This window comes from Halopelagius longus, from assembly GCF_900100875.1.
Taxonomy (GTDB): Archaea; Halobacteriota; Halobacteria; order Halobacteriales; family Haloferacaceae; genus Halopelagius; species Halopelagius longus.
This window is the reverse complement of sequence record NZ_FNKQ01000002.1, coordinates 1-451,309: the sequence shown is the minus strand read 5'-3', so window position 1 is coordinate 451,309 and position 451,309 is coordinate 1. Positions and strand designations below refer to the sequence as shown.

Annotated in this window: 441 protein-coding genes, 4 tRNA genes, 1 rRNA gene and 1 pseudogene (1 of these 447 cut by a window edge); 198 read left to right on the top strand and 249 right to left on the bottom strand. The window is 66.0% G+C overall.

Going from position 1 to position 451,309, the window contains the following annotated elements; all coding sequences use genetic code 11:
* The 3 genes in view from nadA to nadC are tightly spaced (at most 6 nt apart) and all read left to right on the top strand, a layout consistent with a single transcriptional unit that may run on beyond the window.
* A protein-coding gene (gene nadA / locus BLS11_RS08055; protein WP_092535708.1) for a quinolinate synthase NadA crosses the window boundary here: on the top strand, positions 1–719 show its 3' portion. 421 nt of this gene lie to the left of the window's left edge; 719 of the gene's 1,140 nt are visible here — the last part of the coding sequence; its start codon lies beyond the left edge, outside the window; the stop codon is at positions 717–719.
* Positions 716–2,275, top strand: a complete 1,560-nt coding sequence (locus BLS11_RS08050) for an L-aspartate oxidase (protein ID WP_092535705.1) — start codon at positions 716–718, stop codon at positions 2,273–2,275. The genes nadA and BLS11_RS08050 overlap by 4 nt, the downstream gene beginning before the upstream one ends.
* Before the next feature lie 6 nt (positions 2,276–2,281).
* Entirely contained in the window at positions 2,282–3,151 is an 870-nt protein-coding gene (nadC, locus tag BLS11_RS08045) for a carboxylating nicotinate-nucleotide diphosphorylase (protein ID WP_092535702.1), read from the top strand.
* Between the two features lie 33 nt (positions 3,152–3,184).
* Here the strand turns inward: nadC and aroA are convergent, their stop codons facing one another.
* Positions 3,185–4,483 (bottom strand): 3-phosphoshikimate 1-carboxyvinyltransferase, encoded by a 1,299-nt coding sequence (gene aroA, locus BLS11_RS08040; RefSeq protein WP_092535699.1) that lies wholly within the window; start codon positions 4,481–4,483, stop codon positions 3,185–3,187.
* A gap of 154 nt (positions 4,484–4,637) precedes the next feature.
* On the opposite strand from aroA, the gene BLS11_RS08035 reads away from it, so the two are divergent.
* Positions 4,638–5,810, top strand: a complete 1,173-nt coding sequence (locus tag BLS11_RS08035; RefSeq protein ID WP_092535696.1) for a M24 family metallopeptidase — start codon at positions 4,638–4,640, stop codon at positions 5,808–5,810.
* Between the two features lie 45 nt (positions 5,811–5,855).
* Here the strand turns inward: BLS11_RS08035 and BLS11_RS08030 are convergent, their stop codons facing one another.
* Both BLS11_RS08030 and BLS11_RS08025 read right to left on the bottom strand, forming a co-directional pair.
* Complete coding sequence (locus BLS11_RS08030) at positions 5,856–6,362, bottom strand: hypothetical protein (RefSeq protein ID WP_092535693.1); 507 nt, start codon at positions 6,360–6,362, stop codon at positions 5,856–5,858.
* 282 nt (positions 6,363–6,644) lie between these two features.
* Positions 6,645–7,490 carry an SDR family oxidoreductase gene (locus BLS11_RS08025; protein ID WP_092535690.1) on the bottom strand — a complete coding sequence of 282 codons (846 nt, stop codon included), beginning with the start codon at positions 7,488–7,490 and terminating at the stop codon, positions 6,645–6,647.
* Between the two features lie 157 nt (positions 7,491–7,647).
* Here BLS11_RS08025 and BLS11_RS08020 point away from each other — a divergent pair, with 157 nt between their 5' ends.
* From BLS11_RS08020 to surE, 4 genes are all read left to right on the top strand, one after another.
* Positions 7,648–8,409 carry a prephenate dehydrogenase/arogenate dehydrogenase family protein gene (locus tag BLS11_RS08020; protein WP_092535687.1) on the top strand — a complete coding sequence of 254 codons (762 nt, stop codon included), beginning with the start codon at positions 7,648–7,650 and terminating at the stop codon, positions 8,407–8,409.
* Positions 8,406–9,839, top strand: a complete 1,434-nt coding sequence (locus BLS11_RS08015) for a small ribosomal subunit Rsm22 family protein (protein ID WP_092535684.1) — start codon at positions 8,406–8,408, stop codon at positions 9,837–9,839. The genes BLS11_RS08020 and BLS11_RS08015 overlap by 4 nt, the downstream gene beginning before the upstream one ends.
* Positions 9,840–9,941: 102 nt before the next feature.
* Complete coding sequence (locus tag BLS11_RS08010; RefSeq protein ID WP_092535681.1) at positions 9,942–10,325, top strand: ACT domain-containing protein; 384 nt, start codon at positions 9,942–9,944, stop codon at positions 10,323–10,325.
* A gap of 82 nt (positions 10,326–10,407) precedes the next feature.
* Entirely contained in the window at positions 10,408–11,217 is an 810-nt protein-coding gene (gene surE / locus BLS11_RS08005; RefSeq protein WP_092535677.1) for a 5'/3'-nucleotidase SurE, read from the top strand.
* On the opposite strand, the gene BLS11_RS08000 is transcribed toward surE, so the two are convergent.
* From BLS11_RS08000 to BLS11_RS07990, 3 genes are all read right to left on the bottom strand, one after another.
* The gene (locus tag BLS11_RS08000; RefSeq protein ID WP_092535674.1) at positions 11,209–11,388 is read right to left on the bottom strand and encodes a hypothetical protein; all 180 of its coding nucleotides are present in this window, start codon (positions 11,386–11,388) and stop codon (positions 11,209–11,211) included. The genes surE and BLS11_RS08000 overlap by 9 nt on opposite strands.
* Before the next feature lie 38 nt (positions 11,389–11,426).
* Positions 11,427–12,041, bottom strand: a complete 615-nt coding sequence (locus BLS11_RS07995) for an HAD family hydrolase (protein WP_092535671.1) — start codon at positions 12,039–12,041, stop codon at positions 11,427–11,429.
* Positions 12,042–12,121: 80 nt separating this feature from the next.
* On the bottom strand, positions 12,122–12,967 hold the full coding sequence (locus BLS11_RS07990) for a manganese catalase family protein (RefSeq protein ID WP_092535668.1): 846 nt from the start codon (positions 12,965–12,967) through the stop codon (positions 12,122–12,124).
* A 327-nt stretch (positions 12,968–13,294) separates the two neighbouring features.
* Here BLS11_RS07990 and BLS11_RS07985 point away from each other — a divergent pair, with 327 nt between their 5' ends.
* Entirely contained in the window at positions 13,295–13,594 is a 300-nt protein-coding gene (locus BLS11_RS07985; protein WP_092535665.1) for a hypothetical protein, read from the top strand.
* A 66-nt stretch (positions 13,595–13,660) separates the two neighbouring features.
* On the opposite strand, the gene BLS11_RS07980 is transcribed toward BLS11_RS07985, so the two are convergent.
* Positions 13,661–14,353 carry a hypothetical protein gene (locus BLS11_RS07980; protein WP_092535662.1) on the bottom strand — a complete coding sequence of 231 codons (693 nt, stop codon included), beginning with the start codon at positions 14,351–14,353 and terminating at the stop codon, positions 13,661–13,663.
* Positions 14,354–14,455: 102 nt separating this feature from the next.
* On the opposite strand from BLS11_RS07980, the gene BLS11_RS07975 reads away from it, so the two are divergent.
* Both BLS11_RS07975 and BLS11_RS07970 read left to right on the top strand, forming a co-directional pair.
* Complete coding sequence (locus tag BLS11_RS07975) at positions 14,456–14,998, top strand: YdcF family protein (RefSeq protein WP_092535659.1); 543 nt, start codon at positions 14,456–14,458, stop codon at positions 14,996–14,998.
* A 62-nt stretch (positions 14,999–15,060) separates the two neighbouring features.
* Complete coding sequence (locus tag BLS11_RS07970; protein WP_092535656.1) at positions 15,061–16,035, top strand: DUF7972 family membrane protein; 975 nt, start codon at positions 15,061–15,063, stop codon at positions 16,033–16,035.
* Positions 16,036–16,064: 29 nt separating this feature from the next.
* On the opposite strand, the gene BLS11_RS07965 is transcribed toward BLS11_RS07970, so the two are convergent.
* From BLS11_RS07965 to BLS11_RS07955, 3 genes are all read right to left on the bottom strand, one after another.
* Positions 16,065–16,604, bottom strand: coding sequence for an HPP family protein (locus BLS11_RS07965; protein WP_092535653.1), 540 nt, complete (start codon positions 16,602–16,604; stop codon positions 16,065–16,067).
* Between the two features lie 71 nt (positions 16,605–16,675).
* Positions 16,676–17,929 (bottom strand): chloride channel protein, encoded by a 1,254-nt coding sequence (locus BLS11_RS07960; protein WP_092535650.1) that lies wholly within the window; start codon positions 17,927–17,929, stop codon positions 16,676–16,678.
* A gap of 77 nt (positions 17,930–18,006) precedes the next feature.
* The gene (locus BLS11_RS07955; protein WP_092535647.1) at positions 18,007–18,429 is read right to left on the bottom strand and encodes a universal stress protein; all 423 of its coding nucleotides are present in this window, start codon (positions 18,427–18,429) and stop codon (positions 18,007–18,009) included.
* 135 nt (positions 18,430–18,564) lie between these two features.
* On the opposite strand from BLS11_RS07955, the gene BLS11_RS07950 reads away from it, so the two are divergent.
* Complete coding sequence (locus BLS11_RS07950; protein WP_092535644.1) at positions 18,565–19,569, top strand: sodium:calcium antiporter; 1,005 nt, start codon at positions 18,565–18,567, stop codon at positions 19,567–19,569.
* A 27-nt stretch (positions 19,570–19,596) separates the two neighbouring features.
* Here the strand turns inward: BLS11_RS07950 and BLS11_RS07945 are convergent, their stop codons facing one another.
* Positions 19,597–20,154, bottom strand: a complete 558-nt coding sequence (locus BLS11_RS07945) for a cupredoxin domain-containing protein (RefSeq protein ID WP_092535641.1) — start codon at positions 20,152–20,154, stop codon at positions 19,597–19,599.
* A gap of 140 nt (positions 20,155–20,294) precedes the next feature.
* Positions 20,295–21,011: a PHP domain-containing protein gene (locus BLS11_RS07940; protein WP_092535638.1), complete on the bottom strand. Its 717-nt coding sequence runs from the start codon at positions 21,009–21,011 to the stop codon at positions 20,295–20,297.
* A gap of 66 nt (positions 21,012–21,077) precedes the next feature.
* Here BLS11_RS07940 and BLS11_RS07935 point away from each other — a divergent pair, with 66 nt between their 5' ends.
* Entirely contained in the window at positions 21,078–21,419 is a 342-nt protein-coding gene (locus BLS11_RS07935) for a hypothetical protein (RefSeq protein WP_092535635.1), read from the top strand.
* Between the two features lie 95 nt (positions 21,420–21,514).
* The gene (locus tag BLS11_RS07930) at positions 21,515–22,063 is read left to right on the top strand and encodes a type 1 glutamine amidotransferase domain-containing protein (RefSeq protein WP_092535632.1); all 549 of its coding nucleotides are present in this window, start codon (positions 21,515–21,517) and stop codon (positions 22,061–22,063) included.
* An 18-nt stretch (positions 22,064–22,081) separates the two neighbouring features.
* On the opposite strand, the gene BLS11_RS07925 is transcribed toward BLS11_RS07930, so the two are convergent.
* Both BLS11_RS07925 and BLS11_RS07920 read right to left on the bottom strand, forming a co-directional pair.
* Positions 22,082–22,765, bottom strand: a complete 684-nt coding sequence (locus BLS11_RS07925) for a haloacid dehalogenase type II (RefSeq protein WP_092535629.1) — start codon at positions 22,763–22,765, stop codon at positions 22,082–22,084.
* 64 nt (positions 22,766–22,829) lie between these two features.
* Positions 22,830–23,036 (bottom strand): hypothetical protein, encoded by a 207-nt coding sequence (locus BLS11_RS07920; RefSeq protein WP_092535626.1) that lies wholly within the window; start codon positions 23,034–23,036, stop codon positions 22,830–22,832.
* Between the two features lie 135 nt (positions 23,037–23,171).
* Here BLS11_RS07920 and BLS11_RS07915 point away from each other — a divergent pair, with 135 nt between their 5' ends.
* Positions 23,172–23,870, top strand: coding sequence for a universal stress protein (locus tag BLS11_RS07915; protein ID WP_092535623.1), 699 nt, complete (start codon positions 23,172–23,174; stop codon positions 23,868–23,870).
* A 61-nt stretch (positions 23,871–23,931) separates the two neighbouring features.
* Here the strand turns inward: BLS11_RS07915 and BLS11_RS07910 are convergent, their stop codons facing one another.
* A complete protein-coding gene (locus BLS11_RS07910; protein ID WP_092535620.1) occupies positions 23,932–24,666 on the bottom strand; it encodes a universal stress protein in 735 nt (244 codons plus the stop codon).
* Complete coding sequence (locus BLS11_RS07905) at positions 24,666–26,111, bottom strand: APC family permease (protein ID WP_092535617.1); 1,446 nt, start codon at positions 26,109–26,111, stop codon at positions 24,666–24,668. Before BLS11_RS07905 ends, BLS11_RS07910 begins: the two co-directional genes overlap by 1 nt.
* A gap of 186 nt (positions 26,112–26,297) precedes the next feature.
* Here BLS11_RS07905 and BLS11_RS07900 point away from each other — a divergent pair, with 186 nt between their 5' ends.
* On the top strand, positions 26,298–26,882 hold the full coding sequence (locus BLS11_RS07900) for a hypothetical protein (RefSeq protein ID WP_092535614.1): 585 nt from the start codon (positions 26,298–26,300) through the stop codon (positions 26,880–26,882).
* A gap of 10 nt (positions 26,883–26,892) precedes the next feature.
* Here BLS11_RS07900 and BLS11_RS07895 read toward each other — a convergent pair whose 3' ends face one another.
* Entirely contained in the window at positions 26,893–27,228 is a 336-nt protein-coding gene (locus tag BLS11_RS07895; protein WP_139172785.1) for a hypothetical protein, read from the bottom strand.
* Positions 27,229–27,353: 125 nt separating this feature from the next.
* Complete coding sequence (gene thiC / locus BLS11_RS07890; RefSeq protein ID WP_092535608.1) at positions 27,354–28,802, bottom strand: phosphomethylpyrimidine synthase ThiC; 1,449 nt, start codon at positions 28,800–28,802, stop codon at positions 27,354–27,356.
* 121 nt (positions 28,803–28,923) lie between these two features.
* Here thiC and BLS11_RS07885 point away from each other — a divergent pair, with 121 nt between their 5' ends.
* The 5 genes from BLS11_RS07885 (at position 28,924) to BLS11_RS07865 (ending at position 32,941) form a co-directional block, all read left to right on the top strand.
* On the top strand, positions 28,924–29,640 hold the full coding sequence (locus tag BLS11_RS07885) for an SDR family NAD(P)-dependent oxidoreductase (RefSeq protein WP_092535605.1): 717 nt from the start codon (positions 28,924–28,926) through the stop codon (positions 29,638–29,640).
* Between the two features lie 149 nt (positions 29,641–29,789).
* On the top strand, positions 29,790–30,113 hold the full coding sequence (locus BLS11_RS07880; protein WP_092535602.1) for a DUF8000 family membrane protein: 324 nt from the start codon (positions 29,790–29,792) through the stop codon (positions 30,111–30,113).
* Positions 30,114–30,318: 205 nt separating this feature from the next.
* On the top strand, positions 30,319–31,887 hold the full coding sequence (locus BLS11_RS07875) for a PQQ-dependent sugar dehydrogenase (protein ID WP_139172784.1): 1,569 nt from the start codon (positions 30,319–30,321) through the stop codon (positions 31,885–31,887).
* 58 nt (positions 31,888–31,945) lie between these two features.
* Entirely contained in the window at positions 31,946–32,371 is a 426-nt protein-coding gene (locus BLS11_RS07870; RefSeq protein ID WP_092535596.1) for a GAF domain-containing protein, read from the top strand.
* Between the two features lie 69 nt (positions 32,372–32,440).
* Positions 32,441–32,941, top strand: a complete 501-nt coding sequence (locus BLS11_RS07865) for a YqaA family protein (protein WP_245698808.1) — start codon at positions 32,441–32,443, stop codon at positions 32,939–32,941.
* 312 nt (positions 32,942–33,253) lie between these two features.
* Here BLS11_RS07865 and BLS11_RS07860 read toward each other — a convergent pair whose 3' ends face one another.
* On the bottom strand, positions 33,254–33,565 hold the full coding sequence (locus BLS11_RS07860; RefSeq protein WP_092535593.1) for a chorismate mutase: 312 nt from the start codon (positions 33,563–33,565) through the stop codon (positions 33,254–33,256).
* Positions 33,562–34,413, bottom strand: coding sequence for a shikimate kinase (locus BLS11_RS07855; RefSeq protein WP_092535590.1), 852 nt, complete (start codon positions 34,411–34,413; stop codon positions 33,562–33,564). The genes BLS11_RS07860 and BLS11_RS07855 overlap by 4 nt, the downstream gene beginning before the upstream one ends.
* Positions 34,414–34,541: 128 nt before the next feature.
* Here BLS11_RS07855 and BLS11_RS07850 point away from each other — a divergent pair, with 128 nt between their 5' ends.
* Complete coding sequence (locus tag BLS11_RS07850) at positions 34,542–34,973, top strand: DUF5796 family protein (RefSeq protein WP_092535587.1); 432 nt, start codon at positions 34,542–34,544, stop codon at positions 34,971–34,973.
* Positions 34,973–35,203: a DUF7508 domain-containing protein gene (locus BLS11_RS07845; protein ID WP_092535584.1), complete on the top strand. Its 231-nt coding sequence runs from the start codon at positions 34,973–34,975 to the stop codon at positions 35,201–35,203. The genes BLS11_RS07850 and BLS11_RS07845 overlap by 1 nt, the downstream gene beginning before the upstream one ends.
* 43 nt (positions 35,204–35,246) lie before the next feature.
* Here BLS11_RS07845 and BLS11_RS19850 read toward each other — a convergent pair whose 3' ends face one another.
* On the bottom strand, positions 35,247–35,381 hold the full coding sequence (locus BLS11_RS19850) for a DUF7128 family protein (RefSeq protein WP_258555417.1): 135 nt from the start codon (positions 35,379–35,381) through the stop codon (positions 35,247–35,249).
* Positions 35,382–35,500: 119 nt separating this feature from the next.
* Between BLS11_RS19850 and BLS11_RS07840 the strand changes: the two genes are divergently transcribed.
* Positions 35,501–37,666, top strand: a complete 2,166-nt coding sequence (locus BLS11_RS07840) for a CDC48 family AAA ATPase (RefSeq protein ID WP_092535581.1) — start codon at positions 35,501–35,503, stop codon at positions 37,664–37,666.
* Between the two features lie 20 nt (positions 37,667–37,686).
* On the opposite strand, the gene BLS11_RS07835 is transcribed toward BLS11_RS07840, so the two are convergent.
* The 7 genes from BLS11_RS07835 to BLS11_RS07810 all read right to left on the bottom strand — a co-directional run bounded on the left by BLS11_RS07835 (position 37,687) and on the right by BLS11_RS07810 (position 46,762).
* Entirely contained in the window at positions 37,687–38,799 is a 1,113-nt protein-coding gene (locus tag BLS11_RS07835; protein ID WP_092535578.1) for an AI-2E family transporter, read from the bottom strand.
* Between the two features lie 55 nt (positions 38,800–38,854).
* Positions 38,855–39,568 carry a class I SAM-dependent methyltransferase gene (locus BLS11_RS07830; protein WP_092535575.1) on the bottom strand — a complete coding sequence of 238 codons (714 nt, stop codon included), beginning with the start codon at positions 39,566–39,568 and terminating at the stop codon, positions 38,855–38,857.
* 75 nt (positions 39,569–39,643) lie between these two features.
* On the bottom strand, positions 39,644–42,490 hold the full coding sequence (locus tag BLS11_RS07825) for a DEAD/DEAH box helicase (protein ID WP_092535574.1): 2,847 nt from the start codon (positions 42,488–42,490) through the stop codon (positions 39,644–39,646).
* Between the two features lie 71 nt (positions 42,491–42,561).
* Positions 42,562–42,687, bottom strand: coding sequence for a hypothetical protein (locus BLS11_RS19845; protein WP_258555415.1), 126 nt, complete (start codon positions 42,685–42,687; stop codon positions 42,562–42,564).
* A gap of 91 nt (positions 42,688–42,778) precedes the next feature.
* Positions 42,779–43,576, bottom strand: coding sequence for a metallophosphoesterase (locus tag BLS11_RS07820; protein WP_092535571.1), 798 nt, complete (start codon positions 43,574–43,576; stop codon positions 42,779–42,781).
* A 7-nt stretch (positions 43,577–43,583) separates the two neighbouring features.
* A complete protein-coding gene (locus BLS11_RS07815) occupies positions 43,584–45,494 on the bottom strand; it encodes a hypothetical protein (RefSeq protein ID WP_092535568.1) in 1,911 nt (636 codons plus the stop codon).
* On the bottom strand, positions 45,491–46,762 hold the full coding sequence (locus tag BLS11_RS07810; protein WP_092535565.1) for a Single-stranded DNA binding protein: 1,272 nt from the start codon (positions 46,760–46,762) through the stop codon (positions 45,491–45,493). The genes BLS11_RS07815 and BLS11_RS07810 overlap by 4 nt, the downstream gene beginning before the upstream one ends.
* Positions 46,763–46,856: 94 nt before the next feature.
* Here BLS11_RS07810 and BLS11_RS07805 point away from each other — a divergent pair, with 94 nt between their 5' ends.
* The gene (locus BLS11_RS07805) at positions 46,857–47,303 is read left to right on the top strand and encodes a DUF7510 family protein (protein WP_092535562.1); all 447 of its coding nucleotides are present in this window, start codon (positions 46,857–46,859) and stop codon (positions 47,301–47,303) included.
* Positions 47,304–47,307: 4 nt separating this feature from the next.
* On the opposite strand, the gene BLS11_RS07800 is transcribed toward BLS11_RS07805, so the two are convergent.
* A complete protein-coding gene (locus tag BLS11_RS07800; RefSeq protein WP_092537205.1) occupies positions 47,308–48,339 on the bottom strand; it encodes a glycosyltransferase family 4 protein in 1,032 nt (343 codons plus the stop codon).
* A 114-nt stretch (positions 48,340–48,453) separates the two neighbouring features.
* Here BLS11_RS07800 and BLS11_RS07795 point away from each other — a divergent pair, with 114 nt between their 5' ends.
* Positions 48,454–49,116: a 2,5-diamino-6-(ribosylamino)-4(3H)-pyrimidinone 5'-phosphate reductase gene (locus BLS11_RS07795; RefSeq protein ID WP_092535559.1), complete on the top strand. Its 663-nt coding sequence runs from the start codon at positions 48,454–48,456 to the stop codon at positions 49,114–49,116.
* Between the two features lie 125 nt (positions 49,117–49,241).
* Positions 49,242–49,580, top strand: a complete 339-nt coding sequence (gene trxA / locus BLS11_RS07790) for a thioredoxin (protein WP_092535556.1) — start codon at positions 49,242–49,244, stop codon at positions 49,578–49,580.
* Positions 49,581–49,619: 39 nt separating this feature from the next.
* On the opposite strand, the gene BLS11_RS07785 is transcribed toward trxA, so the two are convergent.
* Together BLS11_RS07785 and BLS11_RS07780 are read right to left on the bottom strand one after the other, a co-directional pair.
* Positions 49,620–49,802, bottom strand: coding sequence for a hypothetical protein (locus tag BLS11_RS07785; protein WP_114936181.1), 183 nt, complete (start codon positions 49,800–49,802; stop codon positions 49,620–49,622).
* Between the two features lie 123 nt (positions 49,803–49,925).
* Complete coding sequence (locus BLS11_RS07780; protein ID WP_092535550.1) at positions 49,926–50,261, bottom strand: NifU family protein; 336 nt, start codon at positions 50,259–50,261, stop codon at positions 49,926–49,928.
* A 115-nt stretch (positions 50,262–50,376) separates the two neighbouring features.
* Here BLS11_RS07780 and BLS11_RS07775 point away from each other — a divergent pair, with 115 nt between their 5' ends.
* Positions 50,377–51,102, top strand: a complete 726-nt coding sequence (locus BLS11_RS07775; protein ID WP_092535547.1) for a ribosome assembly factor SBDS — start codon at positions 50,377–50,379, stop codon at positions 51,100–51,102.
* A gap of 101 nt (positions 51,103–51,203) precedes the next feature.
* On the opposite strand, the gene BLS11_RS07770 is transcribed toward BLS11_RS07775, so the two are convergent.
* Entirely contained in the window at positions 51,204–51,536 is a 333-nt protein-coding gene (locus tag BLS11_RS07770; protein ID WP_092535544.1) for an FUN14 domain-containing protein, read from the bottom strand.
* Between the two features lie 304 nt (positions 51,537–51,840).
* On the opposite strand from BLS11_RS07770, the gene hflX reads away from it, so the two are divergent.
* The gene (gene hflX, locus BLS11_RS07765; protein WP_092535541.1) at positions 51,841–53,166 is read left to right on the top strand and encodes a GTPase HflX; all 1,326 of its coding nucleotides are present in this window, start codon (positions 51,841–51,843) and stop codon (positions 53,164–53,166) included.
* Between the two features lie 7 nt (positions 53,167–53,173).
* Here hflX and moaC read toward each other — a convergent pair whose 3' ends face one another.
* Both moaC and BLS11_RS07755 read right to left on the bottom strand, forming a co-directional pair.
* Positions 53,174–53,680, bottom strand: coding sequence for a cyclic pyranopterin monophosphate synthase MoaC (gene moaC / locus BLS11_RS07760; RefSeq protein WP_092537203.1), 507 nt, complete (start codon positions 53,678–53,680; stop codon positions 53,174–53,176).
* Positions 53,681–53,703: 23 nt separating this feature from the next.
* The gene (locus BLS11_RS07755; protein WP_092535538.1) at positions 53,704–55,137 is read right to left on the bottom strand and encodes an NAD(P)H-hydrate dehydratase; all 1,434 of its coding nucleotides are present in this window, start codon (positions 55,135–55,137) and stop codon (positions 53,704–53,706) included.
* A gap of 144 nt (positions 55,138–55,281) precedes the next feature.
* Between BLS11_RS07755 and BLS11_RS07750 the strand changes: the two genes are divergently transcribed.
* Positions 55,282–55,524 carry a hypothetical protein gene (locus BLS11_RS07750; protein WP_092535536.1) on the top strand — a complete coding sequence of 81 codons (243 nt, stop codon included), beginning with the start codon at positions 55,282–55,284 and terminating at the stop codon, positions 55,522–55,524.
* A 38-nt stretch (positions 55,525–55,562) separates the two neighbouring features.
* Here the strand turns inward: BLS11_RS07750 and BLS11_RS07745 are convergent, their stop codons facing one another.
* The gene (locus tag BLS11_RS07745) at positions 55,563–55,763 is read right to left on the bottom strand and encodes a hypothetical protein (RefSeq protein ID WP_092535533.1); all 201 of its coding nucleotides are present in this window, start codon (positions 55,761–55,763) and stop codon (positions 55,563–55,565) included.
* Positions 55,764–55,872: 109 nt separating this feature from the next.
* Between BLS11_RS07745 and BLS11_RS07740 the strand changes: the two genes are divergently transcribed.
* The 3 genes from BLS11_RS07740 to BLS11_RS07730 all read left to right on the top strand — a co-directional run bounded on the left by BLS11_RS07740 (position 55,873) and on the right by BLS11_RS07730 (position 60,032).
* Entirely contained in the window at positions 55,873–57,048 is a 1,176-nt protein-coding gene (locus BLS11_RS07740; protein ID WP_092535530.1) for an MFS transporter, read from the top strand.
* A 129-nt stretch (positions 57,049–57,177) separates the two neighbouring features.
* Entirely contained in the window at positions 57,178–57,627 is a 450-nt protein-coding gene (locus BLS11_RS07735; protein ID WP_092535527.1) for an ArsR/SmtB family transcription factor, read from the top strand.
* A gap of 56 nt (positions 57,628–57,683) precedes the next feature.
* A complete protein-coding gene (locus BLS11_RS07730; RefSeq protein ID WP_092535524.1) occupies positions 57,684–60,032 on the top strand; it encodes an ATP-dependent DNA helicase in 2,349 nt (782 codons plus the stop codon).
* Positions 60,033–60,039: 7 nt separating this feature from the next.
* On the opposite strand, the gene BLS11_RS07725 is transcribed toward BLS11_RS07730, so the two are convergent.
* Positions 60,040–60,246 carry a DUF7576 family protein gene (locus tag BLS11_RS07725; protein WP_092535521.1) on the bottom strand — a complete coding sequence of 69 codons (207 nt, stop codon included), beginning with the start codon at positions 60,244–60,246 and terminating at the stop codon, positions 60,040–60,042.
* A gap of 230 nt (positions 60,247–60,476) precedes the next feature.
* Here BLS11_RS07725 and BLS11_RS07720 point away from each other — a divergent pair, with 230 nt between their 5' ends.
* Entirely contained in the window at positions 60,477–60,713 is a 237-nt protein-coding gene (locus BLS11_RS07720) for a DUF7511 domain-containing protein (protein WP_092535518.1), read from the top strand.
* A 34-nt stretch (positions 60,714–60,747) separates the two neighbouring features.
* Here the strand turns inward: BLS11_RS07720 and BLS11_RS07715 are convergent, their stop codons facing one another.
* From BLS11_RS07715 to BLS11_RS19360, 3 genes are all read right to left on the bottom strand, one after another.
* Positions 60,748–62,511, bottom strand: coding sequence for a MutS-related protein (locus BLS11_RS07715; protein WP_092535515.1), 1,764 nt, complete (start codon positions 62,509–62,511; stop codon positions 60,748–60,750).
* A 107-nt stretch (positions 62,512–62,618) separates the two neighbouring features.
* Positions 62,619–62,888, bottom strand: a complete 270-nt coding sequence (locus tag BLS11_RS07710; protein ID WP_092535512.1) for a UPF0058 family protein — start codon at positions 62,886–62,888, stop codon at positions 62,619–62,621.
* A 163-nt stretch (positions 62,889–63,051) separates the two neighbouring features.
* Complete coding sequence (locus tag BLS11_RS19360) at positions 63,052–63,210, bottom strand: DUF7563 family protein (protein ID WP_175454408.1); 159 nt, start codon at positions 63,208–63,210, stop codon at positions 63,052–63,054.
* A gap of 221 nt (positions 63,211–63,431) precedes the next feature.
* Between BLS11_RS19360 and BLS11_RS07705 the strand changes: the two genes are divergently transcribed.
* Both BLS11_RS07705 and BLS11_RS07700 read left to right on the top strand, forming a co-directional pair.
* Positions 63,432–65,777 (top strand): PAS domain-containing protein, encoded by a 2,346-nt coding sequence (locus BLS11_RS07705; RefSeq protein ID WP_092537201.1) that lies wholly within the window; start codon positions 63,432–63,434, stop codon positions 65,775–65,777.
* A 165-nt stretch (positions 65,778–65,942) separates the two neighbouring features.
* Positions 65,943–67,718 (top strand): bacterio-opsin activator domain-containing protein, encoded by a 1,776-nt coding sequence (locus BLS11_RS07700; RefSeq protein WP_092535509.1) that lies wholly within the window; start codon positions 65,943–65,945, stop codon positions 67,716–67,718.
* Between the two features lie 6 nt (positions 67,719–67,724).
* On the opposite strand, the gene BLS11_RS07695 is transcribed toward BLS11_RS07700, so the two are convergent.
* The 9 genes from BLS11_RS07695 to BLS11_RS07655 form a co-directional block, all read right to left on the bottom strand.
* On the bottom strand, positions 67,725–68,132 hold the full coding sequence (locus BLS11_RS07695) for a response regulator transcription factor (protein ID WP_092535506.1): 408 nt from the start codon (positions 68,130–68,132) through the stop codon (positions 67,725–67,727).
* Positions 68,133–68,256: 124 nt separating this feature from the next.
* Positions 68,257–68,457, bottom strand: a complete 201-nt coding sequence (locus tag BLS11_RS07690; protein WP_092535503.1) for a DUF7835 family putative zinc beta-ribbon protein — start codon at positions 68,455–68,457, stop codon at positions 68,257–68,259.
* Between the two features lie 303 nt (positions 68,458–68,760).
* On the bottom strand, positions 68,761–69,567 hold the full coding sequence (locus BLS11_RS07685; RefSeq protein ID WP_092535500.1) for an N-acyl homoserine lactonase family protein: 807 nt from the start codon (positions 69,565–69,567) through the stop codon (positions 68,761–68,763).
* A 111-nt stretch (positions 69,568–69,678) separates the two neighbouring features.
* Positions 69,679–70,827: an acyl-CoA dehydrogenase family protein gene (locus tag BLS11_RS07680; protein ID WP_092535497.1), complete on the bottom strand. Its 1,149-nt coding sequence runs from the start codon at positions 70,825–70,827 to the stop codon at positions 69,679–69,681.
* Positions 70,828–70,955: 128 nt separating this feature from the next.
* The gene (locus tag BLS11_RS07675) at positions 70,956–72,617 is read right to left on the bottom strand and encodes a long-chain fatty acid--CoA ligase (RefSeq protein ID WP_092535494.1); all 1,662 of its coding nucleotides are present in this window, start codon (positions 72,615–72,617) and stop codon (positions 70,956–70,958) included.
* Positions 72,618–72,685: 68 nt separating this feature from the next.
* Positions 72,686–74,392 carry an o-succinylbenzoate--CoA ligase gene (gene menE / locus BLS11_RS07670; protein ID WP_092535491.1) on the bottom strand — a complete coding sequence of 569 codons (1,707 nt, stop codon included), beginning with the start codon at positions 74,390–74,392 and terminating at the stop codon, positions 72,686–72,688.
* Positions 74,393–74,474: 82 nt separating this feature from the next.
* Positions 74,475–74,858, bottom strand: a complete 384-nt coding sequence (mce, locus tag BLS11_RS07665; RefSeq protein WP_092535488.1) for a methylmalonyl-CoA epimerase — start codon at positions 74,856–74,858, stop codon at positions 74,475–74,477.
* An 87-nt stretch (positions 74,859–74,945) separates the two neighbouring features.
* A complete protein-coding gene (locus BLS11_RS07660) occupies positions 74,946–75,254 on the bottom strand; it encodes a hypothetical protein (RefSeq protein ID WP_092535485.1) in 309 nt (102 codons plus the stop codon).
* Between the two features lie 209 nt (positions 75,255–75,463).
* The gene (locus BLS11_RS07655) at positions 75,464–77,143 is read right to left on the bottom strand and encodes an acyl-CoA mutase large subunit family protein (protein WP_092535482.1); all 1,680 of its coding nucleotides are present in this window, start codon (positions 77,141–77,143) and stop codon (positions 75,464–75,466) included.
* Positions 77,144–77,323: 180 nt separating this feature from the next.
* Between BLS11_RS07655 and BLS11_RS07650 the strand changes: the two genes are divergently transcribed.
* The 3 genes from BLS11_RS07650 to BLS11_RS07640 all read left to right on the top strand — a co-directional run bounded on the left by BLS11_RS07650 (position 77,324) and on the right by BLS11_RS07640 (position 79,248).
* Positions 77,324–78,004, top strand: a complete 681-nt coding sequence (locus tag BLS11_RS07650) for an O-methyltransferase (protein ID WP_092535479.1) — start codon at positions 77,324–77,326, stop codon at positions 78,002–78,004.
* Positions 78,005–78,111: 107 nt separating this feature from the next.
* Positions 78,112–78,525 (top strand): nascent polypeptide-associated complex protein, encoded by a 414-nt coding sequence (locus BLS11_RS07645; RefSeq protein WP_092535476.1) that lies wholly within the window; start codon positions 78,112–78,114, stop codon positions 78,523–78,525.
* Positions 78,526–79,248 (top strand): tRNA (adenine-N1)-methyltransferase, encoded by a 723-nt coding sequence (locus BLS11_RS07640; protein WP_092535473.1) that lies wholly within the window; start codon positions 78,526–78,528, stop codon positions 79,246–79,248. It begins immediately after the preceding gene.
* On the opposite strand, the gene BLS11_RS07635 is transcribed toward BLS11_RS07640, so the two are convergent.
* From BLS11_RS07635 to BLS11_RS07625, 3 genes are all read right to left on the bottom strand, one after another.
* Complete coding sequence (locus tag BLS11_RS07635) at positions 79,249–79,884, bottom strand: DUF6517 family protein (RefSeq protein ID WP_092535470.1); 636 nt, start codon at positions 79,882–79,884, stop codon at positions 79,249–79,251.
* Between the two features lie 54 nt (positions 79,885–79,938).
* Entirely contained in the window at positions 79,939–80,262 is a 324-nt protein-coding gene (locus tag BLS11_RS07630; protein WP_092535467.1) for a transcription factor S, read from the bottom strand.
* A gap of 72 nt (positions 80,263–80,334) precedes the next feature.
* A complete protein-coding gene (locus tag BLS11_RS07625; protein WP_092535464.1) occupies positions 80,335–80,592 on the bottom strand; it encodes a DUF5789 family protein in 258 nt (85 codons plus the stop codon).
* Positions 80,593–80,808: 216 nt separating this feature from the next.
* Between BLS11_RS07625 and BLS11_RS07620 the strand changes: the two genes are divergently transcribed.
* Both BLS11_RS07620 and BLS11_RS07615 read left to right on the top strand, forming a co-directional pair.
* Positions 80,809–82,296: a methyl-accepting chemotaxis protein gene (locus tag BLS11_RS07620; protein WP_092535461.1), complete on the top strand. Its 1,488-nt coding sequence runs from the start codon at positions 80,809–80,811 to the stop codon at positions 82,294–82,296.
* A gap of 220 nt (positions 82,297–82,516) precedes the next feature.
* Positions 82,517–83,998, top strand: coding sequence for a methyl-accepting chemotaxis protein (locus BLS11_RS07615; protein WP_092535458.1), 1,482 nt, complete (start codon positions 82,517–82,519; stop codon positions 83,996–83,998).
* Between the two features lie 2 nt (positions 83,999–84,000).
* Here BLS11_RS07615 and BLS11_RS07610 read toward each other — a convergent pair whose 3' ends face one another.
* A complete protein-coding gene (locus BLS11_RS07610) occupies positions 84,001–84,774 on the bottom strand; it encodes an enoyl-CoA hydratase/isomerase family protein (protein ID WP_092535455.1) in 774 nt (257 codons plus the stop codon).
* Positions 84,775–84,897: 123 nt separating this feature from the next.
* Between BLS11_RS07610 and BLS11_RS07605 the strand changes: the two genes are divergently transcribed.
* On the top strand, positions 84,898–85,401 hold the full coding sequence (locus BLS11_RS07605) for a DUF5797 family protein (protein ID WP_092535452.1): 504 nt from the start codon (positions 84,898–84,900) through the stop codon (positions 85,399–85,401).
* Here the strand turns inward: BLS11_RS07605 and BLS11_RS07600 are convergent.
* Together BLS11_RS07600 and BLS11_RS07595 are read right to left on the bottom strand one after the other, a co-directional pair.
* Positions 85,398–86,402 (bottom strand): DUF5787 family protein, encoded by a 1,005-nt coding sequence (locus tag BLS11_RS07600; RefSeq protein ID WP_092535449.1) that lies wholly within the window; start codon positions 86,400–86,402, stop codon positions 85,398–85,400. The genes BLS11_RS07605 and BLS11_RS07600 overlap by 4 nt on opposite strands.
* 146 nt (positions 86,403–86,548) lie before the next feature.
* Complete coding sequence (locus BLS11_RS07595) at positions 86,549–87,007, bottom strand: bis(5'-nucleosyl)-tetraphosphatase (RefSeq protein WP_092535446.1); 459 nt, start codon at positions 87,005–87,007, stop codon at positions 86,549–86,551.
* 176 nt (positions 87,008–87,183) lie between these two features.
* On the opposite strand from BLS11_RS07595, the gene BLS11_RS07590 reads away from it, so the two are divergent.
* A complete protein-coding gene (locus BLS11_RS07590; protein ID WP_092535443.1) occupies positions 87,184–87,516 on the top strand; it encodes an uS10/mL48 family ribosomal protein in 333 nt (110 codons plus the stop codon).
* 88 nt (positions 87,517–87,604) lie between these two features.
* Here the strand turns inward: BLS11_RS07590 and BLS11_RS07585 are convergent, their stop codons facing one another.
* Both BLS11_RS07585 and BLS11_RS07580 read right to left on the bottom strand, forming a co-directional pair.
* The gene (locus tag BLS11_RS07585) at positions 87,605–87,868 is read right to left on the bottom strand and encodes a DUF7513 family protein (RefSeq protein ID WP_092535440.1); all 264 of its coding nucleotides are present in this window, start codon (positions 87,866–87,868) and stop codon (positions 87,605–87,607) included.
* Positions 87,865–89,382, bottom strand: a complete 1,518-nt coding sequence (locus BLS11_RS07580) for a Na+/H+ antiporter NhaC family protein (RefSeq protein WP_092535437.1) — start codon at positions 89,380–89,382, stop codon at positions 87,865–87,867. Before BLS11_RS07580 ends, BLS11_RS07585 begins: the two co-directional genes overlap by 4 nt.
* 163 nt (positions 89,383–89,545) lie before the next feature.
* On the opposite strand from BLS11_RS07580, the gene BLS11_RS07575 reads away from it, so the two are divergent.
* Both BLS11_RS07575 and BLS11_RS07570 read left to right on the top strand, forming a co-directional pair.
* Positions 89,546–90,817: an amidohydrolase gene (locus tag BLS11_RS07575; protein ID WP_092535435.1), complete on the top strand. Its 1,272-nt coding sequence runs from the start codon at positions 89,546–89,548 to the stop codon at positions 90,815–90,817.
* A 219-nt stretch (positions 90,818–91,036) separates the two neighbouring features.
* Positions 91,037–92,950, top strand: a complete 1,914-nt coding sequence (locus BLS11_RS07570) for a hypothetical protein (RefSeq protein WP_092535432.1) — start codon at positions 91,037–91,039, stop codon at positions 92,948–92,950.
* A gap of 33 nt (positions 92,951–92,983) precedes the next feature.
* Here the strand turns inward: BLS11_RS07570 and BLS11_RS07565 are convergent, their stop codons facing one another.
* From BLS11_RS07565 to BLS11_RS07535, 7 genes are all read right to left on the bottom strand, one after another.
* Positions 92,984–94,357, bottom strand: coding sequence for a geranylgeranyl reductase family protein (locus tag BLS11_RS07565; RefSeq protein ID WP_092535429.1), 1,374 nt, complete (start codon positions 94,355–94,357; stop codon positions 92,984–92,986).
* Between the two features lie 124 nt (positions 94,358–94,481).
* Complete coding sequence (locus BLS11_RS07560; protein WP_092535426.1) at positions 94,482–95,459, bottom strand: hypothetical protein; 978 nt, start codon at positions 95,457–95,459, stop codon at positions 94,482–94,484.
* Between the two features lie 110 nt (positions 95,460–95,569).
* Positions 95,570–96,637, bottom strand: coding sequence for an ABC transporter permease (locus BLS11_RS07555; protein WP_092535424.1), 1,068 nt, complete (start codon positions 96,635–96,637; stop codon positions 95,570–95,572).
* A complete protein-coding gene (locus BLS11_RS07550; protein ID WP_092535421.1) occupies positions 96,630–97,847 on the bottom strand; it encodes an ABC transporter permease in 1,218 nt (405 codons plus the stop codon). Before BLS11_RS07550 ends, BLS11_RS07555 begins: the two co-directional genes overlap by 8 nt.
* Complete coding sequence (locus tag BLS11_RS07545) at positions 97,844–99,415, bottom strand: ABC transporter ATP-binding protein (protein ID WP_092535418.1); 1,572 nt, start codon at positions 99,413–99,415, stop codon at positions 97,844–97,846. Before BLS11_RS07545 ends, BLS11_RS07550 begins: the two co-directional genes overlap by 4 nt.
* A gap of 45 nt (positions 99,416–99,460) precedes the next feature.
* The gene (locus BLS11_RS07540) at positions 99,461–100,588 is read right to left on the bottom strand and encodes a BMP family lipoprotein (protein ID WP_092535415.1); all 1,128 of its coding nucleotides are present in this window, start codon (positions 100,586–100,588) and stop codon (positions 99,461–99,463) included.
* A 171-nt stretch (positions 100,589–100,759) separates the two neighbouring features.
* A complete protein-coding gene (locus BLS11_RS07535; protein ID WP_092535412.1) occupies positions 100,760–102,124 on the bottom strand; it encodes a phosphohexomutase domain-containing protein in 1,365 nt (454 codons plus the stop codon).
* A 152-nt stretch (positions 102,125–102,276) separates the two neighbouring features.
* On the opposite strand from BLS11_RS07535, the gene BLS11_RS07530 reads away from it, so the two are divergent.
* Together BLS11_RS07530 and BLS11_RS07525 are read left to right on the top strand one after the other, a co-directional pair.
* Positions 102,277–102,564 (top strand): acylphosphatase, encoded by a 288-nt coding sequence (locus BLS11_RS07530; RefSeq protein ID WP_092535409.1) that lies wholly within the window; start codon positions 102,277–102,279, stop codon positions 102,562–102,564.
* Positions 102,565–102,655: 91 nt separating this feature from the next.
* Positions 102,656–102,901: a DUF8132 family protein gene (locus BLS11_RS07525; RefSeq protein ID WP_092535407.1), complete on the top strand. Its 246-nt coding sequence runs from the start codon at positions 102,656–102,658 to the stop codon at positions 102,899–102,901.
* A 26-nt stretch (positions 102,902–102,927) separates the two neighbouring features.
* On the opposite strand, the gene BLS11_RS07520 is transcribed toward BLS11_RS07525, so the two are convergent.
* From BLS11_RS07520 to BLS11_RS07505, 4 genes are all read right to left on the bottom strand, one after another.
* The gene (locus tag BLS11_RS07520) at positions 102,928–103,779 is read right to left on the bottom strand and encodes a TrmB family transcriptional regulator (RefSeq protein WP_092535404.1); all 852 of its coding nucleotides are present in this window, start codon (positions 103,777–103,779) and stop codon (positions 102,928–102,930) included.
* Positions 103,776–106,319 carry an efflux RND transporter permease subunit gene (locus BLS11_RS07515; RefSeq protein WP_092535401.1) on the bottom strand — a complete coding sequence of 848 codons (2,544 nt, stop codon included), beginning with the start codon at positions 106,317–106,319 and terminating at the stop codon, positions 103,776–103,778. Before BLS11_RS07515 ends, BLS11_RS07520 begins: the two co-directional genes overlap by 4 nt.
* A gap of 3 nt (positions 106,320–106,322) precedes the next feature.
* Positions 106,323–107,879, bottom strand: coding sequence for a COG1361 S-layer family protein (locus tag BLS11_RS07510; RefSeq protein WP_092537199.1), 1,557 nt, complete (start codon positions 107,877–107,879; stop codon positions 106,323–106,325).
* A 535-nt stretch (positions 107,880–108,414) separates the two neighbouring features.
* Positions 108,415–109,077, bottom strand: a complete 663-nt coding sequence (locus tag BLS11_RS07505) for a MarR family winged helix-turn-helix transcriptional regulator (protein WP_092535398.1) — start codon at positions 109,075–109,077, stop codon at positions 108,415–108,417.
* Between the two features lie 272 nt (positions 109,078–109,349).
* On the opposite strand from BLS11_RS07505, the gene BLS11_RS07500 reads away from it, so the two are divergent.
* From BLS11_RS07500 to BLS11_RS07485, 5 genes are all read left to right on the top strand, one after another.
* Positions 109,350–109,793 carry a DoxX family membrane protein gene (locus BLS11_RS07500; RefSeq protein ID WP_092535395.1) on the top strand — a complete coding sequence of 148 codons (444 nt, stop codon included), beginning with the start codon at positions 109,350–109,352 and terminating at the stop codon, positions 109,791–109,793.
* Positions 109,794–109,956: 163 nt separating this feature from the next.
* Positions 109,957–110,100 carry a hypothetical protein gene (locus BLS11_RS19355; protein ID WP_175454407.1) on the top strand — a complete coding sequence of 48 codons (144 nt, stop codon included), beginning with the start codon at positions 109,957–109,959 and terminating at the stop codon, positions 110,098–110,100.
* Between the two features lie 59 nt (positions 110,101–110,159).
* A complete protein-coding gene (mvaD, locus tag BLS11_RS07495) occupies positions 110,160–111,134 on the top strand; it encodes a phosphomevalonate decarboxylase MvaD (RefSeq protein WP_092535392.1) in 975 nt (324 codons plus the stop codon).
* Between the two features lie 77 nt (positions 111,135–111,211).
* On the top strand, positions 111,212–112,351 hold the full coding sequence (locus tag BLS11_RS07490) for an NAD(P)/FAD-dependent oxidoreductase (RefSeq protein ID WP_092535389.1): 1,140 nt from the start codon (positions 111,212–111,214) through the stop codon (positions 112,349–112,351).
* A gap of 123 nt (positions 112,352–112,474) precedes the next feature.
* Positions 112,475–112,798, top strand: coding sequence for a hypothetical protein (locus BLS11_RS07485; RefSeq protein WP_092535387.1), 324 nt, complete (start codon positions 112,475–112,477; stop codon positions 112,796–112,798).
* 20 nt (positions 112,799–112,818) lie between these two features.
* Here the strand turns inward: BLS11_RS07485 and BLS11_RS07480 are convergent, their stop codons facing one another.
* The 6 genes from BLS11_RS07480 to BLS11_RS07455 form a co-directional block, all read right to left on the bottom strand.
* Entirely contained in the window at positions 112,819–114,762 is a 1,944-nt protein-coding gene (locus tag BLS11_RS07480; protein WP_092537196.1) for a cbb3-type cytochrome c oxidase subunit I, read from the bottom strand.
* 89 nt (positions 114,763–114,851) lie between these two features.
* On the bottom strand, positions 114,852–115,304 hold the full coding sequence (locus BLS11_RS07475) for a DUF6789 family protein (RefSeq protein WP_092535385.1): 453 nt from the start codon (positions 115,302–115,304) through the stop codon (positions 114,852–114,854).
* A gap of 60 nt (positions 115,305–115,364) precedes the next feature.
* A complete protein-coding gene (locus tag BLS11_RS07470; RefSeq protein ID WP_092535382.1) occupies positions 115,365–116,114 on the bottom strand; it encodes a hypothetical protein in 750 nt (249 codons plus the stop codon).
* 117 nt (positions 116,115–116,231) lie between these two features.
* The gene (locus BLS11_RS07465) at positions 116,232–117,398 is read right to left on the bottom strand and encodes a Gfo/Idh/MocA family protein (RefSeq protein WP_092535379.1); all 1,167 of its coding nucleotides are present in this window, start codon (positions 117,396–117,398) and stop codon (positions 116,232–116,234) included.
* Positions 117,395–118,192 (bottom strand): glycosyltransferase family 2 protein, encoded by a 798-nt coding sequence (locus tag BLS11_RS07460; protein ID WP_092535376.1) that lies wholly within the window; start codon positions 118,190–118,192, stop codon positions 117,395–117,397. Before BLS11_RS07460 ends, BLS11_RS07465 begins: the two co-directional genes overlap by 4 nt.
* Before the next feature lie 163 nt (positions 118,193–118,355).
* Entirely contained in the window at positions 118,356–118,772 is a 417-nt protein-coding gene (locus BLS11_RS07455) for a hypothetical protein (RefSeq protein WP_092535373.1), read from the bottom strand.
* Between the two features lie 254 nt (positions 118,773–119,026).
* Here BLS11_RS07455 and BLS11_RS07450 point away from each other — a divergent pair, with 254 nt between their 5' ends.
* Positions 119,027–119,293, top strand: a complete 267-nt coding sequence (locus BLS11_RS07450) for a hypothetical protein (RefSeq protein ID WP_092535370.1) — start codon at positions 119,027–119,029, stop codon at positions 119,291–119,293.
* A 23-nt stretch (positions 119,294–119,316) separates the two neighbouring features.
* On the opposite strand, the gene BLS11_RS07445 is transcribed toward BLS11_RS07450, so the two are convergent.
* The 4 genes from BLS11_RS07445 to BLS11_RS07430 all read right to left on the bottom strand — a co-directional run bounded on the left by BLS11_RS07445 (position 119,317) and on the right by BLS11_RS07430 (position 124,172).
* Complete coding sequence (locus BLS11_RS07445) at positions 119,317–120,285, bottom strand: alpha-ketoacid dehydrogenase subunit beta (protein WP_092535367.1); 969 nt, start codon at positions 120,283–120,285, stop codon at positions 119,317–119,319.
* Positions 120,275–121,351 (bottom strand): pyruvate dehydrogenase (acetyl-transferring) E1 component subunit alpha, encoded by a 1,077-nt coding sequence (gene pdhA / locus BLS11_RS07440; RefSeq protein ID WP_092535364.1) that lies wholly within the window; start codon positions 121,349–121,351, stop codon positions 120,275–120,277. Before pdhA ends, BLS11_RS07445 begins: the two co-directional genes overlap by 11 nt.
* 151 nt (positions 121,352–121,502) lie before the next feature.
* Positions 121,503–122,777, bottom strand: coding sequence for a cation:proton antiporter (locus tag BLS11_RS07435; RefSeq protein WP_092535361.1), 1,275 nt, complete (start codon positions 122,775–122,777; stop codon positions 121,503–121,505).
* 93 nt (positions 122,778–122,870) lie between these two features.
* A complete protein-coding gene (locus BLS11_RS07430; RefSeq protein WP_175454431.1) occupies positions 122,871–124,172 on the bottom strand; it encodes an MFS transporter in 1,302 nt (433 codons plus the stop codon).
* A gap of 441 nt (positions 124,173–124,613) precedes the next feature.
* Between BLS11_RS07430 and BLS11_RS07425 the strand changes: the two genes are divergently transcribed.
* The 3 genes from BLS11_RS07425 (at position 124,614) to BLS11_RS07415 (ending at position 127,599) form a co-directional block, all read left to right on the top strand.
* Positions 124,614–126,029, top strand: coding sequence for a GntP family permease (locus tag BLS11_RS07425; protein WP_092535355.1), 1,416 nt, complete (start codon positions 124,614–124,616; stop codon positions 126,027–126,029).
* 143 nt (positions 126,030–126,172) lie between these two features.
* Positions 126,173–126,829, top strand: coding sequence for a class I SAM-dependent methyltransferase (locus BLS11_RS07420; RefSeq protein WP_245698804.1), 657 nt, complete (start codon positions 126,173–126,175; stop codon positions 126,827–126,829).
* 134 nt (positions 126,830–126,963) lie between these two features.
* Positions 126,964–127,599 (top strand): SDR family oxidoreductase, encoded by a 636-nt coding sequence (locus tag BLS11_RS07415; protein ID WP_092535352.1) that lies wholly within the window; start codon positions 126,964–126,966, stop codon positions 127,597–127,599.
* Between the two features lie 86 nt (positions 127,600–127,685).
* Here the strand turns inward: BLS11_RS07415 and BLS11_RS07410 are convergent, their stop codons facing one another.
* Entirely contained in the window at positions 127,686–128,843 is a 1,158-nt protein-coding gene (locus BLS11_RS07410) for a sensor histidine kinase (RefSeq protein ID WP_092535349.1), read from the bottom strand.
* Positions 128,844–129,287: 444 nt separating this feature from the next.
* Entirely contained in the window at positions 129,288–129,422 is a 135-nt protein-coding gene (locus BLS11_RS19840) for a hypothetical protein (protein WP_258555410.1), read from the bottom strand.
* A 420-nt stretch (positions 129,423–129,842) separates the two neighbouring features.
* Between BLS11_RS19840 and BLS11_RS07405 the strand changes: the two genes are divergently transcribed.
* Entirely contained in the window at positions 129,843–131,234 is a 1,392-nt protein-coding gene (locus tag BLS11_RS07405) for a cytochrome P450 (protein WP_092535346.1), read from the top strand.
* Between the two features lie 321 nt (positions 131,235–131,555).
* Entirely contained in the window at positions 131,556–134,036 is a 2,481-nt protein-coding gene (locus BLS11_RS07400) for an alpha-L-arabinofuranosidase (protein WP_092535343.1), read from the top strand.
* A gap of 323 nt (positions 134,037–134,359) precedes the next feature.
* Here the strand turns inward: BLS11_RS07400 and BLS11_RS07395 are convergent.
* Both BLS11_RS07395 and BLS11_RS19045 read right to left on the bottom strand, forming a co-directional pair.
* A tRNA-Arg gene (locus BLS11_RS07395) sits at positions 134,360–134,434 on the bottom strand.
* Positions 134,435–134,714: 280 nt separating this feature from the next.
* Entirely contained in the window at positions 134,715–135,626 is a 912-nt protein-coding gene (locus BLS11_RS19045; protein WP_139172783.1) for a hypothetical protein, read from the bottom strand.
* Between the two features lie 158 nt (positions 135,627–135,784).
* Between BLS11_RS19045 and BLS11_RS07390 the strand changes: the two genes are divergently transcribed.
* Entirely contained in the window at positions 135,785–136,231 is a 447-nt protein-coding gene (locus BLS11_RS07390) for a GIY-YIG nuclease family protein (RefSeq protein WP_139172782.1), read from the top strand.
* Between the two features lie 230 nt (positions 136,232–136,461).
* Positions 136,462–137,061 carry a site-specific integrase gene (locus BLS11_RS07385; protein ID WP_092535337.1) on the top strand — a complete coding sequence of 200 codons (600 nt, stop codon included), beginning with the start codon at positions 136,462–136,464 and terminating at the stop codon, positions 137,059–137,061.
* A 524-nt stretch (positions 137,062–137,585) separates the two neighbouring features.
* On the opposite strand, the gene BLS11_RS07380 is transcribed toward BLS11_RS07385, so the two are convergent.
* Positions 137,586–137,990 carry a hypothetical protein gene (locus tag BLS11_RS07380; RefSeq protein ID WP_092535335.1) on the bottom strand — a complete coding sequence of 135 codons (405 nt, stop codon included), beginning with the start codon at positions 137,988–137,990 and terminating at the stop codon, positions 137,586–137,588.
* 389 nt (positions 137,991–138,379) lie between these two features.
* Between BLS11_RS07380 and BLS11_RS19835 the strand changes: the two genes are divergently transcribed.
* The 3 genes from BLS11_RS19835 (at position 138,380) to BLS11_RS19035 (ending at position 140,244) form a co-directional block, all read left to right on the top strand.
* Positions 138,380–138,505 carry a hypothetical protein gene (locus tag BLS11_RS19835; protein WP_258555409.1) on the top strand — a complete coding sequence of 42 codons (126 nt, stop codon included), beginning with the start codon at positions 138,380–138,382 and terminating at the stop codon, positions 138,503–138,505.
* A 292-nt stretch (positions 138,506–138,797) separates the two neighbouring features.
* Entirely contained in the window at positions 138,798–139,472 is a 675-nt protein-coding gene (locus BLS11_RS19040) for a hypothetical protein (RefSeq protein WP_139172781.1), read from the top strand.
* A 52-nt stretch (positions 139,473–139,524) separates the two neighbouring features.
* Entirely contained in the window at positions 139,525–140,244 is a 720-nt protein-coding gene (locus tag BLS11_RS19035) for a hypothetical protein (protein WP_139172780.1), read from the top strand.
* A 1,058-nt stretch (positions 140,245–141,302) separates the two neighbouring features.
* Here the strand turns inward: BLS11_RS19035 and BLS11_RS07375 are convergent.
* From BLS11_RS07375 to BLS11_RS19995, 3 genes are all read right to left on the bottom strand, one after another.
* The gene (locus BLS11_RS07375) at positions 141,303–141,554 is read right to left on the bottom strand and encodes a hypothetical protein (protein ID WP_092535332.1); all 252 of its coding nucleotides are present in this window, start codon (positions 141,552–141,554) and stop codon (positions 141,303–141,305) included.
* Between the two features lie 6 nt (positions 141,555–141,560).
* A complete protein-coding gene (locus BLS11_RS19030; protein ID WP_139172779.1) occupies positions 141,561–141,752 on the bottom strand; it encodes a hypothetical protein in 192 nt (63 codons plus the stop codon).
* Between the two features lie 87 nt (positions 141,753–141,839).
* A complete protein-coding gene (locus tag BLS11_RS19995) occupies positions 141,840–142,955 on the bottom strand; it encodes a tyrosine-type recombinase/integrase (RefSeq protein WP_175454406.1) in 1,116 nt (371 codons plus the stop codon).
* Between the two features lie 371 nt (positions 142,956–143,326).
* On the opposite strand from BLS11_RS19995, the gene BLS11_RS07365 reads away from it, so the two are divergent.
* From BLS11_RS07365 to BLS11_RS07355, 3 genes are all read left to right on the top strand, one after another.
* Complete coding sequence (locus tag BLS11_RS07365) at positions 143,327–144,166, top strand: geranylgeranylglycerol-phosphate geranylgeranyltransferase (protein WP_245698859.1); 840 nt, start codon at positions 143,327–143,329, stop codon at positions 144,164–144,166.
* A gap of 192 nt (positions 144,167–144,358) precedes the next feature.
* A complete protein-coding gene (locus BLS11_RS07360) occupies positions 144,359–144,970 on the top strand; it encodes an RAD55 family ATPase (RefSeq protein ID WP_092535325.1) in 612 nt (203 codons plus the stop codon).
* 116 nt (positions 144,971–145,086) lie between these two features.
* Entirely contained in the window at positions 145,087–145,512 is a 426-nt protein-coding gene (locus BLS11_RS07355; protein ID WP_092535322.1) for a CoA-binding protein, read from the top strand.
* A 31-nt stretch (positions 145,513–145,543) separates the two neighbouring features.
* Here the strand turns inward: BLS11_RS07355 and BLS11_RS07350 are convergent, their stop codons facing one another.
* Positions 145,544–146,524 carry a PLP-dependent cysteine synthase family protein gene (locus tag BLS11_RS07350; protein WP_092535319.1) on the bottom strand — a complete coding sequence of 327 codons (981 nt, stop codon included), beginning with the start codon at positions 146,522–146,524 and terminating at the stop codon, positions 145,544–145,546.
* A gap of 116 nt (positions 146,525–146,640) precedes the next feature.
* A complete protein-coding gene (locus BLS11_RS07345) occupies positions 146,641–146,994 on the bottom strand; it encodes a DUF5798 family protein (RefSeq protein WP_092535316.1) in 354 nt (117 codons plus the stop codon).
* 146 nt (positions 146,995–147,140) lie between these two features.
* On the opposite strand from BLS11_RS07345, the gene BLS11_RS07340 reads away from it, so the two are divergent.
* Positions 147,141–149,558: a GAF domain-containing protein gene (locus tag BLS11_RS07340; RefSeq protein ID WP_092535313.1), complete on the top strand. Its 2,418-nt coding sequence runs from the start codon at positions 147,141–147,143 to the stop codon at positions 149,556–149,558.
* Here BLS11_RS07340 and BLS11_RS07335 read toward each other — a convergent pair.
* From BLS11_RS07335 to BLS11_RS07325, 3 genes are read right to left on the bottom strand one after another with little or no spacing between them, the layout of a single operon-like run.
* On the bottom strand, positions 149,555–150,604 hold the full coding sequence (locus BLS11_RS07335) for an ABC transporter permease (RefSeq protein WP_092535310.1): 1,050 nt from the start codon (positions 150,602–150,604) through the stop codon (positions 149,555–149,557). The genes BLS11_RS07340 and BLS11_RS07335 overlap by 4 nt on opposite strands.
* Entirely contained in the window at positions 150,597–152,459 is a 1,863-nt protein-coding gene (locus BLS11_RS07330) for an ABC transporter permease family protein (protein ID WP_092535307.1), read from the bottom strand. The genes BLS11_RS07335 and BLS11_RS07330 overlap by 8 nt, the downstream gene beginning before the upstream one ends.
* A complete protein-coding gene (locus BLS11_RS07325; protein ID WP_092535304.1) occupies positions 152,456–153,439 on the bottom strand; it encodes an ABC transporter ATP-binding protein in 984 nt (327 codons plus the stop codon). Before BLS11_RS07325 ends, BLS11_RS07330 begins: the two co-directional genes overlap by 4 nt.
* A gap of 110 nt (positions 153,440–153,549) precedes the next feature.
* Between BLS11_RS07325 and BLS11_RS07320 the strand changes: the two genes are divergently transcribed.
* Positions 153,550–153,756, top strand: a complete 207-nt coding sequence (locus BLS11_RS07320; RefSeq protein WP_175454405.1) for a hypothetical protein — start codon at positions 153,550–153,552, stop codon at positions 153,754–153,756.
* A 101-nt stretch (positions 153,757–153,857) separates the two neighbouring features.
* Positions 153,858–154,016, top strand: coding sequence for a hypothetical protein (locus BLS11_RS19350; RefSeq protein ID WP_175454404.1), 159 nt, complete (start codon positions 153,858–153,860; stop codon positions 154,014–154,016).
* Positions 154,017–154,025: 9 nt separating this feature from the next.
* On the opposite strand, the gene BLS11_RS07315 is transcribed toward BLS11_RS19350, so the two are convergent.
* The gene (locus tag BLS11_RS07315) at positions 154,026–154,892 is read right to left on the bottom strand and encodes a 3-hydroxyacyl-CoA dehydrogenase family protein (RefSeq protein WP_092535298.1); all 867 of its coding nucleotides are present in this window, start codon (positions 154,890–154,892) and stop codon (positions 154,026–154,028) included.
* A gap of 133 nt (positions 154,893–155,025) precedes the next feature.
* Between BLS11_RS07315 and BLS11_RS07310 the strand changes: the two genes are divergently transcribed.
* The 4 genes from BLS11_RS07310 (at position 155,026) to BLS11_RS07295 (ending at position 159,943) form a co-directional block, all read left to right on the top strand.
* On the top strand, positions 155,026–156,234 hold the full coding sequence (locus BLS11_RS07310) for a DUF7409 domain-containing protein (protein WP_114936163.1): 1,209 nt from the start codon (positions 155,026–155,028) through the stop codon (positions 156,232–156,234).
* 149 nt (positions 156,235–156,383) lie between these two features.
* Positions 156,384–157,181 carry a class I fructose-bisphosphate aldolase gene (locus tag BLS11_RS07305; protein WP_092535292.1) on the top strand — a complete coding sequence of 266 codons (798 nt, stop codon included), beginning with the start codon at positions 156,384–156,386 and terminating at the stop codon, positions 157,179–157,181.
* A 1-nt stretch (position 157,182) separates the two neighbouring features.
* Positions 157,183–158,082 (top strand): class 1 fructose-bisphosphatase, encoded by a 900-nt coding sequence (locus BLS11_RS07300; protein WP_092535289.1) that lies wholly within the window; start codon positions 157,183–157,185, stop codon positions 158,080–158,082.
* Positions 158,083–158,140: 58 nt separating this feature from the next.
* Positions 158,141–159,943 carry an acyl-CoA carboxylase subunit beta gene (locus BLS11_RS07295; protein WP_092535286.1) on the top strand — a complete coding sequence of 601 codons (1,803 nt, stop codon included), beginning with the start codon at positions 158,141–158,143 and terminating at the stop codon, positions 159,941–159,943.
* 44 nt (positions 159,944–159,987) lie between these two features.
* Here the strand turns inward: BLS11_RS07295 and BLS11_RS07290 are convergent, their stop codons facing one another.
* Together BLS11_RS07290 and BLS11_RS07285 are read right to left on the bottom strand one after the other, a co-directional pair.
* On the bottom strand, positions 159,988–160,749 hold the full coding sequence (locus BLS11_RS07290) for a geranylgeranylglyceryl/heptaprenylglyceryl phosphate synthase (protein ID WP_092535283.1): 762 nt from the start codon (positions 160,747–160,749) through the stop codon (positions 159,988–159,990).
* Between the two features lie 51 nt (positions 160,750–160,800).
* Positions 160,801–161,646 carry a hypothetical protein gene (locus BLS11_RS07285; protein ID WP_092535280.1) on the bottom strand — a complete coding sequence of 282 codons (846 nt, stop codon included), beginning with the start codon at positions 161,644–161,646 and terminating at the stop codon, positions 160,801–160,803.
* Between the two features lie 180 nt (positions 161,647–161,826).
* Between BLS11_RS07285 and BLS11_RS07280 the strand changes: the two genes are divergently transcribed.
* Entirely contained in the window at positions 161,827–162,189 is a 363-nt protein-coding gene (locus tag BLS11_RS07280; protein WP_092535277.1) for a DUF5658 family protein, read from the top strand.
* A gap of 52 nt (positions 162,190–162,241) precedes the next feature.
* Here the strand turns inward: BLS11_RS07280 and BLS11_RS07275 are convergent, their stop codons facing one another.
* Complete coding sequence (locus BLS11_RS07275) at positions 162,242–162,664, bottom strand: DoxX family membrane protein (protein WP_092535274.1); 423 nt, start codon at positions 162,662–162,664, stop codon at positions 162,242–162,244.
* 71 nt (positions 162,665–162,735) lie between these two features.
* Positions 162,736–163,191 (bottom strand): MaoC family dehydratase, encoded by a 456-nt coding sequence (locus BLS11_RS07270; RefSeq protein ID WP_092535271.1) that lies wholly within the window; start codon positions 163,189–163,191, stop codon positions 162,736–162,738.
* Positions 163,192–163,277: 86 nt separating this feature from the next.
* On the opposite strand from BLS11_RS07270, the gene BLS11_RS07265 reads away from it, so the two are divergent.
* From BLS11_RS07265 to BLS11_RS07240, 6 genes are all read left to right on the top strand, one after another.
* Positions 163,278–164,156, top strand: a complete 879-nt coding sequence (locus BLS11_RS07265) for an HpcH/HpaI aldolase/citrate lyase family protein (protein WP_092535268.1) — start codon at positions 163,278–163,280, stop codon at positions 164,154–164,156.
* A gap of 93 nt (positions 164,157–164,249) precedes the next feature.
* Positions 164,250–165,506 (top strand): Glu/Leu/Phe/Val family dehydrogenase, encoded by a 1,257-nt coding sequence (locus BLS11_RS07260; protein WP_092535265.1) that lies wholly within the window; start codon positions 164,250–164,252, stop codon positions 165,504–165,506.
* An 80-nt stretch (positions 165,507–165,586) separates the two neighbouring features.
* Positions 165,587–166,333, top strand: a complete 747-nt coding sequence (locus tag BLS11_RS07255) for a DICT sensory domain-containing protein (RefSeq protein ID WP_092535262.1) — start codon at positions 165,587–165,589, stop codon at positions 166,331–166,333.
* A 108-nt stretch (positions 166,334–166,441) separates the two neighbouring features.
* Positions 166,442–167,356, top strand: coding sequence for an aspartate carbamoyltransferase (pyrB, locus tag BLS11_RS07250; RefSeq protein ID WP_092535259.1), 915 nt, complete (start codon positions 166,442–166,444; stop codon positions 167,354–167,356).
* A complete protein-coding gene (gene pyrI / locus BLS11_RS07245; RefSeq protein ID WP_092535255.1) occupies positions 167,353–167,823 on the top strand; it encodes an aspartate carbamoyltransferase regulatory subunit in 471 nt (156 codons plus the stop codon). Before pyrB ends, pyrI begins: the two co-directional genes overlap by 4 nt.
* A gap of 376 nt (positions 167,824–168,199) precedes the next feature.
* The gene (locus tag BLS11_RS07240; protein ID WP_092537186.1) at positions 168,200–169,045 is read left to right on the top strand and encodes a hypothetical protein; all 846 of its coding nucleotides are present in this window, start codon (positions 168,200–168,202) and stop codon (positions 169,043–169,045) included.
* A gap of 198 nt (positions 169,046–169,243) precedes the next feature.
* On the opposite strand, the gene BLS11_RS07235 is transcribed toward BLS11_RS07240, so the two are convergent.
* A complete protein-coding gene (locus BLS11_RS07235; protein WP_092535252.1) occupies positions 169,244–169,969 on the bottom strand; it encodes a ThuA domain-containing protein in 726 nt (241 codons plus the stop codon).
* 84 nt (positions 169,970–170,053) lie between these two features.
* A complete protein-coding gene (locus BLS11_RS07230) occupies positions 170,054–170,704 on the bottom strand; it encodes a helix-turn-helix domain-containing protein (RefSeq protein WP_092535249.1) in 651 nt (216 codons plus the stop codon).
* Between the two features lie 82 nt (positions 170,705–170,786).
* On the opposite strand from BLS11_RS07230, the gene BLS11_RS07225 reads away from it, so the two are divergent.
* Positions 170,787–171,860: a complex I subunit 1/NuoH family protein gene (locus BLS11_RS07225; RefSeq protein WP_092535246.1), complete on the top strand. Its 1,074-nt coding sequence runs from the start codon at positions 170,787–170,789 to the stop codon at positions 171,858–171,860.
* A 62-nt stretch (positions 171,861–171,922) separates the two neighbouring features.
* Here BLS11_RS07225 and BLS11_RS07220 read toward each other — a convergent pair whose 3' ends face one another.
* The 3 genes from BLS11_RS07220 to BLS11_RS07210 are packed head-to-tail and all read right to left on the bottom strand — an operon-like array spanning position 171,923 to position 174,709.
* Positions 171,923–172,723, bottom strand: coding sequence for an enoyl-CoA hydratase/isomerase family protein (locus BLS11_RS07220; protein ID WP_092535243.1), 801 nt, complete (start codon positions 172,721–172,723; stop codon positions 171,923–171,925).
* Positions 172,724–172,754: 31 nt separating this feature from the next.
* The gene (locus BLS11_RS07215) at positions 172,755–173,756 is read right to left on the bottom strand and encodes a mandelate racemase/muconate lactonizing enzyme family protein (protein WP_092535239.1); all 1,002 of its coding nucleotides are present in this window, start codon (positions 173,754–173,756) and stop codon (positions 172,755–172,757) included.
* Complete coding sequence (locus BLS11_RS07210) at positions 173,756–174,709, bottom strand: 1,4-dihydroxy-2-naphthoate polyprenyltransferase (RefSeq protein ID WP_092535236.1); 954 nt, start codon at positions 174,707–174,709, stop codon at positions 173,756–173,758. Before BLS11_RS07210 ends, BLS11_RS07215 begins: the two co-directional genes overlap by 1 nt.
* A gap of 157 nt (positions 174,710–174,866) precedes the next feature.
* Here BLS11_RS07210 and BLS11_RS19345 point away from each other — a divergent pair, with 157 nt between their 5' ends.
* Complete coding sequence (locus BLS11_RS19345) at positions 174,867–175,031, top strand: hypothetical protein (protein WP_175454403.1); 165 nt, start codon at positions 174,867–174,869, stop codon at positions 175,029–175,031.
* A gap of 30 nt (positions 175,032–175,061) precedes the next feature.
* Here the strand turns inward: BLS11_RS19345 and BLS11_RS07205 are convergent, their stop codons facing one another.
* Positions 175,062–175,394 carry a winged helix-turn-helix transcriptional regulator gene (locus BLS11_RS07205; protein WP_092535233.1) on the bottom strand — a complete coding sequence of 111 codons (333 nt, stop codon included), beginning with the start codon at positions 175,392–175,394 and terminating at the stop codon, positions 175,062–175,064.
* Between the two features lie 135 nt (positions 175,395–175,529).
* Here BLS11_RS07205 and BLS11_RS07200 point away from each other — a divergent pair, with 135 nt between their 5' ends.
* The gene (locus BLS11_RS07200) at positions 175,530–176,168 is read left to right on the top strand and encodes an NAD(P)-dependent oxidoreductase (protein ID WP_092535230.1); all 639 of its coding nucleotides are present in this window, start codon (positions 175,530–175,532) and stop codon (positions 176,166–176,168) included.
* Positions 176,169–176,193: 25 nt separating this feature from the next.
* Here BLS11_RS07200 and BLS11_RS07195 read toward each other — a convergent pair whose 3' ends face one another.
* The 5 genes from BLS11_RS07195 to BLS11_RS07175 form a co-directional block, all read right to left on the bottom strand.
* Complete coding sequence (locus BLS11_RS07195; RefSeq protein WP_092535227.1) at positions 176,194–177,111, bottom strand: 1,4-dihydroxy-2-naphthoyl-CoA synthase; 918 nt, start codon at positions 177,109–177,111, stop codon at positions 176,194–176,196.
* A 62-nt stretch (positions 177,112–177,173) separates the two neighbouring features.
* Positions 177,174–177,650 carry a DUF8215 family protein gene (locus tag BLS11_RS07190; RefSeq protein WP_092535224.1) on the bottom strand — a complete coding sequence of 159 codons (477 nt, stop codon included), beginning with the start codon at positions 177,648–177,650 and terminating at the stop codon, positions 177,174–177,176.
* An 82-nt stretch (positions 177,651–177,732) separates the two neighbouring features.
* Positions 177,733–179,514: a 2-succinyl-5-enolpyruvyl-6-hydroxy-3-cyclohexene-1-carboxylic-acid synthase gene (menD, locus tag BLS11_RS07185; protein ID WP_092535221.1), complete on the bottom strand. Its 1,782-nt coding sequence runs from the start codon at positions 179,512–179,514 to the stop codon at positions 177,733–177,735.
* Positions 179,515–179,527: 13 nt separating this feature from the next.
* Positions 179,528–180,874, bottom strand: a complete 1,347-nt coding sequence (locus tag BLS11_RS07180; protein WP_092535218.1) for an isochorismate synthase — start codon at positions 180,872–180,874, stop codon at positions 179,528–179,530.
* A 111-nt stretch (positions 180,875–180,985) separates the two neighbouring features.
* Positions 180,986–181,579, bottom strand: coding sequence for a sulfite oxidase-like oxidoreductase (locus BLS11_RS07175; protein ID WP_092535215.1), 594 nt, complete (start codon positions 181,577–181,579; stop codon positions 180,986–180,988).
* A gap of 182 nt (positions 181,580–181,761) precedes the next feature.
* Between BLS11_RS07175 and BLS11_RS07170 the strand changes: the two genes are divergently transcribed.
* The 3 genes from BLS11_RS07170 (at position 181,762) to BLS11_RS07160 (ending at position 184,176) form a co-directional block, all read left to right on the top strand.
* Complete coding sequence (locus tag BLS11_RS07170) at positions 181,762–181,974, top strand: ribbon-helix-helix domain-containing protein (protein WP_092535212.1); 213 nt, start codon at positions 181,762–181,764, stop codon at positions 181,972–181,974.
* 58 nt (positions 181,975–182,032) lie between these two features.
* On the top strand, positions 182,033–182,311 hold the full coding sequence (locus BLS11_RS07165; protein ID WP_092535209.1) for a UPF0058 family protein: 279 nt from the start codon (positions 182,033–182,035) through the stop codon (positions 182,309–182,311).
* A gap of 203 nt (positions 182,312–182,514) precedes the next feature.
* A complete protein-coding gene (locus BLS11_RS07160) occupies positions 182,515–184,176 on the top strand; it encodes a rhomboid family intramembrane serine protease (protein WP_092535206.1) in 1,662 nt (553 codons plus the stop codon).
* Between the two features lie 123 nt (positions 184,177–184,299).
* Here BLS11_RS07160 and BLS11_RS07155 read toward each other — a convergent pair whose 3' ends face one another.
* The 3 genes from BLS11_RS07155 to BLS11_RS07145 form a co-directional block, all read right to left on the bottom strand.
* Positions 184,300–184,926, bottom strand: a complete 627-nt coding sequence (locus BLS11_RS07155; RefSeq protein ID WP_092535203.1) for an METTL5 family protein — start codon at positions 184,924–184,926, stop codon at positions 184,300–184,302.
* Positions 184,926–185,333, bottom strand: a complete 408-nt coding sequence (locus BLS11_RS07150; protein WP_092535200.1) for a DUF7961 family protein — start codon at positions 185,331–185,333, stop codon at positions 184,926–184,928. The genes BLS11_RS07155 and BLS11_RS07150 overlap by 1 nt, the downstream gene beginning before the upstream one ends.
* A gap of 179 nt (positions 185,334–185,512) precedes the next feature.
* Positions 185,513–186,451, bottom strand: coding sequence for a lamin tail domain-containing protein (locus BLS11_RS07145; RefSeq protein ID WP_092535197.1), 939 nt, complete (start codon positions 186,449–186,451; stop codon positions 185,513–185,515).
* 134 nt (positions 186,452–186,585) lie between these two features.
* Between BLS11_RS07145 and BLS11_RS07140 the strand changes: the two genes are divergently transcribed.
* Entirely contained in the window at positions 186,586–187,545 is a 960-nt protein-coding gene (locus tag BLS11_RS07140) for a transcription initiation factor IIB (RefSeq protein ID WP_092535194.1), read from the top strand.
* A 145-nt stretch (positions 187,546–187,690) separates the two neighbouring features.
* On the opposite strand, the gene BLS11_RS07135 is transcribed toward BLS11_RS07140, so the two are convergent.
* A complete protein-coding gene (locus tag BLS11_RS07135; RefSeq protein ID WP_092535192.1) occupies positions 187,691–189,481 on the bottom strand; it encodes a flippase activity-associated protein Agl23 in 1,791 nt (596 codons plus the stop codon).
* Between the two features lie 101 nt (positions 189,482–189,582).
* Between BLS11_RS07135 and BLS11_RS07130 the strand changes: the two genes are divergently transcribed.
* The 4 genes from BLS11_RS07130 (at position 189,583) to BLS11_RS07115 (ending at position 191,749) form a co-directional block, all read left to right on the top strand.
* On the top strand, positions 189,583–189,954 hold the full coding sequence (locus BLS11_RS07130; protein WP_245698802.1) for a DUF7964 domain-containing protein: 372 nt from the start codon (positions 189,583–189,585) through the stop codon (positions 189,952–189,954).
* A gap of 83 nt (positions 189,955–190,037) precedes the next feature.
* Entirely contained in the window at positions 190,038–190,499 is a 462-nt protein-coding gene (locus BLS11_RS07125) for a universal stress protein (protein WP_092535189.1), read from the top strand.
* A gap of 77 nt (positions 190,500–190,576) precedes the next feature.
* Positions 190,577–190,903, top strand: coding sequence for a 2Fe-2S iron-sulfur cluster-binding protein (locus tag BLS11_RS07120; RefSeq protein WP_092535186.1), 327 nt, complete (start codon positions 190,577–190,579; stop codon positions 190,901–190,903).
* A 228-nt stretch (positions 190,904–191,131) separates the two neighbouring features.
* The gene (locus BLS11_RS07115; protein ID WP_092535183.1) at positions 191,132–191,749 is read left to right on the top strand and encodes a beta-class carbonic anhydrase; all 618 of its coding nucleotides are present in this window, start codon (positions 191,132–191,134) and stop codon (positions 191,747–191,749) included.
* A gap of 8 nt (positions 191,750–191,757) precedes the next feature.
* Here BLS11_RS07115 and BLS11_RS07110 read toward each other — a convergent pair whose 3' ends face one another.
* A complete protein-coding gene (locus BLS11_RS07110) occupies positions 191,758–192,960 on the bottom strand; it encodes an MBL fold metallo-hydrolase (RefSeq protein ID WP_092535180.1) in 1,203 nt (400 codons plus the stop codon).
* An 87-nt stretch (positions 192,961–193,047) separates the two neighbouring features.
* On the opposite strand from BLS11_RS07110, the gene BLS11_RS07105 reads away from it, so the two are divergent.
* Complete coding sequence (locus BLS11_RS07105; RefSeq protein WP_092535177.1) at positions 193,048–193,683, top strand: rubrerythrin family protein; 636 nt, start codon at positions 193,048–193,050, stop codon at positions 193,681–193,683.
* Positions 193,683–194,234: an MOSC domain-containing protein gene (locus BLS11_RS07100; protein WP_092535176.1), complete on the top strand. Its 552-nt coding sequence runs from the start codon at positions 193,683–193,685 to the stop codon at positions 194,232–194,234. Before BLS11_RS07105 ends, BLS11_RS07100 begins: the two co-directional genes overlap by 1 nt.
* A 7-nt stretch (positions 194,235–194,241) precedes the next feature.
* Here BLS11_RS07100 and BLS11_RS07095 read toward each other — a convergent pair whose 3' ends face one another.
* The 3 genes from BLS11_RS07095 to BLS11_RS07085 all read right to left on the bottom strand — a co-directional run bounded on the left by BLS11_RS07095 (position 194,242) and on the right by BLS11_RS07085 (position 197,984).
* Positions 194,242–195,201, bottom strand: coding sequence for an acetamidase/formamidase family protein (locus BLS11_RS07095; protein WP_092535173.1), 960 nt, complete (start codon positions 195,199–195,201; stop codon positions 194,242–194,244).
* Positions 195,202–195,397: 196 nt separating this feature from the next.
* Positions 195,398–196,636, bottom strand: coding sequence for a mandelate racemase/muconate lactonizing enzyme family protein (locus BLS11_RS07090; RefSeq protein WP_092535170.1), 1,239 nt, complete (start codon positions 196,634–196,636; stop codon positions 195,398–195,400).
* A gap of 91 nt (positions 196,637–196,727) precedes the next feature.
* Positions 196,728–197,984 (bottom strand): HAD hydrolase family protein, encoded by a 1,257-nt coding sequence (locus BLS11_RS07085; RefSeq protein ID WP_092535167.1) that lies wholly within the window; start codon positions 197,982–197,984, stop codon positions 196,728–196,730.
* A gap of 111 nt (positions 197,985–198,095) precedes the next feature.
* On the opposite strand from BLS11_RS07085, the gene BLS11_RS07080 reads away from it, so the two are divergent.
* Positions 198,096–198,539, top strand: a complete 444-nt coding sequence (locus BLS11_RS07080) for a DUF5799 family protein (RefSeq protein WP_092535163.1) — start codon at positions 198,096–198,098, stop codon at positions 198,537–198,539.
* Positions 198,540–198,614: 75 nt separating this feature from the next.
* Here the strand turns inward: BLS11_RS07080 and BLS11_RS19340 are convergent, their stop codons facing one another.
* The 17 genes from BLS11_RS19340 to BLS11_RS07000 form a co-directional block, all read right to left on the bottom strand.
* Complete coding sequence (locus BLS11_RS19340; RefSeq protein ID WP_175454402.1) at positions 198,615–198,764, bottom strand: DUF7557 family protein; 150 nt, start codon at positions 198,762–198,764, stop codon at positions 198,615–198,617.
* Positions 198,765–198,875: 111 nt separating this feature from the next.
* Positions 198,876–199,868 carry a class II fructose-bisphosphate aldolase gene (gene fba, locus BLS11_RS07075; RefSeq protein ID WP_092535160.1) on the bottom strand — a complete coding sequence of 331 codons (993 nt, stop codon included), beginning with the start codon at positions 199,866–199,868 and terminating at the stop codon, positions 198,876–198,878.
* A gap of 282 nt (positions 199,869–200,150) precedes the next feature.
* Positions 200,151–200,609, bottom strand: a complete 459-nt coding sequence (locus tag BLS11_RS07070; protein ID WP_092535157.1) for a PTS fructose transporter subunit IIB — start codon at positions 200,607–200,609, stop codon at positions 200,151–200,153.
* A complete protein-coding gene (ptsP, locus tag BLS11_RS07065; protein WP_092535154.1) occupies positions 200,606–202,309 on the bottom strand; it encodes a phosphoenolpyruvate--protein phosphotransferase in 1,704 nt (567 codons plus the stop codon). The genes BLS11_RS07070 and ptsP overlap by 4 nt, the downstream gene beginning before the upstream one ends.
* A gap of 3 nt (positions 202,310–202,312) precedes the next feature.
* Positions 202,313–202,582 carry a phosphocarrier protein HPr gene (ptsH1, locus tag BLS11_RS07060; RefSeq protein WP_092535151.1) on the bottom strand — a complete coding sequence of 90 codons (270 nt, stop codon included), beginning with the start codon at positions 202,580–202,582 and terminating at the stop codon, positions 202,313–202,315.
* The gene (locus tag BLS11_RS07055; protein ID WP_092535148.1) at positions 202,582–203,046 is read right to left on the bottom strand and encodes a PTS sugar transporter subunit IIA; all 465 of its coding nucleotides are present in this window, start codon (positions 203,044–203,046) and stop codon (positions 202,582–202,584) included. Before BLS11_RS07055 ends, ptsH1 (BLS11_RS07060) begins: the two co-directional genes overlap by 1 nt.
* Before the next feature lie 48 nt (positions 203,047–203,094).
* Positions 203,095–204,243 (bottom strand): PTS fructose transporter subunit IIC, encoded by a 1,149-nt coding sequence (locus tag BLS11_RS07050; RefSeq protein ID WP_092535145.1) that lies wholly within the window; start codon positions 204,241–204,243, stop codon positions 203,095–203,097.
* A 104-nt stretch (positions 204,244–204,347) separates the two neighbouring features.
* Positions 204,348–205,265 (bottom strand): 1-phosphofructokinase, encoded by a 918-nt coding sequence (pfkB, locus tag BLS11_RS07045; RefSeq protein WP_258555401.1) that lies wholly within the window; start codon positions 205,263–205,265, stop codon positions 204,348–204,350.
* Complete coding sequence (gene glpR / locus BLS11_RS07040; protein WP_092535142.1) at positions 205,262–206,029, bottom strand: HTH-type transcriptional regulator GlpR; 768 nt, start codon at positions 206,027–206,029, stop codon at positions 205,262–205,264. The genes pfkB and glpR overlap by 4 nt, the downstream gene beginning before the upstream one ends.
* A 221-nt stretch (positions 206,030–206,250) precedes the next feature.
* Positions 206,251–207,231: a 3-isopropylmalate dehydrogenase gene (gene leuB, locus BLS11_RS07035; RefSeq protein ID WP_092535139.1), complete on the bottom strand. Its 981-nt coding sequence runs from the start codon at positions 207,229–207,231 to the stop codon at positions 206,251–206,253.
* Positions 207,224–207,832 (bottom strand): 3-isopropylmalate dehydratase small subunit, encoded by a 609-nt coding sequence (leuD, locus tag BLS11_RS07030; RefSeq protein ID WP_092535136.1) that lies wholly within the window; start codon positions 207,830–207,832, stop codon positions 207,224–207,226. The genes leuB and leuD overlap by 8 nt, the downstream gene beginning before the upstream one ends.
* On the bottom strand, positions 207,829–209,250 hold the full coding sequence (leuC, locus tag BLS11_RS07025) for a 3-isopropylmalate dehydratase large subunit (protein WP_092535133.1): 1,422 nt from the start codon (positions 209,248–209,250) through the stop codon (positions 207,829–207,831). The genes leuD and leuC overlap by 4 nt, the downstream gene beginning before the upstream one ends.
* On the bottom strand, positions 209,243–209,461 hold the full coding sequence (locus BLS11_RS07020) for a DUF7989 family protein (RefSeq protein WP_092535130.1): 219 nt from the start codon (positions 209,459–209,461) through the stop codon (positions 209,243–209,245). Before BLS11_RS07020 ends, leuC begins: the two co-directional genes overlap by 8 nt.
* Before the next feature lie 8 nt (positions 209,462–209,469).
* Positions 209,470–210,507, bottom strand: a complete 1,038-nt coding sequence (gene ilvC / locus BLS11_RS07015) for a ketol-acid reductoisomerase (protein WP_092535127.1) — start codon at positions 210,505–210,507, stop codon at positions 209,470–209,472.
* Entirely contained in the window at positions 210,504–211,187 is a 684-nt protein-coding gene (ilvN, locus tag BLS11_RS07010) for an acetolactate synthase small subunit (RefSeq protein WP_092535124.1), read from the bottom strand. The genes ilvC and ilvN overlap by 4 nt, the downstream gene beginning before the upstream one ends.
* On the bottom strand, positions 211,184–212,941 hold the full coding sequence (ilvB, locus tag BLS11_RS07005; protein WP_092535121.1) for a biosynthetic-type acetolactate synthase large subunit: 1,758 nt from the start codon (positions 212,939–212,941) through the stop codon (positions 211,184–211,186). The genes ilvN and ilvB overlap by 4 nt, the downstream gene beginning before the upstream one ends.
* Positions 212,942–213,326: 385 nt before the next feature.
* Positions 213,327–214,571, bottom strand: coding sequence for a LeuA family protein (locus BLS11_RS07000; protein ID WP_245698857.1), 1,245 nt, complete (start codon positions 214,569–214,571; stop codon positions 213,327–213,329).
* A gap of 415 nt (positions 214,572–214,986) precedes the next feature.
* Between BLS11_RS07000 and BLS11_RS06995 the strand changes: the two genes are divergently transcribed.
* Positions 214,987–215,274, top strand: coding sequence for a DUF5779 family protein (locus tag BLS11_RS06995; RefSeq protein WP_092535115.1), 288 nt, complete (start codon positions 214,987–214,989; stop codon positions 215,272–215,274).
* On the opposite strand, the gene BLS11_RS06990 is transcribed toward BLS11_RS06995, so the two are convergent.
* Positions 215,255–215,980 carry a VOC family protein gene (locus BLS11_RS06990; RefSeq protein WP_092535112.1) on the bottom strand — a complete coding sequence of 242 codons (726 nt, stop codon included), beginning with the start codon at positions 215,978–215,980 and terminating at the stop codon, positions 215,255–215,257. The two genes, BLS11_RS06995 and BLS11_RS06990, sit on opposite strands and share 20 nt — an antisense overlap.
* 131 nt (positions 215,981–216,111) lie before the next feature.
* Here BLS11_RS06990 and BLS11_RS06985 point away from each other — a divergent pair, with 131 nt between their 5' ends.
* Both BLS11_RS06985 and BLS11_RS06980 read left to right on the top strand, forming a co-directional pair.
* On the top strand, positions 216,112–216,798 hold the full coding sequence (locus tag BLS11_RS06985; RefSeq protein WP_175454401.1) for an MBL fold metallo-hydrolase: 687 nt from the start codon (positions 216,112–216,114) through the stop codon (positions 216,796–216,798).
* An 87-nt stretch (positions 216,799–216,885) separates the two neighbouring features.
* Positions 216,886–217,305, top strand: a complete 420-nt coding sequence (locus tag BLS11_RS06980; protein ID WP_092535109.1) for a JAB/MPN domain protein-containing protein — start codon at positions 216,886–216,888, stop codon at positions 217,303–217,305.
* Between the two features lie 7 nt (positions 217,306–217,312).
* On the opposite strand, the gene BLS11_RS06975 is transcribed toward BLS11_RS06980, so the two are convergent.
* Positions 217,313–217,525 (bottom strand): ribbon-helix-helix domain-containing protein, encoded by a 213-nt coding sequence (locus BLS11_RS06975; RefSeq protein ID WP_092535106.1) that lies wholly within the window; start codon positions 217,523–217,525, stop codon positions 217,313–217,315.
* Positions 217,526–217,738: 213 nt separating this feature from the next.
* On the opposite strand from BLS11_RS06975, the gene BLS11_RS06970 reads away from it, so the two are divergent.
* A complete protein-coding gene (locus tag BLS11_RS06970; protein ID WP_092537177.1) occupies positions 217,739–218,065 on the top strand; it encodes a hypothetical protein in 327 nt (108 codons plus the stop codon).
* A gap of 55 nt (positions 218,066–218,120) precedes the next feature.
* Here the strand turns inward: BLS11_RS06970 and aglJ are convergent, their stop codons facing one another.
* Entirely contained in the window at positions 218,121–219,137 is a 1,017-nt protein-coding gene (gene aglJ / locus BLS11_RS06965; RefSeq protein ID WP_092535103.1) for an S-layer glycoprotein N-glycosyltransferase AglJ, read from the bottom strand.
* A gap of 141 nt (positions 219,138–219,278) precedes the next feature.
* Here aglJ and aglF point away from each other — a divergent pair, with 141 nt between their 5' ends.
* The 7 genes from aglF (at position 219,279) to BLS11_RS06930 (ending at position 226,956) form a co-directional block, all read left to right on the top strand.
* The gene (gene aglF / locus BLS11_RS06960; protein ID WP_092535100.1) at positions 219,279–220,034 is read left to right on the top strand and encodes a UTP--glucose-1-phosphate uridylyltransferase AglF; all 756 of its coding nucleotides are present in this window, start codon (positions 219,279–219,281) and stop codon (positions 220,032–220,034) included.
* Between the two features lie 95 nt (positions 220,035–220,129).
* Positions 220,130–221,284, top strand: a complete 1,155-nt coding sequence (locus BLS11_RS06955; protein ID WP_092535097.1) for a glycosyltransferase — start codon at positions 220,130–220,132, stop codon at positions 221,282–221,284.
* Positions 221,281–222,330, top strand: coding sequence for a glycosyltransferase family 4 protein (locus BLS11_RS06950; protein ID WP_092535094.1), 1,050 nt, complete (start codon positions 221,281–221,283; stop codon positions 222,328–222,330). The genes BLS11_RS06955 and BLS11_RS06950 overlap by 4 nt, the downstream gene beginning before the upstream one ends.
* Positions 222,317–223,483, top strand: a complete 1,167-nt coding sequence (locus BLS11_RS06945; RefSeq protein WP_092535091.1) for a glycosyltransferase family 4 protein — start codon at positions 222,317–222,319, stop codon at positions 223,481–223,483. The genes BLS11_RS06950 and BLS11_RS06945 overlap by 14 nt, the downstream gene beginning before the upstream one ends.
* 6 nt (positions 223,484–223,489) lie before the next feature.
* Positions 223,490–225,025 (top strand): lipopolysaccharide biosynthesis protein, encoded by a 1,536-nt coding sequence (locus BLS11_RS06940; RefSeq protein ID WP_092535088.1) that lies wholly within the window; start codon positions 223,490–223,492, stop codon positions 225,023–225,025.
* Between the two features lie 135 nt (positions 225,026–225,160).
* A complete protein-coding gene (locus BLS11_RS06935; RefSeq protein ID WP_092535085.1) occupies positions 225,161–225,994 on the top strand; it encodes a hypothetical protein in 834 nt (277 codons plus the stop codon).
* A 2-nt stretch (positions 225,995–225,996) separates the two neighbouring features.
* Complete coding sequence (locus BLS11_RS06930) at positions 225,997–226,956, top strand: glycosyltransferase family protein (RefSeq protein ID WP_175454400.1); 960 nt, start codon at positions 225,997–225,999, stop codon at positions 226,954–226,956.
* Between the two features lie 3 nt (positions 226,957–226,959).
* Here the strand turns inward: BLS11_RS06930 and BLS11_RS06925 are convergent, their stop codons facing one another.
* Both BLS11_RS06925 and BLS11_RS06920 read right to left on the bottom strand, forming a co-directional pair.
* On the bottom strand, positions 226,960–228,531 hold the full coding sequence (locus BLS11_RS06925) for an ArnT family glycosyltransferase (RefSeq protein ID WP_092535079.1): 1,572 nt from the start codon (positions 228,529–228,531) through the stop codon (positions 226,960–226,962).
* Complete coding sequence (locus BLS11_RS06920) at positions 228,528–230,288, bottom strand: flippase-like domain-containing protein (RefSeq protein WP_092535076.1); 1,761 nt, start codon at positions 230,286–230,288, stop codon at positions 228,528–228,530. Before BLS11_RS06920 ends, BLS11_RS06925 begins: the two co-directional genes overlap by 4 nt.
* Positions 230,289–230,392: 104 nt before the next feature.
* On the opposite strand from BLS11_RS06920, the gene BLS11_RS06915 reads away from it, so the two are divergent.
* From BLS11_RS06915 to BLS11_RS06895, 5 genes are all read left to right on the top strand, one after another.
* Positions 230,393–231,403, top strand: coding sequence for a sugar phosphate nucleotidyltransferase (locus BLS11_RS06915; RefSeq protein WP_092535073.1), 1,011 nt, complete (start codon positions 230,393–230,395; stop codon positions 231,401–231,403).
* A 162-nt stretch (positions 231,404–231,565) separates the two neighbouring features.
* Positions 231,566–232,513: a UDP-glucuronic acid decarboxylase family protein gene (locus BLS11_RS06910; RefSeq protein ID WP_092535070.1), complete on the top strand. Its 948-nt coding sequence runs from the start codon at positions 231,566–231,568 to the stop codon at positions 232,511–232,513.
* Positions 232,514–232,628: 115 nt separating this feature from the next.
* A complete protein-coding gene (locus BLS11_RS06905) occupies positions 232,629–233,753 on the top strand; it encodes an SDR family NAD(P)-dependent oxidoreductase (protein WP_092535067.1) in 1,125 nt (374 codons plus the stop codon).
* Positions 233,754–233,865: 112 nt separating this feature from the next.
* Positions 233,866–234,921 (top strand): NAD-dependent epimerase/dehydratase family protein, encoded by a 1,056-nt coding sequence (locus BLS11_RS06900; protein ID WP_092535064.1) that lies wholly within the window; start codon positions 233,866–233,868, stop codon positions 234,919–234,921.
* 122 nt (positions 234,922–235,043) lie between these two features.
* Entirely contained in the window at positions 235,044–238,229 is a 3,186-nt protein-coding gene (locus BLS11_RS06895; RefSeq protein WP_092535061.1) for an oligosaccharyl transferase, archaeosortase A system-associated, read from the top strand.
* 165 nt (positions 238,230–238,394) lie between these two features.
* On the opposite strand, the gene aglM is transcribed toward BLS11_RS06895, so the two are convergent.
* Entirely contained in the window at positions 238,395–239,687 is a 1,293-nt protein-coding gene (gene aglM, locus BLS11_RS06890) for a UDP-glucose 6-dehydrogenase AglM (protein WP_092535057.1), read from the bottom strand.
* A 138-nt stretch (positions 239,688–239,825) separates the two neighbouring features.
* Here aglM and BLS11_RS06885 point away from each other — a divergent pair, with 138 nt between their 5' ends.
* A complete protein-coding gene (locus BLS11_RS06885; RefSeq protein WP_092535054.1) occupies positions 239,826–240,860 on the top strand; it encodes a DUF368 domain-containing protein in 1,035 nt (344 codons plus the stop codon).
* Positions 240,861–240,910: 50 nt separating this feature from the next.
* On the opposite strand, the gene BLS11_RS19025 is transcribed toward BLS11_RS06885, so the two are convergent.
* Positions 240,911–241,063 (bottom strand): rubrerythrin-like domain-containing protein, encoded by a 153-nt coding sequence (locus BLS11_RS19025; RefSeq protein WP_245698798.1) that lies wholly within the window; start codon positions 241,061–241,063, stop codon positions 240,911–240,913.
* 361 nt (positions 241,064–241,424) lie between these two features.
* On the opposite strand from BLS11_RS19025, the gene BLS11_RS06875 reads away from it, so the two are divergent.
* Together BLS11_RS06875 and cutA are read left to right on the top strand one after the other, a co-directional pair.
* The gene (locus BLS11_RS06875; RefSeq protein WP_092535048.1) at positions 241,425–241,631 is read left to right on the top strand and encodes an HEWD family protein; all 207 of its coding nucleotides are present in this window, start codon (positions 241,425–241,427) and stop codon (positions 241,629–241,631) included.
* Between the two features lie 45 nt (positions 241,632–241,676).
* The gene (gene cutA / locus BLS11_RS06870) at positions 241,677–242,066 is read left to right on the top strand and encodes a divalent-cation tolerance protein CutA (RefSeq protein WP_092535045.1); all 390 of its coding nucleotides are present in this window, start codon (positions 241,677–241,679) and stop codon (positions 242,064–242,066) included.
* 3 nt (positions 242,067–242,069) lie between these two features.
* Here the strand turns inward: cutA and BLS11_RS06865 are convergent, their stop codons facing one another.
* Both BLS11_RS06865 and BLS11_RS06860 read right to left on the bottom strand, forming a co-directional pair.
* The gene (locus tag BLS11_RS06865) at positions 242,070–242,747 is read right to left on the bottom strand and encodes a phosphoglycolate phosphatase (RefSeq protein WP_092535042.1); all 678 of its coding nucleotides are present in this window, start codon (positions 242,745–242,747) and stop codon (positions 242,070–242,072) included.
* Positions 242,748–242,867: 120 nt separating this feature from the next.
* Positions 242,868–244,034 carry a Cdc6/Cdc18 family protein gene (locus BLS11_RS06860; protein WP_092535039.1) on the bottom strand — a complete coding sequence of 389 codons (1,167 nt, stop codon included), beginning with the start codon at positions 244,032–244,034 and terminating at the stop codon, positions 242,868–242,870.
* Between the two features lie 356 nt (positions 244,035–244,390).
* Here BLS11_RS06860 and glpA point away from each other — a divergent pair, with 356 nt between their 5' ends.
* Genes glpA through BLS11_RS06845 form a run of 3 tightly spaced genes read left to right on the top strand, consistent with a single transcriptional unit; the run spans position 244,391 to position 248,758 of the window.
* Entirely contained in the window at positions 244,391–246,196 is a 1,806-nt protein-coding gene (gene glpA, locus BLS11_RS06855; protein WP_092535036.1) for an anaerobic glycerol-3-phosphate dehydrogenase subunit GlpA, read from the top strand.
* The gene (gene glpB / locus BLS11_RS06850; RefSeq protein WP_092535033.1) at positions 246,183–247,454 is read left to right on the top strand and encodes a glycerol-3-phosphate dehydrogenase subunit GlpB; all 1,272 of its coding nucleotides are present in this window, start codon (positions 246,183–246,185) and stop codon (positions 247,452–247,454) included. Before glpA ends, glpB begins: the two co-directional genes overlap by 14 nt.
* Positions 247,451–248,758: an anaerobic glycerol-3-phosphate dehydrogenase subunit C gene (locus tag BLS11_RS06845; RefSeq protein ID WP_092535030.1), complete on the top strand. Its 1,308-nt coding sequence runs from the start codon at positions 247,451–247,453 to the stop codon at positions 248,756–248,758. Before glpB ends, BLS11_RS06845 begins: the two co-directional genes overlap by 4 nt.
* Before the next feature lie 33 nt (positions 248,759–248,791).
* Here BLS11_RS06845 and BLS11_RS06840 read toward each other — a convergent pair whose 3' ends face one another.
* Positions 248,792–250,069: an FAD-dependent oxidoreductase gene (locus tag BLS11_RS06840; RefSeq protein ID WP_092535027.1), complete on the bottom strand. Its 1,278-nt coding sequence runs from the start codon at positions 250,067–250,069 to the stop codon at positions 248,792–248,794.
* A gap of 220 nt (positions 250,070–250,289) precedes the next feature.
* On the opposite strand from BLS11_RS06840, the gene glpK reads away from it, so the two are divergent.
* The 3 genes from glpK to ptsH1 (BLS11_RS06825) all read left to right on the top strand — a co-directional run bounded on the left by glpK (position 250,290) and on the right by ptsH1 (BLS11_RS06825) (position 253,216).
* Positions 250,290–251,828 (top strand): glycerol kinase GlpK, encoded by a 1,539-nt coding sequence (gene glpK / locus BLS11_RS06835; RefSeq protein ID WP_092535024.1) that lies wholly within the window; start codon positions 250,290–250,292, stop codon positions 251,826–251,828.
* A gap of 2 nt (positions 251,829–251,830) precedes the next feature.
* Positions 251,831–252,886: a DUF7973 family transport facilitator gene (locus tag BLS11_RS06830; protein WP_092535021.1), complete on the top strand. Its 1,056-nt coding sequence runs from the start codon at positions 251,831–251,833 to the stop codon at positions 252,884–252,886.
* 63 nt (positions 252,887–252,949) lie between these two features.
* Positions 252,950–253,216, top strand: coding sequence for a phosphocarrier protein HPr (gene ptsH1 / locus BLS11_RS06825; RefSeq protein WP_092535018.1), 267 nt, complete (start codon positions 252,950–252,952; stop codon positions 253,214–253,216).
* 9 nt (positions 253,217–253,225) lie between these two features.
* On the opposite strand, the gene dhaM is transcribed toward ptsH1 (BLS11_RS06825), so the two are convergent.
* The 5 genes from dhaM to BLS11_RS06800 all read right to left on the bottom strand — a co-directional run bounded on the left by dhaM (position 253,226) and on the right by BLS11_RS06800 (position 259,366).
* The gene (gene dhaM / locus BLS11_RS06820; protein ID WP_092535015.1) at positions 253,226–253,612 is read right to left on the bottom strand and encodes a dihydroxyacetone kinase phosphoryl donor subunit DhaM; all 387 of its coding nucleotides are present in this window, start codon (positions 253,610–253,612) and stop codon (positions 253,226–253,228) included.
* The gene (gene dhaL / locus BLS11_RS06815) at positions 253,609–254,319 is read right to left on the bottom strand and encodes a dihydroxyacetone kinase subunit DhaL (RefSeq protein ID WP_092535012.1); all 711 of its coding nucleotides are present in this window, start codon (positions 254,317–254,319) and stop codon (positions 253,609–253,611) included. Before dhaL ends, dhaM begins: the two co-directional genes overlap by 4 nt.
* 82 nt (positions 254,320–254,401) lie before the next feature.
* Positions 254,402–255,397 carry a dihydroxyacetone kinase subunit DhaK gene (gene dhaK / locus BLS11_RS06810; RefSeq protein WP_092535009.1) on the bottom strand — a complete coding sequence of 332 codons (996 nt, stop codon included), beginning with the start codon at positions 255,395–255,397 and terminating at the stop codon, positions 254,402–254,404.
* A gap of 182 nt (positions 255,398–255,579) precedes the next feature.
* On the bottom strand, positions 255,580–258,711 hold the full coding sequence (gene ileS / locus BLS11_RS06805) for an isoleucine--tRNA ligase (protein WP_092535006.1): 3,132 nt from the start codon (positions 258,709–258,711) through the stop codon (positions 255,580–255,582).
* Between the two features lie 46 nt (positions 258,712–258,757).
* On the bottom strand, positions 258,758–259,366 hold the full coding sequence (locus BLS11_RS06800; protein WP_092535003.1) for a hypothetical protein: 609 nt from the start codon (positions 259,364–259,366) through the stop codon (positions 258,758–258,760).
* 154 nt (positions 259,367–259,520) lie between these two features.
* Between BLS11_RS06800 and BLS11_RS06795 the strand changes: the two genes are divergently transcribed.
* Positions 259,521–259,784: a glutathione S-transferase N-terminal domain-containing protein gene (locus BLS11_RS06795; RefSeq protein ID WP_092535000.1), complete on the top strand. Its 264-nt coding sequence runs from the start codon at positions 259,521–259,523 to the stop codon at positions 259,782–259,784.
* A gap of 45 nt (positions 259,785–259,829) precedes the next feature.
* On the opposite strand, the gene BLS11_RS06790 is transcribed toward BLS11_RS06795, so the two are convergent.
* Positions 259,830–260,288 carry a DUF7992 family protein gene (locus BLS11_RS06790; protein ID WP_092534997.1) on the bottom strand — a complete coding sequence of 153 codons (459 nt, stop codon included), beginning with the start codon at positions 260,286–260,288 and terminating at the stop codon, positions 259,830–259,832.
* A gap of 84 nt (positions 260,289–260,372) precedes the next feature.
* On the opposite strand from BLS11_RS06790, the gene BLS11_RS06785 reads away from it, so the two are divergent.
* Both BLS11_RS06785 and BLS11_RS06780 read left to right on the top strand, forming a co-directional pair.
* Positions 260,373–261,578, top strand: coding sequence for a S1C family serine protease (locus BLS11_RS06785; protein WP_092534994.1), 1,206 nt, complete (start codon positions 260,373–260,375; stop codon positions 261,576–261,578).
* A gap of 82 nt (positions 261,579–261,660) precedes the next feature.
* Entirely contained in the window at positions 261,661–262,122 is a 462-nt protein-coding gene (locus tag BLS11_RS06780) for an acyl-CoA thioesterase (RefSeq protein WP_092534991.1), read from the top strand.
* Between the two features lies 1 nt (position 262,123).
* Here the strand turns inward: BLS11_RS06780 and BLS11_RS06775 are convergent, their stop codons facing one another.
* From BLS11_RS06775 to BLS11_RS06765, 3 genes are all read right to left on the bottom strand, one after another.
* Complete coding sequence (locus BLS11_RS06775; protein ID WP_092534988.1) at positions 262,124–262,588, bottom strand: bifunctional nuclease family protein; 465 nt, start codon at positions 262,586–262,588, stop codon at positions 262,124–262,126.
* 71 nt (positions 262,589–262,659) lie between these two features.
* Positions 262,660–263,280: an ArsR/SmtB family transcription factor gene (locus BLS11_RS06770; RefSeq protein ID WP_092534985.1), complete on the bottom strand. Its 621-nt coding sequence runs from the start codon at positions 263,278–263,280 to the stop codon at positions 262,660–262,662.
* 74 nt (positions 263,281–263,354) lie between these two features.
* Positions 263,355–264,740, bottom strand: coding sequence for a glycerate kinase type-2 family protein (locus tag BLS11_RS06765; RefSeq protein WP_092534982.1), 1,386 nt, complete (start codon positions 264,738–264,740; stop codon positions 263,355–263,357).
* A gap of 53 nt (positions 264,741–264,793) precedes the next feature.
* Between BLS11_RS06765 and BLS11_RS06760 the strand changes: the two genes are divergently transcribed.
* Positions 264,794–266,464: a TraB/GumN family protein gene (locus tag BLS11_RS06760; protein WP_092534979.1), complete on the top strand. Its 1,671-nt coding sequence runs from the start codon at positions 264,794–264,796 to the stop codon at positions 266,462–266,464.
* Positions 266,465–266,516: 52 nt separating this feature from the next.
* On the top strand, positions 266,517–267,155 hold the full coding sequence (locus tag BLS11_RS06755; RefSeq protein WP_092534976.1) for a zinc metalloprotease: 639 nt from the start codon (positions 266,517–266,519) through the stop codon (positions 267,153–267,155).
* A 248-nt stretch (positions 267,156–267,403) separates the two neighbouring features.
* Here BLS11_RS06755 and BLS11_RS06750 read toward each other — a convergent pair whose 3' ends face one another.
* Positions 267,404–267,649: a DUF8028 family protein gene (locus tag BLS11_RS06750; protein ID WP_092534973.1), complete on the bottom strand. Its 246-nt coding sequence runs from the start codon at positions 267,647–267,649 to the stop codon at positions 267,404–267,406.
* A gap of 313 nt (positions 267,650–267,962) precedes the next feature.
* Between BLS11_RS06750 and purM the strand changes: the two genes are divergently transcribed.
* Positions 267,963–268,967 carry a phosphoribosylformylglycinamidine cyclo-ligase gene (gene purM, locus BLS11_RS06745; protein WP_092534970.1) on the top strand — a complete coding sequence of 335 codons (1,005 nt, stop codon included), beginning with the start codon at positions 267,963–267,965 and terminating at the stop codon, positions 268,965–268,967.
* A 99-nt stretch (positions 268,968–269,066) separates the two neighbouring features.
* Positions 269,067–270,416 carry a cytochrome P450 gene (locus BLS11_RS06740; RefSeq protein ID WP_092534967.1) on the top strand — a complete coding sequence of 450 codons (1,350 nt, stop codon included), beginning with the start codon at positions 269,067–269,069 and terminating at the stop codon, positions 270,414–270,416.
* 53 nt (positions 270,417–270,469) lie between these two features.
* Here BLS11_RS06740 and BLS11_RS06735 read toward each other — a convergent pair whose 3' ends face one another.
* Together BLS11_RS06735 and BLS11_RS06730 are read right to left on the bottom strand one after the other, a co-directional pair.
* Positions 270,470–271,009: a CBS domain-containing protein gene (locus BLS11_RS06735; protein WP_092534964.1), complete on the bottom strand. Its 540-nt coding sequence runs from the start codon at positions 271,007–271,009 to the stop codon at positions 270,470–270,472.
* 51 nt (positions 271,010–271,060) lie between these two features.
* Positions 271,061–271,423: a DUF555 domain-containing protein gene (locus BLS11_RS06730; RefSeq protein WP_092534961.1), complete on the bottom strand. Its 363-nt coding sequence runs from the start codon at positions 271,421–271,423 to the stop codon at positions 271,061–271,063.
* A gap of 346 nt (positions 271,424–271,769) precedes the next feature.
* On the opposite strand from BLS11_RS06730, the gene BLS11_RS06725 reads away from it, so the two are divergent.
* Together BLS11_RS06725 and psmB are read left to right on the top strand one after the other, a co-directional pair.
* Positions 271,770–271,961 carry a hypothetical protein gene (locus BLS11_RS06725; protein ID WP_092534958.1) on the top strand — a complete coding sequence of 64 codons (192 nt, stop codon included), beginning with the start codon at positions 271,770–271,772 and terminating at the stop codon, positions 271,959–271,961.
* A gap of 152 nt (positions 271,962–272,113) precedes the next feature.
* On the top strand, positions 272,114–272,842 hold the full coding sequence (gene psmB, locus BLS11_RS06720) for an archaeal proteasome endopeptidase complex subunit beta (protein WP_092534955.1): 729 nt from the start codon (positions 272,114–272,116) through the stop codon (positions 272,840–272,842).
* A 32-nt stretch (positions 272,843–272,874) separates the two neighbouring features.
* Here psmB and BLS11_RS06715 read toward each other — a convergent pair whose 3' ends face one another.
* The gene (locus BLS11_RS06715; protein WP_092534952.1) at positions 272,875–274,413 is read right to left on the bottom strand and encodes a glutamate-cysteine ligase family protein; all 1,539 of its coding nucleotides are present in this window, start codon (positions 274,411–274,413) and stop codon (positions 272,875–272,877) included.
* Positions 274,414–274,572: 159 nt separating this feature from the next.
* Between BLS11_RS06715 and ligA the strand changes: the two genes are divergently transcribed.
* The 5 genes from ligA (at position 274,573) to BLS11_RS06690 (ending at position 279,393) form a co-directional block, all read left to right on the top strand.
* Positions 274,573–276,444 (top strand): ATP-dependent DNA ligase LigA, encoded by a 1,872-nt coding sequence (ligA, locus tag BLS11_RS06710; protein WP_092534949.1) that lies wholly within the window; start codon positions 274,573–274,575, stop codon positions 276,442–276,444.
* A gap of 73 nt (positions 276,445–276,517) precedes the next feature.
* On the top strand, positions 276,518–277,234 hold the full coding sequence (locus BLS11_RS06705; RefSeq protein WP_092534946.1) for an MBL fold metallo-hydrolase: 717 nt from the start codon (positions 276,518–276,520) through the stop codon (positions 277,232–277,234).
* Positions 277,235–277,328: 94 nt separating this feature from the next.
* Positions 277,329–278,150: an alpha/beta fold hydrolase gene (locus tag BLS11_RS06700; protein ID WP_092534943.1), complete on the top strand. Its 822-nt coding sequence runs from the start codon at positions 277,329–277,331 to the stop codon at positions 278,148–278,150.
* 43 nt (positions 278,151–278,193) lie between these two features.
* Entirely contained in the window at positions 278,194–278,484 is a 291-nt protein-coding gene (locus BLS11_RS06695; protein ID WP_092534940.1) for a CDGSH iron-sulfur domain-containing protein, read from the top strand.
* An 18-nt stretch (positions 278,485–278,502) separates the two neighbouring features.
* Complete coding sequence (locus BLS11_RS06690; protein ID WP_092534937.1) at positions 278,503–279,393, top strand: alpha/beta hydrolase; 891 nt, start codon at positions 278,503–278,505, stop codon at positions 279,391–279,393.
* Between the two features lie 4 nt (positions 279,394–279,397).
* On the opposite strand, the gene BLS11_RS06685 is transcribed toward BLS11_RS06690, so the two are convergent.
* Positions 279,398–280,492, bottom strand: coding sequence for a DNA topoisomerase IV subunit A (locus tag BLS11_RS06685; protein WP_092534934.1), 1,095 nt, complete (start codon positions 280,490–280,492; stop codon positions 279,398–279,400).
* Between the two features lie 4 nt (positions 280,493–280,496).
* Positions 280,497–282,917 (bottom strand): DNA topoisomerase VI subunit B, encoded by a 2,421-nt coding sequence (locus tag BLS11_RS06680; protein ID WP_092534931.1) that lies wholly within the window; start codon positions 282,915–282,917, stop codon positions 280,497–280,499.
* A gap of 226 nt (positions 282,918–283,143) precedes the next feature.
* On the opposite strand from BLS11_RS06680, the gene gyrB reads away from it, so the two are divergent.
* Both gyrB and gyrA read left to right on the top strand, forming a co-directional pair.
* Positions 283,144–285,057 (top strand): DNA topoisomerase (ATP-hydrolyzing) subunit B, encoded by a 1,914-nt coding sequence (gene gyrB / locus BLS11_RS06675; protein ID WP_092534928.1) that lies wholly within the window; start codon positions 283,144–283,146, stop codon positions 285,055–285,057.
* 24 nt (positions 285,058–285,081) lie between these two features.
* Positions 285,082–287,733: a DNA gyrase subunit A gene (gene gyrA, locus BLS11_RS06670; RefSeq protein WP_092534925.1), complete on the top strand. Its 2,652-nt coding sequence runs from the start codon at positions 285,082–285,084 to the stop codon at positions 287,731–287,733.
* Between the two features lie 148 nt (positions 287,734–287,881).
* Here gyrA and rocF read toward each other — a convergent pair whose 3' ends face one another.
* A complete protein-coding gene (gene rocF, locus BLS11_RS06665) occupies positions 287,882–288,790 on the bottom strand; it encodes an arginase (protein WP_092534922.1) in 909 nt (302 codons plus the stop codon).
* A 129-nt stretch (positions 288,791–288,919) separates the two neighbouring features.
* Here rocF and BLS11_RS06660 point away from each other — a divergent pair, with 129 nt between their 5' ends.
* Positions 288,920–290,269, top strand: a complete 1,350-nt coding sequence (locus BLS11_RS06660; protein WP_092537174.1) for a TIGR00341 family protein — start codon at positions 288,920–288,922, stop codon at positions 290,267–290,269.
* A gap of 57 nt (positions 290,270–290,326) precedes the next feature.
* Here the strand turns inward: BLS11_RS06660 and BLS11_RS06655 are convergent, their stop codons facing one another.
* The gene (locus tag BLS11_RS06655) at positions 290,327–291,247 is read right to left on the bottom strand and encodes an NAD-dependent epimerase/dehydratase family protein (RefSeq protein WP_092534919.1); all 921 of its coding nucleotides are present in this window, start codon (positions 291,245–291,247) and stop codon (positions 290,327–290,329) included.
* A gap of 173 nt (positions 291,248–291,420) precedes the next feature.
* On the opposite strand from BLS11_RS06655, the gene BLS11_RS06650 reads away from it, so the two are divergent.
* Positions 291,421–291,954 (top strand): Rrf2 family transcriptional regulator, encoded by a 534-nt coding sequence (locus BLS11_RS06650; protein WP_092534916.1) that lies wholly within the window; start codon positions 291,421–291,423, stop codon positions 291,952–291,954.
* A 168-nt stretch (positions 291,955–292,122) separates the two neighbouring features.
* Here BLS11_RS06650 and BLS11_RS06645 read toward each other — a convergent pair whose 3' ends face one another.
* The 4 genes from BLS11_RS06645 to cdd form a co-directional block, all read right to left on the bottom strand.
* Entirely contained in the window at positions 292,123–293,316 is a 1,194-nt protein-coding gene (locus BLS11_RS06645) for an NAD(P)/FAD-dependent oxidoreductase (RefSeq protein ID WP_092534913.1), read from the bottom strand.
* A gap of 133 nt (positions 293,317–293,449) precedes the next feature.
* Positions 293,450–294,268 carry a nucleoside phosphorylase gene (locus tag BLS11_RS06640; RefSeq protein WP_092534910.1) on the bottom strand — a complete coding sequence of 273 codons (819 nt, stop codon included), beginning with the start codon at positions 294,266–294,268 and terminating at the stop codon, positions 293,450–293,452.
* 61 nt (positions 294,269–294,329) lie between these two features.
* The gene (locus BLS11_RS06635; RefSeq protein ID WP_092534907.1) at positions 294,330–295,394 is read right to left on the bottom strand and encodes a zinc metalloprotease; all 1,065 of its coding nucleotides are present in this window, start codon (positions 295,392–295,394) and stop codon (positions 294,330–294,332) included.
* 32 nt (positions 295,395–295,426) lie between these two features.
* On the bottom strand, positions 295,427–295,846 hold the full coding sequence (gene cdd, locus BLS11_RS06630; RefSeq protein ID WP_092534904.1) for a cytidine deaminase: 420 nt from the start codon (positions 295,844–295,846) through the stop codon (positions 295,427–295,429).
* A gap of 114 nt (positions 295,847–295,960) precedes the next feature.
* Here cdd and BLS11_RS06625 point away from each other — a divergent pair, with 114 nt between their 5' ends.
* Together BLS11_RS06625 and BLS11_RS06620 are read left to right on the top strand one after the other, a co-directional pair.
* Positions 295,961–296,260 (top strand): DUF7520 family protein, encoded by a 300-nt coding sequence (locus tag BLS11_RS06625; RefSeq protein ID WP_092534901.1) that lies wholly within the window; start codon positions 295,961–295,963, stop codon positions 296,258–296,260.
* A 77-nt stretch (positions 296,261–296,337) separates the two neighbouring features.
* Entirely contained in the window at positions 296,338–296,634 is a 297-nt protein-coding gene (locus tag BLS11_RS06620) for a DUF8142 family protein (RefSeq protein ID WP_092534898.1), read from the top strand.
* A gap of 30 nt (positions 296,635–296,664) precedes the next feature.
* Here the strand turns inward: BLS11_RS06620 and BLS11_RS06615 are convergent, their stop codons facing one another.
* Positions 296,665–297,261 (bottom strand): GNAT family N-acetyltransferase, encoded by a 597-nt coding sequence (locus tag BLS11_RS06615; RefSeq protein ID WP_092534895.1) that lies wholly within the window; start codon positions 297,259–297,261, stop codon positions 296,665–296,667.
* Between the two features lie 121 nt (positions 297,262–297,382).
* On the opposite strand from BLS11_RS06615, the gene BLS11_RS06610 reads away from it, so the two are divergent.
* A complete protein-coding gene (locus tag BLS11_RS06610) occupies positions 297,383–299,365 on the top strand; it encodes an AMP-binding protein (RefSeq protein ID WP_092537171.1) in 1,983 nt (660 codons plus the stop codon).
* Between the two features lie 10 nt (positions 299,366–299,375).
* On the opposite strand, the gene BLS11_RS06605 is transcribed toward BLS11_RS06610, so the two are convergent.
* Positions 299,376–300,140 (bottom strand): acyl-CoA synthetase family protein, encoded by a 765-nt coding sequence (locus BLS11_RS06605; protein ID WP_114936160.1) that lies wholly within the window; start codon positions 300,138–300,140, stop codon positions 299,376–299,378.
* 197 nt (positions 300,141–300,337) lie between these two features.
* Here BLS11_RS06605 and BLS11_RS06600 point away from each other — a divergent pair, with 197 nt between their 5' ends.
* Positions 300,338–301,504, top strand: a complete 1,167-nt coding sequence (locus tag BLS11_RS06600; RefSeq protein WP_092534892.1) for a glutathione-independent formaldehyde dehydrogenase — start codon at positions 300,338–300,340, stop codon at positions 301,502–301,504.
* A gap of 15 nt (positions 301,505–301,519) precedes the next feature.
* Here the strand turns inward: BLS11_RS06600 and BLS11_RS19335 are convergent, their stop codons facing one another.
* On the bottom strand, positions 301,520–301,660 hold the full coding sequence (locus tag BLS11_RS19335; RefSeq protein WP_175454389.1) for a hypothetical protein: 141 nt from the start codon (positions 301,658–301,660) through the stop codon (positions 301,520–301,522).
* A 110-nt stretch (positions 301,661–301,770) separates the two neighbouring features.
* Here BLS11_RS19335 and BLS11_RS19330 point away from each other — a divergent pair, with 110 nt between their 5' ends.
* Complete coding sequence (locus BLS11_RS19330; protein ID WP_175454399.1) at positions 301,771–301,947, top strand: hypothetical protein; 177 nt, start codon at positions 301,771–301,773, stop codon at positions 301,945–301,947.
* On the opposite strand, the gene BLS11_RS06590 is transcribed toward BLS11_RS19330, so the two are convergent.
* The 6 genes from BLS11_RS06590 to BLS11_RS06565 form a co-directional block, all read right to left on the bottom strand.
* Positions 301,916–303,079 (bottom strand): CobW family GTP-binding protein, encoded by a 1,164-nt coding sequence (locus tag BLS11_RS06590; RefSeq protein WP_092534886.1) that lies wholly within the window; start codon positions 303,077–303,079, stop codon positions 301,916–301,918. The two genes, BLS11_RS19330 and BLS11_RS06590, sit on opposite strands and share 32 nt — an antisense overlap.
* Before the next feature lie 85 nt (positions 303,080–303,164).
* Positions 303,165–303,560: a cupin gene (locus BLS11_RS06585; protein ID WP_394327390.1), complete on the bottom strand. Its 396-nt coding sequence runs from the start codon at positions 303,558–303,560 to the stop codon at positions 303,165–303,167.
* 66 nt (positions 303,561–303,626) lie between these two features.
* Entirely contained in the window at positions 303,627–304,781 is a 1,155-nt protein-coding gene (gene dnaJ / locus BLS11_RS06580; RefSeq protein ID WP_092534883.1) for a molecular chaperone DnaJ, read from the bottom strand.
* A 267-nt stretch (positions 304,782–305,048) separates the two neighbouring features.
* Positions 305,049–306,956, bottom strand: a complete 1,908-nt coding sequence (gene dnaK / locus BLS11_RS06575; protein WP_092534880.1) for a molecular chaperone DnaK — start codon at positions 306,954–306,956, stop codon at positions 305,049–305,051.
* Positions 306,957–307,129: 173 nt separating this feature from the next.
* Positions 307,130–307,846, bottom strand: a complete 717-nt coding sequence (locus BLS11_RS06570) for an alpha/beta fold hydrolase (RefSeq protein WP_092537162.1) — start codon at positions 307,844–307,846, stop codon at positions 307,130–307,132.
* A gap of 115 nt (positions 307,847–307,961) precedes the next feature.
* Entirely contained in the window at positions 307,962–308,672 is a 711-nt protein-coding gene (locus BLS11_RS06565; RefSeq protein ID WP_092534877.1) for a nucleotide exchange factor GrpE, read from the bottom strand.
* 102 nt (positions 308,673–308,774) lie between these two features.
* On the opposite strand from BLS11_RS06565, the gene BLS11_RS19325 reads away from it, so the two are divergent.
* Positions 308,775–309,515 carry a hypothetical protein gene (locus tag BLS11_RS19325; protein ID WP_092534874.1) on the top strand — a complete coding sequence of 247 codons (741 nt, stop codon included), beginning with the start codon at positions 308,775–308,777 and terminating at the stop codon, positions 309,513–309,515.
* 44 nt (positions 309,516–309,559) lie between these two features.
* On the opposite strand, the gene BLS11_RS06555 is transcribed toward BLS11_RS19325, so the two are convergent.
* Positions 309,560–310,300, bottom strand: coding sequence for a proteasome assembly chaperone family protein (locus tag BLS11_RS06555; protein WP_092534871.1), 741 nt, complete (start codon positions 310,298–310,300; stop codon positions 309,560–309,562).
* Between the two features lie 154 nt (positions 310,301–310,454).
* Between BLS11_RS06555 and BLS11_RS06550 the strand changes: the two genes are divergently transcribed.
* Positions 310,455–311,393, top strand: a complete 939-nt coding sequence (locus BLS11_RS06550) for an RsmB/NOP family class I SAM-dependent RNA methyltransferase (RefSeq protein WP_092534868.1) — start codon at positions 310,455–310,457, stop codon at positions 311,391–311,393.
* Positions 311,390–311,941, top strand: coding sequence for a DUF7122 family protein (locus tag BLS11_RS06545; RefSeq protein ID WP_092534865.1), 552 nt, complete (start codon positions 311,390–311,392; stop codon positions 311,939–311,941). Before BLS11_RS06550 ends, BLS11_RS06545 begins: the two co-directional genes overlap by 4 nt.
* Before the next feature lie 46 nt (positions 311,942–311,987).
* Here BLS11_RS06545 and BLS11_RS06540 read toward each other — a convergent pair whose 3' ends face one another.
* The 4 genes from BLS11_RS06540 to BLS11_RS06525 form a co-directional block, all read right to left on the bottom strand.
* A complete protein-coding gene (locus tag BLS11_RS06540) occupies positions 311,988–312,299 on the bottom strand; it encodes a hypothetical protein (RefSeq protein ID WP_092534862.1) in 312 nt (103 codons plus the stop codon).
* Positions 312,300–312,354: 55 nt separating this feature from the next.
* Positions 312,355–312,714 carry a four-helix bundle copper-binding protein gene (locus tag BLS11_RS06535; RefSeq protein WP_092537159.1) on the bottom strand — a complete coding sequence of 120 codons (360 nt, stop codon included), beginning with the start codon at positions 312,712–312,714 and terminating at the stop codon, positions 312,355–312,357.
* A 136-nt stretch (positions 312,715–312,850) separates the two neighbouring features.
* The gene (locus BLS11_RS06530) at positions 312,851–315,085 is read right to left on the bottom strand and encodes a copper-translocating P-type ATPase (RefSeq protein WP_092534859.1); all 2,235 of its coding nucleotides are present in this window, start codon (positions 315,083–315,085) and stop codon (positions 312,851–312,853) included.
* Positions 315,086–315,186: 101 nt separating this feature from the next.
* The gene (locus BLS11_RS06525) at positions 315,187–316,740 is read right to left on the bottom strand and encodes a DUF790 family protein (RefSeq protein ID WP_092537156.1); all 1,554 of its coding nucleotides are present in this window, start codon (positions 316,738–316,740) and stop codon (positions 315,187–315,189) included.
* 140 nt (positions 316,741–316,880) lie between these two features.
* Between BLS11_RS06525 and BLS11_RS06520 the strand changes: the two genes are divergently transcribed.
* The 3 genes from BLS11_RS06520 to BLS11_RS06510 all read left to right on the top strand — a co-directional run bounded on the left by BLS11_RS06520 (position 316,881) and on the right by BLS11_RS06510 (position 318,552).
* Complete coding sequence (locus BLS11_RS06520) at positions 316,881–317,297, top strand: OPT family oligopeptide transporter (RefSeq protein WP_092534855.1); 417 nt, start codon at positions 316,881–316,883, stop codon at positions 317,295–317,297.
* Between the two features lie 119 nt (positions 317,298–317,416).
* Positions 317,417–317,824, top strand: a complete 408-nt coding sequence (locus tag BLS11_RS06515) for a transcriptional initiation protein Tat (RefSeq protein WP_092534852.1) — start codon at positions 317,417–317,419, stop codon at positions 317,822–317,824.
* Positions 317,825–317,898: 74 nt separating this feature from the next.
* On the top strand, positions 317,899–318,552 hold the full coding sequence (locus BLS11_RS06510; protein WP_092534849.1) for an HD domain-containing protein: 654 nt from the start codon (positions 317,899–317,901) through the stop codon (positions 318,550–318,552).
* 57 nt (positions 318,553–318,609) lie between these two features.
* Here the strand turns inward: BLS11_RS06510 and BLS11_RS06505 are convergent, their stop codons facing one another.
* Positions 318,610–319,959, bottom strand: a complete 1,350-nt coding sequence (locus tag BLS11_RS06505) for a DEAD/DEAH box helicase (RefSeq protein WP_092534846.1) — start codon at positions 319,957–319,959, stop codon at positions 318,610–318,612.
* Between the two features lie 98 nt (positions 319,960–320,057).
* Between BLS11_RS06505 and BLS11_RS19320 the strand changes: the two genes are divergently transcribed.
* The 4 genes from BLS11_RS19320 to BLS11_RS06490 all read left to right on the top strand — a co-directional run bounded on the left by BLS11_RS19320 (position 320,058) and on the right by BLS11_RS06490 (position 323,647).
* Entirely contained in the window at positions 320,058–320,216 is a 159-nt protein-coding gene (locus BLS11_RS19320) for a hypothetical protein (RefSeq protein WP_175454398.1), read from the top strand.
* 90 nt (positions 320,217–320,306) lie between these two features.
* Positions 320,307–321,428, top strand: coding sequence for a pyridoxal phosphate-dependent aminotransferase (locus BLS11_RS06500; protein WP_092534843.1), 1,122 nt, complete (start codon positions 320,307–320,309; stop codon positions 321,426–321,428).
* A 106-nt stretch (positions 321,429–321,534) separates the two neighbouring features.
* Positions 321,535–323,097, top strand: a complete 1,563-nt coding sequence (locus tag BLS11_RS06495; RefSeq protein WP_092534839.1) for a Na+/H+ antiporter NhaC family protein — start codon at positions 321,535–321,537, stop codon at positions 323,095–323,097.
* Between the two features lie 229 nt (positions 323,098–323,326).
* Entirely contained in the window at positions 323,327–323,647 is a 321-nt protein-coding gene (locus BLS11_RS06490; protein WP_092534836.1) for a DUF7344 domain-containing protein, read from the top strand.
* Positions 323,648–323,764: 117 nt separating this feature from the next.
* On the opposite strand, the gene BLS11_RS06485 is transcribed toward BLS11_RS06490, so the two are convergent.
* The 3 genes from BLS11_RS06485 to BLS11_RS06475 all read right to left on the bottom strand — a co-directional run bounded on the left by BLS11_RS06485 (position 323,765) and on the right by BLS11_RS06475 (position 326,897).
* Complete coding sequence (locus tag BLS11_RS06485) at positions 323,765–324,940, bottom strand: redox-regulated ATPase YchF (RefSeq protein ID WP_092534834.1); 1,176 nt, start codon at positions 324,938–324,940, stop codon at positions 323,765–323,767.
* Between the two features lie 94 nt (positions 324,941–325,034).
* Positions 325,035–325,946 (bottom strand): DUF4349 domain-containing protein, encoded by a 912-nt coding sequence (locus BLS11_RS06480; RefSeq protein ID WP_092534831.1) that lies wholly within the window; start codon positions 325,944–325,946, stop codon positions 325,035–325,037.
* A gap of 99 nt (positions 325,947–326,045) precedes the next feature.
* A complete protein-coding gene (locus tag BLS11_RS06475; RefSeq protein WP_092534828.1) occupies positions 326,046–326,897 on the bottom strand; it encodes a polymer-forming cytoskeletal protein in 852 nt (283 codons plus the stop codon).
* A gap of 98 nt (positions 326,898–326,995) precedes the next feature.
* Between BLS11_RS06475 and BLS11_RS06470 the strand changes: the two genes are divergently transcribed.
* Complete coding sequence (locus tag BLS11_RS06470) at positions 326,996–327,193, top strand: DUF5800 family protein (protein ID WP_092534825.1); 198 nt, start codon at positions 326,996–326,998, stop codon at positions 327,191–327,193.
* A gap of 79 nt (positions 327,194–327,272) precedes the next feature.
* Here BLS11_RS06470 and BLS11_RS06465 read toward each other — a convergent pair whose 3' ends face one another.
* Positions 327,273–328,061 (bottom strand): ribonuclease H-like domain-containing protein, encoded by a 789-nt coding sequence (locus tag BLS11_RS06465; protein WP_092534822.1) that lies wholly within the window; start codon positions 328,059–328,061, stop codon positions 327,273–327,275.
* Positions 328,062–328,177: 116 nt separating this feature from the next.
* Here BLS11_RS06465 and BLS11_RS06460 point away from each other — a divergent pair, with 116 nt between their 5' ends.
* Positions 328,178–328,885 carry an SOS response-associated peptidase gene (locus BLS11_RS06460; protein ID WP_092534820.1) on the top strand — a complete coding sequence of 236 codons (708 nt, stop codon included), beginning with the start codon at positions 328,178–328,180 and terminating at the stop codon, positions 328,883–328,885.
* A 76-nt stretch (positions 328,886–328,961) separates the two neighbouring features.
* On the opposite strand, the gene BLS11_RS06455 is transcribed toward BLS11_RS06460, so the two are convergent.
* Complete coding sequence (locus tag BLS11_RS06455) at positions 328,962–330,671, bottom strand: right-handed parallel beta-helix repeat-containing protein (protein WP_175454397.1); 1,710 nt, start codon at positions 330,669–330,671, stop codon at positions 328,962–328,964.
* Between the two features lie 926 nt (positions 330,672–331,597).
* Positions 331,598–333,100, bottom strand: coding sequence for a hypothetical protein (locus BLS11_RS06450; RefSeq protein ID WP_245698790.1), 1,503 nt, complete (start codon positions 333,098–333,100; stop codon positions 331,598–331,600).
* Between the two features lie 888 nt (positions 333,101–333,988).
* Between BLS11_RS06450 and BLS11_RS06445 the strand changes: the two genes are divergently transcribed.
* A complete protein-coding gene (locus BLS11_RS06445; protein ID WP_092534811.1) occupies positions 333,989–334,420 on the top strand; it encodes a DUF5805 domain-containing protein in 432 nt (143 codons plus the stop codon).
* A complete protein-coding gene (locus BLS11_RS06440) occupies positions 334,410–335,465 on the top strand; it encodes a tyrosine-type recombinase/integrase (protein WP_092534808.1) in 1,056 nt (351 codons plus the stop codon). The genes BLS11_RS06445 and BLS11_RS06440 overlap by 11 nt, the downstream gene beginning before the upstream one ends.
* A gap of 181 nt (positions 335,466–335,646) precedes the next feature.
* Here BLS11_RS06440 and BLS11_RS06435 read toward each other — a convergent pair whose 3' ends face one another.
* From BLS11_RS06435 to BLS11_RS06425, 3 genes are read right to left on the bottom strand one after another with little or no spacing between them, the layout of a single operon-like run.
* Complete coding sequence (locus BLS11_RS06435; protein ID WP_092534805.1) at positions 335,647–336,792, bottom strand: ABC transporter permease; 1,146 nt, start codon at positions 336,790–336,792, stop codon at positions 335,647–335,649.
* Positions 336,789–337,466, bottom strand: coding sequence for an ABC transporter ATP-binding protein (locus tag BLS11_RS06430; protein ID WP_092537153.1), 678 nt, complete (start codon positions 337,464–337,466; stop codon positions 336,789–336,791). The genes BLS11_RS06435 and BLS11_RS06430 overlap by 4 nt, the downstream gene beginning before the upstream one ends.
* Positions 337,467–337,468: 2 nt before the next feature.
* Positions 337,469–338,929: a CARDB domain-containing protein gene (locus tag BLS11_RS06425; RefSeq protein ID WP_092534802.1), complete on the bottom strand. Its 1,461-nt coding sequence runs from the start codon at positions 338,927–338,929 to the stop codon at positions 337,469–337,471.
* Positions 338,930–339,220: 291 nt separating this feature from the next.
* Here BLS11_RS06425 and BLS11_RS06420 point away from each other — a divergent pair, with 291 nt between their 5' ends.
* Positions 339,221–339,568 (top strand): ArsR/SmtB family transcription factor, encoded by a 348-nt coding sequence (locus tag BLS11_RS06420; protein ID WP_092534799.1) that lies wholly within the window; start codon positions 339,221–339,223, stop codon positions 339,566–339,568.
* A complete protein-coding gene (locus tag BLS11_RS06415; RefSeq protein WP_092534796.1) occupies positions 339,568–339,906 on the top strand; it encodes a DUF7521 family protein in 339 nt (112 codons plus the stop codon). Before BLS11_RS06420 ends, BLS11_RS06415 begins: the two co-directional genes overlap by 1 nt.
* Positions 339,907–339,995: 89 nt before the next feature.
* Here BLS11_RS06415 and BLS11_RS19830 read toward each other — a convergent pair.
* Positions 339,996–340,220, bottom strand: a pseudogene (locus tag BLS11_RS19830) (cytochrome P450); the annotation flags it as partial.
* Between the two features lie 84 nt (positions 340,221–340,304).
* On the opposite strand from BLS11_RS19830, the gene BLS11_RS19315 reads away from it, so the two are divergent.
* Positions 340,305–340,463, top strand: a complete 159-nt coding sequence (locus BLS11_RS19315) for a hypothetical protein (protein WP_175454396.1) — start codon at positions 340,305–340,307, stop codon at positions 340,461–340,463.
* A gap of 100 nt (positions 340,464–340,563) precedes the next feature.
* Here the strand turns inward: BLS11_RS19315 and BLS11_RS06405 are convergent, their stop codons facing one another.
* From BLS11_RS06405 to BLS11_RS06390, 4 genes are all read right to left on the bottom strand, one after another.
* A complete protein-coding gene (locus BLS11_RS06405) occupies positions 340,564–342,468 on the bottom strand; it encodes a serine hydrolase domain-containing protein (RefSeq protein ID WP_092534790.1) in 1,905 nt (634 codons plus the stop codon).
* 443 nt (positions 342,469–342,911) lie between these two features.
* Positions 342,912–343,808 (bottom strand): phosphoribosyltransferase HisG-related protein, encoded by an 897-nt coding sequence (locus BLS11_RS06400; protein ID WP_092534787.1) that lies wholly within the window; start codon positions 343,806–343,808, stop codon positions 342,912–342,914.
* Positions 343,809–343,875: 67 nt separating this feature from the next.
* Positions 343,876–345,564, bottom strand: coding sequence for a coiled-coil domain-containing protein (locus BLS11_RS06395; RefSeq protein ID WP_092534784.1), 1,689 nt, complete (start codon positions 345,562–345,564; stop codon positions 343,876–343,878).
* A gap of 90 nt (positions 345,565–345,654) precedes the next feature.
* Positions 345,655–346,488, bottom strand: coding sequence for an MBL fold metallo-hydrolase (locus BLS11_RS06390; RefSeq protein ID WP_092534781.1), 834 nt, complete (start codon positions 346,486–346,488; stop codon positions 345,655–345,657).
* Between the two features lie 245 nt (positions 346,489–346,733).
* Here BLS11_RS06390 and BLS11_RS06385 point away from each other — a divergent pair, with 245 nt between their 5' ends.
* Complete coding sequence (locus BLS11_RS06385; RefSeq protein WP_258555385.1) at positions 346,734–347,393, top strand: TIGR00725 family protein; 660 nt, start codon at positions 346,734–346,736, stop codon at positions 347,391–347,393.
* Positions 347,394–347,450: 57 nt separating this feature from the next.
* Here the strand turns inward: BLS11_RS06385 and BLS11_RS06380 are convergent, their stop codons facing one another.
* The 3 genes from BLS11_RS06380 to BLS11_RS06370 all read right to left on the bottom strand — a co-directional run bounded on the left by BLS11_RS06380 (position 347,451) and on the right by BLS11_RS06370 (position 350,683).
* Positions 347,451–347,999 (bottom strand): DUF8173 domain-containing protein, encoded by a 549-nt coding sequence (locus BLS11_RS06380; RefSeq protein WP_245698788.1) that lies wholly within the window; start codon positions 347,997–347,999, stop codon positions 347,451–347,453.
* A 104-nt stretch (positions 348,000–348,103) separates the two neighbouring features.
* The gene (gene dph2, locus BLS11_RS06375) at positions 348,104–349,138 is read right to left on the bottom strand and encodes a diphthamide biosynthesis enzyme Dph2 (RefSeq protein ID WP_092534775.1); all 1,035 of its coding nucleotides are present in this window, start codon (positions 349,136–349,138) and stop codon (positions 348,104–348,106) included.
* 84 nt (positions 349,139–349,222) lie between these two features.
* The gene (locus tag BLS11_RS06370) at positions 349,223–350,683 is read right to left on the bottom strand and encodes a hypothetical protein (protein ID WP_092534772.1); all 1,461 of its coding nucleotides are present in this window, start codon (positions 350,681–350,683) and stop codon (positions 349,223–349,225) included.
* A gap of 92 nt (positions 350,684–350,775) precedes the next feature.
* On the opposite strand from BLS11_RS06370, the gene BLS11_RS06365 reads away from it, so the two are divergent.
* From BLS11_RS06365 to BLS11_RS06355, 3 genes are all read left to right on the top strand, one after another.
* Complete coding sequence (locus BLS11_RS06365) at positions 350,776–351,150, top strand: YlbF/YmcA family competence regulator (RefSeq protein ID WP_092534769.1); 375 nt, start codon at positions 350,776–350,778, stop codon at positions 351,148–351,150.
* A 100-nt stretch (positions 351,151–351,250) separates the two neighbouring features.
* Positions 351,251–351,877 carry a MinD/ParA family ATP-binding protein gene (locus BLS11_RS06360; protein WP_092534766.1) on the top strand — a complete coding sequence of 209 codons (627 nt, stop codon included), beginning with the start codon at positions 351,251–351,253 and terminating at the stop codon, positions 351,875–351,877.
* Positions 351,878–351,898: 21 nt separating this feature from the next.
* Positions 351,899–352,525: an RAD55 family ATPase gene (locus BLS11_RS06355; RefSeq protein ID WP_092534763.1), complete on the top strand. Its 627-nt coding sequence runs from the start codon at positions 351,899–351,901 to the stop codon at positions 352,523–352,525.
* 19 nt (positions 352,526–352,544) lie between these two features.
* On the opposite strand, the gene BLS11_RS06350 is transcribed toward BLS11_RS06355, so the two are convergent.
* On the bottom strand, positions 352,545–352,826 hold the full coding sequence (locus tag BLS11_RS06350; RefSeq protein ID WP_092534760.1) for a DUF8049 family protein: 282 nt from the start codon (positions 352,824–352,826) through the stop codon (positions 352,545–352,547).
* A 75-nt stretch (positions 352,827–352,901) separates the two neighbouring features.
* Positions 352,902–353,930, bottom strand: a complete 1,029-nt coding sequence (locus tag BLS11_RS06345; RefSeq protein ID WP_092534757.1) for an FKBP-type peptidyl-prolyl cis-trans isomerase — start codon at positions 353,928–353,930, stop codon at positions 352,902–352,904.
* A 209-nt stretch (positions 353,931–354,139) separates the two neighbouring features.
* On the opposite strand from BLS11_RS06345, the gene cyaB reads away from it, so the two are divergent.
* Both cyaB and BLS11_RS06335 read left to right on the top strand, forming a co-directional pair.
* A complete protein-coding gene (cyaB, locus tag BLS11_RS06340) occupies positions 354,140–354,712 on the top strand; it encodes a class IV adenylate cyclase (protein ID WP_092537147.1) in 573 nt (190 codons plus the stop codon).
* A 105-nt stretch (positions 354,713–354,817) separates the two neighbouring features.
* Positions 354,818–356,023 carry a methionine adenosyltransferase gene (locus BLS11_RS06335; RefSeq protein WP_092534754.1) on the top strand — a complete coding sequence of 402 codons (1,206 nt, stop codon included), beginning with the start codon at positions 354,818–354,820 and terminating at the stop codon, positions 356,021–356,023.
* Between the two features lie 18 nt (positions 356,024–356,041).
* Here the strand turns inward: BLS11_RS06335 and ppk1 are convergent, their stop codons facing one another.
* A complete protein-coding gene (ppk1, locus tag BLS11_RS06330; protein ID WP_092534751.1) occupies positions 356,042–358,663 on the bottom strand; it encodes a polyphosphate kinase 1 in 2,622 nt (873 codons plus the stop codon).
* 197 nt (positions 358,664–358,860) lie between these two features.
* Here ppk1 and BLS11_RS06325 point away from each other — a divergent pair, with 197 nt between their 5' ends.
* The 4 genes from BLS11_RS06325 (at position 358,861) to BLS11_RS06310 (ending at position 361,903) form a co-directional block, all read left to right on the top strand.
* Positions 358,861–360,057 carry a tRNA sulfurtransferase gene (locus BLS11_RS06325; RefSeq protein WP_245698785.1) on the top strand — a complete coding sequence of 399 codons (1,197 nt, stop codon included), beginning with the start codon at positions 358,861–358,863 and terminating at the stop codon, positions 360,055–360,057.
* A 113-nt stretch (positions 360,058–360,170) separates the two neighbouring features.
* A complete protein-coding gene (locus tag BLS11_RS06320; protein ID WP_092534748.1) occupies positions 360,171–360,458 on the top strand; it encodes a hypothetical protein in 288 nt (95 codons plus the stop codon).
* Positions 360,459–360,536: 78 nt separating this feature from the next.
* Positions 360,537–360,992, top strand: a complete 456-nt coding sequence (locus BLS11_RS06315) for a DUF5804 family protein (protein ID WP_092534745.1) — start codon at positions 360,537–360,539, stop codon at positions 360,990–360,992.
* A gap of 38 nt (positions 360,993–361,030) precedes the next feature.
* Positions 361,031–361,903 carry an alpha/beta fold hydrolase gene (locus BLS11_RS06310; protein WP_092534742.1) on the top strand — a complete coding sequence of 291 codons (873 nt, stop codon included), beginning with the start codon at positions 361,031–361,033 and terminating at the stop codon, positions 361,901–361,903.
* On the opposite strand, the gene BLS11_RS06305 is transcribed toward BLS11_RS06310, so the two are convergent.
* Positions 361,876–362,844 carry a PLP-dependent cysteine synthase family protein gene (locus BLS11_RS06305; protein ID WP_092534739.1) on the bottom strand — a complete coding sequence of 323 codons (969 nt, stop codon included), beginning with the start codon at positions 362,842–362,844 and terminating at the stop codon, positions 361,876–361,878. The two genes, BLS11_RS06310 and BLS11_RS06305, sit on opposite strands and share 28 nt — an antisense overlap.
* Positions 362,845–363,010: 166 nt before the next feature.
* Here BLS11_RS06305 and BLS11_RS06300 point away from each other — a divergent pair, with 166 nt between their 5' ends.
* Positions 363,011–363,397, top strand: coding sequence for a thioredoxin family protein (locus tag BLS11_RS06300; protein WP_092534736.1), 387 nt, complete (start codon positions 363,011–363,013; stop codon positions 363,395–363,397).
* Between the two features lie 27 nt (positions 363,398–363,424).
* Here the strand turns inward: BLS11_RS06300 and BLS11_RS06295 are convergent, their stop codons facing one another.
* Positions 363,425–365,584: a thioredoxin domain-containing protein gene (locus BLS11_RS06295; RefSeq protein ID WP_092534733.1), complete on the bottom strand. Its 2,160-nt coding sequence runs from the start codon at positions 365,582–365,584 to the stop codon at positions 363,425–363,427.
* A gap of 175 nt (positions 365,585–365,759) precedes the next feature.
* Here BLS11_RS06295 and purD point away from each other — a divergent pair, with 175 nt between their 5' ends.
* Both purD and BLS11_RS06285 read left to right on the top strand, forming a co-directional pair.
* Positions 365,760–367,052 (top strand): phosphoribosylamine--glycine ligase, encoded by a 1,293-nt coding sequence (gene purD, locus BLS11_RS06290; RefSeq protein ID WP_092534730.1) that lies wholly within the window; start codon positions 365,760–365,762, stop codon positions 367,050–367,052.
* Between the two features lie 59 nt (positions 367,053–367,111).
* Positions 367,112–367,675: an acyltransferase gene (locus BLS11_RS06285; RefSeq protein WP_092534727.1), complete on the top strand. Its 564-nt coding sequence runs from the start codon at positions 367,112–367,114 to the stop codon at positions 367,673–367,675.
* A 24-nt stretch (positions 367,676–367,699) separates the two neighbouring features.
* Here the strand turns inward: BLS11_RS06285 and BLS11_RS06280 are convergent, their stop codons facing one another.
* From BLS11_RS06280 to dacZ, 3 genes are all read right to left on the bottom strand, one after another.
* Positions 367,700–368,740, bottom strand: coding sequence for a sensor histidine kinase (locus tag BLS11_RS06280; protein ID WP_092534724.1), 1,041 nt, complete (start codon positions 368,738–368,740; stop codon positions 367,700–367,702).
* Positions 368,741–368,863: 123 nt separating this feature from the next.
* Positions 368,864–369,679 carry a mechanosensitive ion channel family protein gene (locus BLS11_RS06275; RefSeq protein ID WP_092534722.1) on the bottom strand — a complete coding sequence of 272 codons (816 nt, stop codon included), beginning with the start codon at positions 369,677–369,679 and terminating at the stop codon, positions 368,864–368,866.
* On the bottom strand, positions 369,679–370,494 hold the full coding sequence (gene dacZ / locus BLS11_RS06270; protein ID WP_092534719.1) for a diadenylate cyclase: 816 nt from the start codon (positions 370,492–370,494) through the stop codon (positions 369,679–369,681). The genes BLS11_RS06275 and dacZ overlap by 1 nt, the downstream gene beginning before the upstream one ends.
* A gap of 450 nt (positions 370,495–370,944) precedes the next feature.
* On the opposite strand from dacZ, the gene BLS11_RS06265 reads away from it, so the two are divergent.
* Complete coding sequence (locus BLS11_RS06265) at positions 370,945–371,316, top strand: hypothetical protein (RefSeq protein WP_092534716.1); 372 nt, start codon at positions 370,945–370,947, stop codon at positions 371,314–371,316.
* A 92-nt stretch (positions 371,317–371,408) separates the two neighbouring features.
* On the opposite strand, the gene BLS11_RS06260 is transcribed toward BLS11_RS06265, so the two are convergent.
* The 3 genes from BLS11_RS06260 to BLS11_RS06245 all read right to left on the bottom strand — a co-directional run bounded on the left by BLS11_RS06260 (position 371,409) and on the right by BLS11_RS06245 (position 372,931).
* The gene (locus tag BLS11_RS06260; protein WP_092534713.1) at positions 371,409–371,603 is read right to left on the bottom strand and encodes a hypothetical protein; all 195 of its coding nucleotides are present in this window, start codon (positions 371,601–371,603) and stop codon (positions 371,409–371,411) included.
* 613 nt (positions 371,604–372,216) lie between these two features.
* The gene (locus BLS11_RS19015) at positions 372,217–372,762 is read right to left on the bottom strand and encodes a hypothetical protein (protein ID WP_139172778.1); all 546 of its coding nucleotides are present in this window, start codon (positions 372,760–372,762) and stop codon (positions 372,217–372,219) included.
* Positions 372,746–372,931, bottom strand: coding sequence for a hypothetical protein (locus BLS11_RS06245; protein WP_092534707.1), 186 nt, complete (start codon positions 372,929–372,931; stop codon positions 372,746–372,748). Before BLS11_RS06245 ends, BLS11_RS19015 begins: the two co-directional genes overlap by 17 nt.
* Before the next feature lie 799 nt (positions 372,932–373,730).
* On the opposite strand from BLS11_RS06245, the gene BLS11_RS19010 reads away from it, so the two are divergent.
* Positions 373,731–375,557 carry a hypothetical protein gene (locus tag BLS11_RS19010; RefSeq protein WP_139172777.1) on the top strand — a complete coding sequence of 609 codons (1,827 nt, stop codon included), beginning with the start codon at positions 373,731–373,733 and terminating at the stop codon, positions 375,555–375,557.
* 748 nt (positions 375,558–376,305) lie between these two features.
* Here BLS11_RS19010 and BLS11_RS06235 read toward each other — a convergent pair.
* Positions 376,306–377,151 (bottom strand): HNH endonuclease, encoded by an 846-nt coding sequence (locus tag BLS11_RS06235; RefSeq protein ID WP_092534701.1) that lies wholly within the window; start codon positions 377,149–377,151, stop codon positions 376,306–376,308.
* Between the two features lie 192 nt (positions 377,152–377,343).
* Here BLS11_RS06235 and BLS11_RS19005 point away from each other — a divergent pair, with 192 nt between their 5' ends.
* Both BLS11_RS19005 and BLS11_RS19990 read left to right on the top strand, forming a co-directional pair.
* Positions 377,344–379,740, top strand: a complete 2,397-nt coding sequence (locus tag BLS11_RS19005) for a hypothetical protein (protein WP_139172776.1) — start codon at positions 377,344–377,346, stop codon at positions 379,738–379,740.
* A gap of 234 nt (positions 379,741–379,974) precedes the next feature.
* On the top strand, positions 379,975–380,283 hold the full coding sequence (locus BLS11_RS19990; RefSeq protein ID WP_092534698.1) for a zinc ribbon domain-containing protein: 309 nt from the start codon (positions 379,975–379,977) through the stop codon (positions 380,281–380,283).
* Positions 380,284–380,453: 170 nt separating this feature from the next.
* Here the strand turns inward: BLS11_RS19990 and BLS11_RS06225 are convergent, their stop codons facing one another.
* From BLS11_RS06225 to BLS11_RS06215, 3 genes are all read right to left on the bottom strand, one after another.
* Positions 380,454–381,128 (bottom strand): hypothetical protein, encoded by a 675-nt coding sequence (locus tag BLS11_RS06225; protein ID WP_139172775.1) that lies wholly within the window; start codon positions 381,126–381,128, stop codon positions 380,454–380,456.
* A gap of 75 nt (positions 381,129–381,203) precedes the next feature.
* On the bottom strand, positions 381,204–382,259 hold the full coding sequence (locus BLS11_RS06220) for a tyrosine-type recombinase/integrase (RefSeq protein WP_245698782.1): 1,056 nt from the start codon (positions 382,257–382,259) through the stop codon (positions 381,204–381,206).
* Between the two features lie 103 nt (positions 382,260–382,362).
* Positions 382,363–382,447 (bottom strand) — tRNA-Leu (locus BLS11_RS06215).
* A gap of 83 nt (positions 382,448–382,530) precedes the next feature.
* Between BLS11_RS06215 and BLS11_RS06210 the strand changes: the two genes are divergently transcribed.
* Positions 382,531–382,839 (top strand): cyclin family protein, encoded by a 309-nt coding sequence (locus BLS11_RS06210; RefSeq protein ID WP_092534692.1) that lies wholly within the window; start codon positions 382,531–382,533, stop codon positions 382,837–382,839.
* A 1-nt stretch (position 382,840) separates the two neighbouring features.
* Here BLS11_RS06210 and BLS11_RS06205 read toward each other — a convergent pair whose 3' ends face one another.
* The 5 genes from BLS11_RS06205 to BLS11_RS06185 form a co-directional block, all read right to left on the bottom strand.
* Positions 382,841–383,356, bottom strand: a complete 516-nt coding sequence (locus BLS11_RS06205; protein ID WP_092534689.1) for a phosphopantetheine adenylyltransferase — start codon at positions 383,354–383,356, stop codon at positions 382,841–382,843.
* Positions 383,357–383,447: 91 nt separating this feature from the next.
* The gene (locus BLS11_RS06200) at positions 383,448–383,972 is read right to left on the bottom strand and encodes a winged helix-turn-helix domain-containing protein (protein WP_092534686.1); all 525 of its coding nucleotides are present in this window, start codon (positions 383,970–383,972) and stop codon (positions 383,448–383,450) included.
* Between the two features lie 51 nt (positions 383,973–384,023).
* Positions 384,024–385,145 carry a glutamate--cysteine ligase gene (locus BLS11_RS06195; protein WP_092534683.1) on the bottom strand — a complete coding sequence of 374 codons (1,122 nt, stop codon included), beginning with the start codon at positions 385,143–385,145 and terminating at the stop codon, positions 384,024–384,026.
* A gap of 67 nt (positions 385,146–385,212) precedes the next feature.
* Positions 385,213–385,848: a fibrillarin-like rRNA/tRNA 2'-O-methyltransferase gene (locus tag BLS11_RS06190; protein WP_092534680.1), complete on the bottom strand. Its 636-nt coding sequence runs from the start codon at positions 385,846–385,848 to the stop codon at positions 385,213–385,215.
* A complete protein-coding gene (locus tag BLS11_RS06185) occupies positions 385,845–386,693 on the bottom strand; it encodes an NOP5/NOP56 family protein (protein WP_092534677.1) in 849 nt (282 codons plus the stop codon). The genes BLS11_RS06190 and BLS11_RS06185 overlap by 4 nt, the downstream gene beginning before the upstream one ends.
* 136 nt (positions 386,694–386,829) lie before the next feature.
* Here BLS11_RS06185 and BLS11_RS19825 point away from each other — a divergent pair, with 136 nt between their 5' ends.
* The 8 genes from BLS11_RS19825 (at position 386,830) to BLS11_RS19680 (ending at position 391,512) form a co-directional block, all read left to right on the top strand.
* On the top strand, positions 386,830–386,964 hold the full coding sequence (locus BLS11_RS19825) for a hypothetical protein (protein WP_258555384.1): 135 nt from the start codon (positions 386,830–386,832) through the stop codon (positions 386,962–386,964).
* A gap of 3 nt (positions 386,965–386,967) precedes the next feature.
* A complete protein-coding gene (locus tag BLS11_RS06180; protein WP_245698779.1) occupies positions 386,968–387,477 on the top strand; it encodes a DUF8009 family protein in 510 nt (169 codons plus the stop codon).
* A 42-nt stretch (positions 387,478–387,519) separates the two neighbouring features.
* Positions 387,520–387,981 carry a hypothetical protein gene (locus BLS11_RS06175; protein ID WP_092534674.1) on the top strand — a complete coding sequence of 154 codons (462 nt, stop codon included), beginning with the start codon at positions 387,520–387,522 and terminating at the stop codon, positions 387,979–387,981.
* 33 nt (positions 387,982–388,014) lie between these two features.
* Positions 388,015–388,659: a DUF6517 family protein gene (locus BLS11_RS06170; protein WP_092534670.1), complete on the top strand. Its 645-nt coding sequence runs from the start codon at positions 388,015–388,017 to the stop codon at positions 388,657–388,659.
* A 94-nt stretch (positions 388,660–388,753) separates the two neighbouring features.
* On the top strand, positions 388,754–388,924 hold the full coding sequence (locus BLS11_RS19310) for a hypothetical protein (RefSeq protein ID WP_175454394.1): 171 nt from the start codon (positions 388,754–388,756) through the stop codon (positions 388,922–388,924).
* Entirely contained in the window at positions 388,921–389,919 is a 999-nt protein-coding gene (gene corA / locus BLS11_RS06165; RefSeq protein WP_092534667.1) for a magnesium/cobalt transporter CorA, read from the top strand. Before BLS11_RS19310 ends, corA begins: the two co-directional genes overlap by 4 nt.
* Before the next feature lie 232 nt (positions 389,920–390,151).
* Positions 390,152–391,144 (top strand): transcription initiation factor IIB, encoded by a 993-nt coding sequence (locus BLS11_RS06160; RefSeq protein ID WP_092534664.1) that lies wholly within the window; start codon positions 390,152–390,154, stop codon positions 391,142–391,144.
* Between the two features lie 188 nt (positions 391,145–391,332).
* Positions 391,333–391,512 (top strand): DUF7836 family putative zinc-binding protein, encoded by a 180-nt coding sequence (locus tag BLS11_RS19680; protein WP_092534661.1) that lies wholly within the window; start codon positions 391,333–391,335, stop codon positions 391,510–391,512.
* A 101-nt stretch (positions 391,513–391,613) separates the two neighbouring features.
* Here the strand turns inward: BLS11_RS19680 and BLS11_RS06150 are convergent, their stop codons facing one another.
* Complete coding sequence (locus BLS11_RS06150) at positions 391,614–392,021, bottom strand: translation initiation factor IF-2 subunit beta (protein ID WP_092534658.1); 408 nt, start codon at positions 392,019–392,021, stop codon at positions 391,614–391,616.
* A gap of 206 nt (positions 392,022–392,227) precedes the next feature.
* Between BLS11_RS06150 and BLS11_RS06145 the strand changes: the two genes are divergently transcribed.
* Positions 392,228–392,464 (top strand): UPF0058 family protein, encoded by a 237-nt coding sequence (locus BLS11_RS06145; RefSeq protein ID WP_092534656.1) that lies wholly within the window; start codon positions 392,228–392,230, stop codon positions 392,462–392,464.
* Between the two features lie 192 nt (positions 392,465–392,656).
* Here the strand turns inward: BLS11_RS06145 and BLS11_RS06140 are convergent, their stop codons facing one another.
* The 6 genes from BLS11_RS06140 to BLS11_RS06115 all read right to left on the bottom strand — a co-directional run bounded on the left by BLS11_RS06140 (position 392,657) and on the right by BLS11_RS06115 (position 399,074).
* Positions 392,657–393,091 carry a DUF555 domain-containing protein gene (locus BLS11_RS06140; protein ID WP_092534653.1) on the bottom strand — a complete coding sequence of 145 codons (435 nt, stop codon included), beginning with the start codon at positions 393,089–393,091 and terminating at the stop codon, positions 392,657–392,659.
* 176 nt (positions 393,092–393,267) lie between these two features.
* A complete protein-coding gene (locus BLS11_RS06135; RefSeq protein ID WP_092534650.1) occupies positions 393,268–394,185 on the bottom strand; it encodes a DNA-3-methyladenine glycosylase family protein in 918 nt (305 codons plus the stop codon).
* A gap of 66 nt (positions 394,186–394,251) precedes the next feature.
* Complete coding sequence (locus BLS11_RS06130; RefSeq protein ID WP_092534647.1) at positions 394,252–395,208, bottom strand: mechanosensitive ion channel family protein; 957 nt, start codon at positions 395,206–395,208, stop codon at positions 394,252–394,254.
* A gap of 281 nt (positions 395,209–395,489) precedes the next feature.
* Positions 395,490–396,977, bottom strand: a complete 1,488-nt coding sequence (malQ, locus tag BLS11_RS06125; protein WP_092534644.1) for a 4-alpha-glucanotransferase — start codon at positions 396,975–396,977, stop codon at positions 395,490–395,492.
* An 83-nt stretch (positions 396,978–397,060) separates the two neighbouring features.
* A complete protein-coding gene (locus BLS11_RS06120) occupies positions 397,061–397,999 on the bottom strand; it encodes an endonuclease/exonuclease/phosphatase family protein (protein ID WP_175454393.1) in 939 nt (312 codons plus the stop codon).
* Between the two features lie 160 nt (positions 398,000–398,159).
* Complete coding sequence (locus BLS11_RS06115) at positions 398,160–399,074, bottom strand: endonuclease/exonuclease/phosphatase family protein (RefSeq protein WP_114936158.1); 915 nt, start codon at positions 399,072–399,074, stop codon at positions 398,160–398,162.
* A 263-nt stretch (positions 399,075–399,337) separates the two neighbouring features.
* On the opposite strand from BLS11_RS06115, the gene thrS reads away from it, so the two are divergent.
* Complete coding sequence (gene thrS / locus BLS11_RS06110; protein WP_092534638.1) at positions 399,338–401,263, top strand: threonine--tRNA ligase; 1,926 nt, start codon at positions 399,338–399,340, stop codon at positions 401,261–401,263.
* A 574-nt stretch (positions 401,264–401,837) separates the two neighbouring features.
* Here the strand turns inward: thrS and BLS11_RS06100 are convergent.
* The 3 genes from BLS11_RS06100 to BLS11_RS06090 form a co-directional block, all read right to left on the bottom strand.
* The gene (locus tag BLS11_RS06100) at positions 401,838–403,271 is read right to left on the bottom strand and encodes a dienelactone hydrolase family protein (RefSeq protein ID WP_092534632.1); all 1,434 of its coding nucleotides are present in this window, start codon (positions 403,269–403,271) and stop codon (positions 401,838–401,840) included.
* Positions 403,272–403,339: 68 nt separating this feature from the next.
* A complete protein-coding gene (locus BLS11_RS06095) occupies positions 403,340–404,617 on the bottom strand; it encodes an MFS transporter (RefSeq protein WP_092534629.1) in 1,278 nt (425 codons plus the stop codon).
* A 62-nt stretch (positions 404,618–404,679) separates the two neighbouring features.
* Positions 404,680–405,639 (bottom strand): DMT family transporter, encoded by a 960-nt coding sequence (locus BLS11_RS06090; RefSeq protein WP_092534626.1) that lies wholly within the window; start codon positions 405,637–405,639, stop codon positions 404,680–404,682.
* Positions 405,640–405,845: 206 nt separating this feature from the next.
* Between BLS11_RS06090 and BLS11_RS06085 the strand changes: the two genes are divergently transcribed.
* Together BLS11_RS06085 and BLS11_RS06080 are read left to right on the top strand one after the other, a co-directional pair.
* On the top strand, positions 405,846–406,337 hold the full coding sequence (locus tag BLS11_RS06085) for an Lrp/AsnC family transcriptional regulator (protein ID WP_092534623.1): 492 nt from the start codon (positions 405,846–405,848) through the stop codon (positions 406,335–406,337).
* A 131-nt stretch (positions 406,338–406,468) separates the two neighbouring features.
* Entirely contained in the window at positions 406,469–406,822 is a 354-nt protein-coding gene (locus tag BLS11_RS06080; RefSeq protein ID WP_175454392.1) for a DUF7999 family protein, read from the top strand.
* Between the two features lie 476 nt (positions 406,823–407,298).
* Here BLS11_RS06080 and BLS11_RS06075 read toward each other — a convergent pair.
* Positions 407,299–407,372: transfer RNA gene (locus BLS11_RS06075), tRNA-Lys, on the bottom strand.
* Between the two features lie 152 nt (positions 407,373–407,524).
* On the opposite strand from BLS11_RS06075, the gene BLS11_RS06070 reads away from it, so the two are divergent.
* Positions 407,525–408,979 carry a DHH family phosphoesterase gene (locus tag BLS11_RS06070; protein ID WP_092534620.1) on the top strand — a complete coding sequence of 485 codons (1,455 nt, stop codon included), beginning with the start codon at positions 407,525–407,527 and terminating at the stop codon, positions 408,977–408,979.
* A gap of 8 nt (positions 408,980–408,987) precedes the next feature.
* On the opposite strand, the gene BLS11_RS06065 is transcribed toward BLS11_RS06070, so the two are convergent.
* The 3 genes from BLS11_RS06065 to BLS11_RS06055 all read right to left on the bottom strand — a co-directional run bounded on the left by BLS11_RS06065 (position 408,988) and on the right by BLS11_RS06055 (position 412,178).
* Positions 408,988–409,284, bottom strand: coding sequence for a PRC-barrel domain-containing protein (locus tag BLS11_RS06065; RefSeq protein ID WP_092534617.1), 297 nt, complete (start codon positions 409,282–409,284; stop codon positions 408,988–408,990).
* Between the two features lie 178 nt (positions 409,285–409,462).
* Positions 409,463–411,682: an LUD domain-containing protein gene (locus BLS11_RS06060; protein ID WP_092534614.1), complete on the bottom strand. Its 2,220-nt coding sequence runs from the start codon at positions 411,680–411,682 to the stop codon at positions 409,463–409,465.
* On the bottom strand, positions 411,675–412,178 hold the full coding sequence (locus tag BLS11_RS06055; protein ID WP_092534611.1) for a LutC/YkgG family protein: 504 nt from the start codon (positions 412,176–412,178) through the stop codon (positions 411,675–411,677). The genes BLS11_RS06060 and BLS11_RS06055 overlap by 8 nt, the downstream gene beginning before the upstream one ends.
* Before the next feature lie 261 nt (positions 412,179–412,439).
* Between BLS11_RS06055 and BLS11_RS06050 the strand changes: the two genes are divergently transcribed.
* The gene (locus BLS11_RS06050; RefSeq protein WP_092534608.1) at positions 412,440–414,173 is read left to right on the top strand and encodes an L-lactate permease; all 1,734 of its coding nucleotides are present in this window, start codon (positions 412,440–412,442) and stop codon (positions 414,171–414,173) included.
* Positions 414,174–414,271: 98 nt separating this feature from the next.
* Positions 414,272–417,358 carry an FAD-binding and (Fe-S)-binding domain-containing protein gene (locus BLS11_RS06045; RefSeq protein ID WP_092534605.1) on the top strand — a complete coding sequence of 1,029 codons (3,087 nt, stop codon included), beginning with the start codon at positions 414,272–414,274 and terminating at the stop codon, positions 417,356–417,358.
* Between the two features lie 11 nt (positions 417,359–417,369).
* Here the strand turns inward: BLS11_RS06045 and BLS11_RS06040 are convergent, their stop codons facing one another.
* From BLS11_RS06040 to BLS11_RS06025, 4 genes are all read right to left on the bottom strand, one after another.
* Positions 417,370–418,491 carry a pyridoxal phosphate-dependent aminotransferase gene (locus tag BLS11_RS06040; RefSeq protein ID WP_092534602.1) on the bottom strand — a complete coding sequence of 374 codons (1,122 nt, stop codon included), beginning with the start codon at positions 418,489–418,491 and terminating at the stop codon, positions 417,370–417,372.
* Between the two features lie 46 nt (positions 418,492–418,537).
* Positions 418,538–419,332 (bottom strand): helix-turn-helix transcriptional regulator, encoded by a 795-nt coding sequence (locus BLS11_RS06035; RefSeq protein WP_092534599.1) that lies wholly within the window; start codon positions 419,330–419,332, stop codon positions 418,538–418,540.
* A gap of 227 nt (positions 419,333–419,559) precedes the next feature.
* Positions 419,560–420,144, bottom strand: coding sequence for a GIY-YIG nuclease family protein (locus BLS11_RS06030; protein WP_092534596.1), 585 nt, complete (start codon positions 420,142–420,144; stop codon positions 419,560–419,562).
* Positions 420,144–420,572 (bottom strand): DCC1-like thiol-disulfide oxidoreductase family protein, encoded by a 429-nt coding sequence (locus BLS11_RS06025; protein WP_092534593.1) that lies wholly within the window; start codon positions 420,570–420,572, stop codon positions 420,144–420,146. Before BLS11_RS06025 ends, BLS11_RS06030 begins: the two co-directional genes overlap by 1 nt.
* Positions 420,573–420,678: 106 nt before the next feature.
* On the opposite strand from BLS11_RS06025, the gene BLS11_RS06020 reads away from it, so the two are divergent.
* A complete protein-coding gene (locus BLS11_RS06020) occupies positions 420,679–423,003 on the top strand; it encodes a DEAD/DEAH box helicase (RefSeq protein WP_092534590.1) in 2,325 nt (774 codons plus the stop codon).
* A gap of 50 nt (positions 423,004–423,053) precedes the next feature.
* Here BLS11_RS06020 and BLS11_RS06015 read toward each other — a convergent pair whose 3' ends face one another.
* Both BLS11_RS06015 and malA read right to left on the bottom strand, forming a co-directional pair.
* Positions 423,054–423,305 (bottom strand): HMG-box domain-containing protein, encoded by a 252-nt coding sequence (locus BLS11_RS06015; protein WP_092534587.1) that lies wholly within the window; start codon positions 423,303–423,305, stop codon positions 423,054–423,056.
* A 93-nt stretch (positions 423,306–423,398) separates the two neighbouring features.
* Positions 423,399–425,366, bottom strand: coding sequence for an alpha-amylase MalA (gene malA / locus BLS11_RS06010; protein WP_092534584.1), 1,968 nt, complete (start codon positions 425,364–425,366; stop codon positions 423,399–423,401).
* Positions 425,367–425,574: 208 nt separating this feature from the next.
* Here malA and BLS11_RS06005 point away from each other — a divergent pair, with 208 nt between their 5' ends.
* Together BLS11_RS06005 and BLS11_RS06000 are read left to right on the top strand one after the other, a co-directional pair.
* Entirely contained in the window at positions 425,575–430,119 is a 4,545-nt protein-coding gene (locus tag BLS11_RS06005; RefSeq protein ID WP_092534581.1) for a DUF7997 domain-containing protein, read from the top strand.
* A 362-nt stretch (positions 430,120–430,481) separates the two neighbouring features.
* Entirely contained in the window at positions 430,482–430,961 is a 480-nt protein-coding gene (locus BLS11_RS06000) for an SRPBCC family protein (protein WP_092534578.1), read from the top strand.
* A gap of 3 nt (positions 430,962–430,964) precedes the next feature.
* Here BLS11_RS06000 and BLS11_RS05995 read toward each other — a convergent pair whose 3' ends face one another.
* From BLS11_RS05995 to BLS11_RS05940, 12 genes are all read right to left on the bottom strand, one after another.
* Complete coding sequence (locus BLS11_RS05995) at positions 430,965–433,052, bottom strand: hybrid sensor histidine kinase/response regulator (protein ID WP_092534575.1); 2,088 nt, start codon at positions 433,050–433,052, stop codon at positions 430,965–430,967.
* 69 nt (positions 433,053–433,121) lie between these two features.
* Positions 433,122–434,123, bottom strand: coding sequence for a DMT family transporter (locus BLS11_RS05990; protein ID WP_092534572.1), 1,002 nt, complete (start codon positions 434,121–434,123; stop codon positions 433,122–433,124).
* Positions 434,124–434,220: 97 nt separating this feature from the next.
* Positions 434,221–434,778, bottom strand: a complete 558-nt coding sequence (locus BLS11_RS05985) for an FAD-dependent oxidoreductase (RefSeq protein ID WP_092534569.1) — start codon at positions 434,776–434,778, stop codon at positions 434,221–434,223.
* 166 nt (positions 434,779–434,944) lie between these two features.
* Entirely contained in the window at positions 434,945–435,379 is a 435-nt protein-coding gene (locus BLS11_RS05980) for a DUF5518 domain-containing protein (RefSeq protein WP_092534566.1), read from the bottom strand.
* 123 nt (positions 435,380–435,502) lie between these two features.
* Positions 435,503–436,258 (bottom strand): 7-cyano-7-deazaguanine synthase QueC, encoded by a 756-nt coding sequence (gene queC, locus BLS11_RS05975; protein ID WP_092534563.1) that lies wholly within the window; start codon positions 436,256–436,258, stop codon positions 435,503–435,505.
* A gap of 28 nt (positions 436,259–436,286) precedes the next feature.
* A complete protein-coding gene (locus BLS11_RS05970) occupies positions 436,287–437,057 on the bottom strand; it encodes a 7-carboxy-7-deazaguanine synthase QueE (protein WP_092534561.1) in 771 nt (256 codons plus the stop codon).
* A complete protein-coding gene (locus BLS11_RS05965; RefSeq protein ID WP_092534558.1) occupies positions 437,057–437,551 on the bottom strand; it encodes a 6-pyruvoyl trahydropterin synthase family protein in 495 nt (164 codons plus the stop codon). The genes BLS11_RS05970 and BLS11_RS05965 overlap by 1 nt, the downstream gene beginning before the upstream one ends.
* Before the next feature lie 75 nt (positions 437,552–437,626).
* The gene (locus BLS11_RS05960; protein ID WP_092537132.1) at positions 437,627–438,025 is read right to left on the bottom strand and encodes an acyl-CoA thioesterase; all 399 of its coding nucleotides are present in this window, start codon (positions 438,023–438,025) and stop codon (positions 437,627–437,629) included.
* A gap of 76 nt (positions 438,026–438,101) precedes the next feature.
* Positions 438,102–439,445, bottom strand: coding sequence for a TIGR00341 family protein (locus BLS11_RS05955; protein ID WP_092534555.1), 1,344 nt, complete (start codon positions 439,443–439,445; stop codon positions 438,102–438,104).
* Positions 439,446–439,730: 285 nt separating this feature from the next.
* Positions 439,731–439,804, bottom strand: a tRNA-Tyr gene (locus BLS11_RS05950).
* 36 nt (positions 439,805–439,840) lie between these two features.
* Positions 439,841–442,192: a DNA methyltransferase family protein gene (locus tag BLS11_RS05945; protein WP_175454391.1), complete on the bottom strand. Its 2,352-nt coding sequence runs from the start codon at positions 442,190–442,192 to the stop codon at positions 439,841–439,843.
* A 173-nt stretch (positions 442,193–442,365) separates the two neighbouring features.
* A complete protein-coding gene (locus BLS11_RS05940; RefSeq protein ID WP_245698763.1) occupies positions 442,366–444,519 on the bottom strand; it encodes a DEAD/DEAH box helicase in 2,154 nt (717 codons plus the stop codon).
* Positions 444,520–444,611: 92 nt separating this feature from the next.
* On the opposite strand from BLS11_RS05940, the gene BLS11_RS05935 reads away from it, so the two are divergent.
* The gene (locus BLS11_RS05935; protein ID WP_139172774.1) at positions 444,612–445,466 is read left to right on the top strand and encodes a hypothetical protein; all 855 of its coding nucleotides are present in this window, start codon (positions 444,612–444,614) and stop codon (positions 445,464–445,466) included.
* Between the two features lie 36 nt (positions 445,467–445,502).
* Here BLS11_RS05935 and BLS11_RS05930 read toward each other — a convergent pair whose 3' ends face one another.
* Positions 445,503–446,102, bottom strand: a complete 600-nt coding sequence (locus tag BLS11_RS05930; RefSeq protein WP_245698760.1) for a hypothetical protein — start codon at positions 446,100–446,102, stop codon at positions 445,503–445,505.
* A 1,335-nt stretch (positions 446,103–447,437) separates the two neighbouring features.
* Here BLS11_RS05930 and BLS11_RS05925 point away from each other — a divergent pair.
* Entirely contained in the window at positions 447,438–448,658 is a 1,221-nt protein-coding gene (locus tag BLS11_RS05925) for an orc1/cdc6 family replication initiation protein (protein WP_092534549.1), read from the top strand.
* Positions 448,659–448,917: 259 nt separating this feature from the next.
* Here the strand turns inward: BLS11_RS05925 and BLS11_RS05920 are convergent, their stop codons facing one another.
* On the bottom strand, positions 448,918–449,736 hold the full coding sequence (locus BLS11_RS05920) for a helix-turn-helix transcriptional regulator (RefSeq protein ID WP_092534546.1): 819 nt from the start codon (positions 449,734–449,736) through the stop codon (positions 448,918–448,920).
* A gap of 101 nt (positions 449,737–449,837) precedes the next feature.
* Positions 449,838–450,398, bottom strand: a complete 561-nt coding sequence (locus BLS11_RS05915; RefSeq protein WP_092534543.1) for a TATA-box-binding protein — start codon at positions 450,396–450,398, stop codon at positions 449,838–449,840.
* Positions 450,399–451,156: 758 nt separating this feature from the next.
* Between BLS11_RS05915 and BLS11_RS05910 the strand changes: the two genes are divergently transcribed.
* A 16S ribosomal RNA gene (locus BLS11_RS05910) occupies positions 451,157–451,309 on the top strand; the annotation flags it as partial.

The following is a 451,309-nucleotide window of genomic DNA, read 5'->3' as shown; positions in this document are numbered from 1 at the left end:
CGCCGGACGCGGACATCGTCCCGGTGACGTACATGAACAGTTACGCCGACCTGAAGGCGTTCTGCGCCGAACAGGGCGGACTCGTCTGCACCTCCTCGAACGCCCACGAGGCCTTCGAGTACGCGTTCGACCGCGGCGACACGGTGCTCTTCCTGCCGGACAAGCATCTCGGCGAGAACACCGCCCACCGACTGGGCATGGCGGACCGAACCGTCGTCTGGGACCCGTGGGACCCCGACGGGCGGGACGCCGCCGACGTGGTGGACAACGACGTCATCCTCTGGGACGGCTACTGTCAGGTCCACGAGCGCTTCCGCGAGTCCCACGTCGAGGCGATTCGCGAGGAGCGACCGGACGCGAACGTCGTCGTCCACCCGGAGTGCCGCCGCGAAGTGGTCGAAGCGGCCGACGTGGTCGGGTCGACGGCGACCATCCGTCGGACCGTCGCGGAGGCCGACCCCGGAGAGACGTGGGCCATCGGCACCGAACTCCACCTCGCGAAGCACCTCGACCGGTGGTACCCGGAGGTCGAGGTGCTCCCGTTGTGCGGCGACGCCTGCATGGACTGCAACGCCATGCGGCAGATAGACCCGAACTACCTGACGTGGGTCCTCGAAGAACTCACCGAGGGCCGGGAGCGCAACGTCATCGAAGTCGCGCCCGAGGAGAAGCGACTCGCGCAGGTGGCCCTCGACAGGATGCTGGAGGTGGACCCGTGAGCGACGCGACGGTAGCGGGCGACGGCGACTGCCGCGAGACGGACGTGTTGGTCGTCGGGTCCGGAATCGCCGGCCTCGCCGCCGCACTCGGCGCCGCCCGCGAGGGGGCCGACGTCACCGTCGCGACGAAGGCGACGCGCCCGGCGGACGCCTCCTCGTGGTGGGCGCAGGGCGGTATCGCCGTCGCCCGCGACGACCCGGCGCAGTTCAAAGCGGACATCCTGACCGCGAGCGACGGCACCGCAGAGTCCGACGCCGTGGACGTCCTCGTCGAGAACGCGAACGACGCGGTCGAGGACGTGCTACTCGACACGCTCGGAATCGAGTTCGACGCGGCGGGCGCGGAGTACGACTTCGGCCGGGAGGCCGCCCACGACGAACCGCGAATCCTCCACGTGGACGCCTCGACCGGCAAGCACGTCCACGTCCCCTTCCTCGACCACCTCGACTCCCGCGACGGCGTGACGATTCTGGAGGACACCGCGGCGCTCGAACTCCTCACGCACGAGGGCGGCGTCCGCGGCGCGATGCTCGAACGCGACGGGGAGGTGACGCCGACGTTCGCGGGGGCGACGGTGCTCGCGACGGGCGGCATCGGCGACCTGTACCCCCGTTCGACCAACCCCGACGGGTCGACCGGCGACGGCGTCGCCATGGCGGCACTCGCCGGGGCGGACGTCGCGGACATGGAGTACGTCCAGTTCCACCCGACGGTCTACGCGCCCGCGGACGGCGATGGAAACGGAGACGCCGGAGCGACCGACGGGGCCGACCCGTTCCTCGTCAGCGAAGCGGTCCGCGGCGAGGGGGCCGTCCTCCGGAACGCCGAGGGCGACCGGTTCATGCCCGACTACCACGAGGACGCCGAACTGGCCCCGCGGGACGTGGTCGCGCGGGCCGTCCGATCCGAGCGAGACGCGACCGGCGACGTCGTCTTGGACGTATCGCCGGTGGACTTCGCCGAGGAGTTCCCCGACTTGGCCGCGACGTGCGAGGACCGCGGCGTCGAGTGGACGTCGGGCATCCCGGTCGCGCCGGCGGAACACTTCCTCTGCGGCGGTATCGCCGTCGATTCGCGCGGCCGCGCGTCGCTCGACCGACTGTACGCCGTCGGCGAGTGCGCCCGGACCGGCGTCCACGGCGCGAACCGATTGGCGTCTACGTCCCTGCTCGAAGGACTCGTCTGGGGCCTCCGCGCGGGCGAAGACGCGGCCGGCCGCCCGCCGGAACGGGTCGAAGTCCCGGAACTCCGCGACTCCGACCCCGAACTCCCCGACGCCTTCGCGAGCGAGAAGTTCGTCCGCCTGCGCCGCGCGATGGGCGAGTGCGCCGGACTGCGGCGTCGGCCGTCGGAACTCGAACGCGGGCGCGCGGTCCTCCGCCGACTGAAGGGCGAGGTGGACGCCTACGTCCGCACGCGGACGACCCGTTCGCTGTACGAACTGCGCTCCGCGACGGTCACCGCACTGCTCGTGATGCGGGCCGCGAGCGAGAACGACCGGTCCGTCGGCACGCACACCCTCGTCGAGGAGCCGGCGGAACCGAGGGCGGAGTGAGAGCGGATGCTTCCGAACGCTACGATCGAAGCGTGGCTCCGCGAGGATATCGGACACCACGACGTGACGAACGACGTGCCCGGCGAGACGACGGGACGACTCGTCGCCACCGAACCCGGCGTCGCCGCCGGACTCGACGCCGCGAAGGCCGTCTTCGAGTACCTCGGCGCGTCCGTCACCGAGCGGTCGGCCGCGGGCGACGAACTCGACGCCGGCGAGGCGGTGCTCGAAGTCGAGGGGCCCGCCGAGGACATCCTCCGCGGCGAACGCGTCGCGGTGAACGTCGCCGGACACGCCTCCGGCGTCGCGACGAAGACGCGCGAGGCCGTCGAGGCGGCGCGCGAAGCGGTCGGCGAAGCGCCCGACGGAGACTCTCGCGCGGGGGCGGGCGACTCGGGCGTCCGCATCGCCGGCACGCGGAAGACGACGCCCGGACTCCGCGGCGTCGAGAAGCGCGCCATCGTCGCCGGCGGCGGCGACACGCACCGACTCGACCTCTCGCACATGGTGATGGTCAAAGACAACCACATCGCCGAGCAGGGACTCGAATCGGCCGTCGAGCGGTTCCGCGAGCGCGCGTCGTTCGCGACGAAAATCGAGGTAGAGGTGGAAGACCCCGCGGACGCCCCGCGGGCCGCCCGAGTCGGCGCGGACATCGTCCTCTTGGACAACATGACCCCCGAGGAGACGGCGCGCGCGGTCCAGTTAGTGAACGACGCGGCCGCGGAACTGGGTCGGGAGGTCCACACGGAGGCGTCGGGCGGCATCACCGTCGAGACGGTGCCCGACTACGCCGCGACGGGCGTGGACGTCGTCTCCATGGGGAGTCTCACCCACTCGGCTCCGGCCCTCGATTACTCCTTCCGGACCGGCTAACTCGCGGAACCGCCCGGAGTCACGCCTCTCCGGTCACTCCCGGCGGAGTTCGACGCCCAGCGACGCCATCGAGTCGAAGAAGTTCGGGAACGACACGTCCACGTGTTCCGCGCCCTCGACGGTCGTCTCGCCCTCGGCGACGAGGCCCGCGACGGCGAGGGACATCACGATGCGGTGGTCGTGTCGGCCGTCCACGCGTGCGCCCGTGAGGGTCGTCTCGCCGCCGTGAACCGTGAGGCGGTCCCGCTCTTCGGTCACCGACGCGCCCATCTTCTCCAGTTCCTCGGCCATCGCGCTGACGCGGTCGGTCTCCTTGTACCGGACGTGTTCGCAGTTCTCGACGACGGTGTCGCCGTCGGCCACCGCTCCGAGCGTCGCTATCGTCGGCAGGAGGTCGGGCGTGTCGCCCACGTCCACCGTCGTCCCGGTCAGGTCGGCCCGCGGAACCGTAATCTCGCCCGCCTCGCGGTCCCACGACACCTCGGCCCCCATCGATTCGAGGATATCGACGATGGCGCTGTCGCCCTGTGCGCTGGGTCGCGCGCCCTCGACGACGACGGCGTCGTCCGCCTCGGCGGCGACGGCCCCCGCCGCCAGCAGGTACGACATCGAGGAGAAGTCGCCGGGGACGGCGTACTCGCCGCCCTCCGGAGCGTACGACTGGCCCCCCTCGACGGCGAACCCCTCGTCGGTTCGCTCCGCCTCGACGCCGAAGTCGGCCAGCACTTCGAGGGTGATGTCCACGTACGGCGCGGACTTCAGTTCCGTCTCCAGTTCGATTTCGATTCCCTCGTCGGTGACCGCTCCGGCCATGAGCAGGGCGGTGATGTACTGCGAGGAGACGTCGCCGGGGATGGCGACGCGCCCACCGCGCGTCGCACCGCCGACGACGAGGGGGGCCTGTCCGTTCCGTCGCGTGGACTCGCCGCGCCCGCCGAGGTCCTCGATTGCCGAGAGGAGGGGTCCCTGCGGGCGCGACCGGAGCGAGTCGTCGCCCGTCAGGACGACCAAGCCGTCCGCGAGTGCACCGCAGGCGGTGACCAGACGCATCGTCGTCCCGGAGTTCTCGCAGTTCACCACGTCGTCGGGGACGCCGGGACGGCCGCCGAACCCCTCCACGACGAGGTGGGAGTCGTCCTCCGCCCGTTCGACCGACCCGCCGAAGGCCTCCACCGCGCGCATCGTCGCCTTGGTGTCGGCGCTGACGAGGGGGTCGCGAACGGTGGCTTCGTCCCCGTATCCGGCGGCGAGTACGGCCCGGTGGGTGTAACTCTTCGAGGGCGGCGCTCGGGTCCGACCCGAAACGCGGGAGTTCGAGATGGTGACGTCCATGCGCAGGGATGACGCGGGGTGAGGCATGAGGGTACCGGAAGGGGCTACGTTTCGCCGTTTCGGAACGTCCAGAGCGGGGTCGAAGCGTCCCCCGAGGCGCGCCGGGAGTTCCGCGATGCGTGACGATTTAACCGACGAGGGCCAATCGCGGGCCATGGAACCGGACCTCTCGCTTCTGGACGAGTACCTCGCGGACCGCGGACTCGACGGCTACCTCGTGAACGCGGCCAGCACGGATTCGACGCAGCGGTACGTCTCGGGCTTCGACGCGCCCGACCCGTTCGTCACGCTCTACACGCCGGAGCGAACGTCGCTTCTGGTCTCCTCGCTGGAGTACGGCCGCGCGAAGAAGGAGTCCCGCGCCGACAGGGTCGCCCGCCTCGTCGAGTACGACTACCGCGAACTCGCCGCCGAACACGGCTCCGCGGAGGCCACCGCCCGCGCCGTCGCCGCCTTCCTCGACGACGAGGGCGTCGAGTCGGTGGCGACGCCCGACCGCTTCCCTCTCGGCCCGGCGGACACCCTCCGCGAACGGGGCGTGACGGTCGAACCCGAGACGGAGGACGTGGTGACGGAGATTCGCGCGACGAAGACCGACGAGGAGGTAGAGCACGTCCGAAACGCTCAAGACGCGAACGAGGCGGCCATGCGCGCCGCGGAGACCCTCCTCGCCGACGCCGACGTGCGGGACGGAACGCTCGTCTACGAGGGGGACTCGCTCACCGCCGAACGGGTCAAAGAGGAGATAGAGCTCACCCTCCTCCGGCACGGTTGTGCGCTGGACGAGACCATCGTCGCCTGCGGCGCGGACGCCGCGGACCCGCACAACCGCGGAAGCGGCCCCCTCAGAGCGGACGAACCCGTCATCGTCGACATCTTCCCGCGGTCGAAGGAGACGAAGTACCACGCCGACATGACGCGGACGTTCCTGAAGGGCGACGCCTCCGAGACGGTCCGCGAGTGGTTCGAGTTGACCGACGAGGCGCGGACGGCGGCCCTCGACGCCGTGGAACCCGGCGCGACCGGGGCGGACGTTCACGGGGCGGTCTGCGACGTGTACGAGGAAGCGGGCCACCCGACGCTCCGGTCGGACCCGACGACGGAGACGGGATTCATCCACTCGACGGGCCACGGCGTCGGACTCGACGTGCACGAACGCCCGCGCGTCTCCCTCGACGGCGGCGAGTTGAAGCCGGGACACGTGATAACGATAGAGCCGGGGCTGTACGACCCCGAGGTGGGCGGCGTCCGCATCGAGGACATCGTCGTCGTCACCGAAGACGGGTACGAGAACCTCACGTCGTACCCGGTCGAACTCGTCGTCTGAAAAGGGAGGGCAGTTCGAGAGCTAGTCGTTCGAGGGGTCGAGAGTTCAGTCGTCCGAATCCGCCGTCTCGCCGCCGAGTTCCGACCACCGCGACTGCGCGTGCGACCACTCCGCGAGGAGCGATTCGAGCGCTTCTGCGGTCTTCGGCGTCAGCACGCCCGCCGCCTGTCGGACCACCTCGCCGTCCTCGATGAGGAACGCGTAGATGGTCTGTTCGCCGAGGAGGCCGAGGCGGCGTCGGAAGGCGCTCTTGTCCACGGGGACGAGCACCGTCCGGTCGTGGAGTTTCCGCCGGGCGTTCGCCGGCGAGAGACCGCCCGTCGCCGTCGGGGGGAGCATCCCGCTTCGACTCCCGGAGACGAACAGTTCGTAGTAGGAGAAGTGGTCGTACTCGTCTTCGAGGTCGTTCGCGAACCCTCGCCACGAGTCCACGAGCGACTGTTGGCGTGCGTGAAAGCTGATGACGACGAGCGTCTGGTCCCCCTCGAAATCGTCCGGCAGTTTCACTCGCTGGCCGTCGGTGTCTCGCCCCGGGACCGAAGGGAATCTCATCGGTACGTCTAATGTGTCTACTACAGTATAAAACTACGCACCTGTCAGCGTGAGTTTATACGTCTGACGGCCGAAAGACGCTGTTTACGGCAGATACTGGAGGTTCATCGAGACGGGTTCGAAACGGACCGCCATGTACTAAAACTGAAACGTGAGGTGCATTCCCCCCTTCGTGGGCCGCACCTAGCGTCGCACGCTTACTAACCCCAAATCGTCCGATGGGCGTCTCCCTTTTAACGTTATGCGTCTGAATATCACACTTGATATTGGTAGTGATACCAACTACGCGGGACGCTCGAAGTCGGGGTCGAACAGGCGGGCGGACATCGGCCCGGGGTCGGCGTCCTCGACGACGTTGTACCGCGAGAAGTCCTCGACGCCCTCCTCGCGGAGAATCGCCTCGTCGTAGAAGGCGTTGCCCGTACACTCGGCGGGGTCGCGCCGGAGAACCGCCTCCACCGCGTCGCAGACCACCTCGGGACGCCGCCAGTCCTCCTCCGTGCCCATGCCGAAGTGCCGCGTCGCTTCGCTCTCGACGGCCGCGACGGGCCAGAGGGCGTTGGCGGCGACGCCGTCGTCGGCGAGTTCCCCGGCCAACGACTGCATCGTCACGGTCATCCCGTACTTCGAGACGGCGTAGGCGGCCATCCCCGGCCGAGAGGGGTCGGTGACGGGCGGCGAGAACGCCAGAACGTGCGCGTGGTCGCTCTCTCGCAGGTGCGGGAGGGCGGCGTACGTCGTCGCGTACGTCCCGCGCACGTTCACGTCGTTCAGCAGGTCGAACCGCTTCGGCGGCGTCTCCTCGAACGGGGCCATCTGTATCGCGCCGGCGTTGTTCACCACGAAGTCGAGGCCGCCGAACTCCTCGACCGTCTCCTCGATTGCGGCCTCGACGGACTCCTCGTCGCGCACGTCTATCTGCCGCCAGATGGACTCGCCTCCCCTCTCGCGTATCTCCTCCGTCGTCTCGACGATAGTTCCGGGGAGGTCGTCCCGCGGTTCGACCGTCTTCCCCGTCGAGACGACTTTGACGCCGCGGTCGGCGAGGTGAAGCGCCAACGCCTTCCCGATTCCCCGACTCGTCCCCGTGATAAACGCTACACGCCCGTCGAGTTTATTCGATGGCATGTGCACACGTACCGCGTGCGAGTACTTCACGTTACCCCGCGAGACGAGGAGGGCGACGGTCGTCGGGCGCGCAGGGAGGCGGGGTCGCCGGGAACCCGGCGCGAGACGGGGCGCGCACCGAACTCCTTTTGACGCGCCCGGTGCGTAGTCGGCGGCGATGGAGGTACTCGTCGTCGGCGCGGGCGCGATGGGCCGTTGGGCCGGGGAGACGTTGGCCGCCGAGTTCGACGTGGCGTACGCCGACAGGGACCCCGGGGCCGCCGAGGCGGCCGCCGAGTCCGTCGGCCGGGCGGTTTCGCTCGACGCCGAGGAGTCGTTCGACGCCGTCTGTCTGGCCGTACCCATCTCTACCGTCCGGGAGGCGGTCAGAGAGCACGCGCCGAAGGCGGAACGCGCAGTGGTGGACGTGACGGGCGTGATGGACGCGCCCGTGGCGGCGATGCGGGCGGCGGCACCCGACCGCGAACGGGTCAGCCTGCACCCGTTGTTCGCGCCGGAGAACGCTCCCGGCAACGTCGCCGTCGTCGCCGACGCCCCCGGCCCCGTCTCCGACGCGGTTCTCGATGCGGTGGCCGACGCGGGCAACGAGGTGTTCGAGACGACGGCGACGGAGCACGACGCCGCGATGGAGACGGTGCAGGCGGGCGCGCACGCGGCCATCCTCGCGTACGCACTCGCCGCCGAGGACGTGCGCGAGGAGTTCGCCACGCCGATATCCGCCGGCATGGACGAACTCGTCGAGGCGGTGACGACGGGGACGCCCCGCGTCTACCGCGAGATTCAGGAGTCGTTCCCCGGCGCGGACCGGGTGGCGGAGGCGGCCCGGCGCCTCGCCGACGCCGACGGCGAGGCGTTCGAGGAGTTGTACGAGGAGGCGGCCGGAGACGGCGCATTCGGGTCCGGAGGTGAACGCCGGTGATAGACCGCGAGGCGGTTCGCTCGAACGCGAAGTACCTGCGAAACGTCCGGCCGATAGACCCCGAGGAGATCTGCGAGTACATCGAGGGAACGCCCCACCCGGCGGTGGTCAGACAGACCCTCAGGGAGGAGGCGTACGACCTCCGCTTGGTCGAACGCGACGACGGGACGTTCGTGCCGGCGAACGACGACCCCGCGCCCCTCGAATCGTGGACCCCCACCGAGTTCCCCGAACAGTACGCGTTCGCGTTCGAGGACGTTCTCGTCGGACGCCGCGGCGTCAACTGGCACCGCGGCGACGGCGGCGACGAACTCAGAGAGACGATTCGCCGCCTGAAGGAGGACTACTACCGGCAGAACCCCGTCGAGTACGACGGGACGGCCGCACTCGGCTACGGTCTCTATCACCTGCCGGACTACTACGCCGCCGTCGGCTACGTCCTCGACGATTTGGCGGAGACGGGCCACCTCCCGCGCGTCTGCCGCGTCCTCGACGTGGGCGCGGGCACCGGCGGCCCCGCGTTGGGCCTGCACGACTACCTGCCCGACGACGCCCTCGTGGACTACCACGCCGTCGAACCGTCCGCCTCCGCGGATATCCTCGAACGGATGCTGGAGGAGACGGGGCCGAACTTCCGGACGACGGTCCACCGCGAGACGGCGGAGGACTTCGACGCGCGGGGCGTCGTGGACGGCGCAGACGGCGACGACGCCGACGAGTTCGATATCGTCCTCTTCGCGAACGTCCTGAGCGAACTGGACGACCCCGAATCGGTCGTCCGGAAGTACCTCGACGTTCTCGCCGACGAGGGGTCCGTCGTCGCTCTCGCGCCCGCGGACCTCAACACCAGCGTCGGCCTGCGCGAGGTGGAACGCGCCGTCGCGCCCCCGGACGGAAACGTGACCGTCTACTCGCCGACGCTCCGCCTGTGGCCGGGGGAGGCCCCCTCGGACCGCGGGTGGTCGTTCGACAGGCGCGACGACATCGACGCGCCGTCGTTCCAACGGCGATTGGACGAGGCGGGGGAGGACGACGGCACGTTCCTGAACGAGACGGTGCAGTTCTCCTACTCGGTTCTCCGGACCGACGGCGTCCGCCGCCGCGAGGTGACCGCCTCCGTCGACCGGTTCGCCAAGATGGCCGAGATGGACCGCCACGTCACCGAGCGAATCGACCTCTTGGCGGTGAAACTGAGCCGGAACCTCGCGGAGGACGACGACGCCAACCCCCTCTACAAGGTGTCAGACGGGAGCGAGTCCGTCGGCCACTACGCCGTCTTGACCAAGCGCGACGCACTCAACGAGGAACTCGCGCGCGCCGACTACGGCGACGTACTGGCCTTCGAGAACGTCCTCTGTCTGTGGAACGACGACGAGGAGGCGTACAACCTCGTCGTGGACGACGGCACGGTCGTCGATAGAGTCGCCTGAACGACGCGAACGGCGTCCGGCGAACCGGGGCCGGAGCGCCGACCGTCGCGTCGGCCGATTCGAGGAAGACAGCCATAAGTCGCGACGGATTCCACTTCGGATATGGAACCCGCGGAGTACTTCGACGGCGGGACCGTCAGCGTCTCCGAGAGCAGATACGCCGTGCTCAAGGCGACTCGAGACGACCCGGACGCGTTCGCGTCCGTCCGGGACGGCGACGAGACGACCGTCGTCGTCGAACAGGACGCCTACGACGAGGAAGACGCGATAGAGGCGGAGGAGGGGTGGCGGATACTCACGTTCGAGATGACGCTCCCCTTCGAACTCGTCGGCTTCTTGGCGGCGGTCGCCGGCGCACTCGCCGAGGAAGGCGTCTCCGTCTTCGCTCTGTCGGCGTACTCGACCGACCACGTCCTCGTCAAAGACGACGACATCGAACCGGCCGTCCGGAAACTCGAAGCACTCGGCTGCCGCGTGGAGCGGTGAGGGTTCGCGGTCCGAACCTCGCCGTCGCGGACGTTTCCGCGCTAAGCGGTACACCTTTGCGCCCCCCGTCGGAGTGTGAACCATGAGCGAGTCGCTCTCTATCCTCCTCACAAACGACGACGGCATCGACAGCGTGGGCTTTCGCGCGTTGTACGACGCCTTCGAGGAGTTCGCGGACGTGACGGCCGTCGCGCCCGCGGAGGACCAAAGCGCGGTCGGACGGCAGATGTCGAAGGACGTGGACGTGTCGAGACACGAACTCGGCTACGCCATCCACGGCACGCCCGCCGACTGTACTATCGTCGGGTTGGAAGCGCTCTGTCCCGACGTGGACTTGGTCGTCGCCGGGTGTAACAAGGGCGCGAACCTCGGCGCGTACGTCCTCGGCCGGTCCGGAACCGTAAGCGCCGCGGTGGAGGCGGCGTTCTTCGACGTGCCCGCCATCGCCGTCTCGTTGTACGTCCCGGACGGAGACGACGGCGTGCCGTGGCACGAGAAGGCGACCGACCCCGAGGACTACCGGAACGCGACGGACGCGGCGACGTACCTCGCGAAGCACGCACTCGGCGCGGGCGTCTTCGAGCAGGCGGAGTACCTGAACGTGAACGCGCCGATGCCCGCCGGGGACGACTCCCCCGCGCCGTTGGAGGTGACGACGCCCTCGACGCTGTACGACATGACCGCCCGGCGTGACGACGAGAACGGTCGGGTGACGCTCCACGACGGGGTGTGGGAGCGGATGCGCCAGAACGACCTGCCCGACCCGGAGGGGACCGACCGCCGCGCCGTCGTCGAAGGGCGCGTGTCGGTGTCGCCGCTAACCGCGCCGCACACGACCGAACACCACGAGTCGCTCGACGCACTCGCGGAGACGTACCTCGACTCAGTCTGAGCGGTCGGAGTATCCGGACGGCGTACTCGCGAGGCCGACGATCGCGGCGGGGACGAGGGCGAGAAACGCCCACGAGGCCATCGTCGCCGTATCGCCGCCCGCGGCGTACGACGATAAGACGCCCGCACCGGCGACGAGGACGAACACTGCGATACCGAGACGACGACTCATTACCCTCCCTGCGCGAAGCCCACGTAAAAACGTTCGTACTATCCTGACTGTCGGGTTCGCGCACAGTCGAGGGCGTCCGGAAGGTCGCCGAACCCGCCGCCGTCGTACCGGTAGGCGGTCCAGCCGGCGTTCTCCGCCCCGCGAACGTCCGACTCCGAGTCACCGACCATCGCGTACTCCTCGGCGGGGAGGCGGTCCTCTATCGCGCGGTACGGCGCGGCGGACGGCTTGTGCGCGCCGACTTCGTAGGAGGCGACGACGGCGTCGAAGTAGTCGTACAGGTCGTGCGTCCTGAGTTTGTGGACCTGCCACTCGGGGACGCCGTTAGTGAGGACGCCCAGTTCGTACTCCTCGGCCAAGCGTTCGAGGTCCGCGTGCGCGCCGTCCGGCGGTCGGAACGACTCGCACTCGCGTTTCCGAAGCGACTCGACGAGCGACTCCGGGTCGGAACAGCCGTCTATCCGGGAGAACGCGCCGCGAAACGGGTCGGGCTCGCAGGCGGAGAACAACTCCCAGAACGCCTCGTCGTAGGCGTCCAACCACTCCGGTCTGACCTCGCCGGTCGCCGCCTCGAACGCGTCGGAGAGCACCTCGCGGTAGGGGCGCGTCGCGCGGAGAAGCGTCCCGTCGAGGTCGAACACTATCGCGGTCACGGGCGGCGATTCGAGGCGGCGCGAGAAAAAGATAGCCGGAAGGACGGACGGCGACGTCGCGTCGGGGGAGCGTCGGCGCGTCAGTCCTCGCCCTTCTCTTTGACCTCGTTGTGCGTCTCGGGGTTCGCCTTCGGAACGCTCCGTTCGCCGCCTTCGAGGTCCAGTTCGTGCAGGAGGGAGAACTCGCCCTCGCCGTCCACCGACATGCCCTCGGTCCACGGCGCTTCGTAGTCGGCCTTCTCGCGCATCGTCGAGAGGAACGAGTAGTTGTACTCTTCGAGTTCCTTGGCGTCGGGGAAACTGTCCGGAATCGGCAGGTGGTCGTGGGGGTCCTCGGGGTCACCGAGCGACTGCACCGCCTTCAGGAACTGGTTTTGGTGCATCGTGTCGCGGGCGATGAGGTACGCGAGCATGTCCTTCATGCCCGGGTCGTCGGTCATCTCGTACAGGCGGGTCGCCAGAAGGCGGCCGGTGGATTCGGCCATGACGTTCGCGTACAGGTCCGCCGCGAGGTTTCCGCTCGCGACGACGTAACTCGCGTTGAAGGGATTGCCGTTCGCGTCCACGGGCATCGCCTTCAGGCCCGACGAGAGGTACTGCCGCGGCATCATGCCGGACATCGTCGCGTTGATGACGGGGTCGTCCGTCATCTCGTCTTTCAACTGCGTCGGCGCGCCTTCGAGGTTCTTCGTCACCGCCGTCGCCAGCATCTCGATGTGGCCTATCTCCTCCGTCGCCGTCTCCAAGAGCAGTTTCCGATACTCTTCGTGTTCGTCCGGGACGCCCCAAGACTGGAAGAGATACTGGAGGCAGACGCGCATCTCGCCTTCGACGCCGCCGATGGCCTCCTGCAGCATCTTCGCGAATCTCGGGTCGGGCTCTTCGACTTCGACGGGGTACTGCAGGTCGTTGTCGTGGTAGAACATCCACGTCGTCGGTCGCCCGCCACGTAAAAAATCCATATGGCTGACATTACAGACAGTCGCAACTGTCGTACGTTGGAATCCGGTAGAGAGTGACTATATCGGACCAATACACGAATTCATCACGTGCTAACATCGCGGTCCGATGGCGGACGTATCGTTATCTATAGATGAATTTCACCGCCGAATCCACGGGCGCGGTCCCGTCCCGACGGTGTTCGAGGAGTCGTGCGGCGTCCGCGCGCCGAACGTCCACCGAAATCGACAGGTATCGCGCTCGAACGGTGCCCACAAGGGTATAGTGGCGACCACCGAAACTCTGTGTCCGTCATGCCAACCCCCGAGGAGAACCACGAAATCGCGCTCGACGAATCGAGCGACAGAGAGGACCGCGAGCGAGCGATAAACCAGCTCGAGGCGGCGAACGAGTGCGACATGCTGGCCGATTTGGTCCGGAGCGACGGCCTCGAAGACGCATTGCGAAAACAGGCGTTCGAGAGCCTCGCGCACCCGCAGTGTAAGCCGACGCTCGAAACCCTCGTCGAGAACGGCGAGGTGCCGGAGGCGTTCGAGGGCGACGGCCGGACGCTTCTGGAACAGACGCCCGACGACGCCGGGGCCGGACCGTAAGGTCGCCGGATGCGCTCCGAACGCGGCGCAGTTCCGGTTCTCGCGGCAGTCGAGGAGCGACTCCACTTAGCGTACCGTCGCCTCGCCGGTCGAATTCGCGTCGAGGTACGCCTCTAACTCGCCCTCGTACGCCTCGAACTCGGCGAGCAGTCGGTCGTACTCCTGGCGGGCGGCGTCGGCACCGCGGTAGGCCGCGACGGACTTCAGCCTGTTCCGCATCGCCTTCCCGCAGGCGGCCGTCTCCTCGTACCAGTCGTACCCGCACTGGATCATCGCGTAGTGGATGACCGCCCAGAAGCCGAACGCGCGCGGGTTCACGTCGCGTTCGTCTCCGACCGCCGGAAGCCCCTCCTCGAACTCCCGGAGGTACGCCAGCGAGAACTCCGAGACGAGGGGTTTCAGCCGGTAGTCCCACTCGCCGCCCGCCTCGCCCTTGGCGTCCCGTTGCTGTTCGAGGAGGCTGTCGTACCCCATCTCGTCGTACGTCGTGAGCGTCCACGAGTCGAGACCCTCGAATCGGTCCCACGCCTCGGATTCGGTCTCGACGAGGGCCTCGGGGTCACCCTCGAACACGAGACGTACTAAGCCGCCGTCCGGCCCGGCGTCGTACCCGGCGAACTGCCGGTACGACCAGAACCACCCCGTCTCCCAGTGCGCCGCCGTCCCGAATCGCTCCCACGCCTCGGGCAGGTACGCTCGGACGAACCGCGCCTCGGTGTCGGCCGACTCGAACAGGAACTCGATGTCCGCTCCCGTCATGGGCGAGAGTGACAGCCATTCGAGACATATACTTTCGGGACGCGTCGGGCGGGGCGACGGATTCCACCGCCACTTACGTCGCCGCGTACGCGGTGTCCAGCCATGGTCGTGATTACGCTCGGACAGCGATTGACCGGCGCGGAGGTACACCCCCACCTCCGCCGGCGCGTCGACCTCTCCATCGACGTGTTTCGGGAGACGGACGCCCCGTACCTGATATTCACCGGCGGGGAGACGAACCCGGACGTTCCGACGTCGGAGGCCGAGGCGATGCGCGACTACGCGGTGACGCGCGGCGTCCCATCGGAGAGGGTACTGGTGGAGTCGAACGCCCGCGACACGCGGGAGAACGGCTTCTTCGCGCGCCTCCTCGTGGACGAACTCGACTGGGGGGGCGACACCGTCCGAGTCGTCAGTTCGTGTCTGCACCTCCGCCGGGCGAAGTACATCTTCGAGCGGTGTTTCGGCGACGACTACGAGATAGACGCGAGTCGCTGCGTCGAACCGCGAGCGTCGATAGACCCGGAAATGACGTTCTCGGAGGAGGAGATTCGGCGGATGTCGGAACGGGACAGGGAGTTCTTCGGGGGGACGACGCCGGGCGACGTGGCGGAACTGCGCGACCTGTTCGAGTATCGGGGATGAAACCGCCGTACGGGGCGCGACGGCCGAGGAGTCTTTTGAAACCGATCTCCTACTCGATGCCGATGTCATCGAAGGAGGAGTCTCTGGCCTCCAAGGGAAAGTGGAGAGAGTGGTTCTTGCTCGACGGCAGCAGAGTCGTCGTCGCGGGGATAACGGCCCTCGTTCTGTTCGTCTTCGTCGCCTCGCTGAGTCTCTCGGGGCTGAGCCCTTTCGTGAGTAAACAGCCCATCTACTACGTGTACGGCGGACTGATTAGCGGTAACCTCACCGTCATCACCGTCGTCGTCTCCATCAGCCAACTGTTGCTCTCGCGGGAGTTAGGCACGCCCGACGAACTGGAGTCGCAGATGGAGGGCGTCATCGACTACCGGACGGACGTCGAGGACGCCGCCGGGCGAATCGCCCCGGTGGAGCCCCTGGGCTTCCTCCAGTTGGTCGTCGAGAACACGCGGAAGGCGGCCCAGGAGTTGGGCGGCCTCTCCATCGCGGAGACGAACGACCAGGTGTACGGCGAAGTCGACGCCGCCGTATCGCGGGTGACCGAGCAGTTAGACCAGACGGACGGGCTCCTCCAAGAGTCGGACGCGTCGACGTTCCACGTCCTCTCTGCGACGCTCACCACCAACTACGCGAGAGATATCAACCACCTCCGCCGGATCAAATCGAAGCACGGCGACAGCCTCCCGGGGCACGTGAAGGAGGCGATAGACAGGCTCATCGACGACCTCCAGCGTATCGACGTCGCGCGGCAGTACTTCAAGTCCATCTACCTCCAACAGCAACTCGCTGAACTGTCGCGTCGCCTGTTCTACGTCGGACTCCCCTCGGTGACCGTCGTCGCGTCCGGCTTGTTCCTGTTCACCGCCTCGTCGGGGGCGTCCGTCCCGTCGTTCGTCGTCCCTCTGTTGGTCCCCGCGGTGGTGACTGTCGGTCTCATCCCCCTCTCGGTCCTGTTCGCGTACATCCTCCGCATCGCCACCGTCACGAAGCGGACGGCGGCGACGATTCCGTTCACGACGCCCGAACAGGAACAGTGAAGGCCCCTCCGTCGCGCGTGCCCCTTCGGTCACTCCGTCGATTCGACGTCGTCGCCCGCCGCGGACGGTACGGAAGCGTCGCCGACTATCCGCTCGAACGCCCACAACACGCCCAAGTGCGCTTCGACGAGGATAACGACGCTCGCGACGATGATGGCGACTTCGGTCAGAGACGAGAGCAATCCGAGCGAGACGATGAGCGTCGTCGCGCAGGCCGGCGCGTGCTTCGTATCGGTCGCTATCATCCCCCAACTCGTCAGGACGACGGAGAGAAACCCGCTCGCGGCGAGTCGAAGGCCTTCCACAGAGAGTCCGGGCGGGGACGTCGTGAGCACCGTCCCCGCGGCGAGGAGCCAGTAGGCGAACAGTCCGCAGACGCAACCGATGAGGTGTCCACCGACGATTCGGTACGTCCTCGTCCGTTCGCCGCGACGTTCGAACGCGAGGATGAACGCCGACGGTCCGAGACTCGGGAAGATGAACGGGTGTCCGCTCACCCATCCGACGAGCCCGAGGATGCTGAACAGAACCCCCGCGTACAGGCTCGTCCCCACTCGCCGCCGGTTCATACCTCTCCGTCGTTCCCCGCCCTGTTCAACACTCTGACCGAAACGGTTCGAGCGCTCGTCGCGCGGAGCGGTCAGTCGTCGGAGATGTGGAAGTTCGGAGACTCGGAGCGCGGCGCGGCTTCGTCGAGGAACCGCACGGACGGACTCGCTCCGAACGCCACGAGCGATGCGAGGAACACCGGCGTGATGCTCGCTCCGTCCGTGAGTGCGATGGCGATGAGCGCCGAGGAAAGCGGCGTCCCCGTCACGACGGAGTTGAACGCGGCCATCCCCGCGAGCGTCGCCAACACGGGCGAGAGGCCGGGAACGACCAACGCCGCCGCTTGACCGACGAGCGCCCCCATGAACATGTGCGGGATGATGAGGCCGCCGATCCAGTTGCCGTGAATCGTGAACCCGGCGGCGACCATCACCGCGGCGAGCGTGAGCATCAACCCCTCGGGACCGAGCGACGCACCCCGTTCCAACAGGACGTTCATCTTCGAACCGCCGTAGAAGTACGACAGCGGAACGAGCCACCCGAGCACACCGATGACGCCGCCGGCGAGCGTCGTTCGGACGTAGACGGCGAGCGACAGCCGGCGAAACAGCCGTCCTATCGCCGAGAACGTCTTCGAGTACACCAGTCCGAACGGGATACAGAGGAGACCGACGGCGACGGCCCATCCCAACTGCGCGGGGGTCAGCGGCATGATAGACGCCGTCCTCCACGCGGGGAACAGTTCCATTCCGCCGAGGGTAACTTCGGTGAGGTAGCCGGCGAACGAGGCGACGAACGTGGGGACGATGGCTTCGTAGTACTCCAGTCCGCGTTCGTGGGGGAGTTCTAACCAGAGCAGTGCGCCGCCGATGGGCGCGCCCAGAATCGCCCCGAACCCCGCACCCATCCCCGCGAGGGTCAGCAACTTCGTGGAGTTCTCGAACTCGAACAGTTCGGAGACGTACGTCCCGAACGACCCGCCGACGACCGACATCACGCCCTCGGGGCCGGCGTTCTGCCCGGCGACCAGACCGACGAGACCGACGGGGATGATGGGGACGTTCTCTTCGAGTTCGACGCGCCCCTCGGCGTGGAACTGCTGGACGAGGGTGGAGAGCGCCCCCGGGTAGAACGTCGCATAGAGGATAGCGCCGATGAGGATGCCCGCGACGACGCTGACCGGGACGCGCCAGTACGGCGCGGCCAACGCCTCCCAGAGGTGGTGCTTGACGAAGAGCCAGACGAGACGGAAACCGGTGGCGACGAGGCCGACGCCGACGCCCAAGACGGCGGCGACCAGAAGCATGTGGTGGAACTCGCGTTCGTTCAACCGGACGGTGTCCATTAGCGGCGGCTACGGGGTCGAGGGAGGCTTGATTTACGTTCTCGAACGCTCCCCTCCGCCGTCCGACACGTACTCTACTACCGCTGTATCGCGAGAACGGGGGTCTCCCCGTCGCGGATGACCTGTTCGGTGACGCTCCCTCTGAGAAACCGGCCGACGCCGGACCGAGCGTGGGTGCTCATCACAATGACGTCGATGTCGTTCTCCTCCGCGTAGCCGAGAATCGTCCGGTCGGGGGTCCCGATTTCGACCGCGCCGACGGCGTCGACGTCCCGCGAGAGGGCCTCTTCGACGATGCGTCGCGTCGAGTCGGTCCCGCGTTCGCGGAGCGTGTCCAGCTTCTCGTCGCCTTGTCCGACTATCGTGGCGCTTTCGCTGTTCGTGACGACCGAGAGGACGTGAACCGTCGCGTCGTACCGTTCGCCGAGGCTGTACGCGTGCTTCGCCGCGTCCATCGCCGCCTCGCTTCCGTCGGTCGGAACGAGTATGGCATCGTACATAGGTAGCATAGAGACCGGAGAGAACTAATATGCTGGCGGGGGTTTCGAGTCCGCACCGCCGCCGCGGGGCGACCGATCGTGGCTCTCGACGGGAATCGAACACGTATTTTACCGAGTGCCGAGACGGGCCACGTCGTGAACGGACTGTTCGCCTACCTCGCGTTGGCCGTCGTCTCGACGGGCGTCATCTGGAAGGGGAGCGAACTGCTCGAACGCGCCGCAGAGCGCCTCAGCAAACACTTCGGCCTGCCGGTGGCCGTCCACGGCGCGGTCGTCGTCGCCATCGGGTCGAGCTTTCCGGAACTGAGTTCGGTCGTGCTCAGCACCCTGCTCCACGGCGAGTTCGGACTCGGCGTCGGAGCCATCGTCGGGAGCGCCATCTTCAACCTGCTGGTCATCCCGGCCGCGTCCGCACTCGCCAGCGAGCAGTTGGAGACGACGCGCGACATCGTCCACAAGGACGCGCAGTTCTACATCATAAGCGTCCTCGTCCTGTTCATCACGTTCGCCCTCGGCGCGACGTACGTCCCCGGCGGGACGAACGCCGAGGCCATCCTCACCCCGGCGCTCGTCCTGATGCCCCTCGCCACGTACGGCATCTACGTCTTCCTCCAGTACCAGGACGCCCGCGACTACATCGCGGAACCCGTCCGCGTGAACGTCCCCCGCGAGGTGGGAGCGCTGGCCGTCTCGCTTCTCCTCATCACCGTCGGCGTCGAGGGCATCGTCCGCGCCGCCCTCGGCTTCGGGGAGATATTTAACACGCCGAGTTTCCTGTGGGGACTGACGGTCATCGCCGCCGCGACGAGTCTCCCGGACGCGTTCGTCAGCGTGCGCGCGGCGCAGGTCGACGAGAGCGTCACCAGCCTCACGAACGTCCTCGGGAGCAACACGTTCAACCTCCTCGTGGCCATCCCCGTCGGCGTCCTCCTCGCGGGACCGACGACGGTCAGTTTCCTCGCCGCCGTCCCGATGATGGGCTTTCTCGCGTTCGCGACGCTCGTGTTCGTCATCGTGACCCGCACCCACCTCGAACTCACGGACCCCGAAGCGTACGGGCTTCTCGTCCTGTACCTACTGTTTCTCGCGTGGATGACGCTCGAAACGCTCGGCGCTATCGAGACGGTTCGCGGCATCTGACCGGAAACCGAGCGGAGTAAGGCTCGGTCAGTTCCCGTCGCCGCGTTCGGTCCGCTCCTCCGTCTCGGGCGGTCGTTCGTCCGTGCCGAGGACTTTCAGGGCGACGGCGAAGGCGACGGGCGAAAGCGCCGCCGCGCCGAGTCCGCCGCCGACGATGAGAGCGTCCTCGGGGACGGTTATCGTCCCGGCCGTCGGGTCGCCGACGACGATGGCCCCGCGCATCGCACTCGCCGGCCCGGACGTGCACCGGTACTTGCTGACGCCGTTACCGTCGAACGTGAGCGAGTAGACGGACCCCACCTCCTCCCGCAGACCGCTATCGATGCCGTGGTCGGGGTCGGAGACGTCGTGCGCGCCGCCGTTTCCGGGTGCACCGACGGCGATGCGGACGACGTCCTGTCCGGTCGCATCGAGGGTCGCCGCGTAGTTTTCGGTCTCCGCGAACCACTCGCCGTAGTCCGGTTCGACCGCGAGTCGCTTTCCGGTCGCGGCGTTTCCGACGACGACGGCCCCCTTCATCCCCATCGCCTCGTGGGGGTCGCACGCGTAGTACGAGAATACCGAGTGACCGAAGAAGCGTCGCACCGCGCCGCAGTGCCTGATTTTTCCGCCGTCTCAGAGCGGCGAGCGACCGGTCTGCCGGAGGGCGCCCAACACGTCCAGATTGAGCCAACTCCCAGTTATCTCTCCGTCCGCGACGTGTAGACGTTCGCACGGCCGGGCGGTCACAGCAGGTTCGGCGCGCGTCGTCGGAGCGCCCACCCCGTCTTCCGCCCCGCGCCGACGAGGTAGTGGTGCGCGCTCCGCAGGAGGGGTTGACGGCGGCCGTGCACCTCCGCGCTGTCGTCGTCCATCGCCTCCACCACGTCGTCGCCGTCCACTTCGGCTTTCGACTCGGCGTCGGGAATCGCGAACTCCGTGAACGCGCGCCCGAGATACCCAGCAGAGTGGGCGTCGCTGGCGGCGACGCCGGGGTAGCCCTCGTTCTCGGCGAACCGCTTCGCCCGGCGGTTCCGGTAGCCGGTGAACACCCACGAGTTGAACACCTCGACGGCGTCGCAGTCCGTGATTCGCCGCTTTCGGACGCCGTGGCGGGTGCGCTGGAACGGGTGGGGGACGACGGCGACGCCGCCCGACTCGCGGATGGTCTCGACCGTCTCGTCGAACGGCCGTCGGGGGTCGGGGCGTTCTTCGACGCCGATGGCGAGGACGTGCCCCGCGGCGGTGGAGACTTCGACGCCCGGGATGCCGACGAGGCCGTACTCGGGGGCTAGCTCGGCGGCCCGGAGCGACTCGTCTATCTCGTCGTGGTCGGTGACGACGATGCCGTCCAGTCCGATGTCGTCGGCCTGTTCGAGGAGCAACTCCACCGGTTCGCGGCCGTCGTAGGACCCCTCCGAGTGGACGTGCGGGTCGATAGCGACGGTGACATCGCCGGCCATAGGGCTTCGAGGTAGCGCGGCCACAATACCAATACTTTCGGCCCCGGTAGCAGGGGTCCCGAGACGATGCCCCGCGAGATTACGTTGGAGTCCGAAGAGTGGTACGTCCTCTGTAACTGGTTGCGTTCGCGGGAGAACAAGGCGATGTACGCCCTCCGCTCCCGGTCCGAGGAGTGGGAGTACGTCTACGAACTGCGGCGGTCCATCGAGACCCAACTGGGTGACGCGGCGGAGACGGACGCGACCCTCCGGACGGTCGCCCTCTCGGACGCGAGCGTCGCCTACCTCGATCGGTTTCTCCGACGGCGAGCGCTCCTCCTCCTGTTCAAACCGTGGCGGGACCGAGAGCGACGGGACGTGCGACGCCTCCGACGCCAACTGCTCGTCCGCGCCGACACCGACGGGTGAGTCCGCCCGCGACGCCGTCGCCGCGGCGTCGTCGGGGGGAAGAACGGTTCGCCACACGACTTAGGGGAGTCGAAGCGCAGTTTCGAAACGAGACCATGACTGCACTCGACGACACGAACGTGGCGATTCTTCTCGCGCCCGCGGGGACCGAAGAGGTGGAGTTCACCGAACCGCGGCAGGCCGTCGAAGACGCCGGGGCGAACGTGGACGCGGTCGGTCCGGAGGCGGGCGAGGCCCAGACCGTCGAGAGCGACCTGAACTCGGCCGGGACGTACGAGGTGGAGAAAGCCGTCTCCGACGTTTCCGCGGACGACTACGACGCGTTGCTCGTCCCCGGCGGCACCGTCGGGGCGGACAAACTCCGCGGCGACGAGGGAACGGTGTCGTTCGTCCGCGAGTTCTTCGAGTCCGAGAAGCCGGTCGGAGCCATCTGTCACGGTCCGTGGGTGCTCGTCGAGGCCGACGTCGTGGAGGGGCGGACGCTCACCTCGTACCCGAGCCTCCAGACCGACATCCGAAACGCGGGCGGCGAGTGGGTCGACGAGGAAGTCGTCACCGACGGGCGGTTGGTGACGAGTCGGAAACCGGACGACCTCGACGCGTACTGCGAGCAGGTCGTCGAAGTTTTCGGCGAATCCGAGTAAGCGGGGCGAACCGCGCCGTCAGACCCCGAGTTCGTCGGCGAACTCGACGAACGTCTCGACGGTCAGGTCGGGGTCCGCCTCGTACGGACCCCAGAGCGTGTCCTGCCGGTTCACCCAGACGCCCTGCATCCCGGCGTTCATCGCCCCCGGCACGTCCCACCACCCCGCGGCGACGAACGTTATCTCTTCTATCGGCGTCCCGATTCTGTCGGCGGCGTGTTCGTACAGGCCGGGGTCGGGTTTGAACTGCTGGATCTCGTCGGCGCTCACCGTCTCCGCTATCAGGTCGCCGAGGTCCGCGTGGTCGACCATCGATTCGAGCATCTCCTCGCTGCCGTTGGAGACGACGTAGAGGTCGTAGCCCGCGTCGTGCAGTCGTTCCATCCCCTCGTGAACGTCGTCGAACACCGGCAGTTCGTGGTACGTCGAGAGCACCTCCTCGCGTTCCTCCTCCGAGAGGTCGACTCCCAGCGTCTGGAGGGCGTACCGGAGGGCGTGGCGGTTCATCTCGAAGAACGAGTCGTACTCCCCGATGGCGTTCCCGACCGTCGCGTACAGAAGCGACCGGTTCCGCCAGAGTTTCGAGACGGCCTCGGGAGACTCGACGTGCTCCGAGAGCGGTTCCGCCACCGCCGTGACGTCCACGATGGTCCCGTAGGAGTCGAACGCGATGGTCTCGGTTGCATCCGGGTCGAAGGACATGGTCGGTTGCACGCCCCGAGAGTCGAAGTACCTTGGGACCAAATAGCACAGGTGACTCGCCGCCCTACTCCTCGCGTCGCAGAAGCGTGTTGACGACGCTCGCCACCATGTACGCGAAGACGACACCTAACAGAACCGTGACGGCGAGGAAGACGCCGTTATCGAGGGTCGCGAGGCCGACGTAGAAGAAGTAGACGAAGCCGAAGAAGACCACGCTGACTCCCGACAAAGCGCGGAGTTCTCTGCCGTCGAACTGGACCTCTTTCAGCATCGTGTGCGCCTCCCGTTCCACCGAGAAAAATCTTCGCGACCGCCGCAGGGTCGGTGCCGTCGCCGGAACCCCCGTTCGTCTAATCGAAAAAACACTTCACTACGTCGCCCGTACCTCGGCGTAGGTGATTTAACAATGTCCTCTCCGACGCTTCTGGTCCCCATCGAATTCCCCGACCCCGACCCGCTTCCGTCCTCCTTCGTGGGCGGGTTCACCTCCTGTCGAGTCATCCTCCTCGGCCTCTACGAGATGCCCAACGACGTGGACCCCGACGAACGGCAGCGACGCGAAATCGAGGCGAACTACACGCTGTACTCGCTGGCCCACCAGTTCGTCCGCACCGGCGAAACCGCGGAGGTCGAACTGGTCGTCGGGCAGAACTTGGAAGGGACGCCGACGGCAGTCGCCGAAGAACGGGACGTGGACGCGCTGTTGGTTCCGAACCCGATTACGCACCTCGGCAGAGTCCTCATCGCCGTCCGCGACGAGACGTTCGCCGAGTCCATCGCCGAGTTCGTCGGGACGCTTGACGAGGACGTCATCCACCACACGACGCTTTTAAACGTCACCGACGCGGGCGACGTAGACGAGAAAGAGGAGATGCTCTCCTCGCTGAAAGACAGGCTGGTCGACGCCGGGTTCTCGAAGTTCTCCATCGACACGGAGGTGGTCGAGTCCGACGACCCGCCGTTCGAGATAAGTCAGAAGTCGCGCGACTACGACCTCATCGTGATGGGCGAGACGGGAGAGCCCACCTTCGAGCGGGTCTTCGGCAACACGTACCAGACCATCGCCGACCAGACTCACCTCCCAGTGGTCGTCATCAGAGAGTGAGTCCCGACGCGCGCCGGCGTCGTTTCTCCACCTCGTGCACCCGCACGACCCCGCGAGTCGGTCACTCCCCGGCGTCCGAGTCGCCCGCGCGCCTGACGACGACCACCGGACCGAGCGACTCGGCGGCGACTTGGTCGGCCGTCTCGCCGAAGAGGAACGACCGGAGCGACGGTTCGCTCTCGCCCATGACGACGACGTCGTGGTCGGCGGCCGCCGCCGCGATAGTTCGGACCGGCGTGCCGGAGACGGCGACGTCCGTCCCGATTGCGCCGGACGCGACGCCGCGGTCCCGTAGTCGCGTCGCCGCGTCCTCCACCATCGACCGACCCGCCGGTTCGGACGACTCGTCGTCGGCGACGTGGTAGAGCGTCACCTCGATGTCGCGGCCGCCGAGCATCGACGCGACGAACGCCGTGACGCGGGCGACGTCCACCTCCCCGCGGACGGGGACGAGCACCCGTTCGACGCGGGAGGAGGGGTTCGGGACGAGTATCGCTCCGCACCCCGTCTCGTCGGCGACGCGGTTCAGCGTCTGTTCCTCGTCGTGGGTGAACACGAGGCGGGTCTCGCAGGCGCTTCCGGCCTCGCGGAAGTCGCTCGCCACGTCTTCGAGTATCGCCTGCGCTCGGTCCTCGTACTGCATCCGCGCCTGCCCCGGCGGGGTCTGTTCGGGCAGCACGTGGTACCCCAGAGCGACGACGGAGAGCGTCGATAGCAACTCGACGACGGAGGCGGGGACCGTCTCGCCTTCGAGGACTTCCAACGGCACGAGTACCGTCCAGTCGGTGTCTGACATTAGAGTACCCCCTTGAGTTTCACGTCGCGAGCGTAATAGAGGTACCAGCCCGCGGAGAGAAGCATTATCGCGGCCCCGATTAGTTGCGAGGCGGGTTGCATGAACCCGATGAGCGCGAAACTCGCCAATCCGCCGAGGACGGGAACGACCGGATAGCCGGGGACGCGGAAGTCGGGGTCGTACCAGTCGGGTTCGTCGCGGCGAAGCGCGAGGAGTGCGACGCACATCAGTCCGTACATGACGAGGTGGAGGAAGGAGGCGACTTCCGCGAGGACGTCCACCTCGCCTAAGAGGATGAGCGCGAGAATCGGGCCGCCGGCCATCCCGAGTGCGACGTGCGGGGTGCCGTACGTCAGGTTGATTCGACTCGCGGCGCGCGGCAGGAGCGCGTCCTTGCTCACCGCGTAAATCGCGCGCGAGGTGCTGAGAATCGACGCGTTCGCGCTCGACACCGTCGCGAGCAACCCGCCGACGAGGATGACGAACGCCCCGAACGGTCCCATGAAGCTCTCCGCGACGGTCACCATCGCCGTCTCCCCGAGCGTCGAGAGGCGTTCGCTGCCGAATGCGCTGACAGCGACGAAGATAGTCGCCACGTACAGTACGCCGACGATGAGGACGGACCCGACCATCGCCAGCGGGAGGTTCTTCCCCGGCTGTTTGATTTCGCCGGCGACGGTGGCCACCTGCGCGAACCCGAGGTAGGACGTAAACACCAACGCGGCGGTGGTCAACACCGGAAACGCCCCCTGCGACAGGAACGGTTCGCTGATGGGTTCGGGGTCGCCGACGAACCCGAGCGCCGAGAGGCCGCCGAACGTGAGGAAGCCGACGATGATGACCAACAAAATCCCGACCACGCCGTTCTGGAGTTTCGCCGCGTTCTCCGTCCCGGTGACGTTCAGTGCGGTCAGGAACGCGCCGAAGAGGAGCGCCAACGGGACGACGATGTCGAATCCGCCGAGCGAGACGCCCAGTCTGGTGAGGACGGCCTCCGCGTAGAAGCCGAACCCGACGAGGTAGAACGCGGAGGCGAACACCAAGCCGAACCAAAGCGAGAGGCCGACGATAGCGCCGAACAGCGACCCCATGCCCCGCGAGATGAAGTAGTAGCCGCCGCCGCTTCGGGGCATCGCCGTCGCGAGTTCCGAGGTGGGTAAGGCGACCAGAAGTGCGACGACGGCGCCGATGGCGAACGACCCGGCCGCGGCGGGGCCGGCCTGCCCGGCGGCGATGCCGGGGAACACGAAGATGCCCGCGCCGATCATGGTCCCGACGCCGATGGCGATTCCGCCCCGCACGCCGATGGTGCGTTCGAGTTCCGTCCCCTCCTCGTGGACGGTCGCCTCGTCGGCGGTTTCGGGCCGTTCGACGACCGGAGTCTCGCCGTCCCGGTTCGCGGCCCCGTCCCGTCCAACGTCCGTCTGCTCGGAGACACCGGCCATATAAATGATATCGGGCGTCGGTCCTTTATCGCTGGGGGCGGAATCGGTCGGAAACGACGTAATTCGTACGTTCTGTTACTCTCTCCGTCGGCGCGGCGCGGGCGAGACGGTCACCCTCGCGGCACCGCCGACGGGCGGCGCTTCGTCCCGTACTGTTACGGCCTCGGACGCCCACTCTCGACGGGTATGCCCTCCGAACGGTATCCGAACGTCGCCGTCGCCGCCGACCAGCAACCGAGGGACGCCCCGTTCCGACTCGGCGTCGAGAAGGGACGGGACTTCTCGCCCGACGCCCCCGCCCGGATTCGCGTCACCTTCGAGAACCGCTCCTCGACGGAACAGACCGTCGGGTTCGGCCCGATACCACCCTTCTCCGAGATATGGAGCGAAGGCGACGGCCTGCTGGTCCTCGTTCCGAGCGACGCGGCGGTTCGACGCCACGCCCTCGGAACCGACGAAGAGATACTCCCCGACCGACCGGTCGACGGGTGCTGGCAGACGAACCCCGTCCGCTTCGTCCGCCACGACGTTCTGCGGTGGCGGACGCTCGATGCGGGCGAGCGCGTTCGGACCGAGTACGCGGTGCTCCGCCATCCGGAACGGGAGATACTGGCGGCCACGACGGACGAGTGGGTCAGCGTCCGGTCCGAGAGCGACGGCTGTCTCCCCGCGGGGGAGTACCGGTTCGAGGAGTCGTTCCCGCCGGACCCTCGGACGGACGCCGCGTGGGACGAGTTCGAGTGGGGGTTCTCGCTCGATATCGAAGAGTAGAGAGAACGAGCTACGGAGTGTCCACGACTCGATGCCGCCGGACCAGATAGAGGGATGCGAGCGGCACGTTCAGGAGCGGAACGAAGACGAACAGGTAGAGCAGCGTCGGCGTCCACTCGGAGTGTTCGCTCACGTACCTGCGGTCGTGGTAGAGCGCGAACGGCGCGAACAGGGAGAGCGCGTAACTGACGGCGACTATCGCCGACGCCGCGTCCCCGAGATATCCCGAGACGTGCCCGCCGAGAGACGGCCCGAACGCGATGTTCGTCAGTTCGACCGAAAGCCAGAGGAGAAACAGGACGGGAATCGCCAGAACCGGAATCCACCACCGTCCGGGATACGTCACTCGGCGGGTTCGTATCGGGAGCATGAGTTTTCGCTGATGTCAATCGCGCGCCGTCGGAGATATATCTTCGTCCGGTCGAACCCGGCGCGGCGAGAGTGTCCGAGAGCGTCCGAGAGCGGTCGCTCTCAGTCGTCGCCGTGGGACTCCTCGGGCGTGAACGTGACCCCGCCGACCTCTATCTCGTCGGGGACGCGACTGGTGTCGTGGGTGCCGACCGGCGGGAGGTTCGCCTCCGCGGCGGGCGAGGAATCGAGGTCCGTCTCGCCGTCTATCGACGCCATCTCGCCGTCGGCGTCCCGCGCGTCCCGGTCGATGCGCATCGAGCAGAACTCGACGCCGCACATCGAGCAGAACTGCGCCTCCTTGTAGTTGTCTCCGGGCAGCGTCTCGTCGTGATAGCGCCGGGCGCGTTCGGGGTCCAAGGCGAGTTCGAACTGCCGACGCCAGTCGAACTCGTATCGGGCCTCCGAGAGGGCGTCGTCCCAGTCGCGCGCGCCCGGCAGGCCGTTGGCGACGTCGGCGGCGTGGGCCGCGATTCTGTACGCCGCCAGTCCGTCGCGAACGTCCTCCTCGTCGGGGAGGCCGAGATGTTCCTTGGGCGTGACGTAACAGAGCATCGCCGCGCCCGCGCGTCCGGCCTCGGCCGCGCCGATTGCGCTCGTGATGTGGTCGTATCCGGGTGCAATGTCGGTGACGAGGGGGCCGAGCACGTAGAACGGCGCGCCGTCGCAGACGTCCTGTTGTCGCTCGACGTTGTCGGCGATTTCGTCCATCGGGACGTGGCCCGGGCCTTCGACCATCACCTGCACGCCGCGCTCTCGCGCGGTGCGCGTGAGTTCCCCGAGCGTTTCGAGTTCGGCGAACTGCGCCTCGTCGCCGGCGTCCGCGATGCTGCCCGGGCGGAGGCCGTCCCCCAGCGAGAACGTCACGTCGTGCTCGGCGAAGATGTCGCATATCTCCTCGAACTTCGCGTACAGGGGGTTCTGCATCCCGTTTTCCTCCATCCACTGGGCCAGAATGGAGCCGCCCCGCGAGACGATGCCGGTCGTCCGACCGTCGGTCAACGGGAGGTGTTCCATCAGCACGCCCGCGTGAATGGTCATGTAATCGACGCCCTGTTCGGCCTGTTTCTCGACGACGTCGAGAAGCAGTTCGTGCGTGATGTCCTCGGGGCTATCGACGCGCTTGACCGCCTCGTAAATCGGCACCGTCCCGACGGGGACCGGCGAGTGTTCGACGTTCGCCTCGCGCGTCTCGTCGAGGTTCTCGCCCGTCGAGAGGTCCATGACCGTATCGGCGCCGTAGTGGACCGCCGCGTGGAGTTTCCGCAGTTCACCCTCGACGTCGCCGGTCGTACCGCTGTTGCCGATGTTCGCGTTCACCTTCGTGGCGAACTCCCGTCCGATTATCATCGGGTCGAGCGACTCGTGGGCGCGGTTGTTCGGAATCACCGCCCGGCCGTCGGCGACCTGTCGTCGGACGAACTCCGGGTCTGCGTTCTCTCGTTCGGCGACTCGTTCCGCGGCGGGAGTGATTTCGCCGTCTCGGGCGCGCTGGAGTTGGGTCTTCGCCATTGACAACCTAGTGATACCACTCTGTAATATAGCCTGTGGTGGGGGGACGACTCCGACGGAAAGCGGAGTCGACGCTCGCCGCTGAAACTACTTTTTGCGTCGCGCGAGAACAGGGGGAGGGATGGCACCAACTGCACTCGTCACCGGCGCCAGCGGCGGTATCGGACGTTCGATAGTGCGCGAACTCGGGCGGGACCACGACGTCGTCGTCCACTACCACAGCGACCGCGAGAGCGCGGCGGCCGTCGCCGAGGACGTCAGAGGCGACGGTCGGGACGCGATAATTCACCAGTGTGACGTCAGCGACCCCGACGACGTCGAGCGGATGGTCGATCACGCGCGCGACGAACTCGGCGAAATCGGCGTCCTCGTCAACAACGCGGGCGTGTTGCGCGGGGCCCGACTGGAGACGGCGTCTGACGAGGCGATTCAACAGACGCTCCGCGTGAACCTCGAAGGTGCGGTCTACTGCGCGCGGGCCGTCCTCCCCGAGATGCGCGACCGCGGCGAGGGGCGAATCGTGAACGTCTCCTCGACGGCCGGGACGGACGGGAGTCCGACGGACGTGGCGTACGGCGCGTCCAAGAGCGGTCTGCTCGGACTCACGAAGTCCCTCGCGAAGCAGTACACCGAGGACGGTATCTTCGCGAACGCGGTCGCGCCCGGCCCGGTGCGAACGGAGATGTTCGCGGAGGAGCGCCGACCGGCGACCCGGGAGGCGTCGCCGATAGACCGACTCGTCGCGCCCGAGGAAGTCGCGGAGGTCGTCCGAACGTTCGCCACCACGTCGGCGATTGCCGGCGAGACGCTCGTCGTGGACGGCGGCATCCGCCTCTGAGCGAGCGAAAGCCGGACTCTGCCCCGCTTCGCCGTCCGTCTTCGGTCGGTCGTCGCAGGACGGCGTCGTCCTCGGCGGTGATTTCCCGCTGAGCCACCACTCGTCGTTTCAAAAACATTATTCGTCTGCGGTCCGGTTCTCCGGGAGAGATGGGACGCAGCATCGATATTTCCGGCGGCTGGCTCAGCCGCATCCTCTACGCGTTCCAACTGGTCGCGCTTCTGCTTGCCCTGTTCTTCGTGGTTCCGTCCCTCGGGGACGCCGCGGGCGCCCTGCTGGGTCTCCTGTTCGCGTTGCTCGTGGTCGCGATAGTGATCGGCGCGCGGCGGTCGGCCGACGGCGACGGGGGGAACCACCTCGGAACGGCCGAAGACATCACGTACGACCCGTTCGGCGACCCCGGACAGGCGGCCCGAGAGCGGTGGGAGAAGGCGGTCCGCCGACTCCCCGGCGGGGACGACGAACGGGACTGATTCGGTCGGCGGCGACGCGGGTGTCGTCCGAGAAGGCGTACTACGTCGCCCGAGCGACGGCGGTCCCGACGAGAGCGAAGTCGTGTGTCGTGGAGGCGGACTACACCCCAGTATGGGTGTTATTCGCCACATTGTGTGAGAATGACTGTCACAAGAGTTAATGACGTGGATATCGACTGTTCTCACCCATCGAGTGAGGATAGGTATGGAAAAACAACCATCCCGCGGTCTGATCAGGTCAGCGGTGGCCGGAAGCCTCAGCGTCGGATCGACGTTGCTTAATCAACAGCGTGAGGCGATACGCCACCGGTGGGCCAGTTGGCGTCTGAAATCCTCCTCACGTTTCCCGTTGATCCGGCTTCCGGACGGCTACGAGATCGAAAAAGTGACCGACGGGCTCACTTTCCCAACCTCCGTCACCTGGGACGATGAGGGAAGCACGTACGTGGCTGAAGCGGGCGGTACGTTTCTCGACGAGGACGATGCCTCGGCGCGGATACTCCGTCTAGAAGGTGGAGAGGCGACGGAAGTTGTCAATCTGGACGGAGATATCTACCCCGCCATTTCGGGGATGACCTGGCACGACGGTGCCTTCTACATCACCCACCGGGAAGAGGACCTATCCGGAGCGGTGTCGAGGGTGACGCCGGACGGGGAGCGCACGCAGATACTCGGCGGCATCGTCGACAGCAAGTCGGACCATCAGCCCAACGACGTCCGAGTCGGTAGAGACGGGCGGATGTACGTCTGCGTCGGTATCGGGGGTAACTCCGGGTTCATGGACCAGAACATGATCCCGTTCGTGCAGAAGGCCCCCGACGGCCATCCGACCGCCGCCGAGGACATCGTTCTCAGGGGCGTCAACATCGAGCTCGCTGATTTCCGGGACGACTCGTCGGGTACCGTGCGGACGGGGGCGTTCGTCCCGTTCGGAACCGAAACGGAACCCGGTCAGGTGATCGAGGGACGGAATAAGTGCGGCGGATCGATCCTCGCCTTCGATCCCGAAAACGCGGAGGACACTGTCGAACCTCTCGTGTGGGGGCTCCGAAACGCAATCGGCATCGCGTGGAACAGACGGGGCGAGATGTTCGTCGCAGAAAACGGCTACGACAACGCTCCCGGGAGGCCCATCGCCGACAACTACGACGCTACGTACCGAGTCCGAGAAGGCGTGTGGTACGGCTGGCCCGATTTCACGGCCAACATGGACCCCGTCACGAGCCCGAAGTACAGACCGACCTCCTCGACGATCGCGCCGCAGTATATCGACGGCGAACGGCAACCTGAAGAGCTATCGTTCCTGATCGACCACGAAGCCAGCGGTCTCCAACCGCCGGACAAGTCGCTCGTAGCGGGCCTCCACGAGGTGAACGCGTCACCGTCCAAGCCGGACATCGCACCCGCAGGCTGGGGCGAGTACACCGACCAGCTGTTCGTCCCCGAATACGGTGACCTCTCGTGGGTGACGAACGCGCTCCGAGATAAGCCCGCGGGGAGCCGAGTCGTCGTTATCGACACGGAAGGCGACAGCCAACAGAAGGTGCGCCCGTTCGTCCAGAACGCAGAGCCGGGGCCGGCGTCGCACCAAGGGCGCCACGGAGAGGGACTCGAGCGCCCCTACGACGTGAAGTTCGGTCCCGACGGTGCCATGTACATCGTGGACTTCGGTGTCCAGCGAATCAACCGTAACCGAATCGCGCAAGGCCACTTCCCGGTCGAATGGGACCGGAAGACCGGCACAGTCTGGAGAGTCACCCCGACCGCGTCCTGAACAGGGAGACTACAGCCATGCACTACCTACAGTCCGCGAAAACGGAGGACTCCCCGCTATGACGCCGGAGAACGACGATGCCGTGGCGGCACTTCTGCGCGACGTCCTCGAGGAGTTCGACTGCGTCTCGGGAACCCTCCACCGGGCAGAAGAAGGCGAGCTCAAGCTCGTGGCTCACGAAGGCATCCCGAACCCCGTCCTCGCAAAGATCGAGACGGTCCCGATCGGGAAGGGGATGGCGGGGTTGGCGGCGGAGCGGCGGGAACCGGTACAGGTGTGCAACTTGCAGACGGACGACTCCGGCGTCGCCGAACCCGGTGCGCGCGAGACGATGATGGAGGGCTCTATCGCTGCTCCGATCTTGGGGTCGGACGGCACGCTCGAAGGGACCATCGGAATCGCCAAACCGGAGCCGTACGAGTTCACGTCCGCCGAACGCGGTCGGTTGATGAACGTTGGCGCACAGATCGTACAACGTCTTTGACCGCGAAACGTGCCGATTCCACCGCGGACTCTTTCGTCTCCTGACACCTCAAGGGCGTAGTAACCAAGTATGTATCCGATCGATACGCTCCGGTCAATCGAACTATCTCGCGATCTGTTCATATCACTCGGTATCCCCGGACTGTTCGCGGTCGCGTTCTTGGAATTCTTTCTATTACCCGTCCCGCCGGACCTCGTACTCATCCCACTTGCAGTCGCTAACCCGACGTTTGCCTTCGGCTACGCTGCCGTCGCAACTGCGGGATCGGTATTCGCTGGGTCGATCGGATTCTTCCTCGGGCGGAAAGGCGGTCGGCCCGTCCTCGAGTCACACTTTAGCGGTACGCGGGTCGAACGCGCTGAAGCCTACTTCGACCGGTACGGACTCGCAACCCTCGGGTTCGGTGCGTTCGCTCCCATCCCCGAAGGGTACGAACTCCTGTCGGTGGCGTCGGGCGTCCTCGGACTCGACCTTCGCTCGTACCTTGCGGCGTCGCTGGCGGGGCGGGAGGTACTTCCTCGAAGCCGTCTTGGTGCTCGCCCTCGGAGAGGCCGCTCGGTCGTTGAGTGAGGTGGAAATCTATGCTCTCATCGGTGTCGCCGCAGTGGTCGCTGGCGTTGCGTATCTCTCTCGACGGAGGTGGCGACCACGCTCTTGATATTCCTGATTCATTCGTCATCAGCATGACCGACCTCTCGCAGTTGCTCGGCGTCAGTGAAGACGTACTTCCCCCGTTGGCGAGAGAGATCGTCGGACCAAACAGCCAATACCCACGGCAACCGGATATTTTCCGCTCGCCAACCCAACGGCGAATCCGCTGAACAGTAGCCGGACGCTCCCTGTTTTCTGATCGGGGATAGAAGTTCCGAAACCTGTCTTTGACTACCGCGATTCCCGCTGTTCGACCTTGTTCAGTTCGATGAGCAGTCGGAAGACGGCCTTCACCAGATTCGAGTCCACGTCGAACCGTTCGGCGTTCTCGCCGGCGCGTTGCATCACCTGCTCTTCCTGCCCCTCGTCGGTCGTCGGCAGGTCCCGCTCTTCTTTCACCTGCGCGACGGTTTCGGCGACGTACGTCCGGCGGGCGATGAGTTCGACTATCTCGCGGTCGATGTCCTCTATCTCCTCGCGCAGTTCGTCTAAGGTCATCTCGTCCGGTCGTCGCGTGTCGTCTGCGTCCGTGTTTCGTGTCATAGTGTGCGTGCTCCGTCCGTTCGAGTCGTCAGCAGTCGCGTCCGGCCGTCGCGTCGGTCCCAGAGGTCCCGCACCCGTTCGAGGTCCGAGCGGTCGCCCACCGCGACGACGCTCGGTCCGGTCCCCGAGAGAGAGACGCCCGCCGCGTGCGGCATCGCCTCGACGGCGGGGTCCGCCGGGAAGCCGAGAGCGGCGGAGAACGCCAGTCCGTTCACCGTCATCGCCTCGGCGTAGCGGCCCTCCACCGCGAGGTCGGCCACCAGTTCGGCCATCGGGGCGACGTTCTCGCAGCGTTCCACGTCGGCGTCGGCGCTGTAGGCGCGTTCCTCGGGCGTCCACACGAGAACGTCCCACTCGACTTCGTCGCGGGCGAGGAGTTCGTCCTCGCGGTTGTCCGTCACGGTGACGCCGCCGAGCATCGACGCGGAGGCGTCGTCGAACGCTCCGGTGACGGCGACGCCGGTTTCGCGGGCGGCGCGGACGCCGAGTCGGCAAGCCTCCACCCTGTCGGGGTCGGCGCCGAGGGCGGCGGCGGTAGCCAAGACGGACGCGTTCGCGGCGGCGCTGGAACTTTTCAGCCCCGCGGCCATCGGCACCTCGCTCTCCGTGCGGACGCGGCCGCCGTACGCCTCGCCGTCGCCGTAACGTTCGACGGCGAGTTCGACGCACCGTTCTATCAGGCGGGTGTCCGCGTCGGCGTCCTCCGCCACCTCACCGGTGACGGTGCCGGAGTCGTCGAGTTCCACCGTCGCCGTCGTCTCGGCGTCGATGGCGAAGGCGGACCCGACGCCCGTCGCGAGGGCGTTCAGGACCGTTCCCGCACCGAGCGCTACTGCGCGGCCGTGCATACCAGTAGGGACGCGAGCGAACGGAAAGGTGTAGCGGTGGGTGCGGATTTGGCCGTCTCCCAGTCGCGGCGAACCGCCCGACGCGCCCCATCGCGCACCTTTTCACCGGCCCGCGCCAACGTGCGGGTATGAGCGCGCGCAACGACGTAGCGCCGAGCACCCTCGGCGTCGAACTCCTCGAACACGGGGTGGAAGTCGAGTACACCGACGGTCGGACGACGCTCTACCGGGGCGTCCCCGAGAAAGTCGACGGGACGCTCACGACGAGTCCCGGCAAGCAGGTGCACATCCTCGTCACGGACCCGACGGAGACGGAGGGCGTGATGGTGTACGTCAACGACCTCAAGACGCACGACGACATCCTCGAATCGACGGGCGTCGGGCGCGTCATCTTAGAGAAGGGCGAGGAAGAGGAGATATTCCCCGGCGTCACGGCCCGCCGCGTCGGCGGGATGCGGACCGAGGTGGAGGCCGACCCCGAGGAGGCGCGCGGGCGCGTCTTCGTCTTCGCCGAGGACGACTGGGGGGAGGACTCCTACGAGTTCGTCAAGGAGGACTGATGTCGCTCCGAAAGCGCTGGCGACCGCTGACGCGTTCGACGGTCGGCGAGACGCCCGACGCCTACGGCGTCGTCGAGTTCGGCGACGAGTCCGGGGAGGTACTGGAAGCGACGGCCGGACTCCTCCCGGACGTCCTCAGGGAGGAACTCTCCTACGGGTCGGCCGCGAAAGTCCGCTGGAAGCGCGCCCAGTCGTCGGACCACGCGGAACGACTGCTCGACGACCTGTAGTCGGCGTCGGGGGCGACGGGCCGGGGTGCGAGGAACCCTCGCCTTACTGGAGGTACGACGGACTCTCCGTGTCGCAGTTGCCCTCGTGTTGTTCCGCCTCCTGCTTCGTGTCGAACAGCAACCCGCACCCGTCGCACTGGTACCACGTCATATCGTCTCGTTCGGTCGTAGATACCATACCGGCTGTTCGCTATCGTACCATAAAAATTCGTCCAGAAATTCAGATATTCGAGGACGTCGCGCGGCGCGTCGCGTCAGCGCGGAAAGATAAAGAAAGGGCCCACCCAAGGGCCGGGTATGACCGACGAGGAGGGCCTGACGCTGACCGTCCGCGGCGCGGAGAAACGGGACGCCGGGCGAGGAATCGCCCGCCTTCCGGAGGCGACGCGTCGTAAACTCGGCGTCCTCAGCGGCGACACCGTTATCGTCGAGGGGTCGCGCGAGACGGTGGCGAAGGTGTGGCCCGCCGGCAGCACCGTCCCCGAGGGCGTCGTCCTCATCGACGCCGACACGCGGGCCAACGCCGGCGCGAAGATAGACGAGTCCGTCCGCGTCTCGAAGGTGGACGTCGAGGACGCGCGGTCCGTCACGCTGGCGATGCCCGACGACGTGGCCTTCGAAAACGAGGACCGGGCGGTCGACCTCATCAAGACCAGCCTGCAGGACCGCCCGATACAGGCGGGCGGTCAGATTCACTTCGAACGGCTCAGCGGGGACCCGTTCGTCGTCTCGGAGACGAACCCCGACGGGATGGTCCGGATCACCCAATCGACGAGGCTCGAACTCGTCAGGCGGGGGCGCGTCGAACGCGTCGTCGCCTCCGTCGGGTCCGCTACCGAGGAGGAACAGCCGTCGACGGGCGTGACGTACGAGGACATCGGCGGACTGGACGAGGAACTGGACCTCGTGCGGGAGATGATAGAACTGCCCCTCTCGGAACCGGAGGTGTTCGCCCACCTCGGCATCGACCCGCCGAAGGGCGTCCTGCTTCACGGTCCGCCGGGGACGGGGAAGACGCTCATCGCCAAGGCCGTCGCGAACGAGGTTGACGCCACCTTCCTCACCATCTCCGGCCCGGAGATAATGTCGAAGTACAAGGGCGAGTCCGAGGAGAAACTGCGCGAACGCTTCGAGGAGGCCAGAGAGAACGCCCCGGCCATCGTCTTCTTCGACGAGATAGACTCCATCGCCGGAAAGCGAGAGGACGGCGGCGATGTGGAGAACCGCATCGTCGGCCAACTCCTCTCTTTGATGGACGGGTTGGACGCCCGCGGCGACGTCATCGTCATCGGCGCGACGAACCGCGTCGACACGCTCGACCCGGCCCTGCGCCGCGGCGGGCGGTTCGACCGCGAGATAGAGATAGGCGTGCCGAACGAACGCGGCCGACGGGAGATTCTCGACGTCCACACCCGCCGGATGCCCCTCGCGGAGAACGTCGATTTAGAGCGGCTCGCCGCCCGGACCCACGGGTTCGTCGGCGCGGACCTCGAATCGCTGGCGAAGGAGGCGGCGATGACCGCCCTGCGACGCTCTCGGCGCGCGGAGACGGCCGACGCCCCGGAGTCTTTGACCGAGTTGGAGGTGACGGCCGCCGACTTCGAGTCCGCGATGGCGTCGGTCGAACCCTCGGCGATGCGGGAGTTCGTCGCCGAGTCGCCGACGACGACGTTCGACGAGGTGGGCGGACTGGAGGAGGCGAAGGGAACGCTCGAACGCGCCGTGACGTGGCCGCTGACGTACGCGCCGTTGTTCGATGCGGCGAACACGGACGCGCCCTCTGGCGTGCTTCTCCACGGCCCGCCGGGAACCGGGAAGACCCTGCTGGCGCGCGCTATCGCGGGCGAGAGCGGCGTCAACTTCATCCACGTCCGCGGCCCCGAACTTCTGGACCGCTACGTCGGCGAGTCCGAGAAGTCCGTCCGCGAGGTGTTCGAACGGGCGCGACAGGCCGCCCCGGCCATCATCTTCTTCGACGAGATAGACGCCATCGCGACGAACCGCGACTCGATGGGCGGCGACTCCGGCGTCACCGAACGCGTCGTCTCCCAACTGTTGACCGAACTCGACCGACTGGCGGACAACCCGAACCTCGTCGTCCTCGCGGCGACGAACCGCAAGGACGCGTTGGACCCCGCGCTCCTGCGGCCGGGCCGCCTCGAATCGCACGTCGAAGTCCCCGCTCCCGACGCGGAGGCGCGGCGCGCCATCCTCGGCGTCCACACCCGCGAGAAACCCGTCGCAGAGGAGGTTGACCTCGACGAACTGGCGGGGCGGATGGAAGGCTACTCCGGCGCGGACGTGGCGGCGGTGTGCCGCGAGGCGGCGATGCGCGCGATCGAGGAGGTGGCCTCGGCCTACGAGGGCGAGGCGGCGAACGACCACGCCGACGAGGTACGCATCCGGCGGGAGCACTTCGACGCCGCCCTCGACTCGGTTCGACCGTCGGGGCCGGCGGCGTAACCCCGTTTCGCGCGAGTTCGTCAGTCGTCGTTCGACGGCGGGTCCGACCCGATAGACCGCGCGGCGGTGACGTGCGGCGTGACCGGTTGTCCGTGAATCAACTCGCTGAACACGAGGCGGACGACTTGGACCGAGAGGACGACGATGAGTGGGCCGAGGAACAGTCCGTACCACCCGAACAGCATCGGCCCGCCGATGTAGCCGAACAGGACCAAGCCGGTGTGGGTGCTCCGACCGGCCAGTTTCGGGAGGACGAACGTCAGCGGAACGAAATCGAGGAAGATGAACGCGACGACCAACAGCACGGCCGGGTAGACGAGCAACGACCCGTCGGTTTGGACGGCGGAGAACGCGAGGTAGCCGACCAACGGGACGTAGACGACTTTTCCGACGACCAGCGGAATCAGCGTCGCCAGACCGGTCGCGAGGGCGAACGCCGTCGGCAGAGGTATCGAGACGGCCTGCGGCGCGACGAGGTTGTAGCCGTTGTAGATGACACCCGAGAGGATGCCGACGACGAACACGAGCAGGGTGGTGCTGAAGTAGACGGTTTCGAGGTCGGTGTCGACGGCGGTGGCGTAGGCGTACCCCGCGGAGTCCTCGTCGGCCACCTCCGAGCGGAACCACCCGTCGACGTTCCGCCCCTCCCGGAGGAGATAGTAGGCGACGAGAAGCGCGAAGAACAGGTGCATCACCGCCGTCGTCGCCGCGCCGAGCGTCTCCATCGCGGCCGTGAGCGCTTCCTCGCCGGTTCCGCCGCCGGAACTCTGAACCGCCGAACGTACCGTCTCGACCGGGTTCGACCGCAACGCGTCCACGTCGACGAACGGTCCGAGAACTTGCTCGTACTGCGCGGCGACGGCACCGACTTCGCTGAGACCGATCAGAACGAAGTACGCGAGGAGTGCGAAGACCGGAACCGCGAGGAGGAACACCGTCGCCGACGCGGCGTGTTCGTCAGACGCGAGGTACGGTCGGAGGCGGTGAAACACGGGGCGCGTCCCGTAGTAGACGAATATCGCGAGGGCGACGGTGCCGATGAACTGGTACACCGCGAAGACGAGAAACAGCGCGAGCGTCGCCGTCAGTCCCCACCACGCGATGCGCGAACGGTCCGATGGCAGACGGGTCATGGGGTCCGCTACAAGCGGGGCCGCGTTAAGCGTGTTTGCGAGGGGAGGGTACCACTCACTTCTGCAGTCGTGCCCGGTAGTACCCCGCGTCGCCGTCGTACGCCACCTCGCCGACGGTCCACGCCGTCTGCGCGCACGCCGCGCGGAGTTCGCCCGGCGAGAACGTCCGAAAGTCGAGTCGCGGCCCGACGAGTCCGCGCCCGCGGTACTCGACGCGGAAGGTTCGGCGGCCGACGCCCGCCTCGTCGGTCGGCCGGTGCCCGTGCGACCGGTCGGCGTCGGCGGGGTCGTACGAGTCTACGACCGCCTCGCCAGTCGCCGTCGTCACGCGGGCGAGTGCGTCCAGAACGGAGACCAGTTCCGCCCGCGAGGACGCAAGCGTCGCCTGCGTCCCGTTGACGAACGCCGTCTCGAAGCGGTCGGACGCGACCGGCATCCGGAACATATCCGCGACGAACGCGTGCTCGACGCCGCGTTCGCGCGCCGCACGAACCGCCTTCGGACTCGCGTCGAACCCGACCACGGTCCCCCGATTTTGAACGACGAGCGCGTGGTTCCCCGCGCCGCACCCCACGTCGAGGACGGGCGTCCGGAGGCCGTCTACGAGTGACCGAAGCGACGCCGACCACACCTCGGACGGCGCGAAGTAGAACGACTCGACGTTCGCGTCCCACGTCTCCCCCCTCTCGGGGTCGTAGTGGACGCAGGACCCGTCGTAGTCGCCGCGGAGGTAGTCCAACATCGCCGCGCCGAGTGCGTCGTCCGGCATGGGGAGAGCGTCTCGCCGAGAAGTGATAAAACCCTGACGTGTGTTACTGACTATCGTATCCGGCGCGTCCGCGAGTCAGTCCCAGAACGACTGCGTCCGCGCGTACTGACGCTCCTGTTGGAGGATGTCGCGGTAGAAGTCGGCCTCGTCCTCGCGGAGTTTGGCGATGATTCGGGCGGCGTTCTGCGGGCCGACGCCGCGGGCGGCCAAGGCGACGACCGCCTGCTTGCCGTGACTCTGGACGAGGCTGGCGGAGCGATACGCGCGTCGGGTCAGTCGCTCCTGTTCGTCGTCTTTCTCCGTCGCGCGGACGGCTTTCACCGTCTCCTCGTCCCAGGGGTTGAGGCAGGCGATGCGCGTCGCGCCGCACTCCGGGCACTCGGGTTCCTCGGGGACGCGCCGCACCTTCGTCTTCCGCTTCCAGTCTTTACAGTGGAGACACAGCAGGATGACCCGGTCGTTCTGGATTCGCTCCTTGATGGCCTCGATGACGCTCGCGTCGGCGTTCTCGGGCACGAGGAAGTCGCGTCCGCTCGAACTCCCGTCGATTCCGATGGGCGTGCGTTCGCGGGCGGTGGTGAGTTCCACCTCCCCCTCGCCGATTCGGCGGAGGAGGGCCGTCGTCTCCGGGACGGCCAAATCGACGTGGAACACCTCCCGGACCGCCTCGTCGTAGACGGGCGTCTCTTCGAGGGCGGCGACGAGTCGGTCCGCGCCGAAGCGCTTGTTCCCCCGGTAGCGCTTCAGCGCGCCGAACTTCGCGGCCACCTGCGCGAGGGTGAACTTCAGCGAGTCGGAGTGCTTCAAGGCGAGTTCCAGCAGTCCCTCGACGTGGTCGGGGTCCGTCGCCTCGAACACCTCGACGAACTCGTGGACGGACACCTTCGGCGGCACCTCGAAGGAGACGCGGTAGGGGTCCACCTCGATACCGACCGACGACCCGGTTCGCTGGCCGACGAGGGCCGCGAGCAGTCGGCCGAGCGTCTCGTTCACGCGGTGGCCGTGACAGGAGTTGAGGACGACGCGCCGCGCTTGGCCTTCGAGGACGAGGCGGTCGGCCGTCGGGATGGGGTGGCCCGCCTCCACCTGCCGCTCTATCGGCTTCAGCGCCTCCGAGAGGGTGTACTCGTCGGTCGGGTAGCGCGTCAGTACGTCCCGGGCGACGGCCGACCGGTCGGCTCCCGCCTCGAACTGCCGTGCCGCTATCTCGCGTATCTCGCCGACTTCGCCGGCGACGGATTCGGGGACCGGAATCTCCGACCCGGTCCACGACGGCACCTCGCCGGCGGGGTCCTCGATGGGCGTGACGTTCACCCGCGCCTCGTCGTCGTCGATGTCGTTGATGCGCCACATCTCGCCGCGTTGGATGAACGACGCCCCGGGTTCCGCGAAGTTGACGACGAATCGCTCGTCGAGGGTGCCTATCTGCCGCCGCGAGGACATGTCGTGGACGTCGTACGTCTCCTCGTCGGGTATCATCGACAGGTTGGCGTAGAAGTACTGCCACGTCCCGCCGGACTTCTCCAAGAGGTCCTTCTCCTCGTCCACCCACAGGAGGCGGTTGCTCTGGAGTTCGCGGACGATTTCGCGGAACTTCTCCTCGCTCAAATCTCGGAACGGGTAGGCCGAGGTGACGAGTTCGTACGCCTTCCGCGCGGACGCCTCGCCCGTGTCCATGACGATGCCGACGATTTGGTTGGCGACGGTGTCGAGACTGCCGTGGTGGATGTGCGCGGGTTCGACCTCTCCGGCCTCGGCGCGGCGGGCGATGGCGAGGGCTTCGAGGGTGTCGTCCGGGTCCGAGGTGACGATGGTGCCGCGGGACACCTCGTCGCGGCGGTGCCCCGCCCGGCCGACGCGTTGCAGGAGGCGCGACACCTCGCGCGGACTGCCGTACTGGACGACGTGGTCCACCCGCCCCACGTCGATGCCGAGTTCCATCGACGACGTGCAGACGAGGGCGTCGAGTTCGCCCGCCTTGAACCGGTCCTCCACGTCGATTCGCACGTCCTTCGAGAGCGACCCGTGGTGGACTTCGATGGGCGCGCCGAGTTTCTTCACCCGCGACCCGAGCGCTTCGGCTGTCTGTCGGGTGTTGACGAACACGAGCGTCGATTCGTGCTCTTCCACCAAATCGCGGACGACGCGGACGTGGCTCGCTATCTCGGCGTCGGTGGCGAGTTCGCCCGACAGCGTCTCGTCCTCGCGGGTCACCTCCGGGTGGACGACGGTGAAGTCCACCTTGCTCGCGACGTCCACCTCGACCACCTCGAAGGACCGGTCGCCGGTGAGGAACCGCCCCACCTCCTCGGGCGACCCGACGGTGGCCGAGAGGCCGATTCGCTGGAACGGTCCGGCGAGTTCCCGCAGGCGTTCGAGGCCGATAGTCAACTGCGCGCCGCGCTTGGCCGAGGCGAGTTCGTGCACCTCGTCGACGACGACGTGTCGAACGTCCGAGAGCGCCTTCCGGAGTTTCTTCCCGGTCAGCATCGCCTGTAGCGTCTCCGGCGTCGTCACCAACACGTCCGGCGGGTCGTTCGCCTGCTTCTGCCGTTGGTACTGGGTGGTGTCGCCGTGGCGGACGTCTATCTCCACGTCCAACTCCTCGCCCCACCACTCCAGTCGCTCCCGCATGTCGCGGTTCAGGGCGCGAAGCGGCGTGATGTACAGCGCCGACAGTCCCTCCCGGTTCTCGTCGGGGGATTCGACAATGGCGTTCAGGACGGGGAGCATCGCCGTCTCCGTCTTCCCGGTTCCGGTGGGGGCGATGACGAGCGCGTTCTTCCCCGAAGCGAGGGGCGGAATCGCCCGACGCTGCGGCTCCGTGGGCGTGGTGAATCCTCGCTTCGATAGCGCGTCGCGGACGGTGTCGCCCAAGAACGTGAACGCGTCCATACCCTGCGCGGACGGCCCGTTTTGCATCGTCTCCGCTAGCGGCGCGAGCGGATTAAGCGCACCGCTCTCGGCGTCTCGGCCGGTCGAACGGCGAGCGGTTACTTGCCGAGGAGACGCATCGCCGCGCCCGCGAGGAAGACGATACCGCCGACGATGAACGTGACGGGCACCGGGAGGACGAAAAGCAGTACGCCGAGAACCATGACTATCGTCGAGAGTCTCATATCGGTCGCACTCCCGGCGGACGGAAATGCGGTGTTGCCGTCGAGCGTGACAATCAGTCTCCAAAAAGCGTCTGCCGGGACGGCCGTCGGTTCAGAACGAGTCGTACGCCCCGAGGCGCGTCCCGTCGAGGAGGTACGCGTCCGCCGACAGGAAAGCGTCGGGGAGGAACGGCGAGAGGAAGCCCTGCCCCTCGACGTTGACCCACGTTCCGCCCGACCGGTCGTTGAACGCCGGGAAGACGACGAGTTCGGGCGACTTCCAGTCGAGTTCCGAGACGTCGATTCCGAGGTTCTCGGCGAACGGTTCGGGCCGGAGGGGGCCGCGCAACCACGCGCGTTCCTTGCGCCCGCCGCCGACCGAATCTTCGAGTCTGACGGCGGGGTGTTCGTGCGCCGAGCAGACCACCTCGGCCTCCAGCACCTCCCGCGCGGGCCACCGGTGGCCGTGGACGAACCCCACGTCGCCGAGGCGGACGCCCGCCCCGTCGGTGACGGCGAACCGGTCGGCGTACTCGGGGGCCAGTCGCTCCTCGATGCCGCCGTCGTGGTTGCCGCGGACGAGGGTGACGGGGACGCGGTCGGTCACCGCCTCGGCGAACCCGGCGAGTTCGCCCTCCTCGTCGCCCTTCGGGTCGCCGATGCGGTGCCCCAAGTCGCCGAGGACGACGAGTCTGTCGGGGTCCGTCCGGTCGAGGAGCGACTCGATTCGGGCGCGCCGAACGTCGGCGTTGCTGTCGAGTTCGACGCCGCGTTCGTACCGGAGGCCCGCCTCGATGCCGGCGTGGTAGTCCGCGACGACGAGTGCGCGGTCGCCGCCGATATCGGCGACGGCCGCGGGTTCGCCGGAGACGGGTTCGACCAACGGGCCGGTGCGACGCGCGGATGCCATCGTCGCCTCAGATGGACTTCAGCGTGCCTTCGGCGGGTTCGTAGCACTTCCCGCCCATCAACGCGTCCTCGATGGCGTCCTCGACGTCGCCGGGGTCCGCGCCGTACCGGTCGACGACGGCGGCGACGACCTCCTCTCGGTCCGCGCCGTCGCCGTCGTCGAGGTCGGACATCACTTCGACGGCGGCGTCTTCGAGGTCGACGTCTTCGAGGTCCGCCTCCGGTTCCGCCTCGGACTCCTCGACGGCGTCGGCTTCGTCGGCCTCCGCCTCGTCGGCGTCGACCGTCTCGGTCTCGTCGGGGTCGGCCGTCTCGACGGACTCGGACTCGACGTCGGTCGCCGTCTCGGCGTCGACGCCGCCGGCGGCCGGGCCTTCGCCCAACTCGTCAGCGTCCGGCACGTCGATATCCGCCTCGCCGGGCGAATCGACCTCCGTACCGGTGGAGAATTCGGTGCCGAACTCCTCTTCGACCTGCCGGCGTTCCTCCTCGTCCATCTCGTACATCTCGTCGGTCGAGGGGGAGGCGGCCGCCTCGTCGGCCGACTCCGAGTCCGCGTCGGTGCCGTTCGCGGTCAGTTCGTCGGACTCGCCGGTCGGCGAGGCGTCGCCGCCGAAGTCGCCCAACTCGTCCGTCGCCTCGGCGTCGGTGTCGGTCTCAGCGGTCGGTTCGTCCGCCCCGAAGTCGCCGAGGTCGTCGGTCGAATCGGAGTCCGAGGGGACCGGTTCGGGGTCGGTCGGCGCGTCGTCGTCCTCGACGACCGACGCCGCGTCGCCCGCGGGTTCGGGGGTGGGTTCGGGTTCGTCGTCCGTCTCCTCGCCCGCGTCGGGGACGGGTTCGGGAGTGGACTCGGGCCCTTCGTCCGCCGCCGAGTCCGCGAGAGACTCCTCGTCGGCGCCGGAGGTCAGCGAGTCGGCGTCCATCGAGTCGGCCGCCGTCGCCTCCGCGTCGGTCGTCGCCTCCGCGTCGTCGGCCGTCCGCACGTCCGCGGCCGACTCGTCCGCCGCCGCCACGTCCTCCTCGGAGACGGCGTCGGATCCCGCGAGGCCCTCGGTGTCCTCGACGGTGGACTCGACCGTCTCCTCGTCGGCGGTCAGGTCGTCGGCGTCCGGGCCGTCGGCAGCGTCCGCCTCCGCCGCCGCACCTTCCTCGGGCGTCGTCGCCTCCGCCTCGGTTGCGACGGGCGAGTACTCGTCGAGGTCGAGTTCCGGAAGCGGACCCAGCGTGTTCGGTCCCTCCTCGCCGGGTTCGACGTCGAGGCTGCCGACGGAGTCGACGTCGCCGGAGACGAGTTCCAACGCCTCGACGGCGAGGCGTCTGAGGGCTTCGAGGTAGTGTTCGGTCGTCCCGTAGTGTTCGATGGCCATCGGGATGCCCGTCGCCAGCGTCGATTCGACGCCGCGGGCTTCGAGGGCGCGGCGCAGGTCGTCGCCGCGTTCGTCCATCTCCAACGCCTCGGCGAACGTCGCGACGCGTTCGAGGGTGGCCTCCGCCGCGGAGACGACCCACCGGTCGCGCGTGTCGGCGTCCACGTCGTTGATGCTCTCGGGGCGGACGGAGGTGAACACGCGGTCCGAATCCTCTGGTTCGTACGTCCGCGCTTTCCCCGTCAGGGAGACGAACGCGGGCGGAGAGGCTTGATCGAGGAAGGCCATCGCCTCGGGTTGGTACTGCCCGGCGTAGGTGACGAACGCGCCCGAGGGGTCCACGACGCGCCCGCGGAGGACCTCCTCGTTTACGTTCTCCACCTCGGTGAGGACGCCGACGGCGAAGAGGCGGTTCACCCGCGCGCCGGTCGGCGTTACGACGTAGTTCGGCGCGCGTTCCTCGTCGCCCTCGGAGTACGAGAACGACGCGTCGTCGAACTCGGCGGCGAACATGCGGTGGGCCACCTCGCGGCGGTTCTCGACGACGCTCATGCGCCCACCTCCTCGCGGAGGGCGGCCGCACGGTCTGCGGGGTCCTCGTCCGTCTCCTCGAACTCGGTGGCTTCGAGGTTCGCGCCGTAGTCGTCCACCGAGAGGTTGCCGCGGACGCGGAACTCCCGCCCGACGACGGCGTCGCGGATGTCGTCGGCGACGACTTCCTTGTCCATCGCCTCGCGGGCCTGTTCCATCGCCTCTTCCATCGTGCCGCCGTACAGCGTCTCGGTCAACTCTCGGTCTAAGACGACGGTGACGGTGCCGGTGCCGTCGTCGAGGATGGCCTTCACGCGCATGTCGTCCTCGCCCTCGACGTCGCCGTGGGAGCGACACTGGCCGTTCTGGAGGACGCGCCCGCAGTCGGGACAGCGTTCGATGAGGCCGGACCCGTCGCGGACTTCCAGCAGGTTACCGGTCACCTCCACGTCGAACATCCCGCCGGACCCGACGGCCTCGCCGATTTTCATCCGCGGGGCCGACTCGTTGACTTCGACGTCGCGGCCCAACGGCGTGACGGTGGTGAACTCCGAGAGGTTGACTTGGGGGACGCCGCGGAACTCGCGGGCGTACACGTCCTCGAACCGCAGGTCCGCGCCCTCCCGCAGGTCCGAGCGCGCGCCCCAGTCGGTGAAGGGGAGGCGGCCCGTCTCGTCTGCCACGACGCCCGACCGGATGAGCGTCTCGCCGTTGCGGCCGTCGATGGTCCGTTCCTCGGATTCGAGGACGCGAACCTCCACGGTCCGGCCGCGGTCGCCCGCGCGGACGTCCACGAGGTCGGTTTCGCCGCCCACCTCGTACGGCGTCTCGACGGGCGTCGTCTCGACGGCGACGGTGGAACTGGAACCGAGGTTCAGTTCCGGTTCGCCGTCCCACTCGCGGACGCCGGCGTTGCCGACGGTGACGGAGTCGCCGGCTTCGAAGCCGAAGTCCTCCCACGCGGTGTAGGATATCTTCCCCGTCTCGTCCGCGAGTTCGCCCTCTCGGATGGTCTGTTCTTCGCCCTGATAGCGAATCGAGCGTCGGCCGACGGTCAACACGCGCACGGTGACGGTGACGTTGCCGTCCTCGGTGGTGATGTCCGCCACGTCCTTCGAGGCGGGCGAACTCCCGCCGCCGTCGCCGCCGCCGTGCTTGCGCCGGATGCTCTGTTTCGCCTCGTCTATCGGGACGCTGTACTCTAACAGGTTCTGTAGGTCGGATTTGACCTCCGCTTTGTCTACGCCGAGGGTGGAGGCGAGTTCCTCGGCATGGTCGTCTACGTCCATCGGTAGAAAGTTGGCTCCCGTACCCTAAAAAGGGTTCCCGGAAGGGGTCCGACGGCACGAACTGCTAAGTGTCGGGGCCGCCACTCGGCAACGTATGACAGCGTCACCCGACGAGGGCGAGGGCGACGACGACGAGGAGTCCGTCACGTTCACCGTCAACATCGAGGACGGGACGACGGAGATAACGATGCGCGGCGACAGGGACACCGCGGTCATCGTCCGTTCGGAGTCCGGCGAGCGAATCTACCTGCCGCCGGAGGACTTCCGACGGGGCGCGCGCGAACGCGACGACAGTCCCCACCAGTCGGCGAGTTCGGACAGCCCGTACCAGTCGGCGCAGTCGGACAGCCCCTACCAATCGGTGAGTTCCGACAGCCCCTATCAGTCCGCGGAGTCCGACAGCCCGTACCAGTCTGCGGACTCGGACAGTCCGTACCAACCCGCGCGGCAGACTCTCCCCAGCGAGGGCCTCGTTCCGACTTCGGACGGCTACCGCATCCGCCACCCCGAACCCGTGACGGACGTTCGCGTCCTGCGGTGACCCCTCAGGCGATTCGCTCGTAGAACTCGACGGTCTGGTCCACCACTTCGTCCCACGTCAGCGGTTCGTACTCCGGCGGCCCCTCCAACGAGAGGCCGTACTCGATGCCCTCGGCGATGGACCGGGAGTCGGGGTCCACCTCGATGACGCAGTCGTCCGGTAGCACCTCCGCGGCACCGCTCTCGGTGGCGACGACGCGCGTCCCCACGGAGAGGGCTTCGACGATGGTGATGCCGAACGGTTCCGACAGGGAGGGCGAGACGAACAGGTCCGCCGAGGCGTAGTAGTCGCCGAGTTCCTCCTCGGGGACGTAGCCCACCCACTCTATCCGGTCTTCGACGCCCAGCAGTTCCGCGAACCGCTTCAGTTGGTCCGTGAGGTGGCCGGACCCGCCCATCACGAGGGTCACGTCGTCGCGGCGGAGTCTGTCGAGGGCGTAGACGAGGTGGGCGATTCCCTTCTGGTCCGTGTGTCGCCCCACGAAGAACACCATGTGACCGTCGATGCCGAGTTCCTCCTTCAGGTCGCGTCCGGTCGTCTCGACGGTGGAGAAGCCGTTGTAGATGACCTCCGGCTTCCGCCCGTACTCCTCGTCGACCTTGTTCGCGAGGAGTTCGCTCACCGCGAGTAGGTGGTCACAGCGGTCCACGACGCGCCGTTCGGTCTCCTTCTCCCGTTTCGGCGGGTCGATGTTCCGGTCCGACGACAGCGAGTGAAACGTCGTCACCCACTCCACGTCGGCGTCGTCGTTGGAGTTCGCGCGCGAACCCGGGCCGTAGCCGAACCAGTCGTGGGTGTGGACGATGTCCGCGTCCTCGGCGCGTTCGGCGAAGGTCGAACTGAGACGGCCGATGCGGGTGATGATGTCGCCGTCGCCGGTCGGAACGCCGACGATTCCCTCGCGGTCCTCCGGCGCGTACTCGGCGGGGAGCACCAACTCGATGTCGGTTCCTCTCGCCTGCAGACCGTCGAACAACTCTCCGACGTGGGTGTCGAGTCCGCCACTCACGTTCGGAGGGAACCCCCATCCGAGCATCAGAATTTTCGGCGACATATGTGCGCCACAATGACACGGTGGCTTATATAATTCGTGACCGTTCTGAGCCCCCGCGACCGAAAGTCGAATACGCCGACCGTACCACGTTCGCGCATGCACGTCGTCGTCAACGCCGCCGCGAGCGTGGACGGGAAACTGTCGAACAGGCGGCGCGAACAGGTGGAGATAAGCGGCGATGAGGACTTCGCCCGCGTGGACCGCGTCCGCGCGGAAAACGACGCCGTCCTCGTCGGCGTCGGGACCGTCCTCGCGGACGACCCTCACCTCACCGTAGACGGGCAGTCGCTTCGGGCGACCCGGCAGGCCGATGGACGGCCGGCGAACCCGGCCCGCGTCGTCGCGGACTCCCGCGGACGGACGCCGACGGACGCCCGCATCCTCGACGGCGCGGCGGACACGTACGTCCTCGTCTCGGAGGCCGCCCCCGAGAACCGAATCGAGGCGCTCGAATCCGCGGGGGCGACCGTCGTCGTCGCCGGGGCGGACCGCGTCTCCTTCTCGGAGGCGTTCGAGTCGCTCGAAACCTGCGGCGTCGAGTCGGTGATGGTCGAAGGCGGCGGGGAAGTCATCTTCTCGCTCTTCGAGGAGGGCGTGGCGGACGAACTCCGCGTCTACGTCGGGTCGATAGTGATCGGCGGGCGCGACGCGCCCACGTTGGCCGACGGCGAGGGGTTCGTCGAGGAGTTTCCGACCCTCTCGCTGCGCGAGGTGGAACGCCTCGACGACGGCGTTCTGCTCTCGTACGACGTGGCGTAGGCGCGAACGGACGCCGACGTACGACGGCGACGCGTCGCACCACGACGGGAGCCTCGACCAGCGGTCGTGCGAACGCCGAACAGAGACGCTCAATAGTTAAGGCGGTCCCGACTGTACGTGGTGGTATGAGCACACCGGAATCTACTGGCTCGCCCGTCCACGTCGAGAGCGCGGACCACCTCGACGAACTCGTCTCCGACAACGACGTCGTTCTCGTCGACTACTACGCGGACTGGTGCGGTCCGTGCAAGATGCTGGAACCGACGGTCGAGGAGATCGCCGCCGAGACGGACGCCGCCGTCCTGAAGGTGGACATCGACGAACTGCAGGAACTCGCCCAAGAGCAGGGCATCCGCTCTGTGCCGACGCTCCAGTTCTACCACAACGGCGACCAAGCCAAGCAGGTCATCGGCGTGCAGGACAAAGACGACCTCGTCGAGATAATCGACCAACTCTCGAACTGAGCGCCTTCTCCCGCCGACTCGTCGCCGTCGCCGCGCGGATTACAGGCGACCGACGGTGACGCTGTGACCGGTCTTCTCGTCGTGCCGGTCCGCCATCTCGCGCGCGTCCTCCGCGTTTACTTCGAGCGACTCCACCCGACAGTCGTGGCAGACGACGTGGTAGTACTGCTCGATTACTCCTCCGTTCGACCCCTCGTCGGGCCGCGTTCGACTCCGTGTCATCCTCGTCTCGGTCCGAGCGTCCCCCCGAAGGGACATAAGTAAACGTCGCATATACGACCGGTTCGCCGCGCGTACGCGACGGTAAACACTGCCTACGGTATCGAAAAGAGGCCGGTCGGGGCGTCAGAACGGCGCGTCGGAACGACTCCGCTCGAAGGGGTCGCTCTCGGCGTCAGCCTCGTAGTCGAACGGGTCGCCGGTGGAGGCGTGGACTTCGGACACCTCCTCGAACTCGGCGACCATCCGCGACTTCAGCGCTTGGATGGTCATCGGCGAGATGCCGCACCCGGAACACGCGCCGGTGAGCGAAATCCACACCTCGCCGGTGTCTCCGTCTACGGCCTCGACGCCGGCGTCCCCGCCGTGCATCTGAATCTGGGGGAAGTTGCGCCGCATGAACAGTTCGATGCGCTCTTCGAGGTCGGTTTCGGGGGCGTCGGACGCCGATTCGCTACTCATAGCGGTGCGGAGGACGCCGGGCGATATAGCGCTTCGCACCCCGGCCGCGGCGAACGTCGCCGCCCCGCGGTCGAATCGGGGAGGCCTTTTTAATTCGGGAGGTGTATCTTCCCGTATGATATCACTCGACGAGGCGGTCACCGCCCGACTCGAATCCCACGGCGAACGGTTCGAGGTTCTCATCGACCCCGACGCGGCCCTCGACATCAAGCGCGACGAGTTCGACGGGGAGTTGGAGGACGTCATCGCCGCCGAGGACGTGTTCGAGGACGCCTCACGCGGCGACAGGCCCGCCGAGAACGACTTAGAGGAGGTGTTCGGGACGACCGACCCCATGGAGATTATCCCGGAAGTCGTCAAGCGCGGCGAGATACAGATCACCGCCGAGCAACGCCGCGAGATGCAGGAGCAGAAGCGAAAACAGCTCATAAACCGCATCGCGCGGAACGCGGTCAACCCGCAGATGGACAACGCGCCGCACCCGCCGGAACGCATCGAACGCGCCTTGGAGGAGGCCGGGTTCAAGGTGGACCCGATGGAGAAGGTCGAATCGCAGGTCGACGACGCCCTCGACGCACTCCGGCCGGTCATCCCCATCCGCTTCGACGAGGTGACGATAGCCGTCCAGATACCCGCGGAGTACGCCGGGAAGACGCAGGCACAGGTCCGCGAGTACGGCTCTCTAGACCGCGAGGAGTGGCAGAACGACGGGTCGTGGGTCGGCGTCGTCACGTTCCCCGCCGGGATGCAGAACGACTTCTTCGATATGGTCAACGACATGACCTCCGGCGAAGCGGAGACGCGAATCGTCAAGGACAAAGACGACCTGAAGACGCGGTAGTCGGACGCGTCGGGGCGGACGGCCCGCCTCCGTTCGGCGCCTCCGCGCCGGCGGGTCGATTCGAACCGAGAAAAGAGCCGTTCGACCGAGGCGCGCGCGAACTATCCCTTCTTGAAGCCGACGAGGAAACCGCCCGTAAAGCCCGCCGAGATGGAGAGCGTAGAGAGGATGCTGGATATCCAATCCGGGGGCGTCCCCGCCGCGGCGTCCTGCGTCTTCGAGACCAGACCCGCCGAGAGGCGTTCCCAGTCGACGGTGAGGATCCCCCGCGATTCGAGGAACTTGAACACGGCGAGTTCGACGCCGACGATGACGGCGACTAGCTTCGCTATCTTCTTGGCCGCGAAGCCGATGACGCCGCCGATGACGGCACCGCTTCCGAAGTCGATGCCGAGAGCGGTCGGGTCGAGTGACAGTTGCAACGGGTCGGACATACCGCACTCTCACTCGTCTCAGTATAAGTCGTTTGTGGGAACGTGACCGTCACGCAGTCGGACTTGTCAGACGGACGACCGACGAGCGAGAACATACAAGGCGTTCGGCGCGCAATCCCAGCCCATGGTTAGCGTGTCACACGGTGCGGCTCGAACGGAGGTGCGTGAGTAACATCTCGTCTCTCCGTCCGTTCGACGGCGCCCGAGGAGGGTTCAAGTGCGTCGATACCCAACGTTCGAACCGAACCGTGCATGCAAGATTACCGACCACGGTCGGGTCGTCGAGGGCCGACCGGGTGGTCATATGAGTCACGGAACGAGAGCCGTCGTCGCAAAGCGGGTGGACTCCGGGACGGCCGACCTCTCGGAGATAACCGACCTCGCGCGCGCCGCCGGGTACGACGTGGTCGGCGAACTCACGCAGACTCGAGAGGAGGACGCCGCGTTCCACTTCGGCGAGGGTAAAGTCGAGCAGTTAGCGGCGCTCATGGCCGAAACGGACGCGGCGGCGGTCATCGTCGATAACCGACTCGGTCCCTACCAGACGTTCAACATCGGGGCGAAGCTCCCCGAGGGGACCGAGGTCATCGACCGCTTCACGCTCATCTTGGAGATATTCGGCCAGCGAGCCAACACGCGCAAGGCCCAACTGCAGGTCGAACTCGCGGAACTCCGGTACGAACTGCCGCGCGCGGAGGCGAAGGCGTCGCTGGCGAAACGCGACGAACGGCCGGGGTTCATGGGTCTCGGCGAGTACGACCAGTCGCGCGAACAGGACATCAAAGCGCAGATTTCCCGCATCAAGCGCGAACTCGACTCCATCGCCGACAAGGAGGAGACCCGGCGGGAGCAACGCCGCGAGTCCGGGTTCGACCTCGTGGCCCTCGCGGGGTACACGAACGCCGGGAAGTCCACGCTGATGCAACGACTCGCCGAGGACCTCGAAGTCGGGCAGAACGACGAGTTACACCCCGACTTGGAGACGACCGCCGAGTCCGAGGACCGCCTGTTCACGACGCTCGGGACGACGACGCGCCGCGCGGACACGGGGACGCGGAACGTCCTCCTGACCGACACCGTCGGGTTCATCTCCGACCTTCCGCACTGGCTGGTCGAGTCGTTCAAGTCCACGCTCGACTCCGTCTACCGCGCGGACCTCGTCCTCCTCGTCGTGGACGCCTCCGAACCCGTCGAGGAGATGCGCGAGAAACTCGTCACCTGCCACGACACGCTGTACGAGCGAAACGAAGCGCCCATCGTGACGGTGCTGAACAAGTGCGACAAACTCGACGAGGACGAACTCGAAGAGAAGACGAACGCGCTCAGCGCACTCGCCCCGAACCCGGTGGTCGTCTCCGGCCTCACCGGCGAGAACGTCGAGGAACTCTGCGACCGAATCGAACACGAACTGCCGCCGTGGGAGGAGGAGCGTCTGCTCCTCCCGATGAACGACGACGCGATGAGCCTCGTCTCGTGGGTCCACGACCACGGCCACGTCGAAGCGGAGGAGTACGAGGGCCAGCAGGTGTTCTTGGAGTTCGAGGCCCAACCGGCCATCGTGGAGAAAGCCCGCTCGAAGGCGGCCGACCTCCGGCGCGCGGAGACCGACGGCGTCGTCGATTCGCCGTAGTCGCGCCCTACTCGTTCGTCCGCTTTTCTTTCCTGACCACCTGCACCTCGCCGATTCGCGTGTCCGGATACTGTCCCTCTGCGTCTTTCTCCGCCGCTTTCACCATGTCCCAGACGACGTTCAGACCGGTGGTGACGCCTTCGAGCGCCTCCATCTCGCATCCGGTCTTGCCCGTCGTCTCGACGGCGACGGTGAGGGTTATCTCCGTCTCCCCAACGTCGAACGTCGTCTCGACGTTCGTGATGGGTATCTGGTGGCACATGGGAATCGTCTCCCACGTGTGTTTCACCGCCTGAATCGCGCCGATTCGCGCCGTCGCCAACACGTCGCCCTTGCCGATTTCGTCGTCGCGGACGGCGGCGACGGTGGAGGCGGTGAGAGAGAGGGTGCCGCGGGCGACGGCGCGCCGCCGGGCGTCCGGTTTCGCCCCCACGTCCACCATCTGGGCGTTCCCCGCCTCGTCGACGTGCGTCAGGTCGTCGCTCTCCGCGCCGTTTCCGTCCTCGTCCGGCATCGCGTCCACCCTGTCGTCGTCGCTCACGACTCGTCACCCCACAACGCCCGCGGGATGGCGTCCAAGAGGTCCGACGCGAGGAGGCCGTCGCCGCGTTCCGCGTCGAGGCGTTCGGCCGCGCGGCCGTTGACGAACGGACCGGCGCACGCCGCGTCGAACGGGTCCTGCGTGCCGAGGAGGCCCGCTATCACACCCGCGAGGGTGTCGCCGGTGCCGCCCACTGCCATCGCGGGCGTGCCCGCGCGAACGATTCGCGTTCGCTCGCCGTCCGTGACCACGTCCTCCGCCGCCTTCGCCACGACGACGTGGCCGACGTCGGCCGCGAACGCCTCGATGTCGTCGCGGGCGTCCCGCAACGGCCCCTCGACGTCGGGGCCGCCCATCTTGGCCAGTTCCTTGCGGTTCGGCGTGCAGACGAGGGTTGCGTCGGTGTCCACCTCCGGCACGACGGGGAGGGCGTCGGCGTCGACCACCGCCTCGCCCTCGAACGATTCGAGGAACCGCCGTGCGGCCTCTAACGTCTCGTCGTCGTCGCCGAGTCCCGGACCGAGGACCACCACGTCGTCGTAGTCGTGGGCCGTCCCCACGAGGCCGTCCACTTGGTCGGGCGTGAGGTGGTCGCCCGGGTAGTCCTGTACGATGAGGTCCTCCGCGTAGCCCTGTATCTGCCCGGCTACTTTCTCCGGCGCGGCGACGAACGAGAGGGAGGCCCCCGCGCGGAGGGCGGCCTGCCCGGCGAGGGCGGGCGCGCCGGTGTACGGGCCGCCGCCGACGACGAACACGCGCGAGTCGCCGCCGCGGACGCCCCGACGGACGGTGCGCAGGTCGCCCGGTCCGACGAACAGTTCCGCGGCCGCCGGGATGCCGATGTCCGCGACGGTCACCTCGGCGTCCAGTTCGGAGAGGCCGGGCTTCTCGTCGTGGAAGGTGACGACGTGGTCAGCGGAGACGGCCGCGTCGGCCCGTTCGCCCGTGTCGGCGTCGAGGCCCGAGGGCACGTCCACCGAGACGACCGTCGCGTCGAGGGCGTCGGTGGCCTCGGCGGCCGTCGCCTCCGGTTCCCGGAGTTCGCCGGTGACGCCCGTCCCGAGCATGGCGTCCACCACCACGTCGGGGTCGCCGAGGTCGAGCGATTTCGAGTCGGTCACCGTCCGAACGTCGTACTCGGCGGCGACGAGGGCGTCCCAGTTCTCGCGGGCGATGTCCGTCGAAATCGTCTCGGGGCGGCCGAGGAGGTGGACGGTCGGGTCGTACTCGTCCAGAAAGCGGGCCGCGACGAACGCGTCGCCGCCGTTGTTGCCGCGCCCCGCGACGATGGCCACCGAGGAGTCGGGGTCGGCGACGCGGCGCACCGCCCGCGCGACGGCGTTTCCGCTCGACTCCATGAGCTGTTTCCGCGGGACGCCGAGGAATTCGGCGTTCTCGTCCACCGCGGCCATTCGCTCGCTCGATATCATGCTCGACCGTTCGGTCGGCGGCGTGGTAAAAGGGGAGGTGTCCGGCGGGCGTCGCGGCGCGGTCGGGCGGTTCGAGCGGCTCCTCCCCACCCTCGGAGTCGCGCGGCCGCCACACCTAACCACGTCTCGCCCGTCGATTCGACTATGTCCGACGACACCGAGGCGGACGTCACCGACCGCGACCCGGACGTCGAAGACGAGGAGGGCCACGGCGTATCGGTCGAAGGCGGCGGCGACGCCGGTGCGTCGTCGCCGGAGGAGTCCGAAGAGGTGGACGCAGACCGAGAGGAGGAGGAACCTGACGAGGAAGACGAGATGCGCGAGCAGGAGGCCGAAGAACAGGAGAATATCGACAACCACCGCGACGAGGAGCCGTTCCAGTCGTAACCGGCTCGGCCCCGCGCCGGACTATTCTCTCCGAGCGCTCACCGGCGGACCGGCGGGTGGCGGTTCGCCTCGTACACCGCGACGGCGGTCACCGCGAGCACCGCCAACGTCCCCGCGAAGAACTCGACGCCGGGGACGGCCCCGCTTCGGAGCCAGATGAGCGCGTCCTCCGCGAGGAGGACGACGAACAGGACGGCGAGCAGTACCGCGCCGTGTTTGCCGAGGCCGATATCTCTCATAGGCGAGAGTACGGAGCGAGACGTATTCAGTCCCTCGCCGGTTCGACGCTCGCTCCCGTCAGTGTCCGCTTTCGCAACATTACTCACCGGGTCGGACGAACCGCGGGCCGTGACGCGACGACTGTTCGGAACGCTCTGCGGACTGGTGTTTCTCGTCAACCTGGGTCGGACGGCGTTCGCACCGCTCGTCGAGACGTTCCAATCGCAGTTCGGCGTCGGCCCCGCGACGGTGGGCGTGGTGACGACGCTCGTCTGGGTCGGCACGGCGTTGCCGCGCATCCCCGTGGGCTACCTGCTGACGCGCGTTCCGCGCCACCGCGTCGTCCTCGCCACCGGCGCGCTTCTCACCGCCGCCGCGGCGTTCGTCGCCTCCGCGGCGTCGATTCTGATGCTCCAGGTCGGCGCGTTCGCCATCGGCGTCGCCTCCGGGGCGTACTTCGTCGCCGCCGTCCCCCTCGTGGGCGAACTCTACCCGGACGCCGTCGGGCGGACCATCGGCATCCACGGCACCGCCTCGCAACTCGCCGCCGTCGCCGCCGCGCCGATGGCCGTCCTCTTTCTCGCCACCGCGTCGTGGCGAGCGACGTTCTGGCTCCTCGCCGCGGGGGCCGCGGTGGCTACGCTCCTCGTCTACGCGACGGTTCGGCGGATGGACGGCACGCCCGGAACGGGCGCGGACCGCAACTTCGCGGGCGCGCTTGGCCACTGGCGACTCATCCTCACGGGGATGCTCGTCATCGCCACCGCCGGGTTCGTCTGGCAGGGGCTGTTCAACTTCTACGTCTCGTATCTCGTCGAGGCGAAGTCGTTCACGCAGAACACCGCGAGCACGATGCTCACCGCCGTCTTCGCGGCGGGCGTCCCGGCGTTCTGGCTCTCGGGGAGCCTCGCGGACCGCCTCCCGCGGATTCCGTACATCCTCGCGACGATGGCCGCCTACGTCGCCTCGCTGTTCGCTTTGACCGCGGTACGGGGATTCGTGCCGGTGCTCCTCGTCACCGTCGTCGTCGGCTACACCGTCCACAGCCTCTTTCCGGCCCTTGACGCGTGGCTCCTCGGGACGCTCCCCGAGGACGTTCGGGGGAGCACGTACGCGGTGTTCAGTGGCGCGTCGCTCCTTCTGGAAGCCAACGGGAGCGGAGCCGTCGGCTTCCTCACGGGGGCGGGGTACGGGTTCGACGAGGTGTTCCGCGCGTTCGCCGGCGTTCTCGTCGTCGTCGTCGCTCTCCTGACTGCGCTGTACCTCTCCGGACGACTCCCCGGCGCGGAGGACGCGCCGCCGTAGAAAGAGTCCGTGACCGGACAAGTGACCGGTGACCGGACCGGTCACGGGAGACGTAACCGGCGTACGGCGACGCCTTCTTCGCGTATTCGCTCCGAAATGTTTACAACCGAGAGATATGAACCGAACGATATGTCGACGCCCCTCCCGTCGGATATCGACGTCTCGAACGAGGACGGGAACCTCCGCGTACTCTGGCTCGACGACGACGAGGCGGAGCGACTCATCTGCTGTCTCTCCTCGGAGACGGCGCGTTCGACGCTCGCCGCCCTCCAGCGAAACCCGGCGACGGCGTCCGAACTCGCCGACAGCGTGGACACCTCCCTCCAGAACGTCCGCCACCACCTCGACAACCTTCGGGACGCGAACCTCGTCCGCGTCGCGGACACGTGCTACTCGGTGAAGGGCCGCGAGATGAAGGTGTACGCGCCGACCGACGACGCGTTCGTCGTCTGCGTCGGCGGCGCGGACGACAAGTCGCCGCTTCTGGACCGACTCGACCGGTTCGTCGAATCGCTCGGCATCCTTCCGTCCGCCGACTCCGATTCTGATTCCGCCGCCGACGCCCCGCGGGAGGAGTGACCGGTCGCTCCGCCGGACGTTGAAGTAGGAAGGCGAGGCCAGTCACCGACACCGATATGACCACGGGGGCGCGAGGGGCGAACGTGAGTTGGCAGGCGGTCTTCGGCCATCCGGAAGCGTACGAAGAGCAAGCCGACGGTATCGAGGCCGCCGCCGAGGCGGCGGACGACGACGGGTTCCTCGTCGTGGAGGGCGCGTGCGGAACGGGGAAGACGATGCTCGCGCTTACCGCGGGCATCGACAGGGTTCGGGACCCCGACTCGAAGTACGAACGCGTCCTCGTCCTGACGAGCGTCAAACAGCAACTGCGCCAGTTCGAGGCCGACCTGCGGACGATAAACGAGAACCTCCCCGACGACTGGCGGCCCGTCTCCGGCCTGACGATGGTCGGGAAGGCGGACGTCTGCCCCTACAGCAGGGAGAACGTCGCCGGCATCGACGACCAGACCGTGTACGACCGCTGTGAGGGCCTGCGGGAGCGAACGCGCAATCTCGTCGGCGACGGCGGCGTCACCTCCACCTCCGCCCTCGTCGGCGAGGCGCAGGCGGCCCAGACGGGCCTCATCGACTCCGGGAACGACGGCGGGCCGACGTATCTGGAGACGGCGGGCGAACCGACGCCGTACCTCCCCGAGACGGGCGACTACGACGGCACCGAGTTCTGCCCGTTCTACGCGACGTTTCTGGACGACCTGCCGGAGGACGGCGACCCGATAGAGGCGGTGCCGTTCGACGTGACCGAACTCGGACTGGTGGACACCGAGGAACTCGTCCGCCTCGCCGCCGGGTACGGGACCTGCCCCCACTCCGCGATGGGGGCGGTCCTCCCGCACGTCGAAGTCGTCGTCGGAAACTACTACCACGCGTTCGACCCGACGACCGTCGGGTCGTTCACGGGCGCGTTGGTGGACGATTCGACGTTCGTCGTCTGCGACGAGGCGCACATGCTCGAACCGCGCGTGCGCGAACTCGTCAGCGACGGCGTGGGCGACGCCACCCTCCGCGACGCCGAGAACGAACTGACGCGCGTGATTCAACCGCTGACGTTCGACGATAAGGGGAAAGGCGTCGAGGACGCCGAACTCGTCCGCGGCGAACTCGAAGACGCCGACGTGACCCTGCGGGAGTTAGAGGAGGTGCGCGACTTCCTGCGGGACCTGCGCGAGGAACTCGACCGGCGGGTGACGGCCCACCTCGACCGGACGACGCCGGACTGGCGCGCGGACCTCACCCGACTCGATGACGACGAGATTCCGCTCAGAGACCCCGAGACCCCCCAGGTGGACGAGATAACCGAGTGGGCCGATGAGGCGGGTTACGACGAGGGGACGTGGATTCGCGCGGAGTCGGTCGGCGCGGTGGTCGCCCGGGTCCTGAACGAAGTCGAAGAGGAGGACAAGCGGCGCGCGTCGCTTCCGGTCGGACGGACCCTCGCCAACTGGGCGCGGCAGGACCACGAGACGTACTTCCGGGAGATAACGCTCGACCGGACGTGGGACGAGACGGCGCGGCCGGACTCGTGGCGGCGCGCGTACAACGCCCACCTCTCGCTTCACAACTGCGTCCCCGGCGACGCCATCGCCGAACGACTCGGCGAGTTCGGCGGCGGCGTGCTGATGTCCGCGACGCTCGCCCCCTTGGACGTGTTCAAGGAGGTGACCGGGCTGAACGCTCTGGAATCGTCCGACCGGCCGGTGGTCGAACGGACGTACGGGCTCTCGTTCCCCGAGGAAAATCGTGCGTCCTTCGCCGTGGACGTGCCGAAGTTCACCTACGAGAATCGCGGCCCGCCGGGCGAGGACAACGAGACGCGCCGGGCGTACGTGGACGCCGTCTCCGACGTCGCTCGGTCGCCGGGGAACGTCCTCGTCGGGATGCCGAGTTACGCCGAGGCGGAGTGGATGGCCGGGGCGTTGGAGTCGCGCCTCGAGAAGCCCGTCCTCTTGGACGAGGCCAGCGACGACGGCGCGACGGAGCAGTTGAAGGCGGACTTCTTCGGCGGCGAGCAGAAGGTGTTGGTGACGAGTCTGCGCGGGACGCTCACGGAGGGCGTCGACTACCGCGGCGACCGCCTGTCGGCGGCCGTCGTCTGCGGCGTCCCGATCATCAACACGTCGAGTCCGCGGACGCGGGCGCTGAAGACGGCGTACGACCGGAAGTTCGGCGACGGCTTCGAGGCCGCGTTGACCGTCCCGGCGGTCAGGAAGGCGCGACAGGCCATCGGACGCGTCATCCGCGGGGCGGACGAAACCGGCATCCGCGCGTTCGTGGACGCCCGCTACGCCCGGGAGTCGTGGAACGGCGTCCGCGAGTACTTCCCGCCGGACGAACGCGAGGAGTTCCAACCGGTCAGCCCCGACATGCTCGGGTTCGGCGTCGAACGGTTCTGGTCGTCCGTCGAGTGAGTCGCCCCTACTCGTCGGCCGGGTCGTCCGACTCGGCGTCGTAGGCCGCCCGGCACTCCTCGGAGCAGAAGTGTCGGTGTCGCGCCTCGCCGTCTTCGACCCACGTCACGACCCGATGGGTCGGCGACTGCAGTATCGTCTCGCCGCAGTTCGCACACTCGTGTGCGTCACTCTCGTCTACGCCTTCGCCGAGGTCCGAGGTAGGGTCCACCATCGCTCTCGGGGAGTACGTTCGGGGCCACTTCACTCCGTCTCAGGCGGCGGTACTTGCCTCTCTCCCGGCGTTCGGCACGGATCCGCCGGAACCCGAGGCGGCCCGGTGTCGCGGTTTGGGGACGTTCCGGACGGCTTCGGTCGTCTCGATAACCGTGGTGGTGTCTATAGAGTTGACTTAGCAGAGGTTATGTACTCTCCGTGGCGGAGGTACGAACGAGGACCCCCGTGATGTCCGACTCATCCGCAGACTCAACTTGGACGCCCGAATCGCGGTCAGCCGACGAAGCCGTCGGCGACCGAGCAATCGACGGGCGAGATTTCGCCCTCCACAGCGTCGTCGTCAGGTACGACGGCCGCCCGGACCGATGTACGCTGTACCCCCGGCGAGAGAGTTGTCGCGACCGGATGCAGTCGTGGTTGACGGCGAACCAAGACGCGTTCGTCGGCCTCGAAGAGTACCGCTGAGCGTCCGCGGACGTTCGCTCGTTTTCTCGCGCCGTCAGGACTCCGTCCACTCCGCGTCCGAGAGCGTTCGCTGGACAGCCTCCTCGCCGACGGCGGCCGCCAGCGCCTCGAAGCCGCGGCGTTCCGCCCTGTCTCGGGAGTTGGCGACGAGGCGGGAGACGATGAACTCCGGCGTGGACTTGCCGACGGTGCCGAACCGCGGTTGGTAGTCGACGCGGAGGGCGAGGTCCTCGGTCAACCCCTCCGCGAAGATGCCGTCGATGCGGGCCTCAGGCGGGAGCGGGTCTAAGTCGTCGGCGAGGTGGGTGACGTAGACGCCGAGTGCGTCCTGTTCGACCGTGAGGTCCACCAGTCCGTTGAGCAGGTCGGCGGCCCGTCCCGGCTCCGTGATGGCCTCGAACTCGTCTACGAGCATGAGCGTGCGGTCCTCCGAGGAGAGGGGCGGGACGATGGACTTCAGCGTCGATTCGAGGACGCCCGCGTTGAAGCTGGCGTGCCGGCGGTGGAACACCACGCTGTCGAACGAACCGACTTCGGCGCGTTCGGCGGGGACGGGCATCCCCATCATCGCGAGCAGCGTCACCTGACAGAGCGTCTCCAAGAGCGTCGTCTTCCCGCCGCTGTTCGCCCCGGTGAGGACGGTCACCCGGTCGCCCGACGGCGGACGCGGCGCGTCGTCCGCGCCGCCGGCGTCGTCGGCGAGTCCGTGCGTCCCGACGCCGTAGGTGACCGACTGCACGTCGCCCGAGAGCGCGAGGTTGCGCGCCCCGGCGACGGCGAGGCCGTCCTCGACGAGTTTCGGGCGGTGTAAGTCGTGTTCGACGGCGAACCGACCCAAGGAGAGCTCGAAAGCGATGTCGGAGACGGCTTCCACCGCCGCGTCCACGTCCTCGCGGGCCGACTCCACGTCCTCCCGCAGGTCGGCGGCGACGTCGGCCTCGCGTTCCGCCACGTCGGCTTCGAGTTCTTCGACCAGCGTTCGCAGCGACGCGCTGGCGAAGTCCGCCTCGTCGTAGGCGTCCTCGGCGGCGGCGGACTCGATTCGTCCTCGGCGGAGTTCCGTCTCCTGTGCGACGTACTCGACGAACGCCGACCGGAACTCGTCGAGGCTCTGGACGCCGCGGGCGCGGACGGATTCGAGCACGTCCAAGGCACCGCTCTCCAGCGATTCGACGGACGCCAGCGTCTCCCGCAGGCGGTCGAGTTCCTCGTCGGCCCCCTCGGCGACGGTGCCGTCTTCGTTCACGTACCCGAGTGCGCCCGCGGCGTCGCGGAGCGCATCGTCGTCTACGCCGTCGAGGGTGTCGAACGTCCGCCCGCGGAGACCCGCTTCGCGGAGCGTCAGCGCCGTTTCGACGGCGGCGCGGTCGGTCCCCCCCGCCTCGTCGTACTCCGCGAAGGCGTCGAGGACGGCCTCTCGGGCGTCGTCGTCGAGCGACGCCCACGCGTCTCGGGCGGCGAGAACCCTGTCGAGGCGGTCCTCCCGAGCGTCCTCGTCCTCCAACGGCGTCGTGACGCGGATGCGGTCCGCCGCGTGTTCGGTGACGGCGTACTGACTCGCGAGCGTCAACAGGTCGTCGTAGACGTCGCGCGCGTCGCGCGTTCCGAGAGCCTCCATCCCCGCCGCGCCGTTCGCTCGGCGGAGGATGCGGACGGCCCGCCCGCGCGGGATGCCCGCCTCCGAGAGCGCGCGGATGTCGGACTCCTCTATCGCTTCGACGGCCCGTTCGACGCCCAGCGTCTCCGCGAGGCGTTCGCTCGTCTTCGGACCGACCCCCCAGTAGTCCTCAAGTCGCATATCCAGAACTACTCGGGCCGGGTCTTGTAGGTTGCCCGTCCGCGGCGGAACTGGTCGCGCGATGGACGGCGTCGCCACTACCCGGCCGAAACGGCGGAGAAGAGGCCTCACCAGGAGGGAACGGGACGCTCGTCGGCGGACGACTCGGTGCCCGGAGTCGCCTCGTCGGTGGACCGCTCCGCGGCGCGAGAGAGAACCTCGGCCAGCAGCAGGACCGCCTCCTCGTGGTCGTCGCGCGACGCTCGAAGCGCCACCGGCGACACGTCGAGTCGCCTGTACTCGTCGAAGTCGTCGCGCGTGACGATGCCCCGGTCCGCGAAGTCCGTGGATATCTCCCTGAGCAGGGCGTGATAGTGGACCAGTTCGTTCTTCTTCATCGGATGTACACGTACGTGCTCAACACAGGTAAGATGCCCGCTTCGTGCAATCAGACGCGAAATTTGGGGCTCCGAGATCGTTACAATAGGGGGGAGGTTGCGCGCAACGAAAGGGGGAAGAACAGTTCGGCGCGGCGGGAGGTCCGCGCGTCGTCGTCGTCCGTTACGTCACCCGCTTGGACCGCGCCTCGCGGACGTCCGACCCGTCGCGCATCATGTCCTCGCAGTGGGGACAGACGCGCGGGTCGTCGTTGTCCTGCGGCGCGAACACCCTGACGTAGTTCTGCGTCACGAACGACCCGCAGTTCTGGCACTCAGGCACGGTGAGGCACCTCCCGAAGCGTCGTAACCGTCGCTCGTACGACCAGTGCGTCGTCGGGGGTCGATCTGACGAACATACTCGTTCGTATCGACGGCGGAGTTTCCGGTAAGTCGGATGCCTACGTCGTTAGGGCTCTCGTCGGATGCGGGGAAAGCGGTAAATGCCTCTGCCCTCGTCTTTCGATGGACGACGGTGCGTGCGAACGTCGCCGCCGAAGAACCATGGAAGATTCTCGAAACGACCCGGAGAGACGCCTCGATACGGACGTCCGTGAACACCTCGACCGAGTGTCGGACGCCGTCTTCGCCCTCGACTCGGAGTTTCGGTTCACCTACCTGAACGAGAAGGCCCAGCGGTTGCTCGAACGCGACGAGTCCGACCTCCTCGGGTCGGTCGTCTGGGAGGAGTTCCCCGGCGCGACGGGGACGGAGTTCCAGCGACAGTACGAACGCGCGCTACGGGAGATGGAGGAGGTGACGTTCACCGAGTACTACGCCCCCCTCGAGACGTGGTTCGAGGTGAACGCGTTCCCCTCCGAGACGGGACTTACCGTCTACTTCCGGGACGTGACGGCGCAACGCGAACGGGAGCGGCGGATAGAGGTCCAACGCGACCGACTCGACCTGCTCGAGACGTTCACCCACGTCGTCGCCGACGTCAGCAACGCGACGGAGGAGGCGGTATCTCGGACCCACATCGAGCAGATGGTGTGTAGCCGCCTCGTCGAGACGACGTCGCTTCGGTTCGCGTGGGCCGGGCGCTTCGAGGGGTCGGGCGAGGAACTCATCCCCTCGGCGTGGGCCGGACACGAGGACGGCTACCTCGACGAGGTGACCATCACCGCCGACGACTCCGAGACGGGGCGGGGCCCGGCGGGGCGCGCGGCGACCACCGGCGAGGTGCAGGTGTCGCACAGCATCGAGACGGACCCGGAGTTCGAACCGTGGCGCGAGGCCGCACTCGAACGCGGGTACCGCTCCTGTGCCTGCCTCCCGTTGCGGTACGACGACCGGACGTACGGCATCCTCGGCCTGTACGCCGGACGCGAGAACGCGTTCGCCGAACCGCGCGACGACGCCGGACCGTTAGACAGGCTGGCGGACACCGTGGCTCACGCCGTCCACACGGTGGAACGGCGGGAGCGCGAACGCGAACTGCGCCGCCGCCGCGAGGAGTTCTCCGCGTTGGTGAAGGACGTAGAGGAGTACGCCATCTTCCGTCTGGACGCCGAGGGCCACGTCGCGAGTTGGAACCGCGGCGCCGAGGAGATAAAGGGCTACGAGGAACACGAGATACTCGGTCGGCACTTCTCGACGTTCTACCCCGAAGAGTACAGGGAGGAGGACCTCCCGGCGGAACTGCTCGAACGCGCCGCCGAGGAGGGGCAGGCCAACCACGAGGGGTGGCGCGTCCGGAAGGACGGGTCGCGGTTCTGGGCGTCCGTCGCCATCACGGCGCTGACCGACGAGGAGGGGAACCTCCGCGGGTACATCAAAGTCGTCCGCGACATGACCGACCGGAAGCGCCGCGAACGCCGTCTGGAGGCGGTGTTCAACAAGACGTTCCAGTTCATGGGCCTGTTGGAACCCGACGGAACCGTCGTCAAGGTGAACGACGCGGCGGTGCAGTTCGCCGCGACGGACCGCGACGACCTCATCGGCCACCCCTTCTGGGAGGTTCCGTGGTGGGGGGGAGACGACGAGGTGGCCGGACTGCGCGACGCCATCAGGTGGGCCGCCGCCGGCGAGTTCGTCCGGTTCGAGACGAACGCGGGCGCGCCGGACAGCGAAAACGAGGCGACCGTCGACGTCTCCATCACGCCAGTGACCGACGAGACGGGCGAGGTGGTGCTTCTCGTCCTCGAAGGGCGCGACATCACGGAGCGAAAGCGGCGGGAACACGAACTGCGGCGCGAACGCGAGCGAATCGAGTTCGTCAACCGCGTCCTCAGGCACAACCTCCTCAACGGGCTGAACGTCGTGAGCGCGCGGGCCGACATCCTCGGCGACTTCGTCCCCGAAGACGGCCAGACGCACCTCGAAACGCTCCGCGACCGGGTCGAGGAGATGGCGGACCTCGTAGAGACGATGCGGTCGTTCACGCGGGCGGTCGGACAGGAGTCGCACAACCTCGAACCGGTCGAACTCGGCTCGACGCTCGCACACGAACTGGAGGCGATAGACGACGAGTACGACCGCGCCACCGTCGCCACCGACGGTCCCATCCCCGAGGTGGAGGTGATGGCCGACGAACTCCTCTCGACGGTGTTCGAACACCTCCTGACGAACGCCGTCCAGCACAACGATAAAGACGAACCTCGGGTGACGGTGTCGGTCGCCCCCGGCGAGGAGTACGTCGAAGTTCGCGTCGCCGACAACGGCCCGGGCGTTTCGGACGAGGCCAAGGAGCGAATCGTCGACAAGAGCGTCGAAGAACTCTCGACGCCCGGCGGCGGGTTCGGTCTCTTCCTCGTGAAAGAACTGATAGACTGTTACGGCGGCACCATCACCGTCGGGGACAACGACCCCGAAGGCGCGGTGTTTACGGTGTCGCTCCCGACAGCCTGAACCGTCGCTGAGCGCCAATCTGGCGCCCGTACGTCCCGTTTACGACGCTCGAAAACTCGCGGGTCGGCGGCGACGTTCTCTCACGGGAGACAGACAGTCAGCCGATAAACTCTGTTCGATTTATGGCCAGATATTTACTCGTAGGGGGAGTGGCTACTGTATCTGATGTCCACCAAGCGTTCGCCGAGTCCGGAGAGCGAAGACCAATCGGCGACGCCGGTCGTTCTCGTCGTTGACGACGACGAAGACTTGGCGGACACGTGCGAGTACTGGCTACGCGACGACTACGATGTTCGCGTCGCGTACGGCGGACAGGAGGCCCTCGACGCGGCGGACGAAACCGTGGACGTCGTCCTCCTCGACAGGCGCATGCCGACCGTCTCCGGCGACGACGTCCTCGAATCCATCGAGGAGCGCGGGTTAGACTGCCGCATCGCGATGATGACCGCCGTCGAACCCGACACCGACATCGTCGACATGCAGTTCGACGACTACCTCGTCAAGCCCGTCACCAAGACGGACGTCCGAGAGACGGTCGAGGAACTGCTCGTCCGGTCGAACTTCGAAGACGAGGTCCAGCGGTTCTTCGCGTTGGAGTCCACCGAGACGGTACTGGAGAGCCGGGACGCCGACGAACTGCGGGACCCAAAGACGCTCGAATCGCTCCGCGCGCACGTCGAGTCGCTCCGGGACGAACGCGCGGACGAGATAGCGCTCCGCCAGCGACAGCTCGACCACCTCCACCACGTCAACGACCTGTTGCGGCAGGTGGACCGAGCGATAGTCGACGCGACGACGCGCGAGGAGATAGAGGAGACGGTCTGTCTCTCCGTGGCCGACGAGGAGTCCTATCGGGGCGCGTGGATAGCCCGCTACAACCGAGCGATGGACGACGTGAGTTCCCGGGCCGCCGCCGGCGTGGACGCCGCCCGACTGAGCGACCTCTCCGAGACGGTGCGCCCCCTCGTGCGCGACGCCGTCGAGTCGAAGACGGTCAGGGTCGTCGAGCGAATCACGGACGAGCACCGCGAGGCGGCGTTCCCGTCCGAGCACGCCCCCGAGACTCCCGTCGCCGCCATCGTCGTCCCCGTCCTGTACCGCGATACGACGTACGGTGCGCTGGTCGTCTACGCCGACGGCCCCTCGGAGTTCTTCGAGGAACACGTCGAGGTGTTCGAACAACTCGGGCGGAGCATCGGCAACGGCATCAACGCCGCCGAGTCGAAGCGACTCCTCTACGGCGACACGGCGGTCGAACTGGAGTTCGAACACGACGACGACGACGACCTGTTCGTCGAACTGACGCGGCGACTCGGCGGGACGCTCACCCTGAAAGGGTTCGCCCCGGAGTCGAACGACAGCGTCGCCTGCTACGTCGCCGCCGACGGCGTCGACAGCGAGTCGCTGTTGGAGGAGGCGACGAAGCACCCGGCGGTCGAACGCGCCCGCATCGTCACGCAGAACGGTTCCGAGACGCTGTTCGAGTGGGAGATAACCGACTCGGCGGTGCTCGTGACGTTCGTCTCGTTCGGGGCGGACGTGAACACGCTGTCGGTCACCGACGGCCACGGTACCGTCGTCGCCACCGTCGCGCCCGACGCCGACCTCAGAGCGCTCATCGACGCCGTTCAGCGCTCGTTCTCCGAAATCAGCGTCGTCGCCAAGCGAGAGGTCGAGCGCTCGGTCCAATCGACGGACGCGTTCCGCCACGAACTGGAGAACAAACTCACCGACCGCCAGCGGGACGTGTTGGAGACGGCGTTCGTCTCGGGCTACTTCGAGTGGCCCCGGGGGAGCACCGCCGAAGAGGTGGCGGCGTCGCTCGACATCTCCGCGCCGACGTTCCACGAGCACCTGCGCTCGGGCGAGCGAAAACTGATAGAGACGTTCTTCGACGAGACGAGTCCCGACGCGGGCGACGAACGCGCGCGGAGCGACTGACCGCACTCACCCCGAACGGGACGGCGACGACCGTTCGAGGAGTCGTTCGACCGCCGCCAGTACCTCCTCTTTCGTCGCCGGTTTCGTGAGATACTCGTCGAACTGGGGAGCGTCGCCGTCCTCGCGGGAAAAGTCGGGGTCGGTCGCCGTGAGTAACGCGACTCGCGTATCGCCCGGTCGGTCGCGCAGTCGTTCGAACACCTGTTCGCCCGAGAGACCGGGCATCCGACGGTCGAGAACGACGGCGTCGACCGTCGAGTCGTAGGCGTCGATCGCTTCGCGGCCCGAGTACGCTGTTCGGACCGCGTACTCGTCGGATAGCCAAACGGCGAGGCTGTCGGTGAGTGCGGCCTCGTCGTCCGCAACGAGAACAGTTCGTTCGTCCGTCGGCGTGCCGTCGGGGGAGTCGGTCATCCGTGCGGAGTCTCCGTCGCGGAAGCGACGGTCACCGAATCGGGGTCGCAGATGGGAGGTTCAGTCGCGGTCGGAGTCGGGGGAATCGGTTCGACCTGATAGCCCGGAAACGTCCATCGAGTTGTCAGGCGTCGTTCATCCGCTGCAGCGTCTCTTCACCGCAGTGGACGCACTTCGTCGCCCGGTAAGGCTCCCGCGAGAACTCTTGGTTGACCTGCTTCGAGCTCTCGGTCTTGAGGGTGATCGAGACTTCGTGGGGAGTGTGGGCGTCACACCGGTCGCAGTACTCGGTCAGTTCGGTGAGGCCCGATTTGCTTTTGGACATGATTGATACCTCACTACAGTATACAAGCCTTCGGAGGATAGATGGACAGCCTAAGCCGTTAGGGAACGAGTAGAGACGCCTGAAGGACGCGAAAACTTACTACGATGGAGGCGTCTGGACGCCCTCGTCGTCGCCTTCGTACTCCACGTCGGACCGCAGGTACTCCGCCGTCGAATCTGGCGTCCTCGGCGGGGGTCGACGGCGTTCGCCCAAAACGAGTCGCGTGCTTCGTGCGACGCGGCGACGGAGTTCGGGGGCGGGGCGTTCGGACGTCTCGCCCCCGTCCGTCGTTCACTCCGGGACTCACGACAGATTCCAGCCGTCGCCGAACGACTCGAACCGGTGCTTGTCGTGGCCGTACAGTACGTCCGCGCCGGTGCGGCGCGCTATCTCTTTCAGCGTTCGAAGGCTCTCGAACCAGTCGCGTTCGGACCAAAGCAGGCCGGGCCCGAGGGGAACCTCCCCGGCGTAGTTCTCGTCTACGTAGCACTCGTCGCCCGCGACGAGGACCGTCTCCTCCGGCAGGTCGATTCGCGCGCCCATCACGCCGGGGGTGTGCCCCGGCAGGTGGAGCAACTCGAAATCCTCCGCGAGGGTGCGGCGGTGCCGGTGGACGACGCGCCAGTTCAGGTCCCGGTCGAAGTCGTCGGCGAGGTAGGCGATGGAGCCCTCGTCCGTCTTCGCGGAGTAGTAGGCGTACTTCAGTTCGTCCTCGTGGACGTACACCGGCACGTCCGTCCCCTCGAACGCCGCGAGGCCGCCCGCGTGGTCGAGATGGAGGTGACTCGTCACCACGGCGTCGACGTCGGATGGGGAGTAGCCCGCCGCCGCCAAATCGTCCTCCAAGGGGTGTTCGTCGGCGTCGACGTGTTGGAACGTCGCGTACAACGGGTCGGGCCAGTACCCGTCCCCGGCGTCCGGGTGCGACCCCGTGTCCCAGAGGTACGTCCCCTCGGGGTGGTCTATCACCGCGCTCCAGACGACGAACTCCCGCATCTCGTGGTCGGGGTTCGGGTTCGCCGCGGTGCCCATCGTGTGCCCGTCGAGGACGAACCCCGCGTCGGCGACGACTCGCCCCCTGTCGAGGAGTCTGATGCTCGCGTCGACCATGGCGGCGGTTCGGTTGCCCGAGGGATAACTGTTGGTCGGCGAGACGGTAGCGGACGCTCCGGAGGACGGTGCGAGTCGAAAAGGGAACGGAGACGCGAGTTCAGGCCGCCCTCAGGTCCACTGCCGGTAGATGAGGTTGCGCTGAATCTCGTTTGCGCCCTCGTAGATGACCGGGATGCGAGCGTCGCGGAAGACGCGGGCGATGCGGCGTTCCGAGAGGATGGAGCGGCCGCCGTGGAGTTGCATCCCGCGTTCGGAACAGTCCGTCGCCGTCTCGGTGGATTTGGTCTTACAGGCCGCCGCCCAGAACCCGGCGTCCTCGCCGTTCTGGACTTTCTCGGCGGCGCGCCAGTTGAGTGCGCGCGCGGCTTCGAACTCCATGCGCATCTCCGCGAGGGTGTGTTGGGTCGCTTGGAAGTCGGCGATGTTGCGCCCGAACGCCTCCCTGTCGTGGACGAACTCGTACGTCGCCTCTATGGCCGCCGCGGCGAGTCCGAGTCCGTGGCCGCCGACGACGACGCGCCCGTGGTTGAAGAACTCCGCGAGCATGTAGAACCCGCCGCCCTCCGTGCCGATGAGGTTCTCCTCGGGCACCACGCAGTCGTCGAAGACGATGTGTCCCTGCTTGGAGGCGCGCATGCCCATCTTCTCGGGGATGTGTTCTGCCTCGTAGCCCTCGGCGTCCGTCGGGACGATGAACATCGAGTAGTTGGAGTAGCGGTCCTCGCCCTCGCCCGTCTTCGCGTAGACGGTGAGCCAGTCGGCTTCGACGGCGTTTCCGACCCAGTACTTCTCGCCGTTGAGGACGTACCCCTCGTCGGTCTTCTCGGCTTTCGTCGTCATCCCGGCCATGTCCGACCCCGTCTGCGGTTCGGAGACGGCCAGCCCCGAAATCTGGTCGTTCTCGGCCACGGGGCGGAGGTACTCCTCCTTCTGGTCCTCGGTGCCGTACTGTTCGACTATCTCGCATCCGAACGACGCGAGCATCAGGGTCAGGGCGATACCGGCGTCGGCGCGGTAGAACTCCTCGTTGATGGCGAGAATCTGCTGGAGGTCGAACCCGCGTCCGCCGTACTCCTCGCCGATGTCTTGGGCGACCAAGCCGGCGTCCATCCCCGCCTCCAGAATGTCCCAGGGGTACTCCGCCGAGTCGAAGTACTCCTGCGCGTTCGGCGCGATGTGCTCCTCCGCGAACTCTCGCGCCTCCTGTTTCACGTCTCGGGCGTGTTCCGGAACGACGGTGTCGTCGAGAAGTTCCATGGCCGAGAGTGGATTCCTAACGTAAAATAATCCATGGAACTGCGAAAACCGCAAAACGAGTTTACCGTTTGTTCGGCGGGAAACGCCACGACAGTCGCGCTCTCCGGAGAGTAGCGCGACGGTGACTGTCAGTCGTTCGAGGCGGGCGCGGCGTCGTCGGGCGACTTCCCGGCCACTATCGACTCGTCGTCGTACCGGTCCCGGAGCACCTTCTTGTCGAACTTGCCCGTGGCCGTCTTCGGAACCTCCTCTATGAACATCACTTCGTCGGGCACCCACCACTTCGGGAAGTCGGCTTCGACCATCTCCGTGAGGTCGGACTGGAGGGCCTCGCGGTCGATTCCCTCCTTGGGGACGACGAACGCGACGGGTCGTTCCTGCCAGCGTTCGTGCGGGACGCCGACGACGGTAGCCTCCGCGACGTCGTCATGGGCCATGAGGGCGTTCTCCAGTTCGACGCTCGATATCCACTCGCCGCCGGACTTGATCACGTCCTTCGCGCGGTCCACTATCTGGACGTACCCTTCCTCGTCTACGGTCACCACGTCGCCCGTCTTCAGCCAGTTCCCCTCGAACTCCTCCTCGTTGGCCTCCGGGCGTTCGTAGTACTCCGTCGTCACCCACGGGCCGCGGACCCACAGTTCGCCGAACGCCTCGCCGTCCCACGGAACCTCCTCGCCGTCGTCGTCGACGACGCGCATCTCCAGCCCGGCGGCGAGGAGGCCCTGCTTCGCCCGTTTCTCGTACCGTTCCGCTTCGTCCCACGACTCCATGCCGGGTTTGAGGTGCGCGACGGTGCCGATAGGTGCCATCTCCGTCATCCCCCACGAGTGGACCACGTCCACGTCGTACTCCTCGTCGAACCGCCGGATGACCGACCGGGGGGCCGCCGCCCCGCCGATGACGATTCGGTCCAACGAGGAGACGTCCGCGTCGTTCTCGTCCAGGTAGTCCAGCAGTCCCAACCACACCGTCGGGACGCCCGCGGTGAGGGTGACGCCCTCCTCCTCGATGAGGTTCGCGAGGTCCTCGGGCGACGGCGACGGCCCGGGGTAGACGTGCTTTGCGCCCGCGGCGGTGGCCGAGAAGGGCAGACCCCACGCGTTGACGTGGAACATCGGCACGACGGGCATCACCACGTCCGAAGACCGGATGTCGAGTCCGGACTCCGGGAGGGTGGCCATCGTGTGCGACCACAGCATCTGTTGGGTGTACTCGACGCCCTTCGGTTTCCCCGTCGTCCCCGAGGTGTAACACATCCCCGCGGGTTGCTCCTCCGGCAGGTCGGGCCAGTCGTACTCGTCGTCCTCCTCCGCGAGGAACGACTCGTAGTCCGTCACCGGCGACAGCGACGTCTCCGGAACCTCCTCGCCCATCACGACGTACCGTTCGACGGAGGCGAACGCCTCCTCGTCGTACGCCCCCGCTAACTTCTCGACCAAGGAGGGGTCGACGAAAATCACCGCGTCCGCCGCGTTCTCGACGATGTACTGGACGTGGTGGTCGGGCAGAAGAGGGTTGATGGTGTGGAGTTGCGCGCCCATCGACGGGACGCCGAAGTACGTCTCGAAGTGTCGGTGGTGGTTCCAGCAGAACGTCCCTACCCGGTCGCCGCGTTCGACGCCCGCCGCCTCGAGGGCGTTCGCCAACTGACCGACGCGGCCCTCGTACTCCGAGTACGTGTACCGTTCGACGCCGTCGTGCGTCCGCGAGACGACTTCTCGGTCGGGGAACAGTTTGCTCGCGCGCCACAGGAACGGCCGCAACGTCTGGTCGGTTGCTCCGGGCATACCTCACACCAACGGCGGCATCATTAATTATCGTTTGTGTGGTTTACGGCGGCCGCGCCGCCGCGGCCTCACTCCGTCGCGTCCGCGGGCGCGTCGCCGTCCGGTGAGTCGTCGGACTCCTCGTCCCGTACTTCATAATCCTCGTCTCCGTCGTCGGATTCCTCGTCTCCGTCGTCGGATTCGTCCGTCGGTTCGTCGTCCGATTCGTCGCCCTCTGGCGCTTCGTCTTCGTCCTCCGATTCTCCGTTCGCCGTTTCGTCGTCCGGTTCGTCCGTCTCTTCGTCTTCGTCCTCCGCGACCGCTTCGAGTCGTTCGCGGACGGCGTCGCGCTTCACCGTCCCCGAGACGGTTCGGGGTAGTTCGTCGGCGAACGCGACGATTCGGGGCAGTTTGAACCCCGCGAGTCGTTCGCGGGCGTACTCCTCTACGCCGTCCCGCGTCAGTTCCTCGGAGTCGCGGACGACGAGTGCGCCGACGCGTTCGCCCCACTCGGGGTCGGGGACGCCGACGACGGCGGCGTCGCGAACGTCGGGGTGCGAGCGGAGGACGTCGACCACCTCGCCGGGTTCGACGTTCTCGCCGCCGGTGATGATTCGGTCGTCCACCCGGTTGAGCACGTACAGTCGCCCCTCGGCGTCGAGGTAGCCCGCGTCGCCCGTCTTCAGGCCGTACTCGCAGAACGCCTCGGTCGTCGCCGCCTCGTCGCCGTAGTACCCCGGCGTGACCGTCGGCCCCGAGACGACGAGTTCGCCCGTCTCGCCGCGTTCGACGGGGGCGCCCGACTCGTCTACGACGGTGAGGTCCGTCCAGTAGAGGGGCCGACCCACGGTTCCGACGTTCCGGAACGCCTCCTTCGGGCGCGCCGTGGCTATCTGGGAGGCGGTTTCTGTCATCCCGTACGTCGGGTAGACGGGGACGGAGTAGTTCCGACACCGCTCTATCAACTCCGCCGACGCGGGCGCGCCGCCGAGGAGGACGACCCTGAGCGACTCCGAGAGCGTTCCGCGCTTCTCCAACATCCGGCGGAGCATCGTCGGGACCAGAGAGACGGCGGTCACCTCGTGGCGTTCGATGTCGTCGGCCGTCGGTCCGGCCCGAAACTCCGGTCTGAGGACGACGGTCATCCCGTAGAGCGGCATCCGAAGCACGGGCGCGATGCCGCCCATGTGGTGCAGCGAAAGCGCCACCAACCACCTGTCGGCCGGGTCGAATCCGAGTCGGAACGCCGAGGCGACGGCGCTCGAAAGCAGATTCAAAGTCGTGAGGGTGACGGCCTTCGGGTCGCCCGTCGTCCCGGAGGTGAAAAGCAGCAGTTGCGCGTCGTCGAGTTCCCACGACGCGGGTTCGAAGCTCTCGGGCGAGGCGTCTTCGAGGGCGCTGACCTCGTCCGTCGCGGGCGGGTCCACGCTGACGACCGGCGCCTCTCCCGCCGCCTCGACGGCCCGGCCCTCCGTGGCCGACCCGCAGACGACGGCGGTGACGTCCGCCGTCTCCGCCTGCGACCGGAGTTCGCCCGCCGTCAGCCCGTCGCCCATCGGCACCAGCGTCACCCCGAGGCGCATCGCGGCGTGAAGCAATCGGACGTATGCGACTCGCGTCTCCATGACGACGCCGAGGTGGTCGCCCGACTCGACGCCGAGTGCGGCGAGGCGGGCCGCCGTCTCCTCGACCATCGAATCGAGCTCCGCGAAGGTCCACGATTCCCCCGTCGAAGCGAGTATCAGGGCCGTCGCGTCCGGCGACGCTCGGACCCGGTGAGAGAGCCAGTCGCGCATTCGTCCGCTACTCTCGTCGGGAGGTAAATATAGTACCGTCTGCGAGTCGTCGCGTCGTCGGCGAACCGCGCGCCCACGGCGGTCAGTGCGAGACGAACTCGACGAGGACGCCGCCCGTCGAGTTCGGGTGGAGGAACGCCACTTCGTGCCCCCACGCCCCCTGCCGCGGTTCCTCGTCTATGAGCTCTACCCCCACCTCCCGGGCTTTCCCGAGTGCGTCCGAAACGTCGTCCGTCCGGACCGCTACGTGGTGGATTCCAGGCCCGTGCTTGTCGAGGTACTGCCCTATCGCCCCGTCCTCGTGCGGTTCGAGCAGTTCGAAGTAGCTCCCGCCGAGGTCGAGAAACAGCACCGACATCCCGTCGAACTCCTCCTCGTGAACGACGGGCGCGTCGAACAGTTCTCCGAACATCGCCGCCAACCCCGAGGCGTCGGCGGCGGCGACGCCGACGTGGTCCAGTTCCATGGGTATCCGTCCTAACGGCGGCGGCACGCATAATTCTATTCCGGCGACGAATGAACGTCCGGACGGCGTACCCCGCCGGACGGCGGACTACTCGCCGTCCGTCCGCGCGACGGTCACCTCGACTGCGACGCCGGGGACGTTCACCGTCGTGCCGTCCGCGGTACGCCGGGAACGCCGCCGGACGGCACCGACGACGGCGCGAACGAGGGCGTACGCCGCGACGACTGCGACGGCCGCGAGGGGGAACGAGGCGGCGGCGACGGCGACGACGACGGCGGCGACGGAGACGACGAACCCCGCCTTCGCGGCGGACGACGAAGGGTCCGACGGGCGGAGGACTCGGGCGGGGACGAGCGTTCGGGGGCGATACGACGAATCCGTGTCGGGTCGTGACATCTGTCTCTGGCGAGGGGTCGTTCGACTACTGGACGGCGGCGACGCTACGCGTCGCGGGACGGAAACCGGCGCACGGCGAGTCCGCATCGCCGCGAAAGCGGCGGAGACGGACCCGAGTCGGGTGCGCGCGGTCAGAACGGGCGGAGGGACATCGTACCCTATCGACGAGGTGTCAGACGATCATCGTTTCGGTGGTGCGGGAGTCGATATCACGCGTGGCTCGGGTGGTACTCGCCGAACACCTCGCGGAGGACGTTCGATATCTCGCCGACGGTGGCGTACGCCTTCACCGCCTCGACGATGTAGGGGACGAGGTTGTCGTCGCCGTTCGCCGCCGTCCGGAGGGCTTCGAGCGTCGCGTCCACAGCCTCGTCGTCGCGTTCGGCCCGCACCTCGTCGAGTCTGTCGAGTTGTCGGGCCTCGTCCTCCTCGTCTACCTCTTGGACGTCGGCGTCGGGGTCCTCGTCCGTGCGGAACTCGTTGACGCCGACGATGATTCGCTCGCCCTCCTCTATCTCGCGTTGCCGTTCGTACGCTACGTCCTGTATCTGCCGTTGGACCCACTGGGACTTCACCGCCTCCAGCATGCCGCCGCGGTCGTCTATCTCTTCGATGATGTCGAACGCCTCCGCCTCCACCTCGTCGGTGAGCGACTCGACGTAGTAACTCCCCGCGAGGGGGTCGATGGTGTCCGCGACGCCGGACTCGTGGGCGAGAATCTGCTGGGTTCGGAGCGCGGTTCGCACGCTCTTCTCCGTCGGAAGCGACAGGGCCTCGTCCTTCCCGTTTGTGTGGAGGCTCTGGGTCCCGCCGAGGACGGCCGCCATCGCCTGATAGGCGACGCGGACGACGTTGTTCTCCACCTGCTGGGCCGTCAGCGTCGACCCGCCGGTCTGGGTGTGGAACTTCAGTTGCTTCGATTTGGGGTTCTCCGCGCCGAACCTATCCTCCATTATCTTCGCCCACATGCGCCGGGCGGCGCGGAACTTCGCCACCTCCTCGAAGACGTTGTTGTGCGCGTTGAAGAAAAAGGAGAGTTGGGGGGCGAACTCGTCTACGTCCTGTCCGGCGTCGAGGGCCGCCTGCACGTACTCGATGCCGTTCGCCAGGGTGAACGCCACCTCTTGGGCCGCCGTCGAACCCGCCTCGCGGATGTGGTACCCCGAGATGGAGATGGTGTTGAACTTCGGCGTCTCCGCCGCGCAGAACTCGAAGACGTCGGTGATGATGCGCATCGACTCCTCGGGCGGGTAGATGTAGAGGTTCCGCGCGATGTACTCCTTCATGATGTCGTTCTGGACGGTCCCGCGCAGTTCCTCGCGGGGGACGCCCTGTTGGTCGCCGACGGCGACGTACATCGCCAACAGCACCGACGCGGGCGCGTTGATGGTCATCGAGGTGGACACCTCGTCCAAGGGGATGCCGTCGAACAGCGTCTCCATGTCGCGCAGGGAGTCGATGGCGACGCCGGACTTCCCCACCTCGCCGGCGGCCATTTCGGCGTCGGAGTCGTAGCCCATCTGCGTCGGCAGGTCGAACGCCACCGAGAGGCCGGTCTGCCCGTTGTCGATGAGGTAGTGGTACCGCTCGTTCGTCTCTTCTGCGGTTCCGAATCCGGCGTACTGCCGCATCGTCCACAGGCGGCCGCGGTGCATCGTCGGGTAGACGCCGCGGGTGTACGGTTCCTCCCCGGGGAACCCCTCGTCGGCGAGGTAGTCGTGGTCCGCCACGTCCTCGGGCGTGTACAGTCGCTTCACCGACTGCCCCCGCGTGTCGGTGGTGAACTCCTCCTCGCGTTCCCCGAACCGACTCAGCGTCGGCGAGAGCGTCTCCTCCTCCCACTCCGCTTTGGCGTCGCGGATTCGCTCTAACTCGTCCGGGTCGAACATGGTCGAATATGTGGGTCAGTCGCCTTAACGATGTGCGACGGGCGTCCCGACGGAGGGGCCGCACCACACCGGGTTTCCGGTGAGACGAGAGACACTTTCTCCGAGGGGACAGTGGTCGGAGTCGAACCGTCGCTCGGACCGACCGTACGCTTACGTTGCCGCCCGTCGAACGCGTCAGCCATGAGCGACGACGCCGAGACGATTCGGAGGCTCGTCCGGGGGTTGGCTCCGGAACACGACGAGATACACGCTGAGATGGCCGCCTACGCCGACGAGCACGGCTTCCCCATCGTCGGGCGGGAGGCGGGCGGAGTGCTCAGACTCCTCGCGCGCCTCACCGACGCCGCGCACGTGTTCGAGTTCGGGTCCGGATTCGGCTACTCCGCCTACTGGTTCTCGAAGGGGGCCGCGTCGGACGCGCAGTTCGTCCTCACCGAACACGACACAGACGAACTCGACATGGCCCGGGATTTCTTCGAACGCGCGGGCCTGTCCGACCGGACGGAGTTCCGCGAGGGCGACGCGCTCTCGGCCATCGAGGAGTACGACGGCCCGTTCGACGCCGTCCTCGTGGACCACCAGAAGTCGCGGTACGCGGAGGCGTTTCGGGCCGTGCGGTCGAAAGTCTCCCGCGGCGGCGTCGTCGTCGCAGACAACGTGACGCACGGCCCGGCGGACGCGGCGGCGCTCGCCCGGTACCTCGAAGGCGAATCGCTCGACGCCCCCGACGAACAGACGAAGGGCATCGCGTCGTACCTCGACGCCGTGCGGGCCGACCCGGAGTACGAGACGGTCCTGCTGCCGGTCGGTAGCGGACTGGCCGTCAGCGTCCGCGCCGGTCGGACCGCCGCCGATGCCTGAACCGAGCGCGGGCGTCAGTCGGACCCCGACGCCGTCCATCGACCGACCGGACCGCCCCCCGAGTAGCGTTCGCCACGCTTTTGCTACCGGACTCCCACGATTCGGGTATGTTTGGCGGAGGCGGTATGAACCCGCGGAAGATGAAACAGATGATGAAACAGATGGGCATCGACGTGACGGAGCTCGACGCCGAGGAGGTCGTCATCAAGACGGCCGACGAGGAGCTCGTCTTCTCCGACGCGCAGGTCACGCGGATGGACGCCCAAGGCCAAGAGACGTACCAGATCGTCGGCCAACCCGAATCGAGAGAGCTCGAAGGCGGCGACGCCGGGGCCGTCGAGGCGTCCGGTGCGGGCGGCGAATCGGAAGCCGACGAGTCCGCCTCGGAGGGCGGCGCCGAGATCCCCGACTCCGACATCAAAATCGTCGCCCAGCGCGCGGAGGTCGGCAAGGACGAGGCGCGAGACGCGCTCGAAGCCGAGAACGGCGACCTCGCGGCCGCTATCTCGCGGCTCGAATAAGTGTACCTGCTCGTCCACGGGGACCGAGAGTACCTTCGCGGGCCGGGCGAGGAACTCCACACCGACCTCGGCGTCCTCGACGTCCCCGAGGACGCCGAACCGGGCGATACGCTGGAGACGCATCTCGGCGAGGAGTTCCTCGTCCGCGGCCTGCGCGGCCCGGACCTGTTCAACCACCTCGAACGCACCGGCGCGCCGATGATGCCGCGCGACATCGGCCTCATCGTCGGCCACACCGGCGCGGCGGCGGGCGACCGCGTCCTCGACGCCGGAACCGGCACGGGCGTCCTCTCGGCGTACCTCGGCCGGATGGGCGCGGAGGTGACGACGTACGAACGCGACGCGGAGTTCGCCGACGTGGCCCGCGGGAACATGGAGATGGCGGGCGTCGCCGGGAACGTCGACGTTCGGACGGGCGACCTGACGGAGGAACTCGACGGACTCGACGGCGGGTTCGACCTCCTCACCCTCGACACCGGCGACGCGGCGGACGTCGTCCGCCACGCGCCCGAACTGCTCGTAAGCGGCGGCTACGTCGCCGTCTACTCGCCGTTCGTCGAGCAGAGTCGCGAGACGTCGCTGGCCGCCCGCGAAGTGGGTCTCTCGGAGGTGGAGACGTTCGAGACCATCCAGCGGGAGATGGACTTCGGCGAACGCGGGTCGCGCCCCTCTACCGCGGGCGTCGGCCACACGGGCTATCTCACGTTCGCGCGGAACGAGTGACTACGCCGTCGCGCGCACCATCTCGAACAGCTCTTCTCTGAATCTCTCGGGCTCAAGTAGCGCCGACAGCTCATCGGCGGCGGGGCCGGACTCGACCGCCCGCGGGTACGCCCCGCCGGCGACGAGGAACCCGCCGTCGTCGGGCCACACCGCGAGGTACCCCTCGGCGACGAGAGCGAACTCGCGGAGCGAGACGCGCGCCCGGTAGCGCGTCAGGTCGGCCTCCTCGCCTCGGATCCGAAACGGGCGGGACTCGACGGCGCGGACGGCGTCGAACCCCCTCTCGCTGAGGACGTCCGAGAATCCGGCGTTCGCTCGGTTCGTCACGAGTCGCGTCACCGCGCGGGAGGACGGCGCGGCGGGGTCGAGGCGGAGGCGACTGGCGAAGAAAAAGCGCCACGTCGCATCGTCCCCATCTCCGCCCGTTTCCGCGTCTCCGTCCTCGTCCGCGGGCGACTCCGTCGCCGCGTCCACCGTCGCGTTCGCCCGTTCGCGGAGGCGTTCGTCCGCGAGGAGCACCGTGCGGGCGCGGACGGAGACGACGAGGGCGTCGAACGGCGTCGTCGCCTCCTCGGAGACGACGCGCCACCCCTCGGGCGACGGAACCGTCGGCGGCGGCACGTCCGACGGGCGCATGGACGCCGCTACGGGCGGCGCGGACTTAATTCGCCGGAGAAAACGGCTACGGGGTCAGTGGTCGTCTTCGCGCCACTTGTGACTGCACTCGACGCAGGTGAAAAAGCGCGTCTCGGACTCGTCGGCCGAGCGAATCTGCTTCATCTCGTAGCGCGCCTTGTCGTGTCCGCACTTCGGGCAGATGACCGTGGTCGTGGGGCCGATTTCGGCGTCGTCGACGTCGGACATGTCCACGACTCCGCCGTCCTCGCGCGAGGCGGTGGAGGTCATGTGCGACTCCTTGGCCTCGTCGCGGAGCTTCTCGTAGTCGCAACTCCCGCAGACCCACTTATCGCCGTCCGTCTTCATCATCGAACCGCATTCGTCGCAGAACTCCATTGTTACAAGAGACAGTCGCTTCTGGCACTTAAACGTCCGGAAACGACCCGAAGAGTCGGGAAGTCGGCGGAATCAGGCGTCTCCGTCGGACTGTCGCGGGTCGCCGAGGGCCTCCATCGGGAGCGCGTTCTGGAGTTCCTCGTACAGTTCGCCCGACCCGCCGAACGATTCGCTCCCCGTGTCGGCGATGACGTCGCCGAGGTTCACCTCCCCGTCGGCCAGTTGTAACTCCACGTCGGAACACTCCGCCGCCGCGTCGGACCGGGAGATGGGGTAGGAGAGCTCTTCCAACCTCGGCTCGACGCGACTCAGTTTGACATTTTCAGTCATGGTTCCTAGTTGGGTTCGAGGCGACTTATCCTTGTGCCACGTTAGCTAATACGACAGTCTGCTTCGAGCGTCCGCTCTCCGCGGCCGTCTCGGCCGGACGACGGTCGGTTTCGCCGCCCTCGGGAGGGCCGGAACGACGCCGAAACCCGAATTTCGGTAATCAGTTCTGATAACGGGGATGGGGGATTTATACGGCACATTCACTCAAAGAAGAACATGGATTTCGGTTGGCTCACTCGGCGGTTACGAAACAGAGACACGGAGGCGGGGGAGAAACGGACCGACGGGGGCGTCGTTTCGGACGACGGACCCGCGGCGAGTGCGGACCCCTCTTCGGAGACGCCGAACCGCGCGGGCGGGTTGGACCCCGACGTGGACGCGTCGAACGAGACGGAGCGACTGCGGAAGGAACGCGACTACTGGCGCGGCCTCTTCGAACAGGTCGTGGAGTCGTACCCCGAACCCGGATTCGTCATCAGTTCCGACGACCGGGTGGCGTACTTCAACGAGAGCGCCGCGGCGGCCTACGGGATAAACAGAGAGGAGATGCTCGGACTGAGCCTCGAGGAGGCGTTCCAACAGGAGAAGAAGAACGAGGAGACGTTCGCCGAGGAGACGCTCCGACGCGGCGAGGCGGCCCAAGAAGAGGAGTTCCGCGAAATCGAGACGCCGGGCGGCACGGAGTGGGTTCGCTCGAACGCCGTCCCGCTTTTCGACGTCGAGGGGAACATCGTCGGCGCGTTCGAGACGACGTCCGCGGTGACGGAGTTCGTAGAGCAACGCGAGGCGATAGTCGGCGCGCAGACGAGCGTCGAACAGACGCTCCGGTCCGCCGTCGACGAGGCGACGGACGCGAGCGAACGCGTCGACGACGCACTCGGCGAGGCGGCGTCGCTCGCGGGCGAACAGGCGGAAAACATGGACGAGGTGTCCGGCGAGGTCGGCTCTCTCTCCGCCACCGTCGAGGAGATTGCCGCCTCCGCCGACGAGGTCAACGAACGCTCCGAGGAGGCAGAACGCCTCGCGGAGGCGAGTACCGAGGCGGGCGAGGACGCCGTCGAGGCGATGGAGGACGTCGCCGAGAGCGGCGACCAAGCGGCCGAACAGACCCGCGAACTCGCCGAACAGGTCGCCGAAATCGACGACATCGTCGAGGTCATCAACGAAATCGCAGATCAGACGAACATCCTCGCGCTCAACGCCAACATCGAGGCGGCGCGGGCGGGCGAGGCCGGTGAAGGCTTCGCCGTCGTCGCGAACGAGGTGAAGTCGCTGGCGAACGAGGTGCAGAAGGAATCCGAGCGCATCGAGGAGATTATCCAAGAGACGCGCGGCGACGCCAGCGAGACGGTGGCGAGCATCGAGTCCGTCACGGAGGAGGTGCGCTCGAACGCCGACGCCGTCCGCGAGATGGTCGAGAACCAGAACGCTATCGCCGAGGAAGTGCGCGCGACTTCGACGGGGATGAACGACATCGCGGCCGCGACGGACGACCAAGCCGTCCGGACGGAGGAAGTCGCGAGCATGGTCGACACCGCCGCCGAACGCTCGAAGTCGCTGCGCTCCGAGGTGACGGAGGCGGCGACGGCCAACGACGAGCAGATGTCGGTCGTCGAGGAAATCGGGGCGTCGGCGCGGGAACTCGAATCGGTGATGTCGTCCATCGACTCCGCCGACGGAAGCGACGACATCCACCTCGACTGAACGACGACACCGCGGCGACGCGGACCCACTTCTCGACGAACGCGTCCGTCTCCTCTTCTCTCCGGACGCGCATCTCCGTATCAGCGCAGAGAGTCGTCGCCCCGCGCCGTCCCGCGGGGTCCGTCGTTCGCCGAGGAGACTGGCGCGAGAGACGACGAGAGGGAATCTACTCTGATAATTAGAGTGGGAGTTTTATGGTGGGTATCGGCGCACAGCTATCATGGATATCGGTCGATTCGCCCGGCGGTTACGGGCGAGAGGGGACGAAACGAGCGGCAAACGTACCGACGGCGGCGTCACCGCCGAGGGGGGCGCGTCGTCGGTCCTCGGGGAGACGGAACTGTCGAACCGCGCCGGGGGACTCGACCCCGACGTGGACGCGTCGAACGAGACGGAGCGACTGCGGAAGGAACGCGACTACTGGCGCGGCCTCTTCGAACAGGTCGTCGAGGCGTTTCCCCAACCCACGTTCGTCGTCGACGCGGACGACGCGATAGCGTACGTCAACGACATCGCAAAGCAGGGGTTTGCCAAGGACCCCACCGACGTCGTCGGGCGGAACGTCTACGACGGGTTCCGCCTCTCGAAGGGCAACGAGACGCTCGCCCAGACGGTCCGAAAGCGGGGCGAGGCGGTCCGCGAGGACGGGTTCCGGAAGATTCAGTCCGACGACGGCGTCGATTGGATTCGCTCGGCCGCGGTCCCGCTTTTCGACCGTGAGGGGAACGCCGTCGGCGGGTTCGAGACGGCGGCTTCGGTGGGTGACATCGTCCGCCAACGCGAGGCGATAGTCGAAGCGCAGACGAACGTCGAACAGACGCTGGACGAGGTCATCGCGGACGCGACGGACGCCGCCGAACGCGTGGACGGCGCTCTCGTCGAGGCGGCGTCGCTCGCGGACGAACAGGCCGAGAACATGGACGAGGTGTCCGGGGAAGTCGGCTCTCTGTCGGCGACCGTCGAGGAGATTGCCGCCTCCGCCGACGAGGTCAACGAACGCTCCGAGGAGGCAGAACGCCTCGCGGAAGACAGCACCGAGGCCGGCGAAGACGCCGTCTACGCCATGGAGGACGTCGCGGAGAGCGGCGACCAAGCGGCCGAACAGACCCGTGAACTGGCGGCGCAAGTCGCCGAAATCGACGACATCGTCGAGGTCATCAACGACATCGCCGACCAGACGAACATCCTCGCGCTCAACGCCAACATCGAGGCGGCGCGGGCGGGCGAGGCCGGTGAAGGCTTCGCCGTCGTCGCGAACGAGGTGAAGTCGCTGGCGAACGAGGTGCAGAAGGAATCTGAACGAATCGAGGAGATCATCCACGAGACGCGCGGCGACGCCGGCGAGACGGTCGAGAGCATCGAATCGGTCACCGAGCAGGTACGTTCGACCGCGGACGCCGTCCGCGAGATGGTCGAGAACCAAAACGCCATCGCCGACGAGGTTCGCGCCACGTCGACGGGGATGAACGACATCGCGGCCGCGACGGACGACCAAGCCGTCCGGACGGAAGAGGTGGCCAGTATGGTCGATACCGCCGCCGAACGCTCGAAGTCGGTTCGCTCCGAGGTGACCGAGGCGGCGACGGCCAACGACGAACAGATGGCCGTCGTCGAGGATATCGAAGCGTCGGCGCGTGAACTCGAATCTGTGATGGCGTCCATCGACGCCGGAGACGGAACCGACGTTATCGACGCGACGTAACCCTACTCGAACTCGGGGTCGCGTTTCTCGACGAACGCGTCCATCCCTTCTCTCTGATCTTTCGTCCCGAACAGTCCGCTCCACGCCCGCGCCTCGTGTTCGAGGGCGGCCGACCGCGGGGCTTCGTGGCCGGCGTTAATCGCCTCCTTCGCCGCGTGGAGGGCGTGCCGCGGTTTCTCTGCGAGTTCCGCGGCCGTCTCCGCGACCCGGTCGCGCAGTTGGTCGTGGGCGACCACCTCGCCGACGAGTCCGCGTTCGTACGCGTCGGTCGCGTCGATGCGTTCGCCGAAGAATATCATCCGGCGGGCCGTCTCGTCGCCGACGAGTGCGGGGAGTCTCTGGGTGCCGCCCCACCCGGGGATGATTCCGAGGTCGATTTCGGTCTGTCCGAGGACGGCCCGTTCGGAGGCGACGCGCAGGTCGCACGCCACGGCGAGTTCGCACCCGCCGCCGAAGGCGTACCCGTTGACCGCGGCGACAGTCGGCGCAGGGAACGACTCGATGGCCGAGGCGATTCGGTGGCCCTGTTCGGCGTACGCCTGGGCCTCCGCGGTGTCGAACTCCCGCATCCGTTCGATGTCCGCGCCGGCGACGAACGCCTTCTCGCCCGCGCCCGTGACGACGAGGACGCGTGCGCCCGCTTTGCGGGCCTCGGTGACCGCCTCCTCGACCGCGTCCAGCGTCTCGGGGTTCAGGGCGTTCAGCCGGTCGGGACGGTCGATCACGAGCGTCGCCACCTCGTCGTCCCACTCCAGTCGGACGGTATCCCAAGCCATGGGGGCGCGACGCACGGAGCGCTGGTAAGCGTTCCCCCGTCCCGGTCTCGTTCGCGTCGTCGGGACAGTCAGTTTCCGCGCGGAGAAAACAGGTCTATATCCCCCGGTGCAAATTTGGACGCAATGGCACTCTCGGACGAAGAGAAAGAACGACTCGCCGACGTCGTTCGACTCCAACCGACGAAGAACAAAGAGCTACAGGAACGGTGGGGGCTCGACTCCGGGAGCGACGTGCATCGCTATCTGGAGGACAACCTCAAGGAGTACTACTACCGCGACGACAACAGTCTCATCCGCGCCACCGCGGAGGCGGCGGAACTCGTGGACGTGGAACCGGGCGTCGAAACCGACGCCGACGAGGAGGAGGTGCCCTCGGTCATCCGCGTCCCGGCGCTCGAATCGAAGGTGTTCGAAGTCGTCGCCGGCCCCGAGGATCGCTCCGAGAGCGTCGTGAGCGTCCTCAACAAGATACGGGACCGGTTCGACGACGACCCGGACGTGGAGGACGTCCGCCGCGCCCTCCAGAGTCTCCGCCGGAAGGGCGTCGTCGAAGTCGTCTACCGCACCGTCCCGACGTTCCGCCTCGCCGTCAAACGCGACGAGGTGGACGTGGAAGTGACCGACTAATCCGCGCGCTCGGTTTCTCTCTGTCGGACGCGTTCCCGCCTGTCGTCGAGCAGTCGCCGTATCGCCTTCCCCGGCCCGCCCGCTATCGGCCACCCCTTCGTCCGCCACGCGGGCGGTTCGGGTTCGAAGTCGGGGCAGGACCCGGCGCACTCCGCGGCGGTCTGTGACCGCCCCTTCGCCGCGCAGTGGGGGACGAACGCGTCTCCGAACCGCCGGAGTTCGAAGTGGCGGCAGTCCGGCCGCATCGTCTCGTGGAACGACCGCCAGCCCTTGCCGTAGGCGCGTTCGGCCAGTTCGAGGCGGGTCGTCGCCCGTTCGATGTCGTCTTCGGCGTCCTCGGGCGTCACGTCGCTCGGGTGCCACTCCACCGCCGCGGTGGCCCAGTCCGTGCGGTCAGGGTCGAACGACACCGTGAGGATACCCACCTCGACGGGCACGTCTTCGAGAAGCGCGGGTTCGACGCGCCGGCCCGTCGCGGCGGTGGCGACCCACACCTCGTCGGCCAGTCCCGTCTCCACGTCGCGTTCGAGTTGGTCCGAGAGGGCGCGGGCGGCGGAGGCGTCCAAGTCGGGCTTGTTCTCGACGGCGACGATGCGACGCACCCAGTCGGGGTACGGCGCGACGCGCCGAATCTCGATGCGGTTGCCGCGGCGACGCTTCTCGACGACGCCGCGTCCCGCGGCCCGGTGGACGGCGGCGCGGACGTACCGCCACGGGTAGCCCGGATGCGGGAGGGCGTCGCGGTACCACTCCCACTCCGCGGGCGCGTTGCGGACGACGTGCAGGAGGTCCGAATCGAGCGTCCGGTCGCCGAACTGCGCGCGCGCGGCGAGTCCCGCCGGGTCGCACTCGACGACGACGGTGTCCCACCGGCGGCGCTTCGTCCCGAGTTGGCGCGCGACGAGAACCGCCGAGTCTCGCTCTCCGTCCGGGGGCCACGACTCCTCGGCCCACCGGCAGACGAGCAACTCGAACCCGAACTCGGCGTCTGCGGGGTACACGTCCGGTGGTCTTCGGTCGGGCGAGGAAACGGTTTCGGGTCGGCGTCGACTCCGAGAAGAGAGAGGGCCGCCGCTACGCGGACGGGCCGACTCCGGGCGAGTCGGACCGCGAGGAGGCTACGGCTCTGCGACGGCAGTCTGCCCGTTCAGGCGATGTACCGCCGGTTCTCCTCGTCGTTCTCCGCGAGGAGGTCGTCGAGGAACGTGTGGGCCTTCTCCAGGATGTCGCGCGGGCCGTCCTGCGTGATTGTGTTTATCGCCTGCTCGTAGTCGCGCCACTGCAGGTCGCGGTGCTCTCGGGAGAGTTCGGCGCTGGCCTCGAAGGAGCGCGCGATGAACAGGTGCACCGTCTTGTGAATCGTCTTGCCGTTCGCCTCGAACACGTAGTCGTAGTCCTCGCGGAACCCGTCGATGAGACGGAAATCTTCGATTCCCGCCTCCTCTTTGATTTCGCGTATCGCTGTCTGCTGGAGCTCCTCGTTTCCCTCGACCCCGCCCTTGGGGAACTCCCAGTCCCCCGGTCGGCTCTTCAGGAGTAAGTACTCCCGTCGGCCGCGGGTGTCGCGGAAGAGGATGGCTCCAGCGCTCACCGCTTCCACTGTCATTGGTGAATGTATATATACGGGGATTTAAGAGGGTATCGGAGATTCGTTCTTCTCTTCTTCTTGAAAGATGACGACGAGTCGCCGTCTCTGTCTGTCACGTCCGCGCACGGATACCGCGTGTAGGTGCGTTTTTACCGCTCCGTACACTCGAAGCGTGTAACGGCCACCACCCAGCCATGACCTTCGTAACCAAACTCACCTTCCAGAGCGGGAATCGCTACGAACTCGAAGACGAAGTGTCGAGTCTCAAAGAACTCGTCGAGAAGAAGGGCGCGGAGTGCAAAGGCCCGCACGCCCAACCGCCCGAAAGCGTCCGCGTCCCGCAGTACAGGAATCTCGCGCCGGGCGACGAGTTCTCGCCGTGGGAGTACACCGTCTACTCGCGGAAACTGGAGATTCACGGCAACGACCACATCGCGCGAGAAGTCGGCCACATGGCGTTCCCCGAGAGCATCCACGTCGAGATAGAGGTCGAACAGAAGAAACCGCTCGGCCACCGACGGGACTAGGCGGCACGCGGTCCGACTCTGTCTCTCTCGCGTTTTTCTCTCGGCCCCGCCGAATCGCTTCGATTCGTCTCTCGGCGGTCGGTCCCGGCTATCCTCTGTCGTCGAGGACTTCGAGTAGACGGCCGCGGCCGCGACTCGACGCGGCGTCGAACTCCTCGATTTCGAGTCGGACGCGCCCCTCGACGGGCACGTTCTCCGCGCCGGACAGTTCGAGTATCGTGTCGCCGACTCTGACGAGGGCGGCGTCGCCCTCCCTGCCGGTGACGAACGCCGTCACCGTCTCGCCGACTTCGAAGGCGGGTTTGGCCGCGCGGAACGTCTCCTCTGCGAACAGGAAGTCGAGGAAGCTCATACGCGACTCACCTCCTTGGACTCCCGGTCGGAGACGTACTCGCGTCCGTATCCGGTCCACGCAGCAAAGAGGAACACCGCGACGAGGAACCAGCCGTGGAACACGTACGGCCAGACGCTCGCGGGGTTGACGAGCATCGACTGGGTGAACCACTCGTACTGCTCGGGGAGCCCCGTCATCGAGGTGTAGCCCGCGAGCAGGCCGCCGCCCCACGGGAAGATGTACCCCAGCGCGGAGGTGTTGGCGTCGAGGATGTTCGCCCGTCGGTAGCCGTTGATGTTGAACCGGCGGCCGAGCGTCTTGATGTACGGCGCGATGGCGATTTCGGCGGCGGTGTTGATCGTTATCATCGCGTTGACGAGCGCGGTTCCGAGGACCATCGTCGTCTCCGCGCGGCGGACGGTGGTGGCCACGCGTTCGAGGAGGAACGTCTGTATCGCCTCGAACGCGCCGCCGACCTGCATCACCTCCGCGCCCGCGACGATGAGCAACACGAGGACGATGAGGGGGAAGAAGTCCGAAGCGCCGGTGTAGAGACTCCCCGAGACGGCGGTGTTTCCGGGTTCGACCGGGACGACGAACGCGCCGACGACGGGTATCGCGTCCATCGTCTGTACGAGTCCGGAGGCGCGCGACGCCTCGAATGCGACCATCTCGGCGGGCGTGGCGAGTCCGAGGAGGAGGTTCAACGCGACGGAGATGAGGAGCCCCCACGAGACGGCTTCGATGATGTGTCGGCCCTGAACCGCCGTCACGATGACGACGGCGATGGAGAGGAGGTGGACGAGTCCGAGTGCGGTCGAGGGACCGCCGACGTTACCCGCGTCGATCGGCTGCCTCGCCATCGCGCTTCCCGCGACGAGGTAGGCGACGAAGGCGAAGGCGGCGGCGACGAGGGCGTACTTCAACCGCGAGGCGACGACGCCGCCGATGTCGGCGTTCTGCGTCACGGCGCTGACGATGGTGGTGTCGCTGACGGGTGCGAGGTTGTCGCCGAACACCGCGCCCGAGAGGATGGCCCCGAACATGAGGACGGGGCTCGCGCCGAGGACGACGCCCGCCGGGAAGACGAGGGCGGTGAACGCGATTGCCGTCCCGTACCCGGTTCCGATGCCCGTCGCGAGCAGGGCGGCGAGCAGGAAGGTGAGCGCCGGGAACAACGCCGCGCCGACGCTGATGGCGTCGGCGGCCCAGACGAGTCCGTCGACGAAGCCGCCGGCCTGAATCGTCTGGGCGAACATCCCGGCCCACAACCACGCGACGATGGCCGTCGCGGCCACCCGTTCGGTCATGCCGTCGAACACCACGTCGGCGTACCCCTTCCAGTTGCCGACGACGAGGAACATCCCGAAGATGAGTCCGAGGAGCATCCCGACGATGAGTCCCGTCGTGTCGCCGATGCCCAGTAGTCCGCTCTGTACGATGGCCCACGCGACGAAGAACGCTATCGGGACGGCGCTCGCGAGGCGGCCGCCTCGAAACCGCAGGTCACGAGTTTCGTCTGAGTCGGTCATTCACTCTCTGGTGGAGGACGGTTCCACATAAGGGACCCGACACGGGCGCGCAGACCCGTCAGCGTGGCGACGATGCGGGCGCGTCGCGTCCGAGTCGGACCGCGTCTCGGCAAACCCGACGCACTCGGCGAGGTTTATCACCGTCCACCGCCACCGACCGACAATGACGACGTCCGACCTCGTCAGCCTTCGACGCGACTTGCACCGACACCCCGAACCGGCGTGGCGGGAGTTCTACACCACCGCGCGCCTCGTAGACGAATTGGAGACGCGGGACTTAGACGCCCTGTACGTCGGGCGCGAGGTTCTCGCGGAGGAAGAACGGATGGCCGTCCCCGACGAGGCCGAACTCGACGAGTGGTACGACCGCGCCCGCCGAGAGGGCGCACGCGAGGACGTTCTCGAAGCCCTCCGCGGGGGGTACACCGGCGCGGTGGCGGTGGTCGAACGCGGCGAGGGGCCGACTGTCGCCCTCCGCGTCGACATCGACGGCCTCCCCATCACCGAGTCCGAGGGCGAGGACCACGCGCCGACGGCGGCGGGGTTCCGGTCGGAGCACGAGGGGTACATGCACGCCTGCGGGCACGACGCCCACGCGGCCATCGGACTGGGCGTCCTCGATTCGGTCCTCGAAAGCGACTTCGAGGGGACGCTGAAGGTGTTCTTCCAACCCGGCGAGGAACTCGTCGCCGGCGGGCGGGCGATGTCGAAGTCGGGACTCCTCGACGACGTGGACTACCTCTACGGCGTCCACATCGGACTCGACCACCCCTCCGGCGAAGTCGTCGCGGGCATCGACGACTTCCTCGCCGTCTCGCACTTCCGCGCGGAGTTCACGGGCGCGCCGTCCCACGCGGGGGCGCGTCCGGAGGCGGGCGACAACGCGGTGCAGGCGATGGCGACGGCCGTCCAGAACCTCTACGGCATCCCGCGGCACGCCGACGGCGCGACGCGGGTCAACGCCGGGATGGTCGGCGGCGGCACCGCGACGAACATCGTCCCCGAGGAGGCGTTCATCGAGGGCGAAGTCCGCGGCGAGACGACCGAACTGATGGAGTACATGGAGGAGAAGTCCCGCCGCGTCCTCCGGTCGGCGGCGGAGATGCACGGCTGTGAGGTGGAGATTACGACGGAGGGGAAAGCCCCCTCGGCGCGGAGCGACGACGAACTCGTCGATATCGTGAGCGACGTCGCGGGCGAGAACGCCGACGTGACGTCCTTAGTCGAACGCGACTCCCTCGGCGGAAGCGAGGACGCCACCTACCTGATGCAGGAGGTGCAAGCCAACGGCGGCAAAGCGGCCTACATCGGCGTCGGAACCGACCACCCCGGCGGACACCACACAAGCACGTTCGACGTGGACGAAGATAGCATCGGCCTCGGTATCGACGTCCTCTCTCGGTCCGTCCGGGAACTCTCGAAGCGCCGACCCTGACCACGGGCAGTAATTTACTTACCGTTACATATCATTAGTATTCGACCGACTCGAACGCTTTCACCGTAATAATCGACGGTTTAGGATAGATAATAATATATTCATTCTTGCAGGAAATTATGTAAACCCACTTACAATTTTTATCAACGCAGACGGAGACGTGAGTATTGCATGACACGTAGACGAACGGTTACCGTTGCGGTCGCTCTTCTGGTCTTGGTGGCCACGCCGGTCGGCTTATTCGCCGGCCCCGTGGTCGCACAGGAGACGACAGAGAACGAAACAGCAACAGACACCGCCACGGCGACTCCGGTCGAAGAGGCGGCTACGGAGACGCCGACCGACGAGACGGACAACGCCACAGATACGGAGACGACGACCGAGGAGACGGACACGGCGACTCCGACTGAGGAAACAACGACAGAGGAGACCGAAACGGAAACCACGGCCGAGGAGACCACGACGACCGAGGAAACTACCACGGCCACGGAAACCGAAACGGAGACCACGACCGAGGAGACCGAAACGGAGACCACGACCGAGGAGACCGAAACGGAAACCCCGGCTGAGGAGAACGAGACGGAGACTCCGACCGAAGAGACGACCGACCAGACCATCGAGTCCTGTACGGTCATCGACGAGTCGGGGACGTACACCGTCTCCGAGAACTTCTCGGCCGACGAACTGCAGGACGTGTCTGACCCCGGCGTCGACGCTAACGCGTCCGCCTGCATCGTCATCGCCGCGGACGACGTGACCCTCGACGCGCAGGACATCGGAATCAGCGCCCCGAACGAGACGAGCAACGAGTCGCTCAGCGTCGGCATCGCCGTCGCCGGCGACAACGCTACGGTCCAGTACCCGGCCCTCTCGGACTTCGACGTCGGCGTCCACCTCGCCGGCGCTTCGAACGCCTCGGTGAACAACCTCGAAGCGAGCGACACCGAACGCGCCGCAGTCGTCTTCGCCGGCGCGTCCGACAGCACCGTCCAGAACGTCACGGCGGAGAACGTCTCCACCGACTGGACGGAGATGAACGAGACGGAGACGAACGCGTCGAACGAGACGGACACGAACGAGACGGAGATGAACGCGTCGAACGAGACGGACACGAACGCGTCGAACGAGACGTTCTCCGGAGCGTTCGTCTTCGTGAACTCGAGTAACAACACCGTCAGCAACGCCGTCGTCAACGACACGACCGGTTGGACGGTCTACAGCCAGAGTGCCAACGACACGGACGCGAACGAGACGGACGCGAACGAGACGGACGACGCCCTCGAGAACGAAACGACGACCGACGCCGAGAACACGACGGACGCTAACGCGAACAACTCCGTCCGGAACGTCACCGTCAACGAGACGACGTTCTCCGCGACGTTCCAAGACGTGAACATCGGTCCGGCGGCGGACTACCCGGACGCGCCCCAGAACGCCGTCGTCCTCGGTGAACCCCTCCAGACCGAAGCCACGTCCGAGAACGCCAACCTCCAGCTGTCGTTCCTCTACGAGGACGCCGACCTGGAAGAAGCCGGAACCGACGAACTCTCTCTCACCATCTACGAAGTCACCGGTGACTCGTGGGACCGCGTTGACGATACGGTCGTCGACATGGTGACTAACAACGTGACGGCGATGGTCGACGGAGACGGCACCTACGCCCTCGTCAGCGAGACGGCGGAAGAGGACGAGACGGCGCCGACCGGCGACACCGAGAACGAGACGAACGAGACGGAAACCGACACGAGTGTCGATAACGAGACGAACGAGACGAACGACACCGTTGTCGTCAACGATACGGACACCGACGTGAACGACACCGACGAGAACGACACCGTCGAGAACGACACGATCGAGACGAACGACACCGTGATCGTCAACGATACGGACTCCGACGAGAACGACACCGTCGAGAACGATACGGTCGAGGACGAGACGACGACCGAGGAAACTACCACGGCCGAGGAGACCACGACGACCGAGGAAACTACCACGGCCGAGGAGACCACGACGACTGAGGAAACGACGACCGAAGAAACGACGACCGAAGAAACCACCACGGCCGAGAACGAGACGACGGTTGAGAACACCACGACGACCGAATCCGGCGGTAACGCGACCGTCGAAGTGTAAGAAAACGAGTTCCGAACCGTCTGCGCCTTTTTTTCAGTACTTCGCTTCCGCGCCCGTGACCTCGTAGATTTCCTCCATCAGACGGTCACGTTCGTCCTGCCACCCTTCGAGTGCGCCGGGGCGGCCGGGGTACCGCTTGTAGTGGTCCATCAGTTCGTCCGCGAGGTTCTTCGTCTTGTAGAAGTCGTAGATGAGTCCCCAGTAGCCGTAGCTCTCTTTGACCGTCTTGAGGGCGAGGCCCGGACCGAACGAGGTGGTGCCCGAGTAGAGTGCTTCGGCGAGTTTCTCGCCCGGAAGCGCGGCCAAGAGGCTCATCAGCTCGTCCACGTTGATGGCCGTCGAGAGGATGTTGTACACGTCGAGGCCGGCGTACCGCGCGCCGAAGTGCGACATGACGCGTTCGTTGTACCGCCAGAGTGTCTCCTCGGAGACGTCGCCGGACGTGACGGCCTCGACGGCCTGTTCGCCCGCGTACTCGCCGGCGTACGCCGCGCCCGCGATGCCGCCGCCGGTGGTCGGGTTGACGTGGGCCGCGGAGTCGCCCGCGGCGATAAAGCCCGGCGCGACGGCGGAGTCGTAGGGGCGGCGCGTCGGCAGGGCCGCGCCGAGTTTGTCGGTGACCTCCGCGTCCGCGAACTCCTCGCGGTTCCGCAGGTCGTCTTTCAGGTCGTCCACCAGCTTCATCGGCTCCTCGTTCATCTGGAAGCCGAGACCCGCGTTGATGGTCGTCTCCGTCCGCGGGAAGTACCAGACGTACCCCGCGGCGACTTCCGCGGGCTTGAACACGAGTGCGTCGGACCACTCGACCGGTTCCTCGACTTCGACGATTTCGCGGTAAGCAGAACAGAACTGCGAGTACGAGACGTTGGTGTCGAACGTCGCCTCGGAGAAGTCCGCCTTGTCCTGCAGAATCGACAGCGCACCCGCACCGTCGATGACGATGTCGGCGTCGTACTCGACTTCCTCGCCCTTTCGCTTGCCGGCGACGCCGGTGACGGTGCCGTCGTCGGCCTGCGTCACGTCCTGGACGACGGTGTCGTAGTGGAACTCCGCGCCGGCGTTCTCGGCGCCCTCGATGATGCGGCGGCCGTACTCCCAGCGGTCGATGACGGCGAGTTCGCCGGGGACCGGAATATCGAGGACCGAGTCCTCCTTGGGTATCTCGAAGCGCCCGTGGTCCACGTCGGTGTTCGTGAACGCCGGTTCTATCTGCGATTTGGGGATCGCGTCGGGGAACTCGTCTGCGCCCTTCAGGGCGTCGCCACAGGCGATGTGGCCCGCCTCGTCGGCGGTCTTTCGCTCGACGACGACGGCGTCGAGACCCTCACCCGCGACGGTCGCGGCGGCGTAGCATCCGGCGGTGCCCGCGCCGACGACGACGACGTCGTACTCGTGGGTCGTACTCATTGGTTCGCATTTCTCCGCCGTGGCAGGAAAACTCTTTATGCCCGATTCGGTCGCCTTTGAGGCGACAGTTCTACGGAGCGGGCGCAAACGCCTCGGACGGGCGAACGAGACCGACTGTCGCGGTTCACTCCGCGTCCTTCAGGTCCGTACCGAACACCATCCCCGCGTCGGCGTCCCTCTCCGTCTCCTCGTCCGACGCGCCGGCGTTTCGGTCCCCGTCGATGATCTCCGCGTCGTCCGCCGTCGAACCGTCCGGAAGCTGCGACTGCTCGGCCGCCTCGTCGCCCGCGCCGTCGTCGGTGAGTATCTCCGCGCCGTCGTCGGACTGCGTCCGACGGGCCGACGAACTCCGTTCGTCGACATCGCTCTCGGGCGTCGAATCCCGTTCGGCGGGCGCGTCGGGCGACGCCTCCGCCGGGAACTCGCTGTCGTCGCCGTCGAGGAGCGACTGCATCCGTTCGCTGGCCTGCCGGGACGCCTCCGCGAGCGGGTCGCGCGCCTCCTCGTCGTCGCGCGAGCGACCGGCGAGGGGGTCGGCGAGGGTTCCGTCCGCGGGGACGTCCCCGTCCACGCTCTCGGACGAAGGGTCGGGAGACGCACTCTGCGTGTCGAGGTCACGGACCTCCCGTTCGCCCGTCGGATCGACGACTTTCCGGGTCGGGTCGGCCGTCCCGGACTCGCCGCGTTCCTCGATGGCGCGCGAGACGGCGTCTTCGACGTTCTTCTCTATCTGGTCCGAGGCGACGTCCATCGTGTCGGCGACGGCGTGTTGCACCGCGAGCGACACCGTCTCGCGCAGGTCGTCGGGGTCGATTCCGTCGTCGTCCTGCGCGTCCTCGACTTCGACCGCGACGAGGTCGGCGGTGGCGGTGAGGCGGGCGGCGGTTCGGCCGAACACGGCGACGAGGAGGCCGACGCCGACGAGGAGGGCGGCGGGGACCGCACGCTCGGAAGCGGCGAGGGCGGTCACGGAGAGCGGTGTCCCGCCCCCGCGGAGTCCGTACCAGAGGCCGACGCCGGCGAGGCCCACGCCGACGACCGTCGGGACGAACGCTCGGAGGTGGTACCGGGCGGCACTTCGAACAGCGTCTCGCGGGCGCATATGCGGCGCATCACCGTTCCCGGTAATAAATCCCCCAGACGTGTTAGAGAATCATAAGTGTCATGAAAGTAAACCTATCCGAAAAGAGACGTTCCGCGGCGACGTGACGCTCAGTCTTCGCCCGACTCGTAGTGGTCGCCCGCGGCCTCCGGGATGCGAGTCCGACCGACGAGGGCGAGGACGATGATGACCGTCACGTACGGGATGGTCCGCACGAGGGGTTGCGGAATCGCGAACACGTCGCGCGCCTGCAGCGTCAGTTGAAGCGCGTCCAGTCCGGCGAACAGCATCGTCGAGAGCATCGCGCCGATGGGGTTGTAGTTGCCGAACAGGTAGGCGACGATGGCGATGAACCCCTTGCCGTTGACCATCGTCGGGCCGTTCCCCGTGAACTGTCCGAGGCTGAGCGACAGCGCCGCGCCGCCGATACCCGCGAGGATACCCGAGAGGATGGCCGCGGCGTAGCGGACGCGTTGCACGTCCACGCCCGCGGTGTCGAGCGCCTTCGGGTTCTCGCCGCTGGCGCGGACCCACCGACCGAACGCGGTGCGGTTGAGCGTCCACCACGAGAGGGCGACGGCGACGAACATCAGGTAGACGAACGGCGTCGCGTCGAAGAACGCGCCGACCATGCCGAGCTCCGAGAGGTACGGAACCGTGATCGTCCCCACCGTCGGAACGTTCGTGGTGTTCGGCCCGCCGTAGACTACCTGCGACGCGAAGGGGGCCAACCCGAGCGCGATGAGCCAGATGGCGAGGCCGGCGATGATCTGGTCGGCGCGGAACTCGATGCAGACGACGGCGAACACCGCGGCCAGCAGGGTGCTGGCGGCGACGCCCGCGGCGACGCCGAGCCACGGGCTTCCGGTCACGTCGGTGAAGTAGACGCCGCCGAACGCGGAGATGATGAGGAGGCCTTCGAGTCCGATGTTGATGACGCCGCTTTTCTCCGCGAAGATACCGCCGAGGGCGGCGAACGCGATGGGGACCGAGAGCCGCAGCGTCGCGGACATCGTGCTCTTCGAGGTCATGATCGAGAGCAGTTGCCCGGCGTCCGACGACGGGAACAGCACCCCGAGGACGCCGATGACGGCGAGACCGAAGAGGGCGATTCCGGCGACGAGCAGTCGCGAGTCGATGCCCCTCGTCAGGCCGGACCGGAGGGTCGCCTCACTCATCGCTCTCACCTCCTACGCCGCCGTCGGTGACCGGGCGGCCGGTCGATTCGTCTTCGAACGTCCAGATGCGTCTGCCGATGAGTCGGAAGAACTCGGGCATGGCGACGAAGAGGATGATGAGGCCGCGGAGGACGCCGACGAGTTGAGGCGGCACGTCCGTCGCGACGTCCACGACGATGGACCCGCTCTTGAGGACGCCGAACAGCAACGCGGCCAAGCCGACGCCGAGCGGGTTGTTCCCCGCGAGGATGGAGACGGTGATGCCGTCGAACCCGTAGTCGGGGACGCCCGGCTGGAAGTTCCCTAAGACCATGAGGACGTATATCGCGCCGCCGATGCCCGCGAGCGCGCCGGAGAACGTCATGCTCGCGACGACGGTTCGGGCGGCGTCGACGCCGCCGTACTCGGCGGCCTCCGCCTGCAGACCGCTCGTCCGCAGGTCGTACCCGAACGACGTGCGTTCGAGGATCAGGTAGACGGCCACGAGGAGGACGACGGCGAGGCCGAACGCGACGAGCGAGAAGTCGTCGCGCGGGTTGAACACGACCGACGGGAACAGCGCTCGGTCCGGAATCGCCACCGTCTGCGTCGCGAAGCTCTCGGGGTCCTTGAAGTGACTCTGCGCGAGGTACAGCGCCACCGAGGTGGCGACGAAGTTGAGCATGATGGTCGTGATGACCTCGTTCGCGTCGGCGTACGCCTTCAGCGCGCCCGGTATCGCGCCGTAGATGCCGCCGGTGAGGGCACCGAGGAGGAGACCGAACGGCAGGAGGACGAACGCGCCGATACCGGCGGGTATCGTCGTCGCGACGGCGGGAAGCGCCACGGCGGTCACGAGGCCGCCGACGACGAGTTGTCCCTGCGTCCCGATGTTGAAGATGCCGGCGCGGAAGGCGACGGCGACGGCGACGCCGGTGAACATCAGTATCGTCGTCTCCGAGAGCGTCGTGGCGAACTGCCCGTTGAGCGGGTTCGCGCTCAGGTTGCCGAACGCGCCGAGGAACAGGCGGTCGTATATCAGGAACGGGTCGTAACAGAACCCGACGCCGAAGTACGTCGCGGCGGCGGTCCCGCACGTCGTCATCCGCCCCGCCGCGAGGATGAGCACGAACCCGACGGCGATGGAGAGGAGCAACGCGGCCCCGCTTATGAGGAACCGCTCGAACGCCGACGCGCCGACGAGTCGTTCGACGACGTCCTTGACGCTCATCGACGCTCACCCGCGGGTTCCGCGGCGTCCGCTCGACGCGACGACTCGTAGGAGTCGGGGTACTCCCCGGCCATCAGCAGGCCGAGTTCCTCTTCGGTCACCGTCTCCGGGTCCACCACGTCCATTATCTTCCCCTCGTACATGACCGCGAGGCGGTCCGAGAGGCCCTGTACCTCCTCTAACTTCGAGGAGATCAGGAGCACTCCCTTCCCCTCGCGTCTGAGGTCGAGCAGTCGTTCGTGGATGAACTCGGTCGACCCGATGTCGACGCCGCGCGTCGGGTGCGTCGCGACCACCACGGAGGGGTCGCGTTCGAACTCCCGGCCGACGATGAACTTCTGTTGGTTGCCGCCGGAGAAGGAGACGGCGTCGGCGTCGGCGTTCGGCGGGCGAACGTCGTACTTCTGGATGATGTCCTCGGCGTGCGACCGCGAGGTGTCCCAGTCGATTCGGCCGTCGGAGGCGAACGGTTCGGCGTGTTGGCTCCCGAGGATGCCGTTCTCCACGAGGTCGAACTCCATCACGAGTCCGCGCTCTTGGCGGTCCTCCGGGATGTAGGCCATCCCCTCGCGGATGCGCTTTCGGCGGGACCACTCGTCGATGGGTTCGCCCTCGAAGGAGACAGTGCCGGACTCTTGGGGCCGCAGACCGGTGATGGCCTCGACGAGTTCGGCCTGTCCGTTGCCGTCGACGCCCGCGATTCCGAACACCTCGCCGGAGCGAACCTCGAACGACACGTCCTCGACGACTTCCACGTCGCGTTCGTCCTCGACCGACAGGTCGCGGACCGAGAGCAGGGAGTCGCCGGCGTCTATCGCCGGTTTGTCCACTTCCATCAGCACTTCCCGCCCCACCATCAACTCCGCGAGTTCCTCCCGCGTCGTCTCGTCTGTGGCGACGGTGCCGACGTTCTTCCCGTCGCGGAGGACGGTCACCTCGTCGGCCGCCTCCAGCACCTCGCCGAGCTTGTGCGAGATGAAGATGATCGTCTTCCCCTGCGCGGTGAGTTCTTCGAGGACGGCGAACAGTTCCTCGACCTCCTGCGGCGTCAGGACGGCGGTCGGTTCGTCGAGGATGAGAACGTCCGCGCCGCGGTATATCGCCTTCAGAATCTCGACGCGTTGTTGTGCGCCGACGGAGATGTCTTCGATGCGGGCGTCGGGGTCGACGTCGAACCCGTACCGTTCCGACAGTTCGACGACCTCTTCCCGGGCCGTCTTGCGGTCGGTGGCCAACCCGCCCCACTTCCGCGGTTCGTTGCCGAGCGTGATGTTCTCGGTGACGGTCATCGGGTCGACCAGCATGAAGTGCTGGTGAATCATGCCGATGCCGGCGTCGATGGCGACCCGCGGCGAATCGAACGAGCGCGGCGTTCCGTCGATGTACACCGTTCCTTCGGTCGGTTCGTACAGCCCGTAGAGGACGTTCATCAAAGTCGTCTTCCCGGCCCCGTTCTCACCGAGAAGCGCATGCACCGTCCCACCCTCGACGGACATGTCTACGTCGTCGTTCGCGATGACCCCCGGGAACCACTTCGTTATCCCGGCGAGTCGAACGGCTGTTGACATTGTGGGTAAATGATCGAGGAATAGTTTAGTTCCGCCGATTCGACGTTAGACTTCGGAGGGGTCCGTCGGCACGGAGATGGAGCCGCTGATTATCTCCTCGCGGACGGAACTGACGGAGTCTTTCACGTCGGACGGAATCTCGGAGCCGAGCGAGTCGCCGTAGACGAGGGCGACGCCGTCTTGCTCCAGACCGAGCGTGACGGTGGAACCGCCCTCGAACTCGCCGTTGACGACGGACTCCACGGCGTTGTACACCGCGGTGTCGACGCGCTTGACCATGCTCCCGAGGATGACGCCCGCGAAGGAGGGCTTCGTGAGCGACTGGTCGCGGTCGACGCCGATGGCGAACGCGCCCTGCTCTTTCGCGGCTTGGAAGACGCCGGTGCCGGTGTTACCCGCGGCGTGGTAGACGATGTCAGCACCGCTGTTGTACATCGACAGCGCCGCCTCCTTCCCCGCGGAGGGGTCGTTGAAGCTGCCCACGTACGTGGACTGGACTTCGACGGAGTCGTCCGCGTTCTTGACGCCCGCCTTGAAGCCGGCCTCGAACTTGGCGATGAGGCCGCCCTCGACGCCGCCGACGAAGCCGACCGTCTTCTGGTCGGGGTTCGTCTGGCCGTCGCCCGCGCTGAACTCCTGCGTCGTCAGCAGACCGGCCATCTGACCGGCGAGGAACGAGCCTTGGTGCTCCTTGAACACGTAGCTCGCGACGTTGTCGGCGTCGACGGTGCTGTCGACGATCATGAACTCCTGGTCGGGGTACGACTGCGCCGTCTGCGAGAGGGAGTCCGCCTGCAGGTAGCCGATACAGGCGACGAGGTCGTAGTTCGGATTCGTCGAGCTAGCGAACTGCTGCTGGAAGTTTTGGAACTGCGAAACCTCGTCCGGTTGCGCCTCGTTGTACGCGACGCCGTACTCGTCTGCGGCCTGCTGGATACCCTGTTGGGCTTGGTCGTTGAACGACCCGTCGCCGAGGCCGCCCGTGGCGTACACGACGCCGACGTGCGCTTCCGGTTCGGAGGCCCCCGTCGTCTGTTGGGTCTCCGACTCGCCGCCCTCGCCCGACGACCCCGTCGTCTCGGTGCCGCCGTCTCCGCTCGGTCCGCCTGTACAACCCGCGAGGCCCACCGCGCCCGCGAGGCCGGTCGCCTTGATGAACGTCCGTCTATCCATGACTGTGGTCACCTATTGAGGATAGGTCTCGGAGATGTGCATAAATGCACCGTTTCCTTTCTGTTTGATACGTTCGAAAACGGAAGACTCGTTCCGCGTACGACCGGTTATCTCCGCGGTCGGCCGTCCGACCGTCGATTCGGTCCCGCTTCCCGTCCGCCGGGTCGCCGTTCACGACGCCGACTCGACCGCCTCTTCGACGGCGTCGGTGGCCGCGTCTACGAGGGCGTCCACGTCGTCGGCCTCGGCGTACACCCGGACGTACGGTTCCGTTCCGGACGGTCGGACGAGCACCCACGAGTTGTCGGGGCGTTCGATTCGGACGCCGTAGTCGGTGTTCGCCGACGCCTCGGGGAACGCCGCCGGGAGCGTCGATTCGAGCGTCCGCATCGTCTCCTCCTTCGCCGCGTCCGGACAGGAGACGCTCACCTTCCGGTAGGGGCGTTCGGTCACGGGTTCGCGGAGGCCGTCGAGGCCGGACTCGGCGACGAGTCGGGCGAACACCGCCGCCGAGGCGACGCCGTCTATCCACCCGCCGAACGCGGTGTGGACGTGCTTCCACGGTTCCGCGGCGAACACCACGTCGCCGCCCCCCTCTCTGGCCGCGGCGATGCCCTCGTGGAGTGCGCCGAGGCGGACGCGTTCGACTCGTCCGTCCGCCGCCGAAACCCGTTCGTCGATGCGACCCGACGCGTTCGGCGTCGTCACGACCACGGGGTCCGAAACGTCGCTCGCGCGGACGTAGTGTTCCGCGAGGATAGCCACGACGGTGTCCTCGTGGACCACGTCGCCGTCCGGGTCGACGACGACGATCCGGTCGGAGTCGCCGTCGTGTCCGATGCCGAAGTCGCAGTCGGAGTCGGCGACGAACGCCCGGAGGTCTTTCAGCGTCTCGGGCGTCGGTTTCGACTCCCGACCGGGGAAGTGGCCGTCTATCTGTCCGTTGAGGGTGACGACGTGCGCGCCGAGTTCGTCGAGGACGCGCGGCGTCGCGAGCGCGGAGACGCCGTTGCCGCAGTCGACGGCGACGCGGAGGCCCTCGCAGGACGCGCCGTACTCGCGCGCGTACGACGCGACGGCCTCGCGGTACTCGGGCATGAGCTCCATCGAGTAGGCGTCGCCCCACTCGTCCCACGCGGCGGGCGAGGTGCCCGCCTCCACGCGGTCCTCGACGGCGCGTTCGAGCGTTCTGTCGTACTCCTCGCCGTCCACGAACAGCTTGATCCCGTTGTCCGTCGGCGGGTTGTGCGAGGCGGTGAGCATCACGCCGCGGCGTCCCTGCGAGGCGTACGCGAGGGCCGGCGTGGGGACGACGCCCACCCTGAGGACGTTCGCGCCGGCGGACTCCAGACCGGACTCCACCGCCGCGGCGAGACCCGCCCCCGTCGTTCGCCCGTCGCGCCCCACGACCACGTCCGGCCGTCCGCCGGACTCCACGACGTCGAGACCCACGGCGCGACCCACGGAGAGTGCGAGCTCCGGGGTCACCCGAGACGTGACGTCGCCGCGGATACCCGCGGTTCCGAAGAGTTCCATACGAGAGAGTTGGACGGCCCCCACTTAGATTCCTTCAATTCCGACGCGGCGTCCGACCGACCTCCGGTCATCCCGTCGCGTCCGCCGATTCGTCGCTCCCCGGTTCCGCGGTTCCCCGGCGATATTTCCGGCGGGAATCCGTACGGCGACGTATGAGTTCCACAGACGACCGCGTCCGCGCGCACGTCTTCGTCTCCGGAACGGTACAGGGCGTCTACTACCGAGCGAGCACCCGAGACGCCGCCAGGGAACGCGGCGTGGACGGGTGGGTTCGAAACCTCGACGACGGCCGCGTCGAGGCCGTCTTCGAGGGGCCGCGCCCGGCGGTCGAGGAGATGGTCGAGTGGTGTCACACCGGGAGTAGCGCCGCCGAGGTGGAGGACGTAGATGTCACCTACGACGACCCCGAGGGCGAGGCGGGCTTCGAGATTCGCTGGTGAGTCGGGGTCGAGGTCGGACGCGCGTCCGACACCGATGCGCCGTCTGACACGTACGAGAAGGGCTAAGTCCCCCGAATATACAGGTTCGAGTATGCCTCGCTCCTCGCAGTTCGGGACGGACCGCGCCGGCCTCGGCGTGTTGACCTACTTCTACGGATTCGTGACGGCCGTCGGCCTCGCGGCGACCGTCGCCACGGGGTTCCTCCTCGTCCGCGGGCCGTTCCTCGGGCAGAAACTGCTCGACCCCATCCCGATGCTCGTCGCCCTCTGCGGGTTCGTCGTCGGCATCGTCGTCCTGACGTGGGGGGCGACGCGCGCCGTCGGCGTGGGGTCGTAAGCGAGATTCGCCGTCCGCGAGGGCCGTCAGCGTTCGACCAGCGTTCCTTCGATGATCCGAGAGAGCATGTCGGCCATCGGCGTATCCGCGCTCCAGATGGCCGTCTCCTCGCCCGCGTCGGCCTCCGGCGCGACTGAGAGAAAGACCACGCGGCCGTCGACGAGCAACACCCGTCCGGTGAAGTCCGACCCCGGGGGTTCGTTCGGCGGTTCAAAGACGGTGACCGACGACGCCGCCTCCTCGAAGCGGGTTCGCACCGCTTCGCTCTCGCTGACGACGAGGACCGCGATGCCCTCGTCTGCTAGCTCCGCGAGGACGGCGACCAACTCCGTCGGGACGAGGTCGGTGTCGGGCGCGGCGAAGACGACCCGCTCTTGGGCCTGTTCCGCGAGCTCGATGAGGCGGTTGTTGGCCGGTTCGCGCCCGCGGACGGTCCAGACGTCGTCGCGCGTCTCGCCCGACGTGCGCTGTCGCCGCGCCGCCTCCAAGTAGTCGAACGCCCGGTCGGCTTCGCTCTTCAGTTCCTCGGCGAGTCGCCGCCGGGCGGCGTCCAGTCCCACGGGGCGGTACCGCTTCGGCGTGGCCTGTTGGAGTTCGACCAAGCCGAGCGACTCCAACTCCTCGGCCGCGCCGTACACCTGCGACCGCGGCACGTTCGCGAGGTCGTGGATCTCCTTGGCCGTCCCCGCGCCGAGTTTCTGTAGCGCGACGAAGACGCGGGCGGCGTAGTTCGACAGTCCCAACGCTTCGAGCGATTCGACCGCCTCGTGTTCGCCGTCGGCGGCCGCGCCGGGCGCATCGACCGACGCGTCTTCGGCGTCGACGGCCGCGTCGTCCCCGTCCCGCGGACTGCCGCCGTCCGGTCGAAGTGGGTTCACAGCAACTCACCGTCCGCCGTCGCGTTCATAGGACTGTCGGAGTCCGGCGGCGAGTCGCGGCCGCCGCCCATCGGTTCGTTCGGGTCGTCGTTCGCAAAGCGGTCCCAGATGACGAGGGCCGGCGGGAGGACCACGAGCGAGGTGACGAACGAGTAGACGATGGAGATGGCCGTCAGCACCCCGAACTGCCCGAGGACGGAGAGGACCGAGAGGACGAGGACGCCGATGCCGAACGCCGTGGTGAACATGCTCCCCATCAGGGCCCCGCCCGTCCCGACGACGGTGCGGCGGAGCGCCGTCATCACGTCCGTCTCCTTGCGTTCGTCGATGAACCGGTGGACGACGTGGACGGAGTAGTCGATGCCGAGGCCGATGGTGAGCGACAGAATCGTCGCCGTGAAGGCGTTGAAGGAGATGCCGAGCAGTCGCATCGTCGCGGCGACGAACGCCACGGAGGCGACGATGGGGACGAGGTTGGCGATGGCGATGGAGGGCAGATCCTCCAAGAGCCAGTAGATGAACACGAGGAAGACGACGGTGCCCCCGAGAGCGAGCGCCAGACTCGTCACCGCCGAGGTGAAGATGAGGTCCGACACCTCCAGGAAGACGATGGTGCTCCCGGTGGCGATGGCGTCGTAGTTCCCGCGGAACTTGCTCGCGACGTGTCGGGCGTCGTTCGTCGCCTCGCGGTCCGAGGCGTCCGCGGAGACGGTGTAGACGACGCGGGTGCTCCGGTGGTCCTCCGCGAGATACTGCGACGCCTGCGACGACATCGGCGAGGATTCGAGGTAGTCGTAGATTTCGCCGAGGTTGTCGTCGGGGACGCCGTTGTCGTCCGCGTCGTTGCGTTCGACGAGGGCCGCGAACTCCTCGTCCTGTTCGGCCAACGACTGGATGACCGTCACGATGCTCTCGGATTCGGCGCGGCGGTCCTCCGAGACGAACGAGTCCGGCGGGTTCTCGCCCGCGCGGTACACCTCTTCGAGGGCGGCGTCGTTCTCCATCCTGCCCTCGACGTAGATGGTGACCGACCCCCCCTGCGTGCTGGTGAACTTGTCTTCGAGGAAGTTCAACTGCGAGACGACGGAGTAGTCGCTCGGCGCGAACGGTTCGGGAAGCGCCTGCAGGTAGGCGGGCACCTCCTCCGGCGGGAGGAAGTCCTCTTGGGAGAACGAGGTGTCCACGCCCGTCGCGTACGCGCCCGCGCCGGCGCTGAGAAGCAGCGTCGCGACGAGGAAGACGACCGGCGCTTTGTCGGCGATGCCGACGCCGACGCTCAGTACGTCGCCGAGGGCCGACCCCTCCTGTCCGAGCGGCGACTCGCTGAACGTCGGGATGGGGTACCGCTCGCGCTTGTGGTCTATCCACACCTTCGCCGCGGGGAGGAACACCCCGAAGATGAGGAAGGTGAAGGTGATGCCGACGCCCGCGACGACGCCGAAGTCGCGGATGGGCGCCAAGTCGGAGGCGAGGTTCGACAGGAAGCCGATGACCGTCGTCCCCGTGACGATGAAGAAGGCGACGAGCAGTTGGTCCGTCGCCACCCGCATCGCCTCGTCGATGCCGAGTCCGGTCTCGCGGTCCTCGCGGTAGCGGTTCACCGCGTGGATGCCGAAGTCGATGCCCACCGCCAGCAGCAACGGCGGGACGGCGATCATTATCTGGTTGAACGGGATGCCCGCCAGCCCGAGGAAGCCGAACGTCCAGATGACCGCCATCGCCAGCGCGAACGCGCCCAAGAGGAGGTCCACGAGGTCGCGGTAGGCGATGACGAGGAACATGACGATGAGAAGCACCGCCGCGGGCGTGACGATGAGAAGCGAGTCCGTCGTGACCGTCGAGAACTCCTGCGAGATGATGCCGCTCCCGAAGACGGTGATGTCGCCGCCGGAGGTGGCCGCGATACGCTGCGCCTGCGTCTGAATCGGGGTGAGCGGACTGCTGCCGGACTGCCCCGCCGACGACCCCGAGAGGCCGGCCGGGAGGGTGTGCTGGACGACGCCGATGGTCGCCGAGGCGGACGCGTCCTCCTCGTTGAAGTCGTTACTCAGCGTTCCCGTGAACGCCGGATTGTCGGCGTTCTGCCGGACCGCCTGCCGGACGTCGGTCTGCGTCGCTCGTTCGAGGGTCGTTATCTGCTGGTCCAGCGTCGTCGCGTTCGGGTCGATGGTCTGTGCGACGACGGAAGCGGCCGAAGACGTACTGCTGACGCGCATCTCCGGTCGCTCCGATAACTTCTGCTGCAACCGGAGCATGTTCAGCATCGACTGCTTCGAGAGGACGTTCTGGTCGCGTTGGATGAGTTGCGTGCTGCCGGTGTCCTCGCCGAACGACGAGCTGAACTCGTCGTTGACCTTATCGAGCGCCTCTTGGGCGGGGATGTCTTCGGCGAACTGCTGCGTTCCGGCTTCCGTCGAGACGTTTCCCAGACCGACCATGAACACCGCGGTGACGACGAAGAAGGCGAGCATCACCTTCCCCGGTCGCTCGACGATGTGGTCGTCGGCCCAGTCGACGACGCGTTGGTGGTCGAGGTCCATAGATCAGTCCCGCCGGCGGTAGATGAGCGCTCCGCCAGCGCCGAGGAGGGCGAGTGCGACGCCCACGACGACGAACGGCAGGCCGCCGCCTTCGGATTCGGTCACCCGGACGGGGACTTGGTACGTGTCGGAGATGAGGGTGTCACCGTCGGCGTCGTCGTACTGGAAGTCGAGTTTCATCGGGTACGTCTTCGGCATCGCGTCGCCGCCCGCACTCGTCTGGAAGCGGATGGTCTCGGACTCGCCGGGGCCGAGTTCCTCGATGAACGCCTCGGAGTTGGACGAAGAGAGCGGCGACTCGGGGTATATCTTCGCCGAGATGTCGGTCAGCGTCTCGTTGCGGGTGTTCGTCACCGTGAGTTCGAGCGTTCCGCCGTCACCCGCCGCGAACGTCGAGTTCACGGGTTCGACGTCGAACTCGTCTGCCTGCGGGGCGACTTCGGCCCGGACGTCGATGGTGTCGGACTGTCGCTGCTTGCCGTTGTCGCCGCGGTACTTGACCGACATGCCGAGTTGACGCGGGCCGGAGGTCGCTTCCGACGACACCTCCACGTCGAACGAGAACGACGCGGACTCGCCGGGCGCTAAGTCGCCGACGGCGTACTCCGTCTCGATGGGCGTCACCGTCTGCCCCGGTTGGTCGATGACGACGACGGCGTTCCGCGCCGGTTGCGGGCCGTTGTTCGTCACCTCGGCGGTGAGCGTTCCCTCCTCGCCGACGCGGAGTGAACTGTTCACGCCGCCGATATCGAACGTCTGTTCGGGGAGCGCGTTCATCCCGACCGAGATGTTCGGACTCCGGCCGTCGTTGCCGTTGGCGTCCTTGTACGACACCAAGGCGTTGAGCGTGTAGTTTCCGGGGCGGGCCGTGTTGGTGAGGCTGGTGTCGAACTCGAACGTCCGCCTCTCGCCCGTCTCCCAGCGGTCCACGTACCGATTGCCCTGTTGGCCGCCGCTGATTGCGACGTCGCCGCTCTGCGAGGAGAGCGTCAGCGTGGAGTCCCTCGCGGCCTGTTCGCCGACGTTCTCCATCGTCACCTCGAACGTCCCGCTTCCGCCGACGGTGGCAGTCGAGTTCGTATCGACGACGGCGAAGCGCGGGCCCTCCTCGACGCGAACGGTGGCGTACTCGGTGGTACTACGTTCGTTGGGTCCGTTCTCGCTGTCCCACTCGTACTCTACGTCGATCGGAATCCTGTACGTTCCCGCCTCGATGTCGGAGGGTACCTTCACCGCGAGGGTTATCTCCCTCGACGCGGCCGACCCCTGTTGTGCCGCGTTCGGGTCCGCCAACGAGGGGAGGAACAGACTCCCCGTCTGCACGTCGAGGCGGCCCGTGTCCTTCGGATTGATGTTGATGTTCTTCGCCGTGCTCGCCGTGTCGTCGAAGTCGCTCGCGTCGTTCACCAACTGCACCTGTACCTCGTTCACCTGACCGGGAGTCAGCGTCGGCGAGGCGACGTACGTCCGAAGTTCCGGCTCGACCGTCTGTGCGGCGACCGGAACTGCACTCGAAATCAGTGCGCCGACGAGGACTACCGCGAGTACCTTGCGTATCATGATGGAGGTCCCGGGTTTGTCGTCCTGACCGGTACCGGGCGACCGGTCACCCACCGGACGCTCCGATGGTTCTTGGACTCCGAAACGGGTGGACGCTACATAAGGTGTTGTAAATTTCTACAAACTATCTCGGCGTTTGTCTTGTAGTAGAATAGTACAACAACCGGTCGCCGCCGAACGGAAGTTTCCGCGAATCGGACGCGTCGCAGGAGAGAAAACGCAGTTTCAGGGCCCGAGTAGCGAGAAACGAGGAGATTCGGCGACCGCGACGAACGGCCGCCTGCGCGCACGTGGCATCGTCGACGGGTGACCCCGGCGAGGACGGCACTCGATACTGACTCGCGGACGGAGCGGCGGTCCACGCCGAGTGGTCGGGGGAGTACCGAACACGAAGCCGTTGTTATAATACACGTCCCTACGTCTGTTACGTAATTAAACACCTTCTCGTCTTAGTATTATCCGTGGCTTCGAATAAATTCTACACTGATAGACCATCACGCTTCGAAGAATGAGCCCGCTTCGAGGCGGGCGACGGTTACCGCTCGGCGGAGAGATACGCTCGGCAGTTCTCGACGAACGATTCGACTGAGACGTCGGCTCCCCGTTCGAGGGAGAGGAACACGTCTTCGTCGCGGTCCGTGGGGAGTTGGACGAGCGTCGCGCGTTCGAGTCCGCGGACGACGAACTGCGTCTGTCCGACGGTGGAGGACTCGACGCCGTCGCGGCCGTCGGTTTCCAGCGACGCGACGAGGCTCGAAATCGACTCCTCGTCGTGGGTCCGTGCGGCGGCGTCGGCGGCGAGGTACACGTCGGTCCGGTCCTCGTCGTGCGCGATGGCGAAGCGGAACTCGGAGTTGTGCGTCTCTCGGAGGTAGTCGAGGAGGTTCTCGTAAGGGAAGCGCGACTCGTCGACGAACTCGACGTTTACCGCCTGTCCGCGCAGTCGGGCGAGGGCGGCCTGACCGTCGGCGGTGAGGCCGTACAGTCGTCCCTTCTGTTGGGATTCGGGGACGAGCAGTTCGACGATATCTCTCTCGCGCAGTTCCGAAAGCGCGCGCGAGACGTGCGGTTGGGCCAAGTCCAGTTCCTCGGCTATCCGCGAGGGCAGGTCCGGCCCGCTCCGCGAGAGTAACTTACAGACCGCGAGTCGGTAGCGGGAACTTGCGATGTATCCCGCGGCGTCCCACGTTTCAGACATGTTCTGGAGGGTTCTTGTTGGTTGGGGTACAACTCATGAGGGCGGTTCGATAGGGGGTTTGACGGTGGGGGCAGGTTTTCATTTGAATACCACTCCGCTCGGAGATTGCCGTGATTCGCACGCTCAGGGGATAAATTTCGGAATGTGCCGCGTTGATTAAGGCCAATCCATAATCAAAGTTTCGTAGTCGTGACCACGTAACACCCGCGTCACCCGGTTACGTCATTGTCCGGGAAGTGATATATTACTTCGGGAGAGTAGGCAGTGACGTGATGTTACCAGAAATCACTTCGATAGCGCTTCAGTTCGAAAGTACCGGTGCCGGTATCGTCTTCCTCCTCGCTCGCGTCCTCTTCGGGGGCGTTCTGGCGTTCATGGGCCTCAATCACTTCCTGAACGCCGACGCGATGACGGGGTACGCGCAGGCGAAGGGCGTCCCGGCGGCGCGTCTCGGCGTCCTCGGGTCCGGCGGACTCCTCCTCGTCGCCGGCGCCGCCATCGTCCTCGGCGTCTTCCCCGCACTCGCGGCGGGTGCCGTCGCCGCCTTCCTCCTCGTGGCGACGCCCCTCTTTCACGCCTTCTGGGCCGTCCCCGAGGACCAACAGCAGTCCGAGATGACCGACTTCCTGAAGAACACCGTCATGCTCGGCGGCGCGCTTCTGTTCCTCGCACTCGCCGGCACCTCGTGGCCCTACGCCCTCGGCGTCGGCCTGTAGACGGCCACACCTCCCCCTCTCGTCCCTTCCCCATCCCCTCCCTCGCGACGCGGAGAGCGACGAGTGACCGCGTCTCAAGCACCTTATACACCTAAGTATGCTAATGAAGGTACTAGGAATATCCAGCGAAACGTTAAGCCATCTCGTGCGAAGAATTACCACGATGAACTCGGACCGAACCTCGATGAAGCACGTCAGTCACACACCGCCGTCCGGCGACGCAGTCACGAACATCTGGCAACGCGGGCCGAAAGCGGAGGCGGCCGCAGAGGCGGAGGCGAAAGCGGAACAACCGGCCGACGACTGAGCGACTCTTCCTCGTGACCCATCGGGACGTTTAACCGGGAGTCACTCCCGCGTTGGAGCATGAAAGCCACCGCGAAGGCACACCCGATTCAGGGTCTCGTAAAGTACCACGGGATGCGAGACGAGGAGCTACGACTCCCGTACCACGACAGTATCAGCGTCTGCACCGCGCCGACGCACACGAAGACGACGGTGGAGTTCCAACCCGACGCCGCGGAGGACGTCTACCGCATCGACGGCGAGGAAGTGACCGGCCGCGGCGCGGAACGCATCGACGCCGTCGTGGACCACGTTCGGAGTCTCGCGGAGTTCGACCACGCGGTCCGACTGGAGAGCGAGAACTCCTTCCCCTCGAACATCGGGTTCGGGTCCTCGTCCTCGGGGTTCGCCGCCGCGGCGATGGCCCTCGCGGAGGCCGCGGGGTTGGACCTCTCTCGCCCCGACGTCTCGACTATCGCCCGCCGCGGGTCGTCGTCGGCCGCGCGCGCGGTGACCGGCGCGTTCTCCCACCTCTACGCCGGACTCAACGACGAGGACTGCCGGTCAGAACGCATCGAGTCGGACCTCGAAGACGACCTGCGAATCGTCGCGGCGCACGTCCCCGCCTACAAGGAGACCGAACAGGCCCACGAGGAGGCCGCCGAGAGCCACATGTTCGAGGCGCGGATGGCGCACGTCCACGAGCAGTTACAGACGATGCGCGACGCCCTCCGCGAGGCGGACTTCGACCGCACGTTCGAGTTGGCCGAACACGACTCGCTGTCCCTGACGGCGACGACGATGACCGGCCCCGCGGGGTGGGTGTACTGGCAACCGCGGACCATCGCCGTCTTCAACGCCGTGCGCGAACTCCGGGAGGAGGAGGACGTACCGGTGTACTTCTCGACGGACACGGGCGCGAGCGTCTACGTGAACACGACGGAGGAACACGTCGAACGCGTCGAGTCCGCCGTCGCCGACTGCGACGTGGAGACGGACGTCTGGCGCGTCGGCGGCCCCGCCGAGATTCTCCCCGAGTCCGACGCCCTCTTCTGAGGCGGTCCCGCGCCGACCGACGCCCTTGGGTCCGGCCGACCCGCACGCTCTTTGGTCGCGGCGCGCCTAGCGACCGCATGCGAATTCTGGTACTCGGCGCGGGCTACGCCGGCGTGACGCTCGCTCGTCGACTCGAATCGAACCTCCCGTCCGAGGCCGAACTCGTCGTCGTGGACGAATCGGACGCCCACCTCGTCCAACACGAGGTCCACCGCGTCATCCGCAGACCGAGCGTCGCCGACGCCATCCGCGTCCCCCTGACCGAGATGTTCGACCGGGCCGAACCGCGGGTGGCCCGCGTCGAACGCCTCGACAGGGACGCCCGCGAGGTGTCCTTCGAGAGCGGCGACGCCGTCTCGTACGACTACGCCGCCGTCTGCCTCGGCGCGGAGACGGCGTACTACGGACTTCCGGGCGTCGAGGAACACTCCTACCCGCTGAAGCGGGTCGACGACGCCCTCGCGATTCGGGAGGCGGTCCTCGATTCCGGCGAGGGGGCGAACGTCGTCGTCGGCGGGGCGGGCCTTTCGGGCATCCAGACGGCGGGCGAACTGGCCGCACTCGCGCGCGAGGAGAACCTCGACGCCGACGTGACCGTCCTCGAACGACTCGGCGACGTGGCCCCAAACTTCCCGGAGAACTTCCGCGACGCGGTGCGGGAGGAACTGACCGCCCGCGGCGTCGAGGTGCGGACGGAGACGCCCGTCGTCCGCGCCACCGACGACGCCGTGGAGACGGACGGAGAGACGCTCCCGGCGGACGTGTTCGTCTGGACCGGCGGCATCACCGGCGCGGACGCGATGGGCGGGGACCGACCCCTCGTCAGGAGCGACCTGCGACTCGACGACCGGACGTTCGTCGTCGGCGACGCCGCCCGCGCCGTCGACGCCGACGGGGAGGCCGTCCCCGCCTCCGCCTCGGCGGCCATCCGCGAGGCGCGGACGGTGGCGACGAACCTCTCCAGACTGGTCGAACACGAACGGGGCGGCGGCGACGACTTCGCCCCGCGACTCGACCCCTACCGGTTCGACGTGCCGGGGTGGATAGTGTCCGTCGGCGACGGCGCGGTAGCGCAACTCGGGCCGAAGGTGTTCACCGGCGCGCCCGCGAAGGCGATGAAGACGTCCGTCGGCGCTGGACATCTCACCTCTATCGGGTCGATTCGGCAAGCCGCGGAACTGGCCGAGGAGGAACTCGGCGTCCGAACGGACGGCTGAACGCCGCGAGCGTGCGCGTTCTGAACTGCTCGGACCGCAGAGAAGGGGACCCTCCCGCGACAGCGCGCGCTTGCCAACGCAAGCAGGAGAACCGTCACCGTGCCGGGGTAACCAACGAAGACGATGCTTCCCGAGAACGACACCGACAGACAGGCGAGGGACCCGTCAGCCGAACACGCGCTCTCGGACCGGAGCGAAATCGAAGGGTGGGCCGACGACGCCGGGAAGCGTCCCGTCGTCGCGGCGACGCCCGGCGGGTCGATGCGCCTCGACTTCGCGGACGAGGCGGACGCCAGCAGGGCCGTCGACTGGGACACCTTCTTCACGCTGTACGATTCGGCCGACGTGGCGCTCCTCGTCGATCGGCGCACCGACAGCCACCGGTTCGTGGACGACGAACGCATCCCGGAGGGACGGGCCGACCCCCGAACCCCCGGCGGCCGGTAGTCGGCGGTCGGCGGCCCGAGTCAGTAGTCCTCTTCGGCCGACGCCCCCTCGCTCCCCTCGCTTTGCCCTTCGGACTCGCGTTCGGGGTTGTCCGTCCGGTTCCGGCCCGTGCCGAGGTCCGAACCGTCGTCGGGGACGACGTAGTCGAACTCCTGTTCGAGTCGTCGCTCGAACCACTGCCACTCGTTGGAGAACTGCCCCGTCGCCTTGAGATTCCAGGGGTCGGCGCTCCGGATGCGCGGTCCGACGCGGTACGACTGGACCATGTTGAACAACCAGACGCCGACGCTGATGGCGATGAGGAGTGCGCCGAACGAGGCGACCTGTTGCAACGGCGCGAACCGTGCGGGGTACGACGCCGAACGGCGGGGGAGTCCCATCATCCCGATGACGAAAAGCGGCGTGAACGTCACGATGACGCCCGAGATGCTCAGGGCCGCGTGGAGGTTCGCGAGGCGTCTGCTGTACCACCGGCCGGTGAAGAGCGGGTACCAGTAGTACGACGCGGCGAACATCGAGAAGGCGATGATGCCGGCGACGAAGAAGTGGAAGTGCGCGACGACGTAGTACGTCCCGTGGACGAGAAGGTCCACCGGAATCGACGCGAGGAAGACGCCGGTGACGCCGCCGACGATGAAGAGGCCGATGCCGCCGACGAGGAACTGCATCGGCGCGGCGAGTCTCACGTCGCCGTTCCACATCGTCGATATCCAGTTGAACGTCTTCACCGCCGAGGGGACGGCGATGGAGACCGTGACCACCATGAAGGAGGCGCGAATCCGCGGGTCGATGCCCGTGGTGAACATGTGGTGCGCCCAGACGCCGAACGAGAGGACGCCGATGGCGAGCGTCGAGTAGACGATGAACTTGTAGCCGAACAGCGTCCGACCGCTGAACTTCGGGAGAATCTGGCTCGTCAGGCCGAACGCGGGCAACACGAGGATGTACACCTCCGGGTGGCCGAAGAACCAAAACAGGTGCTGCCACAGTATCGGGCCGTTGGCCTCAAGCGCGTAGAACGCAGTCCCGAAGTTGCGGTCCGCGACGAGCATCAGGAGCGCACTCCCCAGCAGGGGGAACGCGAAGAGGATGAGACCGCTGGCGGTGAGCATCGACCACGTGAAGATGTCCATGTCCGCCCACGTGACGCCCTCGCCGCGTTCGGTGAACACGGTGACGATGATGTTTATCGCACCGATGACCGTGGCTATCCCCGAGAGGTGCAAGCCGAGGAGCATCAGGTCTATCTGCGGGTTCGGTAGCGTCGCCGACAGCGGAACGTACATCGTCCACCCCGTCGTCGGCGGTTCCAACGCGTAGAGGAACTCGATGCTCGGCCCGAACACGTCGACGACCTTCGCGAGGACTTCGGTCAGCAGGCCCGCCCGGACCATCACGAACGAGAAGGGGACGAGCCAGAAGGCGATGGCGTTGATGCGCGGGTACGCCATGTCGTCGGCGTCGAGGAGAAGCGGGAGGAAGTAGTTCGCGAAGCCGTTGAACACGGGCGTCACGAAGAACAGAAGCATCGTCAGTCCGTGGGTCGTGAAGAGCGCGTTGTACGTGTTGGCGTCCCAGACGTCGATACTCGGGGTGATGAGCTCCGTCCGGACCATGAACGCGTCGGTCGCGCCCCAAAGCGCCGCCGAGAGTCCGAAGACGAGGTAGAGAAAGCCGATGTCCTTGTGGTCGACGGTGGTGAACCACCGCATCAGGCCGTAGGGCTTGCTCGTCTTGTGCTCTCGCTTGAACAGCATTCCCGCCGCCGGGGGGACGCCCCCGTCGGTTGCGGACGTGCTCTCCGTCTCGTCGGACGAACGCCGTTCGCCGCCGCCGTCCGTACGCAGTCGGTCGGTGAGTAGTTCGGTCGCGGCCGTCGCGTCGTTCCGCCGTCGACGCCAGTACGCCGCACTCGCAACGAGGAGACTGACGACGACGAGAACGACGAAGGGGGAAATATTCATCGGGAGCATCGCACGAAGTGCGTATTCGGGCAGTAAGGACAACACGGGCATAAGTTCAAAGGGCAGTTATAGGCTTCCGAGAACGTCTCTCACCACCTCATCTCCGATTCGGTACCGGCGTCGTGGACGGGCGTCGAACCGGTGAACCGGGCGTAGGCGCTCCCGAGGACGAACCCGTACGCGAGGTGCGCCATGAGCGTCAGGCCGGCGAAGGCGGCGATTATCGGCCCCGAGAGGTCGCCGCGGCCGAGGAGGACGAACGCGACCCAAAGCAGGATGCCGAGGGCCATCCCCTTCATCGCGGGGTCGTCGCCCGGAAGCGACTGCTCGACGGCGGCGAACAGAAGCGGCCACGCGACGACGCCGGCGACGACGAACAGCAGGAATCCGATCGCGGTGTCGCCGGGGACGCCGACGAACCGGGCGACGGCGTCGAACATGCGGATTCGCGACCGCGTCTCCACCTCGAACAGAAGCAACAGGAGACTCAACGCGACCGTTCCCACGAACCCACCCCCGATGGCGGCGAGCGGACGGTTCATATGTTCGGTGGTTCGGCGAGGGGTCGCATAAGAGTGGTGGCGAGCCGCTCTCCGCGGGACTCAGATGAAGAGCACGATGGCGGAGTAGGCGCTCGCACCCACCAGGAACGGGAAAAAGAGTCCCTTCTCGGCCTCGGGCACCTCCTCTTTGAACGTGTTGAACACCAGTCCCCCGGAGAGGAACGCCAGCAGCATCCCGAGGGCGAGTTCGCCGACGTGCGTCACGATTCCGGCGCCGGCGCCCACGAGGGTCGCACCGGCCAGAATCCAGCGACCGGTGGCCCTGAACCGCTCCCCGTGCCGGCGGTCCAACCCCCTGTCGAAGTTCAGGAAGTGCAGCCCCATCGCCACCGTGTACAACACGAGGTTGACCGCGCCCGCCACCTCCTGGTGGAAGAGGAGGTAGCCGATGAGCGCGGAGTAGGCGGTGAAACTCCCGAGGTGGATGGTGTACCCGCCGCGGGACGACTCGAACCGGCCGTCGATGCGGTGCGCCGCGTACACTTCCAGCCCGTAGAAGGCGACGAGGCCGGCCAACGCGGCGAGAAAGACGAGTTGCTCGGCGAAGAACCGCCCCTCGTACATCGTGCGCACCTCGGCGGCCGCGCTCGCGACTTCCGGAAAGAGGAGCACGAACACGTACGCGACGGACGTTCCCGCGCCCATGGAGAGCAACTGCCTGCCGCGCAGCGACGTCTCGTGGGGGACGTACACCGTGAAGACGTGAACCGCCGCGAGGACGACGGCGAGGATGGGGGTGAGAACGGGGAACCGCGCCACCGGTTCCGCGACGAGCGGTGTCCACTCCATGCGTCGCATACGACCGTCTCTCGGATGACGGTTACGTCCGAAACGGCCGACGAGACGTCCGGTGCGTCGGGCCGTCAAGGAGAGGTGCGTCGCCGCTCGATTCGTTCCCTCGGCCGGTTACGGCGTCTGTTTCTGCTTCTCGGGTTCGTCGGCCAGCAGTTCGCCGTCTTCGACCATCTCTTCGAGGGGGTTACCGTCCACCTCGAGGGGGAGTTCGACCTTCGTCCGCCGCCGGGCGGCCTCCCAGCAGGCGAATATCAGTTCCGTCGATTGGACGACGTTCTCGGCGGCCAACTCGGGTTTTCTGCCGGAGTCGAGGGCGTCCACCACGTCGGCTATCGCGCGGTCGATGAACGTCGGTTGCTTCACCCATTCCTCGGGGAGGAATGAGACGCGCTCTGCGATTTTCAGCGCCGCCATTCGGGGTTTCGACCAGTTCGGCGAGTGGATGTCGTCGCCGTCGGCGTCCACCGTCGTCCACCCGCCCGAGGACTCGTTGAACATCCGGAGCGTCGGGCCGTCGTCGACGCCGATGTCTATCATCCCCTCGGTGCCGGTGAGCCGAATCTCGCAGGGGATGATGCTCGACTCGCCCGTCGAAGCGAGCCCGTGGACGCCGTTCTCGTAGCGCCACTGCGCGATGGCCCCGTTCTCGTTGTGGACGCCGAACTGGACGTTCTCCTCGGAGTAGTCGATGCCGGCCATCGCCCAGAGGGGGTCGCTCTGATCGGTGAAGAACCCGCAGAGGTCGAAGTAGTGCGAGCCGTAGTCGTAGAGGTTCTTCCCGCCGAGTTCGATGCGCCGGAGCGAGCCTATCTCGCCCGAATCGAGGAGTTCCTTCGCCCGGCGGAACGGCCCGCCGAAGCGTCGCTGGTGGTTGAACGTGAGTTGCACGTCGTGGGCGTCGCAGCGTTCGACCATCCGGCGGCACCCCTCCCACGTCTTCGCCATCGGCTTCTCGCAGTGAATCGCGGAGACGACGTCGCTCTCGGCGCACTGAACGACGATGTCCGCGTGGAACGCCGGCGGGACGCAGACGCTGACCACGTCCGGCTTCACCTCGCGGAGCATCCGGTCGAGTTCCGTGTAGACGTTCCCGTCGGCGATGTCCCAGTAGTCGGCGAACGCCTCGGCGTTCTCGGGGACGATGTCGGTGCAGGCGACCAGTTCGCAGTCGTCGAGGCGGTCGTACGCCTCCGCGTGGCGGTACGCCATGGCGAACCCGTCGGTGTCCTTCTCCTCGGGGTTCGCGCCGGTGCCGACGACGGCGACGTCGTAGCTCATTGTTTCCCCCCCACGGGCTCTTTGTACTCGGTCGGCGGCGTCTTCGAGGAGTCGCGCCGCCGGTTTTCGAACAACCCCTGCACCTGCCCGACGACCTGCGCGACGGTTCCGCCGGTTCTCGTGAGGGCGGCGGTGGGGGTGCGGCCGAGGTAGTTGAGCGGGTTCGCGAGCGACTTCAGCGTCTCTTTCACCTGCGCCGACGGCGACAGACCCTGCGTCTCCCAGTAGTAGGGCGTCTGCTTCGCCAGTTGGTAGCGCTTGCGCCAGTAGTCTAAGATACCGTCGGCGTAGGGGTGGTCGACGACCATCTCGGGGTCGTAGTAGATGTCGTACTCCTCTTTCACTCGCTCGGCGAGTTCCTTCTCCTCGTGACCCCACCCCATCTGTTCGTCCCACCCGCCGACGGACTCTATCACCTCTCGCCGCAGAGCCATGTTACATCCCCAGAAGCGGTCTACGGTCTTCGGGTCGTCGCCGTGACCGTAGTGTGCGGTGAAGTAGCGCGCGAAGATGTCGTCGCGCGGGTGGAAGATGCGCCCGGCGACGGCGTACTGCTCTTCGAGCGTCTCCGAAGCGCGTTCGAGGTAGTTCTCCCGCGGGCGGGAGTCGTCGTCGAGGAACACCAGTTTGTCCGCCTTCGCGTGTTCGATGCCCTCGTTTCGCGCCCGCGTGACGGGGTACGCGTTCGAGACGACGACCTCGTAGTCGTCGAACGTCCCGCGCTTCAGATACTCGACTGCCTCTATCTCCCCCGGTGACTTCAGCGTCGGGATGATTACGGAGACGTCTACCATGGGCCGGATTTGGACATATCGGGTTAATAGTATGTAGCCGCTATCGGAGTTATTCGGGAGTTAACCGCGGTAAAACCGTTGTTTCACTCCGTCTACGGTCCGCGAAGGGACACCGAAACGAGGCCCGACGACGGGCCTCGCGCGTTCGTCGCGGGGCGAGTTCTCACAGCATGATGTCGGCCACCCACGCGATGATGCCGATGCCGAGGAGAACGATACCGACCGCGGACGTCGCCGGTTCCGGGAAGAGGAACAGCAACGCGCCGCCGACGATGAGGAGGGTGATGAGTCCCTCGTCCAACCACGAATCGCCGTCGTTCCCGGACGGGCGGTCGTCGTGGCCCTCGCCCGCGAGTCGGTCGTCGTTCGGTCCCTCGTCTCGGTATCGCTCGGTCTCGGGGGCGACGGTGTCGTGGTCCTCGTCGCCGGTCACGTGGTCGTCTCCGCTTCGGAAGGAGGCGGGGGCCCACCCCCACGGGATGGTGGGTACCGGGAGTCTGGACCCCGACGTCGACCGGTCGTTCATCTCGTCGTGGCCGTAGTCGTCTCGAGAGTCGTCGTATCGACTATCGTCGCGCATACTCGAATCGAGGGGGGTCAGAGGGATGTGAGATTGGGCCGACGAGAGAGAGTTTCGCCGGCGGCGAAACGACTTCGAATCCGACGGGCGGGTGAGTCGAACGACGGGCGGGTGAGAACTCGTCGGAAGTCCCGCGGGCGTAGCGAGTGGGACGCCGACGAGGGAGGGAGTCGAGCGAAGCGAGACGACCGGACTCGTCGGAAAACGTGGCGGTCGGTGAACATCTATGTCACTCGGGGGCGTGGTGTCTCACGATGAGTTCCGCTACCGACGCGCCCGACGACGCTCCGCCCGGGTGGACGACAGAAGAGACCGACGACGACGTACACTCGTGGTTGGGTCCGCAGGAACGGGTCGTCTGCACCGAGAAGGCCGGCCGGGGGGACGAGTGGATAGTGTACTCGCAACCGCGCGGCGAACTCGGAACGTCGAATCAGGTCCCCCTGACGGAGGAACCGACCGACCGCGACGGCGCACTCTCGGCGGCGCAGGAGTACATGGCGGAGAACACCGACGGGTAGCACCCCCGCCGTCGCACCGTCTCTTATTCCGACAACGCCCGCTCGATACCCTCTCGAATGCGCTCCTCGCCGGGGATGTACTCGTCCTCGCGGGCGAACAGCGGATACGGCACGTCGTACCCGGTGACCCGTTGGACCGGCGACTCGAGGTAGTAGAGCGCCTCGTCGTTTATCTGGGCGATTATCTCGGCGGCCATGCCCGCCGTCTTCGGCGCTTCGTGGACGACGACGCAGCGACCGGTCTTCCGGACCGACTCCAGAATCGTCTCCGAATCGAGGGGGGCGACGGTTCTGGGGTCGATTATCTCCACGCTCGCGTCAACGTCCGCCGCGGCGTCGATCGAGCGATGTCGCATCGCGCCCCACGCGACGACGGTCACGTCCTCGCCCTCCTGCGCCACGTCCGCCTCGCCGAGGGGGACGGTGTAGTCGCCCTCGGGCACGTCCTCGCGGAACGCGCGGTACAGTCGCGTCGGTTCGAAGTAGACGACCGGGTCCGGGTCGCGTATCGCCGACGCCAGCAAGCCCTTCGCGTCCGCGGGCGTCGCAGGGACGACGACTTTCAGGCCGGGCGTGTGGGCGTATCCGGCCTCGAAACTTTCGGAGTGGTGCTCCAACGCGCGGATGCCGCCGCCGTACGGCGCGCGAATCGTCATCGGGCAGTTGAGTTCCCCGCGCGTCCGACTCCGGATGCGGGCGACGTGCTGTTGAATCTGGTGGAACGCCTGATGCATGAAGCCCGAGAACTCGATTTCCGGCACCGGCGTCAACCCGTACGCCCCGAGGCCGACGCCGAGGCCGACGATGCCCGCCTCCGCGACGGGCGCGTCGTACACTCGGTTCGGGTACTCCTCGATGAGGCCCTGCGTCGCGCGGAAGACGCCGCCGTTGACGCCCACGTCCTGCCCGTAGACGACGACGCCCTCGTCGCGGTCCATCTCCTCGAACAGCGTCTCCCGAATCGCCTCGACCAACCGGAGTTTATCGGCCATTATCCTCCCCCGTAAACGCCGCGCGCTGTGCGTCTAACTCCGGCGTGCGCGACTCGTAGACGTGGTCGAACATGTCGGCCACCGCGAGGGCCTCCCGCGCCTCGTTGGCGAGTCGAATCTCCTCGCGGAGTTCCTCCTCTATCTCCTCCTGTATCTCCTCGATTCGGTCGTCGTCCAAGATGTCGCGCTCGCGGAGGTACGTCTCGAACCGGACTATCGGGTCGCGTTCCTCCCACTCGTCTTCCTCCTCAGCCTTGCGGTACACCGAGGGGTCGTCGGAGGTGGTGTGAATCGAGCGACGGTACGTCAACGCCTCGACGAACACCGGGTCGCCGTTCCGAGCGCTCTCTAAGGCCTCTCGAACCGCCGCGTACGTGCCGAGCACGTCGTTACCGTCCACCTGAATGCCGTCGATTCCCGCCGCGATGGCCTTCTGCGCGAGCGTCTCCGCGCGGGTCTGTCGTTCCCGCGGGACGGAGATGGCGTACTGGTTGTTCTGACAGAGGAAGACGGTGTGGCAGTCGAACACGCCGGAGAGGTTGAGCGCCTCGTACACGTCGCCTTCGCTGGTCGCGCCGTCGCCGAAGTAGCCGATGGTCGCGGCGTCCTCGCCGGTTATCTCTTGGGCCCACCCAAGTCCCGCCGCGTGCAGGGCTTGCGACCCGACGGGGACGGAGGGCGGGAAGTTGCGCTCCTCGCGCGGGGTGGCCGCGCCCTCCTCCATCCCCATCGCGTACTTGAGAATCGCCCGCGGCGGCGTCCCGCGCGCGAGGTACGCGGGCGTCTCGCGGAACGACGTCACCATCCAGTCCGTCTCGTCGAGGGCGCCCGCGCTTCCGACCTGCGCGGCCTCCTGTCCGATGGCCGGCGCGTACGTCCCGAGTTCGCCCCGTCGCTGGAGGGAGACGGCCCGTTCGTCGAGTCGCCGCGAGCGTTTCATCGTCCGGTACAACTCCAACAGGCGGTCCTCCGAAAGGTCCGGGTCGAGTTCCGCGTCCGCGGACCCGTCGGGAGCGAGTACCTGCACGTAGTCTATCGAAAAATCGACTGAGCGTTCACGTGGCACGGTGAACGCACCGTTCGGGGGCCACGCACTTGTATGTCATTTCCGTTGCAGAATAGTCACTCCTGCCGACGGTCCGTGCTCGGACCCATCGCGCGGCCGACGACGCGCCGGGGCGACTCCGCGGTCCGAGCGGTCGAACGGGAGCGACGCGCTACGTGCGGCGTTTGTCCAACCAGTCCATCACCGGCGACGCGGCGATTCCGTGGACGAACGTCGAGGTGACGACGATGAAGCCGACTATCGCCCACAGTTCCTCGGCGGCGACGAGCAGTTCCTGCTCTTTGAACGTCGCCTCGTTCAGCGCGTGCGCGAGGTAGTAGAACGACCCGATGCCTCGGATTCCGAACGTCGCGATGACCGCGCGTTCGTCCCAGTGCGCGGAGTGTCCGAGCAGTCCGATTATCCCCGCTATCGGTCGCACGACGAACAGAATCAGGAGGCCGACGCCTATCATCGGTAGGGTGAGAGAGTCCAGCAGTCCGCCGACGAGGGTGCCGCCGAACAGGACCAAGATGCCGGCCATCAGCAGGCGTTCGGTCATGACCGCGAAGTCGTGGAGGTGTTCGTAGTAGCCGTGTTCCCACTCGTAGTGCCGGAGGACGAGTGCGGCGACGAAGACGGCGATGAACCCGTAACTGTTGACCAGTTCGGCCGCGCCGTAGGCCAGAAGCGTCGCCGCCAACGCCTCCGCGCCCTCCATCACCACGGCGAGTCTCGTGCTCGCGGGTTCCCCGAAGACGAACCGAGCGATGAGTTGCCCGACGAGGTAGCCGACGACGACGCCGACGAGTATCTTGTACAGCACGTCGACGAGCACCCACTCTCGGGCCCACTCGCCCGCCGCCAGCGACGCCGCGCCGGCGAGGGCGATGGCGAGATTGGTGAAGGGGAACGCCAGTCCGTCGTTGAGTCCGGCCTCCGAGGTGAGCGCGAACCGAATCGTCCCCTCCTGTTTCTCGGGGTCTATCTCCTCGTCGGTGCCCTCCGCCGGGGGGCCAGTCTGGACGTCCGCCGCGAGAACCGGATCAGTGGGGGCGATGACCGCGCCCATGAGAACCGCCGTCGCCACCTGCGCGCCGAGGACCCACCACCCGAGGAGGGCGGTGCCCGCGATGGAGAGCGGCATCGTAATCGCGAGCAGTCGCCACGTCGAGGACCACGCGCTCCAGTCGAACGGTCGGTCGAGTTTGAGTCCCGCGCCCATCAGCGCGATGATGACGACGAGTTCGGTGATGCGTTCGGTGAGTTCGGGGTGGTCCACCGGGTGCGGGACATCCATCCCGGCGACGAAGAACAGAGCGGCCCCCGAAACCACGTATATCATCGGGAGCGATATCGGCTTGTCGTTGAACACCCGCGGGAGGACCGCCGCTCCGAGAATGGCGAGACTCACGACGATCAGCGCGACATAATATGACGCCGCCATACCGACACCAAGGCGATTATCCGTAAGGGCGCTATGGCCGCCGAAAGCGAGAGTGTCCGCCGGATACAGGTACGGTTCCGAACAGCTTCGGCGTCAGTCGTCGTCGGTCGTCGTCGGTCCGCCGGTCGACCCGAGGAACCCGTCCACGGTGGCGCGGGAGGCGACGTGCGGGCGGTAGACCCACGCGTTCAGGAGGACGATGGGGACCATCACCGCCCCGACGACGGCGTACCCGACGTGGAGGTTCGGCAGGAGGGCCGACGAGTACACGAGGGGGTAGACGATACCGCCGACGGTGCCGACGCCGCCGACGACGCCCGCGACGGCCCCCGAACTGTTCGGGAACATGGCGGGCACCTGCGCGAAGATGGCCCCCTCGGCGAACGCACAGGACATGCCGACGAGGAACCCGGCGGCGACGGCTATCAGCACGTCGCCCGAGAGTCCTGCGAGGGTCATCACCCCCATCGCGACGACGATGAACGAGAGCGCGACGAACGTCCACTGCTCGCGGTACCGGCCCTCGAAGACGGGGAGGATGTTCTTCTCCTCGCGGGCGAGGTAGTCGCTGACGTACCCGCCGATGGGACGGAGTAGTCCCGCCGCGACGGAGAACGTCGCCGCGAACGTACTCGCCAACACGAGGTTGTTCGTGTCGAACGCCTCGCGGTAGTACGTCGCCAACCAGCCGTTCATCGACAGTTCGAGTCCGAAGCTCATGACGTACGCGAGGGCGAGTGCGACCGTCCCGTACCGCGTCGCGGTGTGGACCCACTGCTTCAGTGTCGCGCTTTCGGCGGTTGCTTGCCGACGCTCTTCGGTCGCGGCGGCCTCGCCGAGGAGGTAGTACGTCGCCGCCAACAGAACCGAGACGACGCCCGTGTAGAAGAACGCCGCGCGCCAGTTCGTCTGAAACAGCGGTCCGCTCCACTCCGGTCCGAAGACGCGCGGGAGGACGAGCGCGCCCCCCGCGGCACCGGCGTTTCCGACGCCGGCGTAGACGCCTTCGGCGGTGCCGAGGTTCTCCTCGTCGAACCACTCGGAGACGTGTTGGATGCCGACGACGAACGTTATCCCCGCGGTGGCGACGACGAGGCGTTCGACGAAGAACACCGCGTAGCTCTGTGCGAACGCGCTCGCCATCGAGAAGACGCCGACGTAGGCGAGGACGATGGCGAACACCGACGGCGCGCCGTACTTGTCGGAGAGCCACCCGGTGAGGATGCGTCCGAACGGGGCCAGCCATATCGCCGCGCTCGCGAGGACGCCGATTTCGCCGAGCGACAGTCCGAACTCCTCCGCCATCGGACCCGTGAAGGGGGCGAAGGAGAACCAGACGAGAAAGGAGAAGTTGAACCCGACGGTGGCGAGAAGCAGCGTCCGCCACTTCGTCATCCGTATCAGGCCCATCTCCGACCGCCCCCGAATAGTGGACAATCATATACTTTTCTCCGCACTTTCTGCGCCAGTATCGCGCACATTCCGACTCGAAGCGCACATTCGACCGGTATAAGGCTACTCCTGAGACGTGTGTAGAGACACCAATGGAGATTCGATTGTTGGGTGTGTATTAACCGATACTAGGAGAATTCGTCCGTTCGACCACTATAAAAGAATCAATTGGACGTACAGGCAGTAAATTCGAAAATGGATCCAATTGTTCAATGTCTATCTTCGGAGACGCACGCCCTCCCTCGGAGGCGCAAAAAGTGAAGTTCTTTCATTATTTTCCAGCCAGTTCATGGATTGGTGTTACAATAATTACCACATATAATACTATCGCCCAATAGATAATTATACTTCGAACGTGCAGTGGAAAGAGTATCACAACAAACCATGGCAATAGAGTTTGCACACAGTCCGCTGTTGACGTTCATCCTGGCGTTGGCGGCGGTCATACTACTGTTGGTCGTGTGGGACCTCCCGGCGTTCGTCGGGCTAATCATCGCCGCGTTCTTCGTCGGCATCATCAACGCGGTGTTCGTGCCCGACTTCGCGTGGGCCGACGCCGCCAGCCGAGTCGCCGCCGCGTTCGGCGAGAACATGGCCGGCATCGGCATACCGATTCTGATGGCCGCGATAATCGGAAAGTCGATGCTCGAAAGCGGGTCCGCCCAGCGCGTCGTCCGCGGGTTCCAGAGCGCACTCGGTCGGGAGAACTCCGACATCGCCCTCTGGGGGAGCAGTACCGTGCTCGCGGTCCCCGTCTTCTTCGACAGCGTATTCTACCTGATGGCACCCCTCGCGCGGTCGATGCGCGCTCGGGTCGGCCGCGACTACACCCTGTTCATCGTCGTGGTCGGCGCGGGCGCGGCGACGACGCACGTGTTCGTCCCGCCGACGCCGGGCCCCCTCGCGGTGGCGGCCGAAATCGGCGTCAACCTCGGGATGACGATTCTCGTCGGCGTCGCCACCGCCCTTCCGGCGGCGTTTCTGGCCGGCATCGTGTACGGGCGCTGGATAAACAGGCGGCTCGACATCCCCCTCCGCGACACGATGGCGACGACGACGGAGGAACTGGAGGAGCTGGCCAACCGGAACACGAGTTCGCTTCCGGGCATGTTCGAGTCGCTGCTTCCGATTCTGCTCGCCGTCGTGCTGGTCGGCGCGCTGACGTTCGTCAACTCCTTCCGGGACGTGCTCCCGACGCTGGAGGCGATTCGGCCGTACGTCCAATTCATCGGCAACAAGAACGTGGCGCTCACCATCGCGGCGATGGCGGCCGCGCACACGTACTACCGTCACAACGACTTGGACCGCGAGGAGTGGACCGAGGAGCTGACCGAGGCGCTGCGAAGCGGTGGCAACATCGCCGCGATTACCGCCGCGGGTGGCGCGTTCGGCGCGCTGCTGGCGGCGTCCGGCATCGGCGACTACATCACCGGCGTCCTCGCGGGCATCGGCATCCCGCTGATAGTCAGCGCGTGGCTCATCGCCGCCATCGTGCGCATCGCGCAGGGGTCGGCGACGGCGGCGATGCTCACCACCGCCGGCATCATGGCTCCGCAGGTGTCGCAACTGGACGTGCACCCGGCGTTCCTCGTGATGGCCATCGGGGCCGGCGGGAACATCTTCTCGTGGTACAACGACTCCGGGTTCTGGCTGGTCAAGGAGATCGGCGGCCTCACCATCGGCGAGACGCTCCGGACGTGGACCGCCCTCACGACGATTATCTCCCTCACCGGGCTCGTCGTGACGGTGGTGCTGTCGAGCGTCCTTCCGGTGGTGGCGAGAATCCTTCCGTTCCTCTAACCGACGCCGTCACCCTTGAGGCGCCCCGTTCGCGCGTCTCGTCGTCTCCGCCCCGCGGAACGACCGCCGAAACGTGAACGTCTGTCAACTTCCCGTCAATCTTTATGCGCCCGTAGACCCCTTAGGGAAGAGAGGAATCACTCGTGAGTCCGACCGAACCGGCAGACTCCGCGCCGGCGGAGCGGCGACCGATGTCCGTCGAGGAGATTCGGGCGTCGTACGCGGAGTACGCCGACTGGATGGCGCGGATGGACTGGCTCGACCGGTTTCTCACCGGCCGGTACCGCCGGCGGCAGTTCGGCACCGCACAGGGTCGCGTTCTCGACGTGGCCTGCGGCACGGGCGCGAACTTCCGGTACCTGCCGGAGTCCGTCGAGTTGGTGGGCATCGACGTCAGTCCCGAGATGCTGGCGAACGCCCGAGCGAAACTCGACGAACTCGGACGCGACGGAACTCTCCGCGAGATGGACGCGCAGGACCTCGATTTCGACGACGACGAGTTCGACACCGTCGTCTCGTCGCTCTCGACCTGCACGTTCCCCGACCCCGTCGCCGCGCTTCGGGAGATGAGTCGCGTCTGTAAGCCCTCCGGGCGGATTCTGCTCGTCGAACACGGCAAGAGCGACTTCGGGCCGTTCGCGCGCTTCCAAGAGTGGCGCGCCGACGCCCACTACCGGAAGATGGGCTGTCGGTGGACCCAAGAGCCGTTGGAACTCGTCGCGGCGGCGGATCTGCCCGTCGTCCGGTCCGACACCGCCATCTTCGGAATCATCACCACGATAGAGGCGCGCCCGCGGTAGGGGAGAGCCGTCGGCAATCTGCCGAACGCCGGACTGCGCTCGCCGAACGCGGGAGACGGACGGGTCGAGAGCGGTTACGACCCGGCGCGTGACCGGGCAACAGGTTCTTCGGAACTCCGGTCGAATTCCGGAGTATGAACGTGCTCGTCGCAGGGTCGCACGGGCAGGTGGGGCAACATCTGACGAGAGTCCTCGCCGAGAGCGACCACGACGCCTACGGGATGGTCCGCGAGGAGGCGCAGGTCGAAGACATCGAATCGCTCGGCGCCGAACCGGTCGTCGCCGACCTGACCGAGGACGTGACCCACGCCGTCGAAGGGCGCGACGCGGTTATCTTCGCCGCGGGGTCCGGCGGCGACGACGTGTGGGGCGTCGACCGCGACGGCGCGATGAACATCGTCGACGCCGCGGAAGCGGAGGGCGCAGAGCGGTTCGTGATGTTGAGTTCCATCAACGCCGACCAACCCGAGAACAGTCCCGAAGCGCTCCGGGAGTACCTGCGCGCGAAGGCCGAAGCCGACGAGTACCTCCGCGACAGCGACCTGACGTACACTATCGTCCGCCCCGGCCCTCTGACGAACGACGAGGGAACCGGACGGGTCGAAGTCGGGGAGACGATCGACCGCGAGAGCGCGGAGATTCCGCGCGAGGACGTGGCTCGAACGCTCGCCGCGTCGCTCACGGCCGAAAGCACGCACGGGAAGACGTTCGAACTCGGCTCCGGCGACGAACCGATAGCGGAGGCGTTGGAGAATCCGCTAGGGGAGTGAGAAGGAGAACGTCTTAGCGCCTCGTTCGGCGAAGGAGCAGAGGCGCTGCAGGCTCGGGTTCGGCTCCGGAATTTCACAGCAAGCGGTTACCCTTCACCGTCGTGAGCCCCGGGAAGCGTAAACGAGAACGTCGTCCACTCACCGGGTTCGGACTCGACCCAGATGTCACCGCCGTGACGGTCGACGATGCGCTCGCAGATGGCCAGTCCGACGCCACCTGCGCCCGTGTTCCCTTCCTCGCCGTCGGCTTGCTCGAACATCTGGAAAATCCGGTCTTGAGACTCCGGATCGATGCCGACTCCTTCGTCGCGGACCGAGAACCGCCACGCGTCTTCCAGACGTTCCACTCCGATGTGAACTCGCGGGGGCTCATCCCCGCTGTGCCGAAGCGCGTTCGTGAGAAGGTTGCGGAACACCTGCGCGAGTTGGTCCGGATCCGCACGCACTGTCGGCAGGTCGTCGGCCGTAACTCTCGCATCGGTCTCCGCTATCCGCAGTTGGAGGTCGGTGAGGGCGTCGTCGAGAACCGCGTCGGCGTCGGTCTGCTCCAGTGGGTTGCCACGCGTGCTGATACGGGAGTATTCGAGCAGACTGTCGATCATCGACCGCATTCGGTCGGCACCGTCGTCAGCGAAGGCGACGAACTCCCGGGCGTCCTCGTCTAAGTCGTCCGCGTAACGATCCTCAAGCAGCTGGAGGTAGTTGGACACCATACGTAGCGGCTCCCGCAGGTCGTGGGAGAGGACGTACGCGAACTGGTCGAGACGCTCGTTCGACGCTTCGAGTCGGCGGTTTACCTCCTCCAGTTCCCGCTTTGCTCTCCGTGCTTGTCTGGCTTCCAACTCCATTCGGGCTTTGTAATAGCCGGCGGTGAACCCGGCGAGGCTACCCACGTTGGCGGCGATCAGGAGGGTAAACTGGGGTTCGATTACGGTCCGGTCCTCGATCCAGCGGATGAGGAGGGTCAATCCGATCACGGTGACGAAGAGGGCGAGGCCGATGAGACACCACGTAACGACCGTCCGCTGGTTCTCTTCTGTGAGATCCGTCTTCGAGAGCCAGTATCCCGCGTAGACGATGCCGAGTGCGGGGAGACCGTCCACGAGAAGTGCGGCTATCGGACCGACGAATTCGTCGATGCGAAGAATCTCGAACGAGTGGTGGATGACGGCCGAGAGAAACAACAACGCGCCGAGAGCCGCGATGATACGCGACGGCGTCCTCCGCATTCGACTCTCCCCCATAGCTAATTTCACTGTTTTCTATCATTTAGGGATTCGGATGCCGGTCGGTGTGATGTAGTTCGCTCCGTCCTGTAGCGACCGGTGTCGACCGACTGTACACACAGCGCGCACTCAGCGCCGAATTTTTGTCGGATATCGTGTCATGAATAGTACCCGTGACTCGCCGCGGGAGTATCAACCGTCATTTCGGTAACGCACGCACCACCACTCGAGAGTCTCGGGCGACATCGGTTACGCCACGGAACGAGTCGGAGGAATCGATCACTCGAAACATCGGGCTCGATTCTCCACGCCGCGGTAGCTCCGAAGTAGTCGAGTGGGCGGCCCCGAGTTCCGCCGCGACGGCCGACAACGCCGCCCGGCGCGGTACCGAGTACTACCCTATCTCGGTCGGGGGTTTGATCGCCTCGAACTGGCGCTCCGTCAAGCACCCCGTCACCGTCCCTATTCGGCGGTCGTGCCGATTTCTCGAACGTCCACTTCGATGCTCGCGCGTCGCTCAAGCGTGTCGACCAGCTTCGTCTGCGCCTCGTCTCTCCCGACAGCAGTCACGTCGAGCCACCCCTCGGCGCTGTACACGAGGAGAGGAAGAACGACGAGGCTCAGATCGGCGAACGCCCGAAAGAACGCCGTCTCTCACTCGGTGTACTTCTGACAGACGCACGAATAAAACTCGTTCTCCTTGATCGGAGTGAGCTCGCACCACCGGACCGGGTCGACTTCGTCGATACGGCCGCGATAGGCGTCGATATCGCCGTCGACGTAGAACAGGGCGAACTGCACGTCCTCCCGAGATAGATTCTACGCGTACAGTTCTGCTCGGTTCGTTATCTCCGAAGCGGTGAGGAAATTTCACATCGGATGCCGCATCCACGTGGACTGGTTCAGTCTGTCGTACAAGTAACGCACCGCAAGTCGTGCGATATTCCGCTCTGGGTATTTAAACAGGCGAAGTGTATCGGGGAAACCTCTGTTCACTCGGAAGGCCACTATTCTACTATGTCTAATATAGGCTCAGGGTCCAGCGACTCCTCCGAAGGGTCAGCACCGAGAGGCGGCGAAGACCTCCCCTCGAAGACGCCTCCCGGTCCCGACGGCCTCCCGGTGGTCGGCAACGTTCGCTCACTCGTACGGGACCCCAGAGGGTTTTACGACGAGATGAGCGAGTACGGGAACGTCGTCAGCTATCGCCTCCCCGGGATGAAGTTCTGTACGGTCCTCCACCCGGAACTCATCGAACGCGTGTTGATGGTCGACTACGACCGGTACGCCAAGTGGGGTTTCGAGGATTTCGGGGGAGAGTTCGCCCCGGAGGGCCTCGTATTGACCGACGGTGAACAGTGGCGCCGCCAGCGAACGACGATCCAGAACGCCTTCACGGTCGAGCGGATTCGGAGCTACGGCGATACGATGGCACGAGGGGCTACCGAGATGATAAACGAGTGGGACGACGGCGAGGAGATAGCCCTCAACCGAGCGTTCTCGAAGCTCACACTCGACGTGCTGACTCGGTCACTGTTCGATCTAAAACTGAGCGAGGAGACCGGTATCGTGACCGAATTCGCTGAGACGTTCAACGACCGAGGCAGTATCGACGGCGTCTCGACGTTCCTCCCGATGTGGATTCCGACGCCCGAGAACCGGAGGTACAAACGGGTCCTCTCGGAGTTTCGCTCCTTCGTCGAAGGGCTGATCGACGAACGGCGCGGACGGGCAGACGAGTACGACGACCTACTGTCGCTACTGTTGACCGCCGAGGACGACGACGGGAACGTCATGTCCGAGACGGAGATCCGCGACCAGATGGTGACGTTTCTCTTCGCCGGCCACGAGACCACTTCACTGGCACTAACCTACACGTTCCTCGAACTGGCGAAGAACCCGTCAGTGCGTGACCGTCTCGACGCGGAGCACAGTTCCGTCCTCGGCGGGGGAGCGCCCGAACTAGGGGACCTCGATAACCTCTCGTACTCCGAACGAGTGATTCAAGAGTCCCTTCGGTTGTACCCGCCAGCGTTCATTCTCTTACGAAAAGCCACGGAAGACACCGAACTCGGTGGATACAGAATTCCAAAGGGAACGAGGCTCACCCTCCCTCCGTTCTACGTTCACACCGACGAGCGTTGGTACGACGCCCCCGAGAGCTTCGATCCCAGCCGCTGGACCGAAGGATTCGAGGATTCACTGCCGGATTACGCGTACTTCCCGTTCGGCGGCGGACCGCGCCACTGTATCGGGATGCGGTTCGCGATGCTGGAGTTGAAAATAGTTCTCGCAATCGTCGCACAGTCGGTCGAGTTCGAACTCCTGTCCGACCCCGAGCCCGAATTAGACATGGCGACGACGCTGCGGCCCGCTGAGGATATCCGAATGCGAGTCTCCAAATCATAACGAGCCAGAACGGAATCCACCATCGTGCGTATATTCTCGATTCCACGCCGAAGATTCCTGCTCGCTCCGCTGTGCGGGCTTCCCTCGTCAGGGCGCACGCCGTTGGCCCAATTTTGACGCATCACGTCCGTTCCTCGCAGAATGATGAGCGCTTCAGAGTTCGAACCTCGGTCGCTCGCTACCGCTCGCTCCTCGATTCGAATCCGTCGCGGCACATCTTCCGCCCCTCACTTCGTTCGTCGCAGGAAGGCTCCGGTCTCGTATTCGTCTTTTATGACATCTAGTAATCATTTAGTACTATAATGATCTATTCGCCGGTGGATGACGGTAGATCCAACGAACGACGACGACGTAGACAGTGAGACGGACGGAAACGGCGTTTCTCGGCGACAGGTTCTCGCGGCACAATCGATGCTGGTCGCCGGGTCGGCGGTCGGGCTAGGGTCCGGCCTCGTGTCGGCGACGTCAGGGGACGCGGTCGAGAACACGGTGACCGTCGATACCGACGCTCGGTCGGCGGATGCGGTCCCCGATACGTTGTTCGGCCGTCTGAACGAACACTACGGCGACGCGACGATCTATCCGGGCGTCTACTCGCTGCACGTGATGAACCCGACGTTCTGGCGGACGCCCGACGAGTGGTTCGACGCGAACGAGGTCGATACGTTCTACGAGGTCGAGCGTCACGACACGCTCCCGTACCCGTGGGAGCCGGTGGGAGAGACCGGAGTGAGCCTCGAACACCGGACCGACGGCGAGCGCGTCGCAGGCGGGTCGGCCTCCCACGGGGCGGTCGGCTACGAGCGCATCGCCGTCGATGACGGCTCGACCGGCGGTATCAAACAGCGAATCGTCCTGCCGGACTACCGGACGCTGGGCTACGACCTCGGCTTCTCGGTGCGCGGCGACGTAGACGCCGTCGCGGCCTCGATCACGACGCTCGAGGGCGACGTCCTCGCTTCGACGGAGGTGGACGTCACCGGCGAGTGGACGCGCCACGAGCCGACGCTCGAACTCGAGGAGAAGAGCGGCGACGAATACGTGGGCGGCGCCGTCGCCGACGTCGAGACGCCGTACGGCCAGTACGCCGTGGAGTTCACGGCCGAGGGTGAGGGACACTTCGACATCGACTTCATCGAACTCGCCGCCGACGACGCCGTCAACGGCAAGTTCAACCCGCTCACGATCGAACTCCTCGAAGACCAAAACGGCACGTGGCTGAAGTGGCCCGGCGGCAACGTCACCAGCCAGTACAACTGGCGCGACGGGATCGGCCCGCTCGAGGAGCGGACGCCTCGGTTCAATCACGCCTGGCAGGGGATGCAGCCGAACTTCTTCGGGACCGCCGAGTACCTCGAACTCTGCGAGGTGGCCGACCTCGTTCCCGAAATCACGATCGGCTGGCACGACAACGCGCCGGAGTGGGGCCAAGAACGGCAGATCCTCCCCGAGGACGCCGCCGACTGGGTCGAGTACGTCAACGGCTCGACCGACACCGAGCTGGGGGCGTTACGGGCCGAACACGGCTTCACTGACGCCTGGAACGTCGAACACTGGGGCGTCGGAAACGAGGTCTGGGGCGACTGGCAGTTCGGTCATACGTCCGACGCTTCGGAGTACGCCACCGGCTCCGACGAGCGGATCGGCTTCGACGAGTACGCCGCGGCGATGCGCGAGGTCGACGATTCGATCACGATCATCGCGAGCGGCTGGGACCCGGCCGAGGCCGAACACAACGACAACCCGTGGAACGAAACGCTGTTGGACGAACTGTCGCCCGATCAGCTCGACGGGCTGAACATCCACCGCTACCAGTGGGGCTTAGACAGCGCCGAGGACGTCGAAGCGTGGAAAGACGAACACGACGCCGACGACTGGGACTACAGCGAAGTGATCGTGATGGCCGCGACCCAGTTGGGCGAACAACTCGGCGAGCTCGGAGCGCTCGCCGACGAACACGGCTACGGCGACGACTTCTACGTCAACCTCAGCGAAGTCGGAATCTTCCCGACCGTCGCTGACGGCGCGCCGTATCCGGGTCCGGAGACGATGCCCGGCGCCTCCTACGTCGCGGGCGTCCTCAACGCGTGCATTCGGGAGACCGATACCGTCAAGTGGGCCGCACAGACGTGGGTTCCGATCAAGTCGTGGGTTCCGATGAAAACGGTCGATCATCCGCCGGACCCGAATCCCCTCCGTCCCGACGGCTCCGTGACCGGACTGTACTCCGCCGTCTTCGAACTCGACGCCGAGTGGCACGCCGTCGACGTCGCCACGAGCGGCGCTAGCCGTGACCTCCCCGACACCGGACCGCGGGTCGGTCCGATGGACGACGTCTCGTACGTCGACGCCGCCGCGATGCAGAACCGACGCGGAAAGGAACTGGCCGTGTTCCTGACCAACCGCAACCTCCGCGCGTCGAGCGAGGTGACGGTCGAACTGGGCGACCGGTACGCCGACGCGTCGGTCGAAATCGTCCAGCTCAAACCGGCCACCGCGGAACGTCCGCTGCCCCACGAGCTACCGTCCTCGTGGGACGAACCGACGAACCACGCGGTCGAGCACGCGGTCGAAGACGTCGCCGGCGACGGCACGGTGACACTCGAGGTCGGACCGGCGTCGATCGTCCGACTGTTCGTCGACAACGACCGAGGCCGCGCCGATATCGTCGGCGATAACGGCGTCTGGCACGGGCTCGACGGCGAGGAGAACATTCCGATCGAAGACAATAGCACGACCGGCAGGAAGAACGGTCACGACGAGAAGAAGAAGGACAGCGAAGGGGGTTCGTCGGGAACGTAACGGCGGTCGCGGAGGACGGTTCCGTTCGACGTATTTTTGACCGTTCCGGGCCGGACCCGTCCTCGGCCGAGCGCCGAACGTACCGGTAGGTCATCGACGGCGGACCGGGTGCGTTTCCGGCGGTGAGTACCGATGTTGAACCCGTATGCGTCTCACGAGACGTGGGAGCGATGCGTCTCCGCTAGTAGTGGATTCCAATCGAGAAGTGGGCACTGCAGGATTGTGAACTACGCCCGAGAACCTGCGCTTCGCGCAGAACCTCGGTCTCGTTCAAATCCTTCGCGGTACATCATTCGCTCCTCACTTCGTTCGTCGCAGAATGATGGGCGCTGCAGGATTTGAACCCACGGCAACTTGGTCCGAAGCCAAGCACTCTGTCCAGACTGAGCTAAGCGCCCTCGTCTATTTTAGGACATTCACATGCCGTCTGGCAGTTCTCTGTCCTTCGCATCCTAACTCAGTGTACCCACCAATAAAAATCTCTCCATCTACAGCGGGTATCTTACTCTGACTCAACCAACACACATATGAGGCGCATCACGCCGATGGGATTTCCTCATGTGCCTAATGTACTGCACCGCTCCTGGGGAAATCCCCACAAACAGGGTTGAGACCACAAAACGTGCGTTGAATATACAGACCACTCGACTTCAGTCAGTGAATTCTCAGACTCATACTCTATTGGTCATCTTCTTCACCAGTCCTATTCCTCCTATCGTGGATTTGTAGTCCAGTTAATAGTATAGTCACAGTCAGAATACCGAGGGTTTTGTCTATGAAATTGAAAGTTGCAATCCCAACAACTGCCGAGCAGAGATATAATAACCAGAAGTTAGGAACGAAGCTTTTGAGAGCAAGTTCAGAAAGTGATTCCTTGATGATACTGAGGTAGGTTACAGAACGCTGTTTGTCCTCGTTTTGAATATTGTAGTACTCAAGTGAATCTGAATTAGTAATGATTTCTAATTGCGCCTCACGTGGGGTCTTTTTACTTGACACTTCTTCCATAAGCAGACAGAGGAAATCTTCAAAGGTCTTCTCAAGATATTCATCACTATCTTCCTTCTCTAAGTTTTTGAGATACTGTTCTACGTTGGATTCAATAAAAGAGGAAATATGCGTATTTTCTAATTCATCAAATTTAGATAATTGAGAGATTGCTTGTTCGTGGCTACCTTCATGAAATTTAGAGAGCCCTCTTGCAAGAATATTAAGACGATATTTCTTTTGAGTTATATCAGTACCTTTGGCAGTGGACTGAAATTTCAAACCAACCATAACCAATGCGGTAGTGAAAACAAAGCTCACTATGAGAAGGCCACCGAAACGGATAATCTCTGAAAGTGGAGCAGGGGTAGTGTTAATGAATGTTAATATTGAGAATTCACTTGCTAAAAAGTGACGAAGGTAAGATAGAATATTTACCCCCAGTCCTAGTACTCCAAGAGAAAGACCTGCTGCAGCGACCATACCAGGATAGTCGGTATATTTAGCCAGTTTCTTTGATTTTTCATACACAATTACGTCATCGTCGTCCAAAATATAATTCTCATAAGAGTTACTGAAATAATGTTCGTGGTTACTTTTCATTATATGATAGAATATCACCTACTGTCAAAAATTCTCCTATCTTTGGACCCTATGAGAAGTACACGGTTGCAATCCTGTCAATATCGGGCGTGTTCTTGGTAGTATTCTTCATAGTATTTGGTGAAAAAATAAATTATGTTGGAGGATAGTGAACCAGTGTGAGCGATAACTACCCACTCCCCGACAGAGAAGCGAGAAAATCAGAACAAATGGATAAAATTAGATATCTTGTCGATAGGTTACGACCCTGTGTCTATATTATAGAATGCAAGTGCCCCAATAAAATATCTAATATCGAACAGCCACATGAGGGTCCAATGGTCCGAGTTGGCGAAGGTCTAACAAGCAAACGTCTGTTCTACGTAGGTTCATCTATTCGAATAATTGAAAGACTGTATGAGCACAATAGAGGCCTCACAGGAGCAGCAAAGTTTACACAACAATATCGACCGATTGAGTTAGTTGAGCTACGATGGTACAATTCTAAAGAACAGGCGAGAGAACAGGAATCAATCGTAGCAGAGGAATACCGTGAAAATGGCAATGGCTCTTGGCACGTCTACCAGCACCACAATCAGTACCAAGACTTCAACTGGAGAGATTGACTGAGAGAATTCCATTCACGTAGCGGGGAATAATGGACCCCCACCATGCTGGAATAGAGAACCTACTGAATCTGATTTTGATGGGGTACAAATCCCCCCTCTACCTCATAGACACTTTGTTATACAACTTGGCTACGAGCACCGTCTCAGCACACAGTAGTTTATAAACTACCGCCGTCTCGGGGGAATGACCGCCAAAACTATACGTAGATAGTTTGGACAATTTGTGTATGGTCTCTCTCCAAGAAGCTGGTAGTGGGCAAGTGAAGTGTTGGCTCTCACGGGACGAATGTTCGAAGTTAGAACACGCAGCAGGTACTGTGGATTGGAAACGCGAGATAGCTATTCAACTGATGACTCAGTGTGGTTTGCGTTCTGATGAAGTACCGAAAGTAGCGATGGAAGATATACGTTGGTCGGAGGAAGGAGAGTGCTGGTTATTCGAGATAGCGGGGAAGAATACAGATGGCGGGAAACCGAAGAAGCGTGACGCCTGGATGCCAGAGGAGACTGAGCGAAATGTCTCGAAGTACGTCCGTGAGCGAGGCCTGAGCGATGAAGAGCCGCTTGTCTCTGTCTCACCGTCCTCAGTGCGACGGTGGGTCCGTGAAGCGGCTCAGACGATTGCTGAGGAGGCCGAGAACAATCGCTGGAATAATGTCTCCTCTCACGACTTACGCCGCTCTTGGGCTACGTGGCACCTCGTAGAGCGGCCTGACCCAGTAGACGTTAGAACGATGATGGCTGTGGGCGGGTGGTCATCTTATTCGGCTATTGAACCTTACTTAGATGCTCCCACAGAGAAGCGGATTGGTGCTGCTATGCGCTAATCTCTCCTAAGTGAATTTCTGTGACCGTTGAACTTTACGCCATCAACCACCGAAATGTCTCATAGGACAGTGTACTCCGTCTGAACGCTATCAAAATTCTTGTGTTGGAGCTTCATTACCTCAGGAATTCGCCCTAATAGAAATTCTACCTTTCCTAAGGGAATTTGAGCCCTTGTCGGGGGTATCTCCGCAGACCTACGCACGCAAAGCAAGGCTGTGTAGATTGTTTGGTGGTAATTTCAGGTAATATCGGATGGATTGTAATTCATAGTATCCCATTTCGCTTATCAAGTGAGGCAGCCCACTGAGCATCTCCACAGACTCGATTTGTCTACCTGGAGAATTCCACGAGCACCGTATCTCTCACTTTAGTTCGCTTTCCCTCCGCCTCAGCCTCCGCATTCTCGGAGAGATAGACCGCATTACCGCGGACCGTTAGTAGTAGTGGCAGCTCTGTTGAAACCTCAGAACGTGATAGAAATAGCGTGCTGAATACAGAGAATCTATTCAGCAGAAACACGTACTTACATTACCGTCTCTTTATATTCCTTATGTAGTTCTTCGAAATTACTTCTGTGCTCCTCCATAGATGTATTAAACTTCATATCTACAGCCCACTCACCACAAATATCTGCCAAATTCGAATATAGTGACACAACATCTGAATCAAAGTCGAAATCCTCACCAAATATTTCAAGTTTCTGATATACCTTGGCGGCATTGGTTAATTCCCTTTCTAACGTTTTGAGTTCCTCGGGATTCCTCTGAGATTGTCTGTCGATACTTTGGATTTCAATCCCGATTTGATAACCAACCTGCTTCCACTCCTCCTCGCTGATTTCAGACCCTTGGCTTTGCAACCATTCAAGCGCAGTTTTGGAAACCTGGGACGCTACAGCACCCATAATGGCCACTTCTAAACCAGACATGCTTGTATTTGACACCCATAACACAAGAATGTTCGTAGAGATTGGTGGATAAGTTTGTATAGTGGGTTCTAATCCAAATAGTAGCCGTCAGCGACTACAGGCAAAAATCGATAGAAATGAGACGGCCTTAGAATCGCTTAGAGCAATTTTGAGTTTCGCACTCTGACTACTACATTAGTGAGGGAAGTGGTCGCTGGTGACCACACCTCATAGAAAGTAATGAGAAACAAGCGAATTCGATTGTCAGCCGAAGAAAAGGACCTTCTCCGCACCACTCGACAAGAATCATTCGGTGATGAGAATGTACCATATGGCGTTGTTGTGAGAGAAGCATGTCATGCTCTTCTGACGGAAAAATCTTCGAATAATGAAGAGGGGGTGACGTTCTGATGGCAACTGAAGAGTTCGAAATTGACGAGACAGTTGTCGATTGTGGAGAAGAGACTGATGAACAGAGTAGAGAGAAGAATGAGGAGACAGACCGACAGACGTTCAATCGAGGGTACAAAGCGTGACTACCGAATATAATACTGTTAGTAAAACAGTCGAATCTGGCGATATAACTGAATTAGGTGAATTGAAGTGCAAAAATATTGAGCACAATACGGGTAATTCAATTCAGTTGACTGCTATAGAGGGAGGTGAGAAAGAGTCGTATGCTGTTCTTACGGCCAATATAGAGGATAGCAGTACAGTTGAACTACCTACTGGGTCCGTGGTACTCGGAATCGCGGCCCCCGAGTCCTCTTTCGGAGAGCCCAGTCTTTGGTACCTTACTCCGCTTTCCAACTACGGGGGAGGAGAGTGATGTTCGAAGGGATTACTCAAGCTCGGAAGAGGGATGGCAACCCCAGTGAGAACCGACCGAAAGAGGTCGAGGAAGCAATCCCTCCTATCCCTGAATTAGGATACAACCAAGGCCTTCCTCTGGTCGGAGATGATTATGACGACTACCCCCAAGGTGATTCTCTCCTTCAACCTACAGCAGGGGACAAACTCCGAGAATTAGCGGACAATGAGTTAATCAATACAGAAGAGGATTTGGCCGATGAAATTGGGACGAATGCAGACAGGATTGGAAAAGCGGTCAAACTGCATGGAATCCAATTGCCTGACGAGGGGAGTTTTGATATAGAAGTCTCAAGAGAGACCATATCACTGCCCTTTGAAGAAGATATCCCACTTGAGAACCTACGAGAACCAGTATTTGAAGATGCACGTATTCTGCACCATCTATACGTTGATTGCGGAATGGGAACCAACGAGATTGCGGACTATCTCACCAAGGAACTGAAGGCCACTCTTGACGGCCCTAAGAGAGTGTGGAATGTCAAGCCTGCAGAAGTACGTCAGGCACTCATTGAAGTCGGTTTCATTGATGGAGAGCGGTCAAAAGGCACCACGAAAACTGTTGAAGAGGATGACTTGCAATTCGGTGGCCCGACCGTCACTATCGAGGAGCCGAGACGAAAAGCACGGTAGATAGCAAAATCCTGATGTTTTCCTCGTAGTTGGAACTTGCGGGGTTGGGTCCATGTCAACAACAAACACATACAGACATGACTATGAAGTCGGTGAACAGATTGGGAAAACTGCAGACGGACAGCCAGTTGTAGCATCATCAGGCGATGGTAGCGTTGATGAAGCGTTTATCGATGCGACCAGGCCGAAACATCGGTATGACGAGCCTGAAATCAGCGGTCGAACGTCGCAAGGATGGAAGCGCCGTCCAAGCGAGACGACGTTCAATGCAAATCGGAAAGACGCACATGGAAATCCTCTTCCAACAACCGCGATGGATGGAAGAGATTTGAAAGCCCAGAGGAAGCGGATGTGGATGTGGCAGCATGGGTACTACGGAGACGGTGGAAAGAAGAGTGCAATTAAGGATAAGCTGTCACTGACTGAAGCCCTTGGAGATACGCTCAATCTTTCTGATGCTATCGTTAGAGACGCAAAGCGGCTTGTTATGAAGGTCGATGCTCGCGCTTTCAATCGTCTTGGAAATATCAAGGGAAACATAGACGATGACGATAACGAGGAACCGAATTCTGCTCCAATAGCTCTTGCACTTGGTTGTTTAGCAGTTGCTCAGAATCGGATGATAGAGACTCCAGAAGAATATGAGGTACGAATCCAAGTAAGAGAATTTGAGCGGCATGACGGAGACAAGCCGTTGTTCAAAGAAATAGCTGACCGTCATGACGTAGACTGGTACGCAAGTATGAAGCAGGTGAAAGAACAGGTAAACTGATTCAACTACTTCTCTGGAAAGGTGAAGCGGTAAAGGAACTTGATTCCGCACACCTTTCCATATCAACAATAGAGGACGAGTTCAATATTCAGGTGACGTTCCAGATTGGTAGACAGGGAATGACCCCTGCGTATAGTTCATATGTTGGTTTATCTATTTAAATGGCGGAAGGAATCTTAGAGGTGGAATATCTCTATAATTCCGACCATTTCTACTATCCGCTACCGCATCTCGGGGGATAGACAGCATAACGGCACCAGAGATAGCAACAGTCAGAATATTATTCACCTATTTCAGACTCTGTAACCTCGAATCAACGTACTAACTTCTCAAAACACCTTCGAGGTGTAGAACAGGGCTTAAGTTTAATTACTTCTGTTCACTGGGGTTAGATATTCGTTTGTAGACGACCGTCATCCCCCGCCTTGTGTGGGGGTGACAGGAGTCATGAAATCTAATTTTCTTTCAATAATCCCTCTTGTAGAGCCTCTATTAGGACGTTTCGTTACACTAACTCATATGTGCTTTTTACCCTTAAAAATGGGAGAGTGCTAATAGTTAACAGTCAGAGTTTCAATGAACGACACTGTTTACTTACTACAGTTCCATTATTATAATAGGAAACTGTGTTACAGCATACTGTGTCATTACAGCTGTTAACAGTGTACTGTAATAGGGCGGTTGCTGTGCTGTTGCGGTAGTGGTTGCGGTTTAGGCGGAATATCTCCCGAGGATGCGGTGCGGTGCTGTACGGTACTACAGTAAGGTATACTACGACCTGCTAAGGTACTGTATATTGAGAGAGGAACTCAGGAGAAGATTCGGGGGTGATTACCACTTAGATTCCATTCTAAGGCGTCTGGCTGGCGTCACATTCGCTTTGGATTTGTTATGAATGGTTTCCATTATCTCAATCAAAGAATCCAATGTGAAGCAGGCTGTGGCCTTTGAGAGAAGTACAGTTTCAAGTCACAATTCATGAGGTGAGTTGTAAGCGAATAAAAAGAACCCACTGTATGAAAGTCCTTAGACAATCCTTTGCAGTTGTTCAGATGGCATTAGCCTGCAGCATCCGACAGTCGAATATAACTGATTAGAAAATGGAGTGCTCCAATCGTTATAAGAGCGATTGTTACAATAAAGAGATAGAGGAACAGCTCCAGTACTAATGGATACCCCTCTTGTGTAATGCTGTATGCTTGTCCACCGAAGACGCCTCCGAAGACAAGTATCAAAGCTTGCTCTGTCAACTGATACCCGTCTTTTTCCATTTCTTCAACCACCTGGCTGTAGAGGGACTGCTTAGACATCGGCCGCTATCTGCCTCCTATAGCACTGAAGATAGCAAGGCCAATAGCCCCAACAAAGAACACGGCCACCACGACCCTTACTGCTCCCTCAAACAATCCTGTAGCAACTGATGGGTCTACCCCTGCGAAGACAGCCATTAGCATTAGACCAACAAGAAGGACAATTGCTGCTACGAATGATTCAACGATGTCTACCATGAATTATCAATATGACTGAATTACCATCAATATTGGTGTCATCGTTCTTGCGGCTATCTCCCCGAGAAGCGGTGCGGGGATAGAATGTTATCCCATTCGACTAAGGGCGTCTCGACGGTCCTCAACAGGTGCTTGGTCGTACTTCATCGTAGTACGGACCGAATGATGTCGTAATTGAGCTTGAGCGGCTGCAAGACCTTCCTCTCGCGCCATATACGTCCCTACAGAGTGACGAATAGCATACCAACTCAGTTGACGGTCCTCAGTTTCGATTCCTGCTAAGTCAGTAAGCTTCCCGAGTACATATTTGAGAGCGGTACTCTGGTAGGGGTTCCCCTCTCGGGTAAGCCAGAGTCTATCTGTCTCTCCATATTTGTCGTATAGACGCCGCTCTTCCGTCCACCGTTGTAGAATTTCAGCAGTCCGAGATTGTAGACTGACACTCCAATTATCGTGGTTCTTAGCAGAATCGTTGGCAGGTATCCGCAGAACTGCATTATCATAGTCGCACCAACTAACCTTTGCCCTCTCTACTTCGATGGGACGTAATCCTACATCAAGAGAGACCCATACTAACGACGGGACTTTGAATCCATTTGCTCGCTCAAATTCTTCCCGTCCAATATCCTGCATAGGTTTCCTGAACCGTTGAGCCAAGTGGCGTTTCCATTCCTGTCGTTGTTCTGGCGTTAGAGAACAGTAGTGTGGAACGCTTCCGTACTCAAGGGCGGCGTCTCGTAGCCGTTTGCGTTCCTCTTGAGTAAAGTAGTCTCGTGGTTGTGAGGCACTTCCTTGGCCGCTGAATGTGATTTCTGGTTGCCACTCAGAATCGCCAAATTCCCATTTCCGCCACCGAAACAGCATCTTAAGCGTTTTCTGTAGATTCGACTTGTGGGTATCTGAGAGGTCGGAGTATGCTAACTCTCGTGTATACTCATCAGCATACTCGTGAGTAACTGTAGTTGTGTATCCATTGTACTCCTGCCATACCCACCGATAGAACATGTCTGCATTTGTTGCACGCCGCTTCGCCGTTTGACGTGCGTATCCTTCCGCTCTGTCGGGGTTCTTTCCTAACTTCAACATCCACCGTATCAGTCCTTCACGGTGATGACGGTAATCAACCCGCTGACGTTCGTTTAGTAGATTTTGAGATGGCTCAGGAAGTAGCGGAATGCCATCAATGGCCTCAATTTCAGTCATGAGCCTGACACCTCCGCCTAATCGCCAGACAGCGGTACGATACACCGATTAGTTGAACTTGGATAGCCTCGGACATGCTCGTTTGCTCCGTCTGCGAGAACCAGAAAACCGACAGACGGCGGTGGGACAGAGCAGCCACAGAAGGCTACCGCAACTTGGTCCGAAGCCAAGCACTCTGTCCAGACTGAGCTAAGCGCCCTCGATACTACGTAGTGGGGCGATTCCTTTTAAACCCACGGATTCGGACGCGCCGTGGGAATCCGTCCGACTCCGCGCCATTTATCTCCGCGGCATCGGGAGTACGTCGTATGCCACCGGCCGCAGAGTCCGAATCGAGCGTCCGCGAGGCGGAGGCGTCGCCGTCGGAGACGATGCGCGGACTCCTCGAACTCACCCGTCCCGGCAACGTCGCGGCGGCGGGCGTCCTCACGTTCACGGGCGCGTTCGTCGCGGACGGACTCCTCGCGCCGGCCGCCATCGTCGCCGCCGTCGCAGCGACGATGTTCGCCACGGCGGCGGGCAACGCGGTGAACGACTACTTCGACCGCGAAATCGACCGAATCAACCGCCCAGACCGCCCCATTCCCCGCGGCGCGGTGAGCGCACGCGGCGCGCTCTGGTTCAGCGTCGCGCTCTTCGCGGGAGCGGTCGTCTCCGCGGCCGTCCTCCCCGTCACGGCCATCGCCATCGCGGTGGTGAACCTCGTCGCGTTGCTCGCCTACACGGAACTGTTCAAGGGCCTTCCCGGCGTCGGGAACGTCGTCGTCGCGTATCTCACGGGGTCTACGTTCCTGTTCGGTGCCGCCGCGGTGGGCGGCGCGTTCGAGACGACGGTGCTCGTCCTCTTCGCCCTCTCGGCGATGGCGACGTTCACGCGGGAGGTGACGAAGGACGTCGAGGACGTCGCGGGCGACAGAGAGGAGGGCCTGCGGACGCTTCCGATAGTGGTCGGCGAACGGCGGTCGCTCGCACTCGGCGTCGCCGTGTTGGCAGTCGCCGTCGCGGCGAGCGTCGTTCCGTTCGTCGTCGGCGGGTTCGGCGTCGTCTACCTCGCACTCGTGCTCCCCGCAGACGGCGTCATGCTCTGGGGCGCGGCGCGGGCGTTCGCCGACCCGTCGGCCGGACAGACGCGACTGAAACAGGGGATGTTTCTGGCGACGGCGGCGTTCATCGCCGGCCGAATCACCGCGTCCGGCGGAGTCCCCGCGTGAGTCGCAACCCGAACCGGCGGTGCGGTGACCGTCCGACGGAACCCGTCGTTCGACGGAGCGACCGCCAGTTACGGAATCAAAAAGAATATTATCGGTTCACGATATCGTGTTACCATCTAATGACTCCCGGCGAGTCGTCCCGTCAGGCGAACGGTTATCTCCATGCTGACGGTTCAGCCCCGAGGGACTCACATGTATGACCTCGGCCCGGATCTCGACACGGAGGTCCAACCGGGAACGAACATCCTCCTCAGCGGACCGCCGCTCACCGGGAAGCGGTCGTTGGCGCTCGACGTCCTCGCGGAGGGGACCGAACGGGGTGACGGCGCGATAATCGTCACCACGAAGGACGGCGCACAGCGCGTGCTCTCGGACTTCGGCAAGCGCGTCCCCTACGAGGGGAAGCCGGTCGCGGTCGTAGACTGCGTGACGCGCCAGCAGGGTCTCGGCGACATCCGCGACGACGACCGAATCAAGTACACGTCCTCGCCCGTGGACATGACGGGCATCGGAATCAAGCTCTCGGAGTTCCTGCAGGCGTTCTATCAGGACCGCCACATAGAGCAGAACCGCGTCATGCTCCACTCCCTCTCGACGCTCCTGATGTACGCCGACCTGCAGACGGTGTTTCGCTTCCTGCACGTGTTCACCGGGCGCATCCAGAGCGTCGACGGACTGGGCCTGTTCGCCATCGACTCCAGCGCCCACGACGACCAGACGATGAACACGCTGAAGCAACTTTTCGACGGCATCATCACCACCCGCGAGGACGGCGACCCGGAGATTCGCCTCGCCTCCGACTGAGCCCCGTTTCGACTGACTCCCCGCGTCCGACCGACTCTTCCTCTCGGCCGACCGCCGTGCGACGGCGACGCACGCGCGGCCACGATTTTTTGTCTGCGCCCGCCCTCAGTACAGTTATGCCAGTCACCGACGACGCCGGACTGACGGACGTGCTCGACGCCGAAACCATCGCAGTCGTCGGCTGTTCGACCACCTCCGGCAAGGCCGCCCACGAGATTCCCGCGTACCTCAAGCGGCACGGCTACGAGGTGATTCCCGTCAACCCCTTCGCCGACTCGGTTCTCGGGGAGACGGCGTACGACTCGCTGTCCGACGTGCCGGAGGACGCCGAAATCGACGTCGTGGACGTGTTTCGCCCGAGCGAGGAGGTTCCGGAAATCGTCGACGACGTACTCGAACGCCACGAGTCGGTCGGCGACGCCGACGATATCTGGCTCCAACTGGGGATACGGGACGACGAGGCGGCCGCGCGCGCGGAGGACGCCGGGCTACGCGTCGTGCAGGACAAGTGTATGAAGGTAGAGCACGGCCGCCTGCTGTAGGCGCTCTCGCGTCCGCGCCCGTGCGGACGAGTTACCCCTCCCACGACTCGAAGTCGCGGTAGATGCCCTTCGAGAGGTAGCGTTCGCTGGAGTCGGGAAAGATAGTGACGACGGTGTCGTGCGGCGCGTCTATCTCGCCGTCGCGGATGCGTTCGGCGACGTCCCGCGCGGCGAGACTCGCGGCGGCCGAGGAGGAGGCGACGAGGTGTCCCTCCTCGCTTGCGAGTCGTTTGACCTCCGCGTGGGTGTCCCGGTCGGCTATCTGGACGATGTCGTCCACCAACGAGTCGTCGAACAGTTCGTTCGTTTCGAGGTTGTGCGTCCCAATGCCCTCCGTCTTGTAGTCGGCTTCCTCGACGTCCTCGCCTTCGAGTCTGGAGTACAGCGACCCCTCGGGTTCGACGGCGACGACGTAGGTGTTCTCGTCGCGTTCGCGGGCGTACCGCGCGACGCCCATGAGCGTTCCCGCCGTGCCGCACCCGACGACGACGGCGCCCACCTCGCCGTCCAGCGCCTCGTAAATCTCGGGTCCCGTCGTCTCGTAGTGCGCTTCGGCGTTCAGCGGGTTCGAGAACTGCTGGGGGACGACGGCGTCGTCCACGTCGTCGGCGATGTCGTGCGCGCGCCGTATCGCCCCGTCCATCCCCTTCTCGGTCGGCGTGTTGACGACCGTCGCGCCGAGTGCGCGCATCAGTTGCTGTTTCTCGACGCTGAAGCGTTCGGGGACGACGAACACCGCGTCAACGCCGAGTTGGCCGGCGGCGACGGCGATACCGATGCCGGTGTTCCCGGCGGTCGGTTCGACGACGGTGCCGCCCTCGGGGAGCGTCCCGTCTTCCAGCATGCGTTCGAGCATGTACTTCCCGATGCGGTCTTTGACGCTCGCGCCCGGGTTGAACGACTCCACCTTGGCGTAGACGGGCACCTCGTCGGGCGAGGCGTGCACGCGGACCAACGGCGTCCGGCCGATGGTTTCCAACACCGAGGAAAGCGGCTCGCGGTCCGTGGTCATGCGCTGGCAAAAGTTGCCCCCGAACCTGAAGGTTGTCATCCGGCGGCGACGGACGGGGACCGAACTACCGAGGGGTCGGGCGTACGCCGAAGTAAAATCGCGGCGCCGAGAACGAGTTACGCTTCGTCGGCGGGTTCGGGGTCGGCGGTTCCTGCGTCCGTCTCGTCGGCATCCGTCGCGCCTGCGTCAGTCGCGTCGGCGTCAGTCGCGGTTTCGTCCGCCTCGGCCTCTCTGATGTGCGCCGTCGCGGTCACGGTTTCGACGTCGATACCCTGCTCTTCGGCGATGGCTTCGAGGATGGCTCGCTGTTCGGCGGACTCCGTCTCGAGGGAGTCCACGCGGTCTTTCGTCTCGCCGACCGTCTCGCGCATCTCGTGTATCTGGTCGCGCAGGTCGTTGAGTCGCGCGTAGACGTCCTCTGCCATCTCGGCCACTTTCTGGAGCTTCTTCGCGGTTCCTCCGAGTCCCATACCTCGGATACCGTCCTCTTACCTTGAGTGCGTTCCGACTCGGCTGTTCCGCGCGGACGCCTCTCGACTCGCGGACGTGCGCCTGTGGTGCGGTAGCGCGGGTGCTGGTAACTCTTTTAACGTATTACGCGAAAGGAACGCCAGAAATGGGGGAGAAACGGGACTCAGAGAGCGCCGCTCCGATTCGGACCCTCTACATCGACGACGACGAGAGCCTCTTGGAGCTCACGCGGCGGTTCTTGGAGACGGAGACGCCTCGAATCGAAGTCGAGACGGCGTCGTCTCCGCGGCGGGGCCTGGAGTCGATAGAACGTCGCGAGGTGGACGTGGTCGTCTGCGACTACCAGATGCCGGAGATGGACGGCGTCGAAGTGCTCGAAACGGTGCGTCAGACGTTCGACGACGACGTGCCGTTCATCGTGTTCACGGGGGAGGGGAGAAAGGAAGTGGCGATAGAGGCGCTCAACCTCGGCGCGGACCGCTACCTCCGGAAGGGCGGCGACCCCACCTCCCAGTACGGCGTCCTCGCGCGGACCATCGTACAGGAGTACGAACACCACCGCACCCAGCGCCGCCTCCGGAAGCGAGAGGAGAACCTCCGGGTCACCCTCGAATCCATCGGCGACGCCGTCGTCACCACCGACGTCGACGGCCGGGTGACGCGGATGAATCCGGTGGCGGAGGATCTCACCGGCTGGTCGACCGACGAAGCGGTCGGCGAACCGCTTTCGGAGGTGTTCGAGATTATCGACCACGAGACGCGCGAGCCGGAAGCGAACCCCGCCGAACGGGTGTTAGAGACGGGTAGCGCGGTCGGGCTGGCGAACGGAACGGTCCTCGTCGGGAAGGACGGCACCGAGCGGTTCATCGCCGACAGCGCATCGCCGATAGCGGACGAGTGCGGCGAGATGATCGGCGTCGTGCTCGTCTTCCGCGACGTGACCGACGACTACCGCAGTCGGGAGCGTCAGGCGCGGCAGCGACGCACCGTCGTCGAACTCTCGACGGACGAGCGCATCACCGACGGCGACTTCGAGGCCGGCAAGCGGACGATAACAGAGACGGCCGCGGAGACGCTCGACGTGGACCGCGTCGGCATCTGGCTGTTCGAGGACGGCAACAGCGTCCTCCGGAACGCCGACCTGTACGAACGGTCCGCCGACGCGCACACGGAGGGCGAGGAGTTGGCCGCCGACGACTACCCCGCTTACTTCGAGGCGTTGGAGGCGCACCGCTCTCTCGCCGCCGAGGACGCGCGGTCCGACCCGCGAACCGCCGAACTCGCCGCGGAGTACCTCGAACCGTACGGAATCGGCTCGGTCCTCGACGCGACGATTCGCTCCAACGGCGACGTGGTCGGCGTCGTCTGTCACGAACACGTCGGCGAACCGCGCGAGTGGACCGACGACGAACGTCGGTTCGCCGGGGAGATCGCGGACCAAGTGCTCCGCGTGCTCAGCAACCGACGGCAGAGAGAGCGCGAACGGGCGTTGGAGGAACTCCACGGCATCGCAACCGACATCACGACGTTCGACTCGCCGGAGGCGGTCTGTCGGCGGACGATAGACGTCGCCGAGAACATCCTGGAGTTCGACCAGTGCGTGATAAACCTCGAAGACGACGGTATGCTGCCGGTCGTGGCCGTCTCCGAGGTGGTGCCGTCCGACGGCGTCACCGCCATGTCCGTCGACGACGGCATCGTCGGCAAGACGTACCGAACCGGCGAGACGTTCTTGTTCGACGACGTGCGGGACGCCGAGGAGGCGAACCCGCAGGGGCCGTACCGCGGAGCGCTCAGCGTCCCCGTCGGCGACCACGGCGTCTTTCAGGCGGTCAGCGAACGGGCCGGAGCCTTCGACGAGGACGACGTCGAACTGGCGGAACTGCTCGTCTCGCACACGGGGCAGGCGCTCGACCAACTGGAGAGCAAGCGCGAACTCCGCCAGCAGAACGAGCGACTCGACGAGTTCTCGAGCGTCGTCTCTCACGACCTGCGGAACCCGCTGAACGTCGCCCAAGGACGTCTCGAACTCGCCGCCGAGGAGTGCGACAGCGACCACCTTCGGGACGTGGCGAACGCCCACGAACGGATGGCGAGGCTGATAGACGACCTGCTGGAACTCGCACGGGAGGGCGAGACGACGGCGGACACCGAACCGGTGGCCCTCGGGGACGCCGTCGAGTCGGCGTGGCGGAACGTCGAGACGGCGGACGCGACGCTCATCGCCGACGTGGGTCGCGTCGTCCGCGCGGACGAGGGGCGGATGCAGCAACTGCTCGAAAACCTCGTCCGGAACGCCGTGGAACACGGCGGCCCGGCGGTGACCGTCCGCGTCGGCGAATCGCCCCATGGCTTCTACGTCGAGGACGACGGTCCCGGCGTCCCGCCGGACCGGCGAGACGACGTGTTCGAGACGGGCTACTCGACGACGCGCGACGGGACCGGGTTCGGCCTCTCGATAGTGCGGCGCATCGCCGACGCTCACGGGTGGGAGGTGACCGCCGCCGAAGGGCCCGAAGGCGGCGGGCGGTTCGAGATTACCGGCGTCGAGTTCCTCGATTAGAGTTCGTTCGGGTCCACGCCGCCGACGAGATACCGGACCGCGAGGTACGCGCCCGCGCCGAGGACCACGTACGACGCGACGACGGCGGGCGCGAGGGGGTCCGGACTCCCGATTGCGAGGCGGGCGGACGTGTTGATGGGGTTGTGCGGGAACAGCGTGGTGCCGCCGAAGACGAACAGCACGCCGATGGAGTAGAGGAACTGCGCGGCGCGCCGTTCGGGCGAGAGGAGCGCCACCGCCGCCCCGAGCGAGCAGACGAGCGTCGAGAGCGCGGCGACCATCGCCAGAAGCGACAGCGGGTTCGAGACGGGCGTCCCGTTGATTCCGAGGAGGAGAATCCACAGCGCCGACTGGGCGGGCGCGAGCGTCGCCGCCGCGAGCAGTTTCCCGTCCACCACGTCCGACAGCGAAAGCGGTGCGACCCTGAGCAGTTCGAGCGTCCCGCGGTCTATCTCCTCGGTTATCGAGTCGACGGTGATGGAGCCGCTGATGAACACGGGCAGGTAGAGCAGAAGCGGGACGAGCACCGTGTACGTGAAGCCGTAGTACGGGCTCGACTGCGTCTCCGGCGGCAACTCCAGCGTCGAACTCGTCAGGAACGCCGACCGCTCGGCCCGTTCGGTTCGCTCGAACTCCCGGAGGGCGTCGCGGAGTTGGACGACGGTCACGGTGGTCTCGATGTTCGAGTCGGGGGCCGTCGCCGTCACGAACACCCGCCCGTGCAACCGCTCCGCCGAGAGGACGGCGTCCACGTCACCCCGCTCGAAGGCCCGCATCGCGGCGTCGTCCGACTGATACGGTCTGGCGTCGATGCCGCCGACGGAGGACGCCGCCCGAATCAGGTCCGAGGTGGCGTCGCCGGAGACGGCCACGTCCACCTCGTAGTTGCCGACGGAGCCGGGGTCGTACAGCGAGACGAGGCCGACGACGAGGAACGACGAGAACGCCGCCACGAACAGCTGTAAACAGAGCGCCAGCACGATGGTCTTCTCCTTGCGGAGCGACCCGAGTTCGCGCTTTGCGATGGTGGGTCGGGGGTCACCCAAGGGCGTTCACCACCGTTAGGTTGTACGCCGTGTGAAGGAGTACCGCGACGACGAAGGAGGCGGCGTAGGACCGCCCGTCGCGCGACGCCCCGAGGGCGGTCAGGCCCGCGGTGACGACGTGGAGAACGAGCGGTGCGAGGAACAGTCCGACGGCGGAGAGGACGCCGATACCGGAGAACGCACCGACGCCGGACGGCGCGAGCGTCGCCTGCCCGAGGACGAGTTCGGGCAGGGCGACGGCCTGCGCGACGGCGGTGAACTTCTCGCCGACGAAGAAGCCAAGTCCCGAGAGCGCGCCGACTCGGAGCGCCGTCCCGGCCGCACGTTCGAACCGGGACTTCTCGAAGGCGGCGTACACGTGGACGCTCTTTGCGAACTCCTCGACGACGGCGACCAAAAGGAGGAGGACGGGTACCGTCGCCTCGACGGGGAGCGCGAACAACACGGCGATGGCCAGCAGTTCGGCGACGAAGACGAACGGGATAGAGAGCGCCGAGAGGACGGCCACGTCGCGGGGCCGGGAGATGCGCGCGTCGAGGGCGTCTAAGAACTTCAGCGGGACCGGCCGTTGGGTGAACATGTCCTCCTCGCGGTAGACGCCCGCGCCGAGGAGGAACAGCACGCCCGAACAGAGGTAGAACGGTCCCGTCGAGAAGACGTACTCGCCGAGTCCGACGACGCCCGCCGGTTGCAAGTCCCGAACCACGAGCGTCAGCGGCGAGATGAGCGCGATGGGCGTCACGTTCGCGAAGATGGCCGGGACGAACGCGTAGGAGGTGAGAAACACCGACGCGGCGACGGTGACGAAGGTGAGTTCCTTGAACGACCGGGCGAACATCGCGCCGACGAACGTCGCCGCGAGGAAGGTTAAAGCGACGGGGAGGACGGCGGCGACGGAGAGCGCTCCGCCGCCGACGCCGACGGCGATGAGACTCGTGAGTCCGACCATGAGGCCGAAGTACGGGAGCGTCTTGCCCGCGACGATGTCGCCCGGCGAGACGGGCGCGACCAAGAGTAGTTCCCCCCGGCGGTTGATTCGCTCGTTCAGCATCGTGCTCCCGTACGCCTGCACGACGAAGTTCATCGGAACGAGGAAGGCGAAGGCCAGAACCAACGAGGCGAAGGGGAACGGCGGTTGGATGGCCGCGGGGGACCCGGTGGACCCCGACGAGAGGGGGTTCGCGCCGCCCACCTCGGGGACGCGGAGGCGTCCGTCGTCGGACGGAGACCCGGACCCGCCCGCCGCGGACCCGTCGCCGCCGGCGGTTCCCTCGTCCGTCCCGCCGGTCGCGTCGGAGTCGTCGCCTCCGCCGGAACTGCCCTCTCCGCCGCCTCCCGTCCCCGCGCCGCCCGTCGCGCCGCCGGCGTCGCCGCCGGAGGTGAGCGGGGTGCTCCGGTCGAGGTAGCGCAGGGTGACGACGACGGGGAACGCCGCCGTCCGGTTCTCCTCGCGGAGCATCAGGCCGTCGTTGTACCGTTGGACGACCGACCGGGTGGTCGAAAGCGCCGCCCGGCCCTTCTGGGAGTCGGCGGCGTAGAACGTGTCGCCGGCGACGAGGAGGTCGATGTCGCCGTTTTCGAGCGCTCGGGCGTCCGGCGGGCGCGGGTCGAGGGCGGAACTGGCCGCGACCGGTTCGTAGTACGGGTTCTCGGGCGCGACGCCGACGCGGTAGATGCCCCGGTCGATTTCGACGCCGCCGGTCAGCACCCCCGCGCCCGCGACGGACCCCGCGAGCAAGAGAGCGACCAAACCGAGGACGGCCGTGCGGCGGTCTATCGTGCCCGCGGAGCGACTCACCTCCCAGCGAGCGATGCGGGCGACGGCGCGCAGGTGGTCCTGAATGTCGCGCTTCACTTCGCCGGTCCCCCGTGCGTCGCGGTTTCGCCCGCGTTCTCCTCGCCGTCACCTTCGTCGTCTCCGGCCGACGGACGGCGCGAACGCCCCCGGTCGGTCCCCTCCTCGGCGGTCGGCCGCCCGGCGAGGTCCAAGAATATCTCCTCTAAACTCGGCTCTCGGGTGCGGATGTCGTCCACCTCGCCGCCCGCGGACTCGGCGGCGGCGCGGACGGACTCGACGGCGTCCATGTCGTCTACGACGCGCCGGTGTCGCCCGTCGCCGACGGGGTCCGAGTCGGGAACGGAGACGGTCGTAAAGACGTGGTACGTCGTCTCCCCGTGTTCCTCGCGTATCTCGGGGACCGTCCCGCGGGCGATTATCTCGCCGCGGTTCATGATGACCACCCGGTCGCAGACGCTCTCGACGTGGTAGAGGTTGTGCGCGCTGAAGACGATGGTCTTGCCCCGTTCTGCGAGTTCGCGGGTGAACTCAAGCACGTAGTTCGTCGTCAGGGGGTCGAGTCCCGACGCGGGTTCGTCGTAGATGAGCAGGTCGGGGTCGTTCACCAACGACCGGGCGATGGCCACCTTCCGCTTCATCCCCTTCGACATGTCGCCGAGGCGGCGTTCGCGGTGTTCGAGTTCGAGTCGGTCGAACGTCTCCTCCATCCGGCGCGTCGCCTCCGCGTACGGCACGTCGTACAGGTCGGCGAAGAAGCGGAGGTACGACCGCGGCGTCATGTCCTCGTAGAGGGGCGACTCCTCGGGGAGAAAGCCGAGGTGCCGCCGCATCTCCGGGTCGCCGGCGTCGAACTCGCCGACGCGCGCCGCGCCGTCTGTCGGTTCGATGAGTCCGGCGAGCATCTTCAACGTCGTCGTCTTCCCCGCCCCGTTGGGGCCGACGACGCCGAATATCTCGCCGCGGTCCACCTCGAAGGAACTCCCGACGACTGCGGGAAAGCCCTCGTAGGTCTTCCTGAGGTTCTCGACGGTAATCATGCGAACGGCAACGGCGTTCCCCCCGATAAAGCGTTCGCGCAGATGTTCAGTCCTGATACTCAGACTATCATCTCGGTAACCATTTGGGCCGGCGACGAGAAGGGGGTACCGTGCCCGCAGACGACTACCTCGACGCGACGACGGCGGCGTTCGTCGGCGTCTTCGTCGCCGGACTGTTCGGGTTCGCCGCCCTGTTGGCGTACGTCGCCGGGGGCGACGTTCTGCCCGCCGTCAGAGCGCTCTCGGGCGCACTCGCCGGTCTCGGCGCCGTCTTCCTGCTCCTCGCTCTGGTCGCCGCGGCGCTTCTCGCTCGGTGAGAGGCGGACGGACCGCCGACCGGTTCCCGCGCGCGTCGTCGGCGTCGCCGCCCCCCGCCGTCGGCGATACTTTTTCGTGACGAGAGAGTGACCATTCGAGTATGGCACCCGAACTCACGGTTGTTCGCGCGGCGGACGGAGACTGGCATCGAACGGACATCTTGGGGTGTCAGCGCTCGAGCGTCATCGACCCCGCCGAGGAACGGGAGGCCGACCCGGAGGAACTCGACGGCGACCGCTGCGAGTACTGCACGTGGTGAGTCGGCGAGTCAGTCGTACTCGTAGAACCCCGTTCCGGTCTTCTTCCCCAAGTCGCCGGCGGCGACTTTCCGCTTGAGGAGGTAGGCGGGCTTGTAGCGGTCGCCGAGTTCCTCGAACAGGGTCTTCGAGGCGTCGAGACAGATGTCGAGGCCGATGTGGTCCGCGAGTTCGAGGGGGCCCATCGGCGCGTTCGTCCCCAGTTTCATCCCGCGGTCTATGTCCTCCTTCGAGGCGACGCCCTCGTCGTAGGCGCGGATGCCCTCGTTCAGCCACGGCATCAGGATGCGGTTGGTGACGAACCCCGGTTTGTCGTCGGACTCCCACGTCTCCTTGTCGAGTCGGGCCGCGAACTCGTGGGCGAACTCGACGGCGCCCTCGGCCGTCTTCTCGCCGACGACCACCTCGACGCCCTTCATCACCGGCACGGGGTTCATGAAGTGGACGCCGACGACGCGTTCGGGCGCGTCCGTCGCGGCGGCGATGGTCGTCACCGAGAGCGTACTCGTGTTCGTCGCCAACACCGCGTCGTCGGCGACGAGTCCGTCCAACTCGGCGAAGACGTCTCGCTTTACGTCCATGTTCTCGACGGCCGCCTCGACGACCGCGTCGCAGGAGGCGAGGTCCGAGAGGTCCGTCGTCCCTGTGATTCGCTCGCGCGCCGCCTCGGCCTCCTCGGCGGTCAGGCGGTCGCTTCCGACGAGTCGGTCGAGGCTCTCCTCGATGCTGTCGAAGCCGCGTTCGACGTACTCGGGTTCGATATCGCGCATCACGACGTCGTACCCCGCCGTCGCCGCCACCTGTGCGATGCCGTTACCCATCGTGCCCGCGCCGACGACGCCGACCGCCTCCACCTCGGTTACATCACGAACGTCCATGGAGGACGTGCGTCCGGTCGCGTGGTAAACGTGCCGGAGGGGAGGGTTTCGGTCGAGCGGTCGGCCACATTCGTCGGCTGGCGGACGACGTGATTGCAAAGCGACAGGCACGGAAACGCTCAAGTCGGAAACCGTGAAGGTACACCCAACGGGTGACAACGTGACCGAAGGCGGCGACGCCGGAAACGGCGTGAACGAGTACGTCGAAGCGGGACGAGTGAGCGACCGCAACCGCCTGTCGGACGCGGACGGCACCGACGCGGCGGTAGACGAGGAAGAGGAGATTCCGCTTCCGTGGAACAGCACCGACGAGAGCGACGCGTCCGACGACGAGGAGGGCCCCGAGACGTTCGAGGACCTCCGGTTCGTCGGACCGAAGACGGCCGAGGCGCTCGAATCGTCGGAGATAGACCTGTCGGATTTCGTCAGGAAGCGCATCTCGTACCGGGACCTGACCGAAATCGGCGTCAACCCCGGCGTCGCGGCGAAGATACGGCGCGAGCACTCCCTGTCGTGGTCGTTCGACGCGACGGACACGGACCTCTCGCGGCGGTCCACGCAGGTTCGCGGCTTGGACGACGAGGAACGGGCGTGGATAGCCGCGAGTTCGACGGGGTGGGGCGACGGCGACGACGAGAGCGACACGGACGAACGCGAGGGCGACTGGACCGCCGACGGCCGGACGGAGTCCGCCGACGCGGACGCGACTGTGGACGGCCGGCGGTCGACGGACGCCGACGCCGTGGACGAATCGACGTGGCGCGAACGCGCCGCCTCCGCGTCGGCGGACGCCGGAGGGGGGAAGTCGGACGACGACGCCGCGTCGGACGAGGAGACGTGGCGGAGTCGGAGCGTCGGGGGCGACGGGACGGACGCCGCGTCCGACGCCGCGCCCGAAGACGAGGAGGCGGCGTGGCGCGCCGAGTCGACGGGCGGGAGCGAACGCGACTCGAACGTGACGGACGGGGAAGCGGCGTGGCGGAGTCAGAGCGTCGAGAGCGACGACCCGACCCCCTCGGCTCGCACGTCGCAGTCCCGGAACGGGGGAACCTCCTCCGAACGCGAGGAGGCCGAGTGGCGGTCGAACGCGACGGCGGGCGACGCCTCCTCGCCCGCGACGGACGCCGAGGCGGAGTGGCGCGCCGAGAGCCTCCCCACCCCCGTGACGGTCCTCGACGGCGTCGAAGAGGCGGACGCGCGGGAACTCGCCGACGCGGGGATTCGGTCGGTCCGCCGCCTCGCCACCGCCGACCCCGAGAGCGTCGCCGACGCCCTCCAGTTGGACCAGTCCCTCGTCGAGGGGTGGGTCCGCGCCGCCGACGAGCGACTCGACGGCGTCTGAATTACTTTTTACTTTTCGAGTTAATTTACTTAGTTCGGCTATTGTTGGCCATTCGAGGCTGAGGGGCCAAAATTCTCCGTTTGATTCTGCGCTCGCGAGAATGACGACCTACAAAGATTTTATATAGTTTGTTACCCGAAATGGAAGTAATGAAACCCGGAGCCGACTCCGCCATCACTCGGAACGGCAAGTCCATCATCCTCGCGTACGACCACGGGCTGGAGCACGGACCGTCGGACTTCGACCCGGTGCCGGAGACGGCCGACCCCGAAGTCCTGTGGGAGTTGGCGACCCACTCGGCGGTGACGGCGTTCGCCGTCCAGAAGGGCGTCGCGGAGGCGTACTACCCCTCCTACGAGGACGACGTGTCGCTTCTGGCGAAACTGAACGGCACGAGCAACCTCTGGATGGGCGAACCCGACTCCGCCGTCAACTGGACGGTGGAGAACGCGGCCGACCTCGGCGCGGACGCCATCGGGTTCACCCTCTACGGCGGGTCGAACCACGAGGTGGAGATGCAAGAGGAGTTCCGCGACGCCCAAGAGGCCGCCCGGGAGAACGAGATGGGCGTCGTGATGTGGTCCTACCCACGCGGACAGGGCCTGAAGAACGACAAGAAGCCGGGCACCATCGCCTACGCCGCCCGCCTCGCCCTCGAACTCGGCGCGGACATCGCGAAGGTGAAGTACCCCGGTTCCGGCGAGGCGATGGAGCAGGCGGTGCGCGCCGCCGGGCCGACCAGCGTCGTCATGAGCGGCGGGTCGAAGACGTCCGACCGCGACTTCTTGGAGACGGTCGAGTCCGCGATGAACGCCGGCGCGAAGGGACTCGCCGTCGGTCGCAACGTGTTCCAACGCGAGGACCCGGAGGGCATCCTCGACGCCTTAGAGCAGGTGATATTCGAGGAAGCGACCACAGACGAAGCGCTGGAAACGGCGGGGCTCTGAGATGGCGACCGAAGAGAGCTCTCTCCCGACCGAAGCGAGTTCGACCGCCTCGGTAATCGACCAGATACTGGACGTGACGGCGCGGACGGCCCCGGACATCCGGCAGGGCCTCCCCACCCGGCGGAAGTACGTCGAAGGGGAGAACCCCTCGGGGGAACGTCCGATGGAGGCCGACGTGTTCGCCGACGACCTACTGCTCGAACGCATCGGCGACATCGCGGGCGTCGGCGAGTACGCGAGCGAGGAGCGCGAAGACGTCATCGGCGTGGGCGCGGGCCTCTCCGTCTGCGTCGACCCGTTAGACGGCTCCTCGAACCTCAAGCCCAACAACACGATGGGCACCATCGTCTCCGTCTACGACGCGCCGCTTCCGGCGACGGGCGACGATATCGTCGCCGCGGCGTACGTCCTCTACGGGGCGACGACGACGATGATAACGGCCCGCGACGGCACCGTCACGGAGTACGTCGTCCACCCCGACGGCTCCTACGACGCCGTCCGCGAGGACCTGACGCTCCCCGAGGACCCGACGGTGTACGGGTTCGGCGGGCGCGTCCCCGATTGGGTAGACGAGTTCGAGGCGTACGTCCGCGAGATAGAGTCGGACGACTCGATGAAACTCCGGTACGGCGGGTCGATGATAGGCGACGTGAATCAGGTGCTCACCTACGGCGGCGTCTTCGGCTACCCGACGCTGAAGGACACGCCCGAAGGGAAACTCCGCGTCCAGTTCGAGGGGTACCCCGTCGGACACATCGTCGAGACGGCGGGCGGGTACTCCTCGGACGGCCGGAAGTCGCTGATGGACGTCGAGAAGGACGAACTGCACGCGCGGACGCCGGTGTACGTCGGCAACGAGTCGCTCGTCGAACCCATCGAGGCGCACCTCGCCGACCGCTGACCGTCGGCTCATCTCTTACATGGAAAACCATTTGGAATAACGCCGCGGAGTCGAACGCATGAAGGTTCGAATCGGCGGCGACGCCTCCGCGGACGAGGCGTCGGCCATCGCCGGCGCACTCGCCCGCCACCTCGATACGAGCGTCGAAGTGTACGCCGGCGGCGACTCCCCCGCGGCGACCGCAGACCCGCCCGAGACGGCGTACCCCCTCGACGACGAACTCGGTCCGACCGACCGGGAGGCGAAACTCCGCGAGGAGATAGCCGACATCCTCGAAGGCGGCCCGGAGAAGTACCGAAACCGCCTCTCCGAACAGGGCAAACTGTTCGTCCGCGACCGTCTGGACCTGTGGTTCGACGGCGAGAGCGACGGGGATTCGACCGACGGCGCGGCTTCGACCGACGGCGAGGCGTCCGGCGTGCTCTTCGAGGACGGCAAGTTCGCCAACTTCGACTCGTGGCACCCCGACAGTCCCGAAGTCGACGCCGAGGAAGCGACCGACCGCAACCGCCTCCCCGCCGACGGCCTCATCACGGGTGCCGCGGAGTTCGAGGGGCGGAAGGTCCACTTCATGGCGAACGACTTCACCGTCAAAGCGGGGTCGATGGCGCGCCGCGGCGTCGAGAAGTTCCTCCGGATGCAGCAACGCGCCCTGAAGAACGGCAAGCCCGTCCTCTACCTGATGGACTCCTCCGGCGGCCGCATCGACCAGCAGACGGGCTTTTTCGCCAACCGCGAGGGCATCGGGAAGTACTACTACAACCACTCGATGCTCTCGGGGCGGGTCCCGCAGATATGCGTCCTCTACGGGCCGTGCATCGCGGGCGCGGCGTACACGCCCGTCTTCGCGGACTTCACCGTCATGGTCGAGGGGATGTCCGCGATGGCCATCGCCTCCCCGCGGATGGTGGAGATGGTCACCGGCGAGAAGATAGAGATGCAGGACCTCGGCGGCGCGCGCGTGCACGCCGAGGAGTCCGGAAGCGCCGACTTGGTCGCCCGCGACGAGGAACACGCCCGCGAACTCGTCGCCGAACTGATAACGTACCTCCCCGACGTGGCGGGCGAGAAACCGCCGAAATCTGAGACGGTGCCGCCGAAGTACTCCCCCGACGGCATCGACGAACTCATCCCGGAGTCGCCGAACCGCCCGTACGACGTCCACGACCTGTTGGACCGAATCGCCGACGCCGAGTCGGTCTTCGAACTCAAATCCGACTACGGAACGGAGATAGTCACCGCCTTCGCGCGCATCGACGGCCGACCCGTCGGCGTCGTCGCCAACCAACCCGCCCAACGGTCGGGGGCCATCTTCCCCGACGCCGCCGAGAAGGCCGCGGAGTTCATCTGGACGTGCGACGCCTACGAGATTCCGCTCCTCTACCTCTGCGACACGCCGGGGTTCATGGCCGGGTCGCAGGTGGAACGCGACGCAATCTTGGAGAAGGGCAAGAAGTTCATCTACGCCACCTCCTCGGCGACGGTGCCGAAACAGACCGTCGTCGTCCGGAAGGCGTACGGTGCGGGCATCTACGCGATGGGCGGCCCCGCCTACGACCCCGAGAGCATAATCGCCCTACCGTCGGGCGAGATAGGCATCATGGGGCCGGAGGCGGCCATCAACGCCGTCTACGCGAACAAGTTGAACGAGATAGACGACCCCGAGGAACGCCGGAAGCGAGAGGCGGAACTCCGCGAGGAGTACCGCGAGGACATCGACGCCCACCGGATGGCCAGCGAAGTCGTCATCGACGAAATCGTGCCGCCCTCCGACCTCCGGGCGGAACTCGCGGGTCGGTTCGCCTTCTACGAGTCGGTGGAGAAGTCCCTGCCCGAGAAGAAACACGGCACCGTGCTGTAGAACCGAGCGTTCGCCACTCTCTCGAAGGCCGGAGCCTGAATCACTCAGGGGATAGTGCGTCGATACCGTTCCGGGTCCTCGTGGAAGCAGTCCCCGACGACGACGGCGTCGGCACCCGCGTCGAGTATCTCCTCGGTCTGTTCTCGGCTCTCGATGCCGCCCCCGTACAGCAACACGGTGTCGTCGAGGTACGTCGCCGCCGCCGCGACGTCCTCCGGTCCGCCGTACGTTCCGGAGTACTCGACGTAGAATATCGGGAACCCGTAGAACGACTCGGTCGCCAACGCCGCCCCCGCCACCTGTTCGGTGGTGAACGTCGTCTCGACGCCGGAGACGGCCGCCGCCTTCGAGTCGAGATTCTGGACGACGTACCCCTCCGCGAGAATCTTCTCGGAGATCGATTGTATCGCGTCACGACCTCTCGACGCTATCAGGTCGCCGACGAGGGGAAGCCCCGACCCGAGTATCTCCTCGGGTTTGCTGCCGACTTCGGTGAAGAAATCGACGTGCTTCGCGACGAAGTTCTCTCGGTCGCCGTTGTACACCGCCGGGACGGAGAGGAAGTCCGCCGCGCCTATCGTCTCCTCGGAGACGTGACTCGAACTGTACGGCTCCTGAAACAGGGGAACGTCCGGGTGGTGCGCTCGGATCCGTTCGAGCGCGTTCAGGGAGTTCTGCCGGGTGACGCCGTCGGAACCGCCCACGATGACGAGGTCGGTCCCCTCGAGGACGGAGAGGTCCTCGGGCAGGCTTTCTGCGGGGTCCACCTTCGTGACGTGCGAGATTTCTTCCCAATCGGGCGACATGTTCCGTGGAGATGGAACAGCGCGTAATGATTCTACCGTTCGGTCGGCGGATTACGAGGGGGTCTCCGCGTCGACGGCTATCGTCGCCGACAACCGCTCTCCCCGCCGGGCGAGGCTGAACGTCGCCTCCGGGTCCTCGACGTCGTAGTACGCCTTCGACCGGAACCTGTGCGTCCACTCCTTCGTCTCGCCGGCGTCGAGTTCCAGCGAGACGCTCTCGACGGGCGTGTGCGCCACAAGCGGCCCCTGTCGGTTGAGTGCGCCGACGAACGTGCCGGGAGCGTCGCCGACGTTCTCGGCGGTCACCGTCACCGTCGCCTGTTCGCCGCCCGTCACGGAGTCGGGCGCGGAGAGTTCGACGGAGAACTCCGTCGGGGGTCGGTTCAGGGCTTCGAGAGCGCTCTCGCCTAGCGACTCCGACCCGTCGGGCCAGCTGAGTTCCACCGACTCGGCGTCGAGGGGTTTCGGCACCGAGAAGACGAGGACGTTCTCGGGGACGTCCTGGTACTCGCCGTAGTCCCAGATGCCGTTTTCGAAGTTCGTGTTCTCGTCGTCCGCGGCCGGGTCGTACGTCGCCTCTCCGGCCGTCAACGCGAACTCGCCTTTCTCGGGGAACGGTCCGTTATCCGAGAGGGTGATGATGACGAACTGTTCGTCGCGTTCCCCGAACGTACCGATGGAGTCGGGGGAGTTCGGCGAGACGACCGCCGGAGTGACCTCGACGCGTCGAAGCGCGACGTTCGTCTCGGTCGTCGGCGTTTCGTCCGTCGTTGCTTCGTCCGTCGGCGTCTCGGAGGACTTCGATGTGGAGTCCGAGCGAGTCGCACATCCGGCTAACGAAGCGAGCACCGCGCCACAGAGGAGGAGGGCGCCGCGTCTTGAGTGCGTGGAGGGCATTCTGATTCGAGATTCGACAACTTCGGGATAAGTCTTCTGTGCCGACGTGTCTGACCCGTCCGAACCGACCCGTTAGGAACCCGATACGACGCGGCTACCGCCGGGGTAACGTTCTGTTTATCCTGATAGTCCGTTCGTATACGACGACTACTGAGGGTACCTCCCGACGACCCCTCGGACATGGCCGCGCCCAACTCGACGGCGTCCCTCCCGTCGTCCGCCCTCGCCGCCACACTCGACGCGGTGGCCGACTACGAACGAACGCTGTGGGCACTCGTCGGCGTGACGTTCGCCCTCGACGTTCTCCTGACCGCGTACGGACTCGAACTCGGGTACACCGAGGGGAACCCCTTCGCGCGGGCCGTTATCGCGTCGGTCGGTCCGTTGCCCGCGATGGTCGGACTGAAGGCTCTCGTCGTCGCGTTCGCCGCCGTCGCCGCCCGCCTCGTCCCGAATCGAGGGCGGCCGCTCATCCCCCTCGCGGTGGCGACGCCGTGGGGTCTCGCGTCGATTTCGAACTTCGTCCTCGTCGTCGGGCTGTGAGCGTCGCGGACCCGGACTGGCGCGGACCACGACCCGGAATCGCGACGAGCGCTCAGTCACCTCGGAGGGAGGCGAGCAGCACGGACCACGCCAGTCCGGTCAGCCCGATGTCACGGGCGAGGACGTCGCCGAACAGACCGCCTTCGAGGATGAAGACGGCGGCGAGATAGAGACACGTCGCGGAGAGCGACACGGCGGCGACGGCGCTCGCGAGGGCGGTGTACCGGTCCGCGAGAATCGCCGCGCCGAACCCGATTTCTAACGCCCCGTTGACCAGCATGAACGCGACCGGCGAGACGACCAGCCACGGCACCAGCCACTCAACGACGTAGACGGCCCACGCCGCAGGATCCAACAGTTTGTGCACGCCCGCGGCGAACAACATCAGGCCCAGACCGACACGAGCGACCGTCGCCGCGTCGGGTGCGAACGCCGCGGCGTCGCGGACGTCGTCGGCGAACCGTCGCGCGTCCATACGACGTCGTCGCGGCCGCGGCGCAAAAACCGGGTGGTCGGCGTCCGACGCGTCCGGCCTCCGGGTCGCGGTCAGGACTCGTCGGGACGCTTCAACGACAGCACGGTTCGATCGAACGAGCAGACGACGGTATCCTCCTGATTTAGCACGTCGACGCGCATCGTCACGACGCCGCGTTCGCCGTCCGACGTCTCTCGCTTCCCCGTCACGGTCGACCGCGCGCGGAGCGTATCGCCGTGGAAGACGGGTTCGGGGTGCTCCACCTCGTCGTACGAGAGGTTGGCGACGATGGTGCCGTCGGTGGTGTCGGGTATCGTCAGGCTGACGCCGAGAGAGAGCGTGTACAGCCCGTTGACGAGTCGTTCGCCGAACCGCGTCTCCGCCGCGAACTCGGCGTCGAGGTGTAACGGCTGTTGGTTCATCGTCACGTCGCAGAACCGTTGGTTGTCGGCCTCGGAGACGGTCCGGCGCTTCTCGTGTTCGATGGTCTCGCCCACCTCGAACTCCTCGTAGTACCGCCCTGTCATGGGGGCACCTCGCGCGCGAGGAGAAAAATCGTGTCGGTCGTTCCCCCGCCGCACAGTTTGAACACGTCGCCTGGCGTACTCCGGATATGGCCAGACGAAGCCTGCTGTTCTCGCCCGGCGACCGAAAGAAACTGCTGCGAAACGCCCCGGCAACCGACGCGGACATCGTCTGTTTCGACCTCGAAGACGCCGTCGCGCCCGCCCGAAAGGAGGAGGCCCGCGAGGCGGTGCGCGCCGTCCTCGCGGACCCGTCGTTCGACCCGGACGCCGAAGTGGTCGTCCGGGTGAGCGACGCGTTCGAGTCGGATTTCGACGCTCTCTTCGGTTCCGACGGTGCCGACTCGGCGTCGGACGCGAACGCGGACTCGGACCTGCGTCTCGACGCGGTGATGGTACCGAAGGTGGACGCCGCAGGGGACGTGCGGGCCGTCGCCGACGAACTGGCCGCCCGCGGGCGGACGCTCCCCGTCTTCGCACTCGTCGAAAACGCCCGCGGCGCGTTGAACGCCCCGGAGATAGCCGACGCGGAGGCGACGACTGCGCTCGTCTTCGGCGCGGAGGACTTGGCGGCGGACATCGGCGCGACGCGGACGGCGGAGGGGACGGAGGTGTTGTACGCCCGCGAACGGGTCGTCCTCGCGGCGGCGGCGGCGGGCGTAGACGCCATCGACACCGTCTACACGGACTTCGAGGACGAGGCGGGCCTCCGCGAGGCGACGGAGTTCGCCGCGACGCTGGGGTACGACGGCAAGATGGCGATTCACCCCGCGCAGGTGGGTCCGATAAACGAGGCGTTCACCCCCGCGCCCGACAGAGTCGAGTGGGCGAAGCGGGTGCTCGAAGCGCGCGACGACGCCGACGAGGAGGGGCGAGGCGTGTTCCGCGTGGACGGCGAGATGATAGACGCGCCCCTCGTCGCGCAGGCGGAGCGAATCTTGGACCGCGCCGGGTACGATACCGTATAGGTGTCTCTCTGCGCTCTCCGTAGAAGCGGACAAATATTGCGACACGGTAACAGACCCGGCAAACTTAACCTCTCGCTGCCGGGAGGGTGAAATATGTCCGAGGAGGCAAATCCGTTTGAGAGCCTACAGGAGCAGATAGACGACGCCGCCGCCCATCTGGACGTGGGGGACGACGTCGTCGAACGTCTGAAGAACCCCGAACGGGTCCTCGAACTGAACCTCTCCGTAGAGATGGACGACGGGGAGGTAGAACTGTTCGAGGCGTTCCGCTCGCAGTTCAACGGCGACCGGGGGCCGTACAAGGGCGGCATCCGCTATCACCCGGGCGTCTCCCGCGACGAGGTGAAGGCCCTCTCGGGGTGGATGGTGTACAAGTGCGCCGTCGTGGACATCCCCTACGGCGGCGGCAAGGGCGGCATCGTCATCGACCCCAAGCAGTACTCCGAGAGCGAACTCGAACGCATCACGCGGTCGTTCGCCGAGGAACTTCGACCCCTCATCGGCGAGGACAAGGACATCCCCGCGCCCGACGTGAACACGGGCCAACGGGAGATGAACTGGATAAAGGACACCTACGAGACGCTGGAACACAAGACGGAACCCGGCGTCGTCACCGGGAAAGCGCTCTCCTCGGGCGGGTCCGAGGGCCGCGTCGAGGCGACGGGCCGGTCCACCATGATCGCCGCCCGGGAGGCGTTCGACTACCGCGACAAGGAGATGGAGGGCGCGACCGTCGCGGTGCAGGGGTACGGTAACGCCGGGTCCATCGCGGCGTACCTACTCGAAGACCTCGGCGCGAACGTCGTCGCCGTCTCCGACTCCAGCGGTGCCATCTACAAGGAAGACGGACTCGACGCCCGCGAGGTCAGAGACTTCAAGCAGGAGACGGGGTCCGTCGTCGGGTACGACGAAGCGGAGGAGGAACTGACGAACGAGGAACTCCTGACGCTCGACGTGGACCTCCTCGTGCCCGCGGCCTTGGAGAACGCCATCGACGGCGACCTCGCCGAAGATGTACAGGCCGACGTCATCGCCGAGGCGGCGAACGGTCCCCTCACCCCCGAGGCGGACGACGTACTGACGGACCGCGACGTGACCGTCGTCCCGGACATCCTCGCGAACGCCGGCGGCGTCACCGTCTCGTACTTCGAGTGGGTGCAGAACCGCCAGCGCTTCTACTGGACCGAGGAACGGGTCAACGAGGAACTCGAACGCGTCATCACCGACGCCTTCGACAATCTGGTCGAGGCCTACGAGTCGCACGACCTGCCGAACTTCCGTACCGCGGCGTACGTCGTCGCCATCCGACGCGTCGCCGACTCCTACGCCGAGAGCGGTAACTGGCCCTGAACGCGCCGTCTCCGGGCCGACTGACGCGTATCATTTTTCTGTCGGAAAAGAACTATACGGAGCGTTCGTAAGGTACGCCCGTGTCACTCCTCGAACTGGTCGAAGACGTGGAGGCGCGCCGGAAGACGCTCTACGTCGACGCGGACGACCGAAGCGCCGTCGAATCGGTCAGAGAGCGCTTCTCGGACCGGAACGTGACGGTCGTGGCGGCGTCTTCGGAACCCGACCTCCCGGAGTACGCGATGCTTACGGACGGCGACGACGTGCTTGCCGCGACTGCGCTCTCGGAGTTGCGTCCGGCGGACGAGGTGCGAACGCCCGGATTCGAAGCCGAGCCGTACCGCCCGATTCTGGACGAACTCGACGAGACGTTCTTCGCGTCGTACGACACCGAACAGATGCTGGCCGCGTCCCGCGAGATAGAGGACCGGGCGTGGCGTTCGGGGACCGGTCGCCTCTACGCGGGGTTCCAGCGCTACTCGATACTCGAAGAGCAACTCCGCGTCTACGAACAACTGGGGACGAAAGCGGAGTTAGACGTCGCCGCCCTCGCCGCGCCCGACGCTGAGTTGCCGTCACACGAGAGTACCTTCGCCGTCCGTCCCGCCTCCTCGCCCGAGATTCGGCGCGTCTGGTTCGTCGCCTTCGACGGCGGCCCGCGGCCGGACGACGGGTGCGCCCTCATCGCGGAGGAACGCGGTCCGCGGCGGTTCTCCGGCTTTTGGACGTACGACGCCGACACCGTCGAGGGCCTGTTCGAACACGTCACCGACCGGTACCTCGACGCTCGCGGCGGGTCCCCGTCGTCGGCGCGAAGCGACGTGTGAGCGTCGCGGCGGCTTCCACGTTCGGTGAGGACGATGCACGGACGTGTGTATTTCGCACACGTTCGTAACCCGAGTGATTCAAGTCGGTCCACCGCCCCCTACTCAACGATGCGTCAGGACCACCTCATCTCCGCGGCGCAACTGTCGCGGGAGGACATCGAGGCGGTGCTCGACCGGGCGGCCGAAATCGACGCCGACCCGGCGGCGTGGCAACAACGTCGCGCCGGAGAGGTTCTCGGCCTCTGCTTTTTCGAACCCAGCACCCGCACGCGGATGAGCTTCGACACCGCCATGAAGCGGTTGGGCGGTCGCACCGTGGACATGGGCCCCGTCGAGTCCTCCTCGGTCAAGAAAGGCGAGACGCTGGCGGACACCGTCCGCGTCGTCGAGGGGTACGCCGACGCCCTCGTCCTCAGACACCCCTACGAGGGGGCGGCGTCGATGGCGTCGGAGTTCGTGGACGTCCCCCTCGTCAACGCGGGCGACGGCGCGGGACAGCACCCGACCCAGACGCTGTTGGACCTCTACACCATCCGCGAGAACGTCGGACTCGACGGCATCACGGTCGGCATCATGGGCGACCTGAAGTACGGTCGGACGGTCCACTCGCTCGCGGAGGCGTTGACGAACTTCGACGTGCGCCAGCACTTCGTCAGTCCCGAGAGCCTGCAACTGCCCCGGAGCGTCCGCTACGACCTCCACGAGTCGGGCGCGCAGGTCCGCGAGCACACCGAACTCGACGAGGTGCTCCCGGAACTGGACGTCCTGTACGTCACGCGCATCCAGCGCGAACGCTTCCCCGACGAGAACGAGTACCGGAAGGTCGCCGGCGAGTACCAGATAGGCTTGGACGACCTCTCGGCGGCGAAAGACTCCCTGACGGTCATGCACCCGCTTCCGCGCGTGGACGAAATCGCGCCGGAGATAGACGACACGGCCTACGCGAAGTACTTCGAACAGGCGCACAACGGCGTCCCGGTTCGGATGGCGCTTCTGGACATGCTACTGGAGGATAGTCAATGAGCGACTCGAACAAGGAACTCCGCGTCTCGAAGATACGCGACGGCACCGTCATCGACCACGTCTCCGCGGGACAGGCGTTGAACGTCCTCGCCATCCTCGGCATCGACGGGTCGGGCGGCGAGGGCGTCTCCATCGGGATGAACGTCCCCTCCGACCGCCTCGGCAACAAGGACATCGTGAAGGTCGAGGGGCGCGAACTCAGCCAATCGGAGGTGGACGTCCTCTCGGTCATCGCCCCGGAGGCGACCATCAACATCGTCCGCGACTACGAGGTGGTCGACAAGAAGCGAGTCGAACGCCCCGACGTCGTCGCGGGCATCCTCTCGTGTCCCAACCGTAACTGCATCACGACGGCCGACGAACCGGTCGATACGCGGTTCGAGGTGCTCTCCGACGGTCTGCGCTGCGCCTACTGCGGAACCATCGTCCGCGAGGACGAAGTCGGCTCGCACCTCAAGGTGTCCTGACCGACCGTCTCGGCGGTTCGCCCGTTCGCCCGCGTCCCGTCGGCGGCGACGGCGAGTCGTTCTCGCAGAATGTCTCGCGTCGAAATCACTTTGTACCGCGTGGTCGAACTGGAGCGTATGTCCGGAAAAGCGAAACTGGTCCTCGTACTGTCCCTCGTAGCAGCCCTCTACCTCACCCTGTCGGTTGGGTCCGAACCGATAGAGGTCGAAGTCGAACAGTAACGCGAGTCGGCGCTTCTCGAACGGAGCGCCCCGCGAAAGCCTGTTTTCGGTGTCCGTTACGCCGCGACAGATTCGGGTGCGTCGGCGGCGGGAGTCGCCCCCGTCGGTGACCGACAGCGAACGACTCTTCATCGTCGGCGCGAAACGTCGTGGTATGTACGGCGTCGTCACGCGCAACGCGGAGGAAGTCGAGGGGGACGTCTTCGACCGCGGATTCTACGAGGTCAAGGACGTGACCGGACGGGCGTCGTCCCCGTTGCCGAACGCGGTGAACATGGTGTCGTGCTTCGGCGACACCGCCGCCGCGAACTCGGACCCCGAACTCGTCCCCGTGGACGCGGAGGGGAACCTCGCCACCCGCGACCAGACGTACTTCGATTGGGCGTACATCTGCCCGACGAACGAGGAGTACCGAACCGGCCTCTTGGAAATCGTCGAGGACTGCGCCGCCGAGAACGAGGACGTGCGCCTCGACGACGTGGGGTTCCCGCGCGAGGAGTACTGCCGGTGCGACCGGTGCGAACGCCTCTTCGAGGAGAGCGACCACGACGACCGGATGGCGTGGCGCGCCGAGGTGGTAACGGAGTTCGTCGCGGAGGCGGCCGAGCGAATCCCCGGTCGGACGTACCTCACCCTCTATCCCGACCCGTACCCGGGGCACCTCTACCGACGGGCCGGACTTGACGTGGAGGCCCTCGCCGAGTACGTAGACGAGTTCGTCGTCCCCCTCTACGACGTGGACTACGGGACGACATACTGGCTGGAGACCATCGCGAAAGGGTTCGAGACGCTCCTTGCGCCCCTCGATACGCCGTTCTCGATAGAACTGTACGCCGTCGACGTGGACGTGGACGCTCTCATCCACGCGACGGAGGTGGCCTCGGAGTACGGCAAGAGCGTGTTCTTCGGCTACGACGCCTCGAACGCCACCGCCGCGCTCCGACGGATGAACGCCGACTCGCAGTCGGGCGTCACGCACCGCCCCGGCGACGCCGAGTGAGGGGGCGAGGTTACAGATACCCCGAGAGAAAGAGGATGGCGACGACGCCGAGGACGAACACGACGAACGCGAAGACGAACAACCCGTAGAGGAGTCGACGCTGACCCGTCGTCGGTTCTGCCATACCCGACGCATGGGACGCCACGCGTTTATTTCGAGCGGTCGAACGGGCGTTCGGTCCCGGAGGGGGTCCGGCGCTCAGTCGCTCAGGTCTTCGAGGGGGTCGACGTTCTCGTAGGTGGGCGTCGGTCCGTCGCCGGGCGCGGCCCACTCGGCGGCGTTCGCCAGAACGTTGCGCACGTCGTCGCGGTAGTAGATGGGGTACGTCTCGTGGCCCGGCCGGAAGTAGAAGACGCGGCCCGACCCGCGGGCGTAACAGCACCCCGATCGGAACACCTCGCCGCCCTCGAACCAACTCGTGAAGACGAGTTGCTCCGGGGCGGGCACGTCGAAGTGTTCGCCGTACATCTCGGCTTCGGGAATCTCGACGTACTCGTCGAGTCCGTCGGCGATGGGGTGGGAGGGGTCGGTCACCCAGAGACGCTCTTTCTCGCCGGACTCGCGCCACTTCAGCGAGCACCGCGTGCCCATGAGTCGCTTGAACGGCTTGGAGTAGTGCCCCGAGTGGAGGACGAGAAGGCCCATCCCGTCTAAGACGCGTTCGACCACGCGGTCAACCACCTCGTCGTCCACCTCGTCGTGCGCGCGGTGGCCCCACCACGTCAGCACGTCCGTCTCGTCGAGAACCGCCTCGGTCAGGCCGTGTTCGGGGTCGTCTAGCGTCGCCGTTTGCGTCTCGTATCCCCGTTCCTCGTACCCCTCGGCGATGGCCTCGTGGATGCCGTCGGGGTACACCTCGGCGACTTCCTCGTCCTCGCGTTCGTGTCGGTACTCGTTCCAGACGGTGACGCGCACGTCGGACATACTCCCGGCGTCGAACGGCGCGAGTAAGTAGCCACCGCCCGCACCCGACGGGTCCGGCGCGCGTCGTCGGAGAGTTCGAGTCGCTCACAGCACCGTCCGGACGAGGCGCGCTTCCGCCTTCTGGAGGTGCTCCGCCGCCGTGCTTCGCGCGCACCCCAGTTCCGCCGCCACCTCCGCTATCGTCGCCTCCCGCGGCGTCTCGTAGTACCCCACCGCCATCGCGGCAGAGACTGCCTCGCGTTGACGCGAGGTGAGCGCCGATTCGGCCGTCCGCCGCGCGGTGTCGTACTCCCCGACGCGTTCGACGGCGACGCCGATGCCTTCGGGGACGTTCGCCAACGCTTCGCGGAGCGTCTCCGACTCGCCGAGCACCTCGAACGTCACCCCGCCGGACGCCTCGTAGCGGAGGGGCGGGAGGACGATGAGGCTCTCGCGGGTGAACGTCGCGTACAGCGTTCGCTCCACCTCCGTCGTCTCTCCGAGCGTGAAGCAGTAGAACCGATTCTCGTCGATTCGCGTGACGTCGAACGTCTCGATTTCGGGCGTCGAACGCAGTCCGTCCGCGACTTTCGCGGCGTCGCCGACGAGGTAGAAGAAGAGGGCGGGCATCTCGAAGTCGGCGAGGTTCCAGTGCAGCATCCGCACCCGTTCGACGAACGGCCGTTCCGTCATGAGCGTGTGGACCGGGTGAATCTCGCGGCCCGCGGGTTCGACGGTCAGACGAAGGTACTTCACGGCCCTCCGTTCGTCGCCGCAAACATAAAGAGCCGAACATCTCTCGCAGAATCGACCTCCGGCGAGGGGTCCATGCTCCGGTATGCACGCTCCGCTGACAGTCCTCCTCCCCGAAGCGGTCGCTCGGATACTGTTCGGGGGCGACCCGACGCTCCCGGAGCAACTCGCGTCCGCGTTGGTGGCCGCCGTCGTCGTCTGCCTCGTCCCGTTGACCTGCGCGGCCGTCGTCATCTGGGCGAAGCGCAAGGTGACGGCCGCCTTCACCGACCGAGTCGCGGTCAACCGAATCGGGCCGTTCGGCCTCCTCGTCATCGTCGCCGACATCTTCCGCCTCCTCGGCAAGGAACTCATCATCCCCGACGGCGTAGACCGCCCGGCGTACGACATCGGACCGTTGCTGGTCCCGCTCTCGGCCTTCCTCGGGTTCGCCGTCGTCCCGATGGGGTCGGCGTTCGGCGTCAGACTCCAGTTGGCCGACCCGGAGACGGGACTCGTCTACGCCTTCGCCGCCGCCTCGCTATCCACGCTCGGTCTCACGATGTGCGGGTACGCCTCGAACAACAAGTTCTCGCTCCTCGGCGGCCTCCGCGCCGTCGCGGCGAACATCGCCTACGAGATACCCCTCGTCGTGTCCGCCGCCTCGGTGGTGCTGTTCGCCGGAACCCTCCGCACGAGCGGAATCGTCGCCGCCCAGCAGACGCCGCTTCTCACGCTCGGCGGCCTCCAAATCCCGTCGTGGTACGCGTTCGTCAACCCCTTCGCGTTCGTGCTGTTCTTGATCGCGAACCTCGCGGAGGTGGGCCGCAACCCGTTCGACGCCCCCGAAGCGCCGACGGAACTCGTCGCGGGCTATCAGACCGAGTACGGGAGCGTCTACTGGGTGCTCATCTACATGGGCGAGTTCGTCCACCTCTTCTTGGGCGGCGCGTTGGTCGCCACCGTGTTTCTCGGCGGCCCCGCCGGACCGGTCCTGCCGGGCTTCGTCTGGTTCCTCGTCAAAATCTGGGCGGTGTTCCTGTTCACGCAGTGGGCGCGGTCCGCGGTCCCCCGACTCCGCATCGACCAACTCATCGTGGTCGGGTGGAAGGGGCTCCTCGTCCTCTCGTTCGTCAACCTGCTCGTCACCGCCGTCGTCGTCGGCCTGTTAGCTTCGTAGGCGGCAGGGACGCGGCGGTGCGGCGGCGCGGCGGCGCACTCGAACCGCGGGAAATCCACCCGCTAGCGGCCCTCGAACGCCGGGTCGCGCCGTTCGAGGAACGCCTCGACGCCCTCGGCGTGGTCGTCCGTCCCGAACAACGCCCCCTGCGCGGCCGCCTCGTGTTCGATGGCCGTCTCCAAGGACACCTCGAACCCCCGACGGAGCAGGCGCTTCGACGTTCGCAACGCGGCCGTCGGTCCCGCGGCGATGTCGGAGACGAACGCCTCGCTCTCCGCGTCGAAGGAGTCGGCGTCGAAGACCCGGTTCGCCAGTCCCACCTCCGAGGCCCGTTCGGCGTCCAACACTTCGCCGGTGTAGACCAACTCCTTGGCGACGCCCGCGCCGACCTCCCGGGGAAGGAGGTAGGAGACGCCCGAATCGACCGCGAGTCCGAGTTTCTCGAAGCCGAACCCGATGCGGCCGTCGGTCGAAAAGAGGCGCACGTCGCAGGCGAGAGCCAAGGCCGCGCCCGCGCCGATGGCCGGGCCCGCTATCTTCGCCACCGTCGGGAGGGAACAGTCGAAGACGCGCTTTACGACGCCCCCGGTGTCGTCGATGACGTGGCGAACCGCCTCCTCGGTCGTCAGTTCGCCGCCCTGCAGTCGCATCATGGCGTTCACGTCGCCGCCGGCGCAGAAGGCGTCGCCCGCGCCCTCGAAGACGACGCACCGCGCGTCGTCGTCCAGTCCGTCGAGGGCGTCGCGAACGCCCGCCGTCAGGTCAGTCGTCAGCGCGTTCCGCACGTCGGGGCGGTTCAGCCTCACGGTGACGACGCCGTCGGACGAGGAAACGAGGACGGAGTTGTCAGTTTCGTCGCTCATACGAACGGCGACGGCGGCCGCGCAGAAAAGTTCACGGTCGATACAACTGTTCCAGGCCGTCGCCAAGTCCCGGCCCCTCCGGAACCTCGATTCGCCCCTCGGAGACGGGCGCGGGGTCGGGCGCGAGGTCCGAAGCGAGCATCGACCCCGTGGCGAGGCCGCAGGCGGGCACGTCCGGCACCGCGGCGGCGACGTGAACCGCGCCGAGGCGCGCGACGACGGCGTCTATCGTCGTCGTGACGACGCACTCGACGCCCGCCTCCCGCGCGCGCCGAACCGCCGCCAGCGTCCGGTCGGGGCCGCCGAGCGACATCGGTTTGCAGACGAGCACGTCCGCCGCGTCGGCGTCGAGGACGGCCGAAACGCTCGTCGTCGAGAGCGACTCGTCGAGTGCGACGCCGACGCCCCGCCCGCGGAGGGCGGCGTGGTCGGACGCCCTCTCGGCGGGAAGCGGTTGCTCGACGTACGAGAAGTCGAGTTCGGCGGCGACGTCGAGCATCCGTTCGGCCGTCGCCGCGTCCCACGCGCCGTTGGCGTCGGCGCGGAGTTCGGCGGCGTCGCCCGCGGCGTCGCGGGCGGCGCGCAGGCGTTCCTCGTCCGTTTCCGGGGACCGCGCGCCGACTTTCACCTTCACGCAGTCGTACCCCTCCTCGACGGCCGTCCGCACCGCGTCGGCCGTCTCCGCGACGGACCCGTCGCCGACGGTGGCGTTGACGGGGACGGCGTCGGCGGCGGGGTCGGCGAACCCGGCGTCCGCCGCGAGGGTGTCGCAGAGGCGTTCGCCCGACTCGCGCGCCGCGGCGTCCGTGCGGGCCAGAGAGACGCCGTGCCGCGCGGCGGGAGTGGAGTCGTCGGGCGTCCCGCGTTCGAGGGCCGCGCGGCACTCGTCCAGCGATTCGGTCCACCCCGGAAGCGGCGTCGCCTCGCCGAGTCCCCCGTCGGTCCGAACGAGAAACCCCGTCCGCGAGTCGATGGTCCCGGCCGCGGTGTCGAGGGGGCGGGCGAGTTCGACGGAGAAGCGTTCGATTCCCATCAGAACCACGACGGAACTCGGACCGCCAACCCGGCGGCGAACAGGACGGCGTACATCGCGAGCAACTTGCCCGTCCGTTCGAGGGCGGGGTTGAGCGCGTCGCCCGTCGTCTCAGAGAGGACCGTTCGGGCCACGGAGGCGGCGTACGGAAGCGAGAGGAGGGGGAGCAAGACGGTGACGCCGTAGTCGGGGCGGCCGAGGAACCAGAGGGGGACGAGGTAGGCGACTGCCAGCATGGCGAGGAACTCCCCGCGGGAGAACCCGTAGCCGAACCGGACGGCGAGGGTGCGCTTTCCGGTCGTCGCGTCCTCCTCCTTGTCGCGGACGTTGTTGACGACGAGGATGTTCGTCGAGATGGCCGCGACGGGGAGGGAGGCGACGACGGCCGCGAGGGGGAGCGTGTTCGGCGGGACGCCGACGGGGAACGGCGCGGCGAGAACCGACGCCGCCTGCACGTAGTAGGTGCCGGTGACGGCGACGACGCCGAAGAAGACGAAGACGAACAGGTCGCCGAGTCCGTGGTAACCGAGGGGGTAGGGTCCGCCGGTGTAGGCGATGCCGGAGGCGACGGACAGCAGACCGATTACGAGGATGGGGACGCCGCCGACGTAGACGAGGTACGTCCCCACAACGACGGCGGCGGCGAACGTGAGGTACATCGCCCGTTTCACCTCGGCGGGGTCGATGAGGCCGCCCGCGGTGACGCGGGTGAACCCCTCCCTGTCTTCGGTGTCGGCGCCCTGTATCGCGTCGTAGTAGTCGTTGGCGAAGTTGGTCCCGATTTGGATGAGGGCCGCGCCGAGGAACGCCGCCAACGCCGGAAGCGCGGCGAACACGCCGTCGTGAAGCGCCACGCCCGCGCCGACGACGACGGGGGCCGCCGCCGCGGGGAGCGTCTGCGGACGGGCGGCCATGACCCACGCCTTCGTCCGCGAGATGTTCTGCGTACTCATTGCGTTCTCCTCGGGACGGGGTGAGCCTCAAAGTTGGCATCTCGCTCCGCGGGCGGCGAACTCCCCTCCGGGCCTTCCGGCCGTTTCGACCGAACCGTTCGCTCGATTCGACGGGAGGAATAATATTCAAATGCGACTCGACAAATATTAGAATAGTATGACGGAGGAGCCTCGGACGGGGGGCGAACCGGAGACGTTCGGTCGATGCGTCGAGTGTGGGGAGGTGTACCCGGTGCAGGAGTCCGACGACGGGTTACGCCCGGTGGGGACGGGCGGGTCCTGCGCCTGCGGGTGCGAGGCGTTCGAACCGATAGCGGAGTAGTGCCGACCGGGGGTCGGTCACCGTCCGACGCTACGCGCCGTCCATCCACTTCTTCCCCCACTCGTGTATCTCGTCGAACGCCGAGAGGAGTTCCTCGCCCTTCGGCGTCAGCGAGTAGTAGACGGCGACCGGACTCCCTTCCTCGACTCGGCGTTCGACGTAGTCTGTCTCCTCTAAGTCGTCGAGTACCCGCGAGAGGGTCTGGGAGTTCGCGTCCGTCGCGCGCTTGAGTTCGTTGAACCGGAGGTCACCCTCCCGGAGGACGTGGATGACGGTCAGTCGCCAGCGAGAACCGACCTCCTCGAAGGTTTTGATGACGGGGCAGTCGCCGTACTTCTCTTCGAGGTTCGTGTGCGATGACATCGATGTGACTTACTCACGGTAACGTTCGCTGAACTATATCAAGGTCACTCTCCAACAGCAAGTGTGATGATGTGACCGCCACGGCGGGCACTCATCCGCGTACCGCGCGAAACCGACAGACGACCCAACGACACCATGAAGGTACTCCTACTCGGCGCGAGCGGACGAATCGGACGACGAATCGCGAACGAACTCCTCGACCGGGGGCACGAGGTGACCGGCGTCTCCCGGAGCGGGACCGTCGAGGGAATCGACGACCCCGACTTCGAGGCCGTCGCGGGCGACGCGACCGACGCCGACGACGTGGCGGAACTGGCCGAAGGGTACGACGCCGTCGCCTCCGCGCTCGGACCCTCCGGAGACGAAGACGTCGAAGTCCTCCCCGAGATGGCCGAGGCCGTCGTCGCGGGACTCCGGGAGGCAGGAGTCGACCGCCTCGTCTGGACGGGCGGCGCGGGCGGTCTGAACGTCGGACCGGACACGCTACTGGTCGAAACCGACGAGTTCCCCGACGAGATAGAACCCCTCGCCCGGTCGGCAATCGACGCGTTGGAGGTTCTCCGCGACGCCGACGACCTGCGCTGGACCTACGTCGCGCCGGCCGCGATAATCGAACCCGGCGAGCGAACGGGTGAGTTCCGGACGGCCGAGGGCGAACTCGTCGCCGACGAGGACGGCGAGAGTTACATCACGATGGAGGACTTCGCCATCGCGTTCGTCGACGAACTGGAAAACGGCGAGGCGGTTCACTCCCGTCTCGGCGTCGGGTACTGACGCCGCGGCGACGGCGCGGGCGACGCTAGTAGTACCACGGATACTGGCGGAAGTCCGGTTCTCGCTTCTCCAAGAACGCGTCGCGACCCTCTTGGGCCTCCTCGGTCATGTAGGCCAGACGGGTCGCCTCGCCCGCGAACACCTGTTGGCCGACCATGCCGTCGTCGGCCATGTTGAACGCGTACTTGAGCATCCGCATCGCCGTCGGCGACTTCTTCGTCATCTCGTCGGCCCACTCCAAGGCCACGTCCTCTAACTCCTCGTGCGGAATCACCTCGTTGACCATGCCCATCTGTTCGGCCTCCTCGGCGGAGTAGGTCTTCCCGCGGAAGAACACCTCGCGGGCCTTCTTCTGGCCGATCTGTTTGGCGAGGTACGCCGACCCGAACCCGCCGTCGAAGGAGGCCACGTCGGGGTCGGTCTGGAGGAACTTCGCGTGTTCCGCCGACGCGAGCGTCAGGTCGCAGACGACGTGAAGCGAGTGACCGCCGCCGACGGCCCACCCGGGGACGACGGCGACGACGGGTTTCGGCACGAACCGGATGAGACGCTGGACTTCGAGGACGTGGAGGCGTCCGGCCTTCGCCTCGCGGACGAGTTCGTCGTCGGACTCGTCGACGTCGTCGCCCTCGCGGTACTCGTAGCCCGACCCGCCGCGGACCGACTGGTCGCCGCCGGCGCAGAACGCCCACCCGCCGTCCTTCGGCGAGGGGCCGTTGCCGGTGAGGAGGATACAGCCCACGTCGGCCTGCTTTCGGGCGTGATCGAGTGCGGCGTACAGTTCGTCCACCGTCCCCGGGCGGAACGCGTTGCGGACCTCCGGGCGGTCGAACGCGATGCGCACGGCGGGGACGTCCTCCGCGCGGTGGTAGGTGATGTCGTCGAACTCGTCTGCACCCTCCACCTGACGCCACCGCTCTGCGTCGAAGATATCCGAAACCATGCCGGAGAGGGGGACGGCGCGCGCAAAAAGATTCGCTTCCGGCGCGCCGTCGGTCGAAATTCTCAGATCCGGCGGAGCGATGCGAGGGCCGACGCGACGGACGAAAGCGAGAGGACGCCGAGTGCGGCGACGCCGCCGCCGACGAACCCGGCGACGACGAGTTCCGACGGCGCGATCGGGCTGTTCGCCGCCGCCGCGCCGGCGAAGATGGCCGCGACGAGGGAGAGGTTGTACCAGACGAAGCGGAGGACGACGAACGCGGCGTCCATCGGCGGCCACTCCGGGCCGACGGCGAGGCGGCCGTTCCGGTAGGCGGCGATGCCGCACGAGAGGACGACCGTAGCACCCATCGCCGCGGAGGAGGCGACGATGTCGCCCGCGAAGACGGAGAACAGAAGCGCCGGAAGACCCAAGACGAGGCCCTCCGCCGTCCCGTCGAACAGGTCTTCGAGCCACCGACCGAGGGGGTCGTTCTTGGACTCCTCGCGCGGTCTGAGTCGGCGTTCCTCGGTCGCTCGGTCCGTACCTCGTTGGGACATGGCCCGTAGTTCGACCAGAACCGTCAAAAACGTACTGCGACGGCGCGGTTCGACGCCCGGCGTCTCCGGGACGGCGAGGCGGTCAGCCGTCCTCGGCCAGTCGCTCCACGACGCGTTCGTGGAGTCGTTCGCGGGCGCGGTGGCTCTCCTCTGCGTCGGTGACGACTTCGACGACGTGGGACCCCTCGGCGGCCGTCGCCTCGGCGTACGCCTCGCGGAACCCCTCCCGGTCGTCGCCCGCGACTCGCGCGTACGACAGGTCGTAGAGGTCCGCCGTCGGTTCGAAATCGAGGCCGTGCGGCGTCTTGAACTGCGAGGTGAAGGGCGGGTCGTACTCCTCGATGGGGAGCATGTGGAAGATGCCGCCGCCGTCGTTGTTTATCAGGACCACCGTCGCGTCCGCGTCGCACCGGGCGAGTGCCAACAGGCCGTTCATGTCGTGATAGTAGGCGATGTCGCCCGTCACGAGCGTCAACTCGTCCGTCGTCGCGCTTCCCGCGCCGAGGGCGGTGGAGACGATGCCGTCGATGCCGGACGCGCCGCGGTTGCCGAGGACCGTCCGCGCCTTCGTCGTCGGGCGGGCGAAGCGGTCGGCGTCGCGGACGGGCATCGAGTTCGAGACGAACAGGGTGGAGGGTTGCGGCGCGAGTTCCGCCACGTCCGCGAGGACGCGCCCCTCGGGAGGGACCGCCGTCTCGGCGTCGGCGGCGTCCGCACTCGCGTCGAACGCCTCCCAGTGGGCCGCTTCGGCCGCCTCGAACCGCCGCCGCCACTCGGCGCTTCCGGGGCCCGCGAGCAGACGGGAGAGGCGCGTCAGGAGGCGCGAGGGGTCGGCGACGACGAGGTCCGTCGCCGTGAACTCCGCTTCGCGCCACTCGCCCGCGGGGTCGATTACGAGTTGCTCGGCGTCCGTGCGGGCGAGATAGTTCCGGAGCGTCTTCGAGGTGGGCGAGGCGCCGAAGCGAAGCACCACGTCCGGGTCGGGCCACTCGGCGGTGACGCGCGGGTCGAGGTAGGAGTCGTACCCGCCGAGGGTGGGCGTGACGCGGACGTGCCCGCCGAAGCGGACGCCCGAGAGCGGGTCCGCGAGGACCGGAAAGCCCGACGCGTGGGCGAACGCGGCGACCGCTTCGCCGTCCACGCCGGGGGCGTCCGCCGGACCGGCGACGACGAGTCCGCGCGGTTCCGAGATGCGCTCGGCCAGCGAGCGCAGTTCGTCGTCTCCGAGTTCGGGGACGCCCGGCGTCGTCTTCACGAACGCGCCGTCGCGCCCCGACGCCGCGAGTTCCGGCAGGTCGTCGGGCACGTCGCCCTCGACGGGCGTCGGTTCCAGCGGTTTGCGGAACGGGACGTTGAGGTGGACGGGACCCGACGGCGTCCCCGTCGCCTCCGAGAGAGCGCGCGCCGCAGTCGTCCGGAGCGAGCGGAGTTTTCTGGGTTCCGCTTCGGGTTCGGGGAGGTCCTTGTACCAGCGCACCGCGTCGCCGTACAGTTTCTCTTGGTCGATAGTCTGGTTCGCGCCGGAGTCGCGGAGTTCCGGCGGCCGGTCCGCCGTCAGGAGGAGGAGCGGAACCCGCGACTGGTACGCCTCGATGACCGCGGGGTGGAAGTTCGCCGCCGCGGTGCCGGAGGTACAGACCAGTGGCGTCACGTCGCCCGTCCGCCGGGCGCGCCCGAGTGCGAAGTACGCCGAGGAGCGTTCGTCGAGGTGCGAGAAGACGTGGACGTCCTCGTGTCTGTCGAACGCCTCCGTCAGCGGCGTCGAACGGCTACCGGGCGTGATGCAGACGGCGGAGACGCCGCCCTCGGCCAGTTCGTCTACGAACGCGCGCGCCCAGAGGGCGTTGCGGTTAGGTGCGGTCATGATAGGAGAGTCGTCAGGAGCGTTCCAGCTCGTCGAGTATCGGGCGGTACTTCAGTTGCACTTCGTCCCACTCGCGGTCCGGGTCGGAGTCTTCGACGACGCCGACGCCCGCAAAGAGGGTCGCCGAGTCCTCGCGGGAGACGGCCGACCGGAGGGCGACGGCGAACGACCCGTACCCCGCGGCGTCCACCCACCCGACCGGGGCGGCGTACCACCCGCGGTCGAACGGTTCGGTGTCGCGGATGGTCGAGAGCGCCCGGTCCGGCGGCAGGCCGCCGACGGCCGGCGTCGGGTGGAGCGCCTCTACCAAAGAGAGGACGTGTTCGTCCGTCGCCAGTTCGGCCGTTATCGGCGTCCAGAGGTGCTGGACGGTGGCGAGGCGCTTCACGCGGCGCGCCCCGGCGTTCACCGAGGAGGCGAAGGGGGCCAGTTGGTCCCGAATCGTCTCGGCGACGAGTTCGTGTTCGTGGACGTTCTTCTCGTCGGCCAGCAGTTCGTTCGCCAGCCACTCGTCCTCGGCGGGCGTCTCGCCGCGACCGGTCGTCCCCGCGAGGGCGTCCGTCTCGACGGTTCGCCCCCGGAGGCCGACGAGTCGTTCCGGCGTCGCGCCGAAGAACGACGCCTGCGGTCCGTCGTCGCCGACGGGTTCGACGAGGAAGCGGTAGCAGTCGGGGTACGCCTCGCCGAGTCGCCAGAGCACGTCCGGCACCGACAGGTCGTCCCCCAAATCCACGTCGAGGGCCTGCGCGAGGACGACTTTCTCCAAGTCGCCCGCGCGGATGCGTTCGACGGCGGCGTTCACGCTCGAACGCCAGTCTCCCTTGGCGGTCGTTCGCCGCCGTCCGACGACGCCGGGCGGGTCGGCCGGCGGGCCGGGGTCGGGGAGCGACCGGAGGCGCTCTCGGTGGCGGTCGAGTTCCCGTTCGACCGTCCGGGGGTCGGCGTCCGGGCCGACGGCGGTGACCGTCAGCCACGTTCCGTTGTCCGCGTACGTCACCTGCACGCGCGGGAGGACGAAGCGCGCGCCGGGGAACTGCTCCCACGGGGGGCCGGCGACGCTGTCTGCGTGGAACGCGAACCCGCCGAACAGTCGGGGGCGGGCCGCCTCGGTTCCGGCGTGGACGTCGCCCGACGAGAAGAGGGCTTCCGCGGCCTCGCGGATGCGTTCGAACCGGTTCGGTCCGTCGGCGGTCACCGTCGCCGCCGCACCGCTTCCGACCACCGTCGCCTCGTCGGGCGCGGACCAGACGGTCCGCGGCGCGTCGGCGGCGCGGAGGACGGCCCGGAACTGCGGCTTCGATATCCTGACGGACCTGCTGACGGGGCGTGCGCCCGCCTCGTCGCTCCCCAGCGATTCCATCGACGGGAGATGAGGACGCCACGCTCTTTTACCTGACTATCCCCGATCGGAGAGAAATTCGCCGGTTCGGCCGGCCGAGAACCGTGTTCGCCTCGTCGTCGACGCGCCTCTCTAGCTGTACCGCTCTTCGTTCCACGGGTTCGCCGTGTTCGAGTACCCGCGCTTCTCCCAGTACCCGCGTTCGGGTTCGGTGAGGAACTCGACGCCCGACACCCACTTCGCGCCCTTGTATGCGTACTTGTGGGGCGTCACGACGCGGAGGGGGCCGCCGTGGTCCGCGGGTAGGGGTTCGCCGTCGTACTCGTAGACGAACATGACCTCCTGCCTCCGACACTCCTCCAAGGAGAGGTTCGTCGTGTACCCGTCGAGGGCGTGGAACATGACGTGGACCGCGTCGTCCTCGACGCCCGCCCGTTCCGCCAGCGTCGGGAACGTGACGCCGGTGAACTCGCAGTCGAACTTGCTCCACCCGGTGACGCAGTGGAAGTCCTGAATCTGCGTCTCGGAGGGGAGCGACGTGAACTCGTCGTACGAGAGCGATAGTTCGTCTTCGACCGCACCCCACACCTCGAACTGCCACGAGTCTCGGTCCCACGAGGGAGTTCCGCTCTTCGAGAGGACCGGAAACCGCGACGTCTCTCGTTGTCCCGGCGGGAGTCGCTCGTCGCCGAACTCCTCGTACAAGCCCGTGACGTCTTTCGCCATGTGAGAGGGTTCGCGGCGACGTACGTAACGCTGACGACTGCTCCCGCCGTCGAATACGGGAATCGAGAACTCAGTTTCGGCCGTCGAAAAAGAATCTCTACGAAACGCCGGAGTTCGTTCCGCTAACGACAACGCGGGGCGTAGGAATTAAATAAGCCGGCTCCAAACCCCCGGACGTTCAGATGCCCAAAGTCAATATAAACGTACCAGAGCACCTCGAGATGCAGATCGCACAGCTGGTCGAACAGGGCGAGTTCGTCAGCCGAGAGGAAGCCATCTCCGAACTCCTCTCGACGGGTATCCGCGCGTTCAAGACGAGCGGGCCCATCGACGACGACGACAGAGGCTTCGAGGACGACGGGATGATGGGTCACGAAGACGAGTACGTCTTCTAACCCCCCGTGGGACGAACAGCCAAAAACCCTTAAAGCGGCATCTCGCCTAACTCCGGACATGCACAAGGACGAACTGCTCGAACTCCACGAACAGATGCTCATCATCAAGAACAACTTCGCGGCGCGCGAGGACGTCGACGAGGAGATATTCGAACCCTACGAGCAACTCGGGGTCGACCCCTCCCACGTCCACAAATCCAAGAGCGAGCACAAACACGCCGTCTTCGTCCTCGGTAACGCCCTCGCGACGGCGATGAGCGAGGACGAGTTCTCCAACGCGGGCCGCGTCGGAAAGCGAATGAAGGAACTCGCAGACGATGCAGAGTCGAAACTCTGAGTCGGACACGCCGACTCCCACCGACTCCGGACGGCGGGACGGTAGCCCGGCGTCCGAGCGGTGACGCGATATTCTTGGCCGTCGTGCGCATCGACACGGGTATCAAGGACGACCGAATAGTGTGTGGTATCGCACCGCACGCTACCGACGCCCGCCCGCGGGCGCGGCGAGAAGTTGATAACGGGTCCGTGTAAGTCATAGGCATGATTGACATTCCGGGATGGGTGCCGATACAACAGGGGGCGATGCTCGTCGCGTTCCTCCTCGCCGGAATCGCGGTCTACGCAGTCGACCGACCGGGGGGTCGGTGGGGGGCCGCGCTTCGCCGGCGATTCTTGTTCGGGATTCCGTGGGGGACCGTCGTCACCGTCGCGTTCGTCGTCGCCGTCTACCTGTTCGTCCAAGACGGGCTTCGTCACTGGTACTCGCCGGTGACGCTTCCGTTCCGAGCGTGGTCGTACTTCTACCCGTTGGGTATCGTCACCGCGCCGTTCTCGCACAACGGTGCAGGGCACCTGCTGGGGAACCTCGCGGCGACGCTGACGCTCGCACCGTTGGCCGAGTACGCGTGGGGTCACTACCCGCGCGAACGAGGGTCGGCGTCGATGTCGTCGCGGCGGACGAACCCGTACGTGCGCGCGTTCGTCGTGTTCCCCGCCGCCGTCCTCGTCGTGGGTCTCGCCACGTCCGTCTTCGCGCTCGGACCCATCATCGGTTTCTCCGGCGTCGTCTTCGCGTTCGCGGGGTTCGCCCTCGTCAACTACCCGCTGAAGACGGTGGTGGCGTTGGCCGCCGGACGAGCGCTCCGCCTCGTCTACAACGCGATGCAGGAACCGACGGTCACCGCGAGCGGCCACCCCACGTACGTCACGCCGTGGTGGGCCGACATCGCCATTCAGGGCCACGCGCTCGGCCTGTTCATCGGCGTCATCTTGGGTCTGTACGTCGTCCGCATGCGCCCGTCTGTCGAGCGCCCGTCGGCGCTGAAACTGTGGACCGGATCGGTGCTGTTCGCCGTCTCGCAGTCGATGTGGGCCATCTACTGGTACCGCGGCGGCGAGACGTACGTCCTCTATCGCGCCGTCGGCGTCGCCCTCGTCGCGGTGTTGGCGTTGCTCGTCGTCTTCGCCGCCGTCGCCTCCGACCGGCCCGCCCTGACGGGCGTCTTCGGCGGCCAGTTCTCCTTCCGCCGGTGGCAGGCGGGTGCGGCCTGCCTCGTCGTCGTCGCCGCCGCCGTCTCCGGTCCGGCGGTGCCGTACAACCTCTACACCACCGACGGCGGCGAGTTACCCGGCGAACCCGTGCGGGTCGAAGACTACGAGGTGACGTACGCCGAGGGCGTCCAGAACGGGATGGTGTCTGCGTACCAAGTGGACGCGTTCGGCGAGACGACGAACGTGAAGACGTCGGGCGTGATAGTCAAAAGCGAGTCCCGCGGCATCTGGACGACGGCGGCGAGCAAAGGTCGGTTGGCGTTCGCGGGCAAGGTGCCGATAACGCTCGGCGGCCTCGGGTGGCGCGAGACGGTGTACGCCGAACGCGACGGGTGGAACGCCGTCGACGGCGGGACGGCCTACCGCGTCCACCTGCGGGACGACGGCGAGTCGCGCGTCGTCTACGTCTCCGACGCGGCGACGGCGGGTCCGGTCGTCGGCGGGCGGAACATCTCCGTCGTCCCCACCGCCGACGGCTACTACGTCGAAGTCGAGCGCCGAGACGAGACGGTGAGCGCTCCCCTCCCGAACGAGGGCGAGTCGGTCACCGTGAACCAGATTACGTTCACCCGCGAGAAAAACAGGGTGTACGCGGAGTTCGGCGGGACGCGCGTGCGGGTGCTGAAGAAAGAGCGGTACCGCGGAAGCTGACGGGACTCCCCTCGGGCCGAAGAGACACTCGCCGTCGGAAGACTTCCGAGCGGTCTCGGGTCGAAGAGACACTCTCGGGCCGACGGGACGCCCTCGGGGGTCCGAACGTCGCGGCTCGCCGAGTTACGTATCCCACTCGATTCTGTACAGTTCCGTCTCGATGTCCTTCGATTCGGCGTCGTGGAAGTCGAACTGCCTGTCGAGCGTGAACGTCGCGCGGAAGGCGTGGGTCACCTCGCCGCCCTCGTCCTCGGTGAACGCCTCGACGAACTCGCGAGACCCGGCGTTGTGGATGGAGTAAGAGACGTCCGCCACTTCGGCGGCGGTGGAGAGAAACGCCCGGTCGGCGTGTTCGTGGCCGCGTTGCGCCCCGAACGGCGGATTCATAAGCACCGTCGTCGGCCCGCCCGTCCGGAGTGGCGGCCGCGTCGCGTCCGCGCGTACCCAGTCGATGTCCGTCGTCGTCCCGACGCGGACGCGGTTCTCGGCCGCCGTCTCCAACGCGTCGCGGTCGATGTCGAGGCCGACGACGCGGTCCGGGCCGCGGAGTGCCGCGCCGAGTGCGAGCATCCCCGTCCCGGTGCCGAGGTCGACGACCGTCCTGTTCTCGATGTCGCCGTTGAGGTCCGCGACGTGGACGACGTGGGCCGCGAGGTCCGGCGGCGTCGGGTACTGTTCGAGTTCCGCCCGCGGCGCGTCGAACCCCGCCACGACCGCCAACTGCGTCTCCAAGGCGGATTTCGTCGGCATCAGCAGGAGACGCAGCCGGAGATATCGACCGCGACGCCCTCTCTGCGACCGCGTTCCTCGACGGCGCGAAGGGCGTCCCGCGCGACGTCTTCGTCGGCGACGTCCGTGACGGTCACTTCGACCCGCGCCGCGCCGAGGAACGCCGCCGCGCGGACGAACCCGCGAACCTCGTCGGCGACCGACTGACTGGCGAGGCGACAGTCCTCGTCGAAACAGGTCTCGACGGTCAACACGGCGGGCTGACGCCCCTCGGACGCGAGTCGGGACTTCAGGTCGCGCAGGTACGACGGCGACGTGGAGGACAACGCACTCGCTTCGATTCGGACCGGCGTCACGTCCGCGACTGCGTCGGTGTCGATAGTTTCGGCTTCCTCCGCGCTCCCGTTCGGGGCGTTCGTCGTACTCATGTTGCTCCCCGATAGTCACCGGTTATACAAAAGCCTTTGTGAAATGCACAATGGTAATATTACGGGCGCATTATCGGCATACGACGCCGGGACGGTGGGCGGGGTAAAACGACCACTGGTACTCAAGGAGCATGAACGAGGAATGATACCGGGAAGCACGCTCCGCTTCCCCCTCCCCCTTAGAACCGACGTTCGACGACGAGCGCTCCGTTCGGGTCGCGGACGAGTATCGCGTCGCCGTCGTTGTTCCACACCGGCCGACCCTTCCCCCAGTAGCGCGCGCCGTCGCCGTCGGTTCCCGACCCGGTGTAGAGCGTCAGTTCCCCGCCGGGCGGGAGCGTCGTCCCCTCGGGAACGACGTACCTCGCGCCCGCCTCGTCGGACACCGTCCACCCCGAGAGGTTCAGCGTCTCCCCGCCCCCGTTCCGGAAGACGACGTACTCGTCGTTCAGATTCTCCCCGTCGCGGCCCTCGGCGTCGGCGTGCACCCGAACCACCGCGAGCGTCGTGTTCGACGCGGCGTCGTCGCCGCCGGCGGGCGTCGCACAGGCCCACAGGCCGCGCCCCTCCTCGCGGGCGCGACGTTCCGCCGCCACGTACCGTTCACGTTCGGTAAATGTTCCGTCGTACAGACGGGCGTGTCCGGAGGCGAGCAACTCCCGGTTGAACGACTCGCCGCCGACGCGGACGTACGCCAAGAGACGGCCGTAGTAGTCCCGTCTGTCCGTCACCTCGTCGAAGACGATGCGCACCTCTTCCCCGGCGAGTCGCTCTCTCGCGTACGACGACGCCGTCTCGCCGGCGTCTGCGAGACACGCTCTCCCGGCCGCCGTGTCGGGAACGCCCTCGAACTCCCCGGGCGAGTTCGCCCCGCGCACCTCGGGCGTATCGACGCCGAGGAGGCGGACGGTGTCCCCCGACCCGTTCGAAAACCTGACGTTCACGGTGTCTCCGTCCACGACGCGCGTCACCGTCGCGCGGACGCCGGCGTCGGGTTCGCGTACCGTCGCGGCGTCCGGTCCCCTCTGGCCGTCTGGCGTCGGCGCGACGCCGAATCCGCCGAGGCAGGCGGCGAGAGAGACGACGAGGAGGACGCAGAGCGGATATCGACGTCGCATACGCACGCCGCTTTACGGCACCGCCACATAACGTAATCGCCCGCCGCGAGTCGCGTTCGACGGCCGGCGAAACGGTCGGGATTCCGTCACTTTGGTACAAAGGTTTAAATTTGCGCTCCACCACAAACCTTATAATGGAACGTCCGAGCCGCCAGCGCCAGCGAGAGAAGGAGACGGAGACTGAAACAGAGGCCGACGAACTCATCGCGTGCCCGGAGTGTGAGTCCACCAACATCGTCACCGACGCCGACCAAGGGGAACTGGTCTGTGACGACTGCGGACTCGTTTTAGACGAACGACAGATAGACCGCGGCCCGGAGTGGCGGGCGTTCAACCACTCCGAGCGTCAGTCGAAGTCGCGCGTCGGCGCGCCGATAACGGAGACGATGCACGACCGGGGACTGACGACGACCATCGACTGGAAGGACAAGGACGCCTACGGTCGGTCGCTCTCCTCCGAGAAGCGGTCGCAGATGCACCGCCTCCGCAAGTGGCAGGAGCGAATCCGGACGAAGGACGCGGGCGAGCGCAACCTGCAGTTCGCGCTCTCCGAGATAGACCGCATGGCCTCGGCGCTCGGCGTTCCGCGGTCGGTGCGGGAAGTCGCCTCCGTCATCTATCGGCGCGCGCTGAACGAGGACCTGATTCGCGGCCGTTCCATCGAGGGCGTCGCCACCTCCGCGCTCTACGCCGCCTGCCGACAGGAGGGCATCCCCCGGTCGCTCGACGAAGTCGCGGAGGTGTCGCGCGTGCCGCAGAAGGAAATCGGTCGGACGTACCGCTACATCTCGCAGGAACTCGGCCTCGAACTGAAGCCCGTAGACCCCAAGCAGTTCGTCCCGCGCTTCGCCTCCGCCCTGGGCCTCTCGGAGGAAGTGCAGGCGAAAGCGACCGAGATAATCGACGTCTCCGCCGAGCAGGGCCTGCTCTCGGGCAAGTCGCCCACCGGGTTCGCCGCCGCGGCCATCTACGCCGCGTCGCTCCTCTGCAACGAGAAGAAGACCCAACGCGAAGTCGCCGACGTGGCGCAGGTCACGGAAGTGACCATCCGCAACCGCTACCAAGAGCAGATCGAAGCGATGGGCTTCCGCTGAGTCGGCGCGAACCTCGTCGGCTCGGACGCTCGAACCGTTCTTTCCATCTTTCCGCCGTCTCAGTTCCGCTCTAGCTCTCGCTTTTCTCGCTCGCTCCTCCGACGCGCTCTCCCCCGAATCTCGGAGCTTCGGCGTTTCCCGCCTCTCACTCCGACTGCGCGACGAAGACGACGACGTCCCGGCCCCACAGGCCGAGTCGGTACGACCGCGCCTCGTAGTCGTCGCCGAGCCTCTCTTCGACCTGTTCGCGGAGGGCCGGAGTCGTCACGACCACCGGCGGAATCGGCTCCCCGCGGTCCGCGCGTTCGTCGAACGTCGTCACGTTCTCCGTGCTCGCCTCGTCCAACCCGGCGCGCTCGAAGTACCACGGAAGCGGGAGCCTGTTACCCCACGAGTCTACCACCGGCGGGAACTCGTTTCCGGGGTCCCACCCCGTCGCGTAGTCGGACCCGACGTACAGCACCTCGGGCGTCGATCTGTCGCCGTCCGCGAACCCCGAGACGTTCGCCACCAACGGTTCGACGTCGTCGCTCGGTTGCCCGTACTGCGCGAGGTGGTTGTTCCGGTCGGAGGGGCCGTACACGCCCGCGGCGGTCACCGCGCCCGCCTGCGCGACGACGGCGACGACGACGAGGACCACCGCGGCCACCGTCGCCGCGTCCGCCGAGGCGAGTCCGCCGCCGAACGGCGCGCCGTCGGCGTTCGTCGCTCTCGCCGCCGCGAGGGCGCGGGTCAACAGGGCGGCGATACCGACCGCGCCGGGGAGCGACAGGGGCAGGAGGACGTGGACGGCGACCCACGGCGCGGACACCTCGGTGACGACGGGGAAGACGAACGCCGCCGCCGCGCCCCAGTAGGCGAACCCCGCGACGAGGGGGCGTCGGTCCCCACGGGCGTACCGCGTCCAGAGGAACGCCGCGACGGCCGCGAGCAGTATCGGCAGACTCGTCCGGGCGAGCGTATCGAGCGTGTCGGAGACGAACGGGAGTATCGCGTGGACGCCGTCGGGGTAGCGGTGCACCACCCGGACGCCGACGAACGTCCACAGGGCGCCGCCGGTCGCCTCCCAGAGGACGAGGTGCCACGTCGTCGGCTTCCAGAGGCCGGCCTCGACGGTCGGCCCGGCGCGGGGGGCGAAGCAGTAGACGGTCACCCCGAGAGAGAGGAGGAACGCGCGCGCGGCGACGTTCCACCGGCCCGCGACACGGGCGTAGACGTCTGCGACGGTCGCTTTGGCGGACGCGCCGCGGTCGACGACGGCGCTCGGTTGGTCGACGAGGAGGACGCCCGCGGCGACCCAACAGAGGACGTACCCCGCGGCGAATCCCGAAGACGCGGCCGCGAGGGGGACCATCGCCGCGGCGGCGTACGCGTCGCGCCGACTCCGGCGGTCGTACGCCCGCACCGCGAACCCGACGGACGCCAAGGCGAAGAACGCAAGCGGAACGTCGCCGCGGAGGAACCGCGAGTAGTAGACCAAGAGCGGGTTGAACGCCAAGATAGCGGCGAAGACGAACGTCTCGACGTCGTCGAGTCGGTCCCGAAAGAGCAGGGCGCAGAGCGGAAGGAGGCCCCCGAGGACGGCGACGGGGAGTCGCGCCGTCGCGTCGGACGCGCCGAGGAGGGCGAACACGTGGCGGTCCACGAGGTACAGGAGCGGTCCGCCCGCGACGGGGCGGTACTCGAACGCGCCGCTTTCGAGGTATCTGAGCGTCCAGTAGCCGACGCGGGCCTCGTCCCAGTGGAACGGTCGCGCGCCGAGGCCGACGAGGCGCGCGAGGAGGGCCGCCGCGGCGAGAACGGCGACGGCGTAGACGAGCGAACTCCGACGGTGTCCGGGGCGTCGTTCGGACGCCGCCGTCTCCCCGCCTCCGGGGGCAACACCGGACGTAGCCCGGTGGCCCGACGAGTCACCCTCGTCGGTGTTGCGAGACATGCGCGACTCTCAGCCGTGACCGAGTAGAAACTTTTTGGTGCGCGCCCGCCGCCGCGTCGCGGTTCGCAAGGCACAAGCCCCGGCGCGGCCGACGCGACGACATGTCACTCCTGGAGTCGCTTCCGCCGCGGCCGCTATCGCCGAAGGAACTCACCGGTCTCAACACCGCCGACGCGTTCGAGTTAGCCGTCTCCGTCGAGAGCGACGGGGACGCGCGGAGTCTCCTCCTCGCCACCGACGCGTGGGTGAAGGGCCTCGCGTTCGACGAGCAGAGCGAAGCGTGGACGGTCGTCGAGACGGTGTCGCTGGACGACCGGCCGCGAATCGAGGGACTGCAGGTCTGCGAGGAGGCGGTGTGGGCGTTCCGCGACGAGACGGACGCCGAAGGTGCCGACGCCGACGACACCGTGGGTGCCGACGAGGCAGACACCGACGCCGAAGTCGCGACCGACGACGACGCCGACTCGGCGTGAGGCGGGGCCGAAGCGAGGGACGACGGGGGGTCGCCGTCGAATCCGGGCCTAGTTTCTAACCGTCGCTGTTCGTACGTCCACGTATGTACGATCGAATACTCGTGCCGACGGACGGAAGCGAGGCGGCGAGGGGAGCGATTCGGAACGCGATAGACATCGCGTCGCAGTACGACGCCACCATCCACGCGCTGTACGTCGTGGATTCGAGCGTCTACGCCTCCGTCGAGACGGGAGCCGACCTCGTCGTCGAGTCCTTAGAGGAGGAGGGGAAGAAGGCGATAGCGGAGGTGACCGACCGGGCGCGCGCCGAGGGCGTCTCCTCGGAGTCGGCCGTCGTCTCGGGGTCCACCCACCAGAGCATCCTCGACTACGCCGACGACCACGACATCGACCTCATCGTGATGGGGACGCACGGCCGGACCGGAATCAACCGCTACCTGCTGGGGAGCGTCACCGAGAAGATCGTCAGAAGCTCCGACGTGCCGGTCCTGACGGTCCGGATGAACGGCGAGTCGGCCGAATCGGAAGACGAGACCGTCGCCTGAGGCGGCGTATCGGACCTTTTTTCGAGGACGGAATCGCTCCATAAAGAGTTTAGGCGCGGTCCCTCGTACCGGAATTCATGACTGAGTACACCGTCGAGTTCGTCGGGACGGACGAGACCATCGAAGTGTCCGACAAACAGACCATCCTCAAGGCCTGCATCGACGAGGGTATCGCACAGGAGTACTCCTGCCGCGTCGGGATGTGTCTGGCCTGTTCCGCCGAAATCCTCGAAGGCGAGGTGACCCAACCCGCCGCCCGCGGTCTGACCGACGAGGAGGCGGAGCGCTTCGCCCTGACGTGCATGGCGCGCCCCCAGAGCGACCTGAAACTCGACCGCGGCGTCTACCCCCCGAGCATCGAGGACGACGCCGCCGCATCGGCCCCCGCGGCCGACGACGACTGACCGGAGCGTCGACGGAGACGACGAGTCAGTTCCGCTGGTAACCTCGTTTTTCGCCGCCACCGACGACGAGAGCCACTGCACGGACCGACGTGTGAGAACACTTCGCACAGTTCGTCGCGCGGAGAGAACGCGTCTCGTCGGCCGATCCGTCCCGCGTTCGTGTCATAGGTTCGAGAGTTATTCTCCGCGACGGGAAGAGGCGACTCGTTCGGGCGCGAATCGACTCGTATGTCACCGGACGAGAGCGACGACGGGGGAGAACGGGTTCACGAACGAGTAGACGCCGCCGTGGAGGAACGCGACGACTGGGCGAGGCGACGGCGCAAGGGGATTCCGACGGACGAGCGACTGCTCGTCGTCGCGTGTATGGACGAACGCATCCCCGTAGAGGCGGCGTTGGGGCTCGAACTCGGCGACGCGCAGGTGTACCGCAACGCCGGCGGGAAGGTGACCGACGACGTGATTCGGAGCGCTGCGCTGACGACGAACTTCTTCGAGACGGAGGAGATAATCGTCGTGAACCACACCGACTGCGGGATGATGAGCGCGCCCGACGACGCCGTGGTCGAAGGACTCGAAGCGCAGGTCGGGGGGTCGTTAGCGGACGTGCACCTCGACCCGTCGCTGCCGGAACTCGACATCGGCGACGCGTCGATAGCCGATTGGGTCCGCATGACGGACGACATCGACGAAGCGTGCGCGGCGCAGGTGGCGTACCTCGAGGACCACGAGTTGATTCCGGAGGACGTCACCGTGAGGGGGTACGTGTACGAAGTCGAGAGCGGGGAACTTCGACGCCCCGGCGAACGCGTCGCGGCGCAGGTGAACGAGAGAGTCGAGGAGTAGATTCGCCGCTACGCCGCCGTCGCCGCGCAGTTGTTCGGTCCGAGTTCCAACTCGAACGCCTCCTCGTCGGCCAACGCCTCCCGTCCGATGTTCGTCTCCACTATCTCCTCGTAGTTCGCGGGCCGCGGCGGCATATCCCCGAGGACGTACTCGACGAACGCCGCCTCGTCCATCGACAGCGCCGAAAGCCGGTCGCGGAGTTCCCCGAGCGTCGCCGTGTACGTCCCGTTCGCCGCGGGTTCGGTCGCCTCTCCGTAGTGGCCGGGCGCAACTGTTACGTCGTCTTCGAACGCCTCGAACGTCTCCGTCAGGGTGCGGTGGAGTCGCCGCGCGGCGTCCGGTGCGCCCTCGTCGCCCTCCGCTAAGTCCGGGCGGGCGACGCTCTCGACGAACAGGCTGTCGCCCGCAAAGAGCAGGTCCGAGAGGCGGAACGCCGTCATCTCCGGAGTGTGTCCGGGTGCGTCCACCGCCGTGAGCGTCGCGTCCCCGACGCGGAGTTCGTCTCCGCCGCCGACGAACCGAACGTCGTACTCCTCGGCGTCGGCGTAGGCGAGTCCCCGGTTCGCGGCTCCCGTCGGGAGGACGATCTCCGCGCCGGTCAGGTCGGCCACGTCGCGGACGCCGCTGACGTGGTCGGCGTGGACGTGCGTATCGACGGCGTACCGGAGTTCAGCGCCGCGTTCGCGGGCGTCCGCGACGTACCGGTCGGCGAAGGCGCGCAGGGGGTCGACGACGGCCGCCTCCTCGCCGGAGACGACGAGGTACGCGAGGCATCCGCTGGAGGGGCGGCGGTACTGGAGCACCGTCGCCTCCGCGTCGGCGGGCACCTCGCGGGCGTCGTACACTCGCGCCCACCCGCGCATCCCGCGTTCGAGGTTCTCGGCGTCGTACCCCGCCTCGCGGAGGAGTTCGGCCACGTAGTCGCTGGCCTCGCCCCGCCCGCAGACGACCACCACGTTCTCGTCCTCGGAGATGCCGTTTTCGGCGGCGAGTTCGCCCACGGTGCCCTGCACCTCGGCCGCCATGAACCGGGAGTAGGGAACGACAGTCGAATCGACCGTCTCGCCGGAGATGCGCCACGCCTCGTACTCGTCTCGGTTCCGAACGTCGAGGAGGCGAACGTCGTCGCCGGACTGCGTCTGGCGGGCAGCCGAACTCTGTTCGGCTACGTCGCCGCGCGCTATCGCGCGGTGGAGTTCCTCGGGAGTCATGCGGAGAGATACGGCGGCGAGGGGGAAGAACGCTCCGCGGACGCGACGGGCCGAAGTTTCAGGGCGCGCGGGCGCGTCTCTCGACGCATGGACGGGAAGCGACTGCGGACCGAAATCGAGGAGTCGAAGGCGACGGAGTTGAACCGACTCGGCTCCCAACAGTTGCTCGTCGCGTTGACCGACGCGCAACTGACGGCCGAACGCGTCCTCGACGTGGCGGCGGCGAGCGAACACGCCGCGCGGGAGACGTTCCGGGGGTGGGCGGACGACGAAGAGGACGACGACGCCCGGGAGGCGTTCGCCGCCGTCGCCGAACAGGAGGACGACCACCTCCGCCGGGTGACCGACGAACTCGACGGGGAGTGGGAGGCCGACGGCGAACCGGGGCCGATGCACGCCTACCTCCGGGGGCGCGAAGCGACAGTGGAGCGAATCGGCGGCGGCATGGTCGGGCGGCCGTTGGTGAGCCTTCGGACGCACAACCAACTCGTCGGCTTCTTCGTCAACGAGGCGGACGAACGCCGCGCGGACGTGATACGCGGGTTGAAGGCCGAGACGGAGGAGGTGTTGGACGACGGCCTCGGCCTCTTGGAGCGAACGTGCGAGACGGACGACGACTGGCAGGCCGCACAGATGGTCGCGGAGTACACCGTCCAACTCGCCTACGACGACTACGCCGACGCCCTCAGAAACCTCGGGTTCGACCCGCGGTCGGTGTGCTGATGACGGACGCTCGTACGGACGGACGCGGCCGCGTCGAGGCGATATGGACGAGTCCGGAGGAGGGCGAACCGATGGAGTCCACCGAGTCGGTGGAGGCCGTCGAGGGCGGACTCCACGGCGACCGGTATCTCCTCGGAACGGGCTACTACTCGCCGTACGACGTCTGTCAGGTGACGTTCGTCTCGGCGTCGGCCATCGAGGAGATACGCGAAGAGACGGGCATCGACCTCTCCGACGGCCGCCACCGGCGGAACGTCGTCGTCTCCGTCTCGGACCTCCGCGCCCTCTTGGAGACGACGTTCCGAATCGGCGAGGCGGCGTTCCGCGGGACGCGCCCGCGCCCGCCCTGCGCGCACGTCGAACGCGTCGCCGGCGAGGAGGGCGTCGCCCGCGCACTCGGCGACGGCCGCGGCGGCATCTGCGCCGACGTGGTGACGCCGGGGACGGTTCGCGTCGGCGACGAACTCGAAGTCGTCGAGGCCGACCCGCGGACGGAGGGGCGGTCGATAATCGACCGCCTGCGCGGCGATGGTGACGACGGTTCGCAGTAGCGAGGAGTCAGGGGAAGATGCTCTCGGGGAGAAACGCCGTCACCGTCCAGTTGGGCGCGTCCACGACCTGACTTATCTTGAGGTCCACCGCGGCCGAACAGAGGATGTACGCCTCCCCGCGCGTCAGGTCCCGTTCGGCTTCGAGGTGGTTTATCATGTGCCGTATCGCCTTCTTCGTCGCCGCCATCAGGTCGTCGGCGATGCCGGTCGTCGCGTACATCGGTTCGTCCGCGCCCGTCGGCGTGAACGGTCCCGTCGTCTCCACCTCCGGTTGCTCGATGGACTTCTCCGTCAGTACGTCGAACCGCGCGGTGACGAACATCGGCGCTTCGACGCCCGTGACGGACACCTCGCCGTCGCCCTGCGCGGCGTGGCAGTCGCCCGTCGAGAACAACGCGCCCTCGACTTCCACCGGGAGGTACACCGTCGAACCGGCGGTCATCTGCTTTACGTCTACGTTGCCGCCGACGTCGCGCGGCGGGAGGGTGTCGTGTTCGCCCTCCGCGCCGGGCGCGACGCCGATGATGCCGGGGAACGGGTCCAGCGGAATCTCGATGCCGTTTACGAACTCCGCGGTGTCGCCGTCGAACTCCCAGACGTGCAGGCCGCCCTCCTCGAACTCCTCCGGAAGGAGGCCGAGGCCCATCTCGCCGGGCAGAAAGCCGGTGAACCCCCACCCTTTGTGTTCGAAGTCGAGGAGTTCGACGGCCAACACGTCGCCCGGTTCCGCGCCCTCGACGCGCACGGGGCCGGTGAGGGGGTGGACGGGGTCGAGGTCGACGTTCACGAGGTCCTCCACCGTCCCGTCGGGGCCGACCTGCCCGTTCAACGCGTCGCGACACTCGAAGCGGACCACGTCGCCGGGTTCGACCGTCACCGCCGGGTCGATGCCGTCGTCCCAGACGTGGTGGACGTTCTCGTCTTGGTCGCTCAGTTCGTAGTCGACGGTGTGGTCGTCGGGGGGCACGGTACCGACCCACGCGCCCGGAGACTATCAAGATGTAGTTGCCGAAAAGATACGAGAGACGTCGCCGCGACGCCTGTCGGTCGGGACTCGACGGAGTTATTCTTCGTCGAACTCCGTGACGCTGTTCGTCACGTGCTCGATGTCGGCTTACGCCTCGTCGAACAGCGCGAATCAGAGATTCGCTGGCTCGACGAAGTTATTCTTCGTCGAAGAGAGTCTCGCCTGCGACCATGTGCTCTTCCACCGTGTCCATGTCGAGCGTCAGACCGAGGCCGGGCTTTTCGGGAATCTCGATGTAGCCGTCTTCGATGACCGTCTCCTCCACGAGGTCGTCCCACCAACCGAGTTCGTAGGAGTGGTACTCGACGGCCAGCGAGTTCGGAATGGCCGTGCCGACGTGCGCGGAGGCCATCGTGGCGATAGGCGAAGAGACGTTGTGCATCGCCACGGGGATGTAGTACTGGTTCGCAACGTCCGCGATTTTCCGCGTCTCGCGCATGCCGCCGACTTTCGGCAGGTCCGGCGCGATGATGTCCACTGCTTGGTTCTCGATGAGGCGGCGTTCCTCGGTGACGCGGTAGCGGTTCTCGCCCACCGTAATCGGCGTCGTCGTGGACTTGGTGACCTCTTCCTGCACTTCGAGGTTCTCCGGCGGGACGGGGTCTTCTAGCCACCAGACGTCGTAGTCTTCGATGGCGGCCGCGAGGCGTTGCGCGGAGTTGGCGGAGAACGTCCAGTGGCAGTCGAAGGCGACGTCAGCGCGGTCTTTGACTCGCTCGGTGACTTTCTCGACGATTTCGGCCTTGTGGCGAACCTCGCCGGGGCGGAGGTGGCGATTCGCGCGGTCCTTCTCGAAGCCCGAGGGCACGTCTAGGTCGAATTTTAGGGCGTCGTAGCCGAGTTCTTCGACGACTCGTTCCGCCTCGTCGGCGCAGGCTTCGGGGTCGGCCTCTTCTTCGGTGTGACAGTCGCAGTAGACGCGGACCTTGTCGCGGTACTTCCCGCCGAGCAGTTGGTAGGCGGGAACGTCGAGAATCTTGCCCGCGAGGTCGTGAAGCGCAATCTCGATGCCGGAGATGGCGGTGACGGTGACGCCCTCGACGGAGCCCTCGCCGGACATCTTCTGGACGAGATGCTCGAACAGTCGGTCGATGTCGAGGGGATTCTCGCCGACGACGAACGGCTTCATCCGTTCGATGAGTTCGGGGACGCCCGCGCCCCAGTAGGCTTCGCCGGTGCCGACGACGCCCGCGTCGGTGTAGATGCGGACGAGCGTCCACGGGAAGTTCCCGTCTATCATCGTCGTCTGGACGTCGGTGATTTCGACGTCGCGGCCGCCACCCCTTTTTGCGGTGGCACCCATCGTCTCTGCGGACAGCTCTCGCATCGTGTACTCCGCGTTCGGGTCGTGGAGTTCCGAGTAGTCTTTGCTCATAGTTCCGAGTTTACTCGATAAAGTGTAAATCTTTGCACTCCGACGGGCGGCGTCGGAAGCGACCCCGGCGAGTCGGCGGACGGCGAGGGGATCAGAGTTCGTCGAGGACGTTCAGCACGTACGCGATGCGGAGCATCGAGGCGGCGTCGCCCCGGTCGTAGACGAGTTCGTCGGTGCTTCGGACGTGGTCGAGGACGTCCTCGGAGGCGTGTTCCGGCGCGGCCGCGATTCCGGCCGACTCCTCCTCCGCCCACCGCATCACGCGAAGGTCGGACTTGCTGTCGCCCATCACGAGGACGAACGGGTCCGAGACGTCGAGAACGTCGAGGGCGGCCTTCACGCCCTCGGTCTTGTTGAGTTCGAGCGAGCCGATTTCCGCCGCGTCGGCGTGGTAGTACGCCACGTCGATGCGTTCGAAGAGCGACCGAATCGGGTCCGGAACGTCCTCGGGGACACACTCCGGCGCGGCGTCTTCGGCGTCGAGAACCGTCGTAATCTCGGGGTCGGCCTCGGCGTAGTACGCCCGCGCCCACCCCTCGGGGTCTGCGTCCTCGGCGGCGACGTCCGGAACGTCCGCGGCGTTGTACACCGCGCGGCCGAGGAGGTCCACGAGGTAGACCAGACCGCGGTCGATGACGGCCTCGGCCCTGTCGCTGCCGATGTCGAAGTTCGGCTTCAGCGTGACGTTGAACTCGTTGCCCTGCAGGTGGACCGACTCGCGCAGGTCGTCGGGGGCCTGCGGGAGGACGCGCGAGCGAACCTCGTCGAACACCTCGCGGACCTCCGAGTCCAACCCGTCGTAGAGGAGTTTCTTCGTCTGCGACCCGTGTCCGGGCGTGAACACGCCGGTTCCGGCCTCGTAGACGATGCTGAAGTCGCCCGAGTGGACGAGTTCGTTGCCGAGACCCTGAATCATGAACCCCTTGACGTTTTCGAGCGTCTGCCCGGTGCAGATGACGATGGGGACGCCCGCCTCGTGGAACTGCGTCAGGAGGTGCAGGGTCTGGCGCGGAATCTCGTTGTCGGTCCGGCCCGCAGACCGGAGCGTCTCGTCCACGTCGAGGACTAACGCGTTCACCCCGCGGTCGTACTTCGAGTGGAGGTCCAACGCGGTGAACGCTTGGTCTCGGGAGGCGCGGGCGGCCATCTCGGCGAACTCGTCGCCGGCGGCGAACGCCTCGCGTATCTCGTCTTTCCGTTCTTCCAGTTCGTCGCTCGCGTCCTGCCAGTAGTCCAAGGCCGTCCGGGAGTCCACCGGGGGAAACACGTCGAGGAAGTCCTGTACGTCGCGAAGTCCCTCCGCGTCGAAGTCGGCGTAGAGACGGAATATGAGGTCGTACCGCTCCATACTGACTCCCTGCACTCCGGGGTGAAAAAGGGTGCACGCTCGGCGACGTCTGCCGCGGGCGGCGGTTCCGATGGGGAAACCCTCAAACGGTTGCTATCCGTACGCCGTGGCATGTCTGACTGGACCGACACCATCGTCGGCGACCGGATGACGGTCGACAGGGAGTTCAACGACCGAGTCACCGCCTCGGAGTTCACCCGACAGGAGTGGGGACTCATCATGACGGCGACGGAGTTCGAGATCGCGAACGCCTCCGACCCCGAGGAGGCGCGCATCGTCGCCGACACGGAGAAACTGCCGCAGATAATGCCCGAACTGGAGAACGTCCGCTCGCAGATGGCGCAGATGGGCGGGTCGCCCGGCGACGGCGGGAGTTCGGGCGGCGGACTGTTCGACTCGATAAAGGGCGCACTCGGACTCGGCGGCGGTAGCGGCGTCGACCAACAGCGACTGGACGCGGCGGAGCGACTGGTGCAGGAGTACGCAGACGAGCTACAGAACCACCTCGAAAATCGCGGCAAGTGGGAACAGGTTCGTATCGCGTATCAGGAGTGACGCGAGGACGCCGACGGTCCGCCGCCGACTCCCGCAACGCGCCGTCCCCTCGACGCGAACTCGACTCCCGGCCGATTAGATTTCGTCGCCGCCGTGGAACAGCGTCATCTCCTCGGCCTCGTAGATGTTGATGAGTTCGGTTATTATCTCGTCGTAGTCCTCGTCTTCCACCCGCAGGCTGTCGAGGCGTGACACCGTCTCTTCGTCGAGGGTAATCTGCGGCATAGGTGAGAAATCGGCTGCGAGAGACTTAAGCACCGGGGAGGATGTCACAATTCGATAACGTCTGGGCGGAAATACGTCGAGAGCGTCGGCGCGACTCCGACCCACGACGCCTCACTTGTAGAGGCTCTGGCCCGCGCTTCCGGCCACCTCCGCCAAGTCGGCGTGGACGTCCGCGATTCGGGCGCGGATGTCCCGGCCGACGACGCGGGGGTCGAACACGTCCTTGTTCGGCGACCACTCGGTGTCGTTGAAGAACGTATCTCGGTCGTCCTCGACGCCCTCCGGCGGCACGATGGCCTCGGGGGTCTCCCGGTAGAGGTCGTACGCCGTCCGCGTGTACTCGTACTGGTACCGGGTGTCCTTGTTCACCTTGCAGATGCCGTGCTGGAGCATCTGCCGGAGTTGGTCCGGTTGGACGCCCGAGGACCCGTGCAGGACGAGGGGCGTGTCGAGGCCGTGGTCGCGCAGGGCCTCCCGGATGTCCGCCGCGAGGTCCGGGCGCAGTTCGAGGTCCTTCCCCTTGGCGACGCCGTGTTGCGTCCCGACCGAAATCGCCAGCAGGTCGCATCCTGTCCGGTCGACGAACTCGACGGCCTGTTCGGGGTCCGTGTAGAACGCCTCCTCGGACTCGATTTCGTCCTCGACGCCCTTTATCTGGCCGAGTTCCGCCTCGACGAGGACGTCGGCGCCCTTCTCGTCGGCCATCTCGACGACGCGGCGACTCCGTTCGACGTTCTCCTCGAACGGTTCGTGGGAGGCGTCTATCATTATCGAGGAGGGGACGTCGAGTTCCATCTGCGTCTCGATGAACTCCATGTCCGTCTGGTGGTCCATGTTGAGGAAGACGCCGACGTCGTGTCTGTCGGCCATCACCTCGATGTAGTTCCCCATCGCCTTCAGGCCGGCCACGGGGTCGCCGTCGCCCGCGAACGAGCACGCGCCGCCGCTCATCTGCAGGAGGAGGTCCGAGTCCGCGCGGTCCGCGCCCTCCATCAGCCCCATCATGACGTTCGGTTCGGCCACGTTGCTTGCGACGAGGCCGAACCCCGATTCGAGGGCCTCGTCGTACACCTGTGCGAGTTTATCTCCGCCGTAGAACGGCAATCTGTGTCACCTCGTTCGAATTCTCACGAGGGAGCGTAATAACGTATGCGAAGGCGTACTGTTTCTGCTCGTTTGTTCGATTCCGCGCGAGACGCCGATAAAATAGACCGAGAGCGTTCATCGCGTTCGTTCGACCGGCCGAGATAACGCCCGAACCGACCGTGGTTCGTGACTGTCCGTGACCGCTCTAACTCGATTGTGTTTGTTGTCCGTCCGGACGCGCGGAAATCCGCACCGGAGCGACTCGCGGCGGCCGAAAAGAGCGACCCGCGAAAAGGGAGGTTACGAGAAGAGCTTCTTCAGGCGGGCGAACAAGCCTTTCTCCCTGTCGCCGCCGCGACGCTGTTGCTGCGGCGCGGGGTCGGCCGCGGGTTCGCCCGCCGAGTCGGCATCGCCGTCGGCGGCGTCGCCGAGTTCGACCGTTCCCGACTCTCCGCTCTCGACCAGTTCGGCGGCCTGTTCGATGAGGCCCTCGGGGTCGTTGACGCCGTCTTTGACGGTCCCTTTGACGAGGGGCTTGCCCTCGAATCGGTCCCGGGAGACGGAGGTGTCGGAGGCGACGATGACCGCATCCGCGCCGGCGATGTCGTCGCCGCTGAGTTCGTTCTCCGCGCCCATCGCGCCTTGGACCTCGACTTTGATGTCGTGGCCGAGTCTGTCGGCGGTCTGTTCGAGGTTCTCCGCTGCCATCTGACTGTGTGCGATACCGGTGGGACAGGACGTGACTGCGACTAGTTTCATTGTTGGATGTTATTTGTTAACACGCGCTGTACTTCATCTTTTGTGCCGGCTTCGAGGGCGTCCTCGGCGAGAGCCCGAGCGTCCGAGAGGGTCGTCTCGGTCACCGCCTCCTTGACCTGCGGGACGGTGACCGCGCTCATGCTGAGTTCGTCGAGTCCGAGGCCCAAGAGCAACGTCGTCAGGTCGGGGTCGCCGGCCATCTCGCCGCACATGCCGACCCAGGCGTCGGTGCCCTCCGTCGCTTCGACCGTCGCGCGGATGGCCCGCAGGACCGCGGGCTGACGGTAGTCGCCGAGTTCGGAGACGCGTTCGTTGCCTCGTTCGGCGGCCATCACGTACTGCGCGAGGTCGTTCGTGCCGATGCTGAAGAACTCGACGTGTTCGACGAGTTCGTCCGCGACGAACGCCGCCGCGGGCGTCTCGACCATCACGCCGAACTCGGGGCGGGCGTACTCGACGCCCTCGTCGTCTAAGTCGGCGGCCACCTCGTCCATCGTCTCGCGGGCGGCCCGAACCTCCTCGACGGTGGCGACGAGGGGAAGCATGACGGCCAATCCCTCGCCGTTCTCGGACCCCGCGGCGCGCAGGAGTGCGCGGAGTTGCGTCTCGAAGAGGTCCGAGTCGGGGCCGAGGGAGCGACGGATGCCGCGTTCGCCGAGGAACGGGTTCTCCTCCTCGGGCAAATCGAGGTAGTCGATGGGCTTGTCGCCGCCCACGTCGAGCGTTCGGACGACGACGCGCCCCTCGGGGAACGCGTCGAGTGCTTCGACGTACGCCTCGTACTGTTCCTCTTCGTCCGGCGGCGACTCCCTGTCGAGGAAGAGGAACTCGGTGCGGTAGAGGCCGATGCCGTCCGCGCCGCGTTCCGTCGCCGGGCCGAGATCCTTTCGCGTCCCGACGTTGGCGGCGACTTCTATCTCCGTGCCGTCGGCCGTCGAGACGGGTTCGTCGCGGATGTCCGCGTCGTCGCCGCCCGCGGCGGCCTCCCGCGTCTCCTCGTCGGGGTCGAAGGTGACGACGCCGTCGGTGCCGTTCACCACCACGTCGGTGCCGTCTTCGACTTCGTGCAGTTCGTCGCCGACGCCGACGACGGCCGGAAGCGCCAGCGACCGGGCGAAGATGGCCGCGTGCGACGTGCGGCCGCCCGCGACGGTGACGAAGCCGGCCACCTTCGAGGGGTCCAGTTGCGCCGTGTCGCTGGGCGTCAGTCGCTCCGCGAGGACGACGCTTCCCTCCGGCAGGTCGCCGAGGTTCACGCGTTCGCCGCCCGAGAGGACGCGAACGAGTCTGTCGCGTACGTCGCGCAGGTCGTCGGCGCGTTCGGCCATCCGGCCCTCCATCCCCTCGAACTGCTCGATGAACTCCGCGAACGTCTCGGAAACGGCGTGTTCGGCCGGGAGTCCGCCCTCGATGCGGTCGCTCACGCCGTCGGTTATCTGCGGGTCGTCGAGGAACTGGACGTGCGCGTCGAACACCGCCGCCTCGTCCTCGCCGACGCGTTCCGCCGTTCGCTCGCGTTCGGCTTTCAGTTCCTCTCGGGCGGTCGTCCGGGCGTCCTCGAACCGGGCCGTCTCGGCCTCCGTATCGACCGAGTCGGGCTCCGGCGGGTCGTCGAGTTCCGCGTCCGGCGAGTACCAGACGACCGTCCCGACCCCCGAGAGGGGCGTCACGCCGATGCCGTCGATTCGTCGTTCGGTCATGGCTTACAGTTCGTCCTCGGGCGTGGTAAGTATCTCCTCCAGAGCGTCGAGCGCCGCCTCCGCGTCGTCGCCCTCCGCGACGAGGCGAACTTCGTCGCCCGCGGCGACGCCGAGACCGGTGACCGAGAGCATGCTCGACGCGTTCACGAGGTCGCCGTCGGCGGGGCCGACTTCGACCGTCGCGTCGTACTCGTTCGCCCGTTCGACGAACAGCGACGCCGGACGGGCGTGCAGGCCGTCCTCGGGGACGACGGTGACGACGCGTTCGGGCATCACTCGACCGCCTCCCGGACGGTGTTCTGGACGGTGTCTTTGCTGTCGGCCTCCAGCAGTTTCTCGCGGACGTCCTCGTGCATGAGCGCACGCGAGAGCGAACTGAGAATCTGGAGGTGCTCCTCGCCGCCCTCCGCGGGGACGAGAATCATGAACAGCAGTTTCGCGGGCTCGTCGTCCATCGCGTCGAAGTCGATTCCCTCGGTGGAGCGAGCGAACGCGACGGACGGCTCCTCGACGGCCTCGGTCTTCGCGTGCGGGATGCCGATACCCATGCCGACGCCGGTGGTCGCCTCCTTCTCGCGTTCGTGCAGGGCTTCGAGCGCCGTCTCGCGGTCGGTCACCCGACCGTTCTCGGCGATGAGGTCGAGGAGATACTCGATGGCCGCCTCCTTCGACGCCGGAGGCTCTTCGAGCGAGACGTGCGCTTTCGGCAACAGTCGGTCGATGTCATCTTCGAGCATTTTCGTTCGAATATGGGAACGGGAGTTGTAAGGTAGTTGCGTTCGGCCTCAGTCGCTTGACGTTGCGGTCTCCGTCTCTCCTTCGGTGGCGATGCGGTCCTCAAAGTCGGGCTTGATGACCGTGGCGATGACCGCGGTGACGAGCGATCCGATGACGATGGCCGCGAGGAACATCAGCGGCTTGTTCGAGAGGGGGACGACGAAGATGCCGCCGTGCGGGGCGGGCATCGTGACGCTCATCGACATCGATATCGCGCCGCCGACGGCGCTTCCGGCGACGATGGAGGGGATGACCCGCAGGGGGTCCGCGGAGGCGTACGGAATCGCACCCTCCGTGATGAACGAGAGGCCGAGGACGATGCCGGACTTGGCGTTCTCGTACATCTCGGCGGCGTACTTGTGCGGCGCGATGAAGTTCGAGATGGCCAGTCCGATGGGCGGAATCATCCCCCCGATCATCACGGCGGCCATGGGCGCGTAGACGCCCTCGCCGATGAGGCCGACGGCGAAGAGGTACGCCACCTTGTTCACCGGACCGCCCATGTCGACGGCCATCATCCCGCCGAGGATGGCACCGACGAGGACGGCCTGTCCGCCCTGCAGACCCTGCAGGTAGGAGTTCAACGCGGCGTTCGCGGTCGCAACCGGAACGCCCACGACGAACAGGAGAACCGGCGCGAGAATCGCGACCGTAAGCACCGGCACGATGAGCACCGGCATCATCGGCTGGACGAACCCGGGGACGTCGCGGTTCTTTATCCAGCGAGCGACGTACCCCGCGAGGAGGCCCGCGACGAGTGCGCCGAGGTAACCGGCCCCGGCCTCGCCGCCCTGCAGTCCGACGGCGTTACCCGCCGACTGCAGGACGACCCCCTGCTGGAGTATCCACGAGAGGACGAACCCCGGCGCGAGGCCCGGACGGTCGGCGATAGCGTACGCGATGTACGCGCCGAGTGCCGGGACCATGAGGGTGAGGCCGGCGTCCCCGATCTGCGCGAGGAACCACCCGACCGTCCCCGTCGCGTCGAACACGTTCTCGACGCCCGTGCCGGAGACCCCCGCCACGGCGTAGCCGAGAGCGAGGAAGATTCCGCCGATGGTGACGAACGGAATCATGTACGATACGCCGGTCATCAGGTCCTCCTTGACCGAGGTCAGGTAGGACCTGTACGCGTTCTCAGCTGACTTCTTGGACATGATTTGCTCCTTCACGATAGTTACTAAATGAATTCAAAAACCCTTTCGGATACGAACGTTTTTGAGCGTTTTGGCGCGTGCGAGCGCACGAACGAACACGCCGGTCAGGTCGGAGAGACGGACACGCCGCTTCGGACGTCGAACACGCCGTCGAAATCGGGCACGCGAGTGCCGGAGACGGCGACGACGCGCGCGGCGACGGTCACGCCGGTCTGTAGCGCGACGGTTTCGGATTCGCCGCGGGCCAGTCCCGCGAGGAAGCCCGAGAGGAGGGCGTCGCCCGCGCCGACCGTATCGACCACGTCCGCCTCGGCCGCGGGCGCGTGAACCGACTCCGACTCGGAGACGAGGACCGCACCGTCCGGTCCGAGCGACGCGACGACGTAGCGGAAGCCCCGCTTTCGGAGTTCGTCGGCGGCGGCGGCGCACTCCTCGATTGAGTCGACCGAGCGACCGGTCGCCGCGCGCAGTTCCTCGCGGTTCGGTTTACAGACGAGGTACTCCGCGTCGAGTTCCGTGAGGAGCGACCCGCTCGTATCGACGGCCGTGTCCCACTCGCCCGCGCGGGCGAGTCTGTCCACGGCGTCCGTCGTGACGCCGGGCGGGAGGCTCCCGGCGACGACGACGGTGTCGGGGTCGTGCGTTCCGACCCGTTCGACGAGGTCCGAGACGGCGTCCTCGCCGACCGTCGGGCCGTCGTGGTTTATCTTGTACTCGGCGTCCGGGCTCAGGACGGTCGTGTTCAGTCGCGTCGGGTCGGGAATCTCCACGAAGTCGTTCGGAACGCCGTCGTCGTCCAGTTGCGTCCGAATCATCCGGCCGAAGGGACCGCCGAGAAAGCCCGTCGCCGGCGCGGAGACGTCGAGTGCAGTGAGGTACTTCGAGACGTTGATCCCCTTGCCGCCGGCGTCGAACTGGACGTCGTCCGTCCGCGCGACGGCCCCGGAGGTCAGCGGTTCGTCGATTCGGAGCGTGTGGTCCACCGCGGGGTTCATCGTGACCGTCAGCACGTCGTCGGTCACTCCGGAGTCACCTCGCGGACCGTCATTCCCTCGTTTTCGAACGCGTCGCGCTCTCTCGTCGGGAGGTCACCGTCGGTGATGAACAGGTCGACGTCCGACAGGTCCGCGAACTGGACGAAACTCCGCTTTCCGACCTTCGTCGTGTCCGCGACGAGGACGACGCGCGAGGCCTTCTCGACCATCAACTGCTTCATCCGCGCCTCGTCCTCGTTCGGCGTCGTCAGGCCGCCGTCGGGGTCGATGGCGTTCGTGCCGAGAAACAGGAGGTCGAAGTTCGTTCGCTCCATGAACGACTCCGCCGTCGGCCCGACGAGGGCGCGCGTCCGGCGGCGGAGGGTGCCGCCGGTCAGCTTCACGTCGTTGTCCTCCTTGCCGAGTTCGACGGCCAGACGCGGCGAGTTCGTCACCGCGAGGATGGACCCGTCCTTCGGGGCCTTCCGGGCTACCTGCATCGTCGTCGTCCCGGAGTCGAAGAAGACGACCTGTCCGTCCGAAATCTCCGAGACCGCTCTGTCTGCTATCGCTCGCTTCCCGTCGAGGTTCTGTACCTCCTTCTGTCCGTAGGTCTGTTCGCGTCCGACGGTGGTGACGGGGACTGCGCCTCCGTGGGACCGTTCGATGAGGCCGCGGTCCTCTAACTCCCGAAGGTCGCGCCTGATAGTCGCCTTCGAGTAGTCGAGTTCCTCCGAGAGGCCTTCGACGGACCGTCCGTCGTCCGCCGAAACGAGCTCCACGATTCGCCGTTTTCGCTCTGCGGGTAACATGGGCGTCGGTCGTGTACGCGGATTACCGCCGTTCGTTGTTAATTGTTTGTGTTCGGGAATCGCCCGTCTCTGTTCGATTCGTGCGAAAACCGAATACGAACGAACACACCGCTCCGACGTGGTGCGGTCTGCACTACGCGGACGCTGCGGCCGGGAACGGACGTATCCGAGCGTCCGACCGAGAAACGAACGGAGACAGAAACGAAAACCGCGCTCGGCGGTCAGTCGAGTCGTTCGAGGACGGCGTTCGTCACGTCCTCCGTGGAGGCGTCGCCGCCTAAGTCGGGCGTGCGCGGCCCGTCGGCGAGGACGCCCTCGACTGCGTCGCGAACCTGCTCGCCCTCCTCGTCGTAGCCGAGGTACTCGAGGAGCATCGCGGCGGAGACGATGGTCGCAGAGGGGTTCGCGACGCCCTCGCCCGCGATGTCGGGCGCGGTGCCGTGGACGGGTTCGAAGAGGGCGCGTTCGGGCCCGATGTTCGCCGACGGCAGGAGGCCGAGGCCCCCGACCAGACCGGCGGCGAGGTCCGAGAGCACGTCGCCCGCGAGGTTCGGGCAGACGACCACGTCGAACTGCGTCGGGTCGAGACAGACGCGGGTGGCGAACGCGTCCATCAGCACCTCGTCCGTCTCGACGCCGCGGTCCTCCGCGACGGAGACGACGGCGTCGCGGAAGCGACCGTCCGTCTCCCGCATCACGTTCGCCTTGTGCGCGACGGAGAACCCGTCGTACTCGCGGTCCTCGACGTAGTCGCAGGCGAACTCGGCGAGTCGCTCCGAGGCGGAGGTGGTCACGACGCGCGTCAGCGTCGAGAGGTCCTCGGAGAGTCGGTCCTCGTGGCCCGAGTAGACGCCCTCGGTGTTCTCTCGAAGGAACACGAGGTCCGTCTCCGGGCGAAGGGCGTCCACGCCGGGGTACGCCTTCGCCGGGCGGACGTTGACGAACGAGTCCACCGCGGTGCGGAGGGGTAGGATGACGTCGGCGGCCGTCTCGCCCGCCGCGCCGAACAGGGTGGCGTCGGCGGAGGCGGCCAACTCGTACGTCTCCTCGGGGAGTGCCTCGCCCGTCTCCTCCTTCACGGCGTCGCCGGCCTCGGCCTCGACGAACTCGAAGTCGCCGACCGCTTCGAGGACGGACACCGCCGCCGGGACGACTTCCTTGCCGATGCCGTCGCCGGGGACGACGACTATCTCCTCAGTCATCGACGTATGGGAGGGAAGCGGCCTTCTGTGCGACCGCGTCGGCGTTGGACTTCATCAGCGCCGTCGTGTCCCAGACGCCCTCGGTGAGGGCGCGTCGCTGTGCGTCGTCCACCGTCGCCTCGACGGTCGTCTCGCCGTAGGTGACCGTCTCGTTCTCCACGTCGACGTCTATCTCCTCGTCGGGGTGTTCCTCGACCCACTCTTGGAGTTCGGAGATAGTCTCGTGGTCGGCAGTGACCGTCGGGATGCCGAGTGCGAGGCAGTTGCCCGCGAAGATTTCGGCGAACGACTCGCCGACGATGGCGTCGATGCCCCACCGCATCAGCGCTTGGGGGGCGTGTTCGCGGGAAGACCCGCAGCCGAAGTTGGCGTTGACGACCATCACCGAAGCGTCTTGGAACTGCTGTTCGTTGAACGGGTGGTCTTTCTGGTCGTCGTTCTCGTCGAATCGCTGGTCGAAGAACGCGAACTCGCCGAGGCCGTCGAACGTGACCACCTTCATGAACCGCGCCGGGATTATCTGGTCGGTGTCGATGTCGTTCCCGCGGACGGGGACGCCCGACCCCGAGACGGAGTCGATTTCGGGTATCTCGTCGGTCATACGGTGGTCACCTCCTTCAGGTCGCGCACGTCAGTCACTTTCCCTTCGATGGCCGCGGCGGCGACCATCCGGGGGTTCATCAGCACGGTGCGGCCGTCTTTCGACCCCTGCCGGCCGATGAAGTTGCGGTTCGAGGAGGAGGCGCACGCCTCGTCGCCCTCCAGTTGGTCCTCGTTCATGCCGAGACACATCGAGCATCCGGCCTCGCGCCACTCGAAGCCGGCCTCCTTGAATATCTCGTCTAATCCTTCCTCCTCGGCGGCGGCCTTCACGCGTTGACTGCCGGGGACGACCATCGCGCGGACGTCCTCGTGGACCTGCCGCCCCTCGACGACCCGCGCCGCGCGGCGCAGGTCGGGGAGGCGAGCGTTCGTGCACGACCCGAGGAAGGCCACGTCTATCTGGTAGCCCTCCATCGTGTCGCCCGGTTCGACGCGCATGTGCTCTTGGGCGCGTCGCGCGGTGTCCTGCTTGTCCTCGGGGAGGTCCTCCGGGGCCGGAATCGGGTCGGTGATGCCGATGCCCTGCCCGGGGGTCGTCCCCCACGTGACGACGGGTTCGAGTTCGGAGCCGTCGATGGTGACCACGTCGTCGTAGACGGCGTCGTCGTCCGAGCGGATGGACTCCCAGTAGGGCTTCAGTTCGTCGAACTTCTCGGGGTTCTCCCGGAAGTAGTCGGTCTCCTTCAGCCACTCGTAGGTGGTCTCGTCGGGGTTGACGTACCCCGCGCGAGCGCCGCCCTCGATGGACATGTTACAGATGCTCATCCGACCCTCCATGTCCAGGTTCTCGATGGCCTCGCCGGCGTACTCGTACACGTAGCCGACGCCGCCTTCGGTCCCGAGACGGCGGATGACTTCGAGGATGACGTCCTTCGCCTCGACGCCGTCGCCGAGTTCGCCGGTGACCTCTATCTTCCGGACGTCCTTCTTCTCCATCGCGACGGTCTGGGTCGCCAGCACGTCGCGAATCTGGCTCGTCCCGATACCGAACGCGAGTGCGCCGAACGCGCCGTGCGTCGAGGTGTGGGAGTCGCCGCAGACGATGGTCTTGCCGGGTTGGGTGAGTCCCTGTTCGGGCCCGATGACGTGGACGATGCCCTGTTCGCCCGACGTGGGGTCGGAGAAGTCGATGCCCGCGTCGCGGACGTTCTGTTCGAGTTCGGACATCATCTCCTCGGCGGCGTCGTCGCGGAACGGCCGCGATTGGTCCGCCGTCGGGACGATGTGGTCGACGGTGGCGTGGGTGAGTTCCGGGTACGCGACCTCTAAGTCGCGTTCCTGCAGCATGCCGAACGCCTGCGGACTCGTCACCTCGTGGATGAGGTGGAGGCCGACGAACAGTTGCGTCTGGCCGGTCGGCAGTTCGGAGACGGTGTGTTCCTCCCACACTTTGTCGTACAGCGTTCCCTCACTCATCTACATCACCGTCGCCGCGCTTCCATACCTCGTTCGCCCCCTCGCCGTCGCGGGGGGTGTGGTCCACGTCGGACATCTCGTCCGCCGCGTCGTCTCGGTTCTCGCCACCGTCGGCGACGGCCGGCCCGCGCCGGTACACGTCGTAGCCGAACGTCTCGCCCGTCTCCGGGTGCGCGTGGCTTATCTCCTTCATCGGTTTTCGGTCTGTCATCGTCGTGTTCAGTCGTCCGCGGGCGCTTCCGCCGTCTCTTCTTCTTCGTCGTCGGACCACGCGAACAGGTCTCGCAGGGGCCGACCGACGTCCTCGATGTGGTGGTTCTCTTCTGCGTCCTTCAGTTGGGTGTAGGAGGGACGGCCCGCCTGATTCTCCGCGATCCACTCGCGGGCGAACGTGCCGTTCTGGACCTCTTCGAGAATCTCCTCCATGTTCTCGCGGGCGTGGTCGTCCACGACGCGGTCACCGCGCGTGAGACCGCCGTACTCTGCGGTGTCGGAGACGGAGTTCCACATCTCCTCGAGTCCGCCCTCGTACATCAGGTCCACGATGAGTTTGAGCTCGTTCAGGCACTCGAAGTAGGCCATCTCGGGGGAGTAGCCCGCGTCCACGAGCGTCTCGTAGCCCTGCTTCACCAGCGAGGTGACGCCGCCGCAGAGGACGACCTGTTCGCCGAAGAGGTCGGTCTCGACTTCCTCTTGGAACGTCGTCTCGATGACGCCCGCGCGGGTGCAGCCGATGGCGTGCGAGTACGCCAGCGCCTCCTCCTTTGCGTCGCCCGTCACGTCCTGATAGACGGCGATGAGGCCGGGCGTCCCCTCGTCGTTCTCGTAGTTGCGGCGGACGAGGTGCCCCGGCGACTTCGGGGCGACCATCGTCACGTCCACGTCCTCGGGGGGCTGAATCTGGTTGTAGTGGATGTTGAACCCGTGGGCGAACTGGAGCGTGTCGCCCTCGTCTAAGCTGTCCCGAATCTGCTCGAACACCGCCGGCTGGACGGTGTCGGGGACGAGAACGGAGACGATGTCGCCTTCGGCGGCCGCCTCGACGGGCGTCTTCACGCGGAGACCGTCCGCTTCGGCGGCGGAGCGAGAGGAAGAGCCCTCTCGCAGGCCGACGACCACGTCGACCCCGCTCTCGGCGAGGTTCTGCGCGTGGGCGTGGCCCTGACTGCCGTAGCCGAGGATGGCCACGGTCTTGTCGTCGATCTGCGAGCGGTCCGCGTCGTCGTCGTAGTATACCTTCGTGTTGAGTTCCGTCATTTGTGTGTATGGGTCGGTTTGGTCGGTTCGCCGGAGGTCGCGGGTTTCTCTCCGGGGACTGTCGCTTGGTCGCCGCGCGCAAGCGCCGTCTGGCCCGTCCGGGCTATCTCAATGATGCCGAACTGGCGGAACGCGTCGATGGCGTCGTCTATCTTCTGCTCGTCGCCGGTGAGTTGGACCGTGATGGTCCGCGGCCCGGCGTCGAGCGTCTTGCCCTCGTACATCTCGGTGACGGCGTGCACCTTGTCGGGTTCGTCGCCCTCGACTTTCAGGAGGACGAGTTCCGTGCGCACGGCGTCGTCGTCGAGTTCGCCGGCGTTGATGACCGGCTTCAGCTTCGAGAGCTGTTTCTTTATCTGGTCGATGCCCGGGTCGGGCTCCTCGACGACCATCGTGATTCGGGCGTGACCGTCGACCGTCGTCGGGCCGACGGTGAGGCTCTCGATGTTGAACTGCCGCCGCGAGACGAGTCCCGCGATGCGCGACAGCACGCCCGGTTCGTTCTCGACCAACGCCGAGATGACCGCCCGACGGGGGTCGTGTTCCGCCTCGACTTCCGGGTCGATGCGGATTCCTTGGGAGTTGCGCCGCCCGTCCGGGTGCGGTCGTTCCTCCGGCGCGGGTCCTTTCAGCCCGTGCTTCGGGGGGGAGTCGTCCGAGTCAGCGTCTTCCGAACTCATAGTTGGTCCTCCGTCAGAGCGAACTTTCCGTTCGGTGCGCCCGAGGCGACCATCGGGTAGACGTTCTCCGCGGGGTCGATGTGGAAGTCGACGACCGACGGGCCGTCGTAGTCGAGTGCGGCCTCGATGGTCTCTGCGACTTCGTCGTACTCGTCCACGCGGAACCCGCGCGCGCCGAACGCTTCCGCGAGTTTGTCGAACTCGGGGCACCAGCCGTAGTCGGCCGCCATGCGGCGACGCTCGAAGAAGGCGTCCTGCCACTGGCGGACCATCCCGATGTACTCGTTGTTGAGGACGGCGACGGTGATGTCGAGTTCCTCGCGGACCGCGACGGACAGTTCCTGAATCGTCATCAGGAACGACCCGTCGCCGTCGATGCAGACGACGTCTCGGTCGTCGTCCGCCGCGAGTCGTGCGCCGATTGCGGCCGGGAGGCCGTAGCCCATCGTCCCGAGGCCGTGCGAGGAGACCCACGTCCGGGGCTCCGTGAACGTCCAGTACTGCGCGGCCCACATCTGGTGTTGGCCGACGCCCGTCGTGACGACGGTGTCGTCGTCTGTGGCCTCGTCGAGGCACTCGACGACGAACTGCGGTTTCACCGGTTCGTCCTCGGGCGTCGCGTAGTCCATCGGGTACTCGGACTTCCACGTCCGACACTGGTCGCGCCACTCCGCGATGTCCGGACTGCGCTCCATCGCGTCGTCTATCTGCTCTATGACGCGGCCCGCGTCGCCCACGAGGGGGTAGTCCGCGTGGATGTTCTTCGATATCTCGGCGGGGTCGATGTCGACGTGGACGACCTCCGCCTCCGGCGCGAACGTGTCGATGCCGCCGGTGAGGCGGTCGTCGAAGCGCGTCCCGACCGCGATCAGCAGGTCGGTGTGCGTGATGGCCATGTTCGCGTAGCCGGTGCCGTGCATCCCGGCCCACGACAGACAGAGGTCGTGGTCCTCGGGGAACGACCCGATGCCGGGCATCGTCGTCACCACGGGGATGCCGCGGTCGATTGCGAACGACCGGGCCTCCTCGGAGGCGTCGCCCTTGATGACGCCGCCGCCGAACAGGAGCACCGGCTTCTCGGCGGCCTCGATGGCCTTCGCGGCCGTCTCCACGTCGTCGGGGTCGGCCTCCATCTGAGGCGCCGTCGTCTCCGGCGTCTCCGCCGGGCCGGGTTCGCGGTCCGTCTCGCCGAGGGTCACGTCCTTCGGCAGGTCGACGAGGGTCGGACCCGGACGGCCCTGCCCGGCGAGGGCGAACGCCTCGCCGACGGTGTCGCCGACGCTGTCGGCGTCGCCCGCGAAGTAGTTGTGCTTCGTTATCGGTGCGGTGACGCCCGTGGTGTCGGTCTCTTGGAACGCGTCCGACCCGACCATGTCCGAGGGAACCTGCCCCGTCAGGGCTAGCATCGCGTCGGAGTCCATGTTGGCGTCGGCGATGCCGGTGACGAGGTTCGTCGCGCCCGGACCGGACGTTGCCAGACAGAGGCCGGGTTCGCCGCGGACGACGCCGTAGGCGTCGGCGGCGTGGGCGGCACCCTGCTCGTGGGCCATCGTCACGTGCCGGATGTCGGAACTGTAGAGGGCGTCGTAGACTGGCATGATGGCCCCGCCTTGGACGCCGAAGGCGGCTTCGATGCCGACGTTTTCGAGGGCGCGGACGACGGAGGACGCGCCGGTGGTGACCGGCGTTCGGTCGGCCGCTTCCCCGGACGCAGCGTCGTCGTCGTCCTGCGAGGGGGGTGCGTGTTCGCTCATGTCGCGGCCTCCCGTCGGGAGTGGCTGGTCGGTCGTCGATACGTCCGCCGTCGGTCGCGTGCGTGGGGTTGCTGGTGCTCCATTACTGGGTACTCGTGGTTGTCGGGTGTTGTGAACGCGGTGCGCAGTCCGTCGATAGAAGTGAGGTGAGGGGCTAGGCAGCCCCTACAATAATGAGCGACCGGACAGCGGCCACGTCGTCCGTCGCCGCCACTACGGACTGGGCGGCGGGGGCGGACGAACCGAGTACGGCCTGCTGTCGCATCGTACTGATTCGATTCGTCCGGTCGCATATCAACGTTTCGCGCGGCGCAACGATTGCAGGGGACGGCCCGGCCGTCGCGCACCCGCGGCTCACGGACGTGAGCGAACGGGGCGCGCGGCATCAGGCGCGAACCTCCTCCTCTTCGTCGTCGCGCTCGACGCCCACCTCGCGGGCGAATCGTGTGAGCACGTCCACCGTCACGCGCTCTTTCTCCGCGCCGTAGTCTTTGACCAGACGCGTCACCTCGCGGACTTCGTCGTCCGTCGGGACGAAGCCGGAGTCCTCCAGTCGCTTGCGGACGGAGTGTGCGCCGGTGTGCTTGCCGAGGACGAACTCGCGCGATGCGCCCACCATCTCGGGAGTCATCACGCCCGGCTCGAACGTGTCCGAGTTCTCGATGACGCCCGCGGCGTGGATACCGCTCTCGTGGGAGAAGGCGTTGCGCCCGACGACCGGCTTGTTCGCCGGCACCGGGATGTCGCTGGCCTCCTCGACCATGCGAGAGAGTTCCGTGATGCGCGTGGTGTCGATGCCGCTGTCCACGTCGTACAAAGACTCCGCGGCCATGACGACTTCCTCGTAGGCGGCGTTGCCGGCGCGTTCGCCGATGCCGTTGACGGACACCTGCGCCTGCGAGGCGCCCGCCTCGAAGCCGGCCATCGCGTTGGCGGTGGCCAGCCCGAAGTCGTCGTGGGCGTGGACGTCTATCTTCGCCGACGTGTGCTCTCGGACCGTCCGAATCAGGTCCGCGAAGCGCGTCGGCGTCGCGACGCCGCACGTGTCCGGGATGTTGACCCAGTCAGTCCCGGCGTCGTCCGTCGCCTCCAGTATCTCGGCGAGGAACTCCACGTCCGTTCGCGTGGCGTCCATCGGCGAGAACATGACTTCGACGCCGGCTTCCTTCGCACGCTCGACACTGGCGACTGCGCGCTCGACGGCCTCCTCCTTCGAGGCGTGCATCGAGTCCGCCAGTTGCACGTCGCTGGTGCTGACGAAGACGTGGACCATCTCCACCCCCGAATCGAGGGCGGCCTCCACGTCCTTGTCGACGACGCGCGCCAGACCGCAAACGGTCGTGTCGGTGGCGGCGGCGATGTCGCTCACGGCCTCGAACTCGGCGTCCGAGTTGACCGGGAAGCCCGCCTCGATGACGTGCGTCCCCATCTCGTCGAGGGTGGCCGCGATGTCCCGCTTCTCCTCGTAACTGAACGAGGTGCGTGGCGACTGCTCGCCGTCGCGCAGCGTGGTGTCGAAAATCCGTACGTTCTGAATTTCGGGTTCAGTAATTTGGGCTAGTGTGCCCTGGAAGAACTCGACCCGCCGGGGAATCCGACGAAGCCTCCTTGTCGTGAGACATTGTATCAGTCCCGTACCTACAGCGGTATATAAGCGTTTCCGTGAGACAGTGACACGGCTGGTACTCGCTCCCTCGGTACATCCGCCTCGATGGAGCTAATCGCACGACGTAAACGGGATTGGTGAATCCAAGGTGTTGGTATCACCTTATATTCCGACGGCGGCCGAACCGGTCGGATTTCCGAATGGTCGGTAAATTCCGACGCGAAATTTGAGAAACTATCTCTCGGCGTCCTCGCGCGCGGTCCGATGTGGACGAACGTGGAGCGTCCGGGGACCGAAATCGGGGTCCCTCCGGGGGCGACGCCGCCGCACGCGCCGGCCCGAGGGGGCGACGCGACCGGTCCGGGTCCCGTCAGTTCCCAGTCAGGAGACCGTCGAGACGACCGAACGCTTTTCGTGTTGGTCTCCAATCCGAACCGATATGGGCGACTTCAAACTCAATCTCGCCTCCGCCGAGGAGCATCTCGACGAGGAGGACGTAGAGGGGGACGTGGTGTTAGCGGCCCTCGACGGAACGACCGACCCCGACGAGTGGATACGGAGCGTCGAGAACGGGAACGTCCTGTTTCTCGCCATCGAGGGGGACCTGAACGAACTGGCGACGGGGTTCGCGCGCGAAATCAAGGATATGGGCGGCAACCTGATGCACTTCCGGAACTTCCTCGTCGTCACGCCGCCGGGGACGAACATCAACACCGACCGTCTCTGAACGTCAGGACGTGGCCGTTGGCGTCGCGGACGCGCAGGCCGCCGTCTACGTCTTCCGGACCGTCGGCCCACGGCGCGCCCGCGTCGACCGCCTCGCGGGCGTCCGCCGCGGCGAACGTCAGATCGACGTGGACGCCCCCGCGCGCGTCGGCGATTCCCAACTGCGGTTCCCACAGTTCGATATCGACCGGTCCGGAGAGGCGCACCCGCCGCCTCTCTGCGCCCTCGTCTACGACTTCGAAGCCGAGAGCCCGGTAGCGTTCCTCGGCGCGGTCTACGTCGGCCACCTCCAACACCACCTCGAAGATGCCGGTGAGTGGGCCGGCGCCGTCCGGGCCGACGGCCCCGCCCGCGTCCGCCGAGTCGGCCGACTCCGTGCCGCCGACTTCGACGCAGTTCCCGTCGGGGTCGTAGACGTACACCGACCGCGACGACCCGAAGGAGAACTCTACGGGGTCTAACTCCGAGAACCGTTCGACCCACCCCTCGTACGCCTCCCGGGTGGTGGAGAACGCGTAGTGGGTGTGGATACCGCCGCGGGGGACGGCGGTCGGTCGCCGGAGGACCAGCGTCGTCTCTCCCACGTCGTATGCGACTTCCGTGTCTGACTCGTCTGCGGGGACCAACCCGAGTCGAGTCTCGTAGAACTCGCGGGCGGACCCGACGTACTTCACTTCGAGTGCGAGGCGGCAGAGGCGAGTGAGCATGGCGGCCCTACGCGCGCCGGCCCGAAATATATCCCTCCGACCCGCGAGGCCCTCTCGGACCGCGAGAACCGTCGCTCGGCGGACGTGTCACGGCGGGAGGGTTTAAGCGCGTTCCGGCCCTCTGTTCGGGCATGCCGATGAAGGGGAGCGGTTCGACGGAGTACCGCGAAATCGACCGCTGGGACGGCGGGGTCGGGTGGATAGCGTACCCGGACGAGGAGATGCAACGGGCCAGTCACGCCGTCGTCGGTGACGACGGGGGCGTCTGGGTGTTCGACCCGGTAGACACGCCGGAGTTAGACGAGTTACTGGCCGAGTTCGGGGACGTCGCGGGCGTCGTCGTCGGACTCGACCGGCACAAGCGCGACGCCGCGGAGATAGCGACCCGCCACGGCGTCTCGGTGTACGTCCCCGACTGGATGGCGGGCGTCGCAGACGAGATCGACGCGCCCGTCGAACGGTTCGGCCGCCGCCTCGGCGACTCGGGGTTCGAGTCGTTCGTCGTCGTCGATTCCTCGCTTCCGCCGTGGCAGGAGGCGGGGTTCGTCCGCCGGTCGGACGGGACGATGGTCGTCCCCGAGTCGGTGGGCACCGCGTCGTTCTTCCGCGCGCCGGGCGAGACGCTGGGCGTCCACCCGATGCGCCGACCGTTCCCGCCGCGGGCGAACCTCTCGGGGTACGACCCCGAACGGGTCCTCGTCGGCCACGGCGAGGGCGTACTCGCCGGGGCGGGCCGCGCACTCGAACGGGCGTTGGACGACGCGCGGCGGAACATGCCGGGCGCGTACGGCCGCGTGCTCAGAGAGATGGTCTCCTGATCCCGACGCCACGTCATCGCCGCGCGAGAGCGGCCGAGCGGCCTCGAATTCGACTACGCTTTTATCCGCTCCTCCCGTAGTTCGGTCGTGGTCCACATCACTCGCGGCTTGCTCGACGTGCTCCTCGACATGGCCGAGGAGAGCGAACCCGAGCGAGTCAGCGTCGTCCTCGCGGCGACGCCCGCCGGCGACTTCGACGGAGACGTCGGATTAGAACCCGAAACGCCCGTACTGACGACGTTCTACCTCCCCGAGGCCGGCAGTTCCGTCAACGCCGTCTTCGGCGTGAACCTCGGGACGCCCGCCGGGAGCGGACGCGCGAGATTCGTCTCCCACCCGCAGGGGCCGCCCCGACCGACGCGGGAGGACGACTTCGCCGCGGCCGTCATCGTCGCCGTCCCGCCGTGGGACGACGAGTCGGTCAAGGCGTTCGACCGGAGCGGACGCGAGTTCGGACTCGACGTCGTGGACGCCCACCCGCCGAACGAGTCGCTCGCCTCCGAGTAACCGCCCCTTACCTGTCGAGATACCCCAGATCGGAGAGTTGGTCCGTTATCTCCTCGAACTGCGCCTCCGTGAGCTGTCCCTCCTTCTGGTGTTGGATGACGATACTCCGCAGGAGGAACCGCACGAGGTCGCTCGTGCTGGAGAAACTCGTCCCCTCGATGGTCTCTTCGACGCGGTCCGCGAGGTCCTTCGGAATGGACACTGTGGTGTAGTCCGTCATCGTCGTTCTCGTCGGTGACGACGTTCCGTGTAAGTATAATGCATGCGCTCGCCTCCGAGGGCCGCCGACGGCGACGGGGGAGCGATTCGACGGGGCGGAATCGGACGACCGCGAGGGGGGTCGGACGGCGACGCCGAGGGCGGATTTTCGGCGTCTGGCCCGCCAGCGCGTCAGTCGGGGGTTTTTCCAACGATGAACACGTACCGGACCGTAATGGCGGTCAGACCACCACAGCAGGGAGGGGACGAACCGGACACGCTCGAGTTCGGCATCGCGGCGCTCGACGCTCGACTGTCCGAAGCCGAGCTTCAGTTCCCGGCCACCGACGACGAAGTGGTCCGCGCCCTCGACAACGCGAAGATACCGTACGACGCCGCGGGCAACGGCGTCGCAATCGAGGAAGCGCTCTCGTCGGTCCCGTCCTCGGAGTTCGACACCGAGACGGAACTGCTGAACCAACTTCACCCGGTGTTCGAGGAGTACCGCTCCTCGGCGTCCGGCGGATTCTTACAGCAACTGCGGAGCCTCCTGCCGTTCTAAGCCGTCCGTTCTCCCGCGCCGTCCGTCGCGTCTCGAACGCGAACGCGTCCCCGCTTCACCGCCGGTTGGTCCGTTCGACCGTCTCCCCGTCGGGGGAGGGGGCGTCCTCGGCGGGGGCCGCCGTCTCACCGGCGTCCGCCGCCTCGCCGGCGTCGGCCGACTCGAACTCGTCGTCTATCTTCCGGAGCGTGTCGCGGTGCAGCGTCAGGATGAGGTCCGAGAGGACGCCGAACATCAGAAGTTGGACGCCGAACAGGATGCCGAACGCCGCGACGACGGCGATGACCTCGTGGGAGATGCCGCGGGTGACCCACTCGACGCCGACGTACGCCGCGAGTGCGACGCCCGCGAGGGTGGAGACGCCGCCGACGCTCCCGAAGTAAAACAGCGGGTTGTTCGTCTTCGCGCGGCGGTACAGTTCCAGAAAGATGATGCCGCCGTCGCGGATGGGCCGTAAGTTCGTGTCCGACCCGGAGGGACGGGGGAGGTACGTGATGGGGACGACGGCCGTCTCGATGTTCCGCTTGACGCACTCGACGGCCATCTCCGTCTCGACGCCGAACCCGTCCGCCGTGAGGGTCATCCGCGAGAACGATTCGCGCGTGAACGCGCGGTAGCCCGAGAGGATGTCCTCGAAGTTCTGGCCGTGGATGGCCGCGAAGGCGTCGTTGACGATGCCGTTGCCTATCTGGTTGAACTTCGTCATCGCCCCATCGCGCATGTCGGCGAACCGGTCGCCGATGACGTGTTCGTACCCCTCGTCTAAGGGTTCGAGCATCGCCTGTGCGTCCTCCGCGCGGTACGTCGCGTCGCCGTCGAGCATCAGGATGTACGGCGCGTCGATGTGGTACTCGACGGCCTCGCGGATGGCCTGTCCCTTCCCCGACCCCGACTGCATGGCGACCCGCGCGCCGCGTTCCTCCGCGACGTCTACGGTGCCGTCTTCGGACCCGCCGTCGATGACGAGGATGTTATCGAAGCCCTCGCGGCGGAAGTCGTCCACGACGCGACCGATGGTCTCGGCCTCGTTGTAGGTCGGGATGAGAACGCAGACGGAGTCGAGCGGGGGCATTGGCCGCATTTCTTCGTGGGGTATCTAAAAGGATTGCTGTCTCTGTCGGCGGCGTTCGGTCGACGGCGCAGCAGATGCGTCTCGACACAGCGCGTGCGTCTCCGCGTGGGGTATATACTCACAGGCGGAGAAAAGCGAGGCATGCAAGCGGTTGTTCTCGCGGCGGGCAAAGGAACTCGACTCCGACCGCTCACGGACGACAAACCGAAGGGGATGGTCGAAATCGACGGCGAACCGATCATCACCCACTGTCTCGACCAACTCCGGGACCTCGGTGCCGAGGAGTTCGTCCTCGTGGTCGGGTACCAGAAAGAGCAGATCATCAGCCACTACGGCGACGAGTACGAGGGCATCCCGATAACGTACACCCACCAACGCGAACAGAAGGGGCTCGCGCACGCGCTTTTGACCGTCGAAGACCAGATAGACGACGACTTCATGCTGATGCTCGGGGACAACGTCTTCCAAGCGAACCTGCGCGACGTCGTCCGACGCCAACGCGAGGACCGCGCCGACGCCGCCTTCCTCGTCGAGGAGGTGCCGTGGGAGGAAGCGAGTCGGTACGGCGTCTGCGACACCAACAAGTACGGCGAGATAACCGACGTGGTCGAGAAGCCCGATGACCCGCCGTCGAACCTCGTCATGACGGGGTTCTACACCTTCTCCCCGGCGATATTCCACGCGTGTCGCCTCGTGCAACCGTCGAACCGCGGCGAGTACGAGATATCCGACGCCGTGGACCTGTTGATAGAGAGCGGACGCACCATCGACGCGTTGCGCCTCGAAGGGTGGCGTATCGACGTCGGCTACCCGGAGGACCGAGACGAGGCGGAGCGTCGGTTGCAGGAAGAACGCGGGGAGGCGGAGAAAGCGAACGTCGAGGGCGAAGCGGAGTAACGGCGGCGTCCTCACCGAGAGCGGGCCCACTCGCGACGAGTGCGGACGGCGGTTCAGACCGCGGGGATTTTTATCTCGGTGGCTGAAGGACGGGTATGCGAACGTTCGTCCGCCGCCTCGGCGCGGCAGTCGCGGGGTTACTGTCGCTGACGGGGTTACCTTACGTGCTGTATCTTCTGCTGTACAAGGTGTGGAACCCGACGGGGTCGCCCGCGAAGAAGGAACGGGCCGAACCGACGGTCAGCGTCGTCCTCCCGACGTACAACGAGGAGCGCATCATCGAGAACAAACTCCGAGACATCGTCTCGCTGGACTACCCCATGGAGAAAGTCGAAGTCGTCGTCGTCGACTCCAGCGACGACGACACGCGCGACATCGTCCGGAACTTCTTCGCCGAACGCGAACACCCGACGCTGACCCTCCTCGAAGAGGACGAACGGCGGGGACTCGCGCCGGCACTCAACGACGCCTACGCCGCCGCGGAAAAGGAGATGGTCGTAAAGACGGACTGCGACTCGAAAGTCGCCGCCGACGCCCTCCGCGAGGCCGCCGCGAATCTCGCGGATCCCGACGTGGGCGCGGTCACCGGGCGCAACGTCGAGGTTCTCGGCGGGAGCGAAGTCGAAGAGGGGTACCGCGGCGTCCAAGCGATGATTCAGACGCTCGAAAGCCACATCGACTCGACGCTCATCTTCCACGGGCCGTTCTCCGCGTTCGAGAACGACGAAATCGTCCCCATCGACCCGAACTCCATCGCCGACGACACCGAACTCGCCCTGAAGATTCGGCGCAACGGCAAGCGCGTCGTCTTCGACCCCGACGTTCGCTACATGGAGGCGTCTCACTCCGAGTTCGGGAAGCGACGGACGCAGAAGGACCGCCGGGCGATGGGGCTGATTCGGCTGTTGGTCCAACACCGCGACGCGATCGGACGGCACGGCCTCTACGGCGGAGTCGTCCTCCCCTTCAACTGGTGGTTCATGGTCGTCTCGCCGTGGTTGCTCGCCGGTGCGGTGACGGCGACGACCCTCGCGGGCCTCCTCGTCGCGGGGCCGTTCGGCCTCGCCGTCCCGTCCGCACTCGGGGCGTTCACCCTCCTCGGCTCTCGGGACCGGTTGGGGAGCCTGCAACCCCTCTACGCCGTGTTCGACACGCAGGTGTCGCTGTTCTTCGCCGCGGTGAAACTGCTGCGGGGCGAGGGGTCCGCCATCTGGGACGTCGACGAGGAACTCCGAGACGTGTACGAATGAAGGTGCTACAGGTGACGCCGCGGTACCCGCCCCAGTCGGGCGGCGTCGAGACGCACGTTCGGGAGATCTCCGAGCGACTGGTCGAACGCGGCCACGACGTGACGGTCGTCACCGCGGACGCCGGAGACGGCGGCTTCCGGCGGGAACGACGCAACGGCGTCAGGGTGCGGCGGTACCGGAGCGTCGCCCCCGGCGGCGCGATGCACGTCTGCCCGCAGGTGACCGCCGCCGTTCGACGGAGCGACGCGGACGTCGTCCACGCGCACAACTACCACTCGTTTCCCCTCTTCTTCGCCGCACTCGGGGTCGGCGACCGACGGTTCGTCGTCACGCCGCACTACCACGGCGGGAGCGCGGACTCCCTCAGAGACCGGTTGCTCTCGCTGTACCGACCACTCGGTCGGCGGGCCGTCCGACGCGCAGACGCCGTCGTCGCCGTCAGCGACTGGGAGCGAGAGCGGTTGGCCGACGACTTCGGCGTCGACGCCACGGTGATTCCGAACGGACTCGACGTAGACCGGTTCGCGGACGCCGACCCGGTCGTCCGGGACCGGCCGTACCTCCTGACCGTCGGGCGGTTAGAGGAGTACAAGGGCGTCCAGCACGCGATTCGGGCGTTGACCGAACTCCCGGAGTACGACCTGTTGGTCGCCGGGAGCGGTCCCTACCGCGAGGAGCTGGCGCGAACCGCCCGCGAGGAGGGCGTGGCGGGGCGCGTCGAGTTCCTCGGGTACGTAGACGGCGAGGAGTTGCCCGGCCTCTACGCCGGCGCCGAGGCGTACCTGACCCTGAGCGAGTTCGAAGCGTACGGGATGACCGTCGCTGAGGCGTTGGCCGCCGGGACGCCGTGCGTGGTGCGAGAGTCGGGGGCGCTCGTCGATTGGACGTCCGAGGAGGGGGTCGTCGGCGTCTCCGAGACGGGACGCGAGACAGTTGCGAACGGGGTGGTCGAGGCGGTAGCGAGGACCGTACTCAGCGAACCGGTACTGTCTTGGACGGACGTCGCCGATACGCTCGAAAGGGTCTATCAGGATGTCCTCGGATAAGGGTTTAGCCGACGCGAGCGTCGGCATACTGACTCCCCGCTATCCGCCGACGATGCACGGCGGCGGAGAAGTGAGCGTCCGACTCTTAGCGGAGCATCTGGCCGACTCCGACAGGGTCGGTCCCGTCACCGTCTACTCCTTCGACGGACGCGGCCGCGAGGTGCGCAGCGGCGTCGAAATCAAGCGTCTGGGATACGTCCCGACGGGAATCCACGAGCTATCGAACGCGTTCGGCGCGGTTCGGTCACTGCGTCACGTAGACGAAATTGCGGCGCACGACGTCCTCCACTCGTACAACGTCGAGTTGAATCCGCTCGCGGGATATCTTTCGAAAGCTCACGGTGTTCCGACCGTCGCGACGTTAAACTCGTACGACGTGTTGCCGAAGAGCGCTATCGGGGTATCGCCGAAACCGTCCCGTCGGGCGTACGAGCGGATTGCGATGCCGACGACGGGTCGCCTCGTGCGGCGATGCATGAAGGAGATAGACGTGTTCGTCACCCTCAGCGAAGCGTCGAAAGAGGTGTACGTACGGAACGGATTCGACGACCACCCGTACGAAGTCGTCCCGAACATGAGGGACCCCGACTTCGAACCGCAGGCGCGCGACGAACCGCCGGGGAGCGGTCGGTCGGTGACGCTTCTCTACGTCGGGAGTTTGATCAAAGAGAAAGGTGTCGACACCCTGGTCCGGAGCCTGAGACACCTCGACGAGGAGTACCGACTCGACATCGTGGGGTCGGGACCGGAAGCGTCCGCGCTCCGCACTCTGGCGGCGGATATCGGCGTGGAGGACCGCATCGACTTTCGAGGGCGGGTACCCTACGAAGAAGTCGTAACCAGTTACGCGTCGTCCGACGTGTTCGTACATCCGGGTCGCTGGCCCGAACCGTTCGGTCGGACGATTCTGGAGGCGATGGAGAGCGGGTTACCGGTCGTCGTCACCGACATCGGCGGACCGACAGAGATAATCACCGACGACGAACTCAAATGCAGCGTAGACGACAGTCGAGAGATGGCGGACGCGATACGATACGCCCGCGACGATGCGGCGTCTATCGGGTCGCAGAACAAAAATCGAGTTCGCGACGAGTTTTCGCCCGCGAGAGTGACCGACCGAATGCTCACCGTCTACGAGAGATTGTTAGATTGAACTGATATGTCTCGCGAAAACCCCGACTCGGAGACGTCCTCACCGGGGACGGTGGCGTCGATTCTTTCGAGGTTGAAGCCGACCGGCGAGTTGACCGACCAAATAATCAAGGGTGGGCTGTGGGCAACCGCGCTGAACGTAAGCGACAGAGCGCTCGTACTCGTCGAACTCGTCATCTTAGGTCGAGTGCTGGGGCCCTCCCAGTACGGGTTGATCAGTATGTGTATCCTCACGATAATCGCCCTCCGTCGCTTTACGCATTTAGGGTTCGACGAAGCGATAATACAGAAACCGAGCGAGAACGTCGACGATTACTTCGACACGATTTGGACGATCAGAGTACTGCGGGGCGTTCTCGTCGCGGGTGTGATGTTCGCCGTCGGCCCCCTCATCGCGTCACTCTGGGGAGAGCCTCGGGTGAGCGAGTTCCTTCGGCTCACCGGCCTGGTGCTGTTTTTCGTCGGACTCCAGAACCCCGCCGTGGTCTATCTACGGAAGGATCTAGAGTTCGACAAGGAACTCGTATTCAAACTGAGCGGAACGGTCGTGGAGTTCGTGATCGCGATCGTCCTCGTGTACCGATACCAGACCGTGTGGGCGTTCGTGATCGGGAGGATAGCCGCAGAGGCGATGAGGGCCGTAGTGTCGTTCAAACTCACTAGCTACAGCCCGCGCTTCGACGTGGACGTACAGCAGACGAAACACCTCCTCGGGTACGGACAGTGGATATTTTCGGCGGGGCTAATCGGATTTCTGATAGGAGAAGGGGACGACGTGTTCGTCGGTTGGTTACTCGGGTCGGGGGCGCTGGCGATATACCAGATGTCGTACAAGATATCCAACACTCCCGCGACGGAGATATCGCAAGTACTGACCTCGGTGATGTTTCCCGCGTTCTCGAAGCTGCAAAACGATATCGACGCCCTCCGAGAAACGTACAAACGGACCGTACAGATATCGTCGTTGTTCTCGTTCCCCGCCGCGTTCGGAATCGCTCTCGTCGCCCCCGAGTTCGTCCACCTCGCCTTCGGAGAGGAGTGGCAGTCGGCAATCGTCGTGATACAGATCCTTGCCGGGTGGGGGCTTCTGCGCTCCGTCGGTCACACGTCCGGTCCCCTACTGAACGCGGTCGGGCGGCCGAAGACGGTCACGAAGATCCAGATCGTGAAACTGTCGCTCATCGCCGTCCTGATCTACCCCGTAACCGAGGCTTGGGGAATCGTCGGAACGGGACTCCTGATAACCGGTAACGCGTTCGTCGTTCTTCCGTGGAGCCTGTTCATCGTCGCGCGGGAACTGGAGACGACGATACACGACTTACTCCGCCCGACGTTCATACCGTTCGGCGCATCTGTGGCGATGAGTCTCGTCGTTCTCGCGACTGCAAACGCCCTCCCAACTCTCCCCGCTCTCGCGGCTCTCTGCGTGAAGGTACTTCTCGGCGTCCTCGCCTACGTACTCGCTTTGGCCGTGATGCTCAGATTCGTCGACAATAGCGTCGCGGAGTTGGTAGAGACAGTTCTGCAGTCATTTTCAAATTAAAGTATTATACGCCTCCGAACCGCACTCCGCGTAATGACCGTCGACGCGTGGGTGAACAAAACCGCCCGAGATGTCCGTAATCTAGGTCTGTGGCGAGGACTCCATCGAGGAGTTCAAGAGGCGTGTGTGGGTGCGATGAGGCGCCTCGGGTACGAGGACAGAGGCGAGTACATCTGGGAGCGCGATTGGGACGTTCTCGTCCTCCTGGACGCCTGTCGTCCGGACACGCTCTCTGCGGTCTGCTCGGAGTACGAGTTCGTGCCGAGCGACGTTCCGACCTTCTACTCGAAAGCCAGCAGTTCGCGGATATGGATGGAGAAGAACTTCTCCGAGGAGTTCGCCGCGGAGATGTCCGCCACGAGGTACGTCTGCGGAAATCCGTACAGCGGCAAACACCTCGACTCGCGGGATTTCGGCCAACTCGACGAGGTTTGGCGGTACGGGTGGGACGAAGAGCAGGGCGGAATGCCCGCGAGGCCGATAACGGACCGAGCGGTCGAGACCCGGCGCCGAAACCCGACCGACCGCCTGATCGTCCACTACATGCAACCTCACTTCCCGAGTTTCCCGGACCCCTTGGGTTCGCAACTCAAACTGGAGACGTTCGACGACTCCGAGGAGTGGGACTCCGTGTGGGACCGTCTGGAAGGCGGCCAGATATCCACGGAGCGAGTACGGAGGTCCTACCGAGAGAACCTCCGGTACGTTCTCGACGACGTGGAGGTCCTGCTACGGAGCATCGACGCCGACCGCGTAGTCATCTCGGCCGATCACGCGAACGCCTTCGGCGAGTGGGGACAGTTCGGGCATCCGTACAACTCGCCTATCGCCGCTATCAGGCGCGTTCCGTGGGTCACGGTGTCGGCGAGCGATAGCGGCGAGTACGAACCGACGACGGAGTACGAGGCGCCGTCCGAGGAGACGACTACCGACGTCGACGAGCGTCTCAGTAACTTAGGGTACCTATGAACATGGATCTCGCATCCGCGAACTACGACTCGCTGCGCGACCACGTGAATCAGATCCGTTTCCGACTCGGTGAACTCTCTCCGTGGCACGGCCACGAGAACGTCCCGGGGGAGAACGTCTTCGAGTTCGTCGCCCCGGAGACCGAACTCCGGATTCACGGCTCGGGGTTGGGCGACCTCATGATAATACGCCAGTTCGGAAACGCGTTCAACAGGTACGTCCAGCAGTACGGCGACCCCGAACTGGGAACCGTCGTCGTAGCGACGGGGGGGTGGGGGCCCGCGCTCCATCCGACCGAGGGCGACGTCAACCTCTACTGGTGGTGGTCTGTCGGGAGTCACGAGAACGAACCCGCCCAGTACCTCGAAAATTACCACCGCGAGGTCACGGTCAGGCCGGACGTGGTTCTCTGTCTCTCGGAGAAGTGTCAGCGCGAAGCCGAACAGTTGGGGTACGATACGCTCTACTTCCCGTTAGGCACGCGAGCGTTCGAACCGCTGGACGTCCGAAGGTCTGGCGTCGGATACGCCGGGTCGAAGGGACACAAAGAGACCCAATCCGAGCGAGTCGTCGTAAATCCGGTGAAGGACCGAGAGGACTTCGAGTGGGTATCGAACTACGTGATGCCGTCGCAACTCAATCTGTGGTACAACACGAAGGAGGTCACTCTCGGGATGACCAAGGGAGGCCAGAAATGGTGGGGGATGGTCAACAACCGCGTCTTCGAGACGCTCGCGTCCGCAACTCCGCTCGTCCTCGGGAAGCATCCGAACGTCGAAGACGTCCTCGGATTCGAGTACCCCTACCAGACGGAAAACGCCGAGGAGACGAAAACGCACGTCGAGAGTGTGATGGCGAACCGAGACGAGACACGCGAGGAGTTTCGGGAGATGTCCAGAAAGGTCCGAGAGAACCACAGTTACGACGAGCGAGTCGATACGTTGGTCGCGGCGCTGAGCTGAGACTTACCCCTCACCGAGTCGATAGACGACTAACTGCCTGTCTTCGAGGTAGTATCTGAACTTGGACTCCGTAGAGATAACTCGCCCGGGGAGAGACATCGTCGTGAACTCGTACTCGCTCGTCTCCGCGACGACCGAAGCGTCGTCGGTCGGGAGCGGTTCCCACGTCGGTTTGGGATAGACTAGATACACCGGCCCCGAACTGTTTCGCCGGATGCGGTCCAGTTTCTCCGTGGTCATATCGTCGGGGTGGAACGAACGGACCCGAGTGATATCGGTTTCGGAACGGAGGTACCAACGAACCGGCGGATGGTACTCGTTCGTGACGAGTATCGTGGCGTTAGACGGAAGCGACGCTAGCTCGGCGGAGACTTCGGGGGCGAGTCGTTCGCCCGACCCCTCGACGGCGGAGTACTCGCCGGAGAGTTCGAACAGGACCACGCTCGAGCACACCGTCGAAAGGACGAGGGCCGCGACGACGGCGCGGCGATACCCGACGTCCCGAGGGACGACCGACCGGAGAACACGCCGAAGGAGGGGACGGGCCCGCAGTATCCCGTCTGCGGTCAAGAGAGCTATCGGAGGGAGCAGTCCGGTAACGTAGTACTGGTGTCCGCGAGGCGTCCGGTAGAGAACGAACGCGCCGTATATCGCGACCCAGAGGACGAGTACGAGATAACCGTCGAACCGACTCCGCCGTAGACGGTCCTTCCACCATCCGACGAGCGACCCGCCGGCCAAGGCCAAGGGGACGGGGGTCACCCCCAACAACAGGCCGATGGCGACGACGAGGTGGACGTTGGCGAACGGTTCGGTGCGCGCGAACAGTTCGTGTTCCCACGTACGGACGAACTCGGCGGGGAACATGCTGTAGTTCACGTAGAACCACGCGATGAGCGGAACGAGCGCTACCGCGCTCGATAGCACGAGGACGGCGGTTTTTCGAAGCACCTCGTAGTCGAATCGCCTCCTGACGAGGAGCCACAAAACGACGGTGAGAGGGAGCAGTACTGCCGGCTGTTTCGCGGCGAACGCGAGTGCGAAGGTGATCCCGCCCAAGACGAGAGACCGGTAGCCGCCGTCCTCCGATACGTACCCCTCGGTGATCAACGCCAGAGACCACGTGTAAAGCGCGACGAACGTGATGTCGGTCTGCGCCCGTCCGGCGTACAGTTGGAACAGCGGAAACAGCGAGAGGACCGCCCCCGCGATGAGACCGCGGCGTTCGTCGAACACGACTCGGCCGAGGTAGAACGTCCCGGCGATGGTCGCCGCACCGAACAGTATGCTCGGAACCCGTGCGAGGAAGTCGGATTGGCCGAAGAGGGCGAACAGCGCCGTGACGAGATACGGGTAGAGGGGAGGAACGTTGTACACGTAGTTCGTCCCGTACCGAGGGACGAGCGGATGGTCGAGGAACCCGCGCGCGATGAGCGCGTAGTGTCCCTCGTTCCAGCCGTGGTGGAAGCCGAACGACGACTGCGTGGCGAGCAACGCACGGAATCCGACGAAGGCCACAACGAGTGCCCCCAAGACGAGTAGGGGTCGGTCGAACAGCCGATCTGTTCGCGTCATCGTCTGTTCTCCGAGACTCCCGCGGACATCGTCGCCTCGTCTGCGGCGCGCGAGCGGTCGCGGAAGTAGGCCCGCGAGCGGAATCCGATGTGGACGGTGCTGATGGCGCCGACCACGTAGATGACCGCCACGCGCATGAAGTGATCGAGGAGGCCGAGACTCGTCGCGACCACGGGCTCGACGCCGAACAGCGAGAGGATGGCCGTGATCGTCGCCTCGTACGTCCCGATGCCGGCGGGCGTGACGGGCACCGCCTGCGCGACGAACGCGCCGACTGCGGTCGTCACCGTCGCGACGCCCGTCAGCGAGAGGCCGACCGCGCGCGCGCTAAAGTAGATCGTACTCGCCTCCAGCACCCACACCGGAACGGACAGAAACGCTGAGAGCGCCAACGCGAAGGGGTTCGTCCCCACTTTCGCGACCATCTCTCGGAGGTTCACGAGGCCGGATCCCAGTCGGGGGAACCGCTCGCTCACCCGGTCGGACAGTTTGTCGCCGCCGACGGAGACGGCGACGAGGCCGGCGACGAGGGCGGCCGCGATGCCGAACGCCGCGAAGGCGAGATACCCCGCCCTCGGAACGTCGACGAACAGCAGCGAGACGGCGACCATCGCCGTTCCGAGCACGGCCATGTCGAAGGCGCGTTCGACCACGATGAGGCCGCCGCCGACGCTCACCGGCACGTCCTCCGTCGATTTCAGCGCGAACGCGCGGACCGCGTCGCCGGCGCGGGCGGGGAGGATGAAGTTGACGAACCAGCCGGTGGTGATGGACCGGAACACGCCGCCCCGGGTGGCGATGCTGTCTGCCGCCCTGAGGAGGACGCGGTACCGCCACGTCCGAAACCCGAACGAGAGGAGGTAGGCGACGGCGGCGACCGTGAGCCATCCGCCGTTCGCCGAGGAGAGCACGTCGAAGACGCCGTCGAATCCGCTCAGGGAGAAGAGCGCAACGAGGATGAGGACGCCGAACAGGGCGGCGCCGAACACCTTCGCGAGACTCCCGCTGACGACCGACTCGAAGAGGTCCTTCAGACCGACGGCGTTCCCGACGACGAACATCTGCGCGAGGCGTTTCAGGTAGAGCGGCCCCTTTCGCGTGGCGTTGAGTTTGCTCACGCCCTCGTCGCGACTCCGCCACGAGACGGGGACCTCCGTGCTACGGAATCCGAGGATGTGCGCCCGAAGCGGCAGTTCCGCCGTCAGGTCGAAGCTCTCGGAGTCGAGCGAGTCCACGTCTATCTCCTCGATGACCTCTCGCCGGTACGCGGTGAAGGCGTTCGTCACGTCGCGGGCGCGGATGCCGAACGAGAGGCGGATGAGGTTGTTGAACGAGCGGTTGTAGAAGAGCTTCAACGGCGGGTAGCCGTCGACTGATCCCCCGTCGGCGAACCGAGAGCCGTACGCCACGTCGTAGCCGTCCTCGATGGCCTCGATCATCTTCGGCACGTCGCGGGGGTCGTCCGAGAGGTCGCCCATGAACGGGACGAGCACGTCGCCGGACGCCGCTTTCAGCCCTGCCTTTATCGCGTTCCCGAAGCCGCCGTTCTCGTACCGGTGGACGACGGTGACGCACGGGTACTCGTCGGCGAGTCCGTCGACGAGACTCGGCGTCGAGTCGGTGCTGTTGTCGTCGACTAACACGATTTCCAGAGCGTGGTCGAAATCTGGAGGGGAAAGGACCGCCGTGATGCGTTCCACGAGGCGGCGTAAATTGCCTTCCTCGTTGTGTGCAGGAACCACAAGCGAGACTTCCATCAGATTTCCGGTTCCGACGAGCGTACAAAAGAGTTGTTGTCACGCTTCGTCTCGGATGGTCGACATGCGGAGGCTTTTTCAACCGACGAGGGGACCACTCGTCCATGAAGGCCATCATCCCCGCCGCAGGACAGGGGACTCGCCTCTACCCGCAGACGCACACGAAGCCGAAGGCGATGGTACGCCTCGCCGGAAAGCCGATACTCGGACACATCCTCGACAGCATCGGAGAGACGCGAATCGACGAGGTGGTCATCGTCGTCGGCGGCCCGATGAAAGAGCAGATTATCGAGTACGTGAACCGAGCGTACGGCGACCGCTTCGAGTTCGAGTTCGTCGAACAGGAGAACGCCGAGGGCCTCGGTCACAGCATCTACCAGACGGAGTCGGTGGCTCGCGGCGACGAACTCCTCATCGCTCTCGGCGACATGCTGTTCGAAAACGGGTTCGACCACTTCCTCTCGGACCACGACGAACTGCCGGCCACGGACGGGAGCATCGGCGTCAAACGCGTCGACGAACCGCAACACTACGGCGTGGTCGAGACGCGGAACGGCGGCGAGGTCACCCGACTCGTCGAGAAGCCGTCGGACCCGCCCTCCGAGTACGCCATAAGCGGCGTGTACATCATCGAAAACTCCGACGCCCTCTTCGACGCGTTGGACTACCTCGTCGAGAACGACGTCCGGGGCGCGGGCGACGAGTACCAACTGACCGACGCCCTCCAGCGGATGATAGAACAGGGACGGACGCTCTACCCGTTCGAGGTCGAAGACTGGTACGACTGCGGCCGCCCGGACACGCTGTTGGAAGCGAACCGCGTCCTCCTCTCGCGGACGGAGACGGCAGACCCCGAGAGCATCGACAGCGCCGTCATCATCCCGCCGGTGGACCTCGGGAACGATATCGAGATCGAAGAGAGCGTCGTCGGACCGTACGTCAGCGTCGACGACGGGGCGAAGATATCGAAGAGCATCGTCGACGACAGCATCGTCGGTCAGAAGGCCGTCCTCGACGGCGTCAACATCGAGGAGAGCATCGTCGGGAGCAACACCGAAGTTCACGGCGAAGCGAACCACCTCAACGTCGGCGACAACAGCAGCATCCACCTCTAACCTGCGCTTTCCGAGTACGTTCGCCGTGCGCAGTTCGGGATTTTCTGTGAAGACGCGAAGCACGCGCGAACGGGTCCGTCCTCCGGTCGGCCGGAGCGTCACCTCCGACCGCGCCGAGCGATACCGATAGAACGAAACGCCGGAGCGTGCGACCCCGTTAGTATGAAGCACGCAGTAGTGACGGGTGGAGCGGGATTCTTAGGAAGTCACCTCGTCGACGATCTCCTCGAGAGCGGATACCGCGTCACCGTCCTCGACAACTACGGAAGCGGGCGACCGGAGAACCTGAGCCACCTCGAAGACGAGAACCTCGACCTCCGCGAACACGACGTTCGAGACCCGTTCCCCGAGTTCGACGGCGTCGATACGGTGTACCACATGGCGTCGCGAGCGAGTCCGCGCGACTTCGAGTCTCACGCCGTCGAAATCGCGCTCACGAACAGCCAAGGGACGAAGAACGCGCTTGAATGCGCCCGGAGATACGACGCAAAGACCGTCATCGCCTCGACGAGCGAGGTGTACGGCAACCCCGAGGAACATCCGCAGAAGGAGAGCTACAACGGGAACGTGAACATCCGCGGCCCGCGCGCACCGTACGACGAGTCGAAGCGCTTCTCCGAGGCGCTCTCTATCGCCTACGACCAATCGTACGACATGGACATCCGGACCGTGAGGATATTCAACACGTACGGTCCCCGGATGCGACACGACGACGGACGGGTCATCCCGAACTTCCTCTCGCAGGCGCTCTCCGGCGACGACATAACCGTCTACGGCGACGGGAGCCAGACGCGGAGCTTCTGCTACGTGACCGACCTCATCGGCGGCATCCGGAAGCTCGCCGAAGCGCCCGCGTCGGACGTCTCCGGCGAAGTCGTCAACGTCGGAAACACCCACGAGATCACCATCGAACGGCTGGCGGAAATCGTCCTCGACGCCGTGGACACCGACTCGGAGATCACCTACCTGCCGTTGCCCAAAGACGACCCGGAGGTTCGATGCCCCGACATCTCGAAGGCGAGGCGCCTGCTCGGGTGGGAACCCGAGGTGCCCCTCGAAGAGGGCCTCGACCGGACCATCGAACAGTTTCACGTCGCCAACCGAGCGTAAGGGCCGAATCTTCGCCCACGCGGTCGTTCCGGGGCGGTGGAGGAATCCCGCCTCGGCCGCCGGCGTGATGGACCGAAGAGGTGCATTTTTGTCGGGCGGTCTTGCAGGTTAGGTCATGACCCACGTGCTTGTCACCGGCGGTGCAGGTTTCATCGGAAGCCACATCGTGGACGAACTGATAGACGAGGGGTACGACGTGACGGTCGTCGACAACCTGACCGAACAGGTCCACGACAGCGAGCCCGACTACCTGAACGAAGAGGCCGACTACGTGTGGGGCGACGTCCGCGACAGAGAGTTGATGACGGAACTGCTGGAGGAGGCGGACGTTCTCAACCACCAAGCCAGCGCCGTCGGCGTGGGGCAGTCGATGTACGAGATAGAGAAGTACGTCGAAGTGAACACGCTGGCGACCGCTCGCATCCTCGATATCATCGTCAACGAGGAGATAGACCTCGAGAAGGTGGTCGTGGCGTCCTCGATGTCCTCCTACGGCGAGGGCGCGTACCGGTGCCCCGAGGAGGACGAGGTGCGACACCCGCCCCTGCGCGGCGAGGAGCAGATGAAAGACGGCCAGTGGGAGCATCTCTGCTCGGAGTGCGGGGCGGAACTGGAGCCGATTCCGACGCCCGAGTCCAAGCCCCGCGAGAGCACGAGCGTCTACGCCATCTCGAAGAAGGACCAAGAGGAACTGACGCTGTCGGTCTGCCGCGCCTACGATATCCCCGCCGTCGCGCTCCGCTACTTCAACATCTACGGGAGCCGGCAGTCGCTCAACAACCCGTACACGGGCGTCTGCGCCATCTTCTCCAGCCGCATCAAGAACGACAATCCGCCGCTCATCTTCGAGGACGGCGAGCAGACCCGCGACTTCATCCACGTGAGCGACGTCGCCCGCGCGAACCGCCTCGCGATGGAGTCCGAGGCCGACGACGTGGCGGTCAACATCGGTACCGGGTCGCCGGTGAGCATCCGCGAGATAGCGCAGACGCTCATCGAACTGTACGGTAAGGAGGACGCGCTCGAACCGGAAATCGCGAACGACTTCCGTCAGGGCGACATCCGCCACTGCTACGCCGACAACGACCTCGCGGCCGAGGAACTCGGCTTCGAACCGGAAGTCGACTTCGAGGACGGGATGCGCGAACTGGTCGAGTGGGGCCGCGACGCCGAGGCCGAAGACCGGTTCGAGGAGGCGCACGCCGAACTCGAAGAGAAGGGTCTGGTCGGCGAGGACTGACCGGTCGCCGCGTCTCTCCCCGAAATCCGTCCGCGGACGCTTTTCCGCCGAGACCGTTCGACGACTTCGCCGAGAAGAAAACGACTTAACACTCTGCTTTGAACCTCCGGTCATGGAAGGACCAGACCGTGTGCTCGTTACCGGCGGTGCGGGGTTCGTCGGGAGCCACGCAGTCGAATACTACGCGAACCGCGACGCCGAGGTGACCGCGCTCGACAACCTCAGCAGAATCGAGACGCTCGAGACGGCCGACGAGAGCCGTAACACGGCGGCGTACAACTGGAACTACATCGAGGAGAACTACCCCGAAGTCGAACTCGTCGAGGCGGACATCCGCGACTACGAGACGCTCGCGGAGATCGTCGAAGGGCACGACGCCGTCGTCCACACCGCCGGACAGGTCGCGGTCACGGCGTCGCTCACCGACCCCCGGAACGACTTCGAGGTCAACGCCGAGGGCAGTTTCAACGTGCTCGAAGCGGCGCGAAACGCCGACAGCGACCCCGCGGTGGTCCTCGCGTCGACGAACAAGGTGTACGGCAACAACGTCAACGACATCCCCGTCCGAGAGGAGGGCGACCGCTACTGGTACGACGACGAGGAGTTCGAGCAGGGAGTCCCGGAATCGCTCTCCATCGACGGGTGCGAACACACGCCCTACGGCGTCTCGAAACTCGCAGCCGACCTCTACGTACAGGACTACGCCGAGCGAAACGCGGTGCAGGCCGCCGCGTTCCGGATGAGCTGTATCTACGGCACCCGCCAGTTCGGAAACGAAGACCAAGGGTGGGTCGCTCACTTCGCGATAAGCACGCTCAACGACGAACCGCTGACCATCTTCGGCGACGGAAAGCAGGTCCGCGACGTGCTGTACGTCAAAGACCTCATCCGCGCGTACGACGCGTTCCTCTCGGACCCCGAGGGGAAGCCGGCGGTGTACAACGTCGGCGGCGGCGCGGAGAACACGACGAGCCTCCTCGAGTTCCTCGACCTCCTCGAGGAGAAGACCGGAAAGCGCACCGACATCTCCTTCGACGAGTGGCGAGAGGGCGACCAGAAGGTGTACGTCTCGGACATCTCCCGCGCCCGCGAAGAGTTAGAGTGGGAACCGGAGGTCAGCTTCGAGGACGGCGTCGAGCGGTTCGTCGAGTGGTATCAGAACCGTTAGGTGACCGCGTAACGTCCCGCTTAGGGGTTGAAGGCCGTCTCAGGGGTAGTTCACGCTCGTCCCGAAATTCCCCCGAGCGGGCATCATAAGGCTTATGCGCAGTTTCGCACTCCGTCCAAGCGATGAGCGTAGACAACGAGCGTCGCGAGGACTACGAATCACCGTCGGTCCTCGAACGCTTCGCAGACTGGTACCACGTCCCCGCCCTCCTCGTGGTGATGGCCGCGATGCTGGCCATCCGACTCCAGTCGTACGGTAGATTCATACGAGACGGAGAAGTGTTCTTCTCCGGAAACGACGCATGGTATCACCTCCGAGAGGTGAGCTACACCGTCAGGAACTGGCCGTTCACGATGCCGTTCGACCCGTGGACGAACTTCCCCTACGGGACGAGTGTCGGCCAGTTCGGGACGCTGTACGACCAGATTATCGCGACGGCCGCCTTGATAGTCGGGCTCGGAAGCCCGAGCGAGGCGCTCGTCGGGAAGGTACTCCTCGTCGCACCGGCCGTCTTCGGCGCGCTCGCGGCGATTCCGGCGTACCTCATCGGGAAGCGCCTCGCCGGTCGCGGACCGGCGCTGTTCGGCGCTCTCCTCCTCGGTCTGATGCCGGGAACGTTCCTCCAGCGCACCCTCGTCGGGTTCGCGGACCACAACGCCGCCGAGCCGTTCTTCATGTCGATGGCCGTCGCCGCGTTGATGGTCGCCTTGGGCGTCGCCGAGCGCGAGATGCCCGTCTGGGAACTCGTCGCCGACCGCGACGTAGACGCCATCCGGTCGCCCCTCGTGTGGTCGGCTCTCGCGGGCGTCGCAACCGCGCTGTACATGTGGGTCTGGCCGCCGGGGGTTCTCCTCGTCGCCATCGTGGGCACGTTCGTCGTCCTGAAGATGTCGAGCGACGTCGTCAACGGCCGTTCGCCCGAGGCGACGGCGTTCGTCGCCGCGGTGTCGATGAGCGTCACCGGCGTGTTGATGCTGATCCAGATAGACGAGTTCGGATTCTCGTCGACGCAGTTCTCCCTCATTCAACCGGGATTCTCGTTCGCCGTCGCCGCGGGGGCGGCCTTCCTCGCGTGGCTCGCCCGCGAGTGGGAGGCGCGTGACATCGACGCGAACGGCTACCCCGTCGCGGTGTTCGGACTGATCGTCGTCTCCCTCGGCGTCGTCGCCCTCGTCCTTCCGAGAGTGTGGGGCATTCTGGTCTACAACTTCCTGAACACGCTCGGGTTCGGCGCGAACGCCACGACTCGAACCATCGGCGAGGCCCAACCGTACCTCGCACAGAGTACGCTCAATCAGCTCCAACTGACGGCCGTCAATCGGATCGTCTCCGACTACGGCTTCACGTTCTTCACCGCCGTCGCGGCGGTCGTGTGGATGCTCGCGAAACCGCTCGTGAAGAGCCGAGAGAGCCGCGATATCGGCTACGTCGTCGGCGGTCTCGCCGTCGTCGGTCTCCTCTTTCTCGTGCCGGCGATTCCGATCGGAATCGGGAACGTCGTCGGTCTCGACGGCCAACTCGTCTCGCTCGGAATCGTCAGCGCCATCATCGTCGGCGCCGCGCTTCTCACCTACCGCGACCCCGAACGGTTGCTCGTCGTCGTCTGGGCGGCGTTCATCACGTCGGCGGCGTTCACGCAGGTTCGCTTCAACTACTACCTCGCCGTCGTCGTCGTGGTGCTGAACGCGTACTTCCTCGTGGAGGTGCTCCGGTTGCTGAACGTGAGGGCGGCGACCACGAAAGCCACCGACCTCGAGACGTACCAGATAGCGGCCATCGGGGCGGTCCTCCTCCTCGTCGCCGCGCCGGTTCTCGTCGTCCCACTCGACGTGCGGAACACCGGCAACCCCGCCGCCGACAAGACGAACACGGCGTGGCAGGCGAGCCAAGGTAGCAGTCCCGGCGAAATCGTCCAGTGGGAGGGCAACCTCGAGTGGATGAAGAGCAACACGCCCGCCGAGGGAGAGTTCGGCGGGTCGTCGGGCGCGATGGAGTACTACGGAAAGTACGAGAAGACCGACGACTACCAGTACGGCGACGGCGCTTACGGCGTGATGTCGTGGTGGGACTACGGTCACTTCATCACCGTCGAAGGCGAGCGAATCCCGAACGCCAACCCGTTCCAGCAGGGCGCGACCGACGCGGCGAACTTCCTGCTCGCACCCAACGAGACGCAGGCGCAGAACGTCCTCGCCTCCCAGAGCACCGAGGGCAACCAGACCCGGTACGTGATGGTCGACTGGAAGATGGCGACCCCGGGCTCGAAGTTCGGCGCGCCGACGGTGTTCTACGACGCGGGCAACATCTCGCAGAACCAGTTCTACGAGCCGATATACCGGTTCAATCAGGAGGGCCAGTATCAGGGTAACTACCTCGTCCGTCACCAGCGCTACTACGAGAGCCTGATGACGCGCCTCTACCTCTACCACGGGAGCGCCCACGAGCCGAGTCCGGTCGTCGTGGACTGGGAGCCCCAGAGCGTCAGTACCGGCTCCGGCCAGACGACGGTGAAGGCGGTCCCGCAAGGGAACGAGACCACCGTCAAGACGTTCGACAACATGAGCGCCGCGCGGCAGTACGTCCAACAGGACGGCACCTCGCAGATAGGCGGCATCGGGTCGTACCCCTCCGAGCGCGTCCCCGCGCTGGAGCATTACCGCCTCGTGAAGGTGTCGAACTCCTCGGCGACGCAGTCGAACGACTTCCTCCGGCAGATGTACAGCGACGGTCAGATGGCGGGAGTCAACCCGCAGGCCACGCTCCCCAGTAACCCGGCGTGGGTGAAGTCCTTCGAGCGCGTGCCCGGCGCGACGGTGCAGGGAAGCGGCGCACCGGCCAACTCCACCGTCACCGCGAGCGTCGAGATGAACGTGCCGGCGACGAACTCCACGTTCACCTACACGCAGCAAGCGCAGGCCGACGAGAACGGCGAGTTCACCATGACGCTGCCGTACGCCACGACGGGCTACGACGAGTACGGCCCCGAGAACGGCTACACGAACGTCAGCGTCCGCGCGAACGGTTCGTACACCATCTCCGCGGGCACGTCGCTCAACGAGAGCGGCTACGTCGTCAGCCAGCGCGCGAACCTCTCCGTCGAGGAGGGGCAGGTCAACGGCGCGGAGGACGGTAACCTCTCCGTCGAACTGCAGCGCAGCGCACAGCAGTTACAGATCGGTTCCGGCTCCTCGGACTCCGGCGGTGACTCGAACGGCGGGTCCTCCGACTCCGGGTCGAGCGAACAGTCGTCGCTCGCGGCGTCCGACGCCGACGTGACGGCGCAGACGGCCGCGGCCCGCGCCGCGTAACCGCCGCTTCGACTCCGACGCTCGGTTTCTTCCTCTCCGTTCGGGCGGTTTCGATTTCGGCTGCGACAGTTCCGGCATCGACGCTTCTCGTAGCGACTACTTCGACGTACGATCCGGCGAGAAGAAGAGGAGACGAAACTGCGGCCGCGCGCTCCGAACGCGGCGTCAGACCAGCGACTCGTAGACGATGCCGTCGCGACGGGAGACGATGCGGCGGCCGTCCACGACGACGGCGTCGGTCATGGCGTCGAACTCGTCGTCCAAGGCGGCGAACTCGTCCCAGTCGGTGACGACGAGTGCGGCGTCGGCGTCGGCCAACGCCTCGGCCGCGGAGTCGGCGTAGTCGATGTCCGGGAAGTGGTCGCGCATGTTCTCCGTCGCCACGGGGTCGTAGCCCACCACGTCCGCGCCCGCGTCGAGGAGAGCGTCGATGAGCGGAATCGCGCGGGAGTTGCGCACATCGTCGGTGCCGGGTTTGAACGCCAGTCCCAACACGGCGACGCGGGCCCCCGAGGGGTCGACGTGGTCGCGGAGGATGTCGAGCATCCGGACGGGCTGTCTGTCGTTGACCTCGACCGCGGCTTCGAGCATCTTGGCCTCGTAGCCCACGTCCCGCGCCGCGGCGACGATGGCGGCGACGTCCTTCGGGAAGCAACTGCCGCCCCACCCGACGCCCGCGCCGAGGAACGCCGACCCGATGCGGGAGTCCAGACCCACGGCGTCTAACACCTCCTCGGAGTCGATGTCGTACTCCTTGCAGATGTTCGCGAGGTCGTTCGCGAGCGATATCTTCGAGGCGAGGAAGGCGTTGTTGGCGTACTTTATCATCTCCGCCTCTCGGACGCCAGTCTCGATGACCGGCGGCGAGTCCGCCTGTTCGACGAGGGGGTCGAACACGTCCCGGAGGACCGTCGCCGCGCGGTCGGTCTGAGAGCCGAGGACGACCTTGTCGGGGTCGAGGAAGTCGGCGACGGCGCTCCCCTCGCGGAGGAACTCGGGGTTCATGCCGACGTCGAAGTCGCTCCCGAGTTCGAGGCCCGACTCCTCTTCGAGGATGGGCGCGATGACCTCCTCCGTCGTCGTCGGGACGACGGTGCTCTTGGTGACGACGACGTGGTAGCCCTCCTTGTCGGCGAGCGTTCGGCCGACGGACCGCGCGCCCGCCTCCATGATGGAGAGGTCGATGTGGCCGTCGTCCTCCGAGGGGGTCGGAAGCGCGAGGAACGTCGCGTCCGTCTCTAAGATGGCGTCGTAGTCGGTCGTCGCCCGCAGTCGGTCGCCCGCGTGTTTCTCGACGAGTTCGTCGAGTCCGGGTTCGTGGATGGGCGCTTCGCCGTCGTTCAGCGACGTCACGATGTCCTCGTCGATATCGACGTTCACGACGTCGTGTCCCACCTCCGCGAAGCACGCGGCTATCGTCGTGCCGACGTACCCGCTACCGATGATGCTTATCTCCATTGTGCGAGTAGTCTTCGTCAGTCGTTTTCAACGTTCTCCTTACTCCCAGTCGGCGAAGCGACCGACCCAGAACGCGTTCGAGTTCGAACGCGTGCGAGAAGCGAAACACCGGAGTAGAGGGGTGTCGAAGGGAGTCGCATGTCCCACGACCCCGACGAGTCGCGCGGCGGCCTCACCGCGTGGCTCGTGGTCTATCTGAAAGGCCTCTGCATGGGAACCGCCGACGCCGTCCCAGGCGTCTCCGGCGGGACCATCGCCCTCCTGACCGGCATCTACGAGCGACTCATCGACGCCGTGACGAACGTCTCTCCCGGCCGGATACGCGACGTACTCGGCGGCGTCCTCCCCGGCCGCCGCAAGCGGGCCGTCGAAGCGCTTCGTGCGGTGGACGCCCCGTTCCTCGTCGTCCTCGGCGCGGGCATCATGACCGCCGTCGTCACCGTGACCCGACTCGTCCACACCGGCATCACGGAGTTTCCCGTCCCGACGTTCGGCTTCTTCTTCGGCCTCATCGCCGCCTCGGCGTGGGTGCTCCTGAGCGAACTGTCGCTCGACACGCCCGGACGCGTCGGCGCCGCAGTCGCCGGGTTCGCCGTCGCGTTCGTCGTCTCCGGCACCGCCGAAACGGCCCTCGGATCCGGCCCCCTCGTGACGTTCGTCGCGGGTGCGATAGCCGTCAGCGCGATGATACTGCCGGGGCTATCGGGGTCGTTGCTCCTCATCCTCCTCGGACAGTACGAGTTCATGACCGGGGCGCTGAAGGAGTTCGTCAACGGCCTGTTGGGGTTCGTCCTCGGCGGGAGTCTCGCACCCGTCGTAGAGAACGGCGCAATCGTCGTCGCGTTCGTCCTCGGCGCGTTCGTCGGACTGTTCACCGTCGCCCACGCCGTCCGGTGGGCGCTCGAACACCACCGAAAGCCGACGCTGGCGTTCCTCGTCGCACTCATCGTCGGCGCACTCAGAGCGCCCGTCGAGAGCGCCGGGAGCCAACTCGCGGAGATGGGCCGGGCGTGGAACGCCGAACTCGTCGGCGTGTTCGTCGTCGCCGCCGTCGTCGGTGCCGTCGCGGTCGTCGCCGTGGACCGCTACGCCGGCCTCGGCGACTTCGAGGACGAACCGCCGCACGGGGCGGACGAACGCGACGAGGCCGCCGCGGGGGGCGGCCTCGACTGACGAAAACGCGATGTCGTTCGGAGGAGGCTGTACCGCTCGGGACCGAGCAGTTACTCTCGCGGGACGGAGATGTTCCGCACGTCGTCGCTCCCGCAGTTCGCGCAGGCGACGGCGGAGTCGTCGGTGAACCGCGTTCCGCACCCGCGACACTCGTAGTATTCTTCCGTCGGGGAGTACGGGTCTATCGTGCTATTGTATATCACGACATCGTGTGCCGATCGGAGTATATTAACGATTGTCCTGAAACGCCCCTCAGGTGTGTAAACACCTAGAATACTCGTCCGAATGTATTCTACATTTCGTATTTTACTGTCATATTTTGAAAATCTTCGTTTATTACCTCGGTAGACGGACGGCGACTGGAAATTCGTCCAGAGAGACGGGTTCGCGGGGTCACTCCTCGCTGCGGGCGGCGGCGAACGCCTGGAATCCCACGGTCGGACGACTCGCGCGAGCCTCACGTACGCACCTCGACGCGGGAGTCGGGGACGGCGAGTCGGTGGTCACCGCTGCCGCGGGAGTCAACGTTAACTCGTTGCACGCCTCCCCCTTCGAGTAAGGACAATGTCCGACGGACAACTGCGCACGCCGACGAAACGGACCTGCGAACGGTGCGGGCGAATCGAACGATGGGACCGAAGCGAGGAGACGTGGCGCGTCGTCAGAGAGGAGGGGACCCCGCGCGTCGGGAACCCCTACTGCATCCACGAGTGGGACATAAACGGCGCGTTCGCCCCGTTCGGCGACGACACCGACGCCGCCGAGGCCTGAGAGGTCGGTCGAAACGAGGAAGCACTCGGCGCGACGAGGGGAGGTATGCCGACAGTGTTCGTCACGGCACCCTCCGACGCCGCGCCGGAACTCGCGCGAACCCTCGTCGAGGAACGACTCGCCGCCTGCGTGAACCGCCTCGACTGTGAGTCCGTCTATCGCTGGGAGGGGACGGTGTACGACGAGTCCGAGGAGATTCTTCTGGCGAAGACGAGCGAGGACGGGTACGCCGCCCTGCGCGACAGAATCGAGGAACTCCACCCTTACGACGTGCCGTGCGTCGAACGGTTCGACCGGGTGGACGCGCTTCCCGCGTACGCCTCGTGGGTCGAGGAATCGACCGGACCCGAGGCCGCAGACGGCGGCGACGCGGACGATTCGGATGATGCGGACGACGGAGACCACTCGAACGACGCGGACGACGCGGACGCCTGACGACTACTCCCGGAGCGAATCGAGCACCGAGAGCGTCCCGTCCATGTAGGACTCCTCCAGAACCTCGTCGGCGGCGGCCTTCGCCACGTCGTCGGCGTTGGCGACGGCGTAGGACCGCCCGGCGACTTCGAACGTCGAGGCGTCGTTCTCGCTGTCGCCGATTGCGACGAACTCCGCGGGGTCGAGGTCAAGCGTCTCGCAGATCGCGCGCAGGCCGTCGCCCTTCTCGATGCCCGGCGTCTTGACGTGGTAGGCGTAGCCCGTATCGAGCACTTCGAGGTCGTACTCGGCGGCCACCTCGCGCAACAGGTCCTCGTCGGCCGAGAGGTTCACCGCCACCTCCGTCTCGCGCCACTTGTTGACGGGGTCGAACTCGCCCCACCCGACGTCGCCGCCGCGGGCCTCGAACTCCTCGGCGGCGGCCTGCGCGGCGTCCCTGTCCGCGTTGTACGACACCTCGCCCGCGGCGAGGACGACGCCGCCGTTCTCCGCGACGACGGTCTGTTCGATGCCGATGTAGTGACAGAGGCTCACCGGGTAGGGGAACGCCTTCCCCGTCGCGAGGACGACTGGCGCGTCCCACGTCGGAAGCACGTCGAACACGCGCGGGTCGAGTCGTCCCGGGGCGTCCGTCAACGTCCCGTCGATGTCCAACACGATGGGCGGAACCGCGGTTTCCATGGAGACGCATCGGGGACCGCAAGGAAAGATGCTCCGCTCTCGGGCGTCGGAGCGGAGGGAGCGACCGGCGTCGGGACAGAGAGGAACGACCGGCGTCGCCGCGGCGTCGGCGTCTCCGCCTCAGCGCTCGGGGTCGGCGAGTCGTTCGAACACCCGCATCGGGAAGTTCGGTTCGGGTCTGCTCGGCGGTCGGCCGGGGCCGCAGTCGCCCTCTGCGTCCCCCGCGACGCGGCGAACCACGCCGAGTTCCGACAGTTCGTAGAGGAGGCGCTTGACGGTGGCCGCAGAGAGTTCCACGGTCGGCGAGTCGGCGATGGCGGCGGCGGCGCGGGTGACGGACGCCCGGTCGTCGCCCTCCAGTGCGACGAGTTCGCGGAGGACGCGGCGGCGACTGGCCGAGAGCGACCCGACGCGCCCGAGCGAACAGCAGTCGGCGGGGACGCCCGCCATCCCGGCCTCGACGTGGCGGGGTTCGATCCTGTCCGTCGCCGCGTCGGCCGCCTCGACGGCCGCCCCGTAGAGTGCGGCGAGTGCGTCGTGGGCGTCGCCGTCGGCCCACGCCGCCACGTCGCTGACGGCGTCGTGGCCGAGGGCGTGGCGGGCGAGTCCGTCCGACGTTCGACTCGTGAGTACGTCCGCGAGGGCGTGTCGCTCGTACGGCGGTACCTCGACCGTCGCGAGGTCCGAGCGCTCGGGGGCGGCCCGGCCGACGGCGACGTAGGAGAGCGACTCCGAGACGGGGGCGAACACGTCGGCGAGGCGTTCGACGGGGAGCGTCTCGGGTTCGCCCACGTGGTCCACGGCGACGACGACGCGGCGGGCGCGCCCGAGTACGTCGCCGAGTCGGTCTCTCACCGCGGCGGTGCCGACGCCGCCGGAGGGGACGGACTCCTCGACGACGGCGTCGAGGACGGCGCGAAGCAGGGCGAACTCGCTGGTCGCGGCCCGCCCGTCCACGTAGGCGAACTCCACCGCCGGCGGCGACGACGCGCGGGTGGTCGTGTGGATGACCCGCGGGCGGTTCCGCGCGGTTTCGGCGAGGCGGTCGAACAGGGCGGTGACGAGGGCCGACTTCCCGGCTCCCTTCGGACCGTACACGTAGGTGTCGTCCGGCAGTTCGCCCGCGAACGCCGGGTCGAGGCGGTCGAGCAGTCGTTCGAGCGTCGGCCCCCGCCCGGTCGGTTCGTCGGGGTGGGCGGTCGGGTCCAACGCCGAGATGTCCCGAACCAGCCGGTTCGCCCCGCTCTCGCGTCGCCTCCGCCGTTCGATTCGCTCGTCTAATCGCATGCGCGAGTCCTCGGTCGTTCCCCCGGTTCACCTCCCGGGAATAAAAATTGAGGGTGTCCCGCGGTCTCGCCCGAAACGAGCGGTTCACTCCTCGAACCGGTATTTTCTTCGGTAAGGCGCGACGGCGGTCGGCGTCGAACGATTCGAATCGAGTGACCGTTCGTAACTATTGCAATCGTTCAGTTACGAATAGGCGAGCGGCGCGTCTATACTCCGTCTAAGCGGCGAGAAAACGGGCTCGATACCCCGCCCAGACGCAAATCGAGTCGCCGAGACGGAATCTCGCGGATAATTTACGGATTGGTCGGCGCGAGAGGTAAAATAAAGTAGGGCGCGACCAACCATCCGGAAGTGAGATGACCGAAACGCCGAGCGTCCTCGTCATCGGCGGGGGTTCGACCGGGTGCGGCATCGCGCGGGACTTAGCGATGCGCGGACTCGACGTCACCCTCGTCGAGAAGGGGAACCTGACCCACGGGACGACGGGTCGGATGCACGGCCTGCTCCACAGCGGCGGTCGGTACGCCGTCTCGGACCAGGCGTCAGCGAAGGAGTGCATCGAGGAGAACCGCGTCCTGCGCCGTATCGCGAGCCACTGCGTCGAGATGACCGGGGGGCTGTTCGTCCAGCGACCGGAGGACGACGACGAGTACTTCCAGAAGAAACTGGACGGTTGCCGCGAGTGCGGGATTCCCGCGGAGGTGCTCTCCGCCGAGGAGGCCCGCGAGATGGAACCGTACCTCGCAGACGACATCAAGCGGGCCATCCGCGTCCCCGACGGGGCGGTGGACCCGTTCCGCCTCTGCGTCGCCAACGCGGCAAGCGCCGTCGAACACGGCGCGCGCATCGAGACGCACGCCGAAGTCACCGACGTCCTCGTCGAGGGCGGCGAAGTCGTCGGCGTCGAAGTGGAACACCAGTCCGGGGAGGGCGTGCACGTCCACGGCCAACCCGGAACGACCGAGGAGATTCGCGCCGACTACGTCGTGAACGCGACGGGCGCGTGGGCCGGCCAAATCGGCGACATGGCCGGCGTGGACGTGGAAGTCCGCCCCTCGAAGGGCGTCATGACCATCATGAACGTCCGGCAGGTGGACACCGTCGTCAACCGGTGCCGACCGAAGGGCGACGCAGACATCGTCGTCCCCCACGAGACGACGTGCATCCTCGGGACGACCGACGAGGAAGTCGAGGACCCCGAGGACTACCCCGAGGAGGGGTGGGAGGTCGACCTGATGATAGACACCCTCTCGGAGTTGGTACCCATCCTCTCGGAGGCGCGCACCATCCGGTCGTTCTGGGGCGTCCGCCCCCTGTACGAACCGCCGGGGACGGGAACGACCGACTCGACGGACATCACGCGCGATTTCTTCCTGTTGGACCACGACGACAGGGACGACCTGCCGGGGATGTCCTCCATCGTCGGCGGGAAGTTCACCACCTACCGCATGATGGCAGAGCAGATTTCCGACCACGTCTGCGGCAAACTCGGCGTGGAAGCGGAGTGCCGCACCGCGGAAGTTCCGCTTCCGGGGTCCGAGGACTTCACCGTCCTGCGGGACTACATGGAGGAGTTCGGCATCCGGTCGCCCATCGGGCGGCGGAGCGCCCAACGCCTCGGGTCGCGCGCCGACGAGGTACTCGGCGGATGGGAGGGACCCAACCCCGTCGTCTGCGACTGCGAGGCCGTCACCCGCGCGGAGATGCAGGACGCCATCGACTCCTCGGGGACCGACCTCAACGCCGTCCGCATCCGCACCCGCGCCTCGATGGGCAACTGTCAGGGCGCGATGTGCTGTCACCGCATGGCGAACGAACTGTTCCCGCAGTACGACGAACTCGTCGTCCGCGACTCGCTGGACGAACTGTACCAGGAGCGCTGGAAGGGCGAACGCCACGCCCTCTGGGGCGAGCAGTTGTCGCAGGCGATGCTGAAGCACATGCTCCACGCGACGACGATGAACCGCGACGGCGACCCGGCGACCCGAGACGAGAGCGTCGATTTCGGCGCGTTCGACGCCGGACCGGACGCCGCCTCGGACGCGGCGGGGACGGGAGCGGACAGGGCGGCGACCGACGGCGGTTCCGCGTCGAACGACGCGGAAGCACGTCGAACGGAGTTCGACGGCGGACAGAGAGGAGGTTCCGATGCCGATTCGTGAGGACGTGGTGGTCGTCGGCGGCGGACTCGCCGGGAGCATCGCGGCACTCGCCGCCGCGGAGTCCGGCGCGAGCGTCAGACTCGTCTCCCACAAGAAGAGCACGCTCCGGCAGGCCAGCGGCCTGATAGACGTGCTCGGCTACGTGGACGGCGAGGGGCCGCGCGCCGACCCGTTCGCGGCGATGGGCGAACTGCCCGACGACCACCCCTACAGCGTCGTCGGCGAGGAGGCCGTCCGCGAGGGTCTGCGCCTCTTCGACGAGGCGGTGGGCGACGCCTACCGCGGCGGCCACACCGACGCGAACGCCCTCGTGCCGACCCACGGCGGGACGGTGAAACCGACGGCTCGCTACCCCGAGTCCGTCGCGCCGGGCCTCGCCAGCGTCGAGGAGGACGCGCTTCTGGTCGGCTTCGAGACGCTCACCGACTTCGAGGCACCCCTCGCGGCGGAGCACATCGAGGCGTCGGGCGTCCCCTTCGACGTTCGGGGCGCGACGCTCCGCTTCCCGATGGAGTTCCGCGCCGACGCGAAGGTGACGCGGTACGCGCAGGCGTTAGACCAGAACGAACGCCTCGACGACGGAACGGAGGTGCGCCGCGCCGTCGCGGACGCCGTCGCGGATGAACTCGACGGCGAGGCGCGCGTCGGGTTCCCGGCGATGCTCGGCGACGACAACGCCGAGGCGGTGCGCCGGGACCTGTCCGAGCGCATCGGCGCGACGGTGTTCGAGGTGCCGACGGGCCCGCCGAGTCTGCTCGGCCTCAGCCTCGAGGACCTGCTGTTCGACGCCCTCGACGAGGCGGGCGTCCGCATGTCGGTGGGCAACCCCGTCGTGGACTACGAGGCCGAAGACGGCCGAATCGAGGTCGTCTACGTCGACCAGAAGCACAAGCGCGTCCCCTACCACGCCGAGGAGTTCGTCCTCGCGACGGGCGGACTCGTCGGCAAGGGCGTCCGGTCGAACCGCGAACGGGTCGAGGAACCGATCTTCGGGCTCCGCGTGCCGCACCCGGAGGACCGCTACGAGTGGTCCGAGTCGGAGGCGTTCGGCGACCACGCGTTCGCGCGGTTCGGCGTCGTCCCCGACGAGGAGATGCGACCCACGACGGCGGCAGGCGAACCGCAGTTCGAGAATCTCCGCGCGGCCGGCGGCGTCGTCGGCGGGGCGAACGTGGCCCGCGAGAACTCCGCGAGCGGCGTCTCCCTCGCGACGGCGGCCGTCGCCGGCACTCGCGCGGGCGAGGAGGTACGTAGATGAGCGACGCAGAATCACCAATAGACGCAGACTTCGGAACGACGGAACAGGACGACTTCGAACCGGTGCAGGTGTTCGACGACGGGACGGGGATGGACCTCCGCCCGGGCGCGGACAACTGCTACAAGTGCACCTCGTGTGACACCTCCTGCCCGGTGGCGGAGGTGGACGACGATTTCCCGGGGCCGAAGTTCCAAGGCCCCGAGCAGTGGCGTCTGAAGCGCAAGGAGGACACAGACATCGACGACTCCGTCATGACGTGTTCGAACTGCATGCGCTGTGACGACGCCTGTCCCTCGGGCGTCCCCCTCAGCCAGATGCACAACACCGCCCGCGGGGAGTACGTCGAAGAGCAGATGGACAAACTCTCCGCGGAGTACATCCGCAACCGCATCCTCTCGAACTACCGCACGTCGGCGGAGTTAGCGTCGAAGGTGCCGCGACTGGCGAACTTCGCGATGAACTTCGGTCCCGGGCGGTGGCTGATGGAGAAGGTGCTCGGCGTCACCGCAGAACGGGAGTTCCCCGAGTTCGCCCGGCAGACGTTCCGCGAGTGGTGGGAGGAACGCGGCGGCCCGCAGGTTCGCTCCGAGGAGAAGCGCGTCGCCTACTTCCACGGCTGTTACTCGAACTACAACACGCCGGAAGTCGGCAAGGCGATGGTCCGCGTCTTCGAGGAGTTCGGCTACGAAGTCGTCGTCCCCCAACAGCGCTGTTCGGGCACGCCCATGTTCGCAAACGGGATGCTCGACGACGCGAAGCGCGCGGCGGGCATCAACGTCGACAACTTCGCCGGCCTCATCCCCGAGGGGTACGACATCATCGCCTCCTGTACCTCCTGTTCGCTGTCGCTCAAGCAGGAGTACCCCGAACTGTTCGACATCGACGGCATCCAGGACCTCTCGTCGCACACCTACGAGGCGATGGAGTACCTCCGCATCCACGAGGACGTCGAGGGCGCACTCGCGGACGCTTCCGTCTCCGAACAGGCGTTCGCCTACCACGCGCCGTGCCACGCCCGGAATCAGGGGCTCAACCGGCAGTCCGTCGAACTGTTCCGCGAGTTAGACGGCGTCACCATCGAGGACGTCGGCGACTCCTGTTCCGGCATCTCCGGCACGTACGGCTGGAAGGAGGAGAAGTACGAGACGTCGATGAAGATAGGCGAGGAGATGTTCGACCACATGGAACACGCCGAGGGGAACGTCGGCATGACCGAGTGTCCCACCTGCTCGATGCAGATGGAGCACGGCACCGGCTACGACATCAAACACCCCCTCCAACTGCTCGAAGAAGCGCTGGTCTGAGCGTCCTCGGACCCGCGCGTCGCGGTTCTCTCTTCAGTCCGCTCCGTGCACCGACGGGCTGAGAACGTCCTCGTCGCTCGGCGACCGGGCGTCGAACGCCTCCACGAACGTGTCGAGTCGTTCGGGGTCGTCGGCCCCCGGCAGGGGGCGTTCGTCCGTGAGGCACGGTTCGTCCACGCCGAGTCGGTCGGCGACGAAGTCGGACATCTGCTCGGCCATCACGCGGTACGTCGTCAGTTTCCCGCCGACGATGCTGGCGAAGTTCTCGACGTTCTCGCCGGGCGACGCCGACCGGCCCGTCGCGGCTTCGTCGTCGGGGTCCGCGGCGTGATCGACGACGAAGAACCCCCGCGAGATGCCGCGGCCGCCGCGACTCGCCTCGTCGGGCGCGTAGAGGGGGCGTACCCCCCACCACCGTCGGGACACCTCGGCGTCGGCGACGGGCGGGAGCATCTTCGAGCACTCCTCGAACATCGCCTCCACCTCCCACTCTTCCTCCTCGAAGTCGTCGGGGTCGTCCACCTCGACGCTCGTCGTCCCGAGGACCACCTCGGTGTCGTGCGGGACGATGATGTCGCCGTCGGCGGGCGGGCGACACCGGTTCAACACGGGGTCGAGGCCGTCGTAGTAGACGGAGATCATCACGCCCTTCGTCGGCCGCATCTCCAACTCGACGCCCGCCATCGCGGCGACTTGACCCGCCCACGTCCCGGCGGCGTTGACGACGAAGTCGGGTTCGACGTCCGCCGCGCCGCCGAGTTCGACGCGGACGATGCACCCGCCTTCGACCGTCATCCCCTCCGCGGGGGCGTGAGTGAGTATCGTCGCCCCGTTGTCGCGGGCGTCGGCGGCGTTGGCGGCGGCGAGACGGGAGGGGTAGACGACGCCGTCCGGGACGACCATCGCGCGAACCGCGTCCTCGGAGAGGTCGGGGACGCGGCGCCGCGCCTCGTCGCCGTCTATCACCTCCGCCGGAATGCCCCGTTCCTCGCAGGCCTCGTACTTCTCCTCGAAGTACGCCGGGTCGTCGGCTTCGAGTTGGACGAACAGGCCGCCGCTCTCGCCGATACACTCGCCCGCGATGCGGCGCAGAATCCGGTTCTCCTCGATGCACTCCTCCGCGCCGACCGGGTCGGCCTCGGCGTAGCGCGCACCGCTGTGAAGTAGGCTGTGCGACCGGCCCGACGTTCCGCCCGCGAGTCCGCGTCGCTCAGCGAGGGTGACGTCGACACCGCGGAGTGCGAGGTCGCGGGCGATGCCCGTCCCGGTCGCCCCGCCGCCGACGACGAGAACCTCGGTCGTATTCACCATTGGAACACGTTGGGCGCTGCGCGGTTTGGAACTGACGGCGGACCGGTCACTGTTGATGAACTTCACCTAATTTCGCCATATAATTCCAGATTCTTCGGTATTTCACCTCATTTCCCGTGGAAACATTTAATGGAACTCCTAGTTATTTGTTAGCACGTTCGGCGTCTATCCTGACGTCGGCGACGGGTTCGGCCCGTCGCGGTACGGAGTTGGTGACACAATGGCACAAGACACCTACATAGGGGCAGTCGATCAGGGAACGACGGGAACGAGGTTCATGGTGTTCGACCACAGCGGAAAGGTGGTCGCGAACGCCTACCAGAAACACGAACAGAAATACCCGGAACCGGGATGGGTCGAACACGACCCCGAGGAGATCTGGGAGAACACCCAAGAGGTAATCCAGCAAGCGTTGGGGAACGCCGATCTGAGCGCCGAGCAGTTGGACGCCATCGGCATCACGAACCAACGCGAGACGACGCTCATCTGGGACCGAGAGAGCGGGCGACCCATCCAGAACGCCATCGTCTGGCAGGACCGACGCACCACGGACCGCGTCGAACAACTCCAAGACGAGGGCAAAGAGGGGTGGATTCGGGAGAAGACCGGTCTCGAACCGGACGCGTACTTCTCGGCGACGAAAGCCGAGTGGATGCTCGACAACGCAGACCAGATAAAGCTCCAGCGGATGCGACCGGACGACGTCCGCGACAGGGCCGAACAGGGCGAGTTGATGTTCGGCACCATCGACTCGTGGCTCATCTACAAGCTGACGGGGAACCACATCACGGACGTGACGAACGCCTCGCGGACGATGCTTTTCAACATCCACGAGATGGACTGGGACGAAGAACTCTTAGAGGAGTTCGGCATCCCCGAGGCGATACTCCCCGAAGTACGTCCCTCCTCCGACGAGGAGTACTACGGGACGACGGACGGCGACGGCTTCCTCGGCGAGGAGGTTCCGGTCGCCGGCGCACTCGGCGACCAGCAGGCGGCGCTGTTCGGCCAGACCTGCTTCGACAGAGGCGACGCGAAGAACACCTACGGGACGGGGTCGTTCATGCTGATGAACACCGGCAACGAAGCCGTCGAGAGCGAACACGGCCTGCTCACCACGGTGGGCTTCCAGCGCTCCGGCGAACCCGTCCAGTACGCCCTCGAAGGGGCGATTTTCATCACGGGCGCGGCGATCGAGTGGCTCGAAGACATGACGCTCATCGACGACGCCGCCGAGACGGAGAACCTCGCGCGCTCCGTGGACTCGACGGACGGCGTCTACTTCGTGCCCGCGTTCACCGGCCTCGGCGCGCCCCACTGGGACCAACGCGCTCGCGGCACCATCGTCGGCATGACGCGCGGCACCCGCCGCGAACACGTCGTTCGCGCGGCGTTGGAGTCCATCGCGTTCCAGACGCGCGACGTTGCGGAGGCGATGGAGTCGGACTCGGGCATCGAACTCACCGACCTCCGCGTGGACGGCGGCGCGGTGAAGAACAACTTCCTCTGTCAACTGCAGGCCAACATCGTCGGCACCGACATCGTCCGCCCCGTGGTGGACGAGACGACGGCGCTGGGGTCGGCGTACGCCGCCGGACTGGCCGTCGACTACTGGGAGACGGTGGACGAACTCCGCGATAACTGGCAGGTAGACCGGGAGTTCGGTCCGGAGGACCCCCAGAACGTCGAACAGCGCTACGGTCGCTGGAAGGACGCCGTCGAGCGATCGCTCGACTGGGCGCGCGACGGAGGTGAGTGAGCGTGGCGCTCGCGGACCTGTGGGCCATCGACGTGATAATCGCCGCCTTCGCGGGCGGGGCGTTCGGGGCCGCACTCGGCGCGCTTCCGGCCTTCGTCTTCACCGGCTTCATGGTCATCGCCGGTGAGGCGGCGACGGTAGCCAACGCGGACGCCGGGGCCATTACAGGTTCCGTCGCGTTCGGCGCGCCGTTCTCGCCCGCCATCAGTTTCGCGGGCGGCGCGGCCGCCGCGGCGTACGCCGCGAAACGCGGCTACATGCAGTCGGGCTTCGACTACCACAACGCCAAGGACATCACGTTCGCACTCGGGACGAAACCCGACGTGCTCGCGGTCGGCGGCGTGTTCGGCATCATCGGCTACTGGTTGACGGTGCTTTCGAGCACGTTCGCCCTCCCGTACGACCCCATCGCGATGGGCGTCGTCCTCTCGGCGCTCCTCCACCGAATCGCGTTCGGTTACCCGATAATCGGGAAGGTTCGCGGCGACGGCATCCTCGATATGTCGCCGTTCGAACGGGAGGAGCTCCGCTCCGTCGGCGACCAGTCGGCGGCGGCGACGGAGGAGAGTCGGACGGCGACGGACGGGGGGCAGAACGCCCGTCTGGCGGTCGAACCGTGGCTCCCCCACCAGTACGAGTGGGGGAACGTCGCCGCGGTCAGCCTCGTCTCGGGACTCCTCGGCGGGTACATCGCGATGGCGACCGGGAGCGCGTTCCTCGCGTTCGGTATCAGCGCGGCGTCGCTCCTGTTCTTGAACCTCGGCGTCGAGCGGATTCCCGTCACCCACCACATGACCATCACGGGAAGCGCCGCGGCCCTCGGGGCCACCGGCGGCGGCGACGGGGGGTCGCTCCTCGTCGCTCTCCTGTGGGCGGGGGCGGTAGGCACGGTCTCGGGACTGTTCGGGGAGCTGTTCCAGCGCATCTTCTACGCGCACGGCGACACCCACTGGGACCCGCCCGCGGCGGCCATCGTCTTCGGGTCGTTCCTCGTGTTCGTGTTGTACGCCGTCGGTCTCTTCCCGAGTGCGTCGTACGTCCCGACGTTCGGGCTCTGAGCCCGGTTCCCATATTTTTGATCGCATCGGTAACCGTTTAGTCGCAGGCTCGGAACGGAGAGTATGGAACGAACGGTCACCATCGTCCCGGAGGCGGGCCTGCACGCGCGCCCGGCCTCGAAGTTCGTGGAGACGGCAAACGAGTTCGACGCGGACGTGACGGTCGGTCCCCCGGACGGCGACAGAGTGGACGCCCGGAGCATGCTCGCCGTCACCGGACTCGGCGCGGGGCACGGCGACGAGGTGATCCTCACCGCCGAGGGGGAGGACGCCGAGGCGGCGCTCGACGCCCTCGAAGAAGTGCTCACGACGCCCGAAGACGGCGAGTAAGACGAACGCTCAGTCGGTCTTTCGGTAGTCGCGCGCGTCCTCCGCCGAGGAGACGACCGAATCGAGCGTCGCCTTCTTGCTCGTGGACTCGACGGCCGCGTTGAGCGCACCTTCGAGCACGGGCGCGTCGGCTATCCTCGCCTCAACGTCGGTCATCTCGAACGCGAGTTCGGTGTTCATCACGGCGCTCCCCAAATCGACGAGGACGACGACGCCGTCGCCGTCGTCGGCCGCCTCGATTGCCTCCCCGATTGCGTTCGGGTCCGTTCCGATGCCGCCGTCCACGTCGCCGCCCGCGACTTCGATGCGTGCCTTTCCGCCGCCCATCTGCCCGGCGATATCGCGGATTCCCTCCGCCGCCTTCGAACTGTGGGAGACGACGACCAACCCTATCATTCGCCGTCACCCGGCGTCTCGTCCGGAACGGTCTCGGCGACGGCTTCCGCGTCGGTGTCGCCGTCGAGGTACTCTTCGGCCGTCTTCAGAATCTCCTCCATGATGATGTACGTGCTCGTCGCGCCGGGGTCTTGGTGGCCGACGGACCGCCAATCGAGGAAGGAGGCCCGCCCCTTCAGCGCCTTGATGGGGACGGTGAACTCGACGCCGCGTTCGGCGGCGTCGACGGCCTTGGCGAACGCCGTCAACGGCGCGAGGTCGTCCTGTTCGACGGACTTCTTGTACGTGTGGACCGCGGGGGTGAGCGCGTCCACCATCGTCTTCGCGCCGACCGGCGCGTCGCCTCGGTCCTTCACCTTGTCGAGGTACGCCTCCGCGAACGCCACGGACGTCTCGGCGGTGATGCCGTCGTCGAGTTCCTGACTCGCGGTCATGAGCGACCCGCCGTACAGCGGTCCCGCCGCGCCGCCGACGTTGCCGATGATGGTCGTCCCCACCGTCTTCACGATGTCTCCGGGCGACATCCCCTCGAAGTCGTCGGTCTTCTCGGCGACGGCCTGAAACCCGCGGTGCATGTTGTTCCCGTGGTCGGCGTCGCCGATGGCGGAGTCCAGTTCCGTGAGGTACGACTTCTCCTCCTCGATGCGCGCCGCGACGTTCTCGATAGCCGCGATGAGCGCCTCCCGTTGGACAGATTCGTCAGCCATAGCCCGCTAGAGGGACGCCGACGGCTTGAAACTACGCCGTCCGCCGATATTCGAAAAAGTCAGCGAGTCGCGACGAATCGACTCAGCGCTTCAGGGCGGGCGTATCGACGCTCGCGTCCAGCAGTTCTTTCAGTTCGTCGTCCACGCGGAGGACGGTCACCGAACAGCCCTCCATGTCGAGGGAGGTCATGTAGTCGCCGACCCACGTGTCCCACACGTCGAGTCCGCGCTCTGCGACGACGTCCTGCACCGTCCGGTTGACGATGAACAGTTCGGAGAGGGGCGTCCCGCCCATCCCGTTGACCATGACGACGACTTCCTCGCCGTCTTCGACCTCCAAGTCGTCGAGGACGTTCGTCGTGAGGTGTTCGGCCACCGCCTCGGCGCTCATCTGTTCCGTGCGTTCGGTGCCGGGTTCGCCGTGGATGCCGATGCCGAGTTCTATCTCGTCCTCGCCGAGGTCGAACGTCTCCTCACCCTTCTCGGGGGTGATACACGACGTGAGCGCCATCCCCATCGTCCGCACGTTGTCGATGGCTTTCTCCGCGACTTCCTTCACCTCCGCCAAACTGCCGCCGTCGGCGGCTTTCGCGCCCGCGACCTTGTGGACGAAGATGGTGCCCGCGACGCCGCGGCGACCGGAGGTGTACAGGGAGTCCTCGACGGCCACGTCGTCGTTGACGACCACCTGTTCGACCTCGACGCCCTCCATGTCGGCCATCTCGGCGGCGGTGTCGAAGTTCATCACGTCGCCCTCGTAGTTCTTCACGACGCAGAGGACGCCTTCGCCGGCGTCCGCGGCCTGTACCATCTCGTCGAGTTCGTTCGCCGTCGGGGAGGTGAACACCTCGCCGGACGCCGCCCCGTCGAGCATCCCGTCGCCGATGTAGCCCGCGTGCGTCGGTTCGTGACCGCTCCCGCCGCCGGAGACGACGGCCACCTTCCCCTCGACGGGGCCGTCGGCGCGTACCAGCACCTTGGTTCCCTCCAGTCGCCGGACTCTGTCGGGGTACGCCGCCACCATACCGTCCAACATCTCGTCCACGTAGTCGGACGGGTCGTTGATGAGTTTCTTCATAGTGCATCATGATAGATGCCCGAAGACGGCAAAAGTGTTCGTGAGGGGACCATCGGCGTCGGCCGCGAAAGTCGGGGACCGCTTCGCGTCGGACGGACGCGCGGCGGCGAATCGCTCGGTCGAACTGACCGGACGCCGATCGAACGCGGAACGCCGGTCGAACGCCGACGGAGGCGGGAGCGTTACTGCGCGGTCGGTTCGGTTTCGAGTCGTTCGATGCCGATGGTGACGGTGACGCCTTCGACGTCCCACTCCTCGACGAGGTCCATGTCGGCGTCCTCCTCGACGTACTCGGCGGTTCGCGTCTCCTCGGCGATGAACTCGCGGTGGCGGTCGACGAGTTCGGCGATTCGGTCGTCGGCCACGTCGATGCTCGCGTGGATTTCCTCCTCGACGTCTAAGTCGAGTTGCTTGCGCATCTCTTGGACGCGGCGGATGACGTCGCGGGCGTACCCCTCGGCTTCGATGTCGTCGGTGAGGGAGGTGTCGACGTACACCGCTCCGTTCTCGAACTCGGCCTCGGAGATGTTCTCCGGCGGTTCGGCGACGTACTCGACCATCTCGTCTGTGAGGTCGTACGTCTCGCCGTCCACCTCGACGCCGGCTTCGACGTCCTCGCGGGTGCGACCCTTCACGGCCTCCATCACCTTCTGGGCGTCGGCGCCGAACTCGGGGCCGATGACGCCCATCTGCGGTTCGGCGCGTTCGACCAGTTCGTCGAACGTCTCGACGACCCGCAGTTCGCGGGCGTTCACCCGTTCCGCGAGGAGGTCCGAGAGGGCCTCGACGGCCTCCGCCACCTCGTCGTCCTCGGTGGCGACGACGACGCGCGGGACGGGCCACCGAAGTTTCCGACCGCCCTGTTGGCGGGCGTTGGCGGCGGCCTCCTCGACGCTCCGGAGGACGGCCATGTGGCGTTCGAGTTCCTCGTCGCGCCACTCCTCGTCCACCGTCGGGTAGTCGAGGGCGTGAACGGTCGTCTCGGTGCCGTCGAGTATCTGATACATCCGCTCTGCGACGTACGGGGTGAAGGGCGCGAGGAGGCGCACCGTCTCCCGTAACACCGTCGAGAGCGTCGCGTACGCGCCGCGCTTCGAATCGGAGTCTTCCTCCTCCCACATCCGTTCGCGGATGGCCTTCACGTAGAAGCGCGAGACGTCCTGCGTCACGAACTCGAGGACTGCGTTGAGGGCGTCGTGGACCTCGTAGTCGTCCCACGCCTCCGCGACGTCCGCTTTCACGGTCTGCAGGCGCGAGAGCACCCACTCGTCGACGACGGAGAGTTCGCCCGCAGAGAGGTCCGCCTCCGCGGGGTCGTAGCCGTCTAAGTCCATGTACGGAAGCGGGAAGCGGAAGACGTTCCAGAAGATGTTGAGCGAGGACTGCATGTCCGCGAGGCCGTCCCACTCGAACGAGAGGTCCGTCCCCTGTTGGTCGTGGCTGAGGAGGTACGCGCGGAGGGGGTCGCGCCCGGCGCGTTCGATGGCCTCCTCGGGCGTGACGATGTTGCCGAGGGATTTCGACATCTTCCGGCCGTTCTCGTCGTTGGCGAAGCCGTGCATGACGACTTCGTCGTACGGACTCTCGCCCGTCGCGGCGGTGGACATGCCGAGTTGCGACCAGAACCACCCGCGGGTTTGGTCGTGCGCCTCGACGATGAGGTCCGCGGGCCACAGTTCCTCGTACGCCTCCTCCTCGCTGGGGTAATCGAGGGTGCCCCACGTGGCGACGGAGGAGTCTATCCACACGTCGAACACGTCGGGGACGCGTTCGTACGTCTTGCCGTCCTCGGTGATGGTGATGGGGTCCACCGAGGGGCGGTGTAAGTCGAGTTCCTCGGGGTCTACGTCCTGGTCCGCGCGTTCGGCGAGTTCCTCGCGCGTCCCCACGACGACGAAGTCGCCGTCGTCTGCCTGCCAGATGGGAAGCGGGATGCCCCAGTAGCGCTGCCGGGAGATGTTCCAGTCGGGCGCGTCGGAGACGAAGTCGCGGAAGCGGTTGTCGCGCGCCCACTGCGGGTGCCACTCCGACTCTTCGATGTTGTCGAGGAGTTCGTCTTTGATGTCGGTGACCGTGATGAACCACTGGTCGGTGGCGAGGTAGATGATGTCCGTGTCACAGCGCCAACAGTGGCCGTAGCGGTGTTCGTGTTCGCCGGAGTGCAGTAGATACCCGGCGTCCTCCAGGTCCTCGATGATGTCGGGGTTCGCGTCGCGGACGAACTCGCCGGCGTACGCGCCGGCCGCCTCGGTGAACTCGCCGCGTTGGTCCACGGGGACGAACACGTCGAGTCCGAGTTCCTGCCCGCGGGCGAAGTCCTCCTGCCCGTGGCCGGGCGCGGAGTGGACGAGGCCCGTCCGGTCGGCTTCGACGTACTCGGCGGTGTACACCTGCCGCGCGCCCTCGAAGTCGGCGTGCTCGTTCAGTTCGTCGGCGAGGGGGTTGTCGTACGCCCAGCCCACCATCTCCTCGCCGGAGAGTTCCTCGAGGACCTCGTAGTCCTCGTAGCGGCCCTTCTTCAGGACGTCTTCGACGCACGGTTCCGCGACGTACAGCACCTCGCTCTCTCCGTCCTTCTCGGCGCGGACCGCTCGGTAGGTCATCTCGCCGTCGACGGCGACGAACGTGTTCGCCGGGAGGGTCCACGGCGTCGTCGTCCAGATGACGAGGCTCCCCTCGCGGTCGGCGAGGGGGAACTTCACGTAGATGGACGGCGACTCTATCTGGTCGTACTCCACCTCGTTTGCGGCGATGGCGGTCTGACACCGCGGGCAGTAGTTGACCGACCGCTTGCCCTGTTCGACGAGTCCGCGTTCGTTCACCTGCTGGAACGCCCACCACGCCGCCTCCATGTACTCCGGCGAGAGCGTCTGGTAGGGGTTCTCCCAGTCCATCCACACGCCGATGGACTGGAAGTCGTCGTCCATCGCCTCGCGGTTGCGGACGGCGAACTCCTTACAGCGGTCGATGAACGGCTCCATCCCGTACTCCTCGATGTCCCGCTTGGTCTCGAAGCCGAGTTCCTCCTCGACTTTGACCTCGATGGGGAGGCCGTGCATGTCGTACCCCGGGCGGTCCGTGACCCGGTGGCCCGTCATGCGCTTGTACCGGATGATGGCGTCTTTCAGCGTCTTGTTCCACGCCGTCCCGAGGTGCATCTGCCCCGACGTGTACGGCGGGCCGTCGACGAAGAAGAAGGCCGGGTCGTCGGCGTGGGCCTCCTTCGTCGCCTCGTAGGCGTCGTTCTCGTCCCAGTACTCCCCGACCGTGGACTCGACGTCCTCGGGCGCGTACTGGTCTTCGACTTCGTCCATACAGGAACTGAACCGCGAACGTATATCAAATCCGTGGAACCGCGCCTCAGGCCGACGACCACGGAGTCGCGGTCGCACCCCCGCCGCGCCGGTTTCCGGCCTCGTCGTAGAGGGTCACCTCGGCGCGCGAGGGCGCGCGGTCCGCCTCGTAGTAGGCGACGGAGATGGCGACGAGTTCCTCGGCCTCGCGTTCGTCCTCGTCGAGTTCCGACTCCTCGTACCGGGACATCGTCATCGGGAGCGTCGCCGAGGTCCATCCGGTCCACCCCGCTTCCGCGAGGAGATGCGAACGCGGAAGCGGGACGAACGCCTCCTCGGACGCCATCTTCACCTCGTACAGCAGGGTGAAGCCGTTCTCGTAGTCCTCGTTCAGTATCTCGTTGTCGAACGACTGCTCCGTCCGGGGGTAGGCGTCGGTGAACAGGTCGGCGTCCCGCGGCGGAGATTCGGGAAACAGGACGGCGCGGGCGTACTCGTTCGTCTCGGCCGACAGACCGCCGACGACCCACTGCTCCTCGGCGGGTCGGAGCGTCGCACTCGCGTGGTGGGCGAGTATCTGCCCGCTCAGTTGCCGGCGGGCGTCCCCGAGGCATCCCGAGAGGGCGGCGGTGCTTGCGGCGACGGCGGTTGCGGAGAGGAGGGCTCTGCGGCGCATCGTCGGTACTGGCGGCCGCACGGTCTTAACTACGTAGGAACGGCGGAGAGTCGGTCGAAGCGACAGGACGACCGAAGCCGACAGTCACTCGCGTCGGTCGTTCCGGACTCCGGCGACGACACTTGAGTGCGGCGGGGGCCAACGACGGGGCGTAATGCTCGAACTGTATCAGGCGGAGGGCTGTCCGTACAGCGAGGACGTGCGGAGCAAACTCACCGACTTGGGCGTCTCGTACGTGATTCACAACCCGCGACTGCCGGGCCACGAGGGCGGCGACGTGAAGAACGAACAGACCCACCGCGAACTAACCGAGATAGGCGGCGAGGACCAAATTCCGTTCCTCCTCGACAGAGAACGCGAGGAGGCGGTGTACGAGGCCGACGAAATCGTCGGCTACCTCGAACTCCACTACGGGTGAGCGTCGGCGGACGGGCGCGGCAGTCGGGCTATCGGACGCCGACGGTCAGAAGTCGGGCAGGTCGTCCGGCGCTTCGTACTCCGACTCCCACGTGATGTACTCCTCTTTCAGCACCTCGCAGACGAGTTGCCCGAACTCCGTGAGACCGGCGTTGATGCTCGACACCTCCTTCCACGAGGAGAGTTCGGGGTGGACCTCCCGTTCCTTCCAGTCCTCGGGGATGCCCGGCGCGTGGTAGCCCACCCGGTCCGCGAAGTCGTCCCAGAAGAAGTCGAACCGCGAGACCAAATCGAGGTCCGTGACGATGTCCCACTCCTCTTCGGTCATCGACGCGTCGGCGGCCCACTCCTCGAAGGCGTCCTCCCACGCGCCCTCCCGGAGGAGGGTCGAGAGTTGGTCCCGTCGGTAGTCGTCGTCGGCCGAGACGGTCGTATCGTCGTACTCGTTGGGGTCCACCGCGGACTTCAGCATCGGCGGTGTGGGCGTCTCCACGTCGAGCGTCATGCGCGGGTGTTGGTCGTCGCGAGGTATAAGCCCCGGCGCAGTCACCGCCCCCCGATTTTTCGCCGTCCGGTCCGAACGGCGGGTATGCAACGAGACGGTGGTGGCGGGCGAAGCCCGTCGGCCGACCAGACGCAGTCCGATGACGGCGAGGTGGGAACGGAACGCGGAACCGGACCGACGAGACGCGCGGTTCTCGCCGGGGCGACGGCGCTCGTGGCGGGGTGTTCGGCGTCCCCGTTGGACGGCGACGCGGAGACGCCCGGCACCGCCGCCGGAAGCGCCACCGGGACGGACGAGGGCGGTCGGACGGCGACGACGTCCGAAGGGACCGCCGCGCCGGACGGGATTCGAGAGCGTGGCGACCCCTACGTGGCCGTCTACGAGGAGACCATCCCCTCGGTGGCGTTCGTCCGCGTCTCGACCGCCCGGGGCCAATCGCAGGGGTCGGGGTGGGTGTACGACGGCGGCTACGTCGTCACGAACGCCCACGTCGTCTCGGAGGCGAACACCGTCACGGTGGAGTTCCGCCAGGGAGACTGGTCGCGCGCCGAGGTGGTCGGGAGCGACGCTCGAAGCGACCTCGCGGTGCTCAGCGTCGATAGCGCCCCCGCCTACGCGGAGCCGTTGTCGCTCGCCGACGAACCGCCGGTCGGAACCGAAGTGATGGCCCTCGGCGCGCCCTTCTCGCTGTCGGGGTCCGCCTCCGTCGGCATCGTGAGCGGTCTGGACCGTTCGATACGGATTCGCAACGGCTTCCTCGTCGCCGACGGCATCCAGACGGACGCCGCGGTGAACCCCGGAAACTCCGGCGGACCGCTGGTGAACCTCGACGGGAACGTCGTCGGCGTCGTCAACTCCGGCGGCGGCGACAACGTGGCGTTCGCCGTCTCGGCGTCTGTCGTGGAGGACGTCGTGCCGTCGCTCGTCGAGAACGGGCGGTACCGCGCGCCGTACATCGGCGTCCAAGTACGGTCCGTGACGCCGGCCGTCGCGTCCGTGTACGGGTTCGAGGAGGCCCGCGGCGTCCTCGTCGCGGGCGTCGTCTCCGGGAGTCCGGCCGACGGCGTCCTCCGCGGTGCGACCGGCAGGGAGACGAAGTTCGGGGAGACGGTTCCGACGGGCGGGGACGTCGTCCGCGCTATCGGCGGAACCCGCATCGAGACGGAGGACGACCTCTCGTCGTACCTCGCGGCCGAGGCGAGTCCCGGCGAGACGGCGACGTTCAGAGTGTGGCGCGACGGCGAAACCGTCGAGGAGGAACTGACGTTCGGGGCCGCCCCCGAGCGGTGACTCCGCGCCGCCGACGGACGCTCCCTCTCGCTTCGGTCGGACGGGCAGTACGCTCATCCCTCCGGGGCGAGAAGCCGCGCCCATGACGGACCTGATGGACACCTACATCGAGAACCGCCAGTTGGTCCAGCCGAACCACACCAACAACTACGACATGGCCCACGGCGGCAACGTGATGAAGTGGATGGACATCGTCGGCGCGCTCTCGGCGATGCGCTTTGCGGGCGAGACGTGCGTCACCGCCCGGATGAATCAGGTCGACTTCGTCCAGCCGATTCCCCGCGGCGACACGGCGCTGATTCAGTCGTACGTCTACGACGCCGGGCGGACGAGCGTCAAGGTGCGACTGAAGACGTTCCGCGAGGACCCCCAGACCGGCGAACGCGAACCGACCACGGAGTCGTACTTCGTCTACGTCGCCATAGACGACGTGCGGGACCCGACGCCGGTGCCCGAACTCACCGTCAACTCCGAGAAGGGAGAGCGCCTCCGAGACGAAGCGCTCGCGGGCGAGAAGGGCCGAGAGGCGGCCGAGACGAACTAACTTAGAACTCGAAGTCGTCGTCGCCGGGCGACTCGCCGAGGTCGAACCGTTCCGGCGGTTGTCCCGCGTCGTCCATCACCTCGTCGGAGACGAGGATGGGACAGTCCACGCGCACCGCCAGCGCCACCGCATCGCTGGGTCGGGCGTCGAAGACGAACTTCCGCGGTTCCCCGTCCTCGTAGCGTTCGGCGTCTATCTTCGCGTAGAACGTCCCGTCCGAGAGGTCGTCGATCCGGATGGTGTCTATCGCGCCGCCGAACTCCGTTATCATCTCCACGAGCAGGTCGTGCGTCAACGGTCGCTCGAACGGTTCGCCCGACAGCGACAGTTGGATGGCCTGCGCTTGGTCGGTGGTGATGATGATGGGGAGGTACTCGTCGCGCGCCCGCAGGATGACCGCCGGGACGTTTCCACCCTCGGAGTCCATTCCGACGCCGATACCTTTCACCTCGGCCCGGTGATTCATGGTCCAACGTTGGTCGTCCGGGTATGAATACCTACCCCAGCAGCGAGGAGACGAGGCCGAACGCGCCGCGGTTACTCGGTTCTGACGTACCAGATTCCGTACAGGACGAGCAGGACGGTCAGGCCGCCGAGGAAGAACAACAGTCCCGGCGGCAGGCCGGAGGCGGCGGCGGACTCGGCGGCCGCCCGCGTCGCCTCGACTGCCGCGCCGTCGCCTCCGCCGCGGTCGGACGCGATTTGCGCGCCGCCCGCGGTCGTTCCGGCGGTAGCGACCCACTGAACCACCAGACTCGCCAGTCCGACGAGTCCGACGGCCGCAAGCAGGCGGCGAAGCGACGCGACGAGTCCGGTCGTCTCCTCGCTATCTGCGGCGACGACGACGAGGGGTTTATCGGAGGGGGCGTACACCTTCATCTCCCTGCCCTTCTCGGAGTAGACGGTGTCTACGACTTCGACCGCGCCGGCGTCGGCCAACCGGCCGAGGTGGTACTGGACGTTCTGGAGGGAGGTGTCCACCTCGTCGGCGAGGGCCGCGGCGTTCGCGGGGTCTTCGTGCAGTGTCGCGAGGATGCGACGCGCCGTCGCGGAGGAGAGCACCGACAGAATCTCGTCGGCGTCGTCGTCGTCCAAGCCGATGACGCGGGGACCGGCGTCCACCTCGGTGTCCGATGCGGTGCGCAACAGGGGGGCCATGACAACGACTACGACGTACCGGGATACAAACTTGTTGCCACGTCCGCCGTCACAATTTCTCGGTGCCGTTACCCTCAGTCGTCCGCGGCGTGGCCCGCCTCGCCCCCGACGACGACCACCCGCAGGTCGTTGACGTTCGTCCCCGTCGGGCCCGTCCGAATCAGCGTCCCCCTCTCGCGGAGGTACGGGAGGGCGTCGTTCTCGGCGAGTGCCGCCGCCGCCTCGTCCTCGGATTCGACCGTCCCCTCGTCCACTACCGCGCCCGCGACGGTCGTGCCGCCGTCCTCGCCGTCGCTATCGACGGCGGCGACGACGGCGCGGGTGTCCAACTCGCGGGCCGAAGAGAGGCAGAACTCCAAGTTGGGGCCCCCCTCGCCGTCGCCGCGGACGGTGACGGTGCACTCGCCGCCGGAGAGGACGACGGCGGGCGGCGAGAGGGGGTCGCCCGTCGCCGCCGCCTCCTCGGCGACGGCGGCGTGCGTCTTCGCCGCCTCGCGCGCCTCGCCGCGGACGCGCGAGGAGAGGACGAGCGCGTCGTACCCTCGTTCGCGGGCGGCCTCGCGGGCCGCCGAGAGCGCCGTGTGCCCGTCCGCGAGAACGTGGTTGTGCACCCGTTCGAAGACGGCGTCCCCGCGGGTGGGCGTCTCGTCGAGTTCGCCGGCGGCCCCGCGTTCGAGTCTGTCGCGCACCGACTCGGGCACCGAGAGGTCGTAGCGGTCGAGCACCGACAGGGCGTCGTCGTACGTCGTCTCGTCGGGCGCAGTCGGTCCGGAGGCGATGACGCCCAAGTCGTTGCCCACCACGTCGCTGAGCATCAGTCCGACCACCGTCGCGGGCGCGGCGCGTTCGGCGAGTCCCCCGCCTTTGAGCGTCGAGAGGTGCTTGCGGACGGCGTTGAGTTCCGAGATGTCCGCGCCCGACCGGAGGAGTTCGTCGGTGGTCGTCCGCAGGTCCGAAAGCGAGACGCCCTCGGCGGGCGTCGGAATCACGGCGCTGCCGCCGCCGGTTATCGCCGCGAGGACGAGCGTCCGTTCGTCCGCGCCGTCGAGAACCTCCAGGAGACGGCGCGAACTCTCGACGCCGCGTTCGGAGGGGACGGGATGGTCGCCCGGTAACCGTTCGATTCGGCCGCCGTCGCTCGACCCCGCCGACCCGTTCGACGCGTCCGATTCGTCGGGGTTCGGCGTGACGACGGCCCCCGCGTCGATTCTGTCGCCGAGGACGGTTTCGAGGGCGTCCGCGACGCCGTTTGCGGCCTTCCCGCCTCCGACGACGACGATTCGGTCGAAGTCGCCGAGGTCGTACGACTCCTCTGCGACCCGGAGCGTCTCGCCGTCGAGCGACACGGAGTCGCGGACGACGCGGTACGGGAGAACCGCCTCGATGGCGTCTCGCAGGCAGGCCAACGCAGTCTCGTGCGCCGACGTGGGCGCGTCGGCGTCTAACGTGACATCGCGCATACGTGCGAGACGCTCCGACAAGGGTAAAAACCGTGCCCCGAAAGCGGAGTACAATGAGTGAGGAAGCGACCGGAGAGGGTCGCGTCCGGGTCGTGGGCACCGCGCACGTCTCCGCCGACAGCATCCGCGAAGTCGAAGACGCGATAGAAGAGGACCGCCCCGACGTGGTCGCCGTCGAACTCGACGAGGGCCGCTATCGGTCGATGAAGGGCGGCACCCCCGACGATATCGAACCCGGAGACCTGCTCCGCGGAAACACCGTCTTCCAGTTCATCGCCTACTGGATGCTCTCGTACGTCCAAGCGCAGTTGGGCGAACGGTTCGACGTCGAACCCGGCGCGGACATGCTCGCCGCCGTCGAGACGGCCGAGGAACTCGGCATCGACGTCGCCCTCGTGGACCGCGACATCCAAGAGACGATGCAGCGCTTCTGGTCGCGGATGAGCCTGCTGGAGAAACTGCGGATGGTCGGGGGCCTCGCCTTCGGACTCGGCGACGTGCGGGGCGTCGGCGTCGTCCTCGGCCTGTTCTCCGGTGTCTTCATCGGGGCGTTGATCGCCATCGTCGGCGGGAGCCTCGGCATCGGGATGTCGATTCTCGCCCGCGCCACCGGCGGTGCCGTCGTCGCCGTCGCCGCGGGCGCTCTCGTCTGGATTCTCGGCGCGGCGGCGTTGGACGCCGAGGACCGCGCCCTCGCCGCAGTCGGCGTCGGCGTCGCCCTCGGCGGCGTCGCCGGGTTCGGACTCGGCGTCGCGGACCCACTCGTTTCGTCGCTGGGCCCGTTCTTCGTCCGCATCGTCGGCAGCATGTCGCTCGGACTCCTGACCGGCGTGACCCTCGGTGCGGCCACCGGCGTCGTCGTCGGCGCGTTCGGGGGCGGCGCGGGCGACGACGTCGAGGAGTTCGACATGTCGAAGATGACCGACACGGACGTCGTGAGCGCGATGATGGAGGAGTTCCGCGCGTTCTCGCCCGGCGGCGCGGAGGCCCTCATCGACGAACGCGACGCCTACATCGCCCACCAACTCGTCGGCCTCCGGCAGTCGGGCGCGAACGTCGTCGCCGTCGTCGGCGCGGGCCACCGCGAGGGCATCGAACACTACCTCCGATTCCCCCAGGACCTGCCGCCGATGTCGTCGATAACGGGGACGACGTCGGGACGCTTTCCGTGGGGGAAGATAGTCGGGACGCTCATCTCGCTCGTCGCCGTGGCGTCGTTCGTCCTGCTCGCGCTCTCGACGGTGGGCAACAGCGCGCTGATTCGGCTGTTCCTCGCGTGGTTCCTCATCAACGGCGTCTTCGCGGCCGGACTCGCGAAGGCCGCCGGGTCGCGGTGGCTCTCGGCCCTCGTCGGCGGCGCAGTCGCGTGGATGACGTCCATCAACCCGCTTCTGGCCCCGGGCTGGTTCACGGGCTACATGGAGCTTCGCCACACGCCGGTGAACGTCAGCGACATCGGTACGCTCAACGAACTGATGGACGACGAGGAGAAACCGCTCGACGAGCTCGTCTCGGAGATGTTCGACGTGCCGCTGTTCCGCCTCATCATGGTCGTCGCGGCGACGAACGTCGGCAGCGTCGTCGCCTCCCTGCTGTTCGTCGCGTACGTCCTGCCGCTGTTCGCGCTCGATTTAGGCGGCGCCGACGGCGTCACGCGACTGATGCTCGAAGGCGCGCGGAACGGGTGGGACATCGTCTGGGGCGCGCTGACCGGCGGTTCCTAACCCGCAAGGCCCAATTCCCTCCCCCTCGAACGCTTCACGAGACACCACACTCATGAGTACGAACTCGACACTCAGATTCAGCTCCCGCGAACTCCGCGACCTGTTGGTCGCGTGGATGGCGCTCGGTCTGGCGTTCGCCATCTTCTTCGCCGGGGGCGGTCAGCGAGCGCTGGCGAACGTCCTGGGCGGGGGCGTCGCCGGCCCGTTCCTCGTCAGTCTGCTCACCGCGGGCGTGGGCTTTCTGCTCCACGAACTCGCGCACAAAGTCGTCGCCGTCCGGTTCGGCCAAATCGCGGAGTTCCGCGCCGACTACGGAATGCTGTTTCTGGCGATAATGAGCGCGATGGTCGGCTTCATCTTCGCCGCGCCGGGCGCGGTGTACCACCGCGGGAGACTGACGGACCGTCAGCACGGCCTCATCGCCCTCGCCGGGCCGGTGACGAACCTACTTTTGGCCGCCGTCTTCGTCCCCGTCTTCGTCGGCGGCGTCACCCTCGGGTCGTCGTTCCTCTCGCTTCTCGGCAGTCGCGGAGTCCTCATCAACCTCTTTCTGGCGGCGTTCAACATGCTCCCGTTCGGCTCCCTCGACGGGAAGACGGTGTTCGGCTGGAGCAAACTCGCCTTCCTCGCCGTCTTCGTCACCTCGGTGCTCTTGACCGCCGGGGCGTTCCTCTCCGGACTCGGCTTCTGAGGGCCCGAGTCCGTCCCGTTCGCACTCGGCGCCGATACGGAGTTCCCACGCGGAGCGAAGCGGAGAAGAGAGGGGGTAGAGAGCGAAAGAGCGACGGAGAGCGAGAGAGCGAAAGAGCAGAGCGGAGAAGAGGCGAAGGAGAGCAGGAGACGACAGAGAGCGGAGGGCGAACGGAGACGCCGAAGCGGTTCGGGTCGGGGGCACCTGGAGGGCGCGGAGGGCCGCCGTCAGCGGGTCCGAGAGCGTCCTCAGCGGCCGTGGTCGTGACCGACGACGAGGGCGAACACGTTCGCCGCCAACAGCGCGGCGAACACGAGCTGTTCGCTCTCGCCGAGGCCGCCGAAGAGGAGGGGGAGATAGGCGAAAGGGAGCAGGACTGCCGCCCAGAAGGTGACGGCCTCCATCGAGCGGAGACCCATCTTGGCGGCGGTGCTTGCGACGCCGATGCTTCGGCGAAGGGGGGTTTCGTTGTGGTGGGAAGAGACGCTTGACATAGTTGGGAACCGTCGTACACTCCTACAGGTCGGGGGAACATATAGGGGTACGAGCCTTGGCGTGAATTTCCAACCGTTCACCCGAACACGACGTTTCACTAACCGTTCACGAACTGACGAGAGACGTTTAGAAGTTTCACGGAGGATTCTGAGGCCGTAGAACCGTTCACACTATCGGTAGGTCTCGGTGGGCAGTAAATCACTCCCTAGCGAGTGTCACGGGCCGGCGTAGGTGGGGCCGAACCGAACGCGGACCGGAACGAACCGAAGATGGACCGAGCATCTTTTGCTCCGCCACCGCGCGGATTCGCACATGACTGGCACCGGCGCGGGTGGAGACCCCGTCGAAGACGAGGAGCGAGAGGAACTGACCTACGCCGACGCGGGTGTCGATATCGACGCGAGCGAGGCGGCGACGGCGGCCCTCATCGGTGCCGTCGGCGAGAGCGAGGGCGACTACGCCGGACTGCTCGACATCGGCGACCGGTATCTGGCCTTGGCGACGGACGGCGTCGGGACGAAACTCATCGTCGCGGAGGCTCTCTCCGATTACTCGACGGTCGGCATCGACTGCATCGCCATGAACGTCAACGACCTCGTGGCCGCGGGCGTCCGCCCCGTCGCGTTCGTGGACTACCTCGCCGTGGACCGGCCCGACGAGGAGTTCGCCCAGCAGGTCGGCGAGGGACTCTCCGCCGGTGCCGAGGAGGCCGACATGGAACTGATCGGCGGCGAGACGGCGGTGATGCCCGAGGTCATCAAGGGACTGGACCTCGCGGGCACCTGCGCCGGCCTCGCGCGAAAGGACGCCGTCTTCCCCGGCGAGGCGGAGGCGGGCGACGCCCTCGTCGGATTCCGGTCGTCGGGCATTCACTCGAACGGCCTCACCCTCGCGCGGAAGGCGGCGACGCGGAACCACGAGTACACCGACCCCTGTCCGTTCGAGGGGTACGAGACGGTCGGCGAAGCCCTGCTGGAACCGACGCGCATCTACGCGCACCTCTTGGACCCGATGCGCGAACACGGCGTCAACGCCGCCGCGCACGTCACCGGCGGCGGGTGGACGAACCTCGAACGAATGGGCGAGTTCCGCTACGTCGTCGAGGACGCGTTCGACCCACACCCGGTGTTCGAGTTCGTCCAGTCGGAGGGCAACGTCACGGACGAGGAGATGTACCGCACGTTCAACATGGGGACCGGGTTCGTCGCCGCCCTCCCGCCGGAGGACGCCGAAGCCCTCGCCGCCGAGACGGACGGCCGCGTCATCGGACGTATCGAGGAGGGCGAAGGCGTCTCCGTCCGCGGTCTGGACCTGTAACGCCGAACCGACGCTCTCCTCGGCCGGGTCGCCTGACTCCGACGCCGCCATCTATCACCGAGCCAAGGTTTCTTATCCGATAGCGGGGTACCGACACCCGTGACCGACCGCAGACCGCCCGCGCCCGACGGCCTCCCCGTCCTCGGCAACGCCGTCGCGTTCGTCCGCGACCCCTTCGGGTTCATCGCCGCCGCCGTGGCCGAACACGGCGACGTGTTCCGTCTCTCGCTCCCCGGCGAGGACAAGTACGTCCTCGCGCACCCCGAGTACCTCGAACGGGCGTTAGTGACGGAGCCGGACGCCTTCGCGAAGACCGACGACTTCCGCCTCGCTTTCGGCGAGAGCGTCCTCGCCGTCGAGGGCGAGGCGTGGCGGGAACAGCGAGAGTTGCTGGACCCGTTCTTCTTCTTCCGCCGAATCCGCTCGTACGCGCCGCAGATGCGCGCGCAAGCGACGCGGCGGGTCGAATCGTGGACGCCCGGCGAGACGTACTCGATGGTCGAGGAGATGAAGGGACTCACGTTCGACGTGCTCGGGTCGACGCTCCTCGGCCGCGACCCGACCGGAGACGGCGGGAGCGACGCGGAACTTCGCGCGGCCGCCGACAACCTCAACGCGCGCTTTTCGCCCGAGTCGTGGGCGCTCCCGGAGTGGGTGCCGACCCGCAACCGCCGACGCTTCGACGACGCCGTCTCGACGCTTCGGGCGGAAGTTCGGCGACTCCTTCGGGAGGCGAACGCGAACACGGGGACGAACGCGGATTCCGACGCCGACGCGGAAGAGCCCGACCTGCTCTCTGTTCTCGCGGGGGCGCGCGAGGGTGACGGCTACCCCCGAACCGACGCGGCGGTGTCGGACCAACTCGTCGGCATGGTGTTCGCCGGCCACGAAACCACCGCCTTGGCGCTGACGTTCGTCTGGTACCTCCTCGCGCGCAACCCCGACGCGCGGGCCCGACTCCACGAGGAGGTTGACGCCGTCGTCGGCGACGACCCGGTGGAGATGTCGCAGTTGGCGGACCTGACGTACACCGAACGGGTGTTCGAGGAGGCGCTTCGGCTCTACCCGCCCATCCACACGCTCCCCCGCGAGACGACGCGCGAGGTAGCGGCGGGCGACTACCGGATTCCGGCGGGGTCGGAGGTGCTCCTGTCGGTGGTGAACGTCCACCGCGACGGACGATTCTACGACGACCCGGCGGCGTTCGACCCGGACCGGTGGACCGACGAACGCGCCGCCGCGCGGCCGGACTACGCCTACGCGCCGTTCGGGGCGGGTCCGCGGCGATGCATGGGTCGGGCGTTCGCCACCGTCGAGGCGAAACTGGTAATCGCGGAGGTGACGCGTCGCTACCGGCTGGAGTGGGCGGGCGACGGCGACCTGTCGGTCCGCCCGCAGATGACGACCCAACCGGTCGGCGGCGTACCGATGCGGGTGGAAGAGCGCTGACGGCCGGGACGGAGAACAGAGACGCTACCGGCGCAACCCCGCGACTCGTCGCGTTACAGGTGGGCGGCCACGTCCGCCTCGGTGACGATGCCGACGGTCTGGCCCCCCTCGACGACGAGGATGGCGGCGTTGTGGTCGAGGTAGGCGTCTATCTCTTCGAGCGTCGCGGTCGGTTCGACCGTCGTGTACGACTCCCGCATCACCTCCGCGACGGGGAGTTCGCCGACGTTCTCCTCTTGGACGTGCCGGATGTCGCTGTTGGAGATGATGCCGACCGGCGACCCGTCGCGGATGACCGGCAGTTGGGAGAACCCCTCGTCGAGCATCCTGTCTCGGGCGTGGCGAACCGAGTCGTCCGGCGAGATGCTGACGACGGACTCGTTCATCAGGTCCCGCGCGCGGACGACGCTCCCCTCCGCCTCGTCTAAGGCGTTGACGATGCGACGGAGCGTCGATAGCCGCGGGTCCACGTCGCCGCCCTCGATGCGGGCGATGAGCGGTTGGGACACCCCGGCCATCTCGGCGAGACTGCTCTGCGTCAGGTCGAGCGACTTCCGTCGTTCGCGTAAGTCCTGCGGGGTCGGAAGTTCCATATCACCCGATTACCAGAGGTTATACGAAAAGGTTTCGGGGACCGCGGCGCCTCACTCGGCGGAGTCGTCTTCCTCCGTCTCCACCACGTCGATGATGGAGAGGGGAACGTCGCGGAGTGCGCCGCCGACTTCGCTCTTTGCGATGCGGGAGGCGTGCTTCTCGCCGTCGGCGTTGAACACGTCGATTTCGAGGAGGAGACCGACGAGCGCCGTGTTGGCGGCGATGAACGCGGAGTCGAACGGTTCGCCGCAGGCGGGGCACGGCGTCGCGCCGACTTCCACCTCGACGTACTCTTTGTCCTTGTCGTTCAGACGCTTCCCCGCCTCGCTGACGGCGACGCCGATGGCGTCGTCGACACCCTCGACGTCACGGACGAGCCACGCGGCTTCCATCGCTACGAGATAATTGCTCATACTACGTTCTCACGCCGCGGGGTTTCGTGTCTTGTGGTTCGTCTGTCCGGCAGTCGTGCCTTCACGTCCCACGCCCGGCGGGGCGGGGCGACCGGATGTGAACGCGGACCGAGATAGCGATAACCACGCCGAGGGCGCCCGAGAACGCGGATGCGACCGGACCCATCGCTATAACTTATGCGGATGTACCGTGCGGCTAATGGAGTCCCTACCGAGTGAGGCCGCCGAAAGTCAGTCGAGTTGTTCGTGAGACAAGCGCGCTTGAATCGGCGTACGGCGTCGGGGTGGAGCCGACGGCCGACGGGGAAGATTTATATGGTGCCGTCGCCGCTCGCTCGATAGTGCGATGTTAAACGCAATGCGCAGGGGCGTCACGTTCGTCCTATACCAGCTCACCCTAATGCTCGGAATCCTCATGATGCCCGTCGCGCTGTTCGCGCGGCGACTCGGCGTCAGCCTCCCGGTCGGCCGACTCGTCGAAGCCGCGGGGACGGCGTACGAGCGTGCGAAGTCCCGGAAGCACGCGCGGGTGAACTGAACGCCGCACCGTTCTGCGAAGCGACACTCGAACACGGCGAGCGGCCGCACTGTCGGCGGCCCGCCCGTCTCCCGTTTTCGGACCGTCAGACGATACGGGCAACAGAGGTTGTAAGGGTTGCATTTATCAGCGCAGGGCTGTAAGGTCGGGTAATGCGAACTCCGAGCGACGACATCTCTGGCCGCCTCGACCCGCTGAACGGCGACCACTCCAACGTGTTCGCGCCGGAACTCGGCGAGTTCCCCAACGCGAGCGAACGAGCGAATCAGATGGGCGACAAAGAGACGAAGACCGGGACGACCACCGTCGGTCTGAAGACGGAGGACGGCGTCGTCCTCGCGACCGACATGCGTGCGAGCCTCGGTCACATGGTCTCCTCGAAGGACGTCCAGAAGGTCGAGGAGATTCACCCGAGGGGCGCTCTGACCATCGCCGGGTCCGTCTCGGCGGCGCAGTCGCTCATCCGGTCCATCCGCGCGGAGGTGCGCCTCTACGAGTCGCGCCGCGGCGAGGACATGAGCATGCAGGCGCTCTCGACGCTCCTCGGTAACTTCCTGCGCTCCGGGGCGTTCTACATCGTCCAGCCCATCCTCGGCGGCATCGACGACGAGGGCGCGCACATCTACAGCATCGATCCCGCTGGTTCCATCCTCGAAGAGGAGTACACCGTCACCGGGTCGGGCAGTCAGTACGCCCTCGGTGTGCTCGAACAGGAGTACAGCGACGACCTGAGCGTCGACGAGGCGAAGACGGTCGCCGCCCGCGCCATCCAGAGCGCCGTCGAACGCGACCTCGCCTCCGGCAACGGCATCAACGTCGCCGTCGTCACCGAGGAAGGCGTCGACATCACGCGGCACAAGGACTTCGCGGACCTCCTGTAAGTCGGCCCGCCGCGAGTCGCAGTCGCTCTCTTTTACAACCAGTCCGCGAACGACCCGTCGACGAGCGTCTCGCTTTGCCGTCGGATGTATTCCCGTTGCATCGACGTGACGGCGTCCTCGAACGACGCGCCGTCGGCGAGTTCCTCCCGAACTCGGGTCACCTTCCAGTTCGCGGGCGTACATCCCGCATCGAGGCGCGCACGGAGCGGTTCGAGGTAGTAGTCCGCCTCCTCCTCGGAACACCCCGCAGAGCGGAGTCCGTCGGCGGCGTGGGCCAACAGGTCGTCGTAGACGCTCGCTCTGTCCATCGTCTCCTCGCCGGCGTTCGTTATCCAGCGTTGGCCGCTCTCTAGGCCGTCGCGCATCGCCGAGTAGAAGTTCTCCCGCGCGGTGGCCCAGTTCTGGTCGATGACCGGGTGTTGACGCGTCGGCAGGCTCTCCATCAACCCCGCGAAGGCCGCCTGGAACGCGATGGAGTCGCGCACCGTCGGTTGCGCCGCGACGGGGCGGAACTCGATGCGGGCGTTGGCGGAGGACCGCGTCGCGCCCTCGAACACCGGACGAACCCACCGCCAGAACGTGCCGTGTTTCCGGCGCAGGGTGGCGAACTCGTCGTCGAACCGGTCGCCGCGGGGGACTGGCATCGGCACCGTCGTCGCGTCCTGCGCCACCCTATCGACCGCCTCCTCGATGTCCGTGAGGTCCTTCGGGAAGCGCACCTTCTCGGTGTCGCCGGTGTTGAGGACGGACTCGAAGACGACGATTCGGTTCTCCATGTGGCCGTCTTCGAGAATCTTCTGTGCGCCCGCGTCGTCGTAGAGGTCCGGCGGGAAGAACGGCGAGTTCACGCCGAGGGCCAAGAGCGGTCCGGCGATTCGGAGCGCGTAGTTGAAGTACGTCGGTAAGTCGGCGGCGTGGGCCACCTGATAGTGAGGTTGGATGGAGGTGATGAGCGACTCGGGCATCACCGTGTCCGCTTCGAGGTGGACGTGCGGCGCGTCGACGCTCATGGTGTCCGGCACGTTCGGCCCGTTGGCCATGGCGTGGTACCGCACGGAGTCGCTCATGTTCGTCGCGATGCGCACGTCCTCGAAACTGACGCTGTCGGTGAGGTACTCGCGGGCCGTCTCCCCCGCCGGAGGGATGGTCCAGAGTCCGTCGCTGACGAGGCGTATCCCCTCCGAGTGGGTGCAGTCGAGCGCCGCCGAGAGGCGGGAGCGAACCTCCGCCTCCTGGGCGCGGAGTCCGTGGGGGTTGAGCGGTTGCGGACTCGTCGTCATCTCGGCGTTGTGGAGACCCAACTCCTTTTCGAACCCCATGAGTTCGAGGAGACGCCGCGGGACGCGCATGAGGGCGTGGACCCCGTCGTCGTCCTCGCCGCTCGCGGACCACCGACCGTCGGCGACGGCGTAGAACTCGTACTCGAACCCGACGATGGACTGGTGGTTGTCGAACGTCCCGTCCGCCAGTTCCGACTTCACCACGTCCGCGTCCGCCCGCGCCTGCGCCTCGTACTCCTCGGGGTCCACCGTGAGTGCGTCCTCTACGCGCGCCGCGAGGTCGTCGCTCATATACCCACCTCTCTGAAGTGGAGTCGTATGAATCCCGTGGCTGCGCGATACGGTGGCAACGACGCTCACGCCGTGCGGCGGTTCGGGCCCTACACCGCCCCGTGCGACGGTCGGAGCGAGTCGGCGGACTTTTTCACCCCTGCCGGCTACACCCGGGCGATGGAGTTCGCCGAGTTCGCCGCCCGCGCGTCGGAGATGGAACGAGAGCCCGCAGACTTAGCCACCGTTGCGCTGGTCCGCGACCTGTTCCTCGACGCCGGTGAGGACCTCCCCGTCGTCGTCAGGTTCGTGCAGGGCCGGGTGTTCCCGGCGTGGGATTCGACCACGCTCGACGTCGGCCCGCGCCTCCTCCACGAGGCCATCGCCCGCGCGGCGGGGACGAACGTGACCGCCGACGACGTGGAAGACAAACTCGCCGACATCGGCGAAATCGGTGCCGTCGCGGAGAGCTACGAGTTCGGCGGCCAGCAGGGTCTGGCCGCGTTCGCCGGCGGGACGGACGGCCTCACCGTCGCCGAGGTGGACGAGACGCTCCGGGAGGTGGCCGCCGCCGACGGCGAGGGAAGCGAGGACCGCAAGCTGAGTACGCTGTTCGGCCTGTTCAACCGGTGCTCGCCCGAGGAGGCGAAGTTCATCGCCCGACTCGTCCTCTCGGAGATGCGCATCGGCGTCGGCGAGGGGACGGTCAGAGACGCCATCGCCGAGGCGTTCCTCGCCGACGCGGAACCCGCGGACGCGGAACCTGCGGACGACGGGGAGACGACCGACGGGGCCAGAACCGACCTCTCGGCGTTCGCCGCGGATTCGGACCCCGAGGCGGGCGACGGGGAAGCAAAAGAGGACGAAAGCGAGGGTGACGACGACGAGGGCGAGGAAGCGGACGAGAGCGACGACGAAGACGAGGGACCGACGATGCGGGCGACGGACGACGAACTCGCCGCCGTCGAACGCGCCCTGCAGGTGTCGAACGACTACGGGATGGTGGCGACGGTGGCGCGCGAGGAGGGCGAGTCCGGCCTCGCCGAGGTGCGCCTCGAAGTCGGCCGACCGGTGCAGGCGATGCTTGCGCAGGCGGGCACCGTCACGGACGCCTTAGCGGAGTGGGAGTCCGCCGCCGTCGAGACGAAGTTCGACGGCGCGCGCGTACAGGTCCACTACGACGAGGCGGAAGAGGAGGTGTCGCTGTACTCCCGGAACATGGACGACGTGACCGACCCCCTACCGGAAGTCGTCGAGTTCGTGGAGGCCAACGTCGGTGAGTCGGTCATCTTGGACGGGGAAGTCGTCGCCATCGACGAGGACGGCGACCCCCTACCGTTTCAGGAGATTCTCCGCCGGTTCCGCCGCAAGCACGACGTGAGTCGGATGCGCGAGGAGGTTCGCGTCGAACTGCGGGCGTTCGACTGCCTCCACGCCGACGGCGAGGACCTGTTGGACGCGCCGTTGACCGTCCGACACGAACGACTGACCGACGTTCTCGGTGGGACCGGCGCGGTGTCCGAACTGCTCGTCTCCGCGGACGCAGAGGAGATTGCCGCCTTCGAGGAGCGAGCGTTGGAGGCGGGCCACGAGGGGATCATGCTGAAGAACCCCGACTCGACGTACTCGCCCGGAAACAGGGGGAGAAACTGGCTGAAGCGAAAGCCCGACGTGGAGACGTTGGACCTCGTGGTCACCGGCGCCGAGTGGGGAGAGGGGCGGCGCGCGAAGTTCCTCGGCACGTTCCTCCTCTCGGCGCGCACGGACGACGGGTACGAGACCATCGGGAAGGTTGCGACGGGCATCACCGACGAGAAACTCGCGGAACTGACGGAACTACTCGAACCGGAGATACAGGCCGAAGAGGGCCAAGAGGTGGACCTCCGGCCCGCCGTCGTCTTCGAGGTGGGCTACGAGGAGATACAGCGCTCGCCGACGTACACCTCGGGGTACGCCCTCCGGTTCCCGCGGTTCGTCTCCGTCCGCGAGGACAAAGACCCAGAGGACGCCGATTCGCTCGAACGCGTCGAACGCCTCGCCGACGGGCAGTAGCGAGGCGGCCCCGGGGTGACCCCTCTCTGACGCTTCCACAACGGGTTACTACCCGGGGTCTGTAGAGGGAGGTATGACCGTTCGACACCGCGACCTCTCGGTTTCGTGGCTCGGGTACGCCACCGTCCGCATCGAGACGCCCGACGGCTTCGTCGCCTACCTCGACCCCGGCCGGTACGGCGTTCTCGACGACTACTACGCCCGCGACGGCGACTTGGTCTGCATCACGCACGACCACCACTACGACTCCGACGCCGTCGAACAGGTGGCCGACGAGGACGCCACCGTCGTCGCGTTCGAGGCCGTAGACGCCGCGAACATCGACCGCGACGTGACGCCCGTCGAAGAACTCCCCTACGAGGTGGTGCGCGTCACCGACGAGGACCACCTCGCGGTCGGTCCGGCGGACGTCTGGAGCGTCCCGGCGTACAACGAACCCGACGGCCCGCACGTCAACGACGACGGGAGCGTCAACCACCCCGAAGGGTTCGGATGCGGGTTCCGCCTCGCGGTGGACGGCACCTCCTTCTTCTGGCCCGGCGACTCCGACGCCCTCGACGGCTTCGAACGCCTCTCCGTGGACGTGTTCCTCGCGAACATCGGCGGGACCGTCGTGATGGACCGCCACGAGGCCGCCGACTTGGCGGAGGCGCTGGATCCCGAACTCGTCCTTCCGATTCACTACAACACCATCGACCTCCTGACCGCGGACCCGAAGGCGTTCGCGGCGGACGTCGCCTCCCGCGGCGTCCCCGTCGTCATCGACGACCCCGAGGAGCGGCCGGTCTGAGCCGCCCCGGCCCGAATCGAGCGCCGACGAGTCCCTCCCCGCGACTGCGAACCGCGGAAAGGACTTTGCTCCGCCGGACCGTCGTGACGGATAGATGATACAACCGGCGACCGCACCAACCGACCACGGGTGGCTGGACGGGCGTCTCCCCTACTACCGCGTCGGCGACGGCCCGGAGACGTTCGTCTTCGTCCCCGGACTGAACGACGCGTTCGACGGCACTCCGAACTGGCGCACCGCGCAGGTGTTGGGACAGGCGTACCGCGAGTTCACCGACGAGTACACCGTCTGGACGGTCGGTCGGCCGCGCGGCCTCGCCCCCGGCACGACGACGCGGGACCTCGCGGGGTCGTACGCGACTGTCCTCGACGAACTCGGCGGCGCGCACGTCGTCGGCTACTCGATGGGCGGGTTCATCGCCCAACACCTCGCGGCGGACTACCCCGCACTCGTGGACCGACTCGTCGTCGGCGCGTCGGCGGACAGACTGGGCGAGAGGGGAGTGTCGCTCGTCGAACGCTGGCGCGAGTTGGCCGAACGCGGCGAGTGGGGCCGCCTCTACGAGTCCATCACCGGAGAGACGTACGTGGGGTGGCGAAAGCGCGTCTATTCGCCCGTGGTGCGCGCCCTCGGCGGGTCGTTCGCGCCGTCGAACCCCGCCGACGTGGTCGTCTCTTGCGACGCGTGCCTCGAACACGACACCGGCGAGCGACTGGGAGAGATCGACGTACCGACGCTCGTCGTCGGCGGGACAGAAGACCCCCTGTTCCCGGAGTCCCGCCTCAGGGCGACGAAGGAGGGGATTCCCGGCGCGACGCTCGCACTCCTCCGAGGGGCGGGTCACGCCGCGATGGACGAGAACCACGACCAGTTCACCGGCGTCGTGCGGCGGTTCCTGCGGGACGAATCGCTGTGACTAGCCGGGAAAGCCTAAGTTCGACCGCCGGACAGTCAGACGTATGGCACGAGAGGTGCGTCACGAGGCGACCGGACCGCTGAAACTCGACGAGGACGACATCGACGAGGAGAAGGGCGACGTCGCCGTCTGTCTGTGCGGACTCTCGGCGAACCGACCGTTCTGCGACGGGTCCCACCGGGCGACCCGCGACGAAAGCGAGGGGACGGTGTACAAGTACGAGGGCGACGACGACGAGAGCCCGCGGCACGAGATAGCCGAGATAGTGTACGCCGACGAGCGACGTTCGGAGAGCGACCGGGGTTCATCCGGCGGCGACGCGGAGAGGGAGTGATCCGCGGGGGAGACGACCATGAGCGAACGCGCAGGCGCGAGGGCGAACGCGGAACCGGAGCGACGAACGGAGACGACGGCGTCGGACGGTCGAACCGTCGCGTACGCCGAGTTCGGCGACCCGAACGGCGACGCCGCCCTGTTCTTCCACGGGACGCCCGGGTCGCGGGTCCTCGGGGGCCTCCTCGCCGAGGCGGCCCGCGAACGCGGCGTCCGCCTCCTCTGTCCCGACCGGCCGGGTATCGGGGGGACGGACCCCCTCCCGGAGGGGTCGCTGGCGGAGCGGGCGGCGGACGCGCTCGCCGTCGCGGACGACGTTGGCGTCGGTGCGGCCCCCGTAATCGGGTTCTCCGGCGGCGCGCCGCACGCCCTCGCCCTCGCGGCGACGCGTCCGGGGCGCGTCGCGGAACTGTCGCTCGTCTGTCCGCCGTCGCCGCCGTCGGGGGCGACGGGCGACGCCGCCGCGGCGCTCCGCGTCCTCTCCGTTCTCGGCCGGTACGCGCCCGTTCTCTTACGACCGCTGTTGACCGTACAGGCTCGGACGCTCGGCGACGCCCCGCCGGAGAAAGTAGCGTCGCTGTACGGCGACCCCGACGGCGTCAGAGAAGTCGTTTCGGACCCCGAGGGCGTCTTCGAGACCCTCGAAGCCGACGTCGAGGCGGCGTTCCGGCGAGGGGCGGCGGGCGTCGCCCGCGAGATGCGTCTGTTCGAGCGTCCGTGGGGGTTCGACGTAGGCGAGGTGACCGTCGAGACGGCGGTTCGCTACGGGCGCGAAGACAGGAACGCGACGCCGGCGGCGGCGCGGTGGCTAACCGAGCGGATTCCGGGTGCGAAAAGCGACGCGTACGACGGCGACCACCTGACGGCGTTCCTCCGCGCGAGAGAGGACGTGCTGTCGGCGCTGTCGTGACCGCTCAGAGGACGCCCATCTCGTCGAGTCGAGTGGGCAGGTACTCGTCGGTCACGAAGTCAAGCCCCCGAGAGGCCAGCGCCTGCTGTTCGGCCTTCTTCTCGATGTCGAGTTGGAGCTCTATCTGCTCGGTCCAGTAGTCGGACTGGAAGCGCGGGTCGTCGAGTTCCGACTGGAGCGCGTTCACGTCCGAGTCCGAGAGGGGGTCCGTCGGCAGGTCGTACTCCACGATGTCCTCGGGTTGGATGCCGATGAACTGCGCCTCGGGCGTCGCGAGGTACTCGGAGAGGTGCGCCGACTTGATGGACCCGTAGGCGACGGACCCGTAGATGCGGTACGACCACGGGTCGCCGTCGGTGAAGACCACCACGGGCAGGTCGAGTTCGTCGTGGAGGCGCTTGGTGATGCGGCGCGTCGCGCGGGCGGGTTGCCCCTTCAGGTGGACGACGAGACAGTTGTACTGGTCGTCGAAGCCGTTCTCGATGAGCCGGTCGCGCATCCCGCCGGTCTCCACGCAGAGGATGAAGTCGATGTCGTGGTCGAGGAACTCGATGGTGTCGGGGTTGTTCGGAATCTGGTAGCCCCCCTCGCCGACGTCAAGTTGGCAGTGAATCTCGCGTTCGCCGCGGCGGGTCTGCTCGCGGAGTTCGAGCGGACCCATGAGCGTCGCCCCGGACTCCTCGGGGCGCATGTGGAAGTCCTCGCGGGTGACCTTCGAGACGATTTCGAGGTCCTCTATCAGCTGATTCGACTCGTCTTGGTCGTTGAAGTGCGCCTCCTCTGCGTCCCACGACTCGGAGAGGTAGTAGAGTTCACGCAGGGTCGAAGAGCGGTCCTCTTCGAGTTGGCGGACGAGGAACTCGATGGCGTACGTCGCCTTCAGCAACTTCCGCGCCCCGCGAACGCTGTTCGCAGAGCGCGTCGATTTGCGGTCGCCGTACACCCACACCTTCGAGTCCTCGTCGAAGACGATGTTGCTCTTCGTCCGCGTGGGGATGTCCATGTGGGGGATGTCCCCCTCCTCGAACTGGTCGTAGAACTCCACCGCGAGGTCGATGAGACGTTCGCGCGCGAGTTCGTCGTCTGATTTCGTGCTCATTGTCTTACGTGTTAACGGTCAGTTTCTCCGTCTCGACGCCGTCGACGTTGATGTCGAACGACGCGTCCGATGCGACGGTGTAGGTGAGTTCGACCGTCTCCCCGGCGGGGACGGAGGGGTTCCACTTGACGAACCACTCGCCGTCTAAGTCCACGACGGTTGCCTCGTCGGGCACGTCCGCCGGTTCCGCGGAGACGATTTCGGTGATGTCCGGTTCCTCCGTGCGGTCGGAGTGGTTCTCGACGCTCAGGGTGACGGTGTCGTCGGAGACGACGCGTTCGACGCCGACGTTGTTCATGATGCGCGCCAACGCGCCGTCGATGTTCGGCCGTTCCCGGCCCGTCACCTCCGAGAGCTTGTCGGCCATCTCGGGCAGAATCTTCCCGAGGACGTCCTGTTTCTTCCGGCGCTTCTGCATCGACCGCCGCTTGTTGAGGTAGGACTTCAGGTCGCGGGCGGCCTCCCGGATGGCGAGCTCTATCTCGTCTTCTATCTCCGGGATGTTCGCGAGTGCGTCCTTCGATTCGCTCGTGAACGGGACGTTCGTGGAGGCGACGTGGACCATGATGACCGCCGGGCCGTTCGGCATCCCGGACCCGCCGGGTTGGTCGAGGCCGTAGTTCCGCCAGCCGATGCGCTTTACCACGTCCGTCGTGGCGCAGGCCCCTCGCTGGTAGACGAGGGGGACGCGGTTCGCGAAGCGGAGCAGGTCCACCGACCCGCCGTCCTCCAGTTCGCCCCCGTAGGCGATGCCCGCCTCGACGATGAACGGGTCGCCGCCGTGGACTTCCGCGTCGCGGGTCGCCGCGGCGTAGAAGTCGGCGTCGTACTCCTTCCGGAGGCCGGCCTCGACGAGTTCGGCGGTGATGGGCGACAGGCAGTTCGTCGGCGGCGCGAGGATGTCCGTCTCGCGCATCGCCTCCAGCAGTTCGGAGGCGGTGTCCCTGCTTTCGGCCACCTCGGATATCTTCGGCACCTCGTCGGGGACGGTGCGCATCACCTTCCAGACGGCCTCCGCGACGTTTTCGCGGGCCGTCTCGCCGATGGTGATGTCGTCGTTCGCGGAGACGAGCACGTCCGCCGACCGGTCGACGTACTCGCGGACCTGCGTCCGCGTCGCGCGGTGTCGGGCGGGGCCGTCCGTGAACTTCTCGCCGAGGCGCGTCGCGAGGCCCTCGACCGTCCGGTCGTCCTTCCGGGTGCTCGTCGCGTCGTCGACGAGGCCGTAGAGGTCGGGCGTCACGTCGGCGGTGAGAACCTCCCACGCCGCGTCGACGGCGTTCTCCTGCACCGTCTCGCCGAAGGTGACGCCGTGTTTCTCGCCGATATCGTCCGCGACGGTGGAGACGATGGATTCGAGCTCGAAGTACGCCGTCCGGTCGCGGTTTCGGAGGGTGTCGGCGACGCGGCCGGCGAACGCTGAGGTGGCCGCCGCGCCCTTGTTGGCGACGGCGTCCTCGATTGCGGTTTCGAGGTCGGTCTCGAGTTCGGCTCCCGGTTCGGGCGCGCCCCACGCCATCTCCCGGCCGAAGTGCCGGTCGCGGAAGCTATCGAGCACCTTCCCGGCGGTCTTCGCGCCGACGCGGGTGAACTCCTCCTGCAGGAAGCCCGAGACGGAGTACGACTCCGTCGCGCCGAGCATCTTGATGAGCGTCCCGAGTTCGACCCCGTGGGGGTGGGGTCGAATCTCCTCGGTTTCGGCGGGGAGGCTCGCGCCCTCGACGCGTTCGTACTGTCGGGGTTCGTCGAGTCCCGGTTCGTCGAGGACGAGTCGCGCGTGAGGGTTGACGACCGCCGTGTTCTTCACGTAGTTGTGGAGCTGCTGGCGGGCGCGCATGTTCGCCTCCATCTCGACTTCGATTCGCGTGCCGTGGGTCGGCGAGAGGTCAGATTCGGCGGGAGAGAGCTCCTTTTCGACCTGAATCTCGGGTTCGTTCGTGTCCGTGTCGATGATGAGCTCGAAGTACTGCGCCGTCTCGGCACCCTGCGTCCGACTCGTGATCTTTGCGGGTTTGCCGGAGGTGAGCTGGGCGTAGAGGACCGCCGCGGAGATACCGATACCCTGCTGTCCGCGTGACTGTTCGCGCGCGTGGAAGCGAGAGCCGTAGAGGAGCTTCCCGAAGACCTTCGGAATCTGCTCTCTCGTGATCCCCGGCCCGTTGTCTTCGACGACGAGCGTGTAGTAGTCGCCCGACTCGCGTATCTCGATCGAGATGTCGGGCATGATTCCGGCTTCTTCGGTCGCGTCGAGGGCGTTGTCCACCGCTTCCTTGACGGCGGTGACCATCCCCCGAGCGCCCGAGTCGAAGCCGAGCATGTGCTTGTTCTTCTCGAAGAACTCGGCGATGGAGATGGCCCGCTGGCTCTCCGCCAGCTCCTCGGCGATCCCCGACTCCTCGCCGAGCGTCGACTGGAACGAGGTCATTCTGTGCCGAGAAGTTCCGGATGGACGGTTAAAACGTGTTCGGGAGCGGAGTGAAAGTGAACCCGGGACCGGCCGACGGAGGAACGGCGGCGGGGGCGCGGTCCGAGGACGCAATCGCGTCCCCCCGGCGATTCACCGCATCCTGAACGTGGTGTTATTGTTCTCCCACGCGGGCGCGCGTACGAGGGGTTTAAGGGAGGAGCTAGCCTAGGCGGTAACAGGTTCTATGTCACGAGAAAGCGAGTACGGGGCCGGGCAAATTCAGGTCCTCGAAGGCCTAGAAGCCGTCCGAAAACGTCCGGCGATGTACATCGGGTCCACGGACTCACGGGGTCTCCACCACCTCGTGTACGAAGTCGTGGACAACTCCATCGACGAGGCCCTCGCGGGATACTGCGACGAGATCGAAGTCGCAGTGAACGACGACGGGTCCGTCTCTGTCACAGACAACGGCCGCGGCATTCCGGTCGATACGCACGAACAGTACGACCGGCCCGCGGTCGAAGTCATCATGACCGTCCTCCACGCGGGCGGGAAGTTCGACAACAAGTCGTACCAAGTATCCGGCGGCCTCCACGGCGTCGGCGTCTCCGTCGTCAACGCCCTCTCTCAGCGGTTGGAGGTCGAGATAAAGCGAGACGGCGCGGTCTGGACGCACGAGTTCGACCACGGCGAACCCGTGGCCGACGCCTTCGAACGCGTCCGCGACCTCGAACCCGACGAGGACACCGGGACGACGATTCGGTTCTGGCCCGACGACGACATCTTCGAGACGACTGACTTCGACTTCTCGACGCTGGAGAACCGCCTCCGGGAACTGGCGTTTCTCAACTCCGGCGTCCGAATCGCTCTCCGGGACGAAGTGGCCGACGAGGCGAGCAGTTTCCGATACGACGGCGGCATCCGGGAGTTCGTCGGCTACCTCAACGAGACGAAGACCCTTCTCCACGACGACGTCATCTACTACGACGACGAGGAGCAGAACATCGAAGTCGAGGTGGCGATGCAGGCGACCGAGGAACTGCAGGGCTCCATCCACGCCTTCGCCAACAACATCAACACCCGCGAGGGAGGCACCCACCTCACGGGCTTCAAGACGGCGCTCACCCGCGTCGTCAACGACTACGCGAAGAAGAACAACCTGCTCGACGACCTCGACTCCCTGAAGGGCGAGGACGTCCGCGAGGGTCTGACCGCGGTCATCTCCGTAAAGCACCCCGACCCGCAGTTCGAGGGGCAGACGAAGACGAAGCTCGGCAACAGCGAAGTCCGAGGCATCGTCGAGTCCGTCACCCACGAACAGCTCGGGACGTACTTCGAGGAGAATCCGGGCACGGCCCAAGCTATCGTCATGAAGGCCGTCGAGGCGGCGAAGGCGCGCAAGGCCGCAAAGAAGGCCGAGGAGCTGACGCGCCGGAAGTCCGCGCTCGAATCGACGGCGCTGCCGGGCAAACTCGCCGACTGCCAGTCTCGGGACCCCGAGGAGTCCGAACTCGTCATCGTCGAGGGTGACTCCGCGGGCGGGTCCGCGAAACAGGGCCGCGACCGGCGGTTCCAAGCCATCCTCCCCCTGAAGGGGAAGATTCTGAACGTCGAGAAACACCGACTCGACCGGGTGCTGGAGAACAACGAGGTGCGCTCTCTCATCACCGCCATCGGGGCGGGCGTCGGCGAGGAGTTCGACATCGAGGACGCGCGGTACCACCGCATCATCCTGATGACGGACGCCGACGTCGACGGCGCGCACATCCGGACGCTTCTGTTGACCCTCCTCTATCGTCACATGCGGCCGCTTCTGGAAGCGGGCTACGTCTACGCGGCGAAACCGCCGCTCTACCGGGTTCGCTACCGCGGCGAGACGTACGACGCGATGACCGAGGCCGAACGCGACCGGATAATCGAAGAGAAGTGCGACGGCAACCCGACGCAGGTCCAGCGGTTCAAAGGTCTCGGCGAGATGAACCCCGACCAGCTGTGGGACACGACGATGAACCCCGAAAACAGGGTTCTCAAGCAGATAAGCATCGAAGACGCCGCCGCCGCAGACCGGATGTTCAACATCCTGATGGGCGACGCCGTCGAACCGCGAAAGCAGTTCATCAAAGAGCACGCCACCGACGCCGAGTGGGTGGACATCTAACCTAACTCAGCCACGAAAATCACCATGAGTTCCGACGCACCAGACAAATTTGAACCGGGCGCGGGCATCGCCGCCGACGTGGAGACGGCCCGCATCGAACAGGAGATGGAACAGTCGTACATCGACTACGCGATGTCCGTCATCGCGGGGCGGGCGCTACCGGACGTCCGCGACGGCCTCAAGCCCGTCCACCGACGCATCCTCTATGCGATGCACGAGGCGGGCATCACCTCCCGGTCCTCGCACCGGAAGTCCTCGTCCATCGTGGGCGAGACGATGGGTGACTACCACCCCCACGGCGACTCCGCCATCTACGACGCCCTCGCGCGCATGGCGCAGGACTTCTCGATGCGCTACCCCCTCGTGGACGGGCAGGGGAACTTCGGCTCCGTGGACGGTGACCCGCCGGCCGCCATGCGGTACACGGAGGCGCGGATGGCCTCCATCACGGAGGAACTGCTCGCGGACATCGACAAGGACACCGTCGACTTCCAAGCGAACTACGACGACCGCAAACAGGAACCGGCGGTGCTCCCTTCGGCGTTCCCGAACCTGCTCGTCAACGGTTCGTCCGGCATCGCCGTCGGGATGTCCACGAACATCCCGCCGCACAACCTCGGGGAGGTCATCGACGCGACGGTCCACCTCATCGAGAACCCCGACTGTACGGTCGAGGACCTGATGGAGCACGTCAAAGGCCCCGACTTCCCGACAGGCGCGAACATCGTCGGCCGAAACGCCGTCCACAAGGCGTACAAGACCGGCCGCGGGCGCATCCGCGTCCGCGCCGAGTTCGAAGTCGAGGACGACGACCGCATCGTCATCACGGAGCTACCGTATCAGGCGAACAAGGCGCGCCTCATCGAACGCATCGCCGACGACGTAAACGAGGGCAAGATAGAGGGCATCCGCGACCTGCGCGACGAGTCCGACCGCGACGGCATCCGCGTCGTCGTCGAACTCAAGCGCGGCGCGAACGCCGAAGTGGTGAAGAACCAACTGTTGGAACACCACCTCGAATCCACGTTCGGCGTCATCAACCTCGCCCTCGTGGACGGTCAACCCCGGGTTCTCACGCTGAAAGAGACCTTAGAGGAGTACCTCGACCACCGGCGAGAGGTCGTGCGTCGGCGCTCGCAGTACGAACTCGACGAGGCCGAGGACAGAGCGCACATCCTCGAAGGCCGACTGACCGCGCTCGACAACATCGACGCGGTGGTCGAGACCATCCGCAACTCCGAGAGCCGCGACGACGCGAAGGCCGCACTCCGCGGCGAACAGACCGTCGAAGTCGACGGCGAGGAACTGCCGTCGTTCGACTTCTCCGAGGACCAAGCGACCCACATCGTCTCGATGCAGCTCGGTTCGCTCACCTCGATGGAAGCCGAGGAGATTCGCTCCGAGTACGAGGAGGTCCAAGAGCGCATCGACCGCCTGAACCAGATTCTCTCGGACGCGTCGGAGCTCGACGCGGTCATCGAGGAGGAACTCCTCGACATCAGAGAGGAGTACGCCGACGAGCGTCGCACCTCGTTCATCGAGGACACCGGCAGCGTCACCCACGAGGACCTCATCGCCGAGGAGGACGTCGTCGTCGTCGTCACCGAGGAGGACTACATCAAGCGGATGTCCCTCGACAGCTTCCGCGCGCAACGCCGCGGCGGGAAGGGCATCATCGGCACCGAACTGAAGGAGGGCGACCGGGTGTCGTCGGTGTTCGTCGCGAGCACCCACGACTACCTGCTGTACTTCACGAACCACGGGCAGGTGTACCAGCTGAAGACGTACCAGATACCCGAGATGGGCCGGACCGCCCGCGGGAAGTCCGCGGTGAACCTGCTCGACTTGGACGACGGCGAGCAGATTACCGCCGTCGTCAACTGCGCCGACATCGAAGACGAGACGGACAAGTACCTCACGATGGTCACCCGCGAGGGGTACATCAAGCGGACGCACGTCGAGAACTTCCAGAACATCCTCTCGACGGGCATCATCGCCACCACGTTGGACGACGGCGACGAACTCGCCGACGTGGAGGTGACCGACGGCGAACGCGACATCGTCATCGCCACCCGCGGGGGGATGTCCATCCGCTTCCACGAGGACGAGGTTCGCCCGATGGGTCGGTCCGCCCGCGGCGTCCGGGGCATCAACCTCGAAGGCGAAGACAAGGTGGCGGGCGTCGCCGCCGTGGACGAGGACATCCACAACTGGGTGCTCACCGTCACCGAGAACGGGTACGGGAAGCGGACGGACATCGAGAACTACCGGCCGCAGTCCCGCAACGGGAAGGGCCTGATAGACATCAAGACGAACGAGCGGAACGGCCCCGTCTGCGCGATGGAGACCGTCGGCGACGGCGACCACCTGTTCGTCATGAGTTCCGAGGGCCAAATCGTCCGGACGCCCGTCGAGGACGTCTCCACCGTCGGGCGGAACACGATGGGCGTCATCGTGATGGACTTAGCCGAGGGCGACGCCGTCGCGTCCGTCGACGTGTACAACGAGGCGCGTTCGACCGCCGTGGACGCCGACGCGGACGCCGACGCCGAGGCGGACGAGTCCGCCCCCGACGCGGCGACGGACGGCGAACTCGCCGCCGAGGAACTCCGCGAGGCGGACGACGGCGAACTCGCCGCCGAGGCTCTCGAAGACGGCGAACCCGACTCCGAGTAACGCCGACCGACGCCGACTTTTCTTTTCGCCGCACCGCCGATTCCGGGAGCGACGCCGCCCGAGAACCCGTCAGTTCACCGGAAACGAGGTGTGGGGCCGTCTCGCGGAGGCGCGTCGGACGAGCGTCGGAAGAAAGGAGCGATACCCGTTACAGGATGCGCTTTCCGAGTGCGCTGGCGGCGAGTTCGGTCGCAAGCGACGCCGTCTCGTTCTGTTCGTCGAGGATGGGGTTCACCTCGACGAGTTCCAGAGAGCGGAGCGCGTCCGTCTCGGCGACGGTTTCCAACGCGGAGTGGGCCTCGCGGTAGTTGACGCCGCCGCGGACGGGCGTCCCGACGCCCGGCGCCTCCCGGGGGTCGAGCCAGTCCAAATCGAGGCTGACGTGGATGCCGTCGGTGCCCGCCGTGGCGACGTCGAGAGCCTCATCGACGACGTCGGTGATTCCCTCCTCGTCGATGTCGGACATCGTGAAGGCGGTCACCTCGCTCTGTCGAATCGCCTTCCGTTCGGCCTCGTCCACGGAGCGAAGGCCGACGATGGCGACGTTCTCCTCGCGGAGGCCGTCGGCGTTGGCCCACTCGACGCCCGCGAACTCGCCGATTCCGAGGAGGGCGGCCAACGGCATCCCGTGGACGTTCCCCGACGGCGACGTGGTGGGTGTGTTGAAGTCGCCGTGGGCGTCGAACCAGACGAGGCCGACGTCGGCGTTCCGGGCGCTTCCGGTGACGGACCCGATGGCGATGGAGTGGTCGCCGCCGAGGACGAGGGGTAGTTCGTCGTCGGCGAGCGTCTCGGCCACGCGGTCCGACAGCGCCGTACACACCGCCTTCGTCTCGCGGAGGAACTTCGCCCGGCCTTCGCTCGGTTTCTCGGCCTCCGGGTCGCGTTCCTCGGCGCGGGGCGCGGCGACGTCCCCGTCGTCGGCGACGGCCGCGCCGGCGTCCTCAAGTTGCGCCGCGAGGCCGCCGTAGCGGATGGCCGACGGGCCCATGTCCACGCCGCGTCGATTCGCCCCGTAGTCGATGGGCGCGCCGATGATTCGGGTTGGTCGCGTCATGGTCGTATCTGCACCGCTCGCGCGCTTATGGTCATCGAAACGAGACGAGAGACTCACGGCCTCGGGAAGGCTCTCGCCCCCTGCGACCCGGGAGAGTCGCTTTCCGCGCAGCCCCACTCTCGACAGTCGATGCGACTGCTGCAGGTGTTGGTCGAAACGGAACACCTCGACGACGTGTTGGACGCACTCCGCGAGGAGGACATCGACCCGGTGGTGTTCTCCGTAGAGGACGGGGGCGACTTCGTCCGAGACGTCGGGAGCGACGGTGACGCCGGAGAGACCGGCCCCGGTCAGAAGATGGTCCAGTTCCCGGTGCCGACGGAGGCGGTAGACCGCGTCCGCGACGCGATGACGGACATCGGAATCGAGGAGGAGTACCTCGTCATCGTCAACGCGGAGACGGCCTCGACGCCGCACTACTCGACGCTCGTCGACCGGTACATGGACGGCACCGAGGAGGAAGAACGCATCTCGAACGAGGAGATTCGGACGAAGGTGCGCAACCTCAACCCGCGGCCGGTGACGTACTACAGCATGACCGTCCTGAGCGCGTTCGTCGCCACGGCGGGGTTGCTGTTGGACTCGCCCGCACTCGTCGTCGGGTCGATGGTCATCGCCCCGCAGATCGGGGCCGCACTCACCGCGAGTGTCGGCACGGCCCTCGACGAACGGTCGCTGTTCGTGGAGGGCATCAAGTCCACGTTCGCCGGCCTCGCCGTCGCCGTCGTCGCCGCCGCCGCCCTCGGGTGGGGACTGAAGACGGCGCAGTTCGTCGCACCCTCTCTCAGCGTGACGACCGTCCAGCAGATAGCGAGTCGAACGTCTCCGGGCCTGTTGACGCTCATCGTCGCCCTCTGTGCGGGGTCGGCCGGCGGGTTCGGTCTCGCGACCGAACTCCCCGTCTCCATCGTCGGCGTCGCCGTCGCCGCCGCCATCCTCCCCGCCGCCGCGGCGGTCGGCATCGGCGTCGCGTGGGGGATTCCGACGGTGGCGCTCGGCGCGTTCGTCCTCCTCGCGGTCAACGTCACCGGCATCGTGCTGGCGGGGGCGGCGACGCTCTGGTACCTCGGGTACCGACCCCAGCAGTGGTCGGAAGCCGCGAGTGCGGCGGCGAAGGTCCGCACCGTGCTGGGGCGCCCGACGACGTACGTCGTCCTCGGCCTGTTCGTGACGACGGCCATCGGTCCGGGGGTGCTCCTCGCCCAGCAGATAGCCTTCGAGAATCAGGCGACGACCGCAGTACAGGACGTAATCGAGGGGCCGGGCTACGAGAAACTCGAACTGACCGCCGTCCAAATCGAGTTCTCGGACCTCGGCGTCTCCGAGGACAGAAGGGAGGTGACCGTCACCGTCAGGAGACCGGTGGACCGGTCGTACCCGTCGTTGTCGGGGGTGTTGCGTCAGGCCATCGCCACCGAGACGGGCGAGCGAGTGACCGTCACCGTCGAGTTCGTCGAACAGCAGCGCGATTCGCCGTAGTCGGGCGGCCGAAGTCGGTACGGCGCGTCCGCGGCGTCCGCCGCCCGCCGTCCCCGGTTACTCCTCGCGGTACGGCGCGCAGACACGTGCGACGCCCTCCTCGAAGGAAATCTGCGGTTCCCACCCGGTGGCCTCCCGCATCTTCGTCGGGTCGGCCTTCGTGTCGTGGACGTACACGTCGAGGGGGTTCTCGACGTACTTCGGTTCGACGTCCGTCCCCAACTCCTCGTTTATCATCTCGACCATCGTGTTGAAGTCGTAGCTCTCGCCGGTGCCGAGGTTGTAGATGCCCTGCAACTCGTGGTCGGCGGCGAGTTCGATGCCGCGGACGATATCCTCGACGTGGGTGAAATCGCGGGTCTGAGAGCCGTCGCCGAACAGTTCCGGCCGTTCGCCGTTCGCAATCTTGTGGGCGAACTGGGCGACGGTGTTGGCGTACTCGCCTTTGTGCTCCTCGGCCCCGCCGTACCCCTGATAGACGGAGAAAAATCGGAGGCCCGCGAGCGTCATGTCGTAGTGGTGATGGAAGTACTCGCCGTACTGTTCGCGGGCGAGTTTCGACGCCTCGTAGCAGGTCCGCGCCTCGACGGGCATGTCCTCGGGGGACGGGTCGGTGCGCGACCCGTAGATGGAGGAGGTGGTCGCGTAGACGACGGTGTCGCACCCGTCCTCACGCGCCTGTTCGACCGCGTTGACGAACCCTTCGACGTTCACGCGCGTCGCCTCGCGCTTGTTCTCCTCGGCCATCGTGTACGAGGAGTACGCCGCGAGGTGGAACAGAACGTCCACGCCCTCGGTGGGCAAGTCGTCGTCGAGGACGCTCGCGTCTACGAACTCGACGCCCTCGTCGAGATTCTCCGGCGTTCCGAGGTGGAGATCGTCGACGGCGATAACGTCGTTATCGGCCGCGAGATGGTTCGCAAGGTTCGATCCGATGAATCCGGCACCCCCAGTGACGAGGGCCCGTTTCTCGTTCATGCGTTGGAAACTACGACCGGTGTGTAAATTACTACCGGCACGGGACTCCGCGGTCGAAATACGGGCTTCGTTTGTGAAAATAGCACACGTATTTACCCGAAAATTGTCAGACGGCACCGGGTTTCTCCCGTTCATCCATCGCATTTAAGGACGTATGCTTCGAACGAATCACCATGTCATCAATCGAGCTGACGTCGAGTCAGAAAACCATCCTCACGGCGCTGATAAACCTCTATCGGCAGAGTGAGGACGCCGTGAAAGGTGAGGACATCGCAGAAGAGGTAAACCGGAATCCGGGAACGATTCGCAACCAGATGCAGAGTCTGAAGGCCCTGCAGTTGGTCGAGGGCGTTCCGGGGCCGAAGGGCGGCTACAAGCCGACGGCGAACGCGTACGAAGCGCTCGACGTCGACCAGATGGACGAACCCGCCTCCGTCCCCCTCCAGCACAACGGGGAGACGGTCACCGGCGTGAACGTCGACGGTATCGACCTCTCGTCGGTTCACCACCCGGAACTGTGCCGCGCCGAGATTCACGTCCAAGGCTCCGTCCGAGACTTCCACGAGGGCGACGAAGTGAAAGTCGGCCCGACGCCGCTTTCGAAGCTCGTCGTCGAGGGCATCGTCGACGGGAAGGACGACACCAGCAACATTCTCATCCTCCGTATCGACGACATGCGCGCGCCAGTCGGCGAGCCGAATCACTGAGGCTCTCTGCAGAGATGCCGAGGCCGACGCTCGGTCGGCCGCTTTTCTTCTCTGTCGTCGTCGAGTAGCGACGGCAGTCGGGGCGAGGGGACGTACCCCGACGGCGTCGCTCCGCGTCGTCCGTCGCTCCGAAAAAGAGGTCGGGTTCCGTGCGGGTTCGTTCGCCGTCTACATGTCCTCCCACGCCTCTAACGCGCGGCGCGGGGAGGTGATGTCCGCAATCCACCGAGTGGCGACGCTCTTCTTCAGCGTTCGCGCGGCGGGGCCGCCGAACACGTTGACGGGGACCTTCCCGAACATCGGCAGTTTCACGCCGTGGGCGACGGCGTCGTCGCCGATGGAGATGAGCGTCCCCTTGTCCTCGTGGCTCCACGTCTTCAGCGGTTGCCCCTTGACGGCGCGGGCGACGTTCTCGCCCGCGACGTCCGCGGCCTGCCACGCGGCCTGCGCGGTGGGCGGCGCGACGGAGTCCTGTCCCTGTTCGACGAGGGCGGAGTCGCCGAGGGCGAACACCCGGTCGTCGCTCGTCTGGAAGTCCGCGTCCGCGTAGATGCGGTTCGAACGCTCGTCTTTGTCCACGTCGGCGTCGGCGACCTCTTCTTGGCCCGTGATGCCGCCGGTCCAGATGAGGACGTCGTACTCCAAGGTGTCGGGTTCCTCGTCCTCGCCGCCGCCGAGGTAGACGTTCTCCTCGTCGACCTTCGAGATGAAGTCGCCGGTGAGGATTTCGACGTCCTTCTCGACGAGGCGCTTGCGGAGCGCACCCTGCAGTTCGGGGTCGTTACCGGGGAACACCTCGTCGAGACCCTCGACGATGGTGATGTCGATGGGCGCGCGGTGGATGTCGCGGTACTCCGCTATCTCGCCCGCCGACTGGATGCCGGAGAGGCCCGCGCCGCCGACGATGACCTGCGCGGGGTCGTCCCGCGAGGCGTCCTCTGCGGCCGACTTGATGGCGCTGTGAATCTCTCGGGCGTCGTCGAGACCCTTGAGTTCGTGGGAGTACTCTTCGAGACCCTCGATGCCGTAGAACGCGGTGGCGGAGCCGAGACAGACGAGGAGGTAGTCGTATTCGACTTCGTCGTCGCCGTCGAGTTCGACGAGGCGGTCCTCGACGTCGATGTTCTCGACGCGGCCCTTCACGAACTTCGTCTCGGGGGACTTGATGTCGTCTACGGGGAGCGCAATCTTCGACTCGACGCTCGGGTCGCGGATGCAGCGGTGCGCCTCGTGGAGGACGAGGTGGTAGTCGTTCTCCGAGACCCACGTCAGTTCAGCGTCCGAGCCGAGTTCATCTTCGAGGCGTTTGACGGCACCGGTACCCGCGTACCCGGAGCCCAGGACGACGACCTGCGTGCTCATAGACGGCCCGTCGTAGGCATTAGATAAAGGACCTTTGAAACGAACAAGCGCGAGACCGCCGGAGAGCGGCGGTGATTGCTATCGGGTTTCAGTGAGTGAGATACTGGGGCAAAAATTTCGCAGAAAGCGAAAGTCAGTCGAGCGAGAGGCCAGCGTGCCAGCGGTCGACGCCCGCCGCGCGCTTGACCTCGTCCATGCGCGCGAGGAGGTGGACGGCGAGACTCGCCGTCTTCGCCGCGCGCGACTCGCCCTCCGTCCGGAACTCCCCGGTGACGCGGTTCGCGTAGACGGTACAGACCGCGCCCGCGCGAAGGCCGTACACGTTCGCGACGGTCAGAAGCGTCGCCGCCTCCATCTCGATGTTCTTCACGTTCGCCTCCCGCAAGTCCTCGACCAACGACTCCGACCCCGCCGCCTCGAACCCCTCGAACCCGGGGCGGCCCTGCCCCGCGTAGAAGGAGTCTGCGCTCATCGTCAGTCCGACGTGGTAGTCGTAGTCGAGGCGTTCGGCGGCCGCGACGAGGGCGCAGACGACTTCGTGGTCCGCGGTGGCCGGGTAGTCCTCGCGGACGTACTCCTTGGAGGTGCCCTCCTGTCTGACGGCCCCCGAGGTGATGACCAAGTCGCCGACGTCCATCTCGGGTTGGATAGCGCCGCAGGACCCGACGCGGACGAACGTGTCCGCGCCGATTCGGGCGAGTTCCTCGGCGGCGATGGCCGCGGAGGGGCCGCCGATGCCCGTCGAGGTGACGGAGATGGGCGTTCCCTCGTACGTGCCCGTCGCGGTGCGGTACTCGCGGTGGGAACCGCGTTCCTCGAACTCGTCCCAGAGGGCGGTTATCTTGTCCACTCGCTCGGGGTTCCCGGGCAGGAGGACGGTGTCCGCGACGTCTTCGGGGCCGACTTCGATGTGGTACTGGACCTCGTCGTTCGGGTCCTCGCTGTCGCTCATGACGGGTGTGCGGTCCCCCGACAAAAATAAGCACTCCTTCCGCCCGGGGAGACGCCGGTGCTCACCGCCGTCGCGACGTCCACTCGTCGTCGGGCGACCGACCCTCGCCGTCGAACGGGTCCGGGAGGTCGCTCCGGGAGTCGGGCGCGAACAGCATCCCGAGGCCGTACCCGAGGTACAGGTCGACGTGCCTCGTCTCGCGGGTCACCACCGCGACCCGCCCTTCGACGTACCACTCGGGACTGCCGTCCTCGTCGGGGTCCACGAACCGATAGCTCCACGACGTGCCGCGCCCGTCCTCCGTCGCGAGGGGTCGGTCGGGGAACGTCACGAGGACGTCCGCGGCCGACCGGTTCCGCACCGTCGTCACGGTGACGTTCGACGGGAGGTAGCCGTCGGCGCCGCCGTCGTAGTAGTCGACCGCGTGCGCGACTTCCGCCTCGTACGTCCCGCGTTCGTCGTCGGAGACGTTCGAGTAGTCCACGTACAGCGTGAGGTTCGAGTCGCGCCACGGAATCGGACGGTCGGTGGCGTTCGGCTTCGGCGTGAGGACGGTGTCGATGCTCGCGTTCATGAACGCGAGTTCCTCACCCGCCTCGTGCGTCAGTCCGAGGGTGTGTCCGAACTCGTGTTTCAGTATCGAGAACGTCGTCTCGTCGGTGTACCCGCGCTCTATCGATACGGTGGACGTGCCGAACGGAGTCGAGTCGGCGTCGAGGACGGGCGCGCACCCGACCGTGTGCCGGTCGTAGTCGTCGCAGTACGCCAGTTCGTGGGCGAACTCGACGACGATGTCGGGATCCGAGGCGTTCGGACGGACGGCGTAGTTCGCCTCGTACCCGTACGCGGACCCGTTCGTCTCCCAGTACGCCGTCGCCTCGCGCACGAGTTCGACGTACTCGGAGTCGTTCTCGGCGTCGGCGACGCCGACGACTATCGGGTCCGCGCGCCACGGGTTCTGCGGCGGTACGGGCGTCGCCGTCGGCGCTTCCGTCGCCTCCGGAGTGGGCGTCTCCGTCGCGGAGAGTTCGGACGCGTCGGTTCCGGCGGTGGCGTCGCCCGCGGGGGTTCCGGAACACCCCGCGAGGAGGAGCAACGCGGCGAGGACGACTGCGCGGCGTTTCATACCGCGACGAGACTGTCCGGATACCTAACTGTTTATACGTCCTCGCGGGACTCCGCCGCCGCGTTCAGCGTGTCCAAGGAGATGGTGTCGGGCAGGAGTTCGCCGAGGGTGTACTCCGTCGTCTCCTCGCCCCCCTCGTCGCAGACGACGACGAGGCTCTCGTCGGCGAACTCCGCGAGGGTCTGGCGACACATCCCGCAGGGGGTGACGCCGTCCTTCGCGCCCGAGGTGACGGCGATTCGCTCGAACGCCGTGTGGCCGTTCTTCACCGCCTCCGCGACGGCGACTTCCTCGGCGTGGAGGCTGTTCGAGTAGTTCGCGTTCTCGATGTTGCACCCGACGTACACCTCGCCGTCGGCGGTTCGAAGCGCGGCCCCGACCGAGTACTCCGAGTAGGGGACGTAGGCGTCGTCGAGGGCGTCGCGGGCGCGGGTGAGGAGTTCCTCTGGCATCGCCTCTCGGTTCCCGAGGGAGCGGTTTGTACTTTGCCGTCCCGGGAGTCGCCGCGGCGGGCGAGTGGACGACGAAGGGCAAGTGCCAAACGGGCGGCCGCCCTAGTCCGCGGCGTGTCAGCAGAATCCGATTCGACGAACCGCGGCGAACCGGCGTCGGGGACGCCGGGACTCGGCCGGCGCATCTTGCTGGGGGTGGGGGCTACCGTCGTCGTCCTCGCCGGGGTGGTCGGCTTCTTCATCGGGAGCAACGGGGCCGAAACCGCCCCGCGGGTCGCTGTTCTCGGCGGTCTGGTCACCATCCCGACGACGCCGCTGTCTATGTCTCTGTACGCCGCCCTCGTCGCGGCGGGCGTGCTCACCGTCCTGTTCGGCCTCGTCGCCGTCGCCTCGCGGTACGAGGACGCGAACTGACGGACCCGAGCGGTCGGGGGTCGAGAGACGGGGGCGCAGGCGCGGCGTTTTTGGCGCTGGGCGTCCCCAGTTTCGGTATGGCCACCTCCTCTACGTCCGCCGACGACGAGTCGGAGGCGGACGCCGGCGCGGGCGCGGACGCGACCCCCGACGAGTTCGAGGAACCGCTTCAGCCCGAAACCGGCGGCAAGAACCGACGGCGGGCGGCCCTCGCGGTGCTGCCGTTCCTCTTCATCGGCCTCGGCAACGTCGTCCTCATCGTCGGCATGGGGACCGAACCGCTGTGGGGGTTCGCCATCCTCCCGCCCGTCCTCTTCTGTACGGTGCTCGCGTACATCGTCTTCAGCACCGACTTCCTCGACGACCGGACGTGACCCCGCCCGCGACGCCGGCGTCGGAGCCCGCTACCCCGTATCGTACTTGTAGGTGACCTCGTCGGGGTCGATACCGAAGTCCTCGGCCGTCTCCTCGACTGTCACCTCGCCGTCGTCGTCGCCGGGCGTGGCCTCCTTGAATCGCTCTCTGAGTCGCGGCGGCATCTCGAACTCCTCGACGGCGATTCGGACGGCGATGGCGTCGTCGCCGCGTTCCTCGCGGACGGCGTCGAGTCGGTCTTCGAGGGTCGGGGGAAGTTGCTCTCCGTCCACGGGCGAGAAGCCGAACTGGAGGACGTACTCGGGTTGCGCCGTGAACCCGTACACGTCGTCGAACCCCTCGTCGCCCGCCTTCGTCAGCAGTCGTTCGACCACGTGCGCGCCGACGCCCTGCCTCCGCCAGCGTTCGAGCGTCGCCACGAGGGCGAGTTCGCAGAACTCCGCGCCGTCCTCGTCGTCGCCGTCCCGGTGGACGCGGATGCGACCGAACCCGGCCCGTTCGGTCGTCTCCTCGTCTAAGGCGATGACGTAGTCGCGAGAGCGGAACGCGGGGTCTGTGAGGCCCATCTCCTCGATTCGGTCGAGCAACCAGACCTCGTCTCGGTTCTTGGCGTCCCGAACGTACATGCGCCCACGTAGGACCCGCGCGCGAAAAAGGATTCCTGCGAGGCGGAACCCGTCGGCGCGAGCGACATACACTATCGTTCGGGCAAGTTACTTCGTGGGCGCGGAGAAAGGGACGGACGATATGCAGGTACCCGACACCGACGAGGTGGTCCACCGGCCCTCCCCGGAGTTCGCGGAGGCGACGAACGTCCGGGCGTTCATGCGGGAGTACGGCATCGAGGACTACGACGAGTTGATAGACCGAACCTGTTCGGACGTGGAGTGGTTCTGGGACGAACTGGTCGAGTACCTCGGAATCGAGTTCTACGAGGGGTACGACTCGGTGCGCGACGATTCCGACGGGCCCCAGTTCGCGGAGTGGTACCCCGGCGGGAAGATAAACATCGCCCACAACGTCCTCGACAGGCACGCCGCAATCGATAGCCCCGACCGGAACCGAGTGGCGTGCATCTGGGAGGGCGAACCCGGCGACGTGCGGCGGGTGACGTACCACGACGTGCACCGCGAGGCGAACCAAGTGGCCAATCTGCTGGAGTCGTACGGCGTCGAGACGGGCGATACGGTCGGTCTCTACATGCCGATGGTGCCCGAGGTCATCTCCATCCTCTACGGCTGTTTCAAAGTCGGCGCGATAGCGGTGCCCATCTTCTCGGGGTTCGGCGTGGACGCGACGGCGACGCGAATCGAAGACTCGGGGTGTTCGGTGCTGTTCACGGCGGACGGGTTCTACCGACGGGGCGGCGAAGTCACCCTGAAGGACGCCGCCGACGAGGCCATCGAGGAGGCCGGAACCGTCGAACACACCGTCGTCTACGACCGTCTGGGACTCGCCGACAGGGAGGACGCGACCATCACGTGGACCGCCCGCGACGAGTGGTGGCACCGGGCGGTCGAATCGCGGTCCCCGGAGTACGAGACGAAGGAACTGGACGCGAATCAGGAGTCGATGCTGCTGTACTCCTCGGGGACGACGGGGAAGCCGAAGGGCATCGTCCACACCCACGCGGGCATCCAGATGCAGACGGCCAAGGAGATCTACTTCGGCTTCGACCACAAGCCGGAGGACCGCTTCTTCTGGGTGTCGGACATCGGGTGGATGATGGGGCCGTGGACGCTCGTGGGGAACCACACGTTCGGCGGCACCGTCTTCATGTACGAGGGCGCGCCGGACCACCCCGAACCCGACCGCTTCTGGGAGATGATAGACCGCCACGGCCTGACGGTGTTCGGCATCTCGCCGACGGCCATCAGAGCGCTCCGGAAGCACGGCGACGAGTGGGTCGAGAAGCACGACCTCTCGTCGCTCCGTCTGCTGGGTTCGACGGGCGAACCGTGGGACCCCGAGTCGTGGATGTGGTTCTACGACCGAATCGGGAACCGCGAGGCGCCCATCATGAACATCTCCGGCGGCACCGAAATCTGCGGCTGTTTCCTCATGCCGATGCCGGACCAACCGCTGAAACCGTGCAGTCTGGGCGGCCCCGGACTCGGGATGGATATCGACATCGTGGACGCCGAGGGCGAGAGCATCGCAGACGACCACGAACGCGGCTACCTCGTCGCTCGGGACTCCTGTCCGTCGATGACGAAGTCGCTGTGGTCGGGCGACGACCGCTACCTCGACGCCTACTGGAGTCGCTTCGAGGACCCGCCGCTTTGGAACCACGGCGACTGGGCCCAGAAGGACGAGGACGGCTTCTGGTTCCTCCACGGGCGCGCCGACGACGCCCTCAACGTCGCCGGACGGAAGGTCGGCCCCGCCGAGATAGAGGGCGTCCTCATCGAACACGACGCCGTCAATCAGGCCGCGGCCGTCGGCGTCGACGACGAGACGACGGGGACGGCAGTCGTCGCGTACGTCGTCCTCGAAGACGGGTACGACCCCTCGGAGCAACTCCGCGAGGAACTCCGCGAACTCGTCGGCGAGGAACAGGGCAAGCCGTTCCGCCCGCGGGAACTGCTGTTCGTCTCGGAGTTCCCGAAGACGCAGTCGGGGAAGATAATCCGGCGCGCCATCTCGGCGGTCCACCAAGGCGACGAACTCGGAGACATGAGCAGCATCGAGAACCCCGGCGCCCTCGACGAACTGCGCGAGGCGCGGTAGACGGCCGGCCTCAGTCGTCGCCGAACACCGAGTCGGGGTCGATAGCCCGACGCTCGGGTCCCCCGCCGACCCGAACGTCGCCGGACGGTCCCTCGCCCTCGGCGTCCCCGTCGGGGAACAGTATCGTCGCGCCGACGAGGACGGGCGCGACGAGGCCCGCGGCGACGACGCCGGGGTGGGAGAGCGACCCCCGGACCGCGACGTCCTCGCCCGGTCGCAGGTCGGCGTCCTCGGCGGCGGCCGCCGCCGCGGAGAGAACCTCGGCGTGGGAGTACGTCCGGTCCGCCGCCAGCAAGGGGTCCTCGGCCGCCACCGACGCGGGGTGGACCGCCGGGTTCTCGCTCCAGACCTCCTTCTCCCAGTGGGTCGTCGTGGGACGCTCTGGGGGGCCGCCGTAGACGGCGAGTTTGCTCCCCGGTTCGGTGGCGAACTCGGATTCCCGTTCGACGGGGACGACGGCGGCGCGCGGCGGGTCCGACGCGTCGGGGTCGGGGTCGAACGAGACGACGGCACCCAACTGCGCCGCGCCGTAGAACGTCAACACCGGTTCGGGGAGGCGGTCGGGTTCGACGTCCACCCGGTCGCCCTCGCGGACGCCCAGATACCGGAGGACGTTCCCCGCCTTGTACGAGGTGGTGACGAAGTCGTAGTAACTGTACGACCGCCCCGGCGCGTCCGCCCGAAGTGCGGTCGCCGGCGCGCGCCGGTCGCGCGACACCGCGTCGCCGAGGACGGCGGGGTCGGTCACCGGTTCCGGTCCGTCTCCTGCGGTCATACGGTGGACGAGACCCCCCGCCGTCAAAACGCCGTCGTCGTCGCTCTGGGCCGAGAAGAGGCAATTTCTTCCGGGACGTGGCGGCTGTGAAAACGCCGGCGTAAATTGCGAACAGTACCGGCGACAGTCTCTCTTGTGTTTAAAATGATATATTTGCCGACCGCCCTCAGCAATGCGTGGAGGTAACAAGTACCACAATGCGCGCAGTAGTGTACCAGGGGCCGAAGGACGTGTCCATCGAGGACGTGGACGAACCGGAGATTCAACACCCGAGCGACGTGGTCATCGATATCACGACGACGGCCATCTGCGGGTCCGACCTGCACATGTACGAGGGGCGGACGGACGCGGACCCGGGCCTGGTGTTCGGCCACGAGAACATGGGCGTTATCACCGAAGTGGGCGAGGGGGTCAGCACCCTCGAAGAGGGCGACAGGGTCGTCGCGCCGTTCAACGTGGCCTGCGGCTTCTGTCGGAACTGCGAGAACGGCTACACGGGGTTCTGTACCAACGTCAACCCCGGATTCGCCGGCGGGGCGTACGGGTACGTGGCGATGGGACCGTACCAGGGCGGACAGGCCGAACAACTCCGCATCCCGTACGCGGACTTCAACGCGCTGAAACTCCCCGAGGGCGACGAACACGAGGACGCCTTCGCGATGCTCGCGGACATCTTCCCGACGGGGTGGCACGGCACCGAACTGGCGAACCTCCAACCCGGAGAGTCCATCGCCATCTACGGGGCCGGACCGGTCGGAATGATGGCCGCCTACAGCGCCGACATCAAGGGCGCTTCGGAGATATACGTCGTGGACCGCGTGGAGAGTCGCCTCGACATGGTGGAGGAACACACCGACGCGCAGGGGATAAACTTCCAAGAGAGCGATCCGGTGGAGCAGATACTCGACGCGCACGGCGACCAAGTCGACAAAGGCGTCGACGCCGTCGGTTATCAGGCCATAGACCCCGAGGAGGTGCGCGATAACCCGGACGAACCGTACGACCCGGCGAAGGAGAACCCGGCTATCGTCCTCAACCAACTCGTCCGGACGGTCCGACCGACCGGTCAGATAGGCGTCGTGGGTCTGTACCTCCCCGTCGATCCCGGTGCGCCCGACGAGATGTCCGCGCAGGGCCGCATCGGCATCGACTTCGGGAAACTGTTCGAGAAGGGCCACAAGTTCGGGACGGGGCAGGCCAACGTGAAACAGTACAACCGACAACTGCGCGACCTCATCATCGAGGGACGTGCCGACCCGAGTTGGGTCGTCTCCCACCGCGTCGGCCTCGACGAAGCCCCGGAGATGTACGAGAAGTTCGACAACCGCGAAGAAGGCGTGACGAAGGTCGTCCTCGAACCGTAACGGAGACGACCCGTCTCAGGACCGCATCCACGCCTTCGGGTGTTCCGCCCGGAGGTGGTCCTGATACATCTTCACCATCTCCGTGTACGACGTAGAGAGCGCTTCCCACTCGCAGTGGTCGCAGCGCCCGGAGACGGTTGCTCGGTACCCTGACATCATCTTTCTTACCATCGCTACCGCCTTAGACCCGTTGACTATATTCTTTCTGAACTGTATGTGATCCGCGCGAAACGACTATGCGACTGCACCGACAGGATTCCGTATCCATGTGCATCTACTGCAGCATACGCGAGTCGGGGTGGGAGCAACTGTTGGAGTACGACGACGTGTACCAGACCGCTCTCGCGGAGACGGAGGCCGAACGGTCGAACTACGGGTTCGACGAGTCGTGGGACGAGTTGAAAGAGCAGGTCACTCCGGCGGAGACGGGAACGGGTCGCTGAGTCCCTCCGCGTCTTCGAGTTCCGCGTCCGTCGCCAGACAGTCGTCGAGTGCGCTCCGGACCGACGCCTCGGGCACGTCGGTGCCGATGAAGACGAGTCGCGTCCGCCTGTCGTCGTCCTCGTTCCACCGACCGATGGGACCGGCGGTGACCGACGGCCCCGCCCGGTTCAGCCCCATCACCGTCTCGGGACGGGTGGCGAGGCGGAAGAACCCCTTCGCCCTGACGACGCCGTCGGGCCACGCTTCGAGGTAGTCGTCGAGGCGTTCGGGGTGGAACGGGCGGTCCGACTCGTAGAGGAACGAGGTGACGCCGTGGGCGGCGGCGTGGTCGTGTTCGCCGTCGGCGTGGTCGTGTTCCTCGTGGCCGTCGTGTCTCTCCTCGTCGCCGCCACCTCCCCGCCGGCCGTCGCCCTCTCTCATCCGACGCTTCCACCCGGCGGCCCGACTCACCTCCTCGTAGTCGAAGAGGCCGGTTCCGAGGACCGCCTCCGGACTCACGTCGGCGTACGTCTCCCGATAGACGGTCGCCCGCGGTTGGAGTTCGCGGACGACTCGCTCCACCTCGTCGAGTTCCTCGTCGGGGACCAAGTCGCACTTGTTCAGCACCAACACGTCGCAGAACTCCACTTGGTCCACGAGCACGTCCGCGAGCGTCCGGCCCGGCGCGTCCGACCCGTCGGGACGTTCGGCTTCGGGGTCGAACTCCTTCCAGAAGCCGTAGGCGTCCACGACGCTGACGACCGTATCCAACCGGTAGTAATCGGTCGGGTCCTCCTCGCCCTCCGTCTCGCCGAGGAACGTCCGCGCGACGGGGACGGGGTCGCTGATTCCCGACGCCTCCACGAGGAGGTAGTCGAACGACCGCTCTCTCGCCAAGCGGTTCACCGCCGCGACCAAATCGCCCTGCAACTGACAGCAGATACAGCCGTTCGTGAGGTCTATCACGTCGTCGTCGGCCGACCCGGCGATGAGTTCGGCGTCGATGTTCACCTCGCCCATGTCGTTGACGAGGACCGCCACGTCGTGCGCTCCGGCGTTCCGGAGGACGTTGTTCACGAGCGTCGTCTTCCCGGCGCCGAGCGTTCCGCCGACGAGCGTCACCGGGATTCGGTCGTCCTCCATCCGTGCCATCAATTCACGTACTCGCCCGCGGACGATAATAGCTGTGAGCCGTTAGATTTCCCGAACGTCTCGCGCGGTCGGCGACGCCCGGCGGTCAGGGCGCGCCGGCGAGGACGAACGTGCTCTCGAACGGTCCGTTCTCCGACTGGCGCGTCGCGTCGGGGGAGACGCGCACCGCGTCGCCCGCCTCCATCCGAATCTCCTCGCCGTCGCCGGACGAAATCCGGTTGCTTGTCGAGGTTCCCTCGACTCCGTCTACGGTCAGCGACGCCTCGCCCTCCACGAGGAAGTACACCTCCTCGTGGCCCTCGTCGGCGTGGTCGTGTTCCTTCCCGACCCATCCGGGGTCCGCCTTCAGAACGGAGAATCCGAGGCTCTCGCAGTCGAGTTCGTCCCGGAGGGAGCACAGGCCCCCGCCGACGGAGTCCGCATCTTCGTAATCGGCAGTCGTGTACGACGTACGCTCACGGTCTGGCGGGACGCGAATCAAACGAGAGGCGGCGGAAACGACGGAGGAAAAGCGGGGGGCGAGCAAGGGGGACGGAGCGGAGGAGGCTCAGAAGGAGTTCTTGATCTTCTCGAAGAAGCCCTGCTTTACGTCGACTTCCTCGCCGCCGGCCTCGGCGAACGCTTCGAGCGCCTCGCGTTGGTCCTCGTTGAGTTCCTCGGGCGTGACGACCTGCACCTGCACGTACAGGTCGCCGCGGCCGCGGCCGCGGAGGTGGGGCATCCCCTTACCCTTTAGGCGGAACGTCTCGCCGCTTTGGGTGCCCTCGGGGACGTCCAGTTCGGCCTGTCCGTCCACCGTCGGCACCGTGACGGTGTCGCCGAAGACGGCCTGCGGGAAGGAGATGGCGTGGTGGTGGTACAGGTCGTCGCCCTCGCGGTCGAACTCCTCGTGGTCGCGGACGGACACCTCGATGAGAAGGTCGCCGTTCGGCCCGCCGTTCTCGCCGGGCGCGCCCTCGCGTTCCATCCGCAGGGTCTGGCCGTCGCGGATGCCCGCGGGGATGTCCACCGACAGGGTCGCCTCGTTGCGGACGGTCCCGTCGCCGTTACACTCGGGACACGTCTCGCTGTACGTCTGTCCCTCGCCGCCGCAGTGGGGACACGTCTGCGTCTGCTGGACGCGGCCGAGTGCGGTGTCGCGGACGGTGGTCTGTTGCCCGCGGCCGTTACACTGCGGGCAGGTGGTCACGTCGGCGTCCGGGGGGTGACCCTCGCCGTCGCACTCCGGACAGCGTTCCGGACGCGCGACGGTGAACTGCTTCTCGACGCCCTCGTACGCCTCGTCGAGGTCCAAGGAGACGCGGGTGCGGAGGTCCCGCCCCTGTCGCGGTTGGTTGCGGCGTTGGCCGCGGCCGCCGCCCCCGCCGCCGAAGAACTGGCTGAAGATGTCCTCGAAGGGGTTCTGGCCGCCGCCGCCCATACCGCCCATGCCGCCCATACCGCCCGCGCCGCCGCCGCCGACGCCGCCGCGTTTCTCGGCTTGCTCGAAGCGGTCGTGACCCATCTGGTCGTACATCTGCCGCTTCTCGTCGTCGGTCAGTACCTCCTTGGCCTTCTTGACCTTCTTGAACTTCTCCTCGGCGTCGGGTTCGTCGGAGACGTCCGGGTGGTACTGTGACGCTTTCTTCCGATACGCCTTCTTTATCTCGTCCTCGCTGGCGTCCCGCGAGACCCCGAGCACGTCGTAGAAGTCCTCGCTCATCAGTTGTACGTGCATAATTCGGCGGGCCACTTCAAAATCGCGCCTCGCGGACGACAGGTTCCGACGAACGAAGCGACTCCTCGGAGCGTACGGTCGAAACGAAGGTAGCCGCGTCCGGCGAGTTACTCGCCGTCTCGCTTACTGCTCGTCTTCGTCGTCTACGTTCGAAAGACGCCTTGCGTCTTTCGAGCCCACAAACTCGCCTCGCGAGTTTGGGACGTCCCCAGAACTGCGGAGCAGTTCTGGTGGGCGGACGAGGACGAGGCCTCAGTCCTCGTCCTCGTCCACGTCCTCGAAGTCGGCGTCGACGTACTCGTCGCCGTCGGCGGCACCGGCGCCGCCCGCGCCACCGGGGCCCGCACCGCCGGGGCCTGCGCCGCCCATACCGCCCGCGCCGCCGGCACCCGCACCGCCGGCGCCCGCTTGGGCCTGTTCTTGGTACATCTGCTTGCCGATCTCTTGGAGTTCCTTCGAGAGCGCTTCCGTCGCGTCTTCGAGTTCCTCCTTCGTGGCGTCGTCGTCTTCGAGGACGGCCTCCACCTCGTCGATGGCGTCCTCGACGTCCGCGACGACGTCCTCGGGGACCTCCTCCTCGTTCTCTTCGAGGAGGGTGTCGGCGCGCTGGATGGCGCTCTCGGCCTCGTTGCGGGCTTCGATGCGCTCGCGGCGCTCTTTGTCCTCCTCGGCGTGCTGTTCGGCCTCCTGCTGCATCTGCTCTATCTCCTCGTCGGAGAGGCCCGCGCCGCCCTCGATGGTGATGGACTCGGCGTTACCGGAGCCTTTGTCCTCGGCTTCGACGTTGACGATGCCGTTCTCGTCGATGTTGAAGCCGACCTCGATCTGCGGCGTTCCGGCCGGCGCCGGCGGGATGCCCGTCAACTGGAACTCGCCGAGCAGTTCGTTCTCCTCGGCGATTTCGCGCTCGCCCTGGAAGACGCGGACCTGCACGGACGTCTGGTTGTCCGCCGCCGTGGTGAATATCTTCGACTCCTCGGTCGGGATGGTGGTGTTCTTCTCGATGAGACGCTCGAAGAGACCGCCCTTCACCTCGATACCGAGCGACAGCGGCGTCACGTCGAGCAGAACGATGTCGTCGACTTCGCCGCCGAGGACGCCGCCTTGGATGGCCGCGCCGAGTGCGACGGCCTCGTCGGGGTTGACGTTCTTCTTCGGTTCCGACCCGAGCATCTCCTCGACCTTCTCGTGGACCTGCGGCATCCGGGTCGAACCGCCGACGAGGATGACCTCGTCGATGTCGTCCTTCGAGTAGCCCGCGTCTTCGAGGGCTTGCTCCGTCGGGCCGACCGTCCGGTCGATGAGGTCGGAGGTGAGAGACTCGAACTTCGCGCGCGACAGTTTCTCCTCGAGGTGGACCGGACCGGAGTCGGTCGCCGTGATGAACGGGAGGTTGATGGTCGTCTCCTTCCGCGAGGAGAGCTCTATCTTCGCCTCCTCGGCGGCGTCCTTCAGACGCTGGAGGGCCTGTCGGTCCTCGCGGAGGTCGATGCCGTGGTTGTTCTCGAACTCCTCGGCCAACCAGTCGATGATGGCCTCGTCCCAGTCGTCGCCACCGAGGTCGTTGTCCCCGTTCGTCGCGACCACTTCGTAGACGCCGCCGCCGAGGTCCAAGACGGAAACGTCGAACGTCCCGCCGCCGAGGTCGTACACGAGGACGGTCTGGTCGGAGTCGTCGTCGAGCCCGTACGCCATCGACGCGGCGGTCGGTTCGTTGATGATGCGTTCGACCTCGAAGCCGGCGATTTCGCCCGCGTCCTTCGTCGCCTGACGCTGGCGGTCGTTGAAGTACGCCGGAACCGTGATGACGGCCTTCTCCACTTCGTCGCCCAGGTAGTCCTCGGCGTCGCGCTTTATCTTCTGGAGAATCATCGCCGAAATCTGCTCCGGCGTGTAGTCCTCACCGTCGATTTCGACGGTGTAGTCGTCCTCACCCATGTGGCGCTTGATAGAACGAATCGTGCGCTCCGGGTTCTGGATGGCCTGATTCTTCGCCGGTTTCCCCACGAGACGCTCGTCGTCCTCGGTGAACGCGACCACGGAGGGTGTGGTCCGGTCGCCCTCGGAGTTCACGATGATTTCGGGGTCGCCGCCCTCCATCACCGCGAACGCACTGTTCGTGGTACCGAGGTCGATACCGAGAATCTTGTTGCTCGCCATCTTGTTCGCACATACCGGTCTAAATCGGTTAAAGGTTACTAGACGGTAGCGTCGGCGGCGAGAGTCCGGGTCGCCGCCGTCATGCGGTTTTCGCGGCCGCCGGACGAACGCGTCCGCCAGCATTTTATGGAACCGCAGACTGCGCCCTCCTGCGTCGGCGGCGGACCGACCGATCAGTCCCGGCGAATCGCCTCGGGCCCCTCTTCGAGTGCCGCGAGAACGTCTTCGAGGACGGACTCCCGACCGGGGGAGGCGAAGAACTCGTGGCCGCCGTCGTACGGACGCAGGTTCGCCGCGGGCGTCCGGTCGCCGATGGCGCGGACGCTCACCACGCGGTCCGAGAGCGAACAGAACACCGCATCGTCCTCGTCGAACGGCGGGAGGCGCGACTGGGCGTCCACAATCGTCCGCAGGAACGCGGGCGAGGCCGCGTCCGGGACGGCCTCCTCGAACTGCGCTTCGGTCACCAACTCGCCGATGACGGAGGGGTCGCGGTCGAACCGGAGCAGTCGTTTCGCGGTCGGTATCCGAAGCAGGAGGGGAAGAACCACCGACGCGGCGCCCTCGACCGGTGCCGTCCCCCACCACGGACTCAGGAAGACGTTTCGCACGTCGACGTCGTCGGCGAGGTGCGCGGCGACGAGTCCGCCGGTGCTGTGACTCAACGCGAGGTCGACGTCGTGTTCGCGCGCGTACGTCCGGACCGGCGCGAGGAGTTGGTCCTCGAAGTGCCACGGGTTCGTCGGGAGCGTCACCGCGTGGACGCGGTAGCCCGCCTCGACGAGGGCCTCTACGAGCCACGAGACGTGGTCGTGTTCCGGGCGGTTTCCCCACCCGAGGACGCAGAGGAGGTCGTCGTCGCGTGCCTCGCCGAAGACGGAGAACTCGATTTTCGGCACCTCGCGGAAGCGATTACGAAGGGGGAGTCGCACGCGACGGACGTGTCGTTCGCCCCACAAAAGCGTGTGCGAACCGGACGCCGCGCGTCTCGCGTTGTTTCGAGTTTTACTCGTCGCTCTCGCCGGTGCTGACGGTTATCTGCGCCTCGCGGATGACCTTCTCGGCCATCTCGTACCCGGGTTGGTAGACGTCGGCGACGGTTCCCTCCGGTTGGTCGCTGTCGACGCGCATCATCACCTCGTGGCGCGTCGGATCGACGTCGGTTCCGGGTTCGGGGTCGATGGTCGAGACGTTCTCCGAATCGAGGATGCGGTCGAACTCTTCGAGCGTCGATTCGATTCCCGGTCGGATGTCTGCGTCCTCGTCCTGTTCGAGGGCGCGGATGAGGTTGTCGCGCACCTTCACGACGCGTTCGACGAAGTCCTCGGTGGCGCGCTCTCGAATCTGCTCCTGTTTCTTCTTCGCGCGCTTCTTGTAGTTCTGGAAGTCCGCCTGCGTGCGCTTCAGGCGCGAGGAGAGGTCCTCGACCTCCTCGTTCGAGGAGTCGAGTTCGGACTCCAACTCCGAGACGCGGCGCTGGAGCGACTCGACTTCCGCCGCCAGTTCCTCGTCGTAGGCCGCGACGCGCGCGGCGAGGTTATCCTCCGTTTCCGCCGCCTCCGCGTCCTCCGCCTTCGGGGACTCCCCGGAGCCGTCGTCGGTCCCGGCCGCCGTGTCGTTCGCCTCCGCGTCCGTCGGCGGGGCGTCCGTCTGAGACGCCGTCGTCTCGGCCTCCTCGGTCGCACCGTCCGCCGGTTCGGAAGCATCTTCGGTCATGGTTCGGCAGAGTGCCTCGCCGGGCTTAAGGGTTGTAGAATAACGTGAACCGTCGCCGCTTCTGCCAAAACGGGTTTCGGTGGGCTGTGTCTAGCGCCCTCCATGGGGACCGATACTGACTCCGACCGACGGAGAGCGTATTCGCGCCGGGCGTTTCTCGCGGGCGTCGGTGCGACGACGGGAATCACCGCGGGCGTCGGAACGACCGCCGCGCAGGAGACGGCTACCGGCACCGATTCGTCTACCGGCACTGACTCGCCTACCGGCACCGGCTCCTCCCCCGACCGACGGAGGGGGGTCATCCCGATGTACGAGGAGTTCAGCGGCGAGGAGGAACAGTACAGGAGCCAGTTCCTCCTGATAGCCGACCAGACGAACGAGGAGACGGAGCCGGGGGCGTTCTCCGAGTGTTCCGCCGTCGGATGGAGCGCTTCGCAGAGCGAACCGTACGAAGTCTCCGTCCTCCAACGACTCGACCAGCGGACCGAGATGATAAAGGGAACTAACTTCTACACCGACGCGTCCGGCCCGTCGTTCGAGATAGGGACGACGTGGCAGATACGGGAGGCGACCCGGTGCGGCGAGTACATCGCGTTGACCGTCGAAAAGGTCGACCCCGAGGAAGCCGACGTGAACGTGGAGGCCGCGGAGAACGTCGAGACGGAGGGAACGGCCGACGGGGCGGAAGGAACGACCGAGACGGTGGAAGGGACGGTCGCTACGACGGAAGGAACCCCCGGTGATGAGGCGGCGGAGACGCAGACGGGGACGCCCGGGTTCGGCGTTGCTGCGACACTCACCGGACTCGCCGGCGGGGCGGCGGCGTACCTCCGGCGCGACTGAGGACGTTCGCGTCTCTCGCGGCCGACGGGAGGACTCGCGGACGGTTACTGGTACATCCCGAGCGGTCGGGCCTGCGTGCTCTCCTCGTCGGCGCTCTGCATGCGCTTGGCCAGTCGCTCCTTCGCCTCGCGGATGTCCTCGGCGTGGTCCACGAGGTCGTCCGCCGGAATCTCGACCCCCGTGAGCGGTTCGATGCCGTTTTTCAGGACGACGCGGGCGGCGGCGGGGTCCGGGAACTGCGGGTCCGACTCCACTACCAGACCCACCGCGGTCCGCTCGCGTTCGACCGCGTCGTTGAGTAACGCGCCGGTCGGTCCGGAGACGAGGCCCGCCTCCGCGGGTTCGCCGATGTCCGCGTCCGCGAGCATCTGCGCCCCGCCGCCGACGCCGACGCCGTACAGGTCCGGCACGTCGCCGGACTGCTCTCTCGGGATGCCGGAGAGGAAGACGGGCAGAATCGACTCGTCGTCGAACCAGTTCGAGAGGCAGTCGGCGAGTTCGGCCGCCGAGTCCGGTCGGATGGGCACGTCGCTCTGCAGGACGAGGAGGTTCCGCTCCTCGTCCGCGTACAGTCTGACCGGCGACCGGAGCGTCGGGTCGCCCTCCTCGTACACCGCGACCCGCGGGACCCCGTCGCAGTGGACGTTCGCGTAGTGGCTCATCTCGAACTGCTCGACGATGTGGTCTGCGGCTATCTTCCCGACGAGTCCGACGCCCGGAAGCCCCTCTATCAGCGTCGGTTCCGAAAGCGACACGTCCTTCGCGAACACGTTTATGTGGGCCATACGTCACGTTCGGCCGTTCAGGTTGTAAAAAGCGTGGCCCGCCTTCACGCGTCTCCAAACGTCGGCTCGGGCACGAGTTCGGTGCCGCGCTCCCGCCGTCCGCGGCGGACAGCATCCGAAACCCACAAGCGGAGTCGTCGGGTAGAGTCGGTCGATGAACCCGCTCAAGCGGTACGCGCCGCTCGTGGACGACGAGGAGGCCTTCTTGGCCGCCTGCGAGCGGCCGCTCCCGTCGGTCGTTCGCGTCAACACCATCGAGACGACGGTGGAACGCGCGCGGGCGGCCCTCGACGCCGAGGGCGTCGCCTACGAACCGACGGACTGGCACCCGGGCATCCTCAAACTCGACGAACGCGGGCCGGGCACGTCGTGGCCGTACTTCCACGGGTGGCTCCACGGGCAGGAGGAGGTGTCCTCGCTGCCGGCCATCGCGTTAGACCCTCAGCCCGGCGACGTCGTCTGGGACGCCTGCGCCGCCCCCGGAAGCAAGACGACGCAGTTGGCCGCCCTGATGGACGACGAGGGGACGCTCGTCGGCAACGACAACAATCTCGGACGCCTCTCGGCGTTGCGCCACAACGCCGAGCGACTCGGCGTCTCGAACCTCGTGGTGACGAACCAGGACGCGCGGAACTTCTCCTTGAAGCCGTTCGGCGAGGGGACGGACGACCCGGCGGCGTTCGAGGAGTTCGATAAAGCGTTAGTGGACGCCCCCTGCTCCTGCGAGGGGACGATTCGGAAGAACCCCGACGCCCTCGATAAGTGGACGATGGACCACGTCCACAGCGTCGCGGGCATCCAGAAGGGCATCCTCCGGCGCGCGGTGCAGGCGACGCGCGAGGGCGGCACCGTCGTCTACTCCACCTGCACTTTCGCGCCGGAGGAGAACGAAGCCGTCCTCGACCACGTTCTCGACGAGGAGGCGTGCGAACTCGTCGAGTGGGACGCCCCCGATGGGTTCGAGACGGCCCCCGGCGTCACCGAGTGGGACGAGGAGGAGTACGACCCGAGCGTCGAACTCGCCCACCGCGTCTACCCCCACCACAACGACACGGGCGGGTTCTTCTGCGCGAAACTGGAGGTGACGGCATGAGCGACACCGAGGAGACGACGGAGTCCGAGGAGCGACCGACGAACGACGGGCAACGGTTCGACCGCCTCCCCGAGACGTCCGAGGACCGCGTCGTCGCGGGCCGACCCACCCGCGAGGAAGTCCTCGCGTGGTGGGAGAACCGCTACGGAATCCCGCCGGAGACGTGGGACGGCCACACGTTCTGGGAGAAGGGCGCGGGCAAGATTTGGGCGTTCGCCGACGACGTGGTGAGTCCGTCCGACGTGGAGGGACTCGGCCTGCGCATCCTTCGCGCGCGGCAGGAACACTGGAAGCCCTCCACGAACGCCGTCCAGCGATTCGGCGGCGCGGCGACGGAGAACGTCGTCGAACTCGACGCCGAACGGGCGGCCCGGTTCGTCGCCGGGGAGGACCAAGAGATAGAGTGGGACGGCGACTGGGGCTACCTCATCGCCGCGCACGAACTCGTCGGCGAACGCGAACCCATCGGCGTCGGCCTGTTCCTCCACGGCGAACTCCGCTCTACGGTCCCGAAGGGTCGCCAAGAGGACCTGCCGACCGTCGAGTGAGGCGGGGGACAGGAGGCGGTGGCCGAACGCCCGAGTGAGGCGGACGCTACAACTCCTCGACGGCCGTCGTCTCCATCGTTCCGCCGTCGGTGCGTTCGCGCGTCACGCGCACGCGGTGTCCCCGTTCGGTATCGCTCCGTTCTATCGTCTCCACCACCCGCGTCGTGGCCTCGGAGTCGAGGAGGATCAGTCGGTCCTCGTCGGTGACGACGGCGTACCCGCTCTCGACGCAGTGGCCCTCGAGGGCGCACTCCTTCGTGTGCGTGCGAGCGTCCTCCGGCAACCCCTCGCGGGGGTTCTTCCGGACGCAGGCGATGTCGATGACGAACCCTTCGACCGTCTCTGTGTCGGATGACATGTCTCGAAATAAGAGGTACTCGGGGGGCGTTCCTCGTCGCGTCGAAGGGACTCGATTACGCCGACGCCATCTGCCGGCAGGTTTCGGCGCACTCCCGCAGAACCTCCGCGCAGAGTTGGCAGTGGTCGGCGTCGTGTTGCTCACACTCCGCGGCGCACTCCTCGCAAGCCCCGGCGCAGACTTGGGCGAGTTCCTCGCTGTAGTTGGAGTTTCGCGCCATGAAGCGCGCGTGGAGGGTCGTGAGGTCCGCCACGTCGCGGCAGAGGCGGATACACTTCGCCATTCCCTCGCCCTCGCCGGCGCAGGCGTCGGCGCACCACTCGCACGTTTCGGCGGCCTCGAAGCAGTTCTCGAGGCACTCGCGTTGCTTGTCGTTCAGATGCTCGATTTCGGATGCGGTGTCTGCTAGGGACATTTCACTACTCGTTTCGCCCGAGCGCCGCATCCTTCTTTTGGCGGAGAGTTCTGAATGAGACGATTACCTGAACGAGCGTTCCTCTCAGGGCCGTTTCCGCGCGAGAGCTGAGACGAAAGCGGAGACGGGCGTCTCGTCAGTCCGCGGGACTTGGGGTGGCAGAGCCCGGGACGCCGGGGAGGGAGGGGAGGTCCAAGTCCACCCGGCGGAGGAACTGGGCGTTTATCGCGACGATGACCGTGCTGAGGGACATCAAGAGCGCACCCACTGCCGGCGAGAGGATGATGCCGACCGGGGCGAGGACGCCCGCCGCGAGGGGGATGGCGAACACGTTGTAGCCCGCGGCCCAGACGAGGTTCTCCCGCATCTTTCGGTAACTCGCCCCGCTGAGTTTGACGAACCGGACCACGTCGAGCGGGTTGTTCCGCACGAGGACGATGTCCGCCGACTGGACCGCGACGTCGGTTCCGCTCCCGATGGCGATGCCGACGTCCGCGCGGGTGAGCGCGGGCGCGTCGTTGACGCCGTCGCCGACCATCGCGACGAGGGTTCCCTCCGATTGCAGTTCCCTCACCGTCTCGTCTTTGTCCTCGGGAAGCACCTCTGCGAAGACGGTGTCGATGCCGAGTTCGTCCGCGACGGCGCGGGCGACGTCCTCGGAGTCGCCGGTGAGCATCGCCACCTCGATGCCGAGTTCGTGAAACGCCTCCACGACCCGGTAGCTCTCCTCGCGCACGACGTCCGCGAGTGCGAAGGCGGCGACCGGTTCGCCCTCTCGAATCAGATAGACGACCGTCCGCGCGTTCTCGCCGGCCCTCTCGGCGAACTCGGCCAGTTCCGGCGGCACGTCGCTGTCGAGGTGCGAGAGGAGATTCGGCCCGCCGACGTAGACGGACTCTCCATCCACCGTCGCCCGGACGCCGCGTCCCTTCAGCGCTTCGAACTCCGCGGCGCTCCGCGGTTCGACGCCGCGTTCGGCCGCCGCCTCGCGGACGGCCTCGGCTATCATGTGCTCGGAGTCGCCCTCGACGGCCGCGGCGAGGGCGAACGCCTCGTCCCCGCTCAGGTCGCCCGCCGTCGCGGCGTCCACGACGCCCTGTTCGCCCTCGGTGAGCGTCCCCGTCTTGTCGAATATCACCGTGTCGAGTTCGCGCGCCCGTTCCATGGCGATTCGGTCGCGGACGAGTATCCCGTTTCGCGCCGCCAGCGACGTGTTGATGGCGACGACCAACGGGATTGCGAGTCCGAGCGCGTGCGGGCAGGCGATGACGAGGACGGTGACCGCGCGTTCGATGACGGGCGCGCCGAACGAGGTGGCGACGGTCCACGCGGCGGCGGTGACGGCGGCGGACGCCACCGCGACGTAGAAGAGCCACCCCGCCGCGCGGTCCGCGAACATCTGCGTCTTCGATTTGCTCTGCTGGGCCTCCTCGACCATGCGCACGATTCCGGCGAGGGCCGTCTCGTCGCCGGTGGCGGTGATTCGGACGCGGAGGCTCCCGTCGCCGTTTATCGTCCCGCCGATGACCTCGTCGCCCGGTTCCTTCGACACCGGCCGCGACTCGCCCGTTATCATCGCCTCGTTCACCTCGGAGTCGCCCGACTCGACCACGCCGTCGGCGGGCACGTTCGCGCCGGGGCGGACGAGGACCAAATCGCCCGCCGAGAGGTCGCTCACGCGGACTTCCTCGGTGTCACCGCCGTCGGTGATCCGCTCCGCGGTGTCGGGAATCAGTTTGGCGAGTTCGTCGAGGGCGCTCGACGCCCGGCGGACGCTCCGCATCTCTATCCAGTGGCCGAGGAGCATGATGTCGACGAGCGTCACGAGTTCCCAGAAGAACGCCGTCGTGGTCGGGTAGACGACGCCCGCGAGACTGTAGACGAACGCGACGGTGATGGCCATCGAGATGAGCGTCATCATGCCCGGCGAACGGTCCCGGAGTTCGGGGACGGCCATCCGGAGGAACGGAACGCCGCCGTACGCGAAGACGACGACGGCGAACACCGGATTTATCCACTCGCTCCCCGGGAACGCGGGGACCGAGAAGCCGAGCCACCCCTGTAGCGCCTCGCTGTACAGCAACACCGGAATCGAGAGCGCGAGGCAGACGAAGAAGCGACGGCGGAACATCCGCTCGTGGCCCTCGTGCATTCCGCCGTGGTCGCCGTGCCCGCCCTCGTGGCCGTGTCCCTCGTCGTGCCCGCCTCCGTGACCGTGTCCTCCCCCGCCGTGACCGCTCGGGTGTTCGGCCTCCGCCGCGGCGGCGTCGGCGTCGGTCTCGGCTTCGTCCTCGACGAGGGACTGCTCTACACGAGGTTCCTCCCGATCGTCGGTTCCCTCACGCTCGTCGGAGTGGTGATGGTCGTCCATGCGTCATCCGCGTCGAAGTACGTCCGCGACACTGATGGGCGTTCTGAGCGACTTACGGACTGTCGAGAAAACCGACCGTCGCGGGCCGCCGACGGCCGCCGTCACTCCTTCTCGCGGAGCGTTCCGCCGTCGAGTCCCTCCCACTCGACGCGGTAGCCGAGTCGGGAGAGGGCCGCCGACGCGTCCGCGAGGCCCCGTTCGTCGAGGACCGCCTCGGCGTCCGACAGCGACATCCCCGCCGCGAGTTCCTCCCGGAGCGAATCGAGGACGGCGGGGCGGACGAGCGTTCGGCCCACGAGTTCGTGGTCCGGGAAGGCGACGCCGTCGAGGGCGTCCTCGCTGACGCCGCGTTCGGCGGCCAACTCCGAGAGCGACACCGCGTCGGCCTCGGGGACGAGTTCCGCGGGCAGGTCGTCGGCCGCCTCCGCGACGAGGTCCGACTCGTACTCCCGCAGGACGTCCACCACGTCCTTGACGCGGACGGACCCGGAGTAGGTGACGACGCGGTGGTCGAGTGCGGCCACGTCCTCGCTCACAGCCAGCGATTCGTCCACGGCGACGACCAACTCCACGTCGTCGGCCACCGTCGCGAACTGGTCGAGTTTCTTCTCGACGTACTCGGGCGTCCAAAAGCCCATCACCTCGAAGAAGACGCGAAAGTCCGCGTGGGCGTGGTCGGACCCGTCCGACCGACTCCCGCGGGCACCGCCCGCGGGATGGTAGTCGAACGCGAAGTCCGGGATCATCGCTCGCGCGCCCGCGGCGAGGGCTTCGGGTTCGCGGACGAGCGACCAATCGAGGTCCAACCCCTCGAACCGGGCGGCGAAGTCCGCCTCCACCCCGCTGTCGTACGTCGGTTCGGCCACGGGTTCGACGTTCGGGACGGAGACGTCGTCCGCCGAGAGGTGCAGTTGTCGCTCCGTCCCCCGGTCGTCGATGGTCGCCGTCAGCGACCACTCCGGGGCCGCCGCGACGCTTCTGAGGAGGCGGGCGAAGGCGGTGCCGTAGCGCCGCGTCCGGCGGAAGAGCGCGTCCGGACCGGTGACGACCACCTCCCTCTCGGCGTCGGTCCGCCGAATCTCGTACATGAGTCCGAGTCGCTTCACCGCCGAGACGAGGGTCCGCGGGTCCGAACTCCGAACTGTGACCTCCGTGGCGTCGAAAAGCGCCGTCTGCGCCAGCGAGAGGTTGTACTGTTCGAGGAGTTCGTCGGGCCCCCACCGCGAGTCGAACGACGCCAACACCTCGTTGACCTCCCGGTCGGCGTACAGCGACGATTCGACCGCGGACCGGTCGGCGGCGAGTCGGTCGGCGGCGCGTTCGAGTGCGGCCTCGCGTTCCGCCTCCGTGACGACGCCGACGGCCTCGGCCTCCTCGAACGCCACCCGCCGAGCGCGCTCCGGCGGCAGTTCCGCCCGCGTCTCGAACGTCGCCTCCCGGTCGGCCAACGCCGCGAACCCGCGGACGAGTTTGAAGTCGTCGGCCTCGTCCTCAAGCGCCGAGAGGGCCTCGTCGAGGCGGTGACGGGGTTCGCCGACGTGTCCCTGAAACACGCCGATGACGCGGGCCGCGAGCGGTCTCGACTCCCGCCCGACGAACTGCGGGTGGTACCCGCCGCCGGCCCGAGAGACGCGGAGGAGGTCTTTCGTCAGCACGGACGCCGCTTCGTTCCGCGCCGACAAAAGTCGCGCGTCCCGGTACTACGGGAAAACGGTCAGGTCACCGCGCCGCAAATTAATATTACCTGATATAGTGCCGTAAATTACTCACGTGCGACGGGCCAACCATCGACTGCATGGCAAATGAACACGGAGACGACGACAGGACTCGCAAAGAGGGTTCGTTCACGAAAGAGTCCGAAGAGGTGACGCGCGACGAAGACGGGGTCCACACGAAGCAGAGGTACACCAAAGACACGTCCAACACCGACCACGACAACTTCGACGACGCGCCACGCGGCGAACAGTACGACGACCGGACGGACACCCACGCCGGCGACGCCGACACCCACCCGGGCCTGTTGTGGTTCTCCGTCGCAGGCGCGATAATCATGGGTGCGCTCTGGATTATCGACATCACCGGCCTGTTCGGCCTCGATTGGCCCGTCCTGGGTCGAATGACGACGCTGGCCATCGCGGTTCTCGCGGCGATCGGAGCGGTGTTGTTCTGGTACCACGACCGGAAGGCGAAGCGCACCACCACGGCGACGTAAGCCGTGCGCCGCGTCGCCGATGCGAACAATCTTTTCTCGAATCGTCGTCTCGTCGTTGCGAACGGGTAGTACCCTCAGTAGTCGGAAAGACTCATAGCCGAGTCTACCAAGGGGCGAGTATGGAGTCGCGGCCCTCGACGCGTCGGAACGTCCTGCGGGTACTCGTAGTCGGCCTCTCGGCGGGGTGTCTCGGGTCGGCGCCCGGCGCGACCGGTCCCCGTCGGCCGCCGACCGCACCCGAGGGGCAACCGCGAACGACGCCGACTCGGCCGGACCTGTACGTGAAGACGTTCGACTTCGGCGCGAACGACGACGGTACGCTACGGGTGTTCGGCGAGATCGGGAACCGCGGAACTGCGGAGCGAATCGGCCGCGTCCGCGTCGCGGTGACGGTGAACGGCGAGACGCGGACGCGCGAGACGAACGTGACCGTTCCGCCGGAGAGTTCGGCGTCGTTCGAGGTGGACTTCGAGGTGACGGAGTCGGAGTTCCTCGACGGCGGCGAAATCGACGTCGACGTGTCCTGATCGTCGGTCTCCGTTTCGTCCCGTTGCGAGAACCCCAAGCGTTATGTCATCTGTGATATAGTTATCCACGACTCATGACGCAGGAGTTAGGTCCCCTCGCTCGAAGGCTGGCGTTGCCGTACTACGAAGATGCCCTCCCCGGACACGATAGCTTCCACGCGAGTCGCGTCCACAATCTGTCGGCTCGGTTAGCGGACGAATGGGATGCACCCGTCGATAGGGAGGTTCTCGCCGCGGCGGCGTGGTTACACGACATCGGCCGTCCGTTGGAACGGACGGGGGAGATAGACGACCACGACCGGTGGGGCGCGGCGGAGGCGCGGACGCTCCTCGAAGCCGAGGGGGTGGCGACCGACCGAATAGACGCCATCCAACACTGCATCCGCGCGCACAGCATCCGGACCAGTTCCCCGGAACCGGAGACGCCCGAGGCGAAACTGCTGTTCGACGCGGACAAGTTGGAAGCGATCGGAGCGGTCGGAATCGTCCGAATGGCCTGTATCGTCGGCGAACGGTCGGGCGAGGCGGGCCAGAAGTACGGGATAATCGGCGACGCGTCGGCATCCGGGGGGGCCGCGACGAACCTCCCGGACATCACCCTCCTCCGGGAGTGGTCCGAGGAGCGTCTGAACGCGTTGTACACGCCGCCCGGACGCCGGTCCGGCGAGTCCCGGTGGAGCTTCATGACCGAGTTCTTCGCGCAGTTCGACAGGGAAACGGCGCTCTGAGGCGGCGTTCGCCGACCGCGGAACCGAGCGCTCTTCTCCCTTCGAACGGGGAGGGCCTCACCGCCGGCGGTCCGCGACGCGTTCCTCGGCGGTTTCGACGCTGACGAGTTCGTACAGGGTGGCGCTCCCGCCGTCTCGCTTCGGCCGGAGGATGCGCCCGAGTCGCTGGGTGAACTCGCGTTCCGACCCGCTTCCCGACAGGAGGACGGCGACGTTGGCGTCTGGCACGTCCACGCCCTCGTCTAAGACGTTCGCGGTGACGACGCGCGAGTACGTGCCGTCGCGGAACCGGTCGAGAATCTCCCGGCGTTCGGCCGCCCCGGTTTCGCTCGTCACCGCCGGGAGGAGAAACCGCTCCGAGAGGCGGTAGACGAGGTCCGTGTGGGCGGTGAAGACGATAACGCGGTCCCCGCGGTGACGGTCCAAGATGGACGCCAGTTTCGCCACCTTCGCGTCGGAGTTCATCATGATGCGCCGGGCGCGTTGCTTGGCCAGAAGCGCCTCCCGCGCCCGGGGGTCCGACCCCGACCGCATCACGAGTTTCCGGTAGTCCGAACCGCTGTTCAACGAGAGGTTCGAGCGCTTGAGGTACTCGACGAACGTCCCCTGCGCATCCTCGTACGCCTCGCGTTCCTCGGGCGTCAGTTCGACTTCGACGCGCCGCACCTCGTAGTCGGCGAGATGGTCGCCCGCCAACTCGTCCACCGAGAGTTCGTGGACCTTCGGGCCGACGAGTTCCGCGACCACCTCGTGTGCGCCGTCCGGCCGTTCGAACGTCGCCGTCAGGCCGAGGCGCGCGGGCGCGGCGAGCAACCTCCCCACGTCCCTGTACCCCTCGCCGCCGAGGTGGTGCACCTCGTCGAAGACGACGAACCCGAAGTCGCCGCCGACGTCCTCCGCGCGGAGGTACGCCGAATCGTACGTCGAGACGGTTATCGCCTCCCGCGTCTGTTCGCCGCCGCCGAACTGCCCGACCGGCACCTCGAACTCCGTCTCCAACTCGCGCCGCCACTGTTCTAAGAGGTCCACCGTCGGGACGACGACGAGCGTCGGAACCCCGAGCGCGGCGATGGCGGCGACAGCGATGACCGTCTTTCCGCTTCCGGTGGGGAGTTCGAGGACCCCCCTGTCGCCGTTGGCCCGCCACGCGTCGAGGGCCTCCCGTTGGTAGTCGCGCAGGTCGTACGAGTGCGTCAAGTCGAGGCGTTCCGCGGGGAGGACGCGGTCCTCGTATTCGACGCCGCGTTCGTCGAGGGCGTCGCGGAGGGCCGCGTAGCGGTGGGCGGGCGCGCGGGCGACGAGACTCCGCTCGTCCGCCTCGACGCCCGGTAGGTCGGCCGCCGAGAGGCCGGACTCGGAGAGGCCGTCGAGGCGAACGGTCCCGTCCTCGAACTGAAGCGTGAGCACGGTCGTAGGTGGGCCGGCGATGCCTATAAACCGACGGACGCGCGTCGAACGGCGGCCCGCGTCGGGGCGTTTTTCACGCCGCGCCGAAACCATCGCCTATGAGCGACGACGAACTCGACGAGGCCGTCGCGAAGTTCCTGAAGGGAGCCGAGAAGGCGTACAGCGAGTACGAGAAGGGGTACGTGGACGCCGACGCCACGTTGGACGTCTTGGAGACGCACCTCGAAGAACTCCGCGAGGCGCACGAGTCGGCGTAGTCCGGACGGGCGGCCCAGCGGCGTCGTTTCGGGGCGGCGACCGAATCGTGTTAGGGAAGAACTATCCCGGCGGACCACGGGGAGAGGAGTATGACGGAGTTCTCCGAACGAGTGGAGTCGGTTTCGATAAGCGGCATCCGCGAGGTGTTCGAGGCGGCCGGCGACGACGCCATCAACCTCGGACTCGGACAACCCGACTTCTCCGCGCCCGCCCACGCCCACGAGGCGGCGGTAGAGGCGATACGCGACGGCCGCGCGGACGGTTACACCGGGAACAAGGGGATGCGTCCCCTGCGGGAGGCCATCGCCGCGAAGCACGAACGCGACCAAGGCATCGACGTCTCGCCCGACGACATCATCGCGACGGCCGGCGGGAGCGAAGCCCTCCACATCGCGTTGGAGGCGCACGTCGACGCCGGCGACGAAGTCATCTTGCCGGACCCGGGGTTCGTCTCCTACGACGCGTTGACGAAACTCGCGGGCGGCGAACCCGTGCCGGTCCCCCTCCGCGACGACCTGACTTTAGACCCCGCCGCCGTCGAAGACGCCATCACCGACGACACGGCGGCGTTCGTCGTCAACAGTCCCGGCAACCCGACCGGCGCGGTGTCGCCGCCGGAGGATATCCGCGAGTTCGCCCGCATCGCCGACGAACACGACGTGCTCTGCGTCTCCGACGAGGTGTACGAGTACACCGTCTTCGACGGCGAGTTCCGGTCGCCCGCGGAGTTCGCCGAGACGGACAACGTCGTCGTCGTCAACTCCGCCTCGAAGCTCTACTCGATGACAGGGTGGCGTCTCGGATGGGTCCACGCTTCCTCCCGCCGAATCGAGCGCATGCTCCGCGTCCACCAGTACATCCAAGCCTGCGCGTCCGCCCCGGCGCAGTTCGCCGCCGAGGCGGCGTTGACGGGGCCGCAGGACCAAGTCTCGGAGATGACCGAGTCGTTCCGCAGGCGGCGCGACATCGTCGTCTCCGGACTCGAAGACATCGGCCTCGACGTGCCGACGCCCGGCGGCGCGTTCTACTGCATGCCCGAGGTGCCCGATGGGTTCGTCGAGGAGTGCCTCGAACGCGGCGTCATCGTCGTCCCGGGCGACGCCTTCGGCGAACACGGCGACGGGTACGCGCGCCTCTCCTACGCCACCGACGAGGAGTCGCTTCGGGAGGCACTCGACGTGATGGCCGAAGCGTACGACGCAGTCGCGTAGGCCACAAGATATATCCCATTCTCTGCGGATTCGTTGGCATAATATGGAATTTCGTCGCGTTAAATAGTGCATTTTTTAACGTGGGAGTCGTGAACGAAGCGGTGGAATGCCAGCAGAGAACTACGGCATCATCAGTCTGCTCCCGGCGCTCTTCGCCATCGTACTGACGCTGGTGAGCAGGCAGGTGCTGCTCTCGTTGTTCGCGGGAATCTGGATAGGCGCGACGATACTCGTCGGGTGGAACCCAATCGCGGGGGCGGCCCACGCCCTCCAGTTGGTAATCGATAACATCACCCCGGCGTTCAACATCAAACTACTCCTCTTTACGTTCCTCTCGGGGGCGATGCTCGGGATGATATTCCTCTCGGGCGGGATGAACGCCCTCGCGGAGCGCATCATCTCCCGCATCAAGACGCGGAAACAGGCCGAAATCGGCACCAGCGTCCTCGGGATGCTCATCTTCGTGGACTCGTACGCGAGTACGATGATCACCGGGTCGGTGATGCGTCCCATCACGGACAAGTTCGACATCAGTCGCGAGAAACTCGCGTACCTACTCGATTCGACCACCTCGCCGGTCGTCAGCATCGCCGTCGTCTCGACGTGGGTCGGCTTCGAGGTGGGCCTCATCTCCCAGCAGTTCAAGGAACTCGGCATCGAGATGAGCCCGTTCGTGGTGTTCCTGCAGAGCATCCCGTACCGCTTCTACAGCCTCCTCGCCATCGCACTCGTGTTCGTCGTCGTCTTCACCGGGTGGAACTTCGGCCCGATGAAGCGCGCCGAGAAGCGCGCGAAGGAGACGGGGAAGGTCCTGCGCGACGACGCCGACCCACTCCTCGAAACGCGCGAGGAGGACATCGTCACGCCCGACCACGTCGACGCTCGCTGGTGGTACTTCGCCGCGCCCATCGTCGCCCTCGTCGCGGTGACCGGGTTCGGCCTCCTCTACTCCGGCGGGTGGCCCGGCGTCGCCCCCGTGGACGCGCTGAAAGAGGCCGCCACCGCCGACGCAATCCTCTGGGGCGTCTTCTCCGCCTGCGGTCTGCTCTTGGCCATCCTCGTCGGCCACGCCCGGGTCGCCCTCGACGACGTGAGCGACGCCATCTTCGAGGGGTTCAAGATGGTGATGTTCCCCGTCGCCGTCCTCTCTCTGGCGTGGACCATCGGCGCGGTCAGCCAAGCACTCGGCGTCGGTCCGTACGTCGTCGCCGTCGCGCAGGGCATCATCACGGCCAACATGCTCCCGGCCATCGTGTTCGTCTCCGCCGCCATCATCTCGTTCAGCATCGGCACCTCGTGGGGGACGATGGGCATCATGTTCCCCGTCGCGGTGCCGTTGGCGTACCAACTCGGCGCACCCCTCCCGGGCGCTATCGGCGCGATTCTCACCGGGTCGCTGTTCGGCGACCACTGCTCGCCCATCAGCGACACGACGGTGCTGTCGTCGATGTTCGCCGGGGCGGACCACGTCGACCACGTGAACACGCAGATTCCGTACGCCCTCGTCGCCGGCGGGACGGCGACGCTCCTGTTCCTCGCTAGCGGGTACGGCGTCTCGCCGCTTCCGTTGCTCGCCGCGGGCGCCGTCGTCGTCGTCGCCGCGGCGTACACGTTCTCCGAACTCACCGGGTTCGCCGTCCCGCGGGTGTTCTCCTCGGACGCCGACTGACCACCCGCGTAACCGACCGCGGATCGACCCGGTCCGAACGTCCGGGCCTTCGGGCACCGTCCGACGCCGTTCCCCGGCCGTTCTCGCTTCGCTCCGTCTCGGGGCGCGTCTCGATATTCGCCGCCTGCGACCGAACCTAACTGGTTAGGCCGAGAGTTCACGGGGAGAGAAACGTAGGTGAAAACGACGGCGGAAAAGCCCGTCGTCAGACGTCCCCCACACCCCTATGATGGACCAAGAATCCCCCTTTCAGGCCCTGTCCGACCGGAACCGACGGCTGACCTTCTCCTGTCTCGAGGAGGACGACTGTCCGAAATCCGTCGAGACGTTGGCCGCCGAAGTCGTCGCCGAACGCGAAGACGTCTCCCCCGAGGACGTCGGCGACGAGGAACGCCGCACCGCCGCGGTGAAGCTGTACCACGTCCACCTGCCGAAGCTCGACGAGGCGGGACTCGTCTCCTTCGACCCCGAGGAGCGAACCGTCTCCCGGGCGACCGGCGGCGTGGCCGAGCAGACGGTCCAGATTCTCGGGGAGTCGACCCTTTCATAACGGCTGAACCCGTAGTCCCTCCTACCCGGGTTCGGCAGGACTTGCCATGGACACGCCCGTCCTCCTGCCCGGGGTCCCTACTTCAGCGAGTAACCACGATCGCCCGCCGTTGCGGCGCTACGACGCCGTACTCACGATTTTGATGACGTCGCCCTCGTCGAGTTCGTAGTCCTCGGCGATGCGGCGGTTCGACCGCGCGTCGACGGCGTGGAGGTAGCCCTCGCCGATGTCGGAGTGGACGGCGTACGCGAGGTCCTTCGGCGTCGACCCCTGCGGGAGGAGAAACGCGTCCGGGAGCATCTCGCCCGTCCCGTCGGTCCACTTCGTCTCGTTCTGTACCGGGTAGGCGGTCAGCACGTCGAGGACGTCGTAGACGGCGCGGTTTATCGACTGCTGGACGCCGGTGCCGTCGTACTCCGTCATCACGTCGCGTATCTTCTCTAACCCCTCCGCTTGGGCGTCGGAGATATCGCCGACTATCTCGAACTCTTCGTCGCCGGGGAGGTACTCCACGACGCCCGCCTCCGCCGCCTTCCGGAGAGCGAGTTCGCCGTCGGCGGTGGTCGGCACCACCGGCTTGTCCGTCTCGCGGAGTCGGTCGAGGTTCTCCTCGGGCGCGACGTCGGCCTTGTTCGCCACGAGGACGATGGGCTTCGTCCGCGCGCGGATGTCGCGGGCGAGTCGCTCCCTATCTTCGTCCTCCCACTGCATCGGGTCCGACGGGTACTCCAAGGACCGAAGCGAGGCGGCCACGTCGTACTCCGTCGCGCCGAACCCCGTCAGCATCTCCGTGAGGGCGTCGTCGATGTCGAAGTCCGGCGACCGGGACTTCCGCTCGACGGACTCCCAGTTTCGGTCGATGATACCGGTCAGCCACTGCTCTAACTCCTCCTCGACGAAATCGACCTCTTCGAGGGGGTCGTACGTCCCCACCTCGACGGGTTCGCCCTCCTCGTTCGTCCCGCCGGAGGCGTCGACGACGTTGAGGATGACGTCCGCGTTCGTGAGGGCGTCGAGGAACTGGTTGCCGAGTCCCCGCCCCTCGTGGGCGCCGGGGACGAGTCCGGCCACGTCGAGGAGTTCGACGGGGACGTAGCGCGTGCCGTCCTCGCAGTTGCCGCACCGTTCGTCCCTGTCGAGACACGGACACCGGGTGCGGGCGTGGGTTACCCCGCGGTTCGGGTCGATGGTCGTGAAGGGGTAGTTGCCAACGTCCACGTCGGCCTGCGTGGCCGCCTTGTAGAACGTGGACTTGCCCGCGTTGGGCTTGCCGGCTAACGCGATAGAGAGCATACCGAGAGGGAAGGCCGACAGACCGAATTTCCTTTCGGTCCTCGAAGGCGCGAATCGAGGCGTCGGAGCGCCGAGGAAGCGAGCGAACGCGGGGTCAGCGCGGAAGTCGGTGGCGGAAGCGCCACGCCGCCGCGCCGAGGACGGCGACGGGCGCACCGAACGCGAACAGGTACGGAAGCGCGTAGGCGGCCCCGACGACCATCGCCCGGCCGACGACGAGGACGCCCTCGACGGACTGGAGGAACGCCGAGACGACGGGCGTGTCGTACCACGCTTCGTGAGTGTACGTCGGCGTCGGGTCGGGTTCGCGCAGTTCCACCGTCAGCGTCGAGTACGCGACCCGTCGTTCGAGCGACTTCTTCTTCGCCTCCAGTCGCTCGATTTCGCCCTGCACGTCCGATAACTCTCGCTGCACCGCGAGGACGTCCTCCGTCGAGTTCGCCCGTTCGTACAGCGTCCGGAGCCTGTCGCGTTCCGCCCGGAGGTTCTCCAATCGGGCCTCCAAATCGACCAACTGGTCGGTCACGTCCTCGGTGTTCGTCTCCGAGGAGACGACGTCGCCCTCGGCTTCGGCGTCCGAGAGCAGCGATTCGTACTCCTCGGACGGGACGCGGAGGACGAGCGTTCCGTGGACGTACGTGTGGTTCTCCGGCCCGCGGCGTCGCGTCCGCGTCTCGCTGACGAACCCGCCGTACCCCTCGACGGAGTCTGTGAGGTTCGCCCGCGAGGACTCGAAGTCGTCTACTTCGACGACGACGGTTCCCGTCTTTATGAGCGCGCGTTCCTGCAGGGCCGCCTCGGACGCCGACCCGCCGTCGCTACCGCCGCTTGCGCCGTCGTCGCCGGAGGCCGTCGCTTGCGCCCCCGTCACCGACCCGGCGCTTTGTTGTCTCTCGGCGGCAATCTCACCCGAATCGCCGGCGCCGCCGGTCGATGCGCCCCCGCACCCCGCGAGAACGAGGAGGGCGGCGAGTGCGACGGCGGCGAGCGTTCGTCTCGTGTGCATACTGCCACCGACTACCGCGACACGTCAGAAAGGAGTACCGTAGACACAAACGACCGTTTGACTCATCTCGGCGGAGCGACGGCGTCGGAGAGCGGCGACTCACTCGATATCGCGCGTGGGGTCGGAACTGTGGATGCGCATCTCGCCGCGGGCGCGCATCGTCCCGTCGACCAGCGCACCCTCGTGGAGTTCGAGTTCGCCGCAGGAGACGTCGCCGAGGACGCGCGCGCCCTCCTCGATGGTGACCGTCCCGTTCCGGGTGGTCACGTCGCCGTGGATGCGCGTCCCCGACCGGACGACGATGTCCTCGCGGGCGCGCAGACTGCCGAAGATGTTGTTGTCCTCGCCGACGTCGATGGACTCCGCGCGGATGTTGCCGTGGAGTCGGCAGCCGTCGCCGACGGTGGCGGGGGTGGAGGCGCGCCACGCGTCGTCCGAGACGGTCGATCCGCGGGGAATCGTCAGCGGTTGGTGTTCGCTCTCGCCCTTCAGCGAGTCCGCGAGTTCGCCCGCGGCGTCGTTCTCGCCGAGACGGAGCAACTGCGAGAGGACGATGAAGTAGAAGACGAGCGTCGGGACGGGGTTTCGGATGACTATCCAGCCGTTGGCCTCGAACCCCTCCTCTATGTCCACGTCGTCGCCGATGTCCAAATCGCCCGATACCATCAGGCGGCCGCCGACGTGGACGCGTTCGCCGAGGTAGGCGTTCTCGCCGACGAGGACGTTTCCGGCCACGTCGCACCACGTGTCCAACCGACAGTCGCCCTCCGCCTCGATGTCGCCGCCGAACCGCACTCGCTCGCCGGCGACGACGTTCCGCCCGCGGACGCCGAACTCGATCGTGCTCTGTCCGCCGACGATGACGTCGCTCTCCGTCACCAAATCGTGCTCCTCGACGGTCGTCCCGTCGGGTATCTCGAGCGCGTCGAGCGGGTCCGAACCGAGTGACACAACTCGGACCAACACATGCTGGGTAATAAACCGACCGTACGACGCGCGTCAGACGAACCGGGCGTGCGTTTTTATTCTCTCGTAAGCTACGGTCACCTATGACCGTCCTTTCCTTCGACGACAAAGGGGTCGACGTCGAGTACGAGGGCACCCAGTTCCGCCTCGACAAGGACCTCATCGAAGACGCCACCGAGAAGGCGTACCCGGACGTGACGGACCACGAAGTCCTCAAAATCGTCGAGAAGAACCCGAACCTCAGCGGCGAACCTCGCCGCGTGAAGGACATCCTGCACTGACCGCACCGCCGCGTCCGCGACCGAATCCGACCACTTCTTCCCACACCGCCGAGACGGCGCGACCCGAGACGGCGCGACGTTAGACGAGTTCGCGCGCCGGAAGGTCGCACGTCGCGCCGTCGATTCCGCCGAGCGATTGCTCGTGGAGGGTGCCGGCGACGAGGTCCATGAGGCGCTTGAGGTTGACCGTGTCGTCGCGGTTGTACGAGACTAAAGTGTCGAGGGCGTCGTCGTCGCCGTCGCGTTCGTACTGCCGCCAGAGTCTGACCGCGTCGCGGCCCGAGAGGTCCGGGCGGTCCCGGTCGATGCCGACGTCCGTCTCTATCTGTTTCAGCCCGCCCGTCAGGTCGAGTCTGCGACAGGGGTACATCAGGTCCACGTGCGGCAGGTCCACGGAGAGGTCGAACGACTCTTCGAGGAACGGCACGTCGAAGCGCTTTCCGTTGAAGGAGACGACGAGCGAGGCGTCGCGGAACTGCTCGCGCAGGGCCTCGGCGGTGAGCGTGTCCCCGCGGACGAGCGTCGTCGTCTCGCCGCCGCGGTGGAAGGAGACGGTGGTCACGTCGTGCCGCGAGGAGTCGAGCCCCGTCGTCTCGATGTCGAAGAAACAGGCCTCCTCGCGGAAGTTCTCGTACAGTCGCCACCGCTCGCCGGAGGGAAACACGTCGCCGAAGTAGCGCGCGTCGCCGTCGTCGAGTCGCTCTAAGGAGTCGGCGATGAACGACTCGATTCGCTCGCCGGTCTTGGTCCCGACGGGGGCCGCCGCGGGGTCGAAGTCGTCCCACGTGAGCACTCCGTCGGTCCACAAGGTCTGTTCCGTCCGCTCGCCGACGCCGCGGACGGGGATGAAACTGTTCTCGATTCGCACGTGCGCCAAGCGGTCGTCAGCGGGCCTAAACCCTTCGAGTGCGGGCCGACGAGTCGGAGGGAACCGCGTCCGGTGCGTCGGGCGAGTTTTTGTGTCCGTCGCGCCAACGGTCGGCCATGTGCGGCAGGTACAGTCTGTTCACCCCGGCCGAGGAACTCCGCGACCGCTTCGACGCCGAACCGGCGCGGCGGTTGAAACCGCGGTACAACTGCGCGCCCGGGCAGGAACTCCCCGTCGTGACGAACGACGCGCCCGAGGAGATGCGATTTCTGAAGTGGGGGCTCGTTCCCGGGTGGGCCGACGACCGATCGGCGAAGGACGGTCTCATCAACGCGCGCGCGGAGACGGTGGACGAGAAGCCGAGTTTCCGGGAAGCGTTCGAGCGCCGCCGGTGTCTCGTCCCCGCTGACGGCTTCTACGAGTGGGCCGCCCCCGACGGGGAGAAACGGCCCTACCGGGTCGCATTCGAGGACGACCGGCCGTTCGCGATGGCCGGCCTCTGGGAGCGGTGGCGGCCGGAACGGACGCAGACCGGGCTGGGAGACTTCGCCGACGGCGGGGCGGCGGACGCCGACCCGGACGTACTGGAGACGTTCACCGTCGTGACGACGGACCCCAACGAGGTGGTCGCGGAGCTTCACGACCGGATGGCCGTCGTCTTAGACCCCGACGAAGAGGAGACGTGGCTTCACGGCGACAGCGAGGAGGCGGCCTCCCTCCTCGACACCCACCCCGGCGACGAGATGCGCGCGTACCCCGTCTCCGCGCGGGTGAACAACCCCGCCAACGACGCGCCGGACCTGATAGAACCGGTCGAGGAGTAGCGGCGGCGATTCCCGTCGACCGCCGAGTCAGAGACGACGATACCTCGGCGAACGGAGCGGTCGACGTGCTGAATCGCTACTCGTCGTCCGTCTCTGTCTCCGTTTTCGTCGGTGTCTCCGGCTCTGTCTCTGTCTCCGTTTCCGTCGATGCCTCCGTCTCTGTCTCCGACTCCGACTCGTCGTCCGTCGGCGTCTCCGCCTCCGACTCGTCGTCCGTCGGCGTCTCCGACTCCGACTCGTCGTCCGTCGGCGTCTCCGTCTCAGTCTCGTCGTCCGTCGGCGTCTCCGTCTCAGTCTCGTCGTCGATGGAGAACGAATCGTCCGGCACCGGGCAACTGTCGGAGTGGGAGATGTCCTCGGTGGACACGTCCGACCCGGCGAAGGTGGTCGCCTCACCCTCGACGTTGACGTTCGTGTTCTCGACGACGCTGTCGTCGGAGTTGCGGAGGTAGATGCCGTCGCGGTTCCCCGTCAGTTGGAGACAGCAGTCTCGGATAGCCGAGCCGTCACGGTTGTTGACGAACACGGCGGGGTGGGACCCGGACGACGACCCGGTGATGCTCACGTTCTCGAGGGTGACGCCCCAGGGTTTCGACGCCGTGTCTCCGAGGCGCGGGTCGCGCGGGTCGTCGGCGCGGATGGCCGCTACGCCGTCGGCGTCCATCCGGAATCGGCTGTCGCGGATGGCCATCTCGCCCGCCGAGCCATCGATCCAGACGGCGGCTGCCGTCTTCGCGGGGGCGGACTCGTAGACGAAGTCGCAGTCCTCGATGTACCCGCCCGTCTCGCCTCTTTCGCCCGTCTCCCACGTGACGGCGTGGGGGTTGATGAACTCGCCGTCGTTCTCTTCCGTCGCGTTGTCCGTATCGACGACGAACCGGCAACCCTTGACGTAGGAACCGCTCCCGCCGATGCGGAGCGCCGTCTGGTTGTTGTTGACGAAGAGGCTGTCCTCAATCTTCACGTCGCCCGCCGATTCGCGGGCGTAGATGGCGTTCGTCCCGGCGTTCTCGATGTGGGAGTTCCGAACGAGTAACTCGCCGACGTGGCGTTCGCCGAGCCAGACGCAACTGGTGTTTACGTCGCCGTCGAGGTGGCCGTGCGGGGCGATGTCGGTGGGACCGGTACACACGAGTCCGTCGACGATGGCTTGACCGTCGGAATCGAGCGCCTGCGGGCTCAGATTCTCGACGGCACCCTCGCCTTGCGTCGGTTTGAAGCCGACGAAGTGAAGGTCCTGAACGCGGAGGCCGTCGTCCGCCTTCAGCATCAGTCCGAGGCTTCCCTCCCGGTCGAAGCCGTAGTCGATAGCGACGTTCTCGACGAGGATACCCTCCCCGCCGTTCGTCTTCAGGAGGAACTTCCCGGCACCGTCCTCCGAGACGAACCGAACGTCCGTCGGATCGTCGCCGAGGCCGCGAATACCCCAGTTGTTGACGTCGCTCTCGTCGACGGTGTCCTCCCAGTAGTACGTTCCCGGCGGGAACTCGATGAGGTAATCTCCCTCCTCGATGGTCTCCTCTATCGCAGAATCGATGGGCTCGTCCCCGTCGGGGTCGAGGCCCAAATCGTCGACCGCGTTCACCACGCGGTCGAACGAGATTCCCTGTCGTTCGGTGGCGGCGGCCGAACCTGTCATCGCACTTATACCGGTCAGCCCGACGGCGGCCGCAGTCGCGCTCATCTTCAGCGCGTCGCGACGGCTAACTCCGGATTCAGTCCCCTCAGACGTCTTACCTCGGTTGCCCCCGCTCTCCTTCTCGACACAGTCCGTGTTTTCTGGCATTCCAAAGAAACAATCCGACTATCCATGTATATTCCTTTCCGTATAACTCTCAGAAAGCAAAATAGGTGTAACCTAGAACATCAAACAATGGACGTTTGTATAGATATCCTGAATGTGTTCGAATCCACATATTTTAGCTCGCCGATACGGCGTAGTCGGCTCTCACCTAGCCGGATCCACTCGCCGATGGCCCGATTTCCCTCGTCGCGTTCAGTCTGACGCCCGTCGGAGTTCTTGGCGGATGCACAGCGTCATCTGTCGAAAGAGGAGGAGCGTACCCACGAACCCGCCGAGAACTGTTCCGGGAGTGCCGAAGAGTGAGGAGAGGACGCCCACGACGGCTGTGAGTTGAACGAACAGGACGTTGCGCGGACGTACCAGCGGGTGTACCCCGGAACCACGATTCGCGTCGGTCGAGCGGCATCGTTATCCACCGGAACTGCCGGCGTATATCTCTTCTCTAGAGGGCCGATACCGCGATGTCCCGAGGAGAGCAGGTTCGAGCGAAGGTCCCACTCTGGTACCACGAGGCCGTCATATTTCTGTGACATCTCGACTTCGGAGGATGCAGAAGTCCGATAGCATTCCGGTGACTGTTCCACCAGCGAATACACGCCCCGTTCCGGACCGTCTCTTCCTGAGGACACCTGTCTTCCGGAGATTCACGTTCCGAACCGGTACGGCCTCACCACCAAATTCGATATAGCGATATGCAGTGTATGTGTCCGGCGTCGAACGCCCGAATCAGTGTCAGATGGTACCGTACAGCGAACGAAATACGGTCGAATAGGGGGTGAGAGCTCTCTACGAATATGGTCGCGAAGGGTGCAGAGACGACAGAGAAGGAGCCGGGAGGCGGTCCGTCCCCGCGGAAAGAGAGTAGCGGTGTGTCTCGGCGGCGCACCGAGACCGCGTACTCGTCGCCGTCACTCGTCGCCGATGTGGAACGAGTCCTCGGGCACCGGGCAGCTACCGGAGTGGGAGATATCCTCGGTGGACACGTCCGAGTCGTCGAAGATGGTCGCCTCGCCGTCGACGTTGATGGTCGTGTTCTTGATGACGCTTCCGTCCGAGTTGCGGAAGCGGATAGCGTCGCGGTCGCCCGTCAGTTGGAAACAGCTGTTGCTGATGGTCGAGTTGTTACGGTTATCGATGAACACGGCGGGTTCCGACCCCGAGGAGGACCCGGTGATGCTCACGTTATTGAGTATGGAGAACCACGGTTTCGACGCCGTGATGCCGAGACGCGGGTCCTCCGGGTCGTCGATGCGGATAGCCGCCACGTCGTCGGCGTCCATCTGGAACCGACTCTTGCGGATGGCCATCCTCCCCGCCGTGCCGTCGACCCAGACGGCCGCCGTCGTCTTCGCGGGGGCGGACTTGTAGATGAAGTCGCAGTGCACGATATACCCACCCGATTCGCCTCTGTTGTCGGTTTCCCAGACGATTGCGTGAGGATTGATGAACTCGCCTCTGTTCTCCTCCGTCGCGTTGTCCGTATCCACGACGAACCGGCAACCCTTGACGTAGGAGCCCCTCCCGCCGATGCGGAGAGAGGTCTGATTGTTGTTGACGAAGAGGCTGTCCTCTACCTTCACGTCGCCCGGCGATTTGCGGGCGTAGATGGCGTTCGTCCCGCTGTTCTCGATGTGGGTGTTCCGGATGACGAGTTCGCCGACGTGCTTCCCGCCGAGCCAGACGCACCCCTCGTTGACGTCGCCGCCGATGTGGCCGTGCGAAGCGATATCGGTGGGGCCCGTACGTACCAGTCCGTCGACCACAGCCTTACCGTCGGGGTCGAGAATCTGCGGACTCAGATTGTCGACGGTACCGTGGCTCTGCGTGGGGTTGTAGCCGACGAAGTGAAGGTCCTGAACGCGGAGGTTGTCGTCCGCCTTCAGCATCAGCCCGAGGCTCCCCTCCCAGTCGGAGCCGTAGTCGATAGCGACGTTCTCGACGAGGATGCCGTCTCCGCCGTTCGTCTTCAGGAGGAACTTCGCCGCCCCCTCCTCCGAGACGAACTTCACGTCCGTCGGGTCGTCGCCGAGACCGCGGATGCCCCAGTTGTCGAGTCCGCTCTCGGTGACGCTGTCCTCCCAGTAGTACGTTCCCGGCGGGAACTCGATGAGGTAATCTCCCTCCTCGGTGGTTCGGTCTATCGCCGAGTCGATGGGTTCGTCTCCGTCGGGGTCGAGGCCCAAATCGTCGACCGCGTTCACCACGCGGTCGAACGAGATGCCGTATCGTTCGGCGCTGGCGGCGGCCGAACTCGCCATCGCGCCCGCGCCGGTCAGCCCGACGGCGGCCGCAGTCGCACTCATCTTCAGTGCGTCACGGCGTTTGAGCCCGGATTTGTCCCCCCGAGCCTGCTGCTTTCGAGTCTGGTTCTCCCCGTCTTCCGTCTCCGAACCGGCCATATCTTCTGACATTCAAATGACGAATCTCTCCAACGAGATATATACTTTATCCTGTTATTCGCGCGATTGGGAGACATATGTACTGAAAACTAACAAATATGAAGAGAATTTATTCTATTTCTTAATGTCCCGTTTCAATCATTGAATCGGCTAACCACCCCCCACGAAACGATAATCTTCGACTGACCGACGGGGAGGCGAGTCGGCCGCGTAACCGTCGCGACAACACCACGAAACGAGGAGGGCGGACCGTCCGACGAACCGCGTGCCGGCCGATCCAACTGAAGTCCTACCATCGAGGACGGAGTGAAAGAAAAGGCCACAATTGCCGGTTTCTGGAGGGCGGTCTTCCCCCCGTTACCCCGAGGGTAGACGGGGCGAACACGGTCCTCCAGCGAAGATATTTTCGGTGTGGTTTGTAGAGAATACAAGTGGAGCCAACGCTCCCTGTTGGCCGGCGAAGGATTTCGGTCTTCCACCTCAGCGCGGACAATTCGTCCTACAGAATGCAACAGAATCGCCGAATTATTATTTGTGTGTCTGCTTGCTGGAACCACCGAAATGCCATCACAAACACAGATAAAATAAATTTGGACACCCCTATAGAACAGTATAAGTAGGGTTATGCTGAAATGTGCAGTCAACCGATGAACGAGGACGGCGACGCGCGCAACCCGGTCGGCGGTGCGTCGAACTGGTGTGAAACTCGGCGGCACTTCACTCCGCCGAACGCTTCGGAGCGTTCGAGTCGAACGTCGGTGGCCGCGGGGCCATCGCCGACGGGAGACGCCCCCCGACGACGCCGCGCCCGGAGGGGCGGACAGCGAGTCGAGACGTCGGCGGAAGCGACGGGACGCACCGACGGCAAAACCGAAGTAGGCCGACGGCGGGTGAGTCGGTATGTCGAGTGACGGTGCAGACGGGGAGCGAAAGACGGTGCAGACGTACGTCCCCGCCTACCAGAAGGAGGCGTGGGCCGAACACGCCGACAGACTCGGGATGAGCCAAAGCGAGTTCGTCCGGACGATGGTGCAGGCGGGCCGTCGGGACTTCGAGGTGCCCGAACGGTCCTACGGCGAGGCGGAGTCCGAGGGGGACTCGTCCGACGAAGGCGGAACCGACGGGTTCGAGGAGAGCGTCCTCGACGCCCTCTCGGTGGCCGAATACCGCTCGTGGGACGAACTCCTCGACACCCTCACAGAGGACATAGAGGACCGCTTAGACGAAACGTTACAGGAGTTGCAGGCGGAGAACCTCGTCCAGTACAGCGGCCGTCACGGCGGGTACACCGTCGCTCCCGGTGCCGTCGAGGAGGCGAACGATGGCCGTTGAGACGGCCGACGGCGAGTCCGTCGAGGACCCCGTCGCGTACTTCCTGCAGGACATGACGTACCACGGGAAGACCGACCGAACCCGGGAGGCGTACGAGCGCGTTCTGCGGCGTTTCGAGGCGTTTCTCCGAGACCCCGACGCGAATCCCGTGGACGCCCGAAAGCGCGTCGAGGCGGCGTCTCACCGCGACTGCATGGCGTGGATACACTCGCTGCGCGGGTCGGACGTCGCGGACAGCACCGTCGCGACGTACGCATCCTACCTCCATCGGTTCTACGCCTACATGACGCAGGTCGGCGCGTTCGACGCCAACCCGATGACGCTCGTCATGGAGGAGATGGACGAGCGAATCGACACCAACCCCTCCCGGCGGGAGATATCCCTCGCGGAGATGCGGCGCTTCCTTCGCGGCGTCCACCATCCCCTCGACCACGCCGTCCTCGTCACGCTACTGAAGACGGGGATGCGCGTCGGCGAACTCTGCAACCTCGACCTTCGGGACGTGTCCCTGGCCGACGATACACCCCTCGGCGCTGTATCGAGTCGCGCCCAGTTGGACGGCCGCGGGCCCTCGGTGTACGTCTCCGCTGAACCGACCGTCGGCGAGGTGACGAACGGCGAGGAACGCACCGCCTCGAACAAGCGGAAGCGCTCCACCGTCGTCCCGGTGGACGGGGAACTCGAATCCGTCCTCGCCCGTTGGTTGGCCGTCCGCCCGGACGTGCAGTCGCCCGCGGACCCCCTGTTCGTCAGCACATCCGGGAGTTGGGGCCGCAGGCTCACCCCCGACATGGTCCACCACATCGTCGAACGCCACGCCGGCGACGTCGGGTGGCACCGCGCCGGCGGCGACGCCGAGGAGAACGTCACGCCGCACTACTTCCGGCACTTCTTCACCACCCACCTCCGGGATCGAACCGGCGACCGAGGCATCGTCAAGTACCTCCGCGGCGACGTCGGCGGCGACATCATCGACACCTACACCCACAACTGGGGCGATAGGGTGCGAGAGACGTACGAGGAGCACATCTATTCGGTTTACTGACCATTTCGGGCGTCCGATATCGGACTCGTAAATCCTATTTCGCTATATGGAATAGGCACCGTTGCCTCTACGGATCCTTCCGGTCGGATCACCGCTAGAGAGGTCGTCTAAGGGAGTACCCGCCGAATCGGACGGCGGGTGGAGTACGTGAGCTTACCTCGGATCGCGGTTCGTTCGTCGGTTAGCTTCGAAGGGCGTCGACGGGGCGGTCGTTCGCCGCCTTCCAGGCGGGGTAGAGTCCGCTCAGGACGCTCGCGACGACCGCGAACGCGAACCCGAACAGGAGATACTGCGAACTGCTCCAGTCGAAGACGGCCATCGCGTCGCCCGTGAGGAGTTGGAACATGACCAATCCCACGCCGAGTGACCCGATCGCCCCGACGAGACCGCCGACCGTCCCCATCAACGCCGCCTCGGTCAGGATCATTCGGAGCACCTCTCCGCGCCGGATTCCGACGGCTCGAAGCACGCCGATTTCGCCGCGGCGTTCGACGGTGCTCATGAGCATCACGTTGAGAATCGCGACGCTCGCGACGACCAGCGATATCCCGCCGATTCCGAGCAGCGCGTAGTTGAGCGTGTTCAGGAACGTGTTGAGACTTTCTACGCTCCCGAAGGTGTTGACGCTCAGTTCTTCGTTATCTTCGGTGTTGAAGTAGTCGTCCACCGTGTTCGCGATACTCGTCGCTGCGTCGCTACTACCCGCGGCGATAGTCACCGTGTCGTAGTTCTCTTGCTCGGAGAGCGCCGACATCGGCAAGACGAGCGACCCTCCGCCGCCGCCGAATCCGCCCCCCGACGACTCGATGAAGCCTTCGATCCGGTAGATTTGGCCGTCGTACTCTACAGGATCTCCGATTTCGAGACCGAGCGTCTCCGCGGTACTGTTGCTGATGAGCGCTCCCGACACGAGACGGTTCGGCGCCTGTCCGTCCGTGAGGTTGTACAGTGCGTCCGCCTGTGTCACCCCCGTGACGCTCACCCTCGCTTCTTCCCCGTTTCTCGCCGAGAGCGTGGTCGAGTTCGTCTTTTGGGGAACGACCGGCGCGTCGCCGACGATGTTCCGAAGCGTTTCGACTTGGTCTTGGGTCACACCGTCGGTATCGCTGTCCGCACCCGCCGAAATCGTCACGTCACCCCCGATGGAACCGAGGTTCGAGGTCGCTTGCTGTTGTAGCGCTGCGCCCGCCATCCCGAGCGACGCTATCGATATCACCCCGATGACGATACCGAGTGCGGCGAGCGCCGTTCGCGTCTTGTTTCGACCGAGGTTGCGCCAGGCCATCAGCGCACTCGGATACCGCCACAGCCAGTCCGAGACGCTCACGTCCGGGTCACCTCCTGTATCACTCCGTCGACGATTCTGACGGTGCTGTCGGTGTATTCGAGCATCTGGTCGTCGTGCGTCACCGAGACGATGGCGACGTCCTCGTCCTCTTTTAACCGGGTCAGTTCCTCGAGAATCGTCTGACCGGTGTCCTGATCGAGATTGCCCGTCGGTTCGTCTGCGAGCAGGATGTCGGGTTTGTTGATGAGCGACCGCGCTACCGCGACGCGCTGTTGTTGGCCGCCCGACAACTGGTCGGGCGTGTGGTCGAGGCGGTCACCGAGGCCGACCCGTTCGAGGAGGTCGACCGCGCGGTCGTGGCGATCGACCGACGTGTCCCACATGGAGGGGAGTTCGACGTTCTCGGTGGCCGTGAGCATCGGAAGCAGGTGGAAGTCCTGGAAGACGAACCCGATGCCCGTCCGACGCTCTTCGGTGAGTTCGTCCTCGGTGAACTCCGTCACCTCGCGTCCGTCGAGTCGAACGCGGCCTTCCGTCGGCGTGTCGAGTAATCCGATCATGTTGAGCATCGTACTCTTGCCGGAACCCGAAGGACCGATGACAGTGACCATCTCACCGCGGTCGGCGCTGAAGTCAACGCCCTCGAGCGCCTCGATGACCTCCATTCCGCTCTGGTAGCGCTTGACGACGTCTTCGAGTTCGATGACGCTCATGATTATCGACGCCACCAGTAGATACCGCACGCACCGACGACGACGAGGAGCACGGCACCGATAACCATCAGCGGGGGATCGGAACCGCCACTGCCACCGGAACCGCTGCTGGCGGCGGCCCCGTCGCTCCCGGAGGCCGCCTGACTGTCGGAGATGTCGACTCGAACGGTCCGCGTGAACTGCTCGCCGTTCGCCGAGTAGCGAATCTTCACCGGGAGACTGTCGACGGACCCGTTTACGTTCGCGGTGAGGTCGAACGTGGCGAACTCGCTCGACTCGACGGTACCCACGAAGTACTCCCCGTTCGGCGAGACCGGCGAGACTCCGTTCGCGTTAGCGACGCTGACGAGTACGGAGTTGGCGTCGGCGCTCCCGAGGTTCGCGGCGTCCCCGCTCAGCGTGAGCGTGGACCCCGCTCGAGTCGCCTCGATCCCGGTCAGTTCGACGTTCGATTGCTCCTGCGGACTGTAGTCGAGGGTCGCGTTGGAGGTGTGCGACTTCCCCGCGGCGGTGTACTCGGCGACGACGGTCATCTCGCCGGCGGGGATGTCCGTCTCGTTGAGCGTGAACGTCCGCGTCGACTCGGCGGGAACGTCCGACACGAGACTGCGTTTGACGACGTTCCTGTCGACGAGCGCTCGGAGTCGAACGTCGGTGAGGTCGACGTTGCCGTACTCGGTGAGTTCGGTCCGGATGACGGAGGACCCGTTGATCTCGTCCACGGTCGCGGTCAGGTCCGCGTCGACGGTCGCCGCCTCGACGGTCGTCGACTTCTCGAACGACGCCGTCCGAGTCGTTCCGTCGGCGGTCTTGTAGGTGACCGTCGCGTTGAGCGTCTGTTCGCCGGAGTCGGGGAACGTTACGTTGTAGGTGTAGCTCGTCTGTTTCCCGGCCGGGAGCGAGGCGTTCACGCGTTGGGAGTCTTCGATCTCGGCGTCACCGCCGAGGTTGAGCCTGACGTTCGAGATCGGATTTTCGTCACCGTTTGCGACAGTAGCCTCGACGGAACTTTCGTCTCCGGCGATCGGATCGAGCTTCTCGAACGAGACGGCGGTTTCGTCCGGTTTCTCGACGTCGACGTACACCGGGTAGCTCACCCGGGTGTGGCCGCCGTCAGGCCCTTTGACCACCGCATGGACGGTAAGGCGCTTCCGCCCTGCGTCGTCGAGGACGACGCTTACGGGGACACTCATCTTGCCGCCCGCGGTGATCGTCCCGAGGTCTTCCGCCCGCGCGTACTCGGTGCCACCGGAGTCGCGGACGTAGATGTCCGTCACGTCGGCGGATCCGTTACCGACGTTGCTCAGATTCACCGTGACCGTAAACGGTTCGCCCGGCGCCGGGTCGTCGACGGAGGTGCTCGCTTGAATGGAGACGTCGGCCGCACCGGCCGTGAGTGCGACACTGCCGACCGACGACGTGAGCATCAACAGAACCAGCGTCGCGGAGACTATCCGTCTCACAGATGGCCCCCATCGCCGGTTATTCGATGAACAGTGCTTCGCTCGGCGGAGCGACTACTCACTCCCCGAGAGCGGTCGTGCTGAAACTGTTGCCTTACCACGAGAGGAGAGGAGATTGGGAGGTCATTAAACGCGGATCCCGATTTTCCATGCCAGAAAATCGTCCGACGTCGGCAGTCCACTCCCCGTCCCATCCTATTCCAGCGGACCCGAGAAGATATAGTAGCGAGCGCGTTTTCTGGGCCAGAAAATCACCGCAGATATGATGGGCGACTACGAGAACGCTCAGACGTGAGTGAGGACACGCCGTCGGGCGAGGTGTACGCCCTTTTAGACGACGAATACGCTCGACGTATCCTCACTTCGACGAACACGACGACGAAGTCCGCGAAGGAACTCAGCGAAGAGTGCGACGCGTCGCTCCCGACAGTCTACCGGCGCGTCGAGCGTTTGATCGACTGCGGACTCCTCGAAGAGCGAACCAAACTCGAAGACAACGGACACCACCACAGTGTCTACAAAGCGCGGCTCAAGCGCCTCACAGTAGAACTAGAGAACGATGAACTCAAACTCACAATCGAAGAACAGACGGACGAAAGCATGGCGGACCGCTTCACCGCAATCTGGGACGAGCTCTAATGATACAGTCACAGTTTGATTTGTTCATGCTCCCACCGCGCTATCTCGTTCTCTTCGCGGTTTTCCTCCTCACTATCGCGATGGGACTGTTCATCGTCTTCCAAGCGTACTGGGGGTACCGTCGGAACGCGAACCGACGGATGCTGTTTCTCGCGGTGGGTCTCGCCTTCGTTACCGTGATTCCACCCCTCGTCTCCCTCCTCATCGCCTCGATCGCACAGGTGTTCGAGGTCGAATTGGTAATCTTCGTGTATTATTTACCTTTATCCACCTCTTTGATTCAAGCGTTCGGACTTAGTTTCATAATATACTCGCTCTCGATACGGGGCAAGGGGTAGGGGTCCGAAACTCTAACCAACGGCCGCCTCGTTCGAGAGGAGCAAGCGAACACGACGGCCTCGAAGCGCCGTCTGATTCTGCGGCGTTCTCACTCCACTTTGCAGGGGAGCGATTCGAGACCGTAGAAGCTGGTCGAGGGTTCCAAATTCGAGCGGTCCGCGTCCAGACGGGTGAATCGGTCTAAGAGTTGCTGGAGCGCGACGTCCGCCTCCATGCGAGCGAGGTGGGCGCCCAAACAGAAGTGAACGCCCGTTCCGAAGGCTAAGTGACGGTCCGACTTCCGCTCGGGCCGGAACTCCTCGGGCGCATCGAATTCCCGTATCGCTCCCGGTTGGAATCGTTCGTCGCGTGCGACAGATGCGAATAATCATGTTCTGAGGGAATGTTGGGGAGAACGATGGGTGCCGCGTGGAAACCGGCGTTGGTGATACTCTCGGTCGGCCTCGGATATCTCGCGGCCAGAGTTATCGACGACGAACGGACCTCAGAGTGGCTGTACATAATTCTCGTGGCAGTCGGATTTCTCTCGCTCACCTACGCCCGTCTCGTCACCTGAACGCGGCGGAGCGAACGCCGGTGCAGTCGCCGACGAGTTCGTCGCGACGAATGTAGGGACGAACCGCTAGAAGAACGCACACGGAGAATAGGGGAGCGAACTACGCGCGGACGACCAGCAGGTTCCAGTACCGCAGGAACCAGTAGAGGACGGCCGACGCGGCGACGACCGCGGAGTAGTGGAGGCGCGAGGCGAGCGACCACTCCCCGCGGTACCACGCCCGCGCCGCGTAGCCGACCGCGCCGACGGTGGCGACGGCCCCTATCGTCGGCGCGAGGAACACGGCACCGAACCACGGAGGCGGGCGGTTGAACAGGGTCGGTCGGTCCATCGTCGTCACCGCGACGGTGACGCCGGCGAGGACGACGACGAACAGTAGGAGGGCGGCGACGCTCGCGCCGGCGACCCCCCGGGCCCGGGCGGCGGAGGCGGGCGGCGACTCGCCGCCGCGGAACCGACGCACCCCGCGGGCCGCCGGCCAACCGAGGAGTCCGGTGAGCGCGGTCACCGCGGCGACGGTCGCCGTCCACCCGTGGACCGACAACTGCTCGTGGAACGGAACCTTCTCGTAGGCGCTCAGAGTGTCCACCAGGTGCGTCACCTCGCCGCCGTCCGTTCGGAACAGCAGCGTCGAATCCTCCTCGACGTGTTCGAAGACGAGCGGTTCGACCTCCACCCACTCGTCTCTCCTGCTCCCCTGTTCGGTTATCAGGCGGCCGTCGTCCGCGACGCGGACGTCTATCGGTTCGTCGGCGACGAAGGCGAAGAGGAGTTTCTCGGCGGTGGCGTTGTCGGCCGCGTGCACCGACCGGTACCGGCCGCCGAGTTCGTCCGCGCGTTCGGGCGTGCCGGACGGCGCGGGTCGTCCGCCGCCTCCGTCCGATTCGACCGGCGCGAACCGTCCGAGGAGGGCGTCCGTTACCGTCTGCGTGGCCCCCGACGCCTCCTCGCCGTGGGCGACGACGAACAGACCGACCCCCTCGTCGGGGAGCAGTGCGAACTCGGAGGCGAACTCCGGGACCGCGCCGCCGTGCCGGACCAAGCGGGCGTCGCCGCGAGATGCCTCGAACAGGCCGAACGCCATCCCGTCCATCCGTTCGTGCGGCGTGTACCACCGCCGGTGCATCGCATCGACCGCGTCCGCCGAGAGGATTCGCTCGCCGTCGACGACGCCGCCCTCGAGGTGCGCTCGGAGCAGACGCGCCATGTCCGCGCCGGTCGTGTGGAGTCCGGACGCGGGCGCGGCGTCGGAGTAGAAACTCACCACGTCTTCGACGGCCGTCCCCTCGGCCGGGACGAGGCCGGAGGGGGCGGGTCGGAACGTACTGTTCTCCATTCCCAACGGCTCGAAGACGTTTTCGGCGACGTGCGCTCCGAACGTCTGTCCGCTTACGTCCGCGAGCAACTGGCCCGTCAAGGCGGCCGCGTAGTTGGTGTACTGGGGGAGTTCGCCCGGCGGCCGAACGCGCGTCGGGACGTGAGTCGAAACCGACTCGGCGAGGGGGCGGACGTACTCCGGGTCCCGCACCGAGTCGCCTCGGCTCCGAACCTCGAATCCGGGCGTGTGGGTGGCGAGATGTTCGAGCGTGATGGGGTCGTCGTACGTCTGTGGGATGGTCACCGCTCGGAGGTGGTCGTTCACGGGGCTGTCCGGGGCGACTCGACCCCGGTCGACCGCCCGCATCGCCGCCGTCCACGTGACGACTTTCGACACCGACCCGACGCGAAAGAGCGTCTCGTCGGCCCGGACCGGCACGTCTTCGCTCCGGTAGGCGTGGCCGTAGCCGTTCGTGAGGACGTCGTCGCCGTCCACGACCGCGACGGTCAATCCGCCCGCGTCGTGTTCCGTCAACGCGCGGTCGGCCGCGTCGTCGACGAGCGCTTCTACCTCGGTCTCCTGCGCCGCGGCGGACTCGCCGGTCGCGAACCCGCCGACGGCGACTGCGGTTCCGGCGCCGACCGCGGACCGCGACAGGAACTGGCGTCGTGAGAGTGGGGAGGGCATCGGTCGAGGGTGGGTGTGTCGGGTCTCACGCCTCGCGGGCGGACGCTGGACTGGAGTGGGCGACGAACCGGTTCGGAGGAGGGGACCTTCGAGGGATCATGTTCGGCAGGTGTCACTACCGGGAGATAAAACGACCACATCGTACCGGAGGAGACGGGTATTAAGGCGGAAGGAATCGAAGTTCTCCGGGGCAGGCGAGACGCCCATCGGCGGGTCGAACGACAGCGTTCGGCGGTACGACGCCGCGAACGACGGGCGTCGCTCGACCCCCCGAAGACGAGTTGCCGGAGTTCCGACTCGCCGAGACGGGACAGTGGAACGCGCGGCGGCGCGCGGGGTACCCAGACGACTCGCCGACGCAGCGGTAATCGACCACGCCCGCGGCGGGAAGCCGCGTTTCGATACGACGCGGGTCGTCGTCTCCGTCTCTGCGGGGCCCGAAGTCAGACCGGAATCTCCGTCTCGACGTCGCCGTCGGCGACGGCGGCCTTCACCCGTTCGGCGGCGGCGTTCGACTCGGCGACGTTCTCCATCAGCACCGTCTCGCTGGGGAAGAGGTGTTCGCCGAGGACGAGTCCGTGCTCGCGGGCGGTCGAACCGGTCATCGTGAGGTAGACGCCGAGACCCGTCTCCGCTATCGCGGCCTCCTCCTCGTCCGACTCGTCGGGGTAGGCGAAGGTGACGCCGTCGAGTTGTCGCGTCCCGAGGACCGCCTCGACGAGTCGTTCGTACCGCGGGGAGATGCAGAGCGGACCCTCGTACCCCTCGACGAACGACCGGTCGAGGTCCGCGCCCGGCGGGAGCACCTCGGGTTTGGCCATGAGCGTGTGGTAGACGGTGTCGCCGAGGCCGGAGACGACCCGAACGTCGGTGTCCATCGGGTCGATTCGGGCGTTGATGTCGGCGATGCTCCCCAGTCCGTCCGCCCGCAGTTGGACGACTTCTTCGAGGACGAGGTCGGCGCTGTCGAACCCGAGGCCGAACTCGTGGGTGCGGAGGGCGCGGAACGGTTCCTCGCGACCGACGAGTTGGACGGAGACGCCCTCGACGTCGAGGGTGACGCTGTCGAAGACGATGCGGCGGGGCATCCCCTCGCGGTCGTCGCGAAGCAGTGTGTACTCCGGTTCCGCCTCGTCCGAGAGGTCGCTGTAGGACGCGAGGCGTTCGTACACGTCGTGTTCCGGATGGACGGACCCCTTGGTGACGGACTTCTCGTAGCGAAGCGTGGACGTGATTTCGTCCGCGAGTGCCGCGGCGTCGGCACACTCGGCGAAGCGCTCCAACACGGCTTCGAGGGGGCGTCCCTTGCGCGGAACGGCGACGCGCACCGTAGCGGTCATTGTCGAGTTCACGGAGGCACGCGCTAAACAGGTTGCGTTTCGGGCAGGAACGGAACGGGGCGGAGAGTTACTCGCCGTCGCCGCCGGGGTTACCCGCCGTCGCGCCCGCGCCGAACACGTCGTTCAGGCGGTGGCGGAACGATTCGAGGCCTTCGACGGTCGCTTCGAGGTCCTCGATGCGCTCCATCGCCGACGAGAGGTCCTCGAGGTCGGAGCGAATCTCCTCGATGTCCTCCGAGAGGGTCTCTCTGACCGCCACGATGTCGCCGTCGAGGGACGCGATGTCCTCCCGAACGTCGCCGATTTCGCCGTCGAGTTCCGAGACGGCGCTCTCGGCGTCCGAGGCGTCCTCGGCGGCGCTCTCGACTCGACCGGACACCGCCGAGAGGTCGGATTCGACGCTCTCGACGCGGTCGGAGACGTCGTCGTACTTCGAGCGGAGGCCCTCGACCGCCGAGGCGTTCGCGTCGGCCGTCTCCTCGACGTCGACGAGTCCCTGCGCGGCGTCTTCGACGCGTTCGTCGAGTGCGCCGAGGTCCCCGCGGAGTCGGGAGACGTCGGACCGGATGGCTTCGCGGTCGTCCTCGGCGGCGTCGAGGCTCGATTCGAGGGCGTCGAGTTCCTCGGAGACGTCCCCCATCTCCTCGCGGAGCGATTCGACGACTTCGGCTCCGGTGCCCTCCTCGTCGATGAACTCCGCGAGCGCGTCGCTGTACGCCTCCAAGTCCTCCATCCTCGACTGCAGGCGGCTGATGCGCACGTCGGCGCTCCGCGGCAGGCCGACGTCGAGTTCCGACCGGAGCACGTCGAGGTCCTCCTCGGAGACGCTCCCGTCGCGGATCTCCGCCGCCAGCGTCGCCGCCAGCGACCCTTCGACCGCCGGAGTCGCAGTCGCGTCGGCGTCGCCGGCACCGGCGTCCGCATCGGCGTCGGACACGGAGTCTTCGACGTCGACGTACTCCGTCACCTCGTCGGCCGGTTCCGCCGCGTCGGCGTCGCCGGTCGGTTCGTCCGCGTCCGCATCGGCGTCCGCGTCGGCCGCCACCTCGCTCGACCCGATTGCGGCCGCCACGTCGGTGTCGTCGGACTGCGCCTGACTGCTCGCCGCGACGTCGGCGGCGGCGTCGGCGTCCTCCGCTCCCGCGTCCTCGGCCTCCGCGATGGCGGACCCGCCTTCGGCGGCGTCGCCGGCGTCGGCGTCCTCGTCGTCCTCGGCCTCCGCGGCATCCGCGTCGGCCTCGGATTCGGATTCGGCGTCGTCCTCGACGAGTTCCCCCTCCTCGGCGAGGGACCCGTTGCCCTGCAACGCGTCGCGCACGAGTTGGCTGCGGTCCTCGCCGAGGATGTCCTCGACGCCGTCGTCGTGTTCGGGCTCCTCGCCCTCCGCGGGAACGGGCGGGCGTTCGAGGACGGGTTCGACGAGGAACTTCGACGCCTCGCTGACGTTGTTGAGGCGGATGCCGTACACCGTCGTCACCGACTCCTCGGGCTCCAGCGTTCGCTCGTACTCGACGCGTTGGTCCTTGTATGCGGTCCAGTTGTCGCTCTCGTAATCGGGGTGGAACCCCACCCCCTCCATCGGGAAGTCCTTCGGGATGCTGTCGACGATTCGGACGTGGACGGACTCCTCGCTCTCGGATGTGATGCGGAACTTTATCGCGGGTACCGGGAACTCTTCGGCGGCGAACGACTTCTCTACTTTCACGTCGCCGTCGGAGACGTACACCGGACCCCCTAGGTCGGCCTCGTGGCTCATGCCCGTCCCTTCCGAAAGCCATTACATAAAATAACCGGGGAATTTCGAACGCGAGACTGTCACGTTCGGCGAATAATGTCAGACGAGGAACTAGATATCCACTCGGTCGCCGATTTCGGTTATCTCCAAGCGCTCGGGGTACTCGAAGCTCTGGGCGTGGTGGTGCAGAGTCGTCGGGTCGGCGGTCATGCCCTTCCACATGTCCCAGTGACTCGGGAGGAGGCGGTCCAACTGGAGGTCCGAAGCGGCCTCGATAATCTCGTTCTCCGTGGAGTACCACTTCGTGCGCACGGGTTCGCCCGTCTCCTTGTCCGGGATGTTGCCTATCGCGCCGAACGCGAGGACGCCCAGGTCGATGTCGTACTCCTCGCCGAGTTCGGCGAACTCCTCTGCGGGTTTCGTGTCGCCGCCGTGGAAGAACGTGCCCGACTCGTGTTCGATAACGTACGAGACGGGGTGCGTCGCGTCCGGGTCGTGGGCGACTTCGACGTGGACGGTGAACTCGCCGATTTCGAGGGTGTCGCCCTCGGCGACGACTTCGAACCGGTCCTCGGAGACGTCGTAGTTCTCCGTCCAGGCCTCGTCTTCGAGTGCCACGTCCACGGAGTCGTCCGGCGCGTAGTACGTCGCGTCGGTGTTCTCCAAGATGGGGGCCTGACTCGGCCCGTGGACGTGGTCGGTGTGTTCGTGCGTCGCGAGGAGTCCGTCCAGTTCCGTCACGTCTTCGGGGTCGAACGGGACGGGAATCATCCGAACCGTCCGCGGCGGGTCGCCGACGCCGACGTACGGATCGATAGCGAGCGTCGTCCCGTCGCTCCCCTTGAGGAAGAAGCCGTTACAGCCGAGATACCAGACGGCCACCGTCTCCGGGTCGGCCGCCTCGACGGCGCGCGGAAGCCAATCGCTCCAGTCGCTTACGGACATACGACCGGGTGCGGGCGGGCGGGGACTAAGTGTTGCGAAGTCCGCGACCCCGCGTCCGACCGTCCGCGGCGGGAGAACCGGGTGCCGCGTCGGGGTCACCGCCGAACGCGCACCGGCCAGCCGTCCGAAATAACGGGACGTTATGCGCCACCTTCCGAACGCGCGTGCGATAAACGACGCAAAAGTAGGCGTTAAAGCGCTGATAACCGGAGGAAAGCATATATTCCGAAGCTGAGTGGTACGAAGTGCCATGTCTGAGCGCCGACGCAACACCGCGGATTTCAGCCAGATGGACGCAACGATGCGGACGCTCGGTACGTGGGACCCCGAACCGCCCGCGGCGGACCTCTACAACTGACGCTCCGGTCGTCGTCGCAGGGACGCCTCGGAGACCGCACCGAACGAAACGACTCTTTCTTTCCGGCGCGAAACGCGGCGGTATGCGCGTAAGTGTCATCGGCGGCGGAACCGTCACCGAAGAGAAACTCGACGTCGCCGCCGAGACGGGTCGCTCGCTCGCGCGGCGCGGACACACGGTCGTCTGCGGCGGGTTAGGTGGCGTGATGGAGGCGGCGTGTCGCGGCGCGAAAGCGGAGAACGGACGGACCATCGGCGTCCTCCCGACGGACCGGAGGGCGGACGCAAACGAGTACGTGGACGTCGCCGTCGCGACGGGACTGGGGCACGCCCGGAACGCGTTGGTCCCGATGAACGGCGACGCCGTCGTCGCAATCGGCGGAAGCGGCGGCACGCTGTCGGAAATCGGGTTCTCGTTCGTCTACGACAGGCCCGTCGCCGGACTCGGCACGCACGACGTGCCGGGCGTCGAAGCCTGCGAGACGCCCGAGGAAGCCGTCGAGTACGTCGAGAAAGCACACCCGACGAGCGGTTCGAACGGCCGGTGAGAGCGGCGAGACGAGCGAAAAAAGCGGTCGGAGACGTCGAACGCGAGCGGTCGGGACTCAGCCGTGGCGTTCCCAGAGGACGAACAACACCGCGCCGAACCCCGTCGTCGAGACGACGAAGTTCACGAGACTGCCGAGTATCGGGACCAACGAGACGACGGCGAGGACGAGGGCACCGGCGAACGCGACCACGACGGTGTCCGGTTCGCCCGCGGACGAGGAGACGACGTCGAGGACGAACCGGCCCACGAGGAGGGTACCGATGGCCGACCCCACGATTCCGAGGACGGCGAGGGCGATGACGCCGGGGATGGCGAGTATCAGTCCGAACCCGGTTATCGCGAGGAGGACGATGACGATAGCCCCGACGATGGAGATACCGAGTCCGACGAGGAAGGCGACGACGCCGTCGTCGCGGATACGCTGCAGGCTCTGTTCGGTGAGTTTCGGCGCGACGGCGGCGACGATGACGGCGACGATGCCGCCGAACACGGCGGCGAGCGTTACCCCGAGGCCCGTCCCGAAGAACTGGACGAGAGCCGACGGATCGCTCGATTGGAGCGGTGCGGTACCGGAAGCGAGGGACAACTCGTTGGAGGGGACCATCGAGCCGATATTAGTTCTCGTTTTGATATATCTTGCTATCGTGAATAGAACGGAGAGAAAGGAAAGCGAGACGGCGCGGACGGCGGCGCGTCGCCGCGGTCAGTTCACCACGTGCCGTGGAACGTGTCGAACGAGAGCGAGTCGAGGGGTTCGTCGCCGACGGCGATGCGGTACTCCTGCGGCGTCAGCATCGGCTTGTGGAACCGCGGGCCGTCGTCGGTGGTGATTCGGGGACAGCCGGTGTTGACGAACGCGTCCATGTCGAAGTTCCGGAGTCGGTCCGGCGTTACCTCGTCCATGGTGATGAGGTAGGCGTTCGGGTTGTCCTCGATTATCTTCTCGGCTATCTCCATGCGCCCCTGCCCTATCTTGGTGCAGAAGATGACGCCCCACTTCTCGGCGTCCATCGCGCGGTGGACCGCGCCGTAGCGCTGTTTCATGAACTTCTCCGTGTCGGCGATAGTGACGACGTTGTTGACGGGGTCGGCGATGACCACCTTCTTCTCGGGGTGTTCCATCGCGAGGCCGAGGGGGTGGAACTTCCCGCCGCCGACGTACAGCACTTGGTCGGCGTCGATGTCCGCGGAGGCGTAGTTACAGCCGAGAACTTGCCCCTCGTAGGTGAGTCGGTCGTCGCCGCGGCGGGTGTGGACGTCGTAGCCGCGTTCCTCCAGCCAATCGCACATGTCCTCGAAGCGGTTCATGTGCTGGGCCGTCGTCACCAGACCGACCTCCTCGCCCTCCAGTTCCTCTAAGGACTCCTCGAGGATGGGGAACGGGTCCACGTTCGAGAACAGGGGGACGTAGATTATCTTGTCGGACTCCTTCATCGGGGAGTGGCCGAAGTGGACGAACACGTCCGTCCGGCGCATCAGGTAGGTGTCTAAGTCGCAGGCGCCGTAGCAGGGTTGCCCCGACAGCATGAACGTCACGTCGTCGTCGCACAGTTCCCGCAGGTCGTCGGCGACGGCCGGGCCGCGCCGCTTCAGTCCCTCGGGGAACTGCAGTCCGACGCGCGTGGCGTCGCGTTCCTCGATTTCGTCGATGATTCGGTCGAGTTCGTAGTCCCACTCTCTGTCGTGTCTGAGCGACATCCCGGTGTTCCGGAGGTCACCCTCGGAAGAAGCGTCCTGACTCATTGTCCCTTCGTTGCCGGTCAGGAGGTATAACGTCGGCGTTCCCCGATGCGGCGGCCGCGGTGTCGCGTCACCCGCCTCGAGGCGTCAGAACCGCACGCCCGCGGCCCCGCCTGGGACGCGCACCGGGAGGGAAGCCGTCTGCGTTTCGTTCGCACGCGTCCTCGCGGGCGTGCACGCCGCGGCCGCCTCGGACGGGGCGTCGTCGGTTGCGTTCCGCGCCTCGCCGTACCACGGCGGCGCGCGGACCGTTCGCGGGTCCGCGTCCGCGTACTCCATCCGGAACGAGACGGACCGCGTCTCCTCGCCCGCGCGCACCTCGTAGGAGACGAGGAGACGCGAGACGAACCCGTCCGCGCCGACGCGCGCCTCCGCCCTGTAGTCGGTGACGTTCGCCAAGTTCGGGAGCGACGCCGGCGTCCCGGTGGCGACGACGCGGTACGGTTGGACGCTCCAGTTCTTCCGGGTGACGGTCGTTCGCGGCGCGTTCAGATACCGTCGGACGGCCGCGGCGGCGCGGTTCTCGAACGGCCCGTGTCCCTCCTCGTCGGTTTCGACGGCGTATCTGGCGTACGACCGCTCCTCGCCGTGCTCCCTGTAGACGTAGGTGTACTCCCCGTCGGCGTACATCGAGCAGTGGACGAGTTCGGTCCCTCCGTCGCCGGTCGCTCGGTAGCCGGTGACGAAGGACCGATACCGCGTCGGACTCGCGACTTCCGCCCGCCGGTACGCGCGGGGCCACCCGCCGGTCCGCGCGTCGGTTCCGGACCGCCGCACGATGAGTTGGTACGACCGCCCGGCGACGGCGTCGGCGTGCGCCGCCGCGAGCGTTTCGGCGTCCGCGACGCCCGTCGGTCCGACGCCCGGCGGGAACGGCCGGTCGGAGGAGGTGCCGGCATCGGCGTCGGCGTTGACATCGGCGTCGGCGTCGGAGTCCGACGAACGGTCGGAGGAGGCGGCGACGACCGGTTCGGCGGTCGGCCCGGCCGAATCGCCCGTCTCGGGCGCGACGCCGAACGTGCCCAACAGGGCCGCGACGACGAGTCCCGCGAGAGCGAGGACGGCGAGGCCCGAAACCGGGTCCGCCGCGATTCGCTCGACGCCGCGAACGCTCGCGTGCCGCCGGTCGCCGTCGGTCTCTCGCGCCGCGACGGCGTCCGGCCGTTCGACGGACGGCGACTCGTCGAAGTAGCGCCGGAACAGGCGCTCACAGTCGTCCCGGTCCGCGCCGTACAGCGCCAGAGTCCGGAGGTCGCTCGGGCCGACGAGCGTCGCCCCCGACTCGGTGACGCGGCCGACGAGGCGCCGCGACGGGCTGGCGGCGACGACTACGTCTGCGTCGTCGGGCACGCGCGGCGTCCGGAGTCGCCGCCGCGCCGAGACTGTAACGACGACGCGGCCGTCCGATCCGACGGCGAGGGTGCCGTCCCCCCGCACCCGCACCTCCCGGCCGGCGGCGGCGTACAGGTCGCGCACGAACTCCCGCAGACTCGCCGAATCGAGGCGGCGGAGCCACCGTTCGAAGGTTCGCGCGGAGACGACTGGCATGCCAACTAGTAACGTGCGTGCGACCACGACTCTTTCCCCCGCGAACCCCCGCATCCGGCAGGTTGAAACGACTCGCGTCCGAAGCGAGGGGTATGAGCATGCAGACGGACCCCCTCGAAGAGATGGGCCGAGAACTCGGCGAAGCGCTGACCGAGACGCCCGAGTACGAAGCCTTCGAGGAGGCGAAAGCGGCCGTCGAGAACGACGACGAAGTGCAGGCCAAGATTTCGGAGTTCGAGTCGCTCCGCGAGGAGTTCATGTTCGCTCGGCAGACGGGGAACGCGACGCAGGAGGGGCTTCAGAAGGTCCAATCCGCCCAAGAGGAACTCCACTCGATGCCCGTGATGGCTGAATACCTCGAAGCCCAAGAGGAGCTACAGACGCGCCTCGAAGCTGTCAACGAGGCCATCTCCGAACCCCTCGCCGTCGACTTCGGCGGCGAGGCGGGCGGTTGCTGCCACGACTGACGACGTCCGGCGGGCGGTTTTTTCGGCGACGCGAGGCCCGTAGCGACGGGTCGGCCTTCGCCGCCGCGACTTTTTATACCGAGACGGGGCCAGCGTCGCCATGCTTGCGATAGCCGGCGGAAAGGGCGGATGCGGGAAGACGACGACGACGCTCGGTCTGGCCGCGGCGATGGACGGGGAGGCGCGCGTCGTGGACGCCGACCGGGACATGCCCAATCTGCACGCACTCGCGGGCGTCCCCCGCGATTCGGACGAGCGAACGCCGCCGTACCGGCACCCCGAGTACGACCGCGTCTCGGTTTCCCCCGCACCGCCGGGGCAGAGCGCACGTGCGGACGGCGGGTGCGACGACCCGTCGGCGCGACTGCGGCGGATCCGCGCCGAGGCGGACGGCGCAGTCCTCGTCGACTGCCCGGCGGGCGCGGGGCCGGACGCCGCGGCCCCCCTCCGCGCCTGCGACGGCGCCCTCGTCGTCTCGTCGCTCTGCGCGCCGTCCCTCCGCGACGCGGCCAAGACGGCGTCGATGGCGCGAACGCTCGGAACGCCCGTCGTGGGAGCGGTGCTCACGCGGGCGCGCGTCGCGCCGTCCGGCGTCTCGGAACTGTTGGGCTGTCCGGTGGTCGGGCGCGTTCCGGAGGCGAGTCCGCCGGTCCTCGAAGACGCCTCGGTCAGGCGGGCCTACGAGAACGTGGCAACCGATTTACAGACCGCCGAAGAGATAATATAACAGACCGTCGTAAGAGGTGACGTGTCAGGACGGCTCACGACCGGCATCGACGTTCTCGACCGGCAACTCGACGGCGGAATCCCGGCGGGGAGTATCGTCTTTCTCGGCGCCGAACCCGCCAGCCAGTCGGAGCTGTTCCTCTACGAACTCACCGCGGTCCGCGGGACGCTGTATCTCACGACCGTCCGCTCCGACGCGGCGGTCCTCGACGCGGTGAACAGAACCCCCGGCACCGTCGGCAGTCCGACGATTCGGGACATCGGCGGCGGCGCGCCGTTGGACTCCGCGAACAAACTCGTCACGGAACTGCCGGAGGGGGCGAACCTCATCATCGACGTGGTCGACGTGTTGGAGGAGACCGGCACCGCTCGGTACCGGGAGTTCCTCAACGAACTGCAGACGCACATGGTCAACACCGGCGGGCTCGCCGTCCTCCACGGCCTGAAGACGGGGGACGCGCCGCGGAACCGCCGCTACACGGAACACATGTCGGACGTGGTGTTCGACCTGCAGACGGAGGTGGACGGCTCCGAGATAGAGAACCGCCTCGCCGTCCCGAAGTTCCGCGGCGGCAAAGCGCCCGAGGAGACGATCAAACTCCGCCTGAGCGAACAGGTGACCGTCGACACCAGCCGCGACATCGCGTGAAGAGGATTTTTTCGTCCGATCAAACCGCGTAAAACAGGAAGACGCCGAGCGTCACCGCCACCGTCACCCCCGTCCAGACGCGGACGGTATCGAACGGTCCGAGGTCGATGCGGCGGGTGAACACGGAGAGGAAGTACGGAGCGAGCGGTGCGAGTCGCGCCAGAATCGGCGGGTCGGACCCGAGTCCGTATTCGAGTGCGAGCGTGAGCGCGATAGTCGAAACCGCCGCCACGGCGGCGACGAGGGCGTCGTCCGGGAGTTCGAGCTCCGACGGTACCTCCTCGGCGTCTCGGTCGGCCATCTCTCTCCTAACGTGCGAAAACGCGGAGTAAGAACCCGACGGTTCCGTCGCCCGCGGGGGCGGCGGCCGTCGGCGTTACTCTTCGGTCTCTTCGCCTTCGAGTTCCTCGACGAGTTCGTCGGCGTCCACGTCGACGTCCTCGATGGCTTCCTCGATGTCTTCGGCGTCGGCGCCGCCGCCCATGCCGCCCATCATACCGCCCATGCCGCCCATCATGCCGCCCATGCCCTCGATGGTCTCTTGGACGATGACGCGGTCTAACTCGAGGCGGTCGATGACGTCCTGTGCGATCTGCTGCTTCGAGAACATCCACTGCTGGTTCATCGTCATCTGCGGCGTGGCCTCGATGTACAGCGTCTCCTTCTCGACGGTCTCGACTTCGGTCTCGGGTTCGGCGTCACCGGCTTCGCCGGTTGCTTGAGACTCCTCCGGAGTCTCGCTGTCCTCGTCGTCCTCGTCGGGTTCGACGACCGTCTCCTCTTCGACCTCGTCGGTCTCGATCCAGACCTCGGGGGCCTGCTGGAGGTACATGCTGAGGAGGCTCTCGGCCTGTTCCTCGCGGTCCTCGACGACGTCGAGAATCTCGTAGTCGTACTCGAGGTCCTCGCCCGCGAGGGGGTGGTTGAAGTTCACGCGGGCGCGGCCGCCGATGATGGTCTCGACGCGGCCCTGTTCGCCGTCGACTTGGACCTGTGCGCCGGGGTAGCGGTCGTCCTCGTCGATCTTGTTGGCGCTGACCGTGCGGACGTCGTCGTCGTCGAACTCGCCGAACGCCTGCGCGGCGGGAATCTCGACGATGTCTTCGTCGCCGACTTCGCCGCCGACGAGGGCGTCGTCGACCGCTTCGAAGACGTGTCCGGCCCCGACGACGATGACGCGGGGTTCGAAGTCGTACTCCTCGGTGTCGATGTCGGCCTCTTCGGCCACCTCTTCGTCGGTCGTGTCGACGACGGTGTCGTCTTCGACCGTTCGTACGGTGTACGCGAGGCGCACGAAGTCGCCGTCCTGGATTCCGTCCTCGGCGACTTCCTCGTCTTCGGCGACCTCTTCTTCGACGTCTGCTGCGTCGGCGTCGGCCGCCTCCGCCTGCGGTTCGTCACTCATACGCGGTACAATACTCGTGTGACCCTTAAGAATCACGTTTCGCCCGTCGCGGAGAAAACGCCCGAATCGCGCCGTTTTCCGCCGAAATCGGAGGCCACAGGCGACGGCTGCGACGCTCTCGGCGCGCCAGAGGCGGTGGGCGCAAACGGCGGGCCGACCGGATTTCGGAGTCACCCACGCTTTTGCTCGGCGGGGACGACGACCGACGCATGTACGAAGTCGAGGTCAAGGTGCGGGCCGACCGCGACGGGGTGCGGGCGAAACTCGACGACGGGCGCGCCGAACGCGTCGGGCGCGTGCGGCAGGTAGACACCTACTACGACGCGCCGCACCGCGACTTCGCGGCGACCGACGAGGCCCTCCGCATCCGCCGCGAGACGCGACTCGGAGATGGGGACGGTGAGAAGGGAGACGGGGAGACGACGGCGCGCGTCACCTACAAAGGGCCACTCGTGGAGGCGGAGTCGAAGACGCGGGCCGAACACGAGACGGAAGTGGCCGACGGCGGGACGATGGACGCCGTCCTCGACGGCCTCGGATTCGAACCGGCGGCGACGGTGGAGAAGGAACGGGAGTTCTACCGGGTGGACGGCTACACCGTCACCCTCGACGCCGTGGAGGGCGTCGGGGAGTTCGTCGAAATCGAACGCGAGGCCGGATCGGAGGCGGACGTCGAGTCGGTCCGGGAGGGGGCGTACGCCGTCGCGCGCGAACTCGGACTCGACCCCGGCGAACAGATTCGGACGTCGTACCTCGGGATGCTCCTCGGTTCCGAGGAGTGACCCCTCGTCGGGCCGTCGCGTCGGCCGGATGATGTTTGATAGTAATTCTCGTGTCGCTAATCTTTTCCGCAAGTTATAGCATCGCCGGTGAAGAACGACCCCACAATGACCGACCGGAACATCAGCATCGAGGCGGCCGACAGGACCGCCGTCGAGGACCAACAGGTCGAAATCGTCGAGCGAAAGGGAATCGGTCACCCCGACTCCATCTCCGACGGAATCGCCGAGAGCGTCTCCCGGGCCCTATCGAATCTGTACCTCGACCGGGTGGGGAAAGTTCTCCACTACAACACCGACGAGACCCAACTCGTGGCCGGCGAGGCCGCCCCCGCCTTCGGCGGCGGCGAAGTCGTCGAACCCATCTACCTCCTCATCGTGGGTCGCGCGACGAAGAAGTACGACGGCGAACGACTCCCCGTCGATTCGGTCGCTCTTGAGGCCGCCCGCGACTACCTCGACGAGCACATTCCCGAACTCGAATTCGGCACCGACATCGTCGTGGACGTGAAACTCGGCGAGGGGTCCGGCGACCTGCAGGACGTCTTCGGCGAGGAGAACGTGCAGGTGCCGATGGCCAACGACACCTCCTTCGGCGTCGGCCACGCGCCGTTGACCGAAACCGAGGAGATAGTGCTGAACGTCGAACGCCAACTCAACTCGACGTACGCCGACGAGAACCCGCACCTCGGCCCCGACGTGAAGGTGATGGGCAAGCGCGAGGGCGACGAGATAGACATCACCGTCGCCGCCGCGATGATAGACTCCTACATCGACGACTTAGAGGAGTACAAAGACGCCGTCGCGTCCGTCGAGGAGTTCGCCGGCGACGTGGCCCGCGAGTACACCGACCGAGAGGTGAACGTCGCCGTCAACACGGCCGACGACTACGACGAGGGCTCCATCTACCTCACCGTCACCGGAACCAGCGCCGAACAGGGCGACGACGGGTCCGTCGGCCGCGGGAACCGCGCGAACGGCCTCATCACGCCGAACCGACCGATGAGCATGGAGGCCACCTCCGGGAAGAACCCCGTCAACCACATCGGGAAGATATACAACCTGCTGTCGACGGACATCGCCGAAACCGTCGTCGCCGAGGTAGACGGCATCCGCGACCTGCAGATTCGCCTGCTCTCCCAGATCGGCCGCCCCATCGACGAACCGCACGTCGCGGACGCGAAGATAGTCACCGACGAGGGAGTCGCCCTCTCGGACATCGAAGCCGACGTCGAGGAGATCGTCGACGACCGCCTCGCGAACGTCACCGACATCACGCGGCAGGCCATCGACGGCGACCTGACGACGTTCTGAGGGACCGACGCCGCCTTTTCAGCCGTAGTACCGCTCTAAGAGCGACGCCGCCGCCGTCTTCGTCTTCCGGTAGGCGCGCCCGCCGTCGGGCGTCCGAACCGCGTACGCGTAGTGGTCGCTCTCCGGGACGTACCACCGGTCGTCGTGGACGCGCATGGCCCGCGGGAGGTCGGCGTCCTCCGCATCGTCGGCGTCAGTGGCGGCGGCGTCCGACCTCGGGTCCGCCCCGTTCTCGACTGCGGACGCGTCGGCGTCCGCCCGGTTCCGGACGAGGGACGCGCCCGCCGGACCGGGGTCGCCCAGTTCCGCGTCCGACGCGACTGCGGCACCGCCGCCCGACGCCGCGGTGGATTCCGCCTTCGTCGCGTCTGAGCGGTCGGAGCCGTCCCCCGAGTCGCGGGTCGAGTCATCGGAGCCGTCGGCGTCGTCGTCGTCCGAACCGTCGACGGGTTCGACGAGGAGTTCCTCCGGCGTGGCGGGGGAGTCGGGGAGGAAGCCGCTCTCCACGCCGGTCTGGCGGAGCGATTCGAGCGTCTGCTCCATCAGAATCGACTGCATGTTGACGACCGGTTCGCCGTCGCGGGGGTACCGTTGGTCGTAGCTGCCGTCGGCGTTCATCGTCCAGCGCTTTTGGTTGTCCGACATCGCCAGTTCGAGGACGAAGCGGAGTTGCTCGCGGAGATCCGGGTCTTCGACCGGCGCGACGGCCTCGACGCGGTTGTCGAGGTTCCGCGTCATCCAGTCGGCCGACCCGAGGTACCACTCGGGGTCGCCCGCGTTCTCGAAGTAGTAGATGCGCGAGTGTTCGAGGAACCGGTCGACGATGCTGTGGACGGTGATGTTCTCGCTGATTCCTTCGAGTCCCGGTCGGAGGCGGCAGATGCCGCGCACCACGAGGTCGATATCGACGCCCGCCATCGACGCGCGGTACAGTTCCTCGACGAACTCGGGGTCTTCGAGGGCGTTCACCTTGGTGACGATGCGGGCGTCCTCGCCCTTCCGGGCGTGGCGCGCCTCCCGCCGGATGAAGTGGGTGAACCGTTCGCGCATCGTGACGGGCGCGATGAGGAGTTTCCTGAACTCCTCGTCCAGCGACGGACCGGTGAAGAAGTTGAACACCTTCACCAAGTCGCGGCCGATGTCCCGGTCCGCCGTCAGGAGTCCGAGGTCGACGTACCCCTTGGCGGTGCCGGAGTGGTAGTTTCCGGTGGCGACGTGGGAGTACAGTTCCACGCCGTCGTCCTCCTCGCGGACGACGAGGGCGGTTTTCGTGTGCGTCTTCAGGCCGACGGTGCCGTAGGCGACGTGGATGCCCTCCTCTTCGAGGCGACGGACCCACTCTAAGTTGTTCTGCTCGTCGAAGCGGGCTTTCAGTTCGACCATCACCGCCACCTGCTTGCCGTTGTCCGCGGCGTCGATGAGGCTCTGGATGACCTTCGAGTCCGAGGCGGTGCGGTAGATGGCCGCCTTGATGGCCAACACGTTCGGGTCGTTGGCCGCTTGGTCGAGGAACTCCTGCACCGTCTCGCCGAACGAGTGATAGGGGTGGTGAAGGAGGATGTCGTCTCGCTGAATCTCCGAGAAGATGCAGTTCGAGGTGTCGGTGCCCACCTCCGCCGAGGACCCGGAGCGACGGAAGCGCGGGTGCGGTTGCGGCGTCCAGGGGTCGAGTTTCAGGTCCGGGCGGTCCAGTTCCGTCAGGTCCATCAACTCGCGGAAGTCGAGGGGGCCGGGCAGTCGGAACACCTCCCGTTCGGAGATGTCGAGCTGTTCGACGAGCAGGTCCACAACCCGGTCGGACGCCCCCTCCTCGACGTCGAGGCGGACGGCGGTGGCGAACCGTCGCTGTTCGAGCACCTCCCGAATCATCTCTATGAGGTCCTCGGCGACCTCCTGATTCCGGCGGACCTCGGCGTTTCGCGTCAGTCGGAACAGCGTCGTATCGACCACCTCGGCCTTCGGAAAGAGCAGATCGAGGTTCGAACGGATTACCTCTTCGAGGAGGACGTACTCGTCCTCCCCGACTTCGACGAGTCGGGGGCGGTTCTGCGGTATCTTCACGCGCGTGAACGTCGGTTCGTCCTCGCCGGGGCGTTCGGTCAACACCGCGAGCGAGAGGCTCAGATTCGAGATGAACGGGAACGGGTGAGCGGGGTCGAACGCGAGCGGGGTCAGCGTCGGCAGGACGGACTCCTCGAAGTAGCGGCGCGTCTCCGAGCGCTGTTCGGTCGTCAGGTCGTCGTAGTCGTGGACGTGGATACCCTCCTCGCGGAGGGCGGGGCGAACCTCGTTCAGGAAACACTCCGCCTGCGCGCGGAACATCGGCCGGGCCGTCTCCAACGCCTCCCGCCACTGCTCCTCGGGCGTCCGACCGTCGGCGGTGGATTCGGTCACCCCGGCGTCTATCTGCTGTTTCAGGCCGCCGATGCGCTTCATGAAGAACTCGTCCATGTTCTTCGTGAAGATGGACAGAAAGCGCACGCGTTCGAGGAGGGGTTGCCTGTCGTCCAACGCCTCGTGGAGCACTCGTCTTTGAAACTCCAACTCGCTCAGTTCGCGGTTCAAGTAGTACCGCGAGTCGTCCAAGTCCACGTCCGATTCTGCCGGGTCGTCCGGTTCGAGGTCCGAGTTAGCGTCCATTTGTGGAGGAGTAGTGGTATCCGTTGCCGCGGGTGAGGTCGTCAATCAATTACGAAACCACCAGTAACCCATTAAGAAGTTTATAATAGTAGACACTTTGTCAAACGTAGTTGTTGGTAAATATACAGTAAATATATAGGGCAGTCGACGTTTTCGGCGGCGGAATCGGACCGAGCCACGGACCGAGACGCTGATTGGTGACCGCGGAGTACGGCACGGTAGTGAACGCCGAGAACGTCGTCGCTGTCGGGTACGGGGACTTCGGGACGAAGAGTAGCGAGGTGCGCGCGAAGATGGCGGAGCGACTCGCCGAGAGCGTCCGCGCCGCCCTCGCCGACGCCGGCCTCTCGGGAACCGTCGAGAGGCGGTGGGCGCGCATCCTCGTCGAGACAGAGGAGGCGGATTCGGTCGCGGAGACGATAGCCACCCTACCGGGCGTCGTCTGGGCGCGACCGGCGGTGCTGGCCGACGCGACGCTCGATTCCGTCTCCGACGCCCTCCGGACGCTCTCGACGGAACGCGGCCACGGGGCCGAGGAGTCGTTCGCCGTCGAGAGTCGCCGCGTCGGCCCGCCCTCGGCGCACCCGTTCTCAAGTCGCGACCTGAAGGTGGAGGGCGGAAGCGCCGTCCAAGCGGAAACCGACGCGCCCGTGGACTTAGACGACCCCGACCGGACGTACAGGGTCGAAGTGCGCGACGACGAGGCGTTCGTCTCCGCCGTCCAGATGGACGGGCCGGGCGGACTCCCCCTCGGCACGCAGGGCCGCGCGGTGGTCCTCCTCAGCGGCGGCATCGACTCGCCCGTCGCGGCGTGGCGGATGATGCGCCGCGGTTGTTCTATCGTGCCGGTGTACGTCGATCTGGGCGACTACGGCGGCGCGGACCACCGCGCCCGCGCGACGGAGGTGGCGACGACGCTCTCGCGGCGCGCGCCCGACGAGGACGTTCGACTCCACGTCGTCCCCGGCGGCGAGGTGGTGCAGACGGTGGTCGAGGAACTGCACGACACGCGGATGCTGTCGCTCCGACGGGCGATGCTCGCCGCCGGCGAGGCAGTGGCCCGCGAGGTGAGCGCACACTCCGTCGTGACGGGCGAGTCCCTCGGACAGAAGTCCTCCCAGACGGGCGCGAACCTCGCCACCACCGACGCCGCCGTCTCGATTCCGGTCCACCGTCCCCTCTTGACGGTGGACAAGACGGCCATCGTCGAGGAGGCGCGCGCCCTCGATACGTTCTCGGACTCGACGCTCCCCGTCGGGTGCGAACGGGTCGCCCCCTCGCACCCGGAGACGAACGCGACGGTGGAGGCGGTCGAAGACGCCGAACCGGACGAACTCCTGTCGATGGCGCGGGCGGCGGCGGCGGACCGGTCCGTCGTGGACCTCGGACCGTAACGGGGTCTGTACGAACGTCGATTATAATGGACATTTTACTTCGTTCTGCCGCCTATACCGTGAATAATGGGGTTAAAATGGATTTACGTGCGTTCGGAACGTACCCTCGCGTGATGTCACAGACGCGCCGCCCTCCCCACGGCCGAATCGACTCCTCGTGGACCGTCAGACAGGTGGTCCCCCGTTCCTCGTGGCGGGTCGGAACGGAGACGTGCCCGGCGTGCGGCGGCACCGTGAACCTCGACGGCGACCACTATCAGGCGGAACTGGGCCGCGACAGACGCCCCGACGGAGGTTCGAAGCTGACGTACGAGCGACGACTGCTGTCGTTCTGCGACGAATTGTGCGCGACGACGTGGCTCGACGGTATCGACGCCGACGAGTCTCCGACGGACGAGTGAGCGCTCGAACCGCGCCCGGAATCGACCGCAGACCGCCGCACCGCAACCGATTTAGCCGCCCGCCGTCAGGCTCGAAACGTGACGCGGGTTTGCTTCGTCGGGGCACCCGAGGTGAACGTCCAGTACGAACTCCTCTCCCGCGAGACGGCGCGGGCCGCCCTCTCGACGTACGAGATACGCCAGCCGTTCGCCAACTCCGTGGCCGTCGACACGGTGAGCGTCGGCGCCGCCGTCTCTCTCTGTAACGACCTCAACTGGTATCTCGTCCGCTTCGTCGATACGGTCCTCGTCCGCGAACCGAGCATCAGCGACACCGAGTGGCTCTCTCGCGGCCTCGCGGAACAGGTCCGCGACGGCGAGGTTCGCCCCGAGGAGACGAAGGAGCGACTCGCCGTCTACGGCCTCGAAGACGGCCGCCTCGTCGAACCGATGTACGTCACCCGGCGGCCCGACGGGACGGTGCCGACGTACGACCTCCGCGACGTGGAGGAGACGGTCGTCGTCCGCGTGAGCGACGACGAGTTCGGTCGGTAGTTGCGCACCTTTTTGTTCGGGAGGTCGTAGGCGACGCCATGGCGGTTCCATACGGGTCCGAGTCGCGAGAAGTCGAACTCGACGGCCTCGGTCTCCGCTATCTGACGGCCGGCGACTCGGAAGACCCCGTCATCGTCCTCCTGCACGGCGGCGGCCTCGACAGCGCGTCGCTCTCCTGGAAGGAAGTCATGCCCGCCCTCGCGAAGGATTTCCGCGTCGTCGCGCCCGACCTGCCGGGGTACGGCGAGAGCGACCCGCCGGAACGGACGCCGACGACCGACTACTACGTGCGCGTGCTCGAACGGTTCCTCCCCGAAATCGGCGTCGAAGACCCCGTCGTCGTCGGCGTATCGATGGGCGGCGGCGTCGCCGTCGGGTACGCCCTCGAACACGCCGACGACGTGTCCGCGCTGGTCGCCATCGACGGGTACGGACTCGGCGGGTCGGTGCCCGGCGGCGTCCTGAGCGCACTCGTCCCGCGGATTCCGTACCTGAGCGACCTCTCGTGGCGGGCCGTCGCGCGGAGTCGCACCGTCGCGTACTTCTCGGTTCGGGCGGTGGTCGGGTACGGCAACGTCTCGCCGACGCTGGTGGACGAGGTGTACGCGGAGGCACAGCGGAACGGCGGGGAGGCGTGGCGGCGGTTCCAGCGGGCCGAAATCGGTCTGCGCGGGCCGAAGACGAACTACGTGGACCGACTGCCGGACGTGTCGGTTCCGTCGCTGTTCGTCCACGGCGAAGACGACAGGCTGGTCCCGCAGTCGTGGTCGGTCCGCGCGGGGTCTCTCGTTCCGGACGCGGAGGTACGCATCTTGCCGAACTGCGGCCACTGGCCGCCGCGCGAGAAGCCGAACCGCGTGAACGCGCTGATTCGCCTCTTCCTTCAGTCGAACATGCCGGTGGACATGTAGCGCTCGCCGCTATCCCAGAAGACGGTGACGACGAGGGGGCAGTCGTCGTCCGGGAGCGTCTCGCCCGACCCGTCGGCGACGACGGGGCCTGCGTCGTCGCTCTCGCAGTCGGCGTCCGGGTCGGCAAGTCGTTCGGCGACGCGCCGGGCGGCGATGTTCGACGCGCCCGAGGACTGCCCGACGAGGATGCCCTCCTCGCGGGCGAGGCGGCGACACTCGGCCTCGGCGGCGTCGAGGGAGACCGTCTCCACGCCGTCTACGAGGTCCCTGTCGAGGTTCGGGCTGACGAAGCCCGGTCCCATCCCTTGGAAGTCGTCGTCGCCGGACTCGCCCGTCGAGAGGACGGCGTTCTCCTCGGGTTCGACGGCGACGATGTCCATCTCGGGGAACTCCTCGCGGAGGCGTCGCCCGATGCCCGAGAGGGTGCCGCCGGTGCCGACGCCCGCGACGAGTGCGTCGACGCTCCGCCCCTCCACCTGTTCGAGAATCTCCTCGGCGGTGGTGCGGTAGTGGGCGTCGGGGTTCGCGGGGTTCTCGAACTGGCGCAGTTGGGTCATCCCCTCGGCCTCCAGTTCGTCGGCGCGGTCCTTCGCGGCGGAGATGTCGCCGTCGACGAGTTCGATGGTCGCGCCGTACGCGCGCATGATTTCGCGCCGCTCCGGCGACTTCGAGGACGGCATCACGATGGTGATGTCGTAGCCCTTGCTCGCGGCGGCCATCGACAGACCGATGCCGGTGTTTCCGCTCGTCGGTTCGACCAGTTCGTCGCCGGGCGATATCGCCCCCTCGCGTTCGGCGGCCTCTATCATCCCCAGGGCCGGGCGGTCCTTCGCGGAGCCGCCGGGGTTCTTCGACTCTATCTTCGCCGCCACGAGGGCCCCCGGCGGCGACGACACTCGGACCAACGGCGACCCGATGGTCTCGAGGATACTCGCGTCCATTACCGACGTGTAGACGACTCGGACCGAAAACGATGGCGGACGAGGGCAAGACGCGCCGGATTCCGTGACGGGCGGCGAGAGGGAGGCGGTACCGAACCCGGCCGGGACGCGTGCGAACCTGACCGGGACCGCGCCGATTAAAGCCCTCCGTCCGGTACCGTCTCCCATGGCCGACGCCGAGTCACAGACGTTAGAGACGATGGAGCCGAACCCGATGTGGGACGAGGAGTCGTACGAGGACGCCGTCGAGACCCTCTCGGAGGACGGACTGGTGTTCCGGGTGTGGGGCGGCGACTGGTGCGGCGACTGCCGGGGGCAACTGCCCGACTTCGGGGCCGCACTCGACGCCGCGGGCGTCCCCGAGGAGAACGTCCACCACTACCCCGTCGAAAAGGTTGACGACGGGAGCAAGGTCGGACCGAAGGTGGAGGAGTACGGCATCGAACTCATCCCCACCGTCGTCGTCGAACGCGACGGCGAGGAGGTGGCGCGGTTCGTCGAGGAGGAGGCCTCCCCCATCGCCGTCTACCTCGCGGACCGACTCGAATCGTAACCGCTCGCCCGCGTTTTCGAACCCGCTTCAGAGGTCGATGTCGTCCACGTCGTCCAGCGACACGTCCGCGTCGTCCGCGCCGCCTTCGAGCCACGACAACGCCTCCTCGACGGAGTGGGCTGGCGCGGAGCACGTCCGCCCCTCGCAGGCGTAGACGGTCGGTTCGCCGTCGCGCGCCTCCCGGCCCTTCCACACCGGCGGCGCGTCGGAGAGGCCGAGGCTGTCCAGCCACGGTCCGAGTTCGTCGTCCGTCGGCGGGCGAACCGAGAGGACGGTGTCGGGCACGTAGCGGTCAGCCAGCGTCTCGCGCCACGACTCCGGAAGCGCCTCCGCGGCGACGACGAGTTCCGTCCCACCGAGGGCGCGCTTCTCTGCCGCGAACGCGAGCGAGACGTGTTCGAGCGGTCGGCCGCGAATCCGGTCGCCGTGGGTGTCGACGACGGCCCCGGCGACGGACGCGAAGTCCGCCTCGGGAGCGAAGGCGTCCAAATCGAGGAGGAGCGACGCGGCGACGCCGACGCTCGACGGCGTGGACTGGTCCTGGAGTTCCTGCGGGCGGGTGACGAGCGACTCGCCCTCGGCGGGCGTCATGTACAGCGTCCCCGCCGACTCGTCGTAGAACTGCTCTTCTAACGTGCGCGTCAGGTCGAGGGCGAACGCGAGGTACTCGGCGTCGCCCGTCGCTTGATACAGGTCGAACGCGCCGCGGGCGAGGAAGGCGTAGTCTTCGAGGTAGCCGTCGCCCTTCACGTCGCCGTCCTTGTAGCGCCGGGCGAGTCGCCTCTCTTCCGGGTCCCAGAGGTGGTCGCGGACGAACGAGAGGGCGTCTTCCGCGAGTTCGACGTACTCGTCGCCGAGGACGAGTCCGCCCTCCGCCAGCGAGGATATCATCAGGCCGTTCCACCCCGCGAGCACTTTCTCGTCGCGCGCGGGCCTGACGCGGTCCTCGCGCGCCTCGAACAGCGTCTGTCGCGCCTCGTGGAGTCTGTCGGCTACCTCCTCGGCCGAGAGGTCGTACTCTTCGGCGAGTTGCTCGAAGGACGCCGACACCGTCAGTACCGTCGTCCCGTCCTCGAAGTTGCCCGACTCCGTGACGCCGAACCGGTCGCAGAACAGGTCGGCCGTCGTCTCGTCGTCGAGTGCCTCGTGAACCTGCTCGGGCGTCCAGACGTAGAACGTCCCCTCCTCGCCGCCGCTTCTGGCGTCTAAGGTGCTGTAGAACCCGCCGTCGGGGTGGCGGAGTTCGCGCCGGACGAACTCGAAGGTGCCGCGGGCCACCTGCGCGTAGTCCTCGCGACCGGTGAGTCGGTGCGCGGCGACGTAGACACGCGGCAGTTCCGCGTTGTCGTACAGCATCTTCTCGAAGTGCGGGACGGTCCACTCGCGGTCGGTGGCGTAGCGGTGGAAGCCGCCGCCGACGTGGTCGTAGAGGCCGCCGCCGGCCATCGCATCGAGCGTCTGCGTCGCCACGTCCATCGCCGTCTCGTCGCCGGTTCGGACGTACGTCCGGAGGAGCGATTCGACGCGGCGGGCCTGCGGGAACTTCGGGCCGCCGGAGCCGAACCCGCCGTACTCGCGGTCCGCGCCGCGAACCGCCGCCGCCGCGACGGTGCCGAGAATCTCCTCGCCCGGCGCGTCGCCGGATGCCTCGGGCGTCGTCTCGAGGTTGTCCCGTAGCGCGTCGGTCCACTGGTCGGCGCGGTTCTCTATCTCCTCGCGGTCCGTCTCCCACGACTCCGCGAACGAGCGCAGGAGGTCCAAGAACCCGGGGACGTTCCCCCTGTCTGCGCGTTCCTCCTTCGGGAAGTACGTCCCCACGTAGAACGGCCTGCCCTCCGGCGTCAACCACACCGAGAGGGGCCACCCGCCGCCGCCGGTGACGAGTTGGCAGATGGTCTGGTAGATGCGGTCCAAGTCGGGTCGCTCCTCCCTGTCGACCTTTATCGGGACGAACGACTCGTTGAGGACGGACGCCACCTCCTCGTCTTCGAAGCTCTCCTCGGCCATCACGTGACACCAGTGGCAGGCGGAGTAGCCCACCGAGAGGAAGATGGGCTTGTCCTCCTCGCGGGCGACTTCGAGTGCGTCGTCGTCCCACGGTTGCCAGTTCACGGGGTTGTCCGCGTGCTGGCGGAGGTACGGACTCTCTTCGTCGTCCAGCCGATTTCGCCCGAGAACGTCGCTCATGGGTGGGGGTAGGGGAGTGAGGGACTAAAGGGGCGTGGAGACGGCGACTCGTTCGGGCGTTCGGGCGGTCACCGGGTGACGTGTGCAGTGGACTCGCGAATCGACTCCACGTTCGTGCGCATCTCGCGCTGTCCGAAGAGCAACTTTTACACTCTCGTGCATCGCCGTACCGCGTATGACCGAGACTGCGCTCCTCGTCGGCGGCGGCGGCCGAGAACACGCGATAGCCCGCGCACTGACCGCGGATTCAGAGTGCGAACTGTACGCCTGCGCGAGCAACCGAAACCCCGGCATCGCCTCGCTCGCGGCCGGATTCGAGCAGATTTCGGAGACGGCGGCCGAGGACATCGTCGCCTATGCCGAGGACGTCGGCGCAGACGTGGCCGTCGTCGGCCCCGAGTCCGCACTGGAGGCGGGCGTGGCCGACGCCTTGGACGACGCGGGCGTCTACACGTTCGGCCCGAAGGCCGAAGAGGCCCGCATCGAGACGGACAAGGCGTTCCAACGGCGGTTCATGGAGGAGGAGGGTATCCCCGGATGCCCCGACTTCGCCGTCTTCGAGGACGTCGAGGAGGCGTGCGAGTACATCGACGAGTACGACGGCGACTTGGCGGTCAAGCCCGCGGGTCTGACGGGGGGGAAGGGCGTGAAGGTGACCGGCGACCAAGTGACGAAGGCGGAGGCCAAGGAGTACCTCCGCGAGTCGGAGTACGAGGAGATAGTCCTCGAAGAACGACTCGTCGGCGAGGAGTTCACCGTCCAAGCGTTCGTGGCGAACGGCGAAGTCCATCCGACGCCCGCGGTGCAGGACCACAAGCGCGCTTACGAGGGCGACGAGGGGCCGAACACCGGCGGCATGGGCAGTTACACCGACGCCTCGCCGCAGTTGCCGTTCATGACCGGCGACGACTACGCCGACGCCGTCGAGGTTCTGGAGGCGACGATAGAGGCCCTCCCCGACTACAAGGGCGTCCTCTACGGGCAGTTCATGCTCACCGCCGAGGGCGTGAAGGTCATCGAGTTCAACGCCCGGTTCGGCGACCCGGAGGCGATGAACACCCTGCCCGTCCTCGAGACGTCGTTCCTCGACGTGGTGACGGCGGCCCGGGACGGCGAGGAGATTCCGCAACTGGAGTTCGCGGGGAAGGCCACCGTCTGTAAGTACGCCGTCCCCGAGGGCTACCCGACGGACCCCGACTCGGGCGCGACGGTGACGGTGGACGAGGAGAACGTCGGCGAGGCGCTACTGTTCTACGCCAGCGTGGACGCCCGCGAGGACGGCATCTACACGACCACCTCGCGGTCCTTCGCCGTCGTCGGCGTCGCCGATTCCATCGAGGAGGCCGAGAAGCAGGCCGAGGAGGGACTCGCCGCCGCGGGCGAGGGCGTCCGCATCCGCCACGACATCGGCAAACCCGAACTCGTCGAAAAGCGCATCGACCACGTGGCCGAGCTCCGCGGCGAGTAACGCCGCGCGGCGGCGCGATTCGGGTATGGCTTTTGTACCGCGCCCGCGAATCCGAGAGCGTGAGCGACGAGAGCGACGGGACGGGCGCGGACCCCGCGGGGCGACGACACCACCGGGTGACGACGCACCCGACGCCGGGACCGCTGAACTCCCTGCGACACTGGACGGACGCAAAGCCCCTCTGGCGCGTGACGCTGAACTACCTGCTCGTGTGGGTGGCCCGCGTCGCACCGTTCTTCTGGCTGAAAAACTGGGCGCTGGGACGCCTCGGCGTCACCGTCGGCCGCGGCGTCTCGTGGGGACTTGAGGCCACCCCGGACGTGTTCTGGCCCGAACTCATCACCCTCGGCGACCACGCCGTCGTCGGCTACGATTCGGTGATTCTCTGCCACGAGTTCCTGCAGGACGAGTACCGGACGGGCGAGGTGGTTATCGGCGACAGGGCGATGATAGGCGCGAAGGCGGTCATCCTTCCGGGCGTCCACGTCGGCGAGGGCGCGCAGGTGGCCGCGAACTCCCTCGTCACGCGGGACGTGCCGCCGAATACGACCGTCGCGGGCGTTCCGGCGCGGCCGATGGGCGAAAGCGACGGGGACGACTCTGGAGACGCAGAACGCGAGTGAGACGGGGCGACGGACGGTCGTGACTCAGGGCCGTTCGAGCCGGATTTTGAAGACGGCTCCGCGGGGGTCGTTGCCCTCGACCCAGATGTCGCCGTTGTAGCCGCTGAGAACGCTGTCCGCGAAAAAGAGGCTGATTCCGGTGCCGTGGTGGAGTTGGTCGAACTCCTCGCGGCCGAAGATGAGGTCGCGTTGCGACTCGGGGACGCCCGGGCCGTTGTCCGCGACGGAGACGACGACGTCGCCGTCTCCCACGTCCACCGACACCTCGATCCGCGGCGTCTCCGCGTCGTTGTGCGTGACGGCGTTTTCCAGGACGGCCTCGACGGCCGCCGGGAGCAGGTCGTCTGCGACGACGGTGACCTCCGGGAACACCTCGAACTCGTACTCGGCCTCGTCGTACTCGTGCATCACCTCGACCAGCTTGTTGTTGAGGACGATATCGAGTCTGACCGGCCGGTTCGAAGCCGAGTGGGACTTCTCCAGTAAGTCCCGCAGGTCGCGGGCGCGTTCGGTCTTGTGGACGATATCCACGATTTTGTCTCGCGCGCGTTCGAGGCTCTCGTCGGCGGCGGGAGATTCGGCGGCGGACTGCGCGCGTTGGATGTGTCCGTACATGATGTTGAGTTCGTTGCGCAGGTCGTGTCTGAGCAGCCGATTCAACACCTCCGCCGCGTTCTCGTACTGGCGTTGCTTCGTCGTATCGACGAAGACGGCGACGATACCTTTCGTCTCGCCGTCGACGACGATGGGCGAGGCGGACCCGGTGCCGTAGACGTTGCGCCCGTTGCGCGTCTCGACGGCGAACTGTCCGCGCCACCGTTCCCCCCGCGAGAGGGAGTCGAGAATCTCCGCGGAGACGTCGTCGTCGCCGGAGATGACCGTCAGCGGTTGGCCGACGACGTCGTCCAGTTCGTACCCCAGAAAATCCAGTCCGCCGCGGTTGATGTCACGTATCACGAAGTCCGGGTCGGCGATGACCGCGGGCGCTTCCGTGCTTCGGAACGCCCTGCGGTACACCTCCTCGTCGAGTTCCCCCTCGGCCGCCCCGTCGTCGCTCCCGTCCACGGCACTACGTCGTGGTGAGGGTATTTCACTTTCCGGGTTACTTCGATATCGCACGGTATCTCGCCGCAGCACGGCGGTTTCGTCGACGGTGGCGCGGAGAAAACTGCGACGAGAGAGACGGCCTCACGACCGAACGCGGACGATGCCTTCCTCGAACACCTTCCGGTTCGGGAGGATGTACTCCTCGTCGTCCGTCTCGATGTGGGTGACGAACAGGTCAACCTCTTGGACGATGCCCGCCGTCTCGCCGACGCGAATCCGGTCGCCTATCGCGTACGGTTGGTTCAGGAGGAGGAACGTCCCGGCGGCCCCCGACTTCAGCAGGTCCGCGAACGCTATCGCGGCGAACACCACGAGGGCGAAGAGGTACGCCGCGAGGGCGACGACCAACGCCTCGGTGGCCACCCGAACCTGCGAGAGGGCGATGAGCGTCGCCAGAAAGAAGATGGTGTACTTGGCGATGGCCGGGATGATGCCTATCTGCGGGAGTTTGACGCCGCGCAGTCGCTCCGTGATGAGCAGTTCCACCTTGTCGCCGACGAGGATGCCGATGATGAGGATGACCACCGCGAAGAACAGCATCGGGAGGAACCCGACGACGCGGCTCCAGAACTGGTTCGCGTAGTTCACGTCCGACAGCGACAGGGCGGCCAACACCGCGACGCCGATGACGAAGTAGCGGACGAGCCATCCCAACAGCTCTACCGTCGAGGTGTCGAAGTCGCGCGCGGTTCGCTCGAAGGCGGTTCCCTCGATGGCCTCCGGGATGCCGAGTCCGTCGAGGACGCGACGGGTGAGAGACCCGAGGATGAAGGCGATAACCACGCCGACGACGAGGACGCCGAGCGCCAACCACGCGTCCTGCGGGACGGAGTCGAACAGTTCTCCGAGGACGGACCCGCCGCCCGTCCCGGCCTGTGCGAGTGTCCCCCGGACCATCAGTGTCCCTCCGGGTCGATTTCGAGAATCATCTTCCCGCCCTTGAACGCCCGGACGAGGCCGTCGGACTCGGAAAGGACGATGGACGTGGCGTTCGTGTCGCGGGTGATAGCCGCGCCGGACATGTGGCGCGCGCCGAGACCCTTGGGGATGTCGACGCCCTCGGCGGACGGTTCGAGGTAGCGGTACGCGCTGACTATCTTCCCCGAATCGGAGATGACGAACGCGCCGTCGAGGCGGGAGAACTCCTTGAGCATCACGTTCACGATGGGGTCGCCGACGTGGACGTGGGACTTCTCGAAGGGGTTGTACGAGAGCGGTCGGGACTTGTTCATCACCTTGCCGGCGTCGCCGACGACGAACAGTGCGCCGACGGGCTTGCCCTTCTGGCCCTTCTTCCCGAGTTCTATCGCCACCTCGAACACGTCGCGGATGACGCTCGGGTCCGCGCGGGAGTTCGCGAACAGGTCGAAGATGCCCGAGCGCATCCCCTCGCTGACGCGGACGCGGATGACCGAATCGATGTCGCCGTCGAACACCGAGACGCTACAGGCGACGGCGTCGCCGTCTTCGACGAGTCCGTGCTCCATCGCGCCCTCGACGCCGAAGCGGATTCTGTCGCGGACGTTGTCGAACTCCAAGGGGAGTTGGACGTACGTCTCGGCGTCCACGACGTTCTCCGGTGCGACGACCACCACCGGTACGTCGGGGTCCGCTTCGACGAAGCGTTCGTAGAACGAACTGCTGGGGGAGAACAGGAACAACCCGTCCACGTTCTCGACGATATCTCCGAGGAGGTCCGGTAAGGCCGCCATCGTTGATACGTCAGCGCCGGTGTGAAAAAGAGTTGCGGCATGTTCTCAAAGGTGAGAAACAGTAGATAGCGGCTAACGCGTTCGTGATTCGGGGTTCGAGGGAGTGATCGAAACGAGTCCGCCGAGAGTCGTGTACGCACAGTCAGATTAGCAGTCGGTGTTGCTATCGGGTTGGCGGACCGGACATGACTCATTTCGTACACCAGCGGACGTCTTCCCCACGGATAGCCGCGAAGAACAAGGCGCTCTCCCTGCGTCCCGCTTTCTGGCTCCGCTAGAGCAGCGAACTGACAGGGGTGGTACGCAAGATACAGCAGTTGCATCTCCTACGGAGACGCGTACAATTCGTCTCGGTGGCTCCGAACGAACTGCTACGTAGCGCGCAAAATGTCATACCCTCAAGTAAACCACTGATCCAACATTTTTGTGATTGCGGCGGGCAGAACTATCGTGGCCGATTTCAAACACGTATCCATCGGTGCGATCGCCGGAGTGCTTATGGGTGGAGCATACTACGCGGAGGGTCAGTGGGACCCGCAACTGTTGTTCTTCCTCGGCCTCACGTGGGGGCTGGCCGGGTGGTTACTGGCTCGAAATCGCCGTACTTTGAATGATGCTGAACCACTCCAACAGATTCTGTACGTCGGCTTAGTGATTGGAACTCCGATGTTTAGTATTCACCCCGAGCTCCCGCTGGGTGACCTTCGGATGGCGCTCGTCCTGCTTACCATGGGTGTTGCAGCCGCGGGTATCGGGTTGGGCGCCGAAATGAGCGAAGCGTCTCGCGAGGAGCAGAGCACCGCGGTGGCCGACCCCCACTGACCAGTAAGCGACATTCCGTGGTACCCGTCGCCGTCCAGTACGGGACCAGATTCGACCCTCGGTCACTCACGGTCAGCCGCCTGTAGACGGACTCAACACCGCTCTCCCCAGTCTCGCCAGTCGTGGGTGTCGTGCAGGTGCGCCTCGATTTCGATTCCGCACCCCGAACAGTAGAACGCACCTCCCTGATAGCCGGGCTGGAACTCCTTCTCCTCACCGTGTTCGGGACACCGTACGCGAACCCCTCGTTCCGGCCCGTCCGGCCGTTCGATTTCGTACGTGGTCATCGTCTCCTACTAGCGAAGGCGACGCTAATACACTATCGTGCGGAGACGTGAAAGTCGTGGGGCCGGATTCGAACCGCGAGGACTTCGCTTCGCTCGTCCTCTGGGCCGCGAATCCAGCCTGCTCCCTCACTCGTTCAGAGTGCGGGACCGGATTCGAACCTCGGTCGCTCACGTCCGTTCGCTCCCTGCTTCGAATCCGCTCGTAACGGTTTTCGTCCTCGCTGTCGCTCGGACAGAAAATGCGCGGGACCGGATTCGAACCGGAGCAAGAAATGCTCGCTCCCGATGGTCGCTGCGCGTTCCTTGCAGGGTTCTCTCCGGCCGTTGCGCAGACATGCCTCTCACGTTCGTTCGAGGCAGTATGCGCGGGACCGGATTCGAACCGGCGGACCCCTATGGGACAGCGTCCTAAGCGCTGCGCCGTTGGGGCTCTCCTTTGCAGGAGAGTATTACCGCATTGTCCCCTCTTGTCGCGTCTGTTTAAGTCAAATGCAGCAGACTACTTAAACATTCAGGGGGACAGCGTTAAGCGATACTTCGAAAATGACACCCACATGAACAACGATCCGTCTCCGCGCTCTGTTTTTGGCCCTGTTGAAAGAGCATGAATGTTCTATTCGCGTTCCAGATCAAACTCATGTTCCCGCTCTTCCTCCGACTCCTTCTCGTGAACAAATCGGACAGTCTCCCGTGGAGTTTGTTCCTCCTTATTATCCTGTTGGTGAGGCCCTGCACGTTCAGACTCAAATTCATCCAGGTTTCTATTCTGCAGAGCTCGCTTCTCCACGGGGGTGTGGTCCAAGGCACGGTCCGATCGCTCACGGCGCTCCTGCCTGGCATCAATGTACGCGTTCTCCCCGTATACATTGTAGACGACCATCTGTGAATCAGATTCCTCTAAAGGCAGCCCTACCTCGTGCTCCCACTTGCGTCGTTCTCGTTCGGGGTTTTCTTCATGTTGATCTTCACGGGACTGTTGAATACTCAGTCTCCGGAAGGCTCCAAAAAGCGCAATGTACAGGGTTCCGATACCTGCCAACTGGGAAAGAGGAATACCCATCACCGATACTTGGGCCAGCAGGAGGACCAGAAAACCGAAGATGCCAACTATCTCGAAGAGACCAAAGATTCGAGTCGAGTCCTCAAACAATCTCTTCATTATCCTTTGTAGCCCCCATACTGAACGCCGCCAGAAGCACGCCGACAATGAGGAACGCGATAGCAACGGTCTGAGCGCCAGAAGACGGATTAACCAGTATAAGGATCCCTGCGAGCGCGTACAGCGTGTATCGCACGTAGGCGATACCGTCCCAGAACGCCTCGTTCATACAGCCACCGTTGCGACAGAAGCACAAAGTTGTTTACCTACGAAACACGTTGAACAGCCCTCCTTCTCAATAAGCGACCAGTATTCAGCATAACTCTCCAGTTTTCTGAAAGTGACATCATCGCGCGGGAACGCACCTCCCGTGTTTGCTTCGACAGAGGCCCTTCGATCAAGTTTGGAATCGAGCCCTATGACCTACCCAAAATTGCCAAATTTTCTCGCGGTGGGTCACGTTGGTCTACGACTGTGGCACTCAGTCGTGTTCTAACCTTTTAGGAAGGGGCCTTCTATGATTCAAGCAGTATCGCTTCCTGCCGAGGACTGACTGGACCCGAGAAGACCCCTTCTGTATGTCCGTCGTTTCAGAGTCCTCATGGCTGGTGTCGAGGGTCAATTGCCAACGATCTGACCAGGAAGATACCCTGAAGTGGTTAGTGACCGGATGAACGTTAGTCCCGACGGGTTGGAAGCCTACTACGACTGGGTTCTGAAGCGAATGGTGGCCAGCAACCGAATCAGTTCGCAGAGGTATACTCTTCGAATATAGTTATTCTCTAAATAGGAACATTTATGTTCGTGGAGCACGTCTATTAACTGAGGAGAAGTCGTCTTCTTATCTTCGTGACTCAGACCTTAGACACGCCATAGAGTACCGTCTCAGGTCGTTATGATGGCTTTGCGAAATCTCGCGCGCCAGAGATGCTTACGCGTTTAGCTGGCATTCTGCGATTGAAGCGGCTGAATTGCTGTTTGGGCTCGCTGAACACGTAGTCCAGGATTGACTAATCTCCTTACGAACAATGAGCGCTGGAAAACTACATCCGCAGAGTGGTATCACTATCCAATTAGCTCGAAAGCGTCTCAGTCAAGAGATAAAACGGGCATTCGACCAAGACAGTCCGGTACTGATTGAAGCGCTCCCCTCGGTCGGAAAGAGTAGAGGGGTTGTGGAGTGGGCCGCAAAGTCCGGAAAACCGCTAACCATATTCACCTCCCGGAATGACCTGTTCAATCAGTATATCGGCTGGTGTCATGAACTTAGGCTTACTCCTCGAAAACTACCCTCATTCCATGATGACTGTACAACTGCAAACGGAGAACACGGAGACAGATGGAAGACCAACGTTAGAGACGTCTACCGAGATTCCGGGCTACGTCCGGGGGAGATCCACACTCAGGCAAAGACGTTGTTTGGGCAGGAACTCCCCTGCAGCAAGAACGGGACCTGCCCGTACATCTCCAGACGAGACTTTGATCCCGACGCGTATGAGGTTCTAATAGGGCACTACCGGCATGCCCACGTTCCGGCGTACGTCGAGGGAAGGTACGTCGCAATCGATGAGTTCCCAGAAGGGGAGTTCTTGACCACGTATAGCTCCGAGACGGTCAATAGAGCCGTAAGCACGTATCTGGATGAACATGATAGTCTTCCCTTCACCTACGTGAAGGACTTAGAAGAGTATCGGAGAGTTCCCTCTCGCAAGCAGGATGGAATGGTTTGGTTCAACACCCACAATCCAGGACTCAGAAGGGACGTTGCTGGTGCAGCAAAGAATGTGACTGGAAGTGCTCACGCACGAGCACCTTCTATGACCTACGCGATCCTCAATGCGGAAGACTTGGAAAACCGGTGGGAATATGCCGAACTTCCGAATGGCCAGCGTGCAGTAAGAGATCCAGAAGGGCAGTCACTTACGATTCTTTCACGTCCCCCACTTGGCGAGGCAGAGGGAGTGATAGCGCTCGATGGAACGCCTACAGTTGAGCAGTGGCGTCTACTGTTGGGTGAAACGCTCCAGTGGTCCCAAATCATGTCGAACGAAGAGAAGCAAAGCTACCTCAGTAATGTTCTCAATCTGGATATCATTCAGACAGTGGAACCGACCGTAGCGAAGCCCTATTCCGGAGGAGGAGGCGTGACAGTAAGGCAAGACCTCACGCTCATTGAGGCTATTAGCAACCGTGAACAGTGTAAGCCCGCTCTGATCACCTCACAGAAGGCGCTGCAGAAGTACAAGCGGGAGGGTCTCTCGAAGTTCGTCGGAGAAAGTGCCTATTACGGTGGTATAAAAGGGAGCAACAGATTTGCTAAAACGAGAGTTGGTATCGTAGCAGGAAGCCCACATTACGGTGATAGTCACATGGAGATGTGGTCCGCACTGGCGGGGAAGTCTGCCTCACGAGAAGATGATTCACGGGGGATGGACGCTGACTATGGCCCATTCGGGAACAAAATCCTCCACGGAATGCGGGAACAGGAAGTCCTGCAAGCCGTGATGCGGTTTGGACGGGATGGTGAAGGAGCGACTGTCTATGTTCACACCGCGGCTCTTCCTAATTGGGTCAAGCGTAGTGAGCCAATTCCAGACGTGAAGAAATGGTCCTCTGGAATGCGAGAGATTATCGAGGCGATCCAGAACCATACTGAGGAAACGTGGGTAGGTCACGACATCGCAGATGAGGTCTCGATCTCATATCAGCAAGTGATGGTCAATCTTCGTTCACTCGAAGACCTCGGCTACATTGTTAGTGAGAAATCAGGAAAAACTAAAATATGGTCTACCAAATCCCTGGACTCTGTAGGTGACTTTGGCCACGTCCAGTTCTCGTCGTTTTCTGGTTCGTAATGTCCTACGGTTATAAAGATAGACGTTTAGTAGTCTTATTGGGAGACTTGATTGAATCAGTAGCCTCTCTAAGGCAGGAAGGGCACAGAGTGACAGAAGACCCTTCAACTTGAATTGAATCGACGGCCTCTTTTGAGCGAGAACGCCTCATGGTGGCTATCAAGTCTTTCTCGTTAGAGACTACTGATACCCTCTTCAGTGGTCAAGAGTCCTACTGGTGGGGTTCAGGGGAGAGAGACCTGGTCAGGAACCACCCCCACATTACTACCAGTAATAATATGAGGGCCTGGTTATAATCACGCTCTTCCTGCTTTGGTTTGATCGTCTGTGCCAAGACTCAAGCAAACAAGAATTAGGCAATGCGTGTGGGAAAATCAACGGAACATTTCGCGGCAGGTTACGTTATTCAGTGGACACACCCCATCGTCGTGTTCTAACCGGCCTCTCTCAAGGAGATTGTTACGAAAACGCACCTATACCTGGTAGGTCGGATGGGTATTTATTCACCATCGAACTCATGTAGATCATGCCACGGTATCAGCAAATCATGTACGCCTCGAAGGGGTAGTTGAGCAAGTCTACTCTGAACCGTACAGTGATATCGACCAGTTAGAGGTGAAGGGTTCCTGCATTTCAGGAACCGTAGGAGGATAGTTGGGTACGGCCTTGTTGAAACCCTTGGTGAGAAAAATGATGGGTGAATAGGGCAGGAGATGGATAACCTCCCGAAGTTACGACTTCTCCGACTTCACGGCTGAATACGTTGGTTTCGCATTTTCGCATTCTCAATGAGACGGTCATTTAACTGATCGCCATACTGTCCATGATGGACTTCTCGGTGGCAATTTGGACAGATCGCGATTACGTTTTCGGGGTCATCTACACCACCGTCACTCACCCGATAGAGATGATGTACTTCCAGAAATGGCTTCCCCCCGTTAGAAACAAACGGTGCTTCCTCGTTGCAGGCTTGACAAACCCCATCGGCCATCTTGAGGGCAAAGTCTCGAACGAGGTCGCTACGTGTATATGATGTTCTTGCCCCAGGTTTGGTCGAAGTGGGTACTTCCTGTGTACTCTCTCTGGCCCGCTTGAATAGGTCTTCTCGCGAAAGATTGGCTGCTTCTGATTTATTTATACCTGGATCAAGTCCACCCAACGGTGTTAATTTAAAGCGTATTGCGTCACGCATTTCGTCGTTGTCATCTGGAGCTCTTTCCCAGTAATGGTCTATGTATTCATACTCTCCATCATAGGTCACTACGTCTGCTCCATTGTGCTCATCCACCTTCTCGAAGACAAATAATGAATCGCCGTTCTCTTTGTGATTCAAGATACGCTCGTTCCCGCCATCGAAAGTCATGTCGCCAACTCGACCCTCTCCAGAGTAGACAAAATGCCCGTTTTCGAGAAACCTATCGCTATACCCATGTTCTTCAGAAGCAGGATCCGTGAAGATGAATATAAATGATTTTGAGGAGGGGGTCGAGATTCCGTGCTGACGCTGTCCCTGAAATTGATCGTGGAGCTCTTTTCGGAGATACTGCCTTCCAACCTCAAATTGAGGTTTTCCAGGAACGTCACTGATCTTCATCGAGTAACGGACTCTGCTATTTTGCAATATATCTGCCCCATTCACCCCTACCAACCAAACTAAACAGAATCCCGAATGGCTGGCGACGAAATCTCCGGATGGGGTTGATTCGTAGGCATAGCCTCACTAATTCGCATCACAGACATCATGTGAGTAGAAACCATTTTATGCTATGGTGTAAATTCACCTTCAATGTCATCAGAATCTGGAAGCGGTCCAGATGAAGGCTCAAAGCTGAATCTCCCTAAATCGGACGAATTTTGGCGGCTACTTCTCGGCAGAAGATATGATAATCTAAAGCAAAAAGAAAGAACTGATAGCAATTTACTCAATGAAATTTACCGGCGAGAGGGGCAAATTGTTGATTCACTCTATGGTTCAAAGCAGGCTCTGATATCTGAAATACAGTCTGATGAAAAAGATCCAGAGAAGGTCTTGATGACGGTTTGGGCTGAGGGGAAGTGGCAGGAGAAGAGTCCAGGTGACGAATTTGAATTTGAATCTGGAGATGCTCTCCAAGAGGAATTAGGACGGATCTCGAAGGAGAAATTTGTCGTTGATACGTTATATAATAGTCTGATAATCATTTGGACACAAAAGCAGGTCTCTCGCCCCAGGGAAGAGGACCAGACTGTTAGAAGCTATTTGGACAGCGATTGGTCGCCGCTCTTTGTCCGTCGAAGGGAATCCACATTAATCGAAATTAGAGGACCGAAACGACGGCGTCACCAACTCAACTCTGAGTTTTCAGAGGAAGGTGCCGCTACTAAAATTTTAAAAGAGCGTTCTGAGGAATCAGTCTTAGATGACCTATCCACCATATTTGGTGAACAACTGGCTTCGCTTGATCTAATTGAGGTTCGGTTCAGACAAAGTAGACTACCTAACGGTTCTCAGCTAACCCTTCGGAATATGTCGGGGGTACAGGAGGATCTACAGGATGAAACCATCAATCCAAAAGTTATCTCTCCTGAGATTGCGTCAAAAATAGCGTATCTGAAGTTTAGAGATCAAAACAGCGGGAATATAGCCACTATCAAGGTAGTACGTCAGACGAGAGGGTTTTCCTTTGAGATTCAAGCAAATTACATCGATGACGAGGAGACAGAAGCTATTAAGAGCGTAGTTGAAGACAATTTTAACATTTCATTCGATAAAGTATATCCGTACCATCTCCAGTATCAAACAGACTATATTCTTCACCAAATATTATCTGGGAGTACTGAAGCATATCAGACCTATTATGACGATCTCAAAAAGAAAGAGAAGGAGATCATAGATCCGTATCTCAACTATACTCAAGAAGATCAATTCGTTTGTTGGGGATGTAGAACCGAATATGAGGAGAAACCGACAGAATGTGAGGAATGTGGTAATGAATCATTTGACTCCAAAAGTGAACTTTCTATCGACCACGAACTCATCTACGACGATGTAGTAGATTCCTTAGCGGATCTGGGCCAGACGGTTGAAAGTGAAGAGTTAGATGTAAAGATCGAAGGGTTACAGATGAAGGAAGTCGAAATAGGTTCCAGCGATTACATTCGTGCTCTCTTCCGCCGTACACAGAACTCAGGACAGGGAGGGCTTGAAGCGACACAGGACTATCGATACGAGTACTTTATTTATCCCCTGTCAGGACACAAACCCCAAAGAATCGGACAGTACCTTTTGAATACAGTTTTCGTCACATATGGGACTGCGTATGAACAGGAGTTAGATAATTATGGAACTGTCCACTTATTGGAATTATTGCGCTCCAAGGATCCTGGTCAACTACTCCTTGAGGCCATTGAAAAAAGTCATCGAGGGACTCAGGACCGATACAGAAACCGAGCAAAGCAGGCAGTTCGCAATCTAAGACAGCTTCAGTCGAAAGTAGATACTGGAGTGATTAACGACTATGGCTCTGAGGATGGTCCAGAAGATGAATTCCTGGACGGCTATTCAGCAAAAAAGTTTGAGAAAGACGTCTTCCATCTATTGAAATCTATATTCAACTTTACTGAAAGGTGGGGGCGAGAAGGCAAGAAGGAGACAGATGGTTGTTTGGTGATTCCGAAAGGTGATGAGGGATACTGGGTCGGTGGGTATGATCCTAAGCTAACGACTGATGCAAAAGGATATAACATACGTTCCACAGAGAAGGATAAGGTCGCATATTATATTCTTGAAGAGAGTGACCGAGAATACATCAAAGATGTGTTAAAGGACGGTGATCCTATCGATGCCCACATATTCATTTCAGACATATTTAGAGATGGTCAATTTGGGCCAACTGCTGATAGAGTAAAAGATTGGTTCTCATTGGTCAAAGGTGAGGAATCTACACTTGACGTGCCGATAGTTTTCCTTCGAGTTGAGGATTTACTCGGACTATACGAAATATTCGATTCTAATTACACATTCCTACGAGAATATCCTGGAGTAATGGCTACGTTCCGAGAGGAAGTTGTTAACCAACTCTCAGCCAAGAGTGGACATATCGAGTTTGACGAGGAGTCATGTGATGAAATTAAAAAGAAGCTGATTCAAGAACTGGACGGAAGGGATAAAGATAGGGATATACAGGAATATACAGAAAGTTGATTGAAAATCTGTGAAGGTTATAAACAATAATGTCCTTCGTCCTTTCCAAGATCTCTATTTAATATCGACCGGCCATCGCTATCCTGACCGCTCATTTGTCCTGTAAATACCTATCCTGCTTTCAAAGCACAGTCCTGTCCCTACGAAGGACTGCGGGAAGTACGGAGAGCATTCAGGTCGAGCCATCCAGCAGCGGCAGTGCAATTATCATGCCTCAACTGAGTGTATAGTTCGATGAAACAAAATTACTGTTCAAATTGTGGAAATGAATTGGCCTCGGATGCCTCTTTCTGTTCAGATTGTGGTGAAGCAATTGCCGCAGGAGGAGAACCGAAGTGGGTCACGGAAAATATACTTTGGTTCCAAAACCTCGCAATCGTTGGTGCAGTGATGTTCATAGTAGCAATTATTTATCTCACCATCCGACCAGAGTCTTCTGGGAACTCAGACACCTTTGCTGGTAATGTGATGTTGGTCAGTATGTCGATCTTGGTCGGCTCTTATTATCTCTACAGAAGAGCACGAAGTGGAACAAGCACATAACATCTCTGTGTGGGGAATTTGTGTAGGAGAACGGTCCTTCTCTACAGATGGTCGCGGGAGCCTTTAGCGTGAAGGAGATAAGAGGAAAAGACTCAGAACCCCTCATGCTGTACTATGATTGACTGCTGGTAGCTACTTTTCTACTAACCCACAAACGTAAGGTCGATTTTCTATGCACCCTCTGAGTTCAGTAAGCGGTCAGGAAATAAGTCTGAAGCGAGATTGATGAGATTGTACTCTAATGCCTCAAGACTTGTCTCAAAGCCGTAGAATGGACCGGTATCCTCAATCTGCCACGCTCTCGCCCAAAAGTAAATTTCCTCACGTAATGTCCTTGAATCCGGTACGAAGAGCGCATCAGCCCACTTCTGGTACTTCCCCTTTGGGTCTCTATCTCGATTCACGCTCTCATCGTCCTGATGGTTGAGAACAACTGCACTGAGTTCTCCAATGTGGTAGGCGTATCCGTCACCCCAACGGGCAAATTTTGTATTATTGGTTCGGATGTTCTGGAGATTCGCACTTAGCCCTTCATCGTCACGACCGTACTTTCCAGCCTTCCCAATGTATCTGGGTACGAGGGTATCTCCGTCAAGAGTATACATCATGTAGATAACGCCCTCGTAGTTATCGTCAGAGTCCTTCCAGTCCTCGACTACCTTCCAGCCCTCTGTCCGGAGATGTGATTCCATCTGGCGGCTTCGTCGGAGAACAGGGCGATTATCTCTCCCATGCCTTTTGACGGATACTGTTCCTTCAGCATCAGTATCGTACAGAGGAATGGGCTGGTCATATGAAACGTATTCATCTATCCATTGGTTCCAGACGTCCTCTTTGGAGGCCATTTGACAATAGACTAACTTCGGAAGAGTAAGTTAAAGATACGTTCTGGCCACTTCCCCTTCCCGCCAGATAGAGGCCTACCCCATCCGATCTAATGCATCTCTGCGGTCCTCAACCGGGACTTGATCGTACTTCATTGTCGTTTTCGCATTCTTGTGACGGAGTTGTGCCTTCGTTGCTGCCAAGTCCCGTTCCTTCGTCATGAACGTCCCCACAGAGTGCCGGATAGTGTACCACGACATCTGGCGGGAAGTAGTATCGATACCTGCTCGTTCACAGAGCCGGTGGAGGAGACGTCGAAGTTCGTTTGCTCCGTAGCGATTCCCGTGTCTTGTGAGCCACAGAGAGCGGGTGTCGGCGTACCGGGGGTGTTGGCTTCGTTCGTCAATCCAGCGGTCCAGAGCCGTTGCTGTTCGGTCTGTGAGGCTAACAGTCCAGTTCCCCTCGTTCTTACTGGACTCTTCACGGGGGATACGGAGTACTCCATTATCGACGTCAACCCAATCTACAGTTGCGCGACCTACCTCAACCGGACGGAGTCCCGTATCGAGACTGGTCCACACCAGCGAGGTGAACTTCCAAGAGCCATCGGTCACAGCGAGAGCGTCCTTGTCTTCTACGCCGTAAGCGGGGTTCCCGTCGATACTGAGCGCTGCCTGTCGAACCTTCCTGCGTTCCTCGATAGAGAGGAAGTCCCGAGGCCCGGAGTTACCGCCGCCGCTCTTGAACTCCCATTGGAACTCCCAGTCAGCTACCCCATACTGGTCGGACAACCACTTGGAGTACCGCCGGAGCATTTCGAGTTTCTTGCCCTTGGTCGAATCAGAGACCTCGCTTAGAGCAACCTGCTTCATGTACTCCGCAGCGTCGTCTTCTGTAGGCGGGAACCGGTACTCCCCGCCTTCCTGCCATACCCAACGGTCGAACGCGGCGGCTCTGTAACCAGTGTTGTAGACCGTGTAAGGAGAGTACCCCTTCGCCTTCTTGGGATTCTTTCCGAACTTGAGGAGGAACGTGAGAAACGCCTTCCTGTGTTCGTAATAGTCTATCTCCTCCTTCTCCGTGAGCAAGTCAGCGTTTGACTCGGGGACAATGACGATGTTTCTACTCGGTTCCATCTCGTCGCCGTCCATTACGGGACAGCGTTCCAGTGTGTTTGGGCGTTCGTCTGACATAGGCTGTCTTTTTTGCAGTCAGACGCGGCAAGAAAACACGAAGACGGCGTAGCCGTCTTAGTGCGCGGGACCGGATTCGAACCGGCGGACCCCTATGGGACAGCGTCCTAAGCGCTGCGCCGTTGGCCTAGCTTGGCTACCCGCGCGCACTCCCTGCTAGCCCCATCGGGACAATCAACCTGTCGTTCCGCGCGGAGGGTTCATGTACGATGGCGCGCAACGAACTGGCATGTACAGCGCCCGGGACAGAGTCGAGAACGAGGAGTGGTTGACGCACATCGAGACGGCGGCGGACAGACTCGAACTCGGCTCCGAAGCGCGGTCTTACGCGTCGGATATGTTCCTCTCGCAGATACCGGCGTCCGATAGGTCGAAGAAGGCCATCGCCGCCGCCAGCCTCTACGCGGGCGCACTCATCGCGGGCGAGGAACGCTCCCAGACCGAAGTCGCGGACGCCGCCGACGTCACACGGCTGAGCATCCAACAGCGGTGGAAAGACATCCTCGAAGACGCGGGGTTCCGCCCGCCGTCGTGGTGAGTTAGGAGTCGTCGCCGTCGTCGTCCACCGGTTCCATCGGGTCGCGCCCCTCGCGTTCGGGCGTCACGTTCCCGTGGCGGTCGATTTCGCCTTGGACGATGCGCGTCGAGGAGATGCGCTCGCCGTCCTCGGCGACGACGTGGTCCACCACCTCCACGTCGAGTGGGTCCAACCCGCGCTCTTTTCGAATCTCGTTGACTCGCTCCGCGCCGTCGGTCGTCTCCGGGGAGACGACGAGGACGTCGAACTGCGGTTCGGTCGCGATGCCGGTCGGTTCGGTGAGTTCTCGGACCTCGAAGGAGCGGTCGTGCTCCGCCGCGAGCGGTTCCAGTTCCTCGACGAGGCGGCGGCGGCGTTCCTCGAACGACCGGACGTAGCGGTCGACGTGGCGGGTTTCGGGCGCGAGTTCGTCGCTCGTGAGACCGACGGTCACGTCCCCGAGTTCGAAAGCCCGCTCGAAGAGTGCGACGTGGCCGTCGTGGACCGGGTCGAAGGTCCCCCCCAGCGCGACGTTCATATCCGGGCGTCGGCCCGCCGCGACTTAAACAGGTCGGCTCGGCAAAGCGAAGGACCGCACCGCCCCGGCGAGGGGACCGGCGGCGAACCGGTCACTCCTCGGCCGCTTCCTCGACGGTGATGGTGACCGGTTCCGCGTCGCCGTCGGCGTCCGCGCCGCCGAGACGCCGGTCGAGGTTGAACACGGTGTTCAACTGCGACTGCACCTGCCCGACGACGCCGTGGACGAGTTCGCTCGGCGGGATGGCCGTGTACTCGTAGGGGTTGTTGCCCGCGCCGGAGTTCTGTCGCTTCCGGCGGGCAACCGTCTCCTCGTCGTGGAGTTCCGCCAACGCCTCGCGGACCGTGCTCGGGTACAGTCCCGTCCCGTCGGCGACTTCCTCGCTGGTCGAGTGGGGGTGCTGTCGGAGGAACACGTAGATTCGCGCGCGCGTCTCCGTGTCGAGAAGCCACGCCAAGAGGTCGACGATGCCCTCGTCGAACTCCTCTACGGCGCGGTCGGCCTCCGCTTCGAGGCGCGTTCGCGGCGAGCGTTCGGTCGTCGATTCGTCGGCGGCTACCTCGTCTGTATCGGCAGTCCCCGCCTCCGTGTCGTCGTCGATATCGTCCGCAGACATACTGTTCTACCAACAGGGACAAAACCGCACCGTGAAAAGTTTTCCGTGGCGTCAGTCGAGACACAGGTCCCGACAGAGGGCGTCCAATCCCTCCGACTCGTGGATTCGTCGCTGTCGCTCCGCGCCGCTTTCGCGGTCGTACACCTCGCGGAGGCCGGACACGCCGAGTCTGTCGCACTCCTCGGCGACGAACGTTTCGAGGGAGACGGTGTCCGCATCGTCGAGAGAATCCCGGCGTGCCGCCGACCAGCGGTCCGCGACGCCGTCTCCGACGATGAACTCCGCGTCGTGGCCGTACCGCATCGCGCGCCACTTGTTCTCGTCGAGGAGTTCGCGGCGGACGTCCGAGCCCGACTCGCCGTCCTCGTAGCGGTCCGCCAAATCGAGGACGAGGGCGTGGACGTACTCGACGAACGCCATCGTGAGTTCGGGGTCCGCCTGCCCATCGGGGGTTCTGACCTCGACGGTGCCGTGGCCCGTGTGGGGGCGCACGTCGTACCACAGTTCCCCGCGGTCGTTTATCGACCCGGACTCGACCATCCGGCGTTCGAACCGCCGGTACGCCTCGAAGTCCTCGAAGTGCGTCGGCATGCCCGTGTTCGGGAGGTTCTCGAATATCTTCGCGCGGGCCGACGACAGGCCCGTGTCGAACCCGTTCCAGAACGGCGAGTTCACGGACAGGGCCAACACCGGCGGGAGGTACCACCGGAGTTCGTTCGCCACCCACGTCGCCTTGTCCGCGTCGTCCACGCCGACGTGGACGTGGAGGCCCGCGGTCGTGTTTCGGTGCTGCGGATACTGGATGCGGTCGAGTTGCTCCTTGTAGCGCGGTTTCGTCGCGTGGTCGAGTTCCCGCCACTTCGCGGCGGGATGCAGACCCGCGCCGGCGATGCGATAGCCGTGTTCCGCGGCGTAGTCGACTAACGCCTCGCGGACGGCGCGGACTTTCTCTGCGGCCTCGTCCGGGCGTTCGATGAGGGGCGTCTGCGTCTCGATGGTGAACTGGAACAGTTCGTGGTCCAGGCGGCCTTCGAGTATCCCCGACGGTTCGTGGTCGTAGATCAAGTCCGCGATGCCCGATGTCGGGCGACCGTCGGCGTCGACGATGTAGAACTCCTCTTCGACGCCGAGCGTACCCATCCGGTCGAACGCGTCCGCGGACCCTAGCTCCATCGCTCCGTCGTTCGAGACGGTCGATTAAATATGTCGTGGACCCCGGCGAGGCGGAGGGGCGAAACCCCTACTTCGGTTTCGCGACCACGCCGAGGTGGTCGTCGTGGTAGCGGTCGAGGCGCACCGTCTCCAGAATCTCGTACCCCTCGCACAGTTCGTCGGTGACGCTCTCGAACACGTCCGCAGGGTCTTCGAGAACGTCCTCGCTTCTGGCTTTGACCGCCGCGAGGAGAACGCCGTCGTCGGCGAGGAACCGCCCGTTCCGGAGGGCGACCGTCGCCTGCCCCCGCGTCGCCACGTCTTGGACGATGCAGTCCACGTCCGACTCGACGACGTGCGCGTACGTCTCGGGCTTTCGGGCGTCCTTCAGGAGGGGAAAGAGGTTCTGTCGGTCCTCGGCGACGCCGACCAAGTCGCGGACGGGACGCGGCGCGAACTCGACGGCGTACGTCGGCCCGGCGAAGTCCGCGACGTGCGAGACGGTGGTCCCGGAGGCCGCCCCCAGATACAGGACCGTCTCGCCGCCCTCTAACCCCGTCTCGACGCCGAGTTCGAGCATCGCGCCGAGTTTCGACCGACCCGCGTCCCACGCGCGCCACCCCTCGTCGGTCGGTTCGCCGTAGACGGTCGCCCCCCGCGTCGCCAGTCTCTCTCGGCCGTCGAACCTGCGGCGTTCGACGCCCTCGGGGAGGGAGTCGCTCATTCGTCCACCTCCCGCGCGCGAATGGTCTCCATGCGTTCCCGCAACTCCTCGTGGAGGTCCGGGCGGAAGTCGCCGGCGTAGTGGTCGATTCGCGCGGCGATGGCGAGTTTCCCGGCGAACGCGCGGGCGGCCGATCCCCGGTTTTCGGGGTGGGTTCCGCGGACGTACTCGTGGGTGAAGATGACGCCGTGTTTGGGAGAGGACCCGCGACCCCGGAGGTGCGCGAAGAGGGCGTCTTCCGCGCCGAGGACCTGCACGGTGCCGGAGGGCTTCTTCGCCAGCGATTCCAGACCGCCCGCGAGGGCGACGAGTCGCGCCGCCAGCACCGGCCCGGCCATCTCCGAGAGGTTCGGCGCGGCCGTCGGCGCGCGCGTCTCGACGAACGCGCGCAGGTCGTCGCGTTCGTCCGCGAGGTCCGCGACGCGTTCCGCGAGGGAGACGACTCGCTCCTCGACCGGCGTCTCGGGCTCTTTCTCGGCGATGTCGCGCGCGCCGTCGATGCCGACGCCCGCGTCGTCGTAGAGCGTCCCGGCCCACTCCGCGAGGCGTTCGGCGAGTTCGTTCGCCGTGCGTTCGGCGTCGTCCATCGCCCTGACGGCGTGGACCAGTTGCTTGTCGTCTGCGCGTTCGCGTTCGGCGGCGGCGTCGCGCGCCGCGTCGATGGTCGCAGCGCGGAGTTTCTCGTAGTAGTCCGACTCGTCGGCGGCGAACCCGGCGTCTACGGCTCGCGTCGGCCAGTCCGCGGGCGCCTCCGCACGGCCCTCGCGAATCGCCGTCGCCGCCGCGTCGTCGCCGGCGTCCGCGTCTTCGAACCATCCCGCCTCCGCGGGGGTTCCGTCGGTCATACCCACCCCTTCACGTCGGCCTTGTATATGCGTTCTCGATGCGGTCGCACCGCCGTGGACCGCGTCGGCGGGTGGTCCCCGTCCCCGAACCATGGCAACTCTTAACATTGTGAGACGATAACGTAGCGTCGTACATATGAGCGAGCGGGTGTCCTTCGTCTGTCGAGAGTGCGGCGCACGGGTTTCTCCGGGCTCGTTCCGGGCGAACTGTCCGAACTGCGGCGGCGAACTCGGGCCGGACGCCGAACCGCGGGCGGCGGCGGGCGACTGACCGATGGGCGCGGACGGCGAGCGCTCTCGGTCGGACGGTGACGACGAGGCGCGGAGCGACGCGTCCGTCGATGCGCCCGACGACGCCGGCGGTTCGACCGACCCCCGCGTCGTCCGTTCGCTCGCGGTGACGACGGACGACGTGGTGACGGCGTTGGAGGCGAACCAACGGCGCGGGACGGACGCCGTCCTCCGCGTGACGCCGCCGTTCGCCGGGCGGATGCGCGCGCGGTTGCACGTCGAGGGCGGAGAGGGCGAGTACGGCGGCGAGGTGACGCCGCTTCACATCGACCCCGAGGCGTTTCTGGCGACGAACCTCCCGTACCCGACCGTAGACGAGACGGGTGACGAACTGCGGGCGTCCGAGGAGGCGTACACGCGGGAGCGACACCGGTCGCGGCACGCCGAGGCCGTCGAGCGGTGGCGCGCGGCGGTCCGGAACTCGCTCGCAGGTAGCGTGACGATTCCGCTCGACGGCGACTCCCACGCCGTGGACGTGCGATATCTCGGCTGACCGCGACGACTTTTACCGCCTGCGCCGAGTAGAACGGACGAGATGAGTCGCGGTTCAAGCGGCGACGGGTACAGGCGGGGACGCGACGTCGAACGAGAGCGGGACGACTCGACGGTGAGCGGTCGCTACCGGCAGGTGCTCCCGGTTATCTGGGGTACCGGAGCGGCGGTCATACTCGTGCTCTCGTTCCTGAACATCGGATTCGGAGTCGTCCTGCGCGCAATCGCGGGTGTCTTCCTCGTCACGCACATCTTCTTCGCCGGACTGATCCGCGCCGACATCAAGTCGCTCCGGCGGCAGGGCGTCGATTGGGGGCACTCGCGGCACCTATGGTTCGGCGCGGCGTTCACCCTCCCGTTCGTCGCCCTCGCCTACTACTGGTACAGCGGACGCGTCGTCCGGCGGGTGAACGAATCCCGCGGCGTGGCCGACGCCGGTGACGCGAGTGACGCCGACAACGGGAGGCAGGACGCGTCCGACGACCCTCCGGCGCGGTCCACGTAGTTTATTTCTCTCGGCGCGAAACGGTCGCACACTATGAAAATCAGCCGTACAGTAGCCGTCCTTCTCGCAGTCGCGGTGCTCGTCTCGACGAGCGGATGCGTGGGCGTTCTCACCGGGCAGGAACCGCTCACCGTCTCCGCCGACCCGGCCGCCGTCGAGGAGTCCGTCGCGTCGAACGCCGGGTACGCCTCGAACGGGACGAGGACCGTCGAGGTGAACCGCACGTTCAGCGTCGCCGGGCAGGAGCGAACGGTCGTCGCGGAGAACAAGATGACGACGTACGAGAAGTCGCTGGACCTCGTGGTCGTCGAGGCGAAGTTGGGCGTCTTCACCGTCGTCTCGACGCCCGCCGTCGAAGTCGCCGGGAAGACGCTCAACCCCATCGGCGACTACTCGAACGCGCGCCTCGTCGAACTCGTGCAGAACCGATACAGCGGCCTCTCGGACGTCCGGAAGGTGAGTTCGCGGACTATCACCGTCCAAGGGACGGAGACCGAGGTGACGAAGTTCGCCGGGAAGGCGAACGTCCAAGGGCGGCAGGTGGACGTGTACGTCCACGTCACGAAGTACCGCGACGGCGACGACTTCGTGGTCGCCATCGGCATCTACCCGCAACAGCTTAACGGTGAACAGCAGAACGTCATCTCGATGATGCGGGCGATTCAGCACCCCGCATAGTCGGCGAACGACGCCCAGACGGGACGTTCGCGTCCGGGCACCGGGCCGCCGTCGACCGAACAACGCTTTTCTCCCCCCGGAGAAAGAACCGGACATGAACAGGTTGCGGACCGCGGGTATCGCCCTGACCGTCGTGGGAGTAGTCGGGTACGTCGCCGGAACCGTCGAGGCGTACCCCGGTCGCTCCGCGTCGGTCATCGGCGTGATGGTCGGAGTCACGCTCTACTCCATCGGCCGGAGTATCGACAGGGAGACCGCGGAATGATTTCGTCTCTCGTCTACGACGCGGGCGACGTCGACGAGTTCCGGGTCGAGTCGGAGACGGACCTCAGAGAGGCGCGCGACGCGCCCGGCACGACGTGGGTGCGCGTCGCCGACCCGACGGACGCGGAGCTAGAGCGGATAATCGACGCGTTCGGCGTCCACCCCCTCGCGGTCGAGGACATCCAGAACGACGTGCGGCCGAAAACCGAGGAGTACCCCGCACACACGTTCGTCCTCGTGAAGACGGCGATGCTCCGCCGGGGGGAGACCACGTTCGACGAGGAGGTTCGCACGCGGCCGGTCGGACTGTTCCTCGGCCCCGAGTGGTTGGTCACGATAACCGACGAGGAGGGGCCGGTGAGCGCGGTGTCGCGCGTCTGGCGGTCGGTGGAGAACCGCGACGGGCGGACGCTCCAGTACGGCCCGGACTTCGCCGCCTACCGGGTCGTCGACCGAATCGTGGACGACTACTTCGACCTCTTAGACGACGTGGAGGACACCATCGAAGACGTGGAGGACGGCGTGCTCGAGGAACCCGACGAGGACGTGTTGGAGGCGTTGAACGCGGTCAGACGCGACCTCCTCTCGTTCCGGAAGGTCGTCTGGCCGACGCGGGAGGCCATCGCAGTCCTCTCCCGCGGGGACGCCGTTCACGTCCGAGAGCAGACGGAACGCTACTACCGCGACGTGTACGACCACCTCGTAGAGGTGGTAGACCTCACTGAGACGTACCGCGACTTGGCGCGCGGCGCGCGCGACATCTACCTCAACGCCCTCTCCCAGTCCACGAACGAGGTGATGAAGCGCCTCACCGTCGTGGCGACGATATTCATCCCCCTCACCTTCGTCGTCGGGGTGTACGGGATGAACTTCGCGAACAGTCCGTACAACATGCCCGAACTGGAGTGGGCGTTCGGCTACCCCGCGGTGATGGTAGGGATGGCGTTCGTCTCGTTTATCCTCCTCGCGTACTTCCGGCGCGAGGGATGGATGTAATGAATAATCATGTCGAAAGGTATAAGTAGTCCTTCTGTCCGAAAACAGGAATCACCCAGTCGGCGGATTTCACGATTATTGAGGCTTCGTACGCCGGTTTTACCGCCCCGAAATTTGGCAAAGGTTTAAGTACTTTGCCGCCTTACTAAGGGTAAGGACTCATCTGGTCCGGGCATCTGCTTTCTCTCATCTTCCACCGGTCCGGGGCGAGTCTGCGTCAACACCCAACACCATGAGCGATACAACAATCCGAGAGTACGTCAGCACGAATCGACAGCAGACTACCGACGAACAGACCGAAGAACGAACGAACGAGACCGAACGCGAAGAGACCTGTCCCGAGTGCGGCGGCGACCTCGTCGCCGACGAGGAACACGGCGAGACCGTCTGTGCGGACTGCGGACTCGTCGTCGAGGAGGACTCCGTGGACCGCGGGCCGGAATGGCGCGCGTTCAACTCCTCGGAGCGCGACTCGAAGTCCCGCGTCGGCGCACCGACGACCCACATGATGCACGACAAGGGTCTCTCGACCAACATCGGGTGGCAGAACAAGGACGCCTACGGGAAGTCGCTGTCGGCGCGTCAGCGCGAACAGATGCAGCGTCTCCGCACGTGGAACGAGCGGTTCCGCACCCGCGACTCCAAGGAGCGCAACCTGAAGCAGGCGCTCGGCGAGATCGACCGGATGGCCTCGGCGCTCGGCCTGCCCGAGAACGTCCGAGAGACCGCCTCGGTCATCTACCGCCGCGCGCTCAGCGACGACCTGCTGCCGGGACGCTCCATCGAGGGCGTCGCGACGGCGTCGCTGTACGCCGCGGCGCGGCAGGCGGGTACCCCCCGCTCGCTCGACGAGTTAGAGCGCGTCTCCCGCGTCGACAAGATGGAACTGACCCGGACGTACCGCTACGTCGTCCGCGAACTGAAGCTCGAAATCGAGCCCGCCGACCCCGAGCAGTACGTCCCGCGGTTCGCCTCCGACCTCGACCTCTCCGACGAGGCCGAACGTGAGGCGCGCCGGCTACTGCGCAACGCCAAGGAGTCCGGCATCCACTCCGGGAAGTCGCCGGTCGGCCTCGCGGCCGCCGCCGTCTACGCGGCCGCCCTGCTCACCAACGAGAAGGTGACGCAGAGTCAGGTCAGCGACGTGGCGAGCATCTCGGAGGTCACCATCCGCAACCGCTACAAAGAGCTCCTCGAAGCGGACGACCGAGGAATCTTCGCGTAAATCGCTCAGCGGTGCGGGGACTTCGGTGACGCCGACGGTAACCGCCCACGGCTCTCTTCTTTCTCTCTTTCCGTCTTCTCTCCTTTGTCTCTCTGTAACTCGGCGCTCTCCCCGTCGCTGCCGTCTTTCGGTCGCGTTTATCATATTCGCGGAAACATTTATTGACATGCCGAGTGTCACCTGCCCACATGGTCGAAGCCTTTGTCCGTCTGTTGTGTCCCGAATGTCGGAAGGACTGGGAGTCCGCGCCGACTGATCTGTTCGACCCGAAGGAGAACTTTACCTGCGAAGGCTGCGGCACGACTCGTCGACTCTCCGAGTTCATGCGGACCGAACGCGACCTCGAAACGGTGAAACAGTTTCAGTAGCGGCTCCGTCCGGTGAAACGGAGCGATACGCCCGGTAACGGAGCGGACGCTACCGGGAACGTGCGATGCGGCGAGAACGAGTCGGCGCGCTGTGATCGGCGTTACTGGTCGGGGACCGGCGAGAGCGCCCCGCAGGCGTCGCACTTCAGCACCGTCGCACCCTGTTCTTCGACGAGTCGCGTGTCCGGCGACCCGCACTCGCCGCAGAGGACGAACGAATCGACGTACTCGTCTATCGCGTCGGCGACCCGACGCTGTTTGAACGACCCCGTAAACCGGGCGCGGTCGCGGGCGTCGACGCTCGCACTCGTCCCGAGTTCCGTCTGCAGGAACTTCAGCAGGTGGTCGGGGTCGCGCGCGAGGCGGTCGTACGTGTCCTCGAAGTTCTCGTACACCGTCGCGTTACCCTCCTGTCGAATCGTCGGGTCGGGGACCTCGAAGCGATGTTGACCCTCCGCGACGTCCGGCGTCTCCTCTAGCGCCCGGTCGAGAGTATCCTCGTAGTCCATACCTGACGTGAGGGGACGCGGTCCCTAAAACGTTCACGCCACCCGTCCGATGCGCCGTTATATGACTGATAACAGTCGATAAACTTCACGATTGAAAACACGGGAAACGCATGAATTAACCGGGTGATTCGCCCGATTTTGGAAGTCGTGTGTTAACGCGAGTCAAGATAGTAATATAATCCTCCGGTTGTAACAAACTGGTGCTCATGAAGAAGCAGGAGCTCATCCACCTGCACGGCCTGCTCGCAGAAGTACACAGTCACGTAGAACAGTGGGAAGACGACGACGTTCCACTTACTGCGTATAACGAACTTGGGGTTCGGCCGACGTCTATCCACAAGTCCAAGACAGACCACAAAGCAGCCGTGTTCAAACTGGCGAAAGGCATCACCTCGTCGTTCGAAGAGACGACGCAGGAGCGCGTTGCTCCGAAGGCCGACTGAGAGTACAACCGACTCAGTTACTCCCAGTCAGTTCCACCGCCGAGTGACAACTACCGGCGCGCGGAAAACCGTGCGTCGAGAGTCGCACGGCGCCGCACCGATACGATAGCGGAACGGAATCTCCTTCGTTATATCCATCTTAACGGCACGTTTGAGAGAAAAGCGGAGTGCGGGAGTCGCCGGGGAGGCGCATCAGGAGTCGTCTACGAGCTCCTCGAACTCGGGGATGAGGTCGTCGTCATCGTCGTCGACGGAGTCGGTGGAGTCGGACTCCTCGCGTTCGTCCTCCTCGTCCGGCAGTTCCTCGACCCGGAGGATTTTCAGCGGGACGTTCTCGAGGAGTTGACCGATCTCCTTCCGCGCGATTCGGGAGGCGTGCTCCTCCTGTTCGACGTTGAAGACGGTCATCTCCAGTTCGAGGGCGACGAGCGCCTCGTCTGCGGCGATGAACGCGGGGGGTAGTTCCTCGCCCGACGGAGAGGTCCGCGACCCCATGTTTATCTCGACGTAGTTGAGGTCCGGATTGAGCATCTCGCCCGTCTTCGAGATGGCGATGCGAATGGCCTCGTCGGGCGTCTCGACGTCGTACACCGGAACTGCGGCCTCGACGACGACTCTACAATCCATGACAGTAGAATGTAGCGTTGCCTGCGGCAAGAAACTTCGCCCGTGCGTCACGCGAAATGAGTCTCTAGACGGCGAGAGAGTCCGGTACGCAGTGAGAGACGGACGGCGGAAGGCCCCCGAAATCGACGGGGAGAGACGCCGCGAATACCGCTGCAAACGCCGTCTCTCCGACCGCCTCACTCGCCGCCCGCGCGGAGGTAGTGAAAGAGGTACGTCTGGGCGTATCCGGCGTACTCGCCGCCGAGTCGCCGTCGAATCGCCCGGGAGGTTTCGGCGTACGTCCCCCGGTCGCAGTCGGGGTAGTGGTCGGCGATAGCCGACTGAATCCACGTATCGAGGGGGACGGCTTCGAGGAACCCGAGCGAAAACAAAAGGACGCAGTCGGACACTTTGTCGCCGACGCCGACGAACCGGGTGAGTCTATCGCGGGCCGCCTCGTACTCGAGTTCCGTCGCGTCGAGCGGGTCCTCGCCGCCCGCGACCATCTCGGCGGTACGCTGAACGTACGGCGCGCGGTAGCCGAGACCCAACTCGCGCAGTTCCGCCTCCGTCCGTCCTGCGAGTCGGTCCGGCGAGGGGAACGCCTCGAACGTTCGCCCCTCGACTTCGATTTCCTCGCCGTACGCCTCCGCGAGAGCCATCTGCATCCCGTGGATGCGGGAGACGCGCATCTGCGCGGAGCAGATGAACGAAATCAGGCAGGGAAACGGCGGGTCGCGGACGATTCGCATCCCCTCGTAGGTCTCGTAGGCGCGTTCGAGCAGGGGGTCCTCGGGCGTCGCGTCGTAAATCGCGTCCAAGTCGTCGTCCAACCGGAGGAGGTGTCTGAGAATCGGGACGGCGTCGCCCGTCGCCTCCCACTCCAGTCTGTCGTCGAGTTGCCGGACGCGGACGACCGTCCGTTCGTCGCAGACGCCGTCTATCGGCGGGACGACCGTCTCGTACCACGCGTCGCCGCCGTGGACGTCGATCGAGTCGTACATCCGACCGTCCGCGCGGTCCCAGAGGTAGGACTGACCGCTCTCTACCGTCGCCTGCAGGTCGAAGGGGCCGTCCACGTCCGCCAAGGGGAGGGCACCGGTTTCGAACGCCATCGTGCCGCGAGAGGGTCGCGGCCCGTTTCGGGGTTTCGATGCGCGGTTCGCGGCGGGGCCGACGCCTCAGCGGTTACGCCCGAGGGGGAACTTCACGCGTTCGTCGTGTTCGTTGAACTCCTCGAAGATGCGCTCGTAGAGGGCGTTTCTGGTCTTCGTCACGCGGCGCGGGTGCGAGAGGAAGCGCAGGTGGAGTTCGACCCACGACTCCGTCTGGACGATGTTCACCGTCGGCCGGTCGGGTACGTCGAGGTCCACCGGGGTGCGCGCGAGTCGCCGCCGGTACATCGTTATCGCCGCCTCCATCTCGTCGCCGAGGTAGTCGTCGGCCACGTCTATCATCGTCTGTCGGGCGAACGCGAGGTCCGTCTCGTAGGCGACCTGTATCGTCAGTTCGCTCCAGACGTACTCGAACAGCGTCGAGTAGTTCTTCACCTGCGAGGTGAGAAACTGCGCGTTCGGAACCGTGACGACCCGGCCGGACGGTTGATTCGTCGTCACGAGGTGGCCGTGAATCTCCCACAGTTCGGTCGCCAGAAATCCCACCTCGATGACGTCGCCGCGGGTGTCCTCGACTTCGATTCGCTCGCCGACGGCGAACGGACGCTTGAGCATGATGTAGAACCACCCGATGAGCGAGAGAATCGGCTGTTGGAGGGCGAAGGTGATGGCGAACCCGACCACCCCGAGGGAGAGCAACACCCCGACCCACTCCTCGGTGAGGACGCCGAGGACGCCCACGGCGGCGACGGCCCCGAAGCAGAGGCGAAGCACGTTCCGCGCGTCGTGGACGCGCCGCTTGTTCTCGAACCGCCCGCCGACGGCGTGCGTGACGATGGCGTAGACGCCGTAGGCGGCGGTGAGAACCGTTCCGACGGTGAGCACCTTCCGGACGAGGACGTTCACCGACTGATCGCCCACCGTGGCGTCGCCGAACAGTGCCGTCGTCGCGACGAACGCCGCGGCGAAACTGAACGTGAGTGCGAGCGCCAACGAACCGTAGCCGAGTCGTCGTGTAACCACGGGAGAATATCTTCCGTACGACAAGAAAAACTACCGAACTCCGCGTCCTCGGATTTCGTCGTCGGCCGGTTCGGAGCGGGGCGGTTCGCGCCGTCGAACGGGTGCGAACCTCGGAGGGAGAGACGCCGCGGCGGTACCGTCGCCGGCGGCCGGTCGGTCACGTCGAGTCACTGCCGCGGCCTACGACGGTCTACGAGATAATTCCGCGTATCGTCGGGAAATCCGACGGGTTCGGCCGGCAGTCGCGGGCGGGGTCGGCCGGTGAGGGCAGATTCGGTCAGTCAGTCGCGGATGTGCTCGTCGGTCAGGCCGGCGAGGCGGTTCGCGCAGTCGTCGTCGAACCCCTCCTCGGTGCACCGCCACCGCCAGTTGCCCTCGGCGGTGCCGGGGACGTTGAACCGGGCCTCGGACCCGAGTCCGAGGACGTCCTGCATCGTCGTGAACGCGAGGACGGCGTTCGACCGCCAGACGGCGTCGATTATCGACCAGTGAATCTCCGACCCGTCCGCGCCGATGTTGTAGTGGAGGCAGTCCCGCTGGTCGCCCGGCAGGTCCCCGTAGTACCCGACGAGGGTGTCCGTGTCGTGCGTCGAGGTGTACGCCGCGCAGTTCTCGGGGTAGTGCATCGGTTGGTACATGTGGCCCTGTTCGCACCACGCCGCGTACTGGGGGACGCGCATGCCGGGGAAGTCGAACCGGTCGCGGAGATTCACCACCCCTCGGTCGATGAAGCCGAGGTCCTCGACGACGAACGGCAGGTCGCCGAGTTCGCGTTCGACGGCCTCGAAGAACTCCGCGCCCGGCCCCTCGCGCCACTCGCCCGCGGCGGGCGGTTCGCCCGCGGGGATGGCCCAGTACTCGTCGAACCCTTTGAAGTGGTCGATGCGGGTGATATCCACGAGTTCGAAGAGCCGTTTCAGCCGGTCCATCCACCAGTCGTAGTCGTTCTCGCGGAGGTACTCCCAGTCGTAGAGCGGATTGCCCCACGACTGGCCGTCGTCGCCGGGATTGGGCGGGACGCCCGCGACCACCGCCGGTTCGTTCTCCTCGGTCAGGTCGAACGCCTCGGGGGCGGCCCACACGTCTGCGCTGTCGAGGGCGACGTAGATGGGCAGGTCGCCGACCAACCGCACGCCGCGTTCGTTGGCGTACTCCTTCAGGTCGCGCCACTGCCGGTCGAAGACGAACTGGACGAACTCGCGGTAGCGTATCTCCGCGTCCAGTTCCTCGCGGTGGCGTTCGAGGGCGTCCTCGTCGTGGGTGCGTATCTCCTCGGGCCAGTCCACCCACGCCCCGTCGTACCGCGTCCGGAGCGACATGAACAGGGCGTACCCGTCCAACCACGCGGACTCCCGGTCGCGGAACGCCTCGAACGCCTCGCGTTCGTCGCTCGTCGCCACCTCCTCGAAGCGGTCGAACGCCGCCCGGAGTTTCTCGCGCTTGTAGTCGCCGACGCGGTCGTACTCCACCTCGTGGTCGGAGAAGTCGGGGACGGGTTCTAACTCCTCGTCCGTCAGGTATCCCCGCTCTCGGAGTCGTTCGAGGCTGACCAGCAGGGGGTTGCCGGCGAACGCCGAGTACGACTGGTACGGCGAGTTGCCGAGGACCGACGACGTGGGACCGAGCGGGCAGAACTGCCACAGCGACTGCTCCGCCGAGTCGAGCCAATCGACGAACGTCCGGGCACCATCCCCTAAGTCGCCGATGCCGTGCGGCCCGGGGAGCGATGTCAGGTGCATGAAGACGCCGCTTTGTCGGTCGAATCGCATACACAATCCTCCGCGGCGTGACAGTTAAGCGTGTGGTCGGGCCACTCGGCGGAGACCCGACCACGGGACGGCCGCCCGCCCCGTCAGGGTTCGAAGTGCGCGATGACCGGCAGGTGGTCGGACCGGTACGCCCCCTCACGGATTCCGAGGGTCCGGTACTGGAGCACCTCGGCCTCCTCGGGAGTGAAGACGTAGTCAATTCGGTCCTCCAACTCGTCGGTGAAGTCGTGGAACGTGCCCCACGGACCGTACACCGAATTCGTTCCGGCCTCGCGACGGCCGTCGACGACGGGACTCGGACCGGCGCCCGTCCGACCCGCGATGATGTGGTACGGCGGTTCAGTCGGGATGGAGTTGAGGTCACCCGTGATGACGACCATCTCGCCGTTCTCCGAACGTTCCATCGCCCGTTCCCGGACGATGGTGGCCGATTCGCGGCGGGCCTCGGGGTCGACGTGGGAGAAGTGCGTGTTACAGAACCAGAGGTCGGTCCCCGTCTCGCCGTGAGTCAGGCTGACCCACGTCGAGATTCGGGGGTTCTCGGCGCCCCACCCGATGCTCGGTTCGTCGGGCGTCGGCGAGAGCCAGAACACCCCTCTGTCCCGTTCCTCGAACCGACCGCTCGACCACGCGATGGGGACGGCCTCGCTCTCGTCGCCGCCCTCGCGGCCGACGCCGTACCACTCGTAGTCGGTGACCGTCTCTCGCAGGTCGGCGAACTGGTTCGGTTGCGCCTCCTGCACGCCGAGGAGTTCGGGGTCGAGTTGGTCCACCACCTCGACGACTCGCGGCAGGCGCGACTCCCACGGGTAGTCGTCCTCCGGGTTGTCGTACCGAACGTTGAACGAACAGGCCGCGAGGACTCCGTCCCCGTCCGGTTGCTCGTACTCCGTCTTCTCCTCGGTCGGTTCCTCCGTCGTCTCATCCGCGGTCCCCTCGGCCGAAGCGCTTCCCAGAACACTCGGACTACCGACAACTCCGAGAGCGGCACCGACGCCGACGAGCGTTTTCCGTCGTGACAATCGTTCTACATCCATAACGATTGTTCGTGTCTGTTCACTCGCTAAAGTCTTCTCGCCGAGTGCGAGTATCTCAGTCTGAGGAGACGGTACGGAGGGTCACACCTTCGATCGAGGGTACCGGTTCGACGGATCGAATCGGGTCGGTCAACGAACCACCACGTCAGAACTCGAACGTCGCGGCGACGGGCAAGTGGTCGGAGCGGTACTCCCCCTCTCGAACGTCGAGCGTCTGGTACTCGCGGACGTCGGCCGCCTCGGGGGTCAGGACGTAATCGACCCGTTCTTTGGGCCGGTCGTTGAAGGCGTGGTACGTCTTCTCGGGGCCGGACACCGACTCCTCCTCGGCCTCGCTTCGGCCGTCGGCGACGGGACTCGCGGCGTCCGTCCCACCCGTGAGAACCTCGTACGAAGGGGACTCGGGGGCGGCGTTGAGGTCGAGGGTGACGACCGCGGTTTCGCCGTTCTCCGCGCGTTCGACCGCCCGGCGGCGGAGTAACTCGGCGGAGTTTCGGCGCGTCTCCTCGTTGGCCCACGAGACGTGCGTGTTGCAGAACCAGAGATCGGTCCCCGTTCCTCCGTCGGTGAGAGTCGCCCACGTCGCGATCCGCGGGTTTCGGGCGTCCCAACCGGTGCTCGGCTTCCCGGGCGTCTCCGAGAGCCAGAACTCCCCCGTCTCCCGCACCTCGAACCGATCGCTCCGCCAAGCGACGGGCACCGCCTCGCTCTCGTCGCCCCCCTCGCGGCCGGGGCCGTACCACTCGTAGTCGGAGAACGCCTCTTTCAGGTCGGCGAACCGGCCGGGACGAGCCTCCTGGACGCCGAGTAGGTCGGGGGCGATTCGGTCGATCGCCTCGGTGACGCGGGGACGGCGAGACTCCCACGGATACTCCTCGTCCGAGGTTTCGTGCAGGACGTTGAACGAACAGGCCGTCACCGGTCCGCCGCCGCCGTCCGACTGTTCGAAGTCGCACAGGTCGTCGTCGGCAGTCCCGCCCAACACGTCCCCGCCGCCGGCCGCGAGGCTCGAACCGATACCGAGGAGGGCGTCGCGTCGAGAGAGGGAACAGAGATCCATCCGTTGTATCGTCAGAGTTGACATTGAAAAGTACTTTTCAGAATACACAGTATTTCTCGTCTCGGAGAACTCCGGAGAACGGCGTTTTCCGGCGGAGGCCACCGTCCGGTCGCGGTTCGGCCGGACCGCGGGGGACGGCGAGTCTCGAACGTCCTCGACGCCGGGGTGCGCCCGGCTTCACGTCGCGAAACCGGTCACCCGCCCGTGGGAACCCGTGGCGGCACTCAAAAACACTTATTCGTGCGCTCCGACTCCCACCGCATATGAGTGAAATCGTTGTGACGCTCCCCGACGGCACGGAGTTACCCGTCGAGGAGGGGGCGACGGTCGAAGACGTCGCGTACGAAATCGGACCCGGTCTCGGGGCCGACACCGTGGCGGGCGTCGTCGACGGCGAACTCGTGGACAAGGCGTCGCCGGTCCGCGACGGGGCCACCGTCGTCATCGTCACGGACCAGAGCGACGAGTATCTGGACGTCCTCCGCCACTCGGCCGCGCACGTCTTCGCGCAGGCGCTTCAGCGACTGTACCCGGAGGCGAAACTCGCCATCGGCCCGCCGACGGACGAGGGGTTCTACTACGACGTGACGGGCGTCGAGTTGGACCAAGAGGACCTCGCGGAGATAGAAGCGGAGATGGAGACCATCGTCGAGGAGGACCTCGACATCGAGCGTGAACTGCTCTCCCGCGAGGAGGCCTTAGAGAAGTACGAGGACAACCCCTACAAACGCGACATCTTGGAGAACGAGGCGGCCGACGAGGACCCCGTCTCCTTCTTCGTGCAAGGGGAGTTCGAGGACCTCTGTAAGGGCCCGCACGTCGAATCGACGGGCGAAATCGGCGCGGTCGAACTGCTCAACATCTCCTCCGCGTACTGGCGCGGCGACGAGGACAACGAGACGCTGACGCGCGTCTACGGGACGGCGTTCGAGTCGGAGTCGGACCTCGAACGGTTCCTCGAACGGCGCGAGGAGGCCAAAGAGCGCGACCACCGGAAGATAGGCGGCGAGATGGACCTCTTCTCCATCCCCGAGGTGACGGGGCCGGGACTTCCGCTCTACCACCCGAGCGGCAAGCGCATCCTCAACGAACTGTCGGACTACGCCGAGTCTTTGAACCTCGACGCCGACTACGAACCCGTCGAGACGCCGCACCTCTTCCGGACGGAACTGTGGAAGCAGTCGGGCCACTACGACAACTACGTCGACGACATGTTCCTCCTCGACGTCAACGACGAGGAGTACGGCCTGAAGCCGATGAACTGCCCGGGCCACGCGACCATCTTCGACCAGCACTCGTGGTCGTACCGCGACCTGCCGGTGCGCTACTTCGAGGACGGGAAGGTGTACCGCAAGGAGCAACGCGGCGAACTCTCCGGTCTCTCCCGCGTCTGGTCGTTCACCATCGACGACGGCCACCTGTTCTGCCGCCCCGAGCAGATAGAACAGGAGATTCGGCAGGTGATGGACTCCATCTTCGAGGTGCTGGAGACGTTCGGACTCGACGCGCACGTCGCGCTCGCGACGCGCCCCGAGAAGTCCGTCGGCAGCGACGAAATCTGGGAACAGGCCGAGACGCAACTGCGCTCGGTGCTGGAGAACCAGAACATCGACTACGACCTCGAACCCGGCGACGGCGCGTTCTACGGGCCGAAGATAGACTTCTCCTTCGAGGACGCCCTCGGGCGCAACTGGGACGGCCCGACGGTGCAGGTGGACTTCAACATGCCCGAGCGGTTCGACCTCACCTACACGGGCGAGGACAACGAGGAGCACCGTCCGGTGATGATCCACCGCGCGCTCTACGGCAGTTACGAGCGCTTCTTCATGGTGCTCGTCGAGCACTTCAACGGGAAGTTCCCGCTCTGGCTGGCGCCCGAACAGGTGCGCATCCTCCCCATCAGCGACGACCAACTCGGCTACGCCCACCGCGTGAAGAACGAACTCGGCGACTTCCGCGTCGACGTCGAGGACCGGTCGTGGACGCTCGGTCGGAAGATTCGCGAAGCCCAAGAGGACCGCGTCCCCTACATGATAATCGTCGGCGGCGACGAGGAGGAGGCCGGAACCATCTCCGTGCGCGACCGGAAAGAGCGGGAACAGCAGGACGTTACGGTCGAGGAGTTCCGCGACCACCTCCAGTCGGAGTACGAAGAGAAGCGCATCGAACCCGACTTCCTCGACGAGTAACCCGTCGAGCGGTCGGATTCGCCTCGTTTTCTACCGTCGTCGCGGCGAACCGCCGCGGGGGTCGTTTCGACGGTACCGCACCCGTCGGCTCGCGGGGTGCCGCCCGTCGGTCCGTCCGTCTCGTCCCGCCCGGAGGGACGAGAAGTCGGTCGTCACCTCGCTCACCAGACCGGCGCGAGCATGAAGGCGAGCGTCAACCCGGTCAGCGCGACGCACGCCTTCGCGAGCGCTCGCCGGAGGTGGCGTTTGATTTCCGAGATTACACTCATCGTCCGACGTTCCGCAGAGTCGTCCGAGGCCATACTCACCGTCCGACGTTCCGTGGCTCGTTCGTGTTCTTGCATACGGGGCACCTCCCGGCATCCGTACCGGGGCTGTGTACTCGTGACATGGGAGAGAAGCCGGATAAACGCCGCCGACGGTTGGACGAATGAAACGTTCGAAACCGGGGGGTCGCCCGCTCGGGATACCCCTGGTCACGTCCGGCGATTACGCGGGAGTTAGCCCGTGAAACAGTTTCAAAGGGAGAACTTAGCGGACGGGGAATCGGAGCGTTCCGTCGCGTCAGGTACCCTCAGGCGGTCGCTCCCGTCTCCGTCTGCATCGTCTGTCGGTCGAGTTCGCGCGTCACCGCCCGCCGGTACGAATCGCCGCGAATCAGGCGGGTGCGGACGCCGACGTGACCGCAGTCCCACTCGGTGACGTTCCGGCGGGGGAGTCGCCACCGCCGGACGAGGGCCTCCGTCGTCTCCGCGGGGGCGGTTTCGTCCGCCGCCCCGTAGAAGGCGAGAATCCGCTCGGGGTTTACCGCCGGTTCCGCGGGCGGGTTCAGAAGGGGCGCGAAGTCGCGCAGGCGGCGACCCGTCCACCCGGCGGCCGAGAGGGCGTCGCCCAAATCGAGGGCTTCGTACAGGTCGCTCGACGTGATGGTCTGGTCTACCGCGCCCGGCGCGCCGACGGGCGCGGCGAACTCCGGGCGCATCGACTCGGGCCACAGGTCGCACCGCCCGGCGACGTGGAGTGCGACGGTGCCGCCGAGTCCGACACCGCCGACGCCGACGCGCGGCGCGCCCTCCGTCCGCGCCCAATCGACGAAGACGCCCGCCTCCTTCGACGCCGCGGCGTAGAGTTCGAACATCCCGATGGGCGCGCGGGCGAGAGCCGGTTCGCCGCTGTAACTCCCGCGCGGTTCGCGGTGGGCGTGCCACGGCGCGTCGGGGAGGACGACGCGGTACCCCTCGCGCGCGAGGCGGCGGCCGACGGCCTCCTCCTCGGGCCAGTAGCGGAGCAGGTCGCCGAGCGACGCGAGTCCGGAGTAGAACACGAACGTCGGCAGTGCGCCCTCGGCGTCGTCAGGTTCGTAGACGCGCGCGGTGGCGGTGTCGCCGACGTGGAGCGCCGGCGTCTCGAAGCGAAGTCTGAACTCCGTCGTCCCCGGACCGGCCACCGTCGCCGACCGGGTGACGCGCGGAAGCGCCTCCGTCACCGTGGCGTCGGAGAAGCCGTAGAGGCGTTCGGGTTCGGCGAGTTCGTGCGCCCACTTCTCCGCGGCGGCGTCCGGGTCGGGCACGTCGTACTTCACCGGCGGGACGTAGTGGCCCCGCGCGAGGAAGCCGAACACGTCGTTCGGGCGGGCGTGCGCCTCGGAGATGCGCCGTCGCTCGCGTTCGAGTTCGACCCGTTGGTCCGGACCGGCCTCGACGTCGCCCCAGAAGACGGCCTCCCAGCGTTCGAGCAGTTCCTCGTACGCCTCGCGGACGTCGGCGTACCGCGCGAGGGCCGTCTCTATCCTGTCGTGGAGGTGCGGGGCCGGGGGCGCGTCCGCCTCGCGAAGGAACGCCGCCGGACCCGACCCGAGGGCCACGTCCGCCGCCGCACGGACGCGGTACCCGGCGAACTTTCGGGGGAGCGAACGCGTCTTCAGCGACTCGAACGGCCGAGTCGCCGTAACCGAACCGAGGGGCGACGCGAGGAGTCGCTGTCTCGGGGGAGTGCTGAGTCGGTCCATACGTTCGCTACGGGTGAGAGCGTATTGACACTAGGCCCGGAGCGCTCGGACGACGACTCCTCGCGGCGTCACCACTCGGCGAGCGCGCGGGTGCCGAAGTCGCGGACGAGGACGGCGAGGAAGGTGAGGACGCCGGTGAGGGCGAACAGACCGCCCACGTAGAACACCCACTCCATGCCGACGTCGGCCATGAGGTAGCCGCCGAGCAGGGGCGCGGCGACGCTTCCGGGCCGCCAGAGCAGGTCGCGGATGCCGAACGAGGCGGCGACGCCGCCGTCTTCGGTTCCCTCGTCGGCGAACAGCGCCATGCTCGCGGGTTCGCGGAGGCTGTCGGCGACGCCGAGGAGTCCCGAAAGGCCGACGAGGGGGAGGAACGCGGGCGAGAGAGGACCGAGAATCGGGAGCGCGCCGGGGAGTCCGAGCGCGGTTCCGATGACCGGCGAGAACGGGACGCAGAGGGCGACGAGTCCGTAGCACCCGCCGCCGACGAAGACGAACGCCGCCCGGCCGTACTCGTCGGAGTAGCGGCCCATCGTGGGCTGAAACAGCATGTTCGTGAACTTCTCCGCGACGACGGTGACGGAGACGGCGAGGCCGCCGTAGGCGAGTCCGCCGCTCGCGGCGGCCACTCCGGCGTAGATGGGGACCCACGTCCGGACGAGGGTGACCGCGACGGCGTACTGCGTCCGGAACGTCGCTATCGTGAGGATGCGCCGGTTGAGAGCGAGGTCGGAGAAGGGGAAACCGCGGATGGTCGTCTCGTCGGGGTCGAGGAAGAACCAGACGCCGACCGTCGCCACGGAGAGGAGGGCGACGATTATCGAGAAGATGGGCGAGAAGCCGAGGGCGTCGTACAGGAGGCCGGCGGAGATGCTCCCGAGGATGGACGCCGCGAAGGAAGCGGCGTTGGCCTTCCCGATGCGGTTCGCCCGCGTCCCGGCTTCCGCGAGTTCGCCGACGAGGGCCAGAGACATGAGGCTCGCACCCGTGACGGCGACGCCCTGCAACGCCCGCGCGAGGATGAACGAGAGGCTCGAATCGACGAGGGGGAAGAGACCGTACGCGACTGCGCCGAGGAGGAGCGTCCCGAGGAGAACGTTCCGCTTGTCGAATCGGTCGCCCGCCCACGCGAGGGGGACCACGGCGGCCGTCTGCGCCAGCGTGAACCCCGTCGTGAACATCCCGATGACGAACCCCGCACCGAGCGTGACTCCCAGAACCGTCACCGCCGAGGGGTCGAGGACGTTGATGTACTTCCCGAGGAGGGTGACGAGCGTGATGAAGCCGAATCCGCCGGCGAATCGAGTGAGGTAGAGCGAGTAAAACTGCAGCGTATCCCGGTTCACGCCGGAGATGTACGCAACTGGCGAAAGTTAGTTTCGGTTCGGAAATCGACGACCGCCCGCCCTCAGTCGGCGTCGTACCCGTGCGACGACGGAGTGGCGGGGTCGGTGAGTCCGAGTCGGGTGCGAAGCGCGTCGCGCTTGACGAGTGCGAACCCGGCGAAGACGGCGACGAACCCGACGAGGGTCTGCGCGCCGACGACGTGGTCCAGAACCGCCCAACTCACCGTCGAGGCGACGACCGGTTCGAGGTAGCCGATGAGGTTTATCTCGGTGGCCCCGACGCGGTCCAACAGCGTGAAGTAGATGAGGAAGGCGACGACGCCGGAGACGAGCGTCAGGTACGCCAGAGAGACGACGGCGGGGAACGTCCACTCGATGCTCGCGGGCGACTCGCCGCGGGCGGCCGCCGCCGCAAAGAGGATGCCCGCCCCGAGGAGCATCGCCCACCCCTGCATCGACTCGATGGGGAGACTGACGCGGAGGGGGCGGGTGAGAACCGCGCCGAGGGCGAACGTCGCGCACCCGAGGAAGATGAGGCCGATACCGAGGATGTCCGCAGACAGGAGGTTCGCCGGGTCGGGGTCGGCGACGACGACGACGCCCGCGATGCCGAGGAGGAAGCCGAGCGCACCGAACCGGTCGAGCGACTCGTCGAGGATGAGAGCGGCGAAGACGGCCGTCAGAACCGGCGAGAGGCTGACGACCACCGAGGAGATGGCGCCCGGAACGTGCATCTGCCCGAGATAGAGGAGGCCGTGGTAGATGCCGATGATGAGGCCGCCGGCGACGAGAACGCTCGCTACCTCGTCACGCCCGCGCGGGAGCAGCCTGTCGGCGGTGACGGCGGCGTACGCGAGGATTATCGCGCCGGCCGCCGCGTAGCGAACGCCCGCGAACAGCATCGGCGGGAAGTGCGGTAGTCCGACTTCGATAGCGACGAACGAGGTGCCCCAGAAGCACGCGAGCGTGAGAAACAACGCCGCGTCGCGTCCTGCAGAACCGAATCGAGAGAGTGGATTCATCGAGGTGTCTCTTCCGTCTGGGACGGTGGTTGTTAAACCTGTCTACAACAGATTGCTCTGAATTGAATTTGAATACAATCAAACGCGAATTTGGTTACTGAAAGATCGATACAAACGGTGTGCGTGAGAGGAACCAGCAAGGGGTTCCGCCGGTCCGAGAGCGGTGGATGTTAAGCGACCGGAGACGAATCGTCGCGTAACCGGTCATGGACGAACGCGACATCCGCCTGCTGAAGGCTATCGCCGACTTGGAGACGGGGAGCCCCGAGAAACTCCACGAGGAGACGGACATCCCCGTCTCGACCATCCACTATCGACTGAACAACCTCCGCGAGGCGGGTATCATCGAGAACGACCTCTACGACATCGACGTCGAGGAGGTGGGACTCGGTGTCACCGTCCTCGTCGAGATCCTCGCCGACTACAGCGGGTCCCACCACGACTTCGAGGAGAAGATACTGGACGTCGAGGGCGTGACGCAGGCGTACTTCACCATGGGCGAGACGGACTTCATCGTCGTCGCGCACCTCTCGGGGCGGGAGATGGTCGAGCGTCTCATCACCGACTTCGAGACGATAGAGGAGGTTCAGCGGACGAACTCCACGTTCGTCATCTCGACGCTCCGGGACAGTCACCGGGTGCTTCAGAACTACAGTTTGGAGACGCTCTTGGACGAACTGCTCGACGACGAGGCGTAGGGAGAACCGTCCCTCCCGCGGAGTTGACACTCAGTTATCATCACTATCGATACAACTATTCTTAATTTCCAGAAGTAAACTTGCGATGGCCAAAAGAGAGTTTATGGAGGTAGGAGCCGACAGAGACTAGTATGAGCCAAAACATCACCCCGGCGACAGGAGACGTACGCGCGGTTCGAATCGTCTGGCCGATGAACGACCACGGCGCGATGACGGTCAGAGTCGAGTCGGACAGCGAGGTTCGGCAGGTGGTCGAGTGCGAGTCCGACGAGGTTCGGGAGACGCTCGAACGGTTGCCCGCGGGGACGACGCTTCCGTTGAAGATGGAGTCCGTCGGCATGCGCGGCAACGCGTGGCGCGCGGTGGAACTCGTCGACGACCGCCGGGTGACCGATACGGCGTCGTCACGGACCGAGTACCGCGCGGAGCAGAAGTACGCTCCCGACGGCGAGGCAAGCGAGCAGCAGGAAACTGCCCAAGCCTGACGGAACCGCGCTCAGAGACGGGGTGAGTGACGCCGTCGCGACGGCGGCGGCGACGAGGCGTTCGTTGACGCCCTTTATCGCGCCGAATACGGCGACGAGTGCGACCGCGACGACGAAAAGGACGACTCCCGTTCTATCTTCCGGCGGCATTTCCTCCCTCTCGTTCGGAGAGACACCTAAACCAGTCGAAACTGTCGGAAGCGGTGAGAGTCTCGACGCGGCGGGTGACGCCGGGGGAATGTCGTTCCCGACGGACCGCCGCCTTGCGGTTTTTACTGGAAACGCGGTGTGCATCGGCGCGGCGGACGCTCCGCGTTCGCCGGGGTGACGAGAGAGACAGGAGACGACTTCGCTCTCGAACGAACGGAAACGGGCCGGGAGGGAGTTGAACCGCGCCGAGACTCGCTTCGTCTCGTCTGGTTCGACTCCCCCCTCCGCGCCTCGACACTGCTCGCTGTCGCTCGCCGGTCTACGTACGGGCCGGGAGGGAGTTGAACCCCCGACCGTCTGATTAAGAGTCAGACGCTCTACCTAACTGAGCTACCGGCCCTCGCAATTTCTCGTAACGGAGGGGTAACTAAATGTGTTTCCTTTCGGTCCGGTGCGGACGGCGGTACGGGCCGCGGAGAACCGCCGACGGAGCGTCCCGGCACTCGTCGAAACGGGTGCTGTTAAGTGTCGTCCGACAGAATTGCAAGTAACATGAGCGCTGGGGTCACTATCTCCTCGATGTCTACCTACGCAATCTTGGGGTGCGGGAGCGTGGGTCACGCGGTGGCCGAGGAGTTAGCGGAGGAGGGCAAGAGCGTGCTCATCCTCGACAAAGACGAGAGTCGGGTCGAGGCACTCCGCGACCAAGATTTGAACGCGCAGACGACCGACATCGCCGACCCGGCCGTCGCGGAGGTGGTGACGGACCGGGACGTGGTTCTCATCCTCTCGTCGGACGTCGAGGCGAACAAGGCGGCCGTCTCCGCGATTCGGGAGAGCGGCGGCGAGCAGTTCATCGTCGTCCGGGCCTCCGACCCCGTCTCGGAGGACGAACTCTCCGAACTGGGGGCGGACGTCGTCATCAACCCCTCGGAGGTCATCGCCGACTCCGCGCTTCGGTCGCTCGAATCGGGCGAGTTAGAGTACAAGGCGCGGCAGTTGGCCGAACTCCTGGAGGGGACGAACGACGGACTGGCCATCCTCACCCACGACAACCCCGACCCCGACTCCATCGCCAGCGCCGTGGCTTTGCAAGCAATCGCGTCGGAGCACAACCTCGAATCTGACATCCTCTACGACGGCGAAATCGGCCACCAAGAGAACCGCGCCTTCGTCAACCTCCTCGGCATCGAACTCGTCCGACTCGCCGACGCGCCGCCCCTCTCGGAGTACGGCGCGGTGGCCCTCGTAGACCACATGAAGTCCTCCGAACCGGAGGTCACAGCCGAGATAGACATCTTCATCGACCACTTCGAACCGGGCGAGGACATCGACGCGGCGTTCATGGACGTGCGGCCGAACGTCTCCTCGACCTCGACCATCCTCACGAAGTACATTCAGGAGTTCGACCTCAGTCCGAGCGAAGCGGTCGCGACCGCTCTGCTGTACGGCATCCGCTCCGAGACGCTGGACTTCAAGCGGGAGACGACGCCCGCGGACCTCACCGCGGCGGCGTACCTCTACCCGTTCGCGAACCACGACACCCTCGAACAGGTGGAGTCGCCCTCCATGTCCGCCGAGACGCTGGACGTGCTGGCGGAGGCGATTCAGAACCGCGAGGTACAGGGGAGTCACCTCGTCTCGAACGCGGGGTTCATCCGCGACAGGGACGCGTTGGGGCAGGCCGCCCAACACCTCCTGAAGCTCGAAGGCATCACGACGACGGCGGTGTTCGGCATCGCCGACGACAACATCTACCTCTCGGCTCGGTCGAAGGACATCCGGATGAACATCGGGAAGGTCCTGCAGGACGCCTTCGAGGACATCGGCGACGCGGGCGGCCACTCCACGCAGGGGTCCGTCGAGATTCCGCTCGGCATCTTCACCGGCATCGAGACGAACGAGGACAACCGCGGCACCCTGTTGAAACTGACCGAGGAGGCCGTCCGCAGAAAGCTCTTCGAGGCGATGGGCGTCGAAAGTTCCGAGAGCAGTAACGGAAGCTGAGGACCGAATCAGGCGATAGCCGAGCTCTCTTCTTCCTCTTCGGGGTCTTTCAGCCGTTCGACCACGTCGTTGATGAGGATGACGTCGCCGACGGCGCGTACCCAGCGGTACGGGATGAGTACGCCCTTCCCGGGGTCGATGCGGTCTCTGAACAGTTCGTCGTTGAGTGCCGTGAGTGCGAGTCCCGTGACAGACTGTCGGTCGAGGTCGAGTCGGATGTCTTCGACTTCCCCGACGAACACCCCGTTGTTGGAGTAGACCTCGCGGCCGACAAGCGTCGTTATCTCTTCGGGGGTCCCGTCCATGTGCACTCTCTTGAAGTCATCCGACTTAATAGTTCGTAGCCTTCGCCGCGTCGGCCGCCGACGCGACGAGTCGCGGCAGACGGCCGTCAGACGCTCCTCCGGCCCTCTACGTCCGCTGGCGGCGACGAACCCGTCGAACGGCGAGCGACGACGAGGGGTCGGCCGCGCGGAGGCGACGCTACGGACGGTCCGGCGCGACCAACTCGACGGGGTGTCTGCTCGACCGGTCGAGAAGGGAGTCGAGTTGGTCGAGACAGGAGGTGCCGGAGGCGACGACGGTTCGGTCGCCGGCCTCTTCGGTCTCGAACTGCCGCTTGAGTTCGCCGCCGATGTCCATGCTGAGTTCGTAGTACTCAAATTTGTAGCCGAACGACCCTCCCATCCCGCAGCACTCGACGTCCGAGGTGAGCACGTCGTAGCCGAGGTGTTCGAGGACCGCCTCGGTGTATCCCTCCAGTCCGAGCGTCCGTTGCTGGCAGTGACTGTGGTAGGCGACGTCACCGTCGTCACCTCCGGCGGGCGGTTCGAGTGCGTCCGCGTCCGCCCCGTTCTCCAACAGGCCGAAGACGTACTCCATCACCTCGTAGGAGTTCTCCGAGAGGCGACGCTGGGCGTCCTCGGGGAGGAGTTTCTCGTACTCCCTGTCGAACATCGCGAGGTCCGAGGGTTCGATGACCACCACGTCGCGCCCGTCGTCGAGGTGCGGGTCGAGTCCGTCGTACACCTCGCGGGCGTGTTTCTCGGCCGTGGCAATCATCCCCTGCGAGAGGGGTGCCCGCCCCGACGAGGAGACGTCGGGGACGACCACGTCCACGCCGAGAGCCTCCAACGCCCTGACGGCCGCCTTCCCGCGTTCGACCTGCACGTGGTTCGTGTACAGGTCGGGGTAGAGGACGGCGCGTCGGACGGGCTCCCCGACGGTCGAATCGCGCTCGGAGAACCACTTTTTCAGCGTCTCGCGCTTGAACTCGGGCAGGTCGCGGCGCTTGTCGATGCCGAGCGTCTTCTCCATCAGCGACCGGGAGACGCCGAGGTCCGCCGCCCAGTTCGACGCCGGCGCGAGGGCGCTACCCACCTTCGCGGCGGTCTGGAAGTTGCCGAAGAACCGCTTTTGGACGTCGACGCCGCCGGGTTCCTCGTCCGGCGTCAACCCCTCGACCAACCAGTCGAGTTCCTGGCTTTTCCCGCGGTTGATCCGGTCGCGGACGACCGTGTTTATCCACGGGATGTCTATCTTCACCGGACAGGCGTTGACGCACCGGGAACAGCCCGTACAGAGGTCGTTGAACTCCGCGGCGGTGTCGAGGCCCTCGATTCCCGCCTCCCACCCGGTGGCGATGCCGCCGGAGTACGTCTCGCCGCCGAAGGCGTGCCCGCCGACGCTCTGGAAGTACGAACACGAGTTCGAACACGCCGAACACCGGATGCAGTAGAGCGTCTCCTTGAGGTGTTCGTCCTCGCGCATCTCCATGCGTCCGTTGTCGATGAGCACGAGGTGGAAGTCGCGGTCCGTCTCGCCGTCGGCTATCGGCGTCTCGGGGTCGTCGAAGTCGACGTTCGGCGCCCCCACCGGCGGCGTGAGAAGCGAGATGTAGGAGGTGATGTCCTGCCCCGTCCCGGACCGGCCGATGAGTTCGACGAACGGTTGGAGGTCCTCGACGGACGGAATCACCTTCTCGACGCCCGCGACGGCGACGTGGGTGTCCGTCGCGGCGACGGTCTTTCGCGCGTTGCCCTCGCTCGTGACGAGGGCCATCGTCCCGGTGTCTGCGGTGATGAAGTTCGCGCCCGTCATCCCCACGTCGGCGTCCTCGATGAGTTCGCCCAGATGTTCGCGGGCGAACATCGTCAGTTCCTCCGCCGTTTCCAGCGGTTCCTCGGGATCGAACACCTCGTTGAACAGGTCGGCGATGCCCTCCCTCGATTTGTGGATGGCGGGCGCGACGATGTGGGAGGGCGCTTCGTCGGCGACCTGAAGCACCCACTCGCCGAGGTCGGTCTCCACCACGTCCACGCCGTCGGCTTCGAGCGCCTCGTTTACGTCTATCTCCTCAGAGGTCATCGACTTCGACTTCACGACGCGGTCGGCCGCCCCCTCGTCGCACACCTCGCGGATGTACGCGTTGGCGTCCTCGGCGTCGTCCGCGAGGTACACCGTCCCGCCGTTTTCCTCGACGCTCTCCCGGAGTTCCTCGACGAGTTCCGGGAGGCGTTCGATGGCGTCCTCCTTGATGGCGCGGGCCTCGTCCTTCAGCGACTCGTAGTCGTCGAGGCGGGAGACGGAGTCGTACCGGCCGGCGTTGAACCCGCGGGTGTTCCGCGCGACGGCGTCGCCCTCGGTTTCGAGCAACTGCCGGATGTGCGCCGCCTTCGCCTCTCGGGACTCGCCTTTACTCATCGAGCATCACCACGTGGACGTCCTTCGGGCCGTGTGCGCCCTTCACCAGTGCGCCCATGTCCGCCGTCGCACTCGGTCCGGTGGCGATTATCGCGTCGTCGTTGCCGGCGCGGAACTCCTCGCCCAACCACGCGAACGCCTCCGGCATCCCGGGAACGACGTCCGACGCGCGGAGGACGGCGACGTGCGTCTCGGGGAAGAGACTCACCGGTTCCGACCCCTCGGGCGTCGAGGGGAGGACGACGCTTCCGTAGTCCGCGATGCCGATTCCGGCGGCGGTGACGCCCGTCTTCGCCTCCCGAAGGTCCGCCGGCGTCGGGTCGTCGTTCACCCACCCGGGGAGCGACACCCCCTCGAACGGGAGGGGGACGCCCACGGCGGGGGTCGAACACACCGCTTCGAGAACATCGGGAACGTCCTCGGCGGCGGCGCGCGTCCAACCGACTTCCAGACGTTCGAGCGACTCCTCGAACGTCGCGACCGTGCCAGTTTCCATGTGAATAGCTTGCAAACCTGGACAATTGACTCTTCGGGTCGGTTCGGGACCGCGCCGCCGACGGACGCCAGAGGGGCGCGACGCCGGCGACGCGCCGTTCGTCAGCATCTCCGACCAATCAGAATCGTGATTGCTAACGACAGAGATTTATCATTAACGACAGTTACATAGACCGATGTTACCCAGACTCATGCACGGAGTCGAACCGACCTCGGTTGGCACGGCCGAATCGGTCACGGAAGCGAGCGGAGGTGAACGCTGATGGCGACGGCGACGCAGTTGCTGTTGGCGGTACTGCCCCTCGCGACCATCGCCGTCCTGATGGTGGGGTTCTACTGGCCGGCGACGCGGGCGATGCCGGTCGCGTGGGTAGTCGCCATCGCCGCGGGGTTCGTCGGATGGGGGATGTCGCCGACGTGGATAGCCGCCTCGAGCATCCTCGGGTTCATCACCGCGACGAACATCCTCTACATCGTCTTCGGGGCGATACTGCTCCTGTACACACTGAAGCAGACGGGCGCGTTCGACGCGATAAACCGGGGTTTCGCCGCGATCAGCGACGACCGGCGCGTGCAGGTCGTCCTTCTGGTGTTCCTGATGGGGTCGTTCATCGAGGCGGCCGCCGGGTTCGGGACGCCGGCGGCCATCGTCGGTCCCCTTCTGGTCGGCCTCGGCTTCCCGCCGTTGGCCGCCGTCGTCGTCGCGTTGACGGGGAACCTGATGGCCATCACGTTCGGCGCCGTCGGCACGCCCCTCATCATCGGGATGATAGACGTCTTCGGGGACGTGCGTTTCATCAACGAGGCCGTCCAGTCGCAGGGGATGACCGTCGCCGAGTGGGTCGGCAACATCGCCGTCTTCGCCGCCACCTACCACGTCATCGTCGGCATCGCCGTCCCGTTCATCGGCGTGGCGATGATGACGCGCTTCTTCGGCGAGGAACGCTCCGTCAGACCGGCGTTAGAGGTGTTACCGCTGACGCTGTTCTCGTGGGCGTCGTTCGCCGTCCCGTACTGGCTGACGGCGTACTTCCTCGGACCGGAGTTCCCCGGCCTCATCGGCGCGATGGTCGGACTCGCGGTGACCGTCGGCGCTCTGAAGGCCGGCTACTTCCACCCGGACGACGACTGGGACTTCGGCCCCCGCGAGACGTGGCCCGACCACTGGGTCGGCGAGATCGAACCCGGAGAGACCCAACAGGGAGAACGGGACGTGGGCGTCGCCGCCGACGGCGGCGTCGCGCAGGCCCACCCCGGAGAGCAGATGTCGCTCCTGAAGGCGTGGACGCCGTACGCGCTACTGGCCGGACTCCTCGTGCTCACTCGGGTGTGGGAGCCGTTGGCGAACTTCCTGACGTCGACGCTCGTCTTGGAGTGGAACAACATCCTCGGGACGAGTCTCGGCGACAGCATCCAACTGCTGTACCTGCCGGGCGCGATGTTCCTCGCCGTCCACCTCGTGACGATTCCGTTCCACGGCATGAACGGCCGGGAGATAAAGGACGCGTGGATGGAGACGTTCGAGAAGATGGCGCCCGCCGTCGTCGCGTTGCTGTTCGCCGTCGCCACGGTGCAGATCATGCTCCAGTCCGGCGAGGCGACCGGTTCCGACGGGATGCTCATCGTCCTCTCGAACGCGATGGCCGACCTCACCGGCGCGTTCTACCCGTTCCTCGCGCCGTGGGTGGGCGCACTCGGCGCGTTCCTCGCCGGGTCCAACACCGTCTCGGACATCCTGTTCGGCACGTTCCAGTACGGCGTCGCCGACAGCATCGGCACGCCGAAGACGGTCATGCTGGGCGCGCAGGCGGTCGGCGGCGCTATCGGGAACCTCATCGCCGTCCACAACGTCGTCGCGGCCCTCGCCGTCGTCGGACTCGTCGGCCAAGAGGGCCGGGTCATCCGACTGGAACTCATCCCGTTGGTGTACTACGCGACGTTCACCGGGCTGTTGGCGTTGCTGTTCAGTTACGTCCTCTTCCCCGGGACGTTCTGACGGGGGCGACCCGTCCGGAACCTCTCGCGGGACGGCGTCCGGCCCGGCGACGACTCCGGATTTTTATACGGCACCGACTAACACGCCAGTAGAGATAGATGGCATCGAACACGCGCGACGCGGTCGAGGACCCGTCGGCCGACGAGAGGGCGAACTACGACTACGTGAGCGACGACGTGGACCGACCGGGCCTCGTCTCGGACCTCGAAACGCTGGTCGCGGGCGACGTTCGGTTCGACTCCTACACCCGACAGCAGTACGCCACCGACGCCTCGGCGTACGAAAAAACACCCATCGGGGTGGTGATGCCGGAGTCCACCGAGGACGTGGTCGCCGTCGTGGAGTACTGCGCGGAGCGAGAGATTCCCGTCCTCCCCCGCGGCGGCGGCACGAGTCTCGCCGGGCAGACGGTCAACGAGGCGGTGGTGCTGGACCTGATGAAGCACATGGACGAGGTGCGGTCGATAGACCCCGACGCCGAGACGGCCCGGGCGCAGGTGGGGGCTCGACTCGGCGACCTGAACGCCGAACTGAAGCCGCACGGACTGAAGTTCGCGCCCGACCCCGCGTGGGGCGACAAGTCCGCCCTCGGCGGCGCTATCGGCAACAACTCCACCGGGTCCCACTCGCTGAAGTACGGCAAGACGGACTACTACCTCGAAGAGGCGGAAGTCGTCCTCGCGGACGGCACCGTCACCACCTTCGGCGAGGTGTCGGTCGAAACGCTCCGCGAGGAGGGCGACTCGGAAGGTGACCTCGAAGCGCGCATCTACGCCGAAGTCGCGCGCATCTTGGACGAGGAGGCCGAGGAGATAGCGGAGGCGTACCCCGACCTGAAGCGGAACGTCTCGGGGTACAACCTCGACATGCTGGTCGACGAGATGCGGGGCGAACGGCGACTGCCGGACGACTCCGGCGTCGACCCCGAGAGCGAACCGGGGACGGTGAACCTCGCGCGCTTGCTCGCCGGGTCCGAGGGAACGCTGGCGATAGTCACGGAGGCGACGGTGTCGCTGGAACCCATCCCGAACACCGCGTCCGTGGCGCTTCTGACGTACCCCGACGTGGTGAGTGCGATGGAGGACGTCGCACCCATCCTCGAACACGACCCCGCGGCGGTGGAGGTGATGGACGACGTGCTGTTGGACCTCGCGCGGAACACCGCCGAGTTCAAAGACGTGGTGGGGATGCTCCCCGACGGGACGGACGCCGTCCTCCTCGTGGAGTTCTACGCCGAGGACGACGAGGAGGGAAGACGGAAGGTGGCGAACCTCGTCGCCGACCGCGCGCCGGCGTCCGACTCCGTCGCGGACCCCGCGGCGGGCGCGGCGGAGACGACGCGAAAGCCGCCGACGGCGCTGACGGCGATGGAGGCCCACGACGCCGAGACGCGCGCGAAGTTCTGGAAGATGCGCAAGTCCGGCCTCCCCATCCTCCTCTCGCGGACGACCGACGAGAAGCACGTCGCCTACATCGAGGACACCGCCATCCCGGCGGAGAACCTCCCGGCGTACGTCTCCGACGTGCAGGAGATCCTCGACGAGTACGACACGTTCGCCAGTTACTACGCCCACGCCGGGCCGGGCGTCCTCCACATCCGCCCCCTCGTGAACACGAAGACCGTCGAGGGACTGGCGGAGTTCGAGGCCATCGCCGACGAGATGACCGACCTCGTGGTGAAGTACGGCGGGTCGGTCTCGGGCGAACACGGCGACGGCCGCGCCCGCACCCAGTGGAACCGCAAACTGTACGGCGACGACCTCTGGCGAACGTTCCGCGACCTGAAGTCGGCGTTCGACCCCGACTGGTTGCTCAATCCGGGGAACATCTGCGGCGACCACGACATGACGGAGAACCTGCGGTTCTCGCCCGACTACGAGTTCGACGCGGGGTTCGACCCCTCGCTGAACTGGGAGAACGAGAACGGCTTTCAGGGGATGGCGGAACTCTGCCACGGGTGCGCCGGGTGTCGCGGCCCGCAGGAGACGACGGGCGGGGTGATGTGCCCGACGTTCCGCGCGGAGGAAGAGGAGGTGCTCTCCACGCGCGGGCGGGCGAACATGCTCCGACAGGCGATGAGCGGCGGGTTGCCCGAAGAGGAGATGTTCGAAGACGAGTTCGTCCACGAGGTGTTGGACCTCTGTATCGGCTGTAAGGGCTGTACGAAGGACTGCCCGAGCGAGGTCGATATGGCGAAGATGCGGACGGAGGTGCTCCACGAGCACCACCAACGCAACGGGTCGTCGCTCCGCGACAGGATGTTCGCCAACATCGAGACGCTCTCGAAGGTCGGAAGCGCCCTCGCGCCCCTCTCGAACGTCGCCTCGAAGGTGCCCGGCGCGCGGACGGTGATGGAGAAGACGCTCGGCATCGCGAAGGAACGCGAGTTGCCGACGTTCCACCGCGAGACGTTCGTCGAGTGGTTCGACGGTCGGGGCCGGTCGGGCGTCCCCGAGGCGCAGGCCGACCGCAAGGTGCTGTTGTTCCCCGACACGTACACCAACTACAACCACCCCGACGCGGGCAAAGCGGCGGTTCGCGCCCTCGAAGCGGCCGGCGTCCACGTCCGGATTCCCGACGGCGTCGCGGACTCCGGCCGCCCCGCCCACTCGAAGGGCTTCATCGACAGGGCGCGCCGCGCCGCCGAACGGAACGTGGCGGTCCTCTCGCCCCTCGTCGCCGAGGGGTGGGACGTGGTCGTGGTCGAACCCTCGGACGCCGTGATGTTCCAGCACGACTACCTCGATCTGCTCTCCGGCGAGAGCGTCGAACGGGTGGCGGCGAGCACCTACGGCGTGATGGAGTACTTCGATACGTTCGACCTCTTGGCGGACCCACTCGTCGAACCGAACGCCCCCTCGCTGAAACTCACGTACCACGGCCACTGCCACCAGAAGTCCACGAAGAAGGACCACCACGCGGTGGCCGTCCTCGACGAGGCGGGCTACCGGGTGGACCCCTTAGATTCGACGTGTTGCGGCATGGCCGGGAGCTTCGGCTACGAGGCCGAACACTACTCGATGTCGAAGGCTATCGGCGAGGTGCTCTCGGAGCAGGTGGCGGCATCCGACGGCGATACGGTCGTCGCGCCGGGCGCGTCCTGCCGGTCCCAGATCGGCGAGTTCGACGGCGAGACCGAGGAACCGCCGCACCCCGTGGAGATGCTGGCCGACGCGTTGGTCTGAGTCGACGCCCCCTACTCGGACTCCGCGAACGACTCGACCACCTCGGAGAGGGCGTCGAGTCCGGCGGCCATCTCCTCGGGCGGTCGGCCGAGGGCGAGTCGGAAGTGGTCCGGTCGGTTGAAGAAGCGCCCGGGGACGACCAAGATATCCCGGTCCCACGCTGCCGCGGCGAACTCGTCGCCGGTGGCGTCGGCGTGCGACAGGAGGGCGAACGGACTCCCGGAGTGGACGCGCCCGGAGAGAGCCTCGTGGTCCGCGAGGAACGATTCGAGGAGTTCGTGGTTCTCCGCGAGGTGGTCCCGCGCCGAGGCGGTCAGTTCGGACGCGTCGTGGACCGCGCGGCGGGCGAGGCGGCGACTCGGTTCCGCGACGGGCGAGAGGTGGTACGCCACCTCGCGGGCGCGTTCGACGAGTTCGGTCGGACCGATCAACCATCCGACCCGGAGGCCGCCGAGGCCGTAGAACTTCGTCAGCGACCCGGTGACGACGGTGTTCGGCAGGCCCGCGCCCGTCGGACCGCCGAACGCCCGGACCGACGACGCCCCCTCGTCGTCGTCGCGCACGTACGGCGCGTACACCTCGTCCACGAGGAGGTAGCCGTCGGCGTCGCCGCACGCCCGCGCCGCCTCGGCCACCGTCTCGCGGTCCGAGAGGTTACCGCTCGGGTTGTGTCGGTTCGTCGCCACCGCGAGTGCGAACGCGTCGGAGACGGCGTTCGAGATGCGATTCGGGTCCAGAGGAAACCCTTCTTCGTCCGGGCGGAGGAAGCGGTCCACCCGCGCGCCGAACGCCTCCGGCGTGACGACCAGCGGTTGGTAGCCCGGTTTCTCGGCGAGGACCTGCGGTCTGCGGTCCGCGTCCGGCGTCGACGCGAGGTCGATCGCGGCCGCCGCGGCGAGAAAGTTCGCCTGCGTCGCGCCCGCGGTCACCAGCACGTTCTCCTCGTCCGCGTCGTACTCGGCGGCCACTCGCGCCCGGAGGGAGGTGTCGTCGGGGACCGAACGGCCGCGGAGGGGTTCGGGGACGACGGCCCCGTCGTCGGCGGACGACCGGAGGTCGCTCGACCCGAAGTCGTGTTCCGCGGCCTCCGTGCGGCCGTCGATCCACTCGAGGTAGGGGAGCGTCGGGAACATCGGGCGAACTTCCCCGGCGGGGGAGTAAGGTGTTCGGGTAGCGCCGTCAGTCGTCGCCGGAGTCGGGCGGACAGACCGCCTCCGCGGTGCGCCAGTACGTCGCGATTCGCCGCCGCGCCCACTCGACGGCCTCCGGGTCGTCGTTGCGGAGGACCCCTCGGACGCCGTTCGACGTGTGGGAGACGAGTCCGACCTCCGCGCAGTCTGCCGTCGAACCGACGACGAGGGTGTACGAGGGCAGGTCCGGCGCGCGCCTGATGTCGATTCGTCCGGTCGCCAGACCCTCCCGAACCACCTCGCCGTACTGGGAGACGAGTCGTTCGCAGACCGAGTCGGTGACGACCATCCGGGAGACCAACTCGCCGCTTCGCAGTTGGTCCCGGTACGCCTCCACCTCGGCCGGGAAGACGGCGGAGGCGAACCCGACGACGTACGACGACTTCTCGAGGAGGTCGGTGAAGGCGAGAATCGGCGCGTACGGCGACTGTCGCTCCGCCTCAGAGACCGTCGCGCCGTCGAACAGAGCGGGGTCCGCGTCGCTCTCAGCGGGGAGTCCGTCGAGGAAGGAAGGCGACCTCAAGAGGCCGTCGAGTCGGCGGGAGACGCGGTCGTACTCCTCTAACGCCAGTTCGCCCGCCAGCGTCCGGCGGTAGACGCCGTCGGACCGGACGGCGAAGCCCGCATCGGTCAACTCGCGGAGCGAACGGTCGATGGTGGACCGCGAGACGGCGAGGTCAGACAGGAGGTCCTGCTTCCGACTGCCGTTCGAGTCGAGGTGACGAAGGACGTTCTCGCGGCGACAGAGCAACCTGAGCGTCTCCGAGATATCCTCCGACCGCATACTGCGCGAATTCGACAGCGAGTTTATAAAAACGTTCGAAGACTAGTACTGTATATAAAGTAACGGAAGGTTTATATTCTATAACCTGAGACTGACGAATAACGCCGACAGATGAATTAAATACGGACGGAGCGTAAATACCGGGTGCCGGGGTGCCTCTGACTCAAACCGGCAACGCCGACGCCCTCAGCCTGCCCGGACTGAGGGCGCCGGTCTGAAGGGACTCTCTACTCTTTCCCTTCGAAGGATTCGACGACCGCAGAGAGAATCGTCTCTACCTCCTCTCCGGATACGAGGTGTGCGTCGCAGTCGCAGTCCGACGACCCGAATCCGGAGACGGGAGACGACAGGGGACGTTCGACCGCAGACGGGGAGGCGTCCGACGAACCGCCGAGGCGACGCGCGACGCGACACTCGATATCGCCGGGGGAACCTCGGCGGCCCGACGAACTCCGTTCGTCGACGTCGACGTTCGACGACGCGACGACGGCCGCGAGGTCGGTGCTGGGGTGGCCGCCGAGATAATCGACGTGCCAGTGACGGACTTCGTGGTCGCCCGACGCGACGCGGCAGTGGCGTTCGACCCGCCCGAGTCCGTTCGACCCGTGCGCGCTCCCGACGTAGGCGTACGCGCCGGCGGGAAACTCGCACTCGCCCAACGCGCCGACTTCGACGCCCGCGTCCGCGTTCAGTTCGTACACGAGCGAGTACGTGCCCGGCGGCGCCTCGTTCGCGCCGATTCCGAGTTCGTCTTCGCCCGCGCGTATCGCCGCCGGGTCGAGGACGACCGGCCGAGTTTCCGCGTCGTCCATCACGAGAGGGCGTCCGGTCGCTCCTCTGCCCCTTCGACGAGTTCGTCGAACAGGCCCTCCGCCTCTTCTACCAGCGGGTACGTCTCGTGGTAGTCGTCGGGGTCGCGGCCGCGTCCGCTGACCGCGCCGACGGTGGCGGCGATGCGGTCGTAGTTGTCGCGGACGAGAGCGCCCACGATTCCGGGCGTTCCGGCGCGGTCGGCCAGTTCCTGCGCGGCGGCCCCGCCGGCGTACACCCGTCCCTCGCTGCGGTCCACGAGAAACATGGCGAACGGCGTCTCGCCGAACTGCGTCTCCAAGAACGCCTGCGACGCGTCGTCGTACCACGAAATCGCGCCGACGCGGTCCAGTCGGCGAAGCGCCTTCGCCGCGATGGAGCAGTAGGCGCACTCGCCGTCGTATATCAGCACGGCGTCGTACTCGTCCATGGGCGGCGTTGGGCCCGCGCGGACAAAACCGTGCTGGACCGGCTGAACCGGCCGCCTCCGCCCCGACGACCGAAAGCGTCAGGGCGGCCTCGGTCCGAGGAGGGGTGTGGACGAGTTAGTGGAGTGGCTCCGCGGCCGACCGTACTACGATGGGCAGATACGCGACCACCGACGGGTCGAGGCGCGCGACCCGGAGTTCGCCGATATCGACCTCGAACCGCGCCTCGCGTCGGCGCTGGAGTCGGAGGGAATCGACCGCCTCTACCGCCACCAAGCCGAGGCGATCGAGGCGGTTCGCGACGGCGAGAACGTCGTGTTGGCGACGCAGACGGCCAGCGGAAAGAGCCTCGCGTACACCGTCCCGGCGTTCGAACGCGCGATGGACCACGGCGGCCGGACGCTGTATCTCGGCCCGCAGAACGCTCTCGTCGCGGACCAAGCCGAGAGCCTCTCGGACCTCGCTCGCGGACTCGGCTTCGGCAGTCGCGTCTCCGTCGAACAGTACACCGGACGGCTCTCGAAGTCGGAGAAGCGCGACGTTCGGAAGCGCCGCCCGACGGTGGTGCTCTCGAACCCCGACATGCTCCACTACGCGCTTCTCCCGCACGCACACCGCCTCTGGGAGTGGTTCTTCTCCTCGCTGGAAACTGTCGTCATAGACGAGGTGCACGGCTACCGCGGCGTCTTCGGAAGCCACGTCGCCCTCACCCTCCGGCGGTTGAACCGCGTCTGCGAACGCTTCGGGAGCGACCCGCAGTACGTCTGCTGTTCTGCGACCATCGGCAACCCCGTCGAACACGCCGCCCGGGTCACCGGCACGGACGAGTCGTCGTTCCGCCTCGTGGACGAGGACACCAGCGGAACGGGCGCGACGCACTGGGTGCTGTGGAACCCGCCGGAGTACCGCGACGAGAACCGCGGAAGCGGACGCAGACGCTCCAGTCACGTCGAGACGAAGAGCCTGTTCGTGGACCTGCTCTCCCGCGGCCACCAGACGCTGGCGTTCACCCGCGCCCGGCAGGCCGCAGAGCGGTACGCCACCGAGAGCGCCGAGGACCTGCGCGAACGCGGACAGAGCGAGGCGGCGGCGGGCGTCTCGGCGTACCAAGCCGCCCTCAAACACGAGAAGCGCCGGGAGATAGAGGCCGGACTGCACGACGGGAGCGTCACCGGCGTCTGGTCGACGAACGCCCTCGAACTCGGCGTGGACGTCGGCGGGTTGGACGCCGTGCTCATCGACGGCTACCCCGGCACCCGGATGTCGGCGTTCCAGCAGGCGGGACGGGCCGGACGCGGCGACGACGACGCCCTCGTCGTCCTCGTCGGCGGCGAGGACCAACTCGACCAGTACCTGATGAACCACCCCGAGGAGTTCTGGGAGGGCGACCCCGAACGCGCCATCTCGAACCCCGAAAACGAGGAACTCCTGCCGGACCACGTGAAGAGCGCCGCCGCCGAGAACTGGCTCTCGCCCGCCGACGAGGCGCACTTCGGCGAGACGTTCCCCGACGTGGTGTCCTCGCTGGAGGCGGCGGGCGAACTCGCCCGGCGGGAGACGGAGAAGGGGATGCGCTGGACGCACTCCGGCGACGGCAGTCCGCAACACGAGATGAGCCTGCGGACCATCGAGAGTCGGGAGGTGGACTTGCTCGACGGCCGGTCGAACGAGGTCATCGCCTCCCTGTCGTTCGGAGACGCCCTGCGGGACGCCCACCGCGGCGCGATATACCACCACCAGGGCCAGTCGTACGAGGTGACGAAGCTCGATTTGGACCGCGACACGGCGATACTGCAACCGACGTGGGCGGAGTACTACACGCGCGTCCTCCACGACAAGACCATCACCGTCGAGGAGGACCTGCGGTCGAAGGAACTGTCGGCCCGGCCCGACACCGAAGTCCGGTTCGCCGAGGTGACGATGCGGAAGCAGATTACCGGATTCGAGCGCAGGGACCCCAAGCGCGGCGAGGCCATCGGGCAGGAGTCGCTGGACCTACCGGAGACGACGCTCCGAACGAAAGTGCTGTACTTCACCGTCCCGCGCGACGTGGAAATCGAGATGCGCGAACGGGGCGGGGAGTACGGCTTCAACGGCGGCATCCACGCGGCGGAACACGGGATGATTTCGCTGTTCCCGCTCTCGTTTCTCTGCGATAGAGGGGACATCGGCGGCCTCTCGACGCCGCACCACCCCCACACGGACCGATCGACGATATTCGTCTACGACGGCTACCCCGGCGGCGTCGGCCTGACAGAGAGCGGATACGGCGAAGTTGAGACGCTGATGCGGCGGACGAGGGAGATGATAGCCGACTGCGACTGCGAGGACGGCTGTCCCGCCTGCGTGCAGTCGCCGCACTGCGGCAACGCCAACGACCCCCTCTCGAAGGCGGAGGCGGTGCAGTTGCTCTCCGCGCTCACCGGGGGCTGAACCGCCTCCGCGGGGTGTCGCGTTCCCGCACCGCACCGCCGCGTCGCGGGTTACAGCAGTTGGAGGCGGTCCGAATCGACCAACCCTCGCTCCATCGCGCGGTGGAGTCGCTGGTCTGCGGGGAGTTCGGACCACTCCTCCGGCAGTTCGTCGTCGGGAATCTCGTCGAGGACTTCCACGAGTTCCTCGTTGAGGAATCGCCCGTTCTCGCCGCACTCCGGGCAGGTCAGGAGGATGAGTCGAACGCGGTACTCGCGGTGTTCCGTCGCGCCGCAGTACGGGCACACGTACGTATCGGTCACTACGGGGTATTGGGGTACGCACCTACACGACGTTTACGACCGAACGGCGTCGCGGGCGGGGTGGCGAGAACGAGTCGGCGGGTCCGGCGGCGGTCACTCCGCGCGGAGGACGGCGACGCTCTCGACGCGCAGGCCGTCGGCGGCGGCGACGCTCTCGCCGGAGACGAGGTCCGTCGAATCGACCGAGAGACCATCTACGGCGACGGTCGCGGGTTCCTCGCCGAAGTTCAGGGCGCAGACGTACGTCTCCTCGGGACCCTCGCGGGCGAAGGCGACGGCCGTCTCGGTGTCCGTCTCGTAGTCGATGCGGCGGAACGCGCCGTCGTACCCGAGCGCGGGCGTCTCGTTGCGAACGTCGATGAGTCGTTCGTAGTGCTCGCGGATGTCCTCGCGGGCGTGGTCCCACGCGAGGGCGTCGCGGCGGCCGCGTTGCCCGAGTTCCTGCCCGCCGTACAGCATCGGGACGCCCGGAAGGGTGAACAACGCGCCCGCGGCCGCCATCGCCGCGTCGTCGCCACACTCGACGAGGTAGCGCGTCTCGTCGTGGTTCTCGACGTACAGCATGAACGCCGCGTGCGGCGGGAACCCCACCTCGGCGCGTTGGTCCACGGCGTCTAAAATCGCCTCGGCGGGTTGGTGGCCGCGGCCGACCTGCCGCATCGTGAAGTACAGCGTCGTGTCGAAGTGCATGTCGAACATCCCGTTGTGGAAGTCCGCGACGTACGGGATGGTCTCGTCCAAGAGCAAGAACTCCGGGTCCCTCGATTTCACCCGGTCGCGGACCTCCTGCCAGAACGTGTCGGGGACGGCCCACGCCATGTCGCAGCGGAAGCCGTCCGCGATTTCGAACCAGCGGTCCACGGCGTCGAGTAGGTGCCGACGGACCTCCAACGTCGTGTAATCGAAGTTGGCGATGAACTCCCAGTCGAAGTACGTCTCCGGTTCGCCGCTGTCCTGCCAGTCGTACCAGTCGTAGTACTCCGAGTCGGGGTTCTCGTACGCGTCCTGAAAGAACGGGTGGTCCCGCGCGGAGTGGTTCAACACGAGGTCGAAAAGCACCTTCATCCCCCGGTCGTGGGCGGCCTCGACGAACGCCTCGTAGTCCTCCCGCGTGCCGAGGTCCTCGGCTATCTCGTAGAAGTCCACGATATTGTAGCCGTGCGGCGCGTGGTCGTTCTGGAGGACCGGCGTCAGCCACAGGCAGTCCACGCCGAGTTCCGCGAGGTAGTCGAGGCGCTTCTCCAACGCCTCGAACGTGGTCTCGGCCTCGTCGTCGTCGGAGGCGAACCCGCGGACGTAAATCTCGTAGAGGGTCACCTCCTTGGCCCACTCCGGCGGGTCGTTCGGCCGGGAAATCGTGATGGCGTCTGCGTCGTCGTCGGGAGACGGGACGGACTCGACTTCGCTTCCGCCGTCAGCCATCGCGTCCCGCCTGAACTCCACGCTGTCGGGGACGCTGTAGGACTCCGAAAGCGCGACGGCGTGGACGCGGAGGCGGTCGCCGACGGCCGAGAGGGGGACGCGGAGCTCCCACCCGGAAATCTCCACGTCCGACTCGTCTACGTCGTCTCTGTCGTCCACGAGGAACTCGACGACCAACTCCTCGCGGTCGACGTCGCTTTCGGGGTTCGGTTGCGGGTCCGCGCTGACCACGAGGTGGTCGCCCTCGACGGACCCGTGGAGTTGGACGCGCGGGCGGCCGCCGCCACCGCCGCCGTCGGACCCGCCGGCCGACCCCGACCCGGAGACGCCGCCGCTTCGCTTCGGTTGCTCCGCCGAACCGCTCCGGAACCCGCTGGCACCGCTCATCCCCGAGGACCCGGTGCCGCCGCCGACGGGGACTTTGTCGCCTTGGAAGACGCGGAGCGTGAGTTCGTGCGTCCCGTCGGGGGCGTCGAGTTCGACGACGAACTTCCCGGCGGCGTCGGGCGCGAAGTCGACGACCGGTTCGTCGCCGAGTTCGAGGTGGCTGCCGACCGGCGCGCTCTGTACTCGCCAACGGTACGACGCGTCCGGGTCGGGGTCCCGCGGCGCGAGTTGTACCGTCTCGCCCACGGCCATGAACCGCGGCGGACCTGGGTGGTGCATGGACGTACCAACGACACGTCGGCCCTTTGTCTTTACTCCCGTTCGAAGAATTGTTGTAGAGGCTGAGTAACGGAACGCTACCGCTCGATTTTTCGGGGACGTCGTCCGGGTGGGCGAAAGTTCTCGGCGAACGAACAGTACCAGCCAATACTTATGTCCGGGGCGGACGCCTGAACATCGTATGAGACTTCGGACCGCGCTCAATGATTATAAGCGCGACCGCGGCGACCGGCGCTTCCCAGAGGAGTGCCCCACCGCCGATGGCGCGTTCTCCGGTCACGGGGACAGACTCGTCCACGTCGGCGACGACGGGTCTCTTCGCGACTACTCGTCTTCGCTCTCCGGTCTGTACGGCATCGACCGGTCTCGGTTCGGCATCGAAGCCGGCGGCGAGACGCACTGGTTCGACGACCTCGAACCGGTTCGTCAGCACTACTACCGCGAATCGACCCTCGTGGAGACGGAGTACGACGCCGGCGAGTTCACCGTCCACCAGTACGACCTGACGCTCGGACGGGCGCACGTCACCCACGTCGAACTCCGCGGCGCGATTCCGACGGACGCCCACCTGACCGCGTTTCTCACGTTCGCCCCCGAGGGCCGGGAGACGCGCGTCGGTCGCCTCATCCACGAACGCGGCGGTCCGGAGGGCACGCAGGCCGTCGAGGTGTTCCACCGGGACGAACACGACTACGTCACCGCCTCGACCGGCCTCGACGACGTTCGCGGACAGGTGCCCGAACGGTTCGAGGAGGTGCTCTCCGAGGAGGCGTTCGAGTTCCCCCGCGAGGCCGTCCTCGAACAGTACGAGGACACCCACCTGAGCGGCGACATCGTCGTCTCCGCCCCCCTCGAACGGGCCGGACGCGGCGCACAGACAACGCTCGTCACGCAACTTTCGAACCACCGGGAACTGACGCGGGAACGGGCGTTAGAAGACCTCAGAAACTGCGCGCTCCAGCACTCCACCGCCGACGACATCCGCGCGGCGGCGCGGGAACGGGCGGAGGTGTCCGTCCCCGAACACGTCCCCCGCGAGGGGATAGTGCGCTCGGACCTCCGTGCGCTGTCGCTCCTGACGGCCCCCTCGGGGTCGCACATCGCCGCCCCCGAGTTCGACCCCTTCTACTCGCACACCGGCGGGTACGGCTACACGTGGTTCCGCGACGACGCCGAACTGTCGCGGTACCTCCTCGGGGCCGACGACCTGTTGGACCTCGAACTGACCGACAGTCTGGCGACGACGGCGCGGTTCTTCTGCGAGACGCAACTCGACGACGGGACGTGGCCCCAACGGGCGTGGGCGGTCGACGGGTCCATCGCGCCCGGGTGGGCGCACGCCCGCGTCGAAGGCTCCGAGAAGCCGGAGTATCAGGCCGACCAGACGGCCAGCGTCGTCGCCTTCCTCGCCTCCCTGCTTCGCTCCCGGCGCGGCGACCTCGATTCGGGCCTCGCCCGCGAGGTCGAACGGACGATAGCGCGCGGCGTCGAGGGACTCGACGACTCCCTCGAAGACGACGGCCTGCCGGAGGAGTGCCAGAACGCTTGGGAGAACATGGTCGGCCGCTTCAGTCACACGGCCGCCACCTTCCTGCAGGCGTACGCGTCCGTCGCTCGTGCACCCGTCGGCGACGAACTGGCCGACCACGCGCGGGCGCAAGCCGACGCGGTGTTCGAGGGACTGGACCTCCTGTGGGACGAGGGCTACGAGGTGTACGGACTCCGCCTGCGCGGGGGCGAACTCGACTCCCGCCTCGACTCGGGGTCGTTCGCCTTGGTGGACGCCGTCGCGGAGTACGACGAAATCGCCGAGGTGCCCGAGGAGACGCTCGATAAGCTGGCGTCGCACATGGACATCGCGCTGTCGGACCTCTATCGGGAGTCCGACGACGGCGAGGTTCGCGGGTTGATTCGCTTCGAGGACGACTACTGGCGCACCGCGGAACAGGACGACGAGAAAGTGTGGTCCGTCGCCACCGCGTGGGGGGCGAACGCCGCCGCGGACCTCGCGGTTCTCCTGGATTCGTACGACCGAGGGACGGAGGCCGACGCCTTCCTCGAACGGGCCGCGAGCCTGTACGAACTCCTGCGCGAGGACGGTCCGTTCACGACGCCCGCGGGCTACCTCGCCGAGCAGGTGTTCGACGACGGGTCGTTCGATAGCGCGACGCCGTTAGGGTGGTCGCACGCCCTCCGCCTGCACGCGACGGCGTTGCTCCACGAGCACGACGCGCTTCCCGCGCCGAAACCCGCGCCCTCGGGGCCGGAACACCGGCCGCGGTGGACGACGGGCGAGAAGTACGGCGTCGGCACCGTCGCCGACCACACGTCCGAGGACCCCTCGCGCCTGTGGTTCACGCTGACCGAGGGAGCGCTGACGGAGGTGCGCTTCCCGCGGGTTGACCTGATGAACCTGCGGACGCTGGATTTCCTCGTCGCGGACGCCGACGACGACTCGACGTACACCGCGCGGACGCACAACGAGACCCGGCGCGACGACGACGCGGACACCATCGAGCGCACCGCCGAGATGGTCGAAGACGAGGCGCTCTGCTACCGACACACGGTCACCGAGACGGGCGACGGGCGCGGCCACGAGTGGACGCTCACCGTCGAGTACGTCACCGACCCGGAACACGACGCGTTGCTCGCGGACGTGAGCTTCGAGTCCGACGACGACAACGAGTACGAACTGTACTCCGTCGCCGACACCGCACTCGTGAACACGGGCGCGACGGACCGAGCGCTCCGCCTCGGGCAGATGGGGACGTACCACCTCGTCGCCCGCGACGCCGACGCGTACGACCAACGGGGCGAGACGGAACCGCTCCTCATCGACGAGGAGGGCGAGGAGTACAGCGTCGCCTTGGCGATGACCTCCGCCGGGCGGTTCGACTGGGCCACCGTCGGCGTCGCCGGGTCCGAGCACCTCGCCGGACTGTTCTCGGAGGGTGACCTGCCGACGCCGCAGGACGGCGTGGACAACGAGAACGTCGTCCTCGTCGGCCGCATCGGCATCGGAAACCGCCTGTCCGAGACGCTGGCGCTCGGATTCGCAGAGAACGCAGACACCGCGGCCGCACTCGGCGAGGCGGCGGGCGCGCTCACCCGCGGGTACGAGACGGCGTACCGGGCGTACTGCGACTCGTGGGCCGACTTCCTCGCGGACAAGGAACTGCCGGTCGCCGTCGCCGACGACGAGGAGTTGGCGAACCAGTACCGCGCCTGTCTCATGACGCTCCGCGCCGTCGAGGACAAGACGTTCCTCGGCGCGGGCATCGCCTCGCCGTCGGTGCCGTGGGGCGAGGCGGTCACCGCCGAGGAGGCGAAGGGGTACGGTTACAACTTCGTCTGGTCGCGCGACCTGTATCAGGTGTTCACCGTCTTCGAGGCCGTCGGCGACGTGCAGACGGCCATCGACGCCCTCGAGTACATCTACGAGTTCCAGCAGGACGAACGCGGATTCATCCCGCAGAACACCTACCTGAACGGGCGGACCCGGTGGGGCGGCGAGCAGATGGACAACATCTCCTTCCCGTCGGTGATGGCGTACATGCTCGCGGAGAACGGCGTCGAGTTCGACGACGTGGACTACGACTACGTGAACGTCAAGCGCTCCGCCGACTACGTGGCGCGGAACGGCCCGCCGACGGCCCAAGAGCGCTGGGAGGAGGAGGCGGGCTACTCGCCCTCCTCCATCGCCGCGGAGATAGCCGGCCTCGCCTGCGCCGCCTCCGTCGCCATCGACGAGGGACACGACGCCGACGCCCTCATCTGGTTGGCGCTGGCGGACGACTGGACCGAACGCGTCGAGGAGTGGTGCGCGACGACGACCGGAACCGAACGCCACGAGCACACGCCGTACTACGTCCGCGTCACCCGCGACGGCGACCCCGACGCCGGACACCTCCGGACGCTGGCGAACAACGGGCCGACGCTGGACGAACGCGAGATCATCGACGGCGGGTTCCTCGAACTCACCCGCCTCGGCATCAAACCCCACGACGACGAGGTGATAGAGAACTCCGTCCGCGAGATGGACGACACGATTCGCGTCGATACGCCGCACGGACCGGCGTTCTACCGCTACAACGGCGACGGCTACGGCGAACGCGAACGCGGCGACGAGGGCGCACCGTGGTCCATCGAGTCGAAGGGGAAGGGCCGACTCTGGCCCATCTTCACGGGCGAACGCGGCGAGTACGAACTCCTCGCCGGCACCGACGAGGGACCGCTCTCCCCCGAGAACCTCCTCCGGACGATGGCCGGGTTCGCAAACTCCGGTCGGATGTTGGCCGAACAGGTGTGGGACCGCGAACACGCCACCGACTACAACTGGGAGTTCGGCGAGGGCACCGGCGCGGCGACGCCCCTCGCGTGGTCGATGGCGCAGTTCGTCCGCCTCGCGCACGGCGTCGAGGCCGGCGAACCCGTCGAGACGCCCGCGTTCGTCCGCCGCCGGTACGTCGATACCGACCGGCCGAAGCCCCCGAAACTGCAGGTCAGCACCCGATTCAGGGGCGACAAACTCGTCGTCTCCGGACAGACCGACGGCGAAGTCGTCGCGGTGAAGACGCCGAGCGAGACTGTGCTCGTCGAACCCGAGGAGGGGCGGTTCGAGGTTCGCCCCGACATCGAGTACGGCGAGAACCAGATAACCGTCGCGGCGGCGACGCACCGCGACCTGACCGCGGCGGGGACGAACGTCACTCGGTTCACCCTCTGAAGGAGGGTGACCGGCCGTTCCGTGCAGTTCGGTACCAAATCAACACAAGACGTAAGTGTCAGCCGTCCGTCGTAAAAACCGCCCGCGGCGAGAAGCCCCCCTCTGATCGCCGTGGACACCCGACCGGCGCGTTCAGCGCCGAACGAGCCGCCGCCCGCCCGGGTGTCCCCCCGCACTCCGACGCGTCGCGTCCGCAACTGGTGTTCCGCGCGACGCAGCCGCCCCCCAACCCCTGTCCGTGTGGTGCGTTCACCCGGGACGGCTCTCTTTCGGTACGACCGCCGCCGCGAGCGTCGCCGACGGCCGGTGCGTCCGTCGGCCCGCCCGCGTGGCTTTTCCTTCGGTCGCCCCTAGGGTCCGACATGGCGACGTACTCGCGTCGGACGCGCATCGACGCACCGCTCTCGGAGGTATGGGACTTTCACTCGCGAGTCTCCGGACTGACGACGCTGACGCCGCAGTGGATGAATCTCCGCATCGAGGCGGTGCGCGGTCCGAAGGGCGACAGAGACCCCGAGAAACTGGAGCAGGGGTCGCAGATTCGGATGTCCGCGCGGCCGTTCGGCGTCGGTCCACGACGGGAGTGGACCTCTCGCATCGTCGCGCGGGAGGAGGGTGCGGGGAGCGCGATGTTCCGCGACGACATGGTCGGCGGTCCGTTCGAGTCGTGGGTCCACACCCACCGCTTCTTCGCCGACGGCGGGGAGACGATTCTCGAAGACGAAGTCGAGTACGAACTCCCCTGCGGACCGGTCGGGCGCGCCGCGTCGCCGTTCGCCGTCGTCGGCTTCGAGCCGATGTTCCGGGAGCGACACCGACGGACGCGGGCGCTGTTGGAGTGAGCGTCAGTCGGTCTCTGCGTGTCCGACCGGCACCTCGAACTCGGGGGCGCGAGACGCCGTCCGAATCTCGAACCGCGCGCCGCCCGCCGCAGACTCCGCCGCGCGGATGTTCCACCCGTGGGCTTCGACGATGCTCTCGACGATGGAGAGGCCGAACCCCGACCCGCCCTCGGAGGTGGTGTGGCCGTGTTCGAACACCCGGTCGCGTTTCTCCTCGGGAATCCCCGACCCGTCGTCGGCGACGTAGAAGCCGGGGTCCCCGTCGAGGGGTCCGACCGAGACGGTCAGGTCGGCCCCGTACTCCGGGCCGCTATCCGTCGAACCGTGTTCGACGCTGTCGCCGTCCTTCGGTCGGCTACTCGTTGAGCCGTGCTCCACGCTGTTCCGAAAGAGGTTCTCTATCGCCTGCGCGAGTCGGCCCTCGTCGGCGGAGACGACGCCGAGGGAATCCGAGACCGACAGCACGGCGTCGCCCGTGTCGACCGCCCGCCACGAGCGTTCGACCACCTGCGTGAGGTCGACCGGCGAGGTGTCGCCGACGGTTCGGCCCTGCCGCGCGAGTTCGAGAACGTCGCTGACGAGCACGTCCATCCGGTCGAGGGCGCTGCTCGCGCGGTCCAGATGCGCGACGTTTCCGGTCTCGCGCGCGAGTTCGACGAACCCGTCGGCGACGTTCATCGGGTTTCTGAGGTCGTGGGAGACGACGCTCGCGAACTCCTCTAACCGCTCGTTCTGTCGCCGGAGTTCCTCCTCGCGTCGCCTGCGTTCCATCGTGTGCGAGAGCATGTCCGCCGCCGTCCGCAGCAGCGACACCTCCTCGTTGGGCCACGAGCGAGCGTCCTCGGAGACGAGCGTCACCGCCCCCGAGAGCGACCAGTTCGAGACCATCGGGACGGCGACGAACGCGGCGTCGTCCGGGAGGTCGAACGCCGCCGGGAGACCCGACGCGTCGGGCGGGAGCATCGCCCCGTCGCGGGAGCGCGCGTCCTCGAACTGCCGGAGGCGCTCGATTATCCACTCGCAGTCGTCCGCCGTGACCGACGCCGGTTGGCCGTCGGCGTCGGGCGCGGTCCACTCGTTCGTCTTCCGGAGGCCGTCCACGTCGGCGTCGTAGCGGGACACCGTACAGCGGTCCACGTCGAGGAACTCGCCGATGCTCTGGAGCGTCCAGTGTATCTTCGTCTCTATCTCGTCGAGTTCGGCGCTCATGAGCGTCGTCGAGGTGTCGAGGACGACGTCTTTCAACTTCGCGTGGTAGCGGACGGTCTCCTGTCTCCGGCGTTGTTCCGTGACGTCCTGTAGCGTGCCGACGACGCCGCCCTTCCCGTCGTCGCACGGCGCCTCGCTGCCCACGGGACTGCGGCCGGAGATGTCCAGAGAGCGGAGGCCCATCGTCCCGACGCACCGGACCCGTTCGCGGTCCGCCGTGCGCACGTCCGCCTCGAAGCGGACGGTGTCGGCGTCGTCGGAGACGACGCTGTCGAGTTTCGCCGAGAGCGTCTCCTCGGCCCCCTCGGGGGTGAGCGCGGAGACGTGTTCGCCGAGGATGTCCTCGCGGTCGTACCCCGAGAGTTCGACGAACACGTCGTCCACCGCGGTGAACCGCCCCGACTCGTCGAGGACGTACACCGCGGTGTTGAGCGCCTCGAAGACCGTTCCGTACCGCCTCGACTCCGCCTGCGCGCGGTACCGCGAGACGGCGTTCAACACTCGGTTCGCGAGCACGGCGTACTGGTCCGACCCGCCGCCTTTCTGCATGTAGTCGGTCGCGCCGACGCGGAAGGCGTCGCGGGCGACCTCCTCCGAACCCTTCCCGGTGTAGAGGATGAAGGGGAGGTTCGGTCTGGCGGTTCGGACGGCGCGGAGAAACGACAGTCCGTCCATCTCGGGCATCTCGTAGTCGCTGACGACGCAGTCCACGGGCGAGGATTCGTCCTCGACGCGGGAGAGCGCCTCCCGCGGGCGTTCGGTCGTCTCGACCGTCAGTTCGACGTCCGCCGCCTCGCGTTCGAGGTACGTCGCCACGAGCGACGAGAGTTCGGGCTCGTCGTCCACGTGCAGCACCGTCACCCCGTCGCGGAGGCCGACCATACTTCGACACACCGCGTACTTACCATCAGCGTTGTGCCCCAGTTATCACGCCTGATACGCCGCTCTACCTCATTCGCCCGCGGAGCGGGGCCGGTCGTCCGCGGCGGAGTCGGGTTCGACGCCGGGGCGACGCGCCGCCGTGACGTAGATTCCGCCGAGGACGACGGCACCGCCGACGACGGTGGCGGGCGTGGGAATCTCGCCGAGGAGAATCAGCGCCAACAGCGTGCTCCCGACGGGTTCCCCCAACAGGGAGACGGAGACGACGCTTGACTCGATGTGCGCCAGCGCCCAGTTGATGACGGTGTGGCCGACGACGCCCGGGCCGACGGCCATGCCGAGAAACAGCGCCCACTCCCGCGGCGGGTACGTAAAGAGCGCGTGACCGCGGGCGACGGTCAGCGTCAGGAGGACGAGCGCGCAGACGCCGTAGACGACCGTCACGTACGGTATCAGCGGCATCCGCTGTCGCAGCGACCGACCTGCGAGGACGTACGCGGCGGCGGTCACCGCGCCGACGAGTGCGAGGGCGTCGCCGTAGAGGGGGTCCTCGCCCGCCAGCGACGCCGCCGCCGCGCCGCCGGGGTAGAGCGACCCGAGGGGGCCGGGGAGTCCCGCGAAGAGGCCGGGGAGAAACAGGTCCCCGAGCGTCATCGTCGCCATCCCGGCGAGTGCGACGCCGATGCCCGCGACGACGCCGCGCGTGATGCGTTCGTCCAGAAGCGCCCACGCGCCGACGGCGACGAACAGCGGTTGCGCCTGCACGAGGGTGACGCTCGCGGCGACGCTCGTCCAGTTCAGGCTCTCGAACCACGAGGCGAAGTGGACTGCGAGGGCGACGCCCGCGGCGGCGGCGACGAGGGCGTCGCGCCGCCCGAACTCCCGGAACGACTCGCGAGAGCGAGCGACGGCCACCGGCGCGAGAAAGGAGACGGTGAAGAGCACCCGGTAGAACGCCTTCACCAGACTCGGCGCGTCGCTGAACCTGACGAGGATGGCGCTCGTACTCACCGCGAGGACGGCGACGCCGAGGGCGAGAAGCGGAGAGACCGCCGGGGTCTGCCGAGGCATACCACATCACACCGTCTCGGCCGGTTTACCCGTTTCGGGAGGCCGCACGCTGCCCCGACGGAGCGTCGCAGTCACCCCCGGCGGCGTGGAAAGGGGTCTACTCGGCGTCGTCCGGGACGTCGAAGTCGTGGAAGTGCTCGCCCTTCTCCTTCGAGAGGATGTGCAACGCGGCGGCGGACCCGTCGCCCGTGGCGATGTTCGCCTGCCACTCCTCGGGGCGGACCATCGCGCCCGTCGCGTAGGCGTCTTCGACGCTCGTCTCCATCTGGAGAGTCGCGTCGACGACGCCCTCGTCGGTGAACTCGCAGCCGAGTTGCTCCGCCAAGTCGCGGTTCGCGCCGGTTGCGAGGACGAGGTAATCGGCTTCGTGTTCCTCGTCGTCGTCCGTCGTGACGGTGAACCCCTTGTCCGTCGATTCCACGTCCGTCACCTCGGTCTGGTGGATCTCCGCGCCGAACTGCTCGCTTTGGTCGCGCATCCGTTCGACGAGTTCCGTGCCGCCGATTTCCTCGATGCCCGGGTAGTTCCAGAGGCGCGCCTTGTGCATCCACGTCTCGTCGGTGTCGAAGACGACGGTTTCGAGGTCGTTCTTCGCGGTGTACAGCGCTGCGCCCATGCCGGCGGGGCCGCCGCCGACGACTGCGACTCGTACCATACGGGAACGTGACAACACGGACATGAATCAGGGTTGGGGCAACCCTGAGGAATTTCCGGTTTGTCCTGCCGTGAGATCTTAATTCGGTAGCTAGTATTCTCACCCGTCAGGTAGTTAGAGATGACAGCGAAGGGAGCGTACGTCGAGGGGGTCGGTTATACCGTCGTTACGACGGATCCGCCGTCCGTCGAGTGGCGAGGGCGGTGACCACCCACCCGCCGATTCGACCGAACACCAATCCGAATATCGAAGAGAGGGCCAGTGCGACGGCGCTCATCGCGGCGAAGATTGCCACGCGGGACGGCGGAAACGGTATCGCGGTCCCCCCGACGGCGGACCCGCCCGCCGTCGCGACCGGGGTGAGCACCGCGACGGCCCCGGCGAGGAGACCGGCACGTACTCCGGCGGCGTCCGCGTCCGTCGAACGGGACGCGGCCGCGACTCCCGCGACGAACGCGCCGACGACCATGATACCGCCCGTCACGTCCGCTTCGGAGTTCGGAAGCCGGTTCAGTACGACCGTGACGGGTAGCGAAGCGAGCGCGCCGACGAGCGCGAATCGCCACGCCGACGGGACGACTCGGAGGGGCGACGGGGGCATTCGTACCTAAATATGTCTGTAGTCCGTCATAAGTGTTCGCGCGAGCGAACGGGAGCACCTCCCTCGAACGCCGACGCGGGGAAAGCAAGCCGGCCGGCGGTGAGACGGTTCGGCGGGAGGCGTTCAGTCGGCGCGGGGCGGTCGTTCGGCGTAGGGGATGGGGTCCTCGCGGCCGACGTTCCGGAACGCCTCCACGCGGTAGACGCAGGAGTCGCAGGTCCCGCAGGCGGGTTCCTCGGCGCGGTAGCAGGACCACGTAGATTCGAAGGGCACGTCCAGTTCGACGCCGCGGCGGACGATGTCCGTCTTCGAGTCGGTGACGAACGGCACCTCTATCGCGATGTCCGTCTCCGGTTTCGTCCCCGTCTCGACCATCGCCTCGAACGCCTCGAAGAACTCGGGGCGGCAGTCGGGGTAGCCCGCGTAGTCCTCGGAGTGCGCGCCGACGAAGACGGCGTCGCAGTCGTTGGCCTCGGCGTAGGAGACGGCCATCGAAAGCAGGTTCGCGTTCCGGAACGGGACGTACGAGGTGGGAATCTCCTCGCTTTCGGTGTCCGCGTCCTCGACCGCCATCGAGTCGTCCGTGAGACTCGACGCGCCGATGCGGGAGAGGTGGTCCGTCTCGACGCGGAGGAACTCCTCGGCGTCGAGTTCCTCGGCGAGGGTCGTCGCGCAGTCGTACTCCTTCGTCTCGGTGTTCTGGCCGTAGGAGGTGTGCAGGACGTAGAGGTCGTACCCCCGCGCGGCCGCCTCGTAGGCGGTCGTCGCGCTATCCATCCCGCCGGAGAGGAGGACGACGGCCGACTTTCCGTCGCTCCCGTCCGGGGCGGCGCCGTTGTCGGTCGATTCGGTCTCGTCGGGTGCGTCGTGTCCGGTCATTGTCGTCTGAGAGTCGCGTTCGGTCGAATCACGTCTCGGGGGCGTCGTTCCAGAGGTCCACGTGCAGGCGGGGCGTGTAGCGGTAACCGTACTCCGCGGCGAGGTCGGCGACGACGTTCCGCGTCGCGTCGAGTTCCTCGCGAGTCCGCCCCTCGGGCATGAGGAGGACGTCCTCGTCGTTCAGGTCGGCGTCGGCGCGTTCGCGCACGTCGGCGACCAGCGATTCTATCTCGTCCATGTCGTCGGGGCCGGTGACGACGAACTTCAGTTGCACCTCGTGGCGTTCGAGGAGGGTCGTCAACGCCCCGAAGTCGATTCGCCGTTCCTCGTGGCGGTCCTCCCACTCCTCGGGGTTTCCGTCCGGCGCGTTCTCCGCGGTGGGCGTCGAGGTGGAGAGTTTCGGGCTGACGCTGGCGAGGTCGATGGGCGCGTCGGGCGCGAACGTCCCGTTCGTCTCCACGGTGAGGTGATAGCCCCGCTCTGCGAGTCGTTCGAGGAGCGCGGTCGAGGCGTCGTGGAGCAGGGGTTCCCCGCCCGTGAGGACGACGTGGTTCGGGTCGCGGGACTCGACTTCCTCGACGATTCGTTCGACGCTCATCCACGCGTGCGTCGGGTCCCACGAGGTGTGATAGGAGTCGCAGAACCAACAGCGGAGGTTACAGCCGCTGGTTCGGACGAACGTGCTCGGGACGCCCGCGAGTTTCCCCTCGCCCTGCAGGGAGGCGAACAGTTCGTTCACCGGGAGGGCGGGGCCCTCGGGGGCGTCGTCCGGTCGTTCGACGTTCGAGGTGACGGGCATCAGCGGAACCCGGTGCAGAGTTCGCTCGTCTCGCGCACCTCCACCGCCACCTCGGAGACGGTGTCGGGGAGGGCGTCGGCGAGTTTCTCCTCTAAGACGACGGCCATCACCTCCGCCGTCGGGGGCGCATCGAGGACGACGGCGGCGTCGGCGTCGTCGCTCTCTTCGAACGCGTCGAGGAGGGGGTCGCCCGACTCCAACAGGAACATGTGGTCCCACTCGTCTATCACGTCGGTCACGTCGCCCTTGTCTGCGACCCACCCCTCCTCGGTGAGTTCGCCGACCAGTTCGACCGAAATCTCGTAGTTGTGGCCGTGCGGCCGACTGCACTTGCCGTCGTGGTGGAGGAGCCTGTGTCCCGCGCTGATTCGGACGGGGCGGTCCGACCCGATGCGGAGGACGCGTTCGCCCGCGCGGGCGACCGGCGAGTCGGCGTCGCCTCCGTCCGCGCCGGGGACGTCGGTTCGAGAAGACTGGGGTGCTCTTCCGGTCATCTCGCAGTATTATCTCTTGGGGAGAGAAAAAGGCACTCATCGGGCTGTGCGGCGGAGAAGTACCCCGAGAGGGACTCAGTCTTCTGAACCGGCCTCGGCACCGACGGCTTCGCGCCACGAGTCGGGGACGCGGACGGACTCGCGCGTCTCGGGGTCGACGACGACTTGGACCGACTCGCCGGTGGCGACCACCTCGCCCTCGTAGGTGAGTTCGTACGCCATGGTGAACGAGGAGTTGCCCACCTCCGGCACGTCGAGTTCGACGGAGACGGTGCCGGTGCCCTCGATGGGTTTGCGGTACTGGAGTTGCAGGGAGGCGAGGACGATGTTGAGGTCGGTGCTCCGGAGGCCGATGACGTCCTCGAAGAAGTCGACGCGCGCCTGTTCGCAGTAGGTGGCGTAGACGGCGTTGTTCACGTGTCCGACGGCGTCTAAGTCCTGAAACCGAACGTCGACTTCGGCCCGATAGGGCAGTTCGCTCATGGGGGAGTCCTCTCCCGCGAGCGGTTAAGTTTCGACGGTCGGGGCACGTTCGCGGTGCGCCGAGGCGTCAAGCCGTTTGAGGTGCGGCGAACGACGCCGGTTGCGGGGCAGGGGAGAGCGACGAGGAGTTGCCCGCGTCCGAGCGTTGGTACTCCTGGAATCGAACCCTGACCTGGACCTGCTTACCGGTCGCCTCGGTGATTCGCCTGTCGAGTTCGCCCGCCACGGAGGGCGGGTCACCCCTGTTCGCCGTCCGACTCGCGGTGACGGTCACCGTCTCCGGCGAACTGAACAGGAACCCGTCGCTGTACTCGACTCTGACGGACACCGGCTCTAAGTCCCCGTACTCGGGCTGGTCGAGCGTCGTTTCGACCACGTCGTTGACCGTCCGCTCGAACAGAATCTGCTGGCCGGCGGCGGTTCCGACGACGCCGACGACGAGGACGACGACGACCACCGTGGCGAGGAGTACGAGACGCCGCCCGGACGCAGAGGAGAGCCATCCCTTCTCGTCGGGGCTGTAGAACTGCACGAGGACGACGAACGAACCGAGATTGATGAGGATGATCGTCGCGAGGAGCAACAGCGACGCCCCGACGGCGATTCGGTACTCGCTCCACGCGGCGGCGATGCCGACCGTCGCCGCCGCCGGGATGAGGGCGGCGGCTATCATCACGCCGATGAGCGAGGTGGGGCCTTTGGTCGTGATGCCGAACGCGCCGGCGGCACCGGCGGTGAATCCGACCACCATCGTGACGAACCCCGGAGAGAGGCGGAGTCCGATGAGCTCTATCGACCCGATATCGAGCGTCTCCGGGAAGAATCCGAGGAACTGCAGGAGGAAGCTGAACCCGCCCGCGGCGACGACGGCGGTCAAGAGTCCGGCGGCCTGAAGCCAGATGCTGTTGACTAGCATCCGCCTGTCCCCCGTCACCCCGCCGACGGACGCCGTCATCACGGGGCCGACGATGGGGGCGATGACCATCGACCCGACGACGATGGCCGGCGAGTCGACGAGCAACCCCCCGGCGGCGATGATGGCGCTCAGGAATATCATCGCCAGAAACGACGTTGGGTCCCGGCTCATGTCCTGCGCCTTCGACTTCAACTCCATCTGCGTCAACGGGTCGAAGTCGTCCGCGAAGCGCTGCTTCAACTCCTCCGAGCGAGGCGATATCGCGCTTTCGAGGGTGGCGACGGTCGTGTACTGGTCGCTCCGGACGCCCGCCTCCTCGAAGCGGTCCAGCATGTACCCGATGGCGTCGGTCGGTACCGGAACTTCGACCAACCACTGCTCTTCGTCGTCCGGCGTCCTCGCCCGGTACCGAACGTAGTCGATGTTTTCGTCGTCCAACACGTCGACGACGTCCGATACTCGGTCGTCCGAGACGAGCACCTGGATACGTCGCACGGTGGACGTTCGAAGAACGACGGAATATGGTTTCGGGGCAGATGGCCTGAAACGGTCGTTTTCGTGACTTTCGGAGATGCGTGTCTGTGGTACGATGTTACCCTTGTCGAGCGAGAATCGAGGCGCTCCGCTGGCTCCCTTCGATCGCAGTCGGCGCGAAAAACGAGTCCGCCCTCCCCGATTTGAACTCACTCGCTCACTCGCTCGCTGCTCAAATTGGCTCGGAGGATGCTCCTCGCCGTTCACGGCGCTCGCTTCGCTCGCGCGTACGTGAAGGCGAAGAAGTCCGCCCTCCCCGATTTGAACGGGGGGCAAGCCGATCTACAGTCGGCTGCTCTACCAGGCTGAGCTAAGGGCGGTCCAGTTACACCTACCGCCGCCGCCCGACTTAAGAATTACTCATCGGCGGTCGGCGCGCCGTCTGCGAGAAATCGCTCGACTTCGCGGTCGATTTCGGCCTGCACGGCGTCGAGTTCCGGTATCGTCTTCGCGTTGTACGCCCGCTTCGAGCAGTCGACGTGGTTCGGGACGATATCGTGGGCCCGCATCGACGCCTCCGCGAGTGTCGTCTGGTGCGGCGTCGCCTCCCACTCGGGCGTGGCGAGTTCCGAGACGGTCGATTTCGACAGGCTCGACTTCCCGCCCGAGGAGACGTCGCGGAGACACCGTTGGTACGGCGCGGAGTTCAAGAGCGCACAGAGGTAGTGCGCCTCCGCCTCGTCGTCGGTGGCGACGAACATGCAGTGGTCGCCGGGGACGACGGGTTGCTCGCCGAGAGCCGGGTCCTCGACGGTGGAGACGACGGCGAAGTGCGGCTTGAACCCGAGGCGGCACCAGACCACCTTGTAGTCGGCCCACGTGTACGGACCGAGGCCGAACAGCCCGTAGAACGGGCCGTCGTCGAACCACGACGACCCGCGGTCGTCGAGGCGTTCGCGGTGGTCATCGAGGTAGGCGTACGTGTTCGGCGTCTCCTCGCGGACGGCCGACTCGTTCTCCTCACCGGCGCGCCGTTGCGGGACGAGGTGGAGGTCGTACCCGAACAAACCGTACTTCACGACGTGCTTCGACTTCAGGTACGGGTAGACGTGGTCCGGTTCGATGTTCCGCGCGTCGATGGTCTCCCTGTCGAGTCCGTACACCGCCTTGGCGTCGTCTTTCACGCCGTGGCGGATGCGGTAGTTCGCGGGACCGAGCGCCCTGCGTTCCGCGTCGGCGCGGACCCACGGCCCCGCGGGTGACTCGGGGTCCGCCGGGAGGTACGTCGTCTCCGTGCGGTCGAGCGTTCGGCGCATCGACGCGAGGGAGTCGAACGCCGGGCGTTCGGCGTCGGCGTCGGTCCTCGCCCACCGCGTCGTGGGGACGCCCGCCGAACCGTCGCGGTCCGTCGCATCGCGGTCCGTCACATCGCGGTCCGTCGGGTCGCCGACCGGGTCGTCGTCGGTCGGTGCGTCGTCCGTCGAGTCTCCGTTGCGTCCGCCGCCGACGTCGAGTCGGTAGAGCGCCGTCCCGGCGTCCACCTCGTCGCCGAACGGCGCGAGCGTCCCGAAGTCGTGGATTTCCCGCATCGCGACCGACCGGTCGCCGACGCGGCGGCGGCGGAGGAGTTCCCCCGCCGGGCCGGTCAACAGGTCGCGCTTGAGGACGAACGCCGCCCGGCCGTCGTCGCGCAGGAGGCGGTGGAGACAGGTCCACGCGAAGGGGACGGACACGTCGTCGTTGGCGTGCCCGAGACGGGCGTTCCGGCCGTCGTGGCAGAACAGGTCGAGGGCCGGGTCGGCCATCGGCCCGTCGCGCCACCGGTCTTTCAGTCGCTCCGAAAGCGAGTCCCACGTCAACCACGGCGGGTTCCCGAGGAGGACGTCTGCGCGCGCGCCCGAGAGGGGCGTGTCGGCGGCCGTGGCGTCGAGAACGTCGCCGAGGACGATCCGGAGGTCCAAATCGAGGGGTTCGGCGGCGGCGTCGAGGAGGGGTCTGAGCGCGAGGAGTACCGACAGGCGCGAGGCGCGGACGGCGACCGGGTCGAGGTCGAACCCGCGGACCGTCTCGGCGATGCGCCTCGCCGCGGCGGCGGGGTCGGATTCGGGGGCAGAGTCCGAGAGGGCCGCCCGCTTGCGTTCGGCCGCCGCGGCGAGGAACGCCCCCGCGCCGCATCCGGGGTCGAGCACCGTCGCGTCGGCGAATCCGGGCGCGTTCGCGTCGCGTTCGTCGCCCTCGCGAACCGTCTCGACGGCGAGTTCGGCGAGTCCCGGCGGGGTGTCGTACCGGCCGAACGCCCGCCGGCCGAGGCGCGAGACGGCCTCTCGGTGGAGCGCCGAGACGTCTTCGGGCGTCGCCGTCCGAACGAATCGCTCCGCGGCCTCGCGGAACCGGTCGCGCGCCGTCGCAGAGAGGTCGGCGGCGACGGTGCGGTGGACGGCGTCGAAGTCGGCGTCGAACGCCACCGCCGCGCCGTCGCCGGGGCGGGTCGGCACCGACACGTCGAAGGTCCGTTCGGCGGCGGCGAGCAGTTCCGAGAGGAGGAAATCGAAAGAGAGCGTCTGGACGAACAACTCGCGCGCCGCCGCCTCGGGGCGTCCGTCGTCGACGGTCGAGAAGAGGTCGCCGTGTCTCTCGCGGACGAACCGCCGCCAGTCGGCCGCCGTCGAATCGGCCGTCTCCTCGCCCGCCCGAACGCGGTCCGAGAGCGACATGCGGTACTGTCGAACCGCGCTTTCGGCGAGGAGCGTCTGTGCGGCGTCAGTCATGTTGAAGGTGGAGTCGCCCCCCGGCGGGACGACGGGGATACGGCACTGACATTCGCCACGAACGACTTAACGGTACTCGTTCGCGGAGTGGGGCGGTTCCGGCGCGGACGCCGACGCGAGGGGTCGGAGGGCGGCGAGGTCGGACGGGCAGCGAAGTCGGGCGGGCGGCGAAGTCAGACCAGGTCGTTCTCGCGGACGCGGACGCCCTTCTCGGCGAGGTGGCGCATCTGTCGCTGCGCGAAGTCCTCCTCGCTCGTCCCGCGGGTGGCGAGGACGTAGACGAGGGCGCTCCCCGCGGGGCGCATCGTCCGCCCGGCGCGTTGGGCACCCTGCCGTCTGGACCCGCCGAGACCGGACGCGACGACGGCCAACTCGGCGTTCGGCAGGTCGATGCCCTCATCGCCGACGCGGGAGATGACGAGCGTCCGCAAGTCGCCGTCGCGGAACTCCTCGAACAGGCGTTCGCGGCGGTAGTGCGGCATCTCGCCGCTGACGAACGGCGCGTCGAGTTCCTCGGCGAGGCGTTCGCCTTGGTCCAACCAGTCGACGAACACGAGGGCCTTCGCGGTCGGGTGCGCTTCGAGGAGGCGACGCACCTCCTCGTCCTTGCCGGGGTTCATGCCGGCGAGTTTGTGCCGTTCGCGCCCGTCGGCGTTGGCCCACTCGTTGCGCGCGGTGTCGTCGCCCCACGGGACGTACCGAATCTCCACCTCCGGTTCCTGCACGTACCCCGCCTCGAACAGTTTCGACCAGTCGGTGCCGATGGGCGGGCCGATGAGCGTGAAAATCTCCTTCTCCTTGTCGTCCTCGCGGACCGGCGTCGCCGAGAGGCCGAGGCGGTGTTTGGCCTGCAAGTCTGCGCTCCGGCGGTAGATGCGCGACGGGATGTGGTGCACCTCGTCGTAGACGATGAGTCCCCACGCGCGGGAGTCGAACAGCGACCGGTGGCGGTCCATCCCCGCCGTCTGGTAGGTGGCGATGGTGACCGGTCGAACCTCCTTCTGCCCGCCGTGGTACTCGCCTATCTGGTCCTCCGAGAGGGTGGTGTGCCGCAGGAGTTCCTCCCGCCACTGGGCGGCGAGTTCCCGACTCGGGACGAGAATCAGCGTCTCGCCGCCCACTTCCGCGAGAGCGCCGATTCCGGTGACGGTCTTGCCCGCGCCCGACGGACCGACGAGGACGCCCGAGTTCTGCTCTAAGAACTTCTCGACCCAGTCGCGTTGGTACTCGCGGAGTTCGACGCGCAGGTCCACGTCGAGGGGGTCGCCGGCGTCTAACTCCCGGTCGTCCTTCACCGGGTAGCCCGCCTCGTAGAGGACGCGCTTTATCTGCGCCTCCGCCCCGTCGCGCACCCAACTCTCCGTATCGGAGATGGGCGCGACGAGTTGCTCCTCGTCGAGTTTCTGCCGGGCGACGTTGCCCATGAGGCTCTCGGAGGCGCCTTCGAGGACGACGTAGCCGTCCTCGTGGGTGTAGAGGCGGAACTGGTTGGCGCGCTTCCACTGGGACTCTATCCACTCTTCGAGGTGCGGCGACCGGGTGGGGAGGACGGACCGCAGCATCGCGACGAGATTCCCGAGTTCGTCGAACGGGGCCTGCCAGACGTCCTCCTGCCGTATCTTGTAGAGGTAGCCGCGCGTGCCGGACTCTCGCTGTCCGGTGGTGTCCACGAGGTGGGCGAACTGCGAGAGGCGCGCGCGGGTGTACTGCGTCGGACTGTCCACGACGATTTCGCGCCGTTCGGGGAACAGGACGACGCGTTCGCGCGTCGCGAGTTTCCCCCACTCGGTCGGGTACCAGACGACGGGGTCCGTCTCGACGTTCACCCGTTGGACGGACCCGGCGTTCGCGAGGGCGTCCAACGCCTCGGAGGCCGCGGCCTGCGTCGTCCCGAGGCGGCGCGCGACCTGTTGGGCGGTGACCACCGGGCGACCCTCCGCTTCGAGGGCGTCGTAGAAGGAGTCGAGGGAGATGTCGTCCGCGTCGGCTTCGTCTTCGTCGACGTCCGCGTCCTCGACGGAGTCACCGCCGTCGGCGTCGCTCGCGGATTCCTCGGCGTCTCTCGCGGCCTCGTCGGCGTCGCTCCCGGCCTCGGCGGCGTCGCCGGAGACGGCGCCGTCTCGGTCGCGGACGTCGCTGACCGCGTTCGGAACGGCGTCCGTCGGCGTCGGAACCTCGCCGAACTCCTCGCCGTCCTCCGCGGTCGGTCGGTCGTCCTCGGCGGCGTCGTGACCGGCGTCGCCGAGGTTATCTCGGCGTCCCGACGGTCCCCCTCCGTCGTCGTCGCGGTCGGCCGGCGGCGCGTCGCGACCATCGTCTTCGGTCATTGGGCGCGATACGAACCCGCGGCGGAAACGGGTTGCGACTGTTCGACCGGCGCGCACAACGGTATTGGTCCTCGGGAACGTACGGCATACAGATGGCGACGGACACAGAAACCGAGCGGCGACTCCTCGAATCCGGGGTCTCCGCGCTGAAACGGGCGGGGTACAGGGTCGAACGGCCGACGAGCGGTGCGCTTCCGGACGCCGTCGGCGTCCGAGACGGCGACGGAGAGGGAGGAACGGACTCGCATGTCGGCGTCGAACCGTTGCCGACGGCCGACGCCGACCCGACGTTCATCCTTTCACGCCTGTCGAACGACGCATCGAACGGGCGAGTCACGCTGTTCGTCGTGGAAGACGACGCGGGTGCACGCGCGTGTGCGGACGTCTTGGAGTCCCCGCCGTTGGTCCGCGACGAAGACGAGTGGGGGCGACGGACGTTCTACGACGGCCCCGGGCGAGTCGCCCTCGACGGCGGGCGGTTCGCCCTCCACCGAAGCGACGACCCGAACCTCCGGTGGACCGAGGAGGGTACCGACGACGAGAAGCGTCTGGTCCTCCGAGACGGAAGCCGAGACGGACGTTCCGACGGCGACGACGAGGTGGTCGCCGTCCTGCCGAACGTGGACGCACTCCGCGCGCCGGACGCCCGGACGTTCCGGTACTCCTACGCGCGCGAGGCGGACAAGCGACTCCGCGTTCGCACCGCGGACGGGCGAGAGGCGGGCGCGTACTCCGGGTTCGCCGCCATGCGGCGCGACGCATACGTCCCCGTTCCGATGCCTCTCGTCCCCGAACACGTCTTCGAGGGGGCGGAGTCGGCCCGCCGGGAGTGGGCGATTCTCGTCGCCGGCGAGGGGAGCGATGCGGATGGGAGAGAGCGGAGCGATGCGGACGGGAGAGCGAGGACGCCCCGACTACTCGGCCCGGCGGCGGACGCCGTCAGATAGGCGGGTTCGACTCCGGCGCGGGCCTCGGTCCGCGCGTCACCCGACCGACCCCTGTTCGTCGTCGAGGGTTCGGTAGCGTTCGGGCGACATCCGGTCGTAGACGAGTCGGAGTTGGTCCGTCACGTCCAAGAAGGGGGGGAACTCCTCGAGCGTCCGGTGTTCGTCGAGGTAGACGTACTCGACCGGTTCGTCCGCTATCTCCTCGAAGACGTGCCGCGGGCCCGCGTCGCCCACGCCGACGAACGGACGCCCCTCGGGGTCTATCTGGGGGGTGACCTCGTGTTGGAGAAACAGCGTCGCCATGGCGAGGGCGTTCGACAACGGCACCTGTCCGGGCGTCAGTTGCCACGTCGCACCCCGCGATTCGTACTCCACCGTCGAGACGTACCCGTCGTCGAACCGGAAACACCGGACCGTCTCGTCGCCGCGCACCCACTTCGACTCGGTGCGTCGAGAGTGCTTCAGCGTCCACTCCTCCTCGGAGTCGTCCGACTCCGTCGCCCACGCCGTCACGTCCCGTCGGAGGGAGTGCAGGGCGCGCCGCGACGCCGCGAACGCTCGTTCGACCGGGGCGAGTCCGCGTCGCGCGAGTTTCTTCCCCCCGCGGACCGCTCGTTCGACCACCGAGGACGTCATCGTCGGCCGTTCGCAGTCAGACGTTATTGAACTGACGGCGTGCGCATTGTTCGCAAGGATCGGTGAGAACCGGGTCGGGTGGGCAGGGCGTAGAGCGTAGAGTCGGGCGGGGTGAAGGGTCAGGGCGAAAGAGGCCGGGACGGAGAGCCCGTTCACACCACGTTTCCGGTGAACGCGCCGGAAGCGTTCATTCCGGTCGGGTCGGCGGCTGCGGACGAGATTCGGACCCCTCTCGTCTCCGTTCGACTCGCCCCCGTTTTCTTCCCTCTCTCCCCTCGATTCCCGCGCGTTCGACCCGATACGTCGCTCACACCGGGTTTCCGGTGAAACGGGCGAGTTCCCCGCGGTGAAGTCGCGTCGAACCGGACTTCTCGTCCGCGGGTGAGAGAGCGAATCACACCGGGTTTCCGGTGAAATGTCGTCGACGGTGGATGTCGGCCCGACCCTGCCCCGAGGGACGAACGTCGGTCGAACCCGCGCGCGGAGACACACCACGTTTCCGGTGAGACGGGGCGGGTACTCGAAGCGGACGCGTGGCGGCCCACACACCGGGTTTCCGGTGAACGTCCGACGCGGCGGTGGGTGGGAAGGACGCCCCTCTGCTCTCCCCCTCCACCGGACCGTCCGACCGACCGTGCGAACGGTTCTCTAGAGACACCTCGTTTCCGGTGAAATCGTCACGAATGTCGGCCGAAACGGGCAGTTTTTCCGCACCTCGGGAGATTCGAACGCCGTTCGAACTCGGCTGCGTCTCGGGTGAGAGCCGGTTCCGCCGGAGCGACGACTGTCCACTCCTGGCTCCGATGCACCCTACCGCTCTCGGACGATGTGTCGAGGACGATCGACCCTCAAACGAACTCAACAGAAACGTTTAAACAGTGGTACTGTTTAACCGTTCACCGATACACTCGCACACTAGTGGTAGTCCGACGCTCGGACTGGTCGGACGCGAAACCGACCTTTCTCCCCGGAAACGAGGTCTGTTCTTCGACTCGGCGTTCGGTGCGCGCGGTGGACCGTTCTCGCGGACGATACGGCCGGTGGTAACGAGTGAGTCGAGCGGGGGCGTACTCCGGTTCCGGCAGTTTCGAGGGCGTTCGCTCCCGTTTTCTCCGCTCGGTTCGTCCGCGTCCGAGTCTCGCAACCGATACTATCGCCGCCCGAGGATCGGTTCGGTGCGTCGGTCGGACGCCCCCACACCGGGTTTCCGGTGAACGCGAACCCCCGTTTCGAGTGGACGAGCCCCCCACCGAATCGACCGTTCACCGGAAATGTGGTGTGTGTGTCGAGAGCCAAATGACAAGCCATTTCACCGGAAACCCGGTGTGCTGTACTATGCCGAACGCCAGCGACGACCTCTTCACCCGGGAGGACCCCATCTTCGCCAACAAGGAACTCCTCGAAATCAACCACCTCCCGGGCGAGGGCCGCATCGTCGGGCGCGACGACGAGATATCCGACCTCGCCACCGCGGTCAATCCGGCCATCTTCGGACAGAGTCCGAGCAACGTCCTCATCTACGGGAAGACCGGGACCGGAAAGTCACTCTGCGCGAAGTACGTCTCCCAACGCCTCGTCGAGACGGCCAGCGAAGAAGACGTGAAGGCGACGTTCGCCTACGTCGACTGCGCGCAGGACACCACCGAGACGCAGGCCGTCCAGACCATCGCCGACAGCGTGAACCAACCAGAGGTGACGGGCATCAAGGTGCCCGACAAGGGACTCAGCACCTCGACGTACTACAAGCGCCTCTGGCGCATCCTCGACGCGCGGTACGACGTGGTCCTCATCATCCTCGACGAGATAGACAAACTGAGCGACGACGACATCCTGATGCAACTGTCCCGGGCCGGGGAGGCGGGAAAGATAGACAAGTGTAAACTCGGCGTCATCGGCATCAGCAACAAGATACAGTACAAAGACCGGATGGACGAACGGGTGAAGTCGAGCCTCTGCGAACGGGAGTTCGTCTTCCCGCCGTACGACGCGAACCAACTCCGCGACATCATGGAGGCCCGGAGCGACGCCTTCCGCGACGACGTTCTCGACGCCTCGACCATCCCGCGGGCCGCCGCACTCGCCGCCCGCGAACACGGGGACGCCCGGAAAGCCATCGACATCCTCCGGTACGCCGGCGAGATAGCTCAATCGACGGGCGCGTCCATCGTCCGCGAGGAGTTCGTCACGCAGGCGCGCCAACGGGCCGAAACCGACCGCTTCCGCGAACTCATCCGCGGGTCCACGCCGCACTCGCGGTACGTCCTACAAGCGTTGGCGATTCTCTCCCTGTCGAACGAACGGAAAGACGGCTTCCGGACGAGTCGCGTCTACGAGGTGTACGAGAACATCTGCGCGGGGCAGGGCTCCGATAGCCTGTCGCTTCGCCGGGTGAGGGACCTCCTGAAGGAGCACGCCTTCCTCGACATCATCGAACAGTCGAAACATAGCGGCGGGAGCGCAGAAGGGAGTTACACGAAGCACCAACTGCTGGAGGACCCGTCCGTCGTAAAGGACGTCCTCACCGAGAACGTCGAACGGAACTCGGTCGAATCGTAGTTCGAGGCGGAAGAAATGCGAGCGAACGGCGGAGACGGCGTGAGGCACCCACCTTCGCGTCCCGTCGTCGGCCCGCCGCGAGTTCCCCACCTCGGGGCCGAAGGTTGGAGGGACCAACCGTCGGAGTACACGCTGTCGAACTCCGACACTCGGGCGTTACCGCCGCAACTCTTAATTGGCGACCGAGGGTTATACTTTTTTCCGTCCAGTAGTGATTGAAACAATCACTAGTGAGCGGGGCGGTCACCCCGTTCGCGGATCACGCGTCATCGTCGGGGGCGGAGTCGGACGGGGGCGTCGCTTCGGCGGCCCGCCGCGATTTCTCGCGGTGACGAGCGTAGACGTCCTCGGCCCAGGAGACGAAGCGTTCGTCCGTCCCGTCGACGCAGGCGACGAGGTTCCCCATCTCGTCGTACGCACCGAAGAGAACGTGGCCGTCGACGATGAGCAGTCCGAAGCCGAGTTCCTCCGGGCAGACGAACAGTTCGAACTGGTCCAGTTCGTACGCCGCATCGAGGGCTTCGGGGTACTCCGACGCCGACACTGCGAGAACCGACTCGTCGATTATCAACTCGACCGTCGAGTCCGGCCCGATTATCTGTTCGGCCCCCTCGTTGACGATGCCGCTGACGATCGGTGTGATGCCGTAGAACGACTCCGGAGGTTCCGTCCCCATCACTTCCAGCAGTCGGTTCACCGCGGCGTGAGGGTCGCCCTTCGTCGCCGTCGTCGCGTTCAGGCCTCGTAGCACGTCGGGGTCTAAATCGACCGCCACGTCGCCGACGTGCGAGAGAAAGACGGAGAGGTCGCAGGCGACGGCCACCGTGGACTCGAAGTCGTCGTAACCGTTTGCGACCATCGTCCCCGCAGGCGTGAGTGCGTACTCGCCGTCGTCGGCCACCTTCTCGGCCCACCCTCGCTCGACGAACGCCGAGACGGTCCGCTGTGCAGTCTCGCGCGCGCAGGAACAGCAGTCCGCTAACTCCGTGGGGCGTTGCGGTGCATCGCGGAGGGAGCGGAGTATCGATACCCTGCTCTCAGAGCCGACGAGAAACGCTACGTCCTCACGAACGGTCATGAGCGCACACTACTCCCGGAAGCGGCATCACCGTTCTGGTCTCGGAGACGGACCGCACGGGTCGTCTCGATCCGGGCACTCGCGGTCGAACGCGCCGGGTTTCAGTCCAGAAGTCCCAGATTGTCGATGCGCTTTACGATCTCTTCGACCGCCGTCTCGGCGTCGTCGGTGCGCTTTCCGCCCGTGATAACTATCTTCCCGGACCCGAACAGAAGGATGACGACCTTCGGTTCGTCCATCCGGTAGACGAGTCCCGGGAACTGCTCGGGTTCGTACTCGACGTCTTCGAGGCCGAGCCCGATCGCCAACGCGTTGAGGTTGAGGTTGTGACCCAAGTCCGCGCTGGAGACGATGTTCTGGACGGTGATCTCGGGCGCTTCGTCCACGGGGATGCTGAGTCCCCGAAGCTTGTCGAAGATGATACCGAGCGCTTCGTGCACGTCGTCGATGCTCTTTGCCCCCGTGCAGACTATCTTCCCCGAACGGAAGATGAGCGCTGCTGCCTTCGGGTCCTGCGTTCGGTAGACCAACCCGGGGAAGTTGTCCGGGTTGAAGTCCGCGCCGGGCAAGTCGTCCGCGAGCGCTTCGAGATCGAGCTCCTGCCCGATACCCGTCGATGCGACCACGTTCTGAATTTCGATGGAGTCTGCCGGCCCACTCATAGTTCGGTCAGAATTCCTCCCTCCTGCCTTATAAAGCGCCCCGTTATAAATTGGTACCGACCGACGGTGGGTTCTTTATCCCTCGGAGGTGGTGTTCCCCACATCTGTTTTCTTGTTTACGTGCGTGCGCGTGTATCGAGAAATGGGTAGGTCTCCGGAACCGTCCGTATATTGGTCGGATATCCAACTCACTTCGAGATACTCTCTCTTTGTCAGAAGTTCCCACTTCTCTCGGATGATTTTTCGAAATCCGTGCGGAATCAACGACCTTTTATGTACCCGGGGCATTCGTAGAAATACGCAGAGGCGGCCCGGGACGCCCCGGGCGGCCACCTTCCGAACGCCCACCACGTCCGGTCCCGACTCGGGTCTCGACCGGAGTGCGACTCGCACTCACGGCCGCACCCGAGACGACGGCCTTAAGTGGTCCAAGGCATTTCGGAATAATGCGAACGACACACCGCGATCGCGGGCGGTTCAACCCCGTCCGCAATCGGACTTCGCCACCTCCCGACTTCGGTCGGGAACCGAGGACGAACCGAGGCCCTTAAGGCCTTCACCGTCCTACACTGAAGTCCGAAAGACATGAGGATTCCACCCCTGCGGTCCGCCGTACAGATGGAATCTGATGTTAGCCTTGGTAGTTCGGTGACACCCGTTTGGTGTCGTCGAATGCCACAACGGACCAAGCAATACTGGTGATTCCGCTCTCTCTGAGAGCGAAATCCCGCCACCCCCTGGCCCTCTGGGCCAGGAACATTCCGGTTGATCCTGCCGGAGGTCATTGCTATCGGAGTCCGATTTAGCCATGCTAGTCGTGCGAGTTCAGACTCGCGGCAAATAGCTCAGTAACACGTGGTCAAGCTACCCTGCAGAGAAGGATATCCTCGGGAAACTGAGGCCAATACTTC

Coding starts and splice junctions, on each gene's coding strand:
- BLS11_RS06800 (WP_092535003.1), bottom strand. CDS start 259,366: ATGCGCCGCAGAGCCCTCCTCTCCGCAACCGCCGTCGCCGCAAGCACC.
- BLS11_RS07155 (WP_092535203.1), bottom strand. CDS start 184,926: ATGCCGACGAAATCCGCCTTGGAGACGCAGTTGGCGGTCGTGGCGGGG.
- BLS11_RS07855 (WP_092535590.1), bottom strand. CDS start 34,413: ATGCACGGCCGCGCAGTAGCGCTCGGTGCGGGAACGGTCCTGAACGCC.
- BLS11_RS05970 (WP_092534561.1), bottom strand. CDS start 437,057: ATGCCCGTCACCTCGAACGTCGAACGACCGGACGACGCCCCCGAGGGC.
- BLS11_RS07175 (WP_092535215.1), bottom strand. CDS start 181,579: ATGGCGAAAGACGTCACGGGCTTGTACGAGGAGTTCGGCGACGAGCGA.
- BLS11_RS07435 (WP_092535361.1), bottom strand. CDS start 122,777: ATGGCGGCGTCATATTATGTCGCGCTGATCGTCGTGAGTCTCGCCATT.
- BLS11_RS07115 (WP_092535183.1), top strand. CDS start 191,132: ATGTCACCGGACGAGAGCGACGACGGGGGAGAACGGGTTCACGAACGA.
- BLS11_RS06795 (WP_092535000.1), top strand. CDS start 259,521: ATGCTCGAACTGTATCAGGCGGAGGGCTGTCCGTACAGCGAGGACGTG.
- BLS11_RS05940 (WP_245698763.1), bottom strand. CDS start 444,519: ATGACCGAAGACGATGGTCGCGACGCGCCGCCGGCCGACCGCGACGAC.
- BLS11_RS07655 (WP_092535482.1), bottom strand. CDS start 77,143: ATGTTCGACCCGGACGAGTTAGAGCGAATCCGCGACGCCAAAGCGGAG.
- BLS11_RS06945 (WP_092535091.1), top strand. CDS start 222,317: ATGTCCTCGGATAAGGGTTTAGCCGACGCGAGCGTCGGCATACTGACT.
- BLS11_RS06275 (WP_092534722.1), bottom strand. CDS start 369,679: ATGGTCCGGGGGACACTCGCACAGGCCGGGACGGGCGGCGGGTCCGTC.
- moaC (WP_092537203.1), bottom strand. CDS start 53,680: ATGCCGGACGAGGACGGAAACGGCGCGGAGAGCGACGACCTGACGCAC.
- BLS11_RS07860 (WP_092535593.1), bottom strand. CDS start 33,565: ATGACACGAAACACGGACGCAGACGACACGCGACGACCGGACGAGATG.
- dph2 (WP_092534775.1), bottom strand. CDS start 349,138: ATGAGTCAGGACGCTTCTTCCGAGGGTGACCTCCGGAACACCGGGATG.
- BLS11_RS07265 (WP_092535268.1), top strand. CDS start 163,278: ATGGCCAGACGAAGCCTGCTGTTCTCGCCCGGCGACCGAAAGAAACTG.
- BLS11_RS19040 (WP_139172781.1), top strand. CDS start 138,798: ATGTTCGAAGGGATTACTCAAGCTCGGAAGAGGGATGGCAACCCCAGT.
- BLS11_RS05925 (WP_092534549.1), top strand. CDS start 447,438: ATGCCGAACGCCAGCGACGACCTCTTCACCCGGGAGGACCCCATCTTC.
- BLS11_RS19310 (WP_175454394.1), top strand. CDS start 388,754: ATGAACAGGTTGCGGACCGCGGGTATCGCCCTGACCGTCGTGGGAGTA.
- BLS11_RS07450 (WP_092535370.1), top strand. CDS start 119,027: ATGAGTTCCGCTACCGACGCGCCCGACGACGCTCCGCCCGGGTGGACG.
- BLS11_RS06320 (WP_092534748.1), top strand. CDS start 360,171: ATGTCACAGACGCGCCGCCCTCCCCACGGCCGAATCGACTCCTCGTGG.
- BLS11_RS07745 (WP_092535533.1), bottom strand. CDS start 55,763: ATGAGAGATATCGGCCTCGGCAAACACGGCGCGGTACTGCTCGCCGTC.
- BLS11_RS06935 (WP_092535085.1), top strand. CDS start 225,161: ATGAGGCGCCTCGGGTACGAGGACAGAGGCGAGTACATCTGGGAGCGC.
- BLS11_RS06785 (WP_092534994.1), top strand. CDS start 260,373: ATGCAACGAGACGGTGGTGGCGGGCGAAGCCCGTCGGCCGACCAGACG.
- BLS11_RS08030 (WP_092535693.1), bottom strand. CDS start 6,362: ATGAGATTCCCTTCGGTCCCGGGGCGAGACACCGACGGCCAGCGAGTG.
- BLS11_RS07920 (WP_092535626.1), bottom strand. CDS start 23,036: ATGCTGAAAGAGGTCCAGTTCGACGGCAGAGAACTCCGCGCTTTGTCG.
- dhaK (WP_092535009.1), bottom strand. CDS start 255,397: ATGAAGAAACTCATCAACGACCCGTCCGACTACGTGGACGAGATGTTG.
- BLS11_RS06450 (WP_245698790.1), bottom strand. CDS start 333,100: ATGTCAGAAGATATGGCCGGTTCGGAGACGGAAGACGGGGAGAACCAG.
- BLS11_RS06940 (WP_092535088.1), top strand. CDS start 223,490: ATGTCTCGCGAAAACCCCGACTCGGAGACGTCCTCACCGGGGACGGTG.
- BLS11_RS08020 (WP_092535687.1), top strand. CDS start 7,648: ATGGAGGTACTCGTCGTCGGCGCGGGCGCGATGGGCCGTTGGGCCGGG.
- BLS11_RS07930 (WP_092535632.1), top strand. CDS start 21,515: ATGACTGCACTCGACGACACGAACGTGGCGATTCTTCTCGCGCCCGCG.
- BLS11_RS06515 (WP_092534852.1), top strand. CDS start 317,417: ATGGAGTCGCGGCCCTCGACGCGTCGGAACGTCCTGCGGGTACTCGTA.
- BLS11_RS07575 (WP_092535435.1), top strand. CDS start 89,546: ATGACGACGTCCGACCTCGTCAGCCTTCGACGCGACTTGCACCGACAC.
- BLS11_RS19035 (WP_139172780.1), top strand. CDS start 139,525: ATGTCAACAACAAACACATACAGACATGACTATGAAGTCGGTGAACAG.
- BLS11_RS19350 (WP_175454404.1), top strand. CDS start 153,858: ATGGCACCCGAACTCACGGTTGTTCGCGCGGCGGACGGAGACTGGCAT.
- hflX (WP_092535541.1), top strand. CDS start 51,841: ATGAGTCACGGAACGAGAGCCGTCGTCGCAAAGCGGGTGGACTCCGGG.
- BLS11_RS07425 (WP_092535355.1), top strand. CDS start 124,614: ATGGCAATAGAGTTTGCACACAGTCCGCTGTTGACGTTCATCCTGGCG.
- BLS11_RS06590 (WP_092534886.1), bottom strand. CDS start 303,079: ATGGCACGGATGGAGGACGACCGAATCCCGGTGACGCTCGTCGGCGGA.
- BLS11_RS05935 (WP_139172774.1), top strand. CDS start 444,612: ATGGCGACGGACACAGAAACCGAGCGGCGACTCCTCGAATCCGGGGTC.
- BLS11_RS07865 (WP_245698808.1), top strand. CDS start 32,441: ATGTATCCGATCGATACGCTCCGGTCAATCGAACTATCTCGCGATCTG.
- BLS11_RS06205 (WP_092534689.1), bottom strand. CDS start 383,356: ATGAACGTCGCGCTGGGGGGGACCTTCGACCCGGTCCACGACGGCCAC.
- BLS11_RS06460 (WP_092534820.1), top strand. CDS start 328,178: ATGTGCGGCAGGTACAGTCTGTTCACCCCGGCCGAGGAACTCCGCGAC.
- BLS11_RS07100 (WP_092535176.1), top strand. CDS start 193,683: ATGACGGACGCTCGTACGGACGGACGCGGCCGCGTCGAGGCGATATGG.
- BLS11_RS06430 (WP_092537153.1), bottom strand. CDS start 337,466: ATGAGCGTCATCGAACTCGAAGACGTCGTCAAGCGCTACCAGAGCGGA.
- BLS11_RS07170 (WP_092535212.1), top strand. CDS start 181,762: ATGCCCAAAGTCAATATAAACGTACCAGAGCACCTCGAGATGCAGATC.
- BLS11_RS07220 (WP_092535243.1), bottom strand. CDS start 172,723: ATGAGCGACGAAACTGACAACTCCGTCCTCGTTTCCTCGTCCGACGGC.
- BLS11_RS06085 (WP_092534623.1), top strand. CDS start 405,846: ATGGACGAACGCGACATCCGCCTGCTGAAGGCTATCGCCGACTTGGAG.
- BLS11_RS06295 (WP_092534733.1), bottom strand. CDS start 365,584: ATGAGCGACGTTCTCGGGCGAAATCGGCTGGACGACGAAGAGAGTCCG.
- dacZ (WP_092534719.1), bottom strand. CDS start 370,494: ATGGCGGCCTTACCGGACCTCCTCGGAGATATCGTCGAGAACGTGGAC.
- BLS11_RS06305 (WP_092534739.1), bottom strand. CDS start 362,844: ATGGACGCGAGTATCCTCGAGACCATCGGGTCGCCGTTGGTCCGAGTG.
- BLS11_RS06150 (WP_092534658.1), bottom strand. CDS start 392,021: ATGGACTACGAGGATACTCTCGACCGGGCGCTAGAGGAGACGCCGGAC.
- BLS11_RS06725 (WP_092534958.1), top strand. CDS start 271,770: ATGTTAAACGCAATGCGCAGGGGCGTCACGTTCGTCCTATACCAGCTC.
- BLS11_RS07915 (WP_092535623.1), top strand. CDS start 23,172: ATGTCCTCTCCGACGCTTCTGGTCCCCATCGAATTCCCCGACCCCGAC.
- aroA (WP_092535699.1), bottom strand. CDS start 4,483: ATGGACGTCACCATCTCGAACTCCCGCGTTTCGGGTCGGACCCGAGCG.
- BLS11_RS07965 (WP_092535653.1), bottom strand. CDS start 16,604: ATGAACCGGCGGCGAGTGGGGACGAGCCTGTACGCGGGGGTTCTGTTC.
- aglF (WP_092535100.1), top strand. CDS start 219,279: ATGCAAGCGGTTGTTCTCGCGGCGGGCAAAGGAACTCGACTCCGACCG.
- BLS11_RS08025 (WP_092535690.1), bottom strand. CDS start 7,490: ATGCCATCGAATAAACTCGACGGGCGTGTAGCGTTTATCACGGGGACG.
- BLS11_RS06520 (WP_092534855.1), top strand. CDS start 316,881: ATGGCAAATGAACACGGAGACGACGACAGGACTCGCAAAGAGGGTTCG.
- BLS11_RS06655 (WP_092534919.1), bottom strand. CDS start 291,247: ATGAACGAGAAACGGGCCCTCGTCACTGGGGGTGCCGGATTCATCGGA.
- BLS11_RS08035 (WP_092535696.1), top strand. CDS start 4,638: ATGGAACCGGACCTCTCGCTTCTGGACGAGTACCTCGCGGACCGCGGA.
- BLS11_RS06070 (WP_092534620.1), top strand. CDS start 407,525: ATGAGCGCTGGGGTCACTATCTCCTCGATGTCTACCTACGCAATCTTG.
- BLS11_RS07540 (WP_092535415.1), bottom strand. CDS start 100,588: ATGGATAGACGGACGTTCATCAAGGCGACCGGCCTCGCGGGCGCGGTG.
- BLS11_RS06335 (WP_092534754.1), top strand. CDS start 354,818: ATGACCGACCGGAACATCAGCATCGAGGCGGCCGACAGGACCGCCGTC.
- BLS11_RS07535 (WP_092535412.1), bottom strand. CDS start 102,124: ATGGAACTCTTCGGAACCGCGGGTATCCGCGGCGACGTCACGTCTCGG.
- BLS11_RS07385 (WP_092535337.1), top strand. CDS start 136,462: ATGGTCTCTCTCCAAGAAGCTGGTAGTGGGCAAGTGAAGTGTTGGCTC.
- BLS11_RS06735 (WP_092534964.1), bottom strand. CDS start 271,009: ATGGAACTTCCGACCCCGCAGGACTTACGCGAACGACGGAAGTCGCTC.
- BLS11_RS07510 (WP_092537199.1), bottom strand. CDS start 107,879: ATGATACGCAAGGTACTCGCGGTAGTCCTCGTCGGCGCACTGATTTCG.
- BLS11_RS07820 (WP_092535571.1), bottom strand. CDS start 43,576: ATGGCATCCGCGCGTCGCACCGGCCCGTTGGTCGAACCCGTCTCCGGC.
- cyaB (WP_092537147.1), top strand. CDS start 354,140: ATGTACGAAGTCGAGGTCAAGGTGCGGGCCGACCGCGACGGGGTGCGG.
- BLS11_RS07055 (WP_092535148.1), bottom strand. CDS start 203,046: ATGCTCGAAGATGACATCGACCGACTGTTGCCGAAAGCGCACGTCTCG.
- BLS11_RS06485 (WP_092534834.1), bottom strand. CDS start 324,940: ATGCTCTCTATCGCGTTAGCCGGCAAGCCCAACGCGGGCAAGTCCACG.
- BLS11_RS19325 (WP_092534874.1), top strand. CDS start 308,775: ATGGGGACCGATACTGACTCCGACCGACGGAGAGCGTATTCGCGCCGG.
- BLS11_RS06540 (WP_092534862.1), bottom strand. CDS start 312,299: ATGTCATCCGACACAGAGACGGTCGAAGGGTTCGTCATCGACATCGCC.
- BLS11_RS07350 (WP_092535319.1), bottom strand. CDS start 146,524: ATGACCACGGACCGCGAGCCGCTTTCCTCGGTGTTGGAAACCATCGGC.
- BLS11_RS07365 (WP_245698859.1), top strand. CDS start 143,327: ATGCGCGGACTCCTCGAACTCACCCGTCCCGGCAACGTCGCGGCGGCG.
- BLS11_RS05985 (WP_092534569.1), bottom strand. CDS start 434,778: ATGGTACGAGTCGCAGTCGTCGGCGGCGGCCCCGCCGGCATGGGCGCA.
- BLS11_RS06605 (WP_114936160.1), bottom strand. CDS start 300,140: ATGACCGCAGGAGACGGACCGGAACCGGTGACCGACCCCGCCGTCCTC.
- BLS11_RS07800 (WP_092537205.1), bottom strand. CDS start 48,339: ATGCTCGGATGGGGGTTCCCTCCGAACGTGAGTGGCGGACTCGACACC.
- BLS11_RS07715 (WP_092535515.1), bottom strand. CDS start 62,511: ATGCGACTTGAGGACTACTGGGGGGTCGGTCCGAAGACGAGCGAACGC.
- gyrA (WP_092534925.1), top strand. CDS start 285,082: ATGAGTTCCGACGCACCAGACAAATTTGAACCGGGCGCGGGCATCGCC.
- mce (WP_092535488.1), bottom strand. CDS start 74,858: ATGGAACTGGACCACGTCGGCGTCGCCGCCGCCGACGCCTCGGGGTTG.
- BLS11_RS07345 (WP_092535316.1), bottom strand. CDS start 146,994: ATGGGACTCGGAGGAACCGCGAAGAAGCTCCAGAAAGTGGCCGAGATG.
- malA (WP_092534584.1), bottom strand. CDS start 425,366: ATGGCCGTGGGCGAGACGGTACAACTCGCGCCGCGGGACCCCGACCCG.
- BLS11_RS05915 (WP_092534543.1), bottom strand. CDS start 450,398: ATGAGTGGGCCGGCAGACTCCATCGAAATTCAGAACGTGGTCGCATCG.
- BLS11_RS05995 (WP_092534575.1), bottom strand. CDS start 433,052: ATGGTCGGCCTCCGCGACGGGGTGACGGTGCTGCACGTGGACGACGAG.
- BLS11_RS06050 (WP_092534608.1), top strand. CDS start 412,440: ATGGCGACGGCGACGCAGTTGCTGTTGGCGGTACTGCCCCTCGCGACC.
- BLS11_RS06635 (WP_092534907.1), bottom strand. CDS start 295,394: ATGAAACGCCGCGCAGTCGTCCTCGCCGCGTTGCTCCTCCTCGCGGGG.
- BLS11_RS06135 (WP_092534650.1), bottom strand. CDS start 394,185: ATGGCGTTCGAAACCGGTGCCCTCCCCTTGGCGGACGTGGACGGCCCC.
- BLS11_RS07750 (WP_092535536.1), top strand. CDS start 55,282: ATGTCCGACGACACCGAGGCGGACGTCACCGACCGCGACCCGGACGTC.
- BLS11_RS07755 (WP_092535538.1), bottom strand. CDS start 55,137: ATGATATCGAGCGAGCGAATGGCCGCGGTGGACGAGAACGCCGAATTC.
- malQ (WP_092534644.1), bottom strand. CDS start 396,977: ATGCGATTCGACCGACAAAGCGGCGTCTTCATGCACCTGACATCGCTC.
- BLS11_RS06045 (WP_092534605.1), top strand. CDS start 414,272: ATGGCATCGAACACGCGCGACGCGGTCGAGGACCCGTCGGCCGACGAG.
- glpK (WP_092535024.1), top strand. CDS start 250,290: ATGGCACAAGACACCTACATAGGGGCAGTCGATCAGGGAACGACGGGA.
- BLS11_RS19015 (WP_139172778.1), bottom strand. CDS start 372,762: ATGAAGAGATTGTTTGAGGACTCGACTCGAATCTTTGGTCTCTTCGAG.
- ptsP (WP_092535154.1), bottom strand. CDS start 202,309: ATGACCGAACGACGAATCGACGGCATCGGCGTGACGCCCCTCTCGGGG.
- BLS11_RS06950 (WP_092535094.1), top strand. CDS start 221,281: ATGAAGGTGCTACAGGTGACGCCGCGGTACCCGCCCCAGTCGGGCGGC.
- BLS11_RS06455 (WP_175454397.1), bottom strand. CDS start 330,671: ATGCCAGAAAACACGGACTGTGTCGAGAAGGAGAGCGGGGGCAACCGA.
- purD (WP_092534730.1), top strand. CDS start 365,760: ATGACCGAGACTGCGCTCCTCGTCGGCGGCGGCGGCCGAGAACACGCG.
- ppk1 (WP_092534751.1), bottom strand. CDS start 358,663: ATGGACGCTAACTCGGACCTCGAACCGGACGACCCGGCAGAATCGGAC.
- BLS11_RS07660 (WP_092535485.1), bottom strand. CDS start 75,254: ATGTCACGACCCGACACGGATTCGTCGTATCGCCCCCGAACGCTCGTC.
- BLS11_RS07845 (WP_092535584.1), top strand. CDS start 34,973: ATGTCGCTCCGAAAGCGCTGGCGACCGCTGACGCGTTCGACGGTCGGC.
- BLS11_RS07730 (WP_092535524.1), top strand. CDS start 57,684: ATGACCACGGGGGCGCGAGGGGCGAACGTGAGTTGGCAGGCGGTCTTC.
- BLS11_RS06705 (WP_092534946.1), top strand. CDS start 276,518: ATGACCGTTCGACACCGCGACCTCTCGGTTTCGTGGCTCGGGTACGCC.
- BLS11_RS07080 (WP_092535163.1), top strand. CDS start 198,096: ATGTCTGACTGGACCGACACCATCGTCGGCGACCGGATGACGGTCGAC.
- BLS11_RS07070 (WP_092535157.1), bottom strand. CDS start 200,609: ATGAAACTAGTCGCAGTCACGTCCTGTCCCACCGGTATCGCACACAGT.
- BLS11_RS07785 (WP_114936181.1), bottom strand. CDS start 49,802: ATGACACGGAGTCGAACGCGGCCCGACGAGGGGTCGAACGGAGGAGTA.
- BLS11_RS07465 (WP_092535379.1), bottom strand. CDS start 117,398: ATGAGCTACGACGTCGCCGTCGTCGGCACCGGCGCGAACCCCGAGGAG.
- menE (WP_092535491.1), bottom strand. CDS start 74,392: ATGCGCGACTGGCTCTCTCACCGGGTCCGAGCGTCGCCGGACGCGACG.
- BLS11_RS06470 (WP_092534825.1), top strand. CDS start 326,996: ATGACCGTCCTTTCCTTCGACGACAAAGGGGTCGACGTCGAGTACGAG.
- BLS11_RS07475 (WP_092535385.1), bottom strand. CDS start 115,304: ATGAACCGTCCGCTCGCCGCCATCGGGGGTGGGTTCGTGGGAACGGTC.
- cutA (WP_092535045.1), top strand. CDS start 241,677: ATGCCGACAGTGTTCGTCACGGCACCCTCCGACGCCGCGCCGGAACTC.
- BLS11_RS06750 (WP_092534973.1), bottom strand. CDS start 267,649: ATGTCAAGCGTCTCTTCCCACCACAACGAAACCCCCCTTCGCCGAAGC.
- BLS11_RS07315 (WP_092535298.1), bottom strand. CDS start 154,892: ATGGACGTTCGTGATGTAACCGAGGTGGAGGCGGTCGGCGTCGTCGGC.
- BLS11_RS07985 (WP_092535665.1), top strand. CDS start 13,295: ATGCCAACCCCCGAGGAGAACCACGAAATCGCGCTCGACGAATCGAGC.
- BLS11_RS07620 (WP_092535461.1), top strand. CDS start 80,809: ATGGATTTCGGTTGGCTCACTCGGCGGTTACGAAACAGAGACACGGAG.
- BLS11_RS07650 (WP_092535479.1), top strand. CDS start 77,324: ATGAGCGACGACGCCGAGACGATTCGGAGGCTCGTCCGGGGGTTGGCT.
- BLS11_RS07705 (WP_092537201.1), top strand. CDS start 63,432: ATGGAAGATTCTCGAAACGACCCGGAGAGACGCCTCGATACGGACGTC.
- BLS11_RS06500 (WP_092534843.1), top strand. CDS start 320,307: ATGACGGAGTTCTCCGAACGAGTGGAGTCGGTTTCGATAAGCGGCATC.
- BLS11_RS06185 (WP_092534677.1), bottom strand. CDS start 386,693: ATGACCGACGGAACCCCCGCGGAGGCGGGATGGTTCGAAGACGCGGAC.
- BLS11_RS06115 (WP_114936158.1), bottom strand. CDS start 399,074: ATGGATCTCTGTTCCCTCTCTCGACGCGACGCCCTCCTCGGTATCGGT.
- BLS11_RS07980 (WP_092535662.1), bottom strand. CDS start 14,353: ATGACGGGAGCGGACATCGAGTTCCTGTTCGAGTCGGCCGACACCGAG.
- BLS11_RS06615 (WP_092534895.1), bottom strand. CDS start 297,261: ATGTACGTTCGGGACGCCAAGAACCGAGACGAGGTCTGGTTGCTCGAC.
- BLS11_RS06005 (WP_092534581.1), top strand. CDS start 425,575: ATGAGACTTCGGACCGCGCTCAATGATTATAAGCGCGACCGCGGCGAC.
- BLS11_RS06490 (WP_092534836.1), top strand. CDS start 323,327: ATGGACCAAGAATCCCCCTTTCAGGCCCTGTCCGACCGGAACCGACGG.
- BLS11_RS06620 (WP_092534898.1), top strand. CDS start 296,338: ATGGCCACCTCCTCTACGTCCGCCGACGACGAGTCGGAGGCGGACGCC.
- BLS11_RS07160 (WP_092535206.1), top strand. CDS start 182,515: ATGATTGACATTCCGGGATGGGTGCCGATACAACAGGGGGCGATGCTC.
- BLS11_RS06925 (WP_092535079.1), bottom strand. CDS start 228,531: ATGACGCGAACAGATCGGCTGTTCGACCGACCCCTACTCGTCTTGGGG.
- BLS11_RS06190 (WP_092534680.1), bottom strand. CDS start 385,848: ATGAGCGACTCCCTCCCCGAGGGCGTCGAACGCCGCAGGTTCGACGGC.
- BLS11_RS07240 (WP_092537186.1), top strand. CDS start 168,200: ATGTACGGCGTCGTCACGCGCAACGCGGAGGAAGTCGAGGGGGACGTC.
- BLS11_RS06440 (WP_092534808.1), top strand. CDS start 334,410: ATGGCCGTTGAGACGGCCGACGGCGAGTCCGTCGAGGACCCCGTCGCG.
- dnaK (WP_092534880.1), bottom strand. CDS start 306,956: ATGGCGAGCAACAAGATTCTCGGTATCGACCTCGGTACCACGAACAGT.
- glpB (WP_092535033.1), top strand. CDS start 246,183: ATGCCGATTCGTGAGGACGTGGTGGTCGTCGGCGGCGGACTCGCCGGG.
- BLS11_RS19330 (WP_175454399.1), top strand. CDS start 301,771: ATGTGCATCTACTGCAGCATACGCGAGTCGGGGTGGGAGCAACTGTTG.
- BLS11_RS06260 (WP_092534713.1), bottom strand. CDS start 371,603: ATGACCACGTACGAAATCGAACGGCCGGACGGGCCGGAACGAGGGGTT.
- BLS11_RS06685 (WP_092534934.1), bottom strand. CDS start 280,492: ATGAGCACGAAATCAGACGACGAACTCGCGCGCGAACGTCTCATCGAC.
- BLS11_RS07925 (WP_092535629.1), bottom strand. CDS start 22,765: ATGTCCTTCGACCCGGATGCAACCGAGACCATCGCGTTCGACTCCTAC.
- BLS11_RS07955 (WP_092535647.1), bottom strand. CDS start 18,429: ATGTACGATGCCATACTCGTTCCGACCGACGGAAGCGAGGCGGCGATG.
- BLS11_RS06310 (WP_092534742.1), top strand. CDS start 361,031: ATGGCGGTTCCATACGGGTCCGAGTCGCGAGAAGTCGAACTCGACGGC.
- BLS11_RS07380 (WP_092535335.1), bottom strand. CDS start 137,990: ATGTCTGGTTTAGAAGTGGCCATTATGGGTGCTGTAGCGTCCCAGGTT.
- BLS11_RS05930 (WP_245698760.1), bottom strand. CDS start 446,102: ATGACGTCCTCGGTGGTCGAACGAGCGGTCCGCGGGGGGAAGAAACTC.
- BLS11_RS07710 (WP_092535512.1), bottom strand. CDS start 62,888: ATGAAGAAGAACGAACTGGTCCACTATCACGCCCTGCTCAGGGAGATA.
- BLS11_RS07825 (WP_092535574.1), bottom strand. CDS start 42,490: ATGCAAAACGGGCCGTCCGCGCAGGGTATGGACGCGTTCACGTTCTTG.
- BLS11_RS07400 (WP_092535343.1), top strand. CDS start 131,556: ATGACGGTAGATCCAACGAACGACGACGACGTAGACAGTGAGACGGAC.
- BLS11_RS06645 (WP_092534913.1), bottom strand. CDS start 293,316: ATGAGCACGCAGGTCGTCGTCCTGGGCTCCGGGTACGCGGGTACCGGT.
- BLS11_RS07975 (WP_092535659.1), top strand. CDS start 14,456: ATGGTCGTGATTACGCTCGGACAGCGATTGACCGGCGCGGAGGTACAC.
- BLS11_RS07770 (WP_092535544.1), bottom strand. CDS start 51,536: ATGTCCGACCCGTTGCAACTGTCACTCGACCCGACCGCTCTCGGCATC.
- BLS11_RS07610 (WP_092535455.1), bottom strand. CDS start 84,774: ATGGCTTGGGATACCGTCCGACTGGAGTGGGACGACGAGGTGGCGACG.
- BLS11_RS06970 (WP_092537177.1), top strand. CDS start 217,739: ATGGCGGTCAGACCACCACAGCAGGGAGGGGACGAACCGGACACGCTC.
- BLS11_RS06700 (WP_092534943.1), top strand. CDS start 277,329: ATGATACAACCGGCGACCGCACCAACCGACCACGGGTGGCTGGACGGG.
- BLS11_RS06610 (WP_092537171.1), top strand. CDS start 297,383: ATGCAGGTACCCGACACCGACGAGGTGGTCCACCGGCCCTCCCCGGAG.
- BLS11_RS08000 (WP_092535674.1), bottom strand. CDS start 11,388: ATGAGTCGTCGTCTCGGTATCGCAGTGTTCGTCCTCGTCGCCGGTGCG.
- BLS11_RS07505 (WP_092535398.1), bottom strand. CDS start 109,077: ATGTCTGAAACGTGGGACGCCGCGGGATACATCGCAAGTTCCCGCTAC.
- BLS11_RS07555 (WP_092535424.1), bottom strand. CDS start 96,637: ATGAGTGAGGCGACCCTCCGGTCCGGCCTGACGAGGGGCATCGACTCG.
- BLS11_RS07120 (WP_092535186.1), top strand. CDS start 190,577: ATGACTGAGTACACCGTCGAGTTCGTCGGGACGGACGAGACCATCGAA.
- BLS11_RS06920 (WP_092535076.1), bottom strand. CDS start 230,288: ATGGAAGTCTCGCTTGTGGTTCCTGCACACAACGAGGAAGGCAATTTA.
- BLS11_RS07500 (WP_092535395.1), top strand. CDS start 109,350: ATGTTACCAGAAATCACTTCGATAGCGCTTCAGTTCGAAAGTACCGGT.
- BLS11_RS07485 (WP_092535387.1), top strand. CDS start 112,475: ATGCTTCCCGAGAACGACACCGACAGACAGGCGAGGGACCCGTCAGCC.
- BLS11_RS07225 (WP_092535246.1), top strand. CDS start 170,787: ATGCACGCTCCGCTGACAGTCCTCCTCCCCGAAGCGGTCGCTCGGATA.
- BLS11_RS19990 (WP_092534698.1), top strand. CDS start 379,975: ATGAAACAAAATTACTGTTCAAATTGTGGAAATGAATTGGCCTCGGAT.
- BLS11_RS07130 (WP_245698802.1), top strand. CDS start 189,583: ATGTCACTCCTGGAGTCGCTTCCGCCGCGGCCGCTATCGCCGAAGGAA.
- BLS11_RS06160 (WP_092534664.1), top strand. CDS start 390,152: ATGAGCGATACAACAATCCGAGAGTACGTCAGCACGAATCGACAGCAG.
- BLS11_RS06955 (WP_092535097.1), top strand. CDS start 220,130: ATGCGAACGTTCGTCCGCCGCCTCGGCGCGGCAGTCGCGGGGTTACTG.
- BLS11_RS08010 (WP_092535681.1), top strand. CDS start 9,942: ATGGAACCCGCGGAGTACTTCGACGGCGGGACCGTCAGCGTCTCCGAG.
- BLS11_RS06220 (WP_245698782.1), bottom strand. CDS start 382,259: ATGGACGGCGACGAGATGGAACCGAGTAGAAACATCGTCATTGTCCCC.
- BLS11_RS07700 (WP_092535509.1), top strand. CDS start 65,943: ATGTCCACCAAGCGTTCGCCGAGTCCGGAGAGCGAAGACCAATCGGCG.
- BLS11_RS07355 (WP_092535322.1), top strand. CDS start 145,087: ATGCCAGTCACCGACGACGCCGGACTGACGGACGTGCTCGACGCCGAA.
- BLS11_RS06895 (WP_092535061.1), top strand. CDS start 235,044: ATGAGCGTAGACAACGAGCGTCGCGAGGACTACGAATCACCGTCGGTC.
- BLS11_RS19825 (WP_258555384.1), top strand. CDS start 386,830: ATGAGCGAGCGGGTGTCCTTCGTCTGTCGAGAGTGCGGCGCACGGGTT.
- BLS11_RS07340 (WP_092535313.1), top strand. CDS start 147,141: ATGGGGGAGAAACGGGACTCAGAGAGCGCCGCTCCGATTCGGACCCTC.
- BLS11_RS07165 (WP_092535209.1), top strand. CDS start 182,033: ATGCACAAGGACGAACTGCTCGAACTCCACGAACAGATGCTCATCATC.
- BLS11_RS07415 (WP_092535352.1), top strand. CDS start 126,964: ATGAACGTGCTCGTCGCAGGGTCGCACGGGCAGGTGGGGCAACATCTG.
- BLS11_RS07545 (WP_092535418.1), bottom strand. CDS start 99,415: ATGTCAACAGCCGTTCGACTCGCCGGGATAACGAAGTGGTTCCCGGGG.
- BLS11_RS06030 (WP_092534596.1), bottom strand. CDS start 420,144: ATGGACGACGCGGAAACTCGGCCGGTCGTCCTCGACCCGGCGGCGATA.
- queC (WP_092534563.1), bottom strand. CDS start 436,258: ATGACCGGACACGACGCACCCGACGAGACCGAATCGACCGACAACGGC.
- BLS11_RS07695 (WP_092535506.1), bottom strand. CDS start 68,132: ATGACCGACTCCCCCGACGGCACGCCGACGGACGAACGAACTGTTCTC.
- BLS11_RS07680 (WP_092535497.1), bottom strand. CDS start 70,827: ATGGAACTTCTCGACGACACCGTCGTTCCGGAACACGCCCGAGACGTG.
- BLS11_RS06495 (WP_092534839.1), top strand. CDS start 321,535: ATGCCAGCAGAGAACTACGGCATCATCAGTCTGCTCCCGGCGCTCTTC.
- BLS11_RS06900 (WP_092535064.1), top strand. CDS start 233,866: ATGGAAGGACCAGACCGTGTGCTCGTTACCGGCGGTGCGGGGTTCGTC.
- BLS11_RS06990 (WP_092535112.1), bottom strand. CDS start 215,980: ATGCTCACTCGCCTCTGCCGCCTCGCACTCGAAGTGAAGTACGTCGGG.
- BLS11_RS06365 (WP_092534769.1), top strand. CDS start 350,776: ATGAGCATGCAGACGGACCCCCTCGAAGAGATGGGCCGAGAACTCGGC.
- BLS11_RS05990 (WP_092534572.1), bottom strand. CDS start 434,123: ATGCCTCGGCAGACCCCGGCGGTCTCTCCGCTTCTCGCCCTCGGCGTC.
- BLS11_RS07775 (WP_092535547.1), top strand. CDS start 50,377: ATGATATCACTCGACGAGGCGGTCACCGCCCGACTCGAATCCCACGGC.
- BLS11_RS07615 (WP_092535458.1), top strand. CDS start 82,517: ATGGATATCGGTCGATTCGCCCGGCGGTTACGGGCGAGAGGGGACGAA.
- BLS11_RS07325 (WP_092535304.1), bottom strand. CDS start 153,439: ATGATTACCGTCGAGAACCTCAGGAAGACCTACGAGGGCTTTCCCGCA.
- BLS11_RS06175 (WP_092534674.1), top strand. CDS start 387,520: ATGAGTCGCGGTTCAAGCGGCGACGGGTACAGGCGGGGACGCGACGTC.
- BLS11_RS06730 (WP_092534961.1), bottom strand. CDS start 271,423: ATGAGCAATTATCTCGTAGCGATGGAAGCCGCGTGGCTCGTCCGTGAC.
- mvaD (WP_092535392.1), top strand. CDS start 110,160: ATGAAAGCCACCGCGAAGGCACACCCGATTCAGGGTCTCGTAAAGTAC.
- cdd (WP_092534904.1), bottom strand. CDS start 295,846: ATGCCAGAGGAACTCCTCACCCGCGCCCGCGACGCCCTCGACGACGCC.
- BLS11_RS07515 (WP_092535401.1), bottom strand. CDS start 106,319: ATGGACCTCGACCACCAACGCGTCGTCGACTGGGCCGACGACCACATC.
- BLS11_RS07200 (WP_092535230.1), top strand. CDS start 175,530: ATGAAGGTACTCCTACTCGGCGCGAGCGGACGAATCGGACGACGAATC.
- BLS11_RS07215 (WP_092535239.1), bottom strand. CDS start 173,756: ATGGGAATCGAACGCTTCTCCGTCGAACTCGCCCGCCCCCTCGACACC.
- BLS11_RS07815 (WP_092535568.1), bottom strand. CDS start 45,494: ATGAGCGTCGTCGAGAACCGCCGCGAGGTGGCCCACCGCATGTTCGCC.
- psmB (WP_092534955.1), top strand. CDS start 272,114: ATGCGAACTCCGAGCGACGACATCTCTGGCCGCCTCGACCCGCTGAAC.
- BLS11_RS06390 (WP_092534781.1), bottom strand. CDS start 346,488: ATGTCCGTAAGCGACTGGAGCGATTGGCTTCCGCGCGCCGTCGAGGCG.
- BLS11_RS06910 (WP_092535070.1), top strand. CDS start 231,566: ATGAAGCACGCAGTAGTGACGGGTGGAGCGGGATTCTTAGGAAGTCAC.
- BLS11_RS05980 (WP_092534566.1), bottom strand. CDS start 435,379: ATGCCCCCGTCGCCCCTCCGAGTCGTCCCGTCGGCGTGGCGATTCGCG.
- BLS11_RS19995 (WP_175454406.1), bottom strand. CDS start 142,955: ATGACTGAAATTGAGGCCATTGATGGCATTCCGCTACTTCCTGAGCCA.
- BLS11_RS07970 (WP_092535656.1), top strand. CDS start 15,061: ATGTCATCGAAGGAGGAGTCTCTGGCCTCCAAGGGAAAGTGGAGAGAG.
- BLS11_RS07835 (WP_092535578.1), bottom strand. CDS start 38,799: ATGACCCGTCTGCCATCGGACCGTTCGCGCATCGCGTGGTGGGGACTG.
- ligA (WP_092534949.1), top strand. CDS start 274,573: ATGGAGTTCGCCGAGTTCGCCGCCCGCGCGTCGGAGATGGAACGAGAG.
- BLS11_RS07840 (WP_092535581.1), top strand. CDS start 35,501: ATGACCGACGAGGAGGGCCTGACGCTGACCGTCCGCGGCGCGGAGAAA.
- leuB (WP_092535139.1), bottom strand. CDS start 207,231: ATGACTGAGGAGATAGTCGTCGTCCCCGGCGACGGCATCGGCAAGGAA.
- BLS11_RS07580 (WP_092535437.1), bottom strand. CDS start 89,382: ATGACCGACTCAGACGAAACTCGTGACCTGCGGTTTCGAGGCGGCCGC.
- BLS11_RS06200 (WP_092534686.1), bottom strand. CDS start 383,972: ATGTCTGCGGACGATATCGACGACGACACGGAGGCGGGGACTGCCGAT.
- BLS11_RS07550 (WP_092535421.1), bottom strand. CDS start 97,847: ATGAGCGTCAAGGACGTCGTCGAACGACTCGTCGGCGCGTCGGCGTTC.
- BLS11_RS07180 (WP_092535218.1), bottom strand. CDS start 180,874: ATGGAATCGCTGGGGAGCGACGAGGCGGGCGCACGCCCCGTCAGCAGG.
- BLS11_RS07805 (WP_092535562.1), top strand. CDS start 46,857: ATGACAGCGTCACCCGACGAGGGCGAGGGCGACGACGACGAGGAGTCC.
- BLS11_RS07565 (WP_092535429.1), bottom strand. CDS start 94,357: ATGAGTACGACCCACGAGTACGACGTCGTCGTCGTCGGCGCGGGCACC.
- BLS11_RS07685 (WP_092535500.1), bottom strand. CDS start 69,567: ATGGTCGACGCGAGCATCAGACTCCTCGACAGGGGGCGAGTCGTCGCC.
- BLS11_RS07150 (WP_092535200.1), bottom strand. CDS start 185,333: ATGAGTACGACGAACGCCCCGAACGGGAGCGCGGAGGAAGCCGAAACT.
- BLS11_RS19345 (WP_175454403.1), top strand. CDS start 174,867: ATGACGGAGGAGCCTCGGACGGGGGGCGAACCGGAGACGTTCGGTCGA.
- BLS11_RS06865 (WP_092535042.1), bottom strand. CDS start 242,747: ATGGAAACCGCGGTTCCGCCCATCGTGTTGGACATCGACGGGACGTTG.
- BLS11_RS06025 (WP_092534593.1), bottom strand. CDS start 420,572: ATGGACGAGTACGACGCCGTGCTGATATACGACGGCGAGTGCGCCTAC.
- BLS11_RS07135 (WP_092535192.1), bottom strand. CDS start 189,481: ATGTCTCGCAACACCGACGAGGGTGACTCGTCGGGCCACCGGGCTACG.
- BLS11_RS07780 (WP_092535550.1), bottom strand. CDS start 50,261: ATGAGTAGCGAATCGGCGTCCGACGCCCCCGAAACCGACCTCGAAGAG.
- BLS11_RS07190 (WP_092535224.1), bottom strand. CDS start 177,650: ATGTCCCAACGAGGTACGGACCGAGCGACCGAGGAACGCCGACTCAGA.
- glpA (WP_092535036.1), top strand. CDS start 244,391: ATGACCGAAACGCCGAGCGTCCTCGTCATCGGCGGGGGTTCGACCGGG.
- leuC (WP_092535133.1), bottom strand. CDS start 209,250: ATGAGTGAGGGAACGCTGTACGACAAAGTGTGGGAGGAACACACCGTC.
- BLS11_RS06300 (WP_092534736.1), top strand. CDS start 363,011: ATGGCCGACGCCGAGTCACAGACGTTAGAGACGATGGAGCCGAACCCG.
- BLS11_RS07235 (WP_092535252.1), bottom strand. CDS start 169,969: ATGTCCGACGTGCGCGTCACCGTCTGGAACGAGTACCGACACGAACGC.
- BLS11_RS07410 (WP_092535349.1), bottom strand. CDS start 128,843: ATGGGGGAGAGTCGAATGCGGAGGACGCCGTCGCGTATCATCGCGGCT.
- BLS11_RS07525 (WP_092535407.1), top strand. CDS start 102,656: ATGCCTCGCTCCTCGCAGTTCGGGACGGACCGCGCCGGCCTCGGCGTG.
- BLS11_RS07445 (WP_092535367.1), bottom strand. CDS start 120,285: ATGGCCGATAAACTCCGGTTGGTCGAGGCGATTCGGGAGACGCTGTTC.
- BLS11_RS06550 (WP_092534868.1), top strand. CDS start 310,455: ATGAACCCGCTCAAGCGGTACGCGCCGCTCGTGGACGACGAGGAGGCC.
- BLS11_RS07625 (WP_092535464.1), bottom strand. CDS start 80,592: ATGACTGAAAATGTCAAACTGAGTCGCGTCGAGCCGAGGTTGGAAGAG.
- ilvN (WP_092535124.1), bottom strand. CDS start 211,187: ATGAGTTCGGAAGACGCTGACTCGGACGACTCCCCCCCGAAGCACGGG.
- BLS11_RS07105 (WP_092535177.1), top strand. CDS start 193,048: ATGGACGGGAAGCGACTGCGGACCGAAATCGAGGAGTCGAAGGCGACG.
- ilvC (WP_092535127.1), bottom strand. CDS start 210,507: ATGACGGAACTCAACACGAAGGTATACTACGACGACGACGCGGACCGC.
- BLS11_RS07735 (WP_092535527.1), top strand. CDS start 57,178: ATGTCGACGCCCCTCCCGTCGGATATCGACGTCTCGAACGAGGACGGG.
- rocF (WP_092534922.1), bottom strand. CDS start 288,790: ATGACGCGACCAACCCGAATCATCGGCGCGCCCATCGACTACGGGGCG.
- BLS11_RS19315 (WP_175454396.1), top strand. CDS start 340,305: ATGGGTGCCGCGTGGAAACCGGCGTTGGTGATACTCTCGGTCGGCCTC.
- BLS11_RS06770 (WP_092534985.1), bottom strand. CDS start 263,280: ATGGCCCCCCTGTTGCGCACCGCATCGGACACCGAGGTGGACGCCGGT.
- BLS11_RS06100 (WP_092534632.1), bottom strand. CDS start 403,271: ATGGACCGACTCAGCACTCCCCCGAGACAGCGACTCCTCGCGTCGCCC.
- BLS11_RS06080 (WP_175454392.1), top strand. CDS start 406,469: ATGAGCCAAAACATCACCCCGGCGACAGGAGACGTACGCGCGGTTCGA.
- thrS (WP_092534638.1), top strand. CDS start 399,338: ATGAGTGAAATCGTTGTGACGCTCCCCGACGGCACGGAGTTACCCGTC.
- BLS11_RS19320 (WP_175454398.1), top strand. CDS start 320,058: ATGAGCGACGACGAACTCGACGAGGCCGTCGCGAAGTTCCTGAAGGGA.
- BLS11_RS19010 (WP_139172777.1), top strand. CDS start 373,731: ATGAGCGCTGGAAAACTACATCCGCAGAGTGGTATCACTATCCAATTA.
- BLS11_RS07645 (WP_092535476.1), top strand. CDS start 78,112: ATGTTTGGCGGAGGCGGTATGAACCCGCGGAAGATGAAACAGATGATG.
- BLS11_RS06000 (WP_092534578.1), top strand. CDS start 430,482: ATGGCGACGTACTCGCGTCGGACGCGCATCGACGCACCGCTCTCGGAG.
- BLS11_RS07795 (WP_092535559.1), top strand. CDS start 48,454: ATGCACGTCGTCGTCAACGCCGCCGCGAGCGTGGACGGGAAACTGTCG.
- BLS11_RS07285 (WP_092535280.1), bottom strand. CDS start 161,646: ATGCCCTCCACGCACTCAAGACGCGGCGCCCTCCTCCTCTGTGGCGCG.
- BLS11_RS06225 (WP_139172775.1), bottom strand. CDS start 381,128: ATGGCCTCCAAAGAGGACGTCTGGAACCAATGGATAGATGAATACGTT.
- BLS11_RS07850 (WP_092535587.1), top strand. CDS start 34,542: ATGAGCGCGCGCAACGACGTAGCGCCGAGCACCCTCGGCGTCGAACTC.
- BLS11_RS06400 (WP_092534787.1), bottom strand. CDS start 343,808: ATGACCGCTACGGTGCGCGTCGCCGTTCCGCGCAAGGGACGCCCCCTC.
- BLS11_RS07280 (WP_092535277.1), top strand. CDS start 161,827: ATGGCCGCGCCCAACTCGACGGCGTCCCTCCCGTCGTCCGCCCTCGCC.
- BLS11_RS06040 (WP_092534602.1), bottom strand. CDS start 418,491: ATGTTCCCGACGCTCCCCTACCTCGAGTGGATCGACGGCCGCACGGAG.
- BLS11_RS19835 (WP_258555409.1), top strand. CDS start 138,380: ATGGCAACTGAAGAGTTCGAAATTGACGAGACAGTTGTCGATTGTGGA.
- glpR (WP_092535142.1), bottom strand. CDS start 206,029: ATGTTACCCGCAGAGCGAAAACGGCGAATCGTGGAGCTCGTTTCGGCG.
- BLS11_RS07590 (WP_092535443.1), top strand. CDS start 87,184: ATGACCTTCGTAACCAAACTCACCTTCCAGAGCGGGAATCGCTACGAA.
- BLS11_RS07605 (WP_092535452.1), top strand. CDS start 84,898: ATGGCACTCTCGGACGAAGAGAAAGAACGACTCGCCGACGTCGTTCGA.
- BLS11_RS06790 (WP_092534997.1), bottom strand. CDS start 260,288: ATGACGCTCGACGTGGAGACGCCCACACCGCCGATGCTGAAGTCCGCG.
- BLS11_RS06565 (WP_092534877.1), bottom strand. CDS start 308,672: ATGACCGAAGATGCTTCCGAACCGGCGGACGGTGCGACCGAGGAGGCC.
- BLS11_RS06915 (WP_092535073.1), top strand. CDS start 230,393: ATGAAGGCCATCATCCCCGCCGCAGGACAGGGGACTCGCCTCTACCCG.
- BLS11_RS07085 (WP_092535167.1), bottom strand. CDS start 197,984: ATGGAGCGGTACGACCTCATATTCCGTCTCTACGCCGACTTCGACGCG.
- BLS11_RS07405 (WP_092535346.1), top strand. CDS start 129,843: ATGTCTAATATAGGCTCAGGGTCCAGCGACTCCTCCGAAGGGTCAGCA.
- ileS (WP_092535006.1), bottom strand. CDS start 258,711: ATGGACGAAGTCGAAGACCAGTACGCGCCCGAGGACGTCGAGTCCACG.
- BLS11_RS06235 (WP_092534701.1), bottom strand. CDS start 377,151: ATGAAGATCAGTGACGTTCCTGGAAAACCTCAATTTGAGGTTGGAAGG.
- ilvB (WP_092535121.1), bottom strand. CDS start 212,941: ATGAGCGAACACGCACCCCCCTCGCAGGACGACGACGACGCTGCGTCC.
- BLS11_RS07635 (WP_092535470.1), bottom strand. CDS start 79,884: ATGCGCCCGTCGGACGTGCCGCCGCCGACGGTTCCGTCGCCCGAGGGG.
- BLS11_RS07595 (WP_092535446.1), bottom strand. CDS start 87,007: ATGACAGTGGAAGCGGTGAGCGCTGGAGCCATCCTCTTCCGCGACACC.
- BLS11_RS06055 (WP_092534611.1), bottom strand. CDS start 412,178: ATGGAAACTGGCACGGTCGCGACGTTCGAGGAGTCGCTCGAACGTCTG.
- BLS11_RS06885 (WP_092535054.1), top strand. CDS start 239,826: ATGTCCCACGACCCCGACGAGTCGCGCGGCGGCCTCACCGCGTGGCTC.
- BLS11_RS07830 (WP_092535575.1), bottom strand. CDS start 39,568: ATGCCGGACGACGCACTCGGCGCGGCGATGTTGGACTACCTCCGCGGC.
- BLS11_RS05945 (WP_175454391.1), bottom strand. CDS start 442,192: ATGACTGACGCCGCACAGACGCTCCTCGCCGAAAGCGCGGTTCGACAG.
- BLS11_RS06415 (WP_092534796.1), top strand. CDS start 339,568: ATGATACAGTCACAGTTTGATTTGTTCATGCTCCCACCGCGCTATCTC.
- BLS11_RS07870 (WP_092535596.1), top strand. CDS start 31,946: ATGACGCCGGAGAACGACGATGCCGTGGCGGCACTTCTGCGCGACGTC.
- BLS11_RS07880 (WP_092535602.1), top strand. CDS start 29,790: ATGGGACGCAGCATCGATATTTCCGGCGGCTGGCTCAGCCGCATCCTC.
- BLS11_RS07675 (WP_092535494.1), bottom strand. CDS start 72,617: ATGCCCGGAGCAACCGACCAGACGTTGCGGCCGTTCCTGTGGCGCGCG.
- BLS11_RS07940 (WP_092535638.1), bottom strand. CDS start 21,011: ATGGCCGGCGATGTCACCGTCGCTATCGACCCGCACGTCCACTCGGAG.
- BLS11_RS07375 (WP_092535332.1), bottom strand. CDS start 141,554: ATGTCTAAGCAGTCCCTCTACAGCCAGGTGGTTGAAGAAATGGAAAAA.
- aglJ (WP_092535103.1), bottom strand. CDS start 219,137: ATGCCCCCGCTCGACTCCGTCTGCGTTCTCATCCCGACCTACAACGAG.
- BLS11_RS07305 (WP_092535292.1), top strand. CDS start 156,384: ATGAAACCCGGAGCCGACTCCGCCATCACTCGGAACGGCAAGTCCATC.
- dhaM (WP_092535015.1), bottom strand. CDS start 253,612: ATGATAGGGTTGGTCGTCGTCTCCCACAGTTCGAAGGCGGCGGAGGGA.
- BLS11_RS07360 (WP_092535325.1), top strand. CDS start 144,359: ATGTATGACCTCGGCCCGGATCTCGACACGGAGGTCCAACCGGGAACG.
- BLS11_RS06090 (WP_092534626.1), bottom strand. CDS start 405,639: ATGAATCCACTCTCTCGATTCGGTTCTGCAGGACGCGACGCGGCGTTG.
- BLS11_RS06530 (WP_092534859.1), bottom strand. CDS start 315,085: ATGGACGACCATCACCACTCCGACGAGCGTGAGGGAACCGACGATCGG.
- BLS11_RS06510 (WP_092534849.1), top strand. CDS start 317,899: ATGACGCAGGAGTTAGGTCCCCTCGCTCGAAGGCTGGCGTTGCCGTAC.
- BLS11_RS06480 (WP_092534831.1), bottom strand. CDS start 325,946: ATGCACACGAGACGAACGCTCGCCGCCGTCGCACTCGCCGCCCTCCTC.
- BLS11_RS06145 (WP_092534656.1), top strand. CDS start 392,228: ATGAAGAAGCAGGAGCTCATCCACCTGCACGGCCTGCTCGCAGAAGTA.
- BLS11_RS06555 (WP_092534871.1), bottom strand. CDS start 310,300: ATGGCCCACATAAACGTGTTCGCGAAGGACGTGTCGCTTTCGGAACCG.
- BLS11_RS06695 (WP_092534940.1), top strand. CDS start 278,194: ATGGCACGAGAGGTGCGTCACGAGGCGACCGGACCGCTGAAACTCGAC.
- BLS11_RS06840 (WP_092535027.1), bottom strand. CDS start 250,069: ATGGTGAATACGACCGAGGTTCTCGTCGTCGGCGGCGGGGCGACCGGG.
- ptsH1 (WP_092535018.1), top strand. CDS start 252,950: ATGGAACGAACGGTCACCATCGTCCCGGAGGCGGGCCTGCACGCGCGC.
- leuD (WP_092535136.1), bottom strand. CDS start 207,832: ATGACCGACGAGATACCCGAAATCGACTCCGTCTCGGGGTCGGGCGTC.
- BLS11_RS06760 (WP_092534979.1), top strand. CDS start 264,794: ATGAGTGAGGAAGCGACCGGAGAGGGTCGCGTCCGGGTCGTGGGCACC.
- BLS11_RS06845 (WP_092535030.1), top strand. CDS start 247,451: ATGAGCGACGCAGAATCACCAATAGACGCAGACTTCGGAACGACGGAA.
- BLS11_RS06370 (WP_092534772.1), bottom strand. CDS start 350,683: ATGCCAGTCGTCTCCGCGCGAACCTTCGAACGGTGGCTCCGCCGCCTC.
- BLS11_RS07530 (WP_092535409.1), top strand. CDS start 102,277: ATGAGTTCCACAGACGACCGCGTCCGCGCGCACGTCTTCGTCTCCGGA.
- BLS11_RS06640 (WP_092534910.1), bottom strand. CDS start 294,268: ATGAGCGACAGCGAGGACCCGAACGACGAGGTCCAGTACCACATCGAA.
- BLS11_RS06985 (WP_175454401.1), top strand. CDS start 216,112: ATGCCGATGAAGGGGAGCGGTTCGACGGAGTACCGCGAAATCGACCGC.
- BLS11_RS06380 (WP_245698788.1), bottom strand. CDS start 347,999: ATGGTCCCCTCCAACGAGTTGTCCCTCGCTTCCGGTACCGCACCGCTC.
- BLS11_RS06065 (WP_092534617.1), bottom strand. CDS start 409,284: ATGGACGGGACCCCCGAAGAGATAACGACGCTTGTCGGCCGCGAGGTC.
- BLS11_RS07910 (WP_092535620.1), bottom strand. CDS start 24,666: ATGTCAGACACCGACTGGACGGTACTCGTGCCGTTGGAAGTCCTCGAA.
- BLS11_RS06930 (WP_175454400.1), top strand. CDS start 225,997: ATGGATCTCGCATCCGCGAACTACGACTCGCTGCGCGACCACGTGAAT.
- BLS11_RS06860 (WP_092535039.1), bottom strand. CDS start 244,034: ATGCGATTAGACGAGCGAATCGAACGGCGGAGGCGACGCGAGAGCGGG.
- thiC (WP_092535608.1), bottom strand. CDS start 28,802: ATGGCGAAGACCCAACTCCAGCGCGCCCGAGACGGCGAAATCACTCCC.
- surE (WP_092535677.1), top strand. CDS start 10,408: ATGAGCGAGTCGCTCTCTATCCTCCTCACAAACGACGACGGCATCGAC.
- BLS11_RS07460 (WP_092535376.1), bottom strand. CDS start 118,192: ATGGTAGACGTCTCCGTAATCATCCCGACGCTGAAGTCACCGGGGGAG.
- BLS11_RS07905 (WP_092535617.1), bottom strand. CDS start 26,111: ATGGCCGGTGTCTCCGAGCAGACGGACGTTGGACGGGACGGGGCCGCG.
- corA (WP_092534667.1), top strand. CDS start 388,921: ATGATTTCGTCTCTCGTCTACGACGCGGGCGACGTCGACGAGTTCCGG.
- BLS11_RS07690 (WP_092535503.1), bottom strand. CDS start 68,457: ATGTCCAAAAGCAAATCGGGCCTCACCGAACTGACCGAGTACTGCGAC.
- BLS11_RS07935 (WP_092535635.1), top strand. CDS start 21,078: ATGCCCCGCGAGATTACGTTGGAGTCCGAAGAGTGGTACGTCCTCTGT.
- BLS11_RS07260 (WP_092535265.1), top strand. CDS start 164,250: ATGTCCGAGGAGGCAAATCCGTTTGAGAGCCTACAGGAGCAGATAGAC.
- BLS11_RS06715 (WP_092534952.1), bottom strand. CDS start 274,413: ATGAGCGACGACCTCGCGGCGCGCGTAGAGGACGCACTCACGGTGGAC.
- BLS11_RS06765 (WP_092534982.1), bottom strand. CDS start 264,740: ATGCGCGATGTCACGTTAGACGCCGACGCGCCCACGTCGGCGCACGAG.
- ptsH1 (WP_092535151.1), bottom strand. CDS start 202,582: ATGCCCGAACGCGTCGTCACCGTCGTCCCCGAGGACGGCCTGCACGCC.
- BLS11_RS06405 (WP_092534790.1), bottom strand. CDS start 342,468: ATGCCCTCCCCACTCTCACGACGCCAGTTCCTGTCGCGGTCCGCGGTC.
- BLS11_RS07875 (WP_139172784.1), top strand. CDS start 30,319: ATGGAAAAACAACCATCCCGCGGTCTGATCAGGTCAGCGGTGGCCGGA.
- BLS11_RS07990 (WP_092535668.1), bottom strand. CDS start 12,967: ATGTTCTACCACGACAACGACCTGCAGTACCCCGTCGAAGTCGAAGAG.
- BLS11_RS06350 (WP_092534760.1), bottom strand. CDS start 352,826: ATGGCCGACCGAGACGCCGAGGAGGTACCGTCGGAGCTCGAACTCCCG.
- BLS11_RS07090 (WP_092535170.1), bottom strand. CDS start 196,636: ATGAGCAAAGACTACTCGGAACTCCACGACCCGAACGCGGAGTACACG.
- BLS11_RS07885 (WP_092535605.1), top strand. CDS start 28,924: ATGGCACCAACTGCACTCGTCACCGGCGCCAGCGGCGGTATCGGACGT.
- BLS11_RS06210 (WP_092534692.1), top strand. CDS start 382,531: ATGTACAGCGCCCGGGACAGAGTCGAGAACGAGGAGTGGTTGACGCAC.
- BLS11_RS07275 (WP_092535274.1), bottom strand. CDS start 162,664: ATGGACGCGCGACGGTTCGCCGACGACGTCCGCGACGCCGCGGCGTTC.
- BLS11_RS06650 (WP_092534916.1), top strand. CDS start 291,421: ATGTCATCAATCGAGCTGACGTCGAGTCAGAAAACCATCCTCACGGCG.
- BLS11_RS19850 (WP_258555417.1), bottom strand. CDS start 35,381: ATGGTATCTACGACCGAACGAGACGATATGACGTGGTACCAGTGCGAC.
- BLS11_RS06755 (WP_092534976.1), top strand. CDS start 266,517: ATGAGTACGAACTCGACACTCAGATTCAGCTCCCGCGAACTCCGCGAC.
- BLS11_RS19845 (WP_258555415.1), bottom strand. CDS start 42,687: ATGAGACTCTCGACGATAGTCATGGTTCTCGGCGTACTGCTTTTCGTC.
- BLS11_RS07455 (WP_092535373.1), bottom strand. CDS start 118,772: ATGCGCGACGATAGTCGATACGACGACTCTCGAGACGACTACGGCCAC.
- BLS11_RS06690 (WP_092534937.1), top strand. CDS start 278,503: ATGAGCGAACGCGCAGGCGCGAGGGCGAACGCGGAACCGGAGCGACGA.
- BLS11_RS07295 (WP_092535286.1), top strand. CDS start 158,141: ATGAAGGTTCGAATCGGCGGCGACGCCTCCGCGGACGAGGCGTCGGCC.
- gyrB (WP_092534928.1), top strand. CDS start 283,144: ATGTCACGAGAAAGCGAGTACGGGGCCGGGCAAATTCAGGTCCTCGAA.
- BLS11_RS07205 (WP_092535233.1), bottom strand. CDS start 175,394: ATGTCATCGCACACGAACCTCGAAGAGAAGTACGGCGACTGCCCCGTC.
- BLS11_RS07725 (WP_092535521.1), bottom strand. CDS start 60,246: ATGGTGGACCCTACCTCGGACCTCGGCGAAGGCGTAGACGAGAGTGAC.
- BLS11_RS07145 (WP_092535197.1), bottom strand. CDS start 186,451: ATGCGACGTCGATATCCGCTCTGCGTCCTCCTCGTCGTCTCTCTCGCC.
- pyrI (WP_092535255.1), top strand. CDS start 167,353: ATGAGCGACTCGAACAAGGAACTCCGCGTCTCGAAGATACGCGACGGC.
- BLS11_RS19005 (WP_139172776.1), top strand. CDS start 377,344: ATGTCATCAGAATCTGGAAGCGGTCCAGATGAAGGCTCAAAGCTGAAT.
- BLS11_RS05920 (WP_092534546.1), bottom strand. CDS start 449,736: ATGACCGTTCGTGAGGACGTAGCGTTTCTCGTCGGCTCTGAGAGCAGG.
- BLS11_RS19355 (WP_175454407.1), top strand. CDS start 109,957: ATGAACTCGGACCGAACCTCGATGAAGCACGTCAGTCACACACCGCCG.
- purM (WP_092534970.1), top strand. CDS start 267,963: ATGACTGGCACCGGCGCGGGTGGAGACCCCGTCGAAGACGAGGAGCGA.
- BLS11_RS19680 (WP_092534661.1), top strand. CDS start 391,333: ATGGTCGAAGCCTTTGTCCGTCTGTTGTGTCCCGAATGTCGGAAGGAC.
- BLS11_RS07195 (WP_092535227.1), bottom strand. CDS start 177,111: ATGGTTTCGGATATCTTCGACGCAGAGCGGTGGCGTCAGGTGGAGGGT.
- BLS11_RS06975 (WP_092535106.1), bottom strand. CDS start 217,525: ATGACGGACTACACCACAGTGTCCATTCCGAAGGACCTCGCGGACCGC.
- BLS11_RS06445 (WP_092534811.1), top strand. CDS start 333,989: ATGTCGAGTGACGGTGCAGACGGGGAGCGAAAGACGGTGCAGACGTAC.
- aglM (WP_092535057.1), bottom strand. CDS start 239,687: ATGGAGATAAGCATCATCGGTAGCGGGTACGTCGGCACGACGATAGCC.
- BLS11_RS06905 (WP_092535067.1), top strand. CDS start 232,629: ATGACCCACGTGCTTGTCACCGGCGGTGCAGGTTTCATCGGAAGCCAC.
- BLS11_RS07050 (WP_092535145.1), bottom strand. CDS start 204,243: ATGTCCAAGAAGTCAGCTGAGAACGCGTACAGGTCCTACCTGACCTCG.
- BLS11_RS07900 (WP_092535614.1), top strand. CDS start 26,298: ATGCCCTCCGAACGGTATCCGAACGTCGCCGTCGCCGCCGACCAGCAA.
- BLS11_RS06545 (WP_092534865.1), top strand. CDS start 311,390: ATGAGCGACACCGAGGAGACGACGGAGTCCGAGGAGCGACCGACGAAC.
- trxA (WP_092535556.1), top strand. CDS start 49,242: ATGAGCACACCGGAATCTACTGGCTCGCCCGTCCACGTCGAGAGCGCG.
- BLS11_RS07430 (WP_175454431.1), bottom strand. CDS start 124,172: ATGACGAAGTGGCGGACGCTGCTTCTCGCCACCGTCGGGTTCAACTTC.
- BLS11_RS07140 (WP_092535194.1), top strand. CDS start 186,586: ATGGAACGTCCGAGCCGCCAGCGCCAGCGAGAGAAGGAGACGGAGACT.
- menD (WP_092535221.1), bottom strand. CDS start 179,514: ATGACCGCACCTAACCGCAACGCCCTCTGGGCGCGCGCGTTCGTAGAC.
- BLS11_RS07490 (WP_092535389.1), top strand. CDS start 111,212: ATGCGAATTCTGGTACTCGGCGCGGGCTACGCCGGCGTGACGCTCGCT.
- BLS11_RS06395 (WP_092534784.1), bottom strand. CDS start 345,564: ATGAGCCACGAGGCCGACCTAGGGGGTCCGGTGTACGTCTCCGACGGC.
- pyrB (WP_092535259.1), top strand. CDS start 166,442: ATGCGTCAGGACCACCTCATCTCCGCGGCGCAACTGTCGCGGGAGGAC.
- dhaL (WP_092535012.1), bottom strand. CDS start 254,319: ATGGCTGACGAATCTGTCCAACGGGAGGCGCTCATCGCGGCTATCGAG.
- BLS11_RS19335 (WP_175454389.1), bottom strand. CDS start 301,660: ATGTCAGGGTACCGAGCAACCGTCTCCGGGCGCTGCGACCACTGCGAG.
- BLS11_RS07630 (WP_092535467.1), bottom strand. CDS start 80,262: ATGGAGTTCTGCGACGAATGCGGTTCGATGATGAAGACGGACGGCGAT.
- BLS11_RS06875 (WP_092535048.1), top strand. CDS start 241,425: ATGTCCGACGGACAACTGCGCACGCCGACGAAACGGACCTGCGAACGG.
- BLS11_RS06995 (WP_092535115.1), top strand. CDS start 214,987: ATGGGCGACTTCAAACTCAATCTCGCCTCCGCCGAGGAGCATCTCGAC.
- BLS11_RS06680 (WP_092534931.1), bottom strand. CDS start 282,917: ATGACCTCGTTCCAGTCGACGCTCGGCGAGGAGTCGGGGATCGCCGAG.
- BLS11_RS07720 (WP_092535518.1), top strand. CDS start 60,477: ATGTCCGACTCATCCGCAGACTCAACTTGGACGCCCGAATCGCGGTCA.
- BLS11_RS07470 (WP_092535382.1), bottom strand. CDS start 116,114: ATGGAGTGGACACCGCTCGTCGCGGAACCGGTGGCGCGGTTCCCCGTT.
- BLS11_RS07960 (WP_092535650.1), bottom strand. CDS start 17,929: ATGGACACCGTCCGGTTGAACGAACGCGAGTTCCACCACATGCTTCTG.
- BLS11_RS19340 (WP_175454402.1), bottom strand. CDS start 198,764: ATGCCGCAGATTACCCTCGACGAAGAGACGGTGTCACGCCTCGACAGC.
- BLS11_RS06360 (WP_092534766.1), top strand. CDS start 351,251: ATGCTTGCGATAGCCGGCGGAAAGGGCGGATGCGGGAAGACGACGACG.
- BLS11_RS06035 (WP_092534599.1), bottom strand. CDS start 419,332: ATGCGGTCGGAGGATATCTCGGAGACGCTCAGGTTGCTCTGTCGCCGC.
- BLS11_RS06780 (WP_092534991.1), top strand. CDS start 261,661: ATGACGGACCTGATGGACACCTACATCGAGAACCGCCAGTTGGTCCAG.
- BLS11_RS07290 (WP_092535283.1), bottom strand. CDS start 160,749: ATGTCGCCCGATTGGGAAGAAATCTCGCACGTCACGAAGGTGGACCCC.
- BLS11_RS07110 (WP_092535180.1), bottom strand. CDS start 192,960: ATGACTCCCGAGGAACTCCACCGCGCGATAGCGCGCGGCGACGTAGCC.
- BLS11_RS07810 (WP_092535565.1), bottom strand. CDS start 46,762: ATGGACGTAGACGACCATGCCGAGGAACTCGCCTCCACCCTCGGCGTA.
- BLS11_RS06140 (WP_092534653.1), bottom strand. CDS start 393,091: ATGGATTGTAGAGTCGTCGTCGAGGCCGCAGTTCCGGTGTACGACGTC.
- nadC (WP_092535702.1), top strand. CDS start 2,282: ATGCTTCCGAACGCTACGATCGAAGCGTGGCTCCGCGAGGATATCGGA.
- BLS11_RS19030 (WP_139172779.1), bottom strand. CDS start 141,752: ATGGTAGACATCGTTGAATCATTCGTAGCAGCAATTGTCCTTCTTGTT.
- BLS11_RS07210 (WP_092535236.1), bottom strand. CDS start 174,709: ATGAGTACGCAGAACATCTCGCGGACGAAGGCGTGGGTCATGGCCGCC.
- BLS11_RS07300 (WP_092535289.1), top strand. CDS start 157,183: ATGGCGACCGAAGAGAGCTCTCTCCCGACCGAAGCGAGTTCGACCGCC.
- BLS11_RS06345 (WP_092534757.1), bottom strand. CDS start 353,930: ATGAGTGACGAACCGCAGGCGGAGGCGGCCGACGCCGACGCAGCAGAC.
- BLS11_RS07560 (WP_092535426.1), bottom strand. CDS start 95,459: ATGCGCCCGCGAGACGCTGTTCGAAGTGCCGCCCGGTACCACCTCCGA.
- BLS11_RS06195 (WP_092534683.1), bottom strand. CDS start 385,145: ATGGAGCTAGGGTCCGCGGACGCGTTCGACCGGATGGGTACGCTCGGC.
- BLS11_RS06180 (WP_245698779.1), top strand. CDS start 386,968: ATGGGCGCGGACGGCGAGCGCTCTCGGTCGGACGGTGACGACGAGGCG.
- BLS11_RS06600 (WP_092534892.1), top strand. CDS start 300,338: ATGCGCGCAGTAGTGTACCAGGGGCCGAAGGACGTGTCCATCGAGGAC.
- BLS11_RS19045 (WP_139172783.1), bottom strand. CDS start 135,626: ATGAAAAGTAACCACGAACATTATTTCAGTAACTCTTATGAGAATTAT.
- BLS11_RS06060 (WP_092534614.1), bottom strand. CDS start 411,682: ATGAGTAAAGGCGAGTCCCGAGAGGCGAAGGCGGCGCACATCCGGCAG.
- BLS11_RS05965 (WP_092534558.1), bottom strand. CDS start 437,551: ATGACCGGAAGAGCACCCCAGTCTTCTCGAACCGACGTCCCCGGCGCG.
- BLS11_RS06775 (WP_092534988.1), bottom strand. CDS start 262,588: ATGAATCACCGGGCCGAGGTGAAAGGTATCGGCGTCGGAATGGACTCC.
- BLS11_RS06660 (WP_092537174.1), top strand. CDS start 288,920: ATGCGACTGCTGCAGGTGTTGGTCGAAACGGAACACCTCGACGACGTG.
- BLS11_RS06170 (WP_092534670.1), top strand. CDS start 388,015: ATGAAAATCAGCCGTACAGTAGCCGTCCTTCTCGCAGTCGCGGTGCTC.
- BLS11_RS07125 (WP_092535189.1), top strand. CDS start 190,038: ATGTACGATCGAATACTCGTGCCGACGGACGGAAGCGAGGCGGCGAGG.
- dnaJ (WP_092534883.1), bottom strand. CDS start 304,781: ATGAGCGAGGACTTCTACGACGTGCTCGGGGTCTCGCGGGACGCCAGC.
- BLS11_RS07020 (WP_092535130.1), bottom strand. CDS start 209,461: ATGACAGACCGAAAACCGATGAAGGAGATAAGCCACGCGCACCCGGAG.
- BLS11_RS07480 (WP_092537196.1), bottom strand. CDS start 114,762: ATGAATATTTCCCCCTTCGTCGTTCTCGTCGTCGTCAGTCTCCTCGTT.
- BLS11_RS07585 (WP_092535440.1), bottom strand. CDS start 87,868: ATGAGCTTCCTCGACTTCCTGTTCGCAGAGGAGACGTTCCGCGCGGCC.
- BLS11_RS06245 (WP_092534707.1), bottom strand. CDS start 372,931: ATGAACGAGGCGTTCTGGGACGGTATCGCCTACGTGCGATACACGCTG.
- BLS11_RS07270 (WP_092535271.1), bottom strand. CDS start 163,191: ATGACAGGGCGGTACTACGAGGAGTTCGAGGTGGGCGAGACCATCGAA.
- BLS11_RS06535 (WP_092537159.1), bottom strand. CDS start 312,714: ATGTCCCTAGCAGACACCGCATCCGAAATCGAGCATCTGAACGACAAG.